This window comes from Aequorivita echinoideorum, from assembly GCF_018476645.1.
GTDB lineage: Bacteria > Bacteroidota > Bacteroidia > Flavobacteriales > Flavobacteriaceae > Aequorivita > Aequorivita echinoideorum.
On the sequence record NZ_JAHCTB010000002.1, the window covers coordinates 115,344 to 576,716 of the forward strand.

Sequence of the window (461,373 nt, forward strand, 5' to 3'; positions counted from 1 at the left end):
GATTGGCACGGTTTGGCGATCTTACGCCAGATTTTATTCTTCTTTTTCTCATCCCACTGCTTATTATTTTATTGGGTTACAATAGTTTTACAAAAGAGCGGGAAATGGGCACGCTCACGCTTTTAAAAAGTCAGGGAATTTCCGGTTGGCGATGGATGTTGGGCAAATGGATGGCGCTTTTTGTACCCATTTTTTTGATTGCTTTCCTATTATTTTTAATAGCAGGATTTGTGCTATCAGGCTTACAGGACTTTGGCGCATTTAGTTGGAAAGCTCTATTTGCAATGTTTGCGGTCTATATTGTTTTCTATGCGGTTTTTATAAACATTGTTTTAATCATTTCAGCTTCAGTTAAAAAATCAGGCATCTCACTGGTTAGTGCACTGGGCATATGGATACTCGCTTGTTTAGTGGTACCAAAGATGGCTACCAATATTGCACAGGCCAAATATCCATACCCAACGGCGCAGGAATTTGCAGCAAATATTTTGGCAGATAAGGAAAAGGGACTTGACGGACACAATCCGTGGAGTGAGGAATCAAAAAAGCTGGAAAAAGAAATGCTTGAAAAATATGAGGTGGATAGCATAAGCCAATTACCCTTCAATTTTGATGGATATAGAATGCAGAAAGGTGAAGAACACGAAGCTATGGTATATTTTAAACATTATAATTACCTGAAAGAACAGTATGCAAAGCAAACAGAGGTGTACCAAAGTATGGCTGCCATTTCACCCTTTTTACCTGCCCGGTTTTTGAGCATGTCCATTGCCCATACTGATTACGAAACACACTGGAATTTTAATGATGCTGCAGAACAGTATCGTATAAACACACAAAAATTCCTAAATGACCACTTTGCGGAAAACTCAAAATTTGGCGACTGGTCCTGGCAGGCGGATGCTGATTTTTGGAAGAAATTACCCGCATTTAAATATGAGCCTTCAAACCTGAAACAAACACTATCACAGAACAATGGCAATATTGTACTGTTGGGTGGATGGCTTGTGCTCTCTTTTGGGATACTATTATTTGTTGTAAAAATTAAATAGCTATGTTGAAGTACAATTTTAAATATGAATTAAAGCAATTGTTGCGAAATAGGTGGATCCAATTGTTAAGTGTGCTTTTGCTGTTGTTATTCGGGTTTGCCACTTATAATGGATTGCAAAAAATTGAAGAACGCGAAAAAGTGATAACGGCTGCAAAGGAAGAAACCTTACGAAATGATGAAAGTATGGTAATGCTTTTGGACAGTCTGGACAGGGGGATGGAAATTTCCGTTTCGCCTTGGAGGTATCCAAACAATCCTATGGTAGTAGGTAATTATTATCCCCGGTTGGCAGCGATGCCGTCACACAATTTTACCTTTATCGCTACGGGACAGAGTGATATGTATTCGCATTACAAAAAACCAGCCGTTTCCCGCTCTGGATTTATGGAGGACTATACCGAAATGACAAGCCCCATACAATTGCTTTTTGGAAGTTTTGATCTCGCCTTTGTTATAGTATACCTATTGCCTTTGCTGATTATCGCATTTAGCTATGATATCCTTTCTGCAGAAAAGGAATCAGGATCCTTACGTCTTTTGGCCGCGCAACCTATACGTATCGAAAATTGGGTCTTGCAAAAATTGGGATTGCGATTTTTTTGGCTATCAGTTTTAGTTATCTTGGCAATGCTTGTTATATTTTTCATTTTCGGTTTAAATCCGTTTGTGTCAATAAAGCTGTTACTCGGGTTAATAGGTATAACAATAGTCTATATGTTATTTTGGTTCGCTGTTGCTTTTCTTGTAAACGTATGGGTAGGTAGTTCCGCAAGAAATGCCGTTTCCCTTTTGGGATTTTGGATCTTTTTCGTTCTATTGATTCCCTCTGTCCTCAACCAATTGGGAAGCTCGCTCTACCCCATGCCCTCACGGGCGTTGATGATAAACCAAATACGCACATTACAGGCAGATGCCACGAAAAGGCAGGATGAAATTCTGGACAATTACCTGCGGGACCATCCGGAATATGCCATTAACGATTCAACACAACAGCGCACTTTTTGGCATAGTTACTTTGCTTCAGAGAATTTGGTTCGACAGGAATTAGCACCTGTTCTGGAAAACTATGACTTGCAGTTGGAAAAACAACAGGAATGGATATCCTATTTTAAGTGGATTTCTCCTGCCATAATTACCCAGGAATCAATTACAAAAATGGCCGGGACCTCAACTTCCGATTATGGAAATTTTCGGAAGCAAGTGGAAGGATTTTCCGAAACCTGGCGCAATCATTTTGTGCCCTATCTATATAACAACAGAAATTTTACAAAAGCGGATGTAGTAAAACTTCCGCAGTTTGAATATATGGCATTAAGGCCAAAATTCTTATCTGCCTTCACAATTTTAGGAATTGCAGTAATTTTTCTTGCACTAGGATTATTTATAGCTATTAAAAACAGAAATCATCTAGTACTTTCAAATGCCTAATATGCTGATCACAAAAAACATATCTTTTCAATACAGCACTAAAGATAGTTTACTGAAATTTCCGGATATCACATTGAGCGATAATGATAACGCGGTGATTCTGGGAAAATCGGGGGTCGGAAAAACCACTTTGCTCCATATTATTGCTGGACTTCTGCGCCCAAAAACGGGAAGCGTATTCTTCAATGATATTACTATTGAAAAACTCTCCTCAAAAGAGAAAGATCAATTTATTGGTCAAAATATCGGGATGGTATTTCAAAAGAGTTATGCTGTAAAAACGCTCAATGTTGTTGAAAATCTACAGGCACGTTTATATTTTGCAAAGGAAAAAAATCAAAAAACTTTAACCTATTCCCTTTTGGAGCAGTTAAATCTTGAAAGATGTGCAAAACACAAAATTTCTGAACTCAGTGAGGGGCAGCTACAGCGATTAGGAATTGCAATGGCAGTGGTACATCAGCCCAAATTGATATTAGCAGATGAGCCCACTTCAAGTTTGGACGACGAAAATTGTGAAGCCGTAATGCAATTGCTACTACAGCAAGCAAAACAAAATCACGCTAATCTTTTGGTGATTACGCACGATCAACGTGTAAAGCCTTTGTTCCAAAATGTTATGGCGTTATGAATCTTTGGAAAATAACCTTTAGCAATATATTATACAAGCCACTGTATTCAATATTAAGTGTTTTATCACTTTCCATAAGTATTGGGCTTTTACTGGGAATTCAGCAAATGGACGCTTCCCTGCAGGATCAGCTAAAGAATAGCTATGGAAATATAGATATGGTGATAGGTGCAAAGGGTAGCCCTTTGCAACTTATATTATCTTCGGTGCTGCACATAGATAATCCTACTGGCAATATATCGCTGAAGCAAGCGGAAGAAATAGCCAAAAATCCCTTGGTAAAACTTGCGGTGCCCATATCCTACGGCGATAATTACTTAGGTTTTCGCATAGTAGGTACTAATAGTGATTTTTCTAAATTCTTTAATGCGAAACTTGGGACAGGAAGGCAAGTGGCAGCACCTCTGGAAGTGATACTGGGAAGTGAGGTTGCTTCCCAAGCAAATTTAAAAATAGGCGATACATTTTTGAGTTCGCACGGATTGGCGGAAAGTACAGAAGACGTACACCATCATCCTATGAAAGTTGTTGGTATTTACGAAAGAACGGGGAAGGTTATTGACAGGCTAATAGTTAGCAAACTTGAAAGTATTTGGGAGCTACACCACCACGAGAAAGCGTCTGGTCACGAATTTCACGATAGTGATCACAATGATATTGAACAGAAAATTGAAGATACTTAAGTAAATGAAGCGCGTGAAATAACTTCCATGCTCGTAACCTTTAGAAATCCGATGGGACTATTGACAATGCCAAGGCGCATTAATAAGGAGTCGTCCTTTCAAGCAGCATTGCCCAAGTTTGAGCTGGAACGTCTTTTCCGTTTCACCGGTATTGGGGTTGTTGCTATTTCTTGGATAGCGTATGCCATCCTTTTAATTTCCTGTATAACCATATTTATCAATTTATTTAAAACCGTAAAGGAGCGGGCATTCGATATGGCCCTAATGCGAACTTATGGCGCAACCAATTTCCAGCTGATAAAAATTTTGATTTATGAAGGATTTATCATCGTAACCGTGTCATTATTTTTGGGCGGGCTGCTGACATTAATGCTGATGGCACTTACTTCTTCCTACTTCGCAACTGAATATAATATGGAAATGTTATGGCAGCCCAATTATACGAATGCTGCCAAAACCATTCTCATAGTTTTTATCACCGTGATTTTTGCAGTATTGTTATCAATTTACCCATTGTTAACATTGAATATATCTAAAATTTTAAGTAATGAGAAATAAATTTGCCATTGCCGCTATTCTCTTCGGCTTACATTTTTGTACAGGCCAAGAGCACATAAGTTGGCAACATCTTGCCGATGTTAGTTTTACGGATAAATACTTCCCTTCTGTAGATCAATTGTTATTGTATCCCACGTTTGGACAGGACGTTAAGAAGTTGGAGGGAAAGGAAATAACCCTTAGCGGTTATTTTTTAAATATTTCTCCTGAGGATGATTTATATATACTTTCCAAAAACCCAATGGCGGCTTGTTTTTTCTGTGGAATGGCCGGTCCGGAAACTACCGTGGAACTTCATTTTAAAAAGAAACCCAACTTTTATACTGATGATATAATTACAGTTACGGGTACCCTTAGTTTGAATTCAAAAGATGTTACCCATCTCAACTATATTCTGGACAACTGTACCGCAGTGAAAGCTAAATAATTTTACTAGTTATTATAAATCAATAAAAGGTGGGCTTCAAAATAAGATATTGAAAGGAAAAAAATCATTTCCCATATATATCCTATTCCTAAATTTCAATTTTAGGAAGTGGTAGTAGCCTCATTTTTATTTTGTGTACTCAAGTTCTCTCTCATTTTTGAGTGCTCATCCTTCATTTGTTCAATTTCCTTTTGAAGCATGTCCTGATCCTTCATAATACGATCGTGATCGTCCATCATTTCCTTAAGCTGGGCTTCTTTTTCAGCTTCCGGCAAGGTTGCAAAATCCTGTTTGAGTTGATTGTGACCCTGCATCAATTCGTCATTTGCCTTTATAACCGCATCTTGTTTTTTCAGCATTACCTCGTGCTGTGCCATATCACGTACTAGTGTAGAATCGGAAAGATTGCCGCTTGAGATTTCTTCCATGAATTCCTCATGCTGTTTCATCATGGCTGTGTGCTCCTGTTTGATTTGGTTTTGGACATTAGCAATACTATCGTTTTCCTTTTGCAATTTTGCCAACTTATCCTCAAAGTCGGTATTTTTATTATTACAAGCCAACAATAATGTGGCAAAAAGAAATGTGGTTAAAATTCTAAATGTTCTCATAAGTCCTTGATTTTATAGTTAATATTTGAATATACCATTTTTAGGAATAGGATGGCAAACTTTTCAAATATTTTACAATACAATAACACTTTTGAGCTTGAATTTCGAAAATTCATAAAGAAGCTTCCATTTACAGGGAAAATTCAATGGGATAACGGTCTGAAACACTTTTATTTCCTACTACATCGGTCACCACAGCAAGAATATAATACATTCCTGATTGCCAATCGTTCTCGCCTGTGATAGGTTGTGGTGGAATGTTATTATCAAATGTGGCACCTACCGAAATTTCAGCTTCAAATTCGTGATAATCGAGTGCGTCAAAATGATCAATATTATGCATCACTATAACGTTTGGATGATTACCATTAATTTCCGAATCAGGTATACCTTCATCCTCCCGCACCAAGACTATCAAAAGGGATGATAGCGATGTATTGTCTGCCACCATGCCGGAAACGGCAATAACGTCCCCTTCCACATACTGTTGTCCATTTTGGGGTGTTGAATACATATTTAATGTAGGCGCCACGTTATCCTCAATACGCAAAAGGGTAAGGTCCACTTCCTCTTGGACAACCTGCCCCTGCTGGTCTGTAATTATTATTCTGAAAGTATATGTGCCTTGCTCGGCATCTTCTGAAATATCGATATGTTCATGGAAATCAGTATTTCGAAGTCCACTAAACTCCTCTTGCCACGTTTTCTGAAAATTCCAGGACAAACTCTGGCTTGAAATTTCTACAGCAATAGTTTGTATGAGTCCGGGTGCAAGAACCGCGGCTTCGAGATGTAGATCGGACCCTATAAATGCCTCGCGACTGTTTGCCAACCCAACTTCCAAATCTGCTATCTGTGGGGGCATCACTGCAGGTGCATCATCATCACTACAGGATAAAAGGAAAAGAAATAGAAGAAATGCAATATTTATTGATTTGAAAATTTTAATTATAGTTTTCATATTATAAAATTTTGATAAGGCGCGAAGATTATACTAGTCTTCGCGCCTAATTTAAATTAATCAATCACTACGCGCTGAGCGATACTTCCCTCTGGAGTTTGAATGAAAAGCACATAAATTCCAGCTTTTAGACTAGTTGAAGAATACGAATACGTACCATTGCCAGCAAGCAAATCAATAGCCTGTGAATCTAGCTTTTTTCCTGCAATATCATAAAGGGTTAATGTTCCCTCACCACCGTACTTCGAATTGATTGGAATTTGGAAATTTCCGTTGGAAGGATTTGGGTAAACACCACCGATACTCCCTTGACCATCAAAATCAGCAACTGAAAGCACTTCCATTTCAACTATTGGAAAAAGTGAAAAGTAGATTGCGGGTTCATAATCAGTGAAATTTTCGGTGCGGTAATCTTTCCAGGCTGGCGCACCGTGACTGTGCCATCTGATGGCGTTACGTGCAAATACACCAAAATCTGATGCAGGACGTGTCTCGTGGGGGGGCGTGCGTTATGGCAATTTTTTTAGTACCAAGATTTCCATGCACGTAGTCGTTTAAGTTGAATGAAACAAAAAATTCTCCGCTCACGCTCGCTGGATTGGTAAAATCAACCGTAAACATAGAGCCATCCACGGGCACATCATTATACGGCACATTTTTACTTGCCACGGGTGTACCGGGCAATCCGTTGGCTGCTACTGTGTAAATGCGATAGGAAGTATTTAAGGCACTCGTTCCCTCCTCCCCTTCGTGAATTGCCATTACACCATACACTTGGGCAGAGCCCTGTATTTCATATTTTTCGGCAAATTCCTCATCTCCATATGCATTATGTCCTGTATAGTACCCATCTGTATTTGGGTAACTCTCTGTAATGGGAGCAATAGAAGTTGTATCAAAATGCTCCAGTGTTTGTGTGTCCTGCGCAAGAAGGGATGCGCCGATCAATAGTGTAAATCCAGTGATAATTGTGTTTCTCATTTTTATTTTTTTTAATTTAATGTTTATTGAATTATTATAGAATTGATTTTTTGTGAATTCATATTATTCGATTTGACTGAATCGTAATTCAGAATTTATTCAATGATTTTAATGTCTATTGAAGTTCTTGATTGCCATCCCGTCTGGTCTGTTACTGAAAAGGCAGTGTGATAGTCCCCAAGATCCACGGTTTCTGGAATGGTTACCGGAATTGATATCTCGTAAGTTTGGGGATTTTCCGCAATGCTGAAATTTTCCAAATAGATAAATGGGGATTGGGCCTCCTTTATAGGCTCCAACTCACATAGCGACCCTTGGTCGTCGTGGGTGTGATGATCAAAATTGTGATGCACATTCAGACTATATGCCGCTAGGGCTAGATTGTCCGTTACGCGGGCGCGAAAGGTGTACGTTTCTCCTCTTTTCAGCTCCGCACAGGAGGTTGGGAAGCCGTTTTCGTAAGCAACCGTAATCTCTGGCCTTTCCTCATCTATTTCTTCGCCGTCGTCACTGCTGCAAGATGCAAAGACCAATGCTCCCGTAAATAGAATTGCCAATTTTTTGAAACTTGTTTTTAACATATGTATTTAATTTTAATTGATACTTATTAAATGGGCACCGTAACCGACAGGGATATATTCCTCCCGGCCTCCGGTACATCAATGAGCCTATAAAAACTCGTGTGGTTAAAATATTTTGTGTTGAACAAATTGTTTATCCTAATTCTGAATTCTGGTTGGTTGCTGCCTTCCGTCAGTTTAATATTTCCGGTAACCGACAGATTGAATAAGCTGTAACCATCGGTTTTTTCCTCTGGCGGCACGATTTCACGCTGGGCGGCAGCCTTGCGCCAGTCAAACTGAAACCTCAAATTCCTAAAGGTTGCGATGTCATTTTTCAAAATGTAGCTAGTGGAAGTCAAAAATGTGAGAGGTGGTGAAAAAGGCAGCGTAAAATTCTTTTTGGGTCCATCCAACTGTCTTGAGCGAACAAATTCACCAGAGACATCAATAACCAAACCTGGCGCTATTGTATAGCCTACACTAAGCTCACCACCTATCCGCGACACTTTATTCTGGGTGTATTCGTATATCTGGAGAGTTTCAAAATAAGTGGGAGTAGGATTCAGGTAAATGAAATTTGTAAAATAGCTCACAAATGGGCTCAAGCCAACCCTCAAATTCTTCCAGGTATAATCCACATCAAAATCCAATTGATATGATTCCTCTGGTTCCAGCTCCAGATTTCCCCTTTCATAGCGGTACATATGGTAGTTCACACCATCTGATGCTAGTTCATTTGCCAATGGCATTCTAAACCCTTTAGCAATATTCAATTTATAGGTTACATCATTTAAAACATAACTGACTCCCGCTGAGCCCGTAATATTGGAAAAATGCAGACTTTTATCTACTGCGCGTTGTAAAAAAACAGCGGATGAGGTACCATCTCCATTCGCAAATTGTGATGGAAACCAATCAAAATAAGGCTTCGTGTGAATGTATCCGTAATCGTAACGCACCCTCCTTGAAAATTCCATTGATCTGAAAATTCAATACGATCAAAAGCAAATATGCCGGCAACCCATCTATTATATTCTGGAATTAGGAAGCCCCAACCGCCAATGGAGTTATTTTGGTATTCCATATTAAAGCCAAAAGCAAGATGGTGCCCATTTATAGGATCAAATAAATCCTTTGCATTTATGGTTAACGTATTTTTTCTGAATATTCGCTCACGACTATCAGGGGGAGTTGGCATATAGCCGTGCGGTACGGGTTCTGAATGCTCTTCCCTATGATTATTCTGAAAACCAACCTCCACCAGAATTTTTTGATTTTCGGTATAGAAGGTGGAATTGTTTACAATCTTGAAATGATTGACTCGATGGAACGGTAGGTCAATATCCCTGTTTCTACTATCGTAATCTATGGTTGAAGTGCGCACTTCGAGACCGTGGGCATTTGCAAAAAAGCCATTCTTTGCATTTACATTGCTGAAAAATGTTTCCGTCTTAAAGTTATCCCCCAAAAACCCAACACTGAGTGCCGCATTGGCTTCCCTCCCAGCGGTATTACGAAGCCGCCGATTGTCAAGCTCAAAAATATAACTCTCATACCGTATTTGATCCGTAGGTACACGATAGTCGGCATAATTGCGATACGTAAATCTGCCCCGGTAAAACCATTTTTGTTTCCTAGCTTCCAACCCCATGGAAATTCCCAAAAGATCATTATTGCTTTCGGCCAAAAAGTTTACCTCGCCGCCAAACGAATTCGCAATAGGAATTTTTGGCGGAAGAATATCCACTACCCCCGCAATTGCATCAGAGCCGTACATTACTGAAGCAGGGCCTTTTATAATTTGAATATTATCGATACCATATTGGTCTATTTCCAATCCATGATCATTGCCCCATTGCTGGGCCTCGTGCTTTATACCATTTTGAACCACACTTACTCTATTGAATCCTAGACCCCGTATAACGGGTTTGGATTGGCCGGAGCCGATATTAATAGTACTTACACCAGGAATGTTTTCAAGTGTTTGCATCAAGCTATTGTTGCGATTTAACTCCATAAATTCACGGGATACAAGTACGGTACTTTGGGGGTTTTCCCGAGAGCTTCGGTCATTTGTCTTGCCGTGCAACTGGACAGTTTCCAAATTTGTTTTCTCTTGGGTTAGGGCCAAAATCAAGTCTGTTTTAGTTGGCACAAAAATTTCAAAAGTTTTTTTGGAATATCCCAGATGGGACACAGAAATAACAAATGTTCCGGATGGAACATCCTGGAATAAAAAATTCCCTTCTTCACTTGAAACATAGGTCTTTTGATTCAAAGAGATACTTGCCCCCTCAATGGGGAGTTTGGTATCATTATCCATAACAACACCTTTAATATTATAGGTATTCTGTGCGGAAAGCAGTGAGGTCATGGTCAAGCAAGACCATACCATTATTTTCATAAAATTCATCAATCTGAAATTTGGAGTTATTTCGAAGCGCAGAGGCCAAGAACTAAATATCCATTACGGGCAAAGCCATTACAGTTGAATTTAAATCCTCTAGTAGGAAACTAAAAAGGATCATCTTTCTGTAAACAGCTTTACGACCGTTTGAAATAAAGGAGATTATGAAAATATAGGCGGGGGCCTTGAAAAAAGTTTGCCCCGGAAATTCCCTGAAGAAAAAGGACTGGAATAGTGTAGAAAATAGTGCTTTTCGAGAAATAGCAAAGGTATTTGCAGCTCGAAATCTGCAACCACAGTTGGTTGAAACGGATTTATCTTATCGTTTGAGATGGCATGGTCACACAAACTACAATGTAAGAGATGGTCCGGATCATCAATATGCACAAGCGCGTGCAGACCGGCCAATTTCGTTGAAACGAAAAATGCCAATAAAATCAGCGCTACGATATTTTTTATCCGATTTTTAAACACAGGGCGCAAAGGTATCAAATGATTTTAAAAAAAAGTCCTGTAAATGTCATTAAAACGCTCTTAACATATTCTATTCTTGAAAATTTATTGGGAATTATTTATAGTCATGTTTCAATGTAGAGAAATGTTTCAATTAGAAATTAGTAGCTGGTTGTTGAAATCGGAGTTAGTAACTCGCTTTTTATGCTTTACAACTTAAAATCCAGATACTTCTAAATTCATTATTCTTCTTTTGAAGAATAAGATCATTTCCTTTAAAATTTAAATGTCCTCGTAAAATCATTGCTAAAAGTTGGATACCTTTATAAAGAAAATTAGTTGCATTAAATATAAAAGTTATGTACAAAATTATTCTTTGCGCCCTTGTGGCATTCAGTTTTATTGGCTGCGGTAAAAAAGGGATTGTACCAACAGACCCTGTCCCGGCACATGAAGACTTTATTATCAACTCTAAAATTTTAGGGGAAGAAAGGGTAATAAACGTATGGCTGCCGACAAAATATAAGGAATCACAAAATGGGCTGCCGGTTCTTTATATGCCCGATGGCGGTATTAAGGAAGACTTTCCGCATATAGCCAATACCCTTGAAAAACTGATTTCAGAAGAAAAAATACCACCATTTATTTTAGTGGGTATTGAAAACACCAATAGAAGGCGTGATCTAACAGGGCCAAGTGAGGTCGCCTACGATAAACAATATGTGCCAGAGCCGGGCGGCTCCAACAATTTCAGGGAATTTATTAAAGACGAACTTTTCCCAAAAATTGAAAACAGCTATCGAACTAAGAATAAAAAGGCCCTTATTGGCGAATCCTTGGCCGGCTTATTTGTTGTAGAAACCCTTTTGCTGGATCAGGGTATGTTTGACGCTTACATGGCGATGGATCCCTCGCTGTGGTACAATGAGAATTATTTGGTTAAAAATTTTGAGTCCCTAACAAAAGATGGTGGGCTTGAAGGAAAGAAATTTTGGTTCGCCGGGTCGAGTGCGGAAGATATTTATACGCACACGAGGGAATTAGCGAGAAAACTTGAAAGGAACAGTGCGGGAATGGAATGGAAATATACCGATGCACCAAAGGAAAAGCACAATACTATTTTTAGAGCCACTAAAGAAGAGGCGATGATTTGGGCGTTAAATTGAATGACTCCATATAAAAAGAACTGTAATCTTTAACATTGTCATTAAATACTAAAAATTTCTCGCAAATTTTATTTAGCTCAAATAAATCTTCTGAACGAATAACAAACACTCTTAATTACTAATTGATATAAAATATTTATTGATTATAAATTTATATTTATTGTTTTTCAATAAATATTCTTAAATTTGACATTCTAATTTAATTCCTAATTTAAATGTCAAAAACCAATAATTTCGTGTTTTGGGCCCTCTATGTTGTAGCTTGGCTCATATTTGTAGGATTGTCTATTGAGGCTGGTGGATTACTAGTGAATTTCTTCTTCAGCCTGTACAACCCAGAAATCATACCAAATCTTTATCAAAATTTGGATTTAAGTGAAATGTACCAAAAAGATAAGCGGGCATTTTTTGGCATCTATAGTTTTATCCTCGTCATTTCGTTTTTGAAAGCTTTTTTATTTTATATCGTGATTACACTGATGCACAAAATGGATTTGTCAAAACCATTTAATAGCTTCGTTTCACACCAAATTTCACGATTGGGCTATTTCACATTATCCATTGGCCTTATCAGTTTTATTGCAAGGCAGTGGAGCAGAACTTTAATGCATCATGGCTATGATATTGAAAACCTCGCACAATTTTGGTCAGACAGCAGGGCGTTTATCCTGATGGGCGCCATTATCTATATAATTGCGATGATTTTCCAAAAAGGTGTTGATCTTCAAAACGAAAATGATTTAACAGTATAAGCAATGCCCATAATTGTAAACCTAGATGTAATGATGGCAAAGCGTAAAATGTCATTGAACGAACTTTCCGAAAAAGTGGGCCTCACATTGTCAAACCTTTCCATTCTGAAGACTGGCAAGGCTAAGGCAATTCGGTTTAGCACCTTGGAAACCATCTGCAATGTGCTGGATTGCCAGCCCGGCGATATTTTGGAGTATGTGTCTGATGATGAAAAGACACACTAAATATTAATTTATCTAAATTTTTTTTTACCATCAATAATTGTGTTGTAGCGCGTCCGTCATTTTCAAATGAATTCAACAAAAATGGGAACTTATTTCAAAAAAGGCTTCCGAAGCTCAAATTCGCTCGGGTAGATGTTTTCCAAAACAGGTTTTAGTAATATATTTTTCATTTTTGAAGTATGTCTGGCATATAACGTCATGGCTTCCGGAAGCGCGCCCAGTGCACTTTTTATCAGCTCGCTTGTGCGGCCCAAATGAAGTTGATCCACTTTCAGTGAAATTGCCAGTTCCACATAATCGTAAAGGATTCGTTCATACACTGCAAATTCAGAATTGTAACCGTAGTCAATCCCAACATAATTGGCTTCCAAATTATCGCAGTTTTCAAAAGCGGTGCTGAATCCAACCAATTTTTCCCCGAAGAAAAATCCCCTACAATGAAAGCGGTTGCCCAAATTTTTCTTCAAATTAAAAAAACACAATGGATAGTTTACGCCGTAGCTATAATGGGATTTTTGCAGCACATTATTGAATAATCGTACTAAATCCTGTTCGTATTTTTGAATATCGTCCTCTGAAAGTTCGCGGATAGACAGCGCGGCTGACTTTTTATAGGCGCTGTTTGCCTTCGCACGGTATTTTGCCTTCATACTTCCCAGATAATCTTCAAGTCTCTGCCAGTGTGAATCCATCTGCAGCACCATATTCACATCAATCTGAAATGGACGGTATTTATACGCTTCCAAGCGTTTGGCGGCGCCAACAGATTTTTCCCAAAACTCCTTAAAGAGCATTATTGAGAATTCATTTTTCAATGAATCGTTATTTTTCAATTTTTGCGCCGCAGTAGCCATTAACGTAATTGCTTCCTCTTTTGAAATTTCATTGGAAAATGCAAAACCATTTTCGCCTGTTGCAAAAATATTCCCGCAAACCAATCCTTTTATTGAAAAACTATCGTCCGTATTCCTGCAGTCCTGAAATATTTTTAGAAAACTGCTTTGATTTGCTGTCTTTTTATAAATAAAAGTTGAAATCTGAAAAACTCCCGCTACCAAAGGTTTTTTTTCAGAATTATAGATAAGCACGGGTATCAATTTTAGGGAAGGACGCAATGAATTTTCCAATGCAAAAAGAAATTCCAGCGAAAGAAATACATTTTGTCTTGGAATTATCGCACTCCAGTCTACCGTGGGAATGGCAGTTATGGAATCAAAAAAGTGAAATTGTTCCGAAGAATTTATGGACATACGTATGGGGATGGGCAACAAATATAAGTATTCCTATCTGGTCTATGCTATTTAGAAATCACCTTCAAATCATTATCTTTAATTCTACAAAAAAAATAAAAATGACTGCCAAAAACCTGCCCGAGCTTCCCTTTGAAGATTGGAACATTACCCGAATTACACCTCATATAACCCTTTGACATTTTTGGAAAATTGCTTACCATACAAGGGCCAAAAGAGCAGATTGGGATATTGCGGAACTTACGGTACCGGATTTGGATAAAATTTAGTTTACGAAGCGCAAAGATTATCTTTTTCTTCTACTCCTATTTCCCCTATTCTTTTTTGAAGGCGAATTTGCTTTTTCGCCGGTATTGCGACCACGGCTGTGGCGTTGTGCTTTTTGCCGCTTCTTTTCCTCTTCCGCGGCTTTTACGTCGGCCATTGTTTCGGTGGGTTCAAAATCTGGAAGGGTTTTGGCCTCCAGTTTTTCGCCAATTAATTTTTCAATATCCCGTAAATAGCCCACTTCATCAAGACTCACCAATGAGAGTGCTTCACCGCTGGCTCCTGCCCTTCCGGTCCGGCCAATTCTATGCACGTAATCTTCGGGTACATTTGGCAATTCGTAATTAATAACGTGCGGTAAGAGTGGGATATCGAGTCCACGTGCCGCAATATCTGTTGCAACCAGAACACGTACTTTTCCTTCCTTAAACCCGGACAGTGCGCGGGTTCGTGCGCCCTGGCTTTTATTCCCGTGGATTGCCGCGGAAGTGATTCTAGCTTTTTCAAGTTTTTCGCTCAGACGGTTGGCGCCGTGCTTCGTTCGGGTAAATATGAGCACTTGTTTCCAGTTTCCTTCAGAAATAAGTTTGATGGTCAAATCTGTTTTTTGGGTTTTGTCTACCCTATAAACTGTTTGGTCAATCTTTTCAACCGTAGTATTTTCGGGGGTTGCCTCTACCAAGACGGGATGATGGAGAAAATCGTTTGCAAGGGCTTTTATTTCTTTTGAAAATGTAGCCGAAAAAAGCAGATTCTGCCTTTTTGAAGGAAGCAATGCCAGAATTTTTTTTATATCCCTTAAAAAACCCATATCCAGCATTCTATCGGCCTCATCCAAAACCAGCACCTCAACTTTTGAAAGTGAAAGGGCACCTTGCTCATAAAGATCCAATAAACGTCCCGGCGTGGCTACCAAAATATCCACTCCATTTCGAAGCGCACGAATTTGTGGGTTTGCGCCCACTCCGCCAAAAATTACGGTGGACTTTAGATTGGTAAATTCGCCATATTCCTTGAATTCTTCTTGCACCTGTGCCGCGAGTTCGCGGGTGGGCGTTAGGATCAAGGCCTTTACCGGACGTTGGCGCAACGGAGGTTCGTTGTTTAATATTTGTAAAATGGGAAGCGCAAAACCAGCTGTCTTGCCGCTACCGGTCTGTGCGGAGGCAAGCAAGTCCTTTCCTTCCAAAATTAAGGGAATTGCTTTTTTTTGAATTACCGAAGGCGTTTCGTAACCTTTTTTTTCAATTGCTTTCAGCAGGGCATTGGAAAGCCCAAGGGATTTAAATGACATATTTTATTCAGATTGTTTTTAGCGCTTCGCTTTTGGATTCTTCAATTATTAAAATTCAAAAAAGGTTGCACTTTATATTTTGTTAGACCGCTGCGCTTGGAAATATTTTATCGCGGCGCTTTTAGAATTCGGTCTATTACAGAACCTTTATACCTAAGAAGACGGTTTTAATATGGCGCGAAGGTACGTTTAATTTTTTTGGGTAGCCTATTTCTGTTTAAAATGGGTGGTACTCCCAAAAAATTAGTATTATTGAAAATAAATTTAATGTTATGGTTGGTGGTTTTGGCAGCATACAGAATATGATTATTACGCTTCGTAATAACAAAAATCTCCTGCCAAATAGGAAATCATTTTTCGAATCCAAAAATTTTAAAACTACAAAGCGGGAATATCACAAAGTTACCGGGAGGCAATTCAATATTAAAAAAGCCAGTCCTGAAGAATTGCTTGCCATTCGAAAAAAAATTAAAAGCAACCGCAAAAGGGAAAGCAGAAAGTTTGCCATTCTACTTTGCATATCATTACCCTTGATTTTTGCGGGACTATATTTTGGCATCTACAATTTTAGCCTTGGTTTTCCTGAGTTGGAAGTCACTTCGTTTCAAATTCAGAAAGATGAAATAGAAAAATATCATTTCTATGTAAACGATGGCGATGCTTGGCTGGCAAAAGGAAATTACCACAATGCTGTTTTTCAGTACAAAAAAGCACTACAGTTATTTCCCAATGACTTTGAAGCAAACTATAGGTTGGCCTTGGGTTACAGTTATAAATGCCAATATGATTTCAAGGATTGCAGAAAAGGAAAAATATTAATTGATAAGTTGAGCGAACAATTTCCCCATAACCAAAAAATTAAAGAAATTGAATATATTTTCCATCATTGGGGTGAGTAACAGTAAGGTAGATATAATTAATCTCACTATATTTAACAACAACCAATAATCAATTAAAAATGAAACCACTACTACTGCGCGGGGTATTAGCTTGGGTTTCGCGGAGAGGTTTTCCCCACACTACTTCCCAAACACAAGAAATTTTTTTTCTCAAAATAAAAATTGCAGTCTTCGCATTTATCTGTTTCATGCTTACAGCAAAAGTTTTCTCGCAGGATTACGAAATAAAAAATCTGCTTGACTCGCTGGAAACTACTACCGTTGCAGAAAAAAAACTAGAGCTACTTAGCAATATTACAGATTATTATTCCCTGAAGGATTTGGATAAAGCTATAATCTACGCAAGAAAAGGAGTTTTTCTTTCCGATAAAAATAAAAATACCAAATGGCAACCCAGATTTTATGAAATGAAGGGAAGAATTCATGCGAATATGATTCAGCTGGATTCTGCCTCTTTCTATTTTTCAAAAGCTGAAAAAGGGTATCAGAAAATTGGAGATAAAAAAGGGCAAGCTACTACTTATTTTAAAATTGGATGGGTTCACAAAAAGAAAGGAGAGCTACAAAAAGCTTTGGAAGCAGATTTGAAAGCCCTTAAATTGATGGAAAGCATTGGTGATAAAATGGGCATCGCCGGTGCCAATAGCAGATTATCACAGGATGTTTTATTGCAAGGAAGAAAGCAGGAAGCGCTGGATTACGCAAAGAAGACCATCGCGATATGTGAGAAAAATAATTTTCAACGCGAATTGGTTTTTGCCTACACTGCAGCTGGTGACGCCAGTATTGCCTTAAGCAACTATCAACAAGCCCTGGAATATTTTGAGAAAGCGTTGAATGAAGCAATAAACCAAGGATTTGACGCCATGTCCCTTTCTGATTTTTATAATAATCGCGGCAATGCGTTGAAGCGACTAGGTCGCTATCCTGAAGCCCTCCAAAACTATAAAGAGTCTTTGCGGCTGGCACAGGAATCAAATTACCAAAACGCCCTTAATACCATAGGTGCAAATTTGGGGGAGATAAATCTGTTAGTGGGAAATTATGAAGAAGCGCTTCCGTATCAATTGGAAACAATAAGACTTACCGAAGAAAGTGGCGATCTGCCCAATTTGCCTGAAAATTACATGCACGCCAGCACTATTTATGAAAAATTGGGCAATTATCCCGCAGCACTGGAATATCAAAAAAAGGCGCGGATTATGGGTGATAGCGTTGCTGCATTGGAAAGCGATAGGAATATGAGCGAACTGCTTACCCAATACGAAACGGAGAAGAAAGAGCAAACCATCACGACCCAAAATGCACAAATTGCACAACAAAAACGCACACAGACTTTATACGTTATTTTAGCCGCACTGCTCGCCATCATTGTCTTCGGAATGTTTTTTATCCTTCAAAATATTCGTAAAAAAAGGAAAGCGCTGGCGATACTTAATACGGAACTGGATGCAAAGAACAAGCAGAACGAATTGCTGCTCAAAGAAATCCATCACCGGGTAAAGAACAATCTGGAAATGGTAAAAAGCCTTATCGCCCTGCAATCTGCGCAATTGACAGATACCGCAAGCAAGGAAGCTATGCTCGCCAGCCAAAACCGCGTGCAGAGCATGGGGATAATTCATCAAAAATTATATCAGGGCAATAATTTAGGCGCTATTGAAATGAAGGATTATTTTTTAAATTTAGGCGAAGGCGTTCTAGATACCTTCAACGCAGAACAAAAAGTACGTATAGAATGTGCCATGGATGAATTGAACCTGGATGTGGATACCGCGGTGCCAATTGGATTAATCGTTAATGAACTGCTTACCAATGCGCTGAAGTATGCATTTCCCGATGGAAATTCTGGTAAGATTGACATCAGTTTAAAGCACGAAAAGGATGCTTTGCAACTAAGAGTTTCGGATAACGGCATAGGAAAAATGGAAGGTGCCGTCCCAAAAGGAACGGGTTTCGGCACGCAACTTATTCGATTGCTCACACAACAACTCAACGGTACTATGCATGAAGATCATTCCCACGGAACTACCCTTCTTTTTCATTTTAAAAATTATGTAACGGCTTGATGGATGGCGTAACCAAAATATTGATTGTGGAAGACGAAATGGTTATTGCAGCCAATATTTCGTTGCAACTTATTGAATTGGGATACGATGTCACCGGAATTATACCGCGCGGGGAGGAAGCCTTAGAAAATATAGCTATTGACAGGCCCGATATTATTTTAATGGACATTCAATTGAAAGGGAATTTGGACGGAATTGCCACTGCACAGCAAATACACAAGCGCTTCGCCATTCCTATAATCTATCTCACCGCAAACACGGATGAGGCGCATTTTAATCGCGCCAAGGAAACCCATCCCTATGCATTCATCTCTAAACCTTTTAAGAAATTGGATCTGCAGCGTGCCATTGAATTGACGGTGGATAGAATCTCAATTGAAAGAAATGCCGAGTCCAAGGAAAATGGTAGTATTGAAGCACATACTTCCGAAAACACCCTTCCCTATATCTTGAACGATCGCATTTTTGTTCGCCATAACGAAAAGATGCTGAAAATAGATATTAAGGATATTTATTACATTGAAGCAGACCGTAATTACAGCCGCATTTTTACCGCAACGCGGGAGTATTTACTTGTTATGACGCTCAAGGATATTGACGAAAAACTTCCGTATAATCATTTTTTAAGAATACACCGCAGCTACATTATCAATCTTTCCCAGATCAATGAAGTGGCCGGCACGCACGTGGTAATTTCAAAAAAGGCAATCCCCATGAGCAAGTCCATGCGTAATGAACTTCTAAGTAGGCTGCAGACCTTGTAATACATCATTTAAAAATTCTTAGGTAAATAACTAACACCTCTCGGACAGGAAAACATGTTCTTCGTCCCATATCCTTTTCGTTTTAGTCTGGTCTTTAATTATTTAGAATACTGATTTTTAAATGAAATTATTGGTAATGAAAATTTTTACTCTAATAACGTATGCTATTATTGTCAGTGCGCTTCTACTTTTTATGAATTGAGACATCAATAAATTTAAAAACAAATTCTTGTGGCAAAAATATTTCGAAATATACGATATAGTTTATTGAAAGAAAGCCGGTTAACACGTTATGTCGTGTATGCGCTGGGTGAAATTATACTTGTGGTGATCGGTATTCTAATTGCGCTTCAATTAAATAAATGGAATGAATACCGAAAAAATACTCGGTTGGAAACCCGATATGTCAACAGACTTTTGGACGATTTAAAGGAAGAAAAATCATACGTAAAAACCTATATTTTTTACAATGCCCAAGTAAACGAGCACGCCAAAAAATCTATAGCATACTTTAATGATTCACTCAAGGCCTTTAAAAAATCGGGCTCAAGCCTTGTTGATTTGTACCAAGCTAGCCAAATAAACAGCGCACGGATGCAGAATTCAACCTACAAGGAATTGGTTTTTTCTGGCCAGATCAATCTAATTAGAAGTGATAGTCTTAAGCAATCCATTATATCTTATAACGAATTAAACTGGAATACCGTACCTATTATGCTTGTGCCCAACAAATATAGGGAAAGCCTACGAAGCTTGATGCCACAGGAAATTCAAGATCAGATTCGCACGCATTGCGGCGATATTTATATTGGTTCGCGAAAAGGCATTTCGGTACGTTTGCCGGAGGATTGCCAAATTAACATTACAGATAAAGAAGCGGAAGATGCCTTGAAAATTCTTTTGGAAGATACGCAATTGAAAAAAGATCTACTGTTCTTGATTGGAAATCTGGATTCCAAATTGGCTTATATGAATTATGTTTTAAAACAGCTAGATGCAGTGGATACGCAGTTGAGTCTATATGCTAGCAGAAAATAGTTCACTTCAGTCATATATTTTTTGGACATTTGGTTCTTCCAAAAGTCTCCCAACTTTCTATATCTTTAAATTCTGAAGAAAATCTTTTCATTTGAATTTGAATGTTACTATGAAAAATCTCGCCTTATTGTTTTTCCTATTAATCACTTTGCAATTAATTTCCCAAACAGAAAAGGAAAAAGTTGAAGCCACCGTCAAAAAAAGTACTATTGAGAGTCACATATATTTTCTGGCAGACGATTCGTTGAAAGGCCGGGAGACGGGTACGGCAGAAAATAAAATCGCCGCGGCTTATTTGGCCAATACTCTAAAAAAGTTCGGAGTAAAGCCCATTCCCGGTACAGATTCCTACTACCAGCGCGTGCCGCTTACCAAAACTCCTTCCGTTAAAAATGCAAATTTAAATATAGATGGAAAAAATTATCCGCAATTGGCAGTTTTGCAGGCTAACGATATCGATTTTACAGGAGATGCTATCTTTTTGGGCTACGGTTTGGAAAATGATTACGAGGGGAAAAATACAGAGGGAAAAATAATTATCATTAAAGCCGGCGATGCAAATACCAATACCGCGCAGGCCGCTTTTGGGTTGCGAGAGCAAAAGCAACAATTTGCCGCAAGAAATGGCGTAAAGGCAATCATTGAATTGGTTGATACCAACGAAAACGTATGGGCGTTTATTGACCATAATTTTAATGCGGATAAATTGGAAATCGCCTCAAAAAATATTGCTTCCGAAAATAAAAACCCTGCCTACCTCTGGGTTTTTGATCCAAAGGGTTTAAATGCTAAAAATCTGGAATCAAAAAATAACCACAATATTCAGTTGCAATTGGAAAAACCGGCAATTACTGAAATAATTTCCCAAAATGTAATCGGGATTGTGGAAGGTACCGATGCCAAATTAAAAGATGAATACATTATCTACGCTGCACATTACGACCACGTGGGCATTGGCGCCCCAGACCAAACGGGAGATACTATTTACAATGGCGCGAGGGATAATGCTGTGGGAACGACAACGGTACTGAGCATGGCTGAAAACTTGGCGAAATACCCTACCAAACGCTCGGCGCTTTTCATTTTATTTACGGGAGAGGAAAAAGGTCTTTTGGGAAGTAAATACTACATTGAAAATCCTGTTTTGCCGTTAAATAAAATGGTTTTTTGTTTCAATAGTGATAATGGTGGGTATAATGACACATCTATTACGACCATCATTGGTTTGGAACGAACCACGGCGAGCAAAAATATTAAGGATGCAGCTACGGCATTTAGCCTGCGCGCAACTGATGATCCCGCGCCGGAGCAGGGGCTCTTTGACAGAAGTGACAACGTACATTTCGCCAAAGCTGGAATTCCTGCCCCCACCTATTCTTTGGGCTTTACCAGTTTTGATGCGGAAATTACAAAATATTATCACCAAGCCAGTGATGAAGCGGACACTCTGGATTTTGATTATTTATTGAAATTCTTCAAAAGCTATGTGCTCTCTGGAAGGCTGATAGGCAACGATTCCGAAAAACCCATCTGGACAAAGGGCGACAAATACGAAGCCGCGGGAAAATCGTTATATGAAAATTAAGAAAAGAAAAAAGCCACGAAACTTTCGTGGCTTTTTTTATAATTCAAACTTGTGTTTTAAATTTTTTCGAAGGTAAGGAAATCGGTGCCGCCGTTGCCGCCGCTTACATCGGTGAGTTCAATTTTAATATCTGAATAATTTACAACATCCCAATCATCATTGAATTCATCAAAAGGAATAGTATTTCCAAAGTCTAAAATTAAATCAAGACCACTGCTGCTATTTATAACACTCCAAGTTCCATTAATGGTATTTCCACCATTTTGTGCTATCACGCTTCCATTTGAGTTAAATGTAACGCTGTAACCATTATAATCATTAGTTTCGTTGTCACCATCATCTATGTAGCTTTGTACATACCATTGCCCATCTATCAGTATGGTTGATAGCTCTTCGGGGTTTCCTCCGCCACTGCAATCCTCATATGGATTTCTTCCAAAATTTAAATAGTCAGTACCTCCGTTTCCGCCACTTATGTCCAGAAGCATAATGTTTTGTGCATCGAAATTTACAACGTCCCAGTCATCATTTAAATCATCAAAAGGATCATCACTTCCCGAAATTTCAAAATTGAGTATAAGGTCGAGACCGCTACCACTGTTTGCAGTAGTCCAAGTACCATTTACAGTATTGCTGGTACTTGTGGCAGTTACAGTTTGATTTGCGTTGAATTGAAATTCATAGTTTACATAATCACAGGTTTCATTGTCGCCATCATCGTTTAACAAATTCACATACCATACATCATTTGTTAAAATATTTGTAAAATCTGAAGAATTTCCTCCTCCACCGTTGGGATTACGTTCAAAAGTCAAGAAATCTACACCGCCATTACCGCCACTTATATGTTTCAGTTTTATGATATCTGGGGTAGCTTCAATTATGTCCCAATCTTCGTCCAGTTCATCAAAGGGGGAATTATTACCGAAAAATAATATAAGGTCCGGAATACTGCTTCCAGTTAAATTCCAGGTACCATTAACATTGATAGAAGTTCCAGCAGCTATTGCTGTATTATTCGTATTAAAGGTAAATTCATAACCAGCGAAGTCATTTGTTTCGTCTTGATCATCAAAAAAATAGGTCACAAACCACGATCCTGATGTGAGAATTGTTTCAAAGTCTGTAGTATAGCCGCCACCGTTTGAGCCACAGGAAGAAATTAATGTTGCAAGCTCAGCGTTACTGTTTACCTGAACAATAGTTCCATCTTGTTGGATTACGTTTACCGGAAATTGCAAGGCTATAAAAGTTCCAGGCTCAAGGGAAAGCAATAAAGACAAAAGCTCTCCATCATTTGCTATGGTCTGGGTTCCTGTTTGCTGTTGGTTAGAATTATAGATAAAAAATGTGATGGGATATGCAAGATCAATACAATCTATCGATGCGCTATTATTGTCATCTGATGTACGCAGTAAAAGATTGCCCAGTTCAGAATCTACAGACACCAAATCGGTATTAGAGTCATCAAAAGGTGTGGAATCGTCTTCACTGCAAGAACTTACCAAAAACAATAAAAGGTAAGCAACTAAGGCAAATTTGGCTAATTTATTCATAATAGTTAAATATTTATGGTTTACATTACTAGAACCGTTCTCAAACTAAAAACCCTACCTCTATCAATTTATTTTTGAAAAAAAACCATTCCGTTGAGGAATGGTTTTAGAAACGGATTGATAAATCAATTAAATTTTTTCAAAGGTCAAAAAATCTGTACCGCCATTGCCACCACTCACATCTGTAAGTTCAATTTTTGAATTACTTATCGAAATAATATCCCAATCATCTGAAAGTTCCTCAAAATCTGCGGGAGAGGAAAAGAAAATATTGAAATCGGTATCATTGGAACTTCCACCATCATCATCGCTTGAGCTGCCATTGGTAATGGACCAAGTTCCCGTGACTGAATTATCTCCCTTAACTGCAACCAAACTATTATTTGAATTAAAGGTGAAGATATATCCTGTAAAATGGTTTGTTTCCTCTTGATCGGTATCAAAATAATAGGTTATTCTCCAATTTCCGTTTTGGACTATTTCTATGTTTTGCTGAAGGGGAGCATCCTGTTGTGAATTGCTATCATCATCCCCTTGACAGGAAATGGTCAATGTTTGAATACTAAAAATAATAAGTGCTGTTTTTAATAGAGTTTTCATAGTTTATATAGTTATTTACTGTTTATGTATTAATTAATTTTTTTTAAAAATTAAGGTGTCCTCAATTTCACCTGTACTATTTCTGGTGATTGAAATTACGGTATTGCTTGTAAATTGAATCACCTTATATTCATCGTCATCAGCTCCGTTCAGTGGGCTATCCATATTGAAATCGAAATTTAGCTCTTCATCAATAATAGTTATTATATAATTTCCATCGATATTTTGAGATCCATTTGTAGCCAATATGCTCTGGTTATTAAAAAATGTAAAGTTGAATCCTAAAAAATCTGAGGTTTCATCTTCCCCATCATCTAAATAGCTGTCAATATACCAAGTACCTGATTGCAATATACTGGTGAGTTCCTGCGGATCTGGCCCACCACCTCCTGTATTTGGCTCTCTACCAAAGGTAAGGAGATCGGTTTCACTGGTATTTCCATTTTCATCGCTAAGACGAATAATATTTTGGTTAGCTTCTAAAACGTCCCAATCATCGTTGAGCAAAGAGAAATCACTATTGGTTGCTGTATCGAAATTGACTATCAAATTCAACTCATTAGCTTCGCTAATTACAGTCCAAAAACCGTTTATAGTATTATTTCCACTAATGGCAGTTGCAGCGCCATTTATAAAAAAGGAGAATTGGTATTCATTAAAATTCGATGTGTTATCTGTCCCACCTTCCCGCAACAAATTTATATACCAGTTGCCGGTTATGAGATTTTCGATAAAAACATTCAATTGTGTGTTAATACCCGTATTTGGATCTCGGCCAAATGTTAAATAATTAGTGCTGTCACTACCAGCGTTAGTGTGCTTCAATCTTATCATTTCAGAATTTGCCTCTATAATTTCCCAGTCATCATCAAATTCATCCAGCGGATCATTTTCACCGAAGAATAATTCCAAGGAATAATCTGAATCTAAGCTCCAGTTTCCGGGAAGCGTATTTCCGTCTTTCACTGCCTGTGCCATTCCATCTTCAGTAAATGCAAATCCGTATCCTTCATATATATCGGTTTCATCATAATCGTCGAAAAAGTAAGTTACGTACCAAATACCAGTTGTTAAGTCTTCTTCAAATTGAGCCACATCAAAAGGCGCTTCACTATTATTTGTTGCACATTCCAGTATCATATTTTGTAACTCTACATTATTTGAGACATTTGCAACCGTTCCCCCTGAAGTAAAAACCGTAACGGGAAAATCCAAACTCACATACGTATTAGCATCCAGATTCTGAAGAAACCCAAATAGTTCAATATCCTCGTTTATTGTTACAATTCCAGTTCTTTGTTGTTCAGCATTATAGGTTAAAAAATTAATGGGATACGCAAAATCCAGACACGTTATTTCTTGTGAGCTAGTGTCGCAAGCTAGCGCGAGTGCATCCAGCTGATTCTGGCTACTTAAGGTTATTTCTGAAAAATCGAAAGTTTGTACCGTTATTGGGAAGTCAATTTCCAAAACATCACTATCATTTGGAAACTGCCCAAAAATCTGTATTATGAGTATAATATCCTCGTGGCTTACTAGTGTAACTTGTTGGCCATTTGCAGTTACCGTGACAGGAAAATTTACTGAGGTGCAACTGTTGCCATCCACTATATCATCATAAGCACCTGGGTTTTGAGCAGTTCTTAATAAAAGATTGGTCAAAACAGAGGAAGATGTGATGGTTTCTGGCGGTGTTTCATCTATAAATTCCTGCTCTTCCTTTTGGCAGGAAATTAATAGTAGGGTTATTAAAGCCAAGAAAAAATTAAATGATGCGTGTTTTCTTTGCACTTATAAAATATTGAAATTACAGTTAGAACAATTAAATTAAAATAAACCCTACCTCAAAAGTTGAAAAGTTTTTAAATATATTTGAAATCCATCAACCTAGTTATGAAAAATACGGAAAATGTATGTGACGAGAGCACATTCAACCTTTTGTATAAAATATATGGAAAGCCCATCTGGAGGTTTATATATATTAAATGTGGAAATTCCTCTCAGGCAGATGATTTGGTCCAAGAAGCCTATATAAAATTATGGCAAAATTGTGCCAAAGTTTCAAAAGAAAAGGCAAAATCCTTCTTATATACGGTATGCAACAATGCTTTTTTAAATCAAGTTGCACATAAAAAGGTTGTGCTTAAACATGCCAAAAGCCAACCAGAAAAAATAAATAACCATTCTCCCGAATTTTTAATGGAAGAATCACAATTTAGCGAAAAACTTAAAAAATCCATTGAAAATCTCACTGAAGCCCAACGCACTGCTTTTTTGCTAAATAGAATTGAAGGTAAAAAATATTCTGAAATAGCAGAAATGCTTGATATTTCAATAAAAGCAGTGGAAAAAAGAATGAGCCAAGCATTGGCAACACTCCGCAAGGAAATTGGAAATATTTAATTTCAAGGTAGGGTATTTTGGCTCTACTTTGTTTTAGCTACGAATAAGATTATTATGGAGAAAAATTACTTATTGCACAAATGGCTAAATAATGAGGCTTCACCTGAAGAACGTAAGCAGTTGGAAGAGGATCCAGAATATGCTTCACATATTAAAATTGCCAACCTAAGTTCTCGATTTGAATTGCCGGATATGGATGTAGATTCAAATCTTAAAGCAATTTTAGAAAAAAGGAAACATGTTCGGCATATAAACAATAACACCATTTTTTCATATGCCTGGAAGGTCGCAGCTTTTTTGGCCGTTGTTTTCGCTACCTATTATTACACCACCACACTTGACACTATGGTAGAATCAAAAATAGCTCAAACGGAAACTTTTCTATTGCCCGATAATTCTGAAGTTGTTTTGAATTCGGGATCAAAAATTACCTACAACAAAAAGAGATGGAACACTTCCCGTGAACTTTCATTGGAAGGTGAAGCGCACTTTAATGTGGCAAAAGGAAATAAATTCAGTGTTGCAACCGTTGAAGGAATTGTAAGTGTTCTGGGAACAAAATTTAATGTTCGCGCAAGGGAAGGCGCACTTTCAGTTTCTTGTTATGAAGGATTGGTAAGCGTAGCTTTTGCGGATACTGTTCTACAGGTTTCTGCTGGGAATGAAGTTTATATAAAGGATGGAAAATTAGCCCTTAACCGAGAGGTCCAACAAACCAGTCCAACTTGGTTTCTGAGTGAAAGTTCTTTCAGAAATGAGAGTTTGACTACGGTTATAAAAGAACTTGAGAGACAATACCCGATAAAAGTGACCTTAGAAAATGTGAATTTTGAAAAAAAATTCACTGGCAGCTTCACACATTCCAATCTCGATTTAGCATTACAAGCCATTTGCGAGCCACTTAATCTACAATATAAATTAGGAAAAAAAGGAATAGTATATATTAATGCCAAAAATAGCAACTAGCTATAAAAAACTTATTTTCATTTCAATATTTATTGTCTTGGGAATAAAATCCTTTGGACAGAAAATTGAAGAGACCACCCTATTGTCCTACATTACTTACGTGGAAAAAAAGTTTTCGGTTCGTTTCTCTTACGTTACGGAAGAGGTTGAAAAAATTAGGATAAAACCGTTATCAGAAGAAAAAGAAACGGTAGAAAACATTCTATCCCATCTGCAGAGCAATACACCATTACGCTATCACCGCATAAATGAGCGATACATATCTATAGCTCTTCCCAATGATGAAAATCATCTTTGTGTCCAACTTAAGGATTTTGAGACCCAATTACCTCTGGAGGGCGCCACTATTCTTTTAGGAGATGGGCCGTATAGAACCACTTCAAATGCTGAAGGATTTTTTTTCATTCCAGCCCAGCATATTAATTCATTATACTCAATATCATTTGTAGGATATAGGACCATTGAAGGGAATACTTCAGATTTATCAAGAGAATGTACCATTATATTACTCAGAACTAGCGTGTTTGAACTGGATGCTGTGGTGGTAAAGAATATTTTTACCAATGGTATCAATAAAAACCTAGATGGATCCATAAGGATTGTTACAGAAAACTTTGGACTTTTACCTGGACAAGTAGAAGATGATATTCTACAGATAACACAAGCGCTTCCGGGGATTACAAGTGTTGACGAAACAATTTCAAACATCAACATTCGAGGTGGTACTCATGATGAAACCCTAATGCTCTGGGACGATATAAAAATGTATCAAACCGGACATTTTTTCGGGCTTATATCTGCCGTAAATCCAGATATTACAAAAAATGTTACCGTTCACAAAAACGGTACGAACATAAGGTATGGCGAAGGGGTTTCAGGAGTAATATCCATGAAACCAAATAACAAAATCCCGAACGAAACGCAAGCTGGAATCGGTGCCAATTTGATGAATATTAATGCATTTTTGGAAATGCCCATTTCCAAAAAACTTGGGTTACAAATTGCAGCCAGAAAATCGATAAATGAATTTTTTGAGTCTCCCATCTATAGAAATTATACCAGCCGGATTTTTCAGGATAGTGAAATTTCAGATATTGAAGACTCGGAAAGCAATATTCAAATAACTACTGATGAAGATTTTGGGTTTTATGACATAAGCACAAAAATGTTGTGGAAAATATCGGAAAAGGATCTTATTGAATTTAGCGCATTGACTATAGATAATTCACTTGATTTTACCGAAACTGTTTCTGTCAATTCACAGTCAAAAACCAGTAAACTTGACCAAAGAAGTATTTTGGGGGGGCTTAGCTGGCAACATACTTTAAATGATAATGCCGAGTTAACAGCATCCACATACAGCACATACTATCTTTTAGACGCTATAAAAAAGGATATATTTACGGCACAAGAACAAATTCAAAAAAATGAAGTCTTGGAAACCGGTATTAAATTGGAGTCAAATGTAGGCTTTTCAGAATCCTGGATTCTTCAGGGTGGTTATCATTTCTCGGAAATTGGAATTGCAAATACCCAAGACGTGAATCTGCCCAGGTTTAGGGACTATGAAAAAAAAGTTTTACGCACCCATGCATTATTTGCAGGCTTGGATTACGTAGCGCCAAATAAAAAAACATTCTTGTTCAGTGGAGCACGAATCAATTATTTTTCAAAATTTGAAAAATATAGAGTTGAACCCCGTTTGACTATAAATCAAAAAGTTGGGTATGGGTTTGCTGTCGAGATAATGGGTGAGTTTAAAAGCCAGGCCACTACCCAGCGAATTGATTTTGATAGTGATTTTTTGGGCATCGAGAAACGGAGATGGGTTTTGGCAGATGGGGAAGAAATTCCAATACTAACTAGTAAGCAAATCTCCCTGGGGCTTATTTATAACAAAAGAGATCTATTTTTAAACTTGGAAGGATTTTACAAAAGGGTTGATAATATTAATAGCGCAAACCAAGGTCTTCAAAATCAATATCAATTTACAAAAGCAATAGGTAATTATTCGGTTCGAGGCATAGAGTGTACACTAAACAAAAAAACTGGCGCATTAAGTACTTGGATTAGTTACACTTATAGTAATAACCAGTATAACTTTGAAACTTTGGAACCGAAAATTTTTCCCAACAATTTAGACGTGCAACATGCTGCTACTTTAGCTGGGACCTATGTGTATAAATCCTTAAAAATAGCATTGGGGGTAAACTGGCACAGCGGAAAACCGTATACAATTCCCCTAGAAAATACTGAAACAGAAATTGTGGGGGGAATACCAATCATAAAATATGATAGTCCACATCAACAAAGATTACCGCATTATTTTAGAACCGATTTATCTGCCGAGTATAACTGGAAATTTTCATCTAGAACAAGTGGAAAGCTAAATTTGGCACTTCTAAATATTCTTAATAGGGAGAACATTTTGAATATTCGTTACTCAGTTGCGAGAAACGAAAATAATGTAACAACCGTAAATAAGATAGAAGAAATTTCTTTGGGCATTACACCAAATGTCTCTTTCCAAGTTTTTTTTTAAAAATTCTACATCCGCTCCGGAACGTCTATTCCCAAAAGACTGAATGCGCTTTTTATTACCTCGGCAACCGCCGCGGAAAGTTTTATTCGGAATAATTTTTCCTGTTCATTGTCCGTGGCCAAAATAGGTACATTTTGGTAAAAACTATTGAATTCCTTCACAAGATCGTATGTGTAGTTTGCAATGAGAGCCGGACTGTAATTTTCTGCCGCCAATTGAATGGTATCCGGATATTGCTGAATTATTTTTATGAGTTCCTTTTCTTTGGCATGTATTTTTATGGATGTTAGGTCGAGGGCAGTAGAAACTTTTCCAGCCTTTCGGAGAATGGACTGGATCCGCGCATAGGTATATTGAATAAAGGGCCCCGTGTTCCCTTGAAAATCGACACTTTCTTCCGGGTTGAAAAGAATCCGCTTTTTTGGATCTACTTTCAAAATATAATATTTAAGTGCACCAAGACCAATCATTTTGTAAAGTGCCTCTTTTTCTTCTATTGAAAAATCATCAATCTTTCCAAGTTCCTCTGAAATTTTTCGGGCTGTCTCTGTCATTTGTTCAATTAAATCATCTGCATCCACTACAGTTCCCTCGCGGCTTTTCATTTTTCCCGAAGGCAAATCAACCATTCCGTAACTTAAATGGAACAGATTTTCTGCCCAGCTATACCCCAATTTTTTCAGAATAAGAAATAACACCTTGAAATGGTAATCCTGCTCATTACCAACGGTATATATCATCCCGCCAACGTCCGGATGGTCCTTTACGCGCTGTACTGCGGTGCCTATGTCCTGCGTCATATAAACAGCGGTTCCATCACTCCGCAATACCAGTTTTTCATCAAGGCCTTCTTCGGTAAGATCGCACCAAATGGAGCCATCATCCTTCATAAAAAATACACCTTTTTTAATGCCTTCTTCAATAATATCCTTGCCCAGCAAATAAGTATCGCTTTCATAATAATAGAAATCGAAATCAACGCCTATATTTTTATAAGTTTCCTCAAAACCAGCATATACCCAACCGTTCATTTTATTCCAAAGCGCAACGGTTTCCTCATCGCCAGCTTCCCATTTACGCAGCATTTCCTGCGCTTCCTTTATAAGTGGTGCTTGGGCTTTCGCTTCCTCTTCCGTTTTTCCAATTTCCTTTAAGGCCTGAATTTCCTTTTTATATTCCTGATCAAATTTCACATAATAATTACCCACCAACTTGTCGCCTTTTAAATTAGTGGTAGCTGGAGTCTCTTCATTTCCAAACTTTTCCCAGGCAAGCATACTTTTACAGATATGAATTCCACGGTCGTTGATAATCTGGGTTTTGTACACTTTTTTCCCAGCCGCTTTTTCAATTTCGGCTACTGAATATCCCAAAAGAACATTGCGAACGTGGCCCAAATGCAACGGCTTATTGGTGTTTGGCGAAGAATATTCAACCATTATGGCTGTGTCTCCCTGCGGAACTTTTCCGAATGTGGAAAAATCCTGAACCGAATTGAAAAATTCCAGATAATACGCATCGCTTAAAACAAGATTCAAAAACCCCTGAACCACATTGAATTTTGAAATCTCCGCTACGTTCTCAACCAAAAACGCTCCAATTGCCTCGCCTATTTGTACGGGATTTCCCTTAACAACACGCAACATCGGGAAAACCACTGCGGTAATATCACCTTCAAAATCCTTCCGGGTTGTCTGTAATTCAACAGACTCTAGCGTTGCGCCATAGATTTTTTCAACGGCATTTTTAATTTCAGATTCTATTTTTTGCTGAAGTTTCATGTAGCTGGAAATTTAAAAGCGCAAAGATACCCATTTTTAAATTTGAAATGTTTGGCAATAAAGTATCTTTAAAGGAAAAAATGCTGCTGAACCTATCCTACAACGATAAAGAAATTAAACGCCAAATTGAAGCGGAATTGGGAAAACCCTTTGGGTTGCGCGAGCGAATTAAAATGCGCGGAAACGGTTCCCCAAAATTGATACTGAAAGAAGCCAGTGAGGAAATTACACAGCTGATGGCGCGCGATAAAAACAGAAACGTGTGCAATATTGAAATGAGGCCGAATGGGATTATAATCGGTTTCAGAAGCAAACTTGAGAATTATGGGTTGATTGTTCCGTACAGAAAATTGGTGATTTTTAAAGGAAATTCAGATGAATATACCCTTTATAAGGACAACCATTTTTTTAGGATAATTGCCGGAAAAAAAGATGTGGCGGTGCATAATTTCATGAAAAAACTTTTGGAAGCCAAGGCCGCAGCAACGCCACAAAATCCAGATTTTGGCGACATTGCTTAATAACCGTTTGGTAATCTAGCGGTAAACTTGGGAGAGAAAAAGCATATTTTCTTTGCCGAAAAAACAATGGACATTTTTTTATATGTTTTTGCCGCTCTTTTTTCGGTAATCAATCCCTTGGGCACGGTACCCGTTTTCGTTGGGCTTACGAGTGATGAAAGTGCGGAGGAGCGCAATAAAACATCTTTACTTACTACAGTAAATGTGGTTGTAATCTTGATAATTTCATTTTTTGCGGGTACTTATTTATTGGCTTTCTTCGGAATAAGCCTGAACGCTTTGCGAATTGCCGGCGGAATGATAATAGTAACTTCCGGTTTTGCCCTGCTTACGGGAACATTTTCAAAACATAAAGGGATGAAAAACAAACGGGTGATGAAAGATCTGGACAAGCGCGAGAAATTTTCATTAACGCCGCTCGCAATCCCTATGCTTGCTGGTCCGGGGTCTATTTCTTTATTAATTACATTCAATCAAAAATACCAGACAACCACTTCAATAATCTATGTATTGCTCGCAGTTTTGGCCGTGGGCGTTGCAACATTCATAATTTTAAGAAGTGCGCATTACATCACCAAGTTTTTGGGAGCCTCTGGCATCAATGCCATTTCAAGGATTGTAGGGTTTATTGTCATTTCCATTGGCGTGGAATATATTGCGGCAGCGGTAATGGCTATTTTAAAAACGCTGAATTCCTAACGCCTGTTTTTTACCAAAATCCCAGCCAATAAAGCTAGGACGCCAATGCCTATCATCCCCAAGGTCTGGTTGGTAATACCTTCCCGCGCATTTACTTCAATGGGGCCCACATCTATTACGGCTTGCGGAACAAAGGCATTGTAAAGGCCAAAAATTATAAGCGCCACACCTGCAATAAGCAACACAATTTTGAGGATTTTCATTGAAATTATCGGTTTTAGCTGAAGTTTTAAAGATAGTATTTTGCGCTTCAGAAATGCTTATAACTTAACGGGTTTTTAACTTCTGTTGTATATTTTAGATATATCTTTAAACAAAACTTCTATTTTGAAAATTCTACTCACAGGTGCAAACGGTTATATTGGGATGCGTCTTTTACCCGAACTTTTAAAGGCAGGACACGACATTATTTGCTGCGTACGCGATAAAAATAGGTTGCCTTTGGAACCGGAAACTTCAAAAAAAGTAACGGTTTATGAAATTGATTTCGCAAAAGAGCCAGACCGAACCGATTTTCCAAAAAACATAGATATTGCATATTACCTCATCCATTCCATGAGTGGAGGCGATAAGGATTTTACTGAAATTGAAAAGAAATCGGCAGAAAACTTCAATAAGTATATGGCCGAAACCACCGTAAACCAAGTAATTTATTTGAGCGGTATGGTAAATGAGGACGAATTATCCAAACATCTGTCTTCCCGAAAAAAAGTGGAAGAGATTCTTTACACGGGCAATTTCAACCTCACCGTTCTTCGAGCGGGAATCGTGGTGGGCAGTGGAAGTTCTTCGTTTGAAATTATTAGGGATTTGTGTGAAAAACTGCCTGTGATGATTGCCCCAAAATGGCTAAAAACCCGAATCCAGCCTATTGCCATTCGTGATGTAATTTCATTTTTAACGGGGGTACTAAACAGGGAGGAATGTTATAATAAATCCTTTGATATTGGCGGGCCAGATGTGCTTACTTACAAGCAAATGCTTTTAAAATATTCTGAGATAAGGGATCTGCACCTCACCATTATTTCCGTTCCGTTTATGTCGCCACGGCTTTCTTCGTATTGGCTATATTTTGTGACCTCAACATCCTATAAACTTGCGGTAAATCTGGTAAACAGCATGAAAACCGAAGTTGTTGCCCGGGATAACAAATTGCAAAAAATACTGAAAATCAATCCTATTACGTATGAAGAAGCTATAAAAAAGGCGTTCACAAAAATTGAACAAAATTTGGTGATTTCCAGTTGGAAGGATTCTATGGTGGCGGGCAGATTGAGTGGTTTGAAAGATTACATCCAAGTACCAAAATACGGTTGTTTGAAAGATAAAAAAGTTATAAAGGTTGAAAACCCAGATAAAGTTTTGGATAACATTTGGGCAATCGGCGGGACGCGCGGTTGGTATTATGGAAATTTTCTTTGGAAAACCCGTGGATTTTTGGATAAAATTGTAGGTGGGGTAGGTTTGCGAAGGGGCCGCACGCATTCACAGAAAATTTTTACGGGAGATGTTATCGATTTTTGGCGCGTTCTCTACGCAGACCGCGAATCTAGACGGCTACTTTTGTTCGCTGAAATGAAATTGCCCGGCGAGGCGTGGCTGGAATTCTGTATTAATGATAAAAATGAATTGATACAAACGGCGACCTTCCGGCCAAAAGGACTTTGGGGCAGACTGTACTGGTATTTGATGCTTCCCTTTCATTATTTTATATTTGGTGGAATGATTAAAAACATAACCTCATTCCAACCGAAAGAACTAATTTGAAATTCCCTAAATTTTCTGAAAGAAATTCCTTGCTCACCATCACAATGGGCATTTTACTGATTTTCTCAGTTTTTCTTTATTTAAAAACGCTTAAGACCTATAATTTCATTGAAAGTATTTCGCTCTGGGTGCGCAATTATTTTGGGGCTTTTTATCTATATCTTGGGCTTGGGTGTGTACTACTCCTGCTTGGAATTGCCATTTCTCGCTGGGGAAAAATTAAATTGGGATTGCCTGAAGACAAACCGGATTTTACAAGGCTTGAATGGATTGCCATGCTTTACAGCGCGGGAATGGGTGCCGGTATTTTGCTTCGTGCGGTTCAGGAACCTGTTTTTATGCAACAAAATCCGCCATTACAAACAGGCATTTCCGAAAATATCATGGCTTTGGAATTTACATTTTATCAATGGGGTTTTACGGCGTGGGCATTTTACACCATATTTGCTTTGGTGGTAGGTTTAGCACTTTTCCATAAAAGGCTTCCCATAGCTACCAGCAATACTTTTAATTCATTAATAAACGCCGGTACCAAAAATTTTTGGAGTAAAAATTTACTACGAATTGTTGATGTACTTGTGATTTTGACCACGGTGTTCGGGCTTGTGGCGGCTGTGGGGCTGGGCGCTTCGCAAATAAAAGGGGGATTGAATCATTTATTTGAAGCATCCCTGGATTACAGAATCATTATAGGTTTGGTTATTCTCATCGGAAGTTTTTCTCTGATTTCCGCTTTGAGTGGCGTTGAAAAGGGCATTAAAAGAATTTCGACACTCAATATTTATTTTACGGTGGGTCTTCTGTTTTTCGTATTTGTACAAAGCAATATTGGATTGATTCTGAAGCATTTTTTCTTGGCGCTGTACCAATATATTGTTGAATTTGTACCGATGAGTCTTGCTATTGGAAACTACAATCCGGGTGACGAGTTTTTAACCGATTGGACCTACTATTATTGGGCATTTTGGCTTGCTTGGGCACCGTTCACCGGAATTTTCATTGCACGAATTTCCAAAGGGAGAACGCTTCGCGAAATAATAATTGGCGTGCTATTGATCCCATCCTTGGGAAGTTTTTTCTGGTTTACCGTTTTTGGTCAATCGGCCTTTGAAATGATTGCACATTGGGGAGCGTACAATGGCGAATTTGATAATGTTTTTACTTCAATATTTGTTTTTCTTCAAAATTATCCCGCTCAAACATTTATAAATGGTTTGGTTATTCTGCTACTAATTAGCTTCTTAGTTACTTCGGTAGATTCCGCAATCTTTGTTTTGGGTATGTTCACAGATAATGGCAATCCCAACCCGAGTAAAAAACATCGCTGGCTTTGGGGAATAATATTGACTATTTTTTCAGTGGGAATTGTACTCTTGGGCCACGCAAAGGAGGAAACCAATGTATTGACAGCAGTTCAAAAATTATTGATAATTACTTCCCTTCCGCTCAGTTTATTATTGGTGGCAATTATTGGTATTTGGCTTTTTGACCTGAATACAATTTACAGTAAAAAATAATTCCTGCACTTTATTCTTTCGGAAGGAAGACTTCTGCCATCATACAGCGCGCGCTTCCGCCACCGCAGGTTTCGATGGTATGGAGATTGCTACTCAGAATTTTGCAATGTTTTTCAATTGCAGCAACTTGTTGCGTGTTAAGGCTTTTGTGTGCGGCGGAACTCATAATCAAAAACTTATCATCCGTTCCCTGTAATTGTAGCATATTTCCCGCAAAATGGTGCATTTGCCCTTCGGTTATGGTAATTATTTCCTTTCCATCTGCTTTTAGATGGTGCAACACATTTTTCTTTTCCTTCGCATCATCGATGGTATCTAAACAGATAACACAGAAATTTTCTGCCAGACACATCATTACGTTGGTGTGGTAAATGGGCATCCGCTTGCCGTCCACTGTTTGGTTAGCAATAAAAATTACCGGAGTATATTCAAAATCTTCACAGAATTCAATAAAAAGTTCTTCATCAGCCCGGGGAGAAAGTGCACAATAAGCCTTCCGATTTACCCGGTCCATCAAAATGCTTCCTGTACCTTCCAAGAAAAATCCTTCGTCCTCGGCAGGAGTATAGTCGTAAATGTTATTAATTACAAATCCTTCATTTTCCAAACGGATCAAAATTTCCTCACGCCTTTCACGACGGCGATTTTCAGCAAACATTGGGTACAGACCCACATCGCCATTCTCGTGAAAACTTATCCAGTTATTCGGAAAAATGGAATCTGGCGTGTCCAATCTTGAGTCATCATTTTCAACAATAACATTCACGCCAACCGCGCGAAGTTTTTCAACAAAAGCATCAAACTCTTGTTGCGCTTTTTGATTGATTTCAGCATTTTTTAAGGATAGGTCTTCTTGAAAATAATTATTGACGGCGGTCTGCTCGTTCATCCGGAAAGCAACCGGCCGAATCATAATAATGGTATTTGTGATCTGTTTTGCCAATTCTGAAATATTTGAGCGGCAAATTTAATAGAAATTCCGTTGGAAATAATACGATTTCAGCGAAGTTATGAGATACGCATCATTGAGATTTTCGATTTTATTTAGACTTAATGCAAATTGAATTAATTGGTACCAATTTTGTCTAATGTTCGTTAGAATAACATTAAATTTCGATTAGAATTATGAAAGCAACATTTTTTCTTATTTTATCACTTTTCCTTTTCAAAAACGCAGCCATTTCACAAAACTGGGAAACAGATTTCGAGATCGCCAAAAAAACCGCTACAGAACAGAACAAACCCATAATACTTGTGTTTCAAGGAAGTGATTGGTGTGCACCGTGCATAAAACTGGACAGAGAAATCTGGAGTACTGCCGAATTTGATACGTATTCAAAAGAGCATTATGTGATGCTTCAGGCAGATTTTCCGAGAAAATCGAAAAACAAATTCTCTGAGGCACAGCAACAACAGAATAACGCACTGGCAGAAAAATATAATACGCAAGGTTATTTTCCTTTCGTAGTGATACTGGATAAAAACGGAAACGTCCTTGGCGAGACTGGTTATGAAAAAACTACGGTTTCCAACTATATTGAAAAACTTAATTCGTTTATAAAATAAATTGAAAAGAGCCATTTTTATATGGATTGCCCTGCTGTGCGCTAACCAAATTTTTTCTCAGGAAATTTACAAGCGTACCCTAAAATTAATGGGCAGTCGTTTTGAAATTACCGTGGTTGCACAAGATTCAACAGCAGCGGAAAGACATATTGACCTTGCCGTTTCGGAAATTACCAGAATAGAAAAACTCATTTCTTCTTGGGACAGTGCTTCGGAAACTTCAGAAATAAATAGAAATTCTGGTAAAAAACCCGTAAAAGTAGCTGATGAATTATTTCAGCTGATTAAAAGATGTATCGGAATTTCAGAATTGACAGATGGCGCATTTGATATCAGCTTTGCATCTATGGACAAAATCTGGAAGTTTGATGGCACAATGACCGAGATGCCTTCGAACGAAGCCATAAAGAAGTCCGTAGAAAAAGTAGGATATAAAAATATAGTGCTGAATGAGGAAGAAAAAACGGTTTTTTTGAAACTCGAGGGTATGAAAATAGGTTTTGGGGCTATTGGCAAGGGTTACGCTGCAGATATGGCTAAAGAACTTTTGATTAAAAAAGGGGTAATGGGTGGAATTATCAATGCCTCGGGAGATATGAATACCTGGGGCGAGCAACCCAATGGTAGCAAATGGAAGGTGGCCATTACAAACCCGATGGATAAAAATAAGGCTTTTGCCCTTTTGCCCATAGATAACAGTGCAGTTGTCACTAGCGGTAATTATGAAAAATATGTAAAATTTGACGGTGTGCGTTACACACATATTATTGACCCACGAACAGGATTTCCCGCTACCGGAATCATAAGTGCTACTGTATTTGCGCCAAAGGCTGAAATTGCTGATGCTCTGGCCACTTCTGTATTTGTAATGGGAGTAGAAACAGGACTCAATTTCATAAACCAGTTGCCAAAAATTGAATGCATTTTAATTGCCGAGGATGGCAAGTTATATTCTTCAGATAATATTCAATTAGATACCAAATGATGAGAAAGCTGTCAACAATTACATCACTTTTTTTATTCTTTTTCACCTCTTGCACGGCTGTAAAGGAATATGAAAAAGTAAATATTAATGACCCAGATATGGTCTTGGCCGAGAAGCCATTGAAACGATTTGAAACAAATGCGCAAGCCTATAGGGAGTCTGCATCTGGTGCTAATGGAGGAAAAACTGGCGGCGGTTGCGGCTGCAATTAATCTATGAGAACGATACTATTTGTATTGGTGGGATTATATACTTGGGCCGGACTAGCTCAAGATTCCACTGCGACCTACAAAAAAAGGGTTTTGGAAGCTGCCGAAATTGACATACTGGCAAGCTATTATTCCCAGGATGGTGACAACGCTGCCGTTACGGGTGGATTAGGAACAGAAAAACTTACTGAATTTTCACCCACAATTGTTGTCTCCGTACCATTAAATGCTGATGATGTGTTGACGGTTGATGCCGGCGTTTCAGCATATACATCGGCCTCATCAAGCAATATAGATCCTTTTGATGGTGGCGAAAATGCAGATCCCTTTGTGGCTTCTTCGGGAGCCTCTTCCAGTGACCTTTGGGCGGGCGGAAGTATAAATTATGCACACAGCAGTGATGACCGAAATGAAATATGGGGCGCCAAAGCTTCCATCTCTTCTGAATATGATTATTTTTCTGTAGGTTTTGGCGGAAGTTACACCAGACTTTTCAATGAGAAAAACACCGAAGTAAGCGTAAATGTCAATGTATATCTGGATACTTGGAAATTGATTTATCCCATTGAATTCCGGGATGTTCCTACCTTTGAAGAGTTAGACCAAAAGAATAGAAATTCATATTCTTTGGGTTTTGGATTTTCACAAATACTTTCTAAAAGACTTCAAGGCTCCATGTCTGTTGACCTTGTCCAGCAACAAGGATTGCTTTCAACACCGTTTCAACGCGTTTACTTCAGCGATTTACCAAATAGATTTAGGGAGAATTTTCAATTGGGTGATGATATAGAGAGACTTCCGGATAACAGATTTAAGACGGCAATTGGAGGTAGATTAAATTATTTTATAAATGAAACCTTTATAGTCCGCACTTTTTATCGTTATTATTTTGATGACTGGGGAATATCATCCCACACAGCTAGTATTGAAATACCTATAAAAATTTCGGATAGATTTACCGTTTATCCCAATTATCGATTTTACAATCAAACGGCTTCAGATTATTTTGCGCCATTTGAGACGCATCTTTCTTCGGAAGAATTTTACACTTCAGATTTTGATTTAAGTGAATTCTCAGCAAACCAATATGGTCTTGGAATATCCTATACAGATATTTTTACGAAATTCCATCTCGGCAAATATGGTCTAAAAAGTGTTGATGTAACTTTGAATAGATATCAGAGAAATACGGGACTTAATTACATGCTCTTTTCAGCAGGATTAAAATTCGTACAATATTGATTTAAGCACTCATTGCATCTTCAAAATCGTCCGTTTTAGTACTGAATTGGAACAACATTTTTTTGTAAAATTTATGTTGAAGGTTTCCATTTTCCAAACAGCCTTTCAAAGTTTCCTCTAGATTATTATAGGAAACTTCTTCCGATATCGCTTCGTTTAAATCGTACAAACGTATGGGATCTGCGGTTATAGGTTTTGAATTCGAAAGAAGTATCGTAGAATTGGAGTAATCAATATTGACATCAATTACATTGAAGTAAAATTTTAAAAATTGTTTGTGAAAATCCCTGTATTTCTGCGAAGGCTCTGTATTGAATTCGCAACTGCGCGAGATAAGCCCACGCATTTTTTCCTGAATTATTTTCTCTTCATTATCCATAACCACATTTTAAGCACATGGAATTTACAAAGAGATTTTTATTTCCGAAATGGATTAAAGCACTTTAGCTTTGATTTAACCACATATAAATCAATTCGTTAAAAATATTATGACTGAAAATCTTAATTTTCTGTTTCCAGTCCTTGGCTCTTCCAATTTGTATAGCCGCCATCAATATCATAGATTTCAGTGAAGCCCATTTCCTTTAGGATAATTGCCGCTTTCGCACTTCTACCTCCGCTTTTGCAGTATACGTATACTGGTTTATTTTTATCCAGAAGCGCAGCCTTCTCCCTAAAATCCGAATCGGTTACACATACATTTTGTGCCTTTCCCAAATGGCCGTCTTTGTATTCATCTACCGTCCTTACATCAATTAACTGTATATCGTCAGTATTGTAAACGGCATTATAAACTTCCTGAGGCGAAATTTTTCTGATTTCAGCATTTTGGGATTTATCCTTACAGCCGATCAAAATGAAAAATAGAAAAAGAATTATGTAGATGGGATTTTTCAAAATCATTTTGTTTTTTCACCATCCCATTCCATAAAACCACCTTCTAAATTATAGGTGTTTTTTATTCCCAAAGAATTAAATATAGCGCACGCCTGTGAGCTTCTTGCCCCTGAACGGCAGTATACGTAATAGTTTTTTGAAGTGTCCAACTGGTGTGCGGTTTCCATAAATTCATTTGGGTTCCGTATGTCCATTTGTTTGGCTCCAGGAATAAAACCCTCCTCCAGTTCTTCATCACTGCGCACATCTATAATCATAGCGTTGGCATCTTCCGCCAGTTTTTCGCGCCACTCTTTTTGAGATAAATCTTCCATTGTAAAATTTTCTGTAAAAGTAACTAATTGATAATTCATAAAATAAAAAACCGAAACCAACTTTACATCGTCGATTTCGGTTTAATATATTTCCAAAAGTTAGCTATTGCTTCACAGAGCAACCAATAGCTTTTGTTTCTTTAACCGATACTTCTTTTCCTGCCAATAACTCATTTACGGCATTCGCCAAAAAACGATCCTTTACTTCGGCACCGTTTCGAACATTATCATCAATGGCACCAATGTATTTTACAATATTTTTACCATTATCTTTTTGAAGTAAATAAACGTGCGGAGTTTTGGTAGCGCCATATTTTGCGTACACAGTCTGGTTTTCATCGTATAAATATGGAAATGTAAACCCGGCCTCTTTAGCTTTTGCCTGCATCAACTCGTACGTATCATCCGGCTGGACTTCGGGATTATTGGGGTTTATAGCGATCACGGGATACCCTTTGGGTTTAAATTCCTTATCCAAATCCACAATCCGCTGCTCGCTTGCAACGGCAAACGGGCAAGTGTTGCAGGTAAAAATTACAATATATCCTTTCGCGTCTCCGTAATCTGATAGCGACACCATCTTCCCATTCACATCTTTCAATTTGAAATCTGTGGCCTCATCGCCTATGGAATAGCCCGTTGCTGCCGTCTCGGTCGGCATTTCAACAAATTCAGGTTGCACGGTTTCGTTAATTGCAAATTCCTCACTTTTGTCAGTTGGTTCATTTTTGCAGCTGTTCAGCGTCAAAATTCCAATAGCGGCAAATGCCAACGTGCCTATAATTTTTCTCATTTTCATAATTTATTTCTTTATAAATGTTTTCAGTTCTGTTTCAAGTTCTTCAAATGTAAACGATTGTTCGTAGAATTTTCGTGCGTCATTTTTATAAATAATTGTCGCGGGAATTGCACCGCTCCATTGCGTCGAAACTTTTGGAATCCAACTGTTCGCATCTGCATCGTCCAGTAAAACTACTTCAGATTTAATATTGTTTTTATTGATAAAAGGAATTACTTGGCTGTCGATTTTATCTGGAAAATCGAGGCTGACCAAAAGAATTTTCACTCTTTTATCCGCATATTCCGAAGCAATTTTTTCAAAGGCTGGAAGTTCCTTAATACAAGGCTTGCACCACGTGGCCCAAAAATTTATAACGTAAATGGAATCGTTGTTTTTCTGAAAATATTTCTTCTGAAGTTGTTCAAAATTCAAGGAAACCACTTTTTTTGAAATGAAACTTTCGTCATTATTTTGAAGATTTTTCATCGCAACTTCAGAAGTTTCAAGATTCATTTTTGCTTCAGATTTATTATCTGCGCAGCTTTGAAATAGCAAAATAAAAAGAATAATCGGGAGTAATTTCATCCGCCAAAAATATTGAAAACCAATTCATTTAAAATGAAATTAACTTTTGATTAATACGTCTAACACATTCCAAATCCTTAAATTTTTCAGTACAAAACTTTGTTTATTCAAAATTATCCTATCTTTGAACCCGATTAAATGAACAGATTTACACAAAATACTTGGTGGTGGAAAACCTTACGGAAGAACTCGTGAGCGAAACACCTATGGTATAAAAAATATACGAAAAGGCTTGTCAATCACGACAAGCCTTTTTTTATTCAACATTTTTAAATTGATGAAATACAAACTAAAAACACACTCAAAAAAATTACTTGCAGATACCCTTACGCCAGTTTCGGTTTATTTGCGGTTGCGCGATAAGTTCCCGAATAGCCTTTTGCTTGAAAGTAGCGACTATCACGCCAATGACAACAGTTTCAGCTACATTTGCTTCAATCCAATTGCTTCCATAAAAGTTCAAAACGAAAAAATTATGCAGCATTTTCCGGATGGAAAAACCTCTGAGTTGGATAATTCTGAAGAAACTAATATTCCAAAGATTTTAGATGAATTTGCCGCCTCCTTTTCTTCAGAAGCAAATGAGTTCAAATTCATAAACAACGGTCTTTTCGGTTTTATGGCTTTTGATGTGGTGCGTTATTTTGAGGATATTCCGCTTGCAAAAAAAGAGGAAAATCTTGAAATGCCCGATTTGTTTTACGCAGTTTACCAAAATATAATTGCGATAAATCATTTCAATAATGAAGCATATATTTTTGCCCACACTTTTGAAGCTGAAAATAATATCCCACAAATTGAGCAGCTTTTAAAATCGAAAAATTTTGCGGAATACCCCTTTAAAAGAAATGGGGAGCGCACTTCAAATTTGAATGATAGGGATTTTAAAGCGTTAGTGCTAAAATGCAAAGAGCACTGCCAGCGCGGCGATGTGTTTCAAATTGTGCCCAGCAAACGGTTTTCGCAAAAATTTACGGGTGATGATTTCAATGTTTACCGGGCTTTGCGCAGCGTAAACCCTTCACCCTACCTTTTCTATTTTGACTATGAAAATTTTAAAATTTTTGGAAGTTCGCCCGAAGCGCAATTGATTGTAAAAGGAAATACAGCCGAAATCCATCCAATCGCCGGAACGTTTAAACGCACCGGAAATGACGAACAGGATGCCGAGCTCGCCAAAAAACTTTCCGAAGACAAAAAAGAAAACAGCGAACACGTAATGCTGGTTGATTTGGCGCGAAATGATTTAAGCCGCCACGGAACCAACGTGAAAGTTGAAACATATCGTGAAGTTCAGTTTTTTTCGCACGTGATACATTTGGTGAGTAAAGTTACGGCAACAAAAAATCCAAAAACTTCAACAATGCAGCTTGTGGCGGACACATTTCCCGCGGGAACATTGAGCGGTGCACCCAAGCACAAAGCGCTGCAATTGCTGGAAAAATACGAAAATAAAAGTCGCGAATTTTACGGCGGCGCCATTGGTTTTATGGATTTCAGCGGTAATTTTAATCATTCAATTATCATACGTTCCTTTATGAGCAAAAACCACACACTGCATTACCAAGCGGGCGCTGGTGTGGTTTCTGGAAGTAATGAAGAAAACGAATTACAGGAAGTTTATAACAAACTCGGCGCACTTACAAAAGCGCTGGAATTAGCGGAAAAAATAGCCCCCTAACCCCCAAAGGGGGAACAAACAAACTCAATTTAAAAATGACAAAACAAAATTCAAATAACAATTCAAACCAAACTCCCTTCCCTTCGGGGGAAGGGCTGGGGATGGGGCTGAAAATATTAGTAATAGACAACTACGACAGTTTTGTGTACAACCTGGTCCACTATTTAGAGGAATTGGATTGCGAAGTAACCGTAAAACGGAACGATAAATTCTATTTGGAAGAAGCAGAAAATTATGATAAAATTCTGCTTTCGCCCGGCCCTGGAATCCCAGACGAAGCAGGTTTGCTGAAAGAGGTTATTCAAAAATACGCAACCTCAAAACCTATTTTTGGAGTGTGTCTGGGGCAGCAAGCCATTGGGGAAGTTTTCGGCGGAACGTTGGAAAACTTAAGCAAAGTTTTTCATGGCGTTGCAACGAAAGCTACAATTATAAAGGAAGATGAACCTCTCTTCAAAGGAATTGAAAATGAATTTGAAATTGGCCGTTACCACAGTTGGGTGATTTCAAAAGAAAGTTTTCCGGAGGTTTTGGAAATTACTTCAATTGATGAAAATGGGCAGATCATGTCTGTGCGACATAAATTTTACGATATCTGCGGCGTACAATTTCATCCCGAAAGTGTATTGACACCTATGGGAAAGCAAATTATTAAAAATTGGATTGAAAGTTAAATAAGTAAGCAATATTCAGTAACAGTAGGTATTAACCCTGTAAACTTTTAAACTCCTCAATTTAATAATGAAACAGATTTTAAACAGATTAATAAATCACGAACAACTTTTAAAAGAAGAAGCGCGAAGTGTTTTGCTGAATATTTCCGAAGGTAAATACAACCAAAGCCAGACTGCTGCATTTTTGACCGTTTTTATGATGCGAAGCGTAAGTCTGGAAGAACTTGAAGGCTTTCGCGATGCATTGTTGGACTTGTGTTTGGCGGTAGATTTTAATGAATATAGCACCATTGATTTATGCGGAACGGGCGGCGACGGAAAAAACACGTTTAACATTTCAACGTTGGCATCATTTGTAACGGCAGGCGCCGGTATAAAAGTCACAAAACATGGAAATTACGGGGTTTCATCCGTTAGCGGAAGCAGCAACGTAATGGAAGCTTTGGGCATTAAATTCAGTAATGAAAAAGATTTTTTGAAGCGAAGTTTGGACGAAGCCGGAATCTGTGTTTTGCATGCGCCACTCTTCCACCCCGCTATGAAAAATGTTGCGCCAATTCGGAGGGAATTGGGTGTAAAAACCTTTTTCAATATGCTTGGACCAATGGTAAATCCAGCATTCCCAAATAATCAGTTAGTTGGGGTTTTCGATTTGGAATTGGCGCGCCTGTACGGTTATCTCTATCAAAAAAGTGAAAAAAACTACGCCATTTTGCACGCAATGGATGGATATGACGAGATTTCACTGACGGGCCCCGTAAAAGTGATTTCGAAAAATGCTGAAACTATTTTGAAAGCAGAAGATTTTGGAGTAAAACAGATTAAGGAATCTGAAATCTTTGGTGGCGAAACAGTTAAAGATTCTGCCGAAATTTTTCTGAATATTTTGAATGGAAAAGGTACCGAAGCGCAAAATAATGTGGTCTGTGCCAATGCTGGAATGGCAATTTCTGTGGTTGAAAATTGCACGATAAAAGATGGTTTTGAAAAAGCGAAAGAATCGTTGAAATCGGGAAAAGCGTTGAATTCATTGAAGAAATTACAGGAAATATCAATTTGACAAAAGAATCAAGAACCAAGAATCGAGAGCCAAGAACCGAGAGCCAACAAACAAGAAACAATACTCACTACTCACTACTCATTACTCATTACAAAAAATGACAATTTTAGATACCATAACCACATACAAGCAAAAAGAAGTCGCAGCAAAGAAAGAGGCGATACCAACGCGTTTTTTGGAGAAATTTCCGCTTTTCGCAAAAGAAACTAAATCGTTGGCGGAAGCCTTGCGCATTTCAACAACAGGAATCATTGCCGAGCACAAACGCCGTTCGCCCAGCAAATCTGTGATAAACGATAAAGTATTGTTACCCGAAGTTGTTTCGGGATATGAGCTTGCGGGCGCTAAAGGAATTTCGGTCTTAACGGATTCCAATTTTTTTGGCGGTTCGCTCGATGATCTTTTAGTTGCTGAAAAAACAGTTTCCATTCCCATTCTTCGGAAGGAATTTATCATCGATCCGTATCAAATTTACGAATCCAAAGCGTATGGTGCGGATGCCATTTTATTGATCGCCGCGTGTCTTTCAGTAGAAGAATTGAAACAATTTTCCCATTTAGCAAAAAGCTTGAAACTCGATGTTTTATTGGAAGTCCACAATCTCGAAGAACTTCAAAAATCATTGTTGCCCAATGTGGATATGATAGGCGTGAACAATAGGAATCTGAAAAATTTCAAAGTAAATATTGAAATCAGTAAAAAACTTTCTGGACACATTCCGAACGATTTTGTAAAAATTTCCGAAAGCGGCATCAGCGATACAGAAACCATAAAAGAGCTGCGAACCTATGGTTTTGAAGGATTTTTGATAGGTGAGCATTTTATGAAAACTGAAAATCCAGGTGAAACTGCGAAACAATTTATTCAAAATTTAAGATGAAACCACTTTTAAAGATTTGCGGAATGAAACACAACATCGCCGAAGTTGCAGAACTTCAGCCGGATTATCTGGGTTTTATTTTTTATGAAAAAAGTTCGAGGTTTTTTAATGGTAACATTCCTTCGCTACCTAACGGAATTAAAAAAGTTGGTGTTTTTGTGGATGAAAAGATTTCAGAAATAATTGAATTGGTGAAAAAATATTCTTTGGACGTCATCCAGCTTCACGGAAATGAAACTAAGGAATATGTACTCGATTTGCAGGGATATTTGACACTATTTGATCCCGACGTGTTGGTTTGGAAGGTTTTCAACATTGATGATAATTTCGATTTTGTTCAACTAAAGCCGTATGAAAACAAAGTTGATGCATTTCTTTTCGACACAAAGGGAAATAAAAAAGGTGGAAACGGATTTGCTTTTAATTGGGAAATTCTGAGAAAATATCCTTCAAAAAAACCCTTTGTTTTAAGCGGTGGCATTGGTTTGGAAGAAATTGAAGCCCTAAAAAATCTATTGAAAACGAATCTTCCCATTCACGCGATTGATGTAAATAGCAAATTTGAAATTGAGCCGGGAATGAAAGATATTGCAAAATTGAAAAAGCTACTTGAAAATTTGAAACACGACTAAAAAGAATCACGAACCAAGACGCAAGAACCAAGACTGAATACTGAATACTGAAAACATGAATTATAACGTAAATGAAAAAGGCTATTACGGTGAATTTGGCGGCGCATATATTCCCGAAATGCTGTATCCAAATGTGGAGGAACTTCGACAGAACTATTTAAAAATTATGGGCGAGGACTCTTTTCAAAAAGAATTCCGCCAATTGCTGAAAGATTATGTGGGACGTCCAACGCCACTTTATTTCGCAAAGCGATTTTCAGAAAAATACAATACCAAAGTCTATTTAAAGCGTGAAGATCTTTGCCACACAGGCGCACACAAAGTAAATAACACGATAGGCCAAATTTTAATGGCAAAACGGCTGGGCAAAACCCGAATAATTGCCGAAAGCGGCGCAGGGCAACACGGAGTTGCAACCGCAACGGTTTGTGCTTTAATGGGTTTGGAATGCATCGTTTTTATGGGCGAAATTGACATAAAACGTCAAGCGCCAAATGTTGCCCGAATGAAAATGCTGGGGGCAAAAGTGGTTCCCGCCACAAGCGGAAGTAAAACTTTGAAAGATGCTACCAATGAGGCAATTCGTGATTGGATCAATAACCCTGTTGACACACATTATATTATTGGTAGCGTGGTAGGCCCGCATCCCTACCCAGATATGGTTGCACGCTTTCAAAGTGTAATTTCGGAAGAAATAAAAACACAACTAAAAGAAAAAGAAGGACGCGAAAATCCAGATTTTGTGGTGGCTTGTGTTGGCGGTGGAAGTAATGCAGCCGGTGCTTTTTATCATTATTTAAACAATCCCGAAGTTGGGATAATTGCTGTTGAAGCCGCTGGAAAAGGAATTAATAGTGGCGAAAGTGCGGCAACTTCAGCGTTGGGAAAAGTGGGGATAATCCATGGTAGTAAGACACTTTTGATGCAAACGGCAGACGGTCAAATTACGGAACCGTACTCTATTTCGGCTGGTTTGGACTATCCGGGAGTTGGCCCGATGCACGCGCATCTTTTTGCGAGTGGAAGGGGCGAATTTATTTCGATAACCGACAACGAAGCGATGGAAGCGGGATTGCAACTCTGCAAACTGGAAGGTATTATCCCTGCAATAGAAAGCAGCCATGCGCTTGCAATATTTGAAAACAGAAAGTTCAAAAAAGAGGATGTAGTTGTCGTGAATTTGAGCGGCCGTGGCGATAAGGATTTGGATGCGTATATAAAACATTTCGATTTATAATGAACAGAATTCAAAACAAACTTTTAGGAAATAAAAAACTCCTTTCAATATATTTCACTGCTGGTTTCCCAAAAGTGGATGACACGGTCGAAATTCTTCAGCAATTGGAAAAAAACGGCGTTGACATGGTTGAAATCGGTTTGCCTTTCAGCGACCCTTTGGCTGACGGCCCTACCATTCAAGCAAGCTCGCAAACGGCTCTGAAAAATGGAATGACTACACAATTGCTTTTTCAGCAATTAAAAGACATCCGAAAAACGGTTTCCATTCCACTGATTTTAATGGGATATTTTAATCCAGTCCTTCAATTCGGTGTCGAAAATTTCTGCCAAAAGTGTGCTGAAGTTGGCCTTGATGGCGTTATTCTTCCAGATTTGCCTTTGGCGGAATATGAAGAACATTATGCTGAAATTTTCAAAAAATATGGTTTGCTGAATATTTTTTTGATAACGCCGCAAACTTCCGAAGAAAGAATTAAAAGAATTGACACTGCTTCTGATGGTTTTATCTATTTAGTGAGTAGTGCGAGTGTTACAGGTAGTTCAAAAAAATTTGGCGAAGAACAAACGCGTTATTTTCAAAAGGTTGCATCGCTTTCGCTCGCAAATAAATTAATTGTTGGCTTCGGAATAAATAATGCCAAAACTTTCCGCCAAGCAACAAAAGACACTTCGGGCGCTATCATTGGGAGCGCATTTATTAAAGAGCTTTCAGAAAATGGAATTGGTGGAATTGCAGCTTTTATAAAATCTATTCGGGAGGTTTAACCTATCTTTAATAGGCTCTTGGCATAAATTAAGACTTGGTATTTGTACTTTAGAATTTCAAAATAAGACGAATTCTTAAAAATTATATTATGGAAAGGAAATTTGAAAGAAAAACTGAACAGAAAAACCCAACGAACCCGACAGGCAATCGAAATATTGAAACCAATAAAGTAGATATAGACAAAAAAACCATTAAAAAACAACAAAACAAAAAATAATGGGAAAGGGTGATAAAAAATCGAAACGTGGCAAAATCAGCATTGGAAGTTTTGGGAAATTGAGACCCAAACGCAAAAAATTCAATGTGCGGCCTAAGCCAACTAAAGACGCCCAAAAGAAAGAAGCTTAAAGGATTTTATTTTTAAGCAATTGCAAAAGGTGTTTGAAATGCTCGAGAAGCTTTCAAATACCTTTTCTTTTTAATGTGAAATTCCATGAAATGGTCGCAAATAGTATCTTTGCAATTCAACATTATTTATTTTGATGAACCAACCTGTTACAGGATTTTCAAAAAAATCCAAAGCCGAAAAAATAGAATGGCTTGCCAAGAACTACCTACAAAACAATCCGGAATCAATTCAAATTTTAAGGGATTATTGGAACGAAAACGATTCCATCCAGCAACTCCACGACGATTTTATAGAAAACACCCTTTCCAATTATTACCTGCCTTTTGCCGTAGCACCCAATTTTCTCATCAACGAAAAAATGTACGCCATCCCTATGGTTACCGAAGAAAGTTCAGTTGTTGCGGCCGCGAGCAACGCAGCAAAGTTCTGGATGGAGCGCGGCGGTTTTAAGGCTGAAGTAATTTCAACCGAAAAAAATGGCCAAATTCATTTCAATTACTTCGGAAGTGAAAAAAGCATCAATTCTTTTTTTGAAACCGTAAAATCGAAACTACGCGCAAGCATTGAAAGCATTGAAAAAAACATGAAAAAACGGGGCGGTGGCCTTTTGGATATTTCACTGGTTGATAAATCGCACATCCTCGACGGTTTCTTTTACATTCACGCAACTTTTGAAACACTCGACGCGATGGGAGCCAATTTCATCAATAGTTGTTTGGAACAAATGGCCCACACTTTTGAGGAAGAAGCTGCAACTTTTGAAGCATTCAGCAAAGAAAATGAGTTTCCCGAAGTGATCATGAGCATACTTTCCAATTATGTTCCCGAGTGTTTGGTACGTGCTGAGGTAAGCTGCAATGTAAGTGAACTCGCCACCTCAGGCTTTACCGGAAACCAATTTGCCGAAAAATTTGTACGCGCCATTGAAATTGCAAAAACAGAAACACGGCGTGCTGTAACGCATAACAAGGGGATAATGAATGGAGTGGACGCCGTTGTGCTTGCTACGGGCAATGATTTTCGCGCCGTAGAGGCTGGCGTCCATGCCTATGCTGCCAGAAATAGCTACTATAGTAGCCTTACGCACGCTAAAATTGAAGATGGAATTTTCACATTCTGGATCGAAATTCCTTTGGCAGTGGGCACTATTGGAGGTTTAACATCACTTCATCCATTGACGAAATTGGCTTTTGAAATTCTTCAAAAACCAAATGCGAAAGAATTGATGAAAATACTTGCGGTTGCTGGACTGGCGCAAAATTTTGCTGCTGTACGATCGCTTATTACCACAGGAATCCAAAAAGGCCATATGAAAATGCATTTGATGAATATTTTGAACCAAATGCACGCTTCAAAAGAAGAAAAACAGAACGCATTGAGCCATTTTGAAACGCGCGCGGTTTCCCATAACGCGGTTGTGCAATTTTTGGAAAAATTGAGGAATTAATGCAGAAATTCAGCAGCAACGGAAAATTACTTTTAACGGGCGAGTATGTTGTACTCGATGGTGCCACAGCATTGGCAATCCCCACAAAGTATGGCCAAAGCTTGAAAATTAACCCTTCCACGGAGGATGGGATTTTATGGGAAAGTTTAGATAACGATGGAACTGTTTGGTTTTCGGATAAATTTAAAATTGAAAATGGAATTTTCTTTTCTGAAAATAATTTGAATGAAATTTCGATCCAACTTTTAAAAATTCTTCAAGAAGCAAAGGATTTGAATCCAGAATTTCTTTCAGAAAGTACAGCAATAAAAATTAAAACCAAGCTCGATTTTCCAAGAAATTGGGGACTTGGCACCTCGTCTACTCTAATAAATAATATTGCGCAGTGGGCAGAAGTTGATGCTTTTAAACTGCTATGGAAAAGTTTTGGCGGAAGCGGCTTTGATGTTGCTGCGGCACAACATGACTCCCCTATTTTCTTTGAAAAATCTGGATATGATTGTTCTGTGCAAAAAATACATTTGCCTTGGGATTTTTTTACGGACAGATTGTTTTTCATTTATTTAAATGAGAAACAGAATAGTAAAGAGGGCATTAAAAAGTACCGAACTCATTCGGTAAGCAAATCGAAAATCTTAAAAATTTCTGACATATCGCGCAAACTTTTGCTGTGTTATACGCTTCAGGATTTTGAGAATTTAATGGTTGCCCACGAACGGATTATTTCAGAAATTTTAAAAATTCAGCCCATACAGGAACGTCTTTTTTCAGATTTCAACGGAATTGTAAAAAGTCTTGGCGCCTGGGGAGGCGATTTTGTTTTGGCCACAGGTGATGTTGCGAATATGGAATATTTCAAAAGAAAAGGTTTTGATACCATCATTCCTTTTGATGAAATGATGAAACAACAAACCGAAAATTAGATTTTAAAAAAAACCAATTCCAACACCTTTAAAACAAAAAATTTGATGTGTTTTTTTTGATAATAGATTAGAAATAAGCACTTTGAAAACAAAAAACCCGAAACAAAAGTTTCGGGTTCTTGTGGTGCCTCCAACCCCGAAATTTCGGGGGAACTAGGGAAGCTTTTTCTTTAAGATATCTGTAAGGATTTCCGGATTGGAAATTACTTTTTCTAAAAATACCCTACTCTTCATTTTTTTCAGGAATTTTTCAAGAAGTAGAGCCCCATTTCTGTCCGTACATTCATAGCGCAACAAAACCTGCCAATCTTTTGCCGCTTTCGTGAAATTTTTTTTGAAGTAATGGTTATTGCGTTGCTCCAGCCTCATAGACACATCAGGACTTTCGCCAATATAATATCTGTCTATGGCTTTTGAATAAATAATATACAGAAAATGCATCTTCTAAATCAAAACAAAAAACCCGAAACTTTTGTTTCGGGTTTTTGTGGTGCCTCCAAGAATCGAACTAGGGACACACGGATTTTCAGTCCGTTGCTCTACCAACTGAGCTAAGGCACCATTATTGAGACGGCAAATATAAAGCTATTTTCGTTTTCGCAAAACAATAGTCGAAAAAAAATAAAATTTATGAATTTTCAATTTAATACGGCATTAACAAATTCTTAATACTTCCCCTTGTAATTTTGCTAACTTATTTTCTATGATGAATCTGGTAATTGATGTAGGCAACACACTCGTAAAACTTGCAGTTTTTGACGGCAAAATTTTACAGCAATCCCGTAAATGCATAAAAAAGGATTTTATGCACACGCTGTCTGAAATTGCCGACTCCTTTCCAAATATTGAATATACTTTAGTTTCATCAGTCGGGAAACTGACGGATTTCCAAATGGGCAAACTCAAACAGCGTTTCAATGCACTTTCACTGAACCACGAAACGAAAGTACCATTCATAAATAAATATGCTACGCCTCAAACGTTGGGTGTAGATAGAATTGCGCTCATAAGTGCAGCCGCAGATACTTATCCCCGTAAAAATGTATTGGTAATAGATGCCGGCACGTGCATTACCTATGATTTTTTAAACGCCGAAAATGAATATTTGGGTGGAGCAATTTCCCCTGGTATAAATATTCGGTATAAATCCCTGCATACGTTTACCGAAAAATTACCGTTACTTGATGCAAGCAGTCCTAAAACTATTATTGGGAATTCTACCACTGCATCCATACATTCAGGAATTATCAATAGTGTCGTTTACGAGATGGATGGTTTCATTTCTACATATAGGGCCGCTTATGATGATTTAACAGTTATTTTAACAGGGGGCGATGCACATTTTTTGCGAGATAGCTTAAAAAATGACATCTTTGCCAACTCAAATTTTTTGTTGGAAGGACTAAACCACATTTTAGAACATAACAAGCATTGATGTTTAGACAGATAATAGCAGGAGTTTTCATACTTTTTTCGGCACTAAGTTTTGCGCAAGAGGGCACCACCTCACCTTATTCATACTACGGAATTGGAATCTTAAAATTTCACGGAACTGCTGAAAATAGAGCGATGGGTGGAATTGGTGTTTTTTCGGATAGTATTCACCTTAATCTTCAAAACCCTGCTGCTTACGCAGATTTGCGATTAATAAATTTTTCGGTAGGGGCCAGTCACAAAGCTACTACGCAAAAGAATGAAGCAGCCAGCCAGAATACTTCTGCCACATCTTTGGATTATCTCGCAATCGGAATACCGATGGGAAAATTTGGGTTGGGTTTTGGGTTGATTCCTTACACTTCGGTTGGTTATGATTTTCTATCGGAAACTGAATCCGGATCAACCTATTACACTGGAAATGGAGGGTTAAACAAAGCTTTTCTTTCTTTGGCATATCAAGTTACTCCAGAATTGAACGTGGGGGTTGATGCCAATTACAATTTCGGGAAAATAGAAAATACTGCCACAACGCAAAGGGAATTTCAAAAGGCTACCCAAGTTTTTAATCGGTCTGACCTTTTAGGGTTTACCTATAACTTTGGCGCTATGTATAAGCGGATGTTGAATGAAAATCTCCAACTTTCAACATCATTGGTATATACTGTAGGTACCAATATTACTTCGGAAAATTCCCGAACTATTTCTGTATTGGATCTTTCAACTCCCAATAATACCAATCTTACCGACATTCGTAATATTGCAGTTGGCGATACCAATTTTAAATTTCCTTCAGAATTTACAGTTGGTGCCGGAATTGGAAAACCAAAACATTGGGCAATTGCGGCAGAATATTCAAATGAAAAAACGAGCAGTTTTACCAATCGTTCCCTGACCGATGAAAACGTTTCGTACACCAACGCAAACAAAGCAAGGCTTGGAGGATATTTTATTCCGAATTATAATTCCTTCGGAAATTACTTCCAGCGAGTGGTTTACAGAGCAGGAATAAGGTTTGAAGAAACCGGATTGAACGTGGGCGGAAAGGATATTGATGAGTTTGGCATATCTTTTGGAGTTGGGTTACCCGTTGGCCGATTATTCTCAAATGTGAACATAGGAGTTGAAGTTGGCAGACGTGGAACTACGGATTTGGGTCTCATTCAAGAAAATTTTGTAAATACATTTTTAAGTTTCTCACTAAACGACCGTTGGTTCGAAAAAAGATTATATGATTAATACCAATTATTTAAATACCATGAAAACAAAAGCGATTTTATTATTTTCAATTTTAGCACTCACTTTGGGTAGCACAACCTTTGCCCAAGCGCCAGACGACTGTGCTGTTACCCTTTCCTATTTCACGGAGCCCGCAAAAATTAAAAATTACGAAGCTGCACTTCCCCATTACGAAAAATTGATTACGGAATGTCCAAATTACAATCTTGCTATCTACCAATATGGAGTAAGAATGTTTGAATATTTTGTAGAGGAAAAAGGCGATAAAAGCAAAGTAAATGATCTCATCAAGGCTTGGGAGTTACGATTGAAAAATTTTCCAGAGCAAACAAAAGAAGGTGACGTACTTTCTACCATTGCCCAAATAAGGTATGATAATAATGTGGGTACAAAAGCGGAGCAATTCAAAGCTTTTGACGACGCTTTCAAAAAAGATCCTGAAAATTTTACCAGCGGTAAGAGCCTTTACGCCTATTTTTCATTGGCAGTAGATCTTCACAGTACTGGCGAAAAAGAGCTTCAGGAAATATTTGATCTTTACGATGTTATCATCGAAAAATTGGATAAAGAGAAAAATGATCTTGCTGAAAGACTTACTCCTATAATGGAAAAAGAGGAAGCGGGAACAGCATTAACCGAGAAGGAAAAAGATGCCAAGGATGTTTATGAAAACAATATTGGTGTTTATGGAACTGTGGAAAGCAGTGTAAATGGTAAGTTAGGCCAACTTGCAGATTGCGATAATTTGGTTCCTTTATATTCAAAAGATTTTGAAGAAAAGAAAACAGACGTTAGCTGGGTTAAAAATGCAGCGGGACGCTTGAGCGCCAAAGATTGTGACGATCCACTTTTCTTTAAATTGGTTCAGCAATTGCACACCCTTGAGCCTTCAGCAAAATCTGCTTACTATTTAGGTAAATTGGCTGAAAAAGATGGTAAAGGAAGCCAAGCGCTTGAATATTTCAATCAGGCTGCAGACCTTGAAACCAACAATGCAGATAAAGCAAAAATATATTACAGTATAGCTGAAAACTTCCGCAAAAAAGGAAGCTACGGTCAAGCTAGAACTTACTACAACAAAATGATTGGCGTAAAACCGTCAGCAGGTATTGCTTACTTGAAAATGGCACAGATGATTGGTGAAAGCTCTAATAATTGCGGTGGAACCGTTTTTGAAAAGAGAGCCGTGAACTGGTTGGCTGCAGATATGGCAGACAAAGCTGCACGTGTTGATCCTTCATTATCTTCAACTGCAAGTGCTACTGCAAGCAGCTATAGACAAAGAGCTCCTTCAAAAAGTGACATTTTCAGCGCAGGTATGGGCGGCAAAACTATTAGCTTTAGCGGATGCTGGGTTGGTGGTAGCGTGAAGGTTCCTAACTTATAAGAATGATCGCACCTATAAATATGCTTAAAAGCGTGATGGCTCTGGTATTTGCCATCACGCTTTTTGCATGTGAGGGAAATTATGAAAATGTAAAAAGACTAAATCTTTCTGATGGTGCACCCATTGCCGAGGGAAAGGAAATAAACTTCAAATACACAGATTCCGGAAAACTTATCACCAATCTTATGGCAGATAAACTTTTGGATTACTCTAACCTTACATTTCCCTACAAGGAATTCCCATTAGGAATTGAAGTTCTTTTTTGGGATGAAGAAGGCAAAAAAAGTACGGTAACTTCAGATTATGCAATACAGTTTGATGGAACCGGCTTGGTAGACCTTCGCAAAAATGTGGTGCTCGTCACAGCGGATAGCGTTGTTTTGCGAGCGAATCAATTGTACTGGGATCAGCAAAATCAATGGGTTTTCACAGACCAGCCGTACCAGATAAAATTTAAGGATGGATCTTATAACGACGGGGCAATGTTTGACAGCAGTCAAGATTTTACTACCTTTCTGTCGCGAAAAAACCAAGGAGTGCAACTTATAGATAAAAAAGCAACCGAAGATGGCCAATAAATTATACCGCCTTTTTGAATACGCATATATTATTATCGCGATATTTTTCGCGTATCAGGCAGTTGTAAATTGGACCACAGAGCCCAATCGAGCCTATTTGTTTCTGTTTTTTGTAATTGTCGCAATCTTTATGTTTTTCTTCAAAAGAAATTTCAGAAAGAAAATGGAAGAGCGCAATAAAAAATAAAAGGTTTCAAGCTCAAAATCTAAGGCCGCTACCCTTAATTTTGCACTTCAAACTTTTATACTTTGAAACTATAAATGGATTACAGCATTATCATTATTGTTACCATGCTCATTCTCTCGGCTTTCTTCTCCGGGATGGAGATTGCGTACGTTTCTTCAAACAAAATCCATATTGAAATTGAAAAGAAGCAAAACAGTTTTCTTGCTGAAATTTTAAAAAAAATAACCAAACGTCCTTCAAAATTTATTGCTACCATGCTTGTGGGCAATAATATCGCGCTCGTAATCTATGGTTTTTTCATGGGCGATCTTTTGATGGAATATATACCGCTTGCAGGTTTTTCGGGTTTGTTGGTACAGACCATAATCTCAACCTTGGTAATACTTCTTACTGCTGAATTTCTTCCGAAGGTTTTCTTTCAGATTTATGCGAATAGCCTCGTCAAAGTGTTCGCGCTCCCCGCCTATTTCTTTTACATCATATTTTCATTGATTTCAGAATTTATTATTTGGATATCAGATTTGGTTTTGAAGCTCATTTTCAAATCTGAAGGAGATACAGTGCAGTTAAGCTTTAGCAAACTGGAACTGGGCAATTACATTTCGGAACAAATGGAGATTGCCGAAACGCAGGACGAAATTGATAGTGAAATTCAAATATTTCAAAATGCGCTGGATTTTTCTGAAGTGAAATCCCGGGAAGCAATGATTCCCCGAACCGAGGTGGTGGCCGTTGATATTGAAACTTCGCCGAAGGAATTGGCAAAAATCTTCACTGAGACCGGACTTTCAAAAATTTTGGTTTTCAAAGAAAATATCGATGATATATTGGGGTATGTCCATTCCTTTGAACTCTTCAAAAAACCTTCAACCCTAAAAAAAATCTTGATGCCCGTTGTTTTTGTGCCCGAAACGATGCTGGTAAAAGATGTCTTGGGAATCTTGAGCAAAAAACGAAAAAGTCTGGCCGTAGTAATTGATGAATACGGCGGCACCAGCGGTATTATTACGGTGGAGGATATTATTGAGGAACTTTTTGGGGACATTGAGGATGAGCACGATAGCATTGCGCTTATTGAAGAAGATTTGGGCGAGGGCGTATATCGTTTTTCGGCACGGCTGGAAGTTGATTATATTAACGAGACTTTTAAACTGGACCTTGAGGAGAGTGAAAACTACGAGACCCTTGGCGGACTTATTGTAAACCATACCGAAGAAATCCCCGAAAAGGGCGAAACCGTTGAAATGGAAGATTATATATTTACCATTCTTGAAGTTTCAAGTACCAAGATTGAGTTGGTAGAAGTGAAAAAAATCACTGAAGACTAGATTTTCAATGAATCCTTATTTTTTCTTGTTAACCTTTTCATAAATGGTGGGAAAATGGTATTTTCGCCCCCTATAAATTTGAACATCAAATGGCAATATTAAACAGTATTAGAAAACGGGGGATATTCCTTATCCTTATTATCGCTTTGGCTTTATTCGCATTTATTTTAAGTGACATTTTAACAAAGGGCAGCACCGGACCAAAAGGTGGGGACAACATCGCTACCGTAAATGGCACCGATATCTCACGCCAATCCTTTATGGAAAATGTGGAGATGGCACAACAGCAAATGGGGCCTAACAGCAATTCCACCCAAGCTATGAATATGGTATGGGAGCGTGAACTTCGCCGTGTGATTATGGAGGAGCAGATAGAAAAAGCTGGAATTACAGTGGAGAAAGCGCAAATTGATAACGCTTTGAAAACTTCACTTGCAAACAATCCCACGTTCCTTAACGACGCTGGTGAGGTTGATGATGCCAAAGTACAGGAATATATTGCAAGTATTAAAAATTCAAACAAGCAAGCGTACGACCAGTGGCTGGCCTATGAAGAAAATACTGCAAAAAGTATTTTGCAAAACACCTATATGAATATGGTTAAAGGTGGTATGCGCGCTACGGTTGCTGAAGGTGAAGAGGACTACCGTTTCCAAAATGACAATGTAAGTTTTGAATATGTGTACATTCCGTATTCAAAAATCCCGGATGCTGAAATTACCGTTTCGGACGATGAAATAAAAAAATATATTTCTGAACATCCAAAGGAATATCAAGTTGACCCACAGGCTGATATTCAATATGTTTTCTTTAGCGAAGAACCTTCACAAGCAGATATCGCCGATGCTGAAACCGCTACCGCTGCCATGCTAAACAACAAAGTGGAATTCAACAGTGGCACAAAGATGAACGATACCATCGCTGGTTTCAGAAATGCAAAAAATTACGAGGAATATGTAAATGCAAATTCAGATGTTCCATATTACGACCGCTGGATGTTCAAAAAAGATTTGCCAGCGAGCGTTGCAGATACTTTGATCAATCTTAACCAAGGTAACGTTTACGGGCCTTACAGAGTTGACAATACGTATAATCTTTCCAAAGTTTTGGAGACAAAGCAAATGCCAGATAGCACTACCTCAAAACATATTTTGATTAGATACGTTGGAACGATGCGCGCTCCCGAAACCATCACAAGAACTAAAGAAGAAGCGAAGACGCTTGCTGATAGCCTTTTGACTGTTGTGAAAAAGGACAAAACGAAATTTGCCGAACTTGCAACACAATTTTCTGATGATACTTCAAAAAGCAATGGAGGCGATTTAGGCCCTGCCGCTCCCGGTATGATGGTTCCTGCTTTCAACGATTTTATATTTGGAAATGCTCCGGGCAGCATCGGGTTGGTTGAAACAGATTTTGGCTACCACGTTGTGGAAGTAACCAAACAAACGGAGCCAAAGAAAGCCGTGAAATTGGCTACCGTAGTTAAAAATATTGAAGCTTCGGAAAAAACGAATAACGATGTATTTACAAATGCATCAAAGTTTGAGGTTGCCGTACAAAAAGGTGATTTCGCCGAAGTAGCAAAAACCCAGAACAAAGAAGTAAAACCCGTGAACAAAATTGGTTTTATGGATGCTAATATTCCCGGTATTGGAAACAACAGATCGATTGTAACCTGGGCTTTCAATGAAGAAACTGAGGTAGGCGATACCAAAAGATTTAGTACGCCAGAGGGCTATGTAATTGCCCAACTTACGCGCAGAAACGAAAAAGGATTAATGTCAGTAAGCGAAGCCTCAGCTACAGTAACGCCTATTCTTCGGAATAAGAAAAAAGCCGAGAAAATCCGTGAATCCATCAAAGGAAATACCCTTGAAGAAATAGCCAAAGAACAACAAGTTGCCGTACAAAACGCAAGTGCAGTGAGTATGTCTAGCCCATTGGTTCCCGGTGCCGGCAACGAGCCAAAGGTTGTTGGCGCCGCATTTGGCAAAAAAGCCGGAGAAACCACATCGTTGATTGATGGCAAAACGGGTGTTTTCAAGCTAAAGGTTACCGCTATTAACGCTGCCCCGAAATTGCAGTCCTATTCAAATTATGCGAATCAATTAACTGCTAAATCTGCTCCAGCGGCAAACTCTGGAGTTTACAATGCATTGAAGAAAAATGCTGATATTGAGGACAATCGCGCATCTTTCTATTAATAAAATTTTAAACTTAATGACAAAGCCTTGTTTCACGAAAATTGGAACGAGGCTTTGTACTTTAAACAGCTATCAAAAACTTTATAGGCACACAAAATTACTGTATTTTTAAGGTGCAAATTTTCAGAAAAACCGCTATGGCAAACGATGGAATAATTACGGAATTAGAGAAAAAATATCTTAATCTCGGAGAAAATCCAGACAATTATCTAAAGGGATTACTTCAAGCAAAACCTATAAATTATTGGGATTATATACAAGTGGACACCCTACTTACGCTTCAAAAGACAAGAACAGATTTTGAGGACGAGAAGATTTTTGTAATGTACCACCAAATCACGGAATTGGTATTGAAAATGATGATTTTGGAAATCAGCCAACTTTCCGAAGGTGAAAATTTATCTGAAAAAATCTGGATAGACAAACTCGACCGATTGAAACGATACACCCGGATGCTCATTACCTCATTTGATATTATGAAAGATGGGATGAGCCACGAGGATTACAATATTTTCCGAGCCACGCTTACGCCCGCAAGCGGTTTTCAAAGTGCGCAATTCAGAATACTTGAGATTTATTGCACAAAACTGGAAAATCTTGTGAATTCCTATGGGCAGAAACGTCTGCCAGAAAATCCTACGATGGATGATTATTTTGAACAATTATATTGGAAGGACGCCGGCTACAATCGTAAAACCGGAAAAATTTCATTGACGCTTAAACAATTTATGGATAAATACGAAGAGGATTTTAAGCAACTCGCCAGAAAATTAAATGGAAAAACCTTGGAGGAACGTGTGATGCAGATGGAAAATCCATCTGACGAGTTAAAAGAAAAACTAAAACAATTTGATCATTTTTACAATGTTGCCTGGCCCATGGTGCATTTGGATACCGCCAACCATTATCTAAATAGTAAAGGCGAAAACAAAGCCGCCACCGGCGGATCTGAATGGCAAAAATATCTACACCCTAAATTTCAACAGCGCAAATTTTTCCCAGAATTGTGGACCGCTTCCGAAAAGGAAAATTGGGGAGAATAATCTTTAAATCAGTACCGTTTTAAAATGAAGTATCTTTTTACTTTATTTCTATTTTTTAGTTTTTTATCATCAAGCCATTCGCAAATATTGAACGCCGAATCGCTGCGCAAGGTTACGGATACTTCAGGATTTTCGGGTTCGGCAAGCTTTAATTTTTCGGTGAAACGAAATGCAAATGATTACTTGGGCCTAAGCAATGGCATTCATTTACAGTACAAAATGGATAGGCATCTGGTAATTCTGAAAAATGACATCGAGTTTCAAAAAGTGGAAGGCAATAACTTTGAGAACAGCGGTATTCAGCATCTTCGCTATAATTATAAATTCCATCCCAGAATTGCCTGGGAAGCATTTGCGCAGGCTCAATACAATAAGGTTTCAAAGATTAATTTTCGAGGATTATTGGGCACTGGGCCCCGATTCAAGCTTACTACTTTAGATAGATATCGTTTTTATTTAGGCACACTTATAATGTATGAGCAGGAAGAACTGGATGATGATGTGAGGGCTGTAACACGAGGTTTTCGGGGAAGTGCTTATTTTTCATTCAGCATCTATCCCACAGAAACTATAAGTGTTGTAAGTACCACCTATTACCAACCCAGATTAAGGGATTTTGAGGATTACCGTATAAGTAGCCAGACATCCTTGCTTATTGAAATGTTCAAAAATTTTGCGTTTAAGACTTCATATACGTTTACATATAATCAATTTCCGGCCGTGGGAATTCCCAATTCACAATATGATTTAACGAGCGGAGTGGTCTATTCCTTTGATTAGCAACTTGTAAACATTTGCGATCTTTTCTATTTTAGAAGCAGTACTTTTTTATATTTACATAATTCAAAACCGTGCGCGTATTTTTTTCGTTTATTTAAGCAAACCTTCGAAAAAAACTTGTTCCAACGTTTTTGGAAAACCCAATTTTAAAGAATATAAATTTCTTTAGCCATCTATGACAAAACAGGCAACCGCTATACTAATTTTTGCAAATTCTGCACAAGCGGAAGCGTCATACAAACCTTTCAGTAAAAATTCAAAACTTTTCAGCGAACTCAATAAAGACACGCTTGAGAAAGTAAAAAAGAGCGGGCTGCCGTATTTTCATTTTTCAGAAAAAGAACAAATAGGGGATACTTTTGGAGAACGTTATATAAATGCTATAAAAGCGGTTTACAATAGCGGTTTTGAAAATGTAATAACCATAGGCAATGATACGCCCTTATTACAAACTTCCCATATAGCTGAAGCTGCGGAAAATTTACGTAAAAATCCGCTTGTGCTGGGACCCTCCCGTGATGGCGGATATTATTTGATGGGACTGAACATAGCCTATTTTGAACCCGAGTCTTTTCTGAAACTTCCCTGGCAAACCGGAAATTTGCGCAGCGCTCTTTGCCAATTGCTTCTGAAAAAGAATGCACAGATAATTTTTCTAGAAACGCTTGTAGATATTGATTCAATCGCTGATGTTGAACTATTAAAGAACAGTTTCAGAAAAATACGTCAGCGCATTTTCAAAATTCTGGTTCAGCTTCTTACTTTCAACAAGCGAAAAATATATTTCAAAAATTTTCTAGTTGAAAAAATTATTTCCAAAACCTATTTTAATAAAGGTTCCCCTTCCCTAGCCTAATTCGCTTTTTTTCTAAAACTAATTTAAACCAACAATTTTAAGATGATAAAAAATTTACTCATTTGGGTAACCTTATGCATTGGATTAAGTGCATTTGCCCAACAAGATATTACTGTTTCCACTACAAATGAAGCGGGAGAACCCGTGCCCAACCTTACACTCATTCTTACAAACGGTTCCAGAGGCCTAACCCTACAAGAAACTACCAATGCCCAAGGGAAAGTTATTTTTAAATCTGTACCCGTCATCAATGGCTATCAAGTAATTTTTGAAGGAAATGAAACCTACGGCCCCACATTTACGCAGGAAATTGATGTGCGTTCCAATCAAAATCCGAGCATTGTGCTGGCTGTTTCGCAGACTATAAGCGGCGAGCAGCAATTGCAGGAAGTAACGCTATCAAATACTACTTCAGCAAAAATAAACAGAAGGGATGCCGAAGTTTCTTTTGAATTAACTGAACAAGAAATTGAGGAAATACCCGTAGAGGGCCGCGATATTACTAGGGTTTTGTACAGATTGCCAAACGTAACCCAAGCAACAGGATTTTTTCCCGAAGCAGCCAATGTAAGCGTTAACGGTGGAAATTCTCTTTTCACTAATTATTTAATTGACGGTCTTGACAATAATGAAAACTTTTTGGGAGGTCAAAGATTCCCAATTCCAGCTGGTTTTGTTAAAGATATTACCGTTTTTGCCAGTAATTATTCCGCGGAATATGGATTAACTAGCAATGGTATTATCGACGTTACCACAAAATCTGGAACCAATGAACTTACCGGTGAAGTATTTTTTGTAACAAGACCCGGCCCATCCATTGATGGAAACAGCCCCTTTGCACAGCGCGATCTTTCCGGAAACCAAGTGAAGGATGGATTTGCACGATATCAAGCCGGAGGTGGTGTTGGCGGCGCTTTGGTAAAAGATAAAACGTTTTACTATTTTAATTTTGAGCATACTACAGATGTGAAGGACAATTTGCTCAACTCCCCAGATTTGGGCGTTGCGGAAACCGTTCGCGGAACCAACTATTTTGAATTGTTTTCAGCAAAAATAGATCAACTGTGGTCTTCAAATTTCAGAAGCAGTCTGCGGGCCAATGTGGGTCTCGTGGGCATTGAGCGCCAAGGCGGTGGACTGGAAGGTGGTTTAACCTTTCAATCTGCGGGAAATACCCAAGAGCGCAATAGTTTAAATCTGGCCTTAAAAAATTCATACAACCTAGGCAATATAAGCGGTGAAACCAATATTATGTACAGTCGCTTTAAATGGGATTATGCGAAAGCGAACAATCCCAATAATCCACAGGTTTCCGTATTGAATCCAGACCAAGAGCTTATTGCCATTTTAGGAAATCCGGGTTACGTTTTTGATGAAATAGAAAATACGGTTCAGTTTCAGCAAAAATTCAAGTATTATTTGGAAAACCATACACTTAAGGCCGGGGTTAATTTCATCAGTAGCGACCACCAATTATTTGGCGGGGGCAATCCGTTTGGAAACTACACCGTACAACTTACGCAAGCCCAACTCGATAATCTTCGTAATAGCGGTGTAACCCAGGATTTGGGAATAAACGATTTGCCTAGCGATGTGGCGGTGCTCAACTACAATGTGGAACTACGCCCATCTTCCTTTGGCAAAACACATAACATTTCCAGTATTTATTTTGAAGATCTTTGGTCAGTAACCGACAGATTAAACCTTACACTAGGACTTCGTTATGATTATGACAATCTTTCTAAAGGCGGTAGCGATGAGGGCGACTGGAACAACATTGCGCCAAGATTCAATTTTAATTATGAAATTGACGAAAAAAGCGTAGTTCGTGGCGGTTACGGAATTGCCTACGATAAAATAAATTACGCTATTTACAGTGATGCGCTTCAGCAGAACACAAACTCTGATGACTATAAAGCACAAATTCAAGCGTTTATAGATATGGGAATACTTCCCGCAGATACCGATATTGACAAAGTGACTTTTGATGGCAATGTTTCTGCAAATCTTACAGACGTTACTTATTTGAACGGCCCAACCGGCGCATCATTGCAAGACCAAAGGGAAGGGGTTTTCAGTAATGAAAGAAGAATTTTAAACCCAAATGGATATGACAATCCATATTCACATCAATTTTCCGTGGGCTATCAAGCGCAGATTGAAGAGGATAAATTATTTTTCGTGGATCTTTTCCATAATCGTGGGGAAAATCTATTGAGGCTTCGTAACCTCAACGCCGCAGAGGAATTCCCCATAGGTCCGGATTTTGATCCAGAGGATATCCGCACACAGGAAGAAGCAGATGCTACTCGACCCGTCCCCATTATCAATGGCATTGGTATCATCAATGGTCAAGAAGTTTCCGGTGTTGCCAGAAATGTAGTTGTTTCTGAAACCGAAGGAAAATCGCGTTACTACGCTGCCAGTTTCAATTTTCAAAAAGTAAGGGGAACCAGCAATTATTCATATAGATTGAATTATACCCTTTCTTCACTAAAAAACGATACGGAAGACATCAACTTTCGCCCAAATGATGCCAATAATTATGATGATGAATACGGGCCATCCATTAACGATAGACGCCATTTAATCAACGGAATTTTTAATTTTTATCCTTTGGATGGCTCCACAATCACGCTGGCATCGCTACTTCAAAGCGGACAACCCATAAACAGGATTCCCGATGCATCTATTTACGGCACTACAGATTTAAATAGTGACGGTTCTGCGTTTGGAGATGCCTACCAGGGAAACAGTGACCGCTCACCCGGTGAGGCCAGGAATAGCGACCGTTTGCCGTGGTCCTTCAATTTTGACGTAGGTTTACAGCATCAATTTAAACTTACCACAGGTACCCGTCTGGAATTGCGTGCAGATGTTTTCAACGTATTTAACGTTGAAAATTTGAGCGGATACAGCAATAACGCAACCCAAAGCAATCAGATTCAACCCGGTCCGGCATCTTCGGGGGTTTTTATTCAAAGAAACGCTGGTCCGCCAAGACAATTTCAATTTGGTGCGCGCTATTTATTTTAAAAAAAATGTAAATCTGGCGGAAGTTATTTCTGCCAGATTTTTCAAAAATTATATATATGAAAAAAATAGTATCATTATTCATCCTTTGCTTGGCTATGCTTGCCTGCGGCGAAAAAGAGAAAAAAGAGGTGCGGGATACTTCGAAGCTTTCTTGGGAAGAAATTGAACAGGAAGCCCACGGTAAAACTGTTACAATGATAATGTGGACGGGCGATTCAAAAATAAATTCATACATGAAAAATTATATCGTTCCAAAAGTGAAAAAGGAACTCGATATAAATCTCGAAATTACCAATGGACAAGGTTCGGCAATCGTTCAATTGTTGATGACTGAAATGCAGGCAAACAAGGAGAAAAGTGATGTGGATATGCTTTGGATTAACGGTGAAACTTTCTACCAATTAAGACAGATTGATGGCCTTTTTGGCCCTTGGACTTCTACCGTGCCCAATTCCAAATATATAGATTTTGAAAATCCATTCATCGGCACGGATTTCCAGCAGCCCATCGCTGGATATGAAATGCCTTGGGGAAATGTACAAATGGCGCTTATCTACGATTCTGCAAAGGTTGAAAATCCGCCAAAAACCCGAGCGGAGCTTTTGGAATTCGTAAAAAGCAAACCTGGGACTTTTACTTTTGATAATAGTTTTACCGGGCTTACATTTTTAAAGGCCCTGTTGATTGATATTGCCGGAAATAAAGAAGAATTAATGGGCGATTTTAACGAAGAAAAATATGAAAAATACAGCGCACAACTGTGGGATTACATTCGAGAATTGAAGCCCTATTTATGGCGAAAAGGCGAAGTTTTTCCTGAGAGCGTTGCGCAAATGCACCAGCTTTTTGCCAGTGGCGAATTACTTTTTACGATGAGCAATAACGATGCGGAAGTAGACAGCAAAACGGCTGAAGGTCTTTTTCCTCCCACTGCAAAGGCGTACGTGCCAGATTTTGGAACCATTCAGAATTCTCATTATTTGGGAATTACAAAGCTATCTGGCGTAAAGGCAGCAGCCATGGTCGTTGCCAATACTATGGTTTCATTTGAGGCACAATTGGAAAAGATGAAACCTTCCGTTTGGGGAGATGGAACCGTGCTAAATATGGAAAAACTTTCTGAAAATGAAAGAAATCAATTTGAGAATATCCCCTCCCGCAAACAAGCACCCAATAGAAATGAAATTCAGGACAAAGCCTTGATGGAACTGGCTCCCGAATATATGATTAGGCTTTCTGAAGATTTCAGAAAAGAAATAATTTTAAAATAATAGATGCCCACACCCAAGCTTAAAAATGTGAGCCGATTTTTATTTGTGGCCATTGTAACCGTTCCCGTGGTCTCGGGAATGGTTTATGCGGCACTTTACAGTTTGGGTATTATTGGAATTCTGAATACCGAAATCTCATCAAAAGCCTGGCAAACGGTATTTTTTGGCAAACCGTTTTGGAGCGCAATCGGTTTCAGTCTTTATATTTCCGTGGTGAGTATGGCGATAAGCCTTGCCGTTGCTTTGCTTATTTCAATTAAATGGCAAAAAAATTTACGGGACGGGCTCTTGGGAACCGCCATTTATTTTCCGCTCTGTTTTCCGGGAACGGTAATGGCATTCTTTAGTTTTCAAATGTTGTCCAAATCTGGATTTGTATCACGGTTGGGTTTTAATATGGGTTGGATTGAGGATTTACGGGTTTTTCCCAGTTGGATCCACGATGCGTATGGAATAGGTATTATTTTTACTTCGGTTTTATTGATTACGCCATTTTTCATCATTCTTTTTTCAAATTTATTTAAAACTGAAAATATTGCTTCCTTTCAGCATTTGGCCAAGACTTTTGGCGCTAGCAATCGCCAAATTCTTTGGAAAGTTACCCTCCCCATTTTGCTGAAACGCGCTTCCGTTACCATATATCTATTTACAATTTTCATAATGGGCAGCTACGAAGTCCCGCTGTTGTTGGGACGGCAGGATCCACAAATGATTTCAGTTGCTATTATTCAAAAAATACAACGCTTCAATTTGAATGACATTCCGCAGGGTTATGCTATGAGCATTCTGTATGTGCTTTTGATACTATCCGTGGTAATACTGCTTTTTTTCAGAAATAAAAATTTCTTTAAAACGTCAGCAGTATGATGGCCCGAAAAATTCTTCAATCCATATTTATCGCTTCCATTGGGCTTCCCCTAGCTTTTTTACTCTTACTTTCATTTGGCAGGCGCTGGCCGTATCCGGAAATTTTTCCGAAAGAATTATCCCTCGCTGCTTGGGGATTTCTGGATAACAGCAATATGATTTCAACCTTTTTTCTTTCGCTGGGCATTTCATTTTCCGTGGCTTTGTTTGTTACTCTTTCGGCTTTTTTCATTTCAAAACATATAGCTTATAGCAAAAAGAGGAATACGTTTATGGTCTTGGCTTATATTCCTTACCTTCTTTCGCCGGTAGTAATGGCGGTTATATTCCAATATTATTTTATACTCGTTCAACTTACGGGAACCACGCTGGGCGTAATTATTGCGCAATTTCTAATTGCGTTTCCCTTTGGCGTGATTATTTATCTGAATTTTTGGAATGAAAATTTAAAATCGATTGAGGAGCTGAGCAAAACCTTGGGAGGAAATGCATTTCAAACATTCGTGAAAGTGTTGTATCCCCTTTCAAAAAATGCCATTCTATTATGCTTTTTTCAAGTTTTTCTTATTTCTTGGTTTGAATATGGGCTGACCAATTTAATTGGTTCGGGAAAAATTAAGACATTGACGGTGCAGGTTTTTAATTTTGTGAACGAAGCAAATATTTTTTATGCGTCCTTTGCGTGCTGCCTTTTGGTGATTCCGCCAATGCTTTTGATGTATTTGAATAAAAGATTTATTTTTTTCGCTGAAAAATCGGAATGATGGAAAACATACTCGAAATAAAAAATCTGGATAAAACCTTTGGAAAGGAGACGGTTTTAAAGAACATAAATCTTTCGCTGAAAAAAAATGCCGTGGTAAGTCTATTGGGCGCTAGCGGAAGCGGAAAGACTACCCTCCTAAAAATTATTGCGGGCCTTGAACATCAGAACAATGGCGAAATTTTTCTTAACGGAAAAGAAATTTCAAATATAAAACCACAGCGCAGAAACATCGTATATCTATATCAAGAGGCACTTTTGTTTCCGCATTTAAACGCCTTTGAAAACGTAGCTTTCGGTCTTCGGTTACGAAAAACACCGGAGAAGGACGTGAAACAAAAAGTAATGCAAATGCTGGAATACTTGGGGATGCCAAACCACGCAACTAAAATGGCAAACCAACTTTCCGGCGGCCAGCGACAAAGAATTTCATTTGGCCGGGCGATGATAATTGAACCCTCGTTGCTTTTGCTGGACGAACCATTTGGCGCTTTGGATAGTACAACGCGACAAAAAATGCAGGAACTTTTTAAGGAACTTGCCAAAACGATGCAGCTTTCAGCGCTTTTTGTAACGCACGATTTAAAAGAGGCTATTGTGATGGGAGACAGCATAGGAAAAATTATGAAGGGCCATTTGAAGCAACATTCAGATTTAAGGGAATTTTATGAGGATGAAGAATCCGGCGTTAAAAAGGAAGTGGAATTTTGGAAACAGTTCATTAATTAATTACATTTAAAATCATGATAAAAGCGGCAGTAGTTTCAAATGGTTTGCACGGAATACATAAATACTTTGTTTCAAATAAAAATGTGGAATACACCATTTTGGAAGTCACAAAAAACTTTGATCCAGATTTAAAACCGTATGATTTGTTAGTTGTGCCAAATGGCAGCGACCACATTGCCATGGGCAGGCTGAAGGCGAAAGTGGCAGATTTTCTAAAGGAAGGAAATACGCTCTTCTGTTTTGATGGGTGGTTCACCAATTGGATTCCCGGCAACCAGTGGATTATGAGCAACGAGAAAAAAACAATTGACATTCGCTATAAAGTGAAGACCGATCGTCACAATTTGATGGAAGGGGTTGATATCAATCTACTCATTTACAACCACAACATCAGCGGTTGGTGGGCATGTGGCTACATTGAAGCCGCTCCGGAAGCAGATGTAATTATTGAAGACACCTGGCAACGGCCCATAATTGTTTTAGATGAAAAAACTACCAATGGCACAATGATACTTACCGCTAGTGGACCTTTGGGCGACAGCGGTGCCATACCCACGGATGATGAAAATTCTTATGCTGCGCTGGGAAAATTATACCAAAATATGATACGTTTAATCCTTCAAAAAAAAGAAAATGAAAAAAATAGGGTTACTGTTTAACGGCGTTTGGAGCCATTACGTTTTTGCGACGGCTCCAAAATATAAAGATGTGATGAAACTAGTTTACATTCACGATTTAAGCGATGATGAACTGGAAGGACTTGAAGGGCTGATGATTCCATTCCAATCCAATCAAGATATTATTACTGAAAAAAAAGAGGTTATCTATAGTTTTCTGAAAAAAGGAAAAAAAGTTTTTGTTGAAGGAGATACAACTTCAGAATGGCTGGATGCAGAATGGGTAGACAGGCCAACCAACAATTATTGGTGGGTAGAAAACCCGAATAATCCGCCTATAAGTGATACAGATTTTTCGCACCCCATTTATGAAGGTCTTTCTCCGCGCCATTCCTGCTGGCACACGCATGGCTCATATCTTTCTGCGCCCAAAGGAGCAAAAATAATTCAGACCAAACCAGATGGAGAAATTATCACTTGGGAAACACACGAATATGGGGGCACATTGATGGCAACTACGCTTGACCCTATTGTGGAAATTGGCGTACAGCAAATTACCCATTTGGATAATTACGTTGAAAAATTAGTGAAATGGATGTGCGGCGAAGAAGTCACCGGAAACTTTGAAGTGCCGAAGGAAAACTATGGAATTGCTGTTTAAACAGTTTTGAAATTGGATTTAAAAAAACAAATCGATTCAGAATATTCTGAAATAGTTATTTTGAATAATGAAAAAGGACGCGCGATCCAGACAAGCTATGTCTGCAGTCCCATTTTTAATCCTATTAAAGATAAGTATCCAACTTTTGAAGGCTATGAAGAAGCATCAGATTTAGGTTTGGGTTGCGGTTTTCCATTTGTACATGCTAATATAAAAGCTGGAAATACAGTTGTGGATTTGGGCTGTGCAGCTGGCATAGATTCATTTATAATTCGAAAAATCGTTGGTGAAACTGGAAAAGTTATAGGTTTCGATTTGACAAAATCATTGATTGACAGAGCTTCAAAAATTGCTTTAGAAAAGGATTTCAAGAACATAGAATTTCACCAAGGTGATATTGAGAATCTTCCATTAAAAAACAATAGTGTAGATTCGGTAACCTCGAATGGGGTGTTCAGCCTACTTCCAAATTTAGACAAAGCTTTCGACGAAGTTTACAGAATTCTGAAAAAGGACGGCACTTTTTCAATGTCAGACATAAATAAAAAATCAAATTTCAGCGAATCTTCGTATATAAAAGTGAAACAGTTTACCGGCTGCATCAACGGAATTCGTTATCAGGATTTTTATTTGGACAAGATGAGAAAAGCTGGTTTTTCAACAATAGAAATTGCGGAAGAACGAGTTTTGACTCTTCCAAAAAACATAGCAAATGAGGATGAACAGCAAAGTTTGTTCATTACCAATTTTGTAATAAAAAAATAAGTATGAATCAAGATTTCAACCATATACAGTCTGTTTATTGGGTGTTCACGCAACTTTGCAATGATGATTGCGACCACTGTTATAATGATTCCAGTCCCTTTGGAAAGCGCATAAGCCACGACGATTGCATGGCCATAATAGACAATTTGCCCAATAAAATGGACCGATTGATCTTGAGCGGTGGTGAGCCGCTGGCCGATAAAAAATTATTATACGCTATTCTGGACAAACTGCAATCGCGTTACGGAAACGAAATACAGATTATGTTGCAGACCAATGGCGATCTGCTTACGAAACAAAAATTACAGACTCTAATTGACAAAGGCGTTACGCGATTTGATATTGCCAGTATTGATAGATATCACAAAAAAGCGGGCGGAAGACTCATGGAGCTGGCTGAACTTTTTGAAAGCTGTGGCGTCATTGGCACAGAAAAAGACCCATTGATTGAAGGCGGACACTATTTAACCGAAAATCCATTAAGTTGGGGATATTGGGGCGCCAGTGAAGATATGTGGCTGGGCGGAAATTGGGCGCGCGGCAAAGCGTTGAAAAATAATATTTGGCTAAAGGATCCTTCCCATAATTTTTGCACCATACTTTCGGGAGCACGAAATTTTTTGGGCGGTTATTCAGATATTCCCCAGGAAATCAGCATCCAGCTCTGGCGCATAAATCCCTGTTGCCCGGGAACGCATTTTCCAATGGGTGATGCCCGAAAGGAAAAAGTGGCAGACGTGCTGAAACGTGCTTCACAAAACGCGGTTTTTAAAATGCTGAATGATGGCAATCCGCTCAAAATGGGCGAATCGCTGGGTATTTCAGAAGAAGCGGCCGCCGAAAAAAACGAGGAACTGAAAAATATTTGCCTTTATTGCGACCATTTTATGAAATGCCACAAAAATGAAATCTTTGATGAAAAAGGCGTGATGGCAACACTTGAAAAAGTATGAAGATAATTTTTGCACTTATGATGCTCTTTCCATTTTTTGGCAATGCGCAAAAAACCTTGGATGAATTGCTGCAACAATACAACACCCGTAGTATTCCCTATATTTCGGTGGAGGAAGCCAGAATGCTTCAAATGAAAAACAAATCACTTTTTCTGGATGCCCGTGAACGGGAGGAGTATGATGTAAGCCATATTCCGAATGCAGAATTTGTGGGCTATAACACCTTTTCTTCCGAAGAAATTTCTAAAAAAATTAGTGATAAATCAAGGCCAATTATAGTGTACTGCTCTTTGGGAATTCGAAGTGAACAAATTGCCGAAAAGATGAAAAAGGCTGGTTTTACCAATATCCGCAATATGTACGGGGGTATTTTTGAATGGAAAAATACGGAATACCCGGTCGAAGATCATAATGGCAATAAAACTGAAAATGTCCACGCCTTCTCAAAACAATGGGGAAAATGGCTGAAAAAGGGCATTAAAATTTACGACAAATAATGGCAGTTTTAAGTAAAAATGATGTGGACGGGAACAATGAAATGGCTTTTGATTTTCATTTCCCATCCTCAAAAAAAGCAATTATTGTTTTTACCAGAAATCCAGAACTCGGCAAGGTAAAAACGAGACTGGCAAAATCCATTGGTGATGAAAGTGCTTTGAAAGTATATCAATTTTTGCTGCAGCACACCGTAAAAATCACTGAAAATTTGAATGCCGATAAGTACGTCTTTTATTCTGAAAAAATTCGGAAAGATGATATTTGGAATCCAGAAATCTTCAGAAAAAAAATCCAAAAAGGCGAGGATTTGGGTGAACGGATGGAAAATGCCTTCACCGAAATTTTTTCGATGGGCTATGAAAAAGTGCTGATTGTGGGAAGTGATATTTATGAACTTCAGCAAAAGGATATTGAAAAAGCGTTTGAAGCCTTGGAAGAAAACAAATACGTAATTGGACCCGCCGAAGATGGCGGTTATTACTTATTTGGAATGACGCAGCTGAACCCTAAAGTTTTCAAAAATAAAAACTGGGGCACAAATACCGTTCTGCGCGACACCCTTAATGATATTGAGAAAGAAAAATATATAGAATTGGCCCAAATGAGCGATGTTGATTATTATGAGGACATTAAAAATATCGATGTCTTTCAGCAATTTTTACCGCCTTACTTGGATAAAAACTTTTTATAAATGGGAATGATGAAATATATAAAGGAAGCCGTTTCCTTTCTGAATAACCGCGGATTTGAGAATCCGGAAGTTGGGATTATTTTGGGAACAGGACTTGGCAGAATTATCGAGAAAATTGAAATTAAAGCTGAAGTCAGTTACAACCACATTCCCAATTTCCCCACCGCAACCGTTGAATTCCACAAAGGAAAACTTATTTACGGCCTGCTGGAAGGAAAAAAAGTTGTGGTAATGCAAGGCCGTTTCCATCTTTATGAGGGCTATACGTTGCGGGATGTAACTTTTCCCGTACGCGTTATGCATCTTTTGGGAATCAAAAATTTGTTGGTCAGCAATGCGTCCGGAGCAATAAATCTGAGTTTCAAAAAAGGAGAGATTATGCTCATTGACGACCACATAAATTTACAAGGTGGTTCTCCCCTAGCCTTTCGCGGTGTTGAAAAAATGGGAGAACGCTTTGTGGATATGAGCGCGCCATACGATGCGGTAATGAACCAAAAAATTGAAAAAATTGCTTCTGAAAAAAAGATCAATCTACACAAAGGCGTATATGCCAGCGTGGTTGGCCCACAATTAGAGACCCGCGCCGAATACAGATATCTGAAGATAATTGGTGCAGACGCCGTGGGAATGAGCACTGTACCCGAAATTATTGTTGCTAACCACCTGAAACTTCCTGTGGCCGCAGTTTCCGTGTTGACTGATGAATGTGATCCAGACCATTTGGAACCTGTAAATATTGAAGATATAATTGCTTCTGCGGCTAAAGCCGAACCGGACATGATTACACTGTTTACGGAATTGATCCGGCAATTGTAAATATTTTAATTTGAAAGCGACATAAAAAATCCAAACGCACGTATGGAAAAATATTTCAAGCTTTTTAAGGATTCGTATGAAGGATATTTCAATTATCTATGGAGCGAGATAACCAGTTTCCATTGGGATAATTATTTTTATGGGCTCATTCTCATTTCATTACTGGTTTGGGGTCTTGAACTTATTTTCCCTTGGCGAAAGAACCAAAAAATTTTCAGAAAAGATTTTTGGCTGGACACATTTTATATGTTCTTCAATTTTTTTCTGCTGAATTTAATCGTTCTTATTTTTCTTTCAAATGCAACAGAACAGCTATTGAACGATGGTTTATCTGTTTTCGGACTTACAGTCTCTGATTTTCAAATTTTTGATGTTGATGATTTCCCCTTTGGGTTGAGCTTGCTCGTGTTCTTTTTGGTTTCAGATTTTGTTCAATGGAACACCCACAGACTTCTCCACCGAGTTCCCTTTTTATGGAATTTCCATAAACTCCATCATTCCGTAAAAGAGATGGGTTTTGCGGCGCACCTGCGCTATCACTGGATGGAACCCGTGGTTTACAAATCGCTGTTGTATATTCCCCTCGCCGTGATTGGCGGTTTTGAAGTAGAAGCGGTTGCAATTGTACATTTTACGGCCTTGACTATCGGTCACTTAAATCACGCCAATTTGGGCTGGGATTACGGAATTCTGAAATATGTATTCAACAACCCCAAAATGCATATTTGGCACCACGCCAAAACTTTGCCAAAAAACGCACAATATGGCGTTAATTACGGCATCAGTTTGAGTATTTGGGATTACATTTTCAAAACGAAACACATCCCGCACGACGGCAGGGACATTGAGCTGGGCTTTGATGGGGACGAAAATTTTCCCAAAACTTTCGGTTCACAGGAACTGTATCCCATAAAAACCAAATAGGTGCCTTTTGCGTAATTTTAGTAAACAAAAAAAACTTCAACAATATGAAAACGAAATCCACGCTTATTCTAATTTCAATACTATTTTTTACGATTCAAAGCTGCAACCTACTTTCGGCAGCTGGGATAAGCAGCCAAGGGCAACCCACAAAATCAACTCCCGAAAATTTAACGTCCACAACTGCAAATTCTTCAGTAAATGTAGACCATTCGCAATGGGACAAGCTTTTAAAAAAACACGTTGATGCCAAGGGAATGGTTGATTACAAAGGCTTTCAAAAAGACAGGACACAACTTGATTCGTATCTCAAAATGCTTTCAGAAAAAGAACCGGATAACGACTGGAGCGTACAGGAATTGCTGGCGTATTACATAAATCTCTACAATGCGGCAACCGTAAAATTGATATTGAATAACTATCCCGTAAAAAGCATTCAGGATATTGATGGCGCTTTTACGAAAGGATTTGTAAATATTGGCAATAGGGAACTTTCACTCGGTGGAATCGAAAACGGCGTATTGCGCAAAATGGACGAACCTAGGATTCACTTTGCCGTGAATTGTGCTTCCATTTCTTGCCCAAAATTGTTGAACGAAGCGTACACTGCCGCCAAAATAAATGAGCAATTGGAAATGGTGACTAAAGATTTTATCAATGGCGACAAGAATGAAATTTCGGCCAGCAGCCCAAAACTTTCCTCTATTTTTGATTGGTATCAAAAAGATTTTACCGTAAGCGGAAAAAAGGATGTAATAGGCTATATAAATACGTATTCCAAAACCAAAATAAACAAGGGCGCAACCCTAAGTTACAAAGAATACGATTGGAACTTGAACGAGCAGAAATAATATTTGCATTTTCTGAAATACCATCAGGGTATTGTAAAATTTGAAATCTAAAAATCCCATTTATTGACTCTTTCCATCATCATTCCCGTTTTAAATGAGGCTAAAAACATTCAAAGGTTATTGCTGCATCTTTCTGAAAATATTTCGGGTGAAAATAAGGTCGAATTAATTCTGGTAGATGGCGGGAGCACGGATGGAACCCAAAACGCAATTCAAAATTTTTCAAAAAACAGTTCAAAAAATTCATTGCACGCGCTGGAAATTAAACTTTTACATTCAGAAAAAGGACGCGCGCGCCAAATGAATACAGGTTCCCGCAACGCCTCGGGTGAAATTTTATATTTTTTGCACGCAGATTCCTTTCCGCCAAAAGATTTTGATCGGTATATATTTTCTGAAATAGAAAAGGGCAATCCGGCGGGGTGCTTCCGAATGAAGTTCGACAGCAAGCATTGGTGGTTGCAATTGATGGGATGGTTTACGAAATTCAATTGGAGAGCCTGCCGGGGCGGTGACCAAAGTCAATTCATTACCAAAAATCTTTTTGATGAAATTGGCGGTTACGATGAAAGTTATGTAATTTATGAGGACAATATTTTAATAAATGAATTGTATGCCCGAAAAAAATACGTGGTTATACAGCAAACGCTGACTACATCAGCAAGATTGTACAAGCAGAAGGGCGTTTGGAACCTGCAATTCCATTTTTTAATGATATATTTAAAACGCTGGATGGGCGCTGATGCGGACGAACTTTATTCATATTATTTGAAGAATATTAAATGCTCTAAAAATCCAAAAGAGCAGATTTGTGAAAAATCAATCAATGTGTTTTCAGAAAAATAAATTTTTCGTTTTGCTTCAGAAAAACAATCTATTCAAAATATTTACCTAATGAGAACTTTCAATTTGCTGATATTTTTAGTCCTGATTGCAATTTCTGCAGTTTCCTGCAAAAACGATAAAGGCTTGCCCGCAACCGAAAAAAAAGGAGAACTTTCTTCCGATATTCAAGAGAATATCGTGAACCATTCTGAATGGGACGCACTTTTGAAAAAATATGTAGATGAGAAAGGCTATGTAGATTATCCCGGTTTTCAGTCAGACAGTTTGAAATTAAACGCTTATATGAAAAATCTGGCGGAAAATCCGCCGCAGGAATCGTGGCCTATTGAAGAGCAGTTGGCATATTACATCAACAGTTACAATGCCGGTACGGTGCAATTGATTATTCGGAATAATATGCCGGGAAGTATCAAAGATATTACGGATGACGGCGGGCCCTGGGGGACTGAGTTCATTAAAATAGGCGATAAAACCGTTTCCCTAAATACCATTGAAAAGGGAATTCTTCAGCCAATGAAAGAGCCGCGCATTCATTTCGCCATTAATTGTGCCAGCGAAAGCTGCCCAAAATTGCTTCGGGAAGCGTACACCGCGAAAAATGTGGATGAATTGATGACCCGTGCCACGAACGAATTTTTGAATGGCCCAAAAAATCAAATTACCCCGAATGATCCCAAAATCAGTTCAATTTTCGAATTTTATCCAGCAGATTTTAAGGTTGATGGAAAAACCATCATAGAGTTTATCAATGAATATTCGGATGTGAAAATCAATAAAGATGCGGAGTTAAATTATATTCCGTACGATTGGAGCTTGAACAACCAACAAAATATTCCGCAGTAGATGGATCACATAGTAATCATTGGAAATGGAATTGCCGGCGTTACCGCGGCAAGGCATATTCGGAAACTTTCGGATAAAAAAATTACCATTATTTCCGGTGAAAGTGAACATTTTTGGAGCCGCACTGCCCTCATGTACATTTATATGGGGCATTTGAAATATGAACACACAAAGCCGTACGAAGATTGGTTCTGGAAAAAAAATAGAATTGATTTGGTTCAGGATTGGGTAAAATCCATTGATTTTTCTGAAAAAAAATGCATTCTCGAAAGCGGCGAAGCCATTGAATATTCCCAATTGATAATTGCCACAGGAAGCACAACAAAATTCCACGGCTGGCGAGGGCAGGAAAGTAAGGCAGTGGTTGGTATGGTTTCGCTTCAGGATTTGGAACAGATTGAAAAATACGCGCAAAATAATGATGTTTGCAAAAATGCGGTGCTCGTGGGCGGGGGTTTAATTGGGGTTGAACTTGCTGAAATGCTTCACACCAGAAAAATTCCCGTTACATTTTTGGTTCGGGAAAAAGGATTTTGGGCAGGAACGCTACCGCAGCAATCCGCAGACTTAATTTCCAGAGAAATAGCCAGCCACGGAATAAATTTGCTTCACGAAGAAGAATTGGCTGAAATATTTTCGGATGAAAGCGGAAAAGTCTCTTCAGTAAAAACTAAATCAGGAAAAATTTTACCCTGTGATTTTCTCGGAATTTGTTCTGGCGTAAAACCGAATATTGATTGGCTGAAAAATACACCCCTCGATTGCGACGAAGGAATTCTCGTCGACAGATTCTTAAAAACTAATCAAGAAAATGTATATGCCATTGGCGATTGCGCCCAGCAACGTGAAGCGGTACGGGAGCGAAAAAGCGTGGAAGCCGTGTGGTACACTGGCCGGATGATGGGCGAAACCGTGGCGCAAACCATTTGCAACAATCCCACGGAATGGAATCCGGGAATCTGGTTCAATTCCGCAAAATTTTTCAATATAGAATACCAAACCTACGGTCGCGTTTGGAACAAACCGAAGGAAGAAAACTCCCATTATCACTGGGAATGTGAAACTGGTAAACGCGCTATGGACATTGAATTTAGCACATCAAACAGAAAAGTAGTGGGCATAAATACCTTTGGAATTAGAATGAAACACAATGTTTGGGACCATTGGCTCAACAGCGAAAAAACAATTGATTTTACAATTGAAAATCTTGAAAAGGCGTGTTTTGATCCAGAATTCAACAAAACGCCGCTTCAAAAGATAAAATTGCATTTTTCAAAATCTTAAAAAATTAATTTATAAAAAAATATGGGCGCAATTCAAAATGATATGTCACTTTCTGGGCAACCGCCCGTAGCTTTAAATGCGCTTCAAAAAATAGGAACCGCGCTAGGTATCACAGGTCTTACTGTTTTGCTTTTGGCGGCTTTCAATATCAATTTGCCCGAGAATCCTATTTGGTTTTGGATTGCTTTTTTTGCAATGATAACAGGGGTTTTAGTGTTTACCTATGGCCAATATAAAGGCACGGAGGCAGGTATCAAAAATGATGGTGTCATGTTCAAGGCAATGACGTCGCGTGGTTTCGTTGCTTGGGTTTTAGGAATTGCACTCACCGTTTTTTACATTATTTTGTATTGGTTTCCCAATTTGCTCGGTGTGGTTGAGGGCGGCAAAAATACCGGCGTTGTTTCTCTTTTTGATCCGTTGAGTGAAAAATTGACCGGTGGACCATCCAGCCAGTGGTTTGTGTATGGCGTGCTTTATACCCTCGCCATTTTGCTCTTCGGAATAAAGTTTATTTGGAAATATCGCCACAATCGCTACGAGATTATCCGCACATGCAGTGTGATGTTTTTTCAGCTTTGCTTCGCCTTTATGATTCCAAATATTATGGGAGCGCTAAGCATGCCCTCTTACGATTTAAAAAATATTTGGCCGCTTAATTACGATTTATTCTCGGGCAGGCTTGAGGAGTTTACAAATTTTGGTAGCATCGGTACTATAATGCTCATCTTTGGATTGCTTTCCATTTTTGTAATTACGCCCATTCTTACCTATAAATATGGCAAACGCTGGTATTGTAGTTGGGTTTGTGGTTGTGGTGGTCTTGCGGAAACGGCAGGCGATCCATACCGGCATCTCAGCGATAAGCGCATGGTCGCTTGGAAAATTGAACGTTGGGTAGTGCATAGCGTTGTGGTTTTTGTAACCGTTATGACCGTGGCAATGGTCTATTCATTCATAAAAAATAAGGAATCGGAATCTATTGGACCTTGGAATAATTTCGAAAAAAATATAGTTTTTGTAAGCGAAAGAGATGGCACACCGCTCGCTGAACGCGGAAAAAAAGCCGCCGAAGCTGGTGCAAGCCGCTTTATTTATGTTGATAGGGAAGGAAACGGTGACAATATTTCGTTTGAAAATATGGGCAGCATTGGTATTCCCTTTCATATTATTTCTTATAATGAAAATGCCCAAGTAATTAAACAGATTGAGGAAGGTGTTCAAGGAACGTTGCTTTTGGCCGGAGCGCCACGACAGGAAATTGTGGTGGAAGCGGAAACTGGTGGCAAAGTGTATGATGATGTGTGGCTGGACAAAGGTTTGTTTATTTGGTTGGTAGTGACACTACTAACGCTGGTTTTTGGCTGGGCAATGATCTTTAGGCGTGAACAGTTGGCAAAGGATGCAAAGTTGGCCGCAATATCATATTTCACCATACTCATCAGCCTTTTGCTGTACAATCATTTGAACAATACTGGGACACTTTTTCTCTTCCCAGGTTATCAATTGCACAAAGTATATGGTTTTTTGATTGGAGCCGTTTTCAGTGGTGTTATCGGGGTTGGTTTTTATCCTATTTTTGGCAGTAGGGTTTGGTGCCGTTTTGGATGCCCAATGGCTGCTATTCTTGGGTTTCAGCAGCGCTTATTTTCACGTTTCAGGATTACTACCAATGGCGGACAATGCATTTCCTGCGGAAATTGCTCCACCTATTGCGAAATGGGAATTGATGTTCGAGCTTATGCACAAAAAGGCGAAAATATAGTACGCTCAAGTTGTGTAGGCTGTGGCATCTGCTCGGCGGTATGCCCGCGCGGAGTTTTAAAATTGGAAAACGGTCCATTAAAAAACAGAATCAACAGCAATGAAATTTTGTTGGGAAATGATATCGATTTAATGAATTACGTGAATAAATAATCATTTTTTCAGCAATTTTCGATCTTAACCGTTAGGTTTTATTACAGTTTGCGTCCAAAGTTTGTCACAAATTTTTATGACCTTCGCAACCTGAAAACCACAAGTTCTGCAATGGTTCCAAACATCAAAGTAATTATTCCCGCTTTCAATGAAGAAAAATCCATTGCCCAAGTTATTGCGGATATTCCGAATATAGTTTCCGAAATAATTGTGGTAGATAACAACTCGAACGATAAAACTGGAGAAGTCGCTAAAAATGCAGGTGCCACGGTACTTTTTCAACCAAAATCAGGGTACGGAAATGCCTGTTTAAAAGGATTGGAATACCTTGAAATACTGAACCCCAAACCAGATATTGTCGTTTTTCTGGATGGCGATTACAGCGATTATCCTGAGGAATTGACAAAATTAGTAGCCCCAATTATTGAAAAGAATATCGATTTTGTAATAGGGGCTCGCGATAAAGAGTTACGCGAAACAGGATCCATGACATTTCCGCAGCGTTTCGGTAATGAATTGGCAACCCGATTGATGCGTTTATTTTTCAATTCAAAATTTACTGATTTGGGTCCCTTCCGTGCTATTAAGTACAACAGATTGCTCGCACTGAACATGGAGGATAAAACCTATGGTTGGACAGTAGAAATGCAACTGAAAATTCTCAAAAAGAAATTCTCTTACGTTGAAATTCCCGTAAAATACCGAAACAGGATTGGAGTTTCAAAAGTTTCGGGGACTTTAAAAGGTGCTATATTTGCAGGCATAAAAATTCTGGGATGGATTTTTAAATATTCACTAAAATGATTTTTGTTTACTTCGTCGTTGGCATTTACGCCCTTTCACTTTTACTTATTTTTTTCTACGCACTCGCGCAACTCAATCTTCTGTTTAATTATTTAAAAGCAAAAAAAAATCACAGGGAAGGCGAAAAATTCAATTTCAACAATCCCGAAGAAATTCCGTTTGTAACCATTCAACTCCCAGTTTACAATGAACTTTATGTAATGCAACGCTTGCTTGATAACATTGTTGAAATAGATTATCCTTCGGAAAAGTTGCAGATTCAGGTATTGGACGACAGCACCGATGAATCTTTTGAAAGCACTGCAATTCATATAAAAGAACTGCAAAACAGAGGAATCAATATTCAGCATATTTCACGAAAAAATAGAACTGGTTTTAAAGCCGGGGCATTGAAAGAAGGTTTAAAAACCGCAACCGGGGAATTTATTGCCATTTTTGATTCCGATTTTCTTCCGAAGAAGGATTGGCTGCAAAAAACAATTCCCTATTTCAAAGATGAAAAAATTGGTGTTGTTCAAACGCGCTGGGGGCATATAAATCGTGATTATTCGTTGCTTACGAAAATTCAGGCTTTTGCGCTTGACTTCCACTTTATTTTGGAACAAACGGGTAGAAATTTTGGCAACCATTTTATAAATTTTAATGGGACGGCGGGCGTTTGGCGTAAATCCTGTATCCTCGATGCGGGGAATTGGCAGGGCGATACGCTCACAGAAGATCTCGATTTAAGCTACCGTGCCCAATTGAAAAATTGGAAATTCAAATATTTGGAAGATGTGGAGACCCCAGCGGAATTGCCCGTGGTTATAAGCGCTGCGAAAAGCCAACAATTTCGCTGGAACAAAGGCGCTGCGGAAAATTTCCAGAAAAATTATTTTTCAATTTTAAAGGATTCTGAGATTTCATGGAGGACAAAATTCCATAGTTTTTTTCATCTTTTGAATAGCAGTATGTTTATTTTGATATTGATGATTGCGGTTTTGAGCGTACCCATGCTTTACATAAAAGCAAAAAATCCAGAGCTGAAATATCTGTTTTATGTGCTGGCAACTTTTGCCCTGAGTACGCTAATTTTCTTCGTTTGTTATTGGATTACTTTTTCGAGGATTCACGGCGGCGGATGGAAAAATTTCATCAGATATATTGGTATGTTTTTCACATTTTTTTCAGTGGCCATGGGCTTTTCGGTACATAATTCATTGGCGGTTTTGGAGGGCCATTTTGGCAAAAAGAGTGAATTTATACGCACGCCAAAATTCAATGTGGGCAGTTTTAAAGAAACATGGAAAAGCAATAAATATCTCACCCATCAATTTTCGGCCATTACAATTATTGAAGGATTTTTAATGCTCTATTTTGCTTTTGGAATGTTCAGCGCATTTACGGTTGGCAATACGGGTGGGGATTTTGGGCTTTTTCCCTTTCACCTAATGTTGTTTATTGGCTTCGGCTTTGTGTTTTTTTCTTCGCTTAAACCTTTAAAATAATTATTTTCTGAACGAGTAAATAAACTGCTGTGGCGTCATCAATTCCAATTTTTTGAATTGACGGTTGAAATAGCTCACATTGTTAAAGCCAGATTTGAAGGCTATTTCAGAAATAAGCATATTTTTATTTTCCTTCATCAATTTTTTGGCGAACTTAATTTTTTCAGAATTCATAAAATCTACGGGCGAAATCCCCAATGTATTCTTGAACTTTTTATGAAAACTGGACGAACTCATATATGCTTTTTCCGCAAGTTGTTCCACATTTATGGACCTATCGGTTAGGTTTTCCTTTATATATTTTACCACAGAGCCAATGCGCGTATCACTAAAAATATCAAGCGTATCATTGAGAATGCTTTGCTTCGCCTTGGTCTGCAACAGCCGGATTATCAACTCTTGAATCATTAAATCCAATAATGCATCTTTTGAGGCAGAATTATGCGTAAACGTACTTACTAATCTTTCGATCAAATAATTGACCTCAACTTGGTTGGTTAAATGCGAAGCTGTGCCCTTTTCAAGATTCCAGTTATTATTTTCTTCCTCAAAATTAATCTGCTCATTAAATTTCAGAGCGACTTCACTAATCTTTCCCGGGTCTATACCAAGTGCCAGACACTGCGTGGGACTTGCTTGGGTAGCTATGGGAAAATCAATTACCATTTCTTCATTGGCGGGCATCACCACAGATTCACCAGGCAAAAATTCGAAATCCGGCAAATATTTAAGATGCATAATTTTTTTGCCCGTGAGCATACTCGCAATCACTGGAAAATCGAACGTTAGGGAAACACGTTCAGCAGCTTTGTGGGTTTCGAAGATATTCAACTCAGCATACTCTGCATTGTAGGTCGTGCGGTTTTCAACCAGTGTATAGATTTTTCGGCTTTCCCTATGGTTTCGCAGTGAGTGTTCCATTCACCAATAGTACAAAAAAATAACACAATTCTATTAAAGTTACAGTATTGTGTTATTGGTTGATAGAATTGTTCAAGTTATTGCGAAATTATTAAAATATCTTTATTAAAATTAAAAAAGTGATAATCAAAATCAAAAACTATGAGTACGATCCAAACCGAGAAAGGAAAGGCAATCGAAAAGCCGGAATTCAAAGATACATACGATAATTTTATAGCAGGAAAATGGGTAGCTCCCGTAAAGGGCGAATATTTTGAAAGCATTTCGCCAGTAGACGGCAATGCATTCACAAAAGTAGCACGCTCCACTCAGGAAGATGTGGACAAGGCGATTGATGCCGCTTGGGAAGCTGCCAAAAGCTGGAACAATACCTCTGCCACGGAGCGCAGCAACGTACTCCTGAAAATTGCGGATGTTATAGAAAAGAACATTGAGGTGCTTGCACGTGCGGAAACCTGGGACAATGGCAAACCTATACGTGAAACCAGCGCTGCCGATCTTCCACTTGCTGTGGACCACTTCCGATATTTTGCCGGTGTAATCCGCGCTGAGGAAGGCGGAGCCAGTGAACTCGATGAAAATACTGTTTCCCTTAATATTTGGGAACCCCTTGGCGTGGTCGGGCAAATAATTCCATGGAACTTTCCCCTATTAATGGCTACTTGGAAACTTGCCCCGGCACTCGCCGCCGGAAATTGTGTAGTACTGAAACCTGCCGAACAAACCCCTGTAAGTATTATGATTTTGGCAGAAATGATACAGGATATTGTTCCAGCCGGAGTCTTGAATATCATAAACGGTTTTGGTCTTGAAGCCGGAAAACCTCTGGCATCAAGTTCAAGGATAAATAAAATTGCATTTACTGGCGAAACCACTACCGGCCAACTTATCATGCAATATGCTTCAAAAAACATTATTCCGGTTACTTTGGAGTTGGGCGGTAAATCCCCCAATATTTTCTTCAAAAGTATTATGGATGCAGATGATGATTTTTTCGACAAAGCTATTGAAGGCGCAGTACTTTTCGCTTTCAATCAAGGCGAAGTATGTACTTGCCCATCAAGAATTTTGGTAGAGGAAAGCATTTTTGATGACTTTATGAAGCGCGTTGTGGAAAGAACAAAGGCCATAAAAATTGGCCATCCGCTTGATCCTGACACGATGATGGGCGCACAGGCATCCAACGACCAATATGAGAAAATCCTCAATTATTTAAAAATAGGAAAAGAGGAAGGCTGTGAAGTTCTAACTGGCGGTGAAGCGGCTTACAATGAAGGTCTGGAAGGGGGTTATTACATTCAGCCCACAATTTTTAAGGGAAATAACAAAATGCGCGTTTTCCAAGAGGAGATCTTTGGCCCAGTGGTTTGCGTAACTACGTTTAAAGACGAAGAAGAAGCCATTGAAATAGCAAATGACACCCTTTATGGATTGGGTGCGGGCGTCTGGACTCGGGATATGCACCAGGCCTATCAAGTGGCGCGAAAGGTAAAAGCTGGGCGTGTTTGGGTAAACAATTACCACGCCTATCCGGCACACGCACCTTTTGGGGGCTATAAAAAATCTGGTATTGGCCGCGAAAACCACAAAATGATGCTGGACCATTACAGGCAGACAAAAAATATGCTTATTTCATATGATAAAAAGAAATTAGGTTTCTTTTAAATTAATTATAGATTAAAAAAAGTTGCCTTTGTCCGGTCTGGAAAAGGCAACTTTTATTTTTTTTAATTTCAGAAAAACAATGTTATGAAAACTACCAAAGTAGCAATAACTGATAAAGCGGCCGAAGTTTTGAATTCCTTGAAAGAAACATTTGGTGATTTAATTTTTCACCAAAGTGGTGGATGTTGTGATGGTTCGGCGCCGATGCTTTTGCAAAAGGACGATCTGTATCTAGACGAGAGTGATGTGCTTTTAGGACAAGTGGAAGGCGTAAATTTTTATATGAATAAAGATCAATACGAATATTGGAAACATACGCATTTAACCATAGATATTACCAAAGGGCGCGGCGCCAGTTTTTCATTGGAAATCCCGTTAGGCTATCGTTTTTTAATAATCTCGAGATTGTTTACCGAAGCTGAGCAAAAGGAAATTTCAGTAAAGTTTTAAAATATGGAAGCAAAATGAAGCGTATGCGCTAATCTAAATTGCCATGGTTTGTTATCTTTAACTTGATAATTTGCCGCATATGTATCCACCTTCCCACCATCAATCGCACGATATTCAAAAAATGATTTCAGTTATCCAGCATTTTCCTTTGGGAATGCTCGTGAGTGCGAAAGAGGGAAAACCGTTTATCACTCACATTCCCATCATTTATAATGAAACTTCAAAAAAATTGGTCGCACATATAGACCGAAGTAATCCGCAACTAGAAACGTTGCAAAATGGTGCTGAAGTCACAGTAATTTTCAAAGGACCAGAAACCTATATTTCGCCTTCAATTTACAATACCCCACATTTACCTACCTATAATTATATTATCGTTCACGTAACGGGCAACATTAAACTTATAAACGACCCGAAAGCTATCAAAAAAACAATGGTTGATATGACCGATTTCCTGGAAGCGAACGATCAAAATTTTATTCTGAAACAAGAGGATCCACGTATGGAACGATTGCTGGAATATATTCAAACCTTTGAAATTGAAATAACTAATTGGGAGGGAAAATTTAAACTCTCACAGGATAAAAGTCCGCAAAATTTTGAAAATGCAAAACAGGAAATGCTGAAAAAATCCCGAAAGAATATTTCGGGATTTATTGATGAAATTTATAAAATAACATAAAACTTTTGAAAATGCTTTGAAGTATGTTCTTTAGAATCTTAAGTCTTTTGTCTTGCAGCGAAGCGGTCTTATATTTATTTTAAATACCCCTTAACCTCCTCAAAATCCAACCCTCCATAATTGCCACTGCTCATTAAAAGCAGGCAGGTATTATCATAATCCTGGGAATAAAGGTATGTTTTAAAATCTGCGGGATTTGTAAATACAACCAAGTCTTCCCTATCAAAAGCCTGTTCTATTTGTTCGCCTTTTATTTCTTCAAGTTGCTTTATCATTACAGCGTGGGGCGAATAAAAAACTACCGCACTGTCGGCCGCATCCAGTGTTCCTTTATATTCCCTTAAAAATTCTGGGTTTAAACTGCTATAGGTGTGCAACTCAAGGCAGGCTATCAGTTTTCTATTTGGATACTGGTTTTTAACGGCTTCCGTAGTTGCTTTTACTTTACTGGGTGAGTGGGCATAATCCTTATAGGCTACCGCATTTTTAGTTTCAGTGATTTTCTCAAGCCTTTTGCTCGCGCCCTTAAAAGTTGAAATGGCTTCATAGAAATCATCTGCATCCACACCCATCAATTGGCAAATCCAGCGCGCCCCTTCCAAATTGTTGAGATTATGCTTTCCGAAGATTTCTACGGGCATGGGACCTTCGGGAGTTTCTAATAGTGTAACGCCATCCTCCACGGAATATTCGGGTGTTTGGTACGGATATTTTTTGATGGGATTGGCCGCAGCTTCAACCACACGCTTCACTTCAGCGTCCTCTTCATTATAAATTATGGCGCCGCCGTTTGTAATCTCTTTCAAAAAAATTTCAAATTGCTGAACGTAATTTTCATAGGTAGGAAATACGTTGATGTGATCCCACGCAATTCCGCTCAATAAAGCAATATTGGGTTTGTATAGATGAAATTTAGGCCGTCTGTCTATGGGTGAGGATAAATATTCATCACCCTCAATCACCATAAAATCGCTTTCATCCGTAATTTTCACCATAGTATCAAACCCCTCGAGCTGTGCTCCCACCATAAAGTCTACGTGCTTGCCATGGTAATTCATTACGTGCAGGATCATGGAGGTGATAGTAGTCTTTCCATGTGATCCGCCGATGACTACCCGGGTTTTGTTTTTAGATTGTTCGTAAAGGAATTCTGGATAGCTAAAAATTTTCAGTCCCAATTCCTTTGCCCTTAGAAGTTCTGGATTATCCGCTTTTGCGTGCATACCAAGGATTACAGCATCAATTTCTGAAGTCAGTTTTTCCGGAAACCAGCCTTCATCGGCCGGTAAAAGTCCCGCATTTTGCAATCGGCTTTTTGAAGGCTCAAAAACCTCATCATCGCTACCGGTTATCTTATCTCCTTTTTGATGCAAGGCCAATGCAAGATTGTGCATTGCGCTACCGCCTATGGCTATAAAGTGGATTCTCATTGCAAAATATGAGTTTATGTGTTTAAAAGTTTATCTGAAAAATTTTTGCTGAACCTGAATTATAGTGCTAAAATAAGCGACTTTTCTTTTTTGGCTTCCTCAAAATTATTTCGTTCCAAAAGTGCTTTATTGATCCAAGTGAGTGCAATTTCCTTCTTTCCCAAATTCTTATAAATTTGGGCGAGCCTGTAATAAGCCCAATCCCGCGGAACGCCATCTTTTACCGAATAATCTGCCAGATATTGGTAAAGGCACTCAATGCCATAATGGGGCTTTATATTATACTGCGCGGCAATTTTACCAATTTGGTAATTCAGTTGGTTGCGCTTGTGTTTTTTTAGGGAAGTGGCCGTAGTTTCCAGTGCTTTGTTAGGCTGATTGTTTGTTTCGTAAAGGTTGCTCAATTTTTCATAGGTATGGGGTGAACCACCTATTTCAATTGCCTTTTTATAAAATTTCTCAGCTTCTTCTGGACGTTTGGAATATTCAGCAATGTAACCGCTTGCCAAATAACCATCAACCGCGGAAATCTTTGAAAGTTGATTCGCAAAAGATTGTGCTTTTTCCTCGCTACCACCTACAATTCCAGGTAATTGCATATACAATTCAACCAAAGCCCAGCGTGCTTCTATGTGTTTTTTATCGAGATCCGCAGCGCGTTCCAATTCCCTTTTAATATCAGGAATGTACGCCAACGCCCGAACCTTGCTAATACTCAATGCTTTCATACCCAAGGCACCGCCATATTTAAAATGATAATTTGCATTGTTGTCCTCTTCGGCTGCCAACGCTTTATAATATTCTATGGCCGTATCCCAATCTTTTTCATAGGAAGCTATATCTCCTAAATATTCGCGGGTTTTTTTATCTGAAGGATTTTGTTGCAGAAATTTTTCAAAAATGGGTTGTGCTTTTGAAAATTTTTCTTGTTCAAAATAGGTTTCAGCACGCTGAAAATCGCTTTGTGCTATTGCTATAAAAGGACTTAAAAGAAATAAAAAAACTATGTATGTGATGAAATGCTTGGTATTCAAATTTCAGAAATTAAATATTAGCAGACTATTTATTGGTATTTTCAAAAACATCCAGAACTATGTGTAATGGATTGCAAAAATAAAACGGTCAATTTTTTTCAGGAGGATATTTTGAAAGTATTTTCTCGATAAGGCTGAAATAATATGCTTCTTTCCTTTCTGGCGAAAAACTTTCTTTATAATCGGCATCTGAAACGGCCTGCCAAACCAAATCATCCTGCGCAAAATCTACAAAATCCATGGTCAATTGTTGGTTGATCGTGCGGCCGCCAATTGGGATTCCGCCCCCTACTCCTACACCCACGTTTCCACCGGCGCTACCAAAACCAAATCCAATAGTGCTCTGGGAATTTGAAAGGCTTTCCCTTGCAAAGAAATTAATTAAAAATGATGGATTTTCGGTTTTAACAAAACCCCTTTCCTGAAGCAGACTATCTGTTACTCGCATAATCCGCTCGTCGTCGAGCTCACTCAAACCAGAGTCTATATTTGGATAATAATTATAGGAATTATAGGTAGAAAAATCGGCTTGTTTATCATAATCCACCGCAACGGTGGCACCACAGGAAGTAAGGACCGCGGCAAAAAGCAAAAGATAGATAATTTTCATTGCGTTATTCTTTATTTAAAAATAAGCAAAAAACGTTCCGATGTGTTTCGGTTTATTTTTCTTTAACAATAATGAAAAGATTTTATTAATTCAGCATTGCCCAAAGTTTGTCCTTCAACTCCGTTAATCCTTGTTGCGCTACGGATGAAATAAACAAATATGGAATTCCCTTAAATTGTTTGTCGAGCAATTTTTTCATTTCCGCTTTTAATTCCTCATCAAGCATATCGCTTTTGCTGATTGCCACAAGACGTTCCTTGTCCAATAACTGCGGATTGTAGCGACGCAATTCATCAACTAAAATATCATACTGTTCCTTTATATCCGGCGCATCCGCTGGTACTAAAAAAAGCAGTGTTGAGTTGCGTTCAATGTGGCGCAAAAAGCGATGGCCGATTCCTTTTCCTTCGGCTGCACCTTCAATGATTCCTGGGATATCCGCAACTACAAAGGTTTTAAAATCGCGATATTCAACGATGCCCAAATTAGGTTTGAGGGTGGTGAATTCATAATTGGCAATTTTCGGTTTTGCGGCCGTAATTACTGAAAGCAATGTGGATTTTCCAGCATTTGGGAAGCCCACCAAGCCAATATCGGCGAGAATTTTCAATTCAAGAATAATATCCTTTTCCTCGCCTTCCTCGCCTGGCTGCGAATATCTGGGAGTCTGGTTTGTAGCAGACTTAAAATGGGCATTACCGAGCCCTCCACGGCCACCTTTCGCAATTATTTTTTCCTCACCATCCTCGGTAAGTTCAAACAAAATTTCTTCCGTTTCCTTATCTCTAATTACGGTGCCCAAAGGCACTTCAATATATTCATCTGCTCCGTCCGCGCCCGTGCTTGTCTGCTTGCTTCCGTGCTCACCGTGTTCTGCCTTAAAATGTCTTTTGAATTTTAAATGATAAAGTGTCCAAAGATTCTTATTCGCCTTAATTATTACGTGTCCGCCACGACCACCGTCGCCACCATCCGGCCCTCCTTTTGGGATATATTTTTCCCTGCGCATATGCTTGCTCCCCTGCCCTCCTTTACCGGAAGTCACGTGCACCTTTACGTAATCTACAAAATTCCCTTCGGTCATATATCCTATGTTATTTCTTGTTTGCGAACTGCAATTATGGTTGATGAATTTTTAATTATTGACCAATTTTATCAATAACCTGACTCAAGCGTTCGGTAATATCTTCAATGCTTCCCACGCCATCAATGCCGTAGTACATATCCATTTTTTTGTAGTAATTCTTTAGGATTGCAGTTTCGGCGTAGTAGACTTTTATTCGGTTTCGTATCACATTTTCATCGGCATCATCTGGTCTACCGCTAGTTTTACCACGTTCAAGCAACCGTTTTACTAAAATTTCATCGTCAACCTCCAGTGCAACCATAGCATCAATTTGGGAATCCTTGTCATCCATTAAATGCCCAAGTGCTTCGGCTTGCGCTTCGGTGCGTGGAAAACCGTCAAAAATAAAACCCTTGGCATCTGGATTTTTGTCAACCTCATTGCTCAGCATATCAATAGTAATCTCATCTGGCACCAATTGACCTTTGTCAATATACGATTTTGCCAGCGTGCCCAATTCAGTCTGGTTTTTTATGTTATATCTAAAAACGTCACCGGTTGAGATGTGCACCAGATTGTATTTTTCCTTTAAAATATCTGCTTGAGTGCCTTTGCCTGCGCCCGGAGGGCCAAATAAAATAATATTAGTCATGAGCTCTTAAATAGAAGTAAATTTATTTTCTTTTGAATTGAGGAATGAAGAAACAAACTTACAAAAATAAAGGCTCATGGAATTTGAAAAGAGGTTGCTTTCTGAAAGGCTCTCAAAAGTTAAGAAAAGTCATGACCATAATCTGGTCTCGACTGCCATTTTGTAAAAATTGGTTCATATAGCCCAATTCTACTCGGAAAGCTTCGTTGAACCGATAACCAAATGCGCCATATAGTCTATTTCTATCAAAAATGGTTTCTTCGGTATTCAGAAAAATTTCATTGTAAGCTGTCGCATACAGCGGTTTTTCCGAAGCGATGGAAATGCCCAAAGGAATGTTGACCGATAAAAAATACCGAAACCGCAATCTGAAATCACTCTCAATAAAACGTTGCTCAAAACGGTACCGATGCTGAAGGGACAAAAAATTGAAATTCTGCTTGGTAATAAATTGCTGAAAAATACGATGCTCATTAACATCCACTTTTTCATCGGTTACGTCTACATAGTTTTGGCTGAGGATATACGCGTACCCTAGCAACACATTGTTGTTATTTTCCGAAAGATTGTAGCCAATTCCCGTCCGTAAAAGTAATTGCTCTAAATCTCCAACCGCATTGTAATTTCTGAATTGTACCTCGTGGTGCCAATTGAAAAGTGAATCAATTTTCTTACTTCCGGTATAGGCATACCAAGCGCCAAGATTGCTTTCTTGCGAAAAAGTAAGGATAGGAAACATCAAAAATAGTAGGGCGAAGTAAATTTTTTTTGTCTGCAATGAGCTATACGTTTTTTAAGAAATGGTTTTGCTTTTAGTTGAAATGTAAATATAGGAAATGCGAATTAATCAACTAAAATTGCCAATTTTCACTGCTGTGGAAATAATAATGACTCGTTGCTTATTGCAAAATTATATTTGAAGTCACCTCCTCATACACCTCACCAGTTGATAATTCAACTTTCACACGTACTTTGAAGTTTTCATCCAAGATTGGCTTTCTGTCCACTTTTAAATTTAAGTATGGATCAGAAATATTGGACTCCGCATAATTTTCCAAAAAGTCTTGCAGATATTCGCCATTTGCATCCCTAAAGGAGGATTTTACTACAATTAAATCGTTTATGACGGAGCCAGCCAGGTGATCTTCGTCAAAATCATTCAGCGTGGTAACGGTCAAGTTGGATAATTTTTCGAATTTAGAGCCAGCATAACCATCTTGCTTGCAAGAACAGGCATACGCACTGGAAATCAACGAAAAACCGAGGCTTTTTTGAGAGGCTTCAGAAATAAAGTCTACGTCATATTCAAGCTGGATTCCATCATAGGTATCGTACGCAACGGCTTCATTTTCCTCCAATATTTCAACTTCATTCTCATCGATTCGCTCATAGCTGCTCAAATCCATTCCTGTTATGTCGAAAAATTCGCCCGCAATCGGCCCGCAATTGCAATCATCATTATTGGTGGTGCACATTTGCAATGGGAGGCCAACAACCAATGCTATTACAATAATTTTTGTCTTGGTATTATTTACAAACGTTTTCATAGTGAAAAAATTAGATTCATTAAAACTATAAAAAAACTTGGTTTGTTCTCAAATTAATTAGCATACTATAAATTCATATTTCAGCTACCTTTCTCCCACACTCGCTCCACTTTTCTTCGGGAATCCTTCCGAAAACACCGCGATTTTTCGAACAAATCCTGAACTACACTCGAACAAAACCGGAAAATAACCGATAAAACAGAGTAGCCTTTCCGCAGATTATCATACACGCCACATACCATTTTACTATCTTTGCTAATCACGCAAAAAATAGCGATTTAAGATGAATTATTTTTCTTCCCACTTTACCCTTGGAATTCTTGGCGGTGGACAATTGGGCAAAATGATGCTCTACGAAACCCGAAAATGGGACATCCGCACGAGCGTGCTTGACCCAAGTGCCGAAGCGCCGTGCCGTATTGCTGCAGATTATTTTGAACAGGGCGATTTGATGGATTTTAATACGGTTTATAACTTCGGAAAAAAAGTGGACCTGCTTACTTTTGAAATTGAAAGTGTGAATGTGGACGCTTTGGAAAAACTGGAAAGTGAAGGGACAAAAGTATATCCCAGCGCAGCCACGTTGCGGAATATTCAAGATAAGGGGGTTCAGAAACAATTTTATAAAGAGCAAAAAATCCCTACTTCGCCTTTCAAGAATTTTGAGGATAAATATCAGCTAAATGAAGCCATAGTGCGCAAGGAACTTCATTTTCCATTCGTGTGGAAAAGCTGCACAGGCGGATACGATGGTAAAGGTGTGAGTATAATTAAGGATGCCGAAGATATTATCCCGTTACCCGAAGGCGCGTGCATTGCAGAAAAATTAATTCCCTTTAAAAATGAATTGGCCGTAATTGTTGCCAGAAATCCTTCCGGGGAGGTAAAAACCTATCCCGTGGTTGAAATGGAATTCCATCCTGAAGCCAACCAAGTGGAATACGTAATTTGCCCTGCAAGGATAGCGGAAAGTGTTGCGAATAAAGCCAGGGAAGTTGCCAAAAAAGTTTCCGAAGCGTTTGAGCATGTGGGTCTTTTGGCGGTAGAAATGTTCCAGACCGAGGACGACGAAATCCTTGTGAATGAAGTTGCCCCGCGCCCACACAACAGCGGCCATTACAGCATCGAGGCAAGCTACACCAACCAATTTGAACAGCACATTCGCGCCATTCTCAATTTACCGTTGGGAAACACGGACAGCAAAGTGGGCGGCATAATGGTAAATCTTGTGGGCGCAGAAAACCACAACGGCCCGGTTTTATATAAAAATATTGATGAAATTTTAAAAATGGAAGGCGTAACGCCCCACATTTATGGGAAAAAGGAAACCCGCCCCTTTAGAAAAATGGGACATGTAACCATTGTAAATAAGGACATTACCGAAGCAAGAAAAATTGCGGAGGCCGTTAAGAAGACGATTGAGGTTATAAGTAGAAATTAGATTTCGTATCTTTCATAAAAATGGTATTTATGACATATTTAGAAAAAAAGAAAAATCTTAAAAAAGCAATAGAATCCTTATCTGATGAGCAACTGGACGAAGCGCTTTTTTTGATTGAAAAAGTAATAAACCAAGACGAAAAAAGAAAAGAATATGTGATTGATTTGCTTGTAAAAGAGTCAAATCTTTTTGACAGGCTAGCGCAATGATCTCTTTAAAATTAGCACAAGAATTGAATGAAATCATTGCAAAATCTTCTGGTGGTAGTGCCGGAATTCGCGATACCGGAAGCCTTTTGTCAGCATTAAATAGGCCATTCCAAACATTTGGTGGTGAAGATTTATATCCTACGGCTTTAGAAAAATCTGCGGCAATTGTTGAAAGCATAATTATCAATCATCCATTTATTGACGGAAATAAAAGAATGGGGTATGCTTTTATGAGGTTACTTTTGGCAGAGGGCGGATATACCCTAAAAGCTTCGGAAGATGAAATTTATGATTTTATAATTTCAATTTCAGAAGGCAAAATGAAATTTGAAGCAATAAGAGATTGGATAAAAAATAATATTTAAAAACAATTTTTCAAACCTCATATTCTAAAATTTAGAATATGAAACCTAAAACCTGAAACTTGAACCCAATGAGCAAAGTAGCAATAATAATGGGAAGCACCAGCGACCTTCCAATAATGCAGGAAGCAATCGACATTTTAAAAGGATTTGATATTGAGGTGGAAGTAGATATCGTTTCTGCCCACCGCACCCCAGATAAACTTTTCGATTACGGAAAGAACGCACACACCCGCGGAATCTCAGTGATAATCGCAGGCGCGGGCGGCGCAGCGCACCTTCCGGGAATGGTTGCCTCGCTTTCGCCATTGCCCATAATCGGCGTGCCGGTAAAATCCAGCAATTCCATTGATGGTTGGGACAGCGTTCTTTCCATTTTGCAAATGCCGGGCGGCGTTCCCGTGGCAACAGTTGCGCTCAACGGCGCAAAAAATGCAGGAATCCTCGCAGCACAGATTATCGGAGCTTCAGATAAATGTGTGCTTGACAAAATTATTGCCTACAAAGAAGGCCTAAAAATGAAGGTTGAGGAAGGCGCCGCTAAAGTTCGCAGTGCTCAGTAAATAGTATTCAGTATTCTAAAATATTAAATCGTTGGATCCAAATAATCTAAAATCTAACGTCTTAAATCTAAAATCTTAATGAACCCCCTTTTAAAATCATACAATACCGCCCCTTTTTCAGAAATAGAAAACAAACATTTTCTACCTGCCATAAAACAATTGATTGCTGAAACAAAAGCTGAAATTGACGCCATTACTGAGAATAGCGATGCGCCTACCTTTGAAAATACACTGGAAGCTTTAGAAAACACGGGGGAAAAACTGGATAGGGCAACAAGTATTTTTTTTAATTTGAATAGTGCCGAAACAAATGACGAAATTCAAAAAATAGCGCAGGAAATTTCTCCGATGCTTACGGAATTCAGCAATGATCTTTTGTTAAACGAAGCTTTATTTGAAAGAGTAAAAAATGTGTATCAACAAAAGGATTCATTGAATTTGAATGCAGAACAACAAATGTTGCTCACTAAAAAATATAAGTCTTTCGCGCGCAACGGCGCCAATCTTTCTGAAGAAAAAAAGAGCGAATTGCGAAAAATAGACACCCAACTTTCTAAGCTGAGCCTCACTTTCGGCGAAAATGTATTAGCTGAAACCAATAGGTTTGAACTTCATATCACAGATGAAAAAGACCTTTCCGGTTTGCCCGAAGGTACAATTGAAGCCGCCGCCCAAACCGCTTCGGAAAAAGGAAAAGACGGTTGGGTCTTTACATTGGATTATCCAAGTTACGTTCCGTTTATGACGTATGCAGACAATCGAGAACTGCGGAAAAAAATGGCGATTGCCTTTGGCGCCAAGGGTTTTCACAATGATAAACTGGACAATCAAAACAATGTTTTGCAGATTTCGAAACTTCGGCATAAACGCGCAAATTTGTTAGGCTATGATAGCCACGCGAATTTTGTTCTTGAAGAACGCATGGCGGAAACTCCCGAAAAAGTAAAATCATTTTTATACGAACTTTTGGCAAAAGCAAAACCAGCAGCCCAAAAGGAATTTGAAAGACTCACGGCTTTTGCGAAGGATCTGGACAATATTGATCGTTTAGAAAAATGGGACGACGCATATTATTCTGAAAAATTGAAACAAAAACTTTTCAATCTGGACGATGAAAAGCTGAAGCCTTATTTTGAATTGAAAAATGTGATCCAAGGCGTTTTCACGGTAGCTGAAAAACTGTACGGACTACATTTTGAAGAAGTTCAGAATATCGACAAATACCACGCAGATGTAAAAACCTATGAAGTAAAAGATGACGAAGGTGAATTGGTTGCCATTTTTTATGCTGATTTCCACCCGCGTCCAGGAAAAAGAAATGGCGCTTGGATGACTTCATACAAACCGCAACAAATAAAAAATGGTAAAAATGAAAGACCGCATATTTCCATAGTCTGTAATTTCACAAAGCCTACTTCAAGCAAGCCTTCGCTGCTTACATTCAATGAAGTAACCACACTTTTTCACGAATTTGGTCATGCACTACACGGTATATTGGCAAATACCCACTACCCTAGCCTTTCTGGCACCAGTGTTTATTGGGATTTTGTAGAATTGCCAAGTCAAATTTTAGAGAACTGGTGCTATGAAAAGGAAACGCTGGAGCTGTTTGCCACCCACTATAAAACTGGGGAATTAATACCGATGGAATATGTGGAAAAGATTAAAGAATCTGCAACATTTCTGGAGGGTATGGCCACATTACGGCAATTAAGTTTTGGAATGCTGGATATGGCGTGGCACGGCGGCGACCCGTCTCATGTAAATAATGTAAAGTCTTTTGAAATTGCAGCTTTCGAAGATACGCAGTTGTATCCAGATGTAAAGGAAAATTGTATGAGTACTTCGTTTTCGCATATATTCCAAGGCGGTTATTCAGCAGGATATTACAGTTACAAATGGGCGGAAGTGCTGGATGCGGACGCTTTTGCACTTTTCAAACAAGAAGGCATTTTCAATAAAAAAGTAGCCGATAAGTTTAAAGGATTTGTACTCTCACAAGGTGGCACGATGGATCCTATGGAACTGTACAAACAATTCCGTGGGCAGGAGCCAGATCCGGAAGCGCTTTTGAAACGGGCGGGGTTGCTTACATAAAATAAGGCTTCAAAAGTTTCACACTTTTGAAGCCTTACATTTTTGTTTACAGCATAAAGTTCATTAGTTCAACACAAACTTTTTGGTAACCGTATGGTTATTTTCCATTGTGAATTTAGCTATGTAAAAGCCTTGCGCAAACTGCGAAAGTGAAATACTTCCAGCTTCGGCATTCATTGTTTCGGTGGTTATTTTCTGCCCGGCGATAGTGTAGATTGAAATTTCTGTTACGTTTGAATTTGAATTCCTCAAAAGATAATTCAGTGATTTGTCTTTCATATAAATAGAAACAGCTTTTTCAGAAAAATCTTCAACTGAAAGTGTAGCAGGTTTTGCGGCTTCAATTAAAAATTCAAGACCCAATTTGGCGAATTTAACCGATTGGTCCGTATTGTTCAAAAATGTATATACATCCTGCGGGCTATGGATATTTGGGTTGCTATCGCTCAATTCTGCCTCGAAAGGAAACGCAGCATCGTACCCAGCGTCTGCCCAACTAAAGTGGTCTGAGCAGCCATAATTGCACTGTGAAAATCCGTAGGTAAAAGCGTGCTCGCCGGTGCTATTATAGTGGTCCATCAAATCAATTAAATAATTATTCAATGTCTGGCTGTTATAGAAATCTGTGGTGATATAAACATCTTCGGAAGAACCTTTAAAGGCAGTCATATCAAACTGAACAAAAGCTGCAACGTCCACATTATTGCTAGCATAATTCTGCGCAATTTCCTCTGAACCTACTAGCCCAATTTCTTCTGCCGCAAATGCCATTACCTCAATGGAGCGGTTTGGCACAAAATCCATATCCAGCAATACACGAACCATTTCAGTCATAGTTGCAATACCGGAAGCGTCATCATCGGCACCGGGCGCGTTATCGTTATTTGGAAAAGATGTAGAATCTATATGTCCGCCAATAATTACAAATTCGTTCGGAGTTTGGGCGCCGTCAAAAGTCAAGATTACTGACGGCATATTTGTATTTACGTGATTGTAAATGCGAGTGTGGACATCCGTCCGTCCGGCGGCTGCAATCATTCCATCCCATCTGTCTTTCAAATCCAAGACCGATTGTGTTGCGGCCGGCCTATTGTGGTAACGCGTTCCGTAATTTTGAAGTATTAAAATATCTGTTTCAATATTATCCCCATCTACCATAGAGATACCCTGATTTACCAATGCATCCTGATCAATTGTGTAGTCAATTAATACCCGATTTTGTGGCTTTACCCTATTTATTGCTTTAAGGGCGGCAGCTTCGTTAGTTTTAAAAACATAACCCGGCCCGTGCGTTTTAACTTTGTCGTGAATTAAATGCCGAACATTCTCTGAAATAAATACGGCGGCGTGACCATTGCCCGTCCCTAAAATATCTATTTGGTCGGGGAATTCCGCTTTAAATTCGGCGGCGTTTTCAATATCCATGGTAGCGTAAACACTCTTGGCTTCCTGTGCAAAAACTGTGATAGAAATTGATAGAAACGCAAAGGTTCCAAGTATAAATTTTTTCATTGGGAAAGAAATAAAATAATTAGTGGGGTAAATGTACTGGGAATAACCCACTTCGGAAAAAAATTTATGCCAAAACAAATTACCATCCTGGATTTTTTCATATAAACTTTGCTACTTTTGGGAGTATCAAAAATAATTCCTTGGAAATACTGCAACCCAATTTATGGGTAGATAAATACGCTGATTACCTCTACAATTACACCATTGTTCGCGTAAACGACCACGTGGTCGCGCAGGATATTATTTCAGATACATTTTTGGCCGCTTTGAAATCCAGCAAAAATTTTAAGGGTGAAGCCACGGAACGCACGTGGCTAATTTCAATATTGAAGCGAAAAATTATTGATTATTATCGAAAAATAAATTCGAAAAAGGGGAAGGCTGAAATTCATATTAATTATAAAAATGAAGATTCCGAAGGAGACTGGCTGGAAGAAAATGCCGCAGACCCTTTTGACAAAACTGCGGAAGACACGCTCGAAAACGAGGAATTGGGATTGGCAATACTGGATTGCCTCGATAAATTGGATAAAAGACAGGCTGAAATCTTTAAGCTGAAAACTGTGGAAGGATTTGATACGGATGCCATCTGTAAAGAATACAATATTACGCCGTCTAATCTTTGGGTTATCATTCACCGCGCCCGAAAAACGCTTATGGAATGCCTGAATGATAACTGGTTCAACAAATAAAAAAATATGGGATTATTTATAAAATGTGAGGAAGCACAACAAATTTGCGATAAAAGTCAATATAAGGAAACGTCCTTTTTTCAGAAAATAATCCATTTTTTCCATTTGGCAATTTGTAAATTTTGCAGAACCTATACCAAAAGCAACACACAGCTCACAAAATCTCTCCACGATTCCCGCCTTAGAACTTTAAATTCTGAAGAAAAACGGGCTTTACAGGATAAAATTCAGCAAAACTTGAGTGCCGAATAACTTTCTATGCTAATAATAAACAATAAATCAGCAACCAAAAAATAGGGAGTCCTTCCACCCAGAAAGAAGAAAAATATTTGTGCTGTTCGGTTTTTGAAATAGCCAATACCGCTGCCAAAATCACACAAAAAATTAAAAGTGCCGTAAAATATTCAAAAGAGAAATTTTCTTTGAATGTTTCAAGAAGAAGGCTTATTCCCAGAAATATAATTCCTAAATATTTCGTTTTGCCTATACCTATTTGCTGCGGAAATGTTTTCAGAGAAAGCGCGTCATAGCGCACATCCCTAATCTCAAAGGGCAATGTGAGTACAATTACTATCAATATTCTTTGAAAAAAGGTTAGCCAAATATCTGAATGAAAACTTCCCGTTTTTGAGATTGCCGGAACAATAACCGTAACGCCCGCCCAAACCACCGCTACGATAAAAATCTTCAACCTCGATAGCGAACGTAAATTTTTTCTTTTTAATGATGGAACTGCATAAAAAAAAGTAAGTAGGCCAAACGCTGCTATAAAAGCCAATATTTTCAACGGAAGTTTTAAGCCGAAAAAACAAAAGGCCAAGAAACAAACGAAGGAAAAAACCTGTATCGTTTTCAGTGAATTTGTCAAAGTCCGGTGGTGTAGGCCGGCTACTTTTGCATATTTTACAAAATTATAGCCAGATATTGTTCCGAAAAATATAAAAGCAAAAAGCGTCAAATCCATTCTAAATCCAAATTCCAGAGCTGTTATTATTGCAAAGGAACATACCGCTACGGCCACGTGTATACTGCTATTTATGTAAAAGGAAAAAAAATGGCGCAGCAATTTCATTTTGGGAATTTTTGTAAGGTGTTTATAACCTACATTTTTGGTTGAAAAATTTGCTTTTTCAACTAGTTAAAAGACCTAAAAATAAGGTTTAAAATTGTAATTTTGCCACCTAAATTTCAATCGCAAATAATGAATACAGATTCTTTTGCTTTAAGGCATATCGGCCCACGGGAGAATGATCTTCCAGAAATGCTTAAAACCATTGGTGTGAGCTCCCTCGACCAACTTATTTACGAAACCGTTCCAGACGACATTCTGCTAAAAAAGGCGCTGGATCTGGACACGGCGATGAGCGAACAGGAATATCTTGAGCACATTACTGAACTTTCCACCAAAAACAAACTTTTCAAAACATACATCGGTCTGGGCTATAACCAGTCCATTACCCCACCCGTAATCCAGCGAAATATCCTTGAAAACCCAGGTTGGTACACGGCTTACACGCCCTATCAGGCCGAGATTGCCCAAGGTAGATTGGAAGCCCTGCTCAATTTCCAAACTATGGTAACGGATTTAACCGGGATGGAACTCGCAAATGCTTCACTGCTGGATGAATCTACCGCCGCAGCTGAGGCAATGGCGCTTCTTTTTGCCGTTCGGGAAAGGGATAAAAAGAAAAACAATGCTTCAAAATTCTTTGTTTCTGAAGAAATTTTACCGCAGACCCTCTCATTGTTACAAACCCGTTCCGAGCCACTTGGCATTGAACTGGTCGTAGGCAATCATGAAGAATTTGATTTTTCTGAAGCGTTTTTCGGTGCTATTTTGCAATATCCGGGCAGAACAGGAAAAGTCCATAATTATAAAGATTTCATTCAAAAAGCGAACGATTCCCAAATTAAGGTTGCAGTTGCAGCAGATATTTTAAGCCTTGTAATGCTGGAATCTCCCGGCCATTTTGGGGTTGACGTGGTTGTGGGAACTACCCAACGTTTTGGTATTCCATTAGGGTATGGTGGTCCACACGCGGCATTTTTTGCGACAAAGGATGAGTACAAAAGAAGTATTCCCGGAAGAATTATTGGCGTCACCAAAGATACCGACGGCAACCGCGCCCTGCGCATGGCATTACAAACGCGCGAGCAGCATATAAAACGCGATAAAGCAACATCAAACATTTGTACCGCACAGGTTTTACTTGCCGTTATGGCTGGAATGTATGCCGTATATCACGGGCCGGAAGGTTTGAAATATATTGCGAACAAAGTTCATAATGGAGCGGCAACACTTGCAAATGCCCTTGAAAAACTGGGCTTTGAGCAAGCTAACGATACCTATTTTGATACCATCGCAATCAAAACCGATGCTACCAAAATTAAATTTTTAGCCGAAGCAAAAGAGGTAAATTTCTATTATCCCGATGATGATACGGTTTCAATTTCCATTAATGAAACCACGACTATCAAAGACTTAAATAAGATACTTTCCATTTTTTCCGAAGCCAAAAAGAAGGATTTTCAGAAATTGACTTCATTGAAAACAGGCAATAAAATTCCGAAGGAAGTTTCCCGTAAAACTGATTTTCTTCAGCAAGAAGTCTTTAAAAGCTACCACAGTGAAACAGATTTAATGCGCTACATCAAAAAACTGGAGCGCAAGGATTTATCCTTAAATCATTCCATGATTTCTTTGGGTTCTTGTACAATGAAGCTGAATGCCGCCGCAGAAATGCTACCGTTGAGTGACCCAATGTGGGGCAATATGCATCCATTTGTACCAGTAGAGCAAGCGGAAGGTTACCAAACCATTTTGAAAAAACTCGAAAAGCAATTGACCGAAATTACCGGTTTCGCTGGTACTTCATTACAGCCCAATAGCGGTGCGCAAGGCGAATATGCAGGTTTGATGGTAATAAGGGCTTATCATGAATCCCGAGGCGACCATCATAGAAATATCTGTATTATTCCATCTTCCGCACATGGTACAAATCCCGCAAGCGCAGTCATGGCGGGGATGCAAGTAGTTGTAACAAAATCTACCGAGGAAGGAAATATCGATATTGATGACCTACGTGAAAAAGCAGAAAAATACAAAGACAATCTTTCCTGCTTGATGGTAACATATCCATCCACACATGGCGTTTATGAGTCGGGAATACGCGAGATCACGGGGATTATTCACGAATTTGGCGGACAGGTTTATATGGATGGCGCTAATATGAATGCCCAGGTAGGTCTTACAAATCCTGGCGCAATCGGTGCTGATGTTTGCCACTTAAATCTCCACAAAACTTTTGCGATTCCCCACGGAGGTGGTGGTCCCGGAGTAGGTCCAATCTGTGTAGCGAAGCAGTTGGTTCCTTTTTTACCTTCAAACCCTGTGATTGCAACTGGCGGCGAAAAAGCGATTACTGCAATTTCGGCGGCACCTTACGGCAGTTCATTAGTTTGCTTGATAAGCTATGCCTACATATGTATGCTTGGCGTAAATGGATTGAAAAAATCAACTCAATACGCAATTTTGAATGCCAATTACATCAAGGAAAGATTGAATGGCCATTACGATGTTCTTTATACTGGTGAGCGCGGCCGTGCAGCTCACGAAATGATAGTGGATTGCCGTCCATTTAAAGCTAAGGGCATTGAGGTAACCGACATTGCAAAACGCTTAATGGACTATGGTTTCCACGCGCCTACTGTGTCGTTCCCAGTGGCAGGTACATTGATGATTGAGCCTACGGAGAGTGAAAGCAAAACCTCTTTGGATCAGTTTTGTGATGCGATGATTTCAATAAGAAAAGAAATTGATGCTGCAGATAAAGATGATGCAAACAATGTTTTGAAAAATTCACCACATACGCTTCAAATGCTTACAGCAGATACGTGGGATTTTCCATACAGCAGACAACAAGCGGCTTTCCCTATGGAATCGGTGTCAGAAAATAAATTCTGGCCATCCGTTCGCCGAGTTGATGATGCCTATGGGGACCGGAATTTAATATGTACCTGCGATCCCATTGAAAGTTATATGGAAGTTTAACAACAGTTGAATTTTATAACGATGCCTCGAAATTTCAAAAGAATTTCGGGGCATTTTTATAGCTGATTTTCAAATGTATTTTATTTCAAAATTTTTTCTGAAATAAACAGAACGCTCCCAAAATTATATATAAAATCTTATTTCATAATTTGACACATTGTTACATCTTTCGTTTTACGTATTTTTATCAAAAATCTGAAACCAATGGGCGTTAAAATCACTGGCATAGGCAGTTATATTCCGAGTGAAATTGCCAAAAATGAACATTTCGGAAAACACCATTTTTATAACGAGGATGGTACCCGCTTTGGCCATGAAAATGATGTGATTATTGAAAAATTTAAGGCTATCACCGGTATCTCCGAAAGACGCTATCTGCCTAAAACCCTGGTAACATCAGACATTGCTTCCTTTGCTGCAGAAAATGCTTTAAAGAATGCGAGCTTAAACAAGGAAGAACTGGATTACATAATTGTTGCGCATAATTATGGCGATGTAAACTACGATTCCGTACAAAGTGATACCGTGCCAAGCATCGCCACACGCGTAAAACATAATTTGAAGATAGAAAAACCCACTTGCGTAGCGTACGATGTGCTATTTGGCTGTCCAGGCTGGATAGAGGGGATGATCCAGGCAAATGCATTCATAAAGTCCGGAATCGCAAAAAAGTGTTTGGTAATTGGAGCCGAATCCCTTTCACGGGTGGTAGATCCACACGACCGCGATTCTATGATTTACAGTGATGGCGCGGGGGCGGCAATTGTTGAAAAATCTTCGGAAGAAGGCGGAATATTAAGTCACTACAGCGCCACTTTCGCTTTTGAGGAAGCACATTTTATTTATTTTGGCGAAAGCAACAATCTCGAATTAAAGGATACACGCCGATACATAAAAATGTACGGCCGGAAAATTTATGAATTTGCCCTGAGCAATGTTCCCGACGCCATGAAAACCTGTTTGGACCAAAGTGGAATATCCGTTGACGAGGTAAAAATGATTTTCATCCATCAAGCCAATGAAAAAATGGACGAAGCGATTGTAAACAGATTTTACAAACTTTATGACAGAACACCGCCCAAGGACAGTATGCCCATGAGTATTGATAAATTGGGCAATAGCAGCGTTGCAACCATCCCTACCCTATACGATCTCGTTTTAAACAATGAACTGAAAGGATATTCGGTAAAAGAGAATGACGTTGTTATTTTTGCCAGTGTTGGCGCGGGAATGAATATTAATGCTATAGTTTATAGGATTTAAAAATTCTGAATTATAAATATGTACGAAGGCCAATTCCCCAAAAAAAGATATAAGCATACGTTTCAATTTTTAGAAAAAGTTATTTCAAAGGAAGACAGAATTTTGGATTTGGGCGTTCCCAACCCATTTTCCGAAATGCTTACCAACAAGGGCTTTAACGTAACAAATACGGCTGGTGAGGATTTAGACACTGAGACAGATGCGGTAAAAACCGATGCTTTTGATGTTGTAACCGCCTTCGAAATCTTTGAGCATTTGGTCTCTCCATTCAACGTTTTAAGCGATATTAAGGCTAAAAAGTTGGTAGCTTCCGTGCCACTGCAACTTTGGTTTGCTTCGGCATATAAAAGTAATACGGATAAGTGGGACCGGCATTATCACGAATTTGAGGATTGGCAATTTGACTGGTTGCTGGAGAAAGCTGGCTGGCGAATCCTTAAACGTGAAAAATTTACAAATCCCGTAAATAAAATAGGAATTCGTCCCATATTGCGAAGGTTTACACCGCGCTACTACTTGGTTTATGCGGAACGCGATTAGATGAAATTCTACATAATTATACCCGCCCATAACGAGGAAGCGCATTTGGCAAAAACGCTTCAATCATTGGTGGAACAGACGCTACTTCCGAAAAAAATTGTAGTCGTAAACGATTCTTCTACGGATGGCACTCAGGATATTATTGATAAATTTTCTGAAAAATTCAGTATTGTTGAGCGTGTTTTTTTCCGTTCCGAAGAAACCCACGCGCCGGGAAGTAAGGTTATCAATGCGTTTTATAAAGGTATTGAACGGCTGGATAACAATTACGACGTAATCTGCAAATTTGATGCAGACCTTATTTTTCCATCAAACTATTTGGAAAAAATTTCAGAACTGTTCACAAAAAATAAGACCTGCGGAATGGCGGGCGGTTTTTGTTATATTGAAGAAAACGGGAAATGGGTTATAGAAAACCTGACCAACAAAGATCACATTCGCGGAGCTTTGAAAGCATATAGAAAAGAATGTTTCTTTGATATACACGGCCTCAAAAGCACAATGGGCTGGGACACGGTTGATGAACTACTTGCGCAGTACCACGGCTGGAAAATTGAGACTGATACCAGCTTGCATGTAAAGCACTTAAAACCCACTGGCAAGGTTTACACTAAAACTGCTAAACACAAACAGGGCGAGGCTTTTTACAAAATGCGCTATGGTTTTTGGCTTACAACAATTGCTTCAGCCAAGCTTGCCTTCAGAAAAAAAAGTCTGCAATATTTTCTGAATTGTATGAATGGTTTTAAAAACGCAAAAAAGCAGAAACTTGAATATATTGTTTCAGAAAAAGAAGGAAGATTTATCCGCAATCTTCGGTGGAAGAATATATTTAAAAAATTGGGGGTACGCTAAATTTGGCTGGCAATATAAACTTCGCTTAACCTTTCAACTATTGGATATTCGTTATTTTTGCGAATAAAAATTCAGAATGCAATTTAAATCCCTCTTTGCCCTACTTTCAATTTCTTATGTATTATCTTCCTGCATTTCAGTTAATGTGAAGGACAACAAGGTTTCAAGTAATTTTTCTGAAACCAAAAAGCCCAAAAATATCATTCTTTTAATTGGCGATGGAATGGGCCTAAGCCAAGTTTCCGCGGCAATATATTATAAAAACGGCAAGCCCAATTTTGAAAGATTCACCACCATAGGCCTCAGTAAAACCTCATCTTCAAGTGACTTGGTGACGGATTCTGCCGCAGGCGCGACGGTTTTTTCCGCGGGAGTAAAAACATATAACGGTGCTATTGGTGTTGATAATGATACTATTCCAGTAGAAACTATTGTTGAAAAACTTTCAAAAGAAGGTTTCGCAACGGGAATTATTTCTACCTCATCCATTGTGCACGCTACACCCGCAAGTTTTTACGCCCACGTAAAACGCAGAAGTTATTACGAAGAAATTGCAACCTTCGCCCCCAATTCCGGAGTGGATTTTTTCGCCGGTGGTGGCATCAAATTTTTTGAAAAAAGAAAGGATGGCAGAAATCTTTTAAATGAAATGAAAGAGAAGGGATATTCGGTTTTTACCGAAAATCTTCCCACAAAACCTTCGTTGGGAAAGGAAATTATTTTGATGGCGGAAGACGGCATGCCAAAAATGAGCGAAGGTCGTGGCAATTTTTTGACGGATGCCACAAAACTTGCTCTTGAAAAACTTTCAAAAAATGAAAACGGATTTTTCTTGATGGTCGAGGGCAGCCAAATTGATTGGGGCGGCCACGCCAACGATGCCGATTACCTGATTGAGGAACTATTGGATTTTGACAAAACAATTGGTGCCGCGCTAGATTTTGCCGAAGAGAATGGCGAAACATTGGTACTTGTCACGGCTGATCACGAAACGGGCGGCTTTACCCTTGCCGCGGATGGGTCAGATTACAACAAATTGAAATCAACCTTTTCTACGCCGGGACATTCTGGAACGATGGTACCAGTTTTTGCGAGGGGTCCGGGTGAAAATTATTTCAATGGAATTTATGAAAACACGGCCATCTACCACAAAATGAAAATGCTTTTAGATAAATAAAAGCTAAATACCTTAATTATAAAAATCACTCGCCTAATTTTGTTACTTTAGCGAAAGAGTTCGTTTATATGAAGTATATACAAGATATTGGCTCCTACTTTTTGATGCTGAAAAGGGTTTTTGGGAGTTTCACCAAAACATCGGTTTTAAGACATCTTATCTTTAAGGAAATCAACGATTTGATTATAAAGTCCATGGGGATTGTTGCCTTCATTTCATTTTTTGTGGGTGGGGTGGTTGCCATCCAGACCGCACTGAATATGACGAATCCTTTGATTCCCAAAAGTTTGATAGGTTTTGCCACGCGCCAATCCGTTATTTTGGAATTTTCTCCCACATTTATTTCCATAATCATGGCTGGTAAAGTGGGTTCATTTATCACCTCAAGCATAGGTTCTATGCGGGTTACGGAGCAAATTGATGCACTGGAAGTAATGGGTATCAATTCACTTAACTATTTGGTTTTCCCAAAAATTATAGCACTTTCATTCTATCCTTTCGTAATTGCTATTTCCATGTTTTTAGGGGTAATGGGCGGATGGCTTGCGGGTGTCTATGGCGGTTTTACAACTTCAGCAGACTTTATTGCTGGGCTTCAAGATAGTTTTGAACCCTTTCATTTATTCTATGCCTTCTTTAAAACGTTTATATTTTCCTTCATATTGGCCACAGTCCCATCCTGGCAAGGCTATTATATGAAAGGGGGCGCGCTGGAAGTGGGCCGGGCGAGTACTAATTCCTTCGTTTGGACCAGTGTGCTTATTATTCTTGCAAATTATATAGTAACCCAACTCCTGTTAAGCTAATGATTAAGGTAGAAGATGTACATAAAAGTTTTGGGAGCGAAGAAATTCTAAAAGGAATTTCCACCACTTTTGAAAAAGGAAAAACCAACCTCATCATTGGCCAGAGCGGTAGCGGTAAAACGGTCATGCTAAAATGCCTAATTGGCCTTTTTCGGCCAGAGGAAGGAAGAATTTATTACGAAGATAAAGCCATACAAGATATGGATGAGGAAGAACAGCGCGAACTACGGGAGCAAATTGGGATGCTTTTTCAGGGTGGTGCACTTTTCGATTCCATGACTATTGAAGAAAATGTAATGTTTCCGCTGCGGATGTTCACAAAACAGAAAAAAGCAGATATGCTTGCGCGCGTAAATGAGGTATTAAAACGTGTTGATCTTGAAAATGTGAACAAAAAATTTCCCGCACAAATCTCCGGGGGAATGCAGAAAAGGGTATCCATTGCGAGAGCCATCGTAAACAAACCAAAATTCCTATTTTGTGATGAGCCAAACTCAGGTCTTGATCCGCGAACGGCTACATTGATTGATAATCTTATCCAAGAAATTACCCACGAAAATGATATAACCACGGTCGTTGTTACCCACGATATGAATTCGGTAATGGAAATTGGTGAAAATATTGTTCTTTTGAAGAAAGGTAAACTTGCCTGGCAAGGAGATAAAGAGGACATTTTTAAAACCGATAATAAGGATGTCGTAAATTTTGTTTATTCTTCAGACCTTTTCAAGAAAATTAGAAACGTTCAATTAAAGGAAGAATAATTTTTATCCTAAAAATTTAAATATCAATTAATTTGATTTATTTTTATTCGCTTAAAATCAAATTAATCATGATAAAAAAATTACTTTACTGCGTAGCTTTCTTGGGTTGCAGTACCATTTTTTCGCAAGTAACTTTTACCAACAATGCAGATTTATTGGGTAATTACAATGACACCTCTGAAGCTGCCGTAGATATGAACGGTGATTACCTTGATGATTATGTTCGCGTATCTAGCACCGGGGTTGGAATAGATTACCAACAACCGGATGGCTCTTTTAACTCAGTTTTTTATCCTATGAATATCCAAAATGTTCCAGACTGGAGCGTGGCGGCAGGGGATATTGACGGAAACGGCTATAATGATTTAGTTTTGGGAAACAATTCCCGCGTTTCGTTTCTTTTTGCAAATTCTGACGGAACTGCCTACACGGAAGATCCTAGAAATGAATATATTTTCTCACAACGCTCCACAATGGCAGACATTGATAATGACGGTCTTTTAGATGTTTTTGTATGTCACGATGTGGATCTTAGCCACCCCTACAGAAACAACGGCGGTCAAAATCTTGTTCTAGACCAAACTTTGATTGAAACATTGGATAGACCAGGTAACTACGCTGCTATTTGGGTAGATTACGATAACGATGGCGATACTGATATGTATTTAACCAAATGCCGCGGCGGAGCAGCTCCGGGAGACGAAGACCGTGACAATGCAATGTATACCAATAACGGCGATGGCACCTTCACTGAAAACGCACTGGATATTGGTATGCGGGACAATGCGCAATCTTGGGCTACGGTTTTTGAGGATTTTGATAACGATGGCGATTTTGATGCCTTTATAGTTAACCACGATTTTCAAAACAGATTAATGGAAAACGATGGCACCGGGATGTTTACCGATGTTATTGTGGGATCCGGAATAAATCCTACTGACCTTGGCGCGTGGGAAAATCAGTCTGGCGATTTTAATAATGATGGTTTTGTAGATATTTTTTCTGAAATGTCAAAAGAACTTTATTTGAATAATGGCGACATGACCTTTACTGGACAAGATTTGAGTTTTGATGAAGGTGGAATTGGCGATTTCAACAATGATGGATTTTTGGATGTTGTGAATGATGGAAATCTTTGGATAAATGCTGGAAATGGAAATAACTGGGTAAAAGTAGGTTTGGAAGGTGTGGATAGCAATAAAAATGGAATTGGCGCCCGCGTTAAGATTGTTGGCGCGTGGGGAACGCAAATGCGTGAAGTACGCTCTGGCCAAGGTTTTTCACATATGAATTCCCTCTTGGCACACTTCGGAATTGGTACCAGCACAGAGATTGAAACCTTGATTATTGAATGGCCGTCCGGCACTGTAGATGTCATTGAAAATCCGGATATGAATACCACCCACATCATTGTAGAAGGCAGCAGTCCCCTATCAATTGCGAGTTTTGATAAAACAAACATTCGTATTTATCCAAATCCTACTTCTGAAATATTGACTATTTCAATGGACGGTTTAGATAAAACTCCGGTTCAAATTATTGATGTAAATGGAAAACTGATATTCAATACAAAAATTTCAAACAATGGCTCCATAGATGTATCTTCTTTAAAAGCTGGAGTTTACTTTGCGATGCTTCAAATTGATAAAAAAACGGAGACTTTTAAATTCATAAAAAATTAAAAGAAAGAAGAAAATAAAAAAACCGGCCAATGTGCCGGTTTTTTTTTTGCCATCAATCTATCTGCAACGTATCCAGTTTCATTTTAAATTTCAACCAGGCCTTAATTTTTTCACTGTTTTCCCGTCTTTCACGTGAGGACACCCCTTTTTTCCATTGAAGCGAGACCACAGGAATGGTATCGGTTCTTTTGAAATCTGTAGTAATTTTATTTGAAAAACTAAACGTTTCCACCCCTTCATAATTTAGCTTCAGTTCTTGGCTCAAATCGCCGAAAGCCAGATTTTGCACTTTTATGATTGCTATTTGATCCTCCAAAAATCGGATACGTTCGTCCTTGTCGCGGATGGCCTGCTCGTTTTTCACATAAAGATCTTCAAGAATACCTGCGCGCACTTCCCCGGAAAGCCGTTCAGCAAAGGCATTGCTCTGATCCGCTCCTTGGTAAATCCTTAAATTGGTTTGTTCTAACTTTTCAGTTTGTTGTAGTTCAGCAAGCCATTCGCTTATTTTTGCCTGCGGAACGGGTTGTCCTATAAGATATACATCAATATTTCTAGATTTGTAATCTTGGGTAAATTTTACAACTTCGGCACCTTCGTACTTTATAACATTCTTTACAAAATCTTTCGTTTTGGACTCAAAAACCTGTTGATCAAGAAGTTTTATAAACAGCCAAACGCTAGGAACCATTACAGCGATGGCAATGAGCGAGGCAATCTGCGCTGTTCTTCTTCGCCTTTTGCTATTTGCGTAGCGTACCAAAGGAAAACGCAAAAGCTTTGAAACAATAAATGTAGAAAGCGCTATAAATACAGCATTTATAGAAAAAAGATAAAGGGCACCAAGTGCATATTCACCATTCCCGATTGCAAGTCCATAACCCACAGTACACAAAGGCGGCATAAGTGCAGTAGCAATTGCGACCCCGAAGATAACGCTCGCGATTGTTCCACTTTTCGTTTTGGCAACAATAAGTCCCAGACCACCAAAAATAGCTACCAATACATCCAAAATCGTAGGATAGGTTCGCGCTATGAGTTCAGGTGTTTCTTCAGTAAGGGGAGAAAGTTTAAAATATAAAAAGGCGGTAAGTACGCTCAAAAAAACCATCACGCCCAGGTTTATCAATGATTTCCGTAGGGTTGCGACATCATTTATCGCCACGGAAAGACCAATACCTACTATTGGCCCCATAAGTGGCGAGATAAGCATAGCACCAATTACCACCGCGGTACTACTTACGTTGAGACCGATGGATGCTACAAAAATTGAAAAAATAAGGATCCAAGACGTGTGACCCTTAAAGGAAATGTCCTTCTGTACAGCTTCAATTGTTGCATCCCTATCCGTATCTGCGCGAATGTCAAAAAGTTCTTTCAAAAACTTTTTTAAACTTGCCCAAGTATTCAGCTTTACCGTGTTGAATTCCTCATCATTCGGTGTAATCTGTATATCGTCCCTATTCTGTTCCTTGCTCATTTATGTATATTTTTTTTCAAATTTTTCAGAGAGTTCATTCAAAAGCTGCTTTATTTCCTGTTCTTTTTTCTTTGGGAAAAGCATCAAAACATCCTTTTTGTCAACAATAATAAAATCGATCAAACCATCTATGACCACCAATTTTCCAGAGGTGGTATAAATCATATTTCCGGATGCATTTTTGAGATGGTGCAAGGCATTGACCACAGCATTTTCAGCTTCATCTTTCTGTAATTTTTCGTGTAATGCGCCCCAAGTCCCCAAATCATTCCAATCAAACGAAGCTTTTTTTACAAATACGTTATTCGCTTTTTCAAGAATTCCATAGTCGATGGAAATGTTTTCTGCCTTTTCATAATTTTCGGAAATGAATTTTTTTTCTTCGGAAGTATTTAAAACTTCAATTCCATTTTCAAATATGGATGCCATTTCAGGCAGATATTTTTCGAAGGAATTTATTATGCTTTTTACGCTCCAAATAAAGATACCGGCGTTCCAAAGAAAATTTCCTTCAGCTAAAAATTTTTTTGCGGTTTCATAATCAGGTTTTTCGCGGAATTGCTTCACATGTTTAATTTCCGATAAATTTTCTTTTTCACTTTCAATATAGCCATAACCGGTGTTTGGAAATGTGGGCTCAATGCCCAATGTTAACAATTTTTCATCTTTTTGCGCAGCTTCAAAACAGGAAATCACATCTACTTGAAAAGCGTTTTCATCTTCAATCCAGTGGTCACTGGGCGCAACCAGCATTATGGCATTTTCATTTTGTTTCTTGATTTTCAATGCAGAAAGCAGAATGCAGGGCGCGGTATTTCGCATTGCAGGTTCAAGGATGACTTGCTCTTCTGAAATTTGTGGTAATTGCTTCAACGTAATTTCCAGATAGCTATCATTCGTTAAAATGAAAATATTTTCTGAGGGAATAATCTTATTTAACCGCGAAAAGGTTTTTTGCAGAAGCGTTTCGCCAGTGCCGAGCATATCGTGGAATTGCTTTGGAAAATCCCGAGTGCTTATCGGCCAAAACCGAGACCCAATGCCGCCTGCCATAATTACCGCGTAATAATTTTTATTCATTTTCTTAATATGTTTAAGAGTTTATCTGTTTAAAGTTTAAATACATTTAATTAAATTTTTGAGTCAAATTATAAACTCTTAAACCACTAAACATATAAACTCATTTTAAAAATTCCACTTCCGCATTGGGGTTAAAAAGGTAAACTTTTCCGGTGGCAATCTCGGTACATTCAAAACGCTTGACGCGCTGGTTCCCCCTTTTAAAAATTTTGCCATTATAAATTCTGAAATGTGCCCCGAAGGGAATTTCAAATATATAGTTTTTATCATTTTGGGGATCAAACTGTTTTAGCGCAAGCGCAAGTGTGGCATCTGTATCGCTTGATGCCTTCGGGTTTTTGAAATGCCTGGCCAAAAGCGGCAACAGATTGTTTGGAAAAACTTCTGGGCGCAAAAATGGGAGCATCATCAATTGAAACGTGCGTTTCCATTCCAGCCCGTGTGGCTTTATATGTCTTCCAAATTTTGTAAACGCTTCCAAATGTGCAATTTCGTGGACAAGCGTTATCAAAAACCGATATTTATTGAGTGTTGCGTTGACGGTAATCTGGTGTTGGCCGTTTGGCATTTTTCGGTAATCGCCGTGACGTGTAACACGTTCATTCACAATTTTTAAATGGACGTTATGGTTTTTAATTAATTCAAACGCCGGGATAACCGATGCCTGTGGAATGTATTTTTCAAGAATTTCCGTCATAAAATTAAGGTGTAGAACTGGAAACCTGCAATACTTTTCCGTTGTAAAATTTGTTTCCGTTCAAGGAAAAATCCATAATATATTGCGCCATTTCGGTGGCTGATAAAGCTGCTTTGTAGCCCGGAAAAGCTTCCTCAAGCATTTCGGTCTGCACAGATCCCAGTGCCAAAACATTAAATGAAGGTCCGGATTCCTTATATTCCTCAGCCAAAAGTTCGGTAAGCGTAATTACTGCACCTTTGCTGCTACTGTAAGCGCTGAGGCCAGCAAACTTAACACTTCCTTGAATTCCGCCCATACTACTTATATTTAAAACGTGCCCCGCTTTTTTCATAAATGGAAGCACCGCTTTTGTCAACTCAGCTACGCCAAAAACATTTACCTCGTAGCATTTTTTAAATTCTTCCGAAGAAATTTTAGAAAAAGGTTTGTTTACCAAAGCACCGGAATTATTTATAAGAATATCAACCTCTTTCATATTTTTCTTTAAAAACTCCGTAACCGCTGAAATTGATGCAGCTTCAGTAATATCAAAATCGAACGCCGTTACATTTTTTAGATTTAATTCTGAAATAGGTTTGGAATTTCGCGAAAGCGCCAAAACGCGATGTCCATTTTCTGAAAAAATTTTGGCAAGTTCGAAGCCAATTCCGCGTGAAGTTCCTGTAATTAGTACGTTTTTCATTTTTTAAATATACACAAATCCCGATAGCATTCAGCAACATTGAAGCTATCGGGAAGTTAATTTTCAATCAAGTATGCTACTATCAAAGCTTACATCGGAATTTTTTTGAATTAAATTTCCAGATTTTTAAATACTTGCAGATTCTACCATAATTTATACAAACATAGTCACGGGATTCTCAATATACTGCCGCAATGTTTGCAAAAATTTGGCTCCTGTAGCTCCGTCAACCGTTCTATGGTCGCACGCCAAAGTTACCGTCATTGTGTTGCCCACGGCAATTTGGCCATTTTTCACCACGGGTTTTTGAATAATTGCACCCACGGAAAGTATTGCTGAATTTGGCTGATTGATAATGGACGTAAATTCCTTGATGCCAAACATACCAAGATTTGAAACCGTGAACGTGCTACCTTCCATTTCCTGTGGTGTCAATTTTTTGTTGCGCGCCTTGCCTGCCAGCTCTTTAACGTGTCCGCCAATTTGTGAGAATGTCATTTGGTCCGCAAATTTTAAAACCGGCACAACCAGACCCTCATCCACCGCCACGGCTACACCTATGTGAATGTGCTTTGCGATTTTTGTGGCCTCTGGCGTCCACTGGCTGTTTACCTGCGGATGCTTTCGAAGTGCCATTGCAGAAGCTTTTATCACCATATCGTTAAACGAAATTTTCACATCTGGATTGGCATTTATGGCTTCGCGCGCGGCTATTGCGTGATCCATATCCAGTTCAATGGTAAGGTAATATTCTGGGGCGGTAAATTTTGATTCGCTCAAGCGTTTTGCGATTGTTTTTCGCATTTGGCTGTTCTTCACTTCCTCAAAACTTTCAGTACCCACGGGCGTGTAGCCTTGTGCAGCGGCAGGTTGATAGTTTTCAATATCGCTTTTCACGATTCGCCCATTTTCACCGCTTCCATTTACTTGGCGCAGGTTTATACCCTTTTCCTCTGCCAATTTTTTCGCCAAAGGCGAAGCAAATATTCTTTTCTCTGAAGTCGATTTTTCAGTCTCTGATTTTTTCTCTGCAGAACCTTCCTTTTTTGTTTCTTGTTTAGAATCCTTATTTGAAGCGTCTTTTCCGTCCTTTTCTTCTTTTTGGTCTTTTTCGTCTTTTTGGTCTTCAGAGGATTTTTCCTTTTTATCCGCAGATTTTGAAGTTTTTCCGCCTTTTTTGAAGTTTTCGGTAATACCTGAAACATCAGTTCCCTTTGGGCCAATAATTGCCAAAACCGCATCTACAGGTGCTGATTCACCCTCGCCTATTCCTATTTTCAATAAAACCCCGGAATAAAAAGATTCAAATTCCATCGTGGCTTTGTCGGTTTCAATTTCGGCCAGAATATCACCTTCCTCTACTTTGTCGCCTTCTTTTTTTAACCAAGTGGCCACGGTACCTTCAGTCATGGTATCGCTTAAGCGGGGCATTGTAATTACCTCAACCCCATCGGGTAGTTCATCTCCGGCATCAGCACTTTCAGAATCTTTTTCTCCTGAATCTTCATTTGTTGTTTCTTCATTGGAATCATTTTCTTCAGAATCATTTTCTTCGGCTTCACCATCGTTTGGTGCTTTTTCCTTTTCGGCATTTTTATCTGAAGATTTTTTTTGATCGGTTTCCGAATCATCTTTTTTATCTGAAGATTTTCCGCTTACCAAATCGGAAATATCCTCATCCTTTTCGCCTATGATGGCCAACAGGGAATCCACGGCAGCGGTTTCACCTTCTTTGATACCAATATGCAGAAGTGTTCCCTCGTAAAAGGATTCAAATTCCATCGTCGCCTTATCGGTCTCAATTTCGGCTAGAATATCGCCTTCCTTTACGGTATCACCTACTTTTTTAAGCCAGGTTGCTACCGTTCCTTCTTCCATTGTGTCGCTCAATCGCGGCATGTTTATTACTTCTGCCATTTCTTATAATTTATCTGATAAAAAAGGATAATCCTCCTGTTCGTAAACCACATCAAACATCACGTTTTTGTCTGGATATGGAGATTCATCTGCAAATTTTTCACACTCTTCGATCATCTTTTTCACCTTTTTATCAATTTTTTTTATATCAGCTTCTGTGGCATATTTCTTCTCATAAATTTGATGAAGGACGTAAGTTATTGGGTCTTCTTCCTGTTTTTTTGCAACCTCCTCCTTGGTGCGGTAATGTTGCGCATCACTCATGGAATGTCCACGGTAACGGTAGGTACGCAGCTCCAAAAATGTAGGTCCATCGCCACGGCGGGCGCGCTGTATTGCTTCATCCATTTCTTTTGCCACCACTTCCGGTTTCATTCCGTCCACGGGCTTGCAGGGCATTTCATAACCAAGTCCCAATTTCCAGATATCTGTATGGTTTGCGGTACGCGCCACGGAAGTACCCATTGCGTATCCATTATTTTCACAACAGAAAACCACTGGCAATTTCCAAAGCATGGCAAGATTAAAAGCCTCGTGCAACGCTCCTTGACGAACCGCACCATCACCCATATAGGTAAGCGTTACTGAATCCCTTTCAAAATATTTATCTGCAAAAGCAATACCTGCCCCCAGTGGAATTTGGCCTCCTACGATTCCGTGCCCGCCATAAAAACGGTGTTCTTTGGAAAAAATATGCATAGACCCACCCAATCCCTGAGAAGTTCCGGTAGCCTTGCCATAAAGCTCTGCCATAACTTTTTTGGGGTCTACGCCCATCCCTATTGGTTGTACGTGGTTGCGGTAGGCGGTTATCATCCTGTCCTTGGTAAGGTCCATTGCGTGCAATGCACCGGCCAAAACCGCTTCCTGCCCATTATATAAGTGAAGAAAACCCCTCACTTTTTGATTGATATAAACTTGGGCAAGTTTGTCTTCAAATTTGCGCCAAAAAAGCATATTCTCATACCAATCCAGATATGTTTTTTTTGTGATTTTCTTCATCTATCAACTATAAGAATTTCCGAATGGAAAATTTATTAAACGGATAACAAAAATAGGATTTTAAATGTAGAAAATACAAATCCCAAAAAGCAAATTCCAAATTCTAAACATGGTTTAAAATTCCACGAGCAAATAAATTCTTATGGCGAGGAAAAATGCTTCTGAAAATTTTGCCTGCCTGTAGCAAAGCTCAAATTTTATTAAAGATATTTTGCACTGAAGCCTAAGGGAAGTAAATCCTGAACAGAACCTACCTTAATTATAGAGCCGGTTTCACCCATAAAAAAGATTGAAATGGGGCTTTTTTGTTTCTGTTCGTATTCAGACAGCACTTGACGGCAAGCTCCGCAGGGAGCTATGGCCTCTGTAGTCTGTTTGTTTTCGGAACGCGCCGTAATGGCCAAATGTGCAATGGATTCATTTGGAAAATTGGCTCCTGCGTTAAAGACGGCAACACGCTCTGCACAAAGACCGGAAGGAAATGCTGCATTTTCCTGATTATTTCCAGTTACAATCGTGCCAGATGAAAGCTGAAGCGCCGCCCCGACCCTAAAATGCGAATAGGGCGCATAAGCATTTTCTCGTGCTTGCTGCGCCCTATTCATCAATTTTTGAATATTTTCGGGAAGTTCTGAAAGATTTTCAAAAACTTCCAGTTGGATTTCAATTTTTTGCTTTTTCATTTTAAAGTTTGGGAGAATATATGTTTAAAAGTTTATAAATCGTCCAAATATTCAGCATTTGCTAAACTCTTAAAAACCCGAACTTTACATCTTTTTAATATTCATCGTACGTATCTCCAAAATTGAAGGTAAGACCAAAACGAAGGGTACCTTCCAATGGGCTAACAACACGGGATGTGGAGAATAGATATGAAATGTCTATACTAATGGAAGTGTAACGGAATCCTGCTCCCAACGAAGCAAATTTTCTAGAACCTTTTTCCTCGCTCTCGTTGAAATATCCCGCACGTAAGGCAAATACATCTTGATACCAATATTCTGTGCCCAATGCCCAAGTAAATTCTTTCAACTCTTCGCTGAAACCATCTGGAGCATCGCCAAAAGATGAAAAAATTCCGCTTGCGAAACTTTCGTTGTAATAATCATCTTCACTATTGATTACGCCGTCGTCGTTTGAATCGCTAGGTGTGGGAACCAAAAGTTTATTTACCTGTGCAGAAAGACCGATTGTATTGTATTCATCCAAAATAAAATCGAACCCTGCTCCCAAAGCCATATTGGTAGGGAGACTGCTTTCAGATCCTGTTTCATCATATTTAATTTTAGGACCAATGTTTGAAAAATTGAAACCTGCTCTCCAACGGCCGTCAAAATCATCATAAGCAATTTCCTCACTTTGATAGTAACCGGCAATATCTACCCCGAAAGAATTTCCAGCGGCGGCGTCATCAAAACTTGATTGCAGTCTTAAATCTGAACGTAAATATCTACCCGCAACCGCCATGGCGAAGCGCTCGCTAAGACGTAACGAATACGAAATATCAAAAGTCAATTCATTTGGACTTTGAATAAGCGGTTCTTGAATAGCAGTTTCCCGCAACTCAATATCTCCCAAACTGAAATAACGGAAGCTTGCGGCAACTGCACTTCTCTCATTAATTCTATTGTAGTAGGTTAAATTTCCTAAGAAAATATCATTGACCAATTTACTTAAATATGGAGTGTACGTAACACCGACTCCTTGCTTAGACAGCGCGAATGCATATTTTGCGGGATTCCATTGCTGCGAAAAAGCATCTGCAGATGTTGTAACCCCAATATCTCCCATACCAGCTGCGCGAGCATCTGCGGCAATGAGCACAAAAGGAACACCTGTAGTAATCACACGATTTTCAATACCTGTATTATCTTGTGCCGATGCTTTAAAAGCAACCAAGCCTACTAAAATTGGGATAAAAAATTTCTTCATATTATTAATTTTTGGCAAATATAATTTTAATTTTTAAAGGATAACGAGTTTCTCAAACTTTTCAACCCGCTGATTCGTTAACGAAGATTTAACGGTTATCTTATATACATAAACACCTTTTCCTATTCTATCGCCAAAATCATCGCGGCCGTCCCAAACTATATCACGGGATAAGAAACTGCCGGAAGGTGGCAATGTTTGGTTTTTTGTCCATACTACTTTTCCGGTAACGGTAAACACTTGAACTTGAACATCCAGTGTTTCATCCGGGCGGTTGTGGTTGAACCAAAACTCCGTGTAATTAACGAATGGATTTGGATAATTTAGTACTCTTGTGATTTTTAGCTCATCATCTCCAGCTACAATAAACTGAATTTCCGCTGTGGAAGAATTGTTGTAAACATCCCAAGCTTTCAATGTAAGCGTATGCAATCCATCTTCAAGATCACGGAATTTGTAGCTAGTGGCACCTCGCGTATAATCATCAACTTCGGCTTGGTAAAATTCATTCAAAAGAAACGGATTGGATTCGTCGCCATCGAGAATAGCCACAATATCGTGACCTATTCCGCTTGCGGTATTAATTCCATTGGTATCTTCCAGTTTGGCAATTAAGTTTGGCGAATCATCTGTAATACCACCCGACACAAAGCTTTCATCATTCATAAAAAGACGAATGCGCGGGCCTTCGTTGTCTGCCGGAGCGTTCTCGTTTAAACCCCCAACATTTATTTCCTGGTTAAAACCTGCTTGGTCCTCAAGTTGATTATCGCGTTGTGCATATAGGCTCACGCGCCCTTTGCCTACTGGAATCTGGATATCCCGAGGTACTACAAATTCAAATTCAAAACGACCGTTTGTAACGGTTGCCTGCCCATTAAAGATGCCTTCTCCCAAGGTTGTGAAATTGAAGATTTCCCCTTGACCATCGTTATTCAATGTTTGTCTTTGAACATATTTATCAAAAACCTTTGCTTCCAAAATTCCGTTGTAATTATTTAAAACTGCTCCGGAAGTATTGGTTACTTCACCTTCAAATTTCACTCTACTTAAAGCCTTTAGCGTGTCTGCCGCTTGGCCGATGGGAACTCCATTTAATGTAGTCAATCGAATTTCCTTTTTAGGAAAAGCAAGGCTCATTGCTGGGTCGCCGATGTAAAACACCACTCGTCTCCTGAAATCCGTTAAATCGTTTTTTGCAATTCTTAAAGCCTCTGCGGGTGGATTTGGAATATCCATAGTAAATCCAAACAATTCATCGGCCATTAAAAGATTCAATGTTTGACCTAAATCGATAAAAATAGAGCGAGTAGTTGTAATTAATGAAATTGCGCCCCCATCTGGATTTTGATATGTTAATTCCCCAGCCGTAATACGAAGCGGATTATCAAACTTTGTGAATTCACAAGTTATTGTAACAACGCACGGTAGGTTATTTATATTCCTATATTCTTGCGCCATTTCCTTGGTGTAAATCACTTCGTGAGCCAAGCCATCCTCGCCACCGTGCCCAAAATAATTCAAAATGATGGCTCCTACTTCCATACTTTTTGTAATGGCATCATTTACGTCAGGATATCTATTTCCGCCAGCGGATGTTTCCTGCTGATAGGAGTCTGAATGTATTTTCTTAACATTGACAAAGGGTTTGTTGGCCGAAATTTCATCGCCTAACGCATCTAAGTCTTCTTGGAGAGATTGTTCAGAAGACACATCCACATCATCTGAGACGAGTACAAAATTTGTTCTCCAATTGCCATAAGAATCTTTTGAAGTATAGTTGATAACTTTGTCCACCATGGCATTTGCTTGCTGAACATTATCGACTATCATTCTACCCATAGCAATATCCAATTTATCACTATCTCCTTCCGTACTACCATCAAAATCAATTGAGCCACCCCCAATAGTCCCAGCCTCTGGAGCCATACCTCCAAAATAATCATCAGAGACAAATGAATCTGTAGAGCTTCGGCCTTCTAGTGTGTGAAAGGATGGAACAATATTGTTATTATTGGGCAGCCTGTTTTTATAATCTATGGAGGTATCGCCAAAAAGACACACATATTTTACCCTATTCGCTTCGGCTGAAGCATTATCATAAACATAGCGTATAAAATTTCTAATGGCCCCAATGTCCTGCTTGCCAGAACTGAATTCCTCATAAATTTTATCTGTTGTCACTACTTTCACATTTAGACCTTGCAGATCTTTGTGATAATTTGCCAATCGCAATGCAGGCTGAATAAGAAATGGAGCGGTTATAATTAGGTAGTCCACATCCTTAAAATTCCCGGAAGCATCATTAAATATGGTTCCCTTCAGATTTTGGTTTGGAACAACAGATTGTGCTAATTTAATTGGCGTGTAATAATCATTTGGGTTTATGGCCACATATTTTCGTTGTTGACCCAAATTTGCCTTAAATGTAAGCGCCGAGGAATTTTCAGAATTCTGCTTGGCTGTGATAAATCGGTAATCCGTCACATCCCAAACCTGGGTGAATTGGGCAGCATTGCTTATTTGATATTCGCCAATTCCAGAAAGATTGCCTGCCTCATTATAGGTAAACTGCAACTGGGCGCCAGCGCCCGTTAATTGTCTTACGGCACTAACGGCTATATAATCCAAATAAGCAACGCTTGATGGATTTCCTCCATTATTGTAGTTAAAATCCATTGTAACAGTTTCACCACTGGGAAGAACCTCGGTTGAAACATTCTGCGCGATCAAGAGTTGATTTTCACCAAGCGCACTAAAGTTGATTGGATTTAAACTTGTACTATTAACCGAAACCGCAAGGGATGTTGCACTTTCTGATGCCGCTGCAGATTTTATCACAATATTCAATGGTTGGGCGGTGACAATGTTGGGGAAAACAAATTCGTAGGTCTGTTCATTCTGAACGTCAAACCGATTTCCATACCATCTTCTCCCCAGTTTCGTAGGGCTTTCTTCGTCTTCTTCGTGAAATTGGTAATCGTTGAATTGATTGATTGAAATAGTTGCAGCACCACTTGGCTCAACCATATTTTGAACTCTTTTTCCAGCACCGCCATCCGCAGTGACATAATAATAGGAGTCATCGCTATAAGGGTTAAGGTTGGAATCATTTTCCAGATCATAGCCCTTTGTACTTGTGGCATAGAAAATCACGAAATCCCCATTGTCAAAACTGCCATCTTCCTCTCCCACAACTTGAATAGAATTTTCCGGCAGATCAAAAATATCGTTTCTTCTGTTTAGTAGGCGAAGCGGTTTTCCACCATTGCCATACACCTTAATATTTCGTGGATTAATGTTATCTGTATTCAAACCAAGACTGTTTAGAAATGATTTATCCAAACGATGAATACCCGTATTTTCCACTTTAAATTTATACCACTTCCCCGACGCCAATACTGAATTTGATATGGGTGGAACTGGATTTCTAGCCTGAGGACCGTATCGATAATCTACGGAAAAAGAAATCACTTTCCGGAGCGATCCATTAGTCCTTACCACTGGCGATGCAGTTAAAATTGTATATACAACGTCACGGGATTCAGTGCTAGCGATACTGTAGGTAAATTGATTCGGCACCAAATTAACGTTCACTTTTTTTAATTCTTCTGAAGTAAGTGCACCATAAGTTATATTTGAAACGGTTATGGAATTTCTATCGGCAAACCCAGAATCTTCCCATTGCGTTTGATATATAAGAGTTTCATTTGAAATTTGAAGACTCAAAGTATTCAATGCCTTTTCCCGAATCGATTTGGCAGATTTTTCAGAAACCCCACCGAATGAATTCTGGCTTGAATCTCCCCAGTCTATTGTAACGTTCCGTGATTGTGAAATTGCCAACAATGGCAAGACAAGGATAATTAAAACAAGTATTACTTTTCTCATTAGTACCAATAACGCTTCAAATATACACTTAGTATTGGGCAATTATTTAAAGTTTTTTTCACGAATACGAATTAGGATAATAATTTTTAAACTAATACGTTTGCATTGCTGTTAATGGCATGTATGCCAAAATACTGCTCGGCAATAATAATGAAATATTATTGTGAATTTGTCGTTAATTACTATATTGCGAACCCATTTATCATAATTTAAATCTATGATGTTAAGAAAAAAACTAGCACTTAAGCTATTTGTTACACTTGTAGCGACCTCATTATTTATAGGCTGCAATAATTCCAGGGATTATAAAGATAGTTCCCGTGGTACTGGATGGAAAATGAATTCCAAAGAAGGTGGTTTTCAATATGATCCAAAATATGAAGAACAACAAACTGGTCCTGGACTAGTATTTGTTGAGGGCGGCACATTTACTATGGGTAGAGTGCAAGATGATCCTATGCACGATTGGAATAACGCGCCGAATCAACAACATGTTCAATCTTTCTACATGGACGAAACTGAGGTTACCAATCTTATGTATCTAGAATATTTGGATTGGCTTAAACAAGTTTTCCCTCCTTCAAATGAAAATTTCTCAAAAATTTACGATGGTGCAGTGCCAGATACTTTGGTATGGAGAAATCGCTTAGGTTTTAACGAAGTAATGACAAACAATTATCTACGCCATCCAGCTTACGCTAACTATCCTGTTGTGGGAGTTAGCTGGTTACAGGCTGTTGAATTTAGCAATTGGAGAACAGATCGCGTAAATGAGCTTACTTTGGAAAACGAGGGAATAACCGCAAGAAATGCGAGGTATGATGTTGAACCTGGTTCAACTTTTAGTACAGAAACCTATTTAAATGCTCCTACAATGGCTTATGGTGGAAATGATTCTATTACACGTGGTGGTAGAGCCTCTGAATCAATTGCCAAAAGAAGCAAGGATAGCACTCATTTGTATATACAGAGAAAAGATGGTCTTTTAATGCCTGATTATCGGCTACCAACTGAAGCTGAATGGGAATATGCAGCCTTGGGATTGGTAGGAATAAGAAATTATAATGTATATAGAGGTAAGAAGAAATATCCTTGGGAAGGTCAATATACACGTTCTGGAAACAGAAGAACACGTGGTGATCAATTAGCTAACTTCAAACAAGGTGATGGTGACTACGGAGGTATTGCTGGATGGAGTGATGATGGTGCGGATATTACTGCTGAAGTGAAATCGTACCAACCTAACGATTTCGGGCTTTATGATATGGCTGGAAACGTAGCAGAATGGGTTGCTGATATTTACCGTCCTATTGTTGATGATGAATTCAATGATTTCAACTATTACCGTGGAAATGTTTACACCAAAAACGCTATTGGCGAAGATGGAAGAGTTAAAATCGTTACGGCAGATTCTATTGTTTATGATACGCTAAGCAATGGAAAAATTGTAGCAAGAAATCTTCCCGGTGAAATTTTACAAGTTCCAATCGACGAAAACGAAACTTATTTGAGAACCAATTTTTCTAAAAGTGACAACAGGGATTTCAGAGACGGAGATAAGCGTTCTTCCAGATACTATCAATCTTTCGGAAGTGAAGATGAGTCAGAAGAAGAAGGCGAGCGTATGTACAACTCTCCAATTCAAAAGGTTTATGCGGACAGCACAGGCCAACTGGATCGTCAGTATGACAAATCTTCAAACAGAACCACTTTAGTAGATAATGAAGTACGTGTTTACAAAGGAGGTTCTTGGAGAGATAGAGATTACTGGCTGGATCCTGCACAGAGACGATATTTCCCACAAGATATGGCAACAGACTATATCGGCTTTAGATGCGCAATGAGCCGCGTAGGTTCCAAATCCAAAAAAGGAAAAAGACCGCGCAACTAAATAAATTTTATATCTAAATTACAGCCCTCCGCAGCAATAAGCTTCGGAGGGTTTTTTAATCGAGTTATATGAATATTGAACAAATCCACAAAATTTTCTTAGAAAGCAGCGGCGTTAGCACAGACACGCGAAAAATTTTTAAGAACTGCATTTTCTTTGCGCTAAAGGGAGAAAATTTCAACGGAAATCAATTCGCCCAAGAAGCTTTGGATAAAGGCGCTTTAAAAGTTATTGTCGACGAACCCCAATTTCATAAAAACACAGGGGAAACGATCCTCGTAAAAAATGTTCTATTAACGCTTCAGCAACTTGCCAATTTCCACAGAAAATTTTTGGGGACCAATATTATCTCTCTTACAGGTAGTAACGGAAAAACTACTACTAAAGAACTTATTAACGCCGTTCTTTCACAAAAATATAAAACAACGGCCACTACTGGCAATCTCAATAATCATATTGGCGTACCCCTAACATTGCTTGGAATGGACGAAAGCACAGAAATTGGAATTGTTGAAATGGGAGCCAATCATCACGGAGAAATTGCCCTATTATGTGAAATTGCGCAGCCGGATTTTGGCTATATCACCAATTTTGGCAAAGCCCATCTCGAAGGTTTTGGAAGCGTAGAAGGCGTTATCAAAGCTAAATCTGAACTGTACAATTATATCCGAAATAATGGAAAGACTGTATTTGTAAATGCCGATGATGAAAAGCAAATGGTTCAAACTGAAGGAATGCAAAGGATTACGTTTGGCCATAAAAATGGAGATTATTTGGTTGACTTGGCTGATGCTTCCTCGCTGCTCGTAGTTTCATATCGCGGAACTGAAATACATACAAATTTGGTTGGTTCTTATAACTTTCCAAATATTTCCGCAGCAGTAACAATTGGTGATCATTTTAAAATTCCCATAGAAAAAATCAAAACCGGCATTGAGGGATACATTTCTTCCAATAATCGTTCGCAATTGATTAAAAAAGGGTCGTGCACCATTTTGATGGACGCCTATAATGCGAACCCGACAAGCATGCTGGCTGCACTGGAAAATTTCAAAAATGCAAAGGGGGACAATAAAATTCTATTTTTGGGAGATATGTTTGAATTAGGAAAAGATGCCGAAGCTGAGCACGAGTCCATTGTTGATTACATATCGAGCAATCAATTCGGAAAATTTTATTTAGTGGGAAGTAATTTTTTCAAAACTAAGAGCAGCAGTAATTCTATTGAAAAGTTTGAAACATTTGAAGACTTAGTAGAAAAACTGCAAAAAGATCCTCCGCAACATAGTGAGATTCTTATAAAAGCCTCTCGCGGAATGGCGCTCGAGCGAATTTTGGAATATATTTAAATAAAAAAACCTGCAAAATTGCAGGTTTTTTTGTGGGTTATACTGGATTCGAACCAGTGACTTCCACGTTGTCGACGTGACACTCTGAACCAACTGAGTTAATAACCCTTCAACATCCAAAAGTAATTTTTTTTGAATGAAAATTCTCAAACTATTTTATTTTTTTTATTGGTTTTTTCTTGATCATCCCGCCTTTGGCATCTTTGACCGAAGCCATAATTATAAAGGCATTTTTATCTACTTTATCAATTTCAGTCTTCAGTTTGGACATTTCAAGCCTTGTAATTACAGTGTACACTACTTTGGTGCTTCGTAAAACTTCTCCCCTTTTTGAAAAACCATTTTCCGCCACAAACATGGTACAACCCCTGCCCAATTTCTCAACAATGGCAAGTCTTATTTCTTCATTTTTTTCTGAAATAATGGTAATTCCCATAAATTCTTCGATACCATCAATTACAAAATCCACCGTTTTTGAAGCCGAAAAATAGGTAAGAATAGCGTAGAGCGCCACTTCAGTTGACAAAAAGTAGGCGGCATTCAAGAAAATAATCACATTAAAAATGAGGATTACATTGCCTACCGTCAAACTAGTTTTTCGGCTTATGAAAATTGCCAAAACCTCGGTTCCATCAATGATGGAACCTCCGCGTATCGCCAGACCAATGCCCAGACCCAAAAACAATCCGCCAAAAGCCGCTATTAAAATTTTATCATCCGTGATTTCCGGAAATGGCAAAACAACGATTGCAAGTGCCAAAAGGACGATACCGATAATACTTTTTATAGCAAATCTTTTTCCTATTGAAATATAGGCCAATGCCAAAAATGGCAGATTGAAACAGACGATTAAAATGGATAATGGGATACCAAAAAGCTCATTGACCATTAAAGAAATACCCATCACTCCGCCATCAATGAATGCGCTGGGCATCAAAAAACCCTTCAAACCAAATGCTGCAGATGTAATTCCCAACAGCAGATAAATAAAATCGTAAAATTCGTGCGTAACCTCAACCTCGAGATTATTGACGCGCTTTGTATAACCAGCACCAATGGAGCCAGAAGGTCTTCTTTTAAGATAGCGAAGCAATAATCTTTTAAAAAAATGATTCAATGGATTGGTAGGTTTTTGTTGCTATGAATCTACGCCAAAATAACGTAATGCTGTTATAAAATTAAATAAGTTATGGGAGGAAACAAAAAAGCCGAAGTCTATACTTCGGCTTTTTAAAATCTGGTGGGCGATGAGAGCCTGTTCCGAATTAATTTCGGAAGGTTCGAACCCCCGACCTTCCCGAAGTCAATTCGGGATGCGCCAAACCAGTTGAGCTAAGAGTTTGCGTCAATCAATTTTTCGATCCTTATTCTGCTTTTCCATTTTTTAATTTGAAACTCACGCTTGATAGCTTCGTTTTTTCCCAAAAACGTTTCGGAATATTTCAGCGTCCAATCCTTCGCCTTTGCGGTAAATCCACGGTGATTCCATAGATGCTCCCTTAATCTAGTGTCTATATTTTCTGTTGAACCAATATAATATCGATCCAATTTGGAAGAGTATAATATGTAAACAAAATAATGCATAAAAAAAGCCGAAGTCTATACTTCGGCTTTTTAAAATCTGGTGGGCGATGAGGGGTTCGAACCCCCGACCCCCTCGGTGTAAACGAGGTGCTCTGAACCAGCTGAGCTAATCGCCCCTAATCGTTTAGAGGTTGCAAATATAGGTTAGTTTTTAATTCCCGCAAATATTTATTTGAAAAAAATTACAAAACTTCAGCTACCACAAAAGTGCTTCCACCAACAAAAACCAAATCATTTTCTCTAGCGGACTGTAAGGCAGTACGATATGCACTTTTTACCGAAATATACTCAGAGCCATTCAAACCAAAAATTTTAGCTTGGGATGCCAAAACCGATGCGTCCATACCCCGAGGAATGTTTGGTTTGCAAAAATAATAGGTGGCATTTTTAGGAAACATTGGTAATACAGAATTCAAATCTTTATCACTTACTATGCCCATTACAATATGCAAATGGTTAAAACTCTCATCTGCGAGTTGCTTTAAAACCAGTTTGAGCCCGTCCTTATTATGTCCCGTATCACAGATTATTTTTGGATTTTCATTCAAAATCTGCCATCTTCCCAATAAGCCGGTATTTTTTACGACGCTTGCCATACCGTCTGCAATATTTTTTTCTGAAATATTCCAGTTTTTTTGAAGTATTTTCAGCGCTGCCACTACTGTTTTTTTATTTTTTTCTTGATAGATTCCTTTTAAGTCTGAAACGTAATTCGGTGAATCCATTTCTTCGGCAAAAAAAATTGGCGCTTTTTTTTCCGAAGAAATATCAACAAAGATTGGTTTGGTCTCCGGATGGGTTTCGCCAATAACCACCGGAACATTTCTCTTTATAATCCCAGCTTTTTCCACAGCTATCTTAGCCAGGGAATTTCCCAAAAACTGTGTGTGGTCCAGCCCTATATTTGTAATGACAGAAATTTCTGGAATAATTATATTAGTACTGTCCAACCTGCCGCCCATTCCCACTTCAATAATGGCTATGTCCACTTTTTCATTTCTGAAAAAATCGAAGGCCATCCCGACAGTCATTTCAAAAAAGGAAAGTTTATTTTCTTCAAAATACCGTTTATTTTCATTTACAAAATCCAAAACTTTTTCTTCGGAAATCTTTTCACCATTCAACTTTATTCGTTCCCGAAAATCTTTTAAATGAGGTGAAGTGTACAGCCCCGTTTTATAACCAGCTTGTTGAAAAATGGAAGCGAGCATATGGCTGGTGCTCCCTTTGCCATTGGTTCCCGCAACGTGAACACTTTTAAAACTTCTCTCTGGATTTTGAAGATAATCGGCGAGATTTATGGTAGCGGTCAAATCTGCTTTATAGGCTGATTGTCCCACTCGTTGGTACATGGGCAATTGGTTAAAAAGCCAGTTAATAGTTTCAGAATAGTTGATACCCTTCGATTTTTTGATTATTCAGAAAGACTGAATTTGTAGATAATCTTGCCAATCTGTTTTGCAGGAGCCTTATCATCAGAATTGAATCTGGTAGCCATTGCCGCACGTTTGGCAGGTTCCAGCAAACAACGTGAGTTATTCGTGGTACCGCGGACTCCTGGTGTTGCATTGATTACTTTTCCATTCCGGTCCACTTCAATACTTACTACCACAGTTCCAGCTTCATTGCAATCTTGAACAAATTTTTCTTTATTCAATGCTTTTCTACCGCCAAGTAAATAATTTCCATCGCCATCAAGTCCTTTACCGGTTCCGTAGTAACTGCTAGCATTGGGATCGCCGTTTGGGTCTCCCTTATCGCCGGGAGAACGGTCATTACCCTCACCGCCTTTTGCCGAACCATCACTCTTTGGGCCGTTGAGTATGCTTGAAAGCGCATCGGTCGTGGATTTGTCTGGCTTTGGATCTGGTTTTTTCACCTCTTTTTTAGGCTCTTCTTTAACTGGAGTTTCCTTTTGCTCTTTTACGGGCTTCTCGTTTTTTATCACGGGAGCATCTTCCGTTTCCTGCGTGACAACTTCTTCTTTAATGTCTGCTTTTGGTTGTGAAATTGGCTCCGATGTTGCCTTTTGTGGCGCCGATTGTATTTTTTCCGTAGGCTGGATATTACCGCTTCCTGTATCGGTAGTTCCAAAATTTACCGCAATTCCCTGTTCCAATGGTGGATCCAAATACTTCATCCCAACAAAAAACAAAAGAATAAGTAAGAGCACGTGCATGACCACCGTTATGGTCATACTTTTACGCTTATGCTCTGTGTCTAATATATTCAAGGTTTAAAATTTAAGATTCAGGGTTGGGAGATATAGTTTGTGGTAAAAATTGTCAAAACTTTTGAAAAATTCTGTTTGGAAAGTTTCGTAATTCTTTTGAATAATCGCAACTTAATTTGGCCGGACGGCAAGCACCACCTTGAAATTATTTTTATTCGCAATATCCATGACAAACACAGCATCCTCAATGGGAACGCCTTCCTCGGCTCGCAAAATTATAGTCGGTTCTTCTTGGCCATTCAATGCGTTTTTCAATTCGCTTTCAATGCTATATTCGCTCACGCGCTCTTTGTTTACGTAATATGCACCATCTTTGGTAATACTTACAGAGGCTTTCTGCACATTCGAGGTCTTCCCTTTTGCCTTCGGAAGTATTAAATCTAAAGCATCTGGCGTAATTGCAGGGGAGGTAAGCAGGAAAAAAACCAATAGCAGGAATACTATATCCGTCATAGAACTCATACTGAATTCTGCACTTACTTTATTTCTTCCTCTTAAATTCATTAGGCAGGTTCATTTAAAATATCAAGGAAATCTACCGCAGTTGCTTCCATCTGGTGCACAACTTTATCGGTTTTCACTACAAGATGGTTATAACCCATATAAGCGATAATACCTACTATTAATCCCGCAACGGTTGTAGTCATGGCCGTATAGATACCTTCGGCAAGACTGCCCATTTCAGCCTGTCCGCTACTGGTTGCCAATTGATGAAATGCCAATACCATCCCTATTACCGTACCCAAGAAACCAATCATAGGTGCGGCGCCCGCAATAGTGGCAAGGACACTCACATTTTTTTCAAGTTTATATACTTCCAGACGTCCGGCATTTTCTATTGCCGTGTTAATATCTTCCAATGGACTTCCTATACGGGAGATTCCCTTTTCGGTTAAGTTGGCTACCGGTGTTTTATGCTGCGCGCACAATAATTTTGCTGCTTGAATATTTCCCGACGAAACGTTATCCCTTATTTGATGCATAAAATTGTTATCCATTTTTGAAGCAGCCTTTATAGCAAAAAGCCTTTCAAAATAAATGTAAACGGCAACAAAAAGCAGTACAAAAAGTACGGCGATAATAATTTGCCCGGCAACTCCTCCATTCATAAGGAGTTCCATTATGGAAAGGGTCTTTTCTTCAACAACAGGTTCAACATCCTGTGCGACTTCTGCCCCATCCTGAATAAAAAAATTAAGCATAAAAAGGTTTTAGTTTAGTGGATAACGAAATTAATTACTTGAAATTGTTAAACGTGATGAAATATCACCCTTTCAAATAAAAGGAAGACCCCGGCACCAGCTATGAAGCCCAAGAATGCGAGCCAGGAAATTTTCTTGAGATACCAAATGAAATCGATTCTTTCCATTCCCATTGCTGCAACACCAGCTGCTGACCCAATTATCAACATACTTCCACCCGTACCGGCGGAGTATGCTATAAAATGCCAAAGTACAGAGTCCATCGGTAAATCGTACATTCCCATGGAAGCTGCAACAAGCGGGACGTTATCGATGATTGCTGAGAAAATACCGAGCAATATTACAACCACGTCCTGATTAGGAATGGCATTTTGAAGAACCTCAGCGAGATATCGTAATGTTCCAACTTCTTCCCCATCGACTACTCCATAGACCAAAGCCTCCAGTCCTCCTACTGCCATCAAAATTCCCAAGAAGAAAAGAATACTGGAAATCTCGATTCGAGAAAGTGCTTTATGCGCCGAATACAAGTGCCTTCTCTCTTTACTGAAGTCCTCTTCTGGGTGAATATATTCTGAAACCAACCAAACAACTCCAAGCGCAAGCATCATCCCCATGTAAGGCGGTAAATGCGTCAATGTTTTAAATATGGGTACAGAGACAATCATCCCAAGACCTAAAAAGAGCATTGTTCTGCTGCTCAATAGCTTTTCGTCCTCATTATCTTGACGGGAATCAATGGCTATTGTCCCTCTGAATACTGGCATGTAACTAGCAATACCAAACGGAATCAAGAAACATACAATAGCGGGAAGCACAACAAATTCAATAAGTCCGCCCGCTGAAACCAATTTGGCAATCCAAAGCATCGTAGTGGTTACATCCCCAATTGGAGACCAAGCGCCACCCGCATTTGCCGCAATAACGACAAGAGCAGCGTACCAAAGCCTATCCTCACGTTTGTGAATCAATTTTCTGAGCAGGGTTATTAAAACGATGGTTGCCGTAAGATTATCAATTATTGCCGAAAGTATAAATGCCAAAATACCGATAATCCACAATAATTTTCGCTTACTTTTAGTTTTTACCGCTCCTTTTAAAATTTCGAAACCTCGGTGAAGATCAATGATTTCAACGATGGTCATCGCACCAATCAGAAATATTAAAATTTCTGCCGTCTTCCCTAGATGATGCAGCAACGTTCCCTCAAAACCTTCCATTGCCGTTTCGCCACCAGATAAATAGCTGAAAGCCTGTTCTTCGCTATTGATTACGTCAAACCAGCCGTTCATAAATCCAATTGCTAACACAGCCCATATAAGTGATGCCATGATAAGCGCAGGGACTGTTTTGTCAAGTTTCAGTGGATGCTCGAGTGTAATTGAAAGATATCCAATTACAAAAATTAAGATTATTATTGAAGCCATAATTATTGAATTTCTTTAGGTTACAACAACTGTTTTAGTGCAATTTCAAATGCGGTTTTGCTTATGTTGGTTTTTGTGCTGTTGTTGTCGAAAGTATTTTGGATTGCATTTTTTATGGTAATGGAAGTATCGTTGAAGATAGCCTCATCCGTCATTTGCACTTTCCGCTCCATAAAATAGGCGAAAACACGTGCCATCCCACAGTTGCTTATGAAATCCGGGATTAAACTTACGCGCTCGTCGGTAAATTCCATAATGGGACCGAAGAAAATTTCCTTGTCCGCAAAAGGCACATTGGCACCGCAGCTTATTACCTCAAGCCCAGACGCTATCATTTCTGAAATCTGTTCTTTGGTAACCAATCTTGAAGCAGCGCAGGGAGCGAATATTTCAGTTTCTAGTTTCCAGATTTTATCATTTATTTCATCAAAAGGCATCATTTTTTCAGCAATGAGCGTATTGCCATTTTTCTGAAGGAACAATTGTTTTATTTCTTCAAAAGAAAATCCATCTTTATTGATTATGCCACCATTGCGGTCTATAATACCAACAACCTTGGCTCCCATTTGCGCAAGATAATATGACGCAGCTGCACCCACATTTCCAAATCCTTGCACCACCGCGCGCTTTCCCTCCACATTGCCTCCATAAATATCGTAATAATGGCGCACGGCTTCGGCAACTCCGTAACCGGTAATCATATCTGCAACAGTATATTTTCGGGAAACATCCGGTGAGTAATGCTCGTTCTCCAAGACTTTGATCACACCTTGGCGCAGTTGCCCAATTCTGTTGATTTTATCTGCTTCGGTTGGGGAAAAATGACCGTTAAAAACACCTTCCTGTGGATGCCAAACGCCACTTTCTTCGGTAATAGGGATCACTTCATGAATTTCATCTACATTCAAATCGCCCCCAGTGCCATAATAAGCCTTTAACAGAGGCGAAACCGCCTTGTACCAACGCTCCAAAACCCCTTTTTTCCGCGGATCTGATGGATCAAAATTTATCCCAGATTTGGCGCCGCCAATGGCAGGTCCAGAAACGGTGAATTTTACTTCCATGGTTTTGGCGAGCGAAAGCACTTCGTTCATATCCAGTCCGCTGCGCATTCGGGTTCCACCACCTGCGGCGCCTCCGCGCAGTGAATTTATGACCGTCCAGCCTTCGGCTTCGGTTTCGGGGTCATTCCAGTGAAAAACGATTTCGGGTTCTTTGCTTTCGTACTTGTTGAGTAAATCCTTCATTCAATAGGTGAGTTTCGCCAACAAATATAAAAAACTTGAAAAGTGTTTATGTTGATTTTAGATAAAATTTATGGGAAGAATATTTTCCCCGAATCATGATCGCGAACCGCGCCAGTAACGCTCGCTAGACAATTATTCTCACCCCGAAGTTTTAAAACCCCCAAAAACCCAAAAACCAGCGCTTCTTTGAATTCCACGATTTCAGGTTGCGGAATTTTTATTTCAACCGAAGTGTTTGCCTTCAACCTTTCCATTAAAAAAGAATTATACGCTCCGCCACCCGTTATTAAAACCGAAGCCTTTTCAGGGAATTGGTTTGCCAATTGTATGGCAACATGCTCGGTAAAGGTTCGTAAAATATTCTCTTCGGAAAGTTTTGAGGCTGTCAACACTGGGAATATGAATTTATTTACCCATTCCACACCCAGCGACTTCGGTGGGTTTTCAGAATAAAATTTCAATGAATTTAATTGCCGAAGCAGATTATCATCTATAGTTCCCGATCTGGCGAAATCTCCATCTTCATCAAAATCCTTCCCTAATTTTTCGGCATATTTATTCAGGACGATGTTTGCCGGACAAATGTCAAAAGCAATCCTTTTTCCATTTTTTTCAAAAGAACAATTGGCGAAGCCGCCCAAATTCAAGCAATAGTCATATTCCGGAAAAAGCATTCTATCGCCAATGGGCACAAGCGGCGCACCTTGCCCACCAAGCTCCACATCTTGTTTTCTGAAATCACATACTACGGTATGTCCCAGCATTTTCGCGATGCGCGGAATATTTCCTATTTGATATGTAAAACCCTTTTCTGGCTGATGAAAAATGGTATGGCCGTGACTGCAAATAGCATCGATTTCTAAAATGTTATTTTTCTTTATGAAGTTCAGAATTTCATTGCAAAGTTTTTCGGTGTATTTAAAATCAAGCCGATCTAATTTTACTTCGGAATATTGAATCGCATTTTTTAGCTCATTTCTCCAAAAGACACTGTATGGAACGGTTTCCGCAGTTATTATTTCAAAATCCCATTTGCCTTCAGAATACTTAAAATTAATTTCCGCCAAATCAATTCCGTCCAGCGAGGTTCCACTCATGACTCCTATAATATGGTAGCTTTCCTTTTTCAATTTATTTCTAAAAAATGATGTTTAAAGATAGGAAGGAAGTTGTTATAAATCCCAAATAACTCGCAGCAAATCCCGAATAAACAACAAATGGCAGATTCTAAATTACGAACATTCATACCTCATCTGGGATTTGGTATTTGTTTTTAGAATTTGCTTTTTATAAGTACCTTTGCTTTTCTTTATTAAAAAATTTTATTTCAAAAAGCTTATGGATTTCAGTCTATCCGAAGAACACCTAATGATTCGCGACGCTGCTCGCGACTTTGCCCGCACTGAACTTTTGCCGGGTGTAATTGAAAGGGACAACCTTCAAAAATTTCCGACCGAACAAGTCAAAAAAATGGGCGAGCTCGGTTTTTTGGGAATGATGGTAGACCCAAAGTACGGCGGCGGCGGAATGGATACCGTTAGCTATGTGCTGGTTATGGAGGAATTAAGCAAGATTGACGCTTCTTGCTCCGTAATTGTTTCCGTGAATAATTCCTTGGTATGCTATGGCCTGCAAGCCTACGGCACCGAAGCGCAAAAAGAAAAATATTTGACCAAATTGGCCACGGGCGAGTCCATCGGTGCTTTCTGCCTGAGCGAGCCGGAAGCCGGAAGTGATGCTACTTCGCAGCGAACAACTGCAATTGATAAAGGCGATCATTATGTGCTGAATGGTACCAAAAACTGGATTACCAACGGCGGTAGCGCAGATTATTATTTGGTAATAGCACAGACTGATAGAGACAAAAAACACAAGGGAATAAATGCTTTTATCGTTGAAAAGGGCTGGGACGGATTTGAAATTGGCCCGAAAGAAGATAAATTGGGCATCCGCGGAAGCGATACACATTCCTTGATTTTTAATGATGTTAAAGTGCCCAAGGAAAACCGCATAGGCGAAGATGGCTTTGGGTTTACGTTTGCCATGAAAACACTTTCCGGAGGAAGAATTGGTATTGCCGCACAGGCTTTGGGCATAGCCTCTGGCGCTTATGAGCTGGCCCGCGATTATTCAAAAGTGCGAAAAGCGTTTGATACAGAAATCTGCAACCACCAAGCCATTGCTTTTAAATTGGCAGATATGCACACCTCGATAACTGCTGCGCGGCATATGGTTATGAAAGCGGCTTGGGACAAAGACCAAGGCCATAATTATGATATGAGCGGTGCTATGGCAAAATTATACGCTTCAAAAACTGCGATGGATGTTACTGTGGAAGCCGTCCAAGTGCACGGAGGCAACGGTTATGTGAAGGAATACCACGTGGAGCGGTTGATGCGCGATGCAAAAATCACACAGATTTACGAAGGTACTTCTGAAATTCAAAAAATAGTGATTTCCCGAGGATTGTTGAAAGATTAATTTTCAGAAAAGAATTTAAATTTTATAATATTAAAAACCCGCCAAAATGCTTGGCGGGTTTTTATTTAGGAGAGATTTTATAGGAAGAAATCCCAAACCAGTCCAAACCGCAACACAGCATCCCGATACGGATATCCCGGTGCGGAAAAATAATTGTTCTGGCTTGAAAATATGGAGGTGAAATTCTCATAAATGAAAAATATGCGTGTCTGCCTGATTTTCGCATTGAAGAAAATATCCAACAGCGGAAAACCTCCCAATTCCTGATTATTCTGGACATAAAATTCTGCCAATACGGGATCGTAGGCGTTCATATTATATTTGGCGAAATACTTAAAAGTCATTCCCGTTTGCAGGTACAACGCACGCTTAAACCAATGATCTTCATAATAAAGTGAATTTCTTGTGATGAGATTGGGTACATTGAAACTGTTTTCGCCACCCAAAACCTGCTGGTACAGCACCGTATTTTCCAGCGCAAAATTGCCGTATCTAAATTCCTTTTGCGCCTTGATCTTTAAGTAATTGATACGTTCCGAAGCTTGGAACGGCGAAGGAGTAGAATCATTTTCACGAATTCCGAAATAGGTATAATCATCAATACCCGTATAGGTTACGGAAGCACTACCAAATTTTCTCGTCTCCAATTCAAACTTAAATTCTTGGGTTTTTACGTTTTCCAGCTCGTTTCTCCAGTTGTAATTCACATAATCATTTTGATATAGTTGAAAATTGAAATTGGGCGCCACGGAATGTACGGTGAGCGAAGCCTCAGCCCTGTACTCATCATTCAGATTATACGATGCAGCCCCAGTCAAGTAATTACCGTCAAATTCTCCAGCAACATTGATGGCACCTTTTCCGGAAAGTTGAAATCCGCGGTATTCTTTTTTGTAAGCTGCGCCGGCTTCAATAATATTTCCTTTGATTCTATTGGGAATTCTGCCTTCGTCGAGAATCAAAACCGAATCGTACCCATAATTAAAATCTGTAAAGCCCGCCCAAGCTGTAATTTTTCCGAAGAGGGAATTATCAAAATCTGCATACGCCTTCGCATTGAAATCTTCCAATTTGGTTTTGGTAAATAAATCTGCCGTTACATAACTGGGGCCAAATTCAGAAAAAGGCGCCACCTGATTATATCTAAAAAATTTATCCTCGTAATTGAGTACATTTCCCAAGGTCAGCACCGCGTAACCCGTGCTATCGCGCTGGCTTATCAATTCATATTGATGGTCTGCGTAAAAGCGTAGTCCTTCAAGTTTATTTTCGGCATCCTCAAATTTCACGTCAAGCCTTCCGCGATCCGTAAATTCAGAATCATCTGTTATGAAAAGTTGAAGCGAATTATCCGTGAGCCCACCATTTTCTTCATTCTTTATGTCTTGCGCCGCCACGTGTATGCGCGCGGTATATCTTCTGTTCTTTGTGTGATAATTTGAAGTGAAGATCAAATTTCCCGTACTTGTTAAAATATGCTGGTAATTTCCCAACGATCGAACGCCCTTGTAACCGATTGAAAAATTAAACTGTGGCGAAGTATTGAGCGTAAAAAATGCATCCAGCTGCTGGCCTTGTTCGTAGGCGGTTTTAAAATAGAGTTCCGTGAGCGGTGTGGGCACGTTATAATAGTTGATGTCCTCAATTTCACGATAGTTGAAATGTTTGGATTGGGCCGTGAAAAGTGGTTTTAGGTTGAGCCTATCAAAAGAATACGCGAGCGTATTATAGGTTTGGCCCACGTTCACGAATTTTAAAAGTTCAAAATTATCCTTTCGTAAATAATTGAATTTATACTTTTTTTGAATCGTTAAGGTAGTGTCCAAATAGGTTGTGTCACGCGCCGCAGAAATAATTTTATAGTAATCAATAGGTGGCTTTTCCCGCTTTGCCGGAGGTTGCTGTGCAAAACCAATAGTAAAGCAAAAGGCAAAAAGGAAAAACAGAAATATCTTTTTCATTCGCGGAATTTCTTACACGGCAAAATAACGAAAAATAACTTCCACGATTAAAAGAAATACCAAATTACAAACGTCTAAAAAATGTAATTACGGAATTTGGGATTTTGAATTTGGGGGATTTTGAATTTTTAAAATATGGAATTTGTAATTTGCGCACGATGTTGCAACTCAAGATAAACAAACATTTAGTGGAATGCGGGGCTGATGAGGCTGGCAGAGGCTGTCTTGCCGGACCGGTGACCGCTGCGGCGGTAATATTGCCAGAAAATTTTGAGCATCCATTTTTAACCGATTCCAAGCAACTTTCAGAAAAAAAACGTCATTTGTTACGTGAAATAATTGAACGTGAGGCCATCTGTTTTAAGGTGATCCATGTGATGATGGAAGAAATTGACGCCATTAATATTCTGAATGCTTCTATTTTGGCGATGCACCGCGCCATTGAAGGATTATCTTGTGCGCCACAATTTATTGCAGTCGATGGCAATAGATTTAAATCCTTCCAGGAAATTCCCCATGAATGTGTGGTAAAAGGCGATGGTAAATATCTGCACATTGCGGCGGCCTCCATTCTTGCAAAAACCTATAGAGACGATTATATGATGGCGCTGCACGAAGAATTTCCGCAATATAACTGGAAGCAGAACAAGGGGTATCCCACACTGCAGCACCGCGCGGCCATCAGGGAATTTGGCAGCAATCATTTTCACCGAAAGAGTTTCAAACTGCTTCCGGAACAATTGGAACTGGATCTTTAGATTTTTAGAATGTTGGATTATTGGATTGTTGGATTTTTTTTCTAATTTTCTAAATATCGAAAAATCCAAAAATCCAAAATCCCATTGTTGAAAACCCGTAGATAACCTATTTTTGGCCATTTCAAAAACAGGGGTCACTCTTGCTATCTTTGTATCTATGGGAAATTTTTTGGGGAAAGCGATTGCTTCCATTTTAAGTATTGTTACGGTTGCTGTTTTTTTGGTGGGTTGCGAAAATTCTTCAGAAAAGACGGGGACGCTGATGGATTTTGTGCCACAAGGTGCATCGCTGGTGTTTAAGATTTCAAATTTTGAAACAGTGCGCGGCGATATTGAAAGTAATGCATTGCTATCAAAATTTGGTGAAAGTTCCCCATATTTATTGATTTCAAAAAGTACTTTTCTTCAGAATTTACGGCCCAAGAACGAAAGTGTTCTTTCCATAAATAAAATCGATGATTCCACTTCATTTTACACATTTATAAGCAAACAGCATCCACAACTTTTTGTAACAGATTCCTTAAAAGACAAAACAATTGAAACGTTGACCGTTGATGACTTTTCGTTCCAAAGGGTAACACTGGCGAAGGAAACCGTTTACACAACTACCGTGGACAGTATTTTTATTGCTTCCTCCTCGCAAAAAATTCTTCAGGAAATCTTGAAGGGAAACACTGAAAAAGATGAAACCTTTGGCAAAGTTTACAACCTTCCAAACGCTGGACAATTAACCGCACTGCTTCGCGAAAACAATGTTTCATTGCCAGATTCGGCGAAGGTAAACTTTACCTCGTGGTCCGCGCTGAATTTGCAATTAAGCCCCGAATCGCTTACCGCAACGGGCATCACGCTTGCAACGGATACAATTCCGCAATTACTGAATATTTTCAAGGATCAAATTCCGCAACCGAACGGTGTTGCAGATTTGGCGCCGGCAAATGCACGCGGCGCTCTCAGCTTCACCTTTAACGATGCCGAAAAATTTCAAAAGGAATTACGAATTTTCCGAGGCGAAAATGAAAATGCTGGGACCACCGGTATTTTTGGCTCTGTAAGCGAAGCGGGCAAAATAGACTTGGGCAACAGCATCTCATTCTTCGTAAAAAGTATTGACCCATCCTTGACCACAGATGTGTTGGCACGTTACCTCACGCTCGAGAATTCGTTCCGTGAGGTGGAAATTAGCGCCTTCAGCGAACCAGATTTGTTCAAAAGAACTTTTGCGCCTTTGCTGGATGGAGCCAATGCGAATTATATTTTTCAGTTGGAAAATTTCTTCGTTTTTACTGAAAACGTGTCCGATGCCGAAACAATAATTTCAGCATTTCAAAATAATTCAACCCTAAAAAATACGACTGCGTTTGAAGAAAATGCCCCCGTTTTAAGCAACGCATCCTCACTCTTGATTTTAAAAATGAAAGGCGATTTTGGCAAGGATATTTCACTTTTTTTAAATGAAAAATCTGAGACACTCAAAAATGCTTCATTTGATGGAATTCCGCTGGCGGCAATTCAATTTAGTTATGATAGGAATTTTGCGCACGTAACTTTTACATGCAAGGAAACTTCTGGTGGGGCTGTAAAAGTAGGCGGAAGTATTTCAGAAAAATTCAATACCAAACTGGAAAATGCACTTTTGGGCGCACCACAACTTTTCGGAAATGGGACAAATGTAGTGACTCAGGATATTTCAAATGTGCTCTATTTTATTTCGGAAAGTGGAAAAATACTTTGGAAGAAAAAATTGGAAAATGCCATTTTGGGAAAAATTCAAGAAATAGATATTTATGGGAATGGCAATAAACAATTGGCTTTTGCAACTAAAAATAATTTTTACATAATTGATAGAAACGGAAATGATGTTACAGGTTTTCCCATCAAGTTTCGCGATAACGTAACGCAGCCGCTTTCGGTATTTGATTATGACAATAACCACAATTACAGGTTTGTAATCACACAGGGGAAACAAGTTTTGATGTATGATAAAGGCGGAAAAACGGTCAAAGGTTTCGGGTTCGAAAAGGCAAAATCCGCAATTGTCCAACCTCCGAAACACATACGTATGGGCAACAAGGATTATATTTTGATTGCTGAGGAAAATGGAAAACTGAATATTTTGAGCAGGGTGGGTAAAACGCGCGTTTCAGTTTCAAAAGATTTTGATTTTTCTGAAATACCGGTGGCTGAGGAAGACAGTTATTTTGTAGTAATTACGAAGGACAACACGAAAATTAGGATTGACCAAAACGGTAAAATTTCAACCCAAAAACTTGATGTGGGCGGCAGTTATTGGTTTGCAATGGAGGGCAATACAAAAGCGACGCTTGATGACAACCTGTTGCGAATTGATGGAAAATTGGCCGAGCTTCCCATTGGTCTATATTCAAAACCACAACTTTTTACTGTGGACAGAAATGTATATGTAACCATTACCGAAACACAGGAAAATAAGGTGTATGTTTTTGATGAAAGTGCGAAAATTGTAGACGGATTTCCCATTTATGGAACCTCTACCGCCACATTGGCCGAGGGTGGACCACGAAAATCCATTGCAATTGCGGTTAAGGGAGAATCAGATACTGTTATTTACTACTTGATGAATTGAGCTGGGGAGCCTTCTTTTACTAATATTGCTTCAAAAAGATTTAAAAAATGCCTTACCAATTTTCCCTGGACTTCTTCTATTGAAATTTCGGCCTTTCCCAATTCTACATTCAAAGATGTAACTGCTTTGCCTTTAATTCCGCAGGGAATCATATTATCGAAATACCCCAAATCCGCATTGACATTTAGGGCAAAGCCGTGCATGGTAACCCATCTGCTCGCGCGTACGCCCATCGCGCAAATTTTTCGCGCAAATGGCGTTGCCACATCCAGCCAAACGCCGGTCTCCCCACTGCTTCTTTCAGCTTTTAAACCATATTCTTTTAAAGTAAGAATTACCATTTCTTCCAGCAGGCGAAGATATTTATGGATATCGGTAAAAAAATTTTCCAAATCCAGAATTGGGTAGCCCACAATCTGGCCAGGGCCGTGGTAGGTAATGTCCCCACCTCTATTTATCTTGTAAAAATTAGCCCCTATTTTTAATAAATTTTCTTCGGAAATCAATAAATTTTGGATGTCCCCACTTTTTCCCAGGGTATATACGTGCGGATGTTCCACAAAAAGAAGATAATTGGGAGTAATGGCGGAAGCATTTTGCTTTCGGTTGTTACTTTTTATATCAAGAATTTCATTGAAAAGTTTTTCTTGATATTCCCAAATTTTCTTGTAATCCTGCAATCCTAAGTTTTCTACGTGCAATAATTTATTCACTCCTATTTGAATGTAATTTTTTACAAAATTATAATTTAAAAATTTGATCACGGTTTGCTTTAATATTTTATGTGAATTTGATGATGCGTAATTATGTAAAAATCGATGAAAAATTCATCAAATTCGTTCAAGACTGTTATATTTACAGTTCTAAATATTCAAATAATCATTTTTAAGATGAAAAAAAGTACCATTAAATCCATTGTGGTATTATCCTTCTCGCTATTTTGCTTTGGGATGTACGCACAAAGTTCTTCTAAGATTTGGACTTCCATTTCTGAAAGAGCGACAGAATCTAAAGCGAAGGAAGTTCGAAATTCAATTCCTTCAGACTATAAAATTTATAGTTTAAATTCTTCTGCTTTATTATCTTCTTTGAACAACGCACCGGCGCGTGCGAATGTAAAAAATTCCACAGTTGTTATTGAATTTCCTGTGGCGAATGGGGAAATGCAGCGTTTTAAGGTTGCAGACGCACCAACCTTCTCTCAAGGGTTGCAGCAAAAATTTCCAAACATCCGCTCATTTGTAGGTCAAGGTATTGATGACCCAACTGCAATTGCGAGATTCAGTACTTCTCCAAATGGAGTTAGTGTGATGATTCAATCTGCAAAAAATGCAACGTTCTATATTGATCCCTATACTACAGATAGACAAGCATACATCGGGTATTCTAGAAATACATTACCAGCTTCCACTGATCCTTTTTTGTGTATGGTGGAAGAGGAAATGGGTCCAAGAGCAAATACCTCTGGTAACGAATATGAAATACAAAATGCTGATGACGGTAAATTAAGAACCTTTAGACTAGCGCTTGCCTGTACAGGAGAATACGCACAATACCATTGGCAAGTTATTCAGCAAATACCTGCAAGTGCCCCAGATTCTGAAAAAATTGCAGCCGTACTAACCTCTATGAACGTAGCGATGACACGAGTAAATGGCATTTATGAAAGAGATTTGGCAGTAACCATGGAACTAGTACCTAACAACGACGAAATCATATTTCTCAATGCCAGTACCGATCCTTATACCAATAATAACGGCTCTACTATGTTAGGTCAAAATCAATCAACTGTAGATAATATCATCGGTTCCGCAAACTATGATATTGGTCATGTTTTTAGTACTGGAGGTGGCGGTATAGCACAATTACGTTCTCCTTGTGTATCTGGAAGTAAAGCGAGAGGAGTAACCGGTTTGCCGTCACCTATAGGAGATCCCTTCTACATAGATTACGTATGCCACGAAATGGGTCACCAATATGGTGGTAATCATACTCAGAACAATAATTGTCAAAGATCTAATGCATCATATGAGCCAGGAAGCGCCTCTACCATTATGGGATATGCGGGTATTTGCCCTCCGAATGTTCAGAATGTGAGTGACGATTATTTCCACGCTATAAGCATTCAAGAAATGTGGAATAACGTACGCTTTGGACAAAGTCAATGTGGAGCTGAAAGTGCCACTAACAATCTTCCCCCTGTTGCAGATGCCGGTGAGGATTATACAGTCCCAAAATCTACTCCATTGATGTTAACAGGAAGTGCTACAGACCCTGATGGAGATGCACTTTCATATTGCTGGGAGCAATTTAATAATCAAGTAGCTCCTATGCCACCACAAAACACATCTACTACAGGGCCGGCATTTAGATCAGTTGAGCCTACTACCTCCCCTGTGAGATATCTACCTGCTATTGGTACAGTTTTAAATGGTCAAACACAAAATACTTGGGAAGTTATTCCTTCTGTGGGAAGAAATATGAATTTCAGACTTACCGTTAGGGATAATGCTGCCAATGGAGGATCATCGGCTAATGATAACATGCTTATAGTTTTTGATGGCAATTCTGGGCCATTTGTGGTTACTTCGCAAACGGATGCTACAACTTGGACTACGCAAACTACAGAGACTGTTACCTGGGATGTAGCCGGTACGGATGTAGCGCCAGTAAATTGCGCTAATGTTGATATCCTTTTCTCAACAGATGGTGGTCAAACGTACGATATTACTATTGCATTGAATGTTCCAAATACAGGAACTGCAACCATTGATGTGCCAAATATTAATACCACTACCGGTAGAATGATGATCAAGGGATCTGACAATATTTTCTACAATGTAAATGGTGATGTTATTACCGTTCAAGGAGAACTATCCACAGAAGATTTCGCTTTTGAGAATTTTGCAGTTTATCCAAACCCATCAAATGGAACTTTTAATCTTTCGTTCAAACCTGCTTCAAATGATGATATCAATGTTTCGCTTTATGATTTAAGAGGAAGATTGATCAACGAGTTTGTTTTTGATGATGCTTCAGCAGGAACAACATTCAACAAAGCGCTTGATTATGGTTATATAAACAGCGGAATGTATTTCTTGGTAGTTAAAAATGGAAATAAAGTAACGACGAAAAAGGTTGTTAAAAATTAATTCCTAAAATATATTACAACTAAAAAGGCTGTCAAAAATGACAGCCTTTTTTATTTTATGAGATTGAAAAATTTATATTTGAACCGTTTCTGAAATATGGGAAATAACCTGTGTTGTTTTATCTGTTGTAAATTTTAAATCCATTGAAATGGTATTCCCATTTTTCTCCAGTAATAATTTTCCATTATCAATAGTATAAAAACCCGCATCCCTACAGAAACATTGTCTTCCAAAGAGCATCTTAACATCCTTTAATGCAACTCCTTCTTTATTCATATTAGTGGTTGATGCTGGAATTTCAAAATGGATTGTTTCCATATAATCCCCGTCCGCAGTACCTTCAGGGCCTTTTTTCTCGTAGGTATAAACTACAACCATATTATCACCAGCTTCAATCTGCGGATAGAGTGCGCCCGTTCCGTCTTCCTGAACCATTAATTTTTTATTTTTTTGAACCTTAACGGTGCAAGTCCCGCCGTTGGGACATTCTTGGTTCTTCACGCTTACCATTTTAGTGGGATTTTTTTCCGTTGTGGTTGATGTAGTGTTGGGGCTTTTGCAAGCATTCAACATCAAAAGTGGGATACATAAATAAAAAGCTTTCATAATGTGTTATTAGTTAGTGAATATTCAATTTTAATAAGAATGATATGTTCATAAAATTTCATAGGTTTTAATGTTCTGAAATTTTTCATATAAAACAAATTTACGATTATTATCAATACACAAAGTTTATTCCGAAAGAGCGGCCATCGGTTTTCGAAATCTCAACTTTCGCATTTCGAAATTCTATTTCCTATCTTTGCAAACTTATTTTTATATCACACACATGCAACTTTCTGAACTTGAATTAATACGAAGGGAAAAACTTTCACAATTGCGCGCTCTTGGCATCAACCCCTATCCCGCAGATTTATACCCCGTAGACAATACTTCAAAAAAGCTAAAAGAATCTTTTGAGGAAGGAAAAAAAGTTATAATTGCCGGAAGGCTTATGTCAAGAAGGATTCAAGGAAAGGCTTCTTTTGCTGAGCTCCAGGATGCTGATGGAAAAATCCAAGTTTATTTTAACCGGGATGAAATTTGCCCAGGCGAGGATAAAACACTTTATAACGAAGTTTACAAAAAATTACTGGACATAGGCGATTTTATTGGTATTGAAGGCGAACTATTCAAAACACAAGTAGGTGAAAAGACCGTGATGGTAAAAAACTTTATGCTGTTGAGCAAAGCCTTAAAACCCCTACCACAACCAAGGGTTGATGCGGATGGGAAAGTGCACGATGCTTTTACAGACCCGGAACAGCGTTATCGCCAGCGCTATGCAGATTTGGTCGTGAACCCGCATGTAAAAGAAGTTTTTGTGAAAAGGACGAAACTTTTTAACGCCATGCGCTCTTTTTTTAACGAAAGAGGCTATTTTGAAGTTGAAACCCCAATATTGCAACCCATTCCCGGTGGCGCTGCGGCAAAACCATTTGTTACCCACCACAATTCGCTTGATATTCCGCTTTATATGCGCATTGCCAATGAGCTTTACCTGAAAAGATTGATCGTTGGCGGTTTTGATGGGGTGTATGAATTCTCAAAAAACTTCAGAAATGAAGGAATGGACAGAACGCACAATCCTGAATTTACGGCGATGGAAATCTATGTGTCGTATAAGGATTACAACTGGATGATGGATTTTTGTGAGCAGTTGCTGGAATTCTGTGCCAAAGAAGTTAATGGCACTTCAAAAGCGACTTTTGGCAAGCATGAAGTAGATTTTAAAGCGCCCTATCCACGTGTAACAATGGCGCAGGCTATCGAAAAATATACTGGTTTTGATATTACCGGAAAAACCGAGGATGAAATTCGTGAAGCAGCCCTGCAAATGAAAATAGAGGTGGATGATAGTATGGGCAAAGGAAAATTGATTGATGAAATATTTGGTGAAAAATGTGAAGCCAATTTTATTCAGCCCACATTTATTACAGATTATCCGAAGGAAATGAGCCCGCTTTGCAAAGAGCATCGGGACAATCCCGAACTTACCGAGCGATTTGAACTGATGGTTTGCGGAAAAGAGGTAGCGAATGCCTATAGCGAACTCAACGACCCAATAGATCAGCGTGAACGTTTTGAAGCACAACTCGAGCTTGCCAATAGAGGCGATGAGGAAGCCACTGCATTTATTGACTACGATTTCCTGCGCGCACTGGAATATGGGATGCCGCCAACCAGCGGAATGGGGATTGGAATGGATAGACTTATTATGTTTTTAACAAATAATGCTTCAATACAGGAAGTACTTTTCTTCCCACAAATGCGTCCAGAAAAGAAAAAAGTGGATATGACTGAGGATGAAAAATTGATTTTCAACATTCTAAAAGTCGAAAATCCAATCGCACTTGAAGCTTTAAAAACAAAAACAGGACTCAGCAATAAAAAATGGGACAAAGCCATTAAAGGATTAACCAAAAGTAAGGTTGCTTCTGTAGAAAAAACTGATGGGAATCTGGTGGTAAAGACTTCTTAAGAAAATAGAATTGTTGAATAGGACGGGAATCGCTTTTGGCGGTTCCTTTTTTTTTAGAAAAAACCACCGCCCAAAACTTTTTTCCTCCTTTTTGGCTTAAGGGGTTCCGCATCCCTACGGAAAATTTTGTGCGGTGGAAATTCTTTTTTTATTTTATAAAAACTACGGACATTAATTTCAATATAAAATGTACTATTAGCCAACGCTTACTTTCATTGAGCGAAATGTTATTTTCTGCGGAATTAATATTTTTAACGGAGGATTTTTATATTTTTAGCCCATTAATTTCATAAAAATGAAGCAACTACACTTTTTATTTTTCGGTATATTTTTTATTCTTTTTTCGTGTGGAAAGGATGATGAAACATATCAAAATATTGATTCTGAAAACCCATCTGCGCCTTCAAATTTGGTAGCATCAGATGAAACCGAAACATCACTTCGGTTAACTTGGGATGCTTCAACCGATAATATTGGGGTAACTGGATACAGAATTTATCAGGATGGAAATAATGATTTCACTTTCGTTTCACAAACTTCAGCGGTAATTGAAGGACTTCTTCCCGGAAATTCCTATAGTTTTTACGTTACAGCTATTGATGAAGAAGAAAATGAATCTGCACCCAGCAACACGGTTAATACATTCACGGTAGATACACCGCTTTCCTTTTTACCACTTTTATCTGAAATGGGTATTTTCTCTGGTAGTCTTTCTAATCTACAACCTGCCAGCGGCGTTCAACTATACGAAATCAACAGTACTTTGTTTACGGATTATGCTAAGAAACAACGTTTAATCAGACTTCCTGCGGGTCAAAAAATGAGTTATAACAATTCAGATTATCTACCACAATTTCCAGATAACACATTGATTTCCAAAACTTTTTATTACTTTATCGATGAAACAAATCCGTCCCTCGGAAAAAAGATTATTGAAACCCGAGTTATGCTAAAAGTGAATGGAGCATGGCTCGTTGGCGACTACATTTGGAATAGCGAGCAAACGGAAGCTACATATCGCGAATCTGGCAGTATTGAATCAATTAGTTATATTGATGCGAGTGGGCAAACCCAGAATATCAATTATCAAATCCCTTCAAAACAGGATTGCTTTACCTGCCATAATAACAATTCCCAAACTTTTCCTATTGGTTTGAAACTAAGAAGTCTCAATTTTACACCCAGCTACACTAGCCAAAATCAATTGGAGTATTTGACCGCAAATGGCTTTTTGGAAGGTGTCAATGCTTCAAATATTAGTGTTTTACCAGACTGGACAAATACTTCACTACTTTTGGATGATCGTGCTCGCGCTTATATGGATGTAAATTGTGCGCATTGCCATCAACCTGGAGGTAGCGTTCCATCTACTTTTGGCTTGGATCTCAGATTTGAGACCTTATTTGAGAATACCGGAATTTATGCAAACCGTGGGGAAATTGTTGCTCGATTTCAAAGTACTGTTCCCACCTATAGAATGCCCCAATTGGGCAGGACCATTGTGCACGAGGAAGCCTTACAGATGCTGGATGAATATATAGAATCCCTAGATTAAATCCACCATAAAAACTTAAAGAAAAGACCGAACGTATCGGTCTTTTTTCATTTGAATATTTTCCGTAATTAAACCTTTGGACTAAAAAAACATCAAAGTACTGTTGAACATTTAAAAATAAACAAGATGAAAAATGTAATAGTTATTTTAATGGTACTAGCCACTTTTGGCCTAAATGCACAAAATGAAAAAAGTGGGAGAATGGCAAAAAGAGCTCAAATGGAAAAGTATACCCCAGAGCAAAAGGCTGAACTTCGTTCAAAACAAATGGCGTTAAAGCTGGATCTAAATGAAGCGCAGCAAGCAAAAGTTAAACAGATTTTAGTCGAAAACAGCAAAACGAAACCTGAGCGCTCAAAAAACTGGAAAGAAATGTCTTCCGAAGAAAAATTTAAGGCCAAAAATGATATGCTGGACAGACGTATAGCTCTTAAAAAGAAAATGAAAGAAATACTAACCGAAGAGCAATTCGCTAAAATGGAAAGGGACAATAAGCAGCGGCGCAACCATTTCAAAAAAAGAAGAAGTGGTGAACAAAAAGGCAGAAAGTAACGGTTAAATAATTTTTTTGGCTTAATTATTGGTTTAGTTATATCCAATGGTTACATTAGTAACCTCAAAATTAAAAAACCAAAGACAATGAAAAATTTAATAAAAGTATTCGCCTTCTCTGCCGTAATGTTTTTAGGAGCGCAGTCAATTTCAGCTCAGTCTTTATCACAAGACCAGTCTAGACCTGAAGTGATTGCCAAAGCGGAAACCGCTAAGCTTACCGATGAGTTAGGACTGAGTGGCGACCAAAGCAGGTCTGTTTTTAGAGCCTTGGTATCAAAGCACGTGAATTACCAAAAACATATTGAAGGTAAGGATGCAAATGATGCAACCGTTGTTGCTAACAAGAAAAAATTTGATGCTTCTGAAGAAGAATTGATGAAAAAAATCTTGGACGAGAAACAATATGCTAAGTGGAAAACAATGGAATAATTTGATTTTCAGAAACAAAACAAACCCTTCCTAAGAATTTAGGAAGGGTTTGTTATTATAGCATAGTAGCTACTTTTTTACAAGCAAGTATTGTTTGGTCCAAATCTTCATAGGAAAGAGCATCACAAATAAACCAAGTTTCAAATGCGCTGGGAGCTATGTATATACCCTCATTTAGCATTCCGTGGAAGAATTTTTTGAAAGTGTCATTGCTAGCATTGGCCGCTGAAGAAAAATCCGTCACGGGGATTTCAGAAAAGTGCACTGAAATCATGGAACCAACACGATTTATGGTGTGGGTGATTTTGTTTTCATTTAATGCCGAAGCCACTCCCTCGTGAAGATATTCCGTTTTTTTGTTGATTGATTCAAAGATTTGGGGATTATCGTTTAGTTCTTTCAACATTGCGAATCCAGCAGCCATCGCCAGCGGATTTCCGCTCAACGTGCCAGCCTGATAAACGGGACCCAAAGGAGCAAGCATTTCCATAATTTCATTTCGTGCCGCAAATGCGCCAACTGGCAAACCTCCACCAATCACCTTTCCAAAGGTTACTATATCTGCATTTACATTATATAATTCCTGAACACCACCCGCAGCCAAACGAAAACCCGTCATAACTTCATCAAAAATCAAAAGGATTTTGTTCTCATCACATAGTTTTCGTAATCCTTGCAAAAATCCCTCAGCCGGTGGAATGCAACCCATATTTCCTGCCACGGGTTCTAAAATAATACAGGAAATTTCATCTTTATTTGCTGAGATTACTTCAGCAACGTTGTTAAGATCATTGTACCGGGCAAGTAGGGTGTCTTTGGCAGTTCCTTCAGTTACTCCTGGGCTATTTGGTGTCCCAAACGTTACCGCACCACTACCAGCCTGGATTAAAAATGAATCACTATGGCCGTGATAACAACCAGCAAATTTTATGATTTTATCCTTGCCTGTATAGCCGCGAGCGAGCCTAATTGCGCTCATGCAAGCTTCGGTTCCACTATTAACGAAGCGGATTTTATCAACATTCGGCACCATAGAAACGGCAAGATTTGCTATTTCGGTTTCTATTTTTGTAGGCATCCCGAAGGATGTTCCATTTTTAGCCTTTTCAATTACAGCGTTTACGACGGGTTCGTGGGCATGGCCTAAAATCATAGGTCCCCAGGAATTTATGTAGTCAATAAGTCTGTTTCCGTCCACGTCATATAAATACGCGCCTTTGGCTTTGTCTACAAAAACAGGCGTTCCTCCCACGGCGTTAAATGCGCGTACTGGTGAATTTACACCACCGGGAATAACTTTTTTTGCCTCTCTAAACAAGGCACTGCTTCGTTCGTACTTCATAATACTTTTTAATTAATTGGGAGCGTGCAGGTATAGGGTCTGGCCAATAGAAATATTATTATCCCGCAAACCATTATATTCTTTTAGCGTTTCAACGGTTAAATTGAATTTTCGCGATATGCTGTAAAGCGTATCTCCAGCTTGGACTGAATAAGTTGCAATCTTATCGTCAACAGGTTTTGAATTATTTTTCTTTCCGCCCAGCACATCATTATCGTAATCTTCCAGATTATATCTTTCAATAATACCTATCAACTTATCTGGATAGCGCGGATCTGTGGCATATCCAGCCTTTTTCAGCCCCCTTGCCCAGCCTTTATAATCATCTTTTCTTAATTTGAACAAATCTTGGTATCTGCTACGGGTTGTCAAAAAAAGTGAGTGATCCCGAAATGAATATTTTGGATCGTTATACTTTCTGAAGCATTCTTGGTCCACATCATCGTCGTGATATACGCGGTCACCCTCCCATTCTTTATGGCACTTTATGCCAAAATGGTTGTTTGCTTTTAAGGTAAGCTCCCCTGCGCCAGCGCCACTTTCCAAAATTCCTTGAGCTAACGTAATGCTGGCGGGAATTCCGTATTGTAGCATTTCCTCTTTGGCAATTGGCGCATATTCCTTTATATAATTCGCAACTCTCTCGCTGTAAGAAATATTTACAGGAACTTCAACTACCGCGGGCTCTTCAGCTTTTGTATTCTTCTCTTTAACAGGTTGTTTTACGCGAACAACTCTCTCAGTATTTGGTTTTTTTCTATGTGAAACCACTCGTTTCTTGGATTTACAACTGCTGAAACACACAGCGCAAATTAAAAGTATGGTAATAATTCTGCCAATCATTTTATTGGATTAGAGGTAGATTTTTATTCTTTAATTTTTCATTCATTCCAGAAATTCCTTGAAGTCCTCCGGTATGGATGGCTAAAATACGGCTATTTTCACTGAAATAATTGCTTTTCAAAAGCGCAATGATTCCAAACATCATTTTACCCGTATATACAGGATCTAGCGGAATTCCCGTTTTCTCCCTAAACTCATTAATGAAACGCACCAAAACGGCATCTATTTTACCGTAACCGCCAAAACAATAGGAATCGGTTATTTCAAAATTGGTTTTTGAGGTATATTTTTCAATTTCTGAAGAAATAAAATTTCCGCGAAGCGCAGAAAAACCCAAAACTTTCTGGTTTGGCAAGGATGCGCGCACCAATCCGGCCAATGTACCGCCAGTACCTACCGGCGCACAAATATAATCATACTGCGTATCTTCTGAAGTGATAATTTCCTCACAGCCCTTCACTGCAAGTTGGTTTGTACCCCCTTCGGGAACCAAATAAAAATTTCCAAAATCTTTTTTGAGGTTTTTAAGAAACTCCACTTGGTCCTTTAACCTATATTGCTCTCTAGAAATAAATTGAAGGTGCATTCCACAACGGGATGCAAAAGCCAGGGTAGGATTTTGTTGAAATTTGATAGCCAATTCCTCTCCGCGTATAATTCCAATCGTTTTAAGATTGCATTGCTTTCCAGCGGCAGCCACTGCTGCTATATGATTAGAATAGGCTCCGCCGAAAGTAAGAATGGCTTCCGATTTTTTTTGAATTGCTTCTTCAAAATTGTATTTAAGTTTTCTGAATTTATTGCCAGATACCAATGGATGGATTAAATCTTCACGCCGAAGGGACAAATTATAATTACCAACCCCAAAATCTTTCAAATTGATTGAGGCAGTTAAAACATTTTTAGTGTCAAAAAACAAGGAAGTTTTATTTGAGATAACTTAGATTAAAAGCTTCAAAAAACCGACAAAGAGCAGGTTAAATTTGAAATGAGTTAATTTTTTTTATTAATAGAACCAAAGTATTAGGTTTGTCGTAACTATTTCATTTAACAAATTTCAGATTACTGTTTTTTAGCTCCCCAAATCTATGAAAAAAACAATACTCCTCCCACTTGTATTCTTATTTGCCGCGCCCCTATTTTCCCAAGTAGGTATAGGAAATACAGATCCTGCAGAATCATCATTACTGGATGTACGTGATGGCAACAACAATAAAGGCATACTTATTCCGCGGGTCAATATTCCGAATTTAAACAATAGAGCACCCATTACCACGGCTACCATTGATGAAAGTCTTTTGGTCTATAACACAAATACAACAACGGGCAAAGGATTTCACTATTGGAATGGAACTTCCTGGGTTGCACTGCAATCAGGAATTGATAAAAATATATATGATGCCAATGGTAGTTTAAATCAAGATAGAATGCTGGATTTGAATACCAGAGCTCTGAATATACGAAATGGTTCAAACCCGGGATTTCGATTTAATTCAAACGGGAGCTTGGATCTTCAGGCTTACGGCACTCCGACATTCAATACCAATTCAAATCCTTTGCGCTATTTAACAGTAAATAATAGTGGTTCGGTACAGCAAATTTTGGCGACCGATTTATATAACAATTCAATTAAAGACTGGTTTGAAGCAAATACAACGGTCGCGCCAGATGATATTTCAGATAACATATATACAAATGGTCGTGTGGGGATTAACAGAAGTAATCCTGCCGCTTCCCTTCATATCTACGAAGCTGTGGGTGTTCCTGCATCTGCAAATAACGGAACAATTCTTTTGGAACATGGAAATGATGGTGGCGCATCTTCAATAGTATTTAGAAGTCGATCCAATGCCGGCAGTGACTACGCTTACATAAATTACGATGATAACGGATCAGGAAATGGAACGGGTGTAGAAAATAGTTTATTGGAAATAGGTGTTCAAAATGATTCTCCAACTGGATTTCCAACTGGAGTTGATGATATAAACATTGCAGCTACTGGCTCTGTGGGAATAAGCAATATTGCTCCCAACGGCAGTGCTTCTTTAGATCTTGGAGCCAATAACCGAGGTTTATTAATCAATAGAGTAGCGTTGTCATCAGCAACTACAGCGACTCCTGTTACCAATCCTGCCAATGGCTTATTAATATTTAATACTGCTACCGCAGGTACTGCCCCAAACAATGTAATACCTGGATTTTACTACTGGATCAATAATAGATGGAACAAAATTAATGCTGGGGATGGAAATAATCTTTATAATTCAGACGGCACACTAACAAACAATAGAACGGTCAACACCGCAAATTTTAATTTGAATATTAATTCAGTAAATGGCCAGGCTTTACAGGTTGCCCCAAATAGAAATATAACCATAGCAGGTTATGGCAGCGGCACAAAGACGGGAACAAAAACTTCAGACTTGGCAGTAACAGCAACAGGATTAATTATAGAAGAGCCCATCAATCGAGGTGTTCAATTTTATTCTTACAATATCACACCTACAGTATCTCCTAATCTCAATACTATTGAGAGAGAAACAAAAATAAACCGTTCAGGATTTTACACAGGGGCTCTTAACAACGTTGCTGCCATGAAACCATCCAATAATGACGGATTTGTCGTAAAAATTGTGGGAACATATGAGGTAAGGAATACTGGAGATTTCACATTCACAGAATTATGTGACGATGGTGCACGAATATATATTGATGGCTCCCTTATCCACAATGTTTGGGTAGATGGCGTGGGTGATACAAACTCTTCTACGGTAAATCTTGCAAAAGGGAAACATAAAATTGAATTTTGGTATTACGAAAATGCCGGCGGAGAATATTTCAATTTTTCTTGGGGAGCCAATCCCGATGGAAATTCAGGTGTCATTCAGGCGAATCAACTTACAATCGAATAAATTACAAATACTTCAAAAAACCAAAAAAAGGCCTCTTTCCCAAATAATTGAGGTCTTTTTCACTTTGGTATGCTTCCCTTTCAAAGGAAATATTTCTGTATCCCAAATACCTATTTCCATATTGAAAGCATCTGTATAAAAATTCCAACCCGTACCAGATATAGAAAAATAGTACGAGCATTTCAGCCTGCTGCCGCAAGTGTATCCTTTCGTGGTTCAAAAATGTTTTGTCCTCACATAAACTTCGGTGGCGCACAATTATAAATGGCCAAAGTGTGATGCCGATAAATTTCTTCCGAAGCAAAAAACGGTTCACTAAAATCATATCAATTCAAAAAAAACCAATTACAAAGTACAATATAAAAAAGGAATTACGGTGCGGTCGCTTCACAGTATCGAATTCCGTATTTTTGTGATATGCTTTTTCCAAAGAAAAAAATTGAAATTGAGGAAGGTGATTACTACCTCACGCCAGAAGGATACAAATGTTTTACCGAACAATACCACTTAAAACGCGGGTATTGTTGCGAAAGCGGTTGCAGGCATTGTCCCTATGGCTTCAATAAAAAGACTGGAAAACACCAATAAATATTATAAAGAAAATGACTTTTAAAGAAGCAATAAAGCAAGGAATTCCCGAAAAACTTCCGAATAAAAAACCGTACGACGCGCAAATAAACCACGCTCCCAAAAGAAAAGATATTCTTTCAAAAGAGGAAAAACAGCTTGCATTGCGCAACGCACTCCGTTATTTTGATGCCAAACATCACGCTGAACTTTTGCCGGAATTTTCGGAAGAGCTTGATAAATACGGAAGAATCTATATGTACAGATTTCGTCCAGATTATAAAATCTACGCCCGGCCTATCGAGGAATATCCGGGTGAATGTGAGCAGGCAAAGGCTATCATGTTGATGATTCAAAATAATTTGGATTACGCGGTAGCGCAACACCCGCACGAGTTGATTACCTACGGTGGAAATGGAGCGGTATTTCAAAATTGGGCACAGTATCTTTTGGCAATGAAATATCTTTCTGAAATGAACGATGAACAGACGCTTGTTATGAATTCAGGGCATCCGCTTGGGCTCTTCCCCTCACATAAAGATGCGCCGCGAGTAGTAGTTACCAACGGAATGATGATTCCAAATTATTCAAAACAGGACGATTGGGAAAAATTCAACGCTCTTGGCGTAACGCAATACGGCCAAATGACGGCGGGAAGCTATATGTACATTGGCCCTCAGGGAATCGTGCACGGGACCACAATTACGGTTTTGAATGGTTTCAGAAAAATTAAAAAAGAACCAAAAGGTGGCTTATTCGTAACCTCCGGACTTGGCGGAATGAGCGGCGCACAGCCAAAAGCTGGAAATATTGCCGGGTGCGTGACCGTCTGTGCCGAGGTAAATGAAAAAGCTACCAAAACAAGACACAGTCAAGGTTGGGTGGACGAAATAATATCAGATTTGGATTTGCTTTCGAAAAGGGTTAAAGATGCTGTTTCAAAAAAAGAAACGGTTTCCATCGCATTCAATGGAAATATTGTTGAAGTCTGGGAAAAATTTGATGAGGAAAACATTAAAATTGATTTGGGAAGCGATCAAACTTCACTGCACAATCCTTGGGCGGGCGGCTATTACCCTGTGGGATTAACGTATGGGGAAGCTAATGAAATGATGGCAACAAATCCTGAGAAATTTAAGGATGAGGTTCAAAAAAGCTTGCGAAGACACGTGGACGCTATAAACAAGCATACTTCAAAAGGCACTTATTTTTTTGATTATGGAAATGCGTTTTTGCTTGAAGCCTCCCGCGCGGGTGCTGATGTTTATAAAGACCAAAATGGAAAAATGGCAAGCTCCTCTTCCCTCGAAGAAGGGGCTGGGGGATGGGCCTACCCTTCCTATGTGCAGGATATTATGGGCCCTATGTGCTTCGATTATGGTTTTGGACCGTTCCGGTGGGTGTGCGCTTCCGGAAAAGCGGAGGATCTTCAGAAAACGGACGAAATGGCTTGCGAAGTATTGGAAGAATTAATGAAAAATTCACCAAAGGAAATTCAGCAGCAAATGCAGGATAACATTACGTGGATTAAAGGTGCACAGGAAAATAAATTGGTTGTAGGCAGCCAAGCAAGAATTCTTTACGCAGATGCTGAGGGAAGAATTAGAATTGCTTCGGCTTTCAATAAAGCTATTTCAGAAGGAAAAATAGGGACAGTTATTTTGGGAAGGGACCACCACGATGTTAGCGGAACAGATTCACCCTATCGCGAGACTTCAAATATATACGATGGAAGCAGATTTACGGCAGATATGGCTATTCAAAACGTGATTGGCGATAGTTTCCGCGGCGCCACTTGGGTAAGCATTCACAATGGCGGTGGCGTGGGCTGGGGCGAAGTTATTAATGGTGGCTTCGGCATGGTTCTTGATGGTAGTATAGACGCGCAACGCCGTTTGGAAAGCATGCTTTTTTGGGATGTAAATAATGGTATCGCACGCCGGAGTTGGGCTAGAAATGATGAAGCAATTTTCGCAATTAAAAGGGCGATGCAGGATAATCCAAACTTAAAAGTGACGCTTCCCAATTTGGTAGACGATTCACTTTTTGAATAAAATTTTTTACATTTAATTAAAAAAATCTGTTGCTTAAATTTAAACAATACTGCTATGAAAATATTTAAATTTTTACCACTATTATTCCTTTTTGTGTTTGCATCCTGTACAACCGTTCGCGTAGCAACGGACTACGATAAGGAAGTGAATTTCAACCAATATAATTCTTTTGCGTTTTTTAGACCAGGAATTGATAAAGCTGAAATCAGCGATCTTGACAAAAAAAGAATTTTGCGTGCTATTGAGGAAAATTTGACGATGAAAGGTTTTACAAAATCTGAATCCCCCACTATTTTAGTAAGCATTTTTACCAAAGAAAGAGAGCGAGTGGATGTCTACAATAACAATTTCGGTTTTGGCTGGGGTTGGAATCCATGGTGGTACGGTGGCGGATTTTACGGCGGAAATACTGTATCCCGATCTACTGAAGGAACGCTTTACATTGATTTAATTGATGCCAAGACTAACAATCTGGTCTGGCAGGGAATAGGCACTGCCAATCTTGTTACAGCAGATATGGAAAAGAAGGAAGCCCGAATAAAAGAAATAGTCGCAAAAATTTTAGCTGAATATCCTCCGGGAATGATGGAAAATAATTAATTGAAAAGCCCACATTCGTGGGTTTTTTTATATTAATTTGAAAAAAATTACCAATGAAATTTTTATTACTAGTTATTCTTGCGTTATCCTTTGCTGGCTGTAATAACTATGAAAAAACCGATAACGTTTCTTCAGAAGAAAATCAATTGCAGCAAGTCGCATCCCCAAAACCCGAAAAAACTCCACAAACATTTATAGTTCCTGGGAAAAGATTGGGCAACATTGTTTTGGACCAAAATTTTAATCCCATTTTGGATAGTTTGGGAAAACCCGACATTAGCAACGCTGGGATGGGAAAAGCGGTGAATACTTGGAAGCATGGAAAAAACCTGCTTACCATCTACACTAACACCCAGATGGGTGTGGAGGATTTCAGCCGAGTAAAAGCCATACGCTCGCTTTCAAATGATTTTAAAACCGAAGACAACTTGGGAGTTTCATCTTCAATCGATGAGCTAAAAAGATATTACAGGCTCGATCCCGCAGGGAAATTCACAGATAACGGCAAGCATTACATTCTTTACAAAACCTCAAAGGGAATTGCATTTGAAGTTAATATGAAGCAAATATGCAATGGTGTTTTGCTCTACTCAAAAGAAACCAATCCCGAGAGCTTTTACAATGCCATCTACCCCACTTTTGAAAAAATGTAGCTGAAATTTTCTAATAGGAAAGAACTTCCAAAATCTTTTGCTTCACTTTTTCGGTGGAAGGAATCATCGTTTCTTCAAGCACCGAATTGAGCGGAATTGCCGGCATATTTTCAGAACCAATGAGCATCACCGGCGCATCCAACTGCTGAAAACATTCCTCTTGAATTCTACCTTGAAGCGCTCTGCTGAAACTATTTTCCGAAGGTTCTTCGGTCACCACCAAACATTTTCCACATTTTTTGACACTTTTGAAAACGGTTTCATAATCCAAAGGATGCAACGTCCGAAGATCGACAACCTCGATTTTATTCTGCATCCCTAGCTCCTCGGAAGCGTTCATGGCCCAATGTACGCCCATCCCATAAGTAATTATTGAAAGTGTTTCTTCCTCTTCCTGCTTCCAGATTTCCTGCAAAACCCACGCTTTTCCAAAAGGTAAGACATAATCTTCCGCAGGCATCAGCGAAGTTGCACCTTTGGTTCCTTTCACTTTGCTCCAATAAAGCCCTTTGTGCTCAAAAATTACTACCGGGTTTGGGTCGTAATAGGCCGCTTTCAGCAAACCTTTCAAATCGGCTCCGTTACTGGGATACGCAATTTTAAGTCCGCGAATGTTGGTTACCACGCTTTCCACGGAAGAGGAATGGTACGGCCCACCGCTGCCGTAAGCACCAATTGGCACACGTAAAATCATTGAAACGGGCCATTTCCCGTTTGAAAGATAACAGCTTCGGGAAACTTCGGTGAAAAGTTGGTTAAGGCCCGGCCAAATATAATCTGCAAATTGAACCTCAACTATCGGTTTGAGTCCAACAGCGCTCATTCCTGCCGTACTTCCCACAATAAATGCTTCCTGGATGGGTGTGTTAAAAACACGATTGTCGCCAAATTTCTGGGCCAATGTTGCGGCTTCGCGGAAAACACCGCCAAGGCGTCCACCCACATCCTGACCGTAAAGCAGGCATTCGTTGTGTTTAGCCATCAATTCCTCAATGGCAAAAAGCGCACAATCAACCATTACCACTTTTTCACCGCCTTTCGGACTTCTTTCTCCCACTTCTTCGGTAATTTCCGTTGGCGCGAAATCGTGTGTGAATAAATCCTCGGGTTTTGGATCTTCGGCTTTTAAGGCTTTTTCCAAAGCTTTTTTTACCTCGATTTTGATTTCGGTTTCAATTTCAGAAAGTTCCTTTTCAGAAAAACCATTATCAATCAGCAATTTCTTCAACTTTGGATAGGGATCACGACTTTGCGCTTCCTCCAAATCGTCGCGATAAAATTCCATCCGCACACCCGAAGTATGGTGATTCAAAAGCGGGACTTTCGCATGCACCAAAAACGGCCTTCTTTCGGTTCTGATTTTTGAAATTACATTTTGAATGGTATTATAACTTTCCTCAAAATCGGTCCCGTCGATTGAAATGGCTTCCAAACCGTGAAACCCTTTTGCATATTCAAAAGCATTCTGTGCCCGGGTTTCCGCAGCATTTGCTGAAATATCCCAACCATTATCCTGCACCAAATACAAAATAGGCAATTGCTTTAACGCTGCCATTTGGAATGCTTCGGCAATTTCACCTTCGGTAACGGACGCGTCGCCCAAAGAGCAAACCACGATTGGAAATTCTGAATTCTCAATTCCGAATTCCGAATTCATCGATTCTTTATACCAAAATCCCATCGCAGCTCCCGTTGCGGGGATGGCCTGCATTCCCGTGGCTGAACTTTGATGTGGGATTTTCGGTTTATCATCATCCTTTAAACTTGGGTGCGAATAATACGTTCTTCCGCCCGAAAAGGGATCGTCCTTTTTCGCCAAAACCTGAAGCATCAACTCATAAGGTTTCATCCCAATGGCTAGCAAAATAGAATCATCACGATAATACGGATACACATAATCCTGTGTCAAAAGTTGCATCCCTAAAGCGGTTTGGATCACTTCGTGTCCGCGCGAGGTAGCGTGTACGTATTTTGAAACCGTTTTAAAATTTTCCTCATAAATCTCGGTCATCGACTTGGCCGTGACTAGATTTTTGAAGGCAAACGAAAGTGTGTTTTTTGAAAGTTTATTCGTCAAAATAAAGTTTTTAATTTTAAGTTTTGGATTTTAAGTTAGATTTTGTCGTGTGAACAATTGCGGTAAGTATTTTAACAATTGACATACAATCTTCAATATGCTTCTGATAATTATTATTAACCAAATTACTTTTATCAAGCAACTCTAACCAATAAATTGTTTCTCGAGCTTCTTTACTGGCAATCGCCATCTTATGTAAAAAATCTGCCCTACTTTCCCCAGCCAAAGCTTCAGAAACATTTGCTCCAATGCCGGTGCCACTTCTAAGCAATTGTTTTGAAATTATAAATTCCTTATTTTGCTGTAAAGTTTTGTAAAGTTGAATAATTGAAAGTGCAAATTCAAAACTTTTGTCCTTAATCAAACTTGTTTTCATAACAAAAAACTCAGAATTAAAAACTAAAAACTCCTCTTAATATCAAACTTTTCCATATAATCGGCAATTCTTCTCAAGAATGAACCCGCCAAATAGCCATCCACAATTCTGTGGTCAAAGGAAAGTGAGAGGTACATCATTTGCCGGATTTCTATGGTATCGCCTTCTTTTCTTTCGATTACTTCGGCACGTTTTTTTATGATTCCCGTTGCCAAAATTGCGGCTTCGGGTTGGTTGATTATTGGCGTTCCCATCAAGCTTCCGAAAGTTCCCACATTGCTTATTGTAAACGTACTTCCTTTGGTATGGTCACCTTTCAACTTGTTGTCGCGGGCTTTTCCTACGAGTTCGTTTGTGGTTTCGGCCAATTCCTTTAAATTCTTTTTATCAGCATTTTTAACAACGGGAACTATGAGATTTCCCGAAGGAAGCGCCGTTGCCATCCCTATATTTATTTCGTCTTTTACAATGATATTGGTCCCATCCAAAGTGGAATTTATCATCGGGAAATCCTGAATTGCCTTCGCCACACATTCAATAAACAGTGGTGTAAACGTTAGTTTTTCGTTGTATTTCTTCTGAAAAGCATCTTTGTTTTTGTTGCGCCAGTTCACCATTTCGGTCAGGTCTGCCTCCACATAAGCCGTTACGTGTGGCGCTGTGCTGGCACTGAAAACCATATGGTCGGCAATCATTTGGCGCATCCGGTCCATTTCCACGATTTTGCCCTTTCCTTTATCGAATTTCAAATCGGGAATCTGAAATCCCGAAACTTCGGGAACGGCTTGGGCAAACTGAAACGGTCGGCCCTTTTCAAGGTAATTTATAACATCACTTTTTCGCAAGCGCTCATCTTTTCCTGTTCCGGGAATTCTGGCAAGTTCTTCGTATGAAATGTGATGTTTACGAGCAATAGTGTCAACCAAAGGCGAAATAAAACGCCCACCCCCAGCCCCTCCCGAAGGAAGGGGAGCCACTCTTTGACTTAAATTTGAAGTTGAACTTGAAATTTTCCCTTTTGATTTTTCTTGGGTAACTGCGGGGGATTTAGAAACTTTTTTCTCGGTTTTTGCATTTTCAGAAAGCTCCAAAATAGCAATAGTTTCCCCAACGGGAACAACGTCTTTTGCCTTAAATGTATGCGCAATCATTTTACCTGATGCGGGCGCAGGTACTTCATTATCCACTTTATCTGTTGCAACCTCCAGTAAAATATCGCCTTCCTCAAAGGAATCGCCTTCATTTACCAGCCAATTGATAATCGTTCCTTCTGTTATGCTTTCGCCCATTTTGGGCATTTTGAACGCAGTTCCCGCAGAGGCGGGAATCTCGTCCAATTTATCTAAATTATTTTTTGACATATTTGTCTCTATTCTTTGTTCTTGGCTCTAAATTCTTCCAAAGTTTTATAAAAATCTTCCTGTACAGCTCTGTTCTTTGGAATTTCCCGTAACGGTTCCACTTCCCGTAAACTCTCGTGACAATCCGCAGGCAATTGTTGGTATAATCTCGTTCCGGCGGTTTTCCAAGCAATCATTTCATCTGAAATATCCTTTATTGCTTTTGCCGGATTGCCAACAATTAATTTCCGTTTTGGAAATTTCTCTTCAGCTTTTACAAAGCTCATGGCGCCAACAATGCATTCATCGCCAATTTCGGCATCGTCCATAATCACGCTGTTCATCCCAATCAAGCAATTTTTGCCCAAATTCGCTCCGTGAATGATTGCACCGTGCCCTACGTGTGCGCTTTCTTTAAGCACAATACTTTTACCGGGAAACATATGGATGGTACAGTTTTCCTGCACATTCACGCCATCTTCCAAAATAATCTCGCCCCAGTCACCGCGAATTGCCGCACCCGGACCGATATAACAGTTTTTACCAATAATAACATTTCCAGTAACAGCAGCGAGTTGATGCACAAAACTGCTTTCGTGGATTATGGGGATGTGGCCTTTGAAACTGTAAATCATTCTATTAAATTATAGGATAAAAAGATAAATCGACAAAAAGGATTAAAAGAGATTTAGTTTAGTGTCTTTTTAAAATTTGATATCATAGCTTGCAATTTTTGTATTGTCTGCAGATTTCTATCAAATGCCAAATCATCAATATATTTTAGATCGTTAGCACAGATCAACTGTGTTTCCCACTCAAAAGTCGATCCCAAAGCTGTTTCCAAATATTGAACAAAATGCCTATCGGAATTCCTTGCCGAACCTTCTGCAATATTGGAGGCAATTGAAACTGCGCACCGTTGCAACTGATTTGAAAGTCCGTAAATTTCAGATTTTGGAAATTTTGAAGTTATCAAATAAGTTTCACTAACAATCTTTCTTGCTTCCTGCCAAATAGCCAATTTTCTAAAATTATGCTTTAACGACATATTACTTCAGTCCTTTTGTCTTTTAATCCTTTTATCTTTTCATCCTAACCAAAACTTTTTAGTTTCTCCTTTGTAAATTCTGAAAGCACCAACCTCCCTGAAATCACAGCTCTTTCCGCCAAAAGCTCATCCCAATCTTCAGTGCCGCTCCAAAATACTTTCTTCATTTCTTTCATTGCCTCCGGATTGTAATTGCAAAGGTTTTCAGCAAATTTTTGAACAGCTTCGTCCAATTCTTCCAACGAATCAAACACTTGATTGTACAATCCTTTTTGTCGTGCCCATTCAGCGTCGTAAAAGGAATTGGCATCAATGGCAATTTGACTCATTGCGCTCAGACCGAGTTTTCGTTCCACAGCGGGCCCAACTACAAACGGACCGATTCCCACATTCAACTCGCTTAATTTAATAGCCGCGAATTTGGTTGCCATACAATAATCAGTCGCCGAAGCAACACCAACGCCACCGCCAACAGTTTTCCCTTGAATTCTTCCAATGATGAATTTTGGGCATTTGCGCATGGCGTTAATCACGTTTGCAAATCCGCTGAAAAAAACCTTTCCGGTTTCGGCGTCATTAATATTGATTAATTCGTTAAAACTCGCACCGGCACAGAAAGTTCTATCACCGCCGCTTTTCAAAACAATAACTTTTACTTCATCATTATTTCCAGCTTCGGTGATTGTACTTGCGAGTTTTGCCAGCAAATCTCCCGGTAGGCTGTTATGCGCCGGATGGAAAAATTCAATGGTCGCAATGTTGTTATTTATCTCTTGTTTTACGTATGCTTCATTCATAATTTTTTATTCAAGAATCAAGAACCACGAGCCAAGACATATTTGTCCTGATTCTTGGTTCTTGGCTCAATTAGTCTATCAAATTAAATTGCTCAAAATGATGGTTCAAATGTTTTCGTTCCAAAAGATACCATTCAAATTTGTTCAATTCGCCAAAAACCACATTTTTGGTTTTGGCATCGGGGTTTTGTTTGAAATAGTTTAAATATTCATTTCTCGCTTCCAAAAGTTTGGCCTTTGCGGTTTCCAAATTGGGGTGTTTTGTTTCGGTGATATTTGATTCTTTTGCTAGCGGAAAATCATATTCCCGTGGCATTTTTCTATAATTATATAAAGTGGAATGCGTTTTTTCCAGATATTCTGAAGGGGTTGCAATTTTAAAATCCTGAATCTCTCCCGAAGCAATTCGATACGTATATTCCAAATGTTCCACCATTTGCTGTGGCGTCATCGTGCCCCAATTTGGTTTTGATTCTACGGAAAGTTTATTCAAATACTTCTGAATAGCTTCCGAAGTCATTTCCGCAAAAACCGTCTGCTTTTTTTGTACCATCGTCAAAATCGTCGCGACGGCTAGCAATTCTCCCTGCTTTTCTTCTTCGGAAGAATTTTCATCAATATTCGCATCAAAAACCTCAACATACCATTTTACGATTCCCGAGGGCAATTCGGTTCCTTTTTGCTCGCGGTCAATTTTTTGTTTGCACGTTAACCGCACATATACTGTATCGTTGTGATAAATGGGACGCAAAAATCTACACTCCTCCAAACCGTAATTCGCGGCGACCGGGCCTTTGTTTGGATAGACGAAAAGTCCGGCGGCGGCGGCCAAGATGAAATAACCGTGCGCCGTACGCTTTTCAAAAATACTTCCGTCGAGCGAAGTGATATCGGTATGCGCGTAAAAATGATCCCAAGTAAGGTTGGCAAAATTGATGATATCGGTATCGGTAATCGTTCGGTTGTGCGTTTTGATAGACATTCCCGGCTCGATATCTTCCCAATGATACGCAAACGGATGCTTTTCAGCCTCTTTATAATCGGCTTTTGGCTGATAGATTCCTGTGATTTCAGTGAGTGTTGAAGGTGAACCTTGAATAGCGCAACGTTGCAAATAGTGCTTCACGCCGCGCACGCCACCCATTTCCTCGCCACCGCCCGCGCGACCAGGGCCGCCGTGAATCAAAGTGGGCAATGGCGAACCGTGACCTGTACTCTGTTTGGCGCTTTCGCGATTTAAAACTAAAATTCTTCCGTGGTGCGTTGCTGCGGAAACCGTGTATTCCTTCGCAATTTTGTCGTCATTGGTAACGATTGAACTCACCAACGAACCTTTCCCCATTTTGGAAAGTTTGATAGCATCTTCTAAAGTTTTATAAGGCATAAGCGTGCTCACGGGCCCAAAAGCCTCGGTAATGTGTGCGGCTTCGTTTTGCAACGGATTGTCTTCGCGAAGCAAAATAGGTTTTAAATACGCGCCTTTTTTTGAATCGGCACCCAGCACTTCGAAATCTTCAAAATCGCCGTAAACGATTTTTGCGGTTTGGGTTATTTTTTGAATCTGTTCTTTTACGGAATTGCGCTGTGCATCGGAAACCAGCGCTCCCATTCGCACTTCTTTCAACCTGGGATCCCCGATGGTGACTTTTTCCAATTGTTTTCCGAGGGCAATCTGTACGTCTTCAACCAATTTTTCGGGAACGATAATTCGTCGGATGGCGGTACATTTTTGACCGCATTTTACGATCATTTCATTGCGAACTTCTTTTATGAAAAGAACGAATTCCGGTGTTCCGGGAACGGCGTCTTCACCTAAAATGGAAGCGTTCAAGCTATCGGCTTCCATTGTAAAGGGAACCGATTCCTCAATCAACCGAGGATGCTTTTTCAGAATTTTTCCGGTGCTCGCAGAACCTGTAAACGTAACCACATCTTGACTTTCCACGGTATCAAGTATATTTTTTGCCGTCCCGGAAATGAGTTGCAACGAACCCTCAGGCAAGATTCCCGAAGCGATAATTTCCTTTACAACCGCTTCGGCCAAATACGCTGTTTGCGGTGCCGGCAAAACCACGGCCGGCATTCCCGCCATCCAGTTTACGGCGCATTTTTCGAGCATTCCCCAAACGGGAAAGTTAAAAGCATTTATGTGAACGGCGATACCTTCACGCGGTACCATAATGTGGTGCGCCATAAAACGCCCGCCACGGGAGAGGTCGATGGGGTCGCCCTCTACGTGATACGGCTGATTCGGAAATAATTTCCGAAGCGAGGCATTGGCAAACAAATTACCGAAACCACCTTCAATATCGATCCAACTGTCAATTTTTGTGGCGCCGGTTCGGTAGCTAATTTCGTAGAATTGTTGTTTCTTTTTGGTAAGATGTAACGCGAGTTTTTTCAACATCAATCCGCGCTCTTGAAACGTCATTTTCCGAAGCGTTTCGCCCTTGTCACGACCGTATTGCAGGATTTCAGGGATATCAAGTCCTTCCGTGGTTACATTTGTGAAATGTTCGCCCGTAACCGAATCGAGGATTGGCGAGCCTTCGCCCTTTCCTTCAGCCCAATTTCCTAATATATAGTGTTGTGTTTTTTGCATACTTATAGATTCACATTTTCAATAATTGCTGCATACCCTTGCCCAACGCCCACACACATTGTGATGAGCGCATATTTTTTCTTTTGAAGTCGCAATTCCAAAGCAGCGGAATAAGCAATTCGAGTTCCGGTAACACCAAGCGGATGGCCGATTGCGATGGAACCCCCATTGGGATTGATTCGTGGATCGTTATCTTTCAATCCCCATTCGCGTATGCACGCCAAAGCTTGCGAAGCAAAGGCTTCGTTCAATTCGATTACATCCATAGCTTCCATTTTTAACCCTGCTTTTGCAAGTGCTTTGTTGGAAGCTTCAACGGGACCAATGCCCATAATGCGCGGTTCTACGCCAACTACTGCTGAAGAAACAATTCTTGCAATCGGTTTCAAATCATATTTTTTTACGGCATCTTCCGAAGCGATAATCGTTGCCGCTGCGCCATCATTCAATCCCGAAGAATTGCCTGCGGTTACGCTTCCATCTTTTTTGAAAGCAGGGCGCAATTTTGCCAAAACTTCTTTCGTGGTTTCAGGGCGGATAAATTCATCTTCTGCAAAAATTATGGGATCTTTTTTTCGCTGCGGAATTTCCACCGGAACTATTTCCTTTGCCAAACGTCCATTTTGTTGCGCTTTTGCGGCTTTCATCTGTGAATGATAAGCAAACGCATCTTGATCCTCACGGGAAATGTTGTGCTTTTCCACTAAATTTTCGGCCGTATTTCCCATCCCATCCGTGCCGTACATTTCGGCCATTTTTGGATTTACGAATCGCCACCCAAAACTGGAATCGTACATTTTGGCATCGGTCCCGAAAGCGGAAGAAGGTTTTGCGATAACGTAAGGCCCGCGCGTCATATTCTCGACACCGCCCGTAATAAACAGATCGCCATCGCCAGCCTTTATCGCCCGATTTGCGTGAATGATTGCCGAAAGGCCGCTGCTGCAAAGTCGGTTCACCGTTTCGCCGGGAACGGTTACTGGCAAACCTGCCAACAACGCAGCCATTCGCGCCACATTCCGGTTGTCTTCACCCGCTTGGTTTGCGCAACCCAAAATAACATCGTCATACGCTTCTTTTGGGATATTTGGGTTTCGTTTTACTATTTCAGCAATTACCAAAGCAGCGAGATCATCGGTACGCACAGCACTTAGCGTTCCTTGATAACTGCCTATTGGCGTTCGTATTCCGTCGATTATGTATGCGTTCATTTTAAGTATCGTAGTATTTTAGTTTTGTGGTTTGTTAGTTATTTTCTTCTTTAGAAAATTTTTATAGGATGTTATCATCTTATTGAGTTCTGCGATTGCTTGTCTATTTTCTTCATTTATTTCTTCAGAAATAAAACCTCTCAAAAATGCTTTAGTACTGCAAACAACACATTCGTGTCCACTGTCCCAAGCCATTTGCAGATAACGGTTGAAATTGGCAGGCGATGCCGCTGAACCTTCAGCAATGTTGAGCGCAATTGAGTCTGCCGCACGAATAAATTGAGATGAGAGTCGATACATTTCTTCTTTTGGAAAATTTTGGATTTGAGAATTGATTTTTTCGCCAAAAGCAAGCGCCTTATCATAAATTTTCAATTCTTCAAACTTAAAATGCACATTACTCATCATCACTTTATTTTATATTTTAAAGGAAAAGCCCAAAACCAATCCACTACTCGACTACCAAACTATCTAACTATTTCCGAAAAGGTATCTCCCTGTTTAATATCTCCCGTTTTATACCCTTTCATAAACCAGGTTTTTCGTTGCTCGGAAGTTCCGTGGGTAAAGGAATCTGGCACCACGTGGCCCTGCATTCTTTTTTGAATAGCATCATCGCCCACTGCATTGGCGGCACTCAGGGCTTCATCGATATCGCCTTCTTCCAAATATTTCTGGTTGTAATGCGCCCAAACCCCAGCGTAAAAATCGGCCTGAAGTTCCAACGCGACTGAAAGTTGGTTTGCTTCAGCTTTGCCAGTCCTTTGCTGTAATTGTCGTACTTTTTGCGATGTGCCCAACAGCGTTTGGATGTGATGGCCAATTTCGTGGGCGGTCACATACGCCATTGCAAAATCGCCACCTTTTGCGCCAAATCTAGTTTTCAATTCGTCAAAAAAGGCCAAATCCATATATACCTGCTGGTCTGCCGGACAATAAAATGGTCCGGAGGCCGCTGTTGCATTTCCACAGCCTGTGCTTACGGCATCTGTAAAAAGCACCATTGTAGGCTCTTTGTAATTCCCAAGATTATTGCTGGCAAAAATTTGATTCCAAACATCTTCGGTATCTGCCAAGACGGTAGCCATGAAATCACCGATTTCCTTTTCTTGTGTTGTAAGTTCGCGTTGTTCGGTCTGTTGTGTTTGGCTCCCACCCAATTGTTCAACAATTGGGGCCAATTGCTTTCCCGTATCACCTCCAAAAAAATTGAGAGCCATTACGATGATAACCACGACAATTCCGCCACCTGCGGCCAATTTGCCTTTTCCGCCCATTCCACGGCGGTCATCGAGGTTACCGCTCTGTCTTCTGCCTTGCCATTTCATAATTTCATTAGTAGTTAGTTGTTAATTGTTATTTTTAAAATTGAATAAAATTAAAATCGAAATAAAATAGCTTCGTTTCCATTATTCCCAATCTTTTGAGGTTCTATAGACCACACCTTTAAACAAAGCTACCAATTCTTCGCCTCTTTTTACTTCCACAATGTTAAATCCCAGCTTATTCCCAACTTTTTCAATGACTGATTCCGCTGTAAGATAATCACCTTCATCTAAGGCTTCAATATGGTTGATTGAAGTTTCAATGGAAACCGCGTATTTCCCGTGCGTATTTGCGGCAAAACCAAAAGCAGTATCTGCCAAACTGTAGCTTATCCCACCGTGGGCTTTGTTCATGCTGTTCAGCATTTCTTTGCGAATGGTCATTGCGACTTTGCACCGGCCCTTTTCAACTTCCAGTATTTCGATGCCCAACCAAGAACTGAAAGCATCCTGACTGAGCATCTTTTTAGGGATGAGGCTGTGGGGAATGAGGGATGAGGAGGACATAATTTTATTTATTTAAGCCTTTTGGCAATTGTATTTCTTAAACTTGTGATCATTTTGGAAAGTTCGGTTATGACTTTTCTAATTTCTTCATCTTCATCAAACTTTATGTAATTTCTCAATCTTGCTTTTGTGCTGCAAGCCACACATTCTTCGGCACTGTGCCAAGCGTTTCCCAAATAATCATAAAATTGCTTATCTGTACCCGAAGAACCTTCGGCGATATTTAGTGCAATAGAATCTGATTCTCTTTTGAATTGGGAGGTTAATTCGAAACGTTCCTCTCTCGGAAATTTTTTAATCAACGCATTTACATATTCTCCAAACTCTATCGCCTTTTGATACACTTGTAAATCTTCAAATCTAAAATGATATTTTGATTCCATAAAATGTGTTTCTTAAAATTCAACCCTCATTGCTCACATCTCACACCCCAAACCTCAAATCTTCTCGATTCATTTTCCGTAATAGTGGCGAACACCGATAGCGGTCTTCGTGATATTCATTATAGAGTTCGTCCATTTTGGCAACACACCAATCGATTCCTTTCTCATCTGCCCAGGCCAACAATCCTTTTGGATAATTCACGCCCTTGGTCATTGCACTGTCAATATCCGCTGCGGAGGCGATGTTCCAAAAAAGGGCGTCGGCAGCTTCGTTGATGAGCATTACAAGGATTCTTTCGAAAATAATTTTACTTTTTTCTGAATCAACATTGCCTTCGACAAGATCAGGCTGACTTCCATTGGTTGAATAATTATAATACCCCTTTCCGGTTTTTTTTCCCAAATAGCCTGCTTCGGCAAAACGTTTTTGGGTGAACGAAGGTTTGTAACGGGGGTCGTAATAAAAGGCTTCAAAAACGGTTTCGGTTACGGTATAATTTACATCGTTTCCAATAAAATCCATCAATTCAAAAGGGCCCATTCTAAAACCGCCCATTTCTCTTATTGCCGCATCAATTTCAGAAAATGAAGCAATTCCTTCCTCATAAATCCGAAGCGCTTCGCCATAAAATGGGCGGGCGACGCGGTTTACAATAAATCCGGGTGTGTCTTTTGCAACGGCCACGGTTTTTCCCCAGTTTTTAATTGTTTCTACGGAAGTTTTTAACGTTTCTTCGGAAGTTTGGATTGAAGGAATAACCTCAACCAACTGCATCAATGGCGCGGGATTGAAGAAATGGATTCCGATACAACGGTCCGGTTTTTTTAAGGATGAAGCTATTGAGGCGATAGATAAGGATGAAGTGTTTGAAGCGATAATACAGTCCTCATTCACAAATTTTTCAAGTGTTGAAAACACATTTTTTTTGATATCCAGATTTTCTACAATGGCTTCGATTGTTAAATGGGAATCTTTCAGTTCTTTTAATGAATTGACATATTTTATATTATTTTGAATACGCTCTTTTTCATTTGAATCAAGTTTTCCTTTTTCAACCAAACGATCCATTATTTTTTCCAAATCGGCTTTGGCTTTTTCCAAAGCTTCAGTTTTGGTATCGTATAATTTTACAGCACATCCAGCGGTGGCGGCAACTTGTGCAATGCCGCTTCCCATTGTTCCTGCACCTATAATTCCCACAAATTTGATTAACGATTGTTGATTAACGATTTTTGATTTTTGATTTTCCAAGTTATTGAATATTATTTTTTTGTGATGCCGTTTTTATACTAGCTACAAAAATTGAGATTAATTCATTATTTTCGATGAGTAGCTTATCTATCATTTGAATATTGGTTATCAAATTCGCGCCTTTTTGAATTTTCATATTAACGAATGACTTTCTCAATTCTTTTAAAGAAAGTTTCATTTTATGCAGAAAATCTCTCGATGATTCTGCACTTCTGGCTTCCCCATAATTTAAAGCCACAGAAGTAGTCGAGCGGATTAGCTGTTTGGTTAAATGCTCTGAAGCAAATGAACCATCAAAGTGCTTACACATTAATAACACATCTACAGCAAACTTTATCAGTCTATCTTCAAGCTGGTTAGGTAACATTCCTGCCTTTTTTAATTCTGAAATCAGCAATCAAAAATCGTTAATCGTTAATTATCTTCCTTTAAATTCCGGTTTTCTTTTGTTTACAAACGCATCAACGCCTTCGGCATAATCCTCGCTCTGTGCGGATTCTATTTGCAGTTTGCTTTCCAAATCCAATTGTTCTTCCAAAGAATGCTGCATTGAATTATTCAGTAAACGCTTGGTCAATCCCAACGCTTTTGTGGGCATATTCGCCAACGTGTTTGCGATGTTATTCACTTCCTCCATAAAATTTTCTGAAGCAACCACTTTATACACCATTCCAAGTTTTTCGGCTTCATCAGCTGAAACTTTATCGCCCAGCATCATCAATGCCGATGCTTTTTGAAAACCGATCAACCGAGGCAAAAAGAAAGTCCCTGCACTGTCCGGCACCAAACCTATTTTACTGAAAGCCTGAATAAAACTGGCATTCTCAGAAGCGATTACCACATCACAAGCCAATGCAATGTTTGCGCCCGCTCCAGCAGCAACGCCATTAACGGCAGCAATTACTGGTTTTTCAATCTTTCGAATGCGCGAAATGATTGGGTTGTAATGTTCCTCAAGAATTTTTTTGAAGCCCGGGTTCAGTTCTGGAGTTGTTACTTCCTTTAAATCCTGCCCGGCGCAGAAAGCTTTTCCGCTACCCGTGATAATAATTGCCCTAACTTCAGGATTTTTTTCGCACTCGTCCAATTCATTTTGGAGCAACAGTGCCATTTCACGGTTAAAACTGTTGAAAACCTCGGGGCGGTTAAGCGTTAAGGTTGCAACTTTATTTTCTATTTGTGTGGTTATGCTTTTCATTATTTATTTTAAACATTTAAAGTAATCAAACGGTTCCTGGCAGTCGTCGCATTTGAACAAAGCTTTGCACGCCGTGGAACCGAATTGGCTTACCAAATGGGTATTTGTACTGCCGCATTGTGGGCATTTTACCATTTTTTTATTACCAAGCAAAACGTCTTTATCGTGCGATTCCGAGAGCGGACGCGCAATGCCGTATTTCTCCATTTTCTTTAAACCCTCCTCTGAAATCCAGTCTGTGCTCCACGCTGGGGAAAGCACCAGTTTTACTTCCGTTTTTTTTCCTATTTCTGAAAAAGCCGTCTTTAAATCGTCGCCAATTACATCCATAGCCGGACATCCAGAATAGGTAGGCGTCAATTTTATGTGAACGATTCCATTTTTCTCAACCGCTTCGCGAATTACACCAAGATCCAAAACAGAAAGCACAGGGATTTCTGGGTCTGAAACGGTTTTCAGAATTGGGATTAAATTTGCTTGTATTTCTGGGTTTTCTATAATTGTCATCGTTTATTATAAAACCTACAAGATTTTGGAAAACTTGTAGGAGAATTTTTTACCATTGCATATTGGGATACGTGCGCTGCATGTACTGCAAGTCGGCCAACAAATAGCCCATATGTTCGCTGTGGATACCTTCTTTTCCACCTTTTGTAAAATACTTGCTTTCGGGAACTGCGAGTGTAGCTTCTTTTAAAACTTCGGAAACTTCTTCGTAATAAGTTGATTTGAATTCTGAAACATCTATGCCAATTCCCTCCTTCGCCATTTCCTTTTCAGCATCGGTCATAAAAAAAAGTTCGTCCGTAAAGCGCCACAGGGCATCAATTGCTTCTTGCATTTTTTCTTTACTTTCCACCGTCCCATCACCCAAACGCTTTACCCAATCTGAGGAAAAACGCTTGTGATAACTTACTTCCTTGATTCCCTTTTTTGCGATGGCCGCCAGTGTTTCATCCGGACTTTGTTGCAACTTTTCCATCAACATAAGATGGTAGACATCAAAAAGATACTGACGTGCAATGGTGAAACCGAAATGTGTATTGGGCTGCTCAACGAGCAAACAATTTTTGTATTCCCGCTCAATTCGTAAAAAGGCAATATCATCCTCAGTTTTATTCTCCCCGGAAATTTTTGCGGCATACTGATAATAACTGCGCGTTTGCCCCAATAAATCCAAAGAAATATTGGTGAGTGCAATGTCGGTTTCCAAAGTTGGACCGTGGCCGCAAAGCTCTCCCAATCGCTGGGCAAGGATTAAGGAATTGTCGGCGATTGTTAGGATGTAGTTATATAAATTATTTTTCATTGGGGGTTATTAAAATCGAAATCAAAAATTAAATCGAAATCGAAAACATTAGCAATATTTTTTTAGAAGTGAAACAACAATTCGAATAAGTTCTTCATTTTCATTTTTTATCGAATTGACTTCATTGATCTTAATCAGATCCGCCTTAATTTGAATATTTATGTTCCTGAGCGATTCACGTAATTCTTTTAATGTGATTCTTAATTTATTTGCCCTATCCCTATCTGAACCCGCACCTTCAAATTCTCCAAAATTTAGTGCTGAGGAGCAAGCAGACCTTATAAGTTGTTTAGCAAGATAATCGGCTGCAAAAGATTTGGGTGGTTGCATAAAAATTACAACAATGGAAGCTGCGAAATCTTCAAAACGACTATCTAAATTATAACTTTTCATTTTTCAATTTCGATTTCGATTTCGATTTCCCACTACATATGCTTCACCTCATCTGGCAAATCGTAAAAAGTGGGATGGCGGTATACTTTATCTTGTGCAGGCTCAAACATCTCACCATTTTCTGAGGGATTTGAAGCGGTGATGTGTTTACTTTCTACCACCCATATACTTACGCCTTCATTTCTCCTGGTATACACATCGCGGGCATTTTCCATTGCCATTTCAGCATCAGCCGCGTGGAGACTTCCAAAATGGCGGTGTTCCAGTCCGTTCTTGCTTCGAACGAATATTTCCCAAAGGGGCCAGTTTTTTTTATCAGACATTAGACTTTAGATTTGAGATGTTAGACAAAAGATTTAAAGCGCAATTTCTCACTACCAATATCTCACGTCTCACATCTATTTAACTTGCTTTTGCTATTTTTCTTTTCTCATTCTTTTCTGCGTGTGCCATTGCGGCATCGCGCACCCATTCGCCGTTTTCCCAAGCGTCAACACGGGCTTTCATTCGTTCTTTATTGCAAGGACCGTGGCCTTTTACGACCTGCCAGAATTCATCCCAGTCAATTTCTCCAAAATCGTAATGACCAGTTTCTTCGTTCCATTTTAAATCGGGATCAGGAATGGTGATTCCCAAAACATCTGCCTGTGGCGCTGTTTGGTCGATAAATTGTTGACGCAACTCATCATTACTTTTGCGTTTCAGTTTCCATTTCATGGATTGCTCCGTGTGGACTGATTGATCATCTGTAGGCCCCAACATCATCAAACTTGGCCACCACCAACGGTTCAGGGCATCCTGCGCCATTGCTTTTTGCTCCTCTGTTCCCCGGCAAAGGGTAAGCATAATTTCATACCCTTGGCGCTGATGGAAACTTTCTTCCTTACAAACGCGCACCATCGCCCGGGCATAAGGCCCATAGGAAGTATTGCAGAGTGGCACTTGGTTGATAATTGCAGCGCCATCCACCAACCAACCAATCGCGCCCATATCTGCCCAAGTAATCGTGGGGTAATTAAAAATCGAAGAATATTTCGCCTTTCCTGAATGTAATTGCTCATATAATTCATCACGGGAAATGCCCAAAGTCTCGCATGCAGAGTACAGATACAATCCGTGGCCTGCCTCATCCTGCACTTTTGCTAGCAATGCGGCTTTTCTACGTAAAGAAGGTGCGCGGGTTATCCAATTTCCTTCGGGAAGCATCCCAATAATTTCAGAATGGGCGTGCTGGCTCATTTGCCGGATATGGGTCTGGCGGTATTTTTCCGGCATCCAATCTTTTGGCTCTATTTTTTCATCGCGCGCTATGCGGGCTTCAAAAATTTCTTCTAGGTTTTTTATTTCTCTTTCGCTCATAATATCATTTTATTTAAGCCTACAAGGTTTTAAAAATCTTGCGGGATTAAGTTATTATACATCAAAATCTACTTTTACTTTTTCTGAAGTTGGCACGCTTTGGCAACTTAATACCAAATTCTGCGAGACCTCCTTCTCGTCAAGCGCGTAATTTATCTTCATTTCCACGCTTCCTTCCAAGACTTCGCACTTGCACGTGCTACAAACGCCACCCTTACAGGCAAAAGGCAAATCTGCACCGGCGGCGAGCGCTGCGTCCAGAATATTGTCAAAATCCTCTGTCATGGTAAAATGGAATTCTTTCCCGCCGTCGACAATGGTTACTTCTACCCCATCAACCTTTTGTTGCGCCAAGCGTTCGGCACGTTTTTTATCTTCTTCTGAAAGCCCCGTAACAAAAAGTTCGTAATGCACATTCTCTTTTGGAAATCCTGCCAGCAATAATTCGTCCCTTATAAGAAATATCATTTGTTCGGGTCCGCAGATGAACACTTCATTTACTGCAGAAACATCAAGAATTTTATCAAAAATTTCACGAAGTTTTTCAGATGTAAATCTTCCGTTGAGCAACTCAATATCACGTTGTTCCTTTGTAAGGAAATAAAATATTTCAAACCTTCCAAAGTACTGATTTCTAAGTTGTTCAATTTCTTCTTTAAATATAATGGATTTCACCGTACGGTTCAAGTAGAATAACTTGAATTTAGCATTTGGCTCCAACGCCAAATGTGTCTTGATCATAGATAATACGGGCGTTATACCACTTCCAGCTGCAAAGGCAACGTACGTTTTGGGCTCTTCTGAAATTTCAACACCGAAAGCTCCGCTGGGTTGCATAATTTCTAAGACATCTCCCGTCTGAAGCTTCTTGTTTACGAAGTTTGAAAATTTTCCACCGGGAATTAGTTTTACCGCTACTTTCCATTCCTTATCCACGGGACTGGAGCATAGACTATAGCTACGGCGCGTATCCTCGCCATCAATATCTGCCTTTAAAGTGAGGTGCTGTCCCTGCCTAAATTTGAAATCTTCGGCCAGTTCATTGGGAACATCAAAGGTTATTACAGATGTATCCCTCGTCTCCTTATGGACGTCCTTTACTTTTATTTTATGGAATTTTGCCACGTTATTTTAGTCGGATTAAAAGTTCAAAACTAACAATTGTTAGTTATAAATACAAGAGTCATCCCTAAATCCCTCCTAAAAGGAGGGGATTTTATTTAAATTATTCCCTTAATCAATACCGAAACCATATCTTTCTTCAAAATATTCACGTCCAGTTTTCCCCGCTTTTCGTACCATAAATATAAAGTCCGCAAGGTGGAAAATATTGAAAACAGAATAACCTCAGGATGATTGGGTTTTAATTCATTACTGGCAATACCCTGCTTAATGATGCTTCGGAAATTTTCCTCATAGCGTTCCCGCATTTTTATGAATTCAGCCAGGTCATTCTTTTGAAGATGCATCCAGTCATTATTCAAAGAAGCCAAGGCTTCAGAATAATTGACCGTTATGTCTATATGAAGTTCAATTACGCGCTCAATTTTTTCAATAGCGCTTCCTTTTTTGGCAATTACGCCATCCATACCAACCGTAAATTCCTTGGCAACATTTAAAATAATTGCTGAAAGAATTTCCTGTTTACCGCTTATGTGATTGTAAAGACTGGCCGCTTTAATGTTTATGCCCGCAGCAATATCGCGCATTGTCACGGCACTGTAACCCTTTTCCTTAAAGAGTTTTGAGGCCATTTGAATAATTTCATTTTTACGGGAAATCTTATTCATAGTTTCCGCAAGATAGCGATTCTGAAAAAGATATATTTTAAGCAGAAAGGAGTAAATTTAGGCTTATAAAAATAAAATTATGGGACTATTTGATTTTTTATTCGGAAACAAAACAGCAAAAATCCAGGAATTTAAAGATCGTGGAGCCTATATAGTTGATGTAAGAAGTGAAAATGAATACAAAAACGGGGCTATTCCCGGTTCCAAAAATATTCCGCTGCCAATACTTTCCTCAAAAATTTCAGAAATTAAAAATTGGAATAAGCCAATAATTACCTGCTGCGCAAGCGGCGTTCGCAGTGCCAGTGCCGCTGGAATTCTAAAGAAAAATGGGATTGAGGCCATTAACGGCGGAGGGTGGAACAGTTTGGGACGAAATATTTAATTTTCAACAGTTTCATTTCGAAAATCTGAATTAGCAACATATTCAAAGCCAGAATTTTGTAGCTTTATAGACTAACCAAAAATTAAAATTATGTACCAATACAAAGCGAAGGTAATAGATGTTTATGATGGTGATACAATCACCGCAATGGTTGATCTCGGTTTTTTTCATTTCCAGCAGATGAAATTCAGACTTTACGGCATAGATACGCCGGAAATTCGAGGCGAGGAACGGGAACAGGGACTTATAGTCCGGGATATTTTACGGGAAATGATACTGGATAAGGAGGTCATTATCAATTCTTACAAAGATAAACAGGAAAAATACGGAAGGTATTTGGCAAACATAGTAATTGATGGCCTGGACGTGAATTTATGGCTTGTTGAAAACGGCCACGCGCGCGAATACTTGCTATAATTTCAACTGTTGTAAATCATTTTCATTTTCAACAACTTTTGAATTGTATCGAAGCGTCCAACCCATGGAATTGGTCAAAATATATATTTTTTGAAGTTCGGAAATAAGCCTGTTTTCTGCATTGGTGCGAAGCTCAGACTCCTCAATTTTCTTCCGAAGGGATTTTTCAATTCTGCTTTTTATTTTATTGTAATCTGAAGCGGTAAATTGGTTGAAATACTGTTGCGAAATATCGTAATACTGAATATTTGGGTTGATGGATAGTTCCGGCTCCGGAATGTCCGTGATTGTTACCGTGCGCGTATTCTCATCCACAATTTTGTTCACCTTGCTTAAATCGTACGCAATGGTTGCCTTGGCATTCACTACAATCAGCGCTCCCTTTTTGGAAGGCACAAGCCCAAACATCAAATCCCGGCTATCACTATAGCTATACACTTGCGCGTAACTTCCTTCCGTAACAATGAGTTTGCCCACATTTTTTATTTCCCTTTGAATCAGCGCCGTGTTCGCTTCCAACTGCTCGCGATCGTCTTTTTGATTTTCGCAATACCGAAGCAAAAAAACAATGGCAAAAGCAATGACGATGCCCAGGAAAATATTTCGCATAACAACAATTTTTGGTTGAAAGGTAAAATAATTTGGTCTTAAAACATTTACAATTATGATTACCTTCAAAGTTTTAAAGCATTTTATTAAGAAAAACGTGCGCAGCTATTCCCAAAAAAACAGTTACTGAAATTTCAATTTTGTATCTTGCGTCACCTATGCGGATTTTACTTCTTTTTCTGTTTTTCTATCAATTTAGCTTTTCGCAATCGTTGACTTCGGAAAGCAGTCTGCCTTTTGTAGCCGATAGATTTGTAGGGGTAGATTCATACAAGAATATTTATTCCATTGAAAACAGAGTACTAAAAAAATCCGGTCCCGATGGTGATTTTGTTTATAATGACCTGCAATTGGGGCGGATAACCTCTGTTGATATAATAAATCCACTGAAAGTGGTGGTGTTTTTTCAGGATACGAATACTGTCATTTTACTGGATAATAGGCTGAATGAGATTGAACGGATTGTATTTAACAACCTACCGCAATTTCTGAACGTAAGCACCGCCACAAACGCTGGCAACAATAGCCTTTGGCTTTTTAACATGGACACCCAGCAGCTGGAACTTTACAATTATTCCTCAAAATTACAGACCATAGTTTCCCAACCTTTTCCCGGTAAATTGATTTCACAGGCAAGCAATTTCAATTACTGTTTTATGCTCACCGAGCAGAAATTGCGTGCCTTCAATATTTACGGGAGTATTTTAAATGAAGCAGACACACCCGGTTATGAAAAAATAATTCAGCAAAACGAAAACCTAATCGCCCTAAAAGAAAATTCGCTCTATTACCTACCAGATTTCGCCAAGCGAAATGATGAGGCGTCCAGAGAAACAGTGAAATTGAAATTACCCGAAATGGAGATAAAGGATTTGCAGCTAACCAATGATTTCCTGTATATTTATGACGGCAAAAATTTGCACACCTTTACACTAACCACCCCAAATAAATAAGCACTATGCACGTAGCAATTGCTGGAAACATTGGCTCCGGGAAAACTACCTTAACCCGTTTACTCGCAAAACATTATAAATGGCAAGCGCATTATGAGGATGTGGAGGACAACCCATATTTAGACGACTTTTATAATCAAATGGAACGGTGGTCCTTCAATCTACAAATCTATTTTTTGAACAGCCGCTTCCGCCAGATTGTCGAAATACGTGAAAAAGGTAAAAATGTAATTCAAGATAGGACCATCTATGAGGATGCCTACATTTTTGCGCCAAACCTGCACGCGATGGGATTAATGACCAACCGTGATTTTGAAAACTACCGCTCCCTATTCGACCTGATGGAAACCGTAACCGAGGGCCCAGACCTTTTGATTTATTTGCGGAGCAGCATCCCAAACTTGGTGAACCAGATCCACAAACGGGGTCGCGAGTATGAAAACTCTATAAGCATAGATTATTTAAGTCGCCTAAACGAGCGTTACGAGGCTTGGATTCATAATTATGACAAAGGAAATTTAATCATTTTTGATGTGGACAATATCAACTTTGTGGACGATCCAGAACATTTGGGACAGGTTATCAATAAGATTGATGCAGAGTTGCACGGGCTGTTTTAATTTCAATTAAACCTTAACGTTTCCCTCACAAAGTTTCAGTTTTAAAACTATTATTTTGCCATAACACTATGGCATCACTCTACAACTCAAAAATTTACCACCGCGACCTTTCGTGGCTCCGCTTCAACCACCGCGTTTTACAGGAAGCGGCAGACCAACGCAATCCGCTATACGAACGCATCAAGTTTTTGGCAATCTTTTCATCAAATCTGGACGAATTCTTCCGGGTACGGGTTTCAGATATTCGGCAGATAAAAAACATAAAAAAACCCCTTCGTAAAAAACTTATTACCAAGCCTAACCGCGTTTTAAAGGAAATAAAAAAACAGGTAGATATTCAGCAAAATGAATTCGGACGCATTTTCAATCAAGAAATAATCCCACAATTGGCTTCGGAAAATATAAACCTCATTCGCTACGAGGATTTTTCCAAAGAACAAAAAGAAATCTCAAAAGCCTATTACGATGAAAGCCTTAAACAAATTATCGATGTAAGCTGCAACCCCTGCACCGGCAACCATTCGGTTTTTGTGAAAAATGAAATGCTTTATCTGGCAGGGCAAAAAAGTGAGGACGAATTTATTTTGGTTGAAATTCCCGAAACCGAACCCAGATTTTTCGTATTCCCAAGCGACAATGATACTTTCAACATCACTTTTATAGATGATGTTTTAAAGCATAATCTCTTGGAAGATTACGCCGAAGATTCCATATCAGAATTTTATTCCATTAAGATTTCCCGCGATGCAGAGCTTTATATTGAAGATGAATTCTCCGGCAATCTAATGGAAAAAATCAAGGCCGCGCTCCCAAAACGCGATACCGGGCAGGCCACCCGCGTACTCATAGACCCAAAGATGCCGAAGGATTTTCGGGATGTGCTAAAAAAGGCTTTGGACGTAAACCACACCGATGTTGTTTTGGGCGGGCGCTATCATAATTTCAAGGACTTTTTCAAGTTTCCAAACCCTACCGAGAAGAAGCTTTCCAATGAAAAACTTCCGCCATTGCCGCATCCGGTCTTGACAGATTGCGATTCTATTTTTGAGGCTATTGACAAAAAGGACCAGCTCCTCCACTACCCGTACCAAAGTTTTGAGCCTGTTATAAAACTGTTGGAAGAAGCCGCTACAGACCATACGGTCACTACTATTAAAATGACCATTTATCGCTCTGCGGATGAGTCGGCACTTAATGATGCCATCGCGCTCGCCGCAAAAAAAGGAAAGGACGTTACCATTTTTATGGAGGTGAAAGCACGGTTTGATGAACACAACAACTTGAAATGGGGTGCTATTTTTAGGGAAAACGGCGCGCGGGTAATCTATAGTTATCCCGATATAAAAGTGCATTCAAAGATACTTTACATTGAACGTGAAATTGAGGAAAAGACGAAGCGGTATGCCTACATAGCCACGGGAAATTTCAATGAAAATACTGCGACGCTGTACACTGATTTTGGGTTGATGACTTCCCATAAGAAAATCACCAAAGACCTCAAAAAGGTTTTTATGGTCTTGGAACGTGAGATGATTATCCCAAAAACCAAACAGTTATTGGTTTCCCCCTTTACTTCTCGCGAACGTTTTACGGCTTTGGTGGAACAAGAAATTGCACTCGCCAATGATGGGCATAAGGGCCTGATTATATTGAAGATGAACAGCTTGCAGGATGAGAAAATGATAAAGGAACTTTATAAGGCGAGCAATGCGGGCGTGGAAGTTCGACTTTTAATAAGAGGTATTTGCTCACTGGTGCCGGGTATTGTGGGCCAAAGCGAAAACATTTACATTACCAGTATTGTAGACAGATTTTTGGAGCACGGAAGGGTTTATATCTTTGGAAATGGGGGCGATGAAAAGATATTCATAGGCTCCGCGGACTGGATGACGCGCAATCTTACCCACCGTATTGAAGTGGTTACGCCTATTTTGGATGAAGACCATAAGAAAACCATCCGGGAAATAATCAATATTGAATTGGATGACAACCTAAAAGCGCGAATTATTGATGCCGAACAACAAAACGAATACGTATCCAACTCAGAAGAGCCGGTGCAATCGCAATTGGCAATCTACGACTATTTCAAAAATATTACTGAATAAAACCCTGCTTATGCGCGTGAGCAACGGCAGCACTACTTTCTGAAACCAACAAGACCGGGACCGTCTCATAATTTTCAAAAAGACCCTTTACGCGAAGCATCTTACGGGAATGGTTTACGCTGCGCATGTAGATGGCAAGAATTCTTTCGGGATGCGATTCGGCAATTTCAATATAGATATCAGGGTCGTGTTCGCCACTATCGCCAATAAGGATAAAGGGCAGCTGCGGATACGTTTTTAAGATGTTTATGATTTCCTTTTGTTTCTGTGGTTTTTCAGCTTGGGTTTTCTTTTGAAAAATATTCCCAAAGCTCCGCAATAGAATAGGCCCCTTCGGAAAATGGTTTTTCTGAAGAAAATATTCAAGGTATCGGTATAGATTCCACGGACTGTGGCTTACGTAAAAAATTGGGTTGCTTTGGTTGCCGGTAGATCCATTCTGCAGTTTTTCATAAAAGTCTGCCGCGCCCTCCAGCGGAATCCGCTTTTCAGCACGTTTAAAAACCGTATTCTTTAAAACTTTCCATTTAAATCTGGAGGTAAGCCCGGTATGCATAATGGTATCGTCCACATCACTTATTACCCCGAATTCTGCGGTTTCAGAAGTAATCATAACCTCACCTTTAAATGAATTGTTCTGCTGGATTTTTCGTTTTGGAAAATCTTCAACGAAAGAGATTTTATAGTGCAACCAACCGTTTTCATCAACCAAAGGATGTAGGCCTTCAATAGTCTCATCAATCAAGAAATACCCATGATGGTCTGTTTTGGTTTGAATAATTCTACCGTCCGGGAGCGTTACTTTGAGCGGGGTATTTTTTATGAGATCGGTTTCAAAACGTTTGTAGGTATTCCAGAGCAAGGTGAAAAATCCCTTTTTTGAAAGATCTATATTTTCATCCTCCAGCGCACGACCTTTTATATATAGATGATTGGACGTTCCGTAGCTTCGGAAGGTAATAATCTGTAAGGGGTCTTTTTTGAAAATATTAAACAATGGATGGGTGTTTTTGGCTTTTGACTGTTGGCTTTTGGCTTTTGGCTTTTGGCTTTTGGCTTTTGGCTTTTGGCTTTTGGCTTTTGGCTTTTGGCTTTTGGCTTTTTAAAATTAAAAAAACCTGCAAGGTTTTGGAAACCTTGCAGGTTTTAATTTTCGGTTTGGCTTTTGTGCCAAGAAACGTGGGTTAAAGAAGCGTGTTATTCTTTGTCCTTTACCTTAATTTTCATTCCCTCGACATCCTTCAATTGGCTTCTTACTTCCTCTTCGGTGCCGGTGAAAGTTTTAGTCTCGGTTGTTTCAACGCCATCCACAGTTGTGGTAATCGTGACCTTTGCGGTTACCTGATCGGTATTGTCGTTGGTCAACATCTCAACCATAGTTTCGGTTTTATCGGTAAGATTTTCACCGTTCCCAATAGTGCTTCCGGTCTCAATATACTGAACCTGCTCATTCGTTAAAACTATCTTGTCACCTTTTGCATTGGTGTAATATGAAATGGGTGCTTCTGAATCTTTTGGTGGCATATTCACATCGCCGTGGTTTCCGAGGATTGGTGCAATTACCAAACCGACCAAACAGGTAAGTTTAATCAAAATATTCATTGAGGGACCTGAAGTATCCTTGAAAGGATCTCCCACGGTGTCGCCCGTTACGGCAGCTTTATGGGCATCACTTCCTTTATAGGTCATTTCGCCATTGATGAGTACGCCCGCTTCAAAGGATTTCTTGGCATTGTCCCAAGCCCCCCCGGCGTTGTTTTGGAAAATAGCCCACATAACACCGCTCACGCAAACACCCGCCATATAGCCTCCAAGCGGTTCAGCGCCAAAAAGCAGACCAATGATTATAGGCGTAATAATGGTAAGCAATCCGGGGAGAAGCATTTCCTTTAGGGCAGCTTTTGTTGAAATATCCACACATTTAGCATACTGTGGCGTTCCGGTTCCTTCCATAATGCCTGGAATCTCGCGGAACTGCCTGCGCACTTCCTGTACCATTTCCATTGCGGCCTTTCCTACGGATTTCATAGCCATAGCCGAAAAGACTACGGGAATCATACCTCCCACAAATAACATGGCCAGTACATCTGCACGGAAAATATTAATACCATCAATACCAGTAAAGGTAACGTAAGCGGCAAAAAGCGCCAATGCCGTTAACGCCGCGGAAGCAATCGCAAAACCTTTACCAACGGCAGCAGTAGTGTTTCCTACCGAATCCAAGACGTCTGTACGCTCACGAACGTGCGGCTCCAATTCGCTCATCTCGGCAACACCTCCAGCGTTATCGGCTATAGGTCCAAAGGCATCAATAGCAAGTTGCATAGCCGTAGTAGCCATCATTGCTGAAGCGGCCAATGCCACTCCATAAAAACCGGCAAGTTCATACGAACCATAGATTGCGGCTGCAAATAACAATACCGATGCAAACGTGGAATACATCCCCACGGCGAGACCTGCAATAATATTGGTTGCTGCACCCGTGGAGGAATTTTTTACGATATCCAATACAGGTTTTTTACCCAAACTGGTATAATATGCGGTTACGAATGAAATCAATGCCCCAACGGCAAGACCAATACACGCAGCCCAGAACACATTGATGGAGGCAATGGTTTTATACCCTTCACCAAAGAATTTCATATTCATGGTTTCCGGAAGCATCCAGTCAATCAAGAACCAACTTGCGATAAGCGTAATAAGAATTGCGGCCCAGTTACCTGTATCCAATGCTTTTTGAACCTGGCTTTCCTTGGCATCATTATTTTTAATGCTAACAAAGAAAGTACCTATAATAGAAGCAAGGATACCTACCCCTGCAATCACGATTGGAAGTAGGATTGGCCCCATATTATTGAATCCATCGGTAAACGGAATATCCAAGGACATATCACGGATTACGTAGTTCCCCAACACCATAGCGGCAAGAACGGTAGCCACATAACTTCCGAAAAGGTCTGCCCCCATTCCGGCAACGTCACCCACATTATCACCCACGTTATCTGCAATGGTTGCTGGGTTACGTGGATCGTCTTCTGGGATACCAGCTTCAACCTTCCCCACTAGATCGGCTCCCACATCGGCAGCTTTTGTATAGATACCACCTCCTACACGGGCGAAAAGCGCAATGCTCTCTGCACCCAAGGAGAAACCAGCAAGGGCTTCCAGAACGATGGTCATTTCAGTATAAAAATTTACAGGGTCGTTGCCAATGAATTGGCCAATAAAGAATAGAAAAAATAGGCTTAACCCAAGAACGGCAAGACCAGCAACACCAAGCCCCATAACGGTACCGCCACCAAAGGAAACCTTAAGTGCCTGTGGTAGGCTGGTTTTTGCAGCTTCGGCAGTACGGGCGTTGGCATCGGTTGCAATACGCATCCCGATATTTCCAGCCAAGGCAGAGAAAATGGCCCCACAGATAAATGCCGGTACTATCATCCAGCTAGTAGATTCCACAATGATGGATACAATAAAAAGAAGAACGGCAGCAATTACAGCGAAAATCAACAGCAATCTATATTCAGCATTTAGGAATGCCAAGGCACCTTCCTTGATACTCTTTGAAATAAACTGCATGCGGTCGCTTCCTGCGGCCTGCTTTTTTACCCAACTCATTTTCACGAGCATAAACAAAAGCCCAAGAACGGCAAGTGCAATGGGAATAAAGATAATGTTCTGTTCCATTATTTAATTAATTTAGATTGGTTTCAAAATTTGCGATTGCAAAAATAGGGAAATAGGTTGGGATACGAAATAGGAAGTTTTTGGATTGTTGGATTGTTGGATGAAGGGATTAAATGATTAAATGTTTTAGAGTTTAAAGGACTAAACACCAGACCAACGGCTAACAGCTAAAAGCTAACAGCCAACAGCCAACAGCCAACAGCCAACAGCCAAAAAAATTAAATACTGAAATGCCCTAATACTTCTGGAGTGTCCTTGTAGCGTTTTACGCAGCGCTTGTAGATGGAAACTGCTTCGGTGGCATCGCCCCAACCGCCCACATCTACTTTTTTCTTCTCAAGATCCTTATATACTTGGAAGAAATGCTCAATCTCGCGCACCAAATGAGGGTTTATATCAGATAGGTCGTTCAAGCTGCTCCAGATGGGGTCTGATACGGGGACGCAGACGACCTTTTCGTCCGGGCCTTTTTCATCGGCCATATGGAAAACGCCTATCGGTTTCACTTCCATAACGCACATGGGAAATGTAGGCTCGCCTCCCAGTACCAAAACATCCAGTGGATCGCCATCCAGCGCCAGGGTTTCAGGGATAAAACCATAATCGGCAGGGTACATCATACTGCTGAAGAGCATACGGTCAAAACGGATCTTTCGCAATTTAAAATCATATTCATATTTGTTCCGGCTGCCTTTTGGGATCTCAATCAGTACGTCGAAGGTGGTTTTCATATCATTATTCTTAATGGGCGGCAAATATAGGGCTTTTCATATATATGACTTTTGGGAATGGCGAACATTATTGCCGTCTATATTCATTATTGCACGATTTTGATATGGGAAAAACCGATATTTTAAAATTTGCGTATATTTCTCACCCAAATCAACACATAACAAACTGATGAAAAAATTACTTCCCCTTTTTTTTCTATTGGCAATAACCTATGCACAAGCCCAAGTGGGTATAGGCACTACAAATCCCGACCCCTCCAGCGCCCTTGACATTACGGCAACAAACAAAGGCTTTATAGCTCCCAGGGTTTTTCTGAATACTATTTCAAATAATAGTATTGACGGCACTAATCCAAATGCCATAGGCCTTATGATCTACAATACAAACCCTGCGGTTACTAGCGGTAATGGTGTGGGATATTATTTTTGGAATGGATCTTCGTGGCTAATGGTAAAATCTTCCGCTACAGATTCCCAGCAATGGTCCGTTACCGGAAATTCCAGTGCCACGGGAGCATTTTTGGGCACCGTAAACGCCCAACCTCTAAATTTTAGAATAAATAATGTTGCGGTAGGGAGCTTCAAAATAGACAATTCGCTGAATCTTGGGATTAGCTCTGTTACCACAGGAACAAATGCACTTGCCGTGGGGTTTGAGGCAGAAGCCACGGCAGATAATGCCGCCGCCTTTGGAAGAAATGCCGAAGCAATTGGGCTGCGCGCAACGGCAATAGGATACAATTCAAATGCCGGTGGAGACGAAAGCAGCGCCATAGGGAATACAGCTGTTGCCACCGCTACAAGAGCCACAGCCATAGGTTATCAGGCAACTGCATCCGGTTCAAATGGTGTTGCCGTAGGTTCACAATCACGAGCACAGACGGATGATGCGCTTGCTTTTGGAAGACAGGCTACCGCAAACGGAAGCAATACCACCGCAGTGGGGAACAGTGCATCGGCGACAGCTTTGAACAGCTCGGCCTTTGGAACCGGAGCCACGGCAAGCGGTTCGGGTGCTACGGCTATTGGGAAAGGAGCCGTAGCCAGTCAAAATAGAAGTATTATCTTGGGTGATGCTACAGATACCAATGTTACAGTGGGTATAGGTACAAGCTCCCCCACGGCACGGCTACAGGTAAATGGCACGCTGCGCTATGTGGATGCCACCCCGGGAGATGACAATAATAAAGTATTGACATCTGATGCGAACGGAAATGCAAGCTGGCAATCCATATCTGGGATTCCGCAGATTGTTGCTGCAGGTTTGGTAGTGCCTGCGGGCGGTACCGCCACCACCTTTACAACACCCAAACTTTTTGGCGCCACGGTAAGCAGAACTTCAAAGGGGATCTATCAAGTAACGTTCTCTTCAGCGAGACCCTCAGCAAATTATATTATTAATTTGGCGAATGTGGATTGTAATGGAAATTGTGACGGAAGTGATTTTGATGATCCAGCAATTGCCTATAGAAACAGGACTGCCACCGGATTTACTGTGGTAATTGGCGATAACGATAATGGAGGCACAGACCGTGATAAAAGGGATCTTGAATTTACCTTTACCGTTGTAGATTTCTAATGGATTGAAATTAATTCGCGGACATAATAGCCCTATCAAATTTTAACAAATAGTTAATTCCCTTCGCAATTAGTCGGTGGGTTTATCTTTTTATTTTTACATAAAAACCGCTATGAAATATGCTATTATAGCTCTGTTATTACTTTTTACAACAGCGTGTGAAAATCAAGAGAAGCAGAAAGAGGATGTACTGACCGAAATTCCCACCACCCCTCCAAGCAAAAGCGTTGAGGGAGAAATACCATTAAAGATTCAGAGTTTGGGAGATGTAAAGCAGGCGTATGAAAAGACCAATCTGGATATTACCCACAATCGCTATACATCTTCCAGTTTTACCTATAACTGCAATGGGGAACGCGGTGGCACGGTAACGTATTATCTAAATGACAACAAACTCAGGCTTATAGAGCACGCTTATAACGAATATTCGCATAATGAGGCCGTAGACCGTTATTATGTTCTGAATAACCAGCCCTATTTCATCTTTTATAAACATACTACTTGGCAATTTGATGGGGAGGCGGAAGAAGAAGAAGGAGCTACGAAAGATGATATTTCTGAAAAGCGTTACTACCTTATCAATAATAGCCTTACGGAATGTCTGGAAAAGAAGTACACTACTCGCTCCACAGGAAAAGCAACAGACCCCGATGGCATTGGGAACAAAACCGTTTCCTGCCCGCCAGTAAACGAATTACTGGAAGATTTTACAAAATTATATGAAAATAAAGATACACGTGGGAAGTTGGAGTGTTTGTAAAAAAGCGTATTTTAGAAGTCGCAAAAGCATGATAACTATATGACATTCCCTAACAGAAAATCCGTATTGGCTACAAGTCTTTTACTAATTGGGATGATGGCAGCATCCTCCTGCGGCGGTGGAAAGACGATTGCTTGTATTGATACTACCAAAATAAGCGATGGCCCCTGTACTATGGAATATGCGCCCGTTTGCGGTTGCGATGGCAAGACCTATAGCAACCCATGCGCTGCGGATCGCGCGGGAGTGACCTCCTATGCACAAGGGGAGTGCGCGGATTAATCATCCAAACTACAAATTTACCCGGAAATTATTCAAAGCTAACCCTAAGGTGACCCGGACTTTACCCGAACTTTATGCGTATTTACGTGGTAGTAAAAGGGGCTTATGATTGGTTTTTCACTTAATCTGATAGCAGTATACGGCACATTTTTATGTATTTGGCTATGATTTTTTTACAAGAATTCGCATTAATTGCATAACCCATACGGAACTCTACATTTCATTATAAAATCACGAGACGAAAAAGGCTTGAACATTACGCTGGTATATTTTGAGAAATGTTTGCTGGTTGGAGAATAGTAAATTGTTTGGACTCTTTTGGGGAATTAGAACAGGGCATTATTGAATTTGATTTTAGAAAATACCCTAAGCACAACCATTTGGAATCACATATTGACTTTAAAATATTTTCTGAAATTCCATAATGGTTTGCGAGGGGTTTAAAGGTACCCTATTGAAATAGACTTTATTACAGTGGCAAAGATTACGGCTGAATTTGAGGTGGAGTCTATTATTGGGAAAAGAAAGTACCAGACAAAAGGGAGTACCAAACTAGATCTAAAATTAAATTCCTCCATAGAAACGGATGAAAAAAACACTTCAAAAAAGAATGGAACTCTACAACATTTAACTCTTTAAATGGAAATAGGAAGCAATGGCTTAAGCTTTTGGCCGCGCGATGCTCCCAAAATCTCGGGAGCGTGGTAGCAACAGAACCACGCGATGCTCCCGAAATCTCGGGAGCGCGGTAGTGAGGGGAAATTATTATTGTGTGAATTTGACAATTTTGAAACAGTACCCGTCCTAGACAAACTATTCAAGTATCAATATATAAAACTATATTTTATTATGATTTAATTAAAACATAAAGGTTTTATGAAGAAATATAAAGTTTTTGTTCTCCAAAAAATAAAGTGTGGAGCAAGATGGCTCACCGTATACGTCTAAATCAATTACTGATTTAACTGTTTTAGATTTTTTTTTAAAAAAACTCTTATAAACCTTTTCTGTATTTTCATCTACTTCAACAATTACCAATCTATTTCTATATTTAAATACGCCCTTAATATTTAATATTCCCCAATCGACTTGAGTATCTAAAATTACTTTTGAAGAAGTAACAAAGCTCACTTTTAAAGAATCATTCTTTTTATAGAATTGGATATGCTGTTGTAATTCACGGGTACTTATATCGGTATTATCAAAACATAGTTCTATATTTTTATCCAATATGTCCTTAATTTTTTGGTTTGGGATTAATTCTGGGGATGTAAACGAATAAGTAGACGTCTGTGCAACGCCTATTATTGGACTTACCAATAAAACTACTATTATTTTTAATCTGATGATACTGAAAATAATTGCCATTGTATAATATAGTAAATATTAATGTTTTAGTTCTTTTTTATTTCGAATGATATCCCATATCACTCCTGCGCTCCTGAAATCTCCGAAGTGCAGGAACAGGGTTATAATGGAATGATCACCCTTTCTCAGATTGATATTTGATTGAAGATATATTTGAACAACTTATAATAATAGATAAGAGCAAAACTATGTTCATTATCTTTTTTCATTTTAAGACTAATTTTTGAACACACAAAATATGATTACAATCATAACAAATACCACAAAAAGTAAAGAAAGAAATATATTCATTCTTTTTTTATTAACATTCCAAAATTGGTATTTTTCAAAATAGTTTAAATACATATCCTCCTTAAATTCAAACAAATAGCTGATAAAGTAAGCTAAAGCACAGCTTGTTACAATAATGTAAGTAGGAATAGTTGTATATATTTTAAATATATTATTAATTAAAAAAACCAAGCTAATAAATATTCCTGCGAGTGTTGCGATTAAAATTCCACCTGCAATAATGATATTGAAACCATATTTTTGATCGTTCCATATCTTCTTTCGCTCATGGTATGGGTTCCAATCTTGTTTTTGATGATATTTTTTTATAGAAGGTATTTTATAGAGCAGTAAAAAGGGATTCACTTTATTAAACCAATAATCCAATTTGACAAAAAAAAGATAAAAACAGTAATGTAAAATATTAAGGTAATTTTTCATTTTGGCCCTCTATTAAAAATTGAACAAAGGATTCTCCCCAATTGCGTATCAACGTATTCACCAGCCGCTCCTCCTGCTAGTCCTATTTCTACGGCAGTGATTGGGTTAAGTCCTAAAAATCTGGCAAGCGCTCCTAATTTTCTGCCAAAATAGCCTCCGCCAAGCCACCAATCTCCCCATTCCTGCACTCCCGAAATCTCGGAAGCGCGGTAGCAGAGGTAGCAGAACCACGCGATGCAATCGCGCGGTAGTGAGGGGAAATTATTATTTGTGTGAATTTGACTATTTTGAAATAGTACCCATCCTAGACAAACTGTTCAAGTATCAATATATAAAACTATAAATTTTTATATTTTTTAATTAAAACATAAAGGTTTTATGAAGAAATATAAAGTTTTTGTTCTCCAAAAAATAAAGTGTGATGCAAGATGGCTCAGCATTTACGTTTAAATCAATTACTGATTTAACTGCTTTAGATTTTTTTCTAAAAAAACTCTTATAAACCTTTTCTGTATTTTCATCTACTTCAACAATTACCAATCTATTTCTATATTTAAATACGCCCTTAATATTTAACAATCCCCAATCTACTTTAGTATCTAAAATTACTTTTGGAGAAGTAACTAAGCTCACTTTTAAAGAATCATTTATTGTATAGAATTGGATATGCTGTTGTAATTCACGGGTACTTATATCGGTATTATCAAAACATAGTTCTATGTTTTTATCCAATAAGTCCTTAATTTTTTGGTTCGGGATTAGTTCTGGGGATGTAAACGAATAAGTAGATGTCTGTGCAACGCCTATTATTGGAATTACTATTAAAACTACTATTAATTTTAATCTGATGATACTTAAAATAATCGCCATTGTATAATATAGTAAATATTGATGTTTGTGTTTCTTAGTTATTTTTCATGATGTTACCGACCCACTCTTGCACTCCAGATATTTGGCGAGCCCGGGAGCAGGGCAATAATAAAACCTCAGTATCATTTGTAAAAATCTACTGCACAACTTAATTTAATTTGTTATGAATTCCATTAATTGATTATCCCTGTAAATAGAAGTGGATAATAATTTTCCGTCCATACTATATTTTTTGTGATACACCGAATCACCCTTGTACTCTACATCAACGTAATAGCCTAAATCTCCATAATTATATTTTTCTATCAAAATCAACCTATCATTTTTGTAGTAATGATTAAGACCAGTCTTTTTTCCATAAACGTAGTTGTTTACACATAGCGTTTGTAAATTTTTTTCAACCCATTCCCCTGTTTTCTTATCCATTGAATAGTTTCCCTGTTCCAATATCTCGCCTAATTCATCATATTTAATATATAGACCATGTTTACGATGATCTTTACTTTCTATATACTCGTGGATGTTACCATTTTTAAAATAGGTATTAAAAAACCTGTCTTTTCCAGAATAATAGAAATATAGCGTATCACGTTGCATTATATATCCATTATATTCTTCACCATTGAGCATAAGAGTTTTTTCATCAAACTTTGCACTATCACCACCCTTGGACCGATAGCTTATTTCCTGTATTTGTTGCTGTAATTTATCAAAAGTAAGTGCCTTTTCAGGGTCATAATCTTTTGCTATGCTAGACCAAACAAATATAGCCTTTGGATTTTCAACGTTAGCGCACCCATCTTTCTTTAAAATGCCATTTTTTACCTCTTGATAGCAATACGTATCAGACAATCTTACTTTTATAATACCTGTGAATTTGGAATCAGATTTCCAATACTCATAGTTGTCACCCATCCGTTTTATGCTGATTTGATTTTGATTCAAGGTATCTGATTGAGAAAATACGGATACACAATTAGAAATTAAAAATAAAATTGCTAAATAGTTTTTCATAATTGATTTTATGGGTTTCCATTTAAATTTATAAATGCGCACAAGTGTGGGTAAAAATAACATCACACAGGAGTGTAGTATTTGTATTTGGTACTTATAAAAAGTAAATCTAAGTAAAAAACTGATTGTTATTATGAAGTATTGATACAGCCAATTATTCCATAATGTGAACTTAATTTTAAAATTCAAAAAAGCAAAAGCACATAACCCCATCACTCGATTGACCCTGAAGCTCACAAGTGGAAACGTGGGATTTTCTATTTATAAAATGAAATACTTTAAGCTATTTCAGAAACCGCATAAATTTTAATTGTACTGCATATTATTATTTGCCATTCTGAATGGAATTGGTTAGTTTAGTTTATCCGAAATGGTTGGTACGGTTTTGACCGTGCGCTTTACCCTTTTGGTTCTCTCCCCTATTTGGGCATAAGCCATACGGCCTTTGCCTGCTTATCTATTTTTAAGGAATTTATTAAACACCCAGATTTGAAGTTATTGGGAATCTAAAAAAATACTATGGCACGTTTAAAAAATGACCTATTGAAATTAACGGGCTCGCTGGGCGGCCTAACCTTTTCGCAGGACGAAAAAGGGACCATCGTGCGGCTAACGCCCAAGGTTGATGAAAAGAAGATAAAAAATAGCCCGAAGAGCCAAGGTACGCGTGACAATATGATGGAGATGGGCGGGGCGAGCACAGCGGCCAAAGTATTGCGCCTGGCGTTTATGACCGCAAGAAAAGACCTGTGCGACAGGTATTTTTCGGGCAGGCTGAGCGGGGCGATGCGAAAGGTTGTAGCGGCCGGAGCCGGAAACCGCGGGAAACGGGAATTGAACCTTAGGCAAAACGGAAACTTGCTTGAGGGCTTTGAATTTATAAATGCCAGACCGCTAGTCTATAGCGTAGGCGGCATTAATGAGAAACCCACGCTGAATGCGGATAGAAACGCCCTGCGCTGGACCTCCCCTCTTTTGGACAGAAAAAAGCAGATAACCGCGGCGGCTGACAGTACCCATTTTTGTTTTCTACTAGGCGCGGCAACCGTACCAAATTACGCATACAGCGAAACGCAAAAATGTTATGAGCCTTTGGAAAAACCTTTACGCACACCCGCAGTTTTTACAAGTAGCCAACCCATAGCCTTGACCCAAAAAACGATTGCGCCCCTAACCTTAAATCTTTCCTTGGGAATAGACGGTGCGCTACCTGAAAACATTGCCGTAGTGATGGTGGTGGGGGTGCGGTTTTATAAAAATGTAAATGGGGAGCTTTTGGAATTGCCCGATACTGGCGGAATGCGTGTTTTGGGGGTGGGGTGATGATAATTTATGAATCAAATGATTTTTAAATTTTGACATTAACTACTAATATTTGAAGATTACTCGCTAATGACTACAGAAATCTTTTATAACATCAGCAAAATTATTGAACGCGACAGTAAAAGTTCTACTTACAAGTTTGCACTATTACGCGGGGTAATCGATATTATTCAAGACAATTCACCATATATTTCTTTTTTAGAAAACCGTGTTCATATTCCAACTGGACTTCTCATTGAAAAATGGTTGATATATTATTATCCAATTTTGCAATCTCATACGTCAATTCCACAAATTAATGGTGAAACGAATTTAGCTTTCAGTAATCAGTTAAGTAAACTAATTTTTGATTACGAAACTCGTGGCGGTTTTTCTGCCTTTTATAACGACTTAAAGAATAAAGGAATACCTGAAGATTTGCAAAGTGATTTTTTTGAACTAGCAAAAAAACTTAGAGATACTATTACTAAAATGCCAATGAAATATATTGGGCGTTCTATTAGCAATGACTTTTATTCCATTTTCAATTATGAAAACCAAATAATCAGAAAAAAATCGACAATAGATATTGAAATCTTAATCAAGGAATTTGGAACATTTTCAATTCCTCTTGAATATTACCAAGCATTTAAAATATTAGGTAGTTTCATCAATGGACAAGATTCTATTTTATTTAAATGGGCAGAATTTTCAGTAAATGCTTCCGGCAATAATCTTTCCGTTCATAAAGTGCTTAATGAAGTTTTAAAAAGTCCAATAACATTAAGAGATGTTAAGGAATCGAAAAAACTTTATAAAGAAATTCTTCAAAAAAAAGGTAATATTTATTGCGTTTGGACAGGCAGAAAAATTTCAAACTATGATATTGACCATATGATTCCTTTTTCCATTTGGAAAAACAATGATCTTTGGAACTTGATTCCTTCAGACAAAAGAATTAATAATAAAAAGAGAAATAAAGTACCCACACCAGAAATTATTGAAAGGCAAAAAAATCTAATTATTGATTATTGGGGAATCATTTATAAACATCAATCTAAACGATTCCAAAAAGAAATTCAAGTCTCACTTTTGGGCAACCAATCATTCGATTCTTGGAAAGATATCGGTATTTCACAATTACAAAATAGTTGTAACTATTTAATTGAAAACAGAGGTTTTGAAGGATGGAAAATTTAAAATCAAATCCAAATAGCCACTTGACCGCAAAGGAAAGAGATACTCTGTCTTTTCCTGCGAAAATATTGCTTAATAATAATCTAATAGTTGGTAGTGTTTTGGATTTTGGTTGCGGTTTTGGGAGTGATGTTAAATTACTCAAAGCTAAAGGGATAAATATTGAAGGCTATGACAAATTTCATTTGCCAAATTATCCAAGCAAAAAGTATGACACGATAATTTGTTTTTATGTTTTGAATGTTCTCTTACCTGAAGAGCAGGCAACTATTTTGATGGAATTATCGCAACTCATCAAGCCAACGGGAAAAGTTTATATTGCAGTAAGACGTGATTTGCAATATGAAGGATTTAGAACGCATAAAATCCATCAAAAGAAAACTTACCAATGCAATGTGATATTAAATTCAAAATCATTTTTCAAAAATGAAAATTGTGAGATTTATGAATATCAACATTACAATCAAATAATCAGAACGGAAAAAATCGATTGCCCATTTTGCATCCCCAATTCAGACACTGAATTAATCGTAGAATCAGCAACAGCTTATGCTATTTACGATAAATTTCCTGTTAATAATGGACACGCTTTAATAATTCCAAAAAGGCATTGTTCAGATTATTTCGATTTAACATTTAAAGAACAGGCTGCTTGTATTTTTATGTTGAATAAAGTAAAAGAAATAGTTTTAGCAAGATTTAATCCTGAAGGTTTCAATATTGGAATTAACGTGGGAGAAAAAGCGGGCCAAACAGTAAATCACGTACATATTCATTTAATTCCAAGATATAACAATGACGTTAAAGATCCGCGAGGTGGTGTGAGAGGTGTAATTCCTAATAAGCAGAAATATTGACAATGGCAGACATTTTTCAAATACTAAACACGCTAAATACTTCACCAAGTGTTGAGCTTCTGCGTTTGCGAAATCGAGAAATGATTATTGAATTTCTTACAAATACCTTTTCAAGTGGACAAAACACAATTTCGTCAGATAATATTCAAATACAATTAGCTGATTTCTTAGAGTACAAACAAGTTGAAAATGATGAGGACAGTGAAATCAATGTTTTTGACACTTACGAAGAAAAGGCAAAAAAATATATACATTATTGGACAAACAAAGGCTTCTTAGCTAACTACCCTGATGAACAAGGAGAGGTTTTTTATGAACTTTCAGCTCATTCGAGCAAAACTATAGACTGGTTGACAAGTTTAAAAAAAGAGGAATTTGTTGGGACTGAATCAAAATTCAACAACATTTTAAATCAATTGAAGGAATTGGTTGAATTTACCAATGAAGATGCTGAGAAACGTATTCAGTTGTTGGAAGAAAAGAAATTAGAAATTGAACAGCAAATTCAGAGAATAAAAATTGGAGAAGATGTTAAGGTTTTCGAAGAGTTTGAAATTGTTCCTCGCTTTAATCAAATCAATCAATCAGCCAAAGAATTATTATCTGATTTTAAGGAGGTTGAAGATAATTTCAAAGAAATCACAAAGGGGATTTATCAAAAGCACGCTGACGGTAGTTTAACCAAAAGCGATATCTTGGAATTTACCTTTGATGCTTTGGATGAACTGAAAAGTAGTCCGCAAGGAAAAAGCTTTTATGCATTTTGGTCATTCATTTTAAACCCTGACTTGCAAAACCGATGGGAAATTCTAACTAAGGAATTGTATAGAACTTTAGAAGAAAAATCAATTTGTGTAAATGACCCGTTCTTGAAAGAAATGAAAAGACATCTTCACAATTCAGGTCAAAAGGTCTATAAAGCCAACGATAAAATGGCTGAAAAATTAAGCCGTATTATTCGTGAAAACGAAGGTTCAAAATCGGAAGCCACCAAAACCATCATCCAAGAAATAAAGAAACAGCTTGTAGCAATAAGCAAAACAAAAAGGAAACCTGAAACTTCGTTTGAACTGGAAATGGAAATCAAAATCAACATTCCGTTTGAACGAAAATTAACAACAGAACAAAGCGAAGAAATTACATATATAAGTAAACCAGAAATTGCGGATGAAAGCATTACTTCGTCCGCGCATTTAGGTAAGTTGTTTTCACAATCAAACATTGACAAAGCTTTGTTGCGAAAAAGAGTTAAAGATGTTTTAAATGAAAAATCACAAACCACACTATTAGATATCGTTGAAATTTACGGAGGACTTGAAAAAGGGCTGCCCGAATTGTTTGGATACATAGGCATTGCAAAAGACTTTAAACATTATATCAGCCCTGACAATACTCAAAGTATCGTTTTTAATTCTAAAAACAACAAACAAATACAAATCCCTGAAATTATTTTCACCAAATGAGCACTTTAGAGCAAAATACAACACCGTACAGTAAAGCAATTGTAAAATTGCTAAAGGGCGTTGTCGAACGTTCTTCAAACGTATGGGACGATATAATAAATTATCAAATTGAAATCCAAGAATACATCAGTAAAATAGGATTAGAACTCATTGTAAAAAAAGACGATGGTTTTGCGTTTGTAAAACAATTTGAAGACAACGAAGGAAAAACACTTGGCTTAGTTCAAAGACGACAAATTGGATTTGAAACATCGATTGTACTTGTAGTTTTAAGACAAAGCTTAGAAGAATTTGACAGCAATCCGACACAGCTGGCTACTGAGAAATTTATTACTGATGCCGAAATAAAAGACGAATTAGAACTCTTTTTGCAAGAAGGCTACAACAAGTTGAAATTTCAAAAAGATATGGACAACTACATAAAAAGAGTAGTTGAATTTGGCTACTTGAAAGAAATCAGCAAAAAAGACAACGAAACGAAATATCAGATACACCGAATAATCAAGGAAAAAATCACCCCTGATATATTACAAGAATTTAAAACAAAGTTACAAGCATATGTTGAGTCTGTTTAGTACAAGTTCGGATAAAGCAGGGTTCAGACTTCAATATATGGAAGTTTTTAATTGGGGAACTTTTGATGAAAGAGTTTTTAGAATAAATCCCCAAGGGAATAATTCGCTTTTGACTGGTGCAAACGCTTCTGGAAAAAGCACATATATTGATGCTTTGTTAACTTTAGTAGTTCCTGCTAAAAGAGACCGTTTTTATAATCAATCTTCAGGTGTTGAGAAAAAAGGCGACCGCACAGAAGAAACTTATGTTTTGGGGCATTACGGAAATATTCAAGAAGAAGGAAAGACTTCTACTTCCACACAAAAGTTGCGTGACACAAGCACTTATTCTGTAATCCTTGCTCATTTTAAAAATACGGATGAAAAGAAAATCACATTATTCCAAGTACGTTGGTTTTCGAACAGCGAACTAAGAAGACAATTCGGTATTGCTCACATTCCTCTTGAAATAGAAAAAGATTTCAGTCAGTTTGACGGTAAAGGAAATTGGAAAAAGCGATTAGATAAAATCTACAATGCGAATACGTCCAAACGAAAAATAGAATTTTTAGACGGCCCAACTGCTTATGCAGAACGAATGTCAAATCTTTTCGGAATGCGTTCTACAAAAGCTTTGAGCTTATTCAACCAAGTTGTCGGGGTAAAGGTCTTGGAAGATTTAGATGAGTTTGTCAGAACCAATATGTTGGAGGAGTACACAGAGAATGGCAAAAATTCAGAAGAAGCGTTCATTGAATTAAAAGAGAGCTTTCTCACATTAATGGATGCAAAAACCAACATTGAAAAAGCAAAAGAACAAATCAAACAGCTTACACCAATTAATAAAATTGCTAACAAACTGGGGGAAATTCAGGAAAACTTGAAACAGTTGGAGTATTCAAAAAAAACGGCTGTCTATTGGTTTGCCCAAAAAGGTGTTGAGTTGGGTCAAAAGGAATTAGAAAAATGCAAAGAAGAATTGCAACGATTGAATGATGAATTAGCGGATTTACGAAGTAAAGAGGAAAAATTAAAGCAGGAAGAAAGAGCAATTTCTATTTCTATTGAAAAGGATGAAGTCGGAAGCAAAATAAAAGATTTAGAAAAGGAGATTAAGAGCCTAACAACATTAAAAGAGAATCGAAGTAAGAAGCTTGATGATTACAACAAAATCGCTCGAAACATTGAACTGCCTGCCAATCCAATTGAAAGCATATTTAATGAAAATCGTGAAAATGCAAAACAGTTAAAGCGAAGCACACAACAAAAGATTGAAAATGAAAGTGAAAATCTTCGAGCATTAAAAAATAAAGAAGATGAGTTTACTGAATCGACTAACGAATTAGTAAAAACCATTCAAACGCTTCAAAAAAATAAAAATAACATTGCGGGACGAGTAGCGGATATTAGAGAAGAACTTATTTCAAGTATTGGAGCTACCAAAGACGAAGTTCCTTTCATAGGTGAATTGATTAAAGTAACGGAAGATGAATTAGCTTGGGAATCTTCTATTGAAAAAGTGCTTCACAATTTCGCTTTGCGTTTGATTGTTCCACCAAAGTACTACTCAAAAGTAAATCAGTATGTGAACAACAATGACTTGAGAGGTAGAATTCGTTACGACAAGTACGAACAACAGGATTATCTTAAAAGTATGCGACATAAGGACATTAACGAAAATTCCTTAGTTAATAAAATTGAGATAAAGCCCAAAACGCAGTATGCTGAATGGATTGAGAATTATTTGGAAGCTCAATTCAACTTTACTTGTGTGGATAATCTTTCAGAATTTGAACGTCATTCAGAAATGGTTATTACGCAGAATGGCTTAATAAAATTCAGAAAAGGAAAACACGAAAAAGACGACCGGCCACATATTTCGAGAAAAGAAAACTATGTTTTGGGTTGGGATAATAAAGAGAAAATTACGGCTTTAAAGAGAAAATTGGGCAATCTGCAAAAACAACAAACGGAAAACAAAAACGCTATTGCAAATAAAAATTCTAAAATAACAAATTTAGGAGCATTCAAAGATGAGTGCCACAATCTGTTTTCAAAGTTTGACAAGTATGATGATATAGATTGGCAATCTTATGCCCGTGACATACAAGAAAAGACGGAACAGAAAGAAGCGTTGGAAAAAACAAATGACAGAGTTAAGAAATTACAAGAGCAGTTGAAAGATGTGCAGGATAAGTTGAAGCAACTTTCTGAAGTCGAGATTGAAAACAAGGTATTTGCTAAAGGAAAAAAACAGACCGATATAGATAATATTGATAAAACGGTAAAAGACAACAAAGCCATTTTTGAGTCTTTGGGAAATATTGATAGCTCAGAGTTTGAAATACAAAATCCCAATTTGTTGAATATTGAGTATGTGAATTTTGAAGCAAGACGCAAAAATTTCCAGGATGAAAATTCAAGAGAAATAGCAGAACTAAATAAACAAAAGCAACAAAACGAGCGAGAAGTCAGCGTAAAAATAAATGTCTTTAAACAGCCGACTGAAATTATTACTAGCAAATACAAAGACTGGCGTTCTGATGTAAATGCTTTGCCCGAATCAACTCACTTAGAATTTATCAGCGAGTACCAAAAGTTTTTGGAAAGATTAGAAAAGGATAATCTTCCAAAATTTGAAAAGAAATTTAATGATTATTTGCAGGAAACCATCACCAATAAAGTTGGTGATTTTAGAATGTTCTTTGAAAACTGGTCGGATACCATCAAAGAAAACATTAGACATCTGAATGATTCGCTAAAAGCTATAGATTTTAAAAACAGTCCAAAGACTTACATACAACTTGTAGCACCAAATAAAATCAATGATGAAGTAAAAGAATTTAGAAGGCTATTGGAAGAAGCCGTTCCTAATGTCTATCAAATGGAGAAAACAATTGAAGGAAGAGAATATCACTTTAACAATCACATTCATCCCTTTATAGAAAAGTTAGATAAAGAAGATTGGAGAAAAAAAGTAATGGACGTTCGGTCGTGGTTCAACTACAAAGCTGAAGAATTTTACAAAGAGACCAACCAGAAATTCAAAACTTATGAGGCTATGGGACAGCTTTCTGGTGGAGAGAAAGCTCAACTTACTTATACAATTTTAGGCTCTGCAATTGCTTATCAATTTGGTTTGACTAAAGAAGGATTACAAAGTAATTCATTCCGATTTATTGCTATTGACGAAGCGTTTAAAGCACAAGATGAAGACAAAGCAAGATATTTAGTAACCCTATGTAAGCAACTTCATTTACAATTATTGGTGGTTACACCAAGTGATAATATTCACATCGTTGAAAACGATATTTCATTCGTTCACTTTGTAGAACGCAAAGAAGAAAGGCATTCTTGGCTATATGATATGCCGATTGAACAATTCAGAGAAGAAAAAACAAATTATTTGAGCCAATGATTACGCCTCAAGAAATAAAAAATAAAGCTGAGAAAAAATACACTTCTTTTCTTCAATCATTGGTTGAAAATATTCCGTTTTCAAAAATAAATATTCGTGGCGATAAATCGTACACAAAATCTTCGTTACCCGAATTTGAAAAGGAAATTCAACAAATCATCAGCCAATCCAAAGAGAAAAAGGGATTTGGCTATACATTGGAATTCCAGAAAGTGAAGACAAAATATTTAGGTGTTCAAGATTTGCCAATTTCAATTTATTTTGATAATGAAAAAGATTTTTTGAAATTTTTAGGTCGAAAAAATGAAGTTGAGTTATTCTCTAAAAGCACAAAGTGCATCCTTGAAACATTTCCAGAATTAAAAAATTGGTTAATCAAAAATCCATTGAAGGTAATTGCTAATCAAGCCGAATGGGAAAGTATTTTGAAAGTATGTAAATACTTTAAACAAAATCCAAAACCAAATTTGTACGTAAGAGAATTACCTATAAAGGTTCATACAAAGTTTTTAGAGAAGAATCAAAGCGTAATCAGAGAATTACTTGATATTCTAATTTCAGCACATATCAAAATAGACGAAAAGTTATTTGAGAAAAGGTTTAACTTAAAGTATGCCGAACCACAAATTCGGTTTAAGGTACTTGACAAAACAATATCGGACAGATTTTTTTCGGGAATTGATGATATTGCAATTCCAGTTAGCCAATTTGAAAATCTGAACTTACCAATCAAAAAAGTTTTGGTCGTAGAAAACAAGACAACACTGTACACTACTTTGACACTTCCAAGAATGAATGACACCATAGCAATTTTTGGTAGTGGTTTTAGTGTTTTCAATCTCAAATATGTGCGTTGGTTTGACAATCTTAAATTGCTTTATTGGGGTGATATAGATGTCCAAGGCTTTGAAATACTCTCACAATTTAGGACTTACTTTCCGCACACAAAAAGTGTTTTAATGGACAAGCATGCTTTTAACAAATTTTTTGAAGACGACAATGGAACACCGAGAAATATTTACACAAAACTTAACTTAACAGACGAAGAACAAGAGCTTTACGAGATTTTGAAAACAAACAACTGGAGACTTGAACAGGAGAAAATATCATTAGAATATGCGAATAACTTTTTCGATGAGTATTGAAGCAATCCTTTAAATGTTTTTTAGTAGTAGTGAAAAACTGGATGAAAACCCAAACTACTTCCTTCAACCGACTTCATTTTTGAATATGATTTTAGAGAACAAATAACACTTCTATAAAAACAAGCCAATTTATTATTTCGTGACGACTACTATTCAAAAAACTCTCTCACATACCTCATCGCCTTAGTCTGGCTTGTAAATGGTCTCTTTTGTAAGGAATCAATTTTTTGTGTATTCCAAAGAATTATGGAGAGGCAAGCGGTTTAAGAGCAGTGTACACATAATCTTCTCTAAACTTTGGATTTATTTTACGGTGGTGTTTTTTCTAGCTTCCAATCTACTTTAGTAGCTTCATATTAAATATTGCAAAAGAGAAAATACGGTATGCACTATAAGTCTTAGTTATTGTTATTTAAGATATTTGGTTTCCTAATTTTTATAAAATCTTTATATCCCATTGCCTAACTTTACAATAAAAACAAGTGGCAGGCATCTCCCGGAAACTTCCCATATACAGACAATATGCTATAAGCATTCTGGCGACCATGCTTGTTTCGGTAGGTTGCTATTATGCCATCGATTTTATTGGATACCGGACGGTGGCCCTTATCCTTCTGCTGTTGGTTTCCTTATTGGCGATGGTATTCAGAATCTATCCCGTAATGCTAGCGGCTTTTTTGAGCGCACTTATCTACAATTTCTTTTTTATACCTCCCCTATTTACATTCCACATAGGCACGCCAGAGGATTTGCTGATGTTCCTTATGTATTTTGTGGTAGCCCTCATCAATGCGGTGTTCACTTTCAAAATAAGGCAATTTGAACGCAAAAGGCGCGATGAGGAAGAGAAAACCCAGACCATAAAGCTCTACAACACCCTGCTCAACAGCCTGAGCCACGAGCTCCGCACCCCCATTGCAACAATTATAGGTGCGGTAGATACTATTACCGATGCAGATAACCATCTTTCCGAAACCAATAAAAAGGAACTTTATTCAGAAATAGAAATAGCCTCGGTACGTTTGAACAGGCAGGTTGAAAATTTGCTGAATATGAGCAGGCTGGAGGCGGGAACCCTAAAACCAACTTATGACTGGTTTGATTTGAATGAATTGGTTTTTAACGTGGTGAAACAAAACCAGACTGCCGGCCAACGCAAGATACTTTTTGAAGCCACTGAAACTATGCCACCCATAAAACTTGACGGTGGCTTTCTGGAGGTTATTCTGCATAACCTAATCCACAACGCATTGCAGCACACCCCTTTTGATTCAAATATTTACATTGAAATGGAATATGCCGAAGACCAATTGATACTGAAAGTGATGGACGAGGGCAAGGGTTTTCCCAAATCTGAAATAAATTCTGTATTCGATAAATTTTACAAACTAAACGGTACCGCAACTGGTGGCACAGGCTTGGGGCTATCCATAGTAAAAGGGTTTACCGAAGCATTGAACGGCACAATATTTTTGGAAAACAGACAAAACGGAGGGGCTAAATTTACCATCAGGATTCCGGTTCAGACCGCTTCCATAAAAACCGAAGAAATATAACATGGGAAAGGCAGAAATTTTGATAGTGGATGATGAACCGCAAATACGCAAATTGCTCCAGATAAATCTGGAAAGCAACGATTATAAGGTAATACAGGCAAGCACAGGCAAAGAGGGGTTGCTGTTGGGTGCAAATCATCCACCAGATTTAATACTGCTGGATATTGGGCTGCCCGATGCTAGTGGCCACGATATACTTTTGCAGTTTCGGGAATGGTACAACAACCCCATTATTATCCTTTCGGTACAGGATAGCGAGGCCGATATTGTAAGGGCATTGGACAATGGCGCTACAGACTATTTAACCAAACCGTTCCGCACGGGTGAATTGCTGGCGCGCATTCGTGCCGCCATAAAGCGCACCCAGACAACGGAGCAAAAAACCATTCTCAATTTTGATGGTTTGGAAATTGATCTTGTGGCACGAACGGCAAAACAGGAAGGCCAACTGCTAAAACTTACTTCTACCGAATACAATCTTCTGGCCCTGTTCGCCAAGAATGAAGGGAAGGTACTCACGCACCAATTTATTCTTCGTGAAATCTGGGGTTTTGGATACCAGACAGAAACCCAATATCTACGCGTTTTTGTGGCATCGCTACGCAAAAAGATTGAGGAAAACCCGAACAATCCCCAGCACATTATAACCGAGAGTGGCGTAGGGTATCGTTTTCAGTAATCTTTATAAAATTTTTATATAGCAACCATAAACCTTTATGTTCCGCTTATCCTTTTCGTAGGAACTTTGCAAAGTAAATACTACGGAAATGAAATGGGACTTTTTTTATGATGGGGACAATACTAAGCAGTATCACTCCCTGCGCGATTGGCAAAAGGAAACACAGCACGTGTTTCGAGCATTTGTGATTATGGTGATACTACTTGCCGTTTCCATCTTGGCTTTTACCCTCTTTACTTTTTGAATCTTGGGGAATGAAGAAGGATTTTTCAAATATACCTTTTCCGCCACTTAATCTGATATTACATATCTGTACGCTCGTAAACGAATTAAATGGCCAGTTCAATGAATTTTCTATTTCTGAAGCTAAAAACCAATTACGCTGTGACCATCACATCAATAAACATATGAAAGCAATTTTGGGCAGTAATAGTCTGGAGGAATTCAGAAAAAAAATACTCCTGTTTCAGGGTACTGTAGATTCTCTTTTAAAATCCTATAAAAATTCCTCCTTGGTCTTTACTGAAAAAATTGCCATTGAAGATATCCTTAAGCAATTGGCACAAGACCTTAAAACTTTACAAAACACAACAAGCTAATTTTATGAACAGAACTATTGTAAAACAGGTGGCAAGCCTCCAGATAATCTTAGGTTTTGTAATGATGGTTCCAGCTATCGTGGCGCTTATCTATAGCGAATGGTATTCACTTTATGGCTTTTTGATTTCAGGGGTTATTACCGCCTGTATTGGGTTTCTACTTTATACTTCTGTGAGGGATACCCGCGAACCCGAGTATAAACATGCACTGATAATTGCGGCCCTTGGCTGGTTAATGATCATTATCGTGGGAGGCCTGCCCTATTTTGTAATTGCGCAGATGACGCCATTTTCTGTAATGCAGCAATTTGTCCCGGACGGTTTCAATTACCAATCAAGCCTGCTGTATTTTAAAAATCCATTGCACTGCATCTTTGAAAGTACCAGTGCCTTTACTACTACGGGACTTACCATGAGTGTTCACGAGCCTTCCGTGGGCAAGGCAGTTTTATTTTATAGACATTTTTCACAATGGATAGGGGGCGCAGGTTTTATTGTTATGGCACTTGCTATATTTCGGCAAATTCCCGGGCAGGGCAGTATTTTGCTCTACGGTTCTGAGGCCAGTGGCACAAAATTAAAGACCACGGTTATACAGACCGCCCGGTCCATTTGGAAGGTCTATTTGGTTGTAACCGCTGCCATGATGCTATATATTGGGGTGGGCACCTATTTTATACTACCTGATTATCCCCTATCCGAAAATATATTTGATGCCATAAACCATGCGATGGCCGGACAATCTACAGGGGGCTTTAGCACTTTGGATGACAGCATTGCGGGATACCAATCCATTAAAATGGATATGCTTTTTCTACTCCCGATGCTCTTGGGGGGACTCTCTATTCCCTTTTTGTACCGCTTTATATTTATGAAAAAGTTCAGCGAAGTGTGGACCGATATTCAAACACGTGCCATAATAGTGGTGTCCATGGTTGGCGGCATCATTCTTTCACTATTGCTTTATAATTCTGAAGAGGTGGCAAATCCTATCCGTGAGGGAGTATTTCAATTTCTCAGTGCCTTAACTACTACGGGTTGGCAGACATCAAATATAAACGCTTGGGATGATCTTTCGGTGCTTTTTATAGTGGTTGGAGCTATGGTTGTAGGTGGTTCTGCGGGAGCTACTGTTGGGGGCATTAAGATTATACGCGCCCTACTTTTGCAAAAAGGACTGCGCTGGCACATCAGTAAAATATTTCTTTCCAAAAACACGGTAAAAACCATAAAGTTCAATAAGGAAATCCTTTATTCTGAAGAGATGAATGCCGAATTGGCAAGAGCGGGAATCTTCACGCTTATTTACCTACTGTTCGTATTTATTTCAACCATGCTAACACTTTTCTATATGTCACCGGATTATACGTTGGCGGATGCCATTTTTGAATCGGCTTCTGCCCAAGGTACCGTAGGACTTTCCACGGGAATAACGGATCCCTCCATGTCTCCCATACTGGAAACGGTTTACATTGTACAAATGTGGGCGGGACGTATAGAAATAATTCCCGTATTGGTGTTGCTTCGCGCGCTCTTTTATGGAACAAAACCGAGAATAATTTAACTATAAAATCCAAAATATATGCATTTAATAATTGTAGGTTCTGGCAGAACCGGAAAACACGTAATTCAAGCAGCCATAGATGATAATCAAGAAGTTTACGTAATTGAACGGGATAAGGAGCGCGCCAATTGGGTTGCCACAAAATTTGATTGTGTGGTAATACACGGCGATGCCACAAGTATGGAAATTTTAAAGGAAGCAAAGGCTGAAAGTGCCGATGCCATCATTGTTACCACCAATGATGATTCAGTCAATGCGCTGGTCATTCTTTTGGCCAAACAGATGGGAATAAAAAGATTGGTGAGCTCAGTAAACAATGATGATCTGCTTCCCGTATTTGGGCATTTGAATATTGACACGGTTGAAAATCCATACCGATTAAATGGAAAGTACCTATACCGTGCCGTACAAGGCCCAAACGTTAAGGAATTTCTCGATCTGGGAGATGGTTTTGAACTGCTTGAACTGGTTGTGGAAAAAGAATCCTGTGTGGCCAACAAATTTATAAAGGATCTAAACAGGGAACGTATCCTTCCACGGGATTCTTCTTTTATCTTAGTAAAAAGAAATAACCAAATTATTATTCCCGAAGGAGAGACTCGCATATTTGTTCACGATATTGTTGTTGTTCTATCCAAAAAAAATAATGTTGGGGCAGTATCTAAAATATTCGGCAATGCATAGACAAAATAAACTCGTGATACTAGTCGCACTCCTGCTGGCGTATTCTCAATATGCGAAGGCACAGATAGATACCCTCTGGCAACAAAAACCAAAGGTTGAACTTACAGCATTTGTGGATATTTTTTATGTTTATGACTTTAATCAACCGGACTCGACATTTCGGCAGCCCTTCTTTTACAATCATAATCGGCATAATGAATTCAACCTAAATTTGGGACTTATAAAGATAGCAGTGCAACAACCTAAGTACAGGGCAAATTTGGCTTTGCAGGCTGGGACTTATGCCACGGACAATTACGTGGCGGAGGATGATGTTTTCAAAATAATTAATGAAGCGAACGTTGGCATTGCCTTAAATAGCAAAAATAATCTTTGGGTTGATGTGGGCATTATGCCTTCGCATATAGGTTTTGAAAGCGCTATTTCTTCAGAAAATCCTACTTTGACCCGCTCCTTGCTGGCTGAAAATTCCCCATACTTTATGGCAGGTGCAAAACTCACCTATTCCCCAAATGCGAACTGGGTGCTGGCGGCCGTAATTTCCAATGGCTGGCAGCGTATAAAACGCGTCCAAGGAAATTCGCTGCCGGCCTTTGGTACCCAGCTTACCTATACACCTTCAGAAAAAGCGACATTAAACTGGAGCACATTTGCCGGAACGGATGATGCCGATGAAAACAGGCGCATGCGGTATTTCAATAATTTTTACGGACTTTTTACAGTCTCTGATAACGTGACTATTACGGCTGGATTTGATATTGGTTTACAGCAAACCACAAAAAACAGCGAGAACTACGATAGCTGGTTCAGCCCCATAGTAATTGCCCAGTACCAAATAAGCGAGCAATGGAAAACCGTTTTTAGGGCAGAATATTACGAAGATAAAACCGGTGTTATCATTTCGCCCATTAATGATAACGGTTTTGCGACCGCTGCATATAGTATGAACCTAGATTATTCACCAGCTTCAAATCTCTACATTCGTGCCGAAGGACGATTTTTGAATGGTAACGATGAAATTTTTAGAAAGGATGATTTATTTGTTACTAACAATTTTTTTATGACACTATCTATGGCGCTAAAAATTTAGGAATTGAAATACGTACCAAATTCTGGTTTTTTGGAATTTTAATATATTAAGAAATAATTTAGGAAACCCAATAAACCAATTGGCTATCTTTAAATTTCAAAAAAATCAACAAGCTATGAAAAAACTCTTACGCATTATACTTGCCGGATGGGGCGCAAAAAAAATTGGCGGTGGCGGCTGTGGCTGCATCGGCACCATTATAGTCTTCGCAATTCTGTACTGGCTATTGGGCTATGTATTTGAATTGTTTTAGTCCCAAAAAGTGACATTCAAATAAAATACGGGGCTATTGTAGCTTGGTCAACAAATCCAAACCAAATTTCTTGTAATCCAAATTCCCTTCCAAGGTATAGATAGCCGTATGGGTGGGTACTGTGCTTTTTACTTCCAATCTTGGTTTTGTCTCAAAAGTACATACGGTGGCAAAATCCTCTTTCTTGCTGGGCGCATAGAAAATTCGATATACAGTATCTGAAATTTTGGAGGAAACATACAAGCTGAAATCCACAATCGGGTTTTCCGAAAAAGTTTTGGGTGGTAGCTGTAGTTCGGCCTCAGAAATTACCTCAACCTTTTCTGAAGCAAATGTTGTCACAGAAAAAAATCCGAATACGATTATCAGGATAGCGCGTTGTAGTGGGTTGAAACGCATTTGGGAAACTGACAATGAGGTGTTACTAAAAGTTTTAGTAAAAACAATAAATATTGAATTCATAATGCGAATCTATTAAGTTTCAACTGTTTCGAAGAAGGAAGCTAAAGGTAAGCAAAAAATGTACGCGCTAGAACGAAAACCCAAAAACTCCGGTAACACCAAATTTCCGTGCGCCCGGATTGTCCAGATAGTTGCCTCTAAAGTTGAAGTCTAGCCTAAACACTCTAAAGATGTTGCCCACGCCCACGCTCCATTCCCAGTAAATATCCTCTGGCGCTTGGTACACAATATTGGAAGCATTCAGCGCTTTGTTTTCTTCTGAAATTTCACCATACACAGCCCTAAAGCCTATTACCTCCCGCAGGTCCAGATTGCGAAGGCCGGGAATTCGGCTAAAAATCCGTCCGCCAAAGTTGTGCTGTAAATGGAGCGATGCATACGTATCGCTCACAAATTCGTAGAAATCGAGTTGGTTGAAAGTATTGTACAAACTAAACAAGGTTTGGTTTCCAGGAATTGGGTTGAGTAAGCTCAACGGAACGGGATCAAAGGTTGTGCCTACTTCTACGGTAGAGAGCAAACGCCCGATTCCGCCAATGTTCCACGGCTGCGTGTACAGCCCCTGCAATCTTTTATATTCAAAATCGCCTCCCAAAACATCCTTCAATCCATAGGTATAGCCAGCGTAGAGCGTTGGGAAATCCCCGTCATTGATAATTGTACGTTCCACGCCATAGCCCGATGTCTTCCGTTTGGGCGTATAATAAAGGCCTACTTCAATTTCTGGCTGTCTTATCTCACTTCTAATTTCACCCGTGAAAATACCATCTTCCATTACCCTATAATCAATACTGAAAGTTTCGGTAGCAGATTCTAAAGTACGGTACGAGCCCGTAATCCTCACCACAAAGTTTTTCAACGGCTCCACATCAAAACCTGCCGTGGTAAGATTGATTCGCGAAAGCCTATCATTAGCCCCTACCGATATCACTGCAGAGGAAGCCAAACTTCGACCCAGCACATCATTGGTATTGGTAAGGCTGGCACCTGTTTGTTCCACATCCCGTCTATTGCCACCAAAAATTGTAAGCCTTGATTTTCTGTCCAAAAGCCATTTCCCGGAAATACCATATTTAAAACGATCGTCCCCAAATCCATACGCGCCAAAACCTTCCAGGCGCCATGGATCATTCTGGCCAAAATATGTTCTGCCTCCCAAGCGGATTCGCAGACCTTCGGCTTCGTTGTAGCCAAAAATGGAAAAGATGGGGCCAATGTCAAAATTATTTACCTCATAATATCCGCTGGCCAAGGTTGCGCCAATGTTATACAGCGCCTTGAAGCGCGGTACAGTCTTTAGCGTGTCCAGCATTTTATAAACGCCCTTTTCGTCCTTACTCAGCTGTTCCATCCGGTTTTGTTCCCAGTATTCATCCGGGCGGTGGTACACTTCATATTGGTACGGATCTACCTGTTCACTATAGAATTTTTTATCCTTGGGGATATCAAAAACATAATTATCGTAAAGAGTAGTTCGCTTTCCATAGACCCCGCGGGCCTCTTCCTTCTTGCGGAAACTGAAATCGCTTAAAAAGTAATCCTTTGTAATGAGAAAAATGGAATCGTTCAGCACCTCAAACTCCTGTTCAATGTACACCTCGCGCACCCAGTTTAGGTTTGCACTCTTGGAGGCCTGGAGGTTTATTTCCTTGATGGCCCACGTAGAATCGTTCACCCAAAAATCACCTTTGAACGTGAGCTCGTTCTTCCTCCGCGGATAGTACACAATGTTGTAACACCACTTGTTGCCGCGGTAAGCACTGTCCAAAAGTACGTAGTTGTACACATCAATTCCTGTTCGGGAAAGCGGACTGGTAAAGGCCTTATCAAAAAACTTCAGGTAATTGTCGTACACATCGTACTCACTGTACAGATCCTTTACAAAGGCTATGAGCGTTTGGTTGTTGTCAAAACCCGAATTCTTGTTCCCCTGGAGTACTTCTTTTTCCTCATTCAGAATATTATCTCCATATACTTTGGATACAGCTTCATTTATAAAAATGGGCAGATAGGTGTTCCCGGTAATGTTTGAAGTATCGGTCTGCTCAAAAATAAATTCCATCCCCTTGAAAACACGGCTTTTAATGAGCGCGCTATCAATGGTGTTGAGGTCAAACTCAAGCTTTTCATATTTATCGTAACTGTATTGTTTGAATTTTTTGGTTCCGTTTTGTCTTCGGTTTTCCCAAATCTTTCGAAGGATATCGAGAGCCGGGTTGTCTTTTTTTGAGGTCTTTCCGCTAAAGACCACTACCTCATCTAGGGACGAAGCGCTTTCCTCCATAATAATTTCCATAGTATAGGTAGAACGCTTGGTGAGGTCCACCTCTTGGGTTGTGTAACCGATGAAGGAAAAAACAACCCCGGTATATGTTTTATCACTTTCCAGATAGAACCGGCCGTCCTCATTTGAAATAGTACCCTCCTGCGAATCCTTAAATATAACATTGGCGAATGCAACGGGTTGACCCGAAGCATCCTTAATTGTTCCGCTAACCTTAGTTTGGGAAAAAACAGAAGCACTTAAAAATAAGAAGAGGATAGTAAAAAGGTGCTTCATTAGGGCTTAGGATTCAAAATTTAAGGTTTCTGGTTGCAGGTTGAATGTTGAATGTTACAGGTTGCAGGTTCAAGGTTACAAGTTCAAGGTTTCAAAGTTTTAAGTTATAGGTTTTTGTTTTGAACATAGAACTTATAATACTCATTTGAATTTTGTGATTTGTGTTTTGGAATTTGTGACTCGGGTCTTGATCCCGAAGCTTCGGGACCAACTTAATCCCTATACATCACCTTTTTTACTGCCTTTATTACATCTTCACTGTTCGGCAACCATTCTGCCAATAATGCAGGGGAATATGGCGCCGGGGTATCTGCGGTATTGATTTTTACGATAGGCGCATCCAAGTAATCGAATGCTTCGTTCTGTACCATATAAGTAATTTCGGTGGCAACGTTCCCAAAAGGCCAAGCCTCTTCCAAAACCACAAGTCGGTTAGTTTTTTTAACCGATTCCAATATCGCCTTTTTGTCCATAGGCCGAACGGTACGCAGGTCGATAATCTCACATTCAATTCCGTCTTTCGACAATTCCTCGGCAGCTTTGTAGGCCTCCTTAATAATTTTTCCGAAGGAAACAATAGTGACATCATCACCTTTTCTTTTAATGTCTGCCACACCTAGGGGTATTAAATATTCCCCTTCCGGCACCTCGCCCTTATCGCCGTACATTTGCTCGCTTTCCATAAAAATTACCGGATCGTTATCGCGGATGGCGCTTTTCAAAAGCCCCTTTGCATCGGCCGGGTTGCTTGGCACTACTACCTTTAACCCCGGACAGTTGGCATACCAACTCTCAAAAGCCTGACTGTGCGTTGCGGCAAGCTGTCCTGCGGAAGCCGTTGGCCCCCTAAAAACAATAGGAATATTGAATTGCCCCCCACTCATTTGGCGCATTTTTGCAGCGTTGTTTATGATCTGGTCTATCCCAACCAAGGAGAAATTGAAAGTCATAAACTCAATGATGGGACGGTTTCCGTTCATCGCTGAACCTACGCCAATTCCAGAGAAACCCATCTCGGAAATGGGGGTGTCTATCACGCGCTTGGCCCCGAATTCATCTAGCATGCCTTTACTGGCCTTATACGCTCCATTGTACTCGGCAACTTCCTCACCCATTAAATATATAGTCTCGTCACGGCGCATTTCCTCGCTCATCGCCTCGGCTATTGCCTCTCTGAATTGTAGTGTCTTCAAAATATTATCTATTTACTATTTCTATCTTATTATTGAAACGCTGGGCGTTACCTTCCTTTATCCCATATTTTTGATATATTTTGTTAAGCCAATTGCTTTTGGAATAGGGATAGCAAAAATACTATTATTTCAAACGCGTAAAGTATAAAAGAAAAAAGATTTAACCATATTTTATTATGCGTGCATAGCAAATTTTCAAATTATATGAGTATCTTCGCAGACGTTGCTTTTCAGGGGTTCAATTACCTTAGAAAGTTCTTAAAATATTGATTTAAAAGAATTTTAAATATATAATGCCCCTTTTATCAATAATAAATGGAGCGAAGATGTAGATTGGGGCATCACATCTTCCTACTTTTCAAATATCAGTAAAGATGAAAATATTAGTCTGTATAAGTCACGTACCGGACACAACTTCAAAAATTAATTTTACCGAAGGCGATACCAAATTTGACACCAACGGCGTGCAATTTGTAATAAATCCAAATGACGAATTTGGCCTAACACGCGCTATGTGGTTCAAGGAAAAACAGGGAGCTACAGTACACGTAGTAAACGTGGGCGGCCCCGAGACCGAACCAACCCTAAGAAAGGCTTTGGCCATTGGTGCCGATGAAGCCATACGGATAAATACTCCCGCCACGGATGGGTTTTCGGTAGCGAAGCAATTGGCTAGCGTTGCCAAGGAAGGTGGATATGATTTGGTGATTGGCGGACGTGAATCCATTGATTACAATGGCGGGATGGTACCGGGGATGGTTGCCAAACTCACCGGGGCCAATTTTGTAAATACCTGTATAAGCCTAGAGGTTGAAGGCGATAAGGCAACTGCCATCCGTGAAATTGACGGTGGAAAGGAAACCTTGAAGACTTCGCTTCCCTTGGTGATTGGCGGACAGAAAGGTTTGGTTGAGGAAAGTGATCTTCGCATCCCAAACATGCGTGGGATTATGCAGGCGCGTACGAAGCCGCTTACCGTAAAAGATCCCACCGACTCAAACAACGAAACAACCACAGTTGCTTTTGAAAAACCAGCTCCCAAAGGTGCTGTTAAGTTGGTAGATAGTGTGGACGAATTGGTAAATCTTTTACACAACGAAGCGAAAGTAATCTAGACTTGGGATAAAAGATGTGTGATGTAAGATAAAAACATCCGCTCCTTTCTCAACGTTAAAGTCTAACATCTAAAAATCTAAAATCTAATGTCTATAATAGTTTATACAGAATCAGAAGAAGGAAAAATCAAGAAAATAGCCTTGGAAGCGGTTGCTTATGCAAAAGGAATTGCTGACCAAATGGGAACATCAGTTACTGCAGTTACGGTGAATTCTAATGACACTTCAGAATTGGGAAAATACGGCGCATCCAAAGTATTGCAAGTCTCAAATGATAAATTGAATAAGTTCAATGCAGAGGCTTATGCAGATGTTTTGGCTCAGGCCGCAAAGAATGAGGATGCCAAAGTTGTGGTCTTGACCTCTAGTGCCAACAGCAAATTTCTCGCTCCCGCCCTTGCGGTAAATTTGGATGCTGGATATGTTCCAAATGTTGTAAGCTTACCGGAAAGTACTTCGCCCTTTAAAGTAAAACACAATGTATTTACTAATAAAGCTTTTGCCGTTACCGAAATAAAAACGGACAGAAAGATAATTGGCTTGGGTAAAAATTCCTATGGCTTAAAGGAAAGTGAAGCCGCAGCTTCAACGGAAGCATTTTCGCCCAATCTTGATGCCCACGATTTCGACATGGAAATAGTTTCCGTAGATAAAGCTACAGAGAAGGTAACCATTGCCGATGCTGAAGTAGTAGTTTCAGGCGGTCGTGGATTGAAAGGTCCAGAAAACTGGGGAATGCTGGAAGATCTTGCCAAAACTCTAGGTGCTGCTACGGCTTGCTCAAAGCCAGTGAGCGATATGGGCTGGAGACCACACAGCGAACACGTAGGACAGACCGGAAAACCAGTTGCTTCAAACCTGTATATAGCAGTGGGAATTTCTGGTGCCATCCAGCACTTGGCGGGTATCAACGCCTCAAAGGTAAAGGTGGTAATCAACAACGATCCCGAAGCTCCATTTTTCAAAGCGGCAGACTACGGTATGGTGGGTGATGCTTTTGAAATTGTACCCAAACTCACTGAAAAATTAAAAGAGTTTAAGGCGCAAAACGCATAAATTTTTGTTAATTTGCGCCTCGAAAAAGGCTGTTTAGATTCGGAAACATCCCAATTTAAACAGCCTTTTTATTTTATAGTTATATTCGTTACTTTTATAATTGATTGTTTAACTGAACATTGCGTACAAAAAATTGATTACTGAAGAATGAGTTTAGTAAAACTTACCATAAAAGGGATTTCATACAGCCAAACACAGAATGGTGCCTACGCACTTATTTTAAGTGAAGTGGACGGCGAGCGCAAGCTGCCCATAGTAATTGGAGCATTTGAGGCACAATCCATCGCCATAGCCCTTGAAAAGGAAATAACCCCTCCCAGACCCCTTACCCACGATCTTTTTAAGAATTTTGCCGATAGGTTTGAGATAGTCATCAAGCAGGTAATTATCCACAAGTTGGTGGACGGCGTATTCTATTCCAGCATTATCTGCGAACGCGATAAAATTGAGGAAATAATTGATGCCCGAACCAGCGATGCCATTGCGCTCGCCCTTCGATTTAAGGCTCCCATATTCACCTATAAAAATATTCTGGACAAAGCGGGTATTTTCCTAAAAACCCCGTCCAAGAAAAAGCCTACGACCAAAGAGCAGGATGATGTCATCGAGGAATTGATTTTGGGGGAGGATAAGGAATCCGTAAAACCAACCGGTGAGGATTATAGCCGCCATACTTTAAAAGACCTCAACAAAATGCTGGAGGACGCCGTTACTAGTGAGAATTATGAAAAAGCGGCAAGAATAAGGGATGAAATTTCAAAAAGGGAATAATTGCTTAAAATCCATTTGTCACAATATCATAACTGAAATAAAACCTTCATGCAAAAAATCCTCTTTGCTACACTAGCTTTGTTTTTCTTCGGAACTGTTTTTGGGCAGAGCATAGAAAAAACCTGGCAATTTTCAGAAGCAAAAAACGGAAATGGCCTCTCCGCATTAACAATACAGCCAGAGCGGGATTACCTAAAATTGGAAAACGGCTCCTTCGAGTTTCAACTTTCCTCGGAAGATAGCCTTGCATCTGCTGGTGATTATATATTCCAAAATAATTTATTGGTTCTTTTTTTCAATACGCCCAGCGATAGCATTCGCAGGTTCCGGGTAGGGCAGGTTACGGATTCCACACTTTCCATTTCAGAAAATAATACCGAATACATACTAAAAACCAAAACCACCGAAGGAGTTACGGCGGCCACATCGGTCATTGAATCTTCAGAAATAATACCCAGCAACGGTTTTACCTTTAGCAGCTTTTGGCGCGGTGCCTTGGGGATGGTATCGTTGCTTATAATCGCCTTTCTCTTCAGCGCAAACAAAAAAGCGATCAACTGGAAAACGGTAGGGCTTGGCCTTGCTTTTCAATTGATTATTGCCATTGGGGTTTTAAAAGTCGGTTTCATAAAAAATATTTTTGAAGGCATAGGACAACTTTTTGTAAACGTACTCGAATACACAAAAGCGGGAAGTGAATTTCTATTTGGCGGGATGCTGGATATTAATTCCTTTGGGTTCATTTTCGCTTTTCAGGTATTGCCCACAATCATCTTTTTTTCCGCGCTTACCTCGGTTCTATTTTACTTCGGAATTATTCAAGTAGTAGTAAAGGGAATGGGCTGGTTGCTTACAAAACTTTTGAATATTTCAGGAGCCGAAAGCCTAAGCGTTGCCGGAAATATCTTCTTGGGCCAGACGGAAGCACCCCTTCTTATAAAAGCCTATTTGGAAAAAATGAATAAAAGCGAAATGCTGCTGGTGATGATTGGCGGAATGGCCACGGTAGCGGGAGCGGTACTGGCAGCGTACATAGGTTTTTTGGGCGGGGACGATCCGGAATTACGCCTTACATTCGCAAAGCACCTGCTGGCGGCATCGGTCATGGCCGCACCGGGCGCGATTGTTATTTCAAAAATACTCTACCCTCAAACCGAACCCATCAATACCGATGTAAAGGTTTCCTCAGAAAAAATTGGCTCCAACTTTCTTGATGCCATTGCAAACGGAACTACGGAAGGCCTGCGGTTGGCGGTAAACGTGGGTGCCATGCTTTTGGTTTTCGTGGCTTTCATAGCTATGATCAATGGGATTTTGGGTTGGCTTGGCGATATTACCAATGCCAATAGCTATATTGCCAATAAATCCTCCTACAACAGTCTTTCCCTAGAGGCTATTTTAGGAACGGTGTTCGCACCGCTTATGTGGCTGATTGGCGTAGCAAAGGAAGATATGTTTTTAATGGGGCAATTGCTTGGGATAAAGCTTGCAGCCAGTGAATTTGTGGGTTACATACAGTTGGCAGAACTTAAAAACGTGGCAAGCGGCGTACATCTTACCTATGAAAAAAGCATCATAATGGCTACGTATATGCTCTGTGGATTTGCAAATTTCGCTTCCATAGGGATACAGATTGGGGGTATTGGTTCCCTTGCGCCAGGCCAGCGAAAGACATTGTCAAAATTTGGTTTGAAAGCGTTGATAGGCGGAACTATCGCCTCATTGATTTCGGCCACCATCGCCGGAATGATCATAGGATAAACTTATTTCACTACCGTTTTTGCCCAGTCTATGGCATCTTCCATATTTTCAAAAAAACCAAAGGCACCGTCAAATAGTTTCTGTTTTTCCAGCGCGTCAGATTTAACCTTTTCGTTTTCAGAAACCAGCGCAATTCCCACAATTTTCCGTGGGTTCACAAATTTATAGGCTTGGGAATCCACTTTATAAATATCTTTTCTGTCTGAAATGAGCACATATCTTTTATTGCCAAAATGTTTATAGCTACATTGAAGTAATTCCTTGGCACCTTCCTTTGTAACCAATGGCACGGAGACCCTTGCTATGCAATAATTGGGATAACATTCCAAAATTCCAATAGAGGTTGTATACGATTTAAACATTACGGCAAGTTGAATAAATAAATATACTAAAATTTTGGAATGGTTAATAACTTCTTAAAAAGCAAAGCGTAAATAATTTGACCAAGGCCATAGCTATTATTATTTTAGACCGTTCAACTATTCTTTTGAAAAATGAAGCAATATCACGACCTCTTAAAACATATTCTAGAAACCGGAACCGAGAAACACGACCGTACCGGCACTGGCACCAAAAGTGTTTTTGGTTACCAGATGCGGTTTGATTTAAGCGAAGGCTTCCCAATGGTGACCACAAAAAAACTTCATTTAAAATCCATTATCCACGAGTTGCTGTGGTTTTTGAAAGGCGATACCAATATTCAATATCTACAGGAAAATGGGGTACGAATCTGGAATGAATGGGCAGATGAAAATGGAAATCTTGGCCCGGTATATGGCCACCAATGGCGCAACTGGAACAGTGAGGAAATTGACCAGATTGCAGCAATAATTGAAACCATAAAAAAAAATCCAGATAGCCGAAGAATGTTGGTTAGCGCCTGGAACCCCAGCGTAATGCCGGATACATCAAGGCCCTTCGCCGAAAATGTGGCAAATGGAAAGGCTGCGCTCCCACCTTGCCATGCTTTTTTTCAGTTCTATGTGGCGGACGGCAAACTTTCCTGCCAGTTGTACCAGCGCAGTGCAGACAGCTTTTTGGGCGTTCCCTTTAATATCGCCAGCTATGCCCTGCTCACCATGATGGTGGCGCAGGTATGTGGTTATGAGGCTGGGGATTTTGTACACACCTTTGGCGATGCCCATATTTACAGCAACCATTACGAACAGGTTGCCCTTCAACTTTCCAGAGAACCGCGACCGTTGCCCAAAATGTTGCTTAATCCAAATGTAAAAGATATATTTGGTTTCACTTTTGATGATTTTACGCTCGTGGACTACAATCCGCACCCGCACATTAAAGGTGCCGTAGCCATTTAATCTTAAAATATGTATATGAAAAAACTGTTCATTATCGCTTGCATTCTTATCTCCGCAACTACTTTTGCCCAAGAATGGGGAACCGTAGATAAAAATACCGTAACCTTAAAAGAAATAGGCCCCATCTGGCCGGGCTGTGAAAATGGGAGCGCCGCACAACGGGACAACTGCTTCAATACGCAATTGGCCACCCACATCTCAAAAAACTTTAAATTCCCAGCCGGCTATAAAAAAAATGGCGATGTAAAGGTGATCGTTGAATTCATCATCAATGAAAAAGGAATGGTCGAGGTTAAAAAAGTGACCGGCGGCACAAAGGAATTGCAGGAAGAGGCAAAACGAAACATTTCCGCCATCCCAAAAATGGCGAAGCCAGGTATGATGGGCGGCAAACCCCGCGCTATTTCGTACACTGTTCCCTTTAATTTTTAATGGGAAAAACCCACAGCATCCATTATACTTTCTGGAAATCTATTATTTTTCTAAAATGAAAAATGAAAAGACCCTATTTAACATTTTTGAAAGATTATGGTTTTTTATTATGAAGAATCATATGGCAAAAATGAAGCATCATATTATAGAATTAAGAAAAAATTTCGCCGATACAAACCATCATATCGCTGAAGTCACCCGCCAGAATACAAGAGAACATTACCTTATTGCGAGTAAATTGAACCATATAGAAGAAATATAGCACCGTATCGCAAAAATTAGCTCTCGTATCGGATAAATACTACACCGTATCGCAAAAATTAGCTAGCGTATCGGATAAATACTGCACCGTATCGCAAAAATTAGTTACCGTATAGCACGCCTAAGGCACCGTATCGCAAAAATTAGTTACCGTATCGGATAAATACTGTACCGTATAGCATAAATAAAGCACCGTATCGGATAAATACTGCACCGTATAGCACGCCAAAGGCACCGTATAGCAGTAATATACCATCAATAGAAATAAACCGAATTGTATCAAAAGTGGATTGAAATACAGTAACGCCTTTAACATTCCCTAAACACCTTTAAAAAATAGAATATCTATCTTTAAAGTGTCTTCAATAAAATGACGACACTTTTTTTTATGATTGAGACCCAAAATCTGGTTTCCTTTTTTCTGGAAACCCGAGAACATACCGAAAAAATCTGTAAACCCCTTGAAATAGAAGATTATGTGGTACAACCCATAGTGGACGTTTCGCCACCCAAATGGCATTTGGGGCACACCACTTGGTTTTTTGAGGAATTCATTTTAAAACCCCATAAACCAGGCTATCAATTGTTTCACGAGGACTTCGCCTTCGTTTTCAACAGTTATTATGAAAATGTGGGTAAGCGGGTGGTACGTAATGATCGCGGTAACTTATCCCGACCCGGCGTTGCCAAGGTTTATGACTACAGACACTATGTAACCAATGAGCTTCGGGAATTTTTAAATACTGATATTTCAAAAGAAATCGAAGATATTTTGACTATCGGCATTCATCATGAAAAACAACATCAAGAATTGCTGGTTACGGATATTAAATACATCTTGGGCAACAATCCCCTACTTCCAAAATACGGTGATAACTTCAATGAAAATCCCATTCAAGAATTTGATGGTGAATGGATTGAAATGGAAGAAGGTATCTACGAAATTGGCCACGCCGAAAAAGAGGATTTCTGTTATGATAATGAATTGGGCCGCCACAAAGTATTTCTTCAGGAATATAAAATTTCAAACAAGCTGGTTACCAATTCAGAATATCTGGAATTTATTAATGCCGGCGGCTATAAGGATTTCAACCTGTGGCACGCAGAAGGCTGGGATTGGGTAAAGCAACATAATATTGAATCACCCATGTACTGGCATACTATTGACGGCCAATGGCACCAATACACCTTTCAGGGATTGCAAAAGATAGAAATGGAAGCTCCGCTTTCGCATATTTCCTATTTTGAGGCCTTTGCCTATGCCCAGTGGAAGGGTTGCCGTCTCCCCACCGAATTTGAATGGGAGGCAGCGCAACACAATTTTGAATGGGGAACTAGGTGGGAATGGACTGAAAGTGCCTACTTACCCTACCCCGGCTACACAAAATTGCCCGGTGCCCTCGGTGAGTACAATGGCAAATTTATGGTAAACCAAAAGGTGCTGCGCGGTGGCTCCGTGGCCACGCCAAACAAACACACGCGGCACACTTACCGCAATTTTTTCGCCACCAACCTACGCTGGCAATTTACCGGTTTACGCCTGGCAAAATAGTTTTTACACTTCAACCTATGTCTACAAACACCAAACCCCAACTGAGTACAGCTTTCAAAAAAGAAGTTTTTGAGGGCCTTACCAATAGCCCTAAATATTTGAGCTCCAAATTCTTTTATGATAAAATTGGAGACAAATTATTTCAGGATATTATGGCCTTGCCGGAATATTACCTTACCAATGCCGAATACGATATCATTTCAAACAATACCGAAGCGATAGGCGAACTCTTTCGTGATAGGGAAAACGGAATGGACATGATAGAGCTGGGTGCCGGAGATGGAAAAAAAACAAAAGTTTTACTGAAATATATGGCTGGAAACAATTTCAATTTTGTTTACAAGCCTATAGATATAAGTGAAAATGCCGTGGAACTGCTGGCAAACAATTTGGCGAAGGAAATGCCCGCCCTTAATGTTGATGCTGAAGTTGGTGAATATTTTGAGGTATTGGAACGCTTAAAGGGGTACGATAAGCGCAAAAAAGTGATTATGGTGCTGGGAAGCAACATCGGAAACTTGGAGCACCACAAAGCAATTGAATTCTTGTCAAAGTTGAAGGATGGTATGCGCGGGGATGATTTGCTATTTATGGGTTTTGACCAAAAGAAGAATCCGCAGACCATTCTGGATGCCTACAACGATAGCAGCGGAATTACGGAAGCTTTCAATAAAAATGTGTTGATGCGGATTAACAAGGAGCTGGGCGGAAATTTTCAACCCGAAAAATTTATTCATTGGGAAACTTACAATCCCGAAACCGGTACGGCCAAAAGCTTTTTGGTGGCAACCGAGGCCATGAGCGTAACGGTTGAAAAAATAAACCTAACGGTAACTTTCGACGAATGGGAAACCATCCACACCGAAATTTCCCAAAAATATGACGATGCCACCGTGCAATGGCTGGCACAGCAGGCCAACCTTACCATCGAGACCTATTTTACCGATGATAATTCGCATTACAAAAATTACGTTTTCAGAAAAAAATAACAGCGATAGGTGACATTGCTCAATTTGAGAATAAAGTCAATTAACTATCTCAACTCTTTTTGAAGAATGGAAACAAGTTCATCAATATCTGCTTCGGTATTGTAATAATGAAAACTTACGCGAATCCCGCCACCACGAAATGAACAAATAATATTTTCATCCTTTAATTTTTGAAAAAGTTGCTCGTCCCCTTTTAAATTGTAAATGGAACTATGGTTTTTCCGATTCAATATTTCTGAAGAGAGCAGCCCTAATTTTTCAAATTCATTTTTAGCTTTATTTGAAAGAAATTCCACTTGGTTATAAATTCCTTCAACCCCTATTTTTTCAGAAAAAAGGAGCGATTGCTCCAAACTTCCGTAGTTGAGCGTGTCTTGGTGCCCGGGTTCAAAATGCTTCATAAACCTGGTATCCTCGGCAACGCTATCAAAAGTTTCCGCGCTATTAAAGCCTATTGTTTTTGGTACAATCCGCTCCCTTGCTTCTTCCTTGACCAATAAAAAACCGTTGCCGTAACCAGCGGTAAGCCATTTGTACCCGCTGCTTGCAAGCACATCAATCACACTTTCAGAAAAATTGAATTTTTCGCTTCCCAAATATTGGGTTCCATCTGCCACCAGCAGTAAATTGGGGTGGTAACTTTTCAATTGTTCCAAAAACCTAAAATCAATCTTCACGCCGTTGAGCCATTGCACGATACTGAAAATGAACACGTCCGGCTTATGCTCTTGGACGGCGCGTTCAATGTTCTGTTCCAAATTTCCATTTATTTCAGCAAAACAAATATTGAAATCGCGTGTGCCCACTGGCCAGCTGATGGAAGGATAATCATCTTTAAGGAGCAGGATTTTCTGTCCCTTTTTCAATCCTTCCAGAATACAATTCATTCCAAAGGAAAAATTAGGGATGAGCGCCAACTGGGAAGCTTTTGCGCCAAAGAACCTACTAATTGTTCCCTTTATTTGGTCCAAATGCTGCTTGTGCCCATCCCTGAATTCACTTGCGTTGTGCATCAATTGTAGGTCGTGTTCGCGCCTCCATTCCACCACCGGTTTTGGGATGAGTCCGTTTGACGCCGTATTTACATAGATACATTTGCCGAGTGCGGGAAAGAGTTTTCTTAAATCTTCCATAAGTGAAGAGCCATTAAAATTAAAATTCGGTATTTTTACCATACTCAAAATTACACGGGTAATTCCAGAGCTGTTAAAATTAACCAACCATGTTTTCAAAAACCAATAAAAAGGAAAGAATTGATGCGGAACAACGTGAGCAGTATGAATATGCCCGCAAACGCATAAAACAGAAAAAGGCCCTCATGCGGCACTTCATCATTTTTCTGGTAGGCTCCGTATTATTAATTGTTATAAACCCCATTTTAGGCTATGGGGAGGAATTTTTATTCAAGGGCTGGTTTGTCTGGGCCATTTTAATTTGGACTTTCTTTTTCCTTATTCATTTATTCAATGTATTTATCATGAATAAATTTATGGGGAAAGAATGGGAAGACAGGCAGCTGGAAAAGTTGAAAGCAAAGCAGGCCGAAAGAATTGCGGAACTACAAAGAAATGTGGATAATGAACTGCAACTGCCCACCAATAGACCCGCCAATAGGTCCAATGAAATAAATAACCCATTACCTCCAGACGTACAATGATTACAATGATTGCCGCTGCGGGCGAAAATAATGAACTGGGAAAGGATAACGATTTGCTTTGGCACTTGCCTGATGATTTCAAGCGATTTAAAGAGCTTACTACGGGTCATTATATCATAATGGGAAGAAAGACTTTTGAGACCTTCCCCAAACCGTTGCCTAATAGGACCCATTTGGTCATTACAAGAAATAATAAGTATGAAAAGGAAGGTGCCGTGGTAGTACATTCCGTGGAGGAAGCGATTGCAATTGCCAAGGCAGATGATGACCAACCCTTCATTATTGGTGGAGGCGAAATTTACGAAATGGCCTTAACGTACGCCGAAAAAATCGAGCTCACACGGGTTCACGGCACTTTTGGGGCCGATACTTTTTTTCCTGAATTTTCACGTGAAAATTGGAAGCTGATCGAAAGCGTCGCACATCCCAAAGATGAAAAACACAAATACAGTTTTACCTATGAAACTTGGGTGCGGAAATAATTCCATCTAAAACAAAATTACATTTATGAAAGCATACATTTTTCCCGGACAGGGAGCCCAGTTTAGCGGGATGGGCAAGGATCTATATGAATTCTCAGACAAAGGCAAACAACTATTTCAGCAAGCCAATGAAATTTTGGGCTTTGACATTGCAAAAACAATGTTTGAAGGCTCCGCCGAAGAATTAAAGGAAACTAAAATAACGCAGCCCGCTATTTTTTTGCACTCAACAATATTGGCAAAAATGATGGGCGATAAATTTAAGCCAGATATGGTTGCGGGGCATTCACTGGGAGAGATTTCTGCATTAGTGGCCAATGATACTTTGGATTTTGCTGATGGTCTGCAATTAGTATCCAAACGCGCCTTGGCTATGCAGCAAGCCTGCGAACTTGAACCATCCACCATGGCGGCAGTGCTTGGGCTGGAGGATAGTTTGGTAGAAGCCATTTGCGCTGATGTGGAAGGAACCGTAGTAGCGGCAAATTACAATTGCCCCGGCCAACTTGTTATTTCCGGAGACGTAAAAGCGGTTGAACTGGCCTGCGAGGAATTGAAAAAAGCAGGTGCCAGACGCGCCTTGCTTCTGCCCGTTGGTGGCGCATTCCACAGTCCGTTAATGGAACCCGCGCGGGAGGAATTGGCAAAAGCCATTGAAGCTACGGAATTTAAAAATCCGAAATGTCCTATCTACCAAAACGTTTCAACATTTGCGGTAACAGACCCGGCTGAAATCAAGAAAAACTTGATATTTCAACTTACTGCACCCGTAAAATGGACTCAAAGCGTGCAGAATATGATAAAGGATGGCGCCACAAGATTTATAGAAGTGGGTCCCGGAAACGTATTACAGGGATTGGTAAAAAAGATCGATGGCTCCGTAGAGACGGAAAAAGCGGTGCATTAGAATCTCAATTATTTTTAAGAGTATCACTTTATAATTTTTTTCAATATTCTGTAAAAAATATAAATTATTAGAGCTGCAAGTACTAGAAGAAAAATTTGCCAAAGTCCAATCATTATCTAGTCTCTTAATTTATCTTTTGTAAGATAAGAGTTCATCTAGAGATAAAATAATAAATCATATAAAAACCCCGAAAGAAATCAATCTTTCGGGGTTTTTAATTACATATTTTTTTGAGGTTATGCGGTAATAATACAATCCACACAATCCTTCATTTTCCCATAATAGGTTTCGCGGTATTTGTGTACTGTTTTAAATGGAATCTTCATAAATGTTTTTTTCACGTATGTCACATTTGTAGTGAACATTCCCATTTGTTCGGTATACCTTTTTTCTTTCTTTGTTTTTCGTTTCACTGAAACTAAACCCATAACTTATATTTTCTCTGATTTTTTATGAATTGCAAAGAAACGAATGCTACTATCCAATTACAAATTATAAGCGTTAAAACTGGGTTAATTCCAAATTTAAACACTTGACTTTCATTATTCTAATTAAAATCCCCGCACTTTTTGCTCCCATCTCCAAGCAGAATCCAATGCATCTTCCATTGATTTTTCGGCTTTCCAACCTAGCGATGCATTTGCTTTTTGCGTATCCGCATATACAGCGGTAACATCGCCTGGACGCCTGTCCACTATTTTATAATTCAATTTTTGGCCTGTGGTTTTTTCAAAAGAATTTATGACTTCCAGAACAGAACTCCCGCGGCCCGTACCGAGATTGAATATTTCAAAATTGGCTTCATTCCTTTTTGAGAGAAGTCTTTCCAACGCAACAACATGCGCTTTTGCAAGATCCACTACGTGGATGTAATCACGTATGCAGCTACCATCATCCGTGGGATAATCGTCCCCAAAAACCGATAACTGCTCGCGTACGCCAGCAGCGGTTTGGGTTATAAAGGGAACCAAATTTTGGGGTACACCGGCAGGTAGCTCACCAATTTCAGCACTTTCGTGCGCTCCAATTGGGTTAAAATACCGCAGCGCAATGGTTTTCAATGGTGAAACTAAACACGTATCCTTTAAAATTTCCTCACTTATCTGCTTTGTATTTCCATAGGGTGAGGTAGCCGATTTAACAGGGGCATTTTCGGTAATAGGCAAAGAATCCGGTTCGCCATAAACCGTGCAGGAAGAGCTGAAAATGAAATTTTCAATCCCAAGCGCATTGCATTCCTGAAGTAAATAAATGAGCGTATTTATATTATTCTCATAATACAAAAGTGGGTTTTCAACACTCTCACCCACTGCCTTACTTGCGGCAAAATGGATGATTCCCGCTATGCCTTTATTTCTTTTGAAAAAATCTGCAACGTGTGATTTGTTCCGAAGTTCCAATCTTTCAAATTGCGGGGATTGTTTGGTAATATTTGTAATTCTTTCAAGCACATTCAATGTTGAATTTGAAAGATTATCCACAATAATGACTTCATATCCAGAATTTTGAAGCTCTACAACTGTGTGTGAGCCAATATATCCCAATCCGCCTGTTACCAGAATCTTTTCTTTCATCACTACATTATTTAGATACGAAATTAATTACCGTTTTTGTGATGAAATCAATCTGCTCTTCATCCAGTTCGGTATGCATGGGCAGGGAAATAACTTCTTTTACCAATTGGTTTGTCACTTCAAAATCTGCTTCATTATAACGCTCATCGCGATACGCTTTTTGCAAATGAAGCGGAATGGGATAATATACGCCGCAAGGTATTCCATTTTCATTGAGGTGTTTTACCAAGGCGTCCCGCTTTCCGTTTAAAATTCGTAAAGTGTATTGATGAAACACATGGCAGTCGCATACATCACATATTGAATTATTTGTATCACAAACTCCTTTCGGAATAACCACAGCTTCCATATCTGCGAACGCTTTGCTATACTTGCGTGCGGCATTTCTTCGCGCTTCATTATACGAATCCAAATGTGGCAACTTTGCACGTAAAACAGCAGCCTGAATGGAATCCAATCGTGAATTTACGCCAACTACATCGTGGTGGTAACGCTCATACATTCCGTGATTCACAATCCCACGGATGGTGTGGGCAAGGGCATCATCATTTGTAAAAATGGCGCCGCCATCACCATAACATCCTAAATTTTTGGAAGGAAAAAAAGAAGTGGATGCTACGTGGCCCATAGTACCTGTTTTCTTTTTGGAACCATCTTTTGAAATATAATTCGCCCCGATTGCCTGTGCGTTATCCTCAATGACATAAAGATTATGTTCTTCGGCAATCTTCATTATGGCGTCCATGTTTGCAGAAAGTCCAAAAAGATGCACCGGCACAATTGCCTTGGTTCGTGGGGTAATTGCCTTTTTTATGGCATCAATATCGATATTGAAATTTACGGGGTCTACATCCACCAAAACGGGCGTTAGCTGCAACAGTGCAATAACCTCAACTGTAGCTGCGAACGTAAAATCTGCCGTAATAACCTCATCTCCCGGTTTTAAATCAAGACCCATCATCGCAATCTGAAGGGCATCCGTTCCATTTGCGCACGGAATTACATTCTTAACGCCAAGATATATTTCCAATTCTTTTTGAAACTCGTGAACCTCCGGACCATTAATGAATGTTGTAGTATCAATAACCTCCTGTATTGAGCTGTCCACTTGGCTTTTTATTGCTTCGTATTGACCTTTAAGATCAACCATTTGTATTTTTTTCATTCTTTTTATTGGGATAAAATAAGCACGCCAAAAATACGAAAATGATATTTGTTTGCCCGTACGATGGGAAGTAAATAGGCATTTCATTCCTCTTAATTTGTTTGAACGACATCAGATTAAAAATGAATGCTTACAATTTGGTATTTTTACCGCCTATGCGTGGCGTATATGATTTATTAATTTACCTGTCTTCATTTTTTTTGAAAGGCTTGGCTTTGTTCAACAAAAAAATGAAGCTCTTTGTGAACGGCAGAAAAGATGTTTTCGAAATTCTTGAAAAATCCCTTTCAGCTGAAGATAAAATCGTTTGGTTTCATTGTGCATCCTTGGGGGAGTTTGAGCAGGGACTTCCCATAATGGAAGCTCTTAAAAAGTGGAAACCCAATTATAAGGTTTTGGTATCTTTCTTTTCTCCTTCCGGTTTTGAGAACAAAAAAAATACTCCTGTGGCAGACGTTGTAGTGTATTTGCCTTTGGATACAAAAAAAAATGCCAAAAAATTTATTGCGCTTGCAAAACCATCCATTGCATTTTTTGTGAAGTATGAAATCTGGCCCAATTATCTTTTTGAACTTGAAAAAAAGCGTATTCCCACTTTATTAATTTCCGGACTTTTCCGTGAGAACCAAATCTTTTTCAAAAATTATGGCGGTTTTATGCTGAAGGCGCTACACACTTTCGAACATATTTTTGTTCAGAATGAAATTTCTGAAAAACTACTTCAAAGTAAAAATTTCACAAATGTGAGCGTGAGCGGCGATACACGCTTTGACAGGGTCTCGCGGCAGATTGAAATGGATAATTCCCTTCCTTTCGTCGAAAATTTTAAAGGAAAAAACATGTGCATTGTTTGCGGCAGCACGTGGCCAGAGGATGAAAATCTGCTTTTGGAATATATAAACATTGCCCCAAAAAATGTGAAATTCATCATTGCGCCTCATAAAATTGACACGGAAAAAATTGAAAATCTTCGGAAAAAAATAAAATCGGAAACTTCACTTTTTTCAGAAAAAGATACGGATTTAAGCCAATCAAAAGTTTTAATAATTGATACCATTGGTCTGCTTACGAAAATTTATAGTTATGCGGATATAGCGTATGTGGGCGGCGCGGCGGGAAATACCGGACTTCATAATATTTTGGAGCCCGCAACATTCGGAGTTCCTATACTTATTGGGAAAAATTTTGAAAAATTCCCCGAGGCCAAAAAGCTTCAAAATTTGGCTGGATTGTTTGCCGTTGAAAGTGCTTCAGAATGCACGAGAATTCTTGAGAAATTGGTAAATGATGATTCTTTCAGAAAGAAAACGGGGATGATTTCCGGCCATTTCGTAAATCAAAATACCGGTGCCACCGCTTCAATTATGCAATACATGCAAAGCATCGATTTTTAGAGCGTTACCAATTCATTTTTAGATAAAAACAAATGCGGTCTTAATTAATTTTATACTTTTAGTAAAAATTTAATAGAAGTCGCTTTTCAAAAAAAGTAGATTTGTTAAAAAAATAAACATAACCAATATTTTACTTATGAAACGAATTTTTGTTTTATCCATCGCAGTTGCAGCAATATCCATCACTTCTTGCCGCGATAAAAAAGAAACCGAAACCACTGAAGTAATACGTGAGGTTCGCGTAGAAACTACAGATGAAACTCCAGAGAGAGAAGGCATTTTGGAAAGAACCGCCAAAAAGGTGGACAATGAAGTGAATAAAGAAATTAACGAGGAAATTGATAACATTGGCGACGATAACTAAAATTAAACTATAACCTAAATAATTAATTATGAAAAAAGCAATTTTAAGCCTCGCGCTCGTATTTACCTTCGCAACGACCTTTGTTTCCTGCCGTGATACCAATAAAGCAGATGATGCACAAGATGTGGTTGATGATGTGAACGATGCCTTGGATGATGCCGAGGATGAAGTAAAGGATATGACTGATGATGATGCCACGGATCCTGTGGAAAACACCATTCAAGAGGGAGTTAATGAAATTCAGGAAAACACCGGTACCGGTGGAACTGATGATGTATAAACTTTAATAATTTTTAAACAACCCAAATATGAAAAAAGTAGCACTTATTGCAGTATTCGCAGGTATTTTTGCCGTATCACTATCTTCTTGCCGAGATAAAAAAGAGATGACCGAAGCAGAAGAGACGGTTCAAGAAATGCAGGATAAAGGCGCCGATATTGATGTGAGCGAAGATGGCGACAAAATAAAAATGGAAACCGAAGACGAAAAGGTTAAAATTAAAACCGACGATGACGGAAATATGAAAATCAAGGAAAAGGACAAAGATTAATTTTCCTTTTAAAAAAAGAAAAAGCGATTCCTAGGAATCGTTTTTTTTATTGCCCAGATTGTGTATCTGCCCTTTTAAATCTTCCATTGATTGCTGAAGTTGGCGCAACAAAATACTTTCTGATGGTTCATCAATCCCAAAACTCAATTTGCTATTGACCATCCATAATTCCTGGATATCCTTTATTTTTACATCAATGGGCAAATAACTTTCGTTTAATGAAATGAGCCTGATATTTTGATTGTTATTGGGAACTTTCTGTAATTTTTTCACCAATACCGAATCCTTTAACACCACTATATATATTTTACCATCATTTGCTTCGGTAACATTAGGCACTGCCTTTCCCAGAACCCATTCATTTGGCCTAATATTTGGCAACATACTGTCCCCTTCAACTTGAAATCCCCGGTAAGATGCATTTCTATATTCGGGTAAAGGAATATTAAATGCCGGTAAGGATTGATACCAATCTACATCTTGAATATTGTGTGGATATCCAGCGGCCGCTTTTTGATTTACCAAAAGAATATTTTCCGTTCCAGTTTTATCAACGGTAATCATTTTGGGGCTTACATCACCACGAAATGCATCCACATATTTTTCAAAACTTTCACCAAAAAGCCACAGCGGATTTATGTTGAATTGCTTCAGCAATAAAGCTACCGTCTTACCAGTAATCTTCGTTTTTCCCCTTTCTATATCCGCAGTTGTGCTTCCTATTTCAAGAATTTCAGCAAAAGATTGTTGTGTATGACGAAGCTCTTCCCGAATTTTTTTGAAACGTCTAGCTTCAATTGATAATTCTGTTTCCATAAAACAAATATAATTTTTTTTGGAATAAATCCGAATTAATTTTGGAATAAATCCCATTAGCTTGGAATATTTCCTTAATTTTGGGAAATTCCAAATTGCTATGGATTTCGAAAGAATTAAAGAAAAATTGAATATTCTCGCCGATGCGGCAAAATATGACGTTTCCTGCTCATCGAGCGGAAGTAAAAGATCAAATAAAAATAAAGGTTTGGGCGACAGCAGTGGTATGGGAATCTGCCATACTTACACCGAGGATGGACGATGTGTTTCCCTTTTAAAAATTTTGCTCACAAATCATTGCATTTTTGATTGTGCCTATTGCGTTACCCGAAAGAGCAACGATATTAAACGCGCGGCCTTCAAAGTGCAGGAGGTGGTGGATTTAACCATAAATTTTTATAGAAGAAATTATATTGAAGGTCTTTTTTTAAGCAGTGGTATTTTTAAAAATGCCGATTATACAATGGAAAGATTGATAGCTGTTGCAAAAAAACTTCGGGAGGAAGAAAACTTCAATGGATATATTCACCTAAAATCCATACCGGGGGCGAGTGATGAATTGATGCGGGAAGCAGGACTTTATGCTGATAGATTGTCGGTAAATATTGAAATCCCAACGGAAAAAGGCTTAAAATTATTGGCTCCGGACAAGGATAGAAAAGATTTCATAAAACCGATGGAAAAGGTCAAAAATGAAATCATTCAATATAAAAGTGAAAAAAAACTGCTGAAGAAAGTACCGCTATATGCTCCGGCGGGGCAAAGCACCCAAATGATTGTGGGCGCGACCGGTGAAACGGATGCGGAAATTATGTACACTTCTGCACATTTTTATAAAAATTTCAATCTAAAAAGGGTTTATTATTCCGGTTATATTCCCATTAGTTATGATCATAGGTTGCCATCTATTGGTACTGATGTTCCGTTGCTTCGGGAAAACAGATTATATCAAACCGATTGGTTGATGCGCTTTTATGGTTTTGATGTTCGAGAATTATTGAATAGGGAACATCCAAATTTAGATTCGGATATTGATCCAAAATTGAGTTGGGCATTACGAAATCTCGATCAATTTCCTGTTGATATCAACAGAGCCGATATGCGGATGTTGTTACGAATTCCAGGCCTTGGCGTAAAATCTGTCCATAAAATAATGAATGCGAGAAAATTTCGAAAATTGAATTGGGAAAATTTAAAAGCTATTGGGGTTTCCCTAAATAGAGCTAAATATTTTTTAATCTGCGATTCCAAAAATTATGAGACAAAAGACAGAACCTCCGCCCAGCTTAAATCGCTTATTCTTCAGCAATCCTCCAGTAAGTTCAGCAAACTTCACAGTTCGCAATTAAATTTATTTGACAATATAAATGCACTCCCCGTATGAAAACAATTATAAAATATGACGGGAGTTTTGAAGGTTTGCTCACGACGATTTTCCATATTTATGAACAGAAATTAAAACTGGTTTCCATTGAAAATAAGAAAATTTCAACTGAAAATTTTTTCGATAAATCAGAAATCGTAGTAACCGATTCAAAAAAAGCCAACCGTGTATGGAAGGGTTTGTCAAAAAAAATATCTGCATCCGCTAAAAGAAAAATCTATAAAACATACTTGAGCGAATTGCCGTATATGGAAAACACAATATTGGAATATGTGAGACTGGCTATGGTTGCCGAAAAAAATATTGAAAAGGATTTTTCAAATACATATGTTTTGGAAATTGAAAAAATTGTAAAAAAAATTGACAGAGAAAAACACAGAATGGATGCCTTTGTGCGTTTCCGATTGACGCGTGATGGAATTTATTTTGCCACCATTGAACCAGATTTTAATGTTCTGCCTTTAAACGCAGACCATTTTAAGAAAAGATATGCGGACCAAAAATGGATAATTTATGATGTAAAAAGAAATTATGGCGTTTATTATGATTTGGAAAAAATAGAAATGGTAGAAATGGATCTTTCTAATGATGTAAACCTAAAAAGCAGCGAAAATTTATATTTCTCTTTTGAAGAATTCCAGTTTCAGGAATTATGGGGTAACTATTTCAAAAGCACTAATATAGCTTCGCGAAAAAACATGAAACTCCACATAAAACATGTTCCAAAAAGGTATTGGAAATATTTATCTGAAAAAAATTGCTGATTAAAAAAATTAATTACTTTTGCGCACTATTAATCACTAATCTATTTCAACAATGAAAAAACTATTTTTATCATTTGCCGCTCTTTCTTTAGTTGCTTCTATCTACTCTTGCAGAGAAACTACTGAAGTGAAAGTTGATGAAACTTCAGAAAATGTAGCTGACGATATGGAAGATGCAATGGATGATGCAGCTGACGCTGTTGAGAATGCTGCCGAAGAAACTGGCGATGCAATCGAGAACGCTGCTGATGAAGTACAGGAAGAAGTAAACGACGCTGACAACAAATAATCAGTTTCCAAAAACTTAAAATAAAAGGTCCCTTTTAAATTAAAAGGGACTTTTTTTATGCTTACAATTTAAAGCGTTCTGTAATTTTAATAAATTCGGGAAAACGTAAATTTTGAAAAAATACATTACCGCTAAATTTCGAGAAATTGAGGGAGTCCTCTATGCTGTCTATATTTTTACATACTTAGGCGCTGGTGTTATTATGAATACAATTGGCCAATCGCTCGAAATTGCTAAATTTCAACATTGGTGGCAAATCATAACTTGCTATGGTCTTTACATGATTCCCATTTCAATTTTATTGCGCGGTCATTCTTTTTTTAATCAATATTGTTACGGATTGTTAGCAATGGGTCTTTTGGAATTCAGTGGATATGCGCTAGAAACCTCCTATGTGTTTCCGGACAATATTCTCGTGCAATGGTTTGGACCGTATACGTTTGCGTTGTGTATGACGCTATTTTTTGCAATATATTTTCCGTTGGGGAATATGGTTGTAAATTTTGTGTACAACCGTTTATTACAAATAAAAAAGCCTCTCCAATAAAGAAGAGACTTTTGAGTACTCGAGGCGGGTCCCGATAGCTATCGGGATGAACCCGCACCAAACCTTTCGACCAAGCGGCAGACCATTTCGGGATATTTTCTAAGGTTTTCAATATAAGTACGGCTCTTCATTGCCTTAATGTGAAGCTCAATTTTTCTCGCCTGTTGACGGTCCAAATTTTCAATAGAATAAAACAAAATCCAGTCCGAGGCCCTGCTGGTAAATGAACCCGTATGAACCTTATCGAGATGTTGCCGGACACGGACAGAAAGATCAGCACAACTTCCCGTGTAAAAAATATCCGCAGATTTTGAATATAAAATATAGACACTTGCCATTTCTACAAAAAACAAATCCCCAATGTATGAAACATCGGGGATTCTGTACTCGAGGCGGGACTTGAACCCGCACGACCAGATGGTCACAGGATTTTAAGTACTGCATCAATTCTTGGATAAACTCCTAATAATTTGATTAACTGTTAGTTGTAATTTATTAAATAACCTGAAAAATGCATTTTCTTAAATTTTACAGGGTGGTTTGTAGATTAATTTATTGCTTTTTGATTGTCAATAAAATTCCAAATATCTTCTTCTGTTACAATTTGAATATCAAAACCTCTATTTCTCATTGAAATGGCCCTTTCAACCTTTCGGCCATAACATGAAAAACACCAAGCAGCACTACCCTTTCCGCCAACTATTAAATAATTCGTGGTGTTGGTCATGTGGTTGGCTGTAACTCCGCCTAAATCATCAATTATTGAATAAAATTCCTCTTTACTTTTACGGGAAAAATCACCAGTAGCACAAAACTTGCGACCGTCAATATAAATTTGTGGATTTAATGCACAATATCCTTTTATCTTTATTCCCGATATTTCTTTATTAAGAGAATCAATATTTTCTTTTATTGCAATATTTGAAAATTGTTTAAAATGCGCTTTTAGAATTAATTTTTCATTTTCATCAATAACACCATCTCTAAGCACTTCATAAATAATTTCACGCAATTCATAATAAGGATAGTAGTCTTCCAATTGCGAATTGTTGTCTAGCCACTTTTGCAATCCTAAAACTTCCTCATTATTTATTTTTCCATCTGCCAATATTCCGTGGCAAATACCTTGAAGTATTTGAATATCTACGGTAAAATCCTTGTAATAGGGATTATCGTCGGAATAATTTTCAACAGCCCAAGAAAGATCTTTTATTAGTTCATTCGTGTCTCCTCTATTTCTCACCGATTGAATATTTATGCAAAAATCTTTAATTGGTTCTCGCCGTGACAAGTGTTTATTGATACTGCACCAGTTGAACAATTCTTGGAGTTCTTCTTGGTTTACTTCATTATCAATGTCTATCCCTTTTAAAATACCGCGCAATGTGTTTATTGCCTTCTCAGTTTCAGATTTTTCCGTATAACCGGAATAATCGTTGTGGGATTTAAAGTTGACCCCGCCAGCCATAGCTTCGGCCATCATTTCAGATGCGGATTGTTGTTTTTGGGAATAAGAATTTTGGTTGCTCTTAGCAATCTTTTTTTTCCCAAATAAAAAATCAAAAAATCCCATGTTGCTTATTTTTCATATTTTCCTACGCCATACTATCTTCATCCAGCATCGCGTTTACTTTTATCTTTTTCAATTTTCATTATTTTTTCATTTTGCAGCTTGATGATCATTTCTTTATCTTCGAGTTTCTGCTTTAAAAAAGCCAAATAATCATCTTTACTTAAGTATTCAGATTTTTCTTCATTTACACTTTCGATTGATTCAGATTTTTCTGCAGAAAATTTCATCATTTCGCCCTTGCCTAATAAAATCCAATTCAAATTATAATCTGGAAAGTTTTTTAATATCTCAAGAAGAATGTCTACAGAAGGTGTTGCTCCCTTCTTTTCTAGCATATTTAGGTAACCTGTTGATTTATTGATCATTCGTTCAAATTGGCTCTTGTTTAGCCCTTCATTTTTACGAATCACATTAATCCTTTCTATTATGCTCATTTACAACACTATAAAATTATATTTCAAATTTTAAATCGATTTTATAGACTAAAATTTGATTTATTCAGATTTTAATTTGATATTTGCCTTATCAATTGAAATAAAACTAAAAGTTTACTAAAACAAATATACTGTTTGTTTTTGGTAGGCGCAATAATAGTTGTCTATGATAAAAAAATCGCAAGCAGAAACCATTAAGGAAATCCTTGGTCCCGGTTTCCTCCTTCAAATAGCCGATAGGCTTTTTGAAAAACGAATCCTTTCCTATAGAGGCAAGCCCTTTACTTCCGGATATCTTTCTGGCGTACTCAACGGCAACCACAGCAATACTGAGGTTGAAGATGCCATTTGGGAATTATTTGAGGAAAGGACCAAGCAGCTGGAAGAAAAAAAACAACGCCGTGAGGCCGCTATCGAAGCCGCAAAAGAACTTACCAATGGCTAACCTAGAAAAAATATTAAAAAAGTCAATCATCCTGGACAGGATATCAATTGTGCTAACCATTATTGGGATGGGTATCGCCCTATTGTTGTTAGCCTACAGCGCAATAGGGCTGTATAACCCACAAAAAAATAGCCCGGAGCGCGAACTCCAGGCTAATGCACAAACTACTAACGCTTAAATCAATACTTATGCACAACAAATGTACAACAGAAAACCAACATCCGCAACACCTTATTGCGGGAATTCAAAAAACGGATAGCAATATCGAATTCTTTGGAATCCACGAAACTATGGAGGTGCGCTTCCTGCAAAATGGAAAAACGCACACATTCAATGAACTAAAAGGTAAAAACGCCATCGCCGTCATTGAAGCCTTTGAAGCAGATCACGAAGCAAAAAAAATACTCCAGAACATTACCGCTGCAGATGGCACACCCGCACGGCTTTCCTATCAAAGGATGGTGGAACTTTATATTTATTTCTGCTATGGAAGTCTGGACGGCACGCCAGATATTGTGGATGGCATCCTTAGCCAGCCAGAAAACTACAGGCACCGAAGGGACTGCATTTCTTTGCGTTTCAAGCACAAAGTTCTGCGCATCAACGGCCAAGCATTAAAACCCCGCGAGGTAATTATGATAGATATGTTTGCCGATGATCACAAAGATGATGTCGTGGCGCTGGAGCTCGGCATTACCACCACTACCCTAAACCAGCACAAACGCAGCCTATTTGAAAAAACGGGTGTGCAGACTAAAACCGCATTGATGATCAAGGCGGGAAAGGAAGGTTTAATCAATTGAGTTATGAAAAGACCATTTGATACCATAAACGGTGAAAAGGTGGATTTCAACAATCCGGAGCACGTCAAGATAATTTTAGAGCGCAACAAGAGATTGGAAAATCTTTCTTCCAAACACTTTGAGTTGTATAATCTCAAACCAAAACTCACCGTGAATATTGAATTTGAATGTCCTGCCTGTGGATATTTAATAGAAAAAGACAATGAGATCGATCCAGATGATATGGAAGAGCCAATTTCAGAACATTTTACAGGATTTTCCTGTAAATGCTGCGGTGTCAAAATAGGGAAAATCTTGTTTTCAGATTCATACAAATTAAGCGTGCCTAAAAAGCAAGCGGTTAAAATTTCTCAATCATGACGATCCAAGACCAAATAAACGAAACGAAAACAGGAAACCTAGTAGAGGAATACAAAAGTCTGGACAATCAGCAATTTCGGCTTTCGGCATTTCTGGCATTAGAAAAAGAACCCATTAGTCAGGAAAAAACGGCAAGCATTATTAATGAAATCCACCGCATCAAAACACGAATGGAAGAAATTGATATGCTTCCATTCTATGAAGCGGCGAAACTCCGTACAGTCAAGTATTCAACCCACATAAGCAAGCTCACGGAAACGTCCTTTTTAACAACGCCCACATTTTAAATATTTGAACCAATGAAAACGCCAGTAGAAACCGAAAACAACAGATTGATCCCCAGCGGCAAGAAGTTCAAGCTGCAGGTGCGCAAGCGATTTGGATTTTTTGAGTATTGGAAAACAATAAAAACGTATAACACGCTAGCGGATTTCAGCCGCAAGTACCAAGGATAAAAAAAAATGGCACACCTAACCGCAGAAGCACTGTTTCCCGCTTTCCTCGCAATGGCCGAGGAAGAGCGCGCAGCGTTTCTGAAAATGGGTGCCGCAACCATAAATAAAAAGGACAAACCAAAACGAACCAAAAAAACGGTGTACGACAAGGTTTGCGAAAAGCTGGGCGAGCAATTTCGCCCCGGAAATGAAGAGATGTTGATAAGCCAATTGATGCACGAAAAATAAATATAACGGACGGCAGAAAGATTAAAGGTTAAAGGTTAAAAACAGATTCTCATAAAACTGCTAGCCGTTTAAAATACCGGAAGCGAAAGCAACAGACTTTCACTTTAACCAGATGCCGCCGGGGAGACATACCTCTACCCCGGCCTGCATTTGTAACGCTTAAAAATAACGAATTAGAAGAATTATGAATCCACCTAAAATCACAGTAACTAAAGAATACGAGAAGTTTTCAACAATTCTTGGAAATAGGATCATTAATGAAAAAAAGGTAGAAAACCTTATGGCAGATATTTCTAAGGGGCTCAACCTCTTACCCTATTGCCCGGTTATTGTCTTCAGAAAAGATAATAATCTGAAAATTGTGGATGGCCAACACCGCTTTGAGGCTACGAAACGCCTAGAACTTCCAGTGCATTACGTGGAATGTGAGCAACTGGATCTTAAAAAAATAGCTTCACTTAATTCACGAAGCGATAAATGGAAAAACAGTGATTTCTTGGAATGTTACGTCCGACTTGGCATAGAGGATTATGTAACCTTATTGGATTTTCTTAGGAAATATAAAATCATCTACTCTGCATCCATTGATCTTTTGATGTATGGAAATCCAAAAGCAAAGGGCAGCAATTCTATGGAAGCCTTCAGGAATGGTGAATTTGAAGTAAAATTTTTAGATAAGGCAACGGAGCTCGTGAACCTTACCACAGAAATTTTCGGAAGATATGTTTTTTCAAATGATCGCTATCTCATCGGTGCGGTGATGGAACTCAAAGAAGCCGGAATCTGTGATTTTGAAGTATTAAAGAATAAAGTTTCTGAAGCGCCAAATATCATGGAAAAGAAAAGCAATATCAAAGAATACAAATATTTGATAGAGCAGGTGTACAATTTCAAAAACCAAAAGCGCGTGGCGCTATTTTAAAGATTAGATGCAGGAAACTAAGAATGTAATAGCAAATGATATTTCCAGATGCAACAATCACCGGTGCATCTTCCGGTCTGGGTGCGCACGATATATGCAGCTTGAAATTGACTCCAAAAATAAAATAAATATACATAGCGTAACCCGCTTTGGAAACTCCGAGAACCAACACAAAATGACGGTTTCATGTTCAAATAAAATATCATTATGACCCCATTCACTAACTCCCCCTCCCAAATAGGCTCGCTGATACACCAGAATTTTGCAACTCCTCAGCAAAAATCCCCCAAGGTGTATCGGTATGCCTATCTGGACAAAGAAGCCATTAACGCCACCATCCAGAATGCAATGCGCGCTGCCAACGAGTTCAACAAGGCGCAGAAGGAAAAGAGCTCCAGCATCATAAAGATCAACCAGCACCTGCGCAAGGCGGCCAAGGACCAAAAACATACCATAAAACAGCGCGTGCTGCACAAAGAATTTATCGCTGCAGAAGGATTGCGCACAGCAGATCCGGAAACATACAATAGCGCGATGCTGAAATTCAATCGTAATCACAGTACCAATTTCCTAATGCGTGAATGGCCAACGTTAAAGAATGAGCTGGCCACCTTCAACCATCTGGTTATTTTCTTCGCCGCCCAGGTTCGCGATAACAATGCCAGAAAGATGAATGCCGGCGTAAGTACTACAGGAATATTGCCACGCCTGCGCACCAACAGCGAGAGCCTACGGCGCTATAAAGTGGAAGGAGTGCCACAATGCCGTTTCAAAAACGAAGCCATCCTGCGCCACGTACACGCCCTGGTGGAGGCAGGTATTTTAGTAAATTACAAAAACCACGGTCCCAATGTTGGGTTTTCTGTGGAGTTTTCGCCCGAAATTCTGGAGGTAAAAGACCACGATCCCGCAAAATCACAAAATACTGCAAAACAAATTGTTACGAAAAGTAAAACCTGCAAAGCAGGATATAGTGGTCTTGTTACAGGAACAGTATTAAATAATCATGAAAATAAAGGGGATGCTTCGCCTTCCCCTGAGATTAGGATTGGCGCATCCGCGCCAGACCTTCCACACAAGAACACTTACCAGACCACTTACAAGAACAACAACAAGACCACCGGAAGCGTAACCAACCCGCAGGAACAGGCAAACCGGGGCGCGGATTTTTCGCCCGAAAAAAATGCCGTTCATCGAAAACCCACGGAAAGCGATAAACTGACGGCCCAGATTAGGGACCAATGGCAACTTTGCAAGGAACTGGAAGCAGACCACCACACGCAGCACATCCCCATCGATGGCCGTATTCTGGAAAAGGAAGCCCAGAACGGGACTATGAGCCAGCAATTTTTCAGAATGCTTTTGTTTCAGGAATTTATGAAGTACATCAGTCGCTTAAAACTTGGAAACCAAAGTGCTGCAGGCGCATTCTTCAATGCCTTTGAGGAACTGTTTGATAAAAAGATGATCACGTTCACCGGTAAATATTTTACCAAAACGGCGATGCTGGACGAATTCCATAAATGGATCTGGATGGTGGACTGCGCCGAAAGGTGGGGCAAAAAACGAAATTGGGATTTTCTGTACATCAACGATTATCTAGACACCGCCCGCCGAGATGCCAAGGAAATGGGATTCTGGTACCTAGAAAAACAATGGAACGCCAACGAACGGAAAAAAGCCACCCGAAAGGCGAAACGAAAAGCAAACCAAGAGGCCCACGGAAAACGGAAAATTAAAATAAAGGCAGAGCGCTTGGAAAAATACGGCCTGCGAAGCATAAAACCCGGAACCAACAGCCGCGCCAGAACCGACTACGAAAAAGCAAGAATGGCCGTGCGCCGCTTCCTGAAAAAGGAAATCCAGTTTGACGAGCTATACCGCTATTGCCAAGCCAACCTAAATGAAACCATTGTCACTGGATTGGAAAATTTGATAGCAAGTGAACGCAAAAATCTAACGCTTAAAAAATGAAATTCACCTGCACAAATCTTGAATACTTGACAATGCAGCACTTCGGTGTTAGGCAAAATATTATCGTTCCAAATGTTCATTGGGGAATAAGCAGGTGGAAGGAAGGAATTGGGCCACTTCACGAATGCGATGTTTTGATTCTTTCAAAATCTGGATACGCCACCGAGGTTGAAATAAAAATTTCTAAGGCCGATCTTTTGAAAGATTCCGAAAAATTGCACGGACACGATCATCCAATGATTAAATATCTGTATTTCTGCGTGCCGGAAAACCTCAAAGAAATTGCGCTAGAAGTTATTCCCGCTCGCGCTGGTCTTTTGGTTGCTGAATCTAATGAAGGTCCTATCCACCGTGCTTTTCTGAAACAAATTAAATCCCCCACACAGATAAGCAAACCAGTCCAATGGAACGAAAAAGAAAAAATGAAGCTTTTGCACTTGGGCTGTATGCGAATACTAGGACTGAAGAAAAAATTATCAAAAAATCTAACGCTTAAAAAATGAAAGAAATCGTAATAGATACAAATTTTCAAACACCACCAGAAGTGTGTGATTATATGGCCAGTCTGGTACCTACCAATGCTGATGCAATTTTAGAACCTACTCCAGGTACCGGAAACCTTGTAAATGCTTTGATTAAAAAAGGGTTCACTGTTATTTCTCCACCAGATTATTTTGTGACCAGAAACATTATTTTAAAAATGAATTGGGATTCTATTGTGATGAACCCGCCATTTTCAACAAAATCAGCTTTTTTGGATAACGCCCCGGAAGAATTCAAAACCGAAAAAGGGATGAAGTTTGGCTACAAACTGCTGCAGGAATGTATGTCGATATCAGATAATGTAATTGCATTAATGCCCTGGTTTACACTTTCTGATTCTGATGTTCGTCTTCGCTTTCTGCACGATTTCGGAATAAAATCCTTGACAGCACTTCCCAGAAAAACATTTCAATATGCCAGAATTCAAACCGTAGTGATCGAGCTCCAAAAAGGCTGGAATAAACCAACGGAATTCAAAGTATTTGAACGCTTAAAATCTAACGCTTAAAAATTAAATCAATGAACAAAAAATTAGACAAATGCCAGCATTCCAAAAACAGCTGCCCGAAGTGCAGCCGTGTAAAAATGGTAGTGTACCTAAAAAACGATGAAAGCAAGGTATGGTACAGCTTCATAAAGGAAGACCAGAAGCTTGCGGGCCTAGATGCCATTGCTCTAAAAATGGGTGACCGTGTGATTAAAAAATACGGCGAGCCCAATGTAAATAAGATGCTATTTTATAACAACGCAGACCCAAGCCAACCGGCGTTTGCAGAAAATTAATACTAACGCTTAAAATTTAAAATTATGTCAAGAAAAACATTAACACTTCAGGAATGGAGATCAGAAGCAGAACCAAAGTTTGGAAAAGATGTAAAAAAATGGAAATTCAAATGCCCTTCTTGTGGCGAATCCCAAACATTACAAGAATTTATTGATGCAAAAATTGAAGAACCGACTAAAAAATTTTATTACAGCTGCATAGGAAGATGGGTTGAAAAAAGAGGGTGTAAATGGACACTTGGAGGACTTCTTCAGATACACGAAACCGAGGTGATAAGCGAAGAAGGTGATAAAATCCCAGTTTTTGAATTTTCTGAAGTATGAAAATCACTCTACAAACAAAAAGCAGTGATGACCTTGGACCCATAGCCAATGCCGGGGAGCATTATGCAAAAACGTTGGAGCGATTGATTTATCTGCAGAACAAAAGTGCGCAGCACGTGCACAAAAGCATTCTGGATGAGTTTAGGTACAGCCTTTTAAAAAAGCTGATCAATCCCAACAAGCCCAAGGCACCAAAAATAAAAATGGAGTTGCACACCGCTTTTGTGCTTAAAGATGCTTTCCAGAATTACAGCCAATCCCTCAACGAGGAAAAATATGTGCGCGAGGCCGCACAATTACGCAGATTGACAATGGAGCTTTACAGCCTATTGCCAAGAACCGAAGACCAGGAAGAATTCAGTTTAAACAGTAAAATTTAAAAGTAAAATGAAATCCAAAAACAATAAGCAAATAGCTGACTCAAGGAAAAAAGCATATTTGAAAATTCAAAAAATATTGGATGCTGGAGAGGTTGACAAACAATTTTCCCATCTAAGCGGTGAATATTATTCATCCGATAAATTTATAGTAACGTGGATGGGTTTTTATAGAGGTATCCCTAGCGAATTCAGAATTTCTAAATGTGATTCGTTCTATGCAGCGTTTTCTGGATACCAAGCAATTTATGCTTGCGCCAGTCTTTTTCACGAAAAACAATTTGAGGGTTTCAGCACAATTGAACGTGCTTTAATATCTATAGGATTGAAACTTGCTCCTCCAAAACAGAAAAGATATTTTTTCGATAAATACGCGCTTCCCTTCAATGAAAAAATCAAGAATATTAAAACAATTACTAACGCTTAAAATTTAAAACTATGATCAATTTATTTGCAACAACCATCGAAACCCTATTTATCCACAAAGTAGGCAACCGCTCCCGAAATGAGGAGTTATTCATCAGTAAGGAACCTTACAAAGTCAATGATGAGCTGCGGCCCATTTTAAAGGAATTTTTCTTCAAACCATTTCGCGAAAAAGCAGACCAGCTATTTAAGTTTTCGGAAGATTCAAAACTTCGAGAGGCATTATCGGAACCTGAAATAATCCGCGATGACTTATCCTTTATTGACGATAAAGCCATTTCCAAAGAAATCACCCAACTTTTATACGATTGTGGAAACCACCCGCACATCAAGAGTGGGGAAGTGTATATCGCTTTTCTTAAAAACATCCAGATGGAAGATAGAAGTTATGATGGCATCGGCATTTTCAAAAGTGAAATGAAGTACGATTTCATTGAATTTGAAAAAAAGGAAAACCACTTGGACGTAATTCTGAAGCAAGGGGTAAACCTCAATAAGTTGGATAAAGGAGCTATTATCATTAACGATATCGATGCAGGCCAGCGCAAAGTTCTACATTTTGATTCCAATAAATACGACACCAAATATTGGATCGATAATTTCCTTGGCTTGGAAGAACTGGAAGACAGCAGCTTCTACACCAAGAAATATCTAAAATTCTGCCAGGATTTTGGAAAGGATGTCGTGCTCCCGGCTACGGATAAAATGGAAGAAGTGGCTTTCATAAATAAAGCGGTAAACCACTTTGCAAAAAGTGATTTTTTCAGCGAAGATGAATTTCTGGCCGAAATGGATCTGGGCGAAGATTTGAACAATGAGTTTTCCCACTACAAAACCGAACGCGCAGGCAAATACCAACTGGATGGCATCACCGATTTCGATATTTCAAATGAAAGCGTTTCCGAAGCCAGAAAACGTATCAAGAGCGAGATTAGCCTAGATACTGGGATAACTATAAAGGTGGCAAAAGGTACGGTGAACAGCGCCAAGTATCTAGAAAAAGGTTGGGATGAAGAAAAGCAGATGTATTACTATCTGGCGTATTTCAACAAGGAAGATAAAAATTAATGAACATCACCCGCATTTTCTGCCGCCATAAAACAAAGCACATTAAAGTGCTTGGCGGCAGCGTAAATGTGGAAATACTTGCAGACCGTTGCGTGCGCTGCGGAAAGCTATTTAATAAACGCACTGAATATTAAAACTAACGCTTAAAAATGAAAAAAGACAATACTGATAAAATCTCAATCCTTTTTGTGCTAAATAAAAATTTTGCACATAAAGCGGAATATTATAGGCGAAAATATCAACGGGCCAGAAATCAGGATATCAGAGAAAATCATTATAAAAAGTATAGACTTTATAATGATTTATGCCAAAGATGCAGAGAGCTTTTTTCTTCTTTGGTATATCCGAAAAAATTTGGATGGGGAAGACATTTCTGGGAGTTCGATGCAAAAGAATACATTGAAAAACAGGCAAAATACAAACAGGCCAAGAAAGACAAATTTGAAACCGCCTACAGGATTCACCTTCATTTTTTTCAGAACTCCTTCAGTGCAGATTATGGCACTTACAATTGTGATCGTTGCAAAAGGCAATTTCACCACAGCCCTAGTGATGTTTATTTGGGAAGTAAAAAAAAATTTTCCCATTGTTGCGGACACTGTGTAAATACGCTCTTGGAAAGAAACGGACAGGAAACCATTTTTAATTAAAACTAACGCTTAAAAATCAATAGATGAAAGAATTTGTAATAGACCTTTTCTGCGGTGCCGGCGGCACGAGTACTGGTATCCACCTAGCAAACTGTGATACCACGGTAACAGCTTGCGTTAATCACGATGCCAAAGCCATCGAGAGCCACAGGCGCAATCACCCGTGGGCAAAGCATTTTATAGAAGATATCCGTAACCCGGAAGTAGTTTTTTTCCTGAAACTTCGCGTGGATGCGCTGCGCAAAATTTACCCAGATTGCATCATTACCATTTGGGCAAGTTTGGAGTGTACCAATTTTAGCAAAGCAAAAGGTGGGTTGCCACGTGATGCCGATAGTCGTACGCTTGCCAATCATTTGTTTATGTACTTGGATGTGCTTAATCCGGATTATTTAATGATTGAGAATGTAGAGGAATTTATGAGCTGGGGGCCTCTTGATGAAAAAGGTAAACCGGTTTCCAAGAAAAGAGGCGAAGATTATATAAAATGGGTGGATGCCGTAAAAAGCCGTGGCTTTGAGTTTGATTACCGTTTATTGAATGCGGCAGACTTTGGAGCCTACACTTCAAGAAAAAGATACTTTGCACAATTCGCAAAGAATGATCTGCCAATTCACTGGCCCCGACAAACGCACGCCAAACATCCAGAAAAAGAAAAAGCACCTTTTAAAAAATGGAAAGCGGTTAAGGAAGTTTTGAATTTTCAAGAAGAAGGAATTTCAATTTTCAACCGAAAAAAACCATTAGTAGAAAATACATTAAAGCGCATTTATGCTGGACTTTTAAAGTTTGTTGCAAATGGTGATGAAAGTTTTATTCAGAAAAACTTTAGCGGTCGGCCTTGGGGCAAAGTAGTTTCTGTGGAAGGTCCAGCGGGAACTATCTTAACAAACGGATCCAATCAAGCTTTGGTGGGTTGCAATTTTCTTTTGAAATATAATAGCATTAATGGAAAGACAGGAAAACATATACCACCATCAGTAAATGAACCGTGCCCAACAGTAGCTGTACAGGGAAGATTAGGATTGACAAATGTTTCATTTCTTCAAAGTTATTACGGAAATGGAGGCGCACATTCTGAAAATGAACCTTGCCCAACTGTTTCTACCAAAGATCGATTTGCAAGGGTTGAATATTTCATGATGAATTATTCGTCTGGCCAGAAGGTTAGATCAGTCGATTATCCTGCAGGAACTATTGTGGGAAACGATAAGCATAATCTTATCAATACATTTCTTTTTAACCCGCAATACAAAAACCCTGGCAATTCGGTAGAAAAACCGTGTCCGGCTATAATTGCCCGACAAGACAAAAAGCCACTTGGTTTGGTTATTTGTGATACGTCTGCAGAAAGTTTTGCGATTCCCATTTACGAAGATGATACCGAAACAATGGTGAAGATTAAGCAGTTTATGGCCGCCTACGGCATTGTGGATATAAAGATGCGGATGCTGATGGTGGAAGAGCTATTGCGCATTCAAGGATTTCCTAAAGGTTATGAACTGGTAGGAAACCAAACAGACAAGAAAAAGTTTATAGGCAATAGTGTAGAGGTTACAACCGCCAAGAAGTTGTTTGAAGCCCATCACGCGGCATTGGTAGAATATTTTGAACTTATAGAGGCCGTGTAATGAAAATCATTCTTCTCTTGATAGCCATCATTGCCATTGCCTATTTTCTGGCAGATCAATGTTTTGATGATGAAGATGATGATATAGACTGGAACGACAGTTATCACTAAGTGCAAGTTCTGCTTAGTTGGCTAATTAAGTAGAACGTTGAAGTATTGCCGATGGTGGGGCATAGTACCACCGAAGTTTAATTGAAAAACAAAAGTTTAATATGAATACAGAAGATAAATTGAAAAACGTCAGCCCCACTTTTGGCAATACAGTGTTATGCCCTGTACTTTCTCTTTCCGAATTACAAATCGGAGACGTGTGCCTTTTGCGCTCCAAACACCCAATGAATTTAGAAGGTGATTACATATTCAAAGGCGATTACAGCGTTATAAAAGTGGAAAAAACAGGCGCAAAATTTAGTCCACACAAAGTAACATTTAAACACGTTGATACAGGAAGAGAATACCGATTAATGAATACATCTGATGGTTACTACGAAGTTGTGTCCAAGTATAGGGCATAACGCCCGTGGGTATGGAGTCGGTTTTTTACGGATTTGAAACACTAATTTTAATATAATGACAACAGAAGAAAAAGAGCTTTGGGCTAAAGTAATAAACGATGCAAGGTGGTATGATGGAACCCCTCAAATGCTTGAACAATTAACCGAGCATTTTAATAAACAAGGAATAGTAGTAAAAAACTGCTCTATACCCGATGTTGTAGGGCGAAGCGAACAGTTGCCTTGCCCTGAATGTAGCGGTAATGGTGGTGGAGTAACAGATAATGGTTGGGAACAATGCGATTGTTAAAAGTAGCAAGGCAGTTGCCTACAACGTGCGTGGATATGGGTTGATTTAAAACCGATTTAAAGATATGAATAAGCAATTACAAACTGAATTAATAGAGATACTAGAATACTTCAAGAATGGACTTGAAGATATTGAAGCAGGTAGCGGAGAAAGACAACCAATGTCTGATAAGATTGATGACGCACTAGGTAAGGTTTTAAATTTACCTATATCTGGTGTTGTACAACAAAGTGAACTGTTTACTTGCAAATTAGAAGGAGGTAAATCTAAATGCGGATATGTAAGCAAAGATTATATGGCTTGCGTGCAACTTCGTAAATGTCCATTTGCAAGTATATAGTGTACAACTACCCGCTAAACACACCTTTTTAAAATACTAACGCTTAAAATTAATATTATGAGAAAAATAGACATCCAAGAATATGTGGATTATCTTCAGATGGCAAATAAAGCTAGTAAGACTATTGAGGTCTACACCCCTATTGTAGCCAGTTTTTTACAATACTGCAATCAAAAACCATCTGCGGTGTCCAAAAAGAATATAATCAAATTTATCCTGTTTAAAGAAGGAACCAGAACCAGAGAACAGCGAAAAGGAGCTATTTCCCATCTGTACAAAGGAGTGCTTAACGAAGCACATAAAATGAAAGGAATACCCAATCCCAAAAGAGAACAGTACATTCCAAATATTTTAAGTATGGATGAAGCCGCCAAGATTACAGAAAATATAGTCAATCTAAAACATCATTCACTAATAAATTTACAGTATTTTGGAGCCTTGCGCACCAGTGAGGTTTTGAATTTAAAAATTACGGACATCCGTAAAGATGGCGTTATCCATATACGGCAAAGCAAGGGGGCCAGAGACAGAATGGTGCCGTTGCCCCAGAATACTATAAAACTCCTCAGAAAATATTACTCAGCATACAAGCCCACAGAGTATCTGTTCAATGGTCAGGATAGTTTAAAATATTCCGCCGGAAGTATTCAGAAAATCGTAAAAGTGAATTGCTTAAGAAATGGAATCCATAGAAAAATACGTCCACACGACCTTAGACATAGCCGAGCAACACATTTACACATAAAAGGTGTAGGGATAAAATTCATTCAAGAACTTTTAGGCCACAAAAAAATAACCACAACAGAAATGTATTTGCACAGCAATACTGAAATTTTAAAAGAGCAAATTTTACAATACGATTATTAAAATCTATTTAATAAATAGCGATAACAGTTATTTTCCCACAGGATTTTTTAACTATATTTGAAAAATCCCTGTTAAAATGCCCCAAGATTATTCCATAACCCACAACATTCCTGTAGCAGATCACGTCTACAAATATTTAAAAACGCGCTGCGGCACAGACCATATTAAGGCTAGCCGTGCCACTTTTATGGGAAGTGTTATCCTTTCTCTTCTAGGAAGAAATCAAGACGTGCGCCCCCAAAAGAATGATTTCCGTAAAATCTTTAAAGTAGATATATCAGAAAGCTATTACGAGAAAAACGGTATGCACATAACTCCTGCCACCGCCCAGCTATTCAATGCCCAGATTGATAAGATGTTTCGGGAAGAGCTTTATGCGCACATGATCATTGTAAAATCCCTGGATAAAAAACTTTTCCTTAAAAGTATGCGCACGTTGCTGGATGTTTACCAGATAGATGAGGAAGATATAAAAATGGATACTTTGTACCGGGATTTCAAAAGAAAAAAAGATCAGTTGGAAAACAACTTAAACCTTACATCAACTTCGGGGACAATTTGAGAAGTTTCACAATTTGTCCCTTTTATTTTCGCAATTATGATAACAGACCTTTGTAACATCCACACAGATTTTAATTACGACACTTTTGCAAAAATCCGGATAATTGAAATTTCCCAGATACCCGCCTTCAGCGATCTGCATTTAAATACCGATATACTTTTTATTCTGAATAATCTTCCGGAGACGGTGCAGGCAATGGATATACCGTTATTGCCAGAAAAATTCAGTGTGCGCAATGATACTAAGTTGAAAAACTCAAATAAAATTTACGATACCAAAATCTCATTCCCATTACTCCCAATGGATCGAGCCATCAAAGATTTGCTGGAAACCTATAACAATAAATTGGTAATTGCCTTATTGATAAAACAGCACGCGCAGCATCTTTACGGTACTCAGGCATTTCCTTTGCTTTTTACCTATGATGAACTGCACGCAAACAATCCCGCAGGCATTAAAGGGTATCAGATAGAAATGGGCGGCTCCGGTTATGGAGCTGCAAAATACTTCACGGTAAACAATATTATGCCAGACATCCCACACCTCGCATTTACCTTGGCTGGAACATTATAACGGTGTCCTTTTTATAAATTCCCAACCGAAATAATATTGTACTTCGAGAAAAAGTAACCCGAAGCACAGTATTAATGAGCAAAGAACCCCAACCCTATTTTAAGGTTGTAAAAAACGAAGCTGCCCGCGAGGCCACCATTTATATCTATGGAGTAATTGGTGGTTTTGATTGGGATACTTTTGAGTATATAAATACTGCGGATAAATTTCGTGAAGAGTTTAAGGCGGTTGAAAATATTGCCGATACCATCCACGTACGCATCAATTCTCCCGGCGGTTACATTTTTGAAGGCCAAGCAATCCACAACCTTCTGTATGCTTCAGAAAAAAACATCATTACTTACAATGATGGACTTTGCGCATCAATGGCATCATTGATCCTTTTATCTGGAGACACGATCAAGAGTTTCAAGAATTCCACTTTTATGGTCCACAACACCAGCTCCATTTATTATGGCAATAAAATGGAAGTTGAAGAGCAATTGAAAGCTGCTGAAGTTTTTGATAGATCGCTTGGAACCATTCTGGAAGAAAAATTGGGAATCACTGCCGCTGAAGTTGCTGAAAAATATCTGAACTATAAAGATAACTGGTTCACGGCCGCTGAATCTTTAGAAGAAGGCTTTTATGATGAGTTGATTGAGAAGAAAGCCAAAAACGTTCCAAAGAATGTAAAGAACATGAGCCAAGAGCAAATGTTCCGCAAATATGCCGCGATGGCTTTTTCCTATCCTACCGAAAATCAAAACCCAAATAATACAATGAGCAAACCTAACAGTTACCCACAACTGCAGGCCGCGCTTGGTCTTGAAACTCCATTGGCCACAAATGACAATGGTAGCTTCCTTAACGAAGACCAAAAAGCGACCATCGAAAATACATTGGCGCAAAATGCCACTGCATTAAAAAATGCCACCGATGCGCAAGCAACTGCAGAAGCAAATCTAGCAAAAGCCATTACGGACCACGCTACGGCATTGCAATCTGAAAAAGATGCATCCGTTGCCGCCGTAAATGCATTAAAAGCTGCTGCCACGCTAGCAGGTGTTGAAAACCTTGCAGAAAATGCAGATGCTACAGCTATTGCAACCGCCCTGAATGCACAAATTAACGTGCTTAACGGCAAACCTGGTGCAAGCCACACAGGTGCCGGCGCAGAAGAACCTACAAATTCCGCCCACGGGTATTTGAATTTCAATAACTCAATCTACAATCAAATTAAAAAATAACCATGGCAAACGAAACCATTCTTATTGATGATGTTCAAAAGGAGTTAAACACTTACTTGGCGAACAATCCAAAGCTTATTTCCGCTTCAATGAACCGCGCGGAAATTACTTTGGACAAACACACCAAGCCCATTACCAAAATAAAGGGAGCCTACCCACAGGCGCATACCTTGCTTACCAACGTAGTGCAGGGCTTTAAGCCTGAATGGAACGAGTTGGGAAAAGCCCAAATCGCACATAAAATCCTTAAAGATTACCACCAAAAGGTAAACTTTCCGCTGATTCCCGCAGAAATCCTACATAGCTATTTCGCAGATCTGTATGCTGAGGACAAGGATATGAAGGATATGCCTATTTCAAAGTATATCATTGAAAACGAATTGATACCCAAAACCATTGAAAATATGGATTGGCTTTCAATCAACGGTGTTTATGACCCATTGAAACTAGAAGAATTCGGTTTTTCAATGAACGGAATCGACATCATCCTTCAGAATATGTTAGGTGCAGATGTGGCAGCTGCCAACCCCGCAGACTCGCACACGGCATTCAAAATTCCTATGAATGCGCTTACTGACACAAATATGGTGGCGCAGGTCACAACTTTTGAGCGTAAGTTGCCTACCAAGTTCAAGAAAAAAGGCATCATCAAAAAAATCTTTATGTCCGAGAATAACGTGGAGCGTTATCAATTGGATTACGAAGATAAATTTGGCGAAAGTAAATTCAATAATGACGTAATGAAAACCCGATTGGGCAAACGTGAAATCGTTGGATTGCCAGGATGGGATAGCGATCTAATCTTCGCCACCACGGAAAACAACTTCCGTAGATTGATTGATGTATTCGATGAGCCAAAAGTAACCGATATCCAGAAGCAAGATTATAAATTGAAAATCTTTATGGAATTCTGGAAAGGGTATGACTTCTTGATCAATGAAATGGTTTTCATTTCAAACTATGAAGACGCCACGTACGGACTTGGATCCGCAGACCGCAATCAATCTTATTTTGATATTGAAGGCGTAACCGTAGAACCATAAAACTAGTTAAATGAACAAAGAACAGTTAACTGCGCGTTGTGAAGAGCTTGGAATAGATGTCCAGGCTCTCAACGATGCCGCAGAAGGAAAATTGGCAACCAATGCACAGCTGAAGGATGCTATTGAAGCAGCAGAGAAAAAATTGGAATCATCGGAATCTGAAAACAAAGCTGCAGACCAGAAAGTGGTTACGGAAGCATTAAAAAATGAATCCGCTGACGATTTGATTGCTTCAAATGCAATTGATAGCGTTAAAGACGCCGCCGCCCAGAAAATACGCATCTCACTTAATCAAACAGCCAAAGACCTTGGTCTTGATTACGCTAGCTTACAGACCATCGAAGAGCTTCAGGAAGCAATCGATGCAGAAGTAAAGCGCCGTGATGCCGATTCTGAAAAATCAAAAAAGCCTAAAGTCTATAAAGACAAACAAGGCCGTGAATGGTACTTTAAACCAAACGCCCCTAAAAAAATAAATATCGATGGGCGTTCTATGACGCAGGATGAAATCCTTCAGAGCGAAGATATTATTTCAGAGCTCGCGTTTGGCAACAGTTCATTTTTAACCCAAAAATACTAAGACCATGGCAGAATGTGTTGATCCCATTCCATTAGAAAACCTTGACTTTTGCCCTACTATTGAAGTAGCAGCTGGAGTAAGTGAAACAGGCGTGTACGGTGCCGCTGTTTCAGATTTTGAAACTATTGTCGCCCCGCCAAATATTGCGGACGGTACAGACTTGGATAGCATCGGTACCATTGCAACGGCGCACACCTTCAAAGAAGGTCGCGGTTTTCACAAAATTTACATCAATCCAGATACAGGATTGATTGAAAGCACGCACGCTGGTGAAAAAGGAAATCTTTCAATTGGTAATTCATTGACTGGAGCTCTTCCGGGAACTGGACCAAAAGTGGTAGGTTATGTGCGCAAGTACAAGAATATGCCTATGATTTTTATCGTGAAGGAAAAAGATGGTGCAGTTCGCCAATTGGGAAGCGCTTTATCTCCAGCATATATGTCTGAGATTACAGCTACCAGCGGACAAAAAGCTGGTGATCCAAAAACAACCACAATCAAGATAACGGATACCCTTGCATATATGGCTCCGCACTACGCAGCAACCATTGAGGAGTTTCCAGTTCCAGCACCCTAATCCGTGAGCAAACCGTTCAACATAAAGCCTGGTAATTACGACATCCCAAATATTGGGAAGGTCAATGCCTTTCAGCCTGTAAGTGATGAGAAATTACTTGCCATTTACAGGCTAAAACGAGGCGTGTTCCCGTGGATATCTACCAATGAAAACACGCTTCCTTTTCTGAAAAAGCAAAAATTACTGGTAAAGGATGTTGCAAAATTGGTACAAAATGCCCAGACAACTGATGAAGTTAAAATGCTTCTGCAGTTGACGGACAGCCCAAACGTTGAAAGAATTGCCGAGACAAAATTAAAAGGCTTTGAAGAAAACAAACCTAACGCTTAATGATTAGCTAAACCAAAAAACCAAACAAATGAAAAACTTTATGAAAGCGAAAGCTGGGATTTTTCTGATTGCGATTCTGATGATAGCATTCACGGGATTCGGTGCTACTACAGCCGACCCGATCCAAAATTCGAAAGACCAGGTTGCCGTGGAACGCCACGCTGATATGGTAAGTGTAGTAGCTGCAAAAGCAGTGCAAATTCAAGTAATGGTTCTTTCAATTGGAAGTACCGACAGCGTTAACGATGTCGCTTTAAAAACATCTGGAACCAAAGCCCATTATTCAAGCCCTAACCCCCTGAAGATATTATACTATCAAGATGGTTATGATAGGCACGGTACAGGATTTATTCATAATATAAACAAACCCCCTTCTAATTCTAATTGTTCTAATAGTAATGATAGTATTAGACGGCATGCGGACCCCGGTTCTCTCTCTTAAATTAGTTTGACTTAGCCAAAAACCACCCCTGCAATTCGGGGTGGTTTTTTTATGTCCTTTTGCCATTAATAAGAAAAAATGATATTCGCTTATGGAAATAATAGATTGGTTTAAAAATCAAGACTACAGAATAGGTGTATCGCTCTACGCGGCGCATCCATCAGCCAAGAACAGAATATTACGAGTGCTGGAGCAAGGAAAAAGCGACCGGAATATGGCTACGCTTATCCGTGAGCTTCGCATGATAAAAAACGAATGCCCAGCACCGGAAAAACCAAAAACGATTCCTCCACCGCCCAAACCCGCCCCAAGAGTGGAAAATATTGGGCAACAAGAATCAGAACGCGCACATTTAAAGGAATTGGCTGCCAAAAGTTACTTCCAAAAAATAAGATACGGCGAACTTCCACCAGAATTAAAGGAGCGTTTCCGAAAGGCCAAGGATCTATTCTACGATATGTGTGATCTGAAATTTCAATTGAACGATCTTCCAGACGAAAAAGAAAACGAGGCATTGTCATTAATGCTTCAAATAGAGGAATTGGATGAGCAGAAAGACACAATTTGGAAAGAACTGGAGCATTGGCAGCTTTACAAGACAAAACTGCCCGTAAAAGCCTCTGAGGACTTTTCAAAACTTGAACCCTTGGAGCTGGACCGCAAGCGCCGGAATTTGAAAAGCCAGATTTCAAAAAAGAAAAAAAGAATTTCGAAATGGCAAGCTGCCGCCGAAAAGGAAACCGATAAAATTGAACACCGAAAAATATTACAACAGATAAACCGAACCGAAAAATCATTGCACCAGGACGAAATAAACCTGCGTAAAATTCAGGATCTGCTTAATTGATTGGCTGGAGGAAATAGGCAAATCCTTTCCATCCTTCAAATACCACGACTGTTTCTCCTTCTTCATTTTTTTTAGTCACAGGCTCACTTTCAAAGTAAAAACTTTTGAAACCTAATTCAGTTAACGCTTCGTAAACTTCGCTTTCGACTACCCAATCACGAGGTAATATAGACACCAACATTGAGTGAATTGATGATAAAGATTTTTTTAAAGTTTCTTCGTTTTCGTGCGCCTCTGAAAGCACTGGCTCAAAGTTGTTTTTAAGGAAATTCCGGATTTCTTCGCTATAATCTATTTTCATTCTCAAAAATATTTAGTTAATATTCTGTTATTCAATTTTTTAACATTTGGAATCGTAAAAGATTTTTTCAAATTCTCGCCCTGTTAAACCGCCGTGACCTATAACGATATGACTTTTGCCACCCCATTTTTCAGCGAAATATGAAACGGGGTCTGGCCTTGGGCTAAAAAGTTGATATTGGTAGGTCTTCTTGCTTTACGGAACTGCCATTGAATTGATCCCAGAACATTGCAAAGAATGGATAGTCAAAGGTGTCACTAAGGTGTGTGGCGTGCTCCTGCTCCACTCCCTTACGTTGCTCTGGCCGTTTATCTTTCTCTAGGCCACGTCCACGATCATAAGCCTCGGCATGCTCCATTGATATAATAAGGTTTGGGCAGTTCGCTTTATTGATACGAATCTTCGGCAAATTCTTTTTGCCGTCATATTTAAGTGCTGAGTTGATAAGTCTAAACTTCAAAACATAATCTGGATTTGCACCGGTGGTCATCAGATACACGTTCCATCCCAGCTTTTGCAGTAACTCCTTAGCTTGCTCGGCAAAGGTTAGCTTTGAGTTGGCTATTCTGTTGTTACCGGTACGGTCATAGTACATATATAGGTCCCTGCACGTGTGGGTGCGATAGTATGGCGCAAACTGCTCAATAAATAGATCATCAAGTATCTTCGGGCTCTTCACAAAGAATTCTTTTAACACAAACCAAGTATCGTCCTGCAATTGATGTACAGTCATAGCATTTATGTTTGCACCCCAATCCACTGAAATAATCAAAGGATCACTCTTTATAACATCACTATCCTGCTTGCTATTGAATACATTCCCACTCAAATCAGTAAGAGGAATCCCTTCCAGATAATCATTGTCAAAGTTGGTATAATAATGGTCCTCGGTAAGTTGTGGGTAAAAGCCGTCTGCTATTTCCTTGGGACGGATGTTCAGCATCTCGGCATTGTACACCAATTCGCTGCTGTAGCTATCTTTCATATATTCGAAGTAATCCGCCCGCACATTATCAAGATTCCAATGAGCAGTAGCAGAATGAAAGAAAATATCCTCTGGCTTCCGCTTTGCTAATTCCTCACCCTTTAAAAACCACGCCCCTTTCTTGGTAAGTGGTGTAGAACTCACATAAGTTTCTGAAAGCAAATAAGGATTATCACCGTGAATGGCGCTCTTGGCAATCGCCCGGTTCGTGTTCTTTACGTTAATCGCCAGCTTTTCATCATCCAACAAAGCAGCTTCATCTGCCAATATTCCAGAAGAATTAATACCACGACCCCCATTACTACTATTAGGGTTATCCAAGCCAACCAATTGAAATACCGTACCATTACTAAAATGAATAATATTATTCCAATTATTCGGCTTCTCATACGGCATTTTATACCCTAGCCTACGGCCTTGGCTACTGCCCACCACATAATCAATATCCTCATAAATCCCGAAAAATTCCAGCGCCTTTTTGGTAGATTTAAGTGTGTTACTGAGTACCTGCGCATACGTACACCCCACCAAGATAAAAGTGGCGCGGGGCATATATTTTGCCATCATCAACATAAAATAGGCGAGAATGGTACTCTTACCAGTTCCACGTCCCCATTCCAGATATTTAATTTTCTGGGTAGCGGTAATAGCAACAATCTGGGCGAGATTGAGCGTTATTTTCCTATTCCTGCTCGTCCTCATCTTTATTTTTCAATTCCTCAAAATCAATATCTATGGTATCGCGAACATTCATATTTACAACCCCACCCTGCGCGTGTATCATCTTAATAAGCCGCGCCTGCTTGTTGCTGATTATAATATCATAATTTTGGCTTGCAATCTTATCCAGATCAATAGGGCTATCCTCCTTATCCAACCCAAGCAACTTATCAATTGCCTGGTCAAATTTGTACACCATTTCCATATTCTTTTCCTTCAAAGCAATCTGCAAATACTTGTGTTTGCGCTCAATTTGTATGTACCGCCACGCTTCCTTATCAAACCGCTTAAAACTGCCAAATAGCATTTCCGTACGCTTCACATCGCGGTATGCCGTGGCCTTGCTCACGCCAAAAACAGCTACAAGCTTCTTCACGGCATCCTCTTGGCTGCGAAATTCCAGCATCATCTGGAAAGCCGCTTCCCAGCGTTTTTTTAGTTCTATTTCAAAAGGGGAAAGAAGCGCCAGTTTCTGTTCTTCCGTGCGCTTATCATCTAGGTAAAAGGCCAGCACATTCTCAAAATGCGTATCGCGCCCTTCAGTAGCCAAACTAACTTCACTCAAAATCGTTCATTTTCCATCAAAATTGCACCATTCACAAACCCCAAAAAAGGACACACAAACCAGCAACTAGCAACTAGCAACCAGCAACCAAAATCCGTGTCCTTTTTTAGAAATCCAAACAGCCTCAAATTCGCTCTATGCAGCAAACCGTATATCTAAATGATGTCCTAGAAGAAATGCGCACCCCAAATAAAGAAGGCCGTGCCATTAAGTTCAATATGTCCGTGCGTAGCCTTAATAAAAACAGCAAAACGGGCGGCAAGATGTACCATTATGAAAATGCCAAGCTGGTAATGGAGGAAACGCCTTTGGATCCACTTGGCATCAAAGCGTTGCAGATGCTTCCTTCAGAAAAAAGGGAAACCTTCAAAAAAAGCCCCAATCACTTTAAAAACAAGACCCGAAACATCCGCTTGGAAGATGGAAGCATCAAGAAAATCCACATCAAGCACATCATCCGTTTCAATGGAAAAACCGTAATCTACTAATGGCAACACAGCATTCACAGCACTTATATTTTGGCAAGGGCGGCACCACCGCAGTACATTTTTCTGATAGCAAGGAAAGCCACACAGTCATAAAGCCAGAGGAAAAAGGAAATAATAAAATAGCATTATGGGGCGATGACAACCGTTATCCCCAAAACTTCTTGGAAACCCTACGCAAAAATGGGGCAGGTGGAACAAGTTACCGCCTCATGAAGGCCGCTCACTACGGCCAGGGTTTCCGACTGAATAGAACAGACCAGACCGATGACGGCAAGGAAGACAAAAGCGTGGTGCCGCTTTCCAGCCAACCAGACATCCTGCATTTTTTCAACCGGAGCAAGATGCCACGCGTTTGGACTGAAGTAATAAATAACTTGGAAACGTGGAATATCGCGTTTCCGGAATACATTCTCAGCAACGATTTCAGCAAGGTGGTTTCGCTTCGCAACCAGCCAACCGCCAAAATGCGCTATGAGCTGATTAACCCAAAAACGGGTCTGATCGAAAACGCCTATTTCTGCCATAATTGGCAATCCGGAACAGACGTAAAAAGCGAATACGTACAGAAAATTCCCGTGGTAGATATATACGCTTCCGCGGAAGAAATTAAGGAATACTGCAAGAAAAATAAGTTCCACAAATTCGTGATGCCAATATTTTATCCAATGCTGGATGAAATCTACTATCCGGAAGCAGACCACCATTCCGTGTATAAAAATGGGTGGATGGAAGTGGTAAACAACATTCCGGACTTCAAAAAATCGTATGCCAAAAACCAGTTGAACATCAAATTTATGGTGTACATCAGTGATGAATATTTTGTGAAGACCTATGGCGACGACTGGCAAAAATATACCCTCGATAAGAAAAAGGAAATCCGCCAAGCCCTTTCCGATGCTATAGACAACCATCTTTCCGGCAATGCCAATGCGGGCAAATCCATACAGACCACCGTATTTAAGGACCGCGAAGGAAAATGGGTAAAAGGAATTGAAGTAGTGCCGCTGGAAACCAAAACCAATAGCGATGGTACAATGCTTTTAGATGCCAGTGGTGGTAATGCCGAAATTATGGGTGCCATTGGTGCAGACCCGGTTTTGATGGGCGTAGGCATACCCGGCAACAAGCTAAACGGCAACGGCGGCAGCAACAAGCGCGAAGCATTGAGCATTTTAAATGCCCTAATGAAAACCAAGCGCGAAACCACCTTGGAAATATGGCGCACCCTACGCGATTACAATGGTTGGGATGCCACTTTGGAAGGCGATTTTGCCGTAACCGAATTAACAACCCTGGACAAAAACCCAACCGGAACTGAAAATAAATTTTAATGTCAGGTCGAGCGCAGTCGAGACCTAAATAAACCTATAAGTTGATTATGAAGAAATACATTATATACATAGCAGACGCCTACTTCATAGAAAAATACGGCATCGAATGGGCAGGATTTACTTCTGCCCAAAGAAAGGAAAAACGAAAAGAAGCTGCCGATGAAATAGACAAGGCGATCCAAGAAGGAAAGGAAATAAATGACACTAAAGGATATATTGAAATAGAAGAAGTAGCTATCAACCAACAACCATCAACCAACAACTAAGCAATGGCTATATAGAAATTGAAGAATTGTCTAAAAATCCAACAATCTAAAAATCAAACAATCCAAATGTCCACATTATTAAACGATTTAGCCACCTTCAAAAAGCACGTAACAATCAACTTCGATTTTGATTTTGATCTCGTATTACCATACATCAAAAAAGCCGAGCGCAAGCACATCAAGCCCGTAACCGGCCGAGGAATGTATGAAGATTACACCGAAACCCCACCCGATGCGGGCAAGCCTTTGGAGGTATTGGAGTTGCTGCAGGAAGCATCTAGCAACCTCGCAATGCTCGCCTACACCTTTGTGGGCATCATTCAAGTATCAGATAATGGCTTTCACATCAGCCAAAACCAAAACAGCACCCCTGCAGATTGGTGGCAAATTAAGGATTTGCGCCGTTCATTGTTAAATACCGGCAATGAAGCAATTGATGAAGCTTTGGCAATAATGGAAGCCAACCCAAATGATTTCGCAGATTGGGTAGAAGAAGACGGCTACACCGTTTTCCGTGAATTTTATGTGCGCAAAACGCAAGATTTCCAAAAATATTTCAATATTGAAAACAGTCGCCAAACCTTCTTAAAGTTAAAACCACACCTGCGCAAGGTAGAACAGCAATTCTTTAATGAAGTATTGGGCGAGGCTACTACAATACAAATAAAAGCCGAAGCAAACGAAGAAGCCAAAAAGGCATTGTATTTGGCACAAGCCGCACAGGTGGCGCTTACCATTGCCAGCATTACCAATGAAGGCATTTTTGAATTTACACCACAAGGGCTATTTGTGGCCACATCAGAAGTTCCGGGCGAAAAAAAGAACAGCCTTCCAGATGCGGCAATCGATCATTTAAGCCGGGTAAAGAATGAAGAAGGCAATGCCTATTTACGCAAACTGATCGCGCACCTTACCGCATTCCCGCAAACATTCATTGCCTACCATTTACGCGAGGCCAAACCCACCCCAAGCCCAGCCTACAACACAAAAAGTACATTAAGCCTTTAAAACCAACAACCATCAACTATCAACCATCAACCATCAACCATCAACCAAAAGAATGTCCTTTTTTAAAAACCACAACTAACGGAAATTGCCAACAAGTATTCATTATTCATTAATAATTATTCATTAAAGAATGTCCGCACAACGCCCAAGCGATCTTTTTAAGAACAAAACAAACGTGAATCCGGTTATCAACCGTGCCACGCAAGCCACTGCGGAAGATTTCCAGGAGGCGGGCGTCATTTTGGAAGACCACGCCACAATATTGGATAATCTGGCAAGGCTCGACCACGCCGACTTTGAGGGCGTTTTTGCATCGCTGGGCGCAGTTACGGCCGCAGTGCCACAGCCTACGGCAGATAATGCCTTTGCCATCATCACAACGGGAAGCGGAAACGCTATTGAAATTGCACGGTTTATTGATGAACAATGGCAGATACAGAACCCAACGGACCAAATACTATTGTACGCCAACCGCCTTGCATTTCCAGCCACGGGAGTGGACAAAGTATGGTATATAGATATTTCCGCAATGCGGCCGTATTTGTGGTTTAACAATGCCTACAATGGCTTTGGCTCAAAACCCGCGCCTGCGCCAGATATTCATTTTAAAAATTATTTTTTGCCGCTTACAGATGTGCAGCTGGCACAACAGCCTTTGGGCGTAATAGCAGATGCTATTCTGGCGCACGCTCCCTGGTCCTGCGATGCGGGCCAGAAAATGCAGTTTTATACCATAAAGCTAATTGGTGACGAAGAAAACTACACGCTGGAGCAACGGTTTTATTTATTGAACAGAAACGTTACCGAAATCCCCGAAGCCTCAAATCTGGAAATTGGTGCGGGCGATATTATTCCCTTGGGCAAGGTTGAAATCTTTCTTGAAAATGAATTGAACCAACTGGTAGTACCATTGGGAAATATTGGCACAGAAGCTATTGAAGATGTGTTTAACCAAGGCGATGGCGATGGCTTTCCTTGGATGCAAAAAACATTTTTATACGTTACCGCCACCCAGACCATTGAGGGCGAAAGCGTGAGCAAACGCTATATTTTTGATGCGCCCGCGGGCAACTACGGCGGCGATGATCTGGGCGAAGATCCAGAAGTGCTGGAAGCTTTTGATTATATGTTTAAGGATATTACCGACCAGCCAACCGCCGCCGCTTCAAGTCTCACCAATATATCTCTAGTAGCAGACCAAGCAAACGCGACGATTTCTGTACTGGACCAAAACGGCAATGTACTGTCAGTTTTACCTGTTGGCTTCTTAAACAACGAGGGCACAACTTTTTTCTATAATGAAGCTACCGAAAAACTGGAGCTTCAGAATGATGCGGGCGAGGTGCTTTCTGAAATTCCAGTAAGTGCCTTTGTAAGCAATCTGGCGGCGAGTATTGCGCTTGTTGGGCAAGAAATACAACTAAAAGATACGGCAGGCAATGTACTAAGCAGTTTTACGCTTACAAAAGCCGCCGTGGGACTGGATAAAGTAGCCAACAAAACCGAAGCTGAAATGGTGGAAAGTGGAGATATTGCGGATGCTTTGGCGAATAGGTTGAAAAAAACTGGGGAAACTTCACAGGTGGTTAAAGGAAAAGTAATTGTAAGAGGAAATGCTGTTGGCGCTGATTCTGTTTTTGATACGTATAATGAAGCGGTGAGCTCCTATTTAGGTATGTCCAATTTCATTGCCCCTAACGCTCCAAATAACAGTCGTATATTTCAAAGTATCGGCAAATCAGCTTCTTTAAATAACCGTGCGGTTATGCAATTTGCATTTTTTTCATCTGGAAACGATCAAAATTATTACGGAATAGGTTTTTTTGGAAATGACGATGTTTTAAAAATATTGGCTAATAACAATGCTATTCTAAAAGGAAAATACTTTTCGGGCGCAGGCAACTCCGACCAATGGCAGGAAGCGTTTGCTAAAAAAATAAATGCGATAAGTATTACCGGCGATACTAATAAAACCATTACCATCACGCGTGAGGATGGCACCACGCTCACCGCTTCTTTTTTAGATAATGGCGGCGAGGAATTCCCCGATGATGTTTTAAACACGTTATCCTTTAATTTAGGAAATGATGGCGTTCTTCGTGCGGTTACTTCGGAGGGTGCAATCATTACCGTTTCATTGGATGGGCGATATTCGTTGCTTGGGCATTTACATACTATTGCGCAAATCGCGGGACTGGAAGATGCTTTGGCGGAAAAAATTTCAGCTACCAATTTAACCGAAAGAATTATTTTCCAAAAAATAGTAACGGATGGTTCTACTGGACTTATAAATGCAACGGGAACATCGTACCAAGATATTTCCGAGGTGTTTTCTATTCAACCAGAAGATATGGTAGTAGGAAGTTCCTTAAAGTTTTTTGTCTATGGAAATTATACGAAGAATGGAAGTCCAATAGGAAATGTGGCACTTTTTGCAGATGGAGTAATGGTGTGCGAACTGCCATTGACTGGAATAGCTACAACGCAACAAGCCTTTGCGAGATTTGAATTTGACGTTGATTTTACCGAAAGTGACGACGAGACGCGCACCTTTGCCGCCCACGGCTACGGAACATCAAAAAGCGGTCAGAACGCTCGTGTTTGGGACTTAATAGGCGGTGGTACGGTAGATGCTTCCACGCCAAAGGATTTCGTAATAAAATTTCAGTGCGGAAGCGCAACCAGCGAGAGTTTCAACTCAATCAAAAGAAAAGTAACCCGCGAAAATTTAAAGGGAATAATTTAAATAAAAAAAAAGACCCCTCACGAGAATGAGTTTTAAGATAGCTATATATATTTCAGCTTTTTGCTGGGGAACGCTGTACGCCAACCCGAGCGTGAGCGGTTTCGGTAGTTTTGAGCCTATTGCCGTCAAGTTCCTTATAATAGGCGCGGTGGCTCCGTTTATAGCTATATATATGCTTTACAGGGACGAGAATGCGCGGAATCCGAAGAAGTCTGATATTGTTGCCACCGTGCTGATCTCTATGTTCCTTGTCTGGTTTGGCTACGAGGTAAGCGCGGCGAACGTTGTGCCTGTTTATCTGGGATTGATAATCAGTTTTTTTTTGGGTCTTTTCAGCCTGAATCTGATTATGACGGTCAAAAAAAAACTTTTTGAGGAAAAAGGTCTGTTTGAACGAATTTTTAAGGAATTGGGCAACTGGATAGCCCGAAGTTTAGGAAGCGATGGAAAAGAGTGATTTTTTTTCAGAAATGAACGCCGCGCTAAGGGCGTTGCCGCCAGAGGTTCACGAGCTGACTTGGCTGGTAATGATCGTGCTGTACGGGCATTTGATATATGGGGCATTTCTTGAGCGCAAAAAACTGAAACCGCACGTGCGCTGGTACTTGAAGATAAGAGCCTTTATAATGATGTTCTATTTGTGCGTAAAGGCGGTGGATGTGAAATATGGAATGTTTGACCTTTTTCTGCCAATATACATACTATTCTACGTTGACGGCCTTATAATAGTAAAAGGATATATGTTCCACCGTTGTGAGAATTTCTTTTTGGCTATGAAACGGTTGACGAGCTTCAACTCAAAAAAAATAAACGTAACGCCAGCACCGAATAATAACGAAAAAGAATAATGGACATCCTCTACATACTCGGTGCCGGAAGCCTTCATAACAATGAAGAACTTCGTTATTCCTTGCGCGCACTGGAAAAAAACGTATGTCATGCTAAGCTTGTCGAAGCAACACGGTCCCTGAGCGGAGCCGAAGGGAGAGTAGTGGTCGTGGGGGAAAACCCCGGTTTCCTTTCAGAAAAAGTAGAATTCCATTACCTGCCCGAAGCCAAAGGCAACAAGGAATACTGCATCGCCAAAAAAGTGGAGTGGGCGTGCCAAAATGTAATGCAAGGCGATTTCCTTTTTATGAACGATGATTTCTTTCTGCATAAAAAAATAGTGCCGCAGCATTACCCAAACTATCAAAAAGGCTGCCTATCGCATACCGCACCAGATAGCAATTACAACAAATCCCTGCAGCACACCTTCCAATATTTAAAAAGATTGGGCCACACCACCTTTCATTTTGATGTGCACACGCCCATCATTTACAATTCAGATAAATTTCTGGCACTGTCCCAGCATTGGAAACACAGCAAGACACTGGATTTTGGTATGGTGGTAAAGTCCGTGTACGGCAATATATACCAAATTCCCCATTTGCCGTACAAAGATGTAAAATTGAGCCGCTTAAAAACGCTGGAAGATTACCAGCGCATTGATGCCACCAGTTGCATTTCCTGTTCAGATGCCGGGTGGCGCAACGGCGTGGCAGATTACCTAAAACATAAATTCCCAAACCCTTCAATATATGAGAAAAGTTAGAAACATCGTAATCCACTGCACGGCCGGACACAGCAACGCAGAGGCTGTACAGAGTTATTTCACGCGCCCCAAAAGCAAGGGTGGCCGTGGCTGGAAAAAAGGAGGCTACCACCGTATCATTGAAAAAGATGGGACCATTAAAAAAATGTACGATTTTTCAGAAATAACCAATGGCGTAGCCGGGCATAATTCAGACACTATCCACATCAGCTATGTAGGCGGTGTTGAAATTTTGGACGTAAACACGGCAAAAGATACGCGCACGCCTTATCAAAAAAACGCCTTGCACACCTGCATTCACGAGGCCATTAAATGGTGCAAGGAAAACGGGCAAGACATCACCAAGGATTTGGGCGTTGTGGGCCACCGTGATTTTTCAAAAGACGGCAACGCCAATGGTGTGATTGAAAGCTGGGAAAGGATTAAATCCTGCCCAAGTTTTGACGTCCTTCCGGAATATTCAATGCTGTATGCCAGCCCAGACAGATACAACAAACTTCCATACAATAAATAATTATGAAAGAACGCACCCACACAGATAATGTCCGCATCATTTTAATAATGCTGGCCTGCGCATTGCTTGGTTTTTCCATTTTCTTTTTCGGCGGTTGCGCCAGTAAGAAGAAAAATAAGCGAAGTGATGTCTATATTGAGCAGGTTGCGCGCAAGGAAATGAGCAATCTCATTCTGAAAAACCAGACCGAAAGCGTTGAGACGGTGAACGCCATTACGGACACACACCGCCAGAACGTTCTGCAAAATTTCACCGGGAAAGTGGCAAACTACAACGTTCCCGCACAACGTACTATTGAAGAAAAAAACGGAATGATAACCGAAACCTTTTATGGCTTTTCGGAAGTAAAATCTTCTTCAGAAAAAAAAATAGAGACGGTCCGCGATTCCTTTAACAATGTTCTTTCAAAAAAGGATTCCATTATTTTGGAACAACAACGCCTGCTTGACGAAGACAAAAACCTGCAATTAAAATCGAAGGAAACCGATATTGATATCAAAAGAATGAGTACTTGGATTGCCCTTGGAATTGGCTTAGGTATAATAGCATTGCTAATCTTCCTGTACATCCGCAGAAAAAAACGCCAAGTTTTATGAGAGTGAACATTAAAATACCAACATCATGGAACCAACTTTCACCGCGCCAGTTAATGGAATCAGCGCACAACCTAGAGTATTTCCACAACAAACCGGAAATAGTAAAAGAATTGCCTGGATTCCGGCAGAAGCTGTATTTTCAGCTGGTTAAAGTATTGCTAAAAAGCAATAATTTCATAAAAACGTGGATTGCCATAAAACAGATACCGCCACAGGCGTACCAGGCGCACGCCAAGTTTTTATTCTCAGACGTTACCCGTACCCTTTTTTTGCCCCCAATAAAAAGAAATCGCATCACTTTTTATCCGCCTGCCGATAGGCTGAAGAATATTTCAATAGAGGAATTTTCACTGGCAGATTCGCTGTATGTAAATTATAGAAAAACTACAGATGTGCGTTATCTTGATAATCTGTGCGCCACGCTCTACCGCAGAAAATCAAAAAGTGATAATGACACTACCGACACAAGACAGCCTTTCAGCAAAATATTGATTGAGCGTGACGTGAAATTTTTCCAAAAGCTGAACCACAAAAAAAAGCTGGCAATACTATATGCCTACGCCGGTTGCCGTAACGCCATAGCGGCCGCGCATCCGCATGTATTTCCTGCGCCCCAAACGTTGGTGGATCCAGACGGCAACCCTATAAAACAGCAATCCGGGGAATATGTACCCTTTGGCAAGTTGATACAGCATAAAATAAATTACGATCCCAGCAAGCTGGAACCCACGCTGAAATTGAATGCCTGGGCATTTCTGGGAAATTATGAAAATGAACTCGTTGAAATTAAAAACCTAAAGAAATAAATGTCAGGCTGAGCTTGTCGAAGCCCTAAATAACACGCTATTATGACGCACGCACCCATCATTGCCTATTTAGAAAACTTGAATGCAAAACTGGTAGATTTTGCCGAAAATTCCTTTTTCCGGATGGACCTTGCCGAAATTACGGGCGCATTCCGCAAAGGCATTACCTTCCCGGCCATGTGCGTGGAAAGTCCGGAGGGCGATGCCGAAAACAGCACAAAGAACAACAGCGTGCTAAACCGCACCTGCGCCTTCACCATTTACAAAAAACCGCAGCAAGGCAATTTTATAGATCAGGATGAAAAAATAGACGACTGCGAAAAAATAGGCTTAAAGATCATTGCCCGTATGCGGTTGGACAATGCCGCCCCCGACAGCCCATTGTACAATAAATTTGAGGTTGCCAGCGTGCGCTGGGTAAAGGTAGGCCCTATTTTTAACGAAGGCCTGTACGGTTATCGCTTCATTTTCACCATTGCCGGTGATGAAAAGTTGATTGTTAATCCGGATGATTGGAGTGATATTGAAAATGTCTGTAGTTAGGGTTCTATAAATTTTCCAAAAAATTTCCATCGATTTTCCACGTTTTCCAAAAAAAACACGAAAACAAGAAATTTAAGAAGTAAAGTTTAATTCCCTCGAATTCGAGGGATTTTTTATGTCCTGCCCCCACACAAACCTATGCCCCCACCATTGCCATAAATTTGCTACCTTAGCAAAATTCCTCGGTAACTTAAAATTTTATGGTATGAAAAAAGTTATTACATTTTTTGCGGTTTTATTTGTTATGCTAATAACACATTCCCAAAATCAAGTTGAAAAATTTGAAGTTACGCCAAGTGGAATTAATGGTTATGTTGTTTCGGAATTTGAAAAAATGTCCGCCGATAGTCTTTATAATCAAGTAAAAAAATGGGCTGAATATAATATAAGAAATGCGGAATTTTCAAAACAATCAGAAATAGAAAATGAATATTTAAAATATGAAATAATTGTCCCAAACGCAATCTCAATTCTAAATGGTGGAACTAACAGAATTAATTGGGACGCTAGGTTACAAATGATTTTTAGATTTAAAAATGAGAAAATAAGAACAGATATTCAAATAATAGAATTACCCCCAAATGACCAAATATATGGTTATCCTTTCCAAATAGTTGGTGGCGGCCTTACTTGGTCATTTTTTAAGAAGAAAGGTGAATTGAAAAAATATACTTCAGAAGCAAAATTAGAATTTGACAATTTATTAAATTCTTTTCCTGCTCAAATCGAGGATTTTATAAAAAATCCTAAAAAAAGTGATTGGTAATTATAATTATTTATTACTTTAGCAAAGTCTAAACGGTACAAGGAGAAATCCCGAACCACATTTTTTAACGATAGAAACCCTGTACGGTGGCCAAAACGAAAGTTAGGCAATCCAGTCCTTGACTGTTTAGACACGCCTACGCAGGGTTTCGTTTTATTTTTTTCGATATGTCTAAAGAAGAAAACCAAAACACCACCGTTCCATTAAAGGACCGCGTGTACCAAGCCAATTTTAAATTGATTGATTCCGCCAGCGCAAAAAGTATGCTGGATGACCTTACCACCATGTTCTTTGCCTATTTGGGCAGCGATTTTGCAGACCCCAAGCCCGCCCGCCAAAGCTGCAGCTACACCTTTGAGCTGCTGGGCGCGTTCCTTACCGATCTTAACAAGATTGAGAAACAGCAAAAACAAGCGGGATGGCCCCGGGAAAACGCAAAATAGAAGAACTATGGCACTGCACAACCCCTATTCAGAACCAAAACTATTTATCCCGCGGGAGGATGGCAAGCCCTCCGTGGGCAAGGGCAAGTACTGGTACGTTTATTTTTACCTGCGCCCCGTCCCCGGCAAGCCGTATGAAAGAAAGGTAACGCTTCGGGAAAACATAAACTCCCTTAAAACCCCTGCAGAGCGCAGGGCAATGGGGAAGCAACTATGTAAGGCCTGTTCCATTGCCTTGGAACGTGGCTGGCGCCCAGAATAAAAAAATTAAAAAATAAAATCAAAAATTATGAAAGCAACAGAAGAAGCATACGATAGAGCAAAGGAAATTGAAGGAGAAATGGAAGCATTATCTATTTCCCTAAAAAACATCAATACTGAAATTGATAACTTTAAAAAGTACAAAGCCAATATGGAAGCCCAATTAAAGCTTTGGCAGGAAAACGAAAAAGAACAAACCCCAAAGGCAATGAAAGCTTTGGAAAAAAATGCCAAAATAGTAATTGCTACGTGGGATAGATTTATTGCGGAATCACACAGCGCTGGGCAGGAAATGGCTGAGCGCTACGCAGAACTTATTAATGCATTGGACGACATTTACGATCATCACGGGCTATAGCCTTACTACTAACGCTACCTATTTACCGTCTTCCAGTTGTGGAAGGCGGTTTTTTTATGTCCTTTTTTTAGGGCATCACCTTTGCCAACTTGCACCAAATAAGAAAAGTTATGAAAGCAGAAACTACAGAAAACCCGTACAGTCTTTTTTTTAAAAAAATAGGGTTAAAAGGCGGCGATCAATATGATAATGGTTTCACGGCATACCATAAATTTGAATGTGGCACGAGCATCCATATTTCTTGCTTCAATAACATACTTAGCGTATATTTAGAAAACCAAGGGTTACGGCGCGAGCCTGTGGATGGTGTACGTTGCGCTACTTTAGAAGAAGTGCGCTCTATTATATCCAGAATTTTAATTGTAGAACATTTATTGCCAGGCTTACACAAGAAAATCTTGGACGCCTAAACATTTTAAAACAAGCTTTATGAAATCAGAAACTACCAATAGCACGCTTCAAGAAAATACCTACAACCGTTTTTTTAAAAGCCTCGGTTTTAAGACCATTGGTGAATATGATCACGGTTTTACGGCACATCTAGAAATTAAAAACGGCACATCCCTATTTATAAGAGGTGTGGATAATGTACTGCACGCAAAAGCAGAAAACAACGGGCTTGAAAGGTACATTGCAGACTCCCATAGGTACAGAACACTGGAAGACGTACTTTTTTTCCTTTCCAGATCGGTAGTCTTGGAAGGTAATTTTCCAGAACTACATCAAAAAATTCTGCAACGCCTGGCCGGTTAACCGTATTGCTTTTAGCTGGTAACTCAATTCCGTTTCTTCATCCAGATTCCTAAGTGGTGTGTATTCGGCTTCTACCGCTATCACTTCATTTAGTAATGCTATTTCATTTTTTGTATTCTCAAACTTTTTTAGTATTGCTTTTGCTTCACGTGCAATATTGGTTACCTGCGTAACCGTATTTAGATCAAAATCTTTAAAAAGACTTAATTTGAAATGCAAATGCTTCACAGCTTCTTCAGCTTGAACTCTATCCATTTTCCCCATAGTTTTATTTGATTAGCCTTTCAAATATAAGCATTTACCAGTAGCGCAAGAGCGTTACCGCGCTGTCCTTTTTTTAAAACTCCAGAACCCCCAACTTGCCATAAATTTCAAAAAATGGCAGAACCTACCGAAAAAAGCATTAGAGAGCAAGAAAGGCGCATTGGATTAAAGGCGTCGCGTAAAGTTGAGGCATATTTACGTACGGTTATAGACCAAAAATTAAAGAGAGGAAAAACCACGGAAGAAAAATCACTTCACGATACCGCTAAGGTCAAGCATAAAATGGGGGAGTACAGGCTTTTGGGTCTTAATCTTTCATCCCCAGTCCATGGGTATATTCAAAATTATGGTTTTGTGGGTGTGCGCGAAGCTACCTCAGTTTATTACAAAGCCTCCCGGTATAATATTTCTAGGTCTCAAAGAAAAGCGCATCCCTTCAATCTTCCAGAGCGTAAAATTTTTGAGGAAATTTATGATAAAAGCGGGGTAATCCCCTTTTTAGTGGAACAATTGGCAAATACCCGTACACAAGCGGTTGAGATTGTTATTAATGATATGATACTGCAATTCAATAGAGAACAAAATGGCAAATAATAAATCTTTAAACCTTACGCTAAAGATGAATGGCTATGAAGTGGAAAACACTTTAGCCAAAATCAAACAAGAATTGTATAGGGTAAGAGCCTCGGTAAATAAAGTAGAAGAAGGTACGGATGATTGGATAAAGGCAAACCGAAAACTGGCGTTTGTTGAGCAAGAATATAAAAGGCAGATTGCCGCGCAAAGGGCATTCCGGAATGAGATCACCAAAACTATTGATGTTTCAGAAAAGCAGTCAAAATCCATATTTTCACAAGCTGCCACTTTTGCAGGTGTAACAGTAGGTGCCACAGCGCTTTTTGATGTGTTCAAACAAGGCTTTGGTTATGTAAAGCAATTTATTGCTGATTCCCAGCAAATGGCTTTAGAAGCAAAAGGTGTTGAGTTTGCATTTGAACAATTGGGCGAACGCGGCGAAGAAGCTTTTAAAAAAGTTAGAATTTCCACCCGTGGCGCATTGTCTGATATTGATATTAAAAAATCACTTGTTGAATTTGACAATTTTAATATATCCTTAGAAGAAGCTGGAACCTTATTTGAATTTCTTAATGTAAGAGCTGCACAAACTGGTAAAAGTGTAGATAAATTAAGGGATAGTTTGGTTGAGGGTTTGTCAAAAGAATCTGCACTGCGAATTGATAATCTAGGAATTTCAACCGCAAAATTGAATGAAGAGCTCGCTAAAACGCCAAATTTTGTACAGGCAGTTGCCAATATTGCAAAAACTGAAATTGCTCGTGCGGGAGATATACTGGATGATGCGGGTAATTCACAGGAAAAATGGAACGCATCACTAAAAAATTTCCAATTATTCATAGGAAAATCTTTTTCCAGCACTTCAAGCTTTTTCTATGAGTTGGGAGCAAATATTGCCGAAGCAATAACGCCCACAGAAACATTAACAGATAAGTTGGAAGAACAGCAATTAGAATTGTTTTCATTGGAATCTAGAATAATGAATGTCAACACTTCCAATAAAGACCGCATTCGCTTGATTAATGAACTGAAACAGCAATATCCAAAGCTTTTAGAAAATATTGATGCCGAAAAAGTTTCAAACAACGAACTCCAAACGGCTATCAGAAAAGTAAATGAAGAATTAATTAATAAAATTATTATTGCTAGAAAGCAGGATGAGATTGAAGGCAAAAATGAAAAAGTAGCGGATAAGCAAATAGCAAATTTAGATCGTGAAAGAAAACTACGTGAAGTTATGGCTCGCGTTTTAAAAAATAATACAGACATTAGGGTTAATGCTGGATTAACAGAACTTGAAAACGCACGCGCAGTACTAAATATTCTTCAAAACAAATACAAAGGAGAAAGAAATATTTTCAACCAATCCGTAAGGGATAGAAATGCTTTAGCTCTTGCAATAAGAAATGTGGAGTTTACGGAATCAAAATTAGCAACCGAACAATCTCGGGTCAATAGTTTGCTGAGTGAACGAGATCAATTATTACAGGAATTAGGTATTGATCTTCAAGAAGTCACTGGAAATTCCCAAAAAGAAGGCGATGCTTCATCAAAAGCCGCTGAAAAAACCGTGGCTTGGCTTCGTGAACAAATTGCTAAGAAGAAAGAACTTTTGGAGCTTTCAAAATCAAATGAAGAAGCAGCTCCAATCATAAAGGAAATAGATGAGTTGGAAGCAAGGCTTAATGCAATTCTTGGAGTCGAGGAAAAACTAACCCAAGCCCAAAAAGATTTAGCCACGGCCGCCGCAAAGTATGCTTCCGAAGAAAAAAATATTGATGAATTTTTAAAGAAAATTCGAGAAGACAGACTTATAGACCAAAAATCTGGTCTTGATAAGGAAATTGCTCAAATTGACGCCAAATTTGCTGCAGAGATTGAAAAATACAAGAATCACACAAACAGGCTTCTAGAGATTGAAACCGAGTGGGAAAATGAAATATCCAATCTAAAGGAGAAAAAAGCAAAAGAGAATATTGACAAAATAAACAAGCTAGAAGAAGAAAACAGGCAAATGCTTGCCGACCAAGAATTACAAAGAGAAGTAGAAAATGCGGATACAAAACTAGAAAAAGAAGAACTGCGTATAGCAAGAGCGCAGGAACTGGCTTTACGTGAGTTGGAAATTTTGAGGCAAGCAGAATTGGATAAAGTGGATGATGTAAGAAATGCCGAAGAACTCAAAACCGCTATCATAAAAAATTATGGACTTCAGGAAGCCAAAATAAAAAATGAATTTGCAAAACAGATTGCTGAAGCTAAAAAAGACGAAGTTGAAATCACACGAGCAGCTGAAAACGCGAAACTTGGATTAATTATATCCTCATTAAGCACTGCCGCCGACGCATTCAACCAAGGCTCTGCCGCTTGGAAGGCAATTAAAATAGCAGAAACAACAATTGCAACCTATCAGAACGCAACTCTAGCATATCAAGCAGGTTTAGAAGGATTTCCGGCTCCAGCAAATTTGGTTATTGCTCCTATTATGGCAGGAGTTGCGGTTGGCGCAGGATTGGCACAAGTCAGCAAAATTGCAAATACTCCAATAGCTAAGGCTAACAAACCTGGCCGCGGTTTCGCCCGTGGTGGTTTCACGGATAATTATGGAACCGGATATATTGATGAATCCGGACACGAAGTTGCAGGGGTTGCACACGTAGGGGAATATTACATCCCTAAGTTTATGCGGAAAGAACCGGAAATACCAGAAATAATTAATTATCTGGAAACAAAAAGAAGACGAAAATTAGGGTTATATGCTTCTGGCGGAGACGTTACCAACTCCTCAAATAATTCGAGTAGTTCCGCAACTTTTTCAAGTTCAAGTCCAGATATGTACTTGAACAATCAATTGCTTCAGCGATTACTGGAAAGGCTGGATAATCCAGTACCTGTAGAAGCAGTTACCTACTACGGCGCAGAAGCCGAGGTAAAAAGGCAGGAGGTGCAGAAAAAGCTGGATAAGATAAAACAGGATTCAAAAATCAAAAAGAAAAAATAATGGCAGGCTTTCAACCCCCATCGCTCAGTCTCAACTACCTTCCTTTTTCTGGAAACATCCCCAATGAGGAAGTTTTGCTCTTGCCAGAATTTGTTCCTTGGTCGCAAGTACAGATAATTGGGAAGCCAGACTGGCTCGATGTTATTTTTATTGATTATGCGTATGATGAGGAAGATGAAGACCAAATAATTGGTTTGCGCTATACTATTGCTATTAAACCGCAGGCAGCAAATCAATTGCCTGTTGGGTACCATACTGGAAATATTACTTTGCGAGTCAAGCGACCATTCGTTTTCCAAGACAGAAACTATATACTGCCTGTTACATTGCGCATTCTTCAATATGTGCAATTGGCAATATCTCCGGTAATTTGGCAAGTAAACTACACACAGGGGAACACACCGCCTTCCGGAAATTTCTTTCAAGTTTCCGCATCACGGCCGTGGAGCATTACGTCAAACCAAACCTACCTAACCTTTAGCCAGACCAACGGTGTGGGCACAGCCCAGGTTGCGGCCTATGTAGATGTTAACGCCGTTCCTTTAGGTACGCATATTGCCCAATTTTTGGTGGATGATGGCGCAAACACGGTAACTGGCACCGTGGTTATAAAAATTTTTGGCGATGGCCCAAACGATTATGTGGTGGTAAATCCTGCCGGGCTTGAATTTTCGGAAACGTACCACTTAAACCCTACAGATGTGCGCACGTTTACGGTAGACAGTTCCGTGGACAATGTGGTGTCCACAAATGTTGGCTGGTTGGAGTTTTCCGAAACCGATTTGGATGCAGGCTTCAGCACAGTGAGCGTGCGTACCATTAACACGCAAACCTTGGATTTGGGCGCTTATCCCGCCACTATTTCAATTTCAAACCCAGAAACCGGCACGCGCACAATTGATGTTATTTTGCTCATTGTTGCCAAGCAGCTTCCCGGTTTGGTAAACGGCGGGTTCTATTATTCGGAAGATAGGAACAAATTATCAATGAATAATTCAGCTGCAAACCAGCAGGCCACGCTGGCTATAAAAGCTACAGGCAAATTCGGAATTAAAAATTACGTGAAACGCGTACCGTATTACCAAAATTTGATGCAGTCCGTTATTGGTTTGGAAACAAAAATTCTATTGACTCAAGAATTGATTCCGGTATTGAACAGCTCAATATTTTATGTTCCCATAAAGCCCGTGCGTTATGATATCAGACTAAATAATGTTGCCATCCTTGGTTTAAACAACTTGGCACAAACTATTTCTTCAGGAAACCAATTCCAGAATTTGAGATTCATCAACGGCAGAAATCCAGTCAATGGCAAGGCTGAAAAAGCATTTTTTACGCGACTTACATATCTTCCAGAAAAAATAGAAGTTGCGGCAGACGGTTGGCTTGCCATATCGATGCGCTATATAGGTGCGGTAAGTAATTTCAAAGCTAACTTAATTGTTGGAAATAATGTAGCCGAACCAATACCCACTATCTGGCCTGTCAATCTTTCAAATACTGAAATTTATACCGCACTCATCAAGGTTTCTGAATTGAATGCCGTACCGGGAAATAGATACTTGTTGGAATTTGAGAAAATGAAGACCGAAATCCAGATAAAACATTCCCAGATGCCAACCACCCAGATTATTTGGGAAAACGAATGGGATTGCCCAGAAATTTTTAATTGTACTGGACCTTTGGAAATTACCAATGATGATGGCAGCACAACCACAACCTTAACTCGCGAAGGACAGGATTACGAAAAAACAATTGAAATCAAGAGGCCGAAGAGTTTTTCAATTAATACTGGAAATATATACCAAGCCGAGCGTGACTTCTTGGGCACCATCATGCACGCAAAAAGAATCTGGATCCAAATTGGCAAAGATCGATTTGAAGTTATCCGGAATTTTAGAAATGTAGATATTTTCAAGACCCGCGAATTTGTAACCGATTTCACCTTAAAATTTAAAGCTGCAGTACAATGATCTATTTTCAATCAGAACAATTTGAATTGAATTTACTGGCTTTTGGTGTGTCGCTAAATGAAGAAAACGACATTTTTACGGACAGCATAAACAAGAGTTATTCCCTACCATTTACAATAAAGGCCGATAATGCAATTCTGGAAAAATTGGGACTGCCTACGCTGGATGATATTACCGATGTCAATTCAAAGATTCCCGGTAGGTTAAAATTGCCATCCTCTCATTATAGTGCAAATCTATTCTTGGGTGAAGTTTTTGGCGATAATTTAGAATGCAAGATAACATTTGGCGAGGCCACGCTTCCGGTTTATGAAACCAAATTAAAGGATTTGCCTTGGCCCATAATCTTAGCGGGTGACCTTCGCCAGCATGCAAAAAATCGTATAGATCAGCAATGGCCACTTTTAGGGTACAATTTTCCAATGGTCTACAATCCAAAAATTAAGGAAGAAAGCAATTATGATCTTTTTGAGGGATTTGTAAATAACTACGCCAATGGCGAATTTCTTCAAAATGAAATCGATACCTCTGGCGAAGAAAATGTATATATAAACCGGAATGTAATGGTGCCTTTTCCCTATTTACTGGAAATATTGAAGTTTGGCTATAAAACAGCTGGACTGAAAGCTGTGGGCGAAATCTTTCAAGATGAAACTTTAAAGAAAGCCGTGTATATGCCGGAAAAATTTCTTGAAAAATTGGACGGTAGCCAATATCTGCAGTTTGCCTTCACGTCGAGAACAAGGATGGAAACTGCATCAAACATTATGTACAATGTTTATGAACGCAGTTTTGTACCAGAAAATGATGGCACGTACAATTTAGCTTTCACAATCAATTTAGACCCAACGCTTGCAAAATATTTTAGGTTGGAAATTTTAAGGGAAAATGCACTTTCCGGCACATTGACAACACTTGAAAGATATTACAGCACCGAAAACCGTGTGCAGTTGGATGAAAAATTGGACATTGAAGTAACTCCGGCAAATGAGCAAGATCCTATTTTGGTACGATTAACGCTTTTGTACACCAACCGATCGATATCAGATTTCAATAATTTTGAATTCTCATTCAGCGATGGGCAATTGAATGTGTTCCCAACATCATTTTCATTGCGGGATTTTATGCCAGATATGACTTTTGGCGAATATGTGAACAAACTAAAAAACTGGCTCAATCTTGAAATCGTTCCGCAGGAAACGGCCGTAATGATTAATTTCCTTCAAAAGAATATTTTGAATAGGGCAAAAAGATCGCACCGCCACTTAGAGGTAATTCCAAAGAAGCAAACAAATTCAAATAGATTCTACAAATTGAACTACGCAAATGATGAGCGCGTGTTTTACACAAAGGACGGGCAAATTTATAGCGATTTGGATGATGAAGGAAGTGATATCGTCATCATTGATATGGGAGTACAGCCCGCAATTGTGGAAAGTAATAAAGGCGTGACCACTGCCGTTATGCCTGAAAATACAAGTGATCTGGATTTTTGTATTTATGGTGGCGTTTCTGGTGGCCGCCCCGTTTGCAAATTTGAGGATTCCAAAAAACTAAACCTTCAGAATGTATTCAAAAAATGGTGGGAAGATTGGTTGCGCGTGCGCGTTCGCGGGTATAGCTACAAAGAAAATTTTGAATGCTCCCCTCACGAAATATTTATGATTGATGAAATAAGCGTGAAATACAATCAGTTCCACATTATGAAAAAGCTGAACCGGAAATATATCAGTGAAGATATTATGAAAGTGGACGTGGAAAGTGAGACGTTTTAAAGTTTCAGTTGTAAAGTATTTCTTTACAACTCAAAAATCAATTGTATAAATTTCGCTGTGGTCTGGCGGGATGGATTTTTTATGCTGGCGTAAATAATTTTTTATTCCCGCCACGCTTTTATGCTGCGTAATGGGCATCAACTTGAACAAAATTTCCTGTTCCCCCATCCCCCGTTTTTGCAAGGAATGGAATAAATCCATAATAGCTGTATGCCGAAATGAATAAATCGAATATTCGCTACCAAAACCCATTTCATTTTTTATCTTCCGGAACCGCTCCCCAAAATGATCAACCCTGCTTTTTAATTTTGCATCGCTCCAGTCGCGCGGCCTATTCATATTGCTAAAAATATGAAAGCTTGGCGGTTCATTTTCCAAATGTAACGCTTCAATGGTTGGTTTCATTTTATCAATGATACGCCGCACGCTCAAAGCATCAGTCTTCGTTTCTACAGATAAAAAGTTTTGATCCAATTGAATATCCTTAACCTGCAACCTGCATATTTCCCGCGGGCGAAGCAGTGCATACAAAATAAAACTGATGAAATGGATTAGGTATGGATCCTCGTCTTGCAGCTTTAATTTAATCGCCTTCAGTTCTTCCAGCGTAAATGCCTTGTTGTTTACAGGCGATTGGTCCACATCTGGAATGTCCTTAATAAAATTCACAGGAAGTATCCGTTCGTTTTTTAAGGTAGTGAATAAAGCGGACAAACTTCTTTTGTGGTTGTTAATGGAAGTCCCGGCTAAATTTTTACCGGTCTTTTCATTGGTATAATCGTTGCGAAGCCAATCAAAAAAATCATAAAAATTATCCAGACTAAATCTTGAAATTTCCATCCCAAAATAACCCTCAATTTTCGCCCAATCCAAAAATCGGTTTAGATGTTGTTCGTAACCGCTGGAGGTCGTGCCTTTTCTATTTTTGGTTTTAATTTTAAGAGCAAAAGTCAACGCCTCGTTTACTGTTAAATTTCTCGTTTTCGACTTTTTGACACTTTTTGTTTCTTTTGTAACTGGATTCCAGCCACGCTCCAGCATTTTTTCATAAGCCTTACACAATTGCTTTCCCGCAGCTCTACGTTCTTTCGCGGTGGGAAGTCTATTAATCCCTTTCAAAAATGTGATTTTTTTATCTAAAGGCCCGTTGGGATCAGATCTCCAATAAAATGATACATACCAATTCTTGCCAGTGGCAACGGATGGCCTTCCCTTTACACGTGGAATAAAGAGTTTTGGTGTAGAATAACGTTTTTTTGCCATACAAATCTTCAGATTTATAGGGTGGATTACAGGGTGGTTTGTTAAAAAATCCTCATTTTCCATAATTGAAAAAGGAGTTCTAAAAACCAAAAAACCCCTGAATTTACAGGGGTTTTATTCAGTACTCGAGGCGGGACTTGAACCCGCACGACCAGATGGTCACAGGATTTTAAGTCCGGCGTGTCTACCAATTCCACCACTCGAGCAGTTGTCTATATTACAACTCGGACTTAACAAAAAATGCCGAATTGCATCCGGCATTATGATTAGCGAAAAACGGCCCCGACGCTTCGGGGTAACCGCAACCACGAAGGTTTGTCGCATTTAGAGCGAAAAACGGGATTCGAACCCGCGACCTCCACCTTGGCAAGGTGGCGCTCTACCAACTGAGCTATTTTCGCATTTTTCAAATTTCTGCGCTCTACCATCCCGATAACTATCGGAAGAGCTATTTTCGCAGAATACTAAATGAACGTTGCTTCGTTACCAAAGCGGGAGCAAATTTAAAACTTTTACTTCAAAAGCAAAGTTTTTTTTGAGAAATTAAATGAAAAAATTACTTTTTAAATTTTACTGATGCATTACGCTGCAACATTCGCCGTATCTCGTTCAACTTCATTAATGCCTCCACCGGCGTAAGTGTATTAATATCAATCTCTAAAATTTCCTCACGAAGTTCTTCCAAAAGTGGGTCATCCAATTTGAAAAAACTCAATTGCATTTCTTCTTTTGAAACTGCCTTCATTTCCTCGGTCAATTCTTCCGAAGCATGGCTCTTTTCAAGCCTTTTCAATATTTTATTGGCCCGCTGAAGCACCGCTTGCGGCATTCCTGCCATTTTTGCCACGTGAATTCCAAAACTGTGGTGGCTTCCGCCCGGAACCAATTTCCGAAGAAAAAGAACAGTATCCTTCAATTCCTTTACAGAAACATTATAGTTTTTTATCCGCGGAAACGTTTCCGTCATTTCATTCAATTCGTGGTAATGGGTTGCAAAAAGCGTTTTTCCTTTTGAAGGGTGCTCGTGCAAATATTCACTGATGGCCCACGCAATTGATATACCATCATAGGTGCTGGTGCCACGACCAATTTCATCCAAAAGAATCAAACTTCGCTCTGAAAGATTGTTGAGAATGCTTGCTGTCTCGTTCATCTCCACCATAAAAGTGGATTCGCCCATGGAGATATTATCGCTCGCACCCACACGCGTAAAGATTTTATCCACACAGCCCATTCGCACTGCTGAGGCAGGCACAAAACTTCCCATTTGCGCGAGCAGAACAATTAATGCCGTTTGCCGCAGAATTGCCGACTTACCGCTCATGTTGGGGCCAGTGATCATAATAATTTGTTGGTTTTCACGATCGAGAAAAACATCGTTCGCAATGTACGGAGTATCGTGCGGGAGCTGTTTTTCAATCACAGGGTGGCGGCCTTCCTTTATGTCCAAATCAAACGTTTCATCCAAAAGTGGACGCGTATAATTGGCATCTTTCGCTTGTGTTGCAAAAGAACACAGGCAATCCAACTGTGCAATTAGTGCAGCGTTTTGTTGTACCGATGCAATAAACTGAAGCAACCAATCAATCAGTTTGGCAAAAATTTCCTGTTCCAATGCGAGTATTTTTTCCTCGGCACCAAGAATTTTAGTTTCGTATTCCTTTAATTCTTCCGTAATATATCTCTCGGCGTTCACCAGAGTTTGCTTACGAATCCATTCCTGTGGAACCTTGTCCTTATGCGTATTTCGAACTTCTATGTAATAACCGAAAACATTGTTTGAAGCAATTTTCAATGAAGAAATTCCTGTTCGTTTTGTTTCGCGCTCCAGCATTGCATCCAAATATTCCTTTCCATTTGCTGAAATATTCCGAAGTTCATCAAGTGTTTCCGAAAATCCTTCCGCGATTGTATTTCCTTTTAAAATATTTACCGGCGCTTCCTCGAAGAGTGTTTCTTTTATTTTGTTCCGAAGCAATTCGCAATCGTGTAATTGCTCTCCAATGATTTTCAGCGATTCATTTTTGGAATTTAGCGCCAAAACTTTGATAGGAACAATAGCCTCCAAGGAATTTTTAAGCTGAATAACCTCCCGGGGATTGATTTTTCCCGTGGCCACTTTTGAAATCAATCGCTCCAAATCGCCAATACGTTTTGTATGCTGTTGAATTTTCTCTAAAGTAAGTGGGTTATCCAACAGAAAACTCACCACTTCGTGCCGGCGGGTAATCTTGTCCACATTTTTCAGCGGAAGTGCCATCCAGCGTTTCAAGAGCCTTCCGCCCATAGGCGAAATGGTTTTATCAATCACATCCAAAAGCGTAACCGCATTTTGTTGGGTGGAATGGTACAATTCCAAATTGCGGATGGTAAAACGGTCCATCCAAACGTATTCCTCCTCGGCAATGCGCGCCAATTTTGAGATGTGCTGCAACTTTGTGTGACGCGTTTCACTTAAATAATGGAGCGCTGCGCCCGCTGCGATAATGCCGTCTTCCAGATGGTCGACTCCAAAACCTTTTAGATTTTTTACATCAAAATGCTTCGTGAGCGTTTCAAAGGCGTAATCGCTTTGGAAAATCCAATCCTCCAAATAGAAAGTATGGTATTCATTTCCAAATGTTTCAGAAAATACTTTCCGTTTCTGTTTGGAGAAAAGCACTTCCGAAGGATTGAAATTCTGAAGCAGTTTATCAACGTATTCGGAAGAACCTTCAGAAACCAAGAATTCACCTGTGGAAACGTCCAAAAATGAAACCCCAAGATTTTTATTTCCGAAATAAACCGCCGCCAAAAAGTTATTTGATTTCGATTTTAAAATATCATCGTTGAAAGCAACTCCGGGCGTGACCAATTCGGTGACGCCACGCTTTACGATGGTTTTGGTCATTTTTGGGTCTTCCAGTTGGTCGCAAATTGCAACCCGGCAACCCGCCATCACCAATTTTGGCAAATAGGTATTCAATGAATGGTGCGGGAAACCAGCAAGTTCGGTACGCTCGCTCCCGTTGTTTCTATTGGTGAGCGTAATGTTCAAAATGCCAGCGGCACGGATGGCGTCTTCCCCAAAAGTTTCGTAGAAATCGCCCACACGAAACAGTAACAAAGCATCGGGATACTTCGCTTTTATCGTGTTGTATTGCTTCATCAACGGGGTTTCCTTCTTCGCCATACTAAATGCCCGCGCAGGCGGGTTTCTTTACATTAAAAATTCAATCGATAAATGTAACCAAATTGCCCTTTTCCTAAAAATGAAGTGATTGTGAATTATTCAGTTTTATCAACAATTCCGCAGAAATTATCATTCAAAATTGCTTTGAGAAACAATCCAATTTCACAATAACTTTTAACTTTGCGCATCCATGAAAAACCGAAAATTAAAAAACAGCGAACTGAACCGAATAAACACTGAAGAATATAAAGCTTCAGAAAAGACGCCGCTTATTATCATTCTCGATAATATTCGGAGTTTGAATAACATCGGTTCCGTTTTTCGCACCGCGGACGCATTTTTGGTGAAGAAAATCTATCTGTGCGGCATTACCGCAAAGCCACCGCACAAGGACATAAACAAGACTGCCCTTGGCGCACAGGATAGTGTGGAATGGGAATACGCCGAAAATACGGTTGATGTAGTTTCAAAATTACAAAGCGAAGGTGTATTTGTTACTTCTATTGAGCAAGCGGAACTTGCGATAAATCTGAACGATTTTTCTGTTAATAAGCATATTACGTATGCCGTGATTTTTGGAAATGAAGTGAAAGGCGTGCAGCAAAAAGTGGTTTCCGCCAGCGATGCGGTGATTGAAATTCCGCAGTTTGGCACCAAGCATTCCCTTAATATTTCGGTGAGCGTGGGGGTTGTGGTTTGGGACTTATTCTGTAAACTTCAGAAATAAATTAATCCGCAATTTCTTTCAAAACCTTTAAATAATCTTCACGGTTTTTGATAAAATCAATTTCAGAAATATCAATAATTTTCACATTTTCAGATTGTTGGTTTTTTATGAATTCCAAATACCCGGCATTCAATTTTTGAAGATAATCCGCCTCGATACTTTGCTCGTATTTTCTTCCACGCTTTTTAATATTTTGCAACAATCTTTCCGTATTTTGATACAGGTACACGTACAAATCTGGCTTGGGCAGTTCCTTTTGCATTACCGAAAACAACCTTTTATATAGCAGGAATTCTACTTCGGGCAGAGTAATCTGGGCAAAAATCAGTGATTTATTGATGTCATAATCACCAATTACACATTCCTTGAAAAGATCGAACTGCGCAATATCGTCCACCAATTGCTGATAGCGATCTGCTAAAAAAGACATTTCCAAAGGAAAGGCATAGCGTGCGGGATCCTCATAAAATTTGGGAAGAAAAGGATTGTCCCTAAAACGTTCCAAAATCAATTTTGCATTAAAATCATTTGCAATTTTTGTGGCGAGACTGGTTTTCCCAGCACCAATATTTCCTTCAATGGCTATGTAATTATATTTAGAAATGTTGAAATCCTTCACCGGGTTGCTCAACCACTTGTTTTGTTTTAAAAGTGTACTGTTGTCCGTAGATTCGGCTAAAATTTTTATGATGTTTTTTTTGGAAATTGGGTGGATTATATGCGAATTGATTTCTGCCAAAGGTTGCAACACAAACTTCCGCTTCTCCATTTGGGGATGTGGAATTGTAAGCTCTTGAGATTCTAAAATGAGTTCGTCCACAAAAATGATGTCAATATCAATAGGTCGCGATGTATATGATTTTGTGGCGCCGCGCACCCTGCCCATTGTTTTTTCAATGGCAAGAATTGTTTTCAGAATTTTTTTCGGCTTTAAATCTGTATGCAGCAAAACGGCACAGTTCAAGAAAGGATCCCCTTCAAAACCCATTGCTGGTGTTTCATAAACCGAAGAGATTTTTACAATTTGTCCCACTTTTTCAAACAGAAAATTTATGGCACTTTGCAGATTCTCAAAGCGGTTTCCCATATTGCTTCCTAACGAAAAATATACGTGGTGGTTGGGTTTTAGCGTTTCCAATTTTAACATTTAAGACGAAATTAAGGAAAAGAAAATGACTACCAAGTAAATTTGCGAACAGTTTAAAAGTTTCGAATACAGATGAAAAAATTTCTCAAAATATTCGGTATCGTTCTGGGGATTCTACTTATTCTCCTACTTGCCGCCCCGTTTTTATTCAAGGGAAGCCTTGAAAAAATGCTGAAGAAAACCATCAATGAAAACCTGAACGCCACTGTGGCTTGGGAAGAACTGGATCTCAGCCTGTTCCGAAGTTTTCCCGATGCCTCACTTCAGCTGAATAATTTCAATGTTTTGAACAAGGCTCCATTTGCCGGCGATACGTTGGCTAGCGGTAAAAGCCTGAAACTGGATATGGGCGTCATGCAACTTTTCAAATCTAAAAATTTGAAGATTGATGCCATTCATCTTGATGGGGCGTTCATCAATATAAAGATAGATTCACTAGGAAATGCCAATTACGATATTGCTATAAAAGACGATGCACCGGCTGTCAATCCTGAGGAAAACGCAAACGAGGAAGGATTCAGTTTTGACCTTCAAGAGTATGAAATTACAAATTCGCGCATCAACTATCTGGATGAGGCTAGCAAAACTTTCTTAATCCTTACGGACGTTCAGCACGAGGGAAGTGGGGATTTTTCGCAGGAAATTAGCAATCTGGATACGAAAACGCGAGCTTTGGCATCATTCAGAATTGACAGTCTTAAATATTTGACCAAAAACCAGATTGCGCTGGATGCAATTTTTAAACTCGACCTTAAAAATCAGAAATACACATTTCTTGAAAACGAAGCCAAAATCAATGAGCTGCCTTTAACATTTGAAGGATTTGTAAAAGTAAACGAAACCAACAACGAGGTGGATTTATCTTTCAAAACGCCATCTTCAGATTTTAAAAATTTTCTGGCCGTAATTCCCGAAGCCTACGTAAAACAAATAAATGACGTGAAAACCACCGGAAATTTCACGGTAAATGGAATGATAAAAGGAATTGTGGACAGCACCCACATACCAACCATGGATATTAAAGTAGCCAGTAACAATGCTTCGTTTAAATATCCAGATTTGCCAAAATCCGTCGAAAATATCACCATTGATGCAGAACTGATAAATGAAACAGGGCTGCTGGCAGACACCTATCTAAATATCCCTAAACTTACATTTACCATAGACAATGAACCTTTTGAGATGCAGGCCAATATTAAAAATATGACCGAAAATGCGCTTGTGGATATGGAAATGAAGGGAGTTTTAAATCTTGCAAATATTAAACAAGTACTACCCGTGGAAATGGAACAAAATCTGAGCGGGATTTTCAGGGCAGATCTTGCCGCCGAGTTTGATATGGAATCTGTGGAAAAGGAACGTTATGATAAAATAGATGCCCGCGGCACCGCAAGTTTGACGAATTTCAATTACAAGGATGCCGGTTTTAAAAATGAAATTAAAGTATCCAATGCAAATCTTGCGCTGCAACCTGGCGTTTTCACTTTAAGGGAATTAAATGCCACCACGGGATCTACGGATATTAAAGCTTCTGGAAATATTCAAAATTTGATTCCTTTTTTAATGAGCAAGCAAGATTTGAAAGGAAGATTTGCCGTACAGTCCAATAATTTCAATGTAAACGATTTTATGTCTTCAGAAGAAAAAACCACCTCGACAAATACTTCTGAAGAAGGCAAATCAGCGCAAAAAACCACAACTTCCGAAGGGATAAAAATTCCAGATTTTCTCGATGCAACTTTGGATTTTTCGGCAAAAAAATTGGTTTACGATAATATTCAATTGAGCGATGCCAAAGGCACGGCGACCATTCAAAATGAGGCTGTTTCAATAAGCAATTTTACTTCAGATATTTTTGGCGGTAACATAGCATTTTCAGGAAATATTTCCACAAAAAACGAAATTCCAACCTTTTCCGTAGATCTGGATTTGAGCAAAATTGACATTGACCAATCGTTTGAAAATCTTGAAATGTTCCAGTTTCTGGTTCCTATCGCAAAGTCATTACAAGGAAGCCTGAACACTAAATTTCAGTTGAACGGGCAGTTGACAAATGATTTTTCGCCAAAACTTTCAACACTTGCCGGAAATGCTTTGGCACAAATTATTACGGCAGAAGTTGATCCTCAACAAACGCCATTGTTATCAACTCTGGGCAATAAAATTTCATTTTTGGACCTGGATAGATTGAGTCTGCGGGATGTAAGCACCAACCTAACCTTCAACAATGGAAAAATTGAAGTAAAGCCGTTCCGTTTTGATGTGAAAGGAATTGATGTGGCGGTAGCAGGTACACATGGGCTCGATAAATCCATCGATTATAATTTAACATTTGACGTGCCCGCAAAATATTTGGGCAGTGATATTACAAAATTGATGCAAAACCTTAGCCCGAAAGAGGCTAATGAAATGAGCGTGAACCTTCCGATTGGCTTGAGAGGAACGTTTACAAATCCGCAGGTTTCCGTAGACACACAAACTGCTATAAATACATTGACACAGCAACTTTTGGCCAAACAAAAAGATAAGTTGATCAACCAAGGAGGCGATCTTTTGGGCGGACTATTGGGCGGTGGCACCAAAAAAGATTCGACAAAAACTTCAACAAATACAGGGAATAACCAACAGAATACACAACAGCAACAAACTACGCAAACCATTAAAAATGTTCTGGGTGGACTTTTGGGCGGCAAAAAGAAGACTGATACCACCAATACAAAATCTGGGAACTGATCAATTTACGGTGATGGAAACCACATAACCTTCGTTGCCACGCACATTGAAAACGGTATCGTCCGCAAAAAGTAAATATTGACCCTTAATCCCTTTTAAAACGCCTTCATAAAAAGGTGATTTTTCAAGATTGAGGGTTTTTGGTTTCAATGGATATTGCAAAACCGGAAATTGAAGATTGGTTTCAACATTATTTTCAATGAAATATTCAGCAGCTTCGGCAGGAATATATTGCCTTAAATTATTTCGCCATAATGCCAAATCCTCATCTTTAATATCGTTTTTCAGCATACTTCGCCAGTTTGTCTTGTCGCTTAAATGGTCTTTCAGTGCGACTTCGGTTATGCCCGCGAGATAGCGATTGGGCACTTCCACAATTTCAATGGCTTCGTGCGCTCCTTGATCTATCCATCGCGTGGGGATTTGTGTTTTTCGCGTAACACCTACTTTAATACTGCTACTATTTGCTAGATAAACCACATGGGGCTGCAATTGTACGCGCTTTTCGTAATCCAGATCACGTTCCTCAATTCCTAAATGCGCCTTACTTTTTTCGGGATTTATAACCCAATCTGCCGCCTGCGGAATGGAATAAAAACAATCATAACAATACCCTTGTCTATAAATTTTCTTTTGAAGTCCACAATTAAGGCACTGATAACGAAGAAAATTGATGGAAATTTTTTTATCCAATAATTGGTTAACGTTTAAAAAATCATTTTCAAAAACCAAATAATACTGAATGGGCGAACCGTTTTCGGTCTGCATTTTAGTGAGCACTCCTTCGTAATTCATGGATCCAAATTTTTTATTCCGAATTTATTTTTGAAGCAATTGGGCGCAACATCGCCCGAAAAAAGAAATATTCGTAATTATAAAATTGTTATTTTTATAGCATAAAGATAGCGGAAAAACATGCCAATCCCCATCGTAAATTCCATTGCTTCGTGGTTTCTGAAAAAAAGATTTCATCAAATTGATCTTTTTTTGAAGTACCCCATTGAGGTTCAGGAAGAATTACTTTTCAACTTGCTCTACAAAGCAAAAAATACGGAGATAGGTCGTGAATATGATTTTTCCAGCATAAAAAGCTATCGCGAATTTGCAGATAGAATTCCCGTTACCACCTATGAGGAAAATGAAGCGCGCATTGAGCGCGCACGTAGGGGCGAAACAAATATTTTCTGGCCCACCCACATAAAATGGTTCGCAAAATCCAGCGGAACCACAAATGCGAAAAGCAAATTTATTCCCGTTACTTTCGATTCTTTGGAAGGCTGCCATTACGCTGCCAGTAAGGACTTGCTGTGTATGTACCTAAACAATAATCCAAATGCGAATCTATTTTTAGGAAAAAGTTTACGGCTGGGCGGAAGCAAGCAATTATATCAGGAAAATGGGACTGTGTTTGGCGATCTTTCGGCCATTTTAATTGATAATATGCCGTTTTGGGCGGAGTTTAGCAGTACGCCCAGCAGCGAAGTTTCATTGATGGCAGATTGGGAAACCAAAATGCAAGCGATAGTAAACGAGACCATAAAGGAAAACGTTACAAGCCTCGCCGGGGTGCCCTCGTGGATGCTTGTTTTGTTGAACAATGTAATGGAGACCACTGGCAAAGGAAATTTGTTTGAAGTGTGGCCAAATTTAGAAGTGTATTTTCACGGAGGCGTAAATTTTGATCCCTACATAGACCAGTATAATAAATTGTTGCCGAAGAGTGAATTCAGGTATTATGAAATCTATAATGCTTCGGAAGGTTTTTTTGCCATACAGGATAGAAATGATAATAAGGAATTGATGCTCATGTTGGATTACGGAATTTTCTACGAATTCATCCCAATGAACAGTTACGGCACTCCAGAAGAAAAAGTAATTCCGCTGAGTGAAGTTGAGGAAGGACAAAATTATGCAGTAGTTATTACTACCAATTCGGGTCTTTGGCGATATAAAATTGGGGATACTGTTCGTTTTACCTCGACCAATCCGTACCGTATAAAAGTTACTGGGAGAACCAAGCACCACATCAACGTTTTTGGCGAAGAACTTATAATAGAAAATGCGGAGAGTGCCCTTCGGAAAGTTTCACAGATTACAAATGCTGAAATTGTGGATTACACCGTAGCTCCTATATACATGGATGGAAAGAAAAAGGGCGCCCACGAATGGATGATTGAATTCAAGCTTCCTCCGCAGGATATGCAGACATTTTCTCAGTTACTTGATTCAGCCCTTCAGGAAGTAAATAGCGATTACGAAGCAAAACGGTACAATAATACGACGCTTAATGCGCCAAAAATTCATTCGGCGCGGGAAAGACTTTTTTACGATTGGCTAAAACTTAAAGATAAACTAGGTGGCCAGCACAAAGTTCCCAGACTTTCCAATTCCCGGGACTATTTAGAGGAACTTTTGGCACTCAATAAGACTTCTCAACAAGACGTAGAAGTGTATTAAATCGATGATTTTTTCACTTAAACGACACTGTTATTCACGGGTTTGCATTTCAACGAATATGTAATACGTTCAACTAAAAGTTTTGTGGCATCCTGCATTCCGCTGTAAGTTTGCTTCATCAAAAAACAATAGTTGCCCCCAAATGAAAAAATTTATTTACATAATTTCTTTTTTAGTTTTTACAGCTTCTTTTTGCTCTTGCTCTGCAACACAGCAAGTGAAAAATTCTGACAATCAAGTAGCCGGATATAATCTTAAAAGTAAAAGAGAGAAAATGGAGCAAAAAATATTGAATAACAAAAACAAAATACTTTTGGCTACGCCATAACTACAAAAACATATAAATTATAAAAAACCTCGGAACGTTCCGAGGTTTTTTTTTGGGTTAAAGTATTTGTGATATAAAGCGATTACGAAACTGCCTTCAATTTCTTGAGTGTTGATTTATTCAATTTCTCTTCAGCATATTCTTTTGTAACGTGCAGTTTTTTGTGATCTGTACCAGGCAATTCGTACATAGCATCTGTTAAAACAGCTTCACATAATGAACGTAAGCCGCGGGCCCCAAGTTTATATTCAATGGCCTGTTCAACAATGAAATCAAGTGCTTCTTCCGTAATAACAAATTCTATATCATCCATTTCAAACAATTTTTTATACTGTTTTATAATGGCGTTTTTTGGTTCGGTAAGAATGGCGCGAAGCGTCTCCTTGTCCAACGGATTCATATAGGTTAATACTGGAAGACGGCCAATGATTTCAGGTATCAGGCCAAAATCCTTTAAATCTTTCGGAATAATGTACCGAAGCATATTGTCTTTTTCCATTTGGTTTTCCTTGACTGACGCGGTAAAACCAACGGCCTGCATATTCAAGCGTTTTGAGATATGCCTTTCAATACCATCAAAAGCACCTCCAGCGATAAATAAAATATTTTCAGTATTTACCTCAATGAATTTTTGATCGGGGTGTTTTCTTCCTCCCTTTGGCGGAACATTTACAGTGGTTCCTTCCAAAAGCTTCAACAGAGCTTGCTGCACCCCTTCTCCACTCACATCTCGGGTTATCGATGGATTGTCGCTTTTGCGGGCTATTTTGTCAATTTCATCAATAAAAACTATTCCATTTTCTGCCTTTTCAAGATTGTAATCTGCCGCCTGAAGCAAGCGCGTCAAGATACTTTCCACATCTTCGCCTACGTAGCCAGCTTCGGTTAAAACAGTTGCATCAACAATGGCAAGTGGTACATTCAACATACGTGCAATTGTTTTTGCGATCAGCGTTTTTCCAGTTCCAGTTTGGCCAACAATGATAATGTTACTTTTCTGGATTTCAATATCATCTTCACTTTTTGGCTGCAGCAACCTTTTATAATGGTTGTAAACTGCAACTGACATAACCTTTTTAGTATGTTCTTGACCAATAACGTATTCGTCAAGAAAAGCCTTTATCAATTTTGGTTTTTTCAGCATTAGGTCTTTGGTCAATTCGCCATTGCCGGAGTGCAATGCTTCCTCGACCACAATTCCGTGTGCCTGTTCGATACAGCGGTCACAAATATGGGCATCCAAACCTGCTATCAGCAAATTTGTTTCAGCCTTTTTCCTTCCGCAGAATGAACACTCTAAATCTTCTTTTGGCATATTATTCTTTTTCAAAAAAAATCCTTTTTAGCTTCGGGTCAAAATTTCATCTATCATTCCATATTCCAAAGCCCTATCCGCTTTCATCCAGTAATCCCTATCACTATCCTCGTAAACTTTTTCATACGTTTGTCCAGTGTGTTTAGCAATTATTCTATATAATTCCTCCTTTAGCGAAATAATTTCCCGCGCGGTAATTTCAATATCGCTTGCCTGTCCTTGCGCTCCGCCCAATGGCTGGTGTATCATAACTCGGGAATGCGTTAAACCGCTTCTTTTTCCTTTTTCGCCCGCGCACAAAAGCACTGCGGCCATGGAGGCCGCCATTCCAGTACAGATGGTAGCTACGTCTGGCTTAATGAATTGCATGGTATCGTAAATTCCCAATCCGGCATATACACTACCGCCCGGAGAATTTATATAAATTTGAATATCGCGCGTGGCATCCGTACTTGCCAAAAACAGGAGTTGTGCTTGTACAATATTTGCTACTTGATCATTGATTCCCGTTCCTAAAAATATGATCCGGTCCATCATCAAGCGTGAAAAAACGTCCATAGCAACAGCGTTCATCTGGCGTTCCTCTATAATATTGGGCGTTAAATTCACTGGGTACATACTGCTAATTATTTGATCGTAGTACATAGCATTAATACCCTGATCTTTAGTGGCAAAATTTTTAAATTCTTTACTATAGTCCATAAATGTTCAATTCCTTATTTTAAAACTGTTGTTATATCCTGCCATTTGCAGGAATGAAAAAGGCGTTAAATTATAAATAATCCAACGCCTAAAGATAACTATTTATTCGCTGAATTACGCGTAGGCTTCTTTTACGAATTTGTCGTAGGTGACCTCTTTGGTCTTCAGCTTTGCATTTTCCTTAAAGTAGTTTAATAATTTATTGGTGTTCAGTTGTTCGCTCAAACGCTGCACTTCTTCTTTGTTTGAAAGAATTCTTGCCGCAATGGATTCCAATTCCTCATCCGTAGGGTTGTTTTGACCAAATTGCGCCATTTGGGCTTTTATCATATTTTTAGAATACTCTTTCAATTCATCAAAGGTAACCTGAAGATTATTTTCTGCGCGAAGTTTTCCTTCAATAAGTTGGTAGCGAAGACCTTTTTCGCTTCTTTCGTATTCGGCTTTTGCATCTTCCTCAGAAAGTTTCTTTTCTCCGCTCACGGCAATCCAGCGCTGTAAAAATGCATCTGGGAGATCAAATTTTGTGTTTTCTATCAATGAATCTACCACGTCGTTCAATAATTTTTGATCGCTCTGCTGCGCAAACTGCCCTTCAGCATCTTCCTTGATTTTTTTCTTTAATTCTTCTTCTGAAGTTACCACACCTTCGCCAAACAATTTGTCAAATAATTCTTGGTTAAGTTCCGCCATTTCGCGTTTGTTGACCTCTTCAATTTTGAAGGAAACCGCTATATCGAGACCGTGCGCATCATCGTGGGCAACGCCAAAGTATTTTTGATTGTCGTGATCATCTGCAAACATACCCTTGGTATTCAAGGAAACCATATCGCCAACTTTTGCGCCCATTAGGCTTTCAAGCTGTGATTTTCCAGCAATATCTTCTGTGGAAAGCGTTGTTTTCTTTTCAATTTCTTTTTCTGAAGAAGTAAAAGTACCGGTAATCTCATCACCCTTTTCAACTTCATTCTTAGAAATCAATTTTCCGTATTGCTTGCGGATTGTTTTTACTTGGTTATTTAACATTTCCTCGTCTGCCACGATTTTGTACTGCAACACTTCATTGCCCTTCACATCCACATTGAAATCTGGCGCAAGGCCCAATTCAAATTCAAATGAGTAATCATCAGCATCCCAGTTGATGTCTGCTTCATTCTTCGGAAGTGGATTTCCCAGAACATCCAGTTTTTCTTCGGTAAGAAATTTATGAAGCGCATCCTGCAAAAGCTTATTCACTTCTTCTACCAAAACAGCCTTGCCGTACTGCTTTTTCACCATTCCCATTGGCACATGTCCTTTTCTAAAACCGGGAATATTGGCATTTTTACGATAATCGCTCAGCACTTTTTCAACTTTTCCAGCGTAATCGTCCTTTGAAATTTCCACTGTAATTACAGCGTTCAATTTATCAATGTCTTTTTTTGTAATGTTCATTTTTTCTCTTCTGAATTTCGGGACGCAAAAATACGGCTTTTTAAAGAACCCAACAAACATTTACAACCCGTTGTTTCTGAAAGAGATTAGGCTATTCCGAAGCAAGGTTAAATATCGACTTCAAATTAACCGGAGCGCATTCATCTTTCTTCCTTCAAAAGCGAAAAAAGAATGGATTGAAAAAGGGAAAGCAATAAGCTAAAGAGTAGTGCCCACCAGATGGAAGCAACATTAAAACCTCCCACAAAAAAATCTGCCATCAAAATAATTATGGCATTTACAATTAATAGAAAAAGACCGAAAGTGATTATGGTTATGGGTAGCGTAAACAAAATCAAAATGGGTTTTACAATGAGCCGAAGCAACGCGATAACAATGGCCACAACAATGGCCGTGCCATAGCCATCTACCATAACACCCGGAAGAATTTGTGATAGCACCACGACGGCGAGTGCCGTAAGCAGTAATTTTAGAAGGAATTTCATATTATAAAATTTTGGTTGTTGAATAAAGATAAAAAAACCGCCTTCATTTTGAAGGCGGTTTTTTTAATATTTAAACTCGTTTAAAATTTAGTTGTTGGTCAACGTAATTGTTGGATAATCTCCAATATTTACGGTTGGGATGGTTGCATCGTATGTTTCGTTAATTGCCTGTATGGCAAGATTGGCAACATAAGCATACCCGCGTGCCGTAGGATGTACCCCGTCTAAGGAGAACGCTCCGCCTGTTACAAATTGGTTGGTAAGCAAACCTGCGTCATAACTTATACCGCCGTTAGCAACTCGATTTAGAGCAGCCCGTGCGTCAACGAAAGCAAGACCGTTTGCGTTTGCCAACGCTTGGATTGTTGCATTGTATGCCATGCTTGCCGCTGTTACGCGAGCCTGTTCTGTAACGGCCAATACCAAATCGTCACTTAATGGAATGGTTACACCGACCACACCCTGAGGATTGCTTGGGTCTGGCACCGAGCCTAAAACTGACGATGCTGGCAAAACTATAAGATCATCTGGTTTCACTTGGCGCAACTGGCCTAGTAATCCTGCGGTCTGTGCCGGCAAACTAAAGGGTGGCCCCTGTAGGATTTGGGTTAAATCAGTTAAATCATCGTCAACCATTATAGGGAAATTTTGGCCAGCAGAAAAATTAATCATTCTAAGTGCTGCTTCTTCTTGAGAAATAACTCCCGCGCCCACAAGACCAGGCAAAACCGCATTATTATAAGCGGCAAATTGTGCATTCAACGCACCTGCCGTAGCCGCATCCAATGGAATGGCATTTCGAGGGACAGTAGTAAAATAGGGAATTGAAGTTACCTCTGGAATATTCACCAAAACACCTTTAGCCCCGTTGGCGGCCAATGCAGCTACCTGCTGGCTATAAACCGAAGCGAAAACATTCGGATCTGTGATATCATTATTTCCATAGGTGTTTGGGTCTGAATTTCCTGTTTGATCTACCCCAGAACCACCCGCGGTTGCGTAAGCCAGAATATCATTATTACCAATCCAAAGACTGAAGAATGTAGGGTTTTGAGCAGTTGCATCGGCGATTATTGTTGCATTATCACTGCTTGCGAAGCGTGCGAAATAAGGGTTGGCGGCACCTTGAGCAACCCCGCCAGCATTACCGTAACCGGGCGCGACTAAATGAAAACTTTTTGCTCCCGGAACGCCCATATTGTTGAATGGACCTACAAGTTTATTTGTAACCTCAGTTGTTGGGTTTCCTTCTAAACGTACTGGCCCAGGGTTTCCATTGGCCCCAACGGCGAGCACAAATCTGTTTTCAGTGATTTGGTTTCCTCCAAGAAGCAAACCACCTAAATTATCATTCATTAGTGGTTGAGTAAATTCACCGCCACCGGCTAGTGAAAATTGTTCAGCCATTATATTTGGATAACTGTTATTTTGGCCCGTGATGTATAAAGCTCCATCAGCGAAACCTGCTGTCAAGGAATTTCCCACGGCAACGTATCTTGAAAAATCTGCCGTTCCGCTAGTGTAAAATCCTTCTTCATTTACAGGATTATCAAATTCAGGCTCACAGCTTGCAAAACCCACAGCTACGACCGCAAATGTATATTTTAGAATATTTTTCATTTTTTAAAAAAATTAAAGTTTGTAAGTAAGCCCTAATCCTGGAGCAAACGCGTTTGATTTATAAGTTCCGCTAAAAGGAACGTTTACGCCATTTTCAGTATAGAAATCATAAGAGGCATCAACTTCCTTGAATCTAGAATATAGGAAAGAAGCATCAATCTGTAAATGGTCACTTACGTTCACCGTAAGTCCGGCAGTGAAATTATTACTGTCGTTACGTGGCGTTTCTGGGGCAAAATAACCAGCTTGTATAGGAGATTCATCAAAATAATAACCCGCTCTCAAAGTGAACATTGTTGAAGCATCATACTGAAGTCCAAAACGGTAAATTGAAGCATTTTTATAATTCCGTGGATTTCTTGAATCTGGTGTTTCGTTCGCAAAGTCTATGTCCAAAGAATCATAAACGTCCCAAAATGCTCTGTTGTAATCAAATGCAAAAAGCCATTTTTCACAGAACTGGTAAGACATACCCACCGTCATTTCTGCCGGCAACGGCAAAGAAGCATTAAATGTTGTGTTTGAAAAAGGGGTCAAAGGTGAATTTGGAATATTTTCAAAAGTGGCATCGCCATCTTCTGCTTCCAAAATAATTTCGGAACGATAAGTGGCACCCAAATGAAGATTTTCAGTAAAATTGAACATAGCACTCGCCGTCCATCCCCAATTGCTAACTCCCGAAGCATCAATTGTCACTTCAGAACGGTTTCCTTCAAGATCGGTCAAAGTACGGTTCAGATTTCTATTGAAATTCACAGAACCATTCACATAAATAGCTCCACCACCAAAACTGAACTTATCGTTCACTTTAATTGAAACGGTAGGCTGAACGTAAAACGCCTTAAGGTCGATGTTGTTCACCAAATGGGATCCTTCCCAATCATCTTCATATTCCACAGTACTTCCATAAGGTGTGTAAACTCCCAGACCTACGGCCAACCAATCCGTAGCTTTATAAGAAGCGTACAAATATAACGGTGTTCCCACTGGACTGTCTGTTTCGGCATAGGCGCCATTTGCAGAATTTTGATAAGCAACGCCAGAAAAAACGCCACTTACCCCGGCGGAAATGTTCAATCTATCCTCCAGATAAACCAAACCTGCTGGGTTAAAAAACACAAGTTCACTACTATTGATTACGGCAACACCGGTGTGCCCCATCGCCAGGGCTTTTTGGCCCTGTAAGCTCACACGGTAACCGCCCGCATAAGTAACCGCGCTTGCAAGTATGAAGGCGGCAAAAAGGAATAGTTTATTCATAGTTTTTTGTTTAATTAAATTTTTACTATCAGTTTAGAGGAATTAATTGAATAAAATTCGAAAATTTATTATGCGTACATAATAAAGTCTCATGCAATGTTATAAAAAAATCATAACATTCGGGATTCTTTTCAGCATTTTTTGAATGTATGCAAGTATTTCTATGCTTACTACTTTGAAGAATTATAGAAATTTGATACAGGCCGCATAAAAATCATCTGGATTTTCTGCGTGGAGCCAATGACCCGCATTTGGTATGGTTTCAATTTGCGCTTTCGGGAAATGTTTCTTTATTAAAATCTCGTCCATGGGCTCTATATAACCGCTCTTTTCGCCGCCAAGAAAAAGGGTATCGCCACTAAAAACCGAATTTTCAGGAAGCGCTTCCCCTACAGCTCCTATTTTTGAAGAAAGCACTGGCAAATTCAATCGCAGTGCGAATTCGTTTTTATTTTTTCGGTATAAATTTTTGAGGACAAAGAGTTTGGTTCCTTCGTTTTTAATGTATTCTGAAAGAATATCTTCCGCATCGCCACGGGATTCAATTTTATTGAAATCCAGCATGGATAGCGCCTTCAAAATATCTTGATGGTGGGGCGGATATGCTTTGGGACCAATATCTGCAATAATTAATTTTGAAACCATCTGTGGATATGAAACCGCAAATTGCATTGCCGTTTTTCCACCCATGGAATGACCGAGCAGGATAATATTTTGAAGGTTGTGCTCCTCGCAATATATCCTCAAATCTTCTGCCATTACTTCGTATGAAAATTCATCGCTATGGAAACTGCGGCCGTGGTTTCTTTGATCCAAAAGATGCACCTGAAAATCATTTTCTTCTGAAAATCGATTTCCCAATGTTTTCCAGTTATCACTCATGCCCAAAAAACCGTGCAGGATTACAAAGGGTTTTCCTTCGCCTAAAATTTGTGAGTTTAGTGCCATTTTAAAATTTGTTCTTTAAATAAAGTCAATATTTTCCCTCGAATTATTTATAATTTTATTATCGACAATCCATATATAGAAAATTTGATAAAAAACATTAATAATTAGTATTATATATACTGTTTTTTTACTTTTTTCAATTTTAAATTTTGATATCCGAATTATCAAAACAATAGTTTGTAACCAACTTAAAATAAATAAAATCCAAAATATATTTAAGTATTCATCGTATGATGAATTTATTCGAAAAACAAAAAATATTAAAAAAAATATTACAGCTAAAAATGGAATTATTGTGAATAGTATTTTTTGAATCGTATTTAATTTATATTTCCCCATAATTACCCCAACTTCTCTAAATACCCAGAAATCACAACCTCCAACCCATCATAAAGCGCCTCGCAAATAAGCGCGTGCCCAATGCTCACTTCTAAAAGATTCGGGATGTTTTCCTTGAAAAACTTGATGTTTTCCAGGGAAAGATCGTGTCCCGCGTTGATGCCCAAATTCAATTCATTCGCTAAAATCGCACAATCTGTATAGGGTTTTATGGCTTCTTTATTGCTGAGCGCGTATTGTTTTGCAAATTCTTCAGTATATAATTCTATTCTGTCAGTTCCCGTTTTTGCTGCGCCCTCAATCATTTTTTTTACCGGGTCCACAAAAATGGACGTTCGGATTTCGTTTCGTTTTAATTCAGAAATAATTTCAATTAAAAAATCCTTGTTTTTGAGCGTGTCCCAACCGGCGTTTGACGTTATGGCATCCACCGCATCTGGAACCAGCGTAACCTGTTCCGGTTTAATTTCAAGAACCATTTTCATAAAAGAATCAATTGGGTTTCCCTCGATATTGTATTCCGTTTTTACGATTGGTTTAAGATCGTAAGCGTCCTTATAGCGAATGTGTCGCTCGTCCGGCCTTGGGTGGATTGTAATGCCCTGTGCGCCGAATTTTTGTACATCTTCAGCAACCTTTAAAAGATTGGGCATATTGCCGCCACGCGCATTCCGAAGCGTCGCAATTTTATTGATGTTTACACTTAGTTTTGTCATTTTCTTTTAAATATTTCAGATTTCTGATTCAAAATTTCAGGTTGGTTTCTTAAATAATTTTTGAAATGATTTTAAAATATTCTTTATTAAAATTTCACTTCGGACTACTATCTTCCCGCCTTTGTTTCAGCCAATATTTAACAAAAATACAAACCTTTGCAGGCTTTATAAATCTTTATTTTAAGTAATTTGCACTAAAAATATTGCAATGGAAATCCAAAATTATATTATTAATGATGTGGAAGCTTTTGACGTTTCTTCAAAATTGAAGGATGTTCAGGCGGTTTTCAATCAGCTTACTTACTCGCATATTCCCGTAAAAAAAGATGGTCATTATATAGGAAGCATTTCTGAAACAGATGCTTACTGTTTTGAAAGCAACAAATTATTGAGTGATTATCAATATGCCATTGAGCCTTTCCATGTTTTGGAAGACACCAATTGGCTTGATATTCTTGAAGCGTTCGCGCTTTATGGAAGCAATATTATGCCAGTTTTGGGAACAGAGAATAAATACTTGGGCTATTACGAGCTTGGCGACATTATGAGCCTTTTCAACAATACCCCATTTCTCAACGAAACCGGTGGAATTATTGTGGTGGAAAAAGGGGTGCAGGATTATTCCTTCAGCGAAATTTGCCAAATTGTAGAATCTAACGGTACGCGCATTTTTGGCGCTTTCATTTCAAAAATTGTGAATGATACCGTCCAAGTAACCATAAAAGTTGGGCACTCCGGCATCAATACCATTGTACAGACTTTCAGAAGATATAATTATGTGATTGTAAGCCAGCACGAAGAAGATAAGTTTCTGGAAGACTTAAAGGAAAGATCCAATTATCTGGATAAATACCTAAATATTTAGTGAAGCAAACCACAAACAGATTTAATTCAGATAAATGAAAATAGGTATTTACGGACAGTTTTATCACGAAAATTCTGAAACCTATATTCAGACGTTGATTGATGCGCTTCAGAAAAAGGACGTTGAAGTTTTTATTGAAGAAAATTTCCTGGAAATAATAAACCGCAATCAAGACATTACCAAAAACTTTTCAAAGCTGGCAACTTTCACAAAATTGGATGCGAGTTTTGATCTTTTTTTCAGCATTGGCGGTGATGGCACTATTTTAAAGGCGGTGACTTTTGTGAGGGATTTAAATATTCCGATAGTTGGAATCAATACTGGGAGGCTTGGTTTTTTGGCGACGATTCAAAAAGAAGAAATTTCAGAAAGCATCAATCTTATTTTGAATAAAAAATATACCATTTCAGAAAGAAGTTTGCTTACGTTGAACACCGCTCCAAATAACAATGAATTGGGTTCACTCAATTTCGCACTGAACGAAATTGCCGTAAACCGAAAAAATACCACTTCCATGATTAAGGTGGAAACTTTTGTGAACGACAGCTACCTTACATCATACTGGTCAGACGGGCTAATAGTTTCTACACCCACTGGTTCCACGGGCTATTCGCTTAGTTGCGGCGGCCCTATTATTGAGCCCAGTGCCAATAGTTTTGTTATTACCCCAATTGCCCCGCACAACCTTAACGCGCGTCCATTAGTTATACCAGATAACAGCACCATAAATTTAAAGGTATCGGGGCGCGAGACTAGTTTTTTGGCTTCCATGGATTCCCGCATCGCAACTTTGGAAAATGAAACCACCCTCATCATCAAAAAAGCCGATTTTACTATTAAATTGCTTCAGCTAAACGATGATAGCTTCATAAAAACTCTTCGTAAAAAACTTTTATGGGGCGAAGACAAGCGCAACTAGACAATAAAATCTTTTAAAATTTGTTAATCAACTGAGACAAATTGGCCTAGAATATAGTTAAGCCAAGTTAATTGTTATATTTGCAAACTTTTAGGGTATATGAAGTATTACGCGGCCGCAATTTTTATAGTGTTTACAAGCTTTTGGGCAAACTCACAGACCTACGAGATAGGTGCTATGATTGGTGGTTCCAATTACATTGGGGACATTGGCAAGACAAATTACATTAACCCTAACAACCTTGCCATAGGCGGTATTGCCAAGTGGAACCGAAGCCCGCGCCATTCCTTTCGCGCTTCGTTTCTTGTCGCAAAAATTGATGGCGATGATGCCGATAGCGGCAATAGCCGAAGAGAGCAGCGCGGCTATTCCTTTGAAAATACAATAAGTGAACTTTCCGTGGGACTAGAATATACCTTTTGGGAATATGACGTGCACGCCGCCAAGCAAATTTCAGCACCCTATCTTTATACAGGTCTTACTTATTTTGGCTATAATGCGCTTTTTAAACAAAATGACAACGAAATAGTTGAATACGATAAGGCAGGCACCATGGCTATACCCATGGTTGTAGGCTATAAGGCTACTTTGGGAACATTTGCAATGGTAGGTTTTGAAGTTGGCGTACGCTACACGTTTACCGATAATCTTGATGGTAGCAACCCTGTAAAGGATTTAGAGGATAATCAAGCTTTAAAATTTGGAAACGTAAATAGTGATGACTGGTATGTTTTCACTGGAATAACAGTAACCTTTGCTTTTGGAAGAAAGCCATGTTATTGTAATTTTTAGATAATGGGTCTGAAAGAGCAAATAGACAAAAATAAATTACCGCAGCATCTCGCCATTATTATGGATGGCAATGGACGTTGGGCCAAACAAAAAGGGCTATTTAGATCCATGGGTCACGAAAATGGATCAAAGGCCGTTCGCGAAATTGTTGAAGGCTGCGCTGAAATAGGCGTACCTTATTTAACACTGTATGCATTTTCAACTGAAAATTGGAACCGTCCAAAACTTGAAGTGGAACTTTTGATGAAATTGCTCGTCTCTTCCCTCAAAAAGGAAATAAAAACCCTTACTGAAAATAATATAAAATTAAATGCCATCGGCAATCTAGATGCGCTGCCCAAAAAGGCGCATAGTGAGCTAATGGATGTTATTGAAAAAACTAAACAAAATAGTAGAATGACCCTCACCCTTGCGCTTAGCTATGGTTCGCGGGAAGAAATAACAAAAACAATTAAAGAGATTAGTCTTAAAGTTAAAAATAACCTAATTTCGCCGCTTGATATTGATGAAAAAGTAATTAATAATCACCTTTACACGCAAAATTTGCCAGACGTTGATCTGTTGATTCGTACCAGTGGCGAGCAACGCATCAGCAATTTTTTACTTTGGCAGATAGCATACGCTGAATTGTATTTCACTGAAACTCTTTGGCCAGATTACACAAAGGATCATCTTTTTGAAGCTATATTAAATTATCAAAACAGAGAAAGAAGATTTGGAAAAACAAGTGAACAACTTAATGAATAGTTTCCTATTGCCCGCATCCCGAAAAATTTATTGTCTATTAATAGTTACAATACTTTCACTGTTTTCGCTTCAAGCACAGCAGAAAGAACTTGACAGTGGTCGAAAATATACAATTAACGAAATAAAAGTTACTGGCGCACAAAGTTTTAATGAGCAGACCGTCATTGCTTTTACAGGACTGAAAACAGGTGACAGGATCTACATTCCGGGCGAAAAACTGAGCCAGGTGACCAAAAAATTGTGGGAACAAAATCTTTTCAGTGATATTGCTTTTTACGTTACCAATCTTTCGGGAGATCAAGTAGATCTTGAACTCTACATCGTTGAGCTTCCAAAACTTCACGAGCTTACTATTGAGGGCGTTAAAAAGGGAAAGAAAAAAGAAATTTTAAAAGACAACGATTTAAAGCCAGGGGTTAAAATCACCAAAAACCTTCTAAATACGACTAAAAATTATATCACCAATAAATTTAAAAAGGATGGGTACTTTAACACAAATGTTGTTATTAGCACCACTCCATATGTTGATTCTACCGGTGTTGAAGTTTCACGCGATATGAAAATTGTGGTAGATAAAGGTAATAGGGTTAAGGTGAAGTCGATAGATTTTGAAGGTAACGAGCAATTTTCAGATGCAAAATTGCGCCGCGCTATGAAAGAAACTAAGCAGAAAAATTTTCTTCGCGTTTTCAAGCGTTCAAAATACACAGCAGATGGTTATGCAGAAGATAAGGAATCCATTCTGAAAAAATACAAATCGAACGGGTATCGAGATGCACGTTTTGTTAGCGATTCACTCAAGATTATTGATGATAAAAACGTAGCCTTAAACATAAAAGTAGAAGAAGGCGATAAATATTATTTTGGTGATATTACTTTTCTAGGAAATAGCGTCTTTACCGATGGGCAACTACGCCAAGTACTTGGAATTAAAAAAGGTGAAGTTTATAACGGTACACTGTTGCAAGAAAGAATTGCAGATGAATCATCACCCGATGCGGAAGATATTACCAATCTCTACCAAAATAATGGATATTTGGCAGCACGTATAAATCCCGTGGAAGTTGCGGTGCGTAATGATACCATCGATTTTGAAATTCGAATCATTGAAAGAAATCTTTTCTATTTTGACCACGTAACTGTGGTCGGTAACGACCGCACCAATGATCACGTAATCTACCGGGAATTACGCACTAGACCTGGACAGAAATACAGTAAACGTGATGTGGTAAGGACTATCCGCGAACTTGGCCAGTTGGGATATTTTGATCCCGAGCAAATGAGTCCGAATTTCAAGAAAGTAGATGAAGCAAATGGATTGGTAGATTTGGAATACTCATTGGTTGAAAAAGGTTCCAGCCAGATAGAGCTTCAAGGAGGTTATGGCGGTGGCGGATTTGTTGGAACCTTGGGATTATCATTCAACAACTTTTCGCTTCGGAATATTTTCAATTTAGAATCGTATCGGCCATTACCTATGGGTGATGGGCAAAAACTCTCATTGCGGGCACAGGCCAGTAGATTTTATCAAACCTATAGTTTATCCCTAACAGAACCTTGGTTGGGCGGTAAAAAACCTGTTCAATTATCAACCTCTTTTTCACATACGATTCAGTATTTATTTGACCCCCGAACAAATGATACGGATAGGGATAGAAGTTTTACCATTACCGGTGGATCTGTGGGGTTGGCAAAGAAGATTAAGTGGCCAGATGATTTCTTTGTATGGTCTAATGCTATAAGTTTTCAGCATTACAACCTCCGTAATTATAATACAGGACTCTTCACTTTTGGAGATGGATATTCAAACAACCTTGCGTACACGATCGGGATAAGCAGAAACAACACAGCTACAAACCCAATTTACCCTACATCCGGTTCGGATTTCAGCTTGACTGCAAAATTGACACCGCCATTTTCAGCATTCAACAATGTAGATTATGGTGCGCTAAGTGAAGATAGGGCTGTACAGCAAGCCATCATTGCAGATCCAAATTCGAACAGTGCCCAATTGGTTGATGCACGAGCCAGAATTTCAGAAATAGATCAGCAGCGTTTTAACTGGCTGGAATATTATAAAATAAAATTTAAGGCTACCTGGTATACCCGAGTTATTGAAAAACTTGTTTTAAGAACCAATACAGAATTTGGATTTTTGGGCGCATACAATAAAGATCGCGGCATCCCGCCATTTGAACGATTCTTTGTAGGTGGTGACGGTCTGGGTGCTTTCAGTCTTGATGGCCGCGAGGTTATACAGTTAAGAGGTTATCCAAATCAGTCATTATCTGGCATCGATGGAAATACGATTTACAATAAATTTTCGTTAGAGTTAAGATACCCTGTTACCTTGGCCCAACTGGCATCCATTTATGTGCTTGCTTTTGCCGAGGGCGGAGCATCTTATGATGGCTTCCGGGATTATAATCCTTTCGAACTTAAGCGTTCAGCTGGCGCAGGATTGCGTATATTTATGCCGGCTTTTGGATTATTGGGTATTGATTTTGGTTACGGTTTTGATCCCATTTTGGGCGGAACCGAGAAAAATGGATGGGAAACACATTTCATCATTGGACAACAATTTTAAAATTGGCACGATATTTTCTTAAACAACAACCACAAAATATGAAGACAAAAAAAATACTTCTTTTTACATTGGCGGTAATGTGCTTCAGCTTGATGGCAACGGCACAGCGTGGCGTCCGCATAGGCTATATAGATATGGAATATATTCTTGAAAATGTTCCAGAATATAGAGAAGCTTCCACACAACTTGAAGGAAAAGTCCAGCGGTGGAAACAGGACATTGAAAAGAAACAAAAAGAAGTTGACCAAATGAAACTGAACCTCGCCAACGAACGCGTCTTGCTTACTGTTGAGTTGATCGAGGAGCGTGAGGAAGAAATAAAAATCAAGGAAGATGAAATTCTTCAATACCAGCAAGACCGATTTGGACCGAATGGGGATTTAATGATTCAAAGAAGGCAATTGGTACAACCTATTCAGGATCAAGTATTCAATATTATCCAAGAAGTTGCGGAAAATAAGAAATATGATTTCATTTTTGACAAATCGGCAGATGTGGTTATGCTTTTCGCAGCTAAAAGAAATGATATAAGCGATGTGGTTTTACGAAGCATTGAGCGCGCAGGCAGAAGAGTACAAGCCGAAACCAAACGGGAACAGCAGCAAATTGAAGAAAGCCCAGACCCGCTTGACGGCCCCATCACTGCAGAGGAAAAGGAACGTGCCGAAGAAAAAGAAGAGCGCGCTGAGGCAATAGAGGAAAAAAAGAACGAGCGCGAGCAAATGATGCTTGAGCGCCAACGTCAAAGAGATTCCATTCGGGATGCGAAAAAAGCCGAGTTTGAAGCCCGCCGCCAAAGATTGCTTGAAGAGCGTGAACGCAGGAGGGATTCCATTATTCAAGCGCGTGAGGATAAACGTAACGGCAATTAATTTTACAATTTATAATCTAAACTTTAAATAAAATAACACTTAAATTAAATACACTTACAATGAAAAAAATGAAATCGTTATTTGTAGCAATCGTACTTTTTGTTGGCGCTACCAGTTTTGTAAATGCCCAGTCTAAAGTTGCACACATAGATACTGCAACGCTTGTTGAGTCGATGCCAGATTATAAAGCTGCACAAGGCCAACTCGAAAAAGTACAGAAAACCTATGATACTGAAATCAAGGCAATGGCGAAAGAGCTTGATACAAAAATTCAGCAATACGATAGAGAAGCTGAAACTAAAACTCAAGAGGAAAATCAAAAAAGAGTTGAAGAAGTTCAGACTATGCAAAATAACATTGGACAGTACAGACAACAAGCCTTGCAGGATCTTGACAAGAAGAGAGAAGATATCTTCAAACCAATCCTTGATAAGGCGCGTACCGCAATTCAAAAAGTTGCGCGTGCACAAGGTTTCCAGTACGTTTTGGATTCTACTACCGGTAGTGGTGTAATTCTTGCCGATGGTAAAGATCTTATGGCTGATGTAAAAAAAGAATTGGGAATGTAATTTTCAATAAAATTTAGTAAAAATGCCCACTCACTCAGTGGGCATTTTTTATTTTTGATATCGAAAAAAATACATCAAACTTTTGGGCAATTCTAAACCTATTGGCGTTTTTGACTCTGGCGTGGGCGGTTCTTCTATATGGAAAGAGATTCATAAATTACTTCCATTTGAAAATACAATCTATCTGGCAGACAGTAAAAATGCGCCCTACGGAAATAAATCCGCAGAGGAAATAATCGGTCTCAGTATCAAAAACACCGAAGCTTTGCTTGCCCTGGATTGCAAAATGATTGTGGTTGCCTGCAATACCGCAACCACCAATGCAATTTCGGTATTACGTGAAAAATTTGACATACCATTTATAGGAATAGAACCTGCCATAAAACCTGCTGCACTTCAAACGGTTTCAAAAAGCATTGGCATTTTGGCAACAAAAGGAACCTTGAGTAGCGCACTTTTCAGCAAATCAAAAGAATTTACAAGGGATATTAGTGTCATTGAAATTATTGGCGAAGGCTTAGTCCCTTTGATTGAAGCCGGTAAATTGGAAAGTGATGAAATGATACTTCTTCTTAAAAAACACACAGAGGCAATGATTGCCGCAAAAGTAGATTATGTGGTTTTGGGCTGTAGCCATTATCCGTACATTATTCCACAATTGAAAAAAATCTTGCCAGAAAACGTGAAGATTATTGACTCTGGCGAGGCTGTTGCCAAACAGACGCTTTCTATTCTTCTAAAGAATAATTTATTGAATACCGAAGAAAAAACTCCCACGCTTCAGTTTTACACCAATGCGGAAACCGATACGCTTCAATTTCTATTGAAAGAGTATTCCAAAAAAATTTCAGTAGAAAAAAAAGATTTTTAAGAACTATCCCTTGAACCAACTGGAATACATTACATAATTATTTGCAATTCGTTCCACTTCACCTTTAGTCAATTCTGGACTTATATCCTTTATTTTTTTAGCTGGAATTCCTGCATAAATACTTCCGCTCTCAACAATGGTATTTTTGGAAACCACAGCGCCCGCAGCAATTATGGTGTTGCTTTCAATGATGCAGTCGTCCATAACAATGCTTCCCATACCAATTAAAACATTATCGTGCACCGTACACCCGTGAACAATGGCATTGTGGCCGATGGAAACGTTATTGCCAATAGTTGTGCCGGAGGTCTGGTAGGTGCAGTGGATAACGGCACCATCCTGCACATTTACGCGGTTTCCCATTTTTATGAAATTTACATCGCCCCGAACTACTGCATTGAACCAAATGCTGCATTCATTGCCCATATTTACGTCGCCAACGATGGTTGCATTTTCAGCAATGAAACAATCGTCAGGAATTTGGGGATGCTTTCCATTTACAGGTTTTATAATCATAGGATAATTTAGTTTAAAATTTTCAACCGAAATATGCCAACAAATCCTTTTTACGTGAAGGACTTACCATAATTTCCTTTCCGCTGGAGAGAACCAAGCTTCCGCCCTTCCCCTTTTTATATTCCACAATTTCGTTGACATTCACCAAAAAGGATTTATGTACCCGGACAAATCCATTTTCAGATAAGGAATCCTCAAAAAACTTTAGCGTCTTGCTTACCAATCTTTTCCCTTTTTTCAAGAAAATCTGCGTGTAATTGTCATCGGCTTGACAGTACAAAATATCCTCCATTTGCAGGACTTCAAAGCCATTTTGAAGCGGAATGGTAATTTTCCCTGAAACTTGGGCATTCACTGGTTTTAAAACGGATTGCTGAAGCTTATTTTCCTTTTCCTTAATTTCCATTACATAATCCACGGCATCAATCAATTTATCAATGGAAATAGGTTTCAACAAATAATAAGAAGCGTGCGCATTCAGTGCATCCATAGCATATTGATTGTATGCCGTGACGAAAACAGTCTCAAATTGGCGGTCGCCTACTTTGTCCAGCAAATCAAATGCATTTCCGTAGGGCATTTCAACATCGAGAAATACCAAGTCCAAATCATTATTTCGTATTAAAACCAAAGCTTCATCCACATTTGCCGCTTCACCTTTTACCACAACTTTCGGGCAATATTTCGTCAAATAATTACGCAGAATTTCCCTGCTAGTTTCTTCATCTTCAACAATTATGGCATTTAATTTCATATTATTTTATTTTGACAAGTAATTCAATCTTTTTTTAAAATTAACGAAACTTGGGTGCCGGTACCATTGGGACCATCGGCAATATGGACATCAATTTTGTCCTTGTACATATCATTCAAAATTGCGATTCGCTTTTGAATATTTCCCATCCCCTTGGATTTCTGCTTTTTCTGATTTTCGGTTTTCAGTTCTTTAGATTTTTCACGGCCAATTCCATCATCCGTAATGGTAATTTTTATGGTTTCAGAATCCATTTCTTTGAAAACTATTTTCAGAAATCCCTTTTCCTCTTTATAACGAAGGCCGTGCCACACGGCATTTTCAACATAGGGCTGAAGCAGCATCGGCGGAATTACAAATTTTTGCTGATTTATTTTTTCATCAATTTCAATTGAATATTCAAATTTATCCTTAAACCTGAAATGCTCCAATTTTACATAGAGCTGCAGCAATTCAATTTCCTTCTCCAATGGAATAAAATCTTCTTCACTATTTTCCAAGACAGAGCGCATAAGCAGCGAAAATTCGCTTAAATATCTATTTGCCGCGCGCTCATCATTTCCCGCAATAAAACTATTCACGGAATTGAGCGCATTAAAGATAAAATGTGGATTCATCTGTGACCGAAGCGATTTAAGTGCCAATAAATTGTTCGCATATTTCTGCTGCCTCACGTTTTTGAATTGGGTAAAAGCCGCAAAAAGCAGCAACAACGCTACGGCGATGAGCGAGCCAATAATCCACTTTTGTGTTTTGTTATTGGTTTCAATGAGTTCTTGGTTTTGAAAAGCCAATTTATAACGGCTCTCGTTCAATTTTCGCTCATTTTCCAAACTGGCAATGCGCATTTGTTTCAATGCAATTTCCTTGCTGAAACGTGCGGCCTGGCTTATTTCCTGTTCCTTTTTAATATAAAGTTCATCCACTACTTCCACATAACGTTGGTAGCTTTCGGTAGCTTTGTCGAATTCACCTATGTCCCGGTAAATTTCCGAAAGTTTTCTTGTGGCATCCTTTTTCACGACCAAATCTTCCTTTGCATCAGCTTCGGCAATACTCTTTTGCAGATACGGAATGGCATCCTGATATTTTTCCTGCGCCACAAATGCATTGGCAATTTTATAGTTCTGCCGTTGAGGCGTTAAAGCTTCATCCTCCGGTTTGGCCGTGTTTCCAAGAGATTCCATTTCAATCAACGTTTCCTCACGAAGCTCAATTTCTTTATCAAATTCCCGGTTTTGGTTATAAAAATCCGCAACTTTATTTTTTTCTGAAACTGCCCTTCCTTTATTTTCCCTTTTGGCCAGTTTGAGGGAATTTTCAAAATAACCTTCAGCTACGGTAGCTGCGCCACTTTTGGCATAGGCCTTTCCAATTTTCGAATTTAAATCGGTAATTTTTGGAGCGAATTTATTTTCCTTTGCAAAATCTAGTGCTTTTTGGTAATTGAAAATACTTTTTGCGTCTTCATTGATTAGCGCGTAGGTATCACCTAGACCTTCAAATACTTGTACTTTTTGGTAAGACGAAAGTTTATTTCGTAATAATTTTTCATATAAAGAAATGCTCTCCTGGTAATTCTTATTTTTTGAATAGGCACTGGCCAATTTGATATTTACCTTAATGCTATTGCGGTTACCCAGACTTTGCTTGTAATTATCAATAGCCAAATCTGTTTGGCCCCACTCTATATTAATATCGCCCAAAGTTTCAAAAGCCTGACTTTTCTGAGTATTTGAAGGGGAAAAATCTTTTTTAGGCTCTAATGATTTTGTGACAAATGCTATACTTTTTTCAGCATCGCTTTTTAAATAAAATCGTGCAGAATCCAAATAAACATTGAAAATGTTCTGAGCTTGATTTTGACTTTGTTCTGATAAATCTAAAAGATCTTCATTCTTCGCTCTTAAAACACGGACTGTCACAAAATCATTATCTAATACTGTGTGGTAAACGGTTATGAATTTATCACTTTTGAAAACCAATTCATCACCAATTTTGGCATTAATTGAGAATCTTCCGCCGCTATCCGTCGTTGTGTATTGGCCTCCCAAAATTTCCACATTTACTTTGGGAATAGGCAAACTAGTTTCATCATCAACAACCTCTCCTTTCAGTAAAAACACATCATTGTTAAGCAATCTTTTTGTTTGGGAAAAAGCCTGCATTAGGAATAAAGAAAAAATGATACAAAAGTAAATGCGCAATCCGTTCATATGTTATTTTGAACTGTAAACATACGGACTTAGCAGCATTTAGGAAAATGGAAATTTTCAAGGTAACAATGAAAATTTGATGGAAAAGTAGACTTTACTCACCCGGAAATGCAGTTTAATAGGTGGGAAGTTGCTTTATCTAAAAGCTATTAGCACATTAATTCTTTTAAATCGGAAAGGTTATTTCGGATTATGTTTAAGGCTTAAGGTCATCATTATAATTATATTTGTAAAAAAAATATAACAAATGTCTCGATTTAACATAGATATAGAACCTACAAGTAATAAAAATATTGTAAAATTCTGTACAAATTCTTTTCTAACACGCGCCAATAGTTATGAATTCAAGAATATTGACGAGGCAAAACCGAGCCCTATTGCACAACAGCTTTTTTATTTACCTTTTGTAAAAACGGTTTATATATCGCAAAATTTTATAGCTATTGAAAAATATAATATTGTTGAATGGGATGCTGTGCAAAACGAAGTTGCGGAATCCATAGGTGAATATTTGGCCTCGGGAAAACCAGTAATTACGGAAAAGGAAACCCAAAAAAAAGTACCCGTTTCGGTATATGCGGAAAGCACCCCGAATCCCTCCGTGATGAAATTTGTGGCAAACAAGCCTCTGGCCAACGATACTTTTGAATTCAAAAATATTGACGATGCTGCGCATTCGCCCCTAGCAAAATCGCTCTTCAATTTTCCTTTTGTGAAAGAAGTTTTTATTAGTGCCAACTATGTTTCGGTAATGAAATATAATGTTGCAGAATGGCAAGAGATTTCAATGGAAATACGTGAGTTCATCCGCAAATTTATTGAAAGCGGACAACCTATATTTAGTGATGCTATTTTAAATAAAAAGGAAAAAATTTCTTCAGAAAGTTCAACTGAAACTACACATACTAGGGAATCTGACTTTTCTGACATAGAACAAGAAATTATCGCCATACTCGACGAATATGTAAAGCCAGCCGTAGCGAGTGATGGTGGTAATATTCAGTTTGATTCATTTAATGAAGATACCAAAACAGTCCGTGTTTTGTTGCAAGGCGCGTGCAGCGGTTGTCCATCTTCAACCATTACCTTGAAAAACGGTATTGAAACGATGTTGAAGGATATGCTAAATGGAAGAGTCCACTCCGTTGAAGCGGTAAATGCGTAATTCTTTTAACGTAAAATTCATATTCTTCGCTTACACAATTTGTATTTTGGATTCATGAAAGTGTGAAACACAGCTTTCGCAACAATTCAGTTTGTGAAAATTGGTATTTCATAAACAACTATAGCGGCATCCTAATTTAAATCCCATATTCAGAATAAATTTTGGAGAATCCCAAATTCACAAATCAACTAATAAATGAAAGCAGTCCTTACCTGCTGCAGCACGCCCACAATCCAGTAAACTGGAAACCTTGGAATCAATCTTCATTGTACGAAGCAAAGGAAAAAAACTCCCTTATTATCGTAAGCATCGGTTATGCAGCCTGTCATTGGTGCCACGTTATGGAACATGAAAGTTTTGAGAACACAGAAGTAGCAAAGGTTATGAATGCCGATTATATTTCAATTAAAGTTGACCGGGAAGAGCGACCGGATGTGGACCAAACCTATATAAATGCCGTACAATTAATGACTGGGAGTGCTGGCTGGCCGCTCAATGTAGTAACACTGCCGGATGGCAGACCTATTTGGGGAGGTACGTATTTCAAGAAAAACGATTGGGTAAGTGCCTTGCAACAAATTAATTCGCTTTTTAAAAGTGATCCGCAACGATTATATGATTATGCTGAAAGTCTTGCGGACGGAATCAAAAAAATGGATTTCATAAACGTAAATACTGAAAATGAATTAATTGAAAAGTTTCATTTATATGAAATTGTAGAAAACTGGAAACAACAATTGGATAAAAAATTTGGCGGACAAAGGGGCTCCCCAAAATTTATGATGCCAAATAATTTAGAATTTCTTCTCCGATTTTCTAAGGACGAAAAAGATAAAAAACTTTCAAATTACGTGGAATTAACGCTGCAGAAAATGGCCTTCGGGGGAATTTATGATCAAGTGGGTGGCGGATTTTCAAGATATAGTGTCGACGAAAAATGGCACGTTCCCCATTTTGAAAAAATGCTGTACGACAATGCCCAACTAGTAAGCCTTTATAGCCACGCTTTTTCAGCCAGTAAGAATATGCTGTATCAACAAATTGTTGAAGAAACGCTTCAATTCATTACCAATGAAATGATGAATAAGGAAGGTTGTTTTTATTCCTCTCTTGATGCTGATAGCGTTGACGCGCAGCAAAAGCTTGAAGAAGGAGCCTATTATACTTTTAAAAAAAATGAACTGGAACAGATTTTAAATGAAGATTTTGAAATTTTCAGTGAATATTATAACGTTAATGAATTTGGGAAATGGGAAACGGATAAATATGTTTTAATAAGAAAAATGGAAGATTCGGAAATTGCCGAAAAATTTCAGCTTACGGAAGAAACTCTTCGGCAAAAGAAAGAATTTTGGAAGAAACTTCTTTTGAATTTCAGAAACAAAAGAGAAAAACCGAGGCTGGACGATAAATCACTTACCTCTTGGAATGCGTTGATAATGAAAGGATTTGTTGATGCCTATAAAGTTTTTGGAAATGAAGATTACAAAGAAATTGCTTTAACAAACGCAGCCTTCATTTCAGAAAAGCAAATTTCTGAAGATGGAAAACTTTGGCATACTTACAAAAACGGAAAATCGACCATTACTGGATTTTTGGAAGATTATGCAGCAACCATGGAAGCTTTCATTTCATTATATCAAATTACAATCGATGAAAAATGGCTGAAAACTTCAAAAAAACTTGCCGATTATTGTCTGGCGCATTTTTTTGATAGGGAAAAACAATTCTTTTATTTCACTTCAAGCACCGAACCGGCCATCATCGCGAGAAATTTTGAATATCGCGATAACGTTGTGCCTTCCTCAAATTCAATAATGGCGAAAAACCTGTTTATTCTTTCAAAGTATTTTGAAGATAGTACCTTTGCAAAAATTGCGGAGCAAATGCTGAAAAACGTTCTTCCTGAAATAGAACGTTACCCTTCCGGATTTTCAAATTGGCTGGATTTGCTTCAAAATTTTAGAAATGATTTTTTTGAAATTGTAGTCGTCGGAAAAAATGCTTTGGAAAAAATCGAGGAACTTAATCGTCATTTTCTGCCAAATGCTGTAATTGCTGGTAGTGTTGGGCAAAACGACAGCCCACTTTTCAAAAATAGATTTCAGAAAGATAAAACCTTAATTTACGTTTGCAAAGGGAACGCTTGCAAGCTGCCTGTTGAAGAAATAGAAAAAGCAATACAAATAATTAAAGAAAATTAAATGGAAAAATTTAAGGATATTGATATCTACATTGAAGAATATGGAAATAAACTCATAGATTTTTTGCCGAATTTACTGGGTGCGATGCTTATGTTATTTATTGGTCTTTGGATAATAAAGATCATAAATAAATTTATTCGCAGATTTTTTGACAAAAAAGAATACGACCCCACACTTGAAAATTTTATTGCAAGCCTTATAAACTGGGGGTTGAAGATTTTACTTTTCGTATTGGTAGTTACGCAATTGGGCGTAGAATCTGCTTCCTTAGTCGCAATAATTGGTGCCGCTGGACTGGCCATAGGCTTAGCGTTACAGGGCTCTTTAGCCAATTTTGCGGGAGGAGTTTTAATTTTATTGATAAAACCATTTCGAGTGGGGCATTTCATAAAAGCGCAAGGAATTGAAGGAACTGTGAAAGAAATAAGTATTTTCAACACCAAGCTTACAACCTTTGGAAATCAATTAGCAATTTTACCGAACGGAAAATTGAGCAACGACAACATCATCAATTACACTGAAGAAGGCATTCGGCGTGAGAATCTGATATTTGGCATAGGTTATGATGATGATATAAAGTTGGCCAAGGAAATATTGCTCAATTTAATTAACGAGCAAGAAACCGTAATTCAGGAAGAAGGAAAATTTCCGATGATCGTTGTTGCAGAATTGGGAGATAGTTCAGTAAATCTTTCCTTGCGGTATTGGGCAACCAATGACAATTTTTGGGCACTTCGCTGGTTGATGCTTGAAGAGGGAAAAGGGCGGCTTGAGGCTGCCGGAATTACCATTCCGTTTCCGCAGCGCGATGTGCATCATTTTAATTTGGAGAAAATTTCTGCTCCTGTTAAAAATAATTAGGTATATTTATTTCAAATAAAAAAATATATTAAAATGAAAAATAAATTAGCTAAACTCGTATTTCTTTTTATTACGTTTTTATCATATTCACAGACAGATCCATTAGCTACACAAGAACGTTCATTAGGTGGTGTTTTTGAAAGAATGATTGATATTAATCAACGCGCTTTGGCTTTTGGCCTTACGGAAGCTCAGTTTGAAAGCATCAAGAATGAAGCCTATGTAAATAAAAATTTTCTCAGGGGAAATATATATCAAGATGAACAGTTGATAAAAAATGACATTCTTATGCGTTATAATGCTTATGCTGATCAAATAGAAATAAAAAAAGACGATTCTGAAATTTATGGGGGTTTAATGAAAGATCCAAGCATCTATGTCAAAATATTAAATGATATTTATGTCTTCATTCCTTTTGAAGGTTCCAATGATAATGGGGGTTATTTTAATATTCTTTCAGAAGGGAAAAAATACAGTTTATATAAAAAAGTAACTGCTAAATACATAGAACCCAAGGTTGCTAAAACTTCTTATGATAGAAACTTACCGCCTTCATTTACAAAATCCACAACTTATTATTTAGTTGAAAATGGTCGATTCTATGAACTTCCAAGTAAAGAATCAAAAATTCTAAAAGTGATGGATGGTAAGAAAAAAGAAATAAAAGAATACATGAAAAGGAATGATTTAGATCTTGATGAGGAAAAAGATTTAATTAATGTAGTATCTTATTTCGATAGTCTTCAATAAAATTATTTTCCCAATACAAAGTCTTTCAGATAGTAAGGTTCAAAATATGCGACATCTACGGTGTCACTATTCTTATACATTGTTTCAGAAATAGAATCCATATCTTTTGCGGAAGGATATTTATTTTCCAAAAAAACAGCGTTTTTGTGCGCGCAAATTTGTTTAAATTTTTTGGCGCCGTCCCCTAAAAAAATCACTTTCCCGGTATTCAAATATTCCAAATAAGAAGTTTCTGAAAGAATTTCTGCTTTGGTTTCACGGATTAATTTCATTTCAGATGAAAATACACTAGTGTACACTTCCATTCTTCGGGCATCGAGCATAGGTATTACAATCCCACTCTCTGCTTTAGCTTGTATTGCCAAAATCTCTAATGTGGAAATTGCAAGTAACGGAATATCTAATGAAAAACAGAGACCCTTTGCCGCAGAAACTCCTATTCGAAGTCCCGTATAAGAACCTGGGCCCTTTCCCACAGCAATTGCATCTAAATTACCAAAATCAACAGAAGCATCTTTTAAAACTTCTTCAATGAAAACGTGCAATTTTTCAGCGTGAGAATATTTTAAATCGTTGTTTTCCTTCCACGCAACGTTTTTCCCATCAATGGCTAACGCAACAGAGCAATTGGTTGTTGAAGTTTCAAGTGAAAGAATGGTTGCCATTACTCTTTTATATCATTTTGAGTATTGGTCGCTTGAACCTTGTCTCCCTGTTTTAAAGATTTTGTAACAGTATTGTATGGACCGGTAATAACGGTTTCACCCTCTTTTAAGCCAGAAATTATTTCAATGTTTGAGTCGTCCTGAATTCCTGTTTTTACTACCCTAAGTTGTGCCATTTCACCATCTTTTACGTAGACCGCCTCAAACTTTTCAGCTGTTGTGGCAGAAGTCTGCGCCCCATAGGTTTTTTTAGAATCTGTAGTGTCGGTTTTAATTACAATTGAACTGATGGGAACTCCAATAACATCCTTTCGCTTATTGGTTATGATATCCACGGTCGCCGTCATTCCTGGGCGAAAGGGCGAAAAACTTTCAGGTTTACCTTCGGTTAAATCTTTATAGGATTCTGGCAGAATACGCACTTTTACTTTGAAGTTGGTAACTTGGTCTGCGGTCAATGCACTTTCGGCACTATTCGCAATTTCCGTGACAACTCCTTTGAATTCACGTTTCAAATAAGCATCAACCTCAACGATGGTGCTGTCTCCCAAGGAAACTTTCACAATATCATTTTCATTCACATCAACTTCGACTTCCATATTTTGGAGGTTCGCAACGCGTATGATTTCCGTCCCTGCCATTTGTGCGGTCCCCACAACCCGCTCCCCTTTTTCTACGGAAAGTTTTGAAATTGTGCCAGACATAGGTGCGTAAATTGTGGTCCGGGAGAGATTATCAACAGATTGTTTTACGTTTGCCGAAGCACTTTGCACATTGTAGTATGCAGCCTGGACGTTGGCCTGCGCCATTTCGTAATCGGCGACAGAATTATCCCATTCCGATTTTGAAATTACGCCTTTTTCAAAAAGTGCCTTGTTTCTGTCATAATTCAGTTTTGCGTTTTTTTCACTTGCCTGCGCTTGCGATAACTGTGCTTTCACATTTTGAAGACCCGCTTGGGATTGACTCACTGCCGCTTGGATTAAATCTGGATTTATGCGTACTAACAAATCGCCTTTTTCAACGGTTTGTCCTTCGGCAACGGCAAGTTCAATAATTTCTCCAGAAACTTCAGATGATAGGGCCACCTCTATTTCTGGTTGAATTTTTCCGGTCGCCGCCACGGTTTCAATGATATCAATGGGTTGAATTTCAGAAATTTCTACGTCTTTAAAATCGCCACTCTTTCCAAACCAGCCAGCTTTTTTCCCTACAATGAGAAGTATCACCAGTACCACCGCACTTCCTATTATCCAATAAAGTGTTTTTTTCTTCATACTTAAAACTTTAATTCCGTTGCAGGTATACCAAAATATAGTTCCAATACTTTTATTTTGAAAATATAATCATATTTTGCTCTAAGCGCTTCACTCTGGGCGTTTTCCAATCTAAATTTCGCTTGGCTGAAATCGAATGAATTCAAAAGTCCCACATCAAAACGATCGGTAGAATATTGATATGCCTGCTCCTGAGCTTCAACGGCAACCATTGCAGCCTCATACGCTTTGCGAGCACCCACAACATCCGTATAGGCTTGATAAACGTTAGATTCCAACTCCAATTCCGCTTGCTCTTTTTCGAATTCAGCTCGCTTAACATTGATTTTGTTGCGCTGTACACTAGCTCGTGTTGAAAACCCATTTAATACCGGAATATTTAGTTGAAGTCCGTAGGAAATTCCATCATTCAAATAAAGTTGATCAAAAAATGGAGTTGGTGGTGCGGTAACGAGGCCAAAATTGGGGGCGACAACCGTCTGCCCGGTGGCCTCAACCTGCCCAATAACTTGTGTGGGCTGGTCTGGATCCACGCCGCCCTGCAAAATTCTGTCTGCACCAGATTCACGCGTATTGTAATTCAAAAAACCTGATAATGTGGGATAGTAATTACTACGTGAAATTTGCACATCCTTTTCCGCGAGGTCTATATTTGCATTCGCAATTTTAATTTCTTGGCGTTCTTCCTTTGCCTTGGCAATTATTTGCTCGGGGCTATTATTTGTGATATCGCTCAAGGGGGCATCATAGGAAGTTTCAGCGATGTCAAAATTTTCATAATCTTTTATAAGAAGAATTTGAGCCAAATTAATCAATGAAATACGGATGGTATTTTCGGCCACCACAATGCGCTGTTCCTCATTTGCTGATGTAGATTGAATCTCCAGCAAATCACCACGCGGTATGGATCCTGCATCTACCAATTGGTTAGATCTCTCCAACTGTTCCAACGTAATTTGATGCTGGGCCTTAATGACATTTAGATTTTCTTTGTTGAACAAAATTTCCAAATAGGCATTGGCTACAAATAGAGCCGTGTTATCTTTAATCTGATCAAGATTATATTGTGCGGCAAGCCTTGAAAGTTTAGCCCTTTGTGCTTGGCGTAGATTATTCAAACCATTAAAAATTGTGATTCCCAAAGTTGCGTTTGCTGAAAAATTTCGAGTAGTCTGGTTTTGAAGCACTCCAGTAGTAACGTTCTGCGTAAGACCCGTATTCCAAGAATTTACACCTGAGATGTTGAAAGCTGGCAGATAATTACCGAACGCCGTAAGCTTATCTATTTCGGCGAGTTCGAGATCCAATTGCGCTTGTTTTACTGATATGTTTTCTTCAAGCGCTCTGGTAACTGCTTCTTCCAAAGTCCACAGTTTGTCCTGCGCTGTTACAGAAAATCCTATCGTAAGGAAAAAGAATAAAATTGATAGCTTTTTCATAGGTTGTTTGTTGCTGAATATGTCTTGAATTCTTAAAATCTGTTACACTAAATTTGAAATTATCTAGCCTTGACCACCTGCTGTGGGCATCGCAGGTTTTATTTGGTTCCAAACTTTTATCTTATCATCCTGGGAAATACCGTTTTTCACTTCCACGTCTATCCCATCGCTTACTCCAAGTTCTACATCCCTTCTTTCAAATTGCTGATCTCCCACCATTACCTCAACAAAAGGTTTTTGTGTTTTGTCATCATACTGTACAAGTGCTTCTTTTATAGTGAGTACATCTTCGGCCTTTGCTAAAATAATGGATGCGTTCGCACTCAATCCAGCACGTATGAAGGTTGTGGAATCCAAATTCTTCAATGTACCTTTTATTTCAAATTGAATTGCGCCATTTTCGCTCAATCCCTTTGGCGCTATATAATCCAAAACGGCATCAAATGTTTGGTTTTGAACTGCACCCACGGTAATTTCCAGCGGCAGGCCTTCCTTAATTTTTCCTACTTCACTTTCATCCACTTTTCCTTCAAAAATCATTCTATCAACATCTGCCATTGTAGCGATTGTGGTACCGTCATTAAAATTATTGGCCTCAATTACTTGATTACCCGTTTTTACAGGAACGTCCAAAACCATCCCCGAAACCGTTGCACGGATTTCAGTATTGGCAGATGCCCCAAGGCCGCTGGTGGTACCCGTTTTTACGATATCGTAATTTTGGTTGGCCGCACGTAACCCCACTTCCTGTTGCTTCAGGGTTTGTTGCGCTTGGTCAAAAGCAAGTTGTGCATTGTCAAATTCATTGGCAGAAATAACCCCTTTTTCAAAAAGCGCCTTTTGTCTTTCATAAATACTTTTCTGGTTTGCAAATGCCAAACGTGCCGTTTCCACTTGCGTGCGTACGCTTGTGATATTGTTTTGCGCATTGTTCAACGAAGAAACATTGGGAACTACTTTCACTTTGGCAATCAAATCGCCCGCTTTTATGGTTTGGCCGGCTTCCACAAAAATTTCATCAATAATTCCTGAAATATTTGGTTTAATGAGAACTTCTTCTTTTGGTACAATACTACCAGTGGCTACTGTCTTTTTTACAATTGTTCCCATTGTGGGTTTCTCTGTAGTGTAGACAACGGGGCTCTCCATATTTTTTGAATACAGCCAAAACATGGCAACGGCAAAAAACACTACAATTGTAGTAAGTATGATAATGGTTTTCGTTCTTTTCATTTTATTGAAATATTCGGTTTTCGGTTATTTTTATTCGGTTCGTAAAGCTTCAACAGGCTTAATTTTGATTGCGTTCTGTGCGGGAATTAATCCAGCCAACAATCCTGATACTATTAAAATTAGAAGGGCAATCACCACTACACCAATATTTACGGATGGGTTGATAAACATCATCTCACTGGTATCCATCGTGCTCAATTGATAATTTACGGCAGCCAATATTAAGGTGGCAAAAATAATTCCCGCCATGCCGGAGATAATGGTAAGAAATACGGATTCCAACAAAATTTGGGAACGAATTTCCCAGGGTGTTGCGCCCAAAGCACGCCGGATTCCTATCTCCTTTGTTCTTTCCTTAACCACGATGAGCATTATATTGCTGATACCGATTACGCCAGAAAGCAATACCAAAATACCTACGAAAAAGGCAACAAAATTCAACGCCGTGAATAGTCCATTGATTTTACTGAATTCTTGATACAAATCGAAATTACCAATGGCCCGATCATCATCTGGGTGGATGCTGTGTCGTGTTTTAATTTCATCGAACACCTGCTGTTTTAACTCTGTAATTGAAAACCCGTCCTTCGCGGTAATGGCCATCCAACCCACAATATCTGCCATATTGAAAGCCTGAGAAAAGGAAGTAAAAGGGACATAAATTTCCTTTTGCATTTCCTCGGGATCCCCATTTTGACCCGTTTTTTTATAGGTGCCAATGACCATAAAATTCACTCCGTTTATTTTTATGTAGGAGCCTATTACCTCTTCCCCGGGATCATAAAGAGTACTCACCACGCCACTCCCTATGATGGCAACTTTTCGCTTTTCATTAATATCTGAATAATTGATAAACCTGCCTGAGGTTATATCCATGGGCTGTTGCTCAATAATTTCAGGATAATCGCCATAAACATTGAAGGCGCCGGTTTGCAACCCACGCACTACGTTATTGCTTCCACGGAAACCACCCAATTGATTGCGTGGAGACACAAACCGAAGCCCAGGAACATTTTGCTTAATAGCGGCAACATCATCCGTTTTAAAATTATATCGTCTTCCTTTTGGCAATCCTTTGTATGGCTGCGAGGCGGTTTGGGACCACATAAACATGGAGTTGGTAGCCATACCGCTGAAACCCTGCTTTATACCATTCTCCAGACCATTACCAGCTGCAAGTAATATTACAAGAATGAAAATTCCCCAAAGAACGCCAAAAGCCGTCATTACCGTTCTAAACCAATTGCTGCTTAGAGCTTCGATTATTTCTGACCAACTATCTCTACTGAAAAGTTTACTCATCACGAAGCGCTTCAATAGGTTTTATATTCGCTGCCCGATATGCTGGGAAAAATCCTGCGGCTGCACCTGCCACAATCAAAATAATCACTGTTGTTATGGCTACCGAAAAATCCACGGAAGGATTTCTTATAAAATCCATTTCAATGTAAGGACCAACAATTTCCAAAAGAAATAAACTAAAAATGAGGCCGAAAAACCCTGCGATTGCAGTAACGAATATTGACTCGTGCAAAATCATCCCGATTATGGACCACGGCTGGGCGCCAATGGCTTTACGCACACCTATTTCCTTGGTTCTCTCCTTTACAATGATGAGCATAATATTGCTTACGCCCACAACTCCAGCAATTATGGTACAAATACCCACACCCCAAAAAAACATGCGGATCATCGTATCGAGGTCGTAAAATCTTTTGGCGTGTTCCAGTGTATTGTTCACATTTACGGCCCTTTCATCTAAGGGTGAAATGGTATGCTTGACTTTTAAATCTGCTTCCAATTGTTCTGAAAATGCCGTTGAAGCGGCTAAAGCCTTTTCAAAATTATCTTCCTTCCCCAAAGTAAATGCCAGTGAACGCAGTTTGTCCCCAGCATTAAAAACCCTTTGTGCAGTGGTAAGCGGAATAAAAATTCGGGTTTCCTCCCGCTCCCCACCAGGATCTGTGTAAACTCCAACTACCTTAAATTTTATTCCGGTCAGTTCTACGTATTCGCCAATCGGGTTTTTTCCTTTGAAAAGGTCGAGATTTACCCGATTTCCCAATACCGCGACTTTTTCGAAATTATTTAGATCGCCCTGATTTATATACCTTCCGGCAGTTAAGGTCTCATTTTCCAGAAATTGATAATCGCCCCGCACGCCCTCAATTCTATAACTCCCATTTTCGTTTCCGTACGTGGTTAAAACGCCCCACATGCTATATACACCAGATTTCAATTCTAGTTTATCCTGGTTTTTTGCAACTGCCATTTCATAGTCGCGGTTATCCATTTCAATATTTCGGCCAGGGTTCAAACCTTTGTACCCTACCGAAGTTATCCCGGTCCATACGCTTATTCGATTGGTAGCATCGTTTTCAAATTCTTTAGCAATTCCGTTTTGCATGCCCTGGCCTATAGCGAGGAGAATTACCAAAATAAAAATACCGGAAGCTACGGAAAGACCGGTGAGAAAGGTACGCAGCTTATTCTTCCTTATGGTCTCAAAAATTTCTTGCCAGCGTTCAATATTAAACATTTGCCGCAGATTTTGCACGTACCTGTTTTACGGTAGAATCGTCTATTATCAATCCATCCTTAAGGTTAACAATGCGTTTGGTCATATGCGCTATATCATCTTCGTGTGTTACTATCAAAATGGTTTTCCCTTCATCGTTAATGCCCTGAATGAGTTCCATAACTTCATAGGAAGTTTTGGTGTCCAAAGCTCCTGTGGGCTCATCGGCTAGAAGTACTTTGGGATCGCTTGCTAGCGCGCGAGCAATGGCAACGCGCTGCTTTTGCCCCCCGGAAAGTTCATTGGGAAGATGTGAAGCCCAGTCTGCAAGCCCTACTTTTTCCAAGTAGTGCATTGCTTTTTCATTTCGAATATTTCGTTTTACGCCTTGATAATACAACGGCATGGAAACATTATCCAGTGCAGATTTATAATTGATAAGGTTGAAGGACTGAAAAATGAAGCCCAAAAATTTGTTTCGGTAGCGGGCGGCAACGCGTTCATTTAAATTCTTGATCAACGTCCCATCCAGATTGTAAGCGCCCTCATCAGCTTCATCAAGGATTCCCAAAATATTCAGTAGCGTGGATTTTCCGGAACCGGAAGAGCCCATGATTGAAACCATCTCTCCTTCGGAAACCGTGAAATTGATTCCTTTCAAAACATGGAGCGAATTTTTTCCCATGTGATAGGATTTATGGAGATTTTTGATTTCTATCATTTTGAAAAATTGAAATTCAGTTGAATACTGTGAATATTTGTGCCTTTAAGGTTTTCAAAATTTTCTATTTAGATAAAACTTTTTAAAAACCTTTTTTATATGACTGGACTGAAAAGAAATTGTTACAACAAATATCCGGAAATGTTGAATTGAATTTTATGAAGCTTTCTCTGTCCTTGCCTTTTTTCTATTCCTATAAATGGCGTACCCCACAGCGCCAATTAAAAGATATGGGAAAATCATGAGGTACATAATTCCGTTGTTTATTCCCTTTGCTGCGTGACCGCCATCTTCGTTTTCCAAAACTGCCCGGCACATGGCACATTGCGCCTCGGCGGGAACACTGAAGAGAAAAATTCCGCAGAAAATCAGAAAAAAAAATTTATAATTCATAACAACTTAATAATAAGGGGAAATCATAAAATAAACAATTACACCGGTTATGGCCACGTAAAGCCAAATGGGATATGTAATTCTCGCAATTTTTCTGTGCTTATAAAATTGCCCCGAAATAGCCCTAACATACGTTATGAGCACAAATGGAATAACGGTAATGGAAAGTAAAATGTGCGTTAGGAGTATAAAATAATACACATATTTTAGGATTCCCTCGCCACCGTATGGCGTACTGTCTGAAGTCATATGGTAGGCCACGTACATCACTAAAAATAGGACGGACAGTATAATTGCAGTTTTCATTAGCTTTTCGTGGGTAGCACGGTTTCCTTTTTTTATTTGGTAGACTGCTGCGATCAAAATTATTGCGGTGAGGCCATTAATACCGGCGTAGATAGGAGGCAAAAAGCCAAGACGCTCAACCCCGGGAATACGAACCGTAAAAAGCACTGCCACGGCAACCGGAATGGCAATAGATAAAATCCAAATCCAGATATTATATTTTTTGTTGGTATTTATTGATGTTTCCATATTACAAAAGTGATTTAATATCTTCCTTCAACATTTGGATTTGGCTGTCTTCCAAACCATCATAATACACAATTGGGTTTCCGTTTTCATCTGTGCGGGAGCGTATTTTTCCCTCTTGGTCAATCAACGCAAACATTCCGGAATGCTCAAAATTATTGACTTCCTCTGTGGTTTCGCCCACGTAAATATTGAAACCGGTATTCGCCAAATTGTATATTTTTTCCTTTTCGCCAGTGAGCAAGCGCCACTGGGGTTTGGTTATTTCTTTATTTCTAGCGTATTCCTTCAATACTTGGGGCGTATCGTGTTCGGGATCTATTGTAAAAGAAGCGATGCCTACTTTTGGATTTCCTAAAAACTCATCTTGAATCTTTTTCATATTCTCCGTCATGATGGGACAAATGGATGGGCACGTAGTAAAGAAGAATTCAACTACATACACTTGGCCCAAAAAATCTTTATTGGTAACTGTTTTACCATCCTGATCCGTAAAGGAGAAGGCTGGCACTTCAGCTATCGCCCCGCCTTTTTCAATGTAGGAAAGGTCGGGGGAGGTTAAGCGATCAACAATTTTTGGGATGGCCCAAATTCCAAAAATTAAAATGACAAATGAAATGCCGATGTATGAATATTTTTTTTTCATTTTTGAATGCTTATTAAATCTTTTCCTCCTTTTCTATATATCGCTATCTGCATTGTATTTTTTCAGCGCCCTTCGATATTCTGCCAAAAGCACTTTTACATCGTCGCTCATCTTATTGTTAATTTCCGCAATGGTGCTGGAATCAAAACCATACATTGTGCCTTCGTCCTCATCATCATCCCGGCCTCTTAGATTTCCATCCCTATCAATAATAAAAACATAGGGCGAAGAAAGGTTTTCGTCCAGTTCTATATTTGATTTAAGTGAATTGAAAACGTTGCGGATATTTTCATCGCTTCCAAAGGCGAAAAGCCATCTATCAGTTTCAGCAATTTGCTTCAGCTTATCTTCAATTCCACTCGCCTGCTCTTGGGTACCTTCCGGAAGAAGGATCACAAACTGAAATTCATTGAACTCCCGGTTTTTCTTATAAATTTTATGCGCCAAGTTATATGCATAGGCACGATGTTTTTCAAGATCGCTGCCGAAGAAGCCTAGAATTGTAATATGGTTTTTCAGTTGAACCGGTTTTCCATCGAGCGTTTTAAATCCATCCAATTCCGAAACTGAAGTTGTCAATACAGGAAGGGTAGCAAAATTATTGATGCCCGAAGCAAAGAACATGTAGGCCGTAATGGGCAATAAAAAGAGGATGCCAAGGACTAAATATTTCTTCATTTTATCAAATTTTTCGTGTTGCAAAAATACGGTCTAAAATGGGGCTGGGCAATGTTTTAGCTATTAAATTGAAAATGCACCGAATAAAAAAAAGCCCTTCGGCTGGAAGGGCTTTTTGAAATGTGATTTAAATATTTTTAAAAATCGAATTTTATAAAATTGTTCTTATAGACTTCATAAATATAATCTCCTTCAATCAAAAGCAAAACCACAAGGTAGCAGATCAAAAAGATGGTGGTCCAGATTACGGCACGTCTCAGTGCAGCTTTTTCATCGCGCATGTGCATGAAATCCCAAGTAATGTAATATGCCTTCACAATGGTAAGCAAAATAAATATCCAATTAAGAAGTTTTAGCGCCAGAAAATGGGTATCTACCAAAAAGGCGGGGCGAATAATACCCAAAGCAACTTCAACTATGGTTATTATGGAAAGCAGTATGAATACGCCCCATATTTTATGGACGTTTGATTTGAATTTTAGCTTTCCTCTGAAAATTGCTAAATTATGTTCTTGCTCGTGTGCCATTTTTCAAAAATTATATTCTTAAACCAGATAAAAGAATGTGAATACAAATACCCAAACCAAATCCACAAAGTGCCAGTATAGACCTACTTTCTCAACCATTTCGTAATGTCCGCGACGTTCATAGGTTCCCAAAACAACATTAAAGAAAATAATGAAGTTGATGAGAACACCAGTAAAAACGTGGAAACCGTGAAATCCTGTAATGAAAAAGAAAAAATCTGCAAAAAGTGGATGACCATATTCATTATGGGTAAGATTTGCACCTTCCACTACCAAACTTCCATCATTCACGACTTTTGCCACAGATTCCTCTCTTGAAAGAATTTTATGGTGACCGTGCTCATCTTTCTGTTGAACGCGAACCAATAGATTTTCGTTAGCAAGAAATCCTGCTTTTACTTCTTCAAAAGAAAATTCTGTTTTTGTTACAGGTTCACTTTTGTACCAAATTCCATTTTCATCTGTATGCGTTACCCTAGGACCATTGTAAGGTGTTGCAAATTCTCTGAGAGCAACGCGTTCGCCTTCTTTATCCAAGAACTGGATGATTTGACCTCCTTTAGTTTCAACAGCACCAAAATCCCCACGTATAAAAGTTGCCCACTCCCAAGCTTGTGAGCTAAGGAAAATTATACCACCAATGATAGTTAGAAACATGTAGATAGTGACTTTGCTTCTTTCCATTCTATGACCTGCATCAACGGCCAAAACCATGGTTACAGAGGAAAATATCAAAATAAACGTCATAAACGCCACATAGTACATTGGCGCTTCTACTCCATGTAGAAATGGAAAGTGGGTGAATACCTCATCCGGTATAGGCCAGGCATCCACAAATTTGAATCGAGAAAATCCATAAGCGGCGAGAAATCCTGAAAAAGTCAAGGCATCGGAAACGATGAAAAACCACATCATCATTTTTCCATAACTGGCCCGCAACGGAGCGTTTCCGCCTCCCCAGGTTTTTCCTTCGGTACCTGTTTTTACAACAGTAGCTTCCATAAAGAGAATTTGGTTTAAATAAGGGTCAAAAATACGTTAATTTTTTATCTAACGAAATATAAAAACAAAAACAGATATACCCACACTACATCCACAAAATGCCAGAAGGTTGCAGCCAGTTCAATTCCAAGGGTTTTGCCGTTTTTATATTTTTGTTTAAAATGATTATAAATTACCACTAAAATTGATATCACGGCAGCAAATACGTGCGCTGCGTGCAAAAGCACAACCAAATAAATAAATGAGGTGGTTATTGAGCTTTCGCTTCCGGTGAAGTAATATCCATTCGCCACAATTTCAGAAAAACCTTGAAATTGAAAAAACACGAAAGCAATTCCCAAAAACAACGTGGCAAAAAGAAGGAGCATTCCCACTTTATTGTTATTTTTTGAAATACAACTTTTTGCAAAATGAATGGTAATACTGCTCAAAACAATAAAAATCAAACTGATGTAAAAGGCCTGGGGCATCTCAAATTCGCCTATCCAGTCTGGACGCTCTTTACTTACCACATAAGCACTCGTCAATCCAGCAAAACTCATAGTCAAGCTTATGATACCAAACCAGAGCATATTTTTTTTTGCCCTGTTGATTTTTGATTGTTCGCTACCTTCGGTTAAATCTATTGCCATTATATTTTTTTGTTCAGTTCCAGACTTCGCTCTTCCATTATCGAATAAATTTATCGGCCACATAAATTATTTGCAAAAGCGTGATATAGCTCACGCTTGCAAGCATTAACTGCTTGGCTGCCTTTGCGGTTTTTTGATTGTAAAGACGAAGGGCATAATAAATAAGTCCCATCCCTAAAATTGCAATCAAAACTCCCGAAATTGGCGTCAAATAAAGTTTACCGGTAACCCCAACAACTGGAATGAGTGATGCCAGCACCGTCCAGATTGTATACAGTATTACTTGAATGGCAGTGCCCTTATCTCTTTTTCCATTAGGCAACATAAAAAACCCACCTTTTTTGTAATCTTCAAAAAGAAACCAACCTATGGCCCAAAAATGTGGGAATTGCCAGAAAAATTGAATCATAAATAGCGTTCCTGGCTCGATCCCAAAATTATTGGTTGCTGCGACCCAGCCAAGCATAAAAGGTATTGCACCCGGAAAGGCTCCCACGAAAACCGATAGTGGTGTTTTTGTTTTTAAGGGCGTGTATAAACTCACGTACATAAAAATGGAAACAGCACCAAACATTGCAGTGATGGGATTGATACTATAAAGTACCGCAATGCCTATAATCGTTAAGATGCTTGCCAAAATAAAAGCGGACCGCACCGTCATTTGTTCAGCGGGAAGGGGCCTATTTTTTGTCCTGTCCATCAGAGCATCAAGATCCTTTTCAATAATCTGATTGTAAACGTTTGAAGCACCTACCATACAATAGCCACCAACACATAGGAGAAACAGCACAAAAAAATCTATGGTGTCTGCTCCCAAAAGATAGCCCGCCACGGAAGAAAAAACCACGCTAACGGAAAGGCGGAGTTTTGTAATTTCAACAAAATTACGGATAACCGACTGGTTTACAGTTTGTGATTGTGTAATGGACAAGCTCATTTTTTTTGCTGTGCAAAGATACATTTCCTGCGTTTTCTTCGCAATATAATTCTTGAATCTTATGCCTTTATTTCAGCAATTTTATTATTTTCAAACTTTCAAAAAATAATCACACCCATGCATTTAAAAAGATACATTTTTTCCACGTTTTTAATTATTTCAACCTTCACATTTGCACAGAGCGATGATGGAAATCTGTATATACTATCGCTTTTGACAGACTTATAAGTACCGATAAATTCTTGAGAACCTTTTATAAAGAGTATGTCAGAGAATACGAAGGTCCAGATTCAAACAACGCGAAAAATAAAGAAGCACTGAAAAAAATTGAGGAAATAAAAAAACAGCGTGCTGCCAAAGGAAAGAAAAATTAATTTTCTAAAAATCGTAATACCAATTAAATAAATCGGTTCTTATCCCGAAGTTTACCCACGTTGTCTGGTTTTCAAAAGTAGTAGCGTTATTTATTTCGGGTTTAAAATCCCTAAAAATCAAGCTTCCGTAAATTTTAAGATTGGTTGCAGGATTCAGTAAATAGCCTGCTTGAAATTCTCCGTGGAAAAAATCCGTTGTGTTACCCTGAGCCAATTCATTTCCGTTATCTGAAATTCTATTGTCCTCAGTTCCATAAATATTTCCTCCATAAAAAGGTGAATTTTCCACATTGTCCAGTTCCAGTCCACGTTTTGCGGTAATCAGCTTTAAATCGGCAAAAATCCTTCCCTTTTGATAGCGCGCAATGGCTATAAATTCTGAAAAATTAGCACCAAGCGTATGCGCCAAGGACTGGTTGTTATGCCCATAATTGAGCACAATGGTATTATGCGAATAGGTAAATGGCCGTACCCGATTGTATTCTGCCTGCAAATAGAGATTTTCAAGACCAAAAGCATTGTAGTATTTTGCCCCTAGTTGATATCCTGTCTTATTTTTATAACTTCCATTTCCGCCAAAAACATCACTGGAAGAAAACTCATCAATTATTAACTGGCCATAAATATTGACACGATCATTGATTTTATATTTAGTACTTAAACCAATGAGTGCATTTCCGCCACGCGAGCCGGTGGAGAATTCAATCGCTCTGTAAAAAATTACAGGATTTACGTAATTAAAATCAAACCCCCTATCGTTATCATTTTGCCAAACTACAGATTCAAATAGACCAATATTCAACCGTTTGCTGATATTATAGCTTAAATAGTGATTGGCCATATACTTCGTTCTGAAAGAGCCGTCATCAGTAACTTCTGGGCGTACGTCCCGCAAAGACATATAGGTGTTTGTATATTTTAATTTCCAAAAAATTGTATTCAATTTAAAAAACGGATACGGGCTGGCATTATCGCTGGTGAGAAGAGAGCGGTAGCCATCACCGATAAAGTTCTTTCCGTGACCCAATTGTATGTTGAAAAATTTTGAAGGGGTGTACGAAATATGTCCAGTCGCAATGGGATAATCATATTCATCTTCCTTAAATGCTTTTGCAATACCACGCCCGGGAATAATAGCCGGATTGCCCCCATCTGGCCGTATTGATTCCGCATACCGATTGAAGTAATCTGCAAATCTGCCTTGGCTTTCATAAACAACCGCAAAAAAACCGATTTGCTTTCCAATTCCTCCCTGCGCGTAGACCAATCTCGTGTTGTTATATGTATTTATATCAGCATCAATATCCTTCCCAACTTGTAAATCCACTCCTGGATCGAGCGTTAACCAATAATCCTTTCCCTTGATTGTAACCATATGCTCATTCCAAAATTTGCGGCCAAACCACGAAGTTTTCGATTTCAAAATTTTTTGATTCTCTTTTTCAAAGTCGTAATATTTATTTACTTCAGAATAGACAAAAGGCTTCTGCGCGGTGTGCGTATTTAGCCCAACTTTATTCAATACTGGATCAAAGAGGCTGTAATTGTGGTGCGATAGCGGAATGTTAATGTTGCTTCGGTATTCTTCATTTTCATACGGAAGATTTTCAATTTCATCGTATTCATTTGTTAAAAGATCAATTTTCTTTTCTTCGGAAGAAATATTGGTTTCCACATTCAGTTTTCCGGGTTCCACAAGCGGAATGGCAATAGGCAAGGTAAATTGTACGTAGGCCGGCTGCCCGTTGTAAGTAGCAGGTTTTATTTGTGGCAATTCCGAAAAAACACGTCGGGCTTCAACTTTTAATTCATCATAAATGGCATCGATATATAAAACTTGGAAAAGACCTTCTTTGGTTACTTCAAAAAGAACATTCACATTTCCCTTATAATTTTCTGAAGAAACAATTTCTGGAGTTCTGAAATTTTGAAAAATAAATTTTTGAAGTGTGAAATTGAAACACGTTTCTAGATTTTCAACTTCTTCCGAAGCACATTCCTCAAAAACCGGAAATTTTTCATATTGAGCGAGTTGTGATTGTGCGGAAGTGGAAAGAAAAAAAAGAAAAGTAAGAAACGAAAAATACAGTTTCATGGGGAATAGTTGTTTACGGCCCGAAAGATACAGATTTTTTATAATGGCTGAATTCAAAAAAAGCCCTCAATTGTGGATTGAAGGCTTTTTGGGAAAAACATTTTTTTTCAATGAATGTCAAAAACAATGGGCACGGTATATAGTACATCTACATTTTTATCGCCCTGTTTTCCAGGTTTCATAGTAGGTAGTTTACTTATTACGCGCTGGGCTTCATTTTTTAATTGATCATTGTTTGAATTCGCTTTCACATCTGTTACGTAACCCTTAGCATCAATTTTAAACTGTACATAGATTCGTTTCTTTTCATTTTTATCCAAATTTTCAAGCAGGGAAGTCCTGAAATTTCTGGTTATAAACGTATTTATCTTTGAAGACATACAATCAATTTTTTCTTTGTTGCTTCCCAGAGCCTCACATCCGGGATATACAGGCACGAATTCAACGTTTGTGATATTTTCTGTCTTTGATGGCGCTGGCGCAACCGGAACCGCAGGCGCAGCCACTGGAACATCTTGCACCATCGGCACATCTACAGAAGGAACCAAATCTTCAGTAATAGGATCTTGATTTGATGTGGCAACCACATTAGTAGTTGTCACAATCTGTCTTTTTACGGGTTGTTTTATTTCCGGTTTCACTGGCTCAACAACTGGAGTTTCCATTTCAATAGAATAAGTAATCATTGGTGGTTCTTCCAGTCCATCGCTTGCTTTTGCTTTTGCAGAGACTACGGTCATCCCAATGGTGCTTTCCATTACAAAAAACACGATGAGCAAACTAACTATCAATCCCAATTGGAAAAACAGACGGGAGTTCCATTTTATGTTGATTTGCTTTTTTAGTTGGCGTTTGTTTTCGGGCATTGTTTCATTTGTTTTCATAATCTATATTTTAAAATGGTTAACATATTTTATGAATTACAACTGTTGTGCCAAAAAAAAACCGCTGTTGAATTATCAACAGCGGTTTACTAATTTTTTTGAGGAATTCCTATTGAATGTCAAAAACTATAGGTAGAGAATATAAAACCCCGACTGGTTTTCCACGTTGTTTTCCGGGAGTCATATTTGGAAGTGATTGTACTACCTCCATTGCTTCTTTTTCCAGTCTTGGGTGTGGTGCCCTAGCACGAACCTCAACAACTTTACCCGCTTTATCAATTTTAAATTGAACCGCGATACGCTGCCTTCCTGAAAGGCCCAAATCTCCGGCAAGCTCCGTATTAAATTTCTTATTGATGAAGGCACTAATTTTGGAAGACATACATCTTTTTTTTGCATCGTTTCCATTTTCACCTTCGCAACCTGGATAGATTGGCACATTTTCAATTACGGCGAAAGGTACATCGGCAATTTCTTCCTCAACAACCTTTTCCTTAATTTCCTTTACCTCAACGATTTTTTCTTCTTGATTGGTTTCAGTAGATTCGATTATAGTTTCCTCGACTTCTTCCTCATCTTCCATAACCTCAATAACCTCCGGTGCTGGTGGCGGTGGTGGCGGTGGTGGTGGCGGAGTTAACTGTTGCGTGATTGGGATTTCTTCTTCAAGCTCATCGCCCAAATCCAGTTTTCCGTAATCTGTATCGCTTTTATCATACGATTTCCACTCTATTGCCTGCCACGCCAATAATAGCATAAGCACCATCCCGAGCTGGAAGAAGAGCATGCTTCTTCGGCTAACATCGGCCTTTGGGTTTTTTTTGGGTTCCATAATATTGGGTTTATTGTGTTGCTAAAATATAGAAATTATAATTGAATATAAAATTAATTGAAGTTTTAAAGTCTAAAAAAGTGATTCAAGTTTCGAAAAACCAAAACTCCTATTACCGTTCCAACCATATTTGCCAAAACATCTAGCAAATCGGCATCTCTTGAGGCTGTTAGCAGGTGCTGTAAAATCTCAATAATTATGCCATAGAAAAGAAATGCAAGCAACAGTCCAAAAATTATGTTTCGAGGTAATGGTTTCTGGTGTTTTTCAGAAATAAACCATTGCCAGCTAATGGCGAGAAAGAAGTAAATACCAACGTGAACCAACTTATCGGCTGCACTGAACGTTACTTTTGGGAAACCAGAAGTGGGCAAAAAAAACATGGCCGTAATGAATATACTGTACATAACGGCCAGAATTAATAATATTTTACTATCCAATAAGCTCTTTATACGCCTCATGGTCCAGTAAGCCATCAATTTCACTTGAATCTAAAATTTTCAATTTTATCATCCAGCCAGCTCCGTAAGGATCAGAATTTACTTTTTCAGGTTCAGATTCCAAGGCTTCATTGAATTCAAGAATTTCACCTGAAAGCGGCAGGAATAAATCGGAAACAGTTTTAACGGCTTCCACAGTGCCAAAAACTTCTTCTTTGTTCATTGTCTCGCCCACAGTTTCCACTTCCACATAAACAATATCGCCCAATTCTCCTTGGGCAAAATCTGTAACGCCCACAGTTGCAGTATCACCTTCAATCTTTACCCACTCGTGGTCCTTCGTGTATTTTAAGTTGGTTGGAATATTCATATTTATAATTTTAAGTTTTAGTTTCCAAAATTGTAACGCAATGTAAATCCGCTACGGATTGTAGTTTGCGGGAATGCAGTTGAGATCGCGTATTCTGAGAATGTATGATCATAATAGAATAGCGCCGTCAAGTTTTTGGTCAATGCATAATCCACAGTAAGCTGTGCTCCGTAAATAGTCTGTCCAGCCGTTGTTTGATTATTATTTACAATGTCCAAATAACGGATAATGGTTATGTTATCCCTTCTTGATAAATCCAATTTAAAGTTCAGGTCGCTTCGCATTACAGACTTTTTACCGCCAAAATTTGTGGCTATACGCAGATCCTTCACTCGGTACCCGAGACCTAGGATAAATTCATTCCCTTTAATTTCGGTAAGAAGATTATTGGCAAAACTCAATGAAAGTGCCCTATCCTTACGTACTTCAGCTAAGATTTTTACAGAATTATTCATTTCAAAATCCATTCGTAAAAGTGGTGAAAACTGTTCGGTTAAGTTTACGTTGGTGAGCAACGTCCGCGATTTAAAATTTCCAGCTTGATCCAAAGCCTCAGGCATATTTGGATCATAATCCAGATTGGTTTGGAACTGATTCACCGTGTAGCCTGCTCTATATCCGTGCTGCAATGAAAAACGTTTGAAGTTTTTCTTGAACCAGGGAATATTCATAAGTCCGGTATATTTAATATCCCAGTTTGGCAATGGAATATCCCGCAGGAATCCTTTCTTTTCACTTGAAGCGTCGCTTCCTTTATAGGCCGCCAAAAATGCCGGCAATAAAACGTCTTGACTATTTCTGCCGAAGCCTACGGGAAACCCAAGGGAATCCCGAGGAATTGTTGCGCCGTTGTAGTAATCTTCGGCCAAACGGTTTGCGATAACGATACGATTTTCACTAAAGGTATCAAATGCTGCTGAGGAATTTTCATCACTCTGGCTGAATGCAGTTTGAATCAGCAATGTTGAAATTGTGAAGTTTCCATAGGTATTTGGCGTAAGTGAGCGATACAGCCCATCTTCCACGATATAATTTTCGGCGTAATTTTCAGAATAAATTCTGCTTCCATTTATATCAATAATCAAATTATTCAAAGGCTGTAAATTGGCTTGAACATCCAATTGTCTTGATTCCACTTCAGTATATTGCTCATTGAATTCTGGATAAAGCGTGAGCCATCCTTTTCGCGCCGCCAAATCCCTAATCTCCGCTTGGCTACCAAAGGTAAATCCTGCAGTAGGCTTCAAGGTACCCACGAAACCAATATTCGGCGTGTAACCGGGAAGGAAAATACCGTTATTTTCCTGATAGTTAAATTGTATTTTTTTGAGCGAGGTCAACAATCCAATACCCGTATTCAAAGCTTTGTCGCCCGCACTTAGGCTTCCGCCATCGCCGGCAGCACCGCCACCAGCACCAGAACCTAATACACTGGACTTGCTTTTCGCCAATGAGTTTTTTTCCTTACTTCCTTTTTCGCCTCTGGTATCGCCACCTTCGCCGTCCTCTCCGCCTTCAAGGTTTCCTGCGCCCCCGGCTCCTCTAGCCTGCGCGCGTCGATTGATTTTTGTTAACCCTATATAGCGATAGAAACCATTCATATCAATGCTGGAATTGATTTGGTGCGTGCTCGCATTTTGAATTGAATTACCAAGATTGTAGGTTTGTGTGGTTCCATCACTCAAGGTAATAGGGATTGCCTGAAACAAGTCACTACTGGCCTGCCATTGGTAATCTCCCTGATAAGAATAGGTTGCACGAACAAATTTCAGGAATGGGAATTTGCTGAACGGCAAATCATAATTTAACTGAAGCGATTGAAAATGTTGATTGGGCTCCCCTACATCAAAAAATCCATCCCACACTCCTATAGAATTATCCGCGAATCCTTGGTTGTCAATATAATTCGTTACAATTCTATTATTTGTTGAAGTGAAATTGAAACGAAGTGATTTGGTCAAATTATAATTAAGTGTGTATTGCCAATCAAACAAGAAATTACGCTGGTATAATGTAGGCAGACCAATATTTCCTGGCTGCAGGTTTAGCTCACGGAATTTTTGCTCGTTATATTGACGAATAATATTTGAACTTGCTGAAATATTGGTAGGCAAATAATTAAAATTTAAATCCTTCAAAAACTGCCAATACTTTCCTCTGAAAAGCGAATCATTTTTCTTAAATGGCTCAATAGGTTTTGTCTGAAAGTTATAATTATAGGTTGCCCCCACGCGAACATTCTGTTCCATGGCATCCTCAATTTCAAAATCGTGGTGATCTTCCTGATTGTAGGAATATGACAAAGTCAAATTCTCAACATCATAAATCTGTGGTTTGGCATCTCCCGTTCGCTCCTTTCGCACTCCAATGAAATTAACACTTTGGCGGCGCGTATAATCTACAGATTGTTCCTTTATTTCATCACGTCTCTCATCAGAAACTGCGTTGTCAAGCCTTGTATCCAATTCAATATCCTGAAGTTCAGGGTCAAACTGTGGCGTTATCAACTCTTCACCCCTGCCGTAGTTAAAAGGTAATTGAATACCCCATTTCTTCGGAAGCAATTGCCCTAGGTTCAAATTGGTAACAACATCATACTGCTGCACATCTTCACGGCTTCTTTGGTTTGGACCCTGCTCAATCGAGCCAAAACCTACGGTGCTTCTTCTTCCGGTTGCACTTACAGTAGCAAAATCTGCCATATTCATATCCAGACTTGCAACGGCCGCCCAACCTCCTTCATTTTTCAATTCAGAAAGACGAAGCTCATTAAACCACGTTTCACCACAAATATCACTGCCCGTGCTGTTGCGAACCCCTAGCATGATGACACGCACATTTCCAAAACTTGGATTACCCAAAATACCTATGCGCATCTCATTTTCGGTAGGAATTCCCCCTTCCAACTCAGAACGGTTGTAAAAGGTAACATCTGTACCATTAAGCGGAGTACGCGTCTTCACCTCCTGCAGAAGTTGCAATGGCAAATCCAGTCTATTTTCTGCTGGCCAGATATCCTCTGCACTTGTCGCACCAAAATTTGTGGGACTCAATGGAATCTGGATTTCATAGTAGTTATTGGTAAGGTCGTTCCCCATTCGCATAAAAGCAACCATATCACCATCGCTCAAGGCAGATTGGTTTACCAACGATTCATTATGTATGAACATCTCAAGATTTTCATACTGTCGCATATCTATATTGAAATTTTTATAGACTGCACGCCCATCACCCGGTTCCAATCCACAAACACGCAGTGCAAGTGATTGTTCATTTTGGCGAATGATGTTGTTATTGTTGTTCAATTCTTCGCGGAAAACACCGGGAGGCAAAACATAAGGTATGGGCTGTCTATTTTCGTTTTCTAAAATACTTACAGCTTCAGATTCAAATGAAGTATTATCCTGCAATGGATCTTCGCCAGTAATATCAAGCGTTTGTTGGAATCTTCTATAATCCCCGCGCACCAATTCCAACGTACCAAAACGCAGCGTTGTATTCTGTGAGAATTGTGAAAGGAACATTCTCATAAAACGTATCGATCTAAAATCTGAAATCCCACCAATGGCTTCATCCGGCTGACCGATAGGAATTTTAAACTGAACCCAACGCACCGGAATCACATCATTATTCTGTGTAGTTACTTCAATTTCCTTTATATCTGTAATGTAGTCATTATTGTCAATGTTCATCCCCGGGAACATTTGCACATTGTACTGATAATAACTGTTAACCGTGTTCATTGTATTGTCACGGTTAATATCCTCCACATCAGGCTGAGCGGTAGACCCACGATTGGTATCCGTTACTTCCACAGGTGAATTGCCCTGAACGCCGTTATACATTTGATATCTCTCCAAGATATTTCCAGGAGCCTGTAAAAAGAATTGGTAATCATCATTTGCAGGATCCGCTAAGCCAGCAAACGCCGGATATCTCGTAGCTTCTTCAGCGTTGCTTAAACCATTATATCCTACGTCTTGATTGGTTCTTTCTTGGCCTTCAGTATCAAAAGTGTAAATAAGGGATTGACTAGTGGGCACTTTTCCCCAAGCTGTAGAAAGTGTATTTGCGTTACCGCCATCTTCAGGCAGTCCATTTTCATACTGCTTCCGCCCATCTTTCAAAATATCTTCTGAAATATTTCCTAGGTTGAAGCTTACCGTTCCACCAGGGTTTGTGGCATTTTCCTCATAAATGAAGGGATCCATTACCCAAAACTGAATGTATTCAACATTCGACCTTTCAAAATCTGTAGTGGTCAACGCACGTGCAATTCCACCGAAATTGGCAGTAGGATTTGGCAAATCGTTTCCTCCAGCAGCCGCAGGATTAAAATTATACATACCCCTTTGCCCAGGATAATAAGTAAGATCTAAGGTGAATAATGCTTGAGTTTGTCCTTGGATAATGTCCTGCTGTGGGAAAATTTCATCCCTAAATACACGGCGTGTGAAAGGGTTTGAAAGTTCTTCATCGGTAACTCCTTCTGGCCTTTGGCCACTGTAGAAAACAGGGTCAATGGTGTACCAATTCAATTTAGCCCTACGATAATTGTAGCCCAAATCTTCATTCGCTAAATCTCCCCCAAAGCCAATGGGCGTACTGGAAAGAAACCAACTATTGGGCGCACTTATATCATTGCCTGTTTGCGAAGCCTCAAAATCATCAACATACACTGTGGTTTTTCCTCCAAAGTCGGAAACTTTGGGTGCCCCGGGCATTAAGTATGCAAATTCCCCTCGAACGGAGAGATTCGATTCCACATCGGTATCTATATTCGGAAGTTTGTTTACAAGTCTGGTTAAAAATGGAACTTCAGTTGAATAATTCGCATTTACCCCAAAAATGGTATTGTTGATAGGCTCGACGCCATACGAAGATTTTTGGGTTAATGGACGCTCGTTGAGATTCAAATAGGTGGCACCCACTAAGAAATTTTCACTGAATTGGTGCTCAACATTTAAGCCAGTAAAACGTTTTGTTTGCTGACCGAAAAGCGAATTATTTTCGGTACTTACTGATATGGGCGTATTGCTGTTCAAAAGTGAAGGGTCTAAAATTTGAACTCTTCCCAATTGATAATTAACCGTATAGTCTACACCTTCAACCAATTGCCTTCCACCAGCGGTGACGGTTACAGAGCCCGGCGGTATATTGAAAGCACCAATTGGGATTCCGTCCGCACCGGTTGATTTATATCTTCCCTTCAATTGAAATTTATTTTTATCACTCTGTTGCTGTTCAGCTTGAATTTTGGTGGAATTATAGAGCGTGCTAAAAACATAACGCGTTTGGTTCGCGTTGTAAGTAGCAGGAATTTCGTAATTCTGTGATTCGCCATTGGGCGGTGTGTCCAGTGTTAATTGGTCAAAAAGATATTCTCCAAAAGGCTCAACCGTTGTAAAGATGATATTTCCATTCTGGGTATCGATAGTTATACCCGGTATGTAATCGAAAAATCCATCGCCGCCCTGTTGTGGATCATTATTGAAATTCAACCTATCCATATTGAAAACTCGCAAAAGTGTTGAGTTTTCAATATCCACATCGTTGGGATCTGTGAGACTTGGCTCCGGAAATGGAGCCCCTGCAGGTTTAATATAATTTAAGGGTGAAGGATCTGTATAGAGAATGTTCAACACAAAATCCTCTTGTTCCAATTGATATGCACCAATGGGATAAATGTTTTTCATCATCAAGTCCCAAATGGGCTCATTAACATTGGTAATGCTACTTTTAAGCATTTTTACAACCAAGTTTTGAGCAAGCGCAACTTGTTGCCCTTCCCCGGGGATAGGGTTTGGATTGGGATTTATTTCACCGCCTCGACCGCCGCCATTGGCCTCAACCCCATCATTGGAAAATTCCCCTACTTGAAATACCCTTCCATTTACGGTAAATTGAAAGGCAACACCCAAAACTTCATCATTGTTCAAGCGCTGGTTCAAGGATATATAACCCAACTGCGAATTGAGTTGGTATTCGCCGGGATCCAGTCTGCGGGCACTTTCCAAAATGGAATAATCAATCCCCTCATTTACCTGTACCCCAGAAAACCCTTGTTGCACTGTGGCTATATCCCTAATTAGCGGATTAAGCACCGTTTGGGCACCGCCATTGATACCAAATGGGTTAAAATCATTGTTCCCGTTATCTGGAAAAGCAGTCCGTGGCGCATTAATAAAACCACCGGGCGGAACATCCAAACCTATGTTCGTAGGGTCAGACTCACCAATATCCTGCAAGGCTACAATATTTCTCACATTATTGGTTCCCGCTGTTCTATTGGTCACCCAGACTTCAATACGCGTAACCTGCACATTACTGTTTATAAATGGATACTGGTCCAGAACCCTATCATAATTATCACGGAAATAATGCGAAAGGAAAAAGTGGCGGTTTTCGTCGTAGTCCAAAGCGAAAAGTTCAAAATCTGTAATCGTAGCGCCGCCCTCCGCAGTTACGGTTCGTGTCTCAGATTGTTGTTCTGAAAAAACACCCGTTACCGTAGTTTTTCCAAATTGAAGCTGTGCCTTCACCCCAAAAAGACTTTGCGCGCCCTGTATAAGTGCGCTATTAAGCGGCATATTTACGTTACCAACCTCAATTTTTTGAATAATGTCATCCTCGGTAGGTGTGTATTCCAGTTTTATTTGGTTCTGAAAATCAAAAGTACTTTCCGTATCGTAATTCGCCGTTATTTGAAGCCTTGTCCCTACTTTTCCCAGCAAACTTAAACTGATTCGCTGATCAAAATCGAATGATAAATTGCTTCGGTTACGTGGTGAAAAAGCCGGATTGTCCTGTTTCGTATAAAGTAAGCCCAAGTCCATTTCAACGGAACCCTGTGGTATCACATCAATAGTATTTCCGCCGAAAATGGTTTCAAAGAAGTTTGAATTCACATAAAATGTGGGCAATAAATTTTTCTGAAGTTCTTCAGAACCTTCCTTTCTACCATCCGCCGCATCAATCTTGTCCTTGAAATATGCTTTCATTTGTTCCTTTTGGATCAAATCCTGATACTCTTCCGGAGTAAGTATAATTGGGTAGGTTACATTGAAATTGCCCAATGTTTTTGTAAAAATATATCTATCGGTTATGGGGTCATAGGTATATAAATCCTGAATGCTTGGTGGGTTGGGAAGATACATCTGCCCTTGAGAATATCCTGTCGCGGTAGAGTCCTGCGCAAAGGATGAAAAACCAGAAATAATGAAACCTAATATTAATAGAAGCCTGTAATAGCTCGTGTTCACGTAATTTTTTGTACTCAATTTTTACAAATTTTTTAAAGCTTGTTTTATTATAGACTCGACAGAAGCCTGAGGATTTTCCTTAACAATTTTGTCACAGGCTTTTTCTGCCAATTTTTTGTTAAAGCCCAATGTCTCCAAAGCTGATAACGCTTCATTTTTATTAGTATTGCTCGACCCCCCAGAATTTGATGATAAGCCGTAAACTTTTAAGATTTTGTCCTTTAAGTCCAGTACCACACGTTGGGCGGTTTTGGCTCCTATTCCCTTAACCGATTGAATAGTAGCAATATCGTTATGGGCTATGGCTTCCAGAACCTGATCTGGCGCTAGGGATGAAAGCATGGTCCGGGCAGTGCTAGCACCTACGCCAGATACGCTTATAAGCAGCCTAAAAATTTCCCGCTCTGCTATTCCCGTAAAACCGTATAAAATATGAGCGTCCTCCCGAACCTGCAAGTGAGTAAAAAGTTTTACATTTTCGGTCTGGGGAAGTTCAGAAAATGTATGTAAGGAAATATTGATGAAATAACCAACGCCATTACAATCTATCACTACGTCTGTCGGGTTTTTTTCAACCAGTCTGCCCTGTATGTGCGTAATCATGTGTTAACGAAAACTTAAAGGGGTCAAATATAGTATAATTATTTACAACTGGTGGCGGGGAAAATGTGAAAATATAGAGGTGAAAAAAACCGTTAAATAGAACTTAGCAACTTGGGAACGTACATCGATATTTTTCACATTTTTAAGGAATAATGAATTGATTTTTTGATTGTGTCAATTGATAAAAACATAGTCATTGTTTTATTGGAATATTCCCGATAATATTGAAAATTTGTCTTGTAACCGGTATTTAAATTTGCTTCAAATTCTTCCAACTTAACACGTTTCATTAATAAATTGAATTCCTGCTCTGAAAATTTTAAATCAAAAATTTTATAATAATCTGCAAAATCAAAAGGTTCTTCAAAATTTTCAATCGTATATTTTGTTTCAATTGGAGTTCCTAATAAATATTCAATATTTTTTATATCATCTTCAGAAACTTTTTCGCAAGCCATAAATGAAATAGCTATAAATATTAAGATTATATATTTCATCTTAAATATTCACTAAGTACTTTTCCCCTTCTGCTGCGCGCGCTTCTCTTTTTGTTGGGCATCGACAACAGCCACTGCTGCCATATTTACAATTTCCTCAACGCTCGCGCCTAATTGCAGAATATGCACAGCCTTTTTCATCCCTAACATAATGGGCCCTATGGATTCCACATTGTTCAGTTCCTTTAATAATTTATAATTGCTGTTGGCAGAATCAAGATTCGGGAAGACTAGAGCATTGACCTTTTTTCCGGCCAATTTTGAAAACGGAAATTTCTTCTGAAGCATTTCTTGGTTCAGTGCAAAATCTGTTTGTAATTCGCCGTCCACGATCATATCTGGATTGCTTTTATGAAGCAACTCTACAGCTTCTCTAACCTTGGTGGCGTGCGCATCTTTAGACGAACCAAAATTGGCATAGGAAATCATTGCGATAACTGGCTGGAGCCCAAACATTTTCATAGTATAATTAGTCATTTGCGCAATTTTAGCCAAGTCTTTTGCAGAGGGATCGATATTTATTGAAGTATCTGATATAAAGATAGGTCCGCGTTTGGTAAGCATCAGATTGGTAGTAGCCACTTTTCCAACGCCCTCAAATCTGCCCACGGTTTCAAAAACGGGAACAACCGTTGTGGGATACGAACGGGAATATCCAGAAATCATAGCATCAACGTCGCCCTCATCCAGCATCATACCCGCAAAATAATTGCGCTCACGAACCAATTTTTCTGCAGCGTATAGAGATATTCCATTTCTTCGGCGTTTTTCCCATAGCTTTTGCGCGTAATGCTGAAGCTTATCTTCCTGCTCTCCGTTTTTAGGATCTATAATCTCAATGTCCGCATCAAAATCTATCTGCTGCATTAACTCAAGAATAATTTCTTTCCTGCCTAATAATACTGGAGTTCCTATTCCTTCTTCGTGTACAATTTGTGCAGCCTTCAAAACATCGAGATGATCTGCTTCGGCAAAAACGATACGTTTAGGGTTTAGCTTCGCACGGTTCATCAATAAACGAATGATCTTGTTATCGCTTCCCATCCGCTCGTAAAGTTCATCTTGGTATTTCTCCCAATCTGTAATTTCAGTAGTGGCCACACCGCTTTCAATAGCAGCTTTTGCCACCGCCGGTGGAACGGTTGCTATGAGACGAGGATCAAACGGTTTCGGAATAATGTATTCCCTGCCAAAATTCAATTTGGTTTCGCCATAAGCAATATTTACCTGCTCCGGCACAGGTTCCTTGGCTAATTCTGCCAACGCTTTAACGGCGGCCATTTTCATAGCTTCGTTTATTCTTGTTGCCCTCACATCAAGCGCTCCGCGGAATATAAATGGAAACCCAAGAACATTGTTTACTTGGTTGGGATGGTCGCTACGGCCGGTTGCCATAATAATATCCTCACGTGTTCTACAGGCAAGATCATACTCAATCTCGGGGTTGGGATTTGCCATGGCAAAAACGATAGGGTTTGCAGCCATGGTCTTTAGCATCTGGGGCGTAACAATATCCGCGATGGAAAGTCCAACAAAAACATCGGCATGTTGCATGGCTTCTTCCAGAGTATCAATTTTTCGGTGGGTGGCAAATTCCCCTTTTTCTTCTGAAAGATTTTCCCTATCGTTCCGGATTACACCTTTGCTATCCAGCATTACAATGTTTTCACGCTTTGCGCCAAAAGCTTTATACAACCGAGTACAGGAAACCGCTGCAGCCCCTGCTCCACTGATTACAATTTTGACATCTTCAATTTTCTTTTCCGCAATCTCGAGCGCATTTAATAGGGCCGCCGCCGAAATAATTGCCGTCCCGTGTTGATCATCGTGCATCACCGGAATGGACAGCTCATCCTTTAATCTACGTTCAATTTCAAATGCTTCGGGGGCTTTTATATCTTCTAAATTAATTCCGCCGAAAGTGGGTGCAATATTTTTTACCGTTGCGATGAATTCATCAATGTTTTCTGTATTTACCTCAATATCAAATACATCAATATCTGCAAAAATTTTAAAAAGCAGGCCTTTCCCTTCCATTACAGGCTTGGAAGCCTCAGGACCAATATTTCCCAATCCCAAAACCGCGGTCCCGTTTGAAATTACAGCGACGAGATTTCCTTTATTGGTGTATTTATATACGTTATTGGTTTCCTTTTCAATTTCCAAACAAGGCTCCGCGACCCCAGGCGAATATGCAAGGGAAAGATCCCGTTGCGTAGAATAGCTTTTAGTGGGTACAACTTGAATTTTGCCGGGTTTTGGTTTTGCGTGGTACAATAATGCTTCTCTGCGTCTGCTCTGTTTGCTCATATTTTATTGCTATTGAAATACTATTTGCCCAAAATCTTTATGCCGAAGATTTTTTGGGTTTTCCCAAATTCAAATTCGTTGTTTATTATTTTCGGGAACCTACAAAGTTAAAATGTTAACCGAAAGGAAGAAATTTTAGCGGTTAATCTTTTAAGAAGTTTATATTTCTTTTCAAACCAGAAAATTTAGTGCGCTTCACGGCACTTCCTTTAAAAATTTTTTGAAAAACACTCTCCGTGATTTCTTCCCAGTCTTTTTTTGACATGGAAAGCATTTCAGGATTTGGATTAAAAAGTGGTTCGCTGTGCGGTTTGCTGAAGCGGTTCCACGGGCATACATCTTGGCAGACATCGCACCCAAACATCCAGTCCTCAAATTTCCCCTTTTCTGAAATGGGAATTTCATTTTTTAATTCAATGGTAAAATAGGAAATGCATTTACTGCCATCCACCACCTTATCAGCCACAATTGCCTGCGTTGGGCAGGCATCAATGCAGGCAGTGCAACTCCCACAATGGTCTGTTACAGCGTGATCATACTCAAGCTCCAAATCCACAATCAATTCTGCAATAAAATAGAAAGAACCAACTTGTTTTGTAAGCAAATTGCTGTGTTTGCCAATCCAGCCCAGACCACTTTTCGCAGCCCACGCTTTGTCCAAAACCGGCGCAGAATCCACAAAAGCACGACCATCTACATCGCCTATTTCTTGCTGAATAAATTCCATCAACTGCTTTAACTTGTTTTTTATCACAAAATGATAATCTGCACCATACGCGTATTTTGAAATTTTATAGCTCTCGGGATTTTGTTTTTCCGAAGGAAAATAATTCAGCAATAGGGAAATAACACTTTTGGAATCAGGCACCAGCTTTGTTGGGTCCAGCCGTTTATCAAAATGATTTTCCATATATGCCATCTCGCCGTGAGCGTTGTTTTTGAGCCAATTTTCCAGCCGCGGCGCCTCCTCTTCCAAAAATTCAGCTTTGCTGATGCCGCAAGACAAAAACCCAAGGCGTTTTGCTTCGGTTTTGATCAACTTTGAATATTTGGATGAATTCTGAATCAAAATAAATTTTGGTGAATAATAAAATTTGAAAAATCATTCTTCATCTTCTTACAAATTCTAAAAACGCATCTTTCGGTTTTAAGGTTATCAATGGCTTAATTTCAATGGCTGACTTTTTTTCTGAAATCTTAAACATTTCAATCAATTTTGCAACTGCCAAAATCATTTCATACATCGCAAAATTATTGCCAATGCACATACGCGGTCCAGCACCGAAGGGATAATAATGCGAGGAAAATGCATATGGACTTACTCCAGAAAAGCGCTCTGGTTTAAATTTTTTCGGTTCTTCCCAAAAATCGGGATTGGTATGGATTTCCAATAACGAAAATAAGAGACTTGAATTTTTAGGAATTCGCAAGCCGTTAAATTCGTCTTCGGTACTATTTACGCGGTCAATAAAATACGCCGGCGGATACAACCGGAGCGATTCCTCAATAACATTTTTTGTAAAATCGCAAGCCTTGATAAACTCCATAAGGTTGCTTGAATTTTCTCTTGCGAGAGATATTTCGGAAAAGATTTTATCTTGAATTTCAATATTTTGAGCCAATAATTGACTGGTAAATGTTAGTGAGTTGGAAGTGGTTTCGTGCCCTGCCGTGAAGAGTATTAATATTTCGTCTATCAATTGCTCCTCATCCATTTCGCTTCCGTCTTCATATCGAGCTTCCAGCAGCATATCAAGCAAATCGTCTTCCCTTTTCCCAGATTTTTTTCTGTCATTGACCAGTTTTTTCAGAATATCGCGCGCTTCCTCAGTTTCGGAAACGTGCTTTGCAATTTCACCATTCAGCCGAAACCACCAGCCCAAATAGGGCTGACGCAATTCTTTTACCAACATTTTTTGAGCAGATTCCGTGATGTGTTGCAACCTGTTAATTTCTTCGGAATTTACTGCACTGCTGAAAAGTGATTTCACCACAGTTTGAAAGGCGAGATCATTAAAAATGGGAAATATATCGATGGATTTATTGGTTTCAATTTTATGCAACTCAGTTTCAATTGCAAGATTTATGGTATCCAACAAATTAGTCAGCTGCTTCTTGTGAAATGCGGGTTGAATAAGTTTTCGTTGTTTCTGCCAAAGTTCACCTTCGGACGTCAATAATCCAAAGCCCACATATTTTGAAAGATCTTTGGTTTGAATGGGTGATTTTGTAAAATTCTTTTGATTTTTTTGAAGTGCATATTGGGCAAAACCGGCATCGCGTGAAAAAATAACGGATTTTCCAAAGCCAAGTTTCAATCGAAATGTATCTCCTTTTCTCTGAAAATTTTCGTGATGAAAAGGCAAAGGGTTTTTCAGTATTTGTACGGAATGCACTAAAAACCTAAAAGCTGAAACTGATGGGATTTTTTTATTTGCCATAACTAAATTTGGATTCTGCGCATTTAGCTACCAATTAATTAAAAGAATAACCCTCGACTTCGCGCTAATGAAATATAAAAGTTTAAAAAAGTCCGCCTTGGGTGGGTCCCTTCAACTTGCCGAGGTGTTTGTATGCGGCTTCGGTAACTTCACGCCCGCGTGGGGTCCTCATTATAAAACCCTGCTGGATCAAGAAAGGTTCATATACTTCCTCAATAGTTTCGGGACTTTCTGAGACTGCAGTCGCAATGGTGGTTATACCTACTGGGCCACCCTTAAATTTTTCAATGATTGTTTTCAGGATTTTGTTGTCCATCTCATCAAGACCGTGCGCATCCACGTGCAAGGCCTCCAACCCAAATTTAGCGATTTCAATATTAATTTTCCCGTTGCCTTTTATTTGTGCGAAGTCCCTAATTCTTCTCAAAAGCGCATTCGCAATTCGAGGTGTTCCGCGGCTTCTTCCCGCTATCTCGATGGCAGCTTCCATAGAAATGGGAACATTCAAAATTCCAGCGCTTCTCTCTATAATTGTCGTGAGCAATTCGGTAGTATAATATTGTAGTCTCGAAGAAATACCAAATCTTGCACGCATTGGGGCAGTCAATAATCCGGAGCGCGTTGTTGCACCCACTAATGTAAATGGGTTCAAATTGATTTGAACAGAACGGGCATTGGGTCCAGATTCTATCATAATATCAATTTTATAATCCTCCATTGCTGAATAAAGATACTCTTCCACAATAGGGCTCAACCGATGTATTTCGTCAATAAAAAGGACATCGCGTTCATCAAGATTGGTAAGCAAACCCGCCAAGTCACCAGGTTTGTCTAAAACCGGACCAGAAGTTACGCGAATGTTTACGTCCAGTTCATTTGCGAGAATGTATGCTAAAGTTGTTTTTCCCAGACCGGGAGGCCCATGAAATAAGGTGTGGTCAAGTGCTTCACCTCGTAGATTTGCAGCTTTTACGAATATTTGAAGATTCTCCAAAGCCTGATCTTGCCCCGTAAAGTCCTCGAAGCTTAGTGGACGCAATTTCTTTTCAATATCGAGTTCCTGTGGCGAAAGATTTTCCCCTGTGGGATCAAGGTTCTTATTCATTTAACAAAGATAGCAATCCTTAGCTTCACGCCTTAAAAAAAGAAAGCCATACTTTTCAGCATGGCTTTCAAAAAAATTGTAGACTCCTCACTTCCTACATTATTTTACTCATTGTAAATGTATTCCAATCTTAACAATTACGCCATACGTACCGGTACTGATTTATTACGTAGAAGTACTAAGAAAAAGCCCTTCCAATTTTAGGAAGGGCTTTTTTAAATTTAAATGATTTTTTAATGATCCATTTCGTCTTCATTATCCTGAAGCGGAATATTCTGCGGAATGAAATCCTGACCTGGAATTACATAATCTGTTTCATCCTTGTTTAATTTGCTATAGTCATAAGACCAACGGTATACGTGAGGTATTGCACCTTCCCAGTTTCCGTGGATATGTTTCAATTCTGTGGTCCATTCAAGAGTTGTAGCGTTCCAAGGATTTTTTGGACCTCTCTTTCCGTAGAAAATAGAACTAAAGAAATTGTATAGGAAAACAACCTGTACTGCGATTGTAATGATCGCAAAAATGGTCATTACCACGTTAATGTTTGCAAGGTCATCAAAGTATGGGAAATTAGTATTTGTATAGTATCTACGCGGAAGACCAGCCATACCCACAAAGTGCATTGGGAAGAAAATTCCGTAAGCACCTATTGCAGTTACCCAGAAATGGACATATCCTAAATTTTTGTTCATCATTCTTCCCTGAAACATTTTAGGGAACCAGTGATATACCCCTGCCAATAGACCGTAAAGCGCTGAAATACCCATTACCAAATGGAAGTGAGCAACTACGAAATATGTATCGTGAACATTAATATCCAGTGCGCTATCTCCTAAAATGATTCCCGTGAGTCCTCCTGTAATGAATGTGGAAACAAACGCAATGGAGAAAAGCATTGCGGGATTCATTTGAAGATTTCCTTTCCAAAGTGTGGTAATCCAGTTGAAAGCCTTTACTGCTGAAGGAATTGCAATAAGCAATGTTGTAAACGTAAATACCGAACCTAAGAATGGATTCATTCCCGATATGAACATATGGTGACCCCAAACAATAGTTGATAAGAACGCAATTGCAAGAATAGAAGCGACCATCGCCCGATATCCAAAAATTGGCTTACGTGAATTTGTTGCCATAATCTCAGACACGATTCCCATAGCAGGTAATATCACGATGTAAACTTCTGGATGGCCCAAGAACCAAAAAAGATGTTCAAAAAGTACCGGCGAACCCCCTTGATGATGGAGCACTTCCCCAGCAATATATATGTCTGAAAGGAAAAACGAAGTCCCAAAACTTCTATCCATAATAAGCATCAAAGCCGCGGAGAACAGTACTGGAAAAGAAACAACCCCAATAATTGCAGTCACAAAAAACGCCCAAATAGTTAAGGGAAGTCTTGTCATCGACATTCCTTTGGTACGTAAATTAATTACTGTAACAATATAATTTAATGATCCTAACAATGACGATGCAATGAAAATTGCAATAGATGATAACCATAAAGTCATTCCCGCTCCAGATCCAGGTATTGCCTGTGGCAATGCACTAAGAGGTGGATATATAGTCCATCCTGCAGAAGCTGGCCCTGCTTCCACAAATAATGAAAATAACATTACAACACTGGAAAGGAAAAATAGCCAATAGGAAACCATGTTCAGAAACCCTGAGGCCATATCCCTAGCTCCAATCTGTAAGGGAATAAGTAGGTTACTGAAAGTTCCACTTAAACCAGCCGTCAATACAAAGAATACCATGATGGTACCGTGGATGGTAACCAATGCCAAATAAATGCTTGGATCCATTACTCCATCTGGAGCCCATTTACCTAAGAAAATTTCAAATATTGTAAATTTATGATCTGGCCAAGCTAATTGCAATCTGAACAAAAGTGACATTAATATCCCAATAATACCCATAAACAATCCTGTGATAAGGTATTGTTTGGAGATCATTTTGTGATCTTGGCTAAAAATGTATTTTGTGATAAAGGTTTCTTTATGATGATGCCCGTGACCATCATCGTGATGATCGTCTACTGCGTGGACCTGTGCTGCGTGTGCTGACATATCTTTTTAAGCTATTGTTTATTAATTCTCATTACTAAGTTGTTCCGCTAAAGTGGGTTGGGTTTTCAACCAGGCCTGATATTCCTCTTCAGACTCCACTACGATTTTCATTTGCATATTATAATGGCTGGAACCACAAATCTTATTACAAATTAGAAGATAATCGAATTCGTATGAATCCAATGGGGCTTCGCCGGCTGCAGCAAGCTCCTTACTTTTTGCGGTACGTAATTCATTGATGTGCCTCACCTTCTCCACAATTTTATCATTTCGGCGCATTTCTTCCGTGGTTATCGTGGGGGTGAAAGCAAATTGGGTAATCATACCTGGCACACAGTTCATTTGTGCTCTGAAAAATGGCATATATGCTGAGTGAAGCACATCTTGGGAACGCATTTTGAATAACACCTTTCTGCCAACGGGCAAATGTAGTTCTGTAACAATTTTATCATCCTTTCCGTTAGGGTCTGCCGCATCAACACCAAGTTGATTAACACCTTCAATAAGACGAACATTCGCTTCACCCAAAGTATTATCTTCGCCAGAATAACGCGCGCGCCAATTAAACTGCTGTGCATAAAGCTCCACAACTAGCGGATCATCATCCTCGCTAACGTTCATTATATCTGTCCAAGTAAAAAGACCGTAAATAATAAGACCTGCCAAAACAATTACCGGAATAATTGTCCAAATAAATTCAAGTTTATCATTATCAGCAAAAAATGTTGCTCTTCTTACAATATTTCCTCTGTAAACAAATGCGAAGTAATGAAGTAACCATTGTGTAAGAATACCAACAACGAAAATGATAATCATGGAAACAAGCATCAGATTATCGGTTCCCACACCGTGCTCAGATGCAGATTCTGGCAAAAGGACATCACTCCATAGTGCGAATGAAGCAAATGCCAATACGTACATAAAAATCACGAAGCCCATCATCAAATAACCATTGATGTTATTGTCCTTCGCTGAGGCAATTTCTGAAAAACCAGTAGGTTTAACACGTGCCATTTGGAAAATCCTGTTCATTTGCCAAACAGCTACTCCAAAAAGAATGATTACTAGTACAACTAAAAATGCGGTCATCTTATGATATCTTCTTTAAACAAATTGATTAAAAATGGTAGTTTTCACTTTCTTTAATATATGGATCATTTTTCGGCTGAAGCGAAACTCGACTAAGTCCTGTTCCAACAATAAATATGAAAAGACCCAGAAAGAACAAAATTGCAGCAATCTCAGGAATTCCGAAGTGCCAGTTGTGGCCAACAGTAGATGGCATTACCAATAGAAATACATCTATATAATGGCCAACCAAAATAACCACACCTGCCATAACTACGAACCAAGGAATACGCTTGTAATCACTGTTCATCAACATTAAAATAGGGAAAACAAAATTAAGTATCAACATTCCAAAGAATAAAACATTATACTGTTGAATTCTAAGAATGAAGTAAGTTACCTCTTCGGGAATGTTTGCATACCAAATAAGCATGAATTGCCCAAACCATAGATACGTCCAGAAAATACTGAAGGCGAACATAAATTTAGCCAAATCGTGCAAATGCCTATCACTTACAAAGGGCAATAGACCCTTGCTTTTCAAATAAATTGTTGTCAACGAAATAACTGTAATTGCAGAAACGAACATTGTGGCAAAAATATACCACGCAAAAAGTGTACTGTACCAGTGTGGCGTCATAGACATAAACCAGTCCCAAGCCATTGTTGCTTCTGTAGCCAAGAAAAATACCAAAAAGAAGACTGAAAATTTAAAGTTCTTTTGGTGGTAAGCAATATCATTTGTTTCAGCCAATTTCAAAGAATTTTTTCTTGAAAAATGACGGTATAAATTCCAACCTAAAATATAGATAATTGCCCTAACCAAGAAAAATGGAAAATTTAAATATCCGGATTTAGCCTGAAGAATTTTATCTTCGGCAACCAATTCGTGATCTTGCCAAGGGTAAAAATGTGTTCCTGCGAAAACTACTATTAAAAATACAATAATAGAACCAGGAAGTAAATATGTGGTTACCCCCTCAATCACGCGATAAAGTACTGGCGACCATCCTGCCGAAGATGCATACTGAATGGCATAAAAAACAAGTGCTCCCAAAGCAATCATCATAAAGAAAAATGCTGCCACAAAAGTTGCGGACCAAGGTCTGGTTTGCAATTGGTGCAGAACGTGTTCCTCATGTGAAATCCCATGGGCTTCTTCGTGGGCTTCTTTTTCGTGGGCTATCGCACGTTCAGCATAGCCTTCCTCTCCCCTTGCCGTATCAACAAAATTGGATTCGTGTGACCCATCGTGGCCTTCAGCCGCATGCGTTTCATCGTGGCCTTCTCCGTGGCTAGCTTCTGCAGCCATAATCTCTTTAACTTCCTCAACTGTTTTTGGGGTGGTTAAAAATCCATAGGCGATACCCAAAACTCCAAGGATAACAAGAATAATGGAAAACAGTTTTAAACTTCTAGGTAGCGTGTACATATCTTTAGCTATTCTCTTAAATTCCTTAATTACGTTCTACATTTGCGGTTGCTGTGCTGTCAACAACAATCGGCTGGGCCATTTTGGTGGAATCAACCGCGGTTGAATCTGTTGGATTACCAAGTAAACCTGGCTGACCATTCAAAGCCGCTTTTAAATTCATGACGTGCATGGCGATTTGCCAACGCTCCTTTTCATTGGTTTGTGAAGCATATGAACCCATACTATTTAACCCATACATTTCAACGTGGTAAATTCCTCCCGGCGTGATATTTCTTCCTGGATCAGCGTAGCTAGGAATACCCAAAAATTTCTCACGCTGTGCCAGAATTCCCTTTCCATCACCCTTGTCGCCGTGACAAACAGCACAATATATAGTGTACAGTTGATTTCCAGCAGCTAGATTTTCGTCGTTTATTTCTAATGGGTTTTGAAGCTCAACTCTTGCTAGTTCCAAACCAGCAGTCGTGTTTTCATAATCATAAGGCTGCCATCCACGCGGGATTGTTCCCGGAGGAGGCGTCATTGCTTCCTGCCCATTCTCAAAATATTCTGTATTATAGCTTCCATAGGCTTCATATCCTACCGGAGCATACATATTAGGGAAATATTGATAGTTTGGCTTATTATCGTTAAAACAAGAAACCATACATACCGAAGCAATAGCAACAATTGCTATGTTAATCAATGTTTTCATATTAATGTTCTTGTTCATTTTCAATTAATCTTATTTCTTCTGCTCCCGTATCGTATAAAAACTTCGTGAGAATATCTATATCGTGATTCTCGGCGTCTATTGCCATCAAAAATCTATCATCGGTAGTACGAGGGTCTGGGTTTTCCGCTTTTTTGAAAGGCCAGATTTTACTTCGCATATAAAATGTAACAACCATTAAGTGCGCAGCAAAGAATACGGTCATCTCGAACATTACAGGGATAAATGCAGGCATATTTGTGTAAAAAGCAAAGCTTGGCTTACCACCTATATTTTGTGGCCAATCCTCAATCATTATAAAGTTGAGCATAGTGACGGCAACACTCAATCCCAACAATCCGTAAAGAAATGATGTGATTGCAATTCTAGTGGGCGCAACGCCGGCAGCAGAATCCAGTCCGTGAACGGGAAATGGCGTAAACACTTCTTCAATATGATAGTGTTCTGCGCGCGTTTGTTTGACGGCTTGCAAAAGCAAATCGTCATCTGTATAAATAGCGTGTATCTTTTTTGAAGCCATAACTATTTTTTATTTTTTAAGATTTCAGCCTGTCCAGCCCAATCATCACGTTCCGCTCTTCCTGGGAATTCCGTGATGATTTCGTCAAGCAAATCGTAATCACGTTTTGTCATTCTACTTACCTGATCAAAAGTAAATATTCCAATTTCGTGAAGTTTTTGTTCCAAAATAGGACCAACGCCACTTATTTTAGTTAAATCATCTTGGGTTTGAACTGCTGGATCAAAAGTACCCAAACGACTTAACATATTATCAAGCCCAGCTTTGCGAGCTTCAGAATCTACCCTATTTTCTTCAGCATTAAATTCTTCAGACGGACCGTTAAATTGATCATTTTTTGGAATATTTGCCGAAGGACCTTCCGCAGCTGGATAAGATTCTACTTCAACATGGTGATGATGATCGTCACCGTGTTCGGCTCTCAATCTTTTGAATTGTTCTCCAGAGGATTTCAAAATCGTTTTTACTTCAGCTTGTGCAATTACCGGGAAAGTACGTGCGTATAGTAGAAAAAGGACAAAGAAGAAGCCAATTGTTCCTATGAAGGTTCCAATATCAACAAAAGTAGGCTCGAACATAGTCCAAGAAGATGTTAAACGATCTTTACTCAAATCAATCACGATAATATCGAAACGCTCGAACCACATACCAATATTGATAATGAATGCCACGATGAATGTCCAAAGAATATTTCTTCTTAATTTTTTTACCCAGAGTGTAAGTGGCACAATTAGGTTGCAAATAATCAATGCCCAGAATGCCCACCAATATGGTCCAGTAGCCGCACCAAAGGACAAATAAGTATAGTTTTCATAAGGTACACCAGAATACCAACCAATGAAATACTCTATGAGATAGGCTACGGTTACAATCCCACCAGTTAGAAGGATTACCTTGTTCATATACTCAATATGGAGAACGGTAATATAGTTTTCCAAATTTGAGACCTTTCTCATAACTATAAGAAGCGTCTGTACCATTGCAAAACCAGAGAAAATAGCACCTGCCACGAAATATGGTGGATAAATAGTACTATGCCATCCTGGAACCACTGATGTAGCAAAGTCAAAAGATACAATTGTGTGCACCGAAAGTACCAATGGAGTAGCCAAACCGGCAAGTACCAATGAAACTTCCTCGAAACGTTGCCAATCTTTTACTCGACCGCTCCAACCAAAACTTAAAATACCATAGATTTTTTTCTGAAATGGACTTGTAGTCCTATCGCGAATCATTGCAAAATCTGGCAATAACCCTGTCCACCAAAACACCAATGAAACTGAAAGATATGTTGATATCGCAAATACATCCCAAAGCAAAGGCGAGTTGAAGTTTACCCAAAGCGATCCAAATTGGTTAGGAATAGGAAGTACCCAATAAGCCAACCAAGGACGCCCCATGTGAATGATAGGGAACAGACCAGCCTGAACAACCGCAAAGATCGTCATCGCCTCTGCTGAGCGGTTTACTGCCATTCTCCACTTTTGGCGGAAAAGCAAAAGTACAGCAGAAATAAGTGTACCCGCGTGACCAATACCTACCCACCAAACGAAGTTGGTAATATCCCAAGCCCAGCCAATTGTTTTATTCAATCCCCAAACCCCAATTCCTGTGGATACGGTGTAAATAATACATCCCAGTCCCCAAAGAAATGCAATTAGGGAAATAGTAAAAACAATCCACCAAGATTTATTGGCCTTTCCCAAGACCGGAGCTCCTACATCTACACTGATGTCGTGATAGGATTTCTCTCCAATTACCAAAGGCTCTCTTATAGGTGCTTCGTAGTGTGACGACATATTTAATTATTAAATAATTGGTTCTTTCTTAAATTTATTTGTTATGCTTCTGAAGTATTTTTCACTTTCATCTGATAGAAAACATTCGGCTGAGTTCCTACATTCTCAAGTAAATGGTACATTCTATTATCTTTCTTCAATTTAACTACTTCAGCATCTTTATCATTTACATCTCCAAATACAAGTGCTCCTGTATCGCAAGCTCTTGAACAAGCCGTCTGGAATTCTCCATCTTTGATTGCTCGACCATCTCGCTTGGCATCCAAAATTGTTTTCTGTGTCATTTGTATACACATAGAACATTTCTCCATGACACCTCTGGAACGTACCACTACATCTGGATTGAGCACCATACGTCCAAGATCATTATTCATATGGTAATCAAATTCGTCATTTTCGGCGTATAGGAACCAGTTGAAACGGCGAACTTTATAAGGACAGTTATTGGCACAATAACGTGTACCCACACAACGGTTGTAAGCCATTTGGTTTTGACCTTGACGCCCGTGAGAGGTAGCAGCAACTGGACATACAGTCTCGCAAGGGGCGTGGTTGCAATGCTGGCACATTACTGGCTGAAATGCCACTTGAGGATTTTCATAAGCTGGGACTTCCACAGCTGTGTATGTGTCAAATGCCGGTAGATTTTCTAAGGTTTCAATCTCTTCCTTAAATGTTTCACCAGCGGAATAATATCTATCGATGCGCAACCAATGCATATCACGGAACTTCCTTACTTCATCCTTACCTACAACCGGAACGTTGTTTTCAGAATGACAAGCAATAACGCAAGCTCCACAACCTGTACAAGCATTCAAATCTATGGATAGGTTAAAGTGTGGACCTACGGTGTCATCGAAAGTGCTCCAAATATCCGCGTTTCGCTCACGAACGGAAATTTCGTTATGATCGTAATCCGTTACAGGAATCTCGTTATAGTAATGCTTGTCCTTAGTGTTGAATATTTCAAGTGTAGTTTCTTTAATAATATCCTCACTGCGTCCTGCCATAGTGCTTTGCAATTGGACACAGGCAAATTCGTGCATTCCGCCAACTTTCTCCAAAGTAACATTTTGCACTGATGAGAAATTGTTGTAAAGAGTATACGCATTAACTCCAGTCTGCATTTCCTTTTGAATTGCAGCCGTTTTGCCATAACCCAAAGCCAAACCAACAGAACCCTTTGCTTGTCCAGGCTGAATAAGAACCGGAACATTTTCGAGAACCGTGTTACCTAACTTTACATTCACATAACTACCATTCAGCGCCCCATTTGATACATGGTCATTAACGAGATCCAAAGCCTCAGCATCTGATGCTGAAATTGTCAAATAATTATCCCACGTAGTTCGGGTGATGGGGTCTGGCAATTCCTGCAACCAAGGATTATTAGCTTGTTGGCCATCACCAAGACCTGCTTTAGTATACAATGTTAGTTCATAACCGCCGTTTTGCGATATTGCAGAAAGTGCGCCGTTACTGGTATTACTTTCCATCATTCCGGCTGCCTGAACTGTTTCAGCACCTGGATTTTCGTTTATAATTATTTCAGAATCATTGGAAATTACACCATCGTGTAGCGCTTGGTTCCAAGAACCTCCTCCTGCCAAAATGGATGAAGTCCAAGTTTCTTTTAAATAATCGTAATAATTATTTCCATTGCCAGTCCACATAACCAAACTTTCTTGAAATTGGCGCGTGTTGAACAATGGACGAATTGTAGGTTGAATTAAGCTGAATGTTCCCTTCTTAATCTGTGCGTCACCCCAAGATTCTAAATAATGAGGGGTTGCTGCAACCATTTTCGCCAAGGAAGCAGTTGCGTCTTTTTTCATCGCAAAGGCAATTGACAAGTCCAATTTCTTATAAGCTTCGGCAAATTCTTTATTCGGAAGGGTGTAAACAGGGTCTACTCCTACGGTAATTAATCCTTTTATACTTCCGGAAATAACACCGTCAACAACTGTTTTTACTTCGGCAGAACTTCCAGCCCTAATAAGTAATGGCTTCGATGAATCCATCGCCTCACTGTTTGAGTTGAAATTCAAAGCCATTGTCTGTGCGGCTATATCTGGCAATCCGGTTATCAATAATGCTTTGCTTCCGGCTTTCTGAAGTTGCGCTTTTGCTTTTGAAACGGCATCGGCAATATTTTGTGGCAACCCTGAGGCACTGCCACCTGTCAACGCTTTCAAAATCTGCATTTGTTGTGAAGGAGTTGCAGGAATACGTTTATCCGCATTTCCACCAGTAAGGGACATATTTGCCTCAAATTGTATGTGACGCGACATTTTCCCGTTCTTTGGCACACGTCCCTGGGCGTAACCTTTGCTATAACTTCCCCCTTGCCAGTCTCCTAAAAAGTCGGCGCCTACTGAAACAATTACTTCTGCTTTAGAAAAATCATAATCAGGCAAAGCGCGTGTTCCGTATTTGTTCTGAAATGCATCTAGCGCTTCAGAACAAGAAACTGTATCGTAAACAACATGGCGGACATTTGGATATTTGCCAGTAAATTCAGAGATCAATTTTGAAATGGATGGGCTTGCGAATGTTTGGGTCAGCAAAACAATGTTTTGACCGGCCATTTCATTCATTTTTTGGGCAACAGCAGCATCAAATTGTGCCCAACTTACATCTTTGCCATCAACCGCTGGGTTTTGTAACCTATTTTTATCATACAGCGATAACACTGATGCGTGCACCCGGGCATTTGCACTACCTCCATTAACCGCAAGATCATTCCGTTCAATCTTAATGGGACGACCTTCGCGGGTTTTTACCAACACATTGGCAAAATCGAAACCGTCTGCCATAGTAGTGGCATAATAATTCGCAATTCCGGGAACAATCTCGTCTGGCTGGACTACGTAGGGAATGGATTTAATTACCGGACCTTCGCAGGCAGCCATTGTAGCCGCAGCTGTAGTAAACCCTACATATTTTAAGAAGTCTCTACGGGTAGTTTTGGAAGATTCCAAAGCCTCTTTATTCCCTAAAAACTCATCAGTAGGAATTTCGGACACAAACTCATTATCCCTTAGCGCCTTAACAATAGAGCTGTCTTCGTTAAGCTCTTCAACACTTTTCCAGTATTTCTTGCTTGATGCCATATTATTTATTTACAATTTTTTACCCTTTGATTTCGCTCCGGGCGTGTACGATTTAGATTTTATAATTCTTCAGGTTCTTCGTTTCCAGTTATTACACCAATTTACGGTTCACCTTATCGCATTTCTTATTTAATATTTTTTGTCAGTATTTTCGAATATTAATAATGACATTTTCCACATTCCAAACCTCCCAATTCTGCAATGGTAAGTTTTTCAACACCATATTTCTTCGATAATTCTTCGTGAATTTTAGCATAATATTCGTTGCTGGCCAAACTTACATTTGTTTCCCTGTGGCAATTGATACACCAGCCCATAGTAAGTGGTGCAAATTGCTCAACAACTTCCATCTCCTCAATTATTCCATGGCACTCTTGGCAAGCAATACCGGCTACGGTCACGTGCTGTGAGTGATTGAAATATGCAAAATCCGGAAGATTGTGGATTCTTACCCATTTCACAGGTTCCGTTTTTCCAGTGTATTGTTGTGTAGCGGCATCCCAGCCCACAGCCTTATAAAGCTTGGCAATTTCACCATCATAAAATTCTTTTGAATGTTCTTCTGTTGCGGTCTCTGCTGCTACTTCAGAAATATTCTTGTGGCAATTCATACAAACATTCAAGGATGGAATTCCAGAAGTTTTACTTGTTCTTGCCGAGCTGTGGCAATATTTACAGTCTATTTGATTGTCGCCCGCGTGGATTCTATGCGAATAATGAATAGGCTGAACAGGCGAATACCCTTGGTCAACACCTACTTGCATCAAATATCCGTAACCCAAGTAACCAGCTGCTAAAATCAAAAATATAGATGTAACCAAAACCAAAAATTGATTTTGAACAAATGCTTTCCAAATAGGGGTTCCCTTTTCTTTTTCTTCGTAAACAACGCCGTTTGCCTCTGCTATTCTCTTCAACGTGTTTGTAACCAAGAAAAGCATTATTATCAAAAGCAAGAAAATAAGTGCAAGCGCCCCCAAAACCAAAGCATTCGAAACCCCTCCGCCACTTTCTCCAGTCGGTGTTGCAGTCACGGATGTTTCGGTAGGAGTTGGAATTGGCTGACTTGTATAGGCAAGAATGTTATCGATATCAGTTTCAGATAATGCCGGGAAAGCGGTCATTACTGATTTGTTGTACTCTTCAAAAAGTTTAACCGCCACAGGATCTCCCGCCGCAATCATCGCTTGGCTATTGTGTATCCAGTCGTACAACCATTGTCTGTCGTGCTTGTCCGCAACGTTACGTAATGGTGGCCCAACCGCTTTTTTGTCCAGTTTATGGCAAGCCGCACAATTTGCTTTGAACAATGCTTCACCAGCCGCAGCGTCTCCACTACCAGTACTTGCCTGCGCAGCATCATCAACAGCCATTTCAGTTACCGTTGGCTCAGGCGCACCGGGCTGTTCTTGGGCAGTCTGTGAAAATATGGTAGTTGAAAAAGTTAGTAGAAACACTAACAAAAGGAGCGGCATTTTTGAACGTAGATGTAAACAATTCACCTTTTTCATACTAATGGTTAAAATTATTGTCGAGAGTTTGGCACAGAATTAGTTAACTGTTTAACGCGTATCCAATACTGTTTTCGTTCCTCAAATTAAGGCACAAAAGTACATTATAAAGTCGATTTTAGAAATGCAAATAAAGTGTTAATGGGTAATTTATATTTGTTCTAAATAATAATTTTTGACCCATCAAACCGAATAAAATTTACTTTTGCAATAAACTATTAGAATTATGCACAAACAAACCTTTTACAAGATTTTTATAGCCAGCATTTTACTGTTTTTTGTTTCAACCCAAGGGTATTCACAAGAAGCAACTTTAACGGTAAATCAAGATGAAAAAATTGTGCAATTGCTTTCGCTGAAAAAAACTTTGGAGAAAGAAAACAAACTCACGGACGGACTTACCATTCAGCTTTATTACGGGGAATTAAACCAAGCAAACCAAATTCTAAAAAAATATAAAGCAAATTATCCCAATTGGCCCGGATCCATTGAATACGAGACACCAAATTACAAAGTATGGGTGGGCAATTTTGCTACTAGAATTGAAGCAGAGCGAGCTATGATAGAAATTCAAAAAGATTTTCCTACTGCATTTATTTTGAAGCCCGAACGCCGCAAATAGTAAAATCAAGAATGGATATTTCTGCCGGAAAATTGACCCAGAATCATCTTTTCTGAAATTCCCAATCTCGTTGTTGTATTGAAATTTTTTTGGGAGGGACTAAACCACCTTTTTACACGATTGTAATCCAAGAAATAACTGATTCGTAGCGATATACTATTCAATTGTGGTTCATCAAAAAGATTTCTGAAATTATTTTTAAAACTTTTTTGTGTGGCTCTAATATTTTTCGAAAGAAGTTTCAATATGTCAGTTTCTTAATAGACATCAAAAAAAATAATGATCTTACATTTTCTGAAAATGATTACTGAAACCACATAAATAAAAACGATCTGAAAAATTGATTTTCAGACCGTTTTAAAACTTAATTTATTTTAATACTATTTGAGTTTTTTCTTAACTGCAACCTCCTGGAAGGCTTCAATAATATCATTTTCGTAAATATCATTGTAGTTTTTGATTTGCATACCACAATCATACCCTTTAGAAACTTCCTTCACATCGTCCTTGAAACGCTTCAAGGATGCCAGCTCTCCAGTATAGATTACAACACCCTCGCGAATTAAGCGTATTCCTGAATTTCTGAATATTTTACCGCTTGTAACCATACAACCCGCAATGGTACCCACTTTTGAAATTTTGAAGGTTTCACGAATTTCTGCAGTTCCTGTAATCTCCTCTTTCATTTCTGGAGAAAGCATACCTTCCATCGCATCTTTCACGTCATTTATGGCATCGTATATAATGGAATAAGTACGTATATCAATTTCTTCCTTATCTGCAATCTGGCGCGCGTTGCCCATAGGACGAACGTTGAAACCGATTATAATTGCATCTGACGCGGATGCCAAAAGAACATCACTCTCAGTAATTGGCCCCACCGCTTTGTGGATTATATTCACTTGAATTTCTTCCGTTGAAAGTTTTTGGAATGAATCTGTAAGTGCTTCTACAGAACCATCCACATCTCCTTTCAATATAATATTCAATTCCTTGAAATCTCCAAGTGCTATACGTCTTCCTATTTCATCCAGCGTAATATGTCGCTGTGTTCTAACAGATTGCTCACGTTGAAGTTGCGTACGCTTGGTAGCAATGGTCTTCGCCTCGCGCTCATCTGCAAATACGTTGAACTTATCACCTGCTTGTGGTGCGCCATCCAATCCTAAGACCGAAACAGGCGTTGATGGTCCCGCTTCCTTGATGTTATTACCACGCTCATCCTGCATAGCTTTTACCTTACCGCTGTGCTGGCCTGCAAGAACGTAGTCCCCAACCCGTAATGTACCGCCCTGAACCAAAACCGTAGATACATAACCACGACCTTTATCAAGAAACGCTTCCACAACAGTACCGTTCGCTTGTCGGTCTGGATTTGCGGTCAACTCAAGTAATTCAGCTTCGAGCAGTACTTTTTCCAGTAACTCTTTCACACCATCTCCGGTTTTCGCGGAAATATCGTGTGACTGTATTTTACCGCCCCAATCTTCCACGAGAAGATTCATTTGAGCCAGTCCTTCCTTAATCTTTTCAGGATTTGCGTTGGGCTTATCAATTTTGTTAATGGCAAAAACGATAGGGACGCCCGCAGCTTGTGCGTGACTAATAGCCTCCTTTGTTTGTGGCATAATATCATCATCCGCTGCTACTACGATAATCGCCAAATCCGTGACCTGGGCACCACGTGCACGCATTGCGGTGAACGCTTCGTGACCGGGTGTATCCAAGAATGCGATTTTTTGGCCATTATCCAATTCTACGCCGTAAGCTCCAATATGCTGGGTAATACCTCCAGACTCACCGGCGATAACATTTTCTTTACGGATATAATCCAAAAGTGAAGTTTTACCGTGGTCAACGTGACCCATTACAGTTACAATAGGCGCACGCGGTTCCAAATCTTCAGGAGCATCCACTTTTTGATCGATGGATTCTTCAATATCTGCGGTAACAAATTCTAATTCATAACCAAATTCTTCCGCTACAATACTAAGCGTTTCCGCATCTAGACGCTGGTTCATGGTTACCATCATCCCCAAGCTCATACAAGCTGAGATAATTTTTGTGACTGGCACATCCATCATCGTTGCCATCTCACTTGCTGTAACAAATTCAGTAACCTTTATTAGTTTGTTTTCTGCTTCCTGCTGCGCAAGTTCATCAGATTTTTGACGGTGGGTATCACGCTTTTCACGGCGGTACTTGGCTCCTTTTCCTTTGGAGGATTTTCCTTGAAGTTTTTCCAGCGTTTCGCGCACTTGTTTTTGTACTTCTTCCTCGCTTGGCTCTTCTTTTGGAGTGTTGGTACGTCCTCTACCCTTGTTATTCCTATTATCTCTATTATTGTTTGAAGCCGCAGCACCACCTTTGGAAGGTTCTTTGCTTATACGGCGTCTCTTGCTCTTTCTGTCTTTTTTATCGTCAGATTTTGAATCCTTTTTCTTTTCAGGTTTTTTGAACTGGCTAAGATCAATTTTTTGTCCCGTAAAATTAGGGCCTTCAAGCTTTCTGTATTGGGTAGTGACCGTATCTGAATCCTTTTTTTCCTCTTTTTGCTCCTCAGATTTTGTTTCTTGCTTTAGTTCAACCTTGGTTTCAGCGGGCTTTGCGGTTTCAGATTTTGTCTTTTCAGCTGAAACCTCTACTTTTTTAACCTCTTCTTCTTTTGAAGCCTTTACTTCTTTGGTAGGTTTCACATTTTCCTGCTTCGGAGTTTCAGCAACTGGCTCTTTTACAGATTTTTCTACTTTCTCCTCTTTTTTCGCCTCAACTGGAGTTTCTTCTTTTTTAATCTCCTTTTCAGGTTGGGTTACAGGCTTTGGTTTGCCGGCATCCAGATCTATTTTGCCAACCTGTTTTGGACCATCAAGTTTGGCTTCAGCTCTTATCACGCGAGAGGCTTCCTTCTTCTGCTTTTCCTCAAGCTCCCGCTCCCGCTCCAGACGAAGTTCTTCCTTTTCTTTGCGTTTTTCCTCACCGACTTCCTTGGACTCCATCTTCTTGCTCTTGTCGGTTTCAAACTCTTCAAAAAGAACTCCGTATTCATCACCCGTTATTTTGGTATTTGGACTTGCATCCACATCGAAACCCTTGGAACTTAAAAATTCCACGGCACGATCCAACGAGATATTGAACTCACGTAGTACCTGACTTAGTCTTTTTGTTTTTACTTCAGCCATAAATGCTTTTTCCTATTTTCTTTAAATTTTCTATAAAAGTAGTTAAAGTTTTAGCTACTCTTCAAATTCTTCTTTTAATATATTTATAACATCGAGGATGGTTTCTTCCTCAAGGTCTGTGCGTTTTACCAAATCATTGATATCGTGCTCAAGCACACTTTTGGCCGTATCCAAACCTATTTTTTTGAATTCTTCAATAATCCATCCTTCAATTTCATCAGAGAATTCGCTTAATTCCACATCTTCTTCAGCTCCTTCGCGAAGCACATCAATTTCATAACCAGTCAATTGGCCAGCCAAACGTATATTATGACCGCCGCGTCCAATGGCTTTGCTCACTTCCTCGGGGCGCAAGATAACCTCAGCACGTTTTTTCTCTTCATCAATTTTGATGGAAGTAACTTTTGCAGGGCTCAAAGCGCGCGTGATATATAGGTTTAAGTTGGTGGTGTAGTTTATAACATCAATATTTTCATTGCCAAGTTCACGAACGATACCGTGAATTCTTGAACCCTTCATACCCACGCAAGCACCCACCGGGTCAATACGATCATCATAGGAATCTACGGCTACTTTTGCCTTTTCACCCGGAATACGCACCACTTTTTTAACGGTAATCAGTCCGTCAAAAACCTCTGGGATTTCCTGTTCAAATAGTTTTTCAAGAAATATGGGGTTTGCACGGCTCATAATAATGGCCGGTTTGTTTCCTTTTAAATCTACGGTTTCAATAATTCCACGGACGTTATCACCTTTTCTGAAAAAATCTGAAGGAATTTGTTTTTCCTTTGGAAGTATAATTTCATTTCCTTCATCATCCAGCAAGATTACCGCGCGATGGCGAATGTGGTGTACTTCTGCCGTGTAGATTTCGCCTTCAAGATCTTTAAATTGCTTGTAGACAATGGTATTATCGTGCTCGTGAATTTTTGAGATAAGGTTTTGGCGCAGTGCCAAAATAGAACGGCGACCAAGGTCAATAAGCTTTACTTCTTCTGAAACATCCTCGCCTATCTCAAAATCCGGTTCAATTTTTCTGGCTGCGGTAAGGGAAATTTCCTCATTGGGGTCCTCTACCTCTCCATCTGCAACCACGATTCGGTTTCTCCATATTTCAAGATCGCCTTTATCTGGGTTCACAATAATATCAAAGTTATCGTCACTTCCGTATTTCTTCTTTAAAGCATTTCTGAAAACGTCCTCGAGTATTGCCATAAGCGTTACCCTATCTATCTGCTTGTCGTCCTTAAATTCTGAAAAAGAATCGATCAGTGCTAAGTTTTCCATATCAATCCAATTAAAATGTTATCATCACTTTTGCTTCTACTATATTTTCATAAGGCAATGTTGCCTTTTTTTCCACGGTAATTTTTCCTTTGCCCACGGGTTTTGGCTCTCTGGCGCTCCATTCGAGGGTAAATTCATTTTCTGAGGCGGCGGTAAGCTCACCTTCTATGGTTTCCCCATCCTTGGTTTTCACCTTCAAATTCCTGCCAATGTTCTTAATGTACTGCCTTGGTATTGCGAGCGGCTCAGAAACTCCGGCCGACATTACTTCGAGTGAAAAATCAAATTCCTCCCTGTCCAAATTGTGCTCAATTTCGCGGCTTACAGCGATACAATCCTCAACGGTTACGCCATTATCGCCGTCTATGGTGACCCTTATTTGGTTTTGTTCGGAAATAGAAAGGTCAATCAAAAACAGTGAATTGTTTTTATCAAGCGCATTTTCCAGCAGTTGGGCTACTTTTTCACGCATCATTTTAAGCTATAAAAAGAGGGGACTTTAGTCCCCTCAGATAGTTTCTATCAAATTCGGGGCAAATATACTATAATTTTTAATATTATAAAAACCAAGGCCAAACGAATTATTTTTGTAATTTAATCCTTCTTAAATTCACAAAAAAATACCCTTATATGAAACGAATTCTTGTTCCCACAGATTTTTCAAAACAAGCCGAAAATGCGCTAAAAGTTGCTGTTCAACTTGCAAAGAAACACGGCAGTGAAATTTTTGTGCTCCATTCCATGGAAATGCCCTTACACCTCGCCACCACAGACCAAGGGCAGTTGCCGGAATCCTTGTTCTTTATTAAAAAAGCCGAAAAAAACTTTGCTGAATTGCTGGAGCAACCTTACCTCAACGGAATAAACATCCACGAAGCAATTGGGCACAATGAAATTTATGAAGATACCCAGACTGCTGCAGAGAAAAACAATATAGATTTAATTGTAATGGGCTCACGCGGTGCAAGCGGTTTCAAGGAAATGTTTGTGGGAAGCAATACCGAAAAAGTAGTGCGCACTTCAAAAATTCCGGTTTTGGTAATTAAAAATGAACACGCCGATTTCAATGTAAAGGATTTCGTTTTTGCTACAGATTTTACTGAGGAATGCCGTGCGCCATTTGTCCAAGCCCAGAAGTTCGCAAAATCCATAGGCGCAACCATGCATTTGTTGCTTATAAATACGCCAAGCGATTTTAAGACAAATACCCAAGCAATGGAAACAATGAACAAATTTGTGAAAGGAATGGGCGCAGAAAATTACACCCTCAATGTCTATAATGATACTTCCGTTGAAAAAGGTATTTTGAATTTTGCCAAAGAAAACAACGCCCAATTAATTGGGATGAGCACCCACGGCCGCAAGGGAATTTCACATTTCTTCAATGGAAGCATAAGCGAGGATATGGTGAATCACGCAAAAATGCCCGTTATCACTTTCAAGATTTAAATTGTATCCATTTAAAAGAAGCTGGCTTTGTTTAAAACACGAAGCCAGTTTTTTTTGTTATCTTCTATCAAAAATTTGAATTGGTTTCCGCCCCAAAGGCTGCATTATTACTTTTTCAAGTTCTTCAAAAGACGCACTCTGTATTCTTGGTGCTACACGAAGTTTTGCCCTAAAATGATCTTTTATTTCACTTAAAAATTCTTCTGAAATATTCTTTGAAGCTATTTTTATAAGAATTTCATCAGTCCCAAACTCATTGTGATAAATCTCGACGATATAATTCTCAATTTTGGAAAAATCATTCAATACATTAAAAATTGCCGAAGGATACAATGTTGTTCCTTTGTATTTAATCATTTGTTTTTTTCTGCCCACAACGGGTCCCAAACGCAACGTATTTCTGCCGCAGGAACAGGCTTCTGTATGAAATTTTACCAAATCCCCGGTTTTAAACCGCAGAAGTGGTGTAGCTTCCATTCCTAACGTGGTTATAGTCAATTCACCTACTTCACCATTTTTCACTTGTCTATTGTTTTCGTCAAGAATCTCAACAATGATTAGTTCTGGATGGTGATGACACCCAGTATGGTTTTCGCACTCGTTAAAGGCCGTGCCCATCTCAGTTGAGGCATAGGTGGAAAAAAGTTCAATATTCCAGTTTTCAGTAATTTTTTTTCCGAGCATATTGAGCGAGAAATCTTGCTCCCGAATAGATTCCCCAATGCAAATAGCTGCCTTAACCCCCGTTTGGGATATATCTAAATTGTGCTGTTTTGCATATTCAATCAACTTTAAAAGAAATGAGGGCACGGCAATTAAATACGTTGGCTTAAATTTTTTTATGGAATCCCATTGCAATTCTGGAACGCCGGAACCAACGCGAACAATCCCTGCCCCAATTTTTCGTGCACCAAGAAAATAGGCCAAACCTGCCATAAATCTTCTGTCCATAGTGGTCATCAATTGGATGACATCGTCTTTGGTTATGCCGCAACATTCCAGGGAAATTGCTTCATTATAGGCCAATCGTTCCAAATCGGCCTCGGTGAGTGCAATGGTTACGGGATCGCCCAAAGTTCCGGAGGTGGTAACGTAATCAATAATTTCACGCCGTTCCACACAAAAAAAATCGTCGTTACGTTTTTGGAGGTCTTCCTTTGAAGTTACTGGAATTTGATGAAGATCTTCCAATTTTTCAATCGTTGAAATATCAATATTTTCCCCTGTAAATAGATTTCTGTAAAATGGAGATTTTTCGTTTATATAGCGCAACATTTCTCTCAATTTCTCCTCTTGAAATTCCTTAATCTCAATCGCGGTCTTTTTTTCTATTTCTGGAATCTTCTTTTTCCTTTCGTCCATTTCAGTACTGCATTATCTCAATTTTTTAACGTACCGTTCAATTTCTTTACGCTCTGCCAAAGATGGAATCTCTTTTTTGAGTGCCTTTTCAAATTCAATTTTTGCCGCAACATTGTATCCATTATTGTAATAATATTTTCCGGTCAAATAGTACGGTTTCCAATAATTTTTATTTTTTTTCTGAAGTGCATTCAAATCTTCTAATTCTAGTTTTTTGTTGTTTTCGATCGCATATTCAATTTTCCGCTCCAGAGTTCGATACGCCTCATAGTCTGCATATTCCTGTGTTTTCAAAAATGGATCTTCGGAAATGTTCAAGTTTTCCTTCGAAATACTTTTTTTTAAAGGGTTAAGCTCCCTGTCCCGGAAAATTTCACGGAGATCATACGCTACAAATTCGCCCAACTGATAAGGATTTGAAGATACCCAAACCTGAAGACTTTCAGGTTTGAAAACAATTCCGTGATGCGCCAATAATTGATTCAAGGCCTTTTCATTTCCAAAACCGAGCTCTTTATTTTCCAATCCCTCTTTATTCCGAAGCAAAGCAACAGCATTACCAACATCCATTTTTTCCTCCTCAGAAATTAATTCCTCCATCCGATCAAAGCGGTACTGCGAATGGCTTTCAGCAATCCATTTGCTGTTTCGCCCATCACTTTTATAGGCATCACTTTGAAAATGGTTCGAACAAATTAATTTATCTGAATTTTCAACTTCATAAACACCAAAATTATTAGGGGAAACTTCAATTATGGCAGCTTTTCTATCCTTTGCGCTTCCCACAAAAATGGCTTCAGAAACGAAAACCTCCCTTTTTTTTGCAATGGCAACAGCTTCCTCAATGGTTTCGGCATATTGCAGAATTTCCCTAGCTACAATGGAAACGGGCGTTTTCGCGACCCACGGAATTTCTGACTTCCCAGCATTTATGGTCACGGTTAAACCTTTCTCGTTCATTCCCGATACCACACCAATCATTCCTCCCCAGGTTACAGACATAAATTTATGGCCAAGCTCGGGGTTCACGAATGCAATAATTTTTTCCTTTGCAAAATCATCACCTGCATAAAAGTCAAAATTTCTGCCTACGAGCAACTCGCCATCTTTTGATTTTCCATTCCAAACGGCAAATGTTGAGCATCCCACAAGCATTAAATCCTGCATTGCGTGGCCAATATCGTGCGCTCCGTGCAAATAAAGTGACCGTAAATAGGGCTGTGCAATTGTATTATAATCTTCTGAAGAATATCGTGAAACCCCATAAATTTCGGTTTTATATTCTTCAGGAATATGCAAGTACATTTTGCGGTTGTACCAAGCCAAAAATTTACGAAGGGCATATAATTTGGTTTTTGAAGGGACTAAATCCTCGATTTTATTGAAGAAAATAGCTTCCTGTCTTTGCAACAATTCCTGTGTTAAACTGCCGGTAATTTTTCCAATTTGCAACGGATTTCCTTCCACATACATTTCCCACTGGCCTTGCTTGTTTTTGAGCAGAAAATTATTTCCAGCGACAAAAGTTGAATCGTTTATTTTTACGCGGTCCGGAATTTCATCGGAATAAATGCTTACATCTGGCCGGTTTTTTATTGATTTTGAAATACCGCACGATGAGAGACATATCAGAAAAAATAGTCCAATTGATATAAGGTTTACAACTTTCAAATCAACTTTTATTTTTCGTTTGCAAAGCGTTTATTGGTTCTTTGCAAGATTCGATTTTCTTTATAATCTATCCATTTTTGCCCAAAACTTTTTCGCATGACGTTTTCAAAATTGCGCATAAAAAGGACGTTTGAAAGCATTTTTGCAAAGCGGCCGAAATTTCTTGGAAAAGCCCGAAGTGTCATTGAAAAACCTCCATCTAAATATTTTATGTAATGCCAGTAACCACTGGGCATGTAAAGTGCATCGCCGTGTTTCATGATGACTTCAAGACCGTGCAAATGGGCAAGTGCCGGGAATTTATCAAAATCTGGATTATCCAAGTCTATAGTTTCCAAATTATGTACTGAATAGGGCACTCTGTAAAGATTTTTAGTTTGTTGGGGAGGAAAAAGCATCACGCTTTTGGTGCCGTGAAAATGAAAATGGACCAAATCTGCCAAGTCCATATCGTAATGCGGCAAAACCTTTGAACCCTCACCACCAAAAAAAAGCACCGGCAATCGTTTAAAAAATTTCAACCCAATATCTGGGTATTCAAAATCCTTTGCGAGTTCCGGCAATCTTGCCTTTAAATCGAAAAAGAAAATGCGCAGGTCTGTAGACTGTGATTTAAGAATTTCAATATAATCGCGAAGTTTCATTTTTTTCACCGGCTCAGCAGAATATTGCTTTCCCTTAGTAGGTTCATTGTTATAAAGCGGTACCACCTGCTCCCCGGCATTTTTTTGGATATAATCTAAATTCCATTTTGCGAAAGCATCCCAGTTTTCCGTCAAACCTTCAATCAGCACAGGCTTTTGCGGCTTGTAATACTTCGCAATAAAATCTTTTTTTGAAATGTATTGCACTCTTTCTATTGGGGAAGTTTTAATAGTTGCCATAAACCTAAATATTATTGCACAGTCTCTTTTTTGTTGGCTTCCAAAATTTTATCCAATAGATATTCGCTCCCCAATATTTCTGAACAGGTTAGCACACCACCAATGGTAACGCCCAAAATTCCGTGCATGTTCAAACTTTGGCCGGTTAAATAAAGATTTTCAATTTTTGTACGTGGGGAAATGTTGGATTTCAGCGGATTGTCCGCATCTTTTACATAGCCGTACATCGCTCCGTCTTCACTGCCTATATAATCGCGGTAAGACAGCGGTGTGGAAGAATAAACGGCTTTGATGCAATCCCGGATTTTTGGGAATTTTTTCTCCAATTCCCTCAAAAATATTTCAGTTTTTTCAGCCTTAAACTCTTCATACGTTTGTCCACGATCATTCTTTTTTGCAGCTGTATTGTGCGTATTTGCCCAATGCAAAACTTCATCAAAACGCATATAGGTAATTGCCGTGAGAGTATCGCCAAAACGCTCGTTATATTTCTTTATTCCCATTGAAACCATATAGTTCTCGGGCCAACTTTCCTGTGAATAATTTTGGGCATCCCAAATGTTATTGGAATCTTTAAAATGGTAATAATTGTAATTCAAATATTTAAAGCTATCGGGCTTCAAAACCAAATATAGACTGAAGGCCGAAATGGTATTTTCAATCTGTTGAACACGCGCTGTGTAGGATTTGCGAAAGTGTTCCACACCGGCAAGCTGTAGCGTAATTTTAGGATCAATGTTCGAAATAAAAATAGCGCCTTCAAAACTTTTACCCGACTCCGTGCGAACGGATTTTACTTTGTTATTTTCAATATCTATTGATGTAACTTCGTGGCGTTTGTAGGCTTTTCCGCCGTTTTCACGCAAGCGTTTTAAAAGAGTTTTGGTTATTTGGCTCCCCCCGTTTACGCATCTATAGGCACTTTCAATATAGGAATTTACCGAGAGTGCATGCACATAAAATGGCGTGCGGTGGCCATCGCCCGCATATAGTAGATTGCTGCCGCCAAGGACCGCGCGGAGCTTTTGATTTTCGGTGATGGAATCTATATAATCTTTGGCCTTCAATTCAAAAAGCGAAGTATTATCGTAATACGGTTTTCCGGAACCCAATCTGTAGAGCGGAAAGCTATTGCACGTTTCCCGTAGTTTTTCGCAGTATGAACGGATTGCCTTTTCTTCCTTGGGAAAATCTATAACGAGTTTTTCAATGAAATTTTCGTATCCCTGAGCGTGCCTGTATTCTTTTTTATCATCATCAAAAGTTATTCTGTCAAAGCCATTTTCGTCCAGTTTTTTTAGTCGGAGGTCATCGTAAATTCCTAAATACGTGAAAAATTTATAGAGATTTTGCCCTTCGGAAAGTCCGCCGATGTAATGTACCCCGGTATCAAAAATTGTTTTATCTCTCGAAAAAGTTTGAAGATTGCCGCCAAATTGATTGTTCTTTTCAAGCACACAAACGCTGTAACCTTCCTTGGCGAGAATTATGGCCGAAACCAATCCACCCAGGCCGCTGCCAATAATTACAACATCGTATTTTTCTTTCATCATTTCTGAAATTCAGCGCGTTTGAAAATTTTGATTTTAGCCGCTTCCGTTACTTTCTGAAAGCCGAAAGTACTGAAAATTTCATGTTTTGCCACGGCTTCTTCGCCCAATAAAATGATGGTTGACACCGAAAATTCCCCAAAGAAATTTTCTGGTACATTTGAAATTTGCCCGCTTTCCAAAATCAAATAATCTATTTTCTCTTTTGCTATTTCTGAACTATTTGAAACGAAATGCAAATTTTTGGATTGTTCCGTTAAAAATGAATTTTGTAGAATTTGATGTGTTTTGTCATCAGTTATTTTACTGAAGATTTTACGATCCGGACCATCCAAAATCATCAAAAAATCCAATTCGCCGCAATCATCAGCGAGATTTATAATGGTTGAATCTGGCTTTAGCTCAGAAATAATTTTGTGATATAATTCCCCATTTATCCGAAGCTTATTTTTAATGTTTCGGTATAATTTATGGCCTTTGAAGCGATACTCTTCTAAAATAATTCGGTGGAAATAATTTATGTCTTCAATGCTTTTTCGCAAGTTTAGAAATTCAGATTTGAAATAACTTCCTACTTTTTTTGCCCGCTGCGTATAATTTTCACCGAATGATTTATCTTCAAATTTTATTCGGGGCAAGATTTTTACGGTTATGCTTCCGTCCTTTATTATAAAACTTCCTTTTGGCAAAATTTCAGCATTGCCGTGAATTAAAACGGGTAAAATATCGAGACCAAACTTTTCTGCCAGAAAAAAGGCTCCTTTGTGAAAACGCCTTATTTTATGGGTGGCACTGCGCGACCCCTCCGGAAAAACCATCAATGAAAATCCCTGTTTGATTTTAGCTTCAAGATGTTCCATACTATTTTCAATACCGCTGGAAACGGGATAGAAATCGGCACGCTGCACGGCCTTGCCAAATATGGGCGATTTATAAACCCAATCATTTACCAAAAAACAGATTTTTGGGTGCAACATCCCAATTGCCAAAATATCTAAAAATGATGTGTGATTGGCAATAATCACCGCCGGTTTTTTAAAATCCTCGTTTTGGGCATTTATCACGGTTTTCTTCACAAATGGATTTGTGTACAATACGGATTTCATATAAACCGAAATCATTTTATGGAAGCGTAACATTTTTGCCTTTTTGCTTCGAGGTGATAGCGGCATTAAAATAATACTGTATAGCGATAATGCCAATCCCCCAATTCCGAAATAGGCGAACGAAAAACTGGAATTCAGAAACATGCGCGGTGTAACGGGACGCCTTTTTTTGCTTCCCATAAAAAACGAAAAAAGAATGGGCTGCAACGTAAACGCCAGCATCATCGCCGAAAAAATCCCAATGATAGAAACGATTGAAATAGAATAGAGCGCTGGATGTTTCGCAAAAATCAAAACCCCCACGCCAAGAATTGTAGTCAATACCGAAAGAATAATGGATGTTTTGTGCGTGTTTACCAATTTCTCTCCCGTGCGCAATTCCTTCAGCAAACCTTTAGTCATAAAGATGCTGTAATCCACACCCAATCCAAAAATAAATGTGCTGATAATGATATTGAAAATATTGAATTCAAGTTGAACAATACCCATAATCCCAACGGTTAAAAACCAAGTGAGAAATATGGGAACGGCCGTTACGATCGTGAGAGAGATACTTCTGAAAAAGAATAAAAGAACCAAAAGAACTGCGATAAAACAATACCCTATTAAAGCGTTGAAATCATTCTTGAGGTTGCCCAAAAAACGTTCATTCATTTGTTGTCGATCAATTACAACGGTGTTCGGCGTGTTTTGAAACGCATTTATTATTTGCTGTGAATTGGAGTTATCATTCAATTTTACCAAAGTAGTAATGGTTGTAAAATCTGCTTCAGTGGCAATGTAATCTTCCAAAAGCATTGAAGGGATTTTTTGGTAATCTTCGGGCTTTAACGTTTGAAAATCTGTTTCCAAAAATGTATAAAACTCCTGAAAAGTCGCAGGCTTAAAACCCAGTCGCGCGCTAGATTCCATCAGAAATTTTTGGGTACTATCAATTCTATTTTTTGTCCAAAATTGTTTCCAGTTTTCTATACTTTTCCGCTGGTCGCGCTGCGAATGAACCAGCGCGCCGATGGAACTGAAGCTTTGGATTTCATTGTTATTTTTTAATTGCTGAAGTCTGTCAAAAATGGAATCGTTCAATTGCAGTGTGCCTTCCACCGATTTGCCATACGTTGCCACATAAAGCGATTTTGAAGAAACATCAGTCAGTGAATCCAGATTTTTCATCGCCAATTTCAATGCTGAAGATTCATAATTCAATTTTGACAAATCCTTTTCAAAAACCACACGATGGTACGTAAAACCACTTATTGCGAGAAGCAAAACCAAAAACCCCACCAGCCATTTGTTTCTTTGGAAATTATATGCTGCAATTTTATCCAGAAACGTGATTTGCTGTTTTCTGCTCAGTTCATTTTTGTAAACTATAGGAATAAAAATGAGTGCAAAAATCGAAGCCCCCAAAACACTGATTGCGGCAAAAATCCCCAGATCCTGTAGAGCTTGCGATTCTAAAAAAAGTAAACATAAAAAAGCAATTGCGGTGGTGAAACTACTCATTAAAATGGGCTGTGACACATCTTTGTACAGAGTTTCCGTACGTTCATTGTTGCGGATATGCGTTAAAATATGCAAGGAATAATCCAGCGTAACTCCCAATAATACCGAACCAATTCCCAATGAAATTGCTGAAATTTCACCCCGAAGCAAAAACAAAATAGCAATGGCCAAAAGAGCGCCAACCGCGGTGGGAACGAACAGAATTACGGGAACCAATATATTTCGGTAGAAGAAAATGAACAGCAAAAGCAATACACTTAGGGCAATTGCAACGGTAAATTGGATATCCCGTTTAATTTGTTTTGCGTTGGCCACAGCTATAAGCGCTGCTCCGTAATATTCAACGGCTACTTTTTTATCAAATTTACTATTGAATTCTTTTTTTAATTCATAAAGATATTCAGCAAAAGCAGCGTTTTCTGCGGTTTCACTACTGGCAAATTGTGGCGTAATGAACAATAATATGTGCTTTTCATCTTTACTTACCAAAAATCCATCTTTCAAAAAGAAATCCTCGGCAACGCCCAATTGGCGCAACTTTTCCAAACCTATAAATGATAGCCCAAGCGGATCGCGTAAAATCGTTTTCTTGGAAACTATACCCGAAGGCGAGATAAGATTTCTATAATTTGCCTGAGTAATGGCATCAATACTGTCCTTTTTTAGCCTTTGCGATACATTTTCGTAATCAGTTTCATTCAAAAAAAGTGGTAAATTTTGGTACACAAAATCCATAGTATTCTGCATATCCTCATCGCGAACTCTTCCGCGTACGTTTTTCACATACGCAGCCGCATTTGTTTCAAGACTATCCAAAAATTCTGAAGCAAAATCAACTAAATCCGTAACATTGCCCGTGTCCTTACGGGAGATATTCACAATAATCTTATCGGTAAAATTTACGCTGTTCAATACCCGATGCAAATTTCTATTTTCGCTATTCACAGGTATTAACTTCGAAATGTCTTCTTCAAATTTGATTTTGGTGACTAGAAAAATCAGAAAAACTAAAAGAAGGGAAAACGCAGTGACGGCTAAAATCCTGTTTTTTAGAATAGATTTATATATTTTGAAAAAAAAGCTACCCATTGCTGCCAATTTTTTTTCGTGCCGTATATGAAAAGAAAATATAGCCCAAAAAACCAAATAATGTTGCGCCAATTATTGATAAACAAATACTTCCAATAATATAGGCTTTCAGATTTTTCAATAGTTCGAAATTTTGTATTCCCGTGAATGGGGTGCTCATCTCAGTGCCTAAAATGAAATTCCCTATTTGAAGGCTTACCAAAATAACAAATGGAACCATAGGCCCCAAACTTATATTGCTGAATGCAAATGAAATAATTTTATTTAAGCGAAAAACCATCGCCAAAAAAACCACAATGAGGTTGTGAAATCCCCAAAATGGCGAAAAACCAACAAAAATGCCCAACGCTACGGACAATGCCTTTTTTATCGGCGGGTCTTCGCTTCCCAATAAATCTTCTCGCAAAAATTTTTTGAAACCCTTTTGTCTGAATTTTTTAATAAAATTTAGAGGTTTCACGTACAGAAAAGTTAGCGCGACAAAGTAGGTATTAAGAATGCTAATACGTGTAAAATCCTTGAACGGCCGGAAGTGCGACACGCGATCTTCCAACTCGTAATGTATTTGTATTGGTACATTTTTTACTTCTATCCCGCTCCAGGCAGCTTTTACAATAGCCTCAATTTCAAATTCAAATTTGTTCGTATAAAATTTGAGCTCCTTCATCGCAAAAAGTGGATACAATCTAAAGCCGGATTGCGTATCCTGCAACCAAATTCCAGTTTCCACCCAAAACCAAAAGTTTGAAAATTTATTGCCAAAACTACTTTTTTTGGGAATTCCAGCCTGTTCCATATTCCGTGAGCCGATTAATAACGTAGCGGGATTTTCCTGTTTTTGCAGCGCAGTTATAAATTGTGGAATATCCTCGGGAAAATGCTGCCCATCACTATCTATGGTCAAAGCATAATCAAAACCCAGATTTTCCGCATGTTTAAAAGCTTCACGAAGCGCTTTTCCCTTTCCCTTATTTTCTGAAAAATGGATTTGTTGAATCTGTTGATATTTTTGAAGAATATGCGCCGTTGTGTCCGTGGAACCATCATTCACAACAATAATGTCTTTCGAAAATCGCAAAACCCCATCCAGCACCCGTTGAAGGGTTTTGTCATTATTGTAGGTGGGAACAATTACGCAGCATTTGAGATTTTTAAGTTTTTTGGGAAAAGAAATTTGTTCCATTTGGGTGCTTTTTCCAATGCTTCCAAAGAAAGTTTGGTGATGTAAAGTAAAAACTTAAACCTATTTAAACTGCGAATTTTCTGAAAAATATTCTTCTGATTTTAATTTTGAAGATTTATAGATTCAGCAAAAAGATTATTATGAAATAATTGTAAAAGTCGCATTCAATTTTAGAGCAACGGTATCGTCAAAAGTGGTAATATTCTTAATTTTTATCAATTTACTTTCTTCAAGTATTTCAATATTCACAAGCAATTTGGGATTTTTTTCGGGATTGATCAACGCCAAAAATTTTACATTGGTTGAAGTTGAAAGCCTTAATTTTTTTCCTACCGCCACTTCGGTCAATTCCTTTAAAATTTGAAGCATACAAACGCCCGGCATTACTGGATTTCCGGGAAAATGTCCCGAAAAAATGAGATGCTCGGCATTTAAATTAAGATGTACGGAAATTCCGTTCTCTGTTTTTTCTTGTGTCGAAATGGAATATAAATCTTGGAACAGCATTTTATTCTTTTTTAAATTTTTCAAGCTCGATACGGAGCTTAAAATTTTCGTGCTGAAGCGTTATGCTTTGGGCAATATTTTCTTCTACAATTTTGAAATCTATTGTTACTTTTTCCTTCCTTTTTGATGCTTTTACAATTTTTCGCAATCTTCGTGAATCTTTTTCAAAAAAATAAAAGCCAAAATTCTTTCCAATATCGGTTTTGTAAATGTTTTGCGCTTCGGAATCAAATTCTTCCAAAACTTGAATCTTTTCAGAAATAAGCAGTCGGAAATCTTGTTCCAATGTTTTTACAACCAACTTTTTATCCATTTCCGGAATAATGAAATTCTTCTGAAAATTTTCTCCTTCAAAATAAAAATCGAAAAGTTTGCTCCCAAATTCCGTTGTAAAAACAACCCGGTGGCTGTCCGAGCCGGTCTTTTTAATAATTAATATGCCACCAAAATTTTTATCGTACAGTGCAATTTTGGCTTTGTAAACATAATCCACCTCAGCATTGGAAAAATAAGGATTGCTGATGGTAGGTTGAGCTACAGTAACTTCGCGCAATCCTTCCGTGGTTTTTAACGAACAGCCAGCGGTAACGAGAACAATGAATAGGCTAATTGCTAAAAACCGAATCATCGATGGGAACGTTTAACTGCCTATTTTTAAAAATAATCTGGGTAAAATCCTTTGACGGCTCCACCATTTTTACTTCAAAAACCTGTGCGTTTTCTTTATTGAAAAACAATTCAAAGGAAGCGATGTATTCAACCAATTTTTTATCTTTTGGAATAAATACAGCCTTGTAAAACTGGGGACTTTCAAAGAAAGAAATTTCAAAATCCGCATCGCTGAACATATTTCCCCTAACACTATTGACAATAAGTTCATTCAGTTTTTGAAAAAGTTTGCTGCTGCCAATATCGACCTTGCTTTTAGTGCCACCATGGTTGATGAGCAATTGATCCTCCTTAAAAATCACACTATATTTATAGGGATTTGTATATTCCCATTTTACCAAATTCGGCGATTTATAGGCCATTTTTCCCGAAGTTTTTACATCATCCGCCAAAAAATCGAGATGTTTTAATTGGATAAAATCAGCTTTAATGGTTTTGGTTTTCTTGGCCTCAGCAATTACTTTTTCCTTGAATTTTGCTACCTCAGCACCATCCAAAATTGATTCTTGGGAATGTAAAGAAAGCGCAAAACTGAAAAAAAATATCAAAAATAAAATGTTACGCATACGTATCAATTTTCAGGATTTTATCTACCGTGACAGGCTTCAATTCTTGAGTTTGCAAAAATAACAATAACTGTTCCAATACGGCTACCGTTTTTGGGCCAGTGTCGTGGAGTAAAATGATGTCTCCTTTTTTTAAATCCGTTGTAATTCTTCTTAAAATCTTTATTTCAGAAAGTTTTGTGGTATCAAAACTCCGCTTGCTCCAGCCTATAGAATGCATTTGTGTATCTGCTAATGCCTTTTTCAAGTTCGGATTTGTAACACCAAAAGGCGGCCGGAAAAATTTGGTTTCAATTCCACTAATTTCCTTCAAAATTGAATTCGTTTTTTCTATTTCAGAAGAAATTTTATTTGAAGAAAAAAAGCCAAAATTCCTTGAATGTGAATAAGAATGATTGCCAATAGCGTGACCTTCCGCTATAATCTGATTAACCAATTCTGGATGGTTTTCGGCATTTTTTCCGATAAGAAAAAAAGTTGCTCTTGCATTGAATTTTTTCAGAAGTGCCAAGATTTTTGGAGTAAAAATGGGATGCGGGCCATCATCAAATGTTATGGCAATTTCATTTTCAGTGATTCGGTGATTATGGCTGAAAGATTGAAAATGGTAATTCAAACCTATTTGAAATGAACCGATTGCAGTAATTATGGCCCAAATAATAATGAACAAAAAATACAGCCATAGCGAAACATTCCCAAAAATTCCAGCGAAAATTAGCATTGAAAATAATGCTATAGCAAGTGCATTGACTGTGTAGAATTTCAACATTTTTTAAGCAATACAAAACTGTGGTTTTCTCCACGATATTGATTATAAAGCAAGATATTTTTTATTTCGGAAGGAGCAATTTCGCCCATTTTTGCAACTTCCGGGATTATCTGTAATTTCAAAATTTTTGAGGCCAGCCAAAACCCGAACGCGGAGGCCGTAAAAAATTCGCCGCACAAATGTTTGTAATAAATGCGATTTATTTTGTTTAGCATTCCATCCGCCAACGTGTGGAAATACACGTCAAACTTGGCATCGCCATTATTCCCCAAAACGGCTAAATCTATTTCATCGACATGTAAATCATTTGCTTTTAAAAACGCTTCGAGGTTATTTGGTAAATTTTCAACTGAAAGCGTGTTTATAATTTCAATAGCAGCCAATTCGGCATAACAATTTATATTTTTTTGGTTGGATGTAATAAAAAAACTGGCACCCTCGCCAAAAATGGTTCCCTCACTTTTAGAGCGCAATAGTTGGGATGAATCAATTCGCTCAAATTTTATGTGCTTTATTTTCTCGTGAATTTTTAGGGTATGTTCCGTAAGTTCATCCACGCCGCCTACAAGTATTGAAGCGGCTTCGTTATTTTCAAGTTGAAGTTTAGCATCCAGCAAAGCAGATTCAAAAGAAACCGAACCGTGTACATATGTATTGTTATACCCAGTGCATTTCATTCCGAGAGCAATTTGGCCAGCAACGGTGTTGTGGGTGCTTTGGATAAAAGGAGTCGGGGTTAAAAATTCTTCACTGCTATCAATAATGGCGCTTACAAACTTGTCTGAATCAATCTTACATCCCAGTCCGGTCCCAATAATAATTGCGTCCAAAATTGAAGTTTCCGCATTATCTATCGCCATTTTTGATGCTGCCACGCTCATTTTTACGCCTTTAGCCATCCTGCGGGCGGATGCGGCAGGTATTAATTTAGTGTAATCCGGTTCCACCGCCCAAAAGACATTATCTGCAGTGCTTTGAATTTCTTCAAAAAACGAACTATTCCCACTCGCTTTTTGGGCCGAAATACAAGCTGCACCATTAATGTATACTTTGCTTCTCACGGCTGCTTCGTAAAAATTAATGTTGAACAATTACCTCCAAAGCCGAAAGAATTTGAAAGTACTGCATTCAACTCCTTATTTTTTGTTTCGGTCTGGGGAAGCAAGTGAAATTCCTTCATAGGAGTTTCAAAATTTAAATTGGGAAAAATAATATTGTGCTGCAAAGCCAAAACCGAAAAAACCGCCTCCACCGCGCCCGCCGCCGCTAAGGTATGGCCCGTAAAGGCTTTGGTAGAACTAAAACCTGGAATCGTATTTCCAAAAACACGAATCAAAGCGCGCCCCTCCGAAAGGTCGTTATTGCCCGTGGCAGTCCCGTGAACATTTACATAATCAATTTGGGACGGCAGCATTCCAGCCACTTTTAATGCTTTTTCCATAGCAAGTGTCGCGCCATCACCATTTTCAGAAGATGCGGTTTGATGAAAAGCGTCATTTGCATTGCCGTATCCCTTCACATAAGCGAGTACTTTTTTATGCTCCTTTTCCACAATTTCATCGCTTTCCAAAACCAAATAGGCAGCACCTTCGCCTAAATTCAACCCATTTCTATTTTCATCAAATGGTGCACTGTGCGTATCACTTAAAATCATTAGGGTTTTGAAACCGTTTATTGTAAATTTTGAAAGCGAATCCGTTCCGCCAACTATAACTCGATCCAATTTGCCAGCTTTTATAAGCCTTGCGCCAAGCATAATAGCATTGGCTGCTGAAGAGCAAGCTGTGCTGATGGTGGTAACCAAACTTTGGGATATCCCCAATTGCTCCGCAATTTTTTGGGTGGAATCGCCCGCGGGGTGGCTGGTGATGTATTTCTGTGAATCACTTTCTGAAAGATAGTCATAGAAATATTTTTCGGTCATATCCATTCCTCCAACGCTCGTGGAACTGACGAGGCCGGTTCTATATTTTGATATATTAAAAATATTTGCGTTTGAAATAGCCTGCTTCGCAGCAATGGAACCGAGCATTGCGGTACGCGTATAGTTATTGTTGGACGGCAGATCCAACGGGGCCTCCAGTTGTGCGTTGGTAAGTTTTATCTCACCAACCATAATTTCATTTTTATGCGCGGTATCTAAAAGTTCAATTTTGGAAATGCCATTTTTTTTATGAATGAGCGCCTGAAAATTTTCTTCTGTATTGATTCCAATAGCAGATATAATTCCCATCCCGGTTATGGCCACGCCTTTGCCCATTTAGCTAATTTGAATTATTTGGTCCTATTGGCTTCAATGTAATCTGCCATTACCTGCACAGATTCAAAGATTTTTTTGCCTTCCTTTGGATCGCTCAATCTAATGCCATAATCCTTATCCAGCATCACTATAAGCTCCAATGCATCAATGGAATCCAGCCCTAACCCGTCACCAAATAAGGAATCGTTGTCATCAATTTCTGAAATAGTAACATCTTCCAGATTCAACTGCTCTATGATTTTGGCCTTCAATTCCTGTTTTAAATCGCTCATTCGTTGTAATATAAACTTTCTATTTTTTGAACCGTATGTGGAATTTCAGCATTTTTTTCAACAAGATATAGAAATGCTTTATAATCGTCCCCATCAAATTCCACCCAACCACACAGCACTTTTTCGGCTTTTTTTGTGCGGAGTAGATTGTGGGCATACAGCTGTAAATGCTCTGCATTGAACTTTTCAAAGATAAAAAAACTATTTTCAGAATACAGGCGGTGGCGTATACTTATCTCGCCCAGGCAAATATTGGGCAAAGTGTAAACAAAGACCGCCGGACTTGGAAAAATTGAACCTGAATTTTCAATTGATTTTTGATGTTTTCTATCCGTATCCAAGCTCGAAGCCCTGTTCGAAAAAACCAGCGCAATATTATTTTTGTCAGCATCTAAATTTTCATTCTTCAGAATTATTTCTGCTGCTAAAAAAGCCAATTTGCTCAAGTTGTCCATTTTGAAAAATTTTGGATATGAAATTTCAAAATGCCTGTAAGTTTCTTTGCTGAAGTTTGAAAAAATTTCGCTTTCAGTCGTGAAAATTGTATTGCCATTGAACATTACTTGGCCATTCTCAATTCGGCAAAAGGATTTTATAAAAAATTCCGCTCTCATTTTTCAACCTTTTTAAAAATTGCAGCCGTATTGCAACCGCCAAAACCAGAAGCAGTTTTCAGAAAAATGGAAAGTGGTTTTTCAATATTTTCTGAAATAACATTTATTTTTTCTGAAACACCCAATTCATCAAAACCTTTGGATGCAAACAACGTATTTCTTTCCAAAGAATGCATCCCGATAATGGTTTCCACTAAGCCTGAAGCGCCAAGCGTATGACCAAAATACCCTTTCAAACTATTAAGCGGCACGTTTTGTATGCCCAGCCTGTTGAATGCAATCGCTTCCATTTCGTCATTGTAATCTGTTGCGGTGCCGTGGGCGGAGATATAATCCAACTGTGAAGCCTCAATTTTTGCCTCCTTCATCGCTAATTTTACACTTCTGTACAAACCTTCGCCCGTGCGGGACGGACCCGAGATGTGGTTGGCATCATTGCAGGTGGAATCACCCAAAATTTCAACGGATTCACTGGGTAAGATTTCCTGCACGCCCGCAGACAAACTTTCGGAAGAGGTGACCAAAACACTCGCGGAAACTTCACCCAGATTTATTCCGGTTCTGTTTTTATCGTACGGCCGGCACGGATTTGGCGATAATGCCTGAAAAGACTGGAATCCCGAAAGAACAAATTTTGAAACCAAGTCGCCACTCGTTATAAAAACGTGATCGTATTTTTTTTCCGAAATGAATTTTTTGGCAACAGAAATCGCCAAAACACCAGAAACACAAGCGTTTGAAAGTATAATTGCTTCATTTTTGAATCCGAAAAAATTTTTTATGGTTTTTCCCAATTCGCTTAAATAGGCTCTTTCTTTTGGAAAATGTCTATTGTTTTCCAAAACATCTATATTTCCTTTTGTAGTTGAAATTATAAGGCCCACTTTTTCGCCCAATTCAATTTTTGAAGCAGTGATTACTTTGGCTAACGAAAGAATCAGTAACTGTTCGAGTTTTTTAAAATTTTCAGCTTTGGAAATTTTATTGAATTCACTCTTTATTTTTTCTGAAGAAATGATGGACGCGCAAAATGGACTTGGCAATAATTCTGGATTATGAAATATTTTCAATCCAGAATTTCCATTTGAAATAGCATCAACTACGGCTTTACTGTCAAAGCCAAGACTCGAAATAATTTTATTATGTGTTAGAAAAAATCGCATTATTCAATCCCCATTTTTTCTTTCCAATCAGTAAAAAATGGAGGATTGGTCAGTGAAAGTTCGCCCTTATCATTCAAAAAAACCTGAACGGTTTCGCCCGTGCAGACTAAATTTCCGGAGGGGTCAAAAATTTGGTATTTGAAGATCATTTTCGCCGCTGGCGAATTCATAAAAATGGTCTTTACCGTGGCAACATCGCCGTACCGCAGCGGCAATTTATGCTCGCAGGAAGATTTGACGATAGGTGAAGTAAAACCGTTTGCTTTTTGCTCCAAATACGAAATCCCAAACTTTCGCCCAAAAGCTTCGCGGCCGTCCTCAAAATATTGAATATAGTTGCCGTGCCAGACAATGCCCAAAGGATCTGTTTCAGTAAAACGCACCCTGATTTTTGATATAAAGGAAAGTTCTTTTTTTTCTTTGGACTGCATTTTTTCGTTCGTTATAATTCAAATTTTTCCTTGAAAATCTATACGGCCAAAACGGTTTTCATTTCGCATTGCGCCATAATTTTTCCGTTGCATTCCACTTGGGCAGTAAGAACGGTAACGCCCATAATCTCGTGAAGCAATATTACGGTGGTTTCCAATTCTTCACCAACTTTTGGCAGGTCAAAAATTTCAACTTTTTTTATGGAACCAATATAGCCCGTAGGTGCATTTCCAGAGCTATCAAAATGCTTGCAGCCTGTGTGCAGCGCAGATGTCTGCGCCATGTTTTCAATGAGTCCGGCTTCAGAAAAAAATCCATTTTCCACCAATATATTTTCAGAATTCACGCTGAAACCAGAACGAATTTCCCGTTCCCCAAATTCCAAAAGCTTATCCACCATCACAAAGGGAAACTTCTGCGGAATAAGCTTTTCTATAAAATTTCTATCTGTAATTTTTTCTGAAAAATCCATCGTTTAGCATTCAATCAAATTAATATAGCCGATTATTTTAGCTTTCAGTTTAGCCAAAAATACGACAAATAGAATTGGGCGATTATTGAAAACAGCGGTAATAATTGAACATTTAGGACAAAAATTTAAAGTCTTTCCTTTTCCCAAAAATCAAAATAATTGAACCACTGCAGAGGATATTTTTCCAAAATGCCCGTAACGCTGGCAGTAAACTGATGCAGCAAATCTTCGGCATTTCCTTTTTTTACCTGCGCTGTTCTGGCGTAAAGATGGTAATGTTTGGATTTTTCGCGCATTACGTAGACAAAAAGCACCGGCAAGTTCAAACGGGAAGCGATTGAAAACGGGCCCGCGGGAAACTTTGCCTTTTTTCCCAAAAAATCCGCTTTCATAAATTTTGAACCTTTTACGAACCGGTCGCCGGCGATACACAAAATTTCATTGTTGGCTAACGCCGAATTTATTTCGAAAATGTGCGACATATCTTCCTTGAAAATAATAAATTTTGTACGGCTTTTTCTGAAAAATTGCTGCATATATTCTTTGATGGCCTGATGTTCTGCGTCTGAAATCAGCAATGTAATTTTGGCATCCTCGGCCAATTCATCCAAGAAATAATCTGCAATTTCAAAATTACCAACGTGTGCGCTGATTAGAATTCCGCCTTTTTTCTGTTTTAAAAGATTTTTTAGATTTTCAATACCGTCGAAATTATATGTGTATTTATTTCGAAGTCCACTGGAAATGGCGACTTTGTCTATGATGGTTTTTCCAAAGACCAAATAATTTTTGAAGACGGAAATGGCACTTTTGAAAAAAGAATATTTCAATCTTTTTCTGAAGTAATAAAAAATAGAAGTTGTGCTCTTAACGGAAAAAATGGTATAATAAAATGCTACAAAAAATAGAAGCGCGTAAGCGGCATTGATTCCAAGATTTTTAAGGAGAAAAATGAAAATTTTATATCCAAATACGGTTCCCTTGCTTTTTCCTTCCCAATTGGCCGCCATTGGATTTTATAAAATTTTTCAATTTATTTTCGCTTCAATAAGATTGTAAAAATCCTGAAGTGTGACTACGTTCACAAAATCATCGCCCTTCAATTTCACGCCAAAGTTGGACTCGACGGCCACAACGAGATCCACGAAATCAAGGCTATCGAGCTCCAATGTTTCCTTTAAATTTGCGCTTGGGTGGATATCATCTTTTTCCACTTCAAACTCATCAACCAAAAAGTAGTTTATCTTTTCAACTATCAATTCTCTATTCATTGCTACTAATTGCATTTTTTAATTATTAATGCGGAATTGGTGCCCCCAAAACCGAAAGAATTTGACAAAAATACATCAATTTTTTTGTTTAACGTTTTGTTAACAAGGTTTAATTGTGAAGCCGCCTCATCTGGGTTTTCAAGATTGACATTGGGTGCTATAAATGAATTTTCCATCATAATCATAGAATACACAATCTCGCTTGCACCTGCCATCCAGCACTCGTGTCCGGTCATTGATTTTGTTGAACTTACGTAAGGAAATGCTTTCCCAAAAACATCTGATATGGCCCGAGCCTCATTGGCATCGCCCACAGGTGTTGATGTAGCGTGGGCATTGACATAATCAACTTTGGAGGCATCAATATTTGCCTGCTCCAGTGCCATTTTCATGGCGCGTGCGGGCCCATCAATATTGGGCGTTGAAATATGATCGCCGTTGCTGGAAAACCCATAGCCAATTATTTCGCCTAAAATTGGTGCGCCGCGTTTTACCGCACTTTCATAGCTTTCAATAACCAACGTGGCTGCGCCGCCGCTGGGAACCAAACCATCCCGATCTCTATCAAAAGGTCGGCACGCCTTTAAAGGATCTGTTTTTGTTGAAAAGACCCCAAGCCCATCAAAACTTCCCATAGCCAATGTGTTGACTTCCTGTGCTCCGCCAGCAATTATGATGTCCTGCATTCCATTTTTTATAAGAAAATACGCCATCCCAATGGAATGCGAACCGCTCGCACACGCCGCGCTGATGGTAAAGTTGACTCCTCTCAATTTAAAAATGGTGGAAAGGTTCATTGTAACCGTAGAATTCATCGCTTTAAAAATAGCCCCCGAACCTACCAAAGTTGTATCTTTCTTTTCGCGGATTTTATCCACTGATTCTATTACGGATTTTGTTGTGCTATCGTTTCCGTATAAAATCCCTACATCATTTGTGTCCAAAAAATGCTGGTCAATTTTTGCCTGCTGTAAAGCTTCGGCGGTTGCCGCGTACGCGTATGCCCCCTCTTCGCCCAAGCTTACACGCTGTCTTCGCGAAAGATATTCCTTTAAATCGGGTTCCTCAACCCACCCTGTAAGACAAGAGCGGTAGCCGAAATCCTTTCGGTCTTCAGCATATATGATTCCGGATTTTCCATTATACAGAGATTCTTTTACTTGCTCCTTATTCTTGCCAATGCAGGAGTAAATTCCCATTCCTGTGATAACCACACGCCTCATATTCCGTTTCTTTTAAGAATAAATCCCCCCATTAATATTTATGACTTCGCCGGTAATATACGAAGCATTTTTTGAAGCCAAAAAACTTACCAGATGGGCCACTTCCTCAGCCTCACCAAAACGATTCACGGGAATCATTTTTTTAAGTTCCTTTTCGTCAAGACCTGCGGTCATATCACTATTTATGAAGCCGGGTGCTACCGCATTCACCGTAATATTTCGTTTGGCAATTTCCTGAGCCAAAGCTTTTGTAGCGCCAACAACGGCTCCCTTTGCAGCGGAATAATTTACTTGACCTGCCGTTCCTTTCAGTCCAGATACCGAAACCATATTGATAATCCTACCATATTTGTTTACCAGCATTTGCTGCATCAAATAATTGGTCACGTTGTAAAATCCATTTAAACTAGTGTTTAAAACGCTGTTCCAATCCTCGGATTTCATCCACACGAAAAGCCCGTCCTTATTGATTCCCGCATTATTGATTACCACTTCAATAACAGCATTTTCATTTTTTTGAAACCAACCATCAAAAGTTTTTTGCACACTCTCCGCATTTGCTACATCAAATTTTAAAATTTCACCCTTTGTGCCAGCATTTTCTACTTCCTTTAAAGTTTCCAAAGCGGCGGCTTCGTTGTGATTGTAATTTATAAGAATTGAATACCCGGAATCTTTCGCAAGCTGAATACAGATGGCACGACCTATTCCGCGCGAACCGCCGGTCACTAATGCATATTTCTTTTTTGGCTGTTTTTCCATAAAATCTATGTGCTACAAAATTAAAAGACGCTGAAAATTCAAAATTATAACTGCGCCTAAAATTAATCTTCGGTTTCCATTAAAAACGCCTTGACTTTATTTACATATGGATACATTACTACATCTTCCGCAAAAACGGGCACTATTTTACGAATGTCCTCATACATTTTCTTTGTTTTTGAAGATATTTTATCTTGAACTTTCAAATATTCAATAGCCTGAACAATGGCAATAATTTCAATAGAGATTACTTCGAAGGAATTTTCTATAACTTTCTTTGTGATAAGTGCGGCATTGGTTCCCATGCTTACCACATCCTGATTATCATTATTGTTTGGAATACTGTGCACATACATAGGGTTGCTGAGCATTTGGCTTTCGGCTGTGGTTGATGTGGCGGTAAATTGTACGCCCTGCATCCCAAAGTTGAGTCCCAGCTTTCCCAAATTTACAAATGGCGGAAGCATCTCGTTCAATTTTGAATTCAACAGATAATTTAATTGTCTTTCAGCGAGCATCGTCATTTTTGCAATTACCATTTTCAGCTTGTCCATTTCAAGTGAAATATAGTCGCCATGGAAATTGCCCCCGTGATACACATTTCTTTTATCGACATCAATTATGGGGTTATCGTTCGCTGAATTCACTTCTTCAATCAGAATTTTTTCAACATTATTTATTGTGTCCAAAACCGGGCCCAAAATCTGGGGAACGCAACGAAGTGAGTAATATTCCTGCACTTTTTCGTGAAAAACCTCAACATCATTTGCACCATTATATAAGTGATGCTCACGTTTACGGGTCAAATGGCTATCGCTTAAATGGTCACGCATTTTTGCGGCAATTTCCCGCTGCCCGCTATGTTTTTTAGCTTGGTTCAATTCGCTGCTCAAATGGTCATCGTAAGCATTCACAATCTCGTTGATTGCAGAAGAGCAAGCCACCATCCAGCGAAGCGCCCTCTTCGAATATAGCAAATTTACCGCGCCAATTCCAGACATTACTGATGTACCGTTCATAAGCGCTAATCCTTCGCGAAGCTCAACTTTTATGGGTTGAAGATTTTCAGCTTTAAAAATTTCTTCAGTATTTTTTATTTCGCCTTTGTAAAAAACCTCGCCCTCACCAATTAAAACCAAAGCTAAATGAGCCAACTGCACAAGATCCCCGCTGGCGCCCACGCCGCCATGCTCATAAATAAGCGGAACAATATCTCTGTTCAGCAATTCTGCCATCAAATGGATTACTGAAGGATGCACGCCGCTATGGCCCAAGCTTAGCGTATTGAGCCGCGCCAGCATAGCCGCCCGAACATATTTTTCAGAAATGGGGTTCCCGGTGCCGGAAGCGTGGCTTCGTATTAAATTATACTGAAGCTGGACGCGCTCGTCGTCCTTAATTTTATATTGTGCCATGGGCCCAAAGCCAGTATTCACGCCATAGATTACTTTGTTTTCTGAAAATTCTTTCAAAAAATCAAAACTCTTGTGAACCGTTTCTACTGTATCTTTGTGGACTTGGACGGGCTGATTTTTAAAAATAACATCATAAAAATCTGCCAGTTCCAGTTTTCCTTTCAATATTGGCATGAATGGGAATCAGTTAATTTGATTAAAACGCTGCTTTGCGAATTTGGGCACGAAACTTTAGATTGCAAATTTAGAATTTTTTAAAAATTTAATTCTTAATAATGAAGAATGATATTTCGGTGGATGTGTTGATTATTGGCGCGGGGCCTTCCGGCTGTGTTGCGGCGGCGTATCTAAACGGCAAGGGAATAAGCACAAAAGTGGTTGAAAAAAACAAATTCCCAAGATTTGTGATCGGCGAAAGCCTGTTGCCACGGTGCATGGAGCATTTTGAGGAAACTGGATTGCTTGACTGCCTGAAAGCAAAAAATTTTGAAGTAAAGGCAGGCGCACGGTTTTTGAAAGACGGGATGGTCTGTAATTTTGATTTCAGCAAAAAATTTACTTCAGGCTGGGATTATACGTGGCAAGTCCCTAGAGCCGATTTTGATAATACCTTGGCTCAAGAAATCATTAAAATGGGCGTCGATGTTTCTTTTGAAGAACAAGTAACCGAAGTGAATATTGACGAAACCGGAAATTCATGTACAAACGTTGTAAATGTTGAAGGTAAATCCTATAAAATCAACGCCAAATTTATAATAGACAGCAGTGGTTTTGGCAGGGTTTTACCCAGATTGCTGGATCTTGACAAACCTAGCGTTATACCGAAGCATTCTGCCATTTACACCCATATTGCTGAAACCGAACGACCCAAGGGCACCGAAGGCACGCTGATTACATTTGATGTGGTCACGGATACGTGCTGGCTCTGGGTTATCCCATTTTCAAATGGCACTACCAGCATCGGTTTTGTGGGACCTTCAGATTTTATTGAGAGTTTCAAAGGGAATGCTGCGGAAAAACTAACGGAAATGCTGAAACTTTCAGAATATTATTATGATCGTTTAAAAGAAAAACCATTTCTCTTTGAACCCCATATAATCAAGGATTATTCAAAAGCGGTAAAATCCATATTTGGAAAAGGTTTTGCACTTACAGGAAACAGTGCCGAATTTCTGGATCCGGTTTTTTCGTCTGGCGTTACCTTTGCCACAGAATCTGGATTATTGGCTGCAAAACTCATCACGAAGCAGTTAAACAATGAAAAAGTTGATTGGGAAAAAGAATACGAAGAATATATAATGAAGGGTGTTGATGTTTTTAGGACCTATGTGAATGAATGGTATACAGGAAATCTTCAGAAGATATTTTTTCACCCCATTGAAAATCCAATTATAAAATCGCAAATATGCTCTGTACTTGCGGGTTATGTTTGGGATGAAAAAAATCCATTTGTAAAAAACCATAACAGACTGGTAAAAACCGTGGCGCAGTATGTGGAAATGGAAAGGGAGTCTTTGCTGAATTAATTTCAATTTTTTAAAAAAAAGAAAAATCCCAATCTTTTTTAAGATCGGGATTCGTTTTTTGTTGGCCCACTAGGGCTCGAACCTAGACTCTTCTGGACCAAAACCAGACGTGTTGCCAGTTACACCATGGGCCAATTCCACAATGAGGTGGCAAATTTAATACAAACTTTGGCTTGTACAAATTTTTCTTTCAAAAAATTGCGGTTTCTTTTTTCCATTGGCAAATCCTTCAAAAATAACATTACCTAAAGTACGTTACTCCATATAAATAAGTGCATCTATTTATATTATTAGTAAATTCGCGGCAAGAAAATTTTTAAGCATCTATGGGTTCTTTCAACTTTACGAAATGGAATAAAATTACAGGATGGGGTGTATTTGCCATCGCACTGCTAACCTACTGGCTTACAGTAGAACCCACAGCAAGTTTTTGGGATGCCGGCGAATATATAACCACTGCGAGCAACCTTGAAGTTGGCCACCCGCCAGGTGCTCCTCTCTATCAATTATTGGGAGCATTTTTCTCTATTTTTTCACCAGATGCGGCGCACATTGCGCTTACCATTAATTTGATGTCGGTTTTTGCCAGTGCATTTACCATACTTTTTATGTTTTGGTCATTAACCATTTTATTGACCAATCTCATTTCAAAACACCACGAGACTTTAGAAAGCACACATTTTATCGCCATATTGGGGAGTAGCGCTATTGGGGCACTTTCATTTGCGTTTACGGATAGTTTTTGGTTCAATGCAGTGGAAGCTGAAGTTTATGCGAGTGCGGCATTTTTAATGGCGGTGCTTTTTTACACTGCGCTGCGCTGGGAAAGGGAAATGTTGAGCCCACGCGGAAATAGATGGCTTATATTGATAGCCTTTATTGTAGGACTTTCCTTTGGTGTTCACTTTATGGCATTATTGACGATTCCGGCAATAGGATTTCTTTATTTCTTCAAGCATTATAAAACAGTTACCGTAAAAAACTTCATCATTGCGAATATTGTGACGGTGGCAATTTTGGTATTCATTTTTATATTGCTTCTGCCTATGACAATGAAATTCTTCAGTGCTTCTGAATTATTTTTTGTCAACACTATTGGGCTTCCGTTTAACTCTGGAACTATTTTCGCCGGACTATTGTTCGCATTTATTTTCTTTTATGGACTTAAATATTCGCGCAAAAAAGGGTTTGTTCACGTAAATACGCTTCTGCTCTGTGTGTTGTTCATTTTTATCGGTTTCTCAAGTTGGCTTATGTTGCCCATTCGCGCGAATGCCGGTACTGTAATCAATGAAAATAACCCAAACAATGCGCGTGAACTTTTAGCTTATTACAATAGGGAACAATATCCTGAAACACATTTATTCTACGGCCCATTGTTTACAGAGGTTTATGGTGGTTTAGATCCGGATGATCCCTATAAAGATGATAAGCCAAAGTATGAGAAGGATGAAGAAACCGGTAAGTATATTATTGTAAATGAATATAAAAATGCAAGCCAGAATCTTGAAGATAAGCACAAAGCATTTTTGCCCAGAATGTGGAGCACGGAACATAATGCAAATTATATGGAATTTACCGGAGGGCTTGATTTCACTATTAAAAGTGAATATTTAAGCGAACCGCGATTGGTAGAGGAAGTAAATAAATTTAAGCAAGCCTATAATTCTGGGCTGGTGGATAAGAGTGACTACAATTCATTCCTGAAAAATTTTGGACAATATCTCGATATTGAAAAACCCAGTTTTTTTCAGAATATGAAATTTATGTTTGAGTTTCAATTTGGGTATATGTATTGGCGCTATTTTATGTGGAATTTCACGGGAAGGCAAGATGATATTCAAGGTCAATACACAGATTTGCACGGCAATTGGCTTAGCGGCGTGAAGTTTATTGACGAATTACGCTTGGGCTCACAGGATAATTTACCGAGCGATGTAAAAAACAACAAAGCGCGAAATACCTATTATTTTCTTCCGCTTATTTTGGGAATAATTGGCTTGATTTTCCATTTCAAAAATGATCAAAAAAGCTTTTGGGTTCTGTTGGTTTTATACCTGTTTACGGGACTTGCGCTAAAAGTTTACCTTAACGAAAGACCTTTTGAACCGCGGGAACGTGATTATGCACTAGTGGGTAGTTTTTACGTGTTTGCTATGTGGATAGGCTATGGCGTTTATGCACTTTTCGATTTAATGAAAAATTACCTGAAGCCAAAAATGGCGCTTCCGTTAGTTTTGGGTATTACCGCGCTTGCAAGCCCAGTGCTTTTGGCCTATCAAAATTGGGATGACCATGATCGCTCAGGCCGCTACACGGCGCAATCCATGGGAAAAATGTATCTGGATAGCTGTGATGAAAACGCCATACTTTTTACCATTGGTGACAATGATACCTTTGCGCTTTGGTATGCACAGAATATTGAAGGCTACAGGCAGGATGTGCGGATTGTGAATACCAGCCTTTTCCAGATTGACTGGTATATTGATGATATGAAGAAAAAGGCTTTTACCAGCGACCCTATTCCCTCACAACTCACCCACGACAAATATCGTTGGGGAACACGGGATTTTACCGTTTTTCAGCCCACAACAAAAGATACCATTGATATAAAAACGTGGATGAATTTTGTGGCAAACGATAGCCCGGCCACACAAATTGAACTTCAAAGCGGGCAAATGGTCAATACCTTTCCTTCAAAAGTAATCCGCATTCCCGTTGATAAGGAAGCAGTACTTCGAAACGGAATTGTGCCACAAAAAGATGCCGATAAAATTGTTTCTGAAATATTCATCAATCTAAAGGGTGATGTTATCTATAAAAATAGATTGCTAATGCTGGATATTATTGCGAACAATAACTGGGAACGCCCCATTTATTTTAGCGGTGGAAGCTTTGGTGATGATGATTATCTGTGGATGAAGGACTATTTGCAACTTGATGGGGTAGTTTACAAACTAGTGCCCATAAAAACACCAATTGATAAAAGAAACCCATTTGATATGGGCAGGGTTGATGCCGAAAAAATGTATGATATTGTGATGAAATGGGATTGGGGCAACAGCGGCAACCCAGATATCTATCACGATACCGAAACCCGCCGAAACGGAATTACGTACCGAAGCAATTTGGCAAGACTCGCAGAAACCTTAATCAATGGTGGAAAAAAGGACAAGGCCGAAAAAGTTTTGGACCTGGCAATGGAAAAAATGCCCGTTGATTATTTTGAATACTATTCACTTTTAGAGCCATATGTTCTGGGTTATTATGAACTTGATAAAACTGAAAAAGCTCGGAAAGTATATCAAGACGTTGCTGAAAAATACAAGGAACATCTAACCTACTACAGTGGATTGAAATTCAACAAACAACGCGCCATTGTAGATGAAATAATTAGTGATATGGAACGTTTGCGTAGTTTGGTGCAAATAGTTGTAATGTATGATGACGAAGCGTACGGACGCGCCGAGGCGAAAAAATTCAACGACTATCTAAAAATGTTCCGCCATTTCTATTCGGAAGATGAGCAGATGAACCCAGACGCAGATATTCCGCAGGATTCTACCATCAACATTCCGCTGGATTCCACGCTAATGGAGCAAATGTCTGAACGGCCGCTACAGAACACGGAAGGTCAAGACCCCCTAGAATAGGTGAGCTTTCGTTTCGTAAAAATGCCCAGATTTATTCAGCGATTGTATCCTGAATTGGTCTGGGCATTTTTCAATAAGAAAAATTCTGTTTATCTAACTTTTGATGATGGCCCCATTCCTGAGGTTACGCCGTGGGTTTTGGATGAACTTAAAAAGTTTAATGCCAAAGCAACTTTTTTTTGCATCGGGGAAAATGTACGGAAGCATCCCGAAATTTTTGAAAGAATTATAGCCGAAGGCCACGCCGTGGGCAACCACACTTTCAACCACTTAAATGGTTGGAAAACCTCTACTTCCGAATATATTGGGAATGTTGTAAAAGCTGAAAGACAGATGCAAGATTCAGGGTTCAATTCCCATAACTTTCGGAATCAAAATTCGGGATTGTTGTTTCGTCCGCCGTATGGAAAAATAACCGGAAAACAATCAAAATCCCTGCGTAAAAAAGGCTACAAAATTGTGATGTGGGATATAATAAGTTATGATTATGATTCCAATGTTTCCAAAGAAAAATGCCTCCAGAACGTGCTTAAAAACTTGAAAGGTGGAAGCATCATTGTTTTTCACGATAGCCTAAAGGCAGAAAAAAACCTTCGATTTGTTTTGCCGAAGGTCTTGAATGTTATTTCAAATAAAAAATTTTCCATTAAGAAAATACCAACTTTTTAATCTAAGATTAGATTGTATGAAGTTGTTAAAAATTGTTCATTTCCACTAGTGAGTTTTTGTACATATATTTCAACATACTGTGATGGATTTATGTCTACTGTGCCTATAACCGAAACAGTTTGTCTTTGATTAGTTTGTAAAACATCATAAATGGCTGTAGTTCCCGGAACCAAAACACCATTCTTATATATGGAAAAGGCATAACGCGAACCTCCGGTAGCTGTAAATGAAATTGAAGCAAAAATATTAATAGATCTAGGTTTACTTCCTTCGTAAGTAATTCTATTTGAAACGCTACTACTTGTTCTGAAATTTCTAACAGATATTGTAGTAACTGGTAACTTAAACGCGTTGTTATCTGTAATGTTTACAACAGAAGAACTATCGTAATACAAATTTCCCGTTGCTACTTCGTCAGATTCTCGGGGTATTCCCGGACAATTCACTGTCCAAGAATTTGTAAAATTATAACCTGGATATGTTCCTGTAGTATATTTTCTAATAAAACCAGAAGGAGCTGAGGTTGTTCCAGAAAATGCCCTACTTAATATGACACCATTTCCAACTGTTGGATTTGAACTTACATCCATTGCTACATCAGACCCATTAAGTGAAGTGAACCCGCTCACTTTCTCAATCAACCCAAATGTACCGGTGAAAGTCTCAAATGTGCCATTATTTGAATCTAACCAAGCTTGATTATTTAAAAGCAAATTTCCAATATTATTATAGGTTATCCCATTGGCATTATTGACGAACTGTACAATATTACTGAAATATAAACCTATATTGGAGATAGTTCCCACATTCGCAAAATTGGCAACCACAGTGTTTTGTACCAATAGAGAAGTTCCTCCTGTAATCGCAAAAGCTGAACCGCCACCAGTTAAGGTAACATTTCGGATACTGCCGCCTGTAGTCCCCTGGAAAATAGGCCCTGTAGCCTTAAATAAAACATCTTCAGATGCATCTAAGCCAGAAATATAGGCACTATTTAAATCAATAGGAAAAGCCAAAGTTATGGTTCCATTAATTTCATATAAAGTATTGGATTGAAGCAAATATTTGGAACCTCCGCCTGCTGCGAGTTCAGGTGCCAAATCTGCCACTGATTTTACCAATTTATAATTATTTCTTTGATTCGCACCTGAATTCAATCGTACCCAAGCGCCGGGAGCCGGAGTACTGTCGTAATAAAAGAAAGATTCCGCTGTGGTATCATAAACCAATAAACTGTTGGCAGGCGTAGTGATGGCGTTGCGCTGGGCTGTTGTCATTCTTGGCGCAAGCATACCTTGAGTAGTAGATGTAATGTCGAGTGCGGCAGTGGGATTGGGATTCGTATTTCCAATACCTACTTGAGAAAAAATTTGGGAGGTTATGAGCAAAATAAAGAGCAAAATTAAACTCTTCATTATATTATTATAAGACTGGTTCATTGCTATTTGGGGATTAAGCGTAAAACTATTCTTACAAATATATACTTCTTATCGGAAAAATTAGCCTTTAAACGATTAAATTAAAGAAATTTTAGGAAAAAAACTTTAGTATTTGGTTTAAATGAAAACCATATAAAATATGAATACTTTAACTTATGAATAATTAGAACAATATTTCAAAAATATTCCTTCACCAAACCTATAAGCGTATTTGCGTCCTGCTCCCCACTCTGGCGCCATTTCATCTCGCCATTTTTGTAGATCATTAATGTGGGAAGCCCTTTAACTCTTAGTGCCTCTGCAAGTTCCTTATTTTTCTCGACGTCAATTTTTATTACGCGGGCCTTATCGCCCAAAGCCGCAGCAACATCCCGTAATACCGGATGCATCCCTTTGCAGGCTTCATCCCACTCCGCATAAAAATCCAAAAGGACAGGAATGCGGGTTTCAATTAATTCTCCAAATTTTGACATTTACGTAATGTGTTAGTTGAACAATTGTACTACAAATATAGCATTTCCCATATACTAAACGGTATTGCGTTTCTTTTTAAGTTGAATCACGGTTATTTCGGGCCAAATTCCTACACGCCCAGGATACCCCAAATATCCAAAGCCCCTATTCACATTTATATAACGACCAAATTCCTCATAAATCCCAGCCCAGTTTTTATATCTGTATTTTACCGGACTCCATTTTATGAGACCGGGAATCTCGATTCCAAACTGCATGCCGTGCGTGTGTCCACTTAAGGTTAAATGAAAATTGCGATCGTCGGTTTTCACCTTTTCCTGCCAATGTGAAGGATCGTGGCTCATCAAAATCTTAAAGTCTGAGGATTCTATTCCCTCACAAGCCTTGTCAAGGTCACCCGCTTTTTTGAAGCCGCCTGCGCCCCAGTTTTCCACACCTACCAAGGCGATTTTTTCGCCATTTCTTTCCAAATATTTATTTTCGTTCAGCAAAAGTTGCCAGCCCATTTCGCGTTGCGAATTTTTTAATCGATCCAGATTCTCACCTTGCTCGCTTCGATTTTTCCACGAAACATAATCGCCATAATCGTGATTTCCCAAAACTGAAAAAACCCCATCTCTTGCTTTTAAAGTTGAAAAAAGTTCTTTCCAATTGTTCAATTCATCCGCAACATTATTTACCAAATCTCCAGTAAAAAGAATTGCATCGCTCTGCTGCTCATTCACGAGATTGATAGCATATTCTACCTTTTCATGATTATCGAAACTACCGCTATGGATATCGCTTATTTGGGTTAACGTGTAGCCGTCAAAGGCTTCTGGAAGATCTTCAAATTCAAGAGCATATTTAAGAACACGATAATCATATTTCCCTTTGACCATTCCATAAATAAGCGATGCAAAAGGAATTGCCGCTATTCCCAAAGCCACGGTACTTACAAATTTTCTTCGGGAAGGCATATAAAATGCTTTTTCACTGCCGGAAAATTTCATAAATATTCCAACAAAAAATCGCACAATATCTTCCCCGAACATGAATATAACAAGCAAAAGTTTGGGGACGAAAACAGCAAGAAAAATCCCGAACACGTACATTCTGGGAGGTTCCATCATTTTTTCGGAACCGCGCAGCGAGATTTCATAGATTATTCCCGCCAATAGCAGCAATGAGATGAGTATGTAAACACCGTAGAACCACTGATTTTTGGTAATCGTTTTTATGCTCTGAAACGCATAAATATCTACAAAAATGTAAAAAAGGATAAAAAGAAACCAGCGCATATTTGAAAGAATTTTTAAAGGTAACAAGTTTCGAAAAAAGGAAGCGGGCGTTCACTTTATTTTAACGGTTTTAGTATCTTTCAAAGCCAAACCTTGTAAATGAAAAAGCCATTATCTCTTTTCTTTATTCTCTTTTCTTTTTTCTGCTTTTCCCAGGAAAATAGTTCTTCCAAAAAACTAATTAATTATGTAAATCCATTCATCGGCACTGGTGGCCACGGCCACACTTATCCCGGCGCCACGCTGCCTTTTGGGATGATGCAGTTGAGCCCGGACACACGTTTGGATGGCTGGGACGGTTGTAGCGGTTACCACTACAGCGATGAATATATTTATGGATTTTCGCACACCCACCTCAGCGGCACGGGCGTAAGCGATTATGGCGATGTGCTTTTAATGCCAACAAATGAAGTAAATTTTAATAACGGATCTGACGGAAATTCGGGGTACAAAGCACATTTTTCGCACGATAATGAAAAAGCCTCCCCAGGATATTATAAAGTTTTGCTCGACAAAACCAATATTGAAGTGGAACTAACAGTTTCAAAACGAAGTGGAATCCATCATTACACGTTTCCGAAGGGTTCAAAACAGATTGTAATTCTCGATCTCGACCATCGCGACAAGATTCTTTCATCTGAAATTAGACCCCTTTCAAAAACCGAAATCTCCGGTCACCGACATTCCGAAGCGTGGGCAAAGGACCAGCGGCTTTTTTTCAACATTGAATTTTCCCGTCCGTATAAATCGGTTACCCATTATACTTCCACAGAAAATTCCCCCTTTGGGGGTAAGGGGGCCAAAGCGGCCTTTGAATTTGATGCTTCCGCCGAAAAAGATCTTTTTGTGAAAGTTGGCATTTCGGCTGTTAATGAAAAAGGGGCATATGAAAATCGAACTTTTGAATTGCGTCATAAATCGTTTGAGGAAATTAAGACTGAAGCCGAGACTGCGTGGGAAAATCAGTTAGAAAAAATAGTGATTGAAACTCAAAGTATTGACCAAAAAACCATTTTCTACACAGCGCTTTATCACACGATGATTGCGCCAAATCTCTATCAGGATGTTGACGGTCGCTACCGCGGAATGGATTTGGAAATCCATCAAAGCAACGATTTTGAAAATTACACTGTTTTTTCACTTTGGGATACCTATCGCGCGGCGCATCCGCTTTACACAATTATTGAAAAAGATCGCACCACACATTTTATAAATTCGCTTTTGGCGAAATATGATGAGGGTGGCATACTTCCCATTTGGCCATTAGCGGGCAATTACACGTGGTGTATGGTCGGGTATCACGCCGTGCCCGTAATTTCGGACGCGTATCTAAAAGGAATTCGAGGTTTTGATGCCGAGAAAGCGTTGCAAGCAATGAAACACAGTGCGATGCAGGATAAACTGGGATTGAAAAGCTATAAGGAATTCGGGTTTATTCCCGTGGAGGAAGAAAGCGAATCGGTTTCAAAAACGCTGGAATATGCATACAATGATTGGACTATTGCCCAAATGGCGAAAGCGATGGGCAAAACTGAGGATTATAATTATTTTATGGAAAGGTCACAAAACTATAAAAACGTTTTTGACCCCGAAACCAAGTTTATGCGCGGCCGTTTCCGCAATACGTGGTTTGCTCCTTTTGATCCGTACGAAGTGAATTTCAATTACACCGAAGCCAATTCGTGGCAATACAGTTTTTACGCCCCACAGGATATTTCTGGTTTGGTAAATTTAATGGGCGGAAAGGCTGAATTTGAAAAACAGCTCGACAAACTTTTCACTGCAAAAAAGGAAACTTCCGGCCGCGAACAAGCTGATATTACTGGTTTGATCGGCCAATACGCCCACGGAAACGAGCCCAGCCACCATATGGCCTATCTCTATAATTTCGTAAACAAACCTGCAAAAACACAGGAAAAAATTCATCAAATTTTAAATGAAAAGTACCAAAATGCTCCCGACGGAATTTCGGGTAATGAAGATTGCGGCCAAATGAGCGCGTGGTACGTTTTCAGCGCGATGGGTTTTTATCCCGTAACGCCTGCAAGCAATCAATATATTATTGGCACGCCTTTGTTTGAAAGCACTACGATAAATTTAGAGGACGGAAAAAAGTTTGAAATTGCTGCTGAAAATCTTTCAGATGAAAACAAATACATCGCTTCGGCAACGTTGAATGGAAAACCGTTAACCCGAAGTTATATCAATCATTCCGAAATTATGGATGGTGGAAAACTGGTTTTCAAAATGACCGATAAACCTTCCACTTGGGCAACAAAAGATGAAGAAATCCCAAAGACAGAAATCACCGAAAATTTGATTGTTCCCGCGCCATTTATTGCAAAAGGCGATGTTGCTTTTAAAAATAAAACTGAAATTTCATTGGACCTGCCTATTTATGAAGCCGAGATTCTATACAGTATAAATAATTCTGAATTTAAAATTTATTCTGAACCATTTACAATTTCCGAAGAAACAGAATTGAGAACATATTCATCTAACGGTTACGGAAAAGAAAGCAAAACACTTTCAACCCATTTCTACAAAATCGACCCAAACCTCAGCATAAAATTGGAAACCGAATACGCAAACCAATACAATGGTGGTGGGGATAACGCCTTGATTGACGGCGTTCAAGGCGCAATTGATTTTAGGACGGGCTCGTGGCAGGGCTATCACGATACGGATTTAAAAGCGACTTTGGATTTGGGCTCAAAAAAAGAAGTACAAACTGTTTCAGTTAATTTTCTGCAGGACCAACGTGCATGGATATTTTATCCCACCGAAGTTTCCTGTTCGGTTTCGGAAAACGGAAAAGATTTTACCGAATTGCCAATTCAAAAAATTGACGCCGAAATCCCTTCGGAGGAAGCGGGAATCAAAACAATTCAATTCGAAATAAATAAAAACATCCAATTCATAAGAATTACTGCAAAAAACTTCGGAGCCCTCCCGAAAGGACATTTGGGGTATGGCGGAAAGGCTTGGCTTTTTGTGGATGAAATCAGCCCCCTAATCCCAAAAGGAGACAACTAAAATATGTCTGGTCGAGCGCAGTCGAGACCATTTTTTAATTAAAATTTAAAATGATAAAAAAACTGATTTTCACCATCGCAATTTTCAGTTGTGTAAACACATTCGCACAAACCAAGGATTTCACGCAATTTGTAAATCCATTTATTGGCACGGACCGGATGGGGCACACCTTTCCCGGTGCCACGGCACCTTTCGGAATGGTGCAATTGAGTCCGCAGACAAATGTGCAAACAATGGTCAAACCCGATGGAAGTTACAACCCAAAAACCTATGAATATTGCGCCGGTTATCAATATGCAGATTCCACAATTATCGGGTTTGCGCATACCAATTTCAGCGGAACGGGACATTCTGATCTGGGCGATTTTTTGGTGATGCCAACGGTTGGGAAATTGGTTCTGGACCCGCTAAAAACGGAAACTGGCGAAAAAGGTTTTGCTTCCACATTTTCACATACAAACGAAATGGCCTCACCCGGATTTTATAAAGTGAAATTGGACGATTACAAAATTACAGCAGCGCTTACTGCCAGCGACCGCGTGGGTTTTCATCAATATACTTTCCCGAAAAGTGATGAGGCGCATATTATTCTCGATATGGTTTACAACGTTTACGGGCACGACGATAAAAATGTGTGGACTTTTGTTCGTGTTGAAAACGATTCCACGGTTACAGGTTATCGGCAAACACACGGCTGGGCGCGGACTCGGACGGTTTATTTTGCGATGGAATTTTCAAAACCTTTCAAAAGTTACGGCCATAAAAAATATGACAAAGCCAAATACAACGGTTTTTACAGAAAATTTAACGAGGAAGAAAATTTCCCCGAAATGGCCGGAAAGGAAATTCGTGCCTACTTCAATTTTGATACTTCGGAAAACGAAAAAATTGCTATAAAATTCGCACTGTCTTCCGTTAGTACGGAAGGGGCGATGAAAAACCTAAAAGCTGAAATTCCGCATTGGGATTTTGAAAAAACCAAAGCCGAAACCCAACATAAATGGAACAGCGAACTTTCAAAAATTGAAGTAAAATCAATAACACCCGAAGATAAAATCAATTTTTACACCGCGCTTTACCATACGATGCTCAGCCCAATTATTTACGAGGATGTGGACGGAAAATACCGCGGACTGGATCAAAACATCCATACTTCGGAAGGTTTTACCAATTACACCATTTTTTCACTTTGGGATACCTACCGCGCGCTGCATCCGCTTTTCAATATTTTGCAGCCAAAACGCAATAATGATATGATAAAAAGTATGCTCGCCCACCACGATCAAAGTGTGCATAAAATGTTGCCCATTTGGAGCCATTATGCCAATGAAAATTGGTGTATGATTGGCTATCACGCCACTTCGGTAATTGCAGATGCGGTGGCGAAAAACGTAGGCGATTTCGATAAAACCCACGCCTTGCAAGCTTCCATAAACACTGCAAATGTTGATTATTTTGATGGCGTTGGCGATTACAAAAAAATGGGCTTTGTTCCCGAGGACAAAAGCAGTTCGTCAGTTTCGAAAACCTTGGAATATGCTTATGACGACTGGTGCATTGCGCAAATCGCTCAACGAGTTGGTAATATTGAAGCTGAAAATGAATATTTGGCACGTTCGGAATATTTCAAAAATGTGTATGACCCGAAAATTGGCTATATGCGACCGAAACTTTCCGATGAAAAATTCAGAAAGGAATTTGATCCGCTTGATACGCACGGACAAGGCTTTATTGAAGGCAATGCTTGGAACTACGGGCTTTATGTACCGCAGAATTTGGATGAAATGATTGCAATGATGGGCGGAAAGGAACGGTTTTCAAAACATTTGGATTCGCTTTTCACCATGGAACTCGACGATAAGTACATTGAAAAAAATGAGGACATCACCCGCGACGGAATTATGGGCAATTACGTGCACGGCAACGAACCTGGCCACCATATTCCGTATATTTATAATTGGACCGGAGAGGATTGGAAAACACAGGAACGCGTTCGGAAAATTATGAACGAAATGTACGCCCCAAAAGAGGACGGCCTTTGTGGAAATGACGATGCCGGACAAATGAGCGCGTGGTATATTTTCAGCGCATTGGGTTTTTATCCCGTTACTCCCGGCTCGCCCAATTATGCTTTGGGAAGTCCGTTGGTTGCGGAAGCAGTTTTGCATTTGGACGGAAATTCAGTAAAAATCATTGCAAAAAACCAAAGCCCAAAAAATGTGTATGTGAAAAGCGTTTCGGTTGATGGAAAAAAACTGGAGCGGAATTTTTTAACGCACGATGAGGTTACAAAGAGCAAAGAGATTGTTTTTGAAATGAGCTTGAAAAGAAAGGATTAAATGACAAAAAGACGAAAAGAAAAAATAAACTGTCACCCTGAGCGCAGTCGAAGGGCTTAAAACTGAAAATATAATTATGAAACGTAGAAAATTCATCCAAAACGCTTCACTTTCCACTTTTGGAATTGCAATGGGAAGTTCGGTTTTTGCTTCGAAAAACAATAATTCTTTGTTCACTTCCGAAGAAAAAAAAGCTCAAAATTCAGCTGAGAATTTTCCGCTGGTAATCGCCACTTGGAACGTAAAAGAAAGCACCGCCGAAGCTTGGCGGGTTTTGCAGGATGGGAAATCGGCGCTAGATGCCGTGGAAAAAGGTTGCAATATTGAAGAGGCAAATGCCGAAGGGCAATCCGTTGGAATTGGCGGTTTGCCCGATCGCGATGGGAACGTAACCCTCGATGCCTGCATTATGGACAGCAACGGCAATTATGGCGCGGTGGTTTACCTTCAAAATTTTGTGCACCCCATTTCGGTTGCGCGGAAAGTGATGGAAAAAACACCGCACGTTTTGTTGGCTGGAAAAGGCGCCGAGCAATTTGCAATTTCGGAAGGTTTTGAGAAAACGAATTTGCTTACCGAAGCTTCAAAAAAAGCGTGGGAAGAGTGGAAAAAAACTTCGCAATACAAACCCATCATCAATATTGAAAACCACGACACCATCGGGATGTTGGCAGTTGACAAAAATGGTGATATCTCGGGCGGCTGTACTACAAGCGGTTTGGCTTACAAAATGGCGGGACGCGTAGGCGATTCTCCCATAATTGGTTCGGGACTTTTTATAGACAATGAAATTGGTGGCGCAACCGCGACGGGTCTCGGCGAAGAAGTCTTGAAAACCGTGGGCAGTTTTTTGATTGTGGAATTGATGCGCCAAGGAAAAACACCTCAACAGGCTTGTGAGGAGGCAATAGGTAGAATTATAAAAAAGAATCCAAATTATAAAGATTTTCAAGTGGGCTACATTGCCGTTAACAAAAAGGGTGAGACGGGTTATTATTCCATTCACGAAGGTTATTCCGTCACTAAATATCAAAACGGGAAAAACGAAAATATCCCATCTGATTTTTACAATAAAAAATAACCCCAACAGCATCCATAGAATCCATAGCATCATTTAAAATATGACCGAAAAAAAATCCTTCCGCTCCGCATTTATCACCGTTACCGTTCTCTTTTTCCTTTGGGGATTTATTACCGTTTTGGTGGATAGTTTGATTCCGAGGCTAAAAGACGTTTTTGAGCTTAGTTACTTTCAAGCTGGGTTGGTTCAATTTGCCTTCTTTTTGGCGTATTTGGTCATTTCAATTCCGGCCGGCGCTTTGCTATCGCGAATTGGTTATCAAAAAGGAATAATTGTAGGGTTGGTTACCATGGCAATTGGCTGTTTGCTTTTTTATCCAGCGGCTTCAGAGAGGGTTTTCGGAATATTTTTACTTGCTTATTTTACGCTCGCCGCGGGAATTACCGTTTTGCAAGTTGCGGCAAATCCCTACGTTTCGGTATTGGGAAGCGAGGACGGCGCTTCCAGCAGATTGAATCTTTCGCAGGCATTTAACTCATTGGGAACTGCTATTGCTCCATTGATCGGTGCTTCATTTTTGTTGAGTGATACTATTATGACTTCGGAAGAAATTTCAACTTTAAATGATTTCGAAAAAAATTCCTATTACATTTCCGAAGCATCCGCCGTGCAGATTCCTTTTCTGTACATTGCAGGTTTCATAGGGCTTTTGGCAATTTTATTTCTATTTATAAAACTTCCGAAGATTTTGGAGAAAAATCCTGTGGGCGGTTACGGAAAGCTTTTGAAAAACAAAATCGTGCTGCTCGGCGCATTGGGTATTTTCGTTTATGTGGGTGCGGAAGTTGCCATTGGCAGCTATTTGGTGAATTATTTTTTAAGCATGAATCTTTCTGAAATAATCCAACAAAACGATACAATGAAGTACATTTCCGAACGACTTTTAAATACCGATTTAAATTCAATTGACAGTAAAGCAATTGTCGGAACTTTCGTTGTTTTTTATTGGAGCGGTGCCATGGTGGGAAGATTTATTGGCGCGTATTTAACCAAGATAATGAACCCTACAAAAGTGCTGGCCATTTTTGCAGGCTTGGCGGTGTTGATGTTGCTTATTTCCATGCATAGCTACGGTTTGGTTTCTATGTGGTCCATCCTTTTGGTCGGATTTTTCAACTCAATCATGTTTCCAACAATTTTTGCTTTGACCATTGATGGTTTGGGCGATTTAAAACCGCAAGCCTCAGGATTGCTTTGTATGGCGATCGTGGGCGGTGCAGTAATTCCGCCAGCGTATGGTTTTTTAACCGATACTATCGGATTTAAATTTGCTTTATTCTTAATTATTGCCTGCTACGCGTACATTCTCTTATTTGGCATTTTAAAAAGAAAATCAGCGGTTTCCATTTGAAAAATAACTTCGGAAAAAGCATTGCTTTAAGTTAACATTTGCGTAAAATCGAAGCTCTAAAAACATCCTATTTTTGGTGCGGTAATTAGAATTGAGAGATTTTAGATTAGCCATGGAAAAAGGCCGCTTTTGAGGGGAAGCGGCCTTTTGTTGCAAAATAAACTAAAGGTTTTTTGAAGCCTTTCGGGATAAGAATTAATGCGAAAAGGTCAATTGGCCATTGCTTTCCTGCTCTTTAAATTTCATAACAAGTTCAAGCGCATCTGGAATCACATCACTACAACAGATAATTAATGAACCTTTTTTGGCATTCTTCACGGCATGTGTAATTGCTTCTTTTTCTGAAGGGATTATGGTCGTTTTTTTGTTTGGCTGCTTCGATTTTATTCCGTCGTTCAGCATTTTTATTAAATCTTCCTCCGATTTTCCACGAAGATTTTTATCCTGTCTGATGATAATTTCATCAAACATTTCGGCGGCGATGCTTCCCAATTCGTTGGTGTCTTCTTCCCTTCTATCGCCTACTCCGGCAATAATTCCCACTTTTACGGTCGCTTCCATGGAATCTGTAAAATTCTTTAGAGCCAGCATTCCTGCAGGATTGTGGGCATAGTCTAGCAATATGCTAAAATTTTCAAATTGAAAAAGATTAAGCCTTCCTGGAGTTTGCGTGGCCGACGGAATAAAAGTTTCCAAAGCCACTTTCATATCTTCAATGCCAATTCCGCGGACGTTGGCGGCAATTACTGCGGGAAGAATATTCTGAATCATAAATGTTGCCTTCCCGCCGTATGTCAACGGAATATTTTCAGCTTTCATTATGCGCATTTTCCATGTTCCGCGGCAAAGTGTAACATATCCATTTTCATAAATTGCCGTGATTCCACCTAATTTTTGAAGCGCTTTTATCCTTGGATTTTCTTCATCCATTGAAAATAAGGCCAAGTTACAGTTTATGTTTCGGCGCATTTCATAAACCAAATCATCATCTGCGTTTAAAATAGCGTACCCATCGGGCAAAACGGTTTCTGGAATTACACCTTTTACTTTAGCCAACTGATCCATAGTATGAATTCCCTTTAATCCCAAATGGTCTGAAGCAACGTTTGTCACAATTCCCACATCACATTTTTTGAATCCCAATCCCGCACGCAATAATCCGCCGCGCGCGCATTCCAAAACCGCAAAGTTTACGGTGGGGTCTTTCAATACAAATTCTGCACTGGCTGGACCCGTGCAATCACCTTTCATTAAAAGTCTATTTTGAATATAAACGCCATCGCTCGTAGTGTAGCCCACGCGATGACCTTTCATTTTTGCCATATGTGCTATGAGGCGTGTTGTGGTGGTCTTTCCGTTTGTTCCGGTTACGGCAATAATGGGAATTCTGCCCGTATCGCCTTGTTTCGGAAATAATTTATCCACTACGGGAGCGGCAACATTTCTGGGAAGTCCGGAAGTAGGTGCCAAATGCATTCTGAAACCTGGGCCTGCGTTTACTTCTAAAACTGCCCCGCCGGTTTCGTTTAATGGCTGACTAATATCTGTAGTCATAATATCAATTCCGCAGATATCAAGATCAATTATTTTTGAAATCCGTTCAGCCATGGAAACATTTGAGGGATGTACGATATCTGTAACATCTTCTGCCGTTCCGCCCGTACTTAGGTTTGCGGTGTCTTTCAAAATTACGCGCTCACCTTCTTTTGGTACAGATTCTTCCGTATATCCTTTTCCTGAAAGTATGGTCTTTGTAAGATCGTTAATGGTTATTTGTGTGAGCACATTTTCGTGCCCATAACCGCGGCGCGGGTCTTTGTTTACTTCATCTACCAATTGTTTTATGGTAGATTTTCCATCGCCTATTACGTGCGCGGGGCTTCTTTTTGCAGCTGCTACTAAAACGTTATTTATTACCAACAACCGATAATCCTCACCAGTTATATATTTTTCAATAATTACCTTTTGGGAAACATTTTTCGCGGCGTGAAATGCCACTAGCGCATCTTCGTAATTTTTGATATTTACGGTAATTCCACGCCCGTGGTTACCGCCCACAGGCTTTACTACCAACGGAAAACCAACGTAGCGGCAAGCTTCTTCCAGACTGCTTTCCCGACCGATGATGTCACCTCGGGGAACTTCAACTTCGGCTTGTTCCAAGAGGAATTTCGTGTCTTCCTTATCGCAGGCAATTTCAACTCCAATGCTGCTGGTTTCAGAGGTAACCGTTGCCTGGATTCGCTTTTGGTTGGCACCGTAACCCAATTGGCAAAGCGAATACTTATTTAAACGAATCCACGGAATTCCGCGCGCTTCGGCTTCTTCAACAATGGAACCCGTGCTTGGTCCAAGACGTTCTTCTTCGCGAAGCTCCCGCATTTTTTGAATATCATTTTCAAGATTATAATTTTCTCCAGAAATTAAAGCTTTGCAAATTTCAACCGAAGCTTTTGCGGCATAACGTCCCACATTTTCTTCCAAATATGAAAAAACAACATTGTACACGCCCGGTTCTCCATAACCACGGGTTCTACCGAAGCCTGTATCCATTCCCGCAAGCGTTTGTATTTCTAAGGCTATATGCTCAATTACGTGGCCCATCCACGTTCCTTCCTCCACTCTTTGGAAAAATCCACCCGGCTCGCCCACGGAGCAACGGTGTTCGTACATACTTGGGAACATCATTTTGAGCCTGTCCAAAAAGCCATCAATTTTATTTGATGGACGATCTTCCATTTCCTCCAGGTCTAGCACCATTACTATTAATTTATGACGACGAATGGACCAGTAATTTGGCCCGCGCATAGCGTTGATTTCCCGTATTCTCATAGCTTGATTGATTTGTTAGTGTTGATACTTATTTGTATCGAATTAGATAAATATATAATTAATTTTCATAACAATTAGCGTATTTTTGCCAGCAAATCAAATAAATTCATGAGCGTAAAAGGAACACTGATCCCCATAGGTGGTAACGAAGACAAAGGAATTGAAAAGAGTGAAATTTATACATTAGAATATATTACGGACGGCATACTCTCACGAGTTGTTCGCGAAAGCGGTGGAAAAGAGGCGTTTATAGTTGTAGTGCCCACCGCATCCAGTATTCCCGAAGAAGTAAGCCAAAACTACATCGACGCCTTTAAAAAACTTGGCTGTGAAAATGTTCACGTTATGGACATCCGTGAGCGATCCCAATCTGAAGATCCCAAGAATATTTCATTAATGAAAAAAGCAGACTGCGTTATGTTTTCCGGTGGCGACCAGTCTAAAATTGTTCAATATATTGGCGGAACGGAGCTTCACAAAATTATTGTCGATCGTTATAAAAATGAGGATTTTGTAATCGCGGGAACCAGTGCGGGCGCTATGTGCATGAGCAAGGAAATGATTACTGGCGGAAGCGGAAAAGAAGCATTTATAAAAGGCGCGGTAGGCATGGGTGAAGGGATGAATTTTATACCAAACCTCATTATCGATTCCCATTTTATACGTCGAGGACGCTTTGGAAGGCTTGCCGAGGCAGTTGCTCGTTTTCCGAAAATGATAGGCATCGGTCTAGCTGAAGATACCGGTTTGGTTATAAAAAACTGCAATATGGCCGAGGTTATCGGCTCTGGAATGGTTATTCTTTTTGACCCAAGAAAATTGAAACACAATAATCAAAAAGTTGTGGCAGAAGGTTCTCCAATGTCCTTAACAAATTTAAAGACGCACATTCTTGCAAATGGTGATAGAATTGATATTAAAAAGAAGAAAATCAAAATCTCTCCAGTACACATTGAAATGACCGATGCGGATGCTTTTTGATTGTTGATTGTTGATTGTTGATTGTTGATTGTTGATTGTTGATTGAAAATATAATATTCTCTACAGAATCTAAATAATTTACAGCATCAGTTTTTATAAATTCCTATTTCTTTTTCCCCTTCTGATGTTTTGAAGCCTCGGTACATTCCTTCGGTATTAAACGTCATGGCAATATTTCCCTTCGCATCAACAGCGATTAATCCACCATCGCCGCCAATTTCCAAAACTCTTTTATTTATTACTTCGGAAGCGGCATCTGCTAATGCCATTCCTTTGTATTCCATTAAACAGGAAACATCATAAGCTACTACGCCACGGATAAAATATTCGCCACTTCCCGTACAACTTACCGCACATGTTTTATTGTTGGCATAATTTCCGGCGCCAATCATAGGACTGTCGCCGATACGTCCCCATTTTTTATTGGTCATTCCACCCGTTGATGTTGCCGCGGCAATATTTCCATTTTGGTCACACGCCACAGCGCCAACTGTTCCAAATTTTCCTTCCTTTTTCATGGAATGGTCCAATTCAAATTTGTCGCTGTCCTTTATATTTTGCCATTGTTGATAACGATGTTCGTCATAAAAATATTCCGGTTTTTCCAACGTATAATCCAAACTTTTCGCAAAACGCATAGCTCCCTCGCCCGCCAAAAAAACATGATCGCTTTTATCCATAACGTCACGCGCAAGCGAAATTGGATTTTTTATTCCAGTAATTAATGACACCGCGCCTGCTTTCAAATTGCTTCCGTCCATGATGGCAGCGTCCATTTCGTGTGTGCCTTCATTTGTAAAAACACTTCCCCTTCCTGCATTGAAAAGTGGGGAATTTTCCAAATGGTTTACCGAGGTTTCCACAGCATCCAATGCGCTTCCGCCGTTTTCCAAAACAGCGTAGCCTTTTTCCAATGCTTCGTTTAAAGCCGCTTTGTATTGCTCTTCTTTTTCGGGCGTCATCAACCCCTTCAACAGCGTGCCTGCACCTCCATGTATTACTAGTGAATATTTTTTCATTCAGAATAATTTTAATGGCGAAAAGTACGAATTGCAATTCAATTAATTTCGCCCCACGGCAGAAGTTTTGTAGTTTTGAAATTCGTCAAAATAAAACTATGTCCACCCAAAAACGTCTTTTCCTTCTCGATGCCTACGCCCTTATTTTTCGTGGGTATTATGCACTTATAAAAAACCCAACAATTAATAGCAAAGGGCAGGATACCTCGGCAATTATGGGATTTCTCAATTCGCTTTTTGATGTAATCCGTCGTGAACGGCCCGACCATTTGGCGGTGTGCTTTGACAAGGATGGGAGCGCCGAGCGTACGGAACTTTTTGCGGACTATAAAGCCAATCGCGACGAAACTCCAGATGCAATCAGCCAATCCATACCTATCATTCAGGAAATTTTGAAAGCCATGCACATTCCCTGCGTTGAACTTTCGGGTCTTGAGGCAGATGACATCATTGGAACGCTTGCGCAACAAGCTGAAAAACAAGGCTATCAGGTTTTTATGGTCACGCCGGATAAGGATTTTGGGCAATTGGTTTCTGAAAATATTTTTATGTATCGCCCCGCGCGAATGGGAAATGCCATTGAAATATGGGGAATCCCGGAGGTGCAGAAGCGTTTTGGCGTTGAGCGTCCCGAACAGGTGATTGATTATTTAGGGATGATGGGCGACGCTAGTGATAATATTCCCGGTCTGCCCGGCGTTGGCGAGAAAACAGCGAAAAAATTTATTGCTGAATTCGGAACCATGGAAAATCTGTTGGCGAACACCGATAAGCTGAAAGGTAAGATGAAGGAAAAAGTTGAGGAAAATGCCGAATTGGGTCTTCTTTCAAAAAAATTGGCTACCATTTGCACTACCTGCGACGTTGAATTTAACGAAGAGGATTATGAGCTCTCGATGCCTGATGGCGAAAAAGTGCAGCAGATTTTTGAGGAATTGGAGTTTCGAAGAATGAAGGATCAATTTCTCAAATTATTTTCAGAAGAGGGCGCTTCAGAAAGGGTTACGCAGATTTCAAATTCCGAAAGTGCGAAAAAAGCGACCGCGTCTTCGGCTGGAAGCGGCCAATTTTTGCTTTTTGGCGGGAATGAAAATGCTTCAGATGAAATCAAAAATTACAACTCCCGCGCAACTATTGAAAATACGGAACATTTTTACCAAACGGTACAGCCGGGAATGGGCACTAAGCTTTTTCTTCAGAATTTATTGAAACAGAAAAGTGTATGTTTTGACACCGAGACCACAAGTTTAAATCCGCTGGAAGCTGAGGTGGTAGGGATTGCATTTTCTTGGGAAAAAGGAAAAGGTTTTTACATCCCTTTCAGCGAAAACAAAGAGGAAGCACAAAAGATTTTGGAAGAATTGCGGCCATTTTTTGAAGATGAAACTATTCAGAAAATTGGTCAAAATCTGAAGTATGATATTAAGGTGTTGGCAAAATATGATATTTCAGTCAAAGGAAAATTGTTTGATACGATGCTCGCGCATTATCTCATTAATCCAGATATGCGCCATAATATGGACGTTTTGAGCGAAACATATTTAAACTACACTCCAGTTTCCATAACAGAATTGATTGGCAAAAAAGGAAAAAACCAATTGAATATGCGGGACGTTGAGGTTGAAAAACAAACCGAGTACGCCGTTGAGGATGCCGATGTAACATTTCAATTAAAGGAACATTTTGAAAAAGAACTCGGCGAAGCCAATACGCAAAAACTTTTTGATGATATTGAAGTGCCGCTCCTTCGGGTGTTGGCAGATATGGAACTGGAAGGCATCAATCTGGACGAGGAATTTCTGAAAAAACTTTCTTCGGAATTGGATAAGGATATTCTTCAACTTGAAAAACATATTTATGAAGAGGCAGGAGAAGAATTCAATATTGCTTCCCCGAAACAATTGGGCGATATTCTTTTCGGAAAATTGAAACTCATAGAAAAACCGAAAAAGACGAAAACAGGGCAGTATTCCACTGCCGAAGATGTGCTTTCCTATTTGGCCAAAGACCATAAAATTATTGCCGATGTGTTGGAATACCGAGGCCTCACCAAACTGAAAAGCACGTATGTGGATGCACTTCCTGGGCAGGTTGAAAAATCGACAGGCCGCGTACATACGGATTATATGCAGACCGTGGCCGCAACTGGCCGCTTGAGCAGCAACAACCCCAACCTACAAAACATTCCAATCCGTACCGAACGTGGACGTGAAGTTCGGAAAGCTTTCATTCCGCGAAATGAGGATTACGTTTTGTTGGCGGCGGATTATAGTCAGATAGAGTTGCGCATTATTGCTGCGCTAAGCGAGGAAGCCACCATGATTGAAGCTTTTAAAAACGGAGAGGATATTCACGCCTCTACGGCTTCCAAAGTTTTTAATGTTCCCATAACTGAAGTAACGCGCGAGCAACGAAGCAATGCAAAAACAGTTAATTTCGGGATTATTTATGGAGTTTCGGCTTTCGGGCTAAGTAACCAAACCGATCTTTCCCGCGGCGAGGCGAAGGATCTGATTGACACCTATTATAAAACCTACCCAAAGCTTCGAAATTTTATAAGTGAACAAGTACAATTTGCGCGTGAAAACGGTTATGTGGAAACTGTTATGGGCCGAAGAAGATATTTAAAAGACATTAACGGGAGCAACCAAGTAGTGCGCGGCGCCGCGGAACGAAATGCCGTAAATGCACCCATTCAAGGGAGTGCGGCGGACATCATAAAGCTTGCGATGATCAATATTCACAATAAGTTGGAAGCTGAAAATTATAAAAGCAAAATGTTGCTTCAGGTTCATGATGAATTGGTTTTCGACGCATATAAACCGGAGCTTGAAAATTTAAAGACCATGGTTAAGTACGAAATGGAAAACGCCCATAAACTTAGCGTTCCGCTAGATGTGGATTTGGGTGTGGGAGAAAATTGGCTAGAAGCGCATTGATCTAGTTTTCAGTCCCGATAGCTATCGGGATCAGTTGCAGTTAGCAGTAAAAACAGAGGGCATTTTATTAAAAATGCCCTCTGTTTTGGAGGATTTTAGTTCTTTTGGAAAACCAGCTCCACATTTCCATAGGTCTGAAATTCGAAATTTCCGCTTAGGGTGTTTCCATTTAAATCTACCGTTGCCGTTGTTGTTTCTCCACTACTTTCAGTAATTGTTAATTGGTCTCCATTGAGTTCGTATGTTCCTGAATTCGTAGTAGCCGGGCCGCAATCCAAACCTTCATTTACCGGAATTACAGTACTTATTCTCCGGGTATATGTTTCATTTACTTCAAAATTGACAGATCCTTCAAAGCAAGGAAATTCATCCAGCACATCTCTATTTTGCGTCCCGTCTTGGTTAATGTCTACAGGTATGGCAAGATTTGCCTCAGTAAGAATCCACGTTCCTACGATGGAATTTTCAGAAGATGAATCATCATCTGATGAGCAGGAAGCCATCATTCCTGCAGCAAAAATTATTAAAAGTAGTCGTTTCATAGTTTTAGAATTTATTAGCTAAATATAGAATTTTTATAACAGTAAAATTTATGTTTAGTATTGAGAATGTTTTGTCTAAAATAAAAAACTTGTATTTTGCGCCCAAAAATTTTTAAAGGACTTAAATTATAGTTATGAAACAAATATTTACAATTTTTGTCATTTTTTTATCATTATTGACAGCTCAAGCCCAAGATCCAAACATCCTTTGGCAGCGGACTTTTGGTGGAAGTGGCAGTGATAAACTATGGTCAATAATTGAAACAAACGATGGTGGTTTTTTTGTTGCTGGGGAGTCTGACTCAAACATTTCTGGCGAAAAGAATGAAAATTCTCGAGGCGAAAATGATTATTGGGTTCTAAGGTTAGATTCTTATGGAAATATAATGTGGCAAAAAACTTTAGGGGGCAGTGCAGATGAGAGATTATTCTCTGTGAAGCAAACAACCGATGGAGGATTTATTTTGGGAGGACATTCCAATTCTAATATTTCTGGTGATAAAACTGAAAATTGCCAAGGTGATTACGATTATTGGATAATAAAACTTGATAATTCAGGAAATATTCAGTGGCAAAATACCATAGGGGGTAATGGCATTGATATAATTAGTAAGATTGTTGAAACTGATGAGGGAAGTTTTTTGATAGCCGGTTATTCTACTTCGTCTATATCAGGGGACAGATCGGTTTATAAAAATGGTTTTCGTGATATTTGGCTTGTAAAGTTAGATGCAACCGGAGATATTTTATGGCAGAAGTCATATGGGTATGATGATGTGACTCTTACTGGATTGGAAAAAACACCTGATGGAGGGTTTATATTAAGCGCTACCATATTTGGAATTACACCACTTCATGATGGATTCTGGGCATTAAAAATAGATTCTTTTGGCAATCAAATTTGGAGTAAAGTTATTGGAGGAGACAAGTCTGATTTGTTTCCAAAGATTAGCCCGACTACTGATGGTGGCTATATTATGGCTGGAGCTTCAGATTCAGATGCATTTGGTGACAAGTCTGAAAACTCACAAGGTTCTTTTGATTATTGGGTTGTAAAATTAGATGAAGACGGCAATGTTGTCTGGGAAAATACCATTGGAGGCTCAGAACCCGAACAGCCAGATTCTATTATTCAGTGTTTAGACGGAGGTTATTTGGTTTGCGGGTATTCATCCTCCAATATTTCGGGAGATAAGACAGAGAATTCTCAAGGAAGTTCAGATTACTGGTTTCTTAAACTTAACAGTGTAGGCATTATTGAATGGCAAAATACAGTGGGGGGCGAAGGTGCCGACCTTCGTGCACGTGCAATACAAACAAATGATAGAAGTTATATAGTTGGCGGATATTCAAGCTCTAACATTTCCGGAGACAAAACCGAAAATTCAAGAGGAGAGTTTGATTTCTGGATTATAAAACACTCCCAAACATTAGGCTTAGAAGAAAACTCCTTCACATCCTCAATAACTCTCTCCCCCAACCCTACAAAACACACCCTGCAACTAAACACCAAAGATAAAACCATAGACCAAATAAACATTTATACTATGACGGGCAGCAAAGTTTTGCAATTGGATGTTGACACCATTTCTCCCACCGTAGACGTTTCAAATTTGGCTCCGGGCGTTTATTATGTGCAATTGTATTCTGGGAAGAATGTGGCTTTGAAAAAGTTTGTGAAAGAATAAATTTTAATTCTTAATTCAGAATTAATTTTTGTGTTTTGTCTTAAATCTTTCAGCGCAGCGGTTATATATCTTTTTCACAACAAAATATATTCCGCACACCTTGCTTTTCAAATAAATAACATTACATTTGCACCCCTCTTAGGCAAAATCCGTTTTGTCTTAGGGTGAGAAAACAATGATTTATTAACCTATTGACAAAAAACTAATGGATACATTAAGTTACAAAACAGTATCTGCCAACAAAAATACCGTTACAAAAGAATGGTTGTTGGTTGATGCGGACGGCCAGGCATTGGGTCGTCTTGCCAGCGAAGTTGCAATTTTGCTTCGCGGAAAGCACAAGCCAAGTTTCACCCCACACGTAGATTGCGGTGATAACGTTATTATTATCAACGCCGGTAAAGTTAATCTTACCGGAAATAAATGGAATGACAAAACGTACATTCGCCACACTGGCTACCCAGGCGGGCAACGTAGCCTTACCGCTACCGAGATGTACAAAAAAGATCCTGCAAGGCTTATCGAAAAAGCTGTGAAAGGGATGCTTCCAAAAAACAAATTGGGAGCAGAAATGTTCAGAAACCTCAAAGTGTATGCAGATGCAAACCACGGACAGGAAGCACAAAAACCTAGAACTTTTAACCTTAACAACAGTAAATAATGGCAACTATCCACAAAATAGGCAGAAGAAAGACCGCTGTTGCACGTGTTTACCTTACCGAAGGAAAAGGCAACATTACCATCAACAAGCGTGAACTGGAAAACTATTTTCCAACAGGAACTTTACAGTATAAAGTAAAACAAGCATTAACACTTACCAATAACGAAGATTCATACGATATAAGGGTAAACGTATTTGGTGGTGGTATTACTGGACAAGCTGAGGCTATCCGTCTTGCTATTTCCCGCGCAATGTGCGAGGTAAATGACGAAAACCGTGGAATCTTGAAACCAGAAGGTTTGCTTACAAGAGACCCAAGAATGGTAGAGCGCAAGAAATTCGGACAGAAAAAAGCACGTAAGAAATTCCAGTTCTCTAAACGTTAATATTAATCAAATAGATTGGGTATCTCTTTGGGGATGCCCAATTACAGTTGAAAAGTTCATATTCATAATTAATTAAAAAAGCTGTTAACCCGAAAAATTCGGGTGTTAGTTTAGCATCTAAACCATATTCAATATAGAAGAGGTTGCTATCCTTTCACAGAACGTAAACTAAAACAAAATGGCAAAAAAAGTAGAAGTAAAAGACTTACTTGAAGCTGGTGTGCACTTTGGCCACCTTACCCGCAAATGGAACCCAAATATGGCGCCCTACATTTACATGGAGCGCAACGGGATCCACATTATCAACCTTTATAAAACCGCTGCAAAAATAAATGAGGCCAATGAGGCTCTTAAAAAAATCGCAGCCAGTGGACGCAAAGTTCTTTTTGTAGCCACCAAGAAACAAGCAAAGGATATTGTTGCTGAAAAAGCAAAAAACGCAAACATGCCTTACATCACTGAAAGATGGCCGGGCGGTATGCTTACCAACTTTGTGACTATCCGTAAAGCCGTTAAAAAAATGTCTTCAATCGATAGAATGAAGCAAGACGGTACTTTCAACACACTTTCCAAAAAGGAACGTCTGGCGGTAGATCGTCTTCGTGCAAAATTGGAAAAAAACTTAGGTTCCATTTCAGATATGAGCCGTCTTCCCGCAGCACTTTTCGTGGTAGATACCACTCGCGAGCATATTGCGGTAGCTGAGGCATTAAAATTGAACATCCCAGTATTCGCAATGGTAGATACCAATAGCGACCCACGCGTTATTGATTATGTAATACCAAGTAACGATGATGCTTCAAAATCTATTGAAAGCATTATGAGCTTTGTTTCTGAAGCAATTATCGAAGGCCTTTCTGAAAGAAAATCCGGTAAGGACGAAGAAGATGATGACGAAGAAGGAATGGCAAAAAAAGCAAAAGCCCCTAAAAAAGACGGCAAAAAAGCAAAAGCTGAAGTTCCTTCAACAGATGAAGAAGATGTAGAGGCAATGCGCGAGGCAAAACAACCGGTTCGCCAAAAGTCTAAAAAAGAAGTTCTAAACGAAGAAGAATAATAACCTTAACTTAAAATTTAAAAGTCGTTTAGTTCTTTTCTTTAGTGAAATAAATTGAACGACTTTTTTTAATATTAAACTCAAAAAATTATAAAAATGGCAAATATCACAGCCGCAGAAGTAAATAAACTAAGACAAACCACCGGAGCCGGGATGATGGACTGTAAAAAGGCATTGGTAGAGGCAGACGGAAATATGGAAGAAGCAATTTCAATCCTTAGAAAAAAAGGCCAAAAAATTGCTGAAAAAAGAGCAGACCGTGACTCTAGTGAAGGAGTTGCTACCGCTAAAGTTAACAGCGACAATACAAAAGGTGTTGCTATTTCATTGAATTGCGAAACAGATTTCGTTGCCAAAAATGATTCATTCGTAGAAATGGCAAATAAAATGGCCGAGATCGCTTTGAATACTTCTTCAAAAGAAGAATTTTTGAATTCAAAATTTGACGGAATCACAGTTTCTGAAAAATTGACCGAGCAAACTGGTGTAATTGGTGAGAAAATTGAAATAGGTGGCTACGAGATTTTGGAAGCTCCCTTTGTAGGTTCATATGTTCACGGTAACAAAATTGCCGCGTTGACTGGACTTTCCAAAAAAGTTGACAATGCTGATGAATTGGCAAAAGATGTATCCATGCAAGTAGCATCTATGGGAGCTAGCACGCTTTCTTACAAAGATTTTGATGCAGATTTCATTGCTTCTGAAACTGAAGCGAGAATCGCCGTTATCGAGAAAGAAAACATAGAATTGGGACGTCTGGGCAAAACCCTTAAAAATGTTCCTAAATACATTTCAAGAGCGCAATTGACTCCAGAAGTTTTGGCTCAAGCCGAAGCAGACGCAAAAGCAGAATTGAAAGCAGAAGGCAAGCCTGAGCAAATATGGGACAAAATTCTACCTGGAAAAATCGAGCGTTTCATCAGTGACAACACCACTATGGATCACGAAAAAGCGCTGCTTGACCAAAACTTTATTAAAGACGACAAAAAGAGCGTTGGGGATTACGTGAAAACGTACGGCGACGTTGAGGTTGTTGGCTTCAAAAGAGTTTCTTTGGCGTAAGTTTTCATCATAAGCTTTATAAAAATGAAAAGAGGCTGAATTATTTCAGCCTCTTTTTTTTTTCAAAAACAATTAAGAATTTCTTTATTTTTTCTATTCCTTAATAATTTTCTTCACGGTTTGTTTCCCTTCGGAAGAAATAATTGCCAAGTACATTCCACTATTTAATCGCGAAAGATCCAATTCTATATTTAATCCATTCGGAAAAGTTTCCAAAACAATTCTTCCCATAACATCATACACCCTGATTTTATCCATTTGCGAAGTTGACGTGATGTTTACTTTATCTGAAGTGGGATTGGGATGAATGGACACCTCATTGACTATCACGTCTGCTGTCCCAAGATTGGTATTTACTCCAAAAATAGTTTCGTATGAATTTCCACCAAATTCAACCTCAACGTTATAAACACCATCTGGCCAGGTGGCGTCCACCTCAAAATTCCACTGTGCGTAGGCTTGGGGATAAAATTGCCACGGCGAAGCAAAAACCCAGTCATACTGAATAGTTCCATCCGGTTTTCTGAAAATGATATGTGTTTCGGCATCCGTTTGTAAATCCCTATAAAAAATTCTGAAAACCAGCTCATCGCCCGGTTCAAAATTCAATTCTTCGTAGGTGTTTTCAACCACCCCGCAGGTGTCATCAAACGCTTGTGTGCTGTGAGTAGAAAGATGATTGATCGCCGGAACAAAATAATCTGGCTGGGCAGCCCACCAACTATCACTATTCATAGTATTGCAAGGCCCTTGGTACGGATCTATCAAATTTCCGGAGGCATCATAAATTTCAAAATGAAGATGCGGCACCACACTACTTCCCGAACTTCCGGCAATTCCCAAGAATTCTCCAGCAGCAACTGTTTCACCTACATTTTTTGAGGTAATCCCGCCATCCTTAAAATGCCAATACCACGCTTGCGAACCGTCTGCGTGCTCCACTATGATTCCATTCCAGTTGGGATTACCATTATTTAAACAATTAAGGTCAAAATTTCCATCGCGCTTGTCAACAATAGTACCTGGCGCAGCCGCAACAATTTCCATCAAATCTTCCTGCATCCGTTTCCAGGGGTAAGGCCAGAGCACGTAATCTGTACCTTCGTGGTTGCCATTGCTCCAATCATAAGTACGATTGCCACATTCAAAATCTAATAAATTTCCGTTGGGTGTTGGGTTGTGGTCCACATAATTATTTACCGAATAATATCCATAGCCACTAAAGCCAACTTTGGGCTGTATAGGAAAAATAAATAAAGGGTGATTTCCTTTGTGCTGAAACGCATTGGGACGTGTCTTTTCAATTTCTAATTTGTTTCTTTCAATTTGTTGACGAACTTCCGCACGTTGTGAAGCTGAAATGCATTCGGTTTTTTCAAAAGATACGGGATGAAAACTGGCTTCCGGTGTTTGTGCCCACGCTGAAAAAGCACAGCATAATGATAAAAAGAGTAATTTCGGTTTCATATTAAATCTATTAAGGATTATATATTTCTACATCGAAAGGCCATTGCAGATGTCATCAATTTTCCATTTAATTTTTTTTGGTGATGGATTGCAATTATAATTTTGCAAAACGTTCATCAATAATTTTCTTTACTTTTGCCACAGCAAACCCAAACTATGCAATACGAAAGAATTCTTTTAAAACTTTCCGGTGAAGCCTTGATGGGCGAAAGACAATACGGAATAGACCCCGTTCGCCTTCAGGAATACGCTTCAGAAATAAAATCGCTTACAGCTAATGGCGTACAAGTGGCCATCGTTATAGGCGGAGGCAACATCTTCCGCGGACTTTCTGGCGCCAGTAGTGGGATGGACCGCGTGCAGGGTGACCATATGGGTATGCTTGCAACGGTAATCAATGGACTTGCCCTACAAAGCGCGCTGGAAAACGAAGACGTGCCCACCCGTTTGCAAAGTGCCATAAACATTAACGAAGTGGCCGAGCCATTTATACGAAGAAAAGCCATCCGGCATTTGGAAAAAGGACGCGTGGTAATTTTTGGTGGCGGTACGGGAAATCCATATTTCACCACAGATTCTGCCGCAGTACTTCGCGCTATTGAGATAGGAGCAGATGTAATTTTAAAAGGAACACGTGTTGATGGCATCTACACAAGCGACCCCGAAAAGGACAAGCAGGCAACAAAATTTGATTTTATCAGTTTTGAAGATGTTATCAGAAAAGGGTTAAAGGTGATGGACACCACCGCCTTCACATTAAGCCAAGAAAACGAATTACCAATCATTGTTTTTGATATGAACACCAAAGGAAATCTATTGAAGGTAGTTTCTGGTGAGAAGATAGGAACAATTGTAAATTTATAAAGAAAGTTTAATCAAAAGATATCCGCATACGCGGGCATGTTATGGAAGACGAAATAGAATTAATAATGGACGAAGCCAAGGAAGCTATGGCAAAAGCGCTTAAGCACCTTGAAAAAGAATTAGTAAACATTCGCGCCGGAAAGGCTTCACCCTCGATGGTGGGTAGTGTTATGGTTGATTATTACGGCAGCCAGACACCTCTTAGCCAAGTGGCGAATGTCACTACTCCAGATGGGATGACCATAAGCATACAGCCGTGGGAAAAAGGAATGATTCCCGAGATTGAAAAAGGCATCCACCAGGCGAATATTGGCTTTAACCCTATGAACAACGGTGAGAGTGTGATTATAAGCGTACCACCATTGACCGAGGAGCGTCGCAGGGATTTGGCAAAACAAGCCAAGGCAGCCGCGGAGGAATCCAAAATTGGAATCCGTAATGACCGGAAAAATGCCAATAATGAATTGAAAAACCTTGAAATTTCTGAAGACCTAAAGAAAAATCTAGAGGCCGATATTCAAGAAATGACAGATTTACACATTAAGAAAATTGATGAGATTTTCGCAAAGAAAGAAAAGGAAATAATGACGGTGTAACCCATCATTCGTTAAACTAAATACAATAAAGCGGCAATTGAGTCGCTTTCTTTTTACTTTTAAATCCGTAGTAATCTTCCCAACACATTTATGCGCAACCTATTAGTCATTTGTTTTTTCTTCTTTGCTTTTACTTCCATTGCACAGCAGCCCGCAATTGAAACTACAAAAAAAGACAGCCTCTCAAGTATAGAAGAGAAAAAGGAACATCCGCTTTCCAGTGGGTATTATCCTATCGGGTTTTTTGATGTGGATCTTAAAACCCTTATTAAATACAATAACTATGAAGGAATCCGCTTGGGAATTGGCGGACTCACAAACGACAAGCTTTTTGAGGAATACAGATTGGGCGGTTATTTTGCGTACGGATTTAAGGATAGGGCTGCAAAATATAGTTTGGGCGGCGCAGTGCGGGTAAATAAGGAGAAAAAGGCGTGGATCAATTTATATTACGCAGATGACATCAAAGAGATTGGGACTTTTGATTATTTGACGGATGCGCGCGTATATTCCGTATTTGAGCCACGTTTGGTAAATATTATCCAGTTTTATAAGTATCGAAAATGGTATGCCAATATACAGAGCGAGCTTACGCCCAAAATCCTATCGGAAGTGCGGGTGGAGCATAGCAATGTTGATAATATTGAAAATTATTTTTTCTTGGATGATGGCTTTGCTTATGATAATTACCAACTTGCGGAAGCTACGGTTTCCTTCAGAATAAGCCCGAAGACGAATTTTTTCACTAACGAGGATGGCACGAAGGAATATTTTGATGGTTTCCCAAAAATAAGTGCGCAGATTACACAGGGTTTTAAGGATGTGGCGGGCAGTGATTTCAACTATACCAAATTTGGATTGAAACTGGATTACTATATAAAACGAACCGATCTTTCATCCACCAATATTTTACTGGAGGGTTCCCTTGCCACGGGAGACCTTCCGCTTACGCATTTGTTTCACTCCTACCCTAACCAACCTACAAAGGATGAAGTGCTGCAACGCTTTTCGGTTGCGGGGGTGCAGAGTTTTGAGACGATGTATTTTGGGGAATTTTTTTCTGATAGGCTTACCACATTGCAGGTGAAGCATAGTTTGCGCCGGTTTAAGCTTACGGAAAAGTGGAAGCCTGAAATGGTGCTGATTACCCGGCACGCACTGGGCGATATGAAGAACCGCGAGCGACATCTGGGGATACCGTTTAGCACCCTAAACCAACTGTACAATGAGAGCGGGCTGGAGCTGAATAAAATACTTTTTGGGTTTGGATTGAGCTTTGCGTACCGCTATGGTTACTATAATCTGCCGGAGTTTGCGGATAATGTTTCTTTTAAATTTACTTTTTATTTGACGATTTAAAGTAATTAAAGAATATTATTTAAATCTTGCCTACCAATTATGGCCATTATTTCAACCATATCTCCGTTTATTCTGTAGTAGATACTATCTGACCCGCAAACGCAACGTCGGTACCCTTTTCTGATATAATCAACCGCTTCAAAAGAATATGGCCTTTTCGCAATTATTTCAAAATATTCAAAAAAAGAATTGAAATATTTATCTGCCTGTGTCATTCCGAATTTGGCGATACCAAAATGGTGTATGCGTATGAGATCTTCTTTTGCTTCAATACTTATTGTATAATTAGCCATTAAATGAAGACTTTGATTGAGCTAAAATCTGTTCTCTCGTTTCAGTGGTGAAACCTTTATTTTCGGCTTTTTCTAGTTTTATTTTCAACCAATCAATTTGTGCTTGTTGTTTTCTGGCCTGTCTAACCAAGTCATTCACGAGTTCACTTTTACTTGCGTACTCTTTCGTGTTTACTTGATCATTTAACCAAGCGTCATTTGGGTCTGTGAATGTTATGCTCTGCCTTGCCATAATAAAGTTTTGGTGCAAATTTACACCATAGATTAATTTGATGCAATTTTTTATCAGAAAGGGATGATAAAATTGATTGTGGAACTGAACAGTAATCTACCAGTCTGGCGGTTTTTCAACGGTATGTGTAAGAAAACAATTGCTTTGAATGCACTTAAAAAATTTTATTTGTTGCTTGCCTTTTTTGGCTTTCTGGTTACAAGGGCAATAGCGATGAAAACTACGAACAACAAAAACTTTCCAGCTAAATATCCGTAACCGTAATTGGTTAATCTATCCAAATCTGTTACTAGGATTTCAATTATGTTTACTAGAAGTATTATTGCAACTGCAATAGCGATGTAGAATATTATCTTCTTCATAAAAGTTATAAAAAAAGAGAGTTTATCTACGTTGACAAACTCTCTTTGCTTATTAATTTACTTTGTTACGGTTGTGGTTGTTGGCGTATAGATGCCAAAGGTTATTGCCGAAATCAACCCATTAACAAACGATTGTCTTGTGTGGACGGTGTAATTTTCTGCGCCGCCAGCCATTTGTTTAGAGTCTGAAACACCAACGGGTGCCAAGCCATAGATTATGTAATGGTTCCATTCTGTGGTCTTGTTGTTTCCTTGCGCTCCTGACCCCACAACGCTGGTGTAGGAATAACAAGAGGTTAATAGCATTGATGCAGCAAACATTACTGCCATCATTTTCATTGTTTTTTTAATCATACTTTTTGGTTTTTAAATTAGACATTTAGTTAGATACTCTTATTGATTTTTGTGGTTTTGTTATATAATGTAGTTTTGCTAATATTATTTTCTAACTGATGTGACTTTGAATAATATTTTATTGATTTGTTGAGAACAAGCAATTACTTATAGCCAGTGTTAGCCACTGGTTTTATTTTTCTTTTTTATCAGTCCGTAAATGATGTTAATCGGAAAAATCAATTGTCCCACAATCATAAGCAAAATAATCAGAGTGATCATTAATGTCAGATTATAGTTGAATTCATATTCCATAATTTCAGTCCGATAAAATTTGGTCAAAATCCATACAACTAAAGTTCCGCCAAAAGTCAGTCCAATGTGAGTCCAATTCAACCATTTTGACAGTTTTCTGTCCGCTTTTAGCATAATCCAATATCCAATTCCGATTATTCCAAAAAATATTGAAATCAGAATTGCTAAATGCAGGTAAGCAATTATGTAATAGGTGTCGTGAACATTAATGTCCAATACTGAATCTCTGCTCAAAATTCCAATCAGCATTATTATTGGAATCGTAAGTAAGAAAATCAGATGTGGTTTTTCAATTAGTTTGTTCATTCAACTTGTGGCTAAAATGTGAATATATAAAATAGTATAGAAGTAACGTATATACCGCACAGGTATGCCGTGCTTTTTTGTTTTCTTTCAAATATAAACATTCTATTTGTTTATGGAATTGAAACGCCCGCTGTTGCGGGCGTTTGGGTTTAGATTTTGTAGCCTTTTATGAGGCGGTATTCTGGGGATTGGGCGCCGTATTGTGATTTTTATCTTATGTATTCATTGGTAATAACCAGATCTACAATTGCATTACATATAAAAGACATTGAACTTATGCCCATCGAGGTCTGTAAAAACGCAGGTGTAGAAGTTGTTTTCGGTATACAGTTTCTTTGAATGCTTTTGTGGGTTAAAGAGGATGGTGCCGCCGGCTTCGGTTACCTTGGTTACCCACTGGTTTACTTCTTCCCTGCTTTCTGCGGAAAGGGTGAACATGACCTCGTTGCCTTTGGACAGGTCTGCGAGCTCGCCTTCCAGGCTTGTTTTGAAACGTTCCTTTTCAAAAAAATGAATTACGAAGTCATCATCGCCCACTAAAAAGCTTGCAAGCTCCTTGGTAGTGTGCGGACCATTGGGTCTAAAGCCGAGTTTGGTGTAAAATTCCCTTGTTTTCTCCACATTGCTTACGGCGAGGTTTGCCCAGATTTTTTTTGGTTTCATGGTTTTTTTGTTTTTATTAAATCTACTAAAAAGGCTTCAAATAATATTGGAATATTCATTTCAAAATTATGTTGCGCTAATGAATATAACCAGTAAAAACTTTACCTCTGTTTATATATTATTACCTTTGCCAAATCATTAAAAAACAGTTTTGAACAAACTTTTCAGCATCGGGTTTTGGTCTGCCGTGGCCCGTTTTATTCTTCGCAACCGTACTTTTATATTGATTGCCATTGCGGCGGCTACCCTTGCGCTCGCCTTTCAGTGGAAAAATATGCGGTTTACATACACGGAGGCGAACCTGCTGCCGGACGACCACCCCATAAATCTGGAATACAATGAATTTCTGAAGCATTTTGGCGAGGAAGGAAATCTGATTGTCATGGGCATACGGGACTCGACACTCTTTACGCCCGAAAAGTTTACCGCGTGGACGCAACTTTCAAAGGAAATTAATAAGTTTGATGAAGTAGAATTGACACTCTCGCTGGGCAATTTAAAAAAACTTCAGAAAAACCCCGACACCACGGGGTTTGAGTTGGTGCCATTCATAACGGATTCCATTTTTACAAAGAAAAATCTGGCTGGCTACCAAGATGAACTTTTTGACAACCTGCCCTTTTACGATGGATTGATCTATAGCCCGGATAAAAAATCGGTGCGGTCTGCCATTTATCTGAAAAAGGATATAGTGAATACTGCCGCGCGGCGGGATTTCATCATTAATGACCTTATTCCGCTGATTGAAAATTTTGAGGAAAGGACGGGGATTGAGGTGCATACCTCTGGCATGCCTTACATCCGCACATTGAATTCACAAAACATTATCGATGAAATTGGGATGTTTATTGGTGCGGCGCTGCTGGTGACTTCGCTCATCTTTTTCTTCTTTTTCCGTTCGTGGCGCGCGACTTTTATTTCTATGTGCACGGTGATTATTGGGGTGATGTGGGCGTTCGGTATTTTGGGGCTGCTTCATTATGAAATTACGGTGCTTACGGCATTGATTCCGCCGTTGATTATTGTGATTGGTATCCCCAATTGTATTTTTCTCATTAATAAATATCAGCAGGAGATAAAACAGCATGGCAACCAAGCGAAATCGCTTCAGCGCGTGATTACCAAAGTGGGCAACGCCACGTTGATGACCAACCTTACGACGGCTTCGGGGTTTGCAACGTTTATTTTGGTGAAAAGCCAGCTCTTGCGGGAATTTGGGATTGTGGCTTCCATCAATATTGTGGCTATTTTCCTATTGAGCCTGTTGATTATCCCCATTGTGTACAGTTATATGAATGTGCCGAAAACGAAGCATCTTGAGCACCTCAATAAAACGTGGATCAACGGTTTTGTGAATTGGATAGAACGAATGGTAAAAGAGCGGCGTATCACCATTTATATTTCGGCTGTCGTGCTGCTATGTGCTAGTATTATTGGTATTTATAACATTCGCGTTTCCGGAAGCTTGATTGAGGATATGCCGAAGAGTGCCGATTTCTTTAAGGACATCCGCTTTTTTGAAAAGGAATATGAAGGTATTATGCCTCTGGAAATTATGGTGGATACGAAGCGAAAAAAGGGCGTGATGACGCTTCCCACCTTAAAAAGAATTGATGAATTGCAAGACCACATTAAGGAAATACCGGAATTTGCGAAGCCGCTTTCCGTGGTTGAATTGGTGAAATATTCCAAACAGGCGTATTACAACAACAATCCGGAATATTATCAATTGCCGAATAGCCAAGAACGCACATTTTTACTTTCGTATGCAAAAAGTAGTGCCGGAAACACCAATTTGTTAAGCAGTTATGTAGATAGCACGGGTCAGTTTGCGCGTATAACTACCTTTATGAAGGATACTGAAACCGATAGGTTTGAACGTATAGAGGCGAACCTGCACGATGAAATTGATAAGGTTTTTCCACCAGAACGTTATAATGTAAGCGTTACGGGAAAAGCGCTCGTTTTTCAAAAGGGGACGCATTATCTGGTGAACAATCTTATTTTGTCGCTATCGCTCGCCATCGTTTTAATTGCGCTTTTTATGGCGTGGATGTTCCGAAGTGGAAAGATGATTCTTATATCGCTTATCCCGAATTTACTTCCGCTTATAATAACGGCAGGGTTGATGGGTTTTTTGGGCGTTCCCATTAAACCATCCACGATTTTGGTTTTCAGTATTGCCTTTGGAATTTCGGTGGATGATACCATTCACTTTTTGGCAAAATACAGGCAAGAATTGATGGCGAATGATTGGAAAATAAAGAAATCGGTTTACGGTGCGCTCCGCGAGACGGGCGTAAGTATGTTTTATACTTCCATTGTGCTTTTCTTTGGATTTTCGGTATTTACCATTTCCAGTTTTGGCGGTACGGTGGCTTTGGGCGCGCTGGTTTCAGCCACACTTCTATTTGCAATGCTATCAAACCTGTTATTGCTCCCTTCCCTATTGCTTTCTTTGGAACGAAGCATTGCCAATAAGGAAACTATGCGAAAACCTGCGCTGAAGATTATTCCGGACAATGAGGAAGATGAGGAGGAGCGGTGATCAGTTTTCAGTTATCAGTTATTAGTTATCAATATTTTGGGATCATTATTGCAGGGCACTTTGGTTTTTAAACTGTTGCTATTTTGGATTTTGCCATTTTTCTTTTTTGGAATTTTTTTGAAGTATATTTGCTCCTCTTAAACAAAAACCATGCAGCACAAAACCCTAATTGAACTCATTAACAGCGAACCCTCACACCATGAAATTACCGTACGCGGGTGGGTGCGCTCTTTCCGAAGCAATCGTTTTATTGCATTGAATGACGGTTCTACCATAAAAACGCTTCAGTGCGTGGTAGATTTTGAAAATTTTGAGGAAGAAATTCTGAAGAAGATTACCATTGGCGCTGCCGTACAGATTACCGGTATTCTGGTTGAGAGCCAAGGCCAGGGACAAACCGTGGAACTTCAAGTTTCCAAAGTGAAGGTTTTGGGCGAAGCAGATCCGGAAGAAGTAAAGTTGACTATTCTTTCCCCAAAAAGACATACGTTGGAAAAACTGCGCGAGCAGGCGCATTTGCGTGTTCGCACCAATACTTTTGGCGCGGTAATGCGTACCCGTTCCAAACTTGCCTTTGCCATCCACGAGTATTTTCATAAAAATGGATTTTTCTATATGCACGCCCCAATTATTACGGGAAGTGATGCGGAAGGTGCTGGCGAAATGTTTCACGTAACGGCACTGGATGCTAAAAATCCACCTTTAACAAAGGATGGAAAAATTGATTACAAAGAAGATTTTTTTGAAAAGGAAACCAACCTAACCGTGAGCGGGCAATTGGAGGCTGAAACCTACGCGATGGCTTTGGGAAAGGTGTACACCTTCGGCCCAACTTTCAGGGCAGAAAACAGTAATACCAGCAGGCATTTGGCTGAATTCTGGATGATTGAACCGGAGGTCGCTTTCAATGACTTGGATGCAAATATGGATCTTGCGGAAGATTTCATAAAATATGTGATAAAATATGCGCTGGATAATTGCGCTGATGATCTGGAATTTCTGGAAAACAGATTGCTGGAAGAAGAAAAAAGCAAACCGCAAGACGAGCGCAGCGCTATGAAATTGCGTGAAAAGCTTCAGTTTGTGCTGGAAAATAACTTTAAAAGGGTGAGCTACACCGAAGCTATTGATATCTTAAAAAATTCAAACCCAAATAAAAAGAAGAAATTCAAATATATAATTGAAGAATGGGGCGCAGATTTGCAAAGTGAACACGAGCGTTTTCTGGTTGAAAAACATTTTAAATGCCCCGTAATTCTTTTCGATTACCCCGCAAAAATCAAAGCTTTCTATATGCGTTTGAATGATGACGGCAAGACGGTACGCGCTATGGACGTGCTTTTTCCGGGCATTGGTGAGATTGTAGGCGGATCGCAGCGTGAGGAGCGTTACGATGTGCTTAAGGAGAAAATGGAAGCTATGGACATAAGCGCCGAAGAGCTTTATTGGTACTTGGATTTAAGGAAATTTGGTACTGCAACACACAGCGGTTTCGGTTTAGGTTTTGAGCGTTTGGTGCAATTTGCTACCGGGATGGGTAACATTCGCGATGTGATTCCCTACCCGCGAACGCCGGGAAATGCTGAGTTTTAATATTCGGGCACCTTTAAAAATTACTAACATTATATTAAAACTAGCTGCTGGATTACATTAGTAGCTGGTTTTTTTTAACTTTATATGTAGTTAATTCAAGCAATGTTAAAACAGCAACTCAATTTTAAACTTTCACAGAAATTATCTCCACAACAAATACAGTTGATGAAGATGATACAGCTTCCCACGCAAGCTTTTGAGCAACGTATTTCTCAGGAATTAGAAGAAAATCCCGCACTTGAAGGCGGTAAGGAAGAGGCAGATAGTTATGAGGATGAGTTTGACAATAACACGGATGACACCTATGATGAAGGTAATGAAGTAATTGAAACCGAGATAAATGTTGATGATTATTTGAGTGATGATGAAGTGCCCAGCTATAAGCTTTCGGCAAATAATTACAGCGCTGATGATGAAGAAAAGCAAATGCCATACGCCGCTGGCACATCATTCAATCAACATTTACTTCAGCAATTGAATACTTACAGGCTTGATGAAGAGGAGGAAGAAATTGCAAAATTTTTAGTGGGCAGTGTTGACGAGAGCGGCTATATTCGCAGGGAGTTGCAGGAAATTGTTGATGATCTTGCTTTTACCCAAAATGTTTACACCACAGAAGATAAAGTAGAAAAAGTGCTGAAAATTGTTCAGGAACTGGATCCAGCCGGGGTTGCCGCACGCGATTTGCAGGAGTGCCTTTTGCTTCAGCTTGAGAGACGCGAGCCGACTCCTTCGGTTACCTTGGCAATCTCTATTATAGAGGATTCCTTTGACCACTTCAGCAAAAAACATTACAAAAAATTACTTCAGAAATTTGATATTTCAGAAGAACAGCTTCGCGACGCCATACACGAAATAGAAAGTCTCAACCCGAAGCCGGGAGGAACCTATTCTGGCAATAATAGAATGGTCGAACACGTAGTTCCAGATTTTGCAATAAAAATTGTGGATGGTGAACTCGATCTTACGCTTAATGGTAGAAATGCCCCAGAATTGCACGTTTCTCGTGATTACACCAATATGCTGAAGGGATACAAAGAGTCCAAGGATAAATCGAAATCCCAAAAGGATGCCGTAATGTTCATTAAACAAAAACTGGACGCCGCAAAGTGGTTTATAGATGCAATCAAACAAAGACAGCAGACGCTTTTTGTGACTATGAATGCCATTATGCATTATCAGGAAGAGTATTTTTTAAGCGGCGACGAGCGCAAGTTGCGGCCTATGATCTTGAAGGACATCGCGGATAAAATTGGAATGGATGTTTCAACAGTTTCCCGAGTTGCCAATAGCAAATATGTGGACACGCCCTATGGAACAAAGCTTATTAAGGAATTTTTCAGCGAGTCGATGACAAACGATCAAGGTGAGGAGGTTTCAACGAAAGAAATAAAGAAAATTTTGGAAATAACAATTTCTGAAGAGAACAAGCGCAAGCCATTAACAGACGACAAACTTGCGAAAATTTTGAAGGAAAAGGGGTATCCCATTGCCAGAAGAACCATCGCGAAATACCGGGAACAGTTGGATTTGCCCGTGGCTCGTCTCCGAAAAGAAATTTGATGAAATTCTTCCTTAAAATTGCCTCATATCTTTTCCATCCACTATTGATGCCGTTGCTTGGTACGGCGCTCTATTACACTGTTACCCCACGATATCTCGAGCCGGAATTAATACAGGCAAAGCTTTTTGCAATAGCCATAATAACACTCTTTATACCCATAGTTGTATTTTTTCTTTTGAAAAATTTGGGGGTTGTTGAATCTATTCATTTAAGGGAAGTAGGTGAGCGAAAATATCCATTAATGATTCAATGTGGGTTACTATTGTTAATCATTAAAATGGTATTTGATCCTTATGATGATCCAGAACTTTACTATTTCTTTGTGGCTATTTTATTTTCAACATTTAGTGCATTGATCATGGTTTTTTTCAAAATGAAAACCAGTCTTCACCAGATAGGAATATCTGGCGTGCTAATGTTCATAATTGGCCTAAGTGTACACTTTAAAGTAAATCTCTTAATATCTATAAGTGTATTACTTTTTGCAAACGGTTGGGTAGCATCCTCTAGGTTATCCAGTGATTCTCACAATTATCCGGAGTTGATTTTAGGTTTACTCTTGGGAGTTATTCCACAGATAGTAATGCTAAATTTTTGGTTATAAAATGTAAAACATCAGTCCAATTTTTATTGTTCTGAAATCTACTGCCTCGCCATTAACCGTAAAGGCATCTTTGAAGAAAGGATTTATGCTGTACGAGCCATAAAAGTTAAATGTACTAAAGCCAAAACTTAACGTTGCAGAAAGCCGTAATGGATCAAATTCAGGGATTTTAGTTTGATTTACATTATTATTTGGTTGCTTGAAGGTTGAGCGATAGTAAAATGCATAGCCTACTCTAAATCCGGCATAAATTCTCCAGAAATTACTTTCTGTTGAAGTGGAAGTACGCCAGCGAAATTGAATAGGAGCTTCAACAATTGCCATTGTAAATCTATTTCTGGAAAAATCAATTTCGTCTTCATTCAATACTCTGAAAATCGTATTATCCATAGCGCTTTCTCCTATGAAAAGATTTTGTCCAAATTGGTCAAAGGCCAAACCAGCGCCAACCGCAATTGCTACGTTTCTTCTTTTATTGATTGGCATATCTCTCGTGAATCCTCCTTGAATGCCACCGCTAAGACCGCGGATCCTTACTCCAGAAGGCGCAGAAGATATTAGATTATAGGTAATGCCAATGTAAAATTGATCCTCTCTGTATAATGAATCAATACCAGCACCAACTCTAATGGTGTCTTGTGAAAAGCTCGCAATGGAGATTAATGCACAAAAAATAAATATGAATTTTTTGAAATGTTTTTGCCACATATTAGGATAAAGATAAACGTATTTTTCAAAATATTAGAAACTAAAAACGCCTTGAAAATTCAAGGCGTTCAATTAAAAACTTTAACTTTTAACTATTGACTATCTATTTCATTTCCTGGAGAAGTGATATAGATTATTTTCAACATATTTAGGTCACGTAGTTCCTGCTTAATGTCTGTTACAAGCCCAGTATTGGTTTCTTCATCAACTTTTAGCGCCACCATTACCCTATCTTGTAATTCAGGCAGAAGCTTTTGACGCGCTTCGGTGAGAGCAAATTTAATATTTGAAACATCTGTAAATTTATCCCCAATCTGGATTTTACCTTCCTTTCCATATTTGTCCTCATATCTTTCGCTCGGTTTTCCAGCGTAAATATATACAGAACGATCTTTTTGAAGCTTTTCAACTTGATCTGCTTTTGGAAGGGTATTTTTCACAAGCAAATTATCATCCCTCAACACGGTTACCACCATAAAAAAGAATAGTAGCATAAATACAATATCTGGAAGGGATGCCGTAGAAATGGCGGGCAATTCGCTGCTTTTTTTCTTTGTGAATTTTGACATATTAAATTAAATTACGATCCAGATTTCTTTGGTTCAGCTTCAGATAACTTCTGCGGGAAAAGTTTTTGGATAGTCTCAAGTTTTTCTTTGGCAGATTCCTCATTTCCATTATAGGTTCCTTCTTCAATCGCTCGATTCACTTCAGTAAACTTCCACCCATACAATCTCTCAGATTCACGATCTCTCAAAACATTGTAAGCTGCAACCAATTCATTTTGGACTGCTATATACATTTTGTAAGATGTCAATCGATCGTTCTGCACTGAAATTACAGCTTTATCTGGATTATCTGAAGACGCTGGGTCTCTATCACCCTTGCAGTAGCTACAATACTCTGGAGAACCTGCAGGTGCACCTCCATTATCTAGAAATTCAACTGCTGCTTGGCGCAAATCTTTAAGCTCCATTAATTCGTCTTCAACCAATAATTGATCATTCTTATTAACGTTAACTATAAAGAGATTCTTTTCCTTAATTTTTACCTGTTCATCCGTCGGCGGTTCTTTAGGCGGTAGCTGCCTAGCAATCCCCTTGTCTTTTTCAATTGTAGTTGTTACCAAGAAAAAGATTAGCAAAAGGAAAGCTATGTCTGCCATAGACCCTGCATTAACTTCAGGTGTTGATCTTCTTGCCATTATTTTGTTACTTTTTTAATTCCGCTGAAGACCATAGCACCTATGGCCAAAATTGCCATAATGTAAAAAGCATAGAGCCCTGTACCAACCCATTTTGAGCCACTGGAAGAAAGCATTTCGCCTTCTTGCATTTGCATCGGGGTGCTGTCAGCGAGCACATAGCTAATTGCGACGATAAGCAGAAATGCACCTACGGACATTAAGGTTCTTTTGATATTTCCTTCAAAAATTCCTTTTAGTACGAATACTAATACAAACGCAATTACAATAGCAAATATTATGTAGGCTACGTATAGAAATCCATCTACACCATATCCTGTAGCAGTTACTTCTTCATCTCCTTTAGAGACAATCATTGCCAAAAATATAATCCCGGCAACACTAAGAAGCAATGCAATTATTTTAATGATTTTGTGTAAAGCCATTTTTATCTAAATGTTTATGCGTTTGGAGTTCTGTTTTTGTAATCGAATAACATATCGATCAAAGTAATGGAAGCATCTTCCATACTGTTTACGATGCTATCAATTTTTGCAATGATATAATTGTAAAATATTTGTAGGATAATAGCAACGATCAAACCGAATACTGTCGTCAAAAGTGCCACTTTAATACCACCAGCAACAAGAGATGGGTTCATATCGCCAGCTGCTTGAATTTGGTCAAATGCCAGGATCATACCAATTACAGTACCCATGAAACCAAGCATAGGCGCCAATGCAATAAACAGGGAAATCCAAGAAACGTTTTTCTCTAATTGACCCATTTGCACACCACCATAAGCCACAACAGCTTTTTCAGCAATGTCAATTCCTTCATCTGCACGGTCAAGTCCTTGATAATAGATTGAAGCAACCGGACCCTTTGTATTTCGGCAAACTTCTTTTGCAGCTTCTATGCCACCGCTATTAAGAGCATCTTCTACGTTTTGAGCAAGTTTTTGAGTATTAGTTGTTGAAAGGTTCAAATATATTATTCTCTCAATAGCAATCGCCAAACCAAGGATTAAACACAAAAGAACAATCCCCATAAATCCAGGTCCACCTTCCACGAAACGCTCTTTTAAATTTTGGTGCCAGCCCTTATCAGCAGTTTCGTCCGCAGCAGGTGCAGGCTCATCTTGAATAATTGAAACCGTAGCTGCCGTAACCAGTGCTTGGGAGCTGGTTGACATAGTTTGGGCTGTTGCAGCATTTGCATTTAATGTGCCTACAAAAACCATTGCGGCCACTGCCATAATAGAAAATAATTTTTTCATTGCTATCGACTTAAAGTTTGTTTTTTAGTTAAAGGTTTAAAGATATAAAATTATTTAGTTAATCTACAATATTATTATTTGCGAGGGAAAAACAAAGTAACGGGTTCGTTATCGAATTGTTATCAATTTCAACAAAATCTTAACAGACTGTATCTATGCTGCACAAATTGAATTTTTGCAGAGAGGAAGGGATTCGAACCCTCGATACGCTTGTGGCGTATACACACTTTCCAGGCGTGCGCCTTCGACCACTCGGCCACCTCTCTATTTTTCCATTATAAATGGAAATGGAACGCCAAATATCACAAAAAAATAACGCCATAAAAAATTTTGACGGCATAATTTATTTCATTTCGCCGCGTAAAGACGTTTCATATATGGTTTTGAAGCTATTAGCCGAAACTTTTTGGCCCAACATATACATTAATTTTGCAACGGCAGCTTCAGTAGTTATATCTTTTCCGCTAATAACGCCAATTCGTTTAAGGTCTGTACTAGTTTCATAAAGCCCCATATTCACACTTCCGCCGGTACATTGTGTTACATTTATTACCGGGATTCCAGCCTTAATCACTTTTTTTATCGCAGTTATAAACCACGCTTCATTTGTGGCATTGCCGCTGCCGTAGGTTTCTATAATCAACCCCTTTAATTCTGAAAAATTTAAAAGATGCTCCACAGTTTCTTTCGCAATCCCGGGAAAGATTTTCAACAATAAAATTTTGGATTCCAAGATTTTATGGACTTTCAGTTTTTTTCGTCTATTGGGTTTATAGATTGCCTCATTATTCACTACTAAATGTACGCCGCTTTCTGCTAATTCCGGATAATTCATTGAGGTAAAGGCCTCAAAATGCTCTGCATTTTGTTTCGTGGTTCTATTGGCTCGATATAGTTTATATTCAAAGTAAAGACAAACCTCAGCAATTTTTGAAGCACCCTTTTCCTGCAATGATGCCAGCTGGATGGATGTTATTAGATTTTCTTTCGCATCTGTTCGCAAATCTCCAATGGGGAGTTGCGAGCCGGTAAAAATTACAGGTTTGCCCAAATTTTCCAGCATAAAACTAAGCGCCGATGCGGTGTAACTCATAGTATCGCTACCGTGAAGCACTACAAAGCCATCTACCTCACCATATTCATTTTCAATAATCTCCGCAATTTCTACCCAATATGTTGGATTCATATTTGAACTATCAATGGGCTTGGGAAATGTGGTGGTCGAAATCTCGCAGTCAAGCAATTTTAACTCCGGAATGTGGTTCAGCAATTCGTCAAAATTGAAATTACGCAGTGCGCCGGTCTCAAAATCCTTGATCATCCCGATGGTCCCACCTGTATATATAAGGAGTATTTTTGGTGTTCTGTTCATAAATTCGAATTAAATTCCGAAAATTTCTTTGGAATTCCTAGTTGTAATTTCTGCAATTTCTTCTTCCGAAATCCCATAAATTTCCGCGAGTTTTTTTGAAACCAAAACAATATAACTGCTTTCATTACGCTTGCCGCGGTGAGGAGCTGGGGCCAAATAGGGCGAATCTGTTTCCAGCACGATATTTTGCAATGGGATTTTTTTCAGAAAAGTATCTATTTTACCATTTTTGAAAGTTGCAACGCCACCAATTCCCAATTTCATATTGTATGAAATTGCCATTTCTGCCTGCTGGAGTGTACCCGTAAAACAGTGAAATATCCCGAAGAGATTGTCATCCTTTTCAGATTCCAAAACTTCAAAAATCTCATCAAAAGCTTCCCGGCAATGGATTACGATTGGCAACTTATACTTTTTTGCTAATTGGATTTGACGCCTAAAAGCTATTTTCTGAATTTCCAGCGTGCTTTTATCCCAATAGAGATCGATTCCTATTTCGCCAACGGCAAAAAAATTTCGGTTTTCAAATTGTTTTTCAACGTGCGCCAATTCCTCTTCATAATTTTTCTTTACGGAAGTGGGATGAAGACCCATCATTAAAAATACGTTCTTTGAGTAATTCCTTTCCAAAGCATACATCGCTTCAGTATATCCAGAATCTATGGCGGGAATGAAAAAACGCTCGACACCCGCTGCAAAAGCGCGTTGCATCATTTCATTTCTATCTTCAGCAAAAGCTTCGCTATATAAATGTGTGTGGGTATCTGTCAACATAGCTGCAAAGCTACTTATTTTGTTTGCTATCTTTACAGAAAAAAGAGTGAAGCAACTTCGAAAGTTTATGGAGGAGCAGGGTTTTTCGCGTATTCCACTTAAAAAACTTGCTACTGGGCATTATTTATTCAATGCGCAAATAAATTCCGAAAATGGAAATTTCATCCTAGATACAGGTGCCTCAACCAGCTGTATCGGCTTCAATTATACCGAATATTTTAAATTGGCAAGCGAGGAAAGCCTTATAAAAGCTGCGGGCGCAGGCGCCGTGAATATGGAAACGCTTTTATCGCGGGGCAATACCTTCAAACATACAAATCTTGAAGTGAAAAAAATGGATTTCATTTTATTCGATCTTTCGCATGTAAACCAAGCATTACAGCAGGTAAATGAGAATCCCGTCCACGGAATAATTGGCGCAGATTTCCTTAAAAAACATCGTGCGGTAATAGATTACGGCCGTAATTGTTTCTATGTAAAGTAGAAGCAGTGCCATAAAGAAGCTGTTGTTTATAAAAAATCACTATTTTTATTGTCTCCCCGCAAAAGTTTTTTTGATTTGAAAAACCTCTCAGCATTACTTTTTGTAATTATGCTCGCACCATTTGTAGGTGTTTGCCAGGATATTTCATATTTCAGAAATATTGTGGATACTACAGAAAATCCCACCATTAAACTTGCCGCGTTGGACAGCTTGCTCTTCAAGACTTTTAGGCAAGACAATGACGCCTTCATTAAATACAGTCAAGAATATATAAACCTTGCACAAGAGATTGACAGTGTAGAGCCCGCCGCCAAAAAAGCAATGAATCTTCAGAATATTCTTACCAATTATGGTAACGATCCGCTAAATGCAATTACTATAATTAATGGCGTTTTAGCTAGAAAATACAAAATTAGGGACAGTTTTTTACTTGGCGGACTTTACAGTAAACGCGGCAATGCCTACGCAAAAATTGACTTAAAAAAAGCCATTGAGGATTATACCACCGCGCTTAAAAATTTTTCATCCACAGATTTGCTTCATATTGCTGATGCCTACCTTTACAGGGGCCAAGCGTATTCCAGCCTAGGCAAATTTGTGCTTGCAGGAGAGGATTTCAAAAAAGCGTACGGTATTTATGAAGACAATAAAGAGTACCGCTATATGGTTTTTGCGCAACAGGGTATCATTAATATGTTCAGCATGAATGGTTTTTATGAAAAAGCAAAACTGGAGCGCGACATACTTATAGAAAAAATGAAATCGCTGGGCCTCAATTCATATCTCGCAAATGAGTATTACAACCAAGCGCTGGATTACAAGAAAATGGGCGAGCGGGATTTGGAGTACAAATCCCTTTTAAAAGCTGAAAAGGTTTTCGATAGAAATTCACCGGACAAGTCCACATATATTGGCATCCATTCACGGCTTATCGAGTATTATTGCGAACACGAACAACTGGAAGAAGCCAAAGCCCATGTTGCTCTTATAGATAAGGAAGAATATCAAATCTTTAATGACAATAGCACAGAGCTCAATTATTTGAGCGGAAAGGCTAAATATTTATTGACCACTGGGAAATACGATGAAGCCCTAAAACTTGCAAAACAAAAACTGGAAGTTGCCAAAACATTCGGGATAGAGGATGAAATAATGAATTCCTATTTTCTCCTTTCAGAGATTTTTTATGAAATGGGCGATTTCAAAAAAAGTCTGGATAACAATAGGGCGGCTGGGGCCATCAAGGATTCTATTTATAACAGAAGTACCGCTACATCCCTGGCCTATTACCAAACACTCTATGAAACGGAGAAAAAGGAAAAGGAGCTGGTAGAAAAAACCACAAATATTTCCTTGCTTGAAAAGGACAACGAAAGCTTCAAAAAAGCAATATTGCTTGCCGGTCTCGCAATTTTGTTGGGTTTCGGAATTATAATTTTATACAGAAATCAAAGGCATTTAAAGGGAAACAAAACGCTTCAGGAAAAATTCAGTCAAGAGCTCATTGTCTCGCAGGAGAGCGAGCGCAGGCGAATTTCAAAAGATTTGCACGATGGGATTGGGCAACAATTGCTTCTGATAAAAAATAAATTGATAGACAGCAATGATATTGAAACAAAAAAAATGGTAGATCTCACCATTGAAGAAGTCCGAACCATTTCACGCGATCTCCATCCATTCCATTTGCAGGAATTAGGGATTACAAAAGCAATAGAATACACTATAAATTTAATTGACGAAAATACCAACCTTTTCATTTCAGCGGAGATTGACAATATTGATAATATTTTTTCAAAAGAAGAAGAAATGAATATTTACCGCATTGTACAGGAAAGTTTGAGCAATATTTTGAAGCATGCCAAGGCCGAAGCCGGGAAAGTTTCCATAAAAAAATTCAGGAATAATATTTTGATTTCCATTCGCGATAATGGAGCTGGATTTGATTTTAATGAGAAATTCCAGGACGTAAAAAGCCTTGGCCTTAAAACATTGTTGGAGCGTACCCGGTTTTTAAGGGGGCAAATGAAAGTGACCTCAAAAAAAGAAACAGGAACTTTACTTGAATTTCAATTTCCGCTATGATTGCTAAACCATCCATAATTATTGCAGATGACCATCCCCTACTTTTAAAGGGACTGAATGACTTTTTGATTGAAAGGGAATACAACCTTGTGGGGTTGGCAAATGATGGTCTGGAAGCCTACAACCAAATTGCTGAAAAAATGCCGGAAATAGCCATTCTAGACATTCAAATGCCGCAAATGTCTGGAATTGAAATCGCCCAGATATGCCGAACAAAACAATTTACTACAAAGATTGTATTGATTACGCTTCATAAAGAAAAGGAATTGTACCAAAAGGCACAAGAACTTAATATTTTCGGATACATATTGAAAGAATTTGCTCTGGAGGAAATTGAGAATTGTATAAAAACAGTAACTGATGGAAAACATTTTTTCAGCCCAAAAATAAAGGAGCTTATTTCAGGGTTTTCCGAAACCGAAACTGAAAATCTAAATATTCTTACCCCTTCTGAAAAAAAGATTCTAAAGCTTATTGCAATGGATAAAACCACGCGTGAAATTGCGGAACAACTTTTTATTTCACACCGTACCGTGGAAAAACATAGGAGCAACATTATAAACAAACTTAAGATTACCGATCCCAAAACCAATAGCCTCCTCATTTGGGCCAAGGAAAATCATGAATTGCTGAAATAGAGCACGTTTCTTAAAGAAATCTTAAAATTACGTACTAGTACGTATTTCATATTCTTTTAAATTTTAGGATATTTACCGTATGAAAGATTCAGTTATTATAGATGATAATGATAAGATTGAAACAGAAACTAGCAATCCAGCCGTGGTTGTGGTTGCCGTTTCAGTAGTGTTAATTATCCTATTAAATTTAGTGGTGAACTTTATATTTTATTGAAGGGAGCTGCAAGCGAATGTTCAATAACTAACCAAAAAAAATCCGGCCTTATGGCCGGATTTTTTCATTATATTCTTAATAATTTGGTTACAATTCCAATGCGCGTTTTACATTATTGTTCATCAATAAATCCTCGGGGCTTTCAAGCGCTTCTTTAATAGCCACTAAAAACCCAACGGATTCGCGCCCGTCAATAATTCTATGATCGTAGGACAGCGCCACATACATAACGGGTGCCACAACAATTCCACCATCACGAACAATAGCGCGATCTACGATATTGTGCATTCCCAAGATTGCAGATTGCGGTGGATTGATGATAGGCGTGGAAAGCATACTGCCAAAAACACCGCCATTTGTAATGGTAAAAGTACCACCCGTCATTTCATCCACGGTAATATCTCCTTCGCGAGCGCGCAAAGCCAATCGTTTTACCTCATCTTCAACTCCTCTAAAGCTCAGATTTTCAGCATTTCTGATTACTGGAACCATTAGACCTTTTGGCCCAGATACCGCAATTGAAATATCCTTGAAGTCATATGAAACTTTATAATCCCCATCAATCATGGAATTTACATCCGGGAAAAGTTCGAGGGCTCTTACCACGGCGAGCGTGAAGAAGGACATAAAGCCCAAGCCTACCCCGTGTTTTTCTTTGAATTGCTCCTTATATTTATCGCGAAGTGCAAAAATGGCACTCATATCCACTTCATTGAAGGTGGTGAGCATAGCGGTTTCATTTTTTACTGAAACCAAGCGCTCCGCAACTTTTCTTCGAAGCATTGAAAGTTTTTTGCGCTCACTGCCTCGTGAACCATTTCCGGGGGTTCCCATGGATGGCGTAGCATTTGAGGCATCTTCTTTAGTAATCCTTCCGTCGCGTCCGCTTCCTTTTACATCTTTGGAATCTATACCTTTTTCATCCAATATTTTTTTCGCTGCCGGAGATGTACTACCAGTGGCATATGTTTTTTTATCCTGCGCTTGATTGGGAGTGGAAGGTTTTGAAGGTGTTTGTTTTTCCGCCTCCAATTTTTTGGAATTCTCTTTTTTATCTTCCTTTTCTTTCTCTTTTGCTTTTTCCTTATCTAAATCTGGACCAGAATTTTCCCCACCGGTTTCATCGCCTGCATTCTTGTAGGTTTCTGTTTCCTCATCTTCGCCATTGCCCGGTTTTTTTGCGTCGGTATCAATAAGGCAAACCACTTCACCCACACCAATAACGTCGCCCTCTTCGGCTTTTAATGTAATAATTCCGCTGGCTTCCGCGGGGAGTTCAAGCGTGGCTTTATCACTATCCACTTCGGCGATAGCCTGATCTTTTTCAACATAGTCACCATCTTTTACTAACCAGGTTGCTATCTCAACTTCGGTAATGGATTCTCCGGGAGACGGAACTTTCATTTCTAGTGCCATAATTTTATCTTTTATGAACCTGCCTTTTGAAAGCAGGGCGTTTATTTTTTAATTTTTAAAAGGAATTTTTTATTGATCCATGGTTTTATCAAAAACATTTTCCATCACTTTTGCGTGCCGTGCCTTTGAACGAACGGAGCTTCCGGCGGCAGGGGCAGCATACATTTTACGGCTGCAAACCCTAAAGTTTCTGGCTTCTTCAAAATGCATCAATATGTGTGAGTAAGCACCCATGTTTCTTGGTTCTTCCTGTGCCCAAACAATATCATCCGCATTTTTGTATTTCTTCATAATTTTTTTCATTCCCTCAATCGGCAATGGAAATAGTTGCTCAATGCGTACCAATGCAACATCATCCCTTTCCAATTCTTCCCTTTTTTCCAAAAGATCATAATAGAATTTACCCGAAACAAAAACCAATGATTTCACTTTTGAAACTTTAGCTTCGGTATCATCTATAATAGTTTGGAAACTTCCGGTCGCCAATTCCTCTTTTGTGGAAACTACCTTGGGATGGCGCAGTAAACTTTTGGGCGTAAAAACAATTAACGGTTTTCTGTAATTAATTTTCAATTGTCTTCTGAAAAGATGAAAAAGATTTGCAGGCGTTGTTACATCTGCCACAAACATATTATCCGTTGCGCAAAGTTGTAGGTATCTTTCCATTCGCGCCGAAGAATGCTCAGCTCCCTGCCCTTCGTAACCGTGGGGCAATAACATTACCAACCCATTCTGAAGTTTCCATTTATCCTCTGCCGCCGAAATATATTGGTCTATCATAATCTGCGCGCCATTGCTGAAATCACCAAATTGCGCTTCCCAAAGCGTGAGTGTTCTAGGGCTTGCCATTGCATATCCATAATCAAAACCTACAACGCCATATTCTGAAAGCAATGAGTTATAAATATAGAAATCGCCCTGATCGCCCTTAAGTTGGTTTAAAAGAACCACCTCTTCCTCACTATCTTCAACTTTTATAACGGCGTGCCTGTGCGAAAATGTTCCGCGCTCCACATCCTGGCCACTCATTCGAACGTCGTGACCTTCTTTTAAAAGTGTTCCGTAGGCAAGCAATTCGCCCATTGCCCAATCTAGTTTGTTGTCCTCAAAATACATCGTGTGGCGGGCTTCCACGAGTTTTGCGATTTTTCTCAGGAATTTTTTGTCCTCTGGAAGTTTGGTTATGGCTTCGGCAATTTCATCCAGTTTTTTAAGATCGAAAGTGGTGTCTACCGCTTCCATCATTTTGTCCTCCTCGGCATATTCAAAACCTTCCCATTCATCCTGCATAAAAGGAGTAATGGTTGTTTTATCCTCTTTGCGGGAATCTTCCAGACTTGTCTCAAGTTTATCCTTATATTCCTGCTCGAGCTTTTCAGTATATCCTTTTTCTATAACGCCTTCGGCATAAAGCTTTTCGGCATAGATATCTCTTGGATTTTGGTGCTTGGCGATTGCCTTATATAATTTAGGCTGTGTGAAGCGTGGCTCATCACCCTCATTGTGTCCATATTTTCTATAACCCAAAAGGTCGATAAACACATCCCGGCCAAATTCCATTCTGAAATCAAGCGCAAAATTCATAGCGTGCACTACGGCCTCAACATCATCCGCATTTACGTGAAGTATAGGCGAAAGTGTGACTTTACCTATATCTGTACAATAAATTGATGAACGGGCATCCAGATAATTGGTAGTAAAACCTATTTGATTATTGACCACAATATGTATGGTGCCCTGTGTTTTATACCCGTCAAGTTGCGCCATTTGCACAATTTCATAGACGATTCCCTGTCCCGCGATTGCGGCGTCACCGTGAACAATAATTGGCAAAACTTTATTGGGGTTTTCCTTATGGTGGTCATCTTGTTTTGCCCTCGCTATCCCTTCAACCACGGCACCCACAGTTTCCAAATGAGATGGGTTGGGTGCGATGTTCAAATTAATTTCCTTTCCGGATTCTGTCTTTCTTTTTGAAGTCCAGCCAAGATGGTATTTTACATCTCCATCAAAAATATCCTGTGCGTAATCCTTTCCATCAAATTCGCTAAAAATATCTTTGGCACTTTTTCCGAATATATTAGTTAACGTACTCAAACGCCCGCGGTGCGCCATTCCCATTACAAATTCCTCAACTCCTTTTTCGGCGGCATTTTCTATGAGAGCATCCAGTGCGGGAATTAAACTCTCGCCACCCTCCAGAGAAAATCGTTTCTGGCCCACGTATTTGGTATGAAGGAAACTTTCAAAAGCAACGGCTTCATTCAGTTTCTTCAAAATATGTTTTTTATGTTCTTTTGAAAAATTGGGCTGATTGTCGTTAACATTCAGTTTTTGCTGAATCCATTGTATTTCGTTGGGCTTTCTGATGTACATATATTCAATCCCAATGGAATCGCAATAAATACTTTCCAGATGTTTTACAATAACTTCCAGCGTTGCTTCCCCTATCCCAAGGATTTCGCCCGCTTTAAATGTTGCCTTTAAATCATGTTGCGAAAGTCCAAAATTTTCCAGTGCCAGCGTGGGCTCATATTTTCTGCGCTCACGTACGGGATTGGTTTTGGTAAATAAATGCCCGCGGGTGCGGTAGCCATCTATCAATTTTATAACTTGAAATTCCTTTACAACATCCTCTACCGCTTCCTTTAAATTGCTTTTGTCACCATTTTCCCTTTCCGAAGCATCTCCGCCGGAATATTCACCAATAAAAGCTTCGGCACCTCCATTTTCAGAAGCAAAGTCAAAGCCTTGAAAAAATGCCCTCCAGCTGGGCTCGATACTGTCTGGATACTGTAAATATTTATCGTAAAGTTCAGCGAGATGTGAAGGATGAACTGCGTTTAAAAATGAGAATTTATCCATTATAAAATTGCAAAGGGTCTTTTTGTATAAAACGGTACAAAAATACAATAAATACATAAACTACCGGAGGTGATTTTATATATTTATGGCTCAAAAAACTTAAAATATTCTAAATGAAAAGGACTGAATTTACGAAGATTGGCAAAATTGCAATAGCCCTATTTATCATGGCGTCCTTTCAGCAAACAAGTGCCCAAGAAACGCAACAAAATTTCTGGCAAAATGTTCGTTACGGCGGAGGACTAGGCTTAAGTTTTGGAAATGGCTTTTTCAGTGGGACGCTCGCTCCCAGCGCCATCTATCAATTTGATGAACGCTTTGCAGCCGGCATTGGCCTGAATGGGACCTATAATAGTTTGCGGGACACGTACAATTCCACCATTTTTGGCGGAAGCATTATCGGTTTGTACAATGTAATTACACAGATACAATTTTCTGCGGAATTTGAGCAGTTGCACGTTACCCGCAAGTATGAACTTGATGGCGCCAATCTTTCTGAAAATTACTTCTATCCCGGGCTGTATGCCGGTGTGGGTTATACCAATGGCAACGTTACGGTAGGCCTCAAATACGATGTGCTTTTTGATGAACGAAGAAGCATTTACGCAGATCCGTTTTTTCCGTTCATTCGGGTATTCTTTTAAATATTTCGACGCATCAATTCGTTTCCAAAAGTTTGCAGTTGCTGCCTTTTTTCATTTGAAATATTTAGACTTTCCAAGTTTTCAAAAGCCTTTAGCGTATACAATTCAATAGCTTTTTTTGTTGCTTCGGAGGCGCCGGAGGATTCATAAATTTGTTTTACAGTCTCAATTTTATCGGCCGGATCCTTTGGGTTTATGCTGAAAAGATTTTGAAGATCTTCCTTTTCCTTCATTGAGCCATTTTCAAGGGAATTCAAATACAGAAATGTTTTTTTATTCGAAATAATATCGCCGCCCACTTGTTTCCCGAAGTTTTCCGGATTTCCGAAAACATCCAGATAATCGTCCTGAAGCTGAAACGCAATCCCCAGATTTCTTCCGAATTGATAGATTTTTTCAGCATCCGCTTCCGAAGTTTTTGCCACTATGGCACCCATTTTCATTGCGGCACCTATAAGCACGGCGGTTTTATAATCTATCATTTTAAGGTATTCCTCCAGCGTAACATCATCCCGTGTTTCAAAATCCATATCCCATTGCTGTCCCTCACAGACTTCCAGAGCCGTTTTGCTGAAGAGCATTGCCAACTTTTGGAACATTTTGGGCTCATAATTTTCAAAAAATTGATACGCCAAGATCAACATGGCATCGCCAGAGAGAATAGCGGTGTTCACGTCCCATTTTTCGTGGACAGTTTCCTTTCCCCGGCGCAAGGGCGCGTTATCCATGATATCGTCATGGATCAACGAGAAATTGTGAAAAAGTTCCACTGCCAATGCCGCATTGATGGCCTTTTTGTGGTCTTCCCCAAAAATATCGCACACCAATAGGGTAAGCGTGGGCCGAATACGCTTTCCGCCAAGCGAAAGAATATAATCTATGGGCTGGTATAAATGGCTGGGTTCTTTCTGATTTATAGCGTTTTGTAAATATTCCCGAAGGGTCCCGCTATACAATTGTAATGACTGCATCTTCAATTTTTTGCTAAAATATAACAAGCATAATTTCTGTGCGAAAATGAAGGTCAAAAAATTCTTTTAAACTTCGGAAACTTTTTTTGTTTTATAAGTTTCCTTGCTGTACTTTTGCCGCCTGTTATGAAAGAGAAAATAATACAAAAAGCAACGCAACTATTTCTAAGCATTGGTTTTAAGAGCGTTACCATGGATGATTTGGCAACAGAGATGGCTATTTCAAAAAAAACAATCTATACGCATTTCAGCAATAAAACTGAATTGGTACGGGAATGTACCTGCTCTATAATGAATACCATTACTGACGGCATCGATAGTATTTGTGCACAAAACCACAATCCCATTGAGGAAATTTATGAAATAAAACGACTAGTATTGAGCCATTTAAAGGATGAAAAATCCTCACCGCAATACCAGCTTCAAAAGTATTACCCAGAAATAAATGAGAGTTTAAAGGAACTTCATTTTGAAAAAATGATGGAACTCACCCGCAGAAACCTACAACGAGGCATCAAACAAGGTCTCTACAGAAGCAGTCTGGATGTGGAGTTCATTGCTAGGCTTTATTTTATGTGCGTACACGGCACAAAGGATGAAAATCTATTTCTATCAGAAAAATTCAGCAAGCAGTTTGTCACGGAAGAATATCTGGAATATCACTTGCGCGGCATTGTAACGGAAAAAGGTTATTTAACACTAAATAAATACATAAAAGAACAACACACCAATGCTTAAAAAACTTGTAATAATAGGCTTGTTACTGTTTCAATCCGTGATGATTTCACAGGAAAAAAACTACACATTTACATTGCAGGAGGCCATTAATTTTGCGCTGGACAGCAACTATACGTCCATCAATGCGCGGCGGGACATTGCCATTGCTCTAAAGCAAAAATGGGAGACTACGGCAACGGGACTTCCACAGATTGACGCCAACGTTTCCTACAATAACAATTTAAAACAACCGGTAACGCTTATTCCAGCGGAATTCAGTGGTGGTGCGCCCGGTACTTTTGTCCCTGTAACCTTTGGCACAAAGCAAAATGCGAATGCGGTTGCCACGCTTAACCAGCTTATTTTCGACGGCAGTTATCTGGTGGGCCTTCAAGCGGCAAAGGCATTTCTTCGTTTTTCTGAAAATTCAAATGAAAAAACAAGACTAGAGGTAAGAAAAGGAGTGGTGAATGCGTACGGAAGCGTACTGCTTGCCGAAGAATTGGTAGCCATTTTTGAAAAAAACAAAAAAAATCTGGAGGACAACCTTTTTGAAACACGCAAGATTTTTGAAAACGGCCTAACCGAAGAAGAAAGCGTGGAACAACTGGAGATAACACTATTAGACATTGACACCCAATTGAACAATGCCAAAAGAACACAGGCCATTGCCAAACAAATGTTCAATCTTGCATTGGGAATAGATGTGGAAACACCAGTCCTTTTAACTGAAGAACTAAATGATCTAGCCCAACAAAATATAAGTCTGGAACTTTTGGATTCCTCATTAAATATGGAAAGTAACGTGGATTATAAAATTGCCTACAATCTTACGGAGCAGCGGCTTTTTGAGATGAAACTTGAAAAAAGTAAGGCACTGCCCAGACTTTCAGCTTTCGTGAATTATGGAACATCGGCAAATGGGCAGGAATTCAACTTTTTTAGTGATGATCAAGTTTGGTTTCAGTCTTCTCTTTTGGGCATCAGTCTTAACATACCCATTTTCAGTAGTGGACAGCGTAGCGCGGCAACACAGCGCACCAAGATTGCACTGGAGCAGGCCGAAACTGATTTTGAGCAGACAAAACAGCAGATAAGGCTGGATCTTACAACCGCAAGAAGTAACTATCAATTTGCTATCGATACTTATGAGAATTCAAAAAAAAATCTGGAACTCGCTGAACGCATTGAATCAAAAAACCTGACCAAATTCACGGAAGGTCTATCAGAAAGTTTTGATCTTCGGCAGGCCCAAACCCAATTATATTCGGCGCAGCAACAATATTTTCAGTCGATGCTGGATGTAATCAATGAGAAAGCAAACCTGGAAACAGTACTTAACATCCCGCAGTTGCGGATTTCTTCGGAAACTATTAAAGAAATGGACTAAAAGTTTAATTGATGAATAATTTAAATGTTTGAAAACTCAATTAAAACAAACAGAAAAATGAGAATCTTTTCATTTGAAAAATTGAATGTCTGGCAGAAATCCCGTCAACTTTCAATAAAAATTAATGAGATAACTCAAGAATTTCCCTCTGAAGAAAGATTTGGGTTGTCCAGTCAAATGAGAAGGGCATCAGTTTCAATTTCGTCAAATATCGCTGAAGGTAGTGGAAGACATTCTTTTAAAGATCAAGCTCGTTTTACTGAAATAGCTTATAGTTCGGTTTTGGAATTATTGAACCAAGTTATTCTTTCAAATGACTTAAAATATTTAGCAGATGAAGAGTATGAGTAAATTCGTGAAACCATATCTGAAATAGCTGCCATGCTCGATGGATTATACAAAACTCAAATCAAAAAATCAATCAAATAAACTTTTAATCTTATAAACTCATAATAAACAATGAAAAAAATACTATTCCTTTTAGCAATTATCACCCTCGTTTCCTGTGGTGGAGACGGCAACCAGTCGGTTGATGCTATTTTGGAGTCGGGAGACCTTAGCGCCATAAAGGCCAAAAGAACCGAACTGAACAACCAACAACGGGAGCTGAAGAGCGACATTGATAAGCTGAATGCTTTCATAGACAAAAAAGAGAAAAATGAACGTCCAGCGTTGGTCACCACGCAGGTTATCAATGATTCTGTTTTCAAACATTATGTAGAGGTTCAGGGAAATGTGGAAACAGACCAGAATGTGGTTCTCAATGCAGAATATTCAGGTATTCTTACCCAAGTTTATGTTAAGGAGGGCCAAAAAGTAAGCAAAGGACAACGGTTGGCAAAAATTGACGATGGCGGCCTTTCCAGCCAAGTAGCACAACAGGAGGCCCAATTGGCACTGGCCAAGACTACTTTTGAACGCCAACAACGGCTGTGGGACCAAAAAATTGGTTCAGAAATTCAATTTCTTCAGGCTAAAACCAACTACGAGGCGGCCCAAAGCGCAAACAAGCAGCTTAAATCCCAATTGGGCAAAACCATTATTACAGCACCCTTCAGCGGTGTGGTTGATGATGTAATTTCAGATCCCGGTCAAGTTGTTGTTCCCGGTCAAACACAAATTATTCGATTGGTGAATTTGAGCGATATGTACGTGAAGGCTTCCATACCCGAAAATTACCTTCAAAGTGTAAAAGTGGGTACAGAAGTAAACGTCAAACTTCCTTCCATAAACGCTGAATTTAAAGGAAAGGTTCGCCAAGTGAGCAATTATATTAATCCGAATAATAGAAGTTTTGACATTCAGGTTGAAATCCCGAATAAAGATGGATTTGTAAGGCCCAACCTCATCGCTACGGTTCAGGTAAATGATTATACCGCAGATTCTGCCATTACCATCCCTGAAAATATTCTTCAGGAAAATGCCGAAGGTGAAACTATTGCTTTCCTTTTTGAAAGAGTAAATGATTCCCTGGGCACGGCAAAACGCGTTGTGCTTGAAACGGCCTACTCTTACGACAATCATACTGAAGTAAAATCCGGCTTAAAGGAAGGCGATATTTTAATTGTAGAAGGCGCCAAAACATTGCGTGACGGACAGAAAGTAATCATCAAAAAATAAGAAAGCAGCTGCGTTATGAGCAAAAATCCGTATAAAGAATTTAGCATATCATCGTGGGCCATCGAGAATAAAATGACGGTCTATGTAGTGATGGCAATCATCCTATTCCTGGGGATTTTTGCGTACTACAGCATGCCGCGCGAGGCGTTCCCTGAGATAATTGAAACCAAAATCTACATAAGCTCCGTGAATCCCGGAAACTCTGCGGAAGACGTAGAAAAATTTATCACTGAACCTTTAGAGGAAGAATTCAATAACGTGGCGGGCGTAAAGGAAATTACCTCCACAACCGTTCAGGATTATTCAATTATTATAGTAGAATTTGAGGAAACCGTTGAAATTCCTATAGCAAAGCAACTGATAAAAGATAAGGTCGATCTTGTAAAAGCTGAAACCACGTGGCCCGTGTTAGCCAACGGTGCAAAGGTAGAACCCAATGTTTTCGATCTTAATTTTTCTGAAGAATTTCCCATCTTAAATATAAATCTTACGGGAGATTATCCTGTACAACAACTAAAGGAATACGGCGAATATATTCAAGATCAGGTAGAATTGCTTCCAGAAATAAAAGAGGCAACAATTCGTGGAGCAGAGGAAAAAGAAGTAGAAATTGCCGTGGATGTTTACAAAATGACGGCTTCCCAAGTTAGTTTTGATAATATTATAAATGCTATTGCGGGAGAGAATAACACCATTTCCGGCGGAAATATAATTACAAATGGCGTTCAAAAGAATATTCGTATAACTGGCGAAATTGAAAATCCAAGAGAACTTGAGAATGTGGTCGTAAAAAGGGACGACGGACTTATTTTCCTGAAGGATATTGCCTCCATCAACTTCCGTGAAAAAGATGCCACAACTTACGCCCGCGAATACGGCGAACCGGTAGTTATGCTCGATGTGAAAAAACGAGCCGGCAAGAACATGATCGAAGCAGTTGAAAAAATCAAAAAAGTAATTGCCGAGGAACAGGAAAATTACCTTCCGCAGGGCTTGCACGTTTCATTGACCAATGACCAATCCATAAAAACCGAAAACCAAGTGAACGATTTGGTAAACAATATCATTTTCGGGGTAATTCTGGTGGTTTTGGTACTTATGTTTTTCCTCGGTTTCCGCAATGCGCTTTTTGTTGGGTTTGCCATTCCGCTTTCCATGCTCATGTCGCTCTTCATTTTATCGGCTCTCGGCTTTACGCTGAACACTATGGTGCTCTTCGGCTTGGTAATGGGGCTGGGAATGCTTGTTGACAACGGTATTGTTGTAGTGGAAAACGTTTATACTTTAATGAGTGAGGGTATGCCCCCTCGCAAGGCAGCGAAACAGGGAATGGGAGAAATTGCTTGGCCCATTATTGCTTCTACGGCAACCACGCTTGCTGCTTTTTTCCCGCTGGGTCTATGGCCGGGAACCATTGGAAAATTCATGATCTATTTCCCCATAACGCTTTCGGTGGTGCTTTCTTCCTCCCTTTTTGTGGCGCTGATTATAAATTCCATGCTTACATCAGAATTTATGAAGACAGAGGAAGAGCCTCTGGCCAAAAAGAAATTGATCCGCTGGAGTTTGATCCTTCTTGGGGTGGGTATTTTATTGCTCGTCTCAGGATTTGCTATGGATGTTGCCGCATTCCGTGGTTTTGGAAATCTCGCCATTCTCACTGCAATTATGCTTTGGGCATACAAATATTTCCTAGCCGGCGCGGTAGATTATTTTCAGTTCAAGGCACTTAAAAGACTGGAGGATTTCTACGAACGGATTTTAAAATATGCCCTGTTGGGAAGAAAGGCCTACGTTTTTTTCTTCGGAACGGTTATCGTTCTTATTCTATCGTTTATTTTAGTTGGCATTGCACAGCCCAACGTGCTATTTTTCCCAGAAAATGAACCCAATCAGATTATCACCTATATAGAATATCCGCAGGGAACAGATATTGAAAAAACCAATGAGCTGACCAAAAAGGTGGAAGAAAGGGTTTTTGACGCCATCAGTAAATATGATGATAATGGCTACAATTACATGGTTGAATCTGCCATATCGCAAGTGGGGCAAGGTGCCGGAAACCCGCAGACCGATGGTGGTGCTACCAATGAAATGCCGCACAAGGGAAAAATCACTTTGTCCATGCGCGATTTCCAATTGCGCCGCGGCGTAAAGAGTAGCGATGTCCTGGAAGAGGTGCGCGAATCCGTAAAAGGATTTCCCGGCGCTTCCATTATTGTTGAAAAAGATGCCGCTGGCCCGCCCGTAGGGTATCCCATCAATATTGAGCTTGCCGGGGAAGATTATGAGGAAATGCTTCGCGAAGCGGAAAACCTGCGCTCCTATATTGAGGGTCTGGGCATAAGCGGAATCGAGGAACTGAAAATTGATGTAAACAAAAGCAAACCAGAAATGGACGTGACCGTGGACCGCGAGAAAGCGGGCCAACTGGGAATTTCCACAGGACAAATTGGCCAAACCCTGCGCCGAGCCATTTTCGGTGAGGAAATTTCTACTTACAAAGAGGGTGATGATGACTATGAAATAAACGTTCGCCTTGCAGAGCAGTACAGATATGATGAAAACGCGCTCTTCAACCAGCCCGTAACTTTCAGAAACAATCAAGGTGCTATTGCCCAAGTACCCATTTCTTCTCTGGTAAAGAAAAACAATACGGCCTCCTTCAGCAGTATTAAAAGGAAAGATTTAAAACGCACCATCACCCTATACTCAAATGTTTTGGGGGATTATAACGCAAACGAAATAGTAACCGACCTTAAAGCTGAGCTTCAAAATTACGATCTGCCTAAAGAAATCTCGCTCGCCTTTACCGGTGAACAGGAAGAACAGGCAGACAACATGAGCTTTTTGCTCTTGGCACTATTCTTCGCCATGGGCGGCATCCTTTTAATTTTGGTGGCGCAGTTCAATTCGCTTTCAAAACCCATCATTATTTTAACTTCCGTGGTATTGAGTCTTGCGGGGGTTTTCTTGGGATTGGTCGTTTTCCAGATGGATTTCGTAATTATTATGACGATGATGGGCATAATCTCCCTTGCGGGAATCGTGGTCAACAACGCCATTGTACTCATAGATTACACCCAAATACTCATAGACCGCAAAATGCGCGACCTAGAGATGGGAGATGATGATATGCTTACCAAACAGCAATACTTTGAGCTCATTGTGGCGGGAGGAAGATCGCGCCTGCGCCCCGTATTGCTCACGGCAATCACCACCGTACTTGGGCTTATCCCGCTGGCTATTGGTTTCAATATAGATTTCTTCGGGCTTTTCACAGATTTTGCGCCCAATATTTTCATAGGCGGGGACAACGTAATTTTCTGGGGGCCGCTGGCGTGGACGGTAATCTTCGGGCTGGTTTTTGCCACGTTCCTTACGCTTATCGTGGTGCCGGTAATGTTCTATCTGGTAAACCGCGCCAAGATTAAAAGAAGAAAAAAGCGAAAAATGAAGGAACTTAAAAAGCTAAGGGCAAAGCAATTTCAAAACCAAATGAAAGAGGCTTAATAATTCTTCAATCCAAAAATAAAAAACCCTGCGACGCCACATTGCAGGGTTTTTTATTTTACCACAACTGAAACAAAATCTTGGCCTCAGAACTTATTTCATTTAAATAAATAAAACATTTCTCTGAAAAATTAGAATGTATTCCCACAACGGTTATGCATTTGTGCATTCGTGGTCAAACTACACATCAACCCACACATAATAATAATCCCCTCAAAACCACTTCCATTCCCATATTACTTATTAAATTTGCCTCCTAAAATTTTTTTTCAGAAGAAAAATGTACAGAACGCACAACAACGGACAGCTTCGCGCCGCAGACATAAACAAGCAAGTGACCCTTGCAGGCTGGGTGCAGAAGACCCGAAACAAGGGCTTTATGGTCTGGGTAGACCTGCGCGACCGCTACGGCATTACCCAGCTCATTTTTGATGAGGAAAGAACATCAAAAGAAGTTATGGAAAAGGCCACAAAACTGGGCCGCGAATTTGTAATACAGATCACCGGGACCGTTATTGAACGCGAATCCAAAAACCCGAACATTCCCACTGGCGATGTGGAGATTTTAGTCTCTGAATTGAATCTGCTCAACGATTCCATAACTCCGCCGTTTACCATAGAAGATGAAACCGATGGGGGCGAGGATTTGCGTATGAAGTATCGATATCTGGATATCCGCAGAAAACCCGTTCGCGAGAATCTTATTTTCCGTTCAAAAGTGGCAATGGCGGTTCGCAATTATCTTTCAAATGAAGGATTTATCGAGGTTGAAACGCCCTATCTTATAAAATCTACTCCCGAAGGTGCGCGCGATTTTGTGGTACCATCGAGGATGAACGAAGGGCAGTTTTATGCGCTTCCACAGAGTCCACAAACCTTTAAGCAATTGCTGATGGTGGGCGGAATGGATAAATATTTCCAAATAGTGAAATGCTTCCGCGATGAGGATTTGCGCGCAGACCGTCAGCCAGAATTCACGCAGATTGACTGCGAAATGGCATTCGTGGAACAGGAAGATATTCTGAATGCCTTCGAAGGGTTGACCAAACATTTGCTAAAGGAGATAAATGGTGTTGAAATAGCACAGTTCCCCCGAATGACCTACGATGAGGCAATGGAAAAATACGGTAACGATAAACCAGATATACGCTTTGGGATGGAATTTTGCCCCCTAGCCCCCGAATGGGGAACTTTCGAGCCCAAAGGTTTTCCCGTTTTTGATGTTGCGGAATTGGTCGTGGCCATTAACGTTGAAGGCTGTGCTAAATATACCCGAAAGCAAATAGATGCCCTGATAGATTGGGTAAAGCGCCCACAAATTGGAGCAACGGGATTAATTTGGGTAAAATATAACGAAGATGGAACATTAAAATCCTCAATTGATAAGTTTTTTGGTGAAAAAACTTTAAAGCAATGGGCTGAAAAATGCAATTCAAAACCTGGTGATTTAATGCTGATCATGGCCGGTCAGAAGAATAAAACAAGAACGCAGTTGAGCGCGCTGCGTATGCATTTGGCAGAACAATTGGGTCTTCGGAAAAATAATGAATTTGCACCACTTTGGGTTGTGGACTTTCCGCTTTTGGAATGGGATGAAGACACCAACCGTTACCACGCAATGCACCACCCCTTCACTTCCCCAAAACCTGGACAATTGGAACTTTTGGACACCAACCCAGGTGATGTAAAGGCAAATGCTTATGATTTGGTACTAAACGGAAATGAAATAGGCGGCGGCTCCATTAGAATACACGATAAAAAAACACAAGCGTTAATGTTTGACTATTTGGGCTTCACCACCGAAGAAGCCAAGGCGCAATTTGGCTTTTTGATGGATGCTTTTCAATACGGCGCACCGCCACACGGTGGTATCGCCTTTGGACTGGACAGACTGGTTGCCATTTTGGGCGGACAGGAAACCATCCGTGATTTCATCGCTTTCCCAAAAAACAACGCAGGCCGCGATGTAATGATAGACGCGCCAGCTAAAATTGACGAAACGCAACTAGAAGAACTTCACTTAAAAGTTGAAATAAAATCCTAGAAAAAAATCCTGCAATTGCAGGATTTTTTGATAGCTTTAAAAATGCCAACACAAAAAAGAACTTTACTGACCCGCTTTCTTATCTGGCGGATAAAATACATCTCGCAAACGCAATTTGTGTACTTTATAAGTATTGTGGTTGGTTTTCTTGCGGGAGTTGGCGCCGTTATACTCAAAAACCTTACGCACTTTATTCAGCATTTGCTCGAAGGGAATTTAATTCAATATTACCATACCGCATTTTACTTTATATTCCCCATTCTTGGGCTTACCATTGTATATATAATCATAAAATATATAATAAGGAACAAAGTGAATCACGGCATTCCCTCCACGCTTTTTGCAATTTCAAAAAGAAAGGGATTTATAAAGCGGTATCAAATGTTTGGAAGCATACTTACCGCGCCTTTAACGGTGGGCTTCGGTGGCTCGGTGGGTCTTGAAGGTCCAACCGTGGCAACGGGGGCAGCGCTCAGTTCAAATCTTTCGCGCGTACTTCATTTAAACCAAGCAAATAGAACTTTATTGATTGGCTGCGCTGCTGCCGGCGCCATGGCTTCCATATTCAAAGCTCCCATTGCGGCACTCATTTTCGCAATTGAGGTATTTAGCCTGGACCTTACGCTAGCGTCCATGTTACCGCTTCTTTTGGCATCCATTTCTGGAATTCTTACTTCCTATTTTTTCTTCGGAAGTGATATTTTATTGCCCTTCAAGGCAATTGATTCATTTACACTTAGGGACGTTCCGTTTTTTATGGTTTTGGGTCTTGTTGCTGGCTTTACATCGGTTTATTTTACGCGCGTCTATGCATTTTTTCAGGATTTTTTTGAGAAAATAAAATCGCCCTTTCAAAGATTGGTAATAGGTGGGTTGGGCATTGGTATTCTTATTTATTTTATTCCACCACTTTACGGCGAAGGGTTTGACGTAATAAACAATTTGGTAAAAGGCAATCCCGAAAAAGCGCTGGAGAATAATATTTTTCACTTAGAGCTCAGCAGCATTTGGATTGTTATTGCACTTTTAACGGGACTTTTGCTCTTCAAAATTATTGCAAGTTCGCTTACTTTTGGTGCCGGTGGTGTGGGCGGAATTTTTGCTCCCGTGCTTTTCATGGGCAGCATTATGGGAAACCTGGTAGCAAAAATCCTGAACAATTGCGGGCTGCTTTCTACACCAATTTCTGAAAGTAACTTTACGCTTGTCGGGATGACGGGCCTGATGGCAGGCGTGCTCTACGCTCCGCTTACGGCAATATTCCTCATTGCTGAAGTAACCGGCGGATACGAGCTTTTTATCCCTTTGATGATTACTGCGGCCATTTCCTTTTCCATAACTAAATATTTCATCCCTCATTCTGTTTATGCCATGGAATTGGGCAGAAAAGGCGAATTGATAACCCATAACAAAGACCACGCAGTGCTCACATTGATGGACATACGCACGGTCATTGAACAGGATTTCATAAATATTTATCCAGATATGACTTTGGGGGAA

451 protein-coding genes and 7 tRNA genes (2 of these 458 running past the window's edge) are annotated in these 461,373 nt (G+C 39.2%); 248 read left to right on the forward strand and 210 right to left on the reverse strand.

The genetic code is table 11. The annotated features are described in order from the left end of the window. The 6 genes in view from KIV10_RS04190 to KIV10_RS04210 are tightly spaced (at most 27 nt apart) and all read left to right on the forward strand, a layout consistent with a single transcriptional unit that may run on beyond the window. Nucleotides 1-1,052, forward strand: the 3' portion of a protein-coding gene (locus tag KIV10_RS04190) for a DUF3526 domain-containing protein (RefSeq protein ID WP_214112249.1). The gene continues 355 nt to the left of window position 1, outside the view; the window shows 1,052 of its 1,407 coding nt (coding positions 356-1,407); its start codon lies off the left edge, out of view; the stop codon is at nucleotides 1,050-1,052. 2 nt (nucleotides 1,053-1,054) lie between these two features. Further along, on the forward strand, nucleotides 1,055-2,482 hold the full coding sequence (locus KIV10_RS04195) for a DUF3526 domain-containing protein (RefSeq protein ID WP_214112250.1): 1,428 nt from the start codon (nucleotides 1,055-1,057) through the stop codon (nucleotides 2,480-2,482). Between the two features lies 1 nt (nucleotide 2,483). Then, on the forward strand, nucleotides 2,484-3,113 hold the full coding sequence (locus KIV10_RS04200; protein ID WP_214112251.1) for an ABC transporter ATP-binding protein: 630 nt from the start codon (nucleotides 2,484-2,486) through the stop codon (nucleotides 3,111-3,113). After that, on the forward strand, nucleotides 3,110-3,796 hold the full coding sequence (locus tag KIV10_RS13875) for an ABC transporter permease (protein WP_246516183.1): 687 nt from the start codon (nucleotides 3,110-3,112) through the stop codon (nucleotides 3,794-3,796). Before KIV10_RS04200 ends, KIV10_RS13875 begins: the two co-directional genes overlap by 4 nt. A 27-nt stretch (nucleotides 3,797-3,823) precedes the next feature. Continuing rightward, a complete protein-coding gene (locus KIV10_RS13880; protein ID WP_246516184.1) occupies nucleotides 3,824-4,354 on the forward strand; it encodes an FtsX-like permease family protein in 531 nt (176 codons plus the stop codon). Further along, entirely contained in the window at nucleotides 4,344-4,781 is a 438-nt protein-coding gene (locus KIV10_RS04210; protein ID WP_214112252.1) for a hypothetical protein, read from the forward strand. The genes KIV10_RS13880 and KIV10_RS04210 overlap by 11 nt, the downstream gene beginning before the upstream one ends. Nucleotides 4,782-4,882: 101 nt before the next feature. Here the strand turns inward: KIV10_RS04210 and KIV10_RS04215 are convergent, their stop codons facing one another. The 7 genes from KIV10_RS04215 to KIV10_RS14025 all read right to left on the reverse strand — a co-directional run bounded on the left by KIV10_RS04215 (nucleotide 4,883) and on the right by KIV10_RS14025 (nucleotide 10,301). Next, nucleotides 4,883-5,392, reverse strand: coding sequence for a hypothetical protein (locus KIV10_RS04215; RefSeq protein ID WP_214112253.1), 510 nt, complete (start codon nucleotides 5,390-5,392; stop codon nucleotides 4,883-4,885). A gap of 130 nt (nucleotides 5,393-5,522) precedes the next feature. Further along, nucleotides 5,523-6,353 carry a DUF4625 domain-containing protein gene (locus KIV10_RS04220; RefSeq protein ID WP_214112254.1) on the reverse strand — a complete coding sequence of 277 codons (831 nt, stop codon included), beginning with the start codon at nucleotides 6,351-6,353 and terminating at the stop codon, nucleotides 5,523-5,525. A gap of 56 nt (nucleotides 6,354-6,409) precedes the next feature. After that, nucleotides 6,410-6,697: a T9SS type A sorting domain-containing protein gene (locus tag KIV10_RS04225; RefSeq protein ID WP_214112255.1), complete on the reverse strand. Its 288-nt coding sequence runs from the start codon at nucleotides 6,695-6,697 to the stop codon at nucleotides 6,410-6,412. A 109-nt stretch (nucleotides 6,698-6,806) separates the two neighbouring features. Further along, nucleotides 6,807-7,334, reverse strand: coding sequence for a hypothetical protein (locus KIV10_RS04230; RefSeq protein WP_214112256.1), 528 nt, complete (start codon nucleotides 7,332-7,334; stop codon nucleotides 6,807-6,809). A gap of 95 nt (nucleotides 7,335-7,429) precedes the next feature. Continuing rightward, the gene (locus KIV10_RS04235; protein ID WP_214112257.1) at nucleotides 7,430-7,915 is read right to left on the reverse strand and encodes a DUF4625 domain-containing protein; all 486 of its coding nucleotides are present in this window, start codon (nucleotides 7,913-7,915) and stop codon (nucleotides 7,430-7,432) included. 26 nt (nucleotides 7,916-7,941) lie between these two features. Then, nucleotides 7,942-8,856: a TonB-dependent receptor domain-containing protein gene (locus KIV10_RS13885; protein WP_317194709.1), complete on the reverse strand. Its 915-nt coding sequence runs from the start codon at nucleotides 8,854-8,856 to the stop codon at nucleotides 7,942-7,944. Next, nucleotides 8,745-10,301, reverse strand: coding sequence for a TonB-dependent receptor (locus tag KIV10_RS14025; RefSeq protein ID WP_317194699.1), 1,557 nt, complete (start codon nucleotides 10,299-10,301; stop codon nucleotides 8,745-8,747). Before KIV10_RS14025 ends, KIV10_RS13885 begins: the two co-directional genes overlap by 112 nt. 188 nt (nucleotides 10,302-10,489) lie before the next feature. Here KIV10_RS14025 and KIV10_RS04245 point away from each other — a divergent pair, with 188 nt between their 5' ends. The 4 genes from KIV10_RS04245 to KIV10_RS04260 all read left to right on the forward strand — a co-directional run bounded on the left by KIV10_RS04245 (nucleotide 10,490) and on the right by KIV10_RS04260 (nucleotide 12,900). Next, a complete protein-coding gene (locus KIV10_RS04245) occupies nucleotides 10,490-10,774 on the forward strand; it encodes a hypothetical protein (protein ID WP_214112258.1) in 285 nt (94 codons plus the stop codon). A gap of 342 nt (nucleotides 10,775-11,116) precedes the next feature. Then, a complete protein-coding gene (locus KIV10_RS04250; RefSeq protein ID WP_214112259.1) occupies nucleotides 11,117-11,923 on the forward strand; it encodes an alpha/beta hydrolase in 807 nt (268 codons plus the stop codon). Between the two features lie 215 nt (nucleotides 11,924-12,138). Continuing rightward, on the forward strand, nucleotides 12,139-12,675 hold the full coding sequence (locus KIV10_RS04255) for a DUF2975 domain-containing protein (RefSeq protein WP_214112260.1): 537 nt from the start codon (nucleotides 12,139-12,141) through the stop codon (nucleotides 12,673-12,675). A gap of 3 nt (nucleotides 12,676-12,678) precedes the next feature. Beyond that, nucleotides 12,679-12,900 carry a helix-turn-helix domain-containing protein gene (locus KIV10_RS04260; RefSeq protein ID WP_214112261.1) on the forward strand — a complete coding sequence of 74 codons (222 nt, stop codon included), beginning with the start codon at nucleotides 12,679-12,681 and terminating at the stop codon, nucleotides 12,898-12,900. Nucleotides 12,901-12,989: 89 nt separating this feature from the next. Here the strand turns inward: KIV10_RS04260 and KIV10_RS04265 are convergent, their stop codons facing one another. Further along, nucleotides 12,990-14,150, reverse strand: a complete 1,161-nt coding sequence (locus tag KIV10_RS04265; protein ID WP_214112262.1) for a hypothetical protein — start codon at nucleotides 14,148-14,150, stop codon at nucleotides 12,990-12,992. Between the two features lie 286 nt (nucleotides 14,151-14,436). Continuing rightward, complete coding sequence (locus tag KIV10_RS04270) at nucleotides 14,437-15,711, reverse strand: DEAD/DEAH box helicase (protein WP_214112263.1); 1,275 nt, start codon at nucleotides 15,709-15,711, stop codon at nucleotides 14,437-14,439. A gap of 272 nt (nucleotides 15,712-15,983) precedes the next feature. On the opposite strand from KIV10_RS04270, the gene KIV10_RS04275 reads away from it, so the two are divergent. From KIV10_RS04275 to KIV10_RS04295, 5 genes are all read left to right on the forward strand, one after another. Then, nucleotides 15,984-16,610, forward strand: coding sequence for a tetratricopeptide repeat protein (locus KIV10_RS04275; protein ID WP_214112264.1), 627 nt, complete (start codon nucleotides 15,984-15,986; stop codon nucleotides 16,608-16,610). Nucleotides 16,611-16,669: 59 nt separating this feature from the next. Beyond that, complete coding sequence (locus KIV10_RS04280) at nucleotides 16,670-18,679, forward strand: tetratricopeptide repeat protein (RefSeq protein WP_214112265.1); 2,010 nt, start codon at nucleotides 16,670-16,672, stop codon at nucleotides 18,677-18,679. After that, nucleotides 18,679-19,443 (forward strand): LytR/AlgR family response regulator transcription factor, encoded by a 765-nt coding sequence (locus KIV10_RS04285; protein ID WP_214112266.1) that lies wholly within the window; start codon nucleotides 18,679-18,681, stop codon nucleotides 19,441-19,443. Before KIV10_RS04280 ends, KIV10_RS04285 begins: the two co-directional genes overlap by 1 nt. 231 nt (nucleotides 19,444-19,674) lie before the next feature. Continuing rightward, nucleotides 19,675-20,481, forward strand: a complete 807-nt coding sequence (locus KIV10_RS04290; RefSeq protein ID WP_214112267.1) for a DUF6090 family protein — start codon at nucleotides 19,675-19,677, stop codon at nucleotides 20,479-20,481. Between the two features lie 109 nt (nucleotides 20,482-20,590). After that, nucleotides 20,591-22,066, forward strand: a complete 1,476-nt coding sequence (locus KIV10_RS04295; protein WP_214112268.1) for a M28 family peptidase — start codon at nucleotides 20,591-20,593, stop codon at nucleotides 22,064-22,066. A gap of 56 nt (nucleotides 22,067-22,122) precedes the next feature. On the opposite strand, the gene KIV10_RS04300 is transcribed toward KIV10_RS04295, so the two are convergent. The 3 genes from KIV10_RS04300 to KIV10_RS04310 form a co-directional block, all read right to left on the reverse strand. Further along, nucleotides 22,123-23,622, reverse strand: a complete 1,500-nt coding sequence (locus KIV10_RS04300; RefSeq protein WP_214112269.1) for a hypothetical protein — start codon at nucleotides 23,620-23,622, stop codon at nucleotides 22,123-22,125. A gap of 129 nt (nucleotides 23,623-23,751) precedes the next feature. After that, a complete protein-coding gene (locus tag KIV10_RS04305) occupies nucleotides 23,752-24,222 on the reverse strand; it encodes a hypothetical protein (protein ID WP_246516186.1) in 471 nt (156 codons plus the stop codon). A 33-nt stretch (nucleotides 24,223-24,255) separates the two neighbouring features. Continuing rightward, nucleotides 24,256-26,013, reverse strand: a complete 1,758-nt coding sequence (locus tag KIV10_RS04310; RefSeq protein ID WP_214112270.1) for a hypothetical protein — start codon at nucleotides 26,011-26,013, stop codon at nucleotides 24,256-24,258. Nucleotides 26,014-26,115: 102 nt separating this feature from the next. On the opposite strand from KIV10_RS04310, the gene KIV10_RS04315 reads away from it, so the two are divergent. The 3 genes from KIV10_RS04315 to KIV10_RS04325 are packed head-to-tail and all read left to right on the forward strand — an operon-like array spanning nucleotide 26,116 to nucleotide 30,133. Continuing rightward, a complete protein-coding gene (locus tag KIV10_RS04315; RefSeq protein ID WP_214112271.1) occupies nucleotides 26,116-26,625 on the forward strand; it encodes an RNA polymerase sigma factor in 510 nt (169 codons plus the stop codon). 54 nt (nucleotides 26,626-26,679) lie between these two features. Beyond that, the gene (locus KIV10_RS04320) at nucleotides 26,680-27,591 is read left to right on the forward strand and encodes a FecR family protein (RefSeq protein ID WP_214112272.1); all 912 of its coding nucleotides are present in this window, start codon (nucleotides 26,680-26,682) and stop codon (nucleotides 27,589-27,591) included. Next, a complete protein-coding gene (locus KIV10_RS04325; protein WP_214112273.1) occupies nucleotides 27,572-30,133 on the forward strand; it encodes a TonB-dependent receptor in 2,562 nt (853 codons plus the stop codon). Before KIV10_RS04320 ends, KIV10_RS04325 begins: the two co-directional genes overlap by 20 nt. A 5-nt stretch (nucleotides 30,134-30,138) precedes the next feature. On the opposite strand, the gene argS is transcribed toward KIV10_RS04325, so the two are convergent. Then, nucleotides 30,139-31,914, reverse strand: a complete 1,776-nt coding sequence (argS, locus tag KIV10_RS04330; RefSeq protein ID WP_214112274.1) for an arginine--tRNA ligase — start codon at nucleotides 31,912-31,914, stop codon at nucleotides 30,139-30,141. Between the two features lie 47 nt (nucleotides 31,915-31,961). Here argS and KIV10_RS04335 point away from each other — a divergent pair, with 47 nt between their 5' ends. Both KIV10_RS04335 and KIV10_RS04340 read left to right on the forward strand, forming a co-directional pair. Beyond that, complete coding sequence (locus tag KIV10_RS04335; protein WP_246516187.1) at nucleotides 31,962-32,435, forward strand: hypothetical protein; 474 nt, start codon at nucleotides 31,962-31,964, stop codon at nucleotides 32,433-32,435. A 66-nt stretch (nucleotides 32,436-32,501) separates the two neighbouring features. Further along, a complete protein-coding gene (locus KIV10_RS04340; protein WP_214112275.1) occupies nucleotides 32,502-33,134 on the forward strand; it encodes a MarC family NAAT transporter in 633 nt (210 codons plus the stop codon). Here KIV10_RS04340 and KIV10_RS04345 read toward each other — a convergent pair. Further along, nucleotides 33,131-33,337 carry a hypothetical protein gene (locus KIV10_RS04345; RefSeq protein WP_214112276.1) on the reverse strand — a complete coding sequence of 69 codons (207 nt, stop codon included), beginning with the start codon at nucleotides 33,335-33,337 and terminating at the stop codon, nucleotides 33,131-33,133. The two genes, KIV10_RS04340 and KIV10_RS04345, sit on opposite strands and share 4 nt — an antisense overlap. A 124-nt stretch (nucleotides 33,338-33,461) precedes the next feature. On the opposite strand from KIV10_RS04345, the gene KIV10_RS04350 reads away from it, so the two are divergent. Together KIV10_RS04350 and KIV10_RS04355 are read left to right on the forward strand one after the other, a co-directional pair. Further along, entirely contained in the window at nucleotides 33,462-34,901 is a 1,440-nt protein-coding gene (locus KIV10_RS04350; protein WP_214112277.1) for an SDR family oxidoreductase, read from the forward strand. Then, nucleotides 34,898-36,418 carry a BCCT family transporter gene (locus KIV10_RS04355; protein ID WP_317194700.1) on the forward strand — a complete coding sequence of 507 codons (1,521 nt, stop codon included), beginning with the start codon at nucleotides 34,898-34,900 and terminating at the stop codon, nucleotides 36,416-36,418. Before KIV10_RS04350 ends, KIV10_RS04355 begins: the two co-directional genes overlap by 4 nt. 10 nt (nucleotides 36,419-36,428) lie before the next feature. Here KIV10_RS04355 and ctlX read toward each other — a convergent pair whose 3' ends face one another. Continuing rightward, nucleotides 36,429-37,331, reverse strand: a complete 903-nt coding sequence (ctlX, locus tag KIV10_RS04360; RefSeq protein ID WP_214112745.1) for a citrulline utilization hydrolase CtlX — start codon at nucleotides 37,329-37,331, stop codon at nucleotides 36,429-36,431. Between the two features lie 212 nt (nucleotides 37,332-37,543). Here ctlX and KIV10_RS04365 point away from each other — a divergent pair, with 212 nt between their 5' ends. From KIV10_RS04365 to KIV10_RS04380, 4 genes are read left to right on the forward strand one after another with little or no spacing between them, the layout of a single operon-like run. After that, complete coding sequence (locus KIV10_RS04365) at nucleotides 37,544-37,984, forward strand: thioredoxin family protein (RefSeq protein ID WP_214112278.1); 441 nt, start codon at nucleotides 37,544-37,546, stop codon at nucleotides 37,982-37,984. Nucleotide 37,985: 1 nt separating this feature from the next. Then, a complete protein-coding gene (locus KIV10_RS04370) occupies nucleotides 37,986-38,969 on the forward strand; it encodes an FAD:protein FMN transferase (protein ID WP_246516188.1) in 984 nt (327 codons plus the stop codon). Then, nucleotides 38,969-39,181 carry a DUF4266 domain-containing protein gene (locus tag KIV10_RS04375; RefSeq protein ID WP_407650164.1) on the forward strand — a complete coding sequence of 71 codons (213 nt, stop codon included), beginning with the start codon at nucleotides 38,969-38,971 and terminating at the stop codon, nucleotides 39,179-39,181. The genes KIV10_RS04370 and KIV10_RS04375 overlap by 1 nt, the downstream gene beginning before the upstream one ends. Nucleotides 39,182-39,184: 3 nt before the next feature. Next, nucleotides 39,185-40,420: a DUF3570 domain-containing protein gene (locus tag KIV10_RS04380; protein ID WP_214112280.1), complete on the forward strand. Its 1,236-nt coding sequence runs from the start codon at nucleotides 39,185-39,187 to the stop codon at nucleotides 40,418-40,420. A gap of 1 nt (nucleotide 40,421) precedes the next feature. Here KIV10_RS04380 and KIV10_RS04385 read toward each other — a convergent pair whose 3' ends face one another. The 5 genes from KIV10_RS04385 to KIV10_RS04405 all read right to left on the reverse strand — a co-directional run bounded on the left by KIV10_RS04385 (nucleotide 40,422) and on the right by KIV10_RS04405 (nucleotide 42,997). Next, nucleotides 40,422-40,799: a hypothetical protein gene (locus tag KIV10_RS04385; protein WP_214112281.1), complete on the reverse strand. Its 378-nt coding sequence runs from the start codon at nucleotides 40,797-40,799 to the stop codon at nucleotides 40,422-40,424. 122 nt (nucleotides 40,800-40,921) lie between these two features. Next, nucleotides 40,922-41,317 (reverse strand): rhodanese-like domain-containing protein, encoded by a 396-nt coding sequence (locus KIV10_RS04390; protein ID WP_214112282.1) that lies wholly within the window; start codon nucleotides 41,315-41,317, stop codon nucleotides 40,922-40,924. A 2-nt stretch (nucleotides 41,318-41,319) separates the two neighbouring features. Next, nucleotides 41,320-41,670, reverse strand: a complete 351-nt coding sequence (locus tag KIV10_RS04395; RefSeq protein ID WP_317194701.1) for a rhodanese-like domain-containing protein — start codon at nucleotides 41,668-41,670, stop codon at nucleotides 41,320-41,322. A 64-nt stretch (nucleotides 41,671-41,734) separates the two neighbouring features. Further along, nucleotides 41,735-42,430: a thioredoxin family protein gene (locus KIV10_RS04400; protein WP_246516189.1), complete on the reverse strand. Its 696-nt coding sequence runs from the start codon at nucleotides 42,428-42,430 to the stop codon at nucleotides 41,735-41,737. 3 nt (nucleotides 42,431-42,433) lie between these two features. Beyond that, nucleotides 42,434-42,997, reverse strand: a complete 564-nt coding sequence (locus KIV10_RS04405; RefSeq protein ID WP_214112283.1) for a TlpA disulfide reductase family protein — start codon at nucleotides 42,995-42,997, stop codon at nucleotides 42,434-42,436. Between the two features lie 277 nt (nucleotides 42,998-43,274). Here KIV10_RS04405 and KIV10_RS04410 point away from each other — a divergent pair, with 277 nt between their 5' ends. From KIV10_RS04410 to KIV10_RS04455, 11 genes are all read left to right on the forward strand, one after another. Then, a complete protein-coding gene (locus KIV10_RS04410) occupies nucleotides 43,275-44,678 on the forward strand; it encodes an anthranilate synthase component I family protein (protein ID WP_214112284.1) in 1,404 nt (467 codons plus the stop codon). 101 nt (nucleotides 44,679-44,779) lie between these two features. Beyond that, nucleotides 44,780-45,352, forward strand: coding sequence for an anthranilate synthase component II (locus KIV10_RS04415; protein WP_214112749.1), 573 nt, complete (start codon nucleotides 44,780-44,782; stop codon nucleotides 45,350-45,352). Between the two features lie 67 nt (nucleotides 45,353-45,419). Continuing rightward, nucleotides 45,420-46,412: an anthranilate phosphoribosyltransferase gene (gene trpD, locus KIV10_RS04420; protein ID WP_214112285.1), complete on the forward strand. Its 993-nt coding sequence runs from the start codon at nucleotides 45,420-45,422 to the stop codon at nucleotides 46,410-46,412. A gap of 97 nt (nucleotides 46,413-46,509) precedes the next feature. Further along, a complete protein-coding gene (trpC, locus tag KIV10_RS04425; protein ID WP_214112286.1) occupies nucleotides 46,510-47,292 on the forward strand; it encodes an indole-3-glycerol phosphate synthase TrpC in 783 nt (260 codons plus the stop codon). A gap of 23 nt (nucleotides 47,293-47,315) precedes the next feature. Continuing rightward, on the forward strand, nucleotides 47,316-47,924 hold the full coding sequence (locus KIV10_RS04430) for a phosphoribosylanthranilate isomerase (protein WP_246516190.1): 609 nt from the start codon (nucleotides 47,316-47,318) through the stop codon (nucleotides 47,922-47,924). Nucleotides 47,925-47,979: 55 nt separating this feature from the next. Then, entirely contained in the window at nucleotides 47,980-49,161 is a 1,182-nt protein-coding gene (gene trpB, locus KIV10_RS04435; RefSeq protein WP_214112288.1) for a tryptophan synthase subunit beta, read from the forward strand. After that, nucleotides 49,161-49,928 (forward strand): tryptophan synthase subunit alpha, encoded by a 768-nt coding sequence (gene trpA, locus KIV10_RS04440; protein WP_214112289.1) that lies wholly within the window; start codon nucleotides 49,161-49,163, stop codon nucleotides 49,926-49,928. Before trpB ends, trpA begins: the two co-directional genes overlap by 1 nt. A gap of 89 nt (nucleotides 49,929-50,017) precedes the next feature. Beyond that, on the forward strand, nucleotides 50,018-50,146 hold the full coding sequence (locus KIV10_RS13975) for a hypothetical protein (protein ID WP_262898403.1): 129 nt from the start codon (nucleotides 50,018-50,020) through the stop codon (nucleotides 50,144-50,146). Continuing rightward, nucleotides 50,146-50,277, forward strand: a complete 132-nt coding sequence (locus tag KIV10_RS04445) for a 30S ribosomal protein THX (RefSeq protein WP_214112290.1) — start codon at nucleotides 50,146-50,148, stop codon at nucleotides 50,275-50,277. Before KIV10_RS13975 ends, KIV10_RS04445 begins: the two co-directional genes overlap by 1 nt. Nucleotides 50,278-50,411: 134 nt before the next feature. Continuing rightward, nucleotides 50,412-51,725 (forward strand): hydroxymethylglutaryl-CoA reductase, degradative, encoded by a 1,314-nt coding sequence (locus tag KIV10_RS04450; protein WP_214112291.1) that lies wholly within the window; start codon nucleotides 50,412-50,414, stop codon nucleotides 51,723-51,725. Next, nucleotides 51,725-52,648, forward strand: a complete 924-nt coding sequence (locus tag KIV10_RS04455) for a GYDIA family GHMP kinase (RefSeq protein WP_214112292.1) — start codon at nucleotides 51,725-51,727, stop codon at nucleotides 52,646-52,648. Before KIV10_RS04450 ends, KIV10_RS04455 begins: the two co-directional genes overlap by 1 nt. 153 nt (nucleotides 52,649-52,801) lie before the next feature. Here the strand turns inward: KIV10_RS04455 and KIV10_RS04460 are convergent, their stop codons facing one another. Both KIV10_RS04460 and KIV10_RS04465 read right to left on the reverse strand, forming a co-directional pair. Next, a complete protein-coding gene (locus KIV10_RS04460) occupies nucleotides 52,802-53,089 on the reverse strand; it encodes a GIY-YIG nuclease family protein (protein ID WP_214112293.1) in 288 nt (95 codons plus the stop codon). Between the two features lie 47 nt (nucleotides 53,090-53,136). Next, nucleotides 53,137-53,209, reverse strand: a tRNA-Phe gene (locus KIV10_RS04465). 142 nt (nucleotides 53,210-53,351) lie between these two features. Here KIV10_RS04465 and KIV10_RS04470 point away from each other — a divergent pair. From KIV10_RS04470 to KIV10_RS04615, 30 genes are all read left to right on the forward strand, one after another. Then, nucleotides 53,352-54,083, forward strand: a complete 732-nt coding sequence (locus KIV10_RS04470) for a type III pantothenate kinase (RefSeq protein WP_317194702.1) — start codon at nucleotides 53,352-53,354, stop codon at nucleotides 54,081-54,083. Beyond that, nucleotides 54,083-55,321 carry a hypothetical protein gene (locus KIV10_RS04475; RefSeq protein WP_214112294.1) on the forward strand — a complete coding sequence of 413 codons (1,239 nt, stop codon included), beginning with the start codon at nucleotides 54,083-54,085 and terminating at the stop codon, nucleotides 55,319-55,321. Before KIV10_RS04470 ends, KIV10_RS04475 begins: the two co-directional genes overlap by 1 nt. Before the next feature lie 19 nt (nucleotides 55,322-55,340). Next, nucleotides 55,341-56,708 (forward strand): tetratricopeptide repeat protein, encoded by a 1,368-nt coding sequence (locus KIV10_RS04480; protein WP_246516191.1) that lies wholly within the window; start codon nucleotides 55,341-55,343, stop codon nucleotides 56,706-56,708. Between the two features lie 2 nt (nucleotides 56,709-56,710). Then, the gene (lptC, locus tag KIV10_RS04485) at nucleotides 56,711-57,286 is read left to right on the forward strand and encodes an LPS export ABC transporter periplasmic protein LptC (protein ID WP_214112296.1); all 576 of its coding nucleotides are present in this window, start codon (nucleotides 56,711-56,713) and stop codon (nucleotides 57,284-57,286) included. Continuing rightward, nucleotides 57,276-57,473: a hypothetical protein gene (locus KIV10_RS04490; RefSeq protein WP_214112297.1), complete on the forward strand. Its 198-nt coding sequence runs from the start codon at nucleotides 57,276-57,278 to the stop codon at nucleotides 57,471-57,473. Before lptC ends, KIV10_RS04490 begins: the two co-directional genes overlap by 11 nt. Nucleotides 57,474-57,547: 74 nt before the next feature. Continuing rightward, complete coding sequence (locus KIV10_RS04495; RefSeq protein WP_214112298.1) at nucleotides 57,548-58,801, forward strand: hemolysin family protein; 1,254 nt, start codon at nucleotides 57,548-57,550, stop codon at nucleotides 58,799-58,801. Nucleotides 58,802-58,890: 89 nt separating this feature from the next. Then, nucleotides 58,891-61,008, forward strand: a complete 2,118-nt coding sequence (locus tag KIV10_RS04500; RefSeq protein WP_214112299.1) for a peptidylprolyl isomerase — start codon at nucleotides 58,891-58,893, stop codon at nucleotides 61,006-61,008. 137 nt (nucleotides 61,009-61,145) lie between these two features. Then, on the forward strand, nucleotides 61,146-62,051 hold the full coding sequence (locus KIV10_RS04505) for a tryptophan 2,3-dioxygenase family protein (protein ID WP_214112300.1): 906 nt from the start codon (nucleotides 61,146-61,148) through the stop codon (nucleotides 62,049-62,051). A 24-nt stretch (nucleotides 62,052-62,075) separates the two neighbouring features. Further along, nucleotides 62,076-62,831 (forward strand): DUF481 domain-containing protein, encoded by a 756-nt coding sequence (locus KIV10_RS04510; RefSeq protein ID WP_214112301.1) that lies wholly within the window; start codon nucleotides 62,076-62,078, stop codon nucleotides 62,829-62,831. Between the two features lie 175 nt (nucleotides 62,832-63,006). Beyond that, nucleotides 63,007-63,687, forward strand: a complete 681-nt coding sequence (locus KIV10_RS04515) for a TIGR04282 family arsenosugar biosynthesis glycosyltransferase (RefSeq protein ID WP_214112302.1) — start codon at nucleotides 63,007-63,009, stop codon at nucleotides 63,685-63,687. A 42-nt stretch (nucleotides 63,688-63,729) separates the two neighbouring features. Further along, on the forward strand, nucleotides 63,730-66,723 hold the full coding sequence (locus KIV10_RS04520; RefSeq protein WP_214112303.1) for a TonB-dependent receptor: 2,994 nt from the start codon (nucleotides 63,730-63,732) through the stop codon (nucleotides 66,721-66,723). 56 nt (nucleotides 66,724-66,779) lie between these two features. After that, nucleotides 66,780-67,994: an ABC transporter substrate-binding protein gene (locus KIV10_RS04525; RefSeq protein ID WP_214112304.1), complete on the forward strand. Its 1,215-nt coding sequence runs from the start codon at nucleotides 66,780-66,782 to the stop codon at nucleotides 67,992-67,994. Nucleotides 67,995-67,997: 3 nt separating this feature from the next. After that, a complete protein-coding gene (locus KIV10_RS04530) occupies nucleotides 67,998-68,861 on the forward strand; it encodes an ABC transporter permease subunit (protein ID WP_214112305.1) in 864 nt (287 codons plus the stop codon). Further along, the gene (locus KIV10_RS04535) at nucleotides 68,858-69,625 is read left to right on the forward strand and encodes an ABC transporter permease (protein WP_246516192.1); all 768 of its coding nucleotides are present in this window, start codon (nucleotides 68,858-68,860) and stop codon (nucleotides 69,623-69,625) included. The genes KIV10_RS04530 and KIV10_RS04535 overlap by 4 nt, the downstream gene beginning before the upstream one ends. Beyond that, nucleotides 69,625-70,353 (forward strand): ABC transporter ATP-binding protein, encoded by a 729-nt coding sequence (locus tag KIV10_RS04540; protein WP_214112306.1) that lies wholly within the window; start codon nucleotides 69,625-69,627, stop codon nucleotides 70,351-70,353. Before KIV10_RS04535 ends, KIV10_RS04540 begins: the two co-directional genes overlap by 1 nt. Nucleotides 70,354-70,367: 14 nt before the next feature. Beyond that, entirely contained in the window at nucleotides 70,368-71,012 is a 645-nt protein-coding gene (locus KIV10_RS04545; RefSeq protein WP_214112307.1) for a hypothetical protein, read from the forward strand. After that, nucleotides 70,987-71,631 carry a hypothetical protein gene (locus KIV10_RS04550; RefSeq protein ID WP_214112308.1) on the forward strand — a complete coding sequence of 215 codons (645 nt, stop codon included), beginning with the start codon at nucleotides 70,987-70,989 and terminating at the stop codon, nucleotides 71,629-71,631. Before KIV10_RS04545 ends, KIV10_RS04550 begins: the two co-directional genes overlap by 26 nt. Before the next feature lie 12 nt (nucleotides 71,632-71,643). Further along, complete coding sequence (locus KIV10_RS04555) at nucleotides 71,644-72,396, forward strand: methyltransferase domain-containing protein (RefSeq protein ID WP_214112309.1); 753 nt, start codon at nucleotides 71,644-71,646, stop codon at nucleotides 72,394-72,396. Between the two features lie 2 nt (nucleotides 72,397-72,398). After that, nucleotides 72,399-73,349 carry a radical SAM protein gene (locus KIV10_RS04560; RefSeq protein ID WP_214112310.1) on the forward strand — a complete coding sequence of 317 codons (951 nt, stop codon included), beginning with the start codon at nucleotides 72,399-72,401 and terminating at the stop codon, nucleotides 73,347-73,349. Further along, nucleotides 73,346-73,846 carry a rhodanese-like domain-containing protein gene (locus KIV10_RS04565; RefSeq protein ID WP_214112311.1) on the forward strand — a complete coding sequence of 167 codons (501 nt, stop codon included), beginning with the start codon at nucleotides 73,346-73,348 and terminating at the stop codon, nucleotides 73,844-73,846. Before KIV10_RS04560 ends, KIV10_RS04565 begins: the two co-directional genes overlap by 4 nt. Further along, the gene (locus KIV10_RS04570) at nucleotides 73,846-74,538 is read left to right on the forward strand and encodes a TIGR04282 family arsenosugar biosynthesis glycosyltransferase (RefSeq protein WP_214112312.1); all 693 of its coding nucleotides are present in this window, start codon (nucleotides 73,846-73,848) and stop codon (nucleotides 74,536-74,538) included. The genes KIV10_RS04565 and KIV10_RS04570 overlap by 1 nt, the downstream gene beginning before the upstream one ends. A gap of 6 nt (nucleotides 74,539-74,544) precedes the next feature. Next, entirely contained in the window at nucleotides 74,545-75,357 is an 813-nt protein-coding gene (locus KIV10_RS04575; RefSeq protein ID WP_214112313.1) for a purine-nucleoside phosphorylase, read from the forward strand. Nucleotides 75,358-75,399: 42 nt separating this feature from the next. Then, nucleotides 75,400-76,281, forward strand: coding sequence for a sterol desaturase family protein (locus KIV10_RS04580; protein WP_214112314.1), 882 nt, complete (start codon nucleotides 75,400-75,402; stop codon nucleotides 76,279-76,281). Between the two features lie 44 nt (nucleotides 76,282-76,325). After that, nucleotides 76,326-77,129 carry a DUF547 domain-containing protein gene (locus KIV10_RS04585; protein WP_214112315.1) on the forward strand — a complete coding sequence of 268 codons (804 nt, stop codon included), beginning with the start codon at nucleotides 76,326-76,328 and terminating at the stop codon, nucleotides 77,127-77,129. A 63-nt stretch (nucleotides 77,130-77,192) separates the two neighbouring features. Then, nucleotides 77,193-77,975 carry a TIGR04283 family arsenosugar biosynthesis glycosyltransferase gene (locus KIV10_RS04590; RefSeq protein ID WP_214112316.1) on the forward strand — a complete coding sequence of 261 codons (783 nt, stop codon included), beginning with the start codon at nucleotides 77,193-77,195 and terminating at the stop codon, nucleotides 77,973-77,975. Nucleotides 77,976-78,023: 48 nt separating this feature from the next. Next, nucleotides 78,024-78,818, forward strand: coding sequence for a DUF547 domain-containing protein (locus KIV10_RS04595; RefSeq protein WP_214112317.1), 795 nt, complete (start codon nucleotides 78,024-78,026; stop codon nucleotides 78,816-78,818). Continuing rightward, nucleotides 78,819-80,102, forward strand: a complete 1,284-nt coding sequence (locus tag KIV10_RS04600; protein WP_214112318.1) for an NAD(P)/FAD-dependent oxidoreductase — start codon at nucleotides 78,819-78,821, stop codon at nucleotides 80,100-80,102. A gap of 21 nt (nucleotides 80,103-80,123) precedes the next feature. Then, entirely contained in the window at nucleotides 80,124-82,019 is a 1,896-nt protein-coding gene (locus KIV10_RS04605) for a 4Fe-4S binding protein (protein WP_214112319.1), read from the forward strand. Between the two features lie 111 nt (nucleotides 82,020-82,130). Continuing rightward, on the forward strand, nucleotides 82,131-82,823 hold the full coding sequence (locus KIV10_RS04610) for a glycosyltransferase family 2 protein (RefSeq protein WP_214112320.1): 693 nt from the start codon (nucleotides 82,131-82,133) through the stop codon (nucleotides 82,821-82,823). Then, nucleotides 82,820-84,310, forward strand: coding sequence for a cellulose synthase family protein (locus KIV10_RS04615; protein WP_214112321.1), 1,491 nt, complete (start codon nucleotides 82,820-82,822; stop codon nucleotides 84,308-84,310). The genes KIV10_RS04610 and KIV10_RS04615 overlap by 4 nt, the downstream gene beginning before the upstream one ends. On the opposite strand, the gene KIV10_RS04620 is transcribed toward KIV10_RS04615, so the two are convergent. Continuing rightward, a complete protein-coding gene (locus tag KIV10_RS04620) occupies nucleotides 84,311-85,231 on the reverse strand; it encodes an AraC family transcriptional regulator (RefSeq protein ID WP_214112322.1) in 921 nt (306 codons plus the stop codon). A 141-nt stretch (nucleotides 85,232-85,372) separates the two neighbouring features. Here KIV10_RS04620 and exaC point away from each other — a divergent pair, with 141 nt between their 5' ends. From exaC to KIV10_RS04635, 3 genes are all read left to right on the forward strand, one after another. Continuing rightward, the gene (gene exaC, locus KIV10_RS04625) at nucleotides 85,373-86,896 is read left to right on the forward strand and encodes an acetaldehyde dehydrogenase ExaC (RefSeq protein WP_214112323.1); all 1,524 of its coding nucleotides are present in this window, start codon (nucleotides 85,373-85,375) and stop codon (nucleotides 86,894-86,896) included. 84 nt (nucleotides 86,897-86,980) lie between these two features. Further along, nucleotides 86,981-87,346, forward strand: coding sequence for a DUF779 domain-containing protein (locus tag KIV10_RS04630; RefSeq protein WP_214112324.1), 366 nt, complete (start codon nucleotides 86,981-86,983; stop codon nucleotides 87,344-87,346). A gap of 79 nt (nucleotides 87,347-87,425) precedes the next feature. Next, the gene (locus tag KIV10_RS04635) at nucleotides 87,426-88,028 is read left to right on the forward strand and encodes an FMN-binding negative transcriptional regulator (RefSeq protein WP_214112325.1); all 603 of its coding nucleotides are present in this window, start codon (nucleotides 87,426-87,428) and stop codon (nucleotides 88,026-88,028) included. A gap of 74 nt (nucleotides 88,029-88,102) precedes the next feature. Here the strand turns inward: KIV10_RS04635 and KIV10_RS04640 are convergent, their stop codons facing one another. The 7 genes from KIV10_RS04640 to KIV10_RS04670 all read right to left on the reverse strand — a co-directional run bounded on the left by KIV10_RS04640 (nucleotide 88,103) and on the right by KIV10_RS04670 (nucleotide 94,367). After that, nucleotides 88,103-89,458, reverse strand: a complete 1,356-nt coding sequence (locus KIV10_RS04640) for a UDP-N-acetylmuramate--L-alanine ligase (protein ID WP_214112326.1) — start codon at nucleotides 89,456-89,458, stop codon at nucleotides 88,103-88,105. Nucleotides 89,459-89,517: 59 nt separating this feature from the next. Next, nucleotides 89,518-90,492, reverse strand: coding sequence for a tetratricopeptide repeat protein (locus tag KIV10_RS04645; protein ID WP_246516193.1), 975 nt, complete (start codon nucleotides 90,490-90,492; stop codon nucleotides 89,518-89,520). A gap of 88 nt (nucleotides 90,493-90,580) precedes the next feature. Further along, complete coding sequence (locus tag KIV10_RS04650; RefSeq protein ID WP_214112327.1) at nucleotides 90,581-91,102, reverse strand: DUF4136 domain-containing protein; 522 nt, start codon at nucleotides 91,100-91,102, stop codon at nucleotides 90,581-90,583. 85 nt (nucleotides 91,103-91,187) lie between these two features. Further along, complete coding sequence (gene obgE / locus KIV10_RS04655; protein ID WP_214112328.1) at nucleotides 91,188-92,186, reverse strand: GTPase ObgE; 999 nt, start codon at nucleotides 92,184-92,186, stop codon at nucleotides 91,188-91,190. A gap of 55 nt (nucleotides 92,187-92,241) precedes the next feature. Next, a complete protein-coding gene (locus KIV10_RS04660; protein ID WP_214112329.1) occupies nucleotides 92,242-92,820 on the reverse strand; it encodes an adenylate kinase in 579 nt (192 codons plus the stop codon). A gap of 112 nt (nucleotides 92,821-92,932) precedes the next feature. Next, entirely contained in the window at nucleotides 92,933-93,559 is a 627-nt protein-coding gene (locus KIV10_RS04665; protein WP_214112753.1) for a DUF2490 domain-containing protein, read from the reverse strand. A 160-nt stretch (nucleotides 93,560-93,719) separates the two neighbouring features. Continuing rightward, on the reverse strand, nucleotides 93,720-94,367 hold the full coding sequence (locus KIV10_RS04670; RefSeq protein WP_214112330.1) for a hypothetical protein: 648 nt from the start codon (nucleotides 94,365-94,367) through the stop codon (nucleotides 93,720-93,722). Nucleotides 94,368-94,650: 283 nt separating this feature from the next. Between KIV10_RS04670 and KIV10_RS04675 the strand changes: the two genes are divergently transcribed. From KIV10_RS04675 to KIV10_RS04695, 5 genes are all read left to right on the forward strand, one after another. After that, nucleotides 94,651-95,808: a 5-(carboxyamino)imidazole ribonucleotide synthase gene (locus tag KIV10_RS04675; protein ID WP_214112331.1), complete on the forward strand. Its 1,158-nt coding sequence runs from the start codon at nucleotides 94,651-94,653 to the stop codon at nucleotides 95,806-95,808. A 29-nt stretch (nucleotides 95,809-95,837) separates the two neighbouring features. Further along, nucleotides 95,838-96,017 carry a hypothetical protein gene (locus KIV10_RS04680; protein ID WP_214112332.1) on the forward strand — a complete coding sequence of 60 codons (180 nt, stop codon included), beginning with the start codon at nucleotides 95,838-95,840 and terminating at the stop codon, nucleotides 96,015-96,017. After that, nucleotides 96,014-96,382: a type II toxin-antitoxin system death-on-curing family toxin gene (locus KIV10_RS04685; RefSeq protein ID WP_214112333.1), complete on the forward strand. Its 369-nt coding sequence runs from the start codon at nucleotides 96,014-96,016 to the stop codon at nucleotides 96,380-96,382. The genes KIV10_RS04680 and KIV10_RS04685 overlap by 4 nt, the downstream gene beginning before the upstream one ends. 68 nt (nucleotides 96,383-96,450) lie before the next feature. Next, on the forward strand, nucleotides 96,451-96,942 hold the full coding sequence (gene purE / locus KIV10_RS04690; RefSeq protein ID WP_214112334.1) for a 5-(carboxyamino)imidazole ribonucleotide mutase: 492 nt from the start codon (nucleotides 96,451-96,453) through the stop codon (nucleotides 96,940-96,942). A 78-nt stretch (nucleotides 96,943-97,020) separates the two neighbouring features. Beyond that, nucleotides 97,021-99,039 carry a M3 family metallopeptidase gene (locus KIV10_RS04695; RefSeq protein WP_214112335.1) on the forward strand — a complete coding sequence of 673 codons (2,019 nt, stop codon included), beginning with the start codon at nucleotides 97,021-97,023 and terminating at the stop codon, nucleotides 99,037-99,039. 63 nt (nucleotides 99,040-99,102) lie between these two features. Here the strand turns inward: KIV10_RS04695 and KIV10_RS04700 are convergent, their stop codons facing one another. After that, entirely contained in the window at nucleotides 99,103-100,551 is a 1,449-nt protein-coding gene (locus KIV10_RS04700; RefSeq protein ID WP_214112336.1) for a M20/M25/M40 family metallo-hydrolase, read from the reverse strand. Between the two features lie 140 nt (nucleotides 100,552-100,691). On the opposite strand from KIV10_RS04700, the gene KIV10_RS04705 reads away from it, so the two are divergent. Together KIV10_RS04705 and KIV10_RS04710 are read left to right on the forward strand one after the other, a co-directional pair. Continuing rightward, complete coding sequence (locus KIV10_RS04705) at nucleotides 100,692-101,243, forward strand: sigma-70 family RNA polymerase sigma factor (RefSeq protein ID WP_214112337.1); 552 nt, start codon at nucleotides 100,692-100,694, stop codon at nucleotides 101,241-101,243. 6 nt (nucleotides 101,244-101,249) lie between these two features. Next, complete coding sequence (locus KIV10_RS04710) at nucleotides 101,250-101,495, forward strand: hypothetical protein (RefSeq protein ID WP_214112338.1); 246 nt, start codon at nucleotides 101,250-101,252, stop codon at nucleotides 101,493-101,495. Between the two features lie 4 nt (nucleotides 101,496-101,499). On the opposite strand, the gene KIV10_RS04715 is transcribed toward KIV10_RS04710, so the two are convergent. Further along, a complete protein-coding gene (locus KIV10_RS04715; RefSeq protein ID WP_214112339.1) occupies nucleotides 101,500-102,315 on the reverse strand; it encodes a hypothetical protein in 816 nt (271 codons plus the stop codon). A 129-nt stretch (nucleotides 102,316-102,444) separates the two neighbouring features. Between KIV10_RS04715 and gcvP the strand changes: the two genes are divergently transcribed. The 8 genes from gcvP (at nucleotide 102,445) to KIV10_RS04755 (ending at nucleotide 112,381) form a co-directional block, all read left to right on the forward strand. After that, entirely contained in the window at nucleotides 102,445-105,294 is a 2,850-nt protein-coding gene (gene gcvP / locus KIV10_RS04720) for an aminomethyl-transferring glycine dehydrogenase (protein ID WP_214112340.1), read from the forward strand. A gap of 204 nt (nucleotides 105,295-105,498) precedes the next feature. Next, a complete protein-coding gene (locus KIV10_RS04725; protein ID WP_214112341.1) occupies nucleotides 105,499-106,557 on the forward strand; it encodes a 3-oxoacyl-ACP synthase III family protein in 1,059 nt (352 codons plus the stop codon). 18 nt (nucleotides 106,558-106,575) lie between these two features. Continuing rightward, on the forward strand, nucleotides 106,576-107,097 hold the full coding sequence (locus KIV10_RS04730) for a methyltransferase domain-containing protein (protein WP_214112342.1): 522 nt from the start codon (nucleotides 106,576-106,578) through the stop codon (nucleotides 107,095-107,097). Continuing rightward, the gene (locus tag KIV10_RS04735) at nucleotides 107,098-107,952 is read left to right on the forward strand and encodes a glycosyltransferase family 2 protein (RefSeq protein WP_214112343.1); all 855 of its coding nucleotides are present in this window, start codon (nucleotides 107,098-107,100) and stop codon (nucleotides 107,950-107,952) included. A 76-nt stretch (nucleotides 107,953-108,028) separates the two neighbouring features. After that, a complete protein-coding gene (locus KIV10_RS04740) occupies nucleotides 108,029-109,129 on the forward strand; it encodes an alkaline phosphatase (protein WP_214112344.1) in 1,101 nt (366 codons plus the stop codon). A 68-nt stretch (nucleotides 109,130-109,197) separates the two neighbouring features. Beyond that, nucleotides 109,198-109,935 (forward strand): MlaE family ABC transporter permease, encoded by a 738-nt coding sequence (locus tag KIV10_RS04745; RefSeq protein ID WP_214112345.1) that lies wholly within the window; start codon nucleotides 109,198-109,200, stop codon nucleotides 109,933-109,935. Beyond that, nucleotides 109,935-110,699, forward strand: coding sequence for an ABC transporter ATP-binding protein (locus KIV10_RS04750; protein ID WP_214112346.1), 765 nt, complete (start codon nucleotides 109,935-109,937; stop codon nucleotides 110,697-110,699). Before KIV10_RS04745 ends, KIV10_RS04750 begins: the two co-directional genes overlap by 1 nt. A gap of 68 nt (nucleotides 110,700-110,767) precedes the next feature. Beyond that, nucleotides 110,768-112,381 carry an FG-GAP-like repeat-containing protein gene (locus KIV10_RS04755; protein ID WP_214112347.1) on the forward strand — a complete coding sequence of 538 codons (1,614 nt, stop codon included), beginning with the start codon at nucleotides 110,768-110,770 and terminating at the stop codon, nucleotides 112,379-112,381. Between the two features lie 52 nt (nucleotides 112,382-112,433). On the opposite strand, the gene KIV10_RS04760 is transcribed toward KIV10_RS04755, so the two are convergent. The 9 genes from KIV10_RS04760 to porU form a co-directional block, all read right to left on the reverse strand. Beyond that, nucleotides 112,434-113,861, reverse strand: coding sequence for a DUF389 domain-containing protein (locus tag KIV10_RS04760; RefSeq protein WP_214112348.1), 1,428 nt, complete (start codon nucleotides 113,859-113,861; stop codon nucleotides 112,434-112,436). Beyond that, entirely contained in the window at nucleotides 113,862-114,941 is a 1,080-nt protein-coding gene (locus tag KIV10_RS04765; protein ID WP_214112349.1) for a mannose-1-phosphate guanylyltransferase, read from the reverse strand. Nucleotides 114,942-115,041: 100 nt separating this feature from the next. Beyond that, nucleotides 115,042-115,638, reverse strand: a complete 597-nt coding sequence (locus tag KIV10_RS04770; RefSeq protein ID WP_214112350.1) for a SprT-like domain-containing protein — start codon at nucleotides 115,636-115,638, stop codon at nucleotides 115,042-115,044. Nucleotides 115,639-115,642: 4 nt separating this feature from the next. Then, on the reverse strand, nucleotides 115,643-116,323 hold the full coding sequence (locus tag KIV10_RS04775; RefSeq protein ID WP_214112351.1) for an SDR family NAD(P)-dependent oxidoreductase: 681 nt from the start codon (nucleotides 116,321-116,323) through the stop codon (nucleotides 115,643-115,645). 153 nt (nucleotides 116,324-116,476) lie between these two features. After that, nucleotides 116,477-118,240, reverse strand: a complete 1,764-nt coding sequence (locus tag KIV10_RS04780) for a pyruvate dehydrogenase complex dihydrolipoamide acetyltransferase (protein WP_214112352.1) — start codon at nucleotides 118,238-118,240, stop codon at nucleotides 116,477-116,479. A 3-nt stretch (nucleotides 118,241-118,243) separates the two neighbouring features. After that, entirely contained in the window at nucleotides 118,244-119,242 is a 999-nt protein-coding gene (gene pdhA / locus KIV10_RS04785) for a pyruvate dehydrogenase (acetyl-transferring) E1 component subunit alpha (protein WP_214112353.1), read from the reverse strand. A gap of 200 nt (nucleotides 119,243-119,442) precedes the next feature. Further along, on the reverse strand, nucleotides 119,443-119,925 hold the full coding sequence (gene cdd, locus KIV10_RS04790) for a cytidine deaminase (protein WP_214112354.1): 483 nt from the start codon (nucleotides 119,923-119,925) through the stop codon (nucleotides 119,443-119,445). Nucleotides 119,926-120,019: 94 nt separating this feature from the next. Next, entirely contained in the window at nucleotides 120,020-121,174 is a 1,155-nt protein-coding gene (porV, locus tag KIV10_RS04795; RefSeq protein ID WP_214112355.1) for a type IX secretion system outer membrane channel protein PorV, read from the reverse strand. Nucleotides 121,175-121,207: 33 nt separating this feature from the next. Further along, nucleotides 121,208-125,065 carry a type IX secretion system sortase PorU gene (porU, locus tag KIV10_RS04800; protein WP_214112356.1) on the reverse strand — a complete coding sequence of 1,286 codons (3,858 nt, stop codon included), beginning with the start codon at nucleotides 125,063-125,065 and terminating at the stop codon, nucleotides 121,208-121,210. A 220-nt stretch (nucleotides 125,066-125,285) separates the two neighbouring features. Between porU and gldJ the strand changes: the two genes are divergently transcribed. After that, nucleotides 125,286-126,956: a gliding motility lipoprotein GldJ gene (gene gldJ, locus KIV10_RS04805; RefSeq protein ID WP_214112754.1), complete on the forward strand. Its 1,671-nt coding sequence runs from the start codon at nucleotides 125,286-125,288 to the stop codon at nucleotides 126,954-126,956. Between the two features lie 68 nt (nucleotides 126,957-127,024). Continuing rightward, complete coding sequence (locus tag KIV10_RS04810; protein ID WP_214112357.1) at nucleotides 127,025-128,305, forward strand: UDP-N-acetylmuramoyl-tripeptide--D-alanyl-D-alanine ligase; 1,281 nt, start codon at nucleotides 127,025-127,027, stop codon at nucleotides 128,303-128,305. Nucleotides 128,306-128,338: 33 nt separating this feature from the next. On the opposite strand, the gene KIV10_RS04815 is transcribed toward KIV10_RS04810, so the two are convergent. The 11 genes from KIV10_RS04815 to KIV10_RS04865 all read right to left on the reverse strand — a co-directional run bounded on the left by KIV10_RS04815 (nucleotide 128,339) and on the right by KIV10_RS04865 (nucleotide 137,128). Next, a tRNA-Val gene (locus tag KIV10_RS04815) sits at nucleotides 128,339-128,413 on the reverse strand. 43 nt (nucleotides 128,414-128,456) lie between these two features. Continuing rightward, the gene (locus KIV10_RS04820) at nucleotides 128,457-129,422 is read right to left on the reverse strand and encodes a YitT family protein (RefSeq protein ID WP_214112358.1); all 966 of its coding nucleotides are present in this window, start codon (nucleotides 129,420-129,422) and stop codon (nucleotides 128,457-128,459) included. 215 nt (nucleotides 129,423-129,637) lie between these two features. Beyond that, nucleotides 129,638-129,889: a GIY-YIG nuclease family protein gene (locus KIV10_RS04825; RefSeq protein ID WP_214112359.1), complete on the reverse strand. Its 252-nt coding sequence runs from the start codon at nucleotides 129,887-129,889 to the stop codon at nucleotides 129,638-129,640. Nucleotides 129,890-129,927: 38 nt separating this feature from the next. Next, nucleotides 129,928-130,005, reverse strand: a tRNA-Val gene (locus KIV10_RS04830). Between the two features lie 66 nt (nucleotides 130,006-130,071). Then, the gene (locus tag KIV10_RS04835) at nucleotides 130,072-131,286 is read right to left on the reverse strand and encodes a bifunctional folylpolyglutamate synthase/dihydrofolate synthase (protein ID WP_214112755.1); all 1,215 of its coding nucleotides are present in this window, start codon (nucleotides 131,284-131,286) and stop codon (nucleotides 130,072-130,074) included. A gap of 17 nt (nucleotides 131,287-131,303) precedes the next feature. After that, nucleotides 131,304-132,122 (reverse strand): energy transducer TonB, encoded by an 819-nt coding sequence (locus tag KIV10_RS04840; protein WP_214112360.1) that lies wholly within the window; start codon nucleotides 132,120-132,122, stop codon nucleotides 131,304-131,306. Nucleotides 132,123-132,233: 111 nt separating this feature from the next. Then, on the reverse strand, nucleotides 132,234-132,626 hold the full coding sequence (locus KIV10_RS04845) for an ExbD/TolR family protein (protein ID WP_214112361.1): 393 nt from the start codon (nucleotides 132,624-132,626) through the stop codon (nucleotides 132,234-132,236). Beyond that, a complete protein-coding gene (locus KIV10_RS04850; protein ID WP_214112362.1) occupies nucleotides 132,626-133,324 on the reverse strand; it encodes a MotA/TolQ/ExbB proton channel family protein in 699 nt (232 codons plus the stop codon). The genes KIV10_RS04845 and KIV10_RS04850 overlap by 1 nt, the downstream gene beginning before the upstream one ends. Before the next feature lie 47 nt (nucleotides 133,325-133,371). Further along, entirely contained in the window at nucleotides 133,372-134,751 is a 1,380-nt protein-coding gene (gene nhaD / locus KIV10_RS04855; protein ID WP_214112363.1) for a sodium:proton antiporter NhaD, read from the reverse strand. A 20-nt stretch (nucleotides 134,752-134,771) separates the two neighbouring features. Next, nucleotides 134,772-135,998 carry a Glu/Leu/Phe/Val dehydrogenase dimerization domain-containing protein gene (locus KIV10_RS04860; RefSeq protein WP_214112364.1) on the reverse strand — a complete coding sequence of 409 codons (1,227 nt, stop codon included), beginning with the start codon at nucleotides 135,996-135,998 and terminating at the stop codon, nucleotides 134,772-134,774. Between the two features lie 68 nt (nucleotides 135,999-136,066). Further along, complete coding sequence (locus tag KIV10_RS04865; RefSeq protein WP_214112365.1) at nucleotides 136,067-137,128, reverse strand: anhydro-N-acetylmuramic acid kinase; 1,062 nt, start codon at nucleotides 137,126-137,128, stop codon at nucleotides 136,067-136,069. Between the two features lie 208 nt (nucleotides 137,129-137,336). Between KIV10_RS04865 and KIV10_RS04870 the strand changes: the two genes are divergently transcribed. Then, the gene (locus KIV10_RS04870; RefSeq protein ID WP_214112366.1) at nucleotides 137,337-138,479 is read left to right on the forward strand and encodes an acyl-CoA dehydrogenase; all 1,143 of its coding nucleotides are present in this window, start codon (nucleotides 137,337-137,339) and stop codon (nucleotides 138,477-138,479) included. Nucleotides 138,480-138,556: 77 nt separating this feature from the next. On the opposite strand, the gene KIV10_RS04875 is transcribed toward KIV10_RS04870, so the two are convergent. Further along, complete coding sequence (locus KIV10_RS04875) at nucleotides 138,557-140,440, reverse strand: putative porin (protein ID WP_214112367.1); 1,884 nt, start codon at nucleotides 140,438-140,440, stop codon at nucleotides 138,557-138,559. A 158-nt stretch (nucleotides 140,441-140,598) separates the two neighbouring features. Between KIV10_RS04875 and KIV10_RS04880 the strand changes: the two genes are divergently transcribed. Next, entirely contained in the window at nucleotides 140,599-141,198 is a 600-nt protein-coding gene (locus KIV10_RS04880) for a ribonuclease HII (protein ID WP_214112368.1), read from the forward strand. Nucleotides 141,199-141,355: 157 nt separating this feature from the next. Next, the gene (locus KIV10_RS04885; protein ID WP_214112369.1) at nucleotides 141,356-143,803 is read left to right on the forward strand and encodes a hypothetical protein; all 2,448 of its coding nucleotides are present in this window, start codon (nucleotides 141,356-141,358) and stop codon (nucleotides 143,801-143,803) included. On the opposite strand, the gene lipB is transcribed toward KIV10_RS04885, so the two are convergent. Further along, nucleotides 143,788-144,516, reverse strand: coding sequence for a lipoyl(octanoyl) transferase LipB (gene lipB / locus KIV10_RS04890; RefSeq protein WP_214112756.1), 729 nt, complete (start codon nucleotides 144,514-144,516; stop codon nucleotides 143,788-143,790). The genes KIV10_RS04885 and lipB overlap by 16 nt on opposite strands. A gap of 105 nt (nucleotides 144,517-144,621) precedes the next feature. Between lipB and KIV10_RS04895 the strand changes: the two genes are divergently transcribed. Then, nucleotides 144,622-146,955, forward strand: a complete 2,334-nt coding sequence (locus KIV10_RS04895) for a zinc-dependent metalloprotease (RefSeq protein ID WP_214112370.1) — start codon at nucleotides 144,622-144,624, stop codon at nucleotides 146,953-146,955. Between the two features lie 72 nt (nucleotides 146,956-147,027). Here KIV10_RS04895 and KIV10_RS04900 read toward each other — a convergent pair whose 3' ends face one another. Further along, nucleotides 147,028-147,561, reverse strand: coding sequence for a hypothetical protein (locus tag KIV10_RS04900; protein ID WP_214112371.1), 534 nt, complete (start codon nucleotides 147,559-147,561; stop codon nucleotides 147,028-147,030). Nucleotides 147,562-147,784: 223 nt separating this feature from the next. Here KIV10_RS04900 and lysS point away from each other — a divergent pair, with 223 nt between their 5' ends. From lysS to KIV10_RS04920, 4 genes are all read left to right on the forward strand, one after another. Further along, a complete protein-coding gene (gene lysS / locus KIV10_RS04905; protein ID WP_214112372.1) occupies nucleotides 147,785-149,476 on the forward strand; it encodes a lysine--tRNA ligase in 1,692 nt (563 codons plus the stop codon). 295 nt (nucleotides 149,477-149,771) lie between these two features. Continuing rightward, nucleotides 149,772-151,031 carry a fibronectin type III domain-containing protein gene (locus tag KIV10_RS04910; protein WP_214112373.1) on the forward strand — a complete coding sequence of 420 codons (1,260 nt, stop codon included), beginning with the start codon at nucleotides 149,772-149,774 and terminating at the stop codon, nucleotides 151,029-151,031. Between the two features lie 126 nt (nucleotides 151,032-151,157). Then, nucleotides 151,158-151,583 (forward strand): hypothetical protein, encoded by a 426-nt coding sequence (locus KIV10_RS04915; RefSeq protein ID WP_214112374.1) that lies wholly within the window; start codon nucleotides 151,158-151,160, stop codon nucleotides 151,581-151,583. An 87-nt stretch (nucleotides 151,584-151,670) separates the two neighbouring features. After that, entirely contained in the window at nucleotides 151,671-152,015 is a 345-nt protein-coding gene (locus tag KIV10_RS04920) for a hypothetical protein (protein WP_214112375.1), read from the forward strand. Between the two features lie 55 nt (nucleotides 152,016-152,070). On the opposite strand, the gene hemL is transcribed toward KIV10_RS04920, so the two are convergent. The 3 genes from hemL to KIV10_RS04935 are packed head-to-tail and all read right to left on the reverse strand — an operon-like array spanning nucleotide 152,071 to nucleotide 155,119. Further along, the gene (hemL, locus tag KIV10_RS04925) at nucleotides 152,071-153,357 is read right to left on the reverse strand and encodes a glutamate-1-semialdehyde 2,1-aminomutase (protein WP_214112376.1); all 1,287 of its coding nucleotides are present in this window, start codon (nucleotides 153,355-153,357) and stop codon (nucleotides 152,071-152,073) included. 12 nt (nucleotides 153,358-153,369) lie between these two features. After that, entirely contained in the window at nucleotides 153,370-154,200 is an 831-nt protein-coding gene (locus tag KIV10_RS04930; RefSeq protein ID WP_214112377.1) for a glucosaminidase domain-containing protein, read from the reverse strand. A 1-nt stretch (nucleotide 154,201) separates the two neighbouring features. Next, nucleotides 154,202-155,119, reverse strand: a complete 918-nt coding sequence (locus tag KIV10_RS04935) for a 1-aminocyclopropane-1-carboxylate deaminase/D-cysteine desulfhydrase (RefSeq protein ID WP_214112378.1) — start codon at nucleotides 155,117-155,119, stop codon at nucleotides 154,202-154,204. A 169-nt stretch (nucleotides 155,120-155,288) separates the two neighbouring features. On the opposite strand from KIV10_RS04935, the gene KIV10_RS04940 reads away from it, so the two are divergent. Further along, nucleotides 155,289-157,112: a PA14 domain-containing protein gene (locus KIV10_RS04940; protein WP_214112379.1), complete on the forward strand. Its 1,824-nt coding sequence runs from the start codon at nucleotides 155,289-155,291 to the stop codon at nucleotides 157,110-157,112. 1 nt (nucleotide 157,113) lies between these two features. Here the strand turns inward: KIV10_RS04940 and KIV10_RS04945 are convergent, their stop codons facing one another. After that, complete coding sequence (locus tag KIV10_RS04945; RefSeq protein WP_214112380.1) at nucleotides 157,114-157,437, reverse strand: hypothetical protein; 324 nt, start codon at nucleotides 157,435-157,437, stop codon at nucleotides 157,114-157,116. Nucleotides 157,438-157,529: 92 nt separating this feature from the next. Here KIV10_RS04945 and KIV10_RS04950 point away from each other — a divergent pair, with 92 nt between their 5' ends. Genes KIV10_RS04950 through KIV10_RS04965 form a run of 4 tightly spaced genes read left to right on the forward strand, consistent with a single transcriptional unit; the run spans nucleotide 157,530 to nucleotide 160,986 of the window. Continuing rightward, the gene (locus tag KIV10_RS04950; protein WP_214112381.1) at nucleotides 157,530-157,700 is read left to right on the forward strand and encodes a DUF5522 domain-containing protein; all 171 of its coding nucleotides are present in this window, start codon (nucleotides 157,530-157,532) and stop codon (nucleotides 157,698-157,700) included. Between the two features lie 14 nt (nucleotides 157,701-157,714). Next, nucleotides 157,715-159,733 (forward strand): urocanate hydratase, encoded by a 2,019-nt coding sequence (locus KIV10_RS04955; protein WP_214112382.1) that lies wholly within the window; start codon nucleotides 157,715-157,717, stop codon nucleotides 159,731-159,733. Between the two features lie 54 nt (nucleotides 159,734-159,787). Beyond that, nucleotides 159,788-160,333 (forward strand): DUF4136 domain-containing protein, encoded by a 546-nt coding sequence (locus KIV10_RS04960; protein ID WP_214112383.1) that lies wholly within the window; start codon nucleotides 159,788-159,790, stop codon nucleotides 160,331-160,333. Nucleotides 160,334-160,386: 53 nt separating this feature from the next. Next, entirely contained in the window at nucleotides 160,387-160,986 is a 600-nt protein-coding gene (locus KIV10_RS04965) for a hypothetical protein (protein WP_214112384.1), read from the forward strand. Nucleotides 160,987-160,996: 10 nt separating this feature from the next. Here KIV10_RS04965 and KIV10_RS04970 read toward each other — a convergent pair whose 3' ends face one another. From KIV10_RS04970 to KIV10_RS05075, 22 genes are all read right to left on the reverse strand, one after another. Next, nucleotides 160,997-162,997 (reverse strand): alpha-ketoacid dehydrogenase subunit alpha/beta, encoded by a 2,001-nt coding sequence (locus tag KIV10_RS04970; protein WP_214112757.1) that lies wholly within the window; start codon nucleotides 162,995-162,997, stop codon nucleotides 160,997-160,999. An 82-nt stretch (nucleotides 162,998-163,079) separates the two neighbouring features. Then, nucleotides 163,080-163,439, reverse strand: a complete 360-nt coding sequence (locus tag KIV10_RS04975; protein WP_214112385.1) for a four helix bundle protein — start codon at nucleotides 163,437-163,439, stop codon at nucleotides 163,080-163,082. Nucleotides 163,440-163,462: 23 nt separating this feature from the next. After that, a complete protein-coding gene (locus tag KIV10_RS04980) occupies nucleotides 163,463-164,737 on the reverse strand; it encodes a dihydrolipoamide acetyltransferase family protein (protein WP_214112758.1) in 1,275 nt (424 codons plus the stop codon). Between the two features lie 71 nt (nucleotides 164,738-164,808). Next, a complete protein-coding gene (locus KIV10_RS04985; RefSeq protein ID WP_214112386.1) occupies nucleotides 164,809-165,414 on the reverse strand; it encodes an acyltransferase in 606 nt (201 codons plus the stop codon). 53 nt (nucleotides 165,415-165,467) lie between these two features. After that, on the reverse strand, nucleotides 165,468-165,827 hold the full coding sequence (locus tag KIV10_RS04990) for a four helix bundle protein (protein WP_214112387.1): 360 nt from the start codon (nucleotides 165,825-165,827) through the stop codon (nucleotides 165,468-165,470). A 44-nt stretch (nucleotides 165,828-165,871) separates the two neighbouring features. Beyond that, complete coding sequence (locus KIV10_RS04995) at nucleotides 165,872-166,624, reverse strand: enoyl-CoA hydratase/isomerase family protein (protein WP_214112388.1); 753 nt, start codon at nucleotides 166,622-166,624, stop codon at nucleotides 165,872-165,874. Between the two features lie 70 nt (nucleotides 166,625-166,694). Then, on the reverse strand, nucleotides 166,695-169,226 hold the full coding sequence (gene paaZ / locus KIV10_RS05000) for a phenylacetic acid degradation bifunctional protein PaaZ (RefSeq protein ID WP_214112389.1): 2,532 nt from the start codon (nucleotides 169,224-169,226) through the stop codon (nucleotides 166,695-166,697). A gap of 2 nt (nucleotides 169,227-169,228) precedes the next feature. Continuing rightward, entirely contained in the window at nucleotides 169,229-170,437 is a 1,209-nt protein-coding gene (gene pcaF, locus KIV10_RS05005; RefSeq protein ID WP_214112390.1) for a 3-oxoadipyl-CoA thiolase, read from the reverse strand. An 18-nt stretch (nucleotides 170,438-170,455) separates the two neighbouring features. Next, entirely contained in the window at nucleotides 170,456-170,842 is a 387-nt protein-coding gene (locus KIV10_RS05010) for a four helix bundle protein (protein WP_317194703.1), read from the reverse strand. 62 nt (nucleotides 170,843-170,904) lie between these two features. Then, nucleotides 170,905-171,765 (reverse strand): KPN_02809 family neutral zinc metallopeptidase, encoded by an 861-nt coding sequence (gene ypfJ, locus KIV10_RS05015; protein WP_214112391.1) that lies wholly within the window; start codon nucleotides 171,763-171,765, stop codon nucleotides 170,905-170,907. 81 nt (nucleotides 171,766-171,846) lie between these two features. After that, nucleotides 171,847-172,269, reverse strand: coding sequence for a PaaI family thioesterase (locus KIV10_RS05020; protein ID WP_214112392.1), 423 nt, complete (start codon nucleotides 172,267-172,269; stop codon nucleotides 171,847-171,849). Nucleotides 172,270-172,277: 8 nt separating this feature from the next. Beyond that, nucleotides 172,278-172,652, reverse strand: coding sequence for a four helix bundle protein (locus KIV10_RS05025; protein WP_214112393.1), 375 nt, complete (start codon nucleotides 172,650-172,652; stop codon nucleotides 172,278-172,280). Between the two features lie 40 nt (nucleotides 172,653-172,692). Beyond that, nucleotides 172,693-173,829 carry a 3-hydroxyacyl-CoA dehydrogenase NAD-binding domain-containing protein gene (locus KIV10_RS05030; RefSeq protein WP_246516224.1) on the reverse strand — a complete coding sequence of 379 codons (1,137 nt, stop codon included), beginning with the start codon at nucleotides 173,827-173,829 and terminating at the stop codon, nucleotides 172,693-172,695. A gap of 76 nt (nucleotides 173,830-173,905) precedes the next feature. Next, on the reverse strand, nucleotides 173,906-174,301 hold the full coding sequence (locus KIV10_RS05035; protein WP_246516196.1) for a four helix bundle protein: 396 nt from the start codon (nucleotides 174,299-174,301) through the stop codon (nucleotides 173,906-173,908). Between the two features lie 21 nt (nucleotides 174,302-174,322). Next, nucleotides 174,323-175,102, reverse strand: coding sequence for an enoyl-CoA hydratase-related protein (locus KIV10_RS05040; protein ID WP_214112395.1), 780 nt, complete (start codon nucleotides 175,100-175,102; stop codon nucleotides 174,323-174,325). Nucleotides 175,103-175,105: 3 nt separating this feature from the next. Then, nucleotides 175,106-175,609 (reverse strand): 1,2-phenylacetyl-CoA epoxidase subunit PaaD, encoded by a 504-nt coding sequence (gene paaD / locus KIV10_RS05045; protein ID WP_214112396.1) that lies wholly within the window; start codon nucleotides 175,607-175,609, stop codon nucleotides 175,106-175,108. Nucleotides 175,610-175,658: 49 nt separating this feature from the next. After that, nucleotides 175,659-176,411 (reverse strand): 1,2-phenylacetyl-CoA epoxidase subunit PaaC, encoded by a 753-nt coding sequence (gene paaC / locus KIV10_RS05050; protein ID WP_214112397.1) that lies wholly within the window; start codon nucleotides 176,409-176,411, stop codon nucleotides 175,659-175,661. A gap of 48 nt (nucleotides 176,412-176,459) precedes the next feature. After that, complete coding sequence (locus KIV10_RS05055) at nucleotides 176,460-176,804, reverse strand: four helix bundle protein (RefSeq protein ID WP_214112398.1); 345 nt, start codon at nucleotides 176,802-176,804, stop codon at nucleotides 176,460-176,462. 32 nt (nucleotides 176,805-176,836) lie between these two features. Beyond that, on the reverse strand, nucleotides 176,837-177,127 hold the full coding sequence (gene paaB, locus KIV10_RS05060; RefSeq protein ID WP_214112399.1) for a 1,2-phenylacetyl-CoA epoxidase subunit PaaB: 291 nt from the start codon (nucleotides 177,125-177,127) through the stop codon (nucleotides 176,837-176,839). A gap of 79 nt (nucleotides 177,128-177,206) precedes the next feature. Continuing rightward, nucleotides 177,207-178,163, reverse strand: coding sequence for a 1,2-phenylacetyl-CoA epoxidase subunit PaaA (gene paaA / locus KIV10_RS05065; protein ID WP_214112400.1), 957 nt, complete (start codon nucleotides 178,161-178,163; stop codon nucleotides 177,207-177,209). Nucleotides 178,164-178,217: 54 nt separating this feature from the next. After that, nucleotides 178,218-179,288 (reverse strand): 2Fe-2S iron-sulfur cluster-binding protein, encoded by a 1,071-nt coding sequence (locus KIV10_RS05070; protein ID WP_214112401.1) that lies wholly within the window; start codon nucleotides 179,286-179,288, stop codon nucleotides 178,218-178,220. 95 nt (nucleotides 179,289-179,383) lie between these two features. Beyond that, nucleotides 179,384-179,953 carry a TetR/AcrR family transcriptional regulator gene (locus KIV10_RS05075; protein WP_214112402.1) on the reverse strand — a complete coding sequence of 190 codons (570 nt, stop codon included), beginning with the start codon at nucleotides 179,951-179,953 and terminating at the stop codon, nucleotides 179,384-179,386. Nucleotides 179,954-180,032: 79 nt separating this feature from the next. On the opposite strand from KIV10_RS05075, the gene KIV10_RS05080 reads away from it, so the two are divergent. Then, the gene (locus KIV10_RS05080; protein ID WP_214112403.1) at nucleotides 180,033-180,338 is read left to right on the forward strand and encodes a rhodanese-like domain-containing protein; all 306 of its coding nucleotides are present in this window, start codon (nucleotides 180,033-180,035) and stop codon (nucleotides 180,336-180,338) included. Between the two features lie 90 nt (nucleotides 180,339-180,428). Then, the gene (locus KIV10_RS05085; protein WP_214112404.1) at nucleotides 180,429-180,755 is read left to right on the forward strand and encodes a thermonuclease family protein; all 327 of its coding nucleotides are present in this window, start codon (nucleotides 180,429-180,431) and stop codon (nucleotides 180,753-180,755) included. Here KIV10_RS05085 and KIV10_RS05090 read toward each other — a convergent pair. After that, entirely contained in the window at nucleotides 180,750-181,364 is a 615-nt protein-coding gene (locus KIV10_RS05090; RefSeq protein WP_214112405.1) for a DUF4230 domain-containing protein, read from the reverse strand. The genes KIV10_RS05085 and KIV10_RS05090 overlap by 6 nt on opposite strands. Nucleotides 181,365-181,522: 158 nt before the next feature. Between KIV10_RS05090 and KIV10_RS05095 the strand changes: the two genes are divergently transcribed. The 3 genes from KIV10_RS05095 (at nucleotide 181,523) to ppk1 (ending at nucleotide 185,042) form a co-directional block, all read left to right on the forward strand. Continuing rightward, a complete protein-coding gene (locus tag KIV10_RS05095) occupies nucleotides 181,523-182,317 on the forward strand; it encodes a hypothetical protein (RefSeq protein ID WP_214112406.1) in 795 nt (264 codons plus the stop codon). A 5-nt stretch (nucleotides 182,318-182,322) separates the two neighbouring features. After that, entirely contained in the window at nucleotides 182,323-182,937 is a 615-nt protein-coding gene (locus KIV10_RS05100; protein ID WP_214112407.1) for a deoxynucleoside kinase, read from the forward strand. Between the two features lie 68 nt (nucleotides 182,938-183,005). Then, nucleotides 183,006-185,042, forward strand: a complete 2,037-nt coding sequence (gene ppk1 / locus KIV10_RS05105) for a polyphosphate kinase 1 (RefSeq protein ID WP_214112408.1) — start codon at nucleotides 183,006-183,008, stop codon at nucleotides 185,040-185,042. On the opposite strand, the gene KIV10_RS05110 is transcribed toward ppk1, so the two are convergent. From KIV10_RS05110 to KIV10_RS05120, 3 genes are all read right to left on the reverse strand, one after another. After that, nucleotides 185,032-186,039, reverse strand: a complete 1,008-nt coding sequence (locus KIV10_RS05110; RefSeq protein WP_246516197.1) for an App1 family protein — start codon at nucleotides 186,037-186,039, stop codon at nucleotides 185,032-185,034. The two genes, ppk1 and KIV10_RS05110, sit on opposite strands and share 11 nt — an antisense overlap. 200 nt (nucleotides 186,040-186,239) lie before the next feature. Continuing rightward, entirely contained in the window at nucleotides 186,240-188,729 is a 2,490-nt protein-coding gene (locus KIV10_RS05115) for a sodium-translocating pyrophosphatase (protein ID WP_214112409.1), read from the reverse strand. Between the two features lie 218 nt (nucleotides 188,730-188,947). Next, nucleotides 188,948-189,460 (reverse strand): inorganic diphosphatase, encoded by a 513-nt coding sequence (locus KIV10_RS05120; protein WP_214112410.1) that lies wholly within the window; start codon nucleotides 189,458-189,460, stop codon nucleotides 188,948-188,950. Between the two features lie 169 nt (nucleotides 189,461-189,629). Here KIV10_RS05120 and KIV10_RS05125 point away from each other — a divergent pair, with 169 nt between their 5' ends. From KIV10_RS05125 to KIV10_RS05140, 4 genes are all read left to right on the forward strand, one after another. Beyond that, nucleotides 189,630-191,039 carry a hypothetical protein gene (locus KIV10_RS05125; protein ID WP_214112411.1) on the forward strand — a complete coding sequence of 470 codons (1,410 nt, stop codon included), beginning with the start codon at nucleotides 189,630-189,632 and terminating at the stop codon, nucleotides 191,037-191,039. A 112-nt stretch (nucleotides 191,040-191,151) separates the two neighbouring features. Continuing rightward, a complete protein-coding gene (locus tag KIV10_RS05130; RefSeq protein ID WP_214112412.1) occupies nucleotides 191,152-191,799 on the forward strand; it encodes a hypothetical protein in 648 nt (215 codons plus the stop codon). A 39-nt stretch (nucleotides 191,800-191,838) separates the two neighbouring features. Further along, entirely contained in the window at nucleotides 191,839-192,081 is a 243-nt protein-coding gene (locus KIV10_RS05135; protein ID WP_214112413.1) for a Kazal-type serine protease inhibitor family protein, read from the forward strand. Between the two features lie 474 nt (nucleotides 192,082-192,555). Then, the gene (locus KIV10_RS05140) at nucleotides 192,556-192,720 is read left to right on the forward strand and encodes a hypothetical protein (protein ID WP_214112414.1); all 165 of its coding nucleotides are present in this window, start codon (nucleotides 192,556-192,558) and stop codon (nucleotides 192,718-192,720) included. On the opposite strand, the gene KIV10_RS05145 is transcribed toward KIV10_RS05140, so the two are convergent. The 6 genes from KIV10_RS05145 to KIV10_RS05170 all read right to left on the reverse strand — a co-directional run bounded on the left by KIV10_RS05145 (nucleotide 192,717) and on the right by KIV10_RS05170 (nucleotide 196,044). Further along, on the reverse strand, nucleotides 192,717-192,866 hold the full coding sequence (locus tag KIV10_RS05145) for a hypothetical protein (protein ID WP_214112415.1): 150 nt from the start codon (nucleotides 192,864-192,866) through the stop codon (nucleotides 192,717-192,719). The genes KIV10_RS05140 and KIV10_RS05145 overlap by 4 nt on opposite strands. A 73-nt stretch (nucleotides 192,867-192,939) precedes the next feature. Then, complete coding sequence (locus tag KIV10_RS05150) at nucleotides 192,940-193,449, reverse strand: hypothetical protein (protein WP_214112416.1); 510 nt, start codon at nucleotides 193,447-193,449, stop codon at nucleotides 192,940-192,942. 216 nt (nucleotides 193,450-193,665) lie between these two features. Further along, a complete protein-coding gene (locus tag KIV10_RS05155) occupies nucleotides 193,666-194,160 on the reverse strand; it encodes a hypothetical protein (RefSeq protein ID WP_214112417.1) in 495 nt (164 codons plus the stop codon). Next, nucleotides 194,157-194,348 (reverse strand): hypothetical protein, encoded by a 192-nt coding sequence (locus tag KIV10_RS05160; protein WP_214112418.1) that lies wholly within the window; start codon nucleotides 194,346-194,348, stop codon nucleotides 194,157-194,159. The genes KIV10_RS05155 and KIV10_RS05160 overlap by 4 nt, the downstream gene beginning before the upstream one ends. A 172-nt stretch (nucleotides 194,349-194,520) precedes the next feature. Then, nucleotides 194,521-195,030: a hypothetical protein gene (locus tag KIV10_RS05165; RefSeq protein ID WP_214112419.1), complete on the reverse strand. Its 510-nt coding sequence runs from the start codon at nucleotides 195,028-195,030 to the stop codon at nucleotides 194,521-194,523. A gap of 153 nt (nucleotides 195,031-195,183) precedes the next feature. Next, nucleotides 195,184-196,044, reverse strand: coding sequence for a toxin-antitoxin system YwqK family antitoxin (locus KIV10_RS05170; protein WP_214112420.1), 861 nt, complete (start codon nucleotides 196,042-196,044; stop codon nucleotides 195,184-195,186). A 519-nt stretch (nucleotides 196,045-196,563) separates the two neighbouring features. On the opposite strand from KIV10_RS05170, the gene KIV10_RS05175 reads away from it, so the two are divergent. The 15 genes from KIV10_RS05175 (at nucleotide 196,564) to KIV10_RS05245 (ending at nucleotide 212,405) form a co-directional block, all read left to right on the forward strand. Continuing rightward, complete coding sequence (locus tag KIV10_RS05175; protein WP_214112421.1) at nucleotides 196,564-197,367, forward strand: hypothetical protein; 804 nt, start codon at nucleotides 196,564-196,566, stop codon at nucleotides 197,365-197,367. Between the two features lie 69 nt (nucleotides 197,368-197,436). Continuing rightward, nucleotides 197,437-198,546: an HNH endonuclease domain-containing protein gene (locus KIV10_RS05180; RefSeq protein ID WP_214112422.1), complete on the forward strand. Its 1,110-nt coding sequence runs from the start codon at nucleotides 197,437-197,439 to the stop codon at nucleotides 198,544-198,546. Continuing rightward, on the forward strand, nucleotides 198,534-199,400 hold the full coding sequence (locus tag KIV10_RS05185; RefSeq protein ID WP_214112423.1) for a bifunctional class I SAM-dependent methyltransferase/HIT family protein: 867 nt from the start codon (nucleotides 198,534-198,536) through the stop codon (nucleotides 199,398-199,400). Before KIV10_RS05180 ends, KIV10_RS05185 begins: the two co-directional genes overlap by 13 nt. A 2-nt stretch (nucleotides 199,401-199,402) precedes the next feature. Next, nucleotides 199,403-200,863: a DUF3375 domain-containing protein gene (locus KIV10_RS05190; protein WP_214112424.1), complete on the forward strand. Its 1,461-nt coding sequence runs from the start codon at nucleotides 199,403-199,405 to the stop codon at nucleotides 200,861-200,863. Further along, a complete protein-coding gene (locus KIV10_RS05195) occupies nucleotides 200,860-201,438 on the forward strand; it encodes a DUF4194 domain-containing protein (protein WP_214112425.1) in 579 nt (192 codons plus the stop codon). Before KIV10_RS05190 ends, KIV10_RS05195 begins: the two co-directional genes overlap by 4 nt. Before the next feature lie 37 nt (nucleotides 201,439-201,475). Beyond that, nucleotides 201,476-204,835 (forward strand): ATP-binding protein, encoded by a 3,360-nt coding sequence (locus KIV10_RS05200; protein ID WP_246516198.1) that lies wholly within the window; start codon nucleotides 201,476-201,478, stop codon nucleotides 204,833-204,835. After that, nucleotides 204,832-205,980, forward strand: a complete 1,149-nt coding sequence (locus KIV10_RS05205; RefSeq protein ID WP_214112427.1) for a Wadjet anti-phage system protein JetD domain-containing protein — start codon at nucleotides 204,832-204,834, stop codon at nucleotides 205,978-205,980. Before KIV10_RS05200 ends, KIV10_RS05205 begins: the two co-directional genes overlap by 4 nt. 482 nt (nucleotides 205,981-206,462) lie before the next feature. Continuing rightward, nucleotides 206,463-207,536 (forward strand): sensor histidine kinase, encoded by a 1,074-nt coding sequence (locus tag KIV10_RS14030; RefSeq protein ID WP_317194704.1) that lies wholly within the window; start codon nucleotides 206,463-206,465, stop codon nucleotides 207,534-207,536. A 1-nt stretch (nucleotide 207,537) separates the two neighbouring features. Then, complete coding sequence (locus KIV10_RS05215) at nucleotides 207,538-208,215, forward strand: response regulator (RefSeq protein WP_214112428.1); 678 nt, start codon at nucleotides 207,538-207,540, stop codon at nucleotides 208,213-208,215. Nucleotides 208,216-208,303: 88 nt separating this feature from the next. Next, entirely contained in the window at nucleotides 208,304-208,459 is a 156-nt protein-coding gene (locus KIV10_RS05220; protein WP_214112429.1) for a hypothetical protein, read from the forward strand. Between the two features lie 10 nt (nucleotides 208,460-208,469). Then, on the forward strand, nucleotides 208,470-208,814 hold the full coding sequence (locus KIV10_RS05225; protein WP_214112430.1) for a hypothetical protein: 345 nt from the start codon (nucleotides 208,470-208,472) through the stop codon (nucleotides 208,812-208,814). 4 nt (nucleotides 208,815-208,818) lie between these two features. Beyond that, nucleotides 208,819-210,378: a TrkH family potassium uptake protein gene (locus tag KIV10_RS05230; protein WP_214112431.1), complete on the forward strand. Its 1,560-nt coding sequence runs from the start codon at nucleotides 208,819-208,821 to the stop codon at nucleotides 210,376-210,378. 18 nt (nucleotides 210,379-210,396) lie between these two features. Next, nucleotides 210,397-211,062: a potassium channel family protein gene (locus KIV10_RS05235; protein WP_214112432.1), complete on the forward strand. Its 666-nt coding sequence runs from the start codon at nucleotides 210,397-210,399 to the stop codon at nucleotides 211,060-211,062. Continuing rightward, a complete protein-coding gene (locus KIV10_RS05240) occupies nucleotides 211,055-212,152 on the forward strand; it encodes a porin (RefSeq protein ID WP_214112433.1) in 1,098 nt (365 codons plus the stop codon). Before KIV10_RS05235 ends, KIV10_RS05240 begins: the two co-directional genes overlap by 8 nt. 115 nt (nucleotides 212,153-212,267) lie before the next feature. Further along, nucleotides 212,268-212,405 (forward strand): hypothetical protein, encoded by a 138-nt coding sequence (locus KIV10_RS05245; protein ID WP_214112434.1) that lies wholly within the window; start codon nucleotides 212,268-212,270, stop codon nucleotides 212,403-212,405. Nucleotides 212,406-212,438: 33 nt separating this feature from the next. Here KIV10_RS05245 and KIV10_RS05250 read toward each other — a convergent pair whose 3' ends face one another. The 3 genes from KIV10_RS05250 to KIV10_RS05260 form a co-directional block, all read right to left on the reverse strand. Next, a complete protein-coding gene (locus tag KIV10_RS05250) occupies nucleotides 212,439-212,867 on the reverse strand; it encodes a hypothetical protein (protein ID WP_214112435.1) in 429 nt (142 codons plus the stop codon). A 67-nt stretch (nucleotides 212,868-212,934) separates the two neighbouring features. After that, complete coding sequence (locus KIV10_RS05255; protein WP_214112436.1) at nucleotides 212,935-215,427, reverse strand: DUF5686 and carboxypeptidase-like regulatory domain-containing protein; 2,493 nt, start codon at nucleotides 215,425-215,427, stop codon at nucleotides 212,935-212,937. Nucleotides 215,428-215,639: 212 nt separating this feature from the next. Continuing rightward, nucleotides 215,640-216,620, reverse strand: a complete 981-nt coding sequence (locus KIV10_RS05260) for a pyruvate dehydrogenase complex E1 component subunit beta (protein ID WP_214112437.1) — start codon at nucleotides 216,618-216,620, stop codon at nucleotides 215,640-215,642. Between the two features lie 374 nt (nucleotides 216,621-216,994). Here KIV10_RS05260 and KIV10_RS05265 point away from each other — a divergent pair, with 374 nt between their 5' ends. The 4 genes from KIV10_RS05265 to KIV10_RS05280 all read left to right on the forward strand — a co-directional run bounded on the left by KIV10_RS05265 (nucleotide 216,995) and on the right by KIV10_RS05280 (nucleotide 221,323). Further along, nucleotides 216,995-217,735, forward strand: coding sequence for an electron transfer flavoprotein subunit beta/FixA family protein (locus tag KIV10_RS05265; protein WP_214112438.1), 741 nt, complete (start codon nucleotides 216,995-216,997; stop codon nucleotides 217,733-217,735). Nucleotides 217,736-217,822: 87 nt separating this feature from the next. Then, entirely contained in the window at nucleotides 217,823-218,791 is a 969-nt protein-coding gene (locus tag KIV10_RS05270; protein WP_214112439.1) for an electron transfer flavoprotein subunit alpha/FixB family protein, read from the forward strand. A 147-nt stretch (nucleotides 218,792-218,938) separates the two neighbouring features. Continuing rightward, a complete protein-coding gene (locus KIV10_RS05275) occupies nucleotides 218,939-219,562 on the forward strand; it encodes a bifunctional nuclease family protein (RefSeq protein WP_214112440.1) in 624 nt (207 codons plus the stop codon). 48 nt (nucleotides 219,563-219,610) lie between these two features. Beyond that, nucleotides 219,611-221,323 carry a NupC/NupG family nucleoside CNT transporter gene (locus KIV10_RS05280; RefSeq protein WP_214112441.1) on the forward strand — a complete coding sequence of 571 codons (1,713 nt, stop codon included), beginning with the start codon at nucleotides 219,611-219,613 and terminating at the stop codon, nucleotides 221,321-221,323. A 2-nt stretch (nucleotides 221,324-221,325) separates the two neighbouring features. On the opposite strand, the gene KIV10_RS05285 is transcribed toward KIV10_RS05280, so the two are convergent. Beyond that, entirely contained in the window at nucleotides 221,326-221,685 is a 360-nt protein-coding gene (locus KIV10_RS05285; RefSeq protein WP_214112442.1) for a hypothetical protein, read from the reverse strand. A 132-nt stretch (nucleotides 221,686-221,817) separates the two neighbouring features. Between KIV10_RS05285 and KIV10_RS05290 the strand changes: the two genes are divergently transcribed. The 5 genes from KIV10_RS05290 to KIV10_RS05310 all read left to right on the forward strand — a co-directional run bounded on the left by KIV10_RS05290 (nucleotide 221,818) and on the right by KIV10_RS05310 (nucleotide 225,876). After that, complete coding sequence (locus tag KIV10_RS05290; protein WP_214112443.1) at nucleotides 221,818-222,642, forward strand: thymidylate synthase; 825 nt, start codon at nucleotides 221,818-221,820, stop codon at nucleotides 222,640-222,642. A 15-nt stretch (nucleotides 222,643-222,657) separates the two neighbouring features. After that, the gene (locus KIV10_RS05295; protein ID WP_214112444.1) at nucleotides 222,658-223,074 is read left to right on the forward strand and encodes an energy transducer TonB; all 417 of its coding nucleotides are present in this window, start codon (nucleotides 222,658-222,660) and stop codon (nucleotides 223,072-223,074) included. A 55-nt stretch (nucleotides 223,075-223,129) separates the two neighbouring features. Continuing rightward, on the forward strand, nucleotides 223,130-223,336 hold the full coding sequence (locus KIV10_RS05300) for a hypothetical protein (RefSeq protein WP_214112445.1): 207 nt from the start codon (nucleotides 223,130-223,132) through the stop codon (nucleotides 223,334-223,336). A gap of 387 nt (nucleotides 223,337-223,723) precedes the next feature. Further along, nucleotides 223,724-224,887, forward strand: coding sequence for an ergothioneine biosynthesis protein EgtB (gene egtB, locus KIV10_RS05305; protein WP_214112763.1), 1,164 nt, complete (start codon nucleotides 223,724-223,726; stop codon nucleotides 224,885-224,887). A gap of 17 nt (nucleotides 224,888-224,904) precedes the next feature. Further along, nucleotides 224,905-225,876 (forward strand): L-histidine N(alpha)-methyltransferase, encoded by a 972-nt coding sequence (locus KIV10_RS05310; RefSeq protein WP_214112446.1) that lies wholly within the window; start codon nucleotides 224,905-224,907, stop codon nucleotides 225,874-225,876. A gap of 44 nt (nucleotides 225,877-225,920) precedes the next feature. On the opposite strand, the gene KIV10_RS05315 is transcribed toward KIV10_RS05310, so the two are convergent. Beyond that, the gene (locus KIV10_RS05315; RefSeq protein WP_246516200.1) at nucleotides 225,921-227,009 is read right to left on the reverse strand and encodes an aminotransferase class V-fold PLP-dependent enzyme; all 1,089 of its coding nucleotides are present in this window, start codon (nucleotides 227,007-227,009) and stop codon (nucleotides 225,921-225,923) included. Nucleotides 227,010-227,098: 89 nt separating this feature from the next. On the opposite strand from KIV10_RS05315, the gene KIV10_RS05320 reads away from it, so the two are divergent. Genes KIV10_RS05320 through fabD form a run of 3 tightly spaced genes read left to right on the forward strand, consistent with a single transcriptional unit; the run spans nucleotide 227,099 to nucleotide 228,922 of the window. Continuing rightward, nucleotides 227,099-227,533, forward strand: a complete 435-nt coding sequence (locus tag KIV10_RS05320; protein ID WP_214112447.1) for a 2TM domain-containing protein — start codon at nucleotides 227,099-227,101, stop codon at nucleotides 227,531-227,533. Further along, nucleotides 227,530-228,015, forward strand: coding sequence for a dihydrofolate reductase (locus tag KIV10_RS05325; protein WP_214112448.1), 486 nt, complete (start codon nucleotides 227,530-227,532; stop codon nucleotides 228,013-228,015). The genes KIV10_RS05320 and KIV10_RS05325 overlap by 4 nt, the downstream gene beginning before the upstream one ends. Before the next feature lie 25 nt (nucleotides 228,016-228,040). Next, a complete protein-coding gene (gene fabD / locus KIV10_RS05330) occupies nucleotides 228,041-228,922 on the forward strand; it encodes an ACP S-malonyltransferase (protein WP_214112449.1) in 882 nt (293 codons plus the stop codon). A gap of 236 nt (nucleotides 228,923-229,158) precedes the next feature. Here the strand turns inward: fabD and KIV10_RS05335 are convergent, their stop codons facing one another. The 3 genes from KIV10_RS05335 to KIV10_RS05345 all read right to left on the reverse strand — a co-directional run bounded on the left by KIV10_RS05335 (nucleotide 229,159) and on the right by KIV10_RS05345 (nucleotide 231,661). Then, nucleotides 229,159-229,350 (reverse strand): hypothetical protein, encoded by a 192-nt coding sequence (locus KIV10_RS05335; protein WP_214112450.1) that lies wholly within the window; start codon nucleotides 229,348-229,350, stop codon nucleotides 229,159-229,161. Between the two features lie 123 nt (nucleotides 229,351-229,473). Beyond that, nucleotides 229,474-230,496, reverse strand: a complete 1,023-nt coding sequence (gene galE / locus KIV10_RS05340) for a UDP-glucose 4-epimerase GalE (protein ID WP_214112451.1) — start codon at nucleotides 230,494-230,496, stop codon at nucleotides 229,474-229,476. Between the two features lie 7 nt (nucleotides 230,497-230,503). Further along, a complete protein-coding gene (locus KIV10_RS05345; protein ID WP_214112452.1) occupies nucleotides 230,504-231,661 on the reverse strand; it encodes a DegT/DnrJ/EryC1/StrS family aminotransferase in 1,158 nt (385 codons plus the stop codon). A 122-nt stretch (nucleotides 231,662-231,783) separates the two neighbouring features. Between KIV10_RS05345 and KIV10_RS05350 the strand changes: the two genes are divergently transcribed. The 4 genes from KIV10_RS05350 to KIV10_RS05365 all read left to right on the forward strand — a co-directional run bounded on the left by KIV10_RS05350 (nucleotide 231,784) and on the right by KIV10_RS05365 (nucleotide 233,970). Next, nucleotides 231,784-233,055 carry a 3-deoxy-D-manno-octulosonic acid transferase gene (locus KIV10_RS05350; RefSeq protein WP_317194705.1) on the forward strand — a complete coding sequence of 424 codons (1,272 nt, stop codon included), beginning with the start codon at nucleotides 231,784-231,786 and terminating at the stop codon, nucleotides 233,053-233,055. 136 nt (nucleotides 233,056-233,191) lie between these two features. Next, nucleotides 233,192-233,419, forward strand: coding sequence for a hypothetical protein (locus tag KIV10_RS05355; RefSeq protein ID WP_214112453.1), 228 nt, complete (start codon nucleotides 233,192-233,194; stop codon nucleotides 233,417-233,419). Nucleotides 233,420-233,447: 28 nt separating this feature from the next. Continuing rightward, nucleotides 233,448-233,699: a hypothetical protein gene (locus KIV10_RS05360; protein ID WP_214112454.1), complete on the forward strand. Its 252-nt coding sequence runs from the start codon at nucleotides 233,448-233,450 to the stop codon at nucleotides 233,697-233,699. A gap of 28 nt (nucleotides 233,700-233,727) precedes the next feature. Continuing rightward, the gene (locus tag KIV10_RS05365) at nucleotides 233,728-233,970 is read left to right on the forward strand and encodes a hypothetical protein (RefSeq protein ID WP_214112455.1); all 243 of its coding nucleotides are present in this window, start codon (nucleotides 233,728-233,730) and stop codon (nucleotides 233,968-233,970) included. A gap of 30 nt (nucleotides 233,971-234,000) precedes the next feature. Here the strand turns inward: KIV10_RS05365 and KIV10_RS05370 are convergent, their stop codons facing one another. Continuing rightward, nucleotides 234,001-234,786 carry an XRE family transcriptional regulator gene (locus KIV10_RS05370; RefSeq protein WP_214112456.1) on the reverse strand — a complete coding sequence of 262 codons (786 nt, stop codon included), beginning with the start codon at nucleotides 234,784-234,786 and terminating at the stop codon, nucleotides 234,001-234,003. 100 nt (nucleotides 234,787-234,886) lie between these two features. On the opposite strand from KIV10_RS05370, the gene KIV10_RS05375 reads away from it, so the two are divergent. The 4 genes from KIV10_RS05375 (at nucleotide 234,887) to KIV10_RS05390 (ending at nucleotide 237,770) form a co-directional block, all read left to right on the forward strand. Beyond that, nucleotides 234,887-236,170: a putative DNA modification/repair radical SAM protein gene (locus tag KIV10_RS05375; protein WP_214112457.1), complete on the forward strand. Its 1,284-nt coding sequence runs from the start codon at nucleotides 234,887-234,889 to the stop codon at nucleotides 236,168-236,170. Continuing rightward, entirely contained in the window at nucleotides 236,167-236,934 is a 768-nt protein-coding gene (locus tag KIV10_RS05380; RefSeq protein WP_214112458.1) for a TIGR03915 family putative DNA repair protein, read from the forward strand. The genes KIV10_RS05375 and KIV10_RS05380 overlap by 4 nt, the downstream gene beginning before the upstream one ends. Before the next feature lie 127 nt (nucleotides 236,935-237,061). After that, complete coding sequence (locus KIV10_RS05385; RefSeq protein ID WP_246516201.1) at nucleotides 237,062-237,223, forward strand: hypothetical protein; 162 nt, start codon at nucleotides 237,062-237,064, stop codon at nucleotides 237,221-237,223. A gap of 112 nt (nucleotides 237,224-237,335) precedes the next feature. Further along, complete coding sequence (locus tag KIV10_RS05390; RefSeq protein WP_214112460.1) at nucleotides 237,336-237,770, forward strand: hypothetical protein; 435 nt, start codon at nucleotides 237,336-237,338, stop codon at nucleotides 237,768-237,770. A gap of 38 nt (nucleotides 237,771-237,808) precedes the next feature. On the opposite strand, the gene KIV10_RS05395 is transcribed toward KIV10_RS05390, so the two are convergent. The 3 genes from KIV10_RS05395 to KIV10_RS05405 form a co-directional block, all read right to left on the reverse strand. Further along, a complete protein-coding gene (locus KIV10_RS05395; protein ID WP_214112461.1) occupies nucleotides 237,809-238,108 on the reverse strand; it encodes a GIY-YIG nuclease family protein in 300 nt (99 codons plus the stop codon). 209 nt (nucleotides 238,109-238,317) lie between these two features. Next, entirely contained in the window at nucleotides 238,318-239,343 is a 1,026-nt protein-coding gene (locus KIV10_RS05400) for a BRCT domain-containing protein (protein WP_214112462.1), read from the reverse strand. Between the two features lie 38 nt (nucleotides 239,344-239,381). Continuing rightward, nucleotides 239,382-239,777, reverse strand: a complete 396-nt coding sequence (locus KIV10_RS05405; RefSeq protein ID WP_214112463.1) for a helix-turn-helix domain-containing protein — start codon at nucleotides 239,775-239,777, stop codon at nucleotides 239,382-239,384. A gap of 166 nt (nucleotides 239,778-239,943) precedes the next feature. Here KIV10_RS05405 and KIV10_RS05410 point away from each other — a divergent pair, with 166 nt between their 5' ends. The 32 genes from KIV10_RS05410 (at nucleotide 239,944) to KIV10_RS05560 (ending at nucleotide 258,959) form a co-directional block, all read left to right on the forward strand. Beyond that, nucleotides 239,944-240,222 (forward strand): hypothetical protein, encoded by a 279-nt coding sequence (locus tag KIV10_RS05410; protein WP_214112464.1) that lies wholly within the window; start codon nucleotides 239,944-239,946, stop codon nucleotides 240,220-240,222. Then, on the forward strand, nucleotides 240,215-240,400 hold the full coding sequence (locus KIV10_RS05415; protein WP_214112465.1) for a hypothetical protein: 186 nt from the start codon (nucleotides 240,215-240,217) through the stop codon (nucleotides 240,398-240,400). Before KIV10_RS05410 ends, KIV10_RS05415 begins: the two co-directional genes overlap by 8 nt. Then, nucleotides 240,378-241,025, forward strand: a complete 648-nt coding sequence (locus KIV10_RS05420; protein WP_214112466.1) for a helix-turn-helix transcriptional regulator — start codon at nucleotides 240,378-240,380, stop codon at nucleotides 241,023-241,025. Before KIV10_RS05415 ends, KIV10_RS05420 begins: the two co-directional genes overlap by 23 nt. Nucleotides 241,026-241,028: 3 nt before the next feature. Further along, on the forward strand, nucleotides 241,029-241,385 hold the full coding sequence (locus tag KIV10_RS05425) for a hypothetical protein (protein ID WP_214112467.1): 357 nt from the start codon (nucleotides 241,029-241,031) through the stop codon (nucleotides 241,383-241,385). Continuing rightward, nucleotides 241,382-241,672, forward strand: a complete 291-nt coding sequence (locus KIV10_RS05430; RefSeq protein WP_214112468.1) for a hypothetical protein — start codon at nucleotides 241,382-241,384, stop codon at nucleotides 241,670-241,672. The genes KIV10_RS05425 and KIV10_RS05430 overlap by 4 nt, the downstream gene beginning before the upstream one ends. A gap of 12 nt (nucleotides 241,673-241,684) precedes the next feature. After that, a complete protein-coding gene (locus tag KIV10_RS05435; RefSeq protein WP_214112469.1) occupies nucleotides 241,685-241,840 on the forward strand; it encodes a hypothetical protein in 156 nt (51 codons plus the stop codon). Between the two features lie 6 nt (nucleotides 241,841-241,846). Continuing rightward, nucleotides 241,847-242,068 carry a hypothetical protein gene (locus KIV10_RS05440; protein WP_214112470.1) on the forward strand — a complete coding sequence of 74 codons (222 nt, stop codon included), beginning with the start codon at nucleotides 241,847-241,849 and terminating at the stop codon, nucleotides 242,066-242,068. Between the two features lie 184 nt (nucleotides 242,069-242,252). Further along, on the forward strand, nucleotides 242,253-242,990 hold the full coding sequence (locus KIV10_RS05445; protein WP_214112471.1) for a ParB/RepB/Spo0J family partition protein: 738 nt from the start codon (nucleotides 242,253-242,255) through the stop codon (nucleotides 242,988-242,990). A 207-nt stretch (nucleotides 242,991-243,197) separates the two neighbouring features. Continuing rightward, a complete protein-coding gene (locus tag KIV10_RS05450; protein ID WP_214112472.1) occupies nucleotides 243,198-244,964 on the forward strand; it encodes a hypothetical protein in 1,767 nt (588 codons plus the stop codon). After that, nucleotides 244,961-245,467, forward strand: a complete 507-nt coding sequence (locus KIV10_RS05455; protein ID WP_214112473.1) for a hypothetical protein — start codon at nucleotides 244,961-244,963, stop codon at nucleotides 245,465-245,467. The genes KIV10_RS05450 and KIV10_RS05455 overlap by 4 nt, the downstream gene beginning before the upstream one ends. Then, nucleotides 245,464-246,015 (forward strand): DNA methyltransferase family protein, encoded by a 552-nt coding sequence (locus KIV10_RS05460; RefSeq protein WP_214112474.1) that lies wholly within the window; start codon nucleotides 245,464-245,466, stop codon nucleotides 246,013-246,015. The genes KIV10_RS05455 and KIV10_RS05460 overlap by 4 nt, the downstream gene beginning before the upstream one ends. An 11-nt stretch (nucleotides 246,016-246,026) precedes the next feature. Continuing rightward, on the forward strand, nucleotides 246,027-246,290 hold the full coding sequence (locus KIV10_RS05465; RefSeq protein WP_214112475.1) for a hypothetical protein: 264 nt from the start codon (nucleotides 246,027-246,029) through the stop codon (nucleotides 246,288-246,290). A gap of 24 nt (nucleotides 246,291-246,314) precedes the next feature. Then, nucleotides 246,315-246,614, forward strand: a complete 300-nt coding sequence (locus KIV10_RS05470; RefSeq protein WP_214112476.1) for a VVA0879 family protein — start codon at nucleotides 246,315-246,317, stop codon at nucleotides 246,612-246,614. Further along, nucleotides 246,611-246,994 (forward strand): hypothetical protein, encoded by a 384-nt coding sequence (locus tag KIV10_RS05475; RefSeq protein WP_214112477.1) that lies wholly within the window; start codon nucleotides 246,611-246,613, stop codon nucleotides 246,992-246,994. The genes KIV10_RS05470 and KIV10_RS05475 overlap by 4 nt, the downstream gene beginning before the upstream one ends. 7 nt (nucleotides 246,995-247,001) lie before the next feature. Then, entirely contained in the window at nucleotides 247,002-247,418 is a 417-nt protein-coding gene (locus KIV10_RS05480; RefSeq protein ID WP_214112478.1) for a hypothetical protein, read from the forward strand. An 11-nt stretch (nucleotides 247,419-247,429) separates the two neighbouring features. Further along, entirely contained in the window at nucleotides 247,430-248,485 is a 1,056-nt protein-coding gene (locus tag KIV10_RS05485) for a nucleoid-associated protein (RefSeq protein WP_214112479.1), read from the forward strand. Beyond that, a complete protein-coding gene (locus KIV10_RS13990) occupies nucleotides 248,485-248,619 on the forward strand; it encodes a hypothetical protein (RefSeq protein WP_262898406.1) in 135 nt (44 codons plus the stop codon). The genes KIV10_RS05485 and KIV10_RS13990 overlap by 1 nt, the downstream gene beginning before the upstream one ends. 15 nt (nucleotides 248,620-248,634) lie before the next feature. Continuing rightward, nucleotides 248,635-249,135: a hypothetical protein gene (locus KIV10_RS05490; protein WP_214112480.1), complete on the forward strand. Its 501-nt coding sequence runs from the start codon at nucleotides 248,635-248,637 to the stop codon at nucleotides 249,133-249,135. 23 nt (nucleotides 249,136-249,158) lie between these two features. Further along, the gene (locus KIV10_RS05495; RefSeq protein ID WP_214112481.1) at nucleotides 249,159-250,766 is read left to right on the forward strand and encodes a DNA cytosine methyltransferase; all 1,608 of its coding nucleotides are present in this window, start codon (nucleotides 249,159-249,161) and stop codon (nucleotides 250,764-250,766) included. Nucleotides 250,767-250,977: 211 nt separating this feature from the next. Beyond that, the gene (locus KIV10_RS05500; RefSeq protein ID WP_214112482.1) at nucleotides 250,978-251,280 is read left to right on the forward strand and encodes a hypothetical protein; all 303 of its coding nucleotides are present in this window, start codon (nucleotides 250,978-250,980) and stop codon (nucleotides 251,278-251,280) included. Nucleotides 251,281-251,335: 55 nt separating this feature from the next. Beyond that, nucleotides 251,336-251,569 carry a hypothetical protein gene (locus tag KIV10_RS05505; RefSeq protein WP_214112483.1) on the forward strand — a complete coding sequence of 78 codons (234 nt, stop codon included), beginning with the start codon at nucleotides 251,336-251,338 and terminating at the stop codon, nucleotides 251,567-251,569. 64 nt (nucleotides 251,570-251,633) lie between these two features. Further along, nucleotides 251,634-251,909 carry a hypothetical protein gene (locus tag KIV10_RS05510; protein ID WP_214112484.1) on the forward strand — a complete coding sequence of 92 codons (276 nt, stop codon included), beginning with the start codon at nucleotides 251,634-251,636 and terminating at the stop codon, nucleotides 251,907-251,909. 57 nt (nucleotides 251,910-251,966) lie between these two features. After that, on the forward strand, nucleotides 251,967-252,776 hold the full coding sequence (locus KIV10_RS05515) for a tyrosine-type recombinase/integrase (protein ID WP_214112485.1): 810 nt from the start codon (nucleotides 251,967-251,969) through the stop codon (nucleotides 252,774-252,776). 76 nt (nucleotides 252,777-252,852) lie between these two features. Continuing rightward, nucleotides 252,853-253,338 carry a hypothetical protein gene (locus KIV10_RS05520; RefSeq protein WP_214112486.1) on the forward strand — a complete coding sequence of 162 codons (486 nt, stop codon included), beginning with the start codon at nucleotides 252,853-252,855 and terminating at the stop codon, nucleotides 253,336-253,338. 36 nt (nucleotides 253,339-253,374) lie between these two features. Next, nucleotides 253,375-253,911 carry a hypothetical protein gene (locus KIV10_RS05525; protein ID WP_214112487.1) on the forward strand — a complete coding sequence of 179 codons (537 nt, stop codon included), beginning with the start codon at nucleotides 253,375-253,377 and terminating at the stop codon, nucleotides 253,909-253,911. A 74-nt stretch (nucleotides 253,912-253,985) separates the two neighbouring features. After that, nucleotides 253,986-255,140 carry a head maturation protease, ClpP-related gene (locus tag KIV10_RS05530; RefSeq protein ID WP_214112488.1) on the forward strand — a complete coding sequence of 385 codons (1,155 nt, stop codon included), beginning with the start codon at nucleotides 253,986-253,988 and terminating at the stop codon, nucleotides 255,138-255,140. A 2-nt stretch (nucleotides 255,141-255,142) separates the two neighbouring features. After that, on the forward strand, nucleotides 255,143-256,183 hold the full coding sequence (locus KIV10_RS05535; RefSeq protein ID WP_214112489.1) for a hypothetical protein: 1,041 nt from the start codon (nucleotides 255,143-255,145) through the stop codon (nucleotides 256,181-256,183). A 10-nt stretch (nucleotides 256,184-256,193) separates the two neighbouring features. Beyond that, a complete protein-coding gene (locus KIV10_RS05540) occupies nucleotides 256,194-256,763 on the forward strand; it encodes a hypothetical protein (protein WP_214112490.1) in 570 nt (189 codons plus the stop codon). Nucleotides 256,764-256,767: 4 nt separating this feature from the next. Beyond that, nucleotides 256,768-257,340, forward strand: a complete 573-nt coding sequence (locus KIV10_RS05545) for a hypothetical protein (protein ID WP_214112491.1) — start codon at nucleotides 256,768-256,770, stop codon at nucleotides 257,338-257,340. A 3-nt stretch (nucleotides 257,341-257,343) separates the two neighbouring features. Further along, on the forward strand, nucleotides 257,344-257,670 hold the full coding sequence (locus KIV10_RS05550) for a hypothetical protein (protein WP_214112492.1): 327 nt from the start codon (nucleotides 257,344-257,346) through the stop codon (nucleotides 257,668-257,670). A 28-nt stretch (nucleotides 257,671-257,698) separates the two neighbouring features. Next, nucleotides 257,699-258,112, forward strand: coding sequence for a hypothetical protein (locus tag KIV10_RS05555; RefSeq protein ID WP_214112493.1), 414 nt, complete (start codon nucleotides 257,699-257,701; stop codon nucleotides 258,110-258,112). Nucleotides 258,113-258,203: 91 nt separating this feature from the next. Next, entirely contained in the window at nucleotides 258,204-258,959 is a 756-nt protein-coding gene (locus KIV10_RS05560) for a hypothetical protein (RefSeq protein WP_214112494.1), read from the forward strand. Here the strand turns inward: KIV10_RS05560 and KIV10_RS05565 are convergent. The 3 genes from KIV10_RS05565 to KIV10_RS05575 all read right to left on the reverse strand — a co-directional run bounded on the left by KIV10_RS05565 (nucleotide 258,952) and on the right by KIV10_RS05575 (nucleotide 261,530). Continuing rightward, a complete protein-coding gene (locus KIV10_RS05565; protein ID WP_214112495.1) occupies nucleotides 258,952-259,260 on the reverse strand; it encodes a hypothetical protein in 309 nt (102 codons plus the stop codon). The two genes, KIV10_RS05560 and KIV10_RS05565, sit on opposite strands and share 8 nt — an antisense overlap. 163 nt (nucleotides 259,261-259,423) lie before the next feature. After that, on the reverse strand, nucleotides 259,424-260,947 hold the full coding sequence (locus tag KIV10_RS05570) for a terminase large subunit domain-containing protein (protein WP_214112496.1): 1,524 nt from the start codon (nucleotides 260,945-260,947) through the stop codon (nucleotides 259,424-259,426). Then, nucleotides 260,928-261,530: a hypothetical protein gene (locus tag KIV10_RS05575; RefSeq protein WP_214112497.1), complete on the reverse strand. Its 603-nt coding sequence runs from the start codon at nucleotides 261,528-261,530 to the stop codon at nucleotides 260,928-260,930. The genes KIV10_RS05570 and KIV10_RS05575 overlap by 20 nt, the downstream gene beginning before the upstream one ends. Nucleotides 261,531-261,667: 137 nt before the next feature. On the opposite strand from KIV10_RS05575, the gene KIV10_RS05580 reads away from it, so the two are divergent. The 18 genes from KIV10_RS05580 to KIV10_RS05665 all read left to right on the forward strand — a co-directional run bounded on the left by KIV10_RS05580 (nucleotide 261,668) and on the right by KIV10_RS05665 (nucleotide 274,003). Continuing rightward, on the forward strand, nucleotides 261,668-262,018 hold the full coding sequence (locus tag KIV10_RS05580) for a hypothetical protein (RefSeq protein ID WP_214112498.1): 351 nt from the start codon (nucleotides 261,668-261,670) through the stop codon (nucleotides 262,016-262,018). Further along, on the forward strand, nucleotides 262,018-263,349 hold the full coding sequence (locus tag KIV10_RS05585; RefSeq protein WP_214112499.1) for a hypothetical protein: 1,332 nt from the start codon (nucleotides 262,018-262,020) through the stop codon (nucleotides 263,347-263,349). Before KIV10_RS05580 ends, KIV10_RS05585 begins: the two co-directional genes overlap by 1 nt. Nucleotides 263,350-263,396: 47 nt before the next feature. After that, a complete protein-coding gene (locus KIV10_RS05590; RefSeq protein ID WP_214112500.1) occupies nucleotides 263,397-263,615 on the forward strand; it encodes a hypothetical protein in 219 nt (72 codons plus the stop codon). Between the two features lie 66 nt (nucleotides 263,616-263,681). After that, nucleotides 263,682-264,623 carry a DUF6712 family protein gene (locus tag KIV10_RS05595; protein WP_214112501.1) on the forward strand — a complete coding sequence of 314 codons (942 nt, stop codon included), beginning with the start codon at nucleotides 263,682-263,684 and terminating at the stop codon, nucleotides 264,621-264,623. Between the two features lie 130 nt (nucleotides 264,624-264,753). Further along, nucleotides 264,754-267,369, forward strand: a complete 2,616-nt coding sequence (locus KIV10_RS05600) for a hypothetical protein (protein WP_214112502.1) — start codon at nucleotides 264,754-264,756, stop codon at nucleotides 267,367-267,369. A gap of 25 nt (nucleotides 267,370-267,394) precedes the next feature. After that, nucleotides 267,395-267,826: a hypothetical protein gene (locus KIV10_RS05605; protein WP_214112503.1), complete on the forward strand. Its 432-nt coding sequence runs from the start codon at nucleotides 267,395-267,397 to the stop codon at nucleotides 267,824-267,826. Further along, on the forward strand, nucleotides 267,813-268,217 hold the full coding sequence (locus tag KIV10_RS05610; protein WP_214112504.1) for a hypothetical protein: 405 nt from the start codon (nucleotides 267,813-267,815) through the stop codon (nucleotides 268,215-268,217). Before KIV10_RS05605 ends, KIV10_RS05610 begins: the two co-directional genes overlap by 14 nt. After that, on the forward strand, nucleotides 268,217-268,963 hold the full coding sequence (locus KIV10_RS05615) for a hypothetical protein (protein ID WP_214112505.1): 747 nt from the start codon (nucleotides 268,217-268,219) through the stop codon (nucleotides 268,961-268,963). Before KIV10_RS05610 ends, KIV10_RS05615 begins: the two co-directional genes overlap by 1 nt. Beyond that, nucleotides 268,950-269,477, forward strand: coding sequence for a peptidoglycan recognition protein family protein (locus tag KIV10_RS05620; protein WP_214112506.1), 528 nt, complete (start codon nucleotides 268,950-268,952; stop codon nucleotides 269,475-269,477). Before KIV10_RS05615 ends, KIV10_RS05620 begins: the two co-directional genes overlap by 14 nt. A gap of 2 nt (nucleotides 269,478-269,479) precedes the next feature. Continuing rightward, nucleotides 269,480-270,073, forward strand: coding sequence for a hypothetical protein (locus KIV10_RS05625; protein ID WP_214112507.1), 594 nt, complete (start codon nucleotides 269,480-269,482; stop codon nucleotides 270,071-270,073). Between the two features lie 53 nt (nucleotides 270,074-270,126). Then, entirely contained in the window at nucleotides 270,127-270,879 is a 753-nt protein-coding gene (locus KIV10_RS05630; protein WP_214112508.1) for a hypothetical protein, read from the forward strand. Between the two features lie 42 nt (nucleotides 270,880-270,921). Continuing rightward, on the forward strand, nucleotides 270,922-271,422 hold the full coding sequence (locus tag KIV10_RS05635) for a hypothetical protein (RefSeq protein WP_214112509.1): 501 nt from the start codon (nucleotides 270,922-270,924) through the stop codon (nucleotides 271,420-271,422). Nucleotides 271,423-271,627: 205 nt separating this feature from the next. Further along, a complete protein-coding gene (locus tag KIV10_RS05640; protein WP_214112510.1) occupies nucleotides 271,628-272,188 on the forward strand; it encodes a hypothetical protein in 561 nt (186 codons plus the stop codon). Nucleotides 272,189-272,355: 167 nt separating this feature from the next. Continuing rightward, entirely contained in the window at nucleotides 272,356-272,631 is a 276-nt protein-coding gene (locus KIV10_RS05645) for a hypothetical protein (RefSeq protein WP_214112511.1), read from the forward strand. A gap of 7 nt (nucleotides 272,632-272,638) precedes the next feature. Further along, nucleotides 272,639-272,893 carry a hypothetical protein gene (locus KIV10_RS05650; RefSeq protein WP_214112512.1) on the forward strand — a complete coding sequence of 85 codons (255 nt, stop codon included), beginning with the start codon at nucleotides 272,639-272,641 and terminating at the stop codon, nucleotides 272,891-272,893. Between the two features lie 27 nt (nucleotides 272,894-272,920). Continuing rightward, nucleotides 272,921-273,250 carry a hypothetical protein gene (locus KIV10_RS05655; protein WP_214112513.1) on the forward strand — a complete coding sequence of 110 codons (330 nt, stop codon included), beginning with the start codon at nucleotides 272,921-272,923 and terminating at the stop codon, nucleotides 273,248-273,250. A 110-nt stretch (nucleotides 273,251-273,360) separates the two neighbouring features. Then, the gene (locus tag KIV10_RS05660) at nucleotides 273,361-273,660 is read left to right on the forward strand and encodes a hypothetical protein (protein ID WP_214112514.1); all 300 of its coding nucleotides are present in this window, start codon (nucleotides 273,361-273,363) and stop codon (nucleotides 273,658-273,660) included. Nucleotides 273,661-273,679: 19 nt separating this feature from the next. Continuing rightward, nucleotides 273,680-274,003: a hypothetical protein gene (locus KIV10_RS05665; RefSeq protein WP_214112515.1), complete on the forward strand. Its 324-nt coding sequence runs from the start codon at nucleotides 273,680-273,682 to the stop codon at nucleotides 274,001-274,003. On the opposite strand, the gene KIV10_RS05670 is transcribed toward KIV10_RS05665, so the two are convergent. Next, a complete protein-coding gene (locus KIV10_RS05670) occupies nucleotides 273,968-274,258 on the reverse strand; it encodes a hypothetical protein (protein WP_214112516.1) in 291 nt (96 codons plus the stop codon). The genes KIV10_RS05665 and KIV10_RS05670 overlap by 36 nt on opposite strands. A 123-nt stretch (nucleotides 274,259-274,381) precedes the next feature. Here KIV10_RS05670 and KIV10_RS05675 point away from each other — a divergent pair, with 123 nt between their 5' ends. The 4 genes from KIV10_RS05675 to KIV10_RS05690 are packed head-to-tail and all read left to right on the forward strand — an operon-like array spanning nucleotide 274,382 to nucleotide 281,592. Then, on the forward strand, nucleotides 274,382-274,861 hold the full coding sequence (locus KIV10_RS05675) for a hypothetical protein (protein WP_214112517.1): 480 nt from the start codon (nucleotides 274,382-274,384) through the stop codon (nucleotides 274,859-274,861). Beyond that, nucleotides 274,851-277,844 carry a coiled-coil domain-containing protein gene (locus KIV10_RS05680; protein ID WP_214112518.1) on the forward strand — a complete coding sequence of 998 codons (2,994 nt, stop codon included), beginning with the start codon at nucleotides 274,851-274,853 and terminating at the stop codon, nucleotides 277,842-277,844. Before KIV10_RS05675 ends, KIV10_RS05680 begins: the two co-directional genes overlap by 11 nt. Next, the gene (locus KIV10_RS05685; RefSeq protein WP_214112519.1) at nucleotides 277,844-279,817 is read left to right on the forward strand and encodes a hypothetical protein; all 1,974 of its coding nucleotides are present in this window, start codon (nucleotides 277,844-277,846) and stop codon (nucleotides 279,815-279,817) included. The genes KIV10_RS05680 and KIV10_RS05685 overlap by 1 nt, the downstream gene beginning before the upstream one ends. Further along, nucleotides 279,814-281,592, forward strand: coding sequence for a hypothetical protein (locus tag KIV10_RS05690; protein ID WP_214112520.1), 1,779 nt, complete (start codon nucleotides 279,814-279,816; stop codon nucleotides 281,590-281,592). Before KIV10_RS05685 ends, KIV10_RS05690 begins: the two co-directional genes overlap by 4 nt. Nucleotides 281,593-281,622: 30 nt before the next feature. Here KIV10_RS05690 and KIV10_RS05695 read toward each other — a convergent pair whose 3' ends face one another. From KIV10_RS05695 to mutS, 4 genes are all read right to left on the reverse strand, one after another. After that, a complete protein-coding gene (locus KIV10_RS05695; RefSeq protein WP_214112521.1) occupies nucleotides 281,623-282,855 on the reverse strand; it encodes a tyrosine-type recombinase/integrase in 1,233 nt (410 codons plus the stop codon). Between the two features lie 122 nt (nucleotides 282,856-282,977). Further along, nucleotides 282,978-283,061, reverse strand: a tRNA-Leu gene (locus KIV10_RS05700). A gap of 122 nt (nucleotides 283,062-283,183) precedes the next feature. After that, a tRNA-Gly gene (locus KIV10_RS05705) sits at nucleotides 283,184-283,256 on the reverse strand. Nucleotides 283,257-283,411: 155 nt separating this feature from the next. Then, on the reverse strand, nucleotides 283,412-286,027 hold the full coding sequence (gene mutS, locus KIV10_RS05710) for a DNA mismatch repair protein MutS (protein ID WP_214112522.1): 2,616 nt from the start codon (nucleotides 286,025-286,027) through the stop codon (nucleotides 283,412-283,414). Between the two features lie 190 nt (nucleotides 286,028-286,217). Between mutS and KIV10_RS05715 the strand changes: the two genes are divergently transcribed. Next, nucleotides 286,218-286,754 carry a TrmH family RNA methyltransferase gene (locus KIV10_RS05715; protein WP_214112523.1) on the forward strand — a complete coding sequence of 179 codons (537 nt, stop codon included), beginning with the start codon at nucleotides 286,218-286,220 and terminating at the stop codon, nucleotides 286,752-286,754. A gap of 1 nt (nucleotide 286,755) precedes the next feature. Here KIV10_RS05715 and folK read toward each other — a convergent pair whose 3' ends face one another. Continuing rightward, the gene (gene folK / locus KIV10_RS05720) at nucleotides 286,756-287,892 is read right to left on the reverse strand and encodes a 2-amino-4-hydroxy-6-hydroxymethyldihydropteridine diphosphokinase (RefSeq protein ID WP_262898407.1); all 1,137 of its coding nucleotides are present in this window, start codon (nucleotides 287,890-287,892) and stop codon (nucleotides 286,756-286,758) included. An 81-nt stretch (nucleotides 287,893-287,973) separates the two neighbouring features. Between folK and KIV10_RS05725 the strand changes: the two genes are divergently transcribed. After that, nucleotides 287,974-290,634, forward strand: coding sequence for an AsmA family protein (locus KIV10_RS05725; RefSeq protein ID WP_214112525.1), 2,661 nt, complete (start codon nucleotides 287,974-287,976; stop codon nucleotides 290,632-290,634). On the opposite strand, the gene KIV10_RS05730 is transcribed toward KIV10_RS05725, so the two are convergent. Further along, a complete protein-coding gene (locus tag KIV10_RS05730; protein WP_214112526.1) occupies nucleotides 290,635-291,429 on the reverse strand; it encodes a DUF2797 domain-containing protein in 795 nt (264 codons plus the stop codon). Between the two features lie 120 nt (nucleotides 291,430-291,549). Between KIV10_RS05730 and KIV10_RS05735 the strand changes: the two genes are divergently transcribed. Further along, complete coding sequence (locus KIV10_RS05735) at nucleotides 291,550-293,091, forward strand: GH3 auxin-responsive promoter family protein (protein ID WP_214112527.1); 1,542 nt, start codon at nucleotides 291,550-291,552, stop codon at nucleotides 293,089-293,091. Nucleotides 293,092-293,233: 142 nt separating this feature from the next. Then, a complete protein-coding gene (locus KIV10_RS05740; RefSeq protein WP_214112528.1) occupies nucleotides 293,234-293,419 on the forward strand; it encodes a hypothetical protein in 186 nt (61 codons plus the stop codon). Nucleotides 293,420-293,501: 82 nt separating this feature from the next. Here the strand turns inward: KIV10_RS05740 and clpX are convergent, their stop codons facing one another. The 8 genes from clpX to KIV10_RS05780 all read right to left on the reverse strand — a co-directional run bounded on the left by clpX (nucleotide 293,502) and on the right by KIV10_RS05780 (nucleotide 302,238). Continuing rightward, a complete protein-coding gene (gene clpX, locus KIV10_RS05745) occupies nucleotides 293,502-294,734 on the reverse strand; it encodes an ATP-dependent Clp protease ATP-binding subunit ClpX (protein WP_214112766.1) in 1,233 nt (410 codons plus the stop codon). A 27-nt stretch (nucleotides 294,735-294,761) separates the two neighbouring features. Further along, on the reverse strand, nucleotides 294,762-295,436 hold the full coding sequence (gene clpP / locus KIV10_RS05750; RefSeq protein WP_214112529.1) for an ATP-dependent Clp endopeptidase proteolytic subunit ClpP: 675 nt from the start codon (nucleotides 295,434-295,436) through the stop codon (nucleotides 294,762-294,764). A 114-nt stretch (nucleotides 295,437-295,550) separates the two neighbouring features. Further along, nucleotides 295,551-296,870, reverse strand: a complete 1,320-nt coding sequence (tig, locus tag KIV10_RS05755) for a trigger factor (RefSeq protein WP_214112530.1) — start codon at nucleotides 296,868-296,870, stop codon at nucleotides 295,551-295,553. A 140-nt stretch (nucleotides 296,871-297,010) separates the two neighbouring features. Beyond that, the gene (locus KIV10_RS05760; RefSeq protein ID WP_214112531.1) at nucleotides 297,011-297,355 is read right to left on the reverse strand and encodes a phage holin family protein; all 345 of its coding nucleotides are present in this window, start codon (nucleotides 297,353-297,355) and stop codon (nucleotides 297,011-297,013) included. 87 nt (nucleotides 297,356-297,442) lie between these two features. Further along, the gene (locus KIV10_RS05765; protein ID WP_214112532.1) at nucleotides 297,443-298,975 is read right to left on the reverse strand and encodes an SGNH/GDSL hydrolase family protein; all 1,533 of its coding nucleotides are present in this window, start codon (nucleotides 298,973-298,975) and stop codon (nucleotides 297,443-297,445) included. A 12-nt stretch (nucleotides 298,976-298,987) separates the two neighbouring features. After that, on the reverse strand, nucleotides 298,988-300,235 hold the full coding sequence (locus tag KIV10_RS05770) for an OmpP1/FadL family transporter (RefSeq protein WP_214112533.1): 1,248 nt from the start codon (nucleotides 300,233-300,235) through the stop codon (nucleotides 298,988-298,990). 183 nt (nucleotides 300,236-300,418) lie between these two features. Then, nucleotides 300,419-301,183, reverse strand: coding sequence for an alpha/beta fold hydrolase (locus KIV10_RS05775; RefSeq protein WP_214112534.1), 765 nt, complete (start codon nucleotides 301,181-301,183; stop codon nucleotides 300,419-300,421). Nucleotides 301,184-301,524: 341 nt separating this feature from the next. Further along, a complete protein-coding gene (locus tag KIV10_RS05780) occupies nucleotides 301,525-302,238 on the reverse strand; it encodes a pyridoxine 5'-phosphate synthase (protein ID WP_214112535.1) in 714 nt (237 codons plus the stop codon). A gap of 208 nt (nucleotides 302,239-302,446) precedes the next feature. Between KIV10_RS05780 and KIV10_RS05785 the strand changes: the two genes are divergently transcribed. From KIV10_RS05785 to murI, 8 genes are all read left to right on the forward strand, one after another. Further along, nucleotides 302,447-303,103 (forward strand): CBS domain-containing protein, encoded by a 657-nt coding sequence (locus tag KIV10_RS05785; protein WP_214112536.1) that lies wholly within the window; start codon nucleotides 302,447-302,449, stop codon nucleotides 303,101-303,103. 34 nt (nucleotides 303,104-303,137) lie between these two features. Continuing rightward, on the forward strand, nucleotides 303,138-304,022 hold the full coding sequence (locus tag KIV10_RS05790) for an NAD kinase (RefSeq protein WP_214112537.1): 885 nt from the start codon (nucleotides 303,138-303,140) through the stop codon (nucleotides 304,020-304,022). Nucleotides 304,023-304,121: 99 nt separating this feature from the next. Then, entirely contained in the window at nucleotides 304,122-304,814 is a 693-nt protein-coding gene (gene porG, locus KIV10_RS05795; RefSeq protein WP_214112538.1) for a type IX secretion system protein PorG, read from the forward strand. Between the two features lie 3 nt (nucleotides 304,815-304,817). Then, the gene (locus tag KIV10_RS05800) at nucleotides 304,818-305,561 is read left to right on the forward strand and encodes an isoprenyl transferase (RefSeq protein WP_214112539.1); all 744 of its coding nucleotides are present in this window, start codon (nucleotides 304,818-304,820) and stop codon (nucleotides 305,559-305,561) included. Then, a complete protein-coding gene (locus KIV10_RS05805; RefSeq protein ID WP_214112540.1) occupies nucleotides 305,554-308,148 on the forward strand; it encodes a BamA/OMP85 family outer membrane protein in 2,595 nt (864 codons plus the stop codon). Before KIV10_RS05800 ends, KIV10_RS05805 begins: the two co-directional genes overlap by 8 nt. A 38-nt stretch (nucleotides 308,149-308,186) precedes the next feature. Next, a complete protein-coding gene (locus tag KIV10_RS05810) occupies nucleotides 308,187-309,020 on the forward strand; it encodes an OmpH family outer membrane protein (RefSeq protein ID WP_214112541.1) in 834 nt (277 codons plus the stop codon). A gap of 59 nt (nucleotides 309,021-309,079) precedes the next feature. Next, nucleotides 309,080-309,589, forward strand: coding sequence for an OmpH family outer membrane protein (locus tag KIV10_RS05815; RefSeq protein WP_214112542.1), 510 nt, complete (start codon nucleotides 309,080-309,082; stop codon nucleotides 309,587-309,589). 82 nt (nucleotides 309,590-309,671) lie between these two features. After that, a complete protein-coding gene (gene murI, locus KIV10_RS05820) occupies nucleotides 309,672-310,460 on the forward strand; it encodes a glutamate racemase (RefSeq protein WP_214112543.1) in 789 nt (262 codons plus the stop codon). A gap of 3 nt (nucleotides 310,461-310,463) precedes the next feature. Here murI and KIV10_RS05825 read toward each other — a convergent pair whose 3' ends face one another. Genes KIV10_RS05825 through KIV10_RS05835 form a run of 3 tightly spaced genes read right to left on the reverse strand, consistent with a single transcriptional unit; the run spans nucleotide 310,464 to nucleotide 313,898 of the window. Further along, nucleotides 310,464-310,976, reverse strand: a complete 513-nt coding sequence (locus tag KIV10_RS05825) for a gamma carbonic anhydrase family protein (protein ID WP_214112544.1) — start codon at nucleotides 310,974-310,976, stop codon at nucleotides 310,464-310,466. A 22-nt stretch (nucleotides 310,977-310,998) separates the two neighbouring features. Beyond that, the gene (locus KIV10_RS05830) at nucleotides 310,999-311,730 is read right to left on the reverse strand and encodes a LytR/AlgR family response regulator transcription factor (RefSeq protein WP_214112545.1); all 732 of its coding nucleotides are present in this window, start codon (nucleotides 311,728-311,730) and stop codon (nucleotides 310,999-311,001) included. A 23-nt stretch (nucleotides 311,731-311,753) separates the two neighbouring features. Next, a complete protein-coding gene (locus KIV10_RS05835; RefSeq protein WP_246516202.1) occupies nucleotides 311,754-313,898 on the reverse strand; it encodes a tetratricopeptide repeat-containing sensor histidine kinase in 2,145 nt (714 codons plus the stop codon). A gap of 295 nt (nucleotides 313,899-314,193) precedes the next feature. Between KIV10_RS05835 and KIV10_RS05840 the strand changes: the two genes are divergently transcribed. From KIV10_RS05840 to KIV10_RS05855, 4 genes are all read left to right on the forward strand, one after another. Then, entirely contained in the window at nucleotides 314,194-315,111 is a 918-nt protein-coding gene (locus tag KIV10_RS05840; protein ID WP_214112547.1) for a NifU family protein, read from the forward strand. Nucleotides 315,112-315,272: 161 nt separating this feature from the next. Next, nucleotides 315,273-317,315 (forward strand): thioredoxin domain-containing protein, encoded by a 2,043-nt coding sequence (locus KIV10_RS05845; protein ID WP_214112548.1) that lies wholly within the window; start codon nucleotides 315,273-315,275, stop codon nucleotides 317,313-317,315. Beyond that, on the forward strand, nucleotides 317,316-318,176 hold the full coding sequence (locus tag KIV10_RS05850; RefSeq protein WP_214112549.1) for a mechanosensitive ion channel family protein: 861 nt from the start codon (nucleotides 317,316-317,318) through the stop codon (nucleotides 318,174-318,176). Between the two features lie 33 nt (nucleotides 318,177-318,209). After that, the gene (locus tag KIV10_RS05855) at nucleotides 318,210-318,926 is read left to right on the forward strand and encodes a hypothetical protein (RefSeq protein ID WP_214112550.1); all 717 of its coding nucleotides are present in this window, start codon (nucleotides 318,210-318,212) and stop codon (nucleotides 318,924-318,926) included. Between the two features lie 2 nt (nucleotides 318,927-318,928). Here the strand turns inward: KIV10_RS05855 and tsaB are convergent, their stop codons facing one another. The 35 genes from tsaB to KIV10_RS06030 all read right to left on the reverse strand — a co-directional run bounded on the left by tsaB (nucleotide 318,929) and on the right by KIV10_RS06030 (nucleotide 363,565). Continuing rightward, nucleotides 318,929-319,591, reverse strand: coding sequence for a tRNA (adenosine(37)-N6)-threonylcarbamoyltransferase complex dimerization subunit type 1 TsaB (tsaB, locus tag KIV10_RS05860; protein WP_214112551.1), 663 nt, complete (start codon nucleotides 319,589-319,591; stop codon nucleotides 318,929-318,931). Continuing rightward, nucleotides 319,591-320,868, reverse strand: coding sequence for an efflux RND transporter periplasmic adaptor subunit (locus KIV10_RS05865; protein WP_214112552.1), 1,278 nt, complete (start codon nucleotides 320,866-320,868; stop codon nucleotides 319,591-319,593). The genes tsaB and KIV10_RS05865 overlap by 1 nt, the downstream gene beginning before the upstream one ends. A 2-nt stretch (nucleotides 320,869-320,870) precedes the next feature. Next, nucleotides 320,871-322,307, reverse strand: coding sequence for a TolC family protein (locus KIV10_RS05870; protein ID WP_214112553.1), 1,437 nt, complete (start codon nucleotides 322,305-322,307; stop codon nucleotides 320,871-320,873). 63 nt (nucleotides 322,308-322,370) lie between these two features. Next, nucleotides 322,371-323,540 (reverse strand): efflux RND transporter periplasmic adaptor subunit, encoded by a 1,170-nt coding sequence (locus KIV10_RS05875; protein WP_214112554.1) that lies wholly within the window; start codon nucleotides 323,538-323,540, stop codon nucleotides 322,371-322,373. A 30-nt stretch (nucleotides 323,541-323,570) separates the two neighbouring features. Continuing rightward, nucleotides 323,571-324,842 (reverse strand): ABC transporter permease, encoded by a 1,272-nt coding sequence (locus KIV10_RS05880; RefSeq protein WP_214112555.1) that lies wholly within the window; start codon nucleotides 324,840-324,842, stop codon nucleotides 323,571-323,573. Next, the gene (locus KIV10_RS05885; RefSeq protein ID WP_214112556.1) at nucleotides 324,835-326,079 is read right to left on the reverse strand and encodes an ABC transporter permease; all 1,245 of its coding nucleotides are present in this window, start codon (nucleotides 326,077-326,079) and stop codon (nucleotides 324,835-324,837) included. Before KIV10_RS05885 ends, KIV10_RS05880 begins: the two co-directional genes overlap by 8 nt. After that, nucleotides 326,072-326,779 carry an ABC transporter ATP-binding protein gene (locus KIV10_RS05890; protein ID WP_214112557.1) on the reverse strand — a complete coding sequence of 236 codons (708 nt, stop codon included), beginning with the start codon at nucleotides 326,777-326,779 and terminating at the stop codon, nucleotides 326,072-326,074. Before KIV10_RS05890 ends, KIV10_RS05885 begins: the two co-directional genes overlap by 8 nt. Nucleotides 326,780-326,935: 156 nt before the next feature. Then, nucleotides 326,936-327,172: a hypothetical protein gene (locus KIV10_RS05895; RefSeq protein ID WP_214112558.1), complete on the reverse strand. Its 237-nt coding sequence runs from the start codon at nucleotides 327,170-327,172 to the stop codon at nucleotides 326,936-326,938. 6 nt (nucleotides 327,173-327,178) lie between these two features. Further along, nucleotides 327,179-327,706, reverse strand: a complete 528-nt coding sequence (locus tag KIV10_RS05900; RefSeq protein WP_214112559.1) for a DUF420 domain-containing protein — start codon at nucleotides 327,704-327,706, stop codon at nucleotides 327,179-327,181. Nucleotide 327,707: 1 nt separating this feature from the next. Beyond that, nucleotides 327,708-328,349: an SCO family protein gene (locus KIV10_RS05905; RefSeq protein ID WP_214112560.1), complete on the reverse strand. Its 642-nt coding sequence runs from the start codon at nucleotides 328,347-328,349 to the stop codon at nucleotides 327,708-327,710. Nucleotides 328,350-328,382: 33 nt separating this feature from the next. Then, on the reverse strand, nucleotides 328,383-329,027 hold the full coding sequence (locus KIV10_RS05910; RefSeq protein WP_214112561.1) for a hypothetical protein: 645 nt from the start codon (nucleotides 329,025-329,027) through the stop codon (nucleotides 328,383-328,385). 137 nt (nucleotides 329,028-329,164) lie between these two features. Further along, a complete protein-coding gene (locus KIV10_RS05915; protein WP_214112562.1) occupies nucleotides 329,165-329,554 on the reverse strand; it encodes a cytochrome C oxidase subunit IV family protein in 390 nt (129 codons plus the stop codon). Nucleotides 329,555-329,572: 18 nt separating this feature from the next. Further along, the gene (locus KIV10_RS05920) at nucleotides 329,573-330,556 is read right to left on the reverse strand and encodes a cytochrome c oxidase subunit 3 (protein WP_214112563.1); all 984 of its coding nucleotides are present in this window, start codon (nucleotides 330,554-330,556) and stop codon (nucleotides 329,573-329,575) included. Nucleotides 330,557-330,600: 44 nt separating this feature from the next. After that, entirely contained in the window at nucleotides 330,601-331,182 is a 582-nt protein-coding gene (locus KIV10_RS05925) for a cytochrome c oxidase subunit 3 (RefSeq protein WP_214112767.1), read from the reverse strand. A 43-nt stretch (nucleotides 331,183-331,225) separates the two neighbouring features. Then, nucleotides 331,226-332,125 (reverse strand): heme o synthase, encoded by a 900-nt coding sequence (cyoE, locus tag KIV10_RS05930; RefSeq protein ID WP_214112564.1) that lies wholly within the window; start codon nucleotides 332,123-332,125, stop codon nucleotides 331,226-331,228. A gap of 378 nt (nucleotides 332,126-332,503) precedes the next feature. Beyond that, complete coding sequence (locus tag KIV10_RS05935) at nucleotides 332,504-334,594, reverse strand: gliding motility protein RemB (RefSeq protein ID WP_214112565.1); 2,091 nt, start codon at nucleotides 334,592-334,594, stop codon at nucleotides 332,504-332,506. A gap of 107 nt (nucleotides 334,595-334,701) precedes the next feature. Then, nucleotides 334,702-335,478, reverse strand: a complete 777-nt coding sequence (locus KIV10_RS05940) for an energy transducer TonB (RefSeq protein WP_214112566.1) — start codon at nucleotides 335,476-335,478, stop codon at nucleotides 334,702-334,704. Between the two features lie 109 nt (nucleotides 335,479-335,587). Next, entirely contained in the window at nucleotides 335,588-336,310 is a 723-nt protein-coding gene (locus KIV10_RS05945) for an energy transducer TonB (protein WP_214112567.1), read from the reverse strand. Between the two features lie 65 nt (nucleotides 336,311-336,375). Beyond that, nucleotides 336,376-336,717 (reverse strand): VanZ family protein, encoded by a 342-nt coding sequence (locus KIV10_RS05950; RefSeq protein ID WP_214112568.1) that lies wholly within the window; start codon nucleotides 336,715-336,717, stop codon nucleotides 336,376-336,378. Between the two features lie 25 nt (nucleotides 336,718-336,742). Further along, entirely contained in the window at nucleotides 336,743-337,120 is a 378-nt protein-coding gene (gene gcvH / locus KIV10_RS05955) for a glycine cleavage system protein GcvH (protein ID WP_214112569.1), read from the reverse strand. A gap of 17 nt (nucleotides 337,121-337,137) precedes the next feature. Continuing rightward, nucleotides 337,138-344,400 carry a T9SS outer membrane translocon Sov/SprA gene (sov, locus tag KIV10_RS05960; RefSeq protein WP_246516204.1) on the reverse strand — a complete coding sequence of 2,421 codons (7,263 nt, stop codon included), beginning with the start codon at nucleotides 344,398-344,400 and terminating at the stop codon, nucleotides 337,138-337,140. 3 nt (nucleotides 344,401-344,403) lie between these two features. Continuing rightward, nucleotides 344,404-344,985: a Holliday junction branch migration protein RuvA gene (gene ruvA, locus KIV10_RS05965; RefSeq protein ID WP_214112570.1), complete on the reverse strand. Its 582-nt coding sequence runs from the start codon at nucleotides 344,983-344,985 to the stop codon at nucleotides 344,404-344,406. Between the two features lie 134 nt (nucleotides 344,986-345,119). After that, nucleotides 345,120-345,482, reverse strand: coding sequence for a hypothetical protein (locus tag KIV10_RS05970; protein ID WP_214112571.1), 363 nt, complete (start codon nucleotides 345,480-345,482; stop codon nucleotides 345,120-345,122). Nucleotides 345,483-345,494: 12 nt separating this feature from the next. Then, nucleotides 345,495-347,792, reverse strand: coding sequence for an NADP-dependent malic enzyme (locus KIV10_RS05975; protein WP_214112572.1), 2,298 nt, complete (start codon nucleotides 347,790-347,792; stop codon nucleotides 345,495-345,497). A gap of 142 nt (nucleotides 347,793-347,934) precedes the next feature. Next, entirely contained in the window at nucleotides 347,935-348,861 is a 927-nt protein-coding gene (gene queG, locus KIV10_RS05980) for a tRNA epoxyqueuosine(34) reductase QueG (RefSeq protein WP_246516205.1), read from the reverse strand. 40 nt (nucleotides 348,862-348,901) lie between these two features. After that, the gene (locus KIV10_RS05985; RefSeq protein WP_214112573.1) at nucleotides 348,902-350,233 is read right to left on the reverse strand and encodes a cytochrome P450; all 1,332 of its coding nucleotides are present in this window, start codon (nucleotides 350,231-350,233) and stop codon (nucleotides 348,902-348,904) included. An 82-nt stretch (nucleotides 350,234-350,315) separates the two neighbouring features. Beyond that, nucleotides 350,316-351,338, reverse strand: a complete 1,023-nt coding sequence (gene ruvB, locus KIV10_RS05990) for a Holliday junction branch migration DNA helicase RuvB (RefSeq protein ID WP_214112574.1) — start codon at nucleotides 351,336-351,338, stop codon at nucleotides 350,316-350,318. 233 nt (nucleotides 351,339-351,571) lie between these two features. Next, a complete protein-coding gene (locus KIV10_RS05995) occupies nucleotides 351,572-353,407 on the reverse strand; it encodes a cytochrome c oxidase subunit I (protein ID WP_214112575.1) in 1,836 nt (611 codons plus the stop codon). Between the two features lie 21 nt (nucleotides 353,408-353,428). After that, a complete protein-coding gene (locus KIV10_RS06000; RefSeq protein ID WP_214112576.1) occupies nucleotides 353,429-354,496 on the reverse strand; it encodes a cytochrome c oxidase subunit II in 1,068 nt (355 codons plus the stop codon). A gap of 28 nt (nucleotides 354,497-354,524) precedes the next feature. After that, nucleotides 354,525-355,907, reverse strand: coding sequence for a quinol:cytochrome C oxidoreductase (locus KIV10_RS06005; protein ID WP_214112577.1), 1,383 nt, complete (start codon nucleotides 355,905-355,907; stop codon nucleotides 354,525-354,527). Nucleotides 355,908-355,932: 25 nt separating this feature from the next. Next, on the reverse strand, nucleotides 355,933-356,622 hold the full coding sequence (locus KIV10_RS06010; RefSeq protein WP_214112578.1) for a c-type cytochrome: 690 nt from the start codon (nucleotides 356,620-356,622) through the stop codon (nucleotides 355,933-355,935). Beyond that, nucleotides 356,606-357,142 carry a DUF3341 domain-containing protein gene (locus KIV10_RS06015; RefSeq protein WP_214112579.1) on the reverse strand — a complete coding sequence of 179 codons (537 nt, stop codon included), beginning with the start codon at nucleotides 357,140-357,142 and terminating at the stop codon, nucleotides 356,606-356,608. The genes KIV10_RS06010 and KIV10_RS06015 overlap by 17 nt, the downstream gene beginning before the upstream one ends. Before the next feature lie 2 nt (nucleotides 357,143-357,144). Further along, the gene (gene nrfD, locus KIV10_RS06020; RefSeq protein WP_214112580.1) at nucleotides 357,145-358,941 is read right to left on the reverse strand and encodes an NrfD/PsrC family molybdoenzyme membrane anchor subunit; all 1,797 of its coding nucleotides are present in this window, start codon (nucleotides 358,939-358,941) and stop codon (nucleotides 357,145-357,147) included. Nucleotides 358,942-358,982: 41 nt separating this feature from the next. After that, on the reverse strand, nucleotides 358,983-362,054 hold the full coding sequence (locus KIV10_RS06025; protein ID WP_214112581.1) for a TAT-variant-translocated molybdopterin oxidoreductase: 3,072 nt from the start codon (nucleotides 362,052-362,054) through the stop codon (nucleotides 358,983-358,985). 158 nt (nucleotides 362,055-362,212) lie between these two features. Continuing rightward, a complete protein-coding gene (locus KIV10_RS06030) occupies nucleotides 362,213-363,565 on the reverse strand; it encodes a c-type cytochrome (RefSeq protein WP_214112582.1) in 1,353 nt (450 codons plus the stop codon). Between the two features lie 226 nt (nucleotides 363,566-363,791). Between KIV10_RS06030 and KIV10_RS06035 the strand changes: the two genes are divergently transcribed. Continuing rightward, nucleotides 363,792-364,187, forward strand: coding sequence for an SPOR domain-containing protein (locus KIV10_RS06035; protein ID WP_214112583.1), 396 nt, complete (start codon nucleotides 363,792-363,794; stop codon nucleotides 364,185-364,187). 5 nt (nucleotides 364,188-364,192) lie between these two features. On the opposite strand, the gene KIV10_RS13895 is transcribed toward KIV10_RS06035, so the two are convergent. From KIV10_RS13895 to rimP, 4 genes are all read right to left on the reverse strand, one after another. Continuing rightward, a complete protein-coding gene (locus KIV10_RS13895; RefSeq protein ID WP_246516207.1) occupies nucleotides 364,193-364,432 on the reverse strand; it encodes a DUF5916 domain-containing protein in 240 nt (79 codons plus the stop codon). A gap of 135 nt (nucleotides 364,433-364,567) precedes the next feature. After that, the gene (gene infB / locus KIV10_RS06040; RefSeq protein WP_214112584.1) at nucleotides 364,568-367,366 is read right to left on the reverse strand and encodes a translation initiation factor IF-2; all 2,799 of its coding nucleotides are present in this window, start codon (nucleotides 367,364-367,366) and stop codon (nucleotides 364,568-364,570) included. Between the two features lie 54 nt (nucleotides 367,367-367,420). Further along, nucleotides 367,421-368,653, reverse strand: a complete 1,233-nt coding sequence (nusA, locus tag KIV10_RS06045; RefSeq protein WP_214112585.1) for a transcription termination factor NusA — start codon at nucleotides 368,651-368,653, stop codon at nucleotides 367,421-367,423. A 10-nt stretch (nucleotides 368,654-368,663) separates the two neighbouring features. Then, on the reverse strand, nucleotides 368,664-369,128 hold the full coding sequence (gene rimP, locus KIV10_RS06050) for a ribosome assembly cofactor RimP (protein ID WP_214112586.1): 465 nt from the start codon (nucleotides 369,126-369,128) through the stop codon (nucleotides 368,664-368,666). Nucleotides 369,129-369,283: 155 nt separating this feature from the next. Here rimP and KIV10_RS06055 point away from each other — a divergent pair, with 155 nt between their 5' ends. Continuing rightward, nucleotides 369,284-370,102 (forward strand): universal stress protein, encoded by an 819-nt coding sequence (locus tag KIV10_RS06055; RefSeq protein ID WP_214112587.1) that lies wholly within the window; start codon nucleotides 369,284-369,286, stop codon nucleotides 370,100-370,102. A 57-nt stretch (nucleotides 370,103-370,159) separates the two neighbouring features. On the opposite strand, the gene KIV10_RS06060 is transcribed toward KIV10_RS06055, so the two are convergent. The 22 genes from KIV10_RS06060 to KIV10_RS06165 all read right to left on the reverse strand — a co-directional run bounded on the left by KIV10_RS06060 (nucleotide 370,160) and on the right by KIV10_RS06165 (nucleotide 393,019). Next, on the reverse strand, nucleotides 370,160-371,464 hold the full coding sequence (locus KIV10_RS06060) for a phenylacetate--CoA ligase family protein (RefSeq protein WP_214112588.1): 1,305 nt from the start codon (nucleotides 371,462-371,464) through the stop codon (nucleotides 370,160-370,162). Nucleotides 371,465-371,476: 12 nt separating this feature from the next. Beyond that, complete coding sequence (locus KIV10_RS06065) at nucleotides 371,477-373,135, reverse strand: C45 family autoproteolytic acyltransferase/hydolase (protein ID WP_214112589.1); 1,659 nt, start codon at nucleotides 373,133-373,135, stop codon at nucleotides 371,477-371,479. An 8-nt stretch (nucleotides 373,136-373,143) separates the two neighbouring features. After that, complete coding sequence (locus KIV10_RS06070) at nucleotides 373,144-374,019, reverse strand: cupin-like domain-containing protein (RefSeq protein WP_214112590.1); 876 nt, start codon at nucleotides 374,017-374,019, stop codon at nucleotides 373,144-373,146. Between the two features lie 11 nt (nucleotides 374,020-374,030). Next, complete coding sequence (locus KIV10_RS06075) at nucleotides 374,031-375,569, reverse strand: phytoene desaturase family protein (RefSeq protein WP_214112770.1); 1,539 nt, start codon at nucleotides 375,567-375,569, stop codon at nucleotides 374,031-374,033. Beyond that, the gene (locus KIV10_RS06080) at nucleotides 375,569-379,123 is read right to left on the reverse strand and encodes an MMPL family transporter (protein ID WP_317194706.1); all 3,555 of its coding nucleotides are present in this window, start codon (nucleotides 379,121-379,123) and stop codon (nucleotides 375,569-375,571) included. The genes KIV10_RS06075 and KIV10_RS06080 overlap by 1 nt, the downstream gene beginning before the upstream one ends. Nucleotides 379,124-379,259: 136 nt before the next feature. Then, nucleotides 379,260-380,450: a DUF2062 domain-containing protein gene (locus tag KIV10_RS06085; protein ID WP_214112592.1), complete on the reverse strand. Its 1,191-nt coding sequence runs from the start codon at nucleotides 380,448-380,450 to the stop codon at nucleotides 379,260-379,262. A 138-nt stretch (nucleotides 380,451-380,588) separates the two neighbouring features. After that, nucleotides 380,589-380,957 (reverse strand): 3-hydroxyacyl-ACP dehydratase, encoded by a 369-nt coding sequence (locus tag KIV10_RS06090; RefSeq protein WP_214112593.1) that lies wholly within the window; start codon nucleotides 380,955-380,957, stop codon nucleotides 380,589-380,591. 1 nt (nucleotide 380,958) lies between these two features. Beyond that, nucleotides 380,959-381,585: a hypothetical protein gene (locus KIV10_RS06095; protein WP_214112594.1), complete on the reverse strand. Its 627-nt coding sequence runs from the start codon at nucleotides 381,583-381,585 to the stop codon at nucleotides 380,959-380,961. Further along, nucleotides 381,563-382,192 (reverse strand): outer membrane lipoprotein carrier protein LolA, encoded by a 630-nt coding sequence (locus KIV10_RS06100; RefSeq protein WP_214112595.1) that lies wholly within the window; start codon nucleotides 382,190-382,192, stop codon nucleotides 381,563-381,565. Before KIV10_RS06100 ends, KIV10_RS06095 begins: the two co-directional genes overlap by 23 nt. Then, nucleotides 382,185-382,961 carry a polysaccharide deacetylase family protein gene (locus tag KIV10_RS06105; RefSeq protein ID WP_214112596.1) on the reverse strand — a complete coding sequence of 259 codons (777 nt, stop codon included), beginning with the start codon at nucleotides 382,959-382,961 and terminating at the stop codon, nucleotides 382,185-382,187. The genes KIV10_RS06100 and KIV10_RS06105 overlap by 8 nt, the downstream gene beginning before the upstream one ends. After that, complete coding sequence (locus KIV10_RS06110) at nucleotides 382,955-384,022, reverse strand: beta-ketoacyl synthase N-terminal-like domain-containing protein (RefSeq protein WP_214112597.1); 1,068 nt, start codon at nucleotides 384,020-384,022, stop codon at nucleotides 382,955-382,957. The genes KIV10_RS06105 and KIV10_RS06110 overlap by 7 nt, the downstream gene beginning before the upstream one ends. Further along, nucleotides 384,019-385,221, reverse strand: a complete 1,203-nt coding sequence (locus KIV10_RS06115; protein ID WP_214112598.1) for a beta-ketoacyl-[acyl-carrier-protein] synthase family protein — start codon at nucleotides 385,219-385,221, stop codon at nucleotides 384,019-384,021. Before KIV10_RS06115 ends, KIV10_RS06110 begins: the two co-directional genes overlap by 4 nt. A 14-nt stretch (nucleotides 385,222-385,235) precedes the next feature. Further along, the gene (locus tag KIV10_RS06120) at nucleotides 385,236-385,493 is read right to left on the reverse strand and encodes a phosphopantetheine-binding protein (RefSeq protein ID WP_214112599.1); all 258 of its coding nucleotides are present in this window, start codon (nucleotides 385,491-385,493) and stop codon (nucleotides 385,236-385,238) included. Then, a complete protein-coding gene (locus KIV10_RS06125; protein WP_214112600.1) occupies nucleotides 385,490-386,107 on the reverse strand; it encodes a 3-oxoacyl-ACP synthase in 618 nt (205 codons plus the stop codon). The genes KIV10_RS06120 and KIV10_RS06125 overlap by 4 nt, the downstream gene beginning before the upstream one ends. Next, a complete protein-coding gene (locus KIV10_RS06130) occupies nucleotides 386,104-387,270 on the reverse strand; it encodes a beta-ketoacyl-[acyl-carrier-protein] synthase family protein (protein WP_246516209.1) in 1,167 nt (388 codons plus the stop codon). Before KIV10_RS06130 ends, KIV10_RS06125 begins: the two co-directional genes overlap by 4 nt. Continuing rightward, nucleotides 387,270-387,701: an acyl-CoA thioesterase gene (locus tag KIV10_RS06135; RefSeq protein WP_214112601.1), complete on the reverse strand. Its 432-nt coding sequence runs from the start codon at nucleotides 387,699-387,701 to the stop codon at nucleotides 387,270-387,272. The genes KIV10_RS06130 and KIV10_RS06135 overlap by 1 nt, the downstream gene beginning before the upstream one ends. Before the next feature lie 38 nt (nucleotides 387,702-387,739). Next, complete coding sequence (locus tag KIV10_RS06140; protein ID WP_214112602.1) at nucleotides 387,740-388,174, reverse strand: hypothetical protein; 435 nt, start codon at nucleotides 388,172-388,174, stop codon at nucleotides 387,740-387,742. Nucleotides 388,175-388,299: 125 nt separating this feature from the next. Beyond that, on the reverse strand, nucleotides 388,300-389,184 hold the full coding sequence (locus KIV10_RS06145) for an LpxL/LpxP family acyltransferase (protein ID WP_214112603.1): 885 nt from the start codon (nucleotides 389,182-389,184) through the stop codon (nucleotides 388,300-388,302). 18 nt (nucleotides 389,185-389,202) lie between these two features. Further along, complete coding sequence (locus KIV10_RS06150) at nucleotides 389,203-389,445, reverse strand: acyl carrier protein (RefSeq protein ID WP_214112772.1); 243 nt, start codon at nucleotides 389,443-389,445, stop codon at nucleotides 389,203-389,205. A 5-nt stretch (nucleotides 389,446-389,450) separates the two neighbouring features. Then, on the reverse strand, nucleotides 389,451-390,668 hold the full coding sequence (locus KIV10_RS06155; protein WP_214112604.1) for a beta-ketoacyl-[acyl-carrier-protein] synthase family protein: 1,218 nt from the start codon (nucleotides 390,666-390,668) through the stop codon (nucleotides 389,451-389,453). Nucleotides 390,669-390,680: 12 nt separating this feature from the next. Then, nucleotides 390,681-391,430, reverse strand: coding sequence for a 3-oxoacyl-ACP reductase FabG (gene fabG, locus KIV10_RS06160; RefSeq protein ID WP_214112605.1), 750 nt, complete (start codon nucleotides 391,428-391,430; stop codon nucleotides 390,681-390,683). 62 nt (nucleotides 391,431-391,492) lie between these two features. Next, nucleotides 391,493-393,019, reverse strand: a complete 1,527-nt coding sequence (locus KIV10_RS06165; RefSeq protein WP_214112606.1) for an HAL/PAL/TAL family ammonia-lyase — start codon at nucleotides 393,017-393,019, stop codon at nucleotides 391,493-391,495. A 101-nt stretch (nucleotides 393,020-393,120) separates the two neighbouring features. On the opposite strand from KIV10_RS06165, the gene KIV10_RS06170 reads away from it, so the two are divergent. Continuing rightward, nucleotides 393,121-394,371, forward strand: coding sequence for an NAD(P)/FAD-dependent oxidoreductase (locus KIV10_RS06170; protein WP_214112607.1), 1,251 nt, complete (start codon nucleotides 393,121-393,123; stop codon nucleotides 394,369-394,371). A 61-nt stretch (nucleotides 394,372-394,432) separates the two neighbouring features. On the opposite strand, the gene KIV10_RS06175 is transcribed toward KIV10_RS06170, so the two are convergent. Continuing rightward, nucleotides 394,433-394,505: transfer RNA gene (locus KIV10_RS06175), tRNA-Gln, on the reverse strand. A gap of 192 nt (nucleotides 394,506-394,697) precedes the next feature. Here KIV10_RS06175 and KIV10_RS06180 point away from each other — a divergent pair. Both KIV10_RS06180 and KIV10_RS06185 read left to right on the forward strand, forming a co-directional pair. Next, a complete protein-coding gene (locus tag KIV10_RS06180; protein WP_214112608.1) occupies nucleotides 394,698-398,024 on the forward strand; it encodes a glycosyltransferase family 117 protein in 3,327 nt (1,108 codons plus the stop codon). 21 nt (nucleotides 398,025-398,045) lie between these two features. Continuing rightward, the gene (locus KIV10_RS06185; protein WP_214112609.1) at nucleotides 398,046-398,693 is read left to right on the forward strand and encodes a polysaccharide deacetylase family protein; all 648 of its coding nucleotides are present in this window, start codon (nucleotides 398,046-398,048) and stop codon (nucleotides 398,691-398,693) included. On the opposite strand, the gene KIV10_RS06190 is transcribed toward KIV10_RS06185, so the two are convergent. The 3 genes from KIV10_RS06190 to KIV10_RS06200 all read right to left on the reverse strand — a co-directional run bounded on the left by KIV10_RS06190 (nucleotide 398,690) and on the right by KIV10_RS06200 (nucleotide 401,886). Next, complete coding sequence (locus KIV10_RS06190) at nucleotides 398,690-400,108, reverse strand: hypothetical protein (protein ID WP_246516210.1); 1,419 nt, start codon at nucleotides 400,106-400,108, stop codon at nucleotides 398,690-398,692. The two genes, KIV10_RS06185 and KIV10_RS06190, sit on opposite strands and share 4 nt — an antisense overlap. A gap of 200 nt (nucleotides 400,109-400,308) precedes the next feature. Further along, nucleotides 400,309-400,605, reverse strand: coding sequence for a thioredoxin family protein (locus KIV10_RS06195; RefSeq protein ID WP_214112611.1), 297 nt, complete (start codon nucleotides 400,603-400,605; stop codon nucleotides 400,309-400,311). 54 nt (nucleotides 400,606-400,659) lie between these two features. Next, on the reverse strand, nucleotides 400,660-401,886 hold the full coding sequence (locus KIV10_RS06200) for a metallophosphoesterase (RefSeq protein WP_214112612.1): 1,227 nt from the start codon (nucleotides 401,884-401,886) through the stop codon (nucleotides 400,660-400,662). Nucleotides 401,887-401,985: 99 nt separating this feature from the next. On the opposite strand from KIV10_RS06200, the gene KIV10_RS06205 reads away from it, so the two are divergent. The 4 genes from KIV10_RS06205 to KIV10_RS06220 all read left to right on the forward strand — a co-directional run bounded on the left by KIV10_RS06205 (nucleotide 401,986) and on the right by KIV10_RS06220 (nucleotide 409,693). Further along, nucleotides 401,986-404,922: a GH92 family glycosyl hydrolase gene (locus KIV10_RS06205; protein ID WP_214112613.1), complete on the forward strand. Its 2,937-nt coding sequence runs from the start codon at nucleotides 401,986-401,988 to the stop codon at nucleotides 404,920-404,922. Nucleotides 404,923-404,972: 50 nt separating this feature from the next. After that, complete coding sequence (locus tag KIV10_RS06210; protein WP_214112614.1) at nucleotides 404,973-407,261, forward strand: GH92 family glycosyl hydrolase; 2,289 nt, start codon at nucleotides 404,973-404,975, stop codon at nucleotides 407,259-407,261. 76 nt (nucleotides 407,262-407,337) lie between these two features. Then, nucleotides 407,338-408,342 carry a N(4)-(beta-N-acetylglucosaminyl)-L-asparaginase gene (locus tag KIV10_RS06215; protein ID WP_214112615.1) on the forward strand — a complete coding sequence of 335 codons (1,005 nt, stop codon included), beginning with the start codon at nucleotides 407,338-407,340 and terminating at the stop codon, nucleotides 408,340-408,342. A 40-nt stretch (nucleotides 408,343-408,382) separates the two neighbouring features. Further along, a complete protein-coding gene (locus tag KIV10_RS06220) occupies nucleotides 408,383-409,693 on the forward strand; it encodes a sugar MFS transporter (protein WP_214112616.1) in 1,311 nt (436 codons plus the stop codon). A 195-nt stretch (nucleotides 409,694-409,888) separates the two neighbouring features. Here KIV10_RS06220 and cphA read toward each other — a convergent pair whose 3' ends face one another. Next, nucleotides 409,889-412,525 (reverse strand): cyanophycin synthetase, encoded by a 2,637-nt coding sequence (cphA, locus tag KIV10_RS06225; RefSeq protein WP_214112617.1) that lies wholly within the window; start codon nucleotides 412,523-412,525, stop codon nucleotides 409,889-409,891. Nucleotides 412,526-412,633: 108 nt separating this feature from the next. Between cphA and KIV10_RS06230 the strand changes: the two genes are divergently transcribed. Beyond that, entirely contained in the window at nucleotides 412,634-413,506 is an 873-nt protein-coding gene (locus tag KIV10_RS06230) for a cyanophycinase (RefSeq protein ID WP_214112618.1), read from the forward strand. Between the two features lie 86 nt (nucleotides 413,507-413,592). Here the strand turns inward: KIV10_RS06230 and KIV10_RS06235 are convergent, their stop codons facing one another. Then, nucleotides 413,593-414,525 (reverse strand): isoaspartyl peptidase/L-asparaginase family protein, encoded by a 933-nt coding sequence (locus tag KIV10_RS06235; protein ID WP_214112619.1) that lies wholly within the window; start codon nucleotides 414,523-414,525, stop codon nucleotides 413,593-413,595. A 98-nt stretch (nucleotides 414,526-414,623) separates the two neighbouring features. Between KIV10_RS06235 and polA the strand changes: the two genes are divergently transcribed. Next, nucleotides 414,624-417,464 (forward strand): DNA polymerase I, encoded by a 2,841-nt coding sequence (gene polA, locus KIV10_RS06240; RefSeq protein ID WP_214112620.1) that lies wholly within the window; start codon nucleotides 414,624-414,626, stop codon nucleotides 417,462-417,464. A 95-nt stretch (nucleotides 417,465-417,559) separates the two neighbouring features. Here the strand turns inward: polA and KIV10_RS06245 are convergent, their stop codons facing one another. Then, nucleotides 417,560-418,006: a lipocalin-like domain-containing protein gene (locus KIV10_RS06245; protein ID WP_214112621.1), complete on the reverse strand. Its 447-nt coding sequence runs from the start codon at nucleotides 418,004-418,006 to the stop codon at nucleotides 417,560-417,562. 134 nt (nucleotides 418,007-418,140) lie between these two features. Between KIV10_RS06245 and KIV10_RS06250 the strand changes: the two genes are divergently transcribed. From KIV10_RS06250 to tsf, 5 genes are all read left to right on the forward strand, one after another. Beyond that, a complete protein-coding gene (locus tag KIV10_RS06250) occupies nucleotides 418,141-419,694 on the forward strand; it encodes a T9SS type A sorting domain-containing protein (protein WP_214112622.1) in 1,554 nt (517 codons plus the stop codon). Between the two features lie 205 nt (nucleotides 419,695-419,899). After that, complete coding sequence (rplM, locus tag KIV10_RS06255; protein WP_214112623.1) at nucleotides 419,900-420,355, forward strand: 50S ribosomal protein L13; 456 nt, start codon at nucleotides 419,900-419,902, stop codon at nucleotides 420,353-420,355. Next, complete coding sequence (rpsI, locus tag KIV10_RS06260) at nucleotides 420,355-420,741, forward strand: 30S ribosomal protein S9 (RefSeq protein ID WP_214112624.1); 387 nt, start codon at nucleotides 420,355-420,357, stop codon at nucleotides 420,739-420,741. Before rplM ends, rpsI begins: the two co-directional genes overlap by 1 nt. Nucleotides 420,742-420,919: 178 nt before the next feature. Then, nucleotides 420,920-421,798, forward strand: coding sequence for a 30S ribosomal protein S2 (gene rpsB, locus KIV10_RS06265; RefSeq protein ID WP_214112625.1), 879 nt, complete (start codon nucleotides 420,920-420,922; stop codon nucleotides 421,796-421,798). Nucleotides 421,799-421,894: 96 nt separating this feature from the next. Continuing rightward, nucleotides 421,895-422,860 carry a translation elongation factor Ts gene (gene tsf / locus KIV10_RS06270; RefSeq protein ID WP_214112626.1) on the forward strand — a complete coding sequence of 322 codons (966 nt, stop codon included), beginning with the start codon at nucleotides 421,895-421,897 and terminating at the stop codon, nucleotides 422,858-422,860. Between the two features lie 93 nt (nucleotides 422,861-422,953). On the opposite strand, the gene KIV10_RS06275 is transcribed toward tsf, so the two are convergent. Beyond that, nucleotides 422,954-424,327: a T9SS type A sorting domain-containing protein gene (locus tag KIV10_RS06275; protein WP_214112627.1), complete on the reverse strand. Its 1,374-nt coding sequence runs from the start codon at nucleotides 424,325-424,327 to the stop codon at nucleotides 422,954-422,956. 156 nt (nucleotides 424,328-424,483) lie between these two features. Between KIV10_RS06275 and pyrH the strand changes: the two genes are divergently transcribed. From pyrH to KIV10_RS06290, 3 genes are all read left to right on the forward strand, one after another. After that, complete coding sequence (pyrH, locus tag KIV10_RS06280) at nucleotides 424,484-425,191, forward strand: UMP kinase (protein WP_214112628.1); 708 nt, start codon at nucleotides 424,484-424,486, stop codon at nucleotides 425,189-425,191. A 41-nt stretch (nucleotides 425,192-425,232) separates the two neighbouring features. Then, the gene (gene frr, locus KIV10_RS06285) at nucleotides 425,233-425,787 is read left to right on the forward strand and encodes a ribosome recycling factor (protein WP_214112629.1); all 555 of its coding nucleotides are present in this window, start codon (nucleotides 425,233-425,235) and stop codon (nucleotides 425,785-425,787) included. A 90-nt stretch (nucleotides 425,788-425,877) separates the two neighbouring features. After that, entirely contained in the window at nucleotides 425,878-427,146 is a 1,269-nt protein-coding gene (locus KIV10_RS06290; RefSeq protein WP_214112630.1) for a DUF5686 family protein, read from the forward strand. A gap of 5 nt (nucleotides 427,147-427,151) precedes the next feature. On the opposite strand, the gene KIV10_RS06295 is transcribed toward KIV10_RS06290, so the two are convergent. The 6 genes from KIV10_RS06295 to KIV10_RS06320 all read right to left on the reverse strand — a co-directional run bounded on the left by KIV10_RS06295 (nucleotide 427,152) and on the right by KIV10_RS06320 (nucleotide 429,650). Next, the gene (locus KIV10_RS06295) at nucleotides 427,152-427,439 is read right to left on the reverse strand and encodes a type II toxin-antitoxin system RelE/ParE family toxin (protein ID WP_214112631.1); all 288 of its coding nucleotides are present in this window, start codon (nucleotides 427,437-427,439) and stop codon (nucleotides 427,152-427,154) included. After that, on the reverse strand, nucleotides 427,432-427,671 hold the full coding sequence (locus tag KIV10_RS06300; RefSeq protein WP_214112632.1) for a ribbon-helix-helix domain-containing protein: 240 nt from the start codon (nucleotides 427,669-427,671) through the stop codon (nucleotides 427,432-427,434). The genes KIV10_RS06295 and KIV10_RS06300 overlap by 8 nt, the downstream gene beginning before the upstream one ends. A 164-nt stretch (nucleotides 427,672-427,835) precedes the next feature. Further along, nucleotides 427,836-428,033 (reverse strand): hypothetical protein, encoded by a 198-nt coding sequence (locus tag KIV10_RS06305; RefSeq protein ID WP_214112633.1) that lies wholly within the window; start codon nucleotides 428,031-428,033, stop codon nucleotides 427,836-427,838. Nucleotides 428,034-428,090: 57 nt separating this feature from the next. Further along, nucleotides 428,091-428,387: a Bor family protein gene (locus KIV10_RS06310; protein WP_246516211.1), complete on the reverse strand. Its 297-nt coding sequence runs from the start codon at nucleotides 428,385-428,387 to the stop codon at nucleotides 428,091-428,093. Between the two features lie 159 nt (nucleotides 428,388-428,546). Further along, the gene (locus KIV10_RS06315; protein WP_214112634.1) at nucleotides 428,547-428,987 is read right to left on the reverse strand and encodes a cbb3-type cytochrome c oxidase subunit I; all 441 of its coding nucleotides are present in this window, start codon (nucleotides 428,985-428,987) and stop codon (nucleotides 428,547-428,549) included. 252 nt (nucleotides 428,988-429,239) lie between these two features. Continuing rightward, nucleotides 429,240-429,650, reverse strand: a complete 411-nt coding sequence (locus tag KIV10_RS06320) for a VOC family protein (RefSeq protein WP_214112635.1) — start codon at nucleotides 429,648-429,650, stop codon at nucleotides 429,240-429,242. Between the two features lie 151 nt (nucleotides 429,651-429,801). Between KIV10_RS06320 and KIV10_RS06325 the strand changes: the two genes are divergently transcribed. From KIV10_RS06325 to KIV10_RS06340, 4 genes are all read left to right on the forward strand, one after another. Beyond that, nucleotides 429,802-432,198, forward strand: a complete 2,397-nt coding sequence (locus KIV10_RS06325; protein ID WP_214112636.1) for an efflux RND transporter permease subunit — start codon at nucleotides 429,802-429,804, stop codon at nucleotides 432,196-432,198. Nucleotides 432,199-432,348: 150 nt separating this feature from the next. Next, nucleotides 432,349-433,791, forward strand: a complete 1,443-nt coding sequence (gene asnS, locus KIV10_RS06330) for an asparagine--tRNA ligase (protein WP_214112637.1) — start codon at nucleotides 432,349-432,351, stop codon at nucleotides 433,789-433,791. 102 nt (nucleotides 433,792-433,893) lie between these two features. Beyond that, nucleotides 433,894-435,354 carry an RNA polymerase factor sigma-54 gene (gene rpoN, locus KIV10_RS06335; RefSeq protein WP_214112638.1) on the forward strand — a complete coding sequence of 487 codons (1,461 nt, stop codon included), beginning with the start codon at nucleotides 433,894-433,896 and terminating at the stop codon, nucleotides 435,352-435,354. Beyond that, nucleotides 435,354-435,959 carry a hypothetical protein gene (locus KIV10_RS06340; protein ID WP_214112639.1) on the forward strand — a complete coding sequence of 202 codons (606 nt, stop codon included), beginning with the start codon at nucleotides 435,354-435,356 and terminating at the stop codon, nucleotides 435,957-435,959. Before rpoN ends, KIV10_RS06340 begins: the two co-directional genes overlap by 1 nt. Here the strand turns inward: KIV10_RS06340 and KIV10_RS06345 are convergent. The 8 genes from KIV10_RS06345 to KIV10_RS06380 form a co-directional block, all read right to left on the reverse strand. Then, a complete protein-coding gene (locus KIV10_RS06345; protein WP_214112640.1) occupies nucleotides 435,954-436,667 on the reverse strand; it encodes a porin family protein in 714 nt (237 codons plus the stop codon). The two genes, KIV10_RS06340 and KIV10_RS06345, sit on opposite strands and share 6 nt — an antisense overlap. A 92-nt stretch (nucleotides 436,668-436,759) precedes the next feature. Beyond that, nucleotides 436,760-437,236, reverse strand: a complete 477-nt coding sequence (locus KIV10_RS06350; protein ID WP_214112641.1) for an ExbD/TolR family protein — start codon at nucleotides 437,234-437,236, stop codon at nucleotides 436,760-436,762. A gap of 11 nt (nucleotides 437,237-437,247) precedes the next feature. Beyond that, nucleotides 437,248-437,871 (reverse strand): ExbD/TolR family protein, encoded by a 624-nt coding sequence (locus KIV10_RS06355; RefSeq protein WP_214112642.1) that lies wholly within the window; start codon nucleotides 437,869-437,871, stop codon nucleotides 437,248-437,250. Continuing rightward, on the reverse strand, nucleotides 437,871-438,296 hold the full coding sequence (locus KIV10_RS06360; RefSeq protein ID WP_214112643.1) for a hypothetical protein: 426 nt from the start codon (nucleotides 438,294-438,296) through the stop codon (nucleotides 437,871-437,873). Before KIV10_RS06360 ends, KIV10_RS06355 begins: the two co-directional genes overlap by 1 nt. A gap of 14 nt (nucleotides 438,297-438,310) precedes the next feature. Continuing rightward, nucleotides 438,311-439,129, reverse strand: a complete 819-nt coding sequence (locus KIV10_RS06365; RefSeq protein ID WP_214112644.1) for a MotA/TolQ/ExbB proton channel family protein — start codon at nucleotides 439,127-439,129, stop codon at nucleotides 438,311-438,313. A gap of 178 nt (nucleotides 439,130-439,307) precedes the next feature. Continuing rightward, nucleotides 439,308-439,395, reverse strand: a tRNA-Ser gene (locus KIV10_RS06370). 77 nt (nucleotides 439,396-439,472) lie between these two features. Further along, a complete protein-coding gene (locus KIV10_RS06375; RefSeq protein WP_214112645.1) occupies nucleotides 439,473-440,501 on the reverse strand; it encodes an asparaginase in 1,029 nt (342 codons plus the stop codon). Nucleotides 440,502-440,510: 9 nt separating this feature from the next. Next, a complete protein-coding gene (locus KIV10_RS06380) occupies nucleotides 440,511-441,275 on the reverse strand; it encodes a TatD family hydrolase (RefSeq protein ID WP_214112646.1) in 765 nt (254 codons plus the stop codon). Nucleotides 441,276-441,294: 19 nt separating this feature from the next. Here KIV10_RS06380 and KIV10_RS06385 point away from each other — a divergent pair, with 19 nt between their 5' ends. The 3 genes from KIV10_RS06385 (at nucleotide 441,295) to KIV10_RS06395 (ending at nucleotide 444,479) form a co-directional block, all read left to right on the forward strand. After that, a complete protein-coding gene (locus tag KIV10_RS06385; RefSeq protein WP_246516212.1) occupies nucleotides 441,295-441,759 on the forward strand; it encodes a retropepsin-like aspartic protease in 465 nt (154 codons plus the stop codon). Between the two features lie 75 nt (nucleotides 441,760-441,834). Further along, nucleotides 441,835-443,841, forward strand: a complete 2,007-nt coding sequence (locus KIV10_RS06390; RefSeq protein WP_214112647.1) for an ATP-binding protein — start codon at nucleotides 441,835-441,837, stop codon at nucleotides 443,839-443,841. After that, nucleotides 443,838-444,479, forward strand: a complete 642-nt coding sequence (locus KIV10_RS06395) for a response regulator (RefSeq protein WP_214112648.1) — start codon at nucleotides 443,838-443,840, stop codon at nucleotides 444,477-444,479. The genes KIV10_RS06390 and KIV10_RS06395 overlap by 4 nt, the downstream gene beginning before the upstream one ends. 301 nt (nucleotides 444,480-444,780) lie before the next feature. On the opposite strand, the gene odhB is transcribed toward KIV10_RS06395, so the two are convergent. Together odhB and KIV10_RS06405 are read right to left on the reverse strand one after the other, a co-directional pair. Next, complete coding sequence (gene odhB / locus KIV10_RS06400; RefSeq protein WP_214112649.1) at nucleotides 444,781-446,109, reverse strand: 2-oxoglutarate dehydrogenase complex dihydrolipoyllysine-residue succinyltransferase; 1,329 nt, start codon at nucleotides 446,107-446,109, stop codon at nucleotides 444,781-444,783. Between the two features lie 69 nt (nucleotides 446,110-446,178). After that, nucleotides 446,179-448,974 carry a 2-oxoglutarate dehydrogenase E1 component gene (locus KIV10_RS06405; RefSeq protein ID WP_214112650.1) on the reverse strand — a complete coding sequence of 932 codons (2,796 nt, stop codon included), beginning with the start codon at nucleotides 448,972-448,974 and terminating at the stop codon, nucleotides 446,179-446,181. 113 nt (nucleotides 448,975-449,087) lie between these two features. Between KIV10_RS06405 and KIV10_RS06410 the strand changes: the two genes are divergently transcribed. After that, on the forward strand, nucleotides 449,088-449,618 hold the full coding sequence (locus tag KIV10_RS06410) for an alpha-ketoglutarate decarboxylase (RefSeq protein WP_246516213.1): 531 nt from the start codon (nucleotides 449,088-449,090) through the stop codon (nucleotides 449,616-449,618). Here the strand turns inward: KIV10_RS06410 and KIV10_RS06415 are convergent. Then, nucleotides 449,615-450,589 (reverse strand): polyprenyl synthetase family protein, encoded by a 975-nt coding sequence (locus KIV10_RS06415; RefSeq protein WP_214112651.1) that lies wholly within the window; start codon nucleotides 450,587-450,589, stop codon nucleotides 449,615-449,617. The two genes, KIV10_RS06410 and KIV10_RS06415, sit on opposite strands and share 4 nt — an antisense overlap. A 126-nt stretch (nucleotides 450,590-450,715) precedes the next feature. On the opposite strand from KIV10_RS06415, the gene KIV10_RS06420 reads away from it, so the two are divergent. From KIV10_RS06420 to KIV10_RS06450, 7 genes are all read left to right on the forward strand, one after another. Then, nucleotides 450,716-451,327 carry a TetR/AcrR family transcriptional regulator gene (locus tag KIV10_RS06420; protein WP_214112652.1) on the forward strand — a complete coding sequence of 204 codons (612 nt, stop codon included), beginning with the start codon at nucleotides 450,716-450,718 and terminating at the stop codon, nucleotides 451,325-451,327. Further along, on the forward strand, nucleotides 451,320-452,696 hold the full coding sequence (locus KIV10_RS06425) for a TolC family protein (protein ID WP_214112653.1): 1,377 nt from the start codon (nucleotides 451,320-451,322) through the stop codon (nucleotides 452,694-452,696). The genes KIV10_RS06420 and KIV10_RS06425 overlap by 8 nt, the downstream gene beginning before the upstream one ends. 57 nt (nucleotides 452,697-452,753) lie before the next feature. Next, the gene (locus KIV10_RS06430; RefSeq protein ID WP_246516214.1) at nucleotides 452,754-453,047 is read left to right on the forward strand and encodes a four helix bundle protein; all 294 of its coding nucleotides are present in this window, start codon (nucleotides 452,754-452,756) and stop codon (nucleotides 453,045-453,047) included. A gap of 108 nt (nucleotides 453,048-453,155) precedes the next feature. Beyond that, nucleotides 453,156-454,316 (forward strand): efflux RND transporter periplasmic adaptor subunit, encoded by a 1,161-nt coding sequence (locus KIV10_RS06435; RefSeq protein WP_214112654.1) that lies wholly within the window; start codon nucleotides 453,156-453,158, stop codon nucleotides 454,314-454,316. A 15-nt stretch (nucleotides 454,317-454,331) separates the two neighbouring features. Beyond that, nucleotides 454,332-457,829 carry an efflux RND transporter permease subunit gene (locus KIV10_RS06440; protein WP_214112655.1) on the forward strand — a complete coding sequence of 1,166 codons (3,498 nt, stop codon included), beginning with the start codon at nucleotides 454,332-454,334 and terminating at the stop codon, nucleotides 457,827-457,829. A gap of 280 nt (nucleotides 457,830-458,109) precedes the next feature. Further along, on the forward strand, nucleotides 458,110-459,873 hold the full coding sequence (aspS, locus tag KIV10_RS06445; protein ID WP_214112656.1) for an aspartate--tRNA ligase: 1,764 nt from the start codon (nucleotides 458,110-458,112) through the stop codon (nucleotides 459,871-459,873). A 42-nt stretch (nucleotides 459,874-459,915) separates the two neighbouring features. Then, a protein-coding gene (locus KIV10_RS06450; RefSeq protein ID WP_214112657.1) for a chloride channel protein crosses the window boundary here: on the forward strand, nucleotides 459,916-461,373 show its 5' portion. The gene runs 342 nt beyond the window's last position; the window shows 1,458 of its 1,800 coding nt (coding positions 1-1,458); it begins with the start codon at nucleotides 459,916-459,918; the stop codon falls past the right edge of the window.

Coding starts and splice junctions, on each gene's coding strand:
- KIV10_RS05135 (WP_214112413.1), top strand. CDS start 191,839: ATGACATTCCCTAACAGAAAATCCGTATTGGCTACAAGTCTTTTACTA.
- KIV10_RS06185 (WP_214112609.1), top strand. CDS start 398,046: ATGCCCAGATTTATTCAGCGATTGTATCCTGAATTGGTCTGGGCATTT.
- KIV10_RS06015 (WP_214112579.1), bottom strand. CDS start 357,142: ATGGCTTCAAAAAAGATACACGCTATTTATACAGATGACGATTTGCTT.
- KIV10_RS06180 (WP_214112608.1), top strand. CDS start 394,698: ATGGGTTCTTTCAACTTTACGAAATGGAATAAAATTACAGGATGGGGT.
- KIV10_RS05235 (WP_214112432.1), top strand. CDS start 210,397: ATGCATTTAATAATTGTAGGTTCTGGCAGAACCGGAAAACACGTAATT.
- KIV10_RS04610 (WP_214112320.1), top strand. CDS start 82,131: ATGGTTCCAAACATCAAAGTAATTATTCCCGCTTTCAATGAAGAAAAA.
- KIV10_RS04850 (WP_214112362.1), bottom strand. CDS start 133,324: ATGCTTAATTTTTTTATTCAGGATGGGGCAGAAGTCGCACAGGATGTT.
- KIV10_RS06010 (WP_214112578.1), bottom strand. CDS start 356,622: ATGAACAAGAACATTAATATGAAAACATTGATTAACATAGCAATTGTT.
- KIV10_RS05365 (WP_214112455.1), top strand. CDS start 233,728: ATGAAAAAAGTAGCACTTATTGCAGTATTCGCAGGTATTTTTGCCGTA.
- KIV10_RS05420 (WP_214112466.1), top strand. CDS start 240,378: ATGCACAAACTACTAACGCTTAAATCAATACTTATGCACAACAAATGT.
- KIV10_RS05900 (WP_214112559.1), bottom strand. CDS start 327,706: ATGGAAACATCAATAAATACCAACAAAAAATATAATATCTGGATTTGG.
- KIV10_RS06095 (WP_214112594.1), bottom strand. CDS start 381,585: ATGATTCGGTTTTTAGCAATTAGCCTATTCATTGTTCTCGTTACCGCT.
- KIV10_RS06405 (WP_214112650.1), bottom strand. CDS start 448,974: ATGGATAAATTCTCATTTTTAAACGCAGTTCATCCTTCACATCTCGCT.
- KIV10_RS05735 (WP_214112527.1), top strand. CDS start 291,550: ATGCCAATCCCCATCGTAAATTCCATTGCTTCGTGGTTTCTGAAAAAA.
- KIV10_RS05675 (WP_214112517.1), top strand. CDS start 274,382: ATGGCAGAACCTACCGAAAAAAGCATTAGAGAGCAAGAAAGGCGCATT.
- KIV10_RS06250 (WP_214112622.1), top strand. CDS start 418,141: ATGAAACAAATATTTACAATTTTTGTCATTTTTTTATCATTATTGACA.
- KIV10_RS04900 (WP_214112371.1), bottom strand. CDS start 147,561: ATGAAAGCTTTTTATTTATGTATCCCACTTTTGATGTTGAATGCTTGC.
- KIV10_RS04675 (WP_214112331.1), top strand. CDS start 94,651: ATGAATTATTTTTCTTCCCACTTTACCCTTGGAATTCTTGGCGGTGGA.
- KIV10_RS04495 (WP_214112298.1), top strand. CDS start 57,548: ATGGATTACAGCATTATCATTATTGTTACCATGCTCATTCTCTCGGCT.
- KIV10_RS06145 (WP_214112603.1), bottom strand. CDS start 389,184: ATGGCGGCCAATTGGGAAGGAAAAAGCAAGGGAACCGTATTTGGATAT.
- ruvB (WP_214112574.1), bottom strand. CDS start 351,338: ATGAATAAGAACCTTGATCCCACAGGGGAAAATCTTTCGCCACAGGAA.
- KIV10_RS04730 (WP_214112342.1), top strand. CDS start 106,576: ATGTACGAAGGCCAATTCCCCAAAAAAAGATATAAGCATACGTTTCAA.
- KIV10_RS05760 (WP_214112531.1), bottom strand. CDS start 297,355: ATGAAATTCCTTCTAAAATTACTGCTTACGGCACTCGCCGTCGTGGTG.
- KIV10_RS05090 (WP_214112405.1), bottom strand. CDS start 181,364: ATGCGAAATATTTTCCTGGGCATCGTCATTGCTTTTGCCATTGTTTTT.
- KIV10_RS04845 (WP_214112361.1), bottom strand. CDS start 132,626: ATGAATTTAAGAGGAAGAAATAAAGTAAGTGCAGAATTCAGTATGAGT.
- KIV10_RS04515 (WP_214112302.1), top strand. CDS start 63,007: ATGACAAAACAGGCAACCGCTATACTAATTTTTGCAAATTCTGCACAA.
- KIV10_RS04410 (WP_214112284.1), top strand. CDS start 43,275: ATGAAATACAAACTAAAAACACACTCAAAAAAATTACTTGCAGATACC.
- KIV10_RS06350 (WP_214112641.1), bottom strand. CDS start 437,236: ATGTCAAAATTCACAAAGAAAAAAAGCAGCGAATTGCCCGCCATTTCT.
- KIV10_RS13990 (WP_262898406.1), top strand. CDS start 248,485: ATGAACATCACCCGCATTTTCTGCCGCCATAAAACAAAGCACATTAAA.
- KIV10_RS04270 (WP_214112263.1), bottom strand. CDS start 15,711: ATGTCATTTAAATCCCTTGGGCTTTCCAATGCCCTGCTGAAAGCAATT.
- KIV10_RS05150 (WP_214112416.1), bottom strand. CDS start 193,449: ATGGCAATTATTTTCAGTATCATCAGATTAAAAATAATAGTAGTTTTA.
- tsf (WP_214112626.1), top strand. CDS start 421,895: ATGGCAAATATCACAGCCGCAGAAGTAAATAAACTAAGACAAACCACC.
- KIV10_RS04665 (WP_214112753.1), bottom strand. CDS start 93,559: ATGTTTCCTATCCTTACTTTTTCGCAAGAAAGCAATCTTGGCGCTTGG.
- KIV10_RS04455 (WP_214112292.1), top strand. CDS start 51,725: ATGCAGAAATTCAGCAGCAACGGAAAATTACTTTTAACGGGCGAGTAT.
- KIV10_RS04520 (WP_214112303.1), top strand. CDS start 63,730: ATGATAAAAAATTTACTCATTTGGGTAACCTTATGCATTGGATTAAGT.
- KIV10_RS06230 (WP_214112618.1), top strand. CDS start 412,634: ATGAGCGTAAAAGGAACACTGATCCCCATAGGTGGTAACGAAGACAAA.
- KIV10_RS05970 (WP_214112571.1), bottom strand. CDS start 345,482: ATGAAATATATAATCTTAATATTTATAGCTATTTCATTTATGGCTTGC.
- KIV10_RS06060 (WP_214112588.1), bottom strand. CDS start 371,464: ATGGACGAAAGGAAAAAGAAGATTCCAGAAATAGAAAAAAAGACCGCG.
- KIV10_RS06435 (WP_214112654.1), top strand. CDS start 453,156: ATGAAAAAAATACTATTCCTTTTAGCAATTATCACCCTCGTTTCCTGT.
- KIV10_RS05985 (WP_214112573.1), bottom strand. CDS start 350,233: ATGGCAAATAAAAAAATCCCATCAGTTTCAGCTTTTAGGTTTTTAGTG.
- KIV10_RS06375 (WP_214112645.1), bottom strand. CDS start 440,501: ATGAACAGAACACCAAAAATACTCCTTATATATACAGGTGGGACCATC.
- KIV10_RS05885 (WP_214112556.1), bottom strand. CDS start 326,079: ATGTTTAATATTGAACGCTGGCAAGAAATTTTTGAGACCATAAGGAAG.
- KIV10_RS05350 (WP_317194705.1), top strand. CDS start 231,784: ATGAATGCTTACAATTTGGTATTTTTACCGCCTATGCGTGGCGTATAT.
- KIV10_RS05275 (WP_214112440.1), top strand. CDS start 218,939: ATGAGTTTAGTAAAACTTACCATAAAAGGGATTTCATACAGCCAAACA.
- KIV10_RS04995 (WP_214112388.1), bottom strand. CDS start 166,624: ATGAATGAAGCATACGTAAAACAAGAGATAAATAACAACATTGCGACC.
- KIV10_RS04195 (WP_214112250.1), top strand. CDS start 1,055: ATGTTGAAGTACAATTTTAAATATGAATTAAAGCAATTGTTGCGAAAT.
- KIV10_RS05680 (WP_214112518.1), top strand. CDS start 274,851: ATGGCAAATAATAAATCTTTAAACCTTACGCTAAAGATGAATGGCTAT.
- KIV10_RS05230 (WP_214112431.1), top strand. CDS start 208,819: ATGAACAGAACTATTGTAAAACAGGTGGCAAGCCTCCAGATAATCTTA.
- aspS (WP_214112656.1), top strand. CDS start 458,110: ATGTACAGAACGCACAACAACGGACAGCTTCGCGCCGCAGACATAAAC.
- KIV10_RS05825 (WP_214112544.1), bottom strand. CDS start 310,976: ATGATTATAAAACCTGTAAATGGAAAGCATCCCCAAATTCCTGACGAT.
- KIV10_RS06130 (WP_246516209.1), bottom strand. CDS start 387,270: ATGCGATTTTTTCTAACACATAATAAAATTATTTCGAGTCTTGGCTTT.
- KIV10_RS05815 (WP_214112542.1), top strand. CDS start 309,080: ATGAAAAAAATGAAATCGTTATTTGTAGCAATCGTACTTTTTGTTGGC.
- KIV10_RS05480 (WP_214112478.1), top strand. CDS start 247,002: ATGAAATCCAAAAACAATAAGCAAATAGCTGACTCAAGGAAAAAAGCA.
- KIV10_RS05430 (WP_214112468.1), top strand. CDS start 241,382: ATGACGATCCAAGACCAAATAAACGAAACGAAAACAGGAAACCTAGTA.
- ppk1 (WP_214112408.1), top strand. CDS start 183,006: ATGGCATCACTCTACAACTCAAAAATTTACCACCGCGACCTTTCGTGG.
- KIV10_RS05630 (WP_214112508.1), top strand. CDS start 270,127: ATGGAATCAGCGCACAACCTAGAGTATTTCCACAACAAACCGGAAATA.
- KIV10_RS04395 (WP_317194701.1), bottom strand. CDS start 41,670: ATGAATTATCAATTAGTTACTTTTACAGAAAATTTTACAATGGAAGAT.
- KIV10_RS05555 (WP_214112493.1), top strand. CDS start 257,699: ATGAAAAACTTTATGAAAGCGAAAGCTGGGATTTTTCTGATTGCGATT.
- trpB (WP_214112288.1), top strand. CDS start 47,980: ATGAATTATAACGTAAATGAAAAAGGCTATTACGGTGAATTTGGCGGC.
- KIV10_RS05535 (WP_214112489.1), top strand. CDS start 255,143: ATGGCAAACGAAACCATTCTTATTGATGATGTTCAAAAGGAGTTAAAC.
- KIV10_RS04640 (WP_214112326.1), bottom strand. CDS start 89,458: ATGAGAATCCACTTTATAGCCATAGGCGGTAGCGCAATGCACAATCTT.
- KIV10_RS05360 (WP_214112454.1), top strand. CDS start 233,448: ATGAAAAAAGCAATTTTAAGCCTCGCGCTCGTATTTACCTTCGCAACG.
- KIV10_RS04985 (WP_214112386.1), bottom strand. CDS start 165,414: ATGATTTACAGTTTCAAAGGCCACATCCCCATAATCCACGAAAGCAGT.
- KIV10_RS04870 (WP_214112366.1), top strand. CDS start 137,337: ATGGATTTCAGTCTATCCGAAGAACACCTAATGATTCGCGACGCTGCT.
- KIV10_RS04990 (WP_214112387.1), bottom strand. CDS start 165,827: ATGTCGTTAAAGCATAATTTTAGAAAATTGGCTATTTGGCAGGAAGCA.
- cyoE (WP_214112564.1), bottom strand. CDS start 332,125: ATGAGCTTGTCCATTACACAATCACAAACTGTAAACCAGTCGGTTATC.
- KIV10_RS04250 (WP_214112259.1), top strand. CDS start 11,117: ATGTACAAAATTATTCTTTGCGCCCTTGTGGCATTCAGTTTTATTGGC.
- KIV10_RS05400 (WP_214112462.1), bottom strand. CDS start 239,343: ATGGGATTTTTTGATTTTTTATTTGGGAAAAAAAAGATTGCTAAGAGC.
- KIV10_RS05805 (WP_214112540.1), top strand. CDS start 305,554: ATGAATAGTTTCCTATTGCCCGCATCCCGAAAAATTTATTGTCTATTA.
- KIV10_RS05100 (WP_214112407.1), top strand. CDS start 182,323: ATGCACGTAGCAATTGCTGGAAACATTGGCTCCGGGAAAACTACCTTA.
- KIV10_RS05170 (WP_214112420.1), bottom strand. CDS start 196,044: ATGAAAAACTATTTAGCAATTTTATTTTTAATTTCTAATTGTGTATCC.
- nrfD (WP_214112580.1), bottom strand. CDS start 358,941: ATGTCGTCACACTACGAAGCACCTATAAGAGAGCCTTTGGTAATTGGA.
- purE (WP_214112334.1), top strand. CDS start 96,451: ATGAGCAAAGTAGCAATAATAATGGGAAGCACCAGCGACCTTCCAATA.
- KIV10_RS05790 (WP_214112537.1), top strand. CDS start 303,138: ATGAAAATAGGTATTTACGGACAGTTTTATCACGAAAATTCTGAAACC.
- KIV10_RS05800 (WP_214112539.1), top strand. CDS start 304,818: ATGGGTCTGAAAGAGCAAATAGACAAAAATAAATTACCGCAGCATCTC.
- trpA (WP_214112289.1), top strand. CDS start 49,161: ATGAACAGAATTCAAAACAAACTTTTAGGAAATAAAAAACTCCTTTCA.
- odhB (WP_214112649.1), bottom strand. CDS start 446,109: ATGGCACTAGAAATGAAAGTTCCGTCTCCCGGAGAATCCATTACCGAA.
- KIV10_RS05410 (WP_214112464.1), top strand. CDS start 239,944: ATGATAAAAAAATCGCAAGCAGAAACCATTAAGGAAATCCTTGGTCCC.
- KIV10_RS05865 (WP_214112552.1), bottom strand. CDS start 320,868: ATGAAGAAAAAAACACTTTATTGGATAATAGGAAGTGCGGTGGTACTG.
- KIV10_RS04525 (WP_214112304.1), top strand. CDS start 66,780: ATGAAAAAAATAGTATCATTATTCATCCTTTGCTTGGCTATGCTTGCC.
- KIV10_RS13880 (WP_246516184.1), top strand. CDS start 3,824: ATGCTCGTAACCTTTAGAAATCCGATGGGACTATTGACAATGCCAAGG.
- galE (WP_214112451.1), bottom strand. CDS start 230,496: ATGAAAGAAAAGATTCTGGTAACAGGCGGATTGGGATATATTGGCTCA.
- KIV10_RS06315 (WP_214112634.1), bottom strand. CDS start 428,987: ATGAACAAACTAATTGAAAAACCACATCTGATTTTCTTACTTACGATT.
- KIV10_RS05855 (WP_214112550.1), top strand. CDS start 318,210: ATGAAAAATAAATTAGCTAAACTCGTATTTCTTTTTATTACGTTTTTA.
- KIV10_RS04945 (WP_214112380.1), bottom strand. CDS start 157,437: ATGATTTTAGTGAACCGTTTTTTGCTTCGGAAGAAATTTATCGGCATC.
- KIV10_RS04445 (WP_214112290.1), top strand. CDS start 50,146: ATGGGAAAGGGTGATAAAAAATCGAAACGTGGCAAAATCAGCATTGGA.
- KIV10_RS05425 (WP_214112467.1), top strand. CDS start 241,029: ATGAAAAGACCATTTGATACCATAAACGGTGAAAAGGTGGATTTCAAC.
- KIV10_RS06085 (WP_214112592.1), bottom strand. CDS start 380,450: ATGGAACAAATTTCTTTTCCCAAAAAACTTAAAAATCTCAAATGCTGC.
- KIV10_RS05525 (WP_214112487.1), top strand. CDS start 253,375: ATGATAACAGACCTTTGTAACATCCACACAGATTTTAATTACGACACT.
- KIV10_RS05840 (WP_214112547.1), top strand. CDS start 314,194: ATGTCTCGATTTAACATAGATATAGAACCTACAAGTAATAAAAATATT.
- KIV10_RS05645 (WP_214112511.1), top strand. CDS start 272,356: ATGTCTAAAGAAGAAAACCAAAACACCACCGTTCCATTAAAGGACCGC.
- KIV10_RS06035 (WP_214112583.1), top strand. CDS start 363,792: ATGCACAAACAAACCTTTTACAAGATTTTTATAGCCAGCATTTTACTG.
- KIV10_RS05895 (WP_214112558.1), bottom strand. CDS start 327,172: ATGAATTATAAATTTTTTTTTCTGATTTTCTGCGGAATTTTTCTCTTC.
- KIV10_RS04305 (WP_246516186.1), bottom strand. CDS start 24,222: ATGAAAACTCTATTAAAAACAGCACTTATTATTTTTAGTATTCAAACA.
- KIV10_RS06410 (WP_246516213.1), top strand. CDS start 449,088: ATGAAAAGGACTGAATTTACGAAGATTGGCAAAATTGCAATAGCCCTA.
- KIV10_RS04860 (WP_214112364.1), bottom strand. CDS start 135,998: ATGAAGGATTTACTCAACAAGTACGAAAGCAAAGAACCCGAAATCGTT.
- KIV10_RS05770 (WP_214112533.1), bottom strand. CDS start 300,235: ATGAATAAACTATTCCTTTTTGCCGCCTTCATACTTGCAAGCGCGGTT.
- KIV10_RS05475 (WP_214112477.1), top strand. CDS start 246,611: ATGAAAATCACTCTACAAACAAAAAGCAGTGATGACCTTGGACCCATA.
- rplM (WP_214112623.1), top strand. CDS start 419,900: ATGGATACATTAAGTTACAAAACAGTATCTGCCAACAAAAATACCGTT.
- KIV10_RS05485 (WP_214112479.1), top strand. CDS start 247,430: ATGATCAATTTATTTGCAACAACCATCGAAACCCTATTTATCCACAAA.
- KIV10_RS05715 (WP_214112523.1), top strand. CDS start 286,218: ATGAAAAACCGAAAATTAAAAAACAGCGAACTGAACCGAATAAACACT.
- KIV10_RS04345 (WP_214112276.1), bottom strand. CDS start 33,337: ATGAAAATCCTCAAAATTGTGTTGCTTATTGCAGGTGTGGCGCTTATA.
- KIV10_RS05765 (WP_214112532.1), bottom strand. CDS start 298,975: ATGAAAAATATTCTAAAATATACATTTGCGGTCGTAGCTGTGGGTTTT.
- KIV10_RS04630 (WP_214112324.1), top strand. CDS start 86,981: ATGAAAACTACCAAAGTAGCAATAACTGATAAAGCGGCCGAAGTTTTG.
- nusA (WP_214112585.1), bottom strand. CDS start 368,653: ATGGAAAACTTAGCACTGATCGATTCTTTTTCAGAATTTAAGGACGAC.
- KIV10_RS06105 (WP_214112596.1), bottom strand. CDS start 382,961: ATGTTGAAATTCTACACAGTCAATGCACTTGCTATAGCATTATTTTCA.
- KIV10_RS05165 (WP_214112419.1), bottom strand. CDS start 195,030: ATGGCGATTATTTTAAGTATCATCAGATTAAAATTAATAGTAGTTTTA.
- KIV10_RS04335 (WP_246516187.1), top strand. CDS start 31,962: ATGTTTGGCAATAAAGTATCTTTAAAGGAAAAAATGCTGCTGAACCTA.
- gldJ (WP_214112754.1), top strand. CDS start 125,286: ATGTTAAGAAAAAAACTAGCACTTAAGCTATTTGTTACACTTGTAGCG.
- KIV10_RS05590 (WP_214112500.1), top strand. CDS start 263,397: ATGAAGAAATACATTATATACATAGCAGACGCCTACTTCATAGAAAAA.
- KIV10_RS04510 (WP_214112301.1), top strand. CDS start 62,076: ATGAAGTATCTTTTTACTTTATTTCTATTTTTTAGTTTTTTATCATCA.
- KIV10_RS06205 (WP_214112613.1), top strand. CDS start 401,986: ATGAAAAAGCCATTATCTCTTTTCTTTATTCTCTTTTCTTTTTTCTGC.
- KIV10_RS05545 (WP_214112491.1), top strand. CDS start 256,768: ATGGCAGAATGTGTTGATCCCATTCCATTAGAAAACCTTGACTTTTGC.
- KIV10_RS05835 (WP_246516202.1), bottom strand. CDS start 313,898: ATGCAGGCTTTTTCCCAAACAAAAAGATTGCTTAACAATGATGTGTTT.
- KIV10_RS05695 (WP_214112521.1), bottom strand. CDS start 282,855: ATGGCAAAAAAACGTTATTCTACACCAAAACTCTTTATTCCACGTGTA.
- KIV10_RS05780 (WP_214112535.1), bottom strand. CDS start 302,238: ATGACAAAACTAAGTGTAAACATCAATAAAATTGCGACGCTTCGGAAT.
- lysS (WP_214112372.1), top strand. CDS start 147,785: ATGCAACTTTCTGAACTTGAATTAATACGAAGGGAAAAACTTTCACAA.
- KIV10_RS04375 (WP_407650164.1), top strand. CDS start 38,969: ATGAGAAAGCTGTCAACAATTACATCACTTTTTTTATTCTTTTTCACC.
- KIV10_RS04490 (WP_214112297.1), top strand. CDS start 57,276: ATGGCCAATAAATTATACCGCCTTTTTGAATACGCATATATTATTATC.
- KIV10_RS05775 (WP_214112534.1), bottom strand. CDS start 301,183: ATGGCACTAAACTCACAAATTTTAGGCGAAGGAAAACCCTTTGTAATC.
- KIV10_RS13875 (WP_246516183.1), top strand. CDS start 3,110: ATGAATCTTTGGAAAATAACCTTTAGCAATATATTATACAAGCCACTG.
- KIV10_RS05530 (WP_214112488.1), top strand. CDS start 253,986: ATGAGCAAAGAACCCCAACCCTATTTTAAGGTTGTAAAAAACGAAGCT.
- KIV10_RS05615 (WP_214112505.1), top strand. CDS start 268,217: ATGGACATCCTCTACATACTCGGTGCCGGAAGCCTTCATAACAATGAA.
- KIV10_RS06300 (WP_214112632.1), bottom strand. CDS start 427,671: ATGGCAAGGCAGAGCATAACATTCACAGACCCAAATGACGCTTGGTTA.
- KIV10_RS05520 (WP_214112486.1), top strand. CDS start 252,853: ATGCCCCAAGATTATTCCATAACCCACAACATTCCTGTAGCAGATCAC.
- KIV10_RS05220 (WP_214112429.1), top strand. CDS start 208,304: ATGAAATGGGACTTTTTTTATGATGGGGACAATACTAAGCAGTATCAC.
- asnS (WP_214112637.1), top strand. CDS start 432,349: ATGCAGCACAAAACCCTAATTGAACTCATTAACAGCGAACCCTCACAC.
- KIV10_RS04940 (WP_214112379.1), top strand. CDS start 155,289: ATGAAAAAAACAATACTCCTCCCACTTGTATTCTTATTTGCCGCGCCC.
- KIV10_RS05935 (WP_214112565.1), bottom strand. CDS start 334,594: ATGAAACTGTATTTTTCGTTTCTTACTTTTCTTTTTTTTCTTTCCACT.
- KIV10_RS06140 (WP_214112602.1), bottom strand. CDS start 388,174: ATGGATTTTTCAGAAAAAATTACAGATAGAAATTTTATAGAAAAGCTT.
- KIV10_RS06345 (WP_214112640.1), bottom strand. CDS start 436,667: ATGTGGCAAAAACATTTCAAAAAATTCATATTTATTTTTTGTGCATTA.
- KIV10_RS04755 (WP_214112347.1), top strand. CDS start 110,768: ATGATAAAAAAATTACTTTACTGCGTAGCTTTCTTGGGTTGCAGTACC.
- lptC (WP_214112296.1), top strand. CDS start 56,711: ATGATCGCACCTATAAATATGCTTAAAAGCGTGATGGCTCTGGTATTT.
- KIV10_RS06200 (WP_214112612.1), bottom strand. CDS start 401,886: ATGCGCTGGTTTCTTTTTATCCTTTTTTACATTTTTGTAGATATTTAT.
- KIV10_RS05055 (WP_214112398.1), bottom strand. CDS start 176,804: ATGAAAAGTTATAATTTAGATAGTCGTTTTGAAGATTTCGCAGCTTCC.
- KIV10_RS05490 (WP_214112480.1), top strand. CDS start 248,635: ATGAAAAAAGACAATACTGATAAAATCTCAATCCTTTTTGTGCTAAAT.
- KIV10_RS05285 (WP_214112442.1), bottom strand. CDS start 221,685: ATGTTTAAATCGTATACAACCTCTATTGGAATTTTGGAATGTTATCCC.
- rpsI (WP_214112624.1), top strand. CDS start 420,355: ATGGCAACTATCCACAAAATAGGCAGAAGAAAGACCGCTGTTGCACGT.
- KIV10_RS04735 (WP_214112343.1), top strand. CDS start 107,098: ATGAAATTCTACATAATTATACCCGCCCATAACGAGGAAGCGCATTTG.
- KIV10_RS05950 (WP_214112568.1), bottom strand. CDS start 336,717: ATGTACAGTATATTCATTACGGCCATGTTTTTTTTGCCCACTTCTGGT.
- KIV10_RS04765 (WP_214112349.1), bottom strand. CDS start 114,941: ATGAATAAAAATTATTACGCGGTAATTATGGCAGGCGGCATTGGGTCT.
- KIV10_RS05740 (WP_214112528.1), top strand. CDS start 293,234: ATGAAAAAATTTATTTACATAATTTCTTTTTTAGTTTTTACAGCTTCT.
- KIV10_RS05225 (WP_214112430.1), top strand. CDS start 208,470: ATGAAGAAGGATTTTTCAAATATACCTTTTCCGCCACTTAATCTGATA.
- KIV10_RS04600 (WP_214112318.1), top strand. CDS start 78,819: ATGGATCACATAGTAATCATTGGAAATGGAATTGCCGGCGTTACCGCG.
- KIV10_RS05915 (WP_214112562.1), bottom strand. CDS start 329,554: ATGGCACACGAGCAAGAACATAATTTAGCAATTTTCAGAGGAAAGCTA.
- KIV10_RS05560 (WP_214112494.1), top strand. CDS start 258,204: ATGGAAATAATAGATTGGTTTAAAAATCAAGACTACAGAATAGGTGTA.
- KIV10_RS04700 (WP_214112336.1), bottom strand. CDS start 100,551: ATGAAAAAATTTATACTTGGAACCTTTGCGTTTCTATCAATTTCTATC.
- KIV10_RS04200 (WP_214112251.1), top strand. CDS start 2,484: ATGCTGATCACAAAAAACATATCTTTTCAATACAGCACTAAAGATAGT.
- KIV10_RS04810 (WP_214112357.1), top strand. CDS start 127,025: ATGAATATTGAACAAATCCACAAAATTTTCTTAGAAAGCAGCGGCGTT.
- egtB (WP_214112763.1), top strand. CDS start 223,724: ATGATTGAGACCCAAAATCTGGTTTCCTTTTTTCTGGAAACCCGAGAA.
- KIV10_RS05810 (WP_214112541.1), top strand. CDS start 308,187: ATGAAGACAAAAAAAATACTTCTTTTTACATTGGCGGTAATGTGCTTC.
- porV (WP_214112355.1), bottom strand. CDS start 121,174: ATGAAGAAATTTTTTATCCCAATTTTAGTAGGCTTGGTTGCTTTTAAA.
- KIV10_RS04560 (WP_214112310.1), top strand. CDS start 72,399: ATGAATCAAGATTTCAACCATATACAGTCTGTTTATTGGGTGTTCACG.
- frr (WP_214112629.1), top strand. CDS start 425,233: ATGGAAGACGAAATAGAATTAATAATGGACGAAGCCAAGGAAGCTATG.
- KIV10_RS05270 (WP_214112439.1), top strand. CDS start 217,823: ATGTCTATAATAGTTTATACAGAATCAGAAGAAGGAAAAATCAAGAAA.
- KIV10_RS06290 (WP_214112630.1), top strand. CDS start 425,878: ATGCGCAACCTATTAGTCATTTGTTTTTTCTTCTTTGCTTTTACTTCC.
- KIV10_RS04225 (WP_214112255.1), bottom strand. CDS start 6,697: ATGGAAGTGCTTTCAGTTGCTGATTTTGATGGTCAAGGGAGTATCGGT.
- KIV10_RS05510 (WP_214112484.1), top strand. CDS start 251,634: ATGAATAAGCAATTACAAACTGAATTAATAGAGATACTAGAATACTTC.
- cphA (WP_214112617.1), bottom strand. CDS start 412,525: ATGAGAATACGGGAAATCAACGCTATGCGCGGGCCAAATTACTGGTCC.
- KIV10_RS06430 (WP_246516214.1), top strand. CDS start 452,754: ATGAGAATCTTTTCATTTGAAAAATTGAATGTCTGGCAGAAATCCCGT.
- KIV10_RS06005 (WP_214112577.1), bottom strand. CDS start 355,907: ATGTACACGCTACCTAGAAGTTTAAAACTGTTTTCCATTATTCTTGTT.
- KIV10_RS05115 (WP_214112409.1), bottom strand. CDS start 188,729: ATGGAACAGAACATTATCTTTATTCCCATTGCACTTGCCGTTCTTGGG.
- KIV10_RS04635 (WP_214112325.1), top strand. CDS start 87,426: ATGTATCCACCTTCCCACCATCAATCGCACGATATTCAAAAAATGATT.
- KIV10_RS04770 (WP_214112350.1), bottom strand. CDS start 115,638: ATGACGGAAATTCTTGAAAAATACATTCCACAGGCATCGGTTATCCCG.
- KIV10_RS05435 (WP_214112469.1), top strand. CDS start 241,685: ATGAAAACGCCAGTAGAAACCGAAAACAACAGATTGATCCCCAGCGGC.
- KIV10_RS04220 (WP_214112254.1), bottom strand. CDS start 6,353: ATGAAAACTATAATTAAAATTTTCAAATCAATAAATATTGCATTTCTT.
- exaC (WP_214112323.1), top strand. CDS start 85,373: ATGAGTACGATCCAAACCGAGAAAGGAAAGGCAATCGAAAAGCCGGAA.
- KIV10_RS05660 (WP_214112514.1), top strand. CDS start 273,361: ATGAAAGCAGAAACTACAGAAAACCCGTACAGTCTTTTTTTTAAAAAA.
- cdd (WP_214112354.1), bottom strand. CDS start 119,925: ATGAAAAAGCAAAAAATTGAAATCCAACTGGAAGTTTTTGAAAATCTT.
- paaZ (WP_214112389.1), bottom strand. CDS start 169,226: ATGCAAAAAACACAACACTATATATTAGGAAATTGGGCTGAAGGAAAG.
- KIV10_RS05665 (WP_214112515.1), top strand. CDS start 273,680: ATGAAATCAGAAACTACCAATAGCACGCTTCAAGAAAATACCTACAAC.
- KIV10_RS05625 (WP_214112507.1), top strand. CDS start 269,480: ATGAAAGAACGCACCCACACAGATAATGTCCGCATCATTTTAATAATG.
- KIV10_RS04750 (WP_214112346.1), top strand. CDS start 109,935: ATGATTAAGGTAGAAGATGTACATAAAAGTTTTGGGAGCGAAGAAATT.
- KIV10_RS05650 (WP_214112512.1), top strand. CDS start 272,639: ATGGCACTGCACAACCCCTATTCAGAACCAAAACTATTTATCCCGCGG.
- KIV10_RS04325 (WP_214112273.1), top strand. CDS start 27,572: ATGCCAAAAATAGCAACTAGCTATAAAAAACTTATTTTCATTTCAATA.
- KIV10_RS05155 (WP_214112417.1), bottom strand. CDS start 194,160: ATGAAAAATTACCTTAATATTTTACATTACTGTTTTTATCTTTTTTTT.
- KIV10_RS05875 (WP_214112554.1), bottom strand. CDS start 323,540: ATGAAAAGAACGAAAACCATTATCATACTTACTACAATTGTAGTGTTT.
- KIV10_RS05540 (WP_214112490.1), top strand. CDS start 256,194: ATGAACAAAGAACAGTTAACTGCGCGTTGTGAAGAGCTTGGAATAGAT.
- KIV10_RS06340 (WP_214112639.1), top strand. CDS start 435,354: ATGAAATTCTTCCTTAAAATTGCCTCATATCTTTTCCATCCACTATTG.
- KIV10_RS04545 (WP_214112307.1), top strand. CDS start 70,368: ATGATAAAAGCGGCAGTAGTTTCAAATGGTTTGCACGGAATACATAAA.
- KIV10_RS04535 (WP_246516192.1), top strand. CDS start 68,858: ATGATGGCCCGAAAAATTCTTCAATCCATATTTATCGCTTCCATTGGG.
- KIV10_RS05345 (WP_214112452.1), bottom strand. CDS start 231,661: ATGAAAAAAATACAAATGGTTGATCTTAAAGGTCAATACGAAGCAATA.
- KIV10_RS05355 (WP_214112453.1), top strand. CDS start 233,192: ATGAAACGAATTTTTGTTTTATCCATCGCAGTTGCAGCAATATCCATC.
- trpD (WP_214112285.1), top strand. CDS start 45,420: ATGAAACAGATTTTAAACAGATTAATAAATCACGAACAACTTTTAAAA.
- KIV10_RS04320 (WP_214112272.1), top strand. CDS start 26,680: ATGGAGAAAAATTACTTATTGCACAAATGGCTAAATAATGAGGCTTCA.
- KIV10_RS04960 (WP_214112383.1), top strand. CDS start 159,788: ATGAAAATATTTAAATTTTTACCACTATTATTCCTTTTTGTGTTTGCA.
- ruvA (WP_214112570.1), bottom strand. CDS start 344,985: ATGATTACGCACATACAGGGCAGACTGGTTGAAAAAAACCCGACAGAC.
- KIV10_RS06275 (WP_214112627.1), bottom strand. CDS start 424,327: ATGAAACCGAAATTACTCTTTTTATCATTATGCTGTGCTTTTTCAGCG.
- KIV10_RS05975 (WP_214112572.1), bottom strand. CDS start 347,792: ATGAGCAAACAGAGCAGACGCAGAGAAGCATTATTGTACCACGCAAAA.
- KIV10_RS05020 (WP_214112392.1), bottom strand. CDS start 172,269: ATGTCCTCCTCATCCCTCATTCCCCACAGCCTCATCCCTAAAAAGATG.
- KIV10_RS04550 (WP_214112308.1), top strand. CDS start 70,987: ATGAAAAAAATAGGGTTACTGTTTAACGGCGTTTGGAGCCATTACGTT.
- KIV10_RS05495 (WP_214112481.1), top strand. CDS start 249,159: ATGAAAGAATTTGTAATAGACCTTTTCTGCGGTGCCGGCGGCACGAGT.
- KIV10_RS05310 (WP_214112446.1), top strand. CDS start 224,905: ATGTCTACAAACACCAAACCCCAACTGAGTACAGCTTTCAAAAAAGAA.
- KIV10_RS05040 (WP_214112395.1), bottom strand. CDS start 175,102: ATGAAAAGCATAACCACACAAATAGAAAATAAAGTTGCAACCTTAACG.
- KIV10_RS05085 (WP_214112404.1), top strand. CDS start 180,429: ATGTACCAATACAAAGCGAAGGTAATAGATGTTTATGATGGTGATACA.
- KIV10_RS05300 (WP_214112445.1), top strand. CDS start 223,130: ATGAAAAATGAAAAGACCCTATTTAACATTTTTGAAAGATTATGGTTT.
- KIV10_RS05335 (WP_214112450.1), bottom strand. CDS start 229,350: ATGGGTTTAGTTTCAGTGAAACGAAAAACAAAGAAAGAAAAAAGGTAT.
- KIV10_RS04430 (WP_246516190.1), top strand. CDS start 47,316: ATGAAACACAACATCGCCGAAGTTGCAGAACTTCAGCCGGATTATCTG.
- KIV10_RS06075 (WP_214112770.1), bottom strand. CDS start 375,569: ATGAAAGAAAAATACGATGTTGTAATTATTGGCAGCGGCCTGGGTGGA.
- KIV10_RS06215 (WP_214112615.1), top strand. CDS start 407,338: ATGAAACGTAGAAAATTCATCCAAAACGCTTCACTTTCCACTTTTGGA.
- KIV10_RS04710 (WP_214112338.1), top strand. CDS start 101,250: ATGGGATTATTTATAAAATGTGAGGAAGCACAACAAATTTGCGATAAA.
- KIV10_RS05250 (WP_214112435.1), bottom strand. CDS start 212,867: ATGAATTCAATATTTATTGTTTTTACTAAAACTTTTAGTAACACCTCA.
- KIV10_RS05635 (WP_214112509.1), top strand. CDS start 270,922: ATGACGCACGCACCCATCATTGCCTATTTAGAAAACTTGAATGCAAAA.
- KIV10_RS04980 (WP_214112758.1), bottom strand. CDS start 164,737: ATGCCCAAAATGGGCGAAAGCATAACAGAAGGAACGATTATCAATTGG.
- KIV10_RS06235 (WP_214112619.1), bottom strand. CDS start 414,525: ATGAAAAAATATTCACTAGTAATACATGGAGGTGCAGGCACGCTGTTG.
- tig (WP_214112530.1), bottom strand. CDS start 296,870: ATGAACATTACAAAAAAAGACATTGATAAATTGAACGCTGTAATTACA.
- KIV10_RS13975 (WP_262898403.1), top strand. CDS start 50,018: ATGGAAAGGAAATTTGAAAGAAAAACTGAACAGAAAAACCCAACGAAC.
- KIV10_RS04565 (WP_214112311.1), top strand. CDS start 73,346: ATGAAGATAATTTTTGCACTTATGATGCTCTTTCCATTTTTTGGCAAT.
- KIV10_RS04955 (WP_214112382.1), top strand. CDS start 157,715: ATGACTTTTAAAGAAGCAATAAAGCAAGGAATTCCCGAAAAACTTCCG.
- KIV10_RS06310 (WP_246516211.1), bottom strand. CDS start 428,387: ATGATTAAAAAAACAATGAAAATGATGGCAGTAATGTTTGCTGCATCA.
- argS (WP_214112274.1), bottom strand. CDS start 31,914: ATGAAACTTCAGCAAAAAATAGAATCTGAAATTAAAAATGCCGTTGAA.
- KIV10_RS06195 (WP_214112611.1), bottom strand. CDS start 400,605: ATGTCAAAATTTGGAGAATTAATTGAAACCCGCATTCCTGTCCTTTTG.
- KIV10_RS04315 (WP_214112271.1), top strand. CDS start 26,116: ATGAAAAATACGGAAAATGTATGTGACGAGAGCACATTCAACCTTTTG.
- KIV10_RS04480 (WP_246516191.1), top strand. CDS start 55,341: ATGAAAACAAAAGCGATTTTATTATTTTCAATTTTAGCACTCACTTTG.
- KIV10_RS05600 (WP_214112502.1), top strand. CDS start 264,754: ATGTCCGCACAACGCCCAAGCGATCTTTTTAAGAACAAAACAAACGTG.
- KIV10_RS05995 (WP_214112575.1), bottom strand. CDS start 353,407: ATGTCAGCACACGCAGCACAGGTCCACGCAGTAGACGATCATCACGAT.
- KIV10_RS05370 (WP_214112456.1), bottom strand. CDS start 234,786: ATGGAAACAGAATTATCAATTGAAGCTAGACGTTTCAAAAAAATTCGG.
- KIV10_RS05130 (WP_214112412.1), top strand. CDS start 191,152: ATGAAATATGCTATTATAGCTCTGTTATTACTTTTTACAACAGCGTGT.
- KIV10_RS04275 (WP_214112264.1), top strand. CDS start 15,984: ATGGTTGGTGGTTTTGGCAGCATACAGAATATGATTATTACGCTTCGT.
- ctlX (WP_214112745.1), bottom strand. CDS start 37,331: ATGATTCGGCCGGTTGCTTTCCGGATGAACGAGCAGACCGCCGTCAAT.
- KIV10_RS05395 (WP_214112461.1), bottom strand. CDS start 238,108: ATGGCAAGTGTCTATATTTTATATTCAAAATCTGCGGATATTTTTTAC.
- KIV10_RS05605 (WP_214112503.1), top strand. CDS start 267,395: ATGAGTTTTAAGATAGCTATATATATTTCAGCTTTTTGCTGGGGAACG.
- KIV10_RS05200 (WP_246516198.1), top strand. CDS start 201,476: ATGGAAGTTTTTAATTGGGGAACTTTTGATGAAAGAGTTTTTAGAATA.
- KIV10_RS06135 (WP_214112601.1), bottom strand. CDS start 387,701: ATGCAGTCCAAAGAAAAAAAAGAACTTTCCTTTATATCAAAAATCAGG.
- KIV10_RS05315 (WP_246516200.1), bottom strand. CDS start 227,009: ATGGAAGATTTAAGAAAACTCTTTCCCGCACTCGGCAAATGTATCTAT.
- KIV10_RS05505 (WP_214112483.1), top strand. CDS start 251,336: ATGACAACAGAAGAAAAAGAGCTTTGGGCTAAAGTAATAAACGATGCA.
- KIV10_RS04400 (WP_246516189.1), bottom strand. CDS start 42,430: ATGAAAATGAGAAAAATTATAGGCACGTTGGCATTTGCCGCTATTGGA.
- KIV10_RS06030 (WP_214112582.1), bottom strand. CDS start 363,565: ATGAAAAAGGTGAATTGTTTACATCTACGTTCAAAAATGCCGCTCCTT.
- nhaD (WP_214112363.1), bottom strand. CDS start 134,751: ATGGCTTCAATAATAATCTTAATTTTTGTAATTGGATATCTTTCAATT.
- KIV10_RS06100 (WP_214112595.1), bottom strand. CDS start 382,192: ATGCGTAACATTTTATTTTTGATATTTTTTTTCAGTTTTGCGCTTTCT.
- KIV10_RS04930 (WP_214112377.1), bottom strand. CDS start 154,200: ATGATTGGCAGAATTATTACCATACTTTTAATTTGCGCTGTGTGTTTC.
- KIV10_RS04725 (WP_214112341.1), top strand. CDS start 105,499: ATGGGCGTTAAAATCACTGGCATAGGCAGTTATATTCCGAGTGAAATT.
- KIV10_RS05850 (WP_214112549.1), top strand. CDS start 317,316: ATGGAAAAATTTAAGGATATTGATATCTACATTGAAGAATATGGAAAT.
- KIV10_RS04745 (WP_214112345.1), top strand. CDS start 109,198: ATGAAGTATATACAAGATATTGGCTCCTACTTTTTGATGCTGAAAAGG.
- KIV10_RS06380 (WP_214112646.1), bottom strand. CDS start 441,275: ATGTTGACAGATACCCACACACATTTATATAGCGAAGCTTTTGCTGAA.
- KIV10_RS04915 (WP_214112374.1), top strand. CDS start 151,158: ATGAAAAATGTAATAGTTATTTTAATGGTACTAGCCACTTTTGGCCTA.
- KIV10_RS05415 (WP_214112465.1), top strand. CDS start 240,215: ATGGCTAACCTAGAAAAAATATTAAAAAAGTCAATCATCCTGGACAGG.
- KIV10_RS05655 (WP_214112513.1), top strand. CDS start 272,921: ATGAAAGCAACAGAAGAAGCATACGATAGAGCAAAGGAAATTGAAGGA.
- pcaF (WP_214112390.1), bottom strand. CDS start 170,437: ATGAACGCATACATAATCGACGGAATACGAACGCCAATAGGCAGTTAT.
- KIV10_RS05245 (WP_214112434.1), top strand. CDS start 212,268: ATGAAAAAACTCTTACGCATTATACTTGCCGGATGGGGCGCAAAAAAA.
- KIV10_RS06355 (WP_214112642.1), bottom strand. CDS start 437,871: ATGGCAAGAAGATCAACACCTGAAGTTAATGCAGGGTCTATGGCAGAC.
- KIV10_RS04260 (WP_214112261.1), top strand. CDS start 12,679: ATGCCCATAATTGTAAACCTAGATGTAATGATGGCAAAGCGTAAAATG.
- KIV10_RS05685 (WP_214112519.1), top strand. CDS start 277,844: ATGGCAGGCTTTCAACCCCCATCGCTCAGTCTCAACTACCTTCCTTTT.
- KIV10_RS06360 (WP_214112643.1), bottom strand. CDS start 438,296: ATGGCTTTACACAAAATCATTAAAATAATTGCATTGCTTCTTAGTGTT.
- KIV10_RS05440 (WP_214112470.1), top strand. CDS start 241,847: ATGGCACACCTAACCGCAGAAGCACTGTTTCCCGCTTTCCTCGCAATG.
- KIV10_RS04595 (WP_214112317.1), top strand. CDS start 78,024: ATGAGAACTTTCAATTTGCTGATATTTTTAGTCCTGATTGCAATTTCT.
- KIV10_RS06190 (WP_246516210.1), bottom strand. CDS start 400,108: ATGAAGAGTTTAATTTTGCTCTTTATTTTGCTCATAACCTCCCAAATT.
- KIV10_RS05265 (WP_214112438.1), top strand. CDS start 216,995: ATGAAAATATTAGTCTGTATAAGTCACGTACCGGACACAACTTCAAAA.
- KIV10_RS04295 (WP_214112268.1), top strand. CDS start 20,591: ATGAAAAATCTCGCCTTATTGTTTTTCCTATTAATCACTTTGCAATTA.
- KIV10_RS05450 (WP_214112472.1), top strand. CDS start 243,198: ATGACCCCATTCACTAACTCCCCCTCCCAAATAGGCTCGCTGATACAC.
- paaC (WP_214112397.1), bottom strand. CDS start 176,411: ATGAAAAATAATTTATATAACTACATCCTAACAATCGCCGACAATTCC.
- KIV10_RS04920 (WP_214112375.1), top strand. CDS start 151,671: ATGAAAAATTTAATAAAAGTATTCGCCTTCTCTGCCGTAATGTTTTTA.
- KIV10_RS04285 (WP_214112266.1), top strand. CDS start 18,679: ATGGATGGCGTAACCAAAATATTGATTGTGGAAGACGAAATGGTTATT.
- hemL (WP_214112376.1), bottom strand. CDS start 153,357: ATGAAGTACGAACGAAGCAGTGCCTTGTTTAGAGAGGCAAAAAAAGTT.
- gcvH (WP_214112569.1), bottom strand. CDS start 337,120: ATGAATATTCCAACCAACTTAAAATACACGAAGGACCACGAGTGGGTA.
- porU (WP_214112356.1), bottom strand. CDS start 125,065: ATGAGAAAAGTAATACTTGTTTTAATTATCCTTGTCTTGCCATTGTTG.
- KIV10_RS05670 (WP_214112516.1), bottom strand. CDS start 274,258: ATGGATAGAGTTCAAGCTGAAGAAGCTGTGAAGCATTTGCATTTCAAA.
- KIV10_RS04230 (WP_214112256.1), bottom strand. CDS start 7,334: ATGAGAAACACAATTATCACTGGATTTACACTATTGATCGGCGCATCC.
- KIV10_RS04965 (WP_214112384.1), top strand. CDS start 160,387: ATGAAATTTTTATTACTAGTTATTCTTGCGTTATCCTTTGCTGGCTGT.
- KIV10_RS06090 (WP_214112593.1), bottom strand. CDS start 380,957: ATGCTGTTCCAAGATTTATATTCCATTTCGACACAAGAAAAAACAGAG.
- KIV10_RS06165 (WP_214112606.1), bottom strand. CDS start 393,019: ATGCCAATATTGAAAGGAAAACTGGAACTGGCAGATTTTTATGATGTT.
- KIV10_RS06395 (WP_214112648.1), top strand. CDS start 443,838: ATGATTGCTAAACCATCCATAATTATTGCAGATGACCATCCCCTACTT.
- KIV10_RS05910 (WP_214112561.1), bottom strand. CDS start 329,027: ATGAAGAAATATTTAGTCCTTGGCATCCTCTTTTTATTGCCCATTACG.
- paaD (WP_214112396.1), bottom strand. CDS start 175,609: ATGACAATTATAGAAAACCCAGAAATACAAGCAAATTTAATCCCAATT.
- obgE (WP_214112328.1), bottom strand. CDS start 92,186: ATGACCGAAGGGAATTTTGTAGATTACGTAAAGGTGCACGTGACTTCC.
- KIV10_RS04450 (WP_214112291.1), top strand. CDS start 50,412: ATGAACCAACCTGTTACAGGATTTTCAAAAAAATCCAAAGCCGAAAAA.
- paaA (WP_214112400.1), bottom strand. CDS start 178,163: ATGAGCGAAAGAGAAATAAAAAACCTAGAAGAAATTTTTGAAGCCCGC.
- KIV10_RS04215 (WP_214112253.1), bottom strand. CDS start 5,392: ATGAGAACATTTAGAATTTTAACCACATTTCTTTTTGCCACATTATTG.
- KIV10_RS05290 (WP_214112443.1), top strand. CDS start 221,818: ATGAAGCAATATCACGACCTCTTAAAACATATTCTAGAAACCGGAACC.
- porG (WP_214112538.1), top strand. CDS start 304,122: ATGAAGTATTACGCGGCCGCAATTTTTATAGTGTTTACAAGCTTTTGG.
- fabG (WP_214112605.1), bottom strand. CDS start 391,430: ATGGAAAAACAGCCAAAAAAGAAATATGCATTAGTGACCGGCGGTTCG.
- KIV10_RS05180 (WP_214112422.1), top strand. CDS start 197,437: ATGACTACAGAAATCTTTTATAACATCAGCAAAATTATTGAACGCGAC.
- KIV10_RS05080 (WP_214112403.1), top strand. CDS start 180,033: ATGGGACTATTTGATTTTTTATTCGGAAACAAAACAGCAAAAATCCAG.
- KIV10_RS04895 (WP_214112370.1), top strand. CDS start 144,622: ATGAAAAATTCATCAAATTCGTTCAAGACTGTTATATTTACAGTTCTA.
- KIV10_RS05690 (WP_214112520.1), top strand. CDS start 279,814: ATGATCTATTTTCAATCAGAACAATTTGAATTGAATTTACTGGCTTTT.
- KIV10_RS04385 (WP_214112281.1), bottom strand. CDS start 40,799: ATGGATAATGAAGAGAAAATAATTCAGGAAAAAATGCGTGGGCTTATC.
- KIV10_RS05570 (WP_214112496.1), bottom strand. CDS start 260,947: ATGAGGACGAGCAGGAATAGGAAAATAACGCTCAATCTCGCCCAGATT.
- KIV10_RS05445 (WP_214112471.1), top strand. CDS start 242,253: ATGAATCCACCTAAAATCACAGTAACTAAAGAATACGAGAAGTTTTCA.
- KIV10_RS04605 (WP_214112319.1), top strand. CDS start 80,124: ATGGGCGCAATTCAAAATGATATGTCACTTTCTGGGCAACCGCCCGTA.
- KIV10_RS06320 (WP_214112635.1), bottom strand. CDS start 429,650: ATGAAACCAAAAAAAATCTGGGCAAACCTCGCCGTAAGCAATGTGGAG.
- KIV10_RS06295 (WP_214112631.1), bottom strand. CDS start 427,439: ATGGCTAATTATACAATAAGTATTGAAGCAAAAGAAGATCTCATACGC.
- KIV10_RS05610 (WP_214112504.1), top strand. CDS start 267,813: ATGGAAAAGAGTGATTTTTTTTCAGAAATGAACGCCGCGCTAAGGGCG.
- rimP (WP_214112586.1), bottom strand. CDS start 369,128: ATGATGCGTGAAAAAGTAGCCCAACTGCTGGAAAATGCGCTTGATAAA.
- KIV10_RS05125 (WP_214112411.1), top strand. CDS start 189,630: ATGAAAAAATTACTTCCCCTTTTTTTTCTATTGGCAATAACCTATGCA.
- KIV10_RS06125 (WP_214112600.1), bottom strand. CDS start 386,107: ATGAGAGCGGAATTTTTTATAAAATCCTTTTGCCGAATTGAGAATGGC.
- KIV10_RS04255 (WP_214112260.1), top strand. CDS start 12,139: ATGTCAAAAACCAATAATTTCGTGTTTTGGGCCCTCTATGTTGTAGCT.
- KIV10_RS05640 (WP_214112510.1), top strand. CDS start 271,628: ATGAAAAAAGTTATTACATTTTTTGCGGTTTTATTTGTTATGCTAATA.
- KIV10_RS05120 (WP_214112410.1), bottom strand. CDS start 189,460: ATGAAAACCACCTTCGACGTACTGATTGAGATCCCAAAAGGCAGCCGG.
- KIV10_RS05295 (WP_214112444.1), top strand. CDS start 222,658: ATGAAAAAACTGTTCATTATCGCTTGCATTCTTATCTCCGCAACTACT.
- KIV10_RS04620 (WP_214112322.1), bottom strand. CDS start 85,231: ATGGAACACTCACTGCGAAACCATAGGGAAAGCCGAAAAATCTATACA.
- KIV10_RS05030 (WP_246516224.1), bottom strand. CDS start 173,829: ATGGGAAGCGGCATTGCACAAGTTGCCGCCACCGCTGGATGTGCTGTA.
- gcvP (WP_214112340.1), top strand. CDS start 102,445: ATGAATACAGATTCTTTTGCTTTAAGGCATATCGGCCCACGGGAGAAT.
- KIV10_RS05195 (WP_214112425.1), top strand. CDS start 200,860: ATGAGCACTTTAGAGCAAAATACAACACCGTACAGTAAAGCAATTGTA.
- KIV10_RS06305 (WP_214112633.1), bottom strand. CDS start 428,033: ATGAAGAAGATAATATTCTACATCGCTATTGCAGTTGCAATAATACTT.
- polA (WP_214112620.1), top strand. CDS start 414,624: ATGTCCACCCAAAAACGTCTTTTCCTTCTCGATGCCTACGCCCTTATT.
- KIV10_RS06365 (WP_214112644.1), bottom strand. CDS start 439,129: ATGAAAAAATTATTTTCTATTATGGCAGTGGCCGCAATGGTTTTTGTA.
- KIV10_RS06420 (WP_214112652.1), top strand. CDS start 450,716: ATGAAAGAGAAAATAATACAAAAAGCAACGCAACTATTTCTAAGCATT.
- KIV10_RS04650 (WP_214112327.1), bottom strand. CDS start 91,102: ATGAAAATTATCTATCTTTTGCTTTTTGCCGCGGTCCTTACTTCCTGT.
- KIV10_RS04825 (WP_214112359.1), bottom strand. CDS start 129,889: ATGCATTATTTTGTTTACATATTATACTCTTCCAAATTGGATCGATAT.
- KIV10_RS05465 (WP_214112475.1), top strand. CDS start 246,027: ATGAACAAAAAATTAGACAAATGCCAGCATTCCAAAAACAGCTGCCCG.
- tsaB (WP_214112551.1), bottom strand. CDS start 319,591: ATGGCAACCATTCTTTCACTTGAAACTTCAACAACCAATTGCTCTGTT.
- KIV10_RS05725 (WP_214112525.1), top strand. CDS start 287,974: ATGAAAAAATTTCTCAAAATATTCGGTATCGTTCTGGGGATTCTACTT.
- KIV10_RS05405 (WP_214112463.1), bottom strand. CDS start 239,777: ATGAGCATAATAGAAAGGATTAATGTGATTCGTAAAAATGAAGGGCTA.
- KIV10_RS04235 (WP_214112257.1), bottom strand. CDS start 7,915: ATGTTAAAAACAAGTTTCAAAAAATTGGCAATTCTATTTACGGGAGCA.
- KIV10_RS04530 (WP_214112305.1), top strand. CDS start 67,998: ATGCCCACACCCAAGCTTAAAAATGTGAGCCGATTTTTATTTGTGGCC.
- KIV10_RS05095 (WP_214112406.1), top strand. CDS start 181,523: ATGCGGATTTTACTTCTTTTTCTGTTTTTCTATCAATTTAGCTTTTCG.
- infB (WP_214112584.1), bottom strand. CDS start 367,366: ATGGCTGAAGTAAAAACAAAAAGACTAAGTCAGGTACTACGTGAGTTC.
- rpsB (WP_214112625.1), top strand. CDS start 420,920: ATGGCAAAAAAAGTAGAAGTAAAAGACTTACTTGAAGCTGGTGTGCAC.
- KIV10_RS04210 (WP_214112252.1), top strand. CDS start 4,344: ATGAGAAATAAATTTGCCATTGCCGCTATTCTCTTCGGCTTACATTTT.
- KIV10_RS05375 (WP_214112457.1), top strand. CDS start 234,887: ATGGATTTCGAAAGAATTAAAGAAAAATTGAATATTCTCGCCGATGCG.
- KIV10_RS06210 (WP_214112614.1), top strand. CDS start 404,973: ATGATAAAAAAACTGATTTTCACCATCGCAATTTTCAGTTGTGTAAAC.
- KIV10_RS04415 (WP_214112749.1), top strand. CDS start 44,780: ATGGGGCTGAAAATATTAGTAATAGACAACTACGACAGTTTTGTGTAC.
- KIV10_RS04460 (WP_214112293.1), bottom strand. CDS start 53,089: ATGCATTTTCTGTATATTATTTATTCAAAAGCCATAGACAGATATTAT.
- KIV10_RS05730 (WP_214112526.1), bottom strand. CDS start 291,429: ATGAATTACGAAGGAGTGCTCACTAAAATGCAGACCGAAAACGGTTCG.
- KIV10_RS05870 (WP_214112553.1), bottom strand. CDS start 322,307: ATGAAAAAGCTATCAATTTTATTCTTTTTCCTTACGATAGGATTTTCT.
- fabD (WP_214112449.1), top strand. CDS start 228,041: ATGAAAGCATACATTTTTCCCGGACAGGGAGCCCAGTTTAGCGGGATG.
- KIV10_RS05470 (WP_214112476.1), top strand. CDS start 246,315: ATGTCAAGAAAAACATTAACACTTCAGGAATGGAGATCAGAAGCAGAA.
- KIV10_RS06070 (WP_214112590.1), bottom strand. CDS start 374,019: ATGGCAACTATTAAAACTTCCCCAATAGAAAGAGTGCAATACATTTCA.
- KIV10_RS06120 (WP_214112599.1), bottom strand. CDS start 385,493: ATGAGCGATTTAAAACAGGAATTGAAGGCCAAAATCATAGAGCAGTTG.
- KIV10_RS05920 (WP_214112563.1), bottom strand. CDS start 330,556: ATGGAAGCTACTGTTGTAAAAACAGGTACCGAAGGAAAAACCTGGGGA.
- KIV10_RS04740 (WP_214112344.1), top strand. CDS start 108,029: ATGCAATTTAAATCCCTCTTTGCCCTACTTTCAATTTCTTATGTATTA.
- KIV10_RS06425 (WP_214112653.1), top strand. CDS start 451,320: ATGCTTAAAAAACTTGTAATAATAGGCTTGTTACTGTTTCAATCCGTG.
- KIV10_RS05325 (WP_214112448.1), top strand. CDS start 227,530: ATGATTACAATGATTGCCGCTGCGGGCGAAAATAATGAACTGGGAAAG.
- KIV10_RS06440 (WP_214112655.1), top strand. CDS start 454,332: ATGAGCAAAAATCCGTATAAAGAATTTAGCATATCATCGTGGGCCATC.
- pyrH (WP_214112628.1), top strand. CDS start 424,484: ATGCAATACGAAAGAATTCTTTTAAAACTTTCCGGTGAAGCCTTGATG.
- KIV10_RS05215 (WP_214112428.1), top strand. CDS start 207,538: ATGGGAAAGGCAGAAATTTTGATAGTGGATGATGAACCGCAAATACGC.
- KIV10_RS04775 (WP_214112351.1), bottom strand. CDS start 116,323: ATGAAAAACGTACTAATTACAGGAACTTCACGCGGAATTGGCTTCGAA.
- KIV10_RS14025 (WP_317194699.1), bottom strand. CDS start 10,301: ATGAAAATAATGGTATGGTCTTGCTTGACCATGACCTCACTGCTTTCC.
- KIV10_RS05190 (WP_214112424.1), top strand. CDS start 199,403: ATGGCAGACATTTTTCAAATACTAAACACGCTAAATACTTCACCAAGT.
- KIV10_RS04875 (WP_214112367.1), bottom strand. CDS start 140,440: ATGAAAAAGATATTTCTGTTTTTCCTTTTTGCCTTTTGCTTTACTATT.
- KIV10_RS04475 (WP_214112294.1), top strand. CDS start 54,083: ATGTTTAGACAGATAATAGCAGGAGTTTTCATACTTTTTTCGGCACTA.
- KIV10_RS05255 (WP_214112436.1), bottom strand. CDS start 215,427: ATGAAGCACCTTTTTACTATCCTCTTCTTATTTTTAAGTGCTTCTGTT.
- KIV10_RS05585 (WP_214112499.1), top strand. CDS start 262,018: ATGGCAACACAGCATTCACAGCACTTATATTTTGGCAAGGGCGGCACC.
- KIV10_RS04760 (WP_214112348.1), bottom strand. CDS start 113,861: ATGAGCAAGGAACAGAATAGGGACGATATACAGATTACACCGAATGAT.
- KIV10_RS04280 (WP_214112265.1), top strand. CDS start 16,670: ATGAAACCACTACTACTGCGCGGGGTATTAGCTTGGGTTTCGCGGAGA.
- KIV10_RS04470 (WP_317194702.1), top strand. CDS start 53,352: ATGATGAATCTGGTAATTGATGTAGGCAACACACTCGTAAAACTTGCA.
- KIV10_RS04380 (WP_214112280.1), top strand. CDS start 39,185: ATGAGAACGATACTATTTGTATTGGTGGGATTATATACTTGGGCCGGA.
- pdhA (WP_214112353.1), bottom strand. CDS start 119,242: ATGAAGAAAATCACAAAAAAAACATATCTGGATTGGTATGAGAATATG.
- KIV10_RS06155 (WP_214112604.1), bottom strand. CDS start 390,668: ATGAGGCGTGTGGTTATCACAGGAATGGGAATTTACTCCTGCATTGGC.
- KIV10_RS05380 (WP_214112458.1), top strand. CDS start 236,167: ATGAAAACAATTATAAAATATGACGGGAGTTTTGAAGGTTTGCTCACG.
- KIV10_RS04340 (WP_214112275.1), top strand. CDS start 32,502: ATGGACATTTTTTTATATGTTTTTGCCGCTCTTTTTTCGGTAATCAAT.
- KIV10_RS04505 (WP_214112300.1), top strand. CDS start 61,146: ATGGCAAACGATGGAATAATTACGGAATTAGAGAAAAAATATCTTAAT.
- KIV10_RS04695 (WP_214112335.1), top strand. CDS start 97,021: ATGAACCCCCTTTTAAAATCATACAATACCGCCCCTTTTTCAGAAATA.
- KIV10_RS05940 (WP_214112566.1), bottom strand. CDS start 335,478: ATGAAAACAAATGAAACAATGCCCGAAAACAAACGCCAACTAAAAAAG.
- KIV10_RS05240 (WP_214112433.1), top strand. CDS start 211,055: ATGCATAGACAAAATAAACTCGTGATACTAGTCGCACTCCTGCTGGCG.
- KIV10_RS05460 (WP_214112474.1), top strand. CDS start 245,464: ATGAAAGAAATCGTAATAGATACAAATTTTCAAACACCACCAGAAGTG.
- KIV10_RS06170 (WP_214112607.1), top strand. CDS start 393,121: ATGAAGAATGATATTTCGGTGGATGTGTTGATTATTGGCGCGGGGCCT.
- KIV10_RS04880 (WP_214112368.1), top strand. CDS start 140,599: ATGTTGCAACTCAAGATAAACAAACATTTAGTGGAATGCGGGGCTGAT.
- KIV10_RS04950 (WP_214112381.1), top strand. CDS start 157,530: ATGCTTTTTCCAAAGAAAAAAATTGAAATTGAGGAAGGTGATTACTAC.
- KIV10_RS05075 (WP_214112402.1), bottom strand. CDS start 179,953: ATGAATAAGATTTCCCGTAAAAATGAAATTATTCAAATGGCCTCAAAA.
- KIV10_RS05890 (WP_214112557.1), bottom strand. CDS start 326,779: ATGATAGAAATCAAAAATCTCCATAAATCCTATCACATGGGAAAAAAT.
- KIV10_RS04910 (WP_214112373.1), top strand. CDS start 149,772: ATGAAGCAACTACACTTTTTATTTTTCGGTATATTTTTTATTCTTTTT.
- KIV10_RS05205 (WP_214112427.1), top strand. CDS start 204,832: ATGATTACGCCTCAAGAAATAAAAAATAAAGCTGAGAAAAAATACACT.
- KIV10_RS04685 (WP_214112333.1), top strand. CDS start 96,014: ATGATCTCTTTAAAATTAGCACAAGAATTGAATGAAATCATTGCAAAA.
- KIV10_RS04580 (WP_214112314.1), top strand. CDS start 75,400: ATGGAAAAATATTTCAAGCTTTTTAAGGATTCGTATGAAGGATATTTC.
- KIV10_RS05595 (WP_214112501.1), top strand. CDS start 263,682: ATGTCCACATTATTAAACGATTTAGCCACCTTCAAAAAGCACGTAACA.
- KIV10_RS04405 (WP_214112283.1), bottom strand. CDS start 42,997: ATGAAATTACTCCCGATTATTCTTTTTATTTTGCTATTTCAAAGCTGC.
- KIV10_RS04660 (WP_214112329.1), bottom strand. CDS start 92,820: ATGACTAATATTATTTTATTTGGCCCTCCGGGCGCAGGCAAAGGCACT.
- KIV10_RS05500 (WP_214112482.1), top strand. CDS start 250,978: ATGAATACAGAAGATAAATTGAAAAACGTCAGCCCCACTTTTGGCAAT.
- KIV10_RS05785 (WP_214112536.1), top strand. CDS start 302,447: ATGGAAATCCAAAATTATATTATTAATGATGTGGAAGCTTTTGACGTT.
- KIV10_RS05565 (WP_214112495.1), bottom strand. CDS start 259,260: ATGAAAATAGATTATAGCGAAGAAATCCGGAATTTCCTTAAAAACAAC.
- KIV10_RS06055 (WP_214112587.1), top strand. CDS start 369,284: ATGAAACGAATTCTTGTTCCCACAGATTTTTCAAAACAAGCCGAAAAT.
- KIV10_RS04780 (WP_214112352.1), bottom strand. CDS start 118,240: ATGGCAGAAGTAATAAACATGCCGCGATTGAGCGACACAATGGAAGAA.
- KIV10_RS04300 (WP_214112269.1), bottom strand. CDS start 23,622: ATGAATAAATTAGCCAAATTTGCCTTAGTTGCTTACCTTTTATTGTTT.
- KIV10_RS06220 (WP_214112616.1), top strand. CDS start 408,383: ATGACCGAAAAAAAATCCTTCCGCTCCGCATTTATCACCGTTACCGTT.
- KIV10_RS04680 (WP_214112332.1), top strand. CDS start 95,838: ATGACATATTTAGAAAAAAAGAAAAATCTTAAAAAAGCAATAGAATCC.
- KIV10_RS05880 (WP_214112555.1), bottom strand. CDS start 324,842: ATGAGTAAACTTTTCAGTAGAGATAGTTGGTCAGAAATAATCGAAGCT.
- KIV10_RS04575 (WP_214112313.1), top strand. CDS start 74,545: ATGATGAAATATATAAAGGAAGCCGTTTCCTTTCTGAATAACCGCGGA.
- KIV10_RS05580 (WP_214112498.1), top strand. CDS start 261,668: ATGCAGCAAACCGTATATCTAAATGATGTCCTAGAAGAAATGCGCACC.
- KIV10_RS06245 (WP_214112621.1), bottom strand. CDS start 418,006: ATGAAACGACTACTTTTAATAATTTTTGCTGCAGGAATGATGGCTTCC.
- trpC (WP_214112286.1), top strand. CDS start 46,510: ATGACAATTTTAGATACCATAACCACATACAAGCAAAAAGAAGTCGCA.
- KIV10_RS05175 (WP_214112421.1), top strand. CDS start 196,564: ATGGCACGTTTAAAAAATGACCTATTGAAATTAACGGGCTCGCTGGGC.
- KIV10_RS05830 (WP_214112545.1), bottom strand. CDS start 311,730: ATGAAATTAAATGCCATAATTGTTGAAGATGAAGAAACTAGCAGGGAA.
- KIV10_RS05280 (WP_214112441.1), top strand. CDS start 219,611: ATGCAAAAAATCCTCTTTGCTACACTAGCTTTGTTTTTCTTCGGAACT.
- KIV10_RS05515 (WP_214112485.1), top strand. CDS start 251,967: ATGAGAAAAATAGACATCCAAGAATATGTGGATTATCTTCAGATGGCA.
- mutS (WP_214112522.1), bottom strand. CDS start 286,027: ATGGCGAAGAAGGAAACCCCGTTGATGAAGCAATACAACACGATAAAA.
- KIV10_RS05320 (WP_214112447.1), top strand. CDS start 227,099: ATGTTTTCAAAAACCAATAAAAAGGAAAGAATTGATGCGGAACAACGT.
- KIV10_RS06150 (WP_214112772.1), bottom strand. CDS start 389,445: ATGAATAGAGAATTGATAGTTGAAAAGATAAACTACTTTTTGGTTGAT.
- KIV10_RS04570 (WP_214112312.1), top strand. CDS start 73,846: ATGGCAGTTTTAAGTAAAAATGATGTGGACGGGAACAATGAAATGGCT.
- KIV10_RS06415 (WP_214112651.1), bottom strand. CDS start 450,589: ATGCAGTCATTACAATTGTATAGCGGGACCCTTCGGGAATATTTACAA.
- KIV10_RS04365 (WP_214112278.1), top strand. CDS start 37,544: ATGAAAGCAACATTTTTTCTTATTTTATCACTTTTCCTTTTCAAAAAC.
- KIV10_RS04715 (WP_214112339.1), bottom strand. CDS start 102,315: ATGAAATTGCTGCGCCATTTTTTTTCCTTTTACATAAATAGCAGTATA.
- KIV10_RS04975 (WP_214112385.1), bottom strand. CDS start 163,439: ATGAAAACAAGTTTGATTAAGGACAAAAGTTTTGAATTTGCACTTTCA.
- KIV10_RS04970 (WP_214112757.1), bottom strand. CDS start 162,997: ATGACCGAGATTTATGAGGAAAATTTTAAAACGGTTTCAAAATACGTA.
- KIV10_RS05010 (WP_317194703.1), bottom strand. CDS start 170,842: ATGAGTAATGTGCATTTTAAGTTTGAAGAATTGAAAATTTATGATAAG.
- KIV10_RS06025 (WP_214112581.1), bottom strand. CDS start 362,054: ATGGCATCAAGCAAGAAATACTGGAAAAGTGTTGAAGAGCTTAACGAA.
- paaB (WP_214112399.1), bottom strand. CDS start 177,127: ATGTCTGATAAAAAAAACTGGCCCCTTTGGGAAATATTCGTTCGAAGC.
- clpX (WP_214112766.1), bottom strand. CDS start 294,734: ATGCCAAAAGAAGATTTAGAGTGTTCATTCTGCGGAAGGAAAAAGGCT.
- KIV10_RS05905 (WP_214112560.1), bottom strand. CDS start 328,349: ATGAAAAAAAAATATTCATACATCGGCATTTCATTTGTCATTTTAATT.
- KIV10_RS06000 (WP_214112576.1), bottom strand. CDS start 354,496: ATGACCGCATTTTTAGTTGTACTAGTAATCATTCTTTTTGGAGTAGCT.
- KIV10_RS04540 (WP_214112306.1), top strand. CDS start 69,625: ATGGAAAACATACTCGAAATAAAAAATCTGGATAAAACCTTTGGAAAG.
- ypfJ (WP_214112391.1), bottom strand. CDS start 171,765: ATGAAATGGCAAGGCAGAAGACAGAGCGGTAACCTCGATGACCGCCGT.
- KIV10_RS05185 (WP_214112423.1), top strand. CDS start 198,534: ATGGAAAATTTAAAATCAAATCCAAATAGCCACTTGACCGCAAAGGAA.
- KIV10_RS04585 (WP_214112315.1), top strand. CDS start 76,326: ATGAAAACGAAATCCACGCTTATTCTAATTTCAATACTATTTTTTACG.
- KIV10_RS05455 (WP_214112473.1), top strand. CDS start 244,961: ATGAAATTCACCTGCACAAATCTTGAATACTTGACAATGCAGCACTTC.
- KIV10_RS04265 (WP_214112262.1), bottom strand. CDS start 14,150: ATGTCCATAAATTCTTCGGAACAATTTCACTTTTTTGATTCCATAACT.
- KIV10_RS04885 (WP_214112369.1), top strand. CDS start 141,356: ATGGGAAATTTTTTGGGGAAAGCGATTGCTTCCATTTTAAGTATTGTT.
- KIV10_RS04615 (WP_214112321.1), top strand. CDS start 82,820: ATGATTTTTGTTTACTTCGTCGTTGGCATTTACGCCCTTTCACTTTTA.
- KIV10_RS05025 (WP_214112393.1), bottom strand. CDS start 172,652: ATGGAATCAAAATATCATTTTAGATTTGAAGATTTACAAGTGTATCAA.
- KIV10_RS04670 (WP_214112330.1), bottom strand. CDS start 94,367: ATGAAAACGTTTGTAAATAATACCAAGACAAAAATTATTGTAATAGCA.
- clpP (WP_214112529.1), bottom strand. CDS start 295,436: ATGGACTATAGTAAAGAATTTAAAAATTTTGCCACTAAAGATCAGGGT.
- KIV10_RS05945 (WP_214112567.1), bottom strand. CDS start 336,310: ATGGAACCCAAAAAAAACCCAAAGGCCGATGTTAGCCGAAGAAGCATG.
- KIV10_RS06115 (WP_214112598.1), bottom strand. CDS start 385,221: ATGGGCAAAGGCGTGGCCATAACCGGGATGGGAATTATATCTGCTATT.
- KIV10_RS04500 (WP_214112299.1), top strand. CDS start 58,891: ATGGCAATATTAAACAGTATTAGAAAACGGGGGATATTCCTTATCCTT.
- rpoN (WP_214112638.1), top strand. CDS start 433,894: ATGTTAAAACAGCAACTCAATTTTAAACTTTCACAGAAATTATCTCCA.
- KIV10_RS05620 (WP_214112506.1), top strand. CDS start 268,950: ATGAGAAAAGTTAGAAACATCGTAATCCACTGCACGGCCGGACACAGC.